This is a genomic window from Clostridium chromiireducens, assembly GCF_003575225.1.
In the GTDB taxonomy this organism is placed as follows: Bacteria; Bacillota; Clostridia; order Clostridiales; family Clostridiaceae; genus Clostridium; species Clostridium chromiireducens.
Map to the genome: position 1 here is coordinate 1 of NZ_QXDJ01000005.1, position 357,500 is coordinate 357,500.

General features: G+C 29.5%; 296 protein-coding genes, 3 tRNA genes, 2 rRNA genes, 10 pseudogenes, 3 riboswitches and 1 other annotated feature (1 of these 315 running past the window's edge). Of the genes and pseudogenes, 249 read left to right on the forward strand and 62 right to left on the reverse strand.

Annotated features, from left to right (window positions below):
• The 13 genes from D2A34_RS18725 to D2A34_RS18785 form a co-directional block, all read left to right on the forward strand.
• Window positions 1–77 (forward strand): 23S ribosomal RNA (locus D2A34_RS18725); the annotation flags it as partial.
• 124 nt (window positions 78–201) lie between these two features.
• A 5S ribosomal RNA gene (gene rrf / locus D2A34_RS18730) occupies window positions 202–318 on the forward strand.
• A gap of 5 nt (window positions 319–323) precedes the next feature.
• A tRNA-Phe gene (locus tag D2A34_RS18735) sits at window positions 324–399 on the forward strand.
• Between the two features lie 4 nt (window positions 400–403).
• Window positions 404–480, forward strand: a tRNA-Asp gene (locus D2A34_RS18740).
• 25 nt (window positions 481–505) lie between these two features.
• Window positions 506–580: transfer RNA gene (locus D2A34_RS18745), tRNA-Glu, on the forward strand.
• 293 nt (window positions 581–873) lie between these two features.
• Entirely contained in the window at window positions 874–1,293 is a 420-nt protein-coding gene (locus D2A34_RS18750; RefSeq protein WP_119367581.1) for a pyridoxamine 5'-phosphate oxidase family protein, read from the forward strand.
• Between the two features lie 325 nt (window positions 1,294–1,618).
• Window positions 1,619–2,479 (forward strand): ABC transporter substrate-binding protein, encoded by an 861-nt coding sequence (locus D2A34_RS18755; protein WP_119367582.1) that lies wholly within the window; start codon window positions 1,619–1,621, stop codon window positions 2,477–2,479.
• 174 nt (window positions 2,480–2,653) lie between these two features.
• Entirely contained in the window at window positions 2,654–3,541 is an 888-nt protein-coding gene (locus D2A34_RS18760; RefSeq protein WP_119367583.1) for an ABC transporter substrate-binding protein, read from the forward strand.
• Between the two features lie 216 nt (window positions 3,542–3,757).
• A complete protein-coding gene (locus D2A34_RS18765; protein ID WP_119367584.1) occupies window positions 3,758–5,473 on the forward strand; it encodes a methyl-accepting chemotaxis protein in 1,716 nt (571 codons plus the stop codon).
• A 325-nt stretch (window positions 5,474–5,798) separates the two neighbouring features.
• Complete coding sequence (locus D2A34_RS18770; protein WP_243128369.1) at window positions 5,799–6,071, forward strand: hypothetical protein; 273 nt, start codon at window positions 5,799–5,801, stop codon at window positions 6,069–6,071.
• A gap of 401 nt (window positions 6,072–6,472) precedes the next feature.
• Entirely contained in the window at window positions 6,473–7,168 is a 696-nt protein-coding gene (locus D2A34_RS18775) for a cysteine hydrolase family protein (RefSeq protein ID WP_182629425.1), read from the forward strand.
• A 53-nt stretch (window positions 7,169–7,221) separates the two neighbouring features.
• Window positions 7,222–7,479 (forward strand): DUF2651 family protein, encoded by a 258-nt coding sequence (locus tag D2A34_RS18780; RefSeq protein ID WP_119367587.1) that lies wholly within the window; start codon window positions 7,222–7,224, stop codon window positions 7,477–7,479.
• Window position 7,480: 1 nt separating this feature from the next.
• Entirely contained in the window at window positions 7,481–8,011 is a 531-nt protein-coding gene (locus D2A34_RS18785) for a CDP-alcohol phosphatidyltransferase family protein (RefSeq protein WP_119367588.1), read from the forward strand.
• A 184-nt stretch (window positions 8,012–8,195) separates the two neighbouring features.
• Here D2A34_RS18785 and D2A34_RS18790 read toward each other — a convergent pair whose 3' ends face one another.
• A complete protein-coding gene (locus tag D2A34_RS18790; RefSeq protein ID WP_119367589.1) occupies window positions 8,196–8,516 on the reverse strand; it encodes a hypothetical protein in 321 nt (106 codons plus the stop codon).
• 120 nt (window positions 8,517–8,636) lie between these two features.
• Entirely contained in the window at window positions 8,637–9,446 is an 810-nt protein-coding gene (locus D2A34_RS18795) for a nitroreductase family protein (protein WP_119367590.1), read from the reverse strand.
• 165 nt (window positions 9,447–9,611) lie between these two features.
• Here D2A34_RS18795 and D2A34_RS18800 point away from each other — a divergent pair, with 165 nt between their 5' ends.
• The 21 genes and pseudogenes from D2A34_RS18800 to rarD all read left to right on the forward strand — a co-directional run bounded on the left by D2A34_RS18800 (window position 9,612) and on the right by rarD (window position 33,822).
• Window positions 9,612–9,953, forward strand: a complete 342-nt coding sequence (locus D2A34_RS18800) for a winged helix-turn-helix transcriptional regulator (protein ID WP_119367591.1) — start codon at window positions 9,612–9,614, stop codon at window positions 9,951–9,953.
• A 159-nt stretch (window positions 9,954–10,112) separates the two neighbouring features.
• Entirely contained in the window at window positions 10,113–10,502 is a 390-nt protein-coding gene (locus D2A34_RS18805) for a carboxymuconolactone decarboxylase family protein (RefSeq protein ID WP_119367592.1), read from the forward strand.
• Window positions 10,492–10,674, forward strand: coding sequence for a hypothetical protein (locus D2A34_RS18810; protein ID WP_207669027.1), 183 nt, complete (start codon window positions 10,492–10,494; stop codon window positions 10,672–10,674). The genes D2A34_RS18805 and D2A34_RS18810 overlap by 11 nt, the downstream gene beginning before the upstream one ends.
• A 123-nt stretch (window positions 10,675–10,797) precedes the next feature.
• A pseudogene (locus D2A34_RS18820) lies at window positions 10,798–11,046 on the forward strand (flavin reductase family protein); the annotation flags it as partial.
• 643 nt (window positions 11,047–11,689) lie between these two features.
• Window positions 11,690–12,328: a glycoside hydrolase family 11 protein gene (locus tag D2A34_RS18825; RefSeq protein WP_079440119.1), complete on the forward strand. Its 639-nt coding sequence runs from the start codon at window positions 11,690–11,692 to the stop codon at window positions 12,326–12,328.
• A 183-nt stretch (window positions 12,329–12,511) separates the two neighbouring features.
• Window positions 12,512–13,342, forward strand: coding sequence for a formylglycine-generating enzyme family protein (locus tag D2A34_RS18830; RefSeq protein ID WP_119367593.1), 831 nt, complete (start codon window positions 12,512–12,514; stop codon window positions 13,340–13,342).
• A 19-nt stretch (window positions 13,343–13,361) separates the two neighbouring features.
• Window positions 13,362–13,466: pseudogene (locus tag D2A34_RS18835) on the forward strand (GGDEF domain-containing protein); the annotation flags it as partial.
• Between the two features lie 275 nt (window positions 13,467–13,741).
• Window positions 13,742–14,116, forward strand: a complete 375-nt coding sequence (locus D2A34_RS18840; protein WP_119367594.1) for a CopY/TcrY family copper transport repressor — start codon at window positions 13,742–13,744, stop codon at window positions 14,114–14,116.
• Between the two features lie 15 nt (window positions 14,117–14,131).
• Window positions 14,132–15,970: a M56 family metallopeptidase gene (locus tag D2A34_RS18845; RefSeq protein ID WP_243128372.1), complete on the forward strand. Its 1,839-nt coding sequence runs from the start codon at window positions 14,132–14,134 to the stop codon at window positions 15,968–15,970.
• A 367-nt stretch (window positions 15,971–16,337) separates the two neighbouring features.
• On the forward strand, window positions 16,338–18,263 hold the full coding sequence (locus tag D2A34_RS18850) for a cache domain-containing sensor histidine kinase (RefSeq protein ID WP_243128373.1): 1,926 nt from the start codon (window positions 16,338–16,340) through the stop codon (window positions 18,261–18,263).
• Between the two features lie 88 nt (window positions 18,264–18,351).
• Window positions 18,352–19,884: a response regulator transcription factor gene (locus D2A34_RS18855; RefSeq protein WP_119367596.1), complete on the forward strand. Its 1,533-nt coding sequence runs from the start codon at window positions 18,352–18,354 to the stop codon at window positions 19,882–19,884.
• 187 nt (window positions 19,885–20,071) lie between these two features.
• Window positions 20,072–21,328, forward strand: a complete 1,257-nt coding sequence (locus D2A34_RS18860; protein ID WP_119367597.1) for a sugar ABC transporter substrate-binding protein — start codon at window positions 20,072–20,074, stop codon at window positions 21,326–21,328.
• A gap of 72 nt (window positions 21,329–21,400) precedes the next feature.
• Entirely contained in the window at window positions 21,401–22,309 is a 909-nt protein-coding gene (locus D2A34_RS18865) for a carbohydrate ABC transporter permease (RefSeq protein ID WP_119367598.1), read from the forward strand.
• Window positions 22,309–23,154, forward strand: coding sequence for a carbohydrate ABC transporter permease (locus tag D2A34_RS18870; RefSeq protein ID WP_119367817.1), 846 nt, complete (start codon window positions 22,309–22,311; stop codon window positions 23,152–23,154). The genes D2A34_RS18865 and D2A34_RS18870 overlap by 1 nt, the downstream gene beginning before the upstream one ends.
• 33 nt (window positions 23,155–23,187) lie before the next feature.
• Entirely contained in the window at window positions 23,188–25,218 is a 2,031-nt protein-coding gene (locus tag D2A34_RS18875) for a glycoside hydrolase family 31 protein (RefSeq protein ID WP_119367599.1), read from the forward strand.
• A gap of 22 nt (window positions 25,219–25,240) precedes the next feature.
• On the forward strand, window positions 25,241–27,232 hold the full coding sequence (locus D2A34_RS18880) for a glycoside hydrolase family 127 protein (protein ID WP_119367600.1): 1,992 nt from the start codon (window positions 25,241–25,243) through the stop codon (window positions 27,230–27,232).
• Window positions 27,233–27,634: 402 nt separating this feature from the next.
• Entirely contained in the window at window positions 27,635–29,029 is a 1,395-nt protein-coding gene (locus D2A34_RS18885) for an amino acid permease (RefSeq protein ID WP_119367601.1), read from the forward strand.
• Between the two features lie 260 nt (window positions 29,030–29,289).
• Window positions 29,290–29,961, forward strand: a complete 672-nt coding sequence (locus tag D2A34_RS18890; protein WP_119367602.1) for a YjgB family protein — start codon at window positions 29,290–29,292, stop codon at window positions 29,959–29,961.
• 66 nt (window positions 29,962–30,027) lie between these two features.
• Window positions 30,028–30,642 (forward strand): uridine kinase family protein, encoded by a 615-nt coding sequence (locus tag D2A34_RS18895; RefSeq protein WP_119367603.1) that lies wholly within the window; start codon window positions 30,028–30,030, stop codon window positions 30,640–30,642.
• Between the two features lie 203 nt (window positions 30,643–30,845).
• On the forward strand, window positions 30,846–32,564 hold the full coding sequence (locus tag D2A34_RS18900; RefSeq protein WP_119367604.1) for a methyl-accepting chemotaxis protein: 1,719 nt from the start codon (window positions 30,846–30,848) through the stop codon (window positions 32,562–32,564).
• Between the two features lie 355 nt (window positions 32,565–32,919).
• Window positions 32,920–33,822, forward strand: a complete 903-nt coding sequence (gene rarD / locus D2A34_RS18905) for an EamA family transporter RarD (protein ID WP_119367605.1) — start codon at window positions 32,920–32,922, stop codon at window positions 33,820–33,822.
• Between the two features lie 127 nt (window positions 33,823–33,949).
• Here rarD and D2A34_RS18910 read toward each other — a convergent pair whose 3' ends face one another.
• From D2A34_RS18910 to D2A34_RS18935, 6 genes are all read right to left on the reverse strand, one after another.
• Window positions 33,950–34,384, reverse strand: a complete 435-nt coding sequence (locus D2A34_RS18910; RefSeq protein ID WP_119367606.1) for a DUF3021 domain-containing protein — start codon at window positions 34,382–34,384, stop codon at window positions 33,950–33,952.
• A gap of 12 nt (window positions 34,385–34,396) precedes the next feature.
• On the reverse strand, window positions 34,397–34,834 hold the full coding sequence (locus tag D2A34_RS18915; RefSeq protein WP_119367607.1) for a LytTR family DNA-binding domain-containing protein: 438 nt from the start codon (window positions 34,832–34,834) through the stop codon (window positions 34,397–34,399).
• Window positions 34,835–35,615: 781 nt separating this feature from the next.
• Window positions 35,616–36,812 (reverse strand): IS110 family RNA-guided transposase, encoded by a 1,197-nt coding sequence (locus D2A34_RS18920; RefSeq protein WP_119365626.1) that lies wholly within the window; start codon window positions 36,810–36,812, stop codon window positions 35,616–35,618.
• A 444-nt stretch (window positions 36,813–37,256) separates the two neighbouring features.
• Entirely contained in the window at window positions 37,257–38,348 is a 1,092-nt protein-coding gene (locus D2A34_RS18925; protein ID WP_119367608.1) for a glycerol dehydrogenase, read from the reverse strand.
• A gap of 321 nt (window positions 38,349–38,669) precedes the next feature.
• Window positions 38,670–39,920 (reverse strand): sensor histidine kinase, encoded by a 1,251-nt coding sequence (locus D2A34_RS18930; RefSeq protein WP_182629427.1) that lies wholly within the window; start codon window positions 39,918–39,920, stop codon window positions 38,670–38,672.
• 22 nt (window positions 39,921–39,942) lie between these two features.
• On the reverse strand, window positions 39,943–40,758 hold the full coding sequence (locus tag D2A34_RS18935) for an alpha/beta fold hydrolase (protein ID WP_119367609.1): 816 nt from the start codon (window positions 40,756–40,758) through the stop codon (window positions 39,943–39,945).
• 308 nt (window positions 40,759–41,066) lie between these two features.
• On the opposite strand from D2A34_RS18935, the gene D2A34_RS18940 reads away from it, so the two are divergent.
• The 4 genes from D2A34_RS18940 to D2A34_RS27490 all read left to right on the forward strand — a co-directional run bounded on the left by D2A34_RS18940 (window position 41,067) and on the right by D2A34_RS27490 (window position 44,650).
• A complete protein-coding gene (locus tag D2A34_RS18940; RefSeq protein ID WP_119367610.1) occupies window positions 41,067–42,401 on the forward strand; it encodes an efflux RND transporter periplasmic adaptor subunit in 1,335 nt (444 codons plus the stop codon).
• A 20-nt stretch (window positions 42,402–42,421) separates the two neighbouring features.
• Window positions 42,422–43,606: an ABC transporter permease gene (locus D2A34_RS18945; RefSeq protein ID WP_119367611.1), complete on the forward strand. Its 1,185-nt coding sequence runs from the start codon at window positions 42,422–42,424 to the stop codon at window positions 43,604–43,606.
• On the forward strand, window positions 43,599–44,297 hold the full coding sequence (locus D2A34_RS18950; protein ID WP_119367612.1) for an ABC transporter ATP-binding protein: 699 nt from the start codon (window positions 43,599–43,601) through the stop codon (window positions 44,295–44,297). The genes D2A34_RS18945 and D2A34_RS18950 overlap by 8 nt, the downstream gene beginning before the upstream one ends.
• A gap of 221 nt (window positions 44,298–44,518) precedes the next feature.
• Entirely contained in the window at window positions 44,519–44,650 is a 132-nt protein-coding gene (locus D2A34_RS27490) for a hypothetical protein (protein WP_279221638.1), read from the forward strand.
• Between the two features lie 51 nt (window positions 44,651–44,701).
• Here the strand turns inward: D2A34_RS27490 and D2A34_RS18955 are convergent, their stop codons facing one another.
• Together D2A34_RS18955 and D2A34_RS18960 are read right to left on the reverse strand one after the other, a co-directional pair.
• Window positions 44,702–45,349 carry a lactate utilization protein gene (locus D2A34_RS18955; RefSeq protein ID WP_119367613.1) on the reverse strand — a complete coding sequence of 216 codons (648 nt, stop codon included), beginning with the start codon at window positions 45,347–45,349 and terminating at the stop codon, window positions 44,702–44,704.
• Window positions 45,350–45,433: 84 nt separating this feature from the next.
• Window positions 45,434–45,745 (reverse strand): hypothetical protein, encoded by a 312-nt coding sequence (locus D2A34_RS18960; protein ID WP_119367614.1) that lies wholly within the window; start codon window positions 45,743–45,745, stop codon window positions 45,434–45,436.
• 231 nt (window positions 45,746–45,976) lie between these two features.
• Between D2A34_RS18960 and D2A34_RS18965 the strand changes: the two genes are divergently transcribed.
• The 4 genes from D2A34_RS18965 (at window position 45,977) to D2A34_RS18980 (ending at window position 48,552) form a co-directional block, all read left to right on the forward strand.
• Window positions 45,977–46,459, forward strand: coding sequence for a DUF2975 domain-containing protein (locus tag D2A34_RS18965; protein ID WP_119367615.1), 483 nt, complete (start codon window positions 45,977–45,979; stop codon window positions 46,457–46,459).
• Window positions 46,460–46,493: 34 nt separating this feature from the next.
• Window positions 46,494–46,973, forward strand: coding sequence for a DUF2975 domain-containing protein (locus D2A34_RS18970; RefSeq protein ID WP_119367616.1), 480 nt, complete (start codon window positions 46,494–46,496; stop codon window positions 46,971–46,973).
• A gap of 10 nt (window positions 46,974–46,983) precedes the next feature.
• Window positions 46,984–47,199 (forward strand): helix-turn-helix domain-containing protein, encoded by a 216-nt coding sequence (locus D2A34_RS18975; RefSeq protein WP_119367617.1) that lies wholly within the window; start codon window positions 46,984–46,986, stop codon window positions 47,197–47,199.
• A 402-nt stretch (window positions 47,200–47,601) separates the two neighbouring features.
• The gene (locus D2A34_RS18980; RefSeq protein ID WP_243128374.1) at window positions 47,602–48,552 is read left to right on the forward strand and encodes a bifunctional helix-turn-helix transcriptional regulator/GNAT family N-acetyltransferase; all 951 of its coding nucleotides are present in this window, start codon (window positions 47,602–47,604) and stop codon (window positions 48,550–48,552) included.
• A 203-nt stretch (window positions 48,553–48,755) separates the two neighbouring features.
• Here the strand turns inward: D2A34_RS18980 and D2A34_RS18985 are convergent, their stop codons facing one another.
• Window positions 48,756–49,901: an epoxide hydrolase family protein gene (locus tag D2A34_RS18985; protein ID WP_119367619.1), complete on the reverse strand. Its 1,146-nt coding sequence runs from the start codon at window positions 49,899–49,901 to the stop codon at window positions 48,756–48,758.
• A 239-nt stretch (window positions 49,902–50,140) separates the two neighbouring features.
• Here D2A34_RS18985 and D2A34_RS18990 point away from each other — a divergent pair, with 239 nt between their 5' ends.
• A complete protein-coding gene (locus tag D2A34_RS18990; RefSeq protein ID WP_119367620.1) occupies window positions 50,141–50,995 on the forward strand; it encodes a helix-turn-helix domain-containing protein in 855 nt (284 codons plus the stop codon).
• 200 nt (window positions 50,996–51,195) lie between these two features.
• Window positions 51,196–52,305 carry an aldo/keto reductase gene (locus D2A34_RS18995; RefSeq protein WP_119367621.1) on the forward strand — a complete coding sequence of 370 codons (1,110 nt, stop codon included), beginning with the start codon at window positions 51,196–51,198 and terminating at the stop codon, window positions 52,303–52,305.
• Window positions 52,306–52,690: 385 nt separating this feature from the next.
• On the opposite strand, the gene D2A34_RS19005 is transcribed toward D2A34_RS18995, so the two are convergent.
• Window positions 52,691–53,254, reverse strand: coding sequence for a TetR/AcrR family transcriptional regulator (locus D2A34_RS19005; RefSeq protein ID WP_119367622.1), 564 nt, complete (start codon window positions 53,252–53,254; stop codon window positions 52,691–52,693).
• A 218-nt stretch (window positions 53,255–53,472) separates the two neighbouring features.
• Here D2A34_RS19005 and D2A34_RS19010 point away from each other — a divergent pair, with 218 nt between their 5' ends.
• The 3 genes from D2A34_RS19010 (at window position 53,473) to D2A34_RS27495 (ending at window position 56,052) form a co-directional block, all read left to right on the forward strand.
• A complete protein-coding gene (locus D2A34_RS19010) occupies window positions 53,473–54,237 on the forward strand; it encodes an EFR1 family ferrodoxin (protein WP_119367623.1) in 765 nt (254 codons plus the stop codon).
• Between the two features lie 144 nt (window positions 54,238–54,381).
• The gene (locus D2A34_RS19015) at window positions 54,382–55,017 is read left to right on the forward strand and encodes a LysE family translocator (protein ID WP_119367624.1); all 636 of its coding nucleotides are present in this window, start codon (window positions 54,382–54,384) and stop codon (window positions 55,015–55,017) included.
• 195 nt (window positions 55,018–55,212) lie between these two features.
• Complete coding sequence (locus tag D2A34_RS27495; RefSeq protein ID WP_119367625.1) at window positions 55,213–56,052, forward strand: methyl-accepting chemotaxis protein; 840 nt, start codon at window positions 55,213–55,215, stop codon at window positions 56,050–56,052.
• A gap of 105 nt (window positions 56,053–56,157) precedes the next feature.
• Here the strand turns inward: D2A34_RS27495 and D2A34_RS19025 are convergent, their stop codons facing one another.
• Window positions 56,158–56,958 (reverse strand): nitroreductase family protein, encoded by an 801-nt coding sequence (locus tag D2A34_RS19025; protein WP_119367626.1) that lies wholly within the window; start codon window positions 56,956–56,958, stop codon window positions 56,158–56,160.
• A 108-nt stretch (window positions 56,959–57,066) separates the two neighbouring features.
• The gene (locus D2A34_RS19030) at window positions 57,067–57,393 is read right to left on the reverse strand and encodes an ArsR/SmtB family transcription factor (RefSeq protein WP_119367627.1); all 327 of its coding nucleotides are present in this window, start codon (window positions 57,391–57,393) and stop codon (window positions 57,067–57,069) included.
• 237 nt (window positions 57,394–57,630) lie between these two features.
• Here D2A34_RS19030 and D2A34_RS19035 point away from each other — a divergent pair, with 237 nt between their 5' ends.
• From D2A34_RS19035 to D2A34_RS19085, 11 genes are all read left to right on the forward strand, one after another.
• Window positions 57,631–57,798: a hypothetical protein gene (locus tag D2A34_RS19035; protein WP_243128375.1), complete on the forward strand. Its 168-nt coding sequence runs from the start codon at window positions 57,631–57,633 to the stop codon at window positions 57,796–57,798.
• 215 nt (window positions 57,799–58,013) lie between these two features.
• Complete coding sequence (locus D2A34_RS19040; protein ID WP_243128376.1) at window positions 58,014–58,271, forward strand: hypothetical protein; 258 nt, start codon at window positions 58,014–58,016, stop codon at window positions 58,269–58,271.
• A 244-nt stretch (window positions 58,272–58,515) separates the two neighbouring features.
• Window positions 58,516–60,189: an AAA family ATPase gene (locus D2A34_RS19045; protein ID WP_119367819.1), complete on the forward strand. Its 1,674-nt coding sequence runs from the start codon at window positions 58,516–58,518 to the stop codon at window positions 60,187–60,189.
• Window positions 60,190–60,581: 392 nt separating this feature from the next.
• Window positions 60,582–61,715 (forward strand): GGDEF domain-containing protein, encoded by a 1,134-nt coding sequence (locus D2A34_RS19050; RefSeq protein ID WP_119367628.1) that lies wholly within the window; start codon window positions 60,582–60,584, stop codon window positions 61,713–61,715.
• A 344-nt stretch (window positions 61,716–62,059) separates the two neighbouring features.
• The gene (locus tag D2A34_RS19055; RefSeq protein WP_119367629.1) at window positions 62,060–62,527 is read left to right on the forward strand and encodes a DUF6323 family protein; all 468 of its coding nucleotides are present in this window, start codon (window positions 62,060–62,062) and stop codon (window positions 62,525–62,527) included.
• A 6-nt stretch (window positions 62,528–62,533) separates the two neighbouring features.
• The gene (locus tag D2A34_RS19060; protein WP_119367630.1) at window positions 62,534–63,889 is read left to right on the forward strand and encodes a DUF6179 domain-containing protein; all 1,356 of its coding nucleotides are present in this window, start codon (window positions 62,534–62,536) and stop codon (window positions 63,887–63,889) included.
• Window positions 63,890–64,023: 134 nt separating this feature from the next.
• Window positions 64,024–64,848, forward strand: coding sequence for a nitroreductase family protein (locus tag D2A34_RS19065; protein WP_119367631.1), 825 nt, complete (start codon window positions 64,024–64,026; stop codon window positions 64,846–64,848).
• A 134-nt stretch (window positions 64,849–64,982) separates the two neighbouring features.
• Entirely contained in the window at window positions 64,983–65,408 is a 426-nt protein-coding gene (locus D2A34_RS19070) for a thioredoxin domain-containing protein (protein WP_119367632.1), read from the forward strand.
• Window positions 65,409–65,775: 367 nt separating this feature from the next.
• The gene (locus D2A34_RS19075; RefSeq protein ID WP_119367633.1) at window positions 65,776–67,137 is read left to right on the forward strand and encodes an AAA family ATPase; all 1,362 of its coding nucleotides are present in this window, start codon (window positions 65,776–65,778) and stop codon (window positions 67,135–67,137) included.
• A gap of 426 nt (window positions 67,138–67,563) precedes the next feature.
• A complete protein-coding gene (locus tag D2A34_RS19080) occupies window positions 67,564–67,743 on the forward strand; it encodes a hypothetical protein (RefSeq protein WP_119367634.1) in 180 nt (59 codons plus the stop codon).
• Window positions 67,743–68,312, forward strand: a complete 570-nt coding sequence (locus D2A34_RS19085; protein ID WP_119367635.1) for an ATPase — start codon at window positions 67,743–67,745, stop codon at window positions 68,310–68,312. Before D2A34_RS19080 ends, D2A34_RS19085 begins: the two co-directional genes overlap by 1 nt.
• 77 nt (window positions 68,313–68,389) lie before the next feature.
• Here D2A34_RS19085 and D2A34_RS19090 read toward each other — a convergent pair whose 3' ends face one another.
• Entirely contained in the window at window positions 68,390–68,977 is a 588-nt protein-coding gene (locus D2A34_RS19090) for a hypothetical protein (protein ID WP_119367636.1), read from the reverse strand.
• A 713-nt stretch (window positions 68,978–69,690) separates the two neighbouring features.
• Here D2A34_RS19090 and D2A34_RS19095 point away from each other — a divergent pair.
• From D2A34_RS19095 to D2A34_RS19190, 21 genes are all read left to right on the forward strand, one after another.
• On the forward strand, window positions 69,691–70,584 hold the full coding sequence (locus D2A34_RS19095; RefSeq protein WP_119367637.1) for an AraC family transcriptional regulator: 894 nt from the start codon (window positions 69,691–69,693) through the stop codon (window positions 70,582–70,584).
• Window positions 70,585–70,807: 223 nt separating this feature from the next.
• Window positions 70,808–71,116, forward strand: a complete 309-nt coding sequence (locus D2A34_RS19100) for a nucleoside triphosphate pyrophosphohydrolase (RefSeq protein WP_119367638.1) — start codon at window positions 70,808–70,810, stop codon at window positions 71,114–71,116.
• 108 nt (window positions 71,117–71,224) lie between these two features.
• On the forward strand, window positions 71,225–72,703 hold the full coding sequence (locus D2A34_RS19105; protein ID WP_119367639.1) for a DUF697 domain-containing protein: 1,479 nt from the start codon (window positions 71,225–71,227) through the stop codon (window positions 72,701–72,703).
• A 289-nt stretch (window positions 72,704–72,992) separates the two neighbouring features.
• On the forward strand, window positions 72,993–73,826 hold the full coding sequence (locus D2A34_RS27320; protein ID WP_119367640.1) for a GIY-YIG nuclease family protein: 834 nt from the start codon (window positions 72,993–72,995) through the stop codon (window positions 73,824–73,826).
• 121 nt (window positions 73,827–73,947) lie between these two features.
• On the forward strand, window positions 73,948–75,108 hold the full coding sequence (locus tag D2A34_RS19115) for an HNH endonuclease domain-containing protein (protein ID WP_119367641.1): 1,161 nt from the start codon (window positions 73,948–73,950) through the stop codon (window positions 75,106–75,108).
• An 88-nt stretch (window positions 75,109–75,196) separates the two neighbouring features.
• Window positions 75,197–76,039 carry a DUF5677 domain-containing protein gene (locus D2A34_RS19120; RefSeq protein WP_119367642.1) on the forward strand — a complete coding sequence of 281 codons (843 nt, stop codon included), beginning with the start codon at window positions 75,197–75,199 and terminating at the stop codon, window positions 76,037–76,039.
• Window positions 76,040–76,405: 366 nt separating this feature from the next.
• A complete protein-coding gene (locus D2A34_RS19125) occupies window positions 76,406–77,926 on the forward strand; it encodes an ATP-binding protein (RefSeq protein ID WP_119367643.1) in 1,521 nt (506 codons plus the stop codon).
• Window positions 77,923–80,796 carry a Z1 domain-containing protein gene (locus tag D2A34_RS19130; protein ID WP_119367644.1) on the forward strand — a complete coding sequence of 958 codons (2,874 nt, stop codon included), beginning with the start codon at window positions 77,923–77,925 and terminating at the stop codon, window positions 80,794–80,796. The genes D2A34_RS19125 and D2A34_RS19130 overlap by 4 nt, the downstream gene beginning before the upstream one ends.
• Window positions 80,783–81,784, forward strand: a complete 1,002-nt coding sequence (locus tag D2A34_RS19135) for a PD-(D/E)XK motif protein (RefSeq protein WP_119367645.1) — start codon at window positions 80,783–80,785, stop codon at window positions 81,782–81,784. Before D2A34_RS19130 ends, D2A34_RS19135 begins: the two co-directional genes overlap by 14 nt.
• Window positions 81,784–83,538, forward strand: coding sequence for an AIPR family protein (locus D2A34_RS19140; protein WP_119367646.1), 1,755 nt, complete (start codon window positions 81,784–81,786; stop codon window positions 83,536–83,538). The genes D2A34_RS19135 and D2A34_RS19140 overlap by 1 nt, the downstream gene beginning before the upstream one ends.
• A gap of 22 nt (window positions 83,539–83,560) precedes the next feature.
• Window positions 83,561–85,186 carry a DNA cytosine methyltransferase gene (locus tag D2A34_RS19145; RefSeq protein ID WP_119367647.1) on the forward strand — a complete coding sequence of 542 codons (1,626 nt, stop codon included), beginning with the start codon at window positions 83,561–83,563 and terminating at the stop codon, window positions 85,184–85,186.
• Window positions 85,187–85,450: 264 nt separating this feature from the next.
• Entirely contained in the window at window positions 85,451–88,078 is a 2,628-nt protein-coding gene (locus tag D2A34_RS19150) for a DrmE family protein (protein ID WP_119367648.1), read from the forward strand.
• A complete protein-coding gene (locus D2A34_RS19155) occupies window positions 88,079–91,729 on the forward strand; it encodes a helicase-related protein (RefSeq protein ID WP_119367649.1) in 3,651 nt (1,216 codons plus the stop codon).
• The gene (drmB, locus tag D2A34_RS19160) at window positions 91,722–93,617 is read left to right on the forward strand and encodes a DUF1998 domain-containing protein (RefSeq protein WP_207669028.1); all 1,896 of its coding nucleotides are present in this window, start codon (window positions 91,722–91,724) and stop codon (window positions 93,615–93,617) included. The genes D2A34_RS19155 and drmB overlap by 8 nt, the downstream gene beginning before the upstream one ends.
• 187 nt (window positions 93,618–93,804) lie before the next feature.
• Window positions 93,805–93,969, forward strand: coding sequence for a hypothetical protein (locus D2A34_RS26870; protein ID WP_182629428.1), 165 nt, complete (start codon window positions 93,805–93,807; stop codon window positions 93,967–93,969).
• A 102-nt stretch (window positions 93,970–94,071) separates the two neighbouring features.
• On the forward strand, window positions 94,072–94,479 hold the full coding sequence (locus D2A34_RS19165) for a hypothetical protein (protein ID WP_119367651.1): 408 nt from the start codon (window positions 94,072–94,074) through the stop codon (window positions 94,477–94,479).
• Between the two features lie 85 nt (window positions 94,480–94,564).
• Entirely contained in the window at window positions 94,565–95,032 is a 468-nt protein-coding gene (locus D2A34_RS19170; RefSeq protein WP_119367652.1) for a very short patch repair endonuclease, read from the forward strand.
• A 97-nt stretch (window positions 95,033–95,129) separates the two neighbouring features.
• On the forward strand, window positions 95,130–96,644 hold the full coding sequence (locus D2A34_RS19175; protein ID WP_119367653.1) for an McrB family protein: 1,515 nt from the start codon (window positions 95,130–95,132) through the stop codon (window positions 96,642–96,644).
• A complete protein-coding gene (locus tag D2A34_RS19180) occupies window positions 96,619–99,039 on the forward strand; it encodes a DUF2357 domain-containing protein (protein ID WP_119367654.1) in 2,421 nt (806 codons plus the stop codon). The genes D2A34_RS19175 and D2A34_RS19180 overlap by 26 nt, the downstream gene beginning before the upstream one ends.
• A gap of 431 nt (window positions 99,040–99,470) precedes the next feature.
• Complete coding sequence (locus D2A34_RS19185) at window positions 99,471–100,553, forward strand: hypothetical protein (RefSeq protein WP_119367655.1); 1,083 nt, start codon at window positions 99,471–99,473, stop codon at window positions 100,551–100,553.
• A gap of 124 nt (window positions 100,554–100,677) precedes the next feature.
• The gene (locus D2A34_RS19190) at window positions 100,678–100,872 is read left to right on the forward strand and encodes a hypothetical protein (protein WP_119367656.1); all 195 of its coding nucleotides are present in this window, start codon (window positions 100,678–100,680) and stop codon (window positions 100,870–100,872) included.
• A gap of 633 nt (window positions 100,873–101,505) precedes the next feature.
• On the opposite strand, the gene D2A34_RS19195 is transcribed toward D2A34_RS19190, so the two are convergent.
• Entirely contained in the window at window positions 101,506–102,330 is an 825-nt protein-coding gene (locus D2A34_RS19195; protein ID WP_119367657.1) for a C45 family peptidase, read from the reverse strand.
• Window positions 102,331–102,789: 459 nt separating this feature from the next.
• Between D2A34_RS19195 and D2A34_RS26875 the strand changes: the two genes are divergently transcribed.
• Entirely contained in the window at window positions 102,790–102,942 is a 153-nt protein-coding gene (locus D2A34_RS26875) for a hypothetical protein (RefSeq protein ID WP_009171007.1), read from the forward strand.
• 3 nt (window positions 102,943–102,945) lie between these two features.
• Window positions 102,946–104,211, forward strand: coding sequence for a radical SAM/SPASM domain-containing protein (locus D2A34_RS19200; protein WP_119367658.1), 1,266 nt, complete (start codon window positions 102,946–102,948; stop codon window positions 104,209–104,211).
• 56 nt (window positions 104,212–104,267) lie between these two features.
• On the opposite strand, the pseudogene D2A34_RS19205 reads toward D2A34_RS19200, so the two are convergent.
• A pseudogene (locus tag D2A34_RS19205) lies at window positions 104,268–105,485 on the reverse strand (NAD(P)/FAD-dependent oxidoreductase).
• Window positions 105,486–105,928: 443 nt separating this feature from the next.
• Here D2A34_RS19205 and D2A34_RS19210 point away from each other — a divergent pair.
• The 4 genes from D2A34_RS19210 to D2A34_RS19225 all read left to right on the forward strand — a co-directional run bounded on the left by D2A34_RS19210 (window position 105,929) and on the right by D2A34_RS19225 (window position 110,710).
• Window positions 105,929–106,978, forward strand: a complete 1,050-nt coding sequence (locus D2A34_RS19210) for a P-loop NTPase family protein (RefSeq protein WP_119367659.1) — start codon at window positions 105,929–105,931, stop codon at window positions 106,976–106,978.
• A gap of 72 nt (window positions 106,979–107,050) precedes the next feature.
• Window positions 107,051–107,983 carry an acetamidase/formamidase family protein gene (locus D2A34_RS19215; protein WP_119367660.1) on the forward strand — a complete coding sequence of 311 codons (933 nt, stop codon included), beginning with the start codon at window positions 107,051–107,053 and terminating at the stop codon, window positions 107,981–107,983.
• A gap of 721 nt (window positions 107,984–108,704) precedes the next feature.
• Complete coding sequence (locus D2A34_RS19220; RefSeq protein ID WP_119367661.1) at window positions 108,705–109,727, forward strand: ABC transporter substrate-binding protein; 1,023 nt, start codon at window positions 108,705–108,707, stop codon at window positions 109,725–109,727.
• 29 nt (window positions 109,728–109,756) lie between these two features.
• Window positions 109,757–110,710 (forward strand): L-lactate dehydrogenase, encoded by a 954-nt coding sequence (locus tag D2A34_RS19225; RefSeq protein ID WP_119367662.1) that lies wholly within the window; start codon window positions 109,757–109,759, stop codon window positions 110,708–110,710.
• Between the two features lie 57 nt (window positions 110,711–110,767).
• Here D2A34_RS19225 and D2A34_RS19230 read toward each other — a convergent pair whose 3' ends face one another.
• Window positions 110,768–110,977 (reverse strand): cold-shock protein, encoded by a 210-nt coding sequence (locus tag D2A34_RS19230; RefSeq protein WP_119367663.1) that lies wholly within the window; start codon window positions 110,975–110,977, stop codon window positions 110,768–110,770.
• A 940-nt stretch (window positions 110,978–111,917) separates the two neighbouring features.
• Window positions 111,918–112,001: riboswitch (cyclic di-GMP riboswitch) on the forward strand.
• Between the two features lie 84 nt (window positions 112,002–112,085).
• On the opposite strand from D2A34_RS19230, the gene D2A34_RS27065 reads away from it, so the two are divergent.
• The 7 genes from D2A34_RS27065 to D2A34_RS27500 all read left to right on the forward strand — a co-directional run bounded on the left by D2A34_RS27065 (window position 112,086) and on the right by D2A34_RS27500 (window position 120,962).
• On the forward strand, window positions 112,086–112,241 hold the full coding sequence (locus D2A34_RS27065) for a hypothetical protein (RefSeq protein WP_207669029.1): 156 nt from the start codon (window positions 112,086–112,088) through the stop codon (window positions 112,239–112,241).
• A 232-nt stretch (window positions 112,242–112,473) separates the two neighbouring features.
• Complete coding sequence (locus D2A34_RS19235; RefSeq protein ID WP_119367664.1) at window positions 112,474–114,192, forward strand: methyl-accepting chemotaxis protein; 1,719 nt, start codon at window positions 112,474–112,476, stop codon at window positions 114,190–114,192.
• Window positions 114,193–114,328: 136 nt separating this feature from the next.
• Window positions 114,329–115,870 carry a histidine kinase N-terminal 7TM domain-containing diguanylate cyclase gene (locus D2A34_RS19240; protein ID WP_119367665.1) on the forward strand — a complete coding sequence of 514 codons (1,542 nt, stop codon included), beginning with the start codon at window positions 114,329–114,331 and terminating at the stop codon, window positions 115,868–115,870.
• Window positions 115,871–116,159: 289 nt separating this feature from the next.
• A complete protein-coding gene (locus D2A34_RS19245; RefSeq protein ID WP_119367666.1) occupies window positions 116,160–117,731 on the forward strand; it encodes a PAS domain-containing sensor histidine kinase in 1,572 nt (523 codons plus the stop codon).
• Window positions 117,732–118,679: 948 nt separating this feature from the next.
• Complete coding sequence (locus tag D2A34_RS19250; RefSeq protein ID WP_119367667.1) at window positions 118,680–118,925, forward strand: hypothetical protein; 246 nt, start codon at window positions 118,680–118,682, stop codon at window positions 118,923–118,925.
• A 709-nt stretch (window positions 118,926–119,634) separates the two neighbouring features.
• Window positions 119,635–120,561: an alpha/beta hydrolase family protein gene (locus D2A34_RS19260; RefSeq protein ID WP_119367668.1), complete on the forward strand. Its 927-nt coding sequence runs from the start codon at window positions 119,635–119,637 to the stop codon at window positions 120,559–120,561.
• A gap of 266 nt (window positions 120,562–120,827) precedes the next feature.
• Window positions 120,828–120,962, forward strand: a complete 135-nt coding sequence (locus D2A34_RS27500; protein ID WP_279221639.1) for a hypothetical protein — start codon at window positions 120,828–120,830, stop codon at window positions 120,960–120,962.
• A gap of 263 nt (window positions 120,963–121,225) precedes the next feature.
• Here the strand turns inward: D2A34_RS27500 and D2A34_RS19265 are convergent, their stop codons facing one another.
• Together D2A34_RS19265 and D2A34_RS19270 are read right to left on the reverse strand one after the other, a co-directional pair.
• The gene (locus D2A34_RS19265; RefSeq protein ID WP_119367669.1) at window positions 121,226–122,977 is read right to left on the reverse strand and encodes a M56 family metallopeptidase; all 1,752 of its coding nucleotides are present in this window, start codon (window positions 122,975–122,977) and stop codon (window positions 121,226–121,228) included.
• A gap of 5 nt (window positions 122,978–122,982) precedes the next feature.
• Window positions 122,983–123,366 carry a BlaI/MecI/CopY family transcriptional regulator gene (locus D2A34_RS19270; protein ID WP_119367670.1) on the reverse strand — a complete coding sequence of 128 codons (384 nt, stop codon included), beginning with the start codon at window positions 123,364–123,366 and terminating at the stop codon, window positions 122,983–122,985.
• 373 nt (window positions 123,367–123,739) lie between these two features.
• Between D2A34_RS19270 and D2A34_RS19275 the strand changes: the two genes are divergently transcribed.
• The 11 genes and pseudogenes from D2A34_RS19275 (at window position 123,740) to D2A34_RS19325 (ending at window position 141,239) form a co-directional block, all read left to right on the forward strand.
• Entirely contained in the window at window positions 123,740–125,227 is a 1,488-nt protein-coding gene (locus tag D2A34_RS19275) for a TIGR02677 family protein (RefSeq protein WP_119367671.1), read from the forward strand.
• 6 nt (window positions 125,228–125,233) lie between these two features.
• Complete coding sequence (locus D2A34_RS19280) at window positions 125,234–126,379, forward strand: TIGR02678 family protein (protein ID WP_119367672.1); 1,146 nt, start codon at window positions 125,234–125,236, stop codon at window positions 126,377–126,379.
• 142 nt (window positions 126,380–126,521) lie between these two features.
• Window positions 126,522–130,574 (forward strand): TIGR02680 family protein, encoded by a 4,053-nt coding sequence (locus D2A34_RS19285; RefSeq protein ID WP_119367673.1) that lies wholly within the window; start codon window positions 126,522–126,524, stop codon window positions 130,572–130,574.
• A 4-nt stretch (window positions 130,575–130,578) separates the two neighbouring features.
• Window positions 130,579–131,850: a TIGR02679 domain-containing protein gene (locus tag D2A34_RS19290; protein ID WP_119367674.1), complete on the forward strand. Its 1,272-nt coding sequence runs from the start codon at window positions 130,579–130,581 to the stop codon at window positions 131,848–131,850.
• A 204-nt stretch (window positions 131,851–132,054) separates the two neighbouring features.
• The gene (locus tag D2A34_RS19295) at window positions 132,055–133,611 is read left to right on the forward strand and encodes a GxxExxY protein (protein WP_119367675.1); all 1,557 of its coding nucleotides are present in this window, start codon (window positions 132,055–132,057) and stop codon (window positions 133,609–133,611) included.
• An 834-nt stretch (window positions 133,612–134,445) separates the two neighbouring features.
• Window positions 134,446–135,645 (forward strand): MerR family transcriptional regulator, encoded by a 1,200-nt coding sequence (locus D2A34_RS19300; RefSeq protein ID WP_119367676.1) that lies wholly within the window; start codon window positions 134,446–134,448, stop codon window positions 135,643–135,645.
• 107 nt (window positions 135,646–135,752) lie between these two features.
• On the forward strand, window positions 135,753–136,763 hold the full coding sequence (gene galE, locus D2A34_RS19305; protein ID WP_119367677.1) for a UDP-glucose 4-epimerase GalE: 1,011 nt from the start codon (window positions 135,753–135,755) through the stop codon (window positions 136,761–136,763).
• A gap of 24 nt (window positions 136,764–136,787) precedes the next feature.
• Window positions 136,788–136,898, forward strand: a pseudogene (locus tag D2A34_RS19310) (DEAD/DEAH box helicase family protein); the annotation flags it as partial.
• Between the two features lie 456 nt (window positions 136,899–137,354).
• Entirely contained in the window at window positions 137,355–138,728 is a 1,374-nt protein-coding gene (locus D2A34_RS19315) for an MATE family efflux transporter (protein WP_119367679.1), read from the forward strand.
• A 40-nt stretch (window positions 138,729–138,768) separates the two neighbouring features.
• Complete coding sequence (locus D2A34_RS19320; RefSeq protein WP_119367680.1) at window positions 138,769–139,638, forward strand: Cof-type HAD-IIB family hydrolase; 870 nt, start codon at window positions 138,769–138,771, stop codon at window positions 139,636–139,638.
• Between the two features lie 155 nt (window positions 139,639–139,793).
• Window positions 139,794–141,239, forward strand: a complete 1,446-nt coding sequence (locus D2A34_RS19325) for a DEAD/DEAH box helicase (RefSeq protein WP_119367681.1) — start codon at window positions 139,794–139,796, stop codon at window positions 141,237–141,239.
• Between the two features lie 160 nt (window positions 141,240–141,399).
• On the opposite strand, the gene D2A34_RS19330 is transcribed toward D2A34_RS19325, so the two are convergent.
• The 4 genes from D2A34_RS19330 to D2A34_RS19345 form a co-directional block, all read right to left on the reverse strand.
• On the reverse strand, window positions 141,400–141,579 hold the full coding sequence (locus D2A34_RS19330) for a hypothetical protein (protein WP_119367682.1): 180 nt from the start codon (window positions 141,577–141,579) through the stop codon (window positions 141,400–141,402).
• 217 nt (window positions 141,580–141,796) lie between these two features.
• The gene (locus D2A34_RS19335) at window positions 141,797–142,015 is read right to left on the reverse strand and encodes a DUF2922 domain-containing protein (protein ID WP_119367820.1); all 219 of its coding nucleotides are present in this window, start codon (window positions 142,013–142,015) and stop codon (window positions 141,797–141,799) included.
• Window positions 142,016–142,083: 68 nt separating this feature from the next.
• The gene (locus D2A34_RS19340) at window positions 142,084–142,308 is read right to left on the reverse strand and encodes a DUF1659 domain-containing protein (RefSeq protein WP_079441534.1); all 225 of its coding nucleotides are present in this window, start codon (window positions 142,306–142,308) and stop codon (window positions 142,084–142,086) included.
• Between the two features lie 153 nt (window positions 142,309–142,461).
• Window positions 142,462–142,644, reverse strand: a complete 183-nt coding sequence (locus tag D2A34_RS19345) for a YvrJ family protein (protein WP_119367683.1) — start codon at window positions 142,642–142,644, stop codon at window positions 142,462–142,464.
• A gap of 126 nt (window positions 142,645–142,770) precedes the next feature.
• Between D2A34_RS19345 and D2A34_RS19350 the strand changes: the two genes are divergently transcribed.
• The 7 genes from D2A34_RS19350 to D2A34_RS19380 all read left to right on the forward strand — a co-directional run bounded on the left by D2A34_RS19350 (window position 142,771) and on the right by D2A34_RS19380 (window position 148,513).
• Window positions 142,771–143,685: an N-acetylmuramoyl-L-alanine amidase gene (locus tag D2A34_RS19350; RefSeq protein ID WP_119367684.1), complete on the forward strand. Its 915-nt coding sequence runs from the start codon at window positions 142,771–142,773 to the stop codon at window positions 143,683–143,685.
• A gap of 299 nt (window positions 143,686–143,984) precedes the next feature.
• Window positions 143,985–144,182 (forward strand): helix-turn-helix domain-containing protein, encoded by a 198-nt coding sequence (locus D2A34_RS19355; protein ID WP_079441537.1) that lies wholly within the window; start codon window positions 143,985–143,987, stop codon window positions 144,180–144,182.
• Between the two features lie 68 nt (window positions 144,183–144,250).
• Window positions 144,251–145,051, forward strand: coding sequence for a phage antirepressor KilAC domain-containing protein (locus tag D2A34_RS19360; RefSeq protein WP_119367685.1), 801 nt, complete (start codon window positions 144,251–144,253; stop codon window positions 145,049–145,051).
• Window positions 145,038–145,211 (forward strand): DUF1540 domain-containing protein, encoded by a 174-nt coding sequence (locus tag D2A34_RS19365; RefSeq protein ID WP_139376273.1) that lies wholly within the window; start codon window positions 145,038–145,040, stop codon window positions 145,209–145,211. Before D2A34_RS19360 ends, D2A34_RS19365 begins: the two co-directional genes overlap by 14 nt.
• Window positions 145,212–145,345: 134 nt before the next feature.
• Complete coding sequence (locus tag D2A34_RS19370) at window positions 145,346–146,278, forward strand: YqaJ viral recombinase family nuclease (protein WP_079441539.1); 933 nt, start codon at window positions 145,346–145,348, stop codon at window positions 146,276–146,278.
• Window positions 146,279–146,496: 218 nt separating this feature from the next.
• Window positions 146,497–146,940, forward strand: coding sequence for a hypothetical protein (locus tag D2A34_RS19375; protein WP_147357750.1), 444 nt, complete (start codon window positions 146,497–146,499; stop codon window positions 146,938–146,940).
• Between the two features lie 430 nt (window positions 146,941–147,370).
• Window positions 147,371–148,513, forward strand: coding sequence for a phage replisome organizer N-terminal domain-containing protein (locus D2A34_RS19380; protein WP_182629430.1), 1,143 nt, complete (start codon window positions 147,371–147,373; stop codon window positions 148,511–148,513).
• A 57-nt stretch (window positions 148,514–148,570) separates the two neighbouring features.
• Here the strand turns inward: D2A34_RS19380 and D2A34_RS19385 are convergent, their stop codons facing one another.
• Window positions 148,571–149,131: a sigma-70 family RNA polymerase sigma factor gene (locus D2A34_RS19385; RefSeq protein ID WP_119367689.1), complete on the reverse strand. Its 561-nt coding sequence runs from the start codon at window positions 149,129–149,131 to the stop codon at window positions 148,571–148,573.
• A 396-nt stretch (window positions 149,132–149,527) separates the two neighbouring features.
• Between D2A34_RS19385 and D2A34_RS19390 the strand changes: the two are divergent.
• Window positions 149,528–150,164: pseudogene (locus D2A34_RS19390) on the forward strand (Rpn family recombination-promoting nuclease/putative transposase).
• Between the two features lie 306 nt (window positions 150,165–150,470).
• On the opposite strand, the gene D2A34_RS27505 reads toward D2A34_RS19390, so the two are convergent.
• The gene (locus tag D2A34_RS27505) at window positions 150,471–150,602 is read right to left on the reverse strand and encodes a hypothetical protein (protein WP_279221640.1); all 132 of its coding nucleotides are present in this window, start codon (window positions 150,600–150,602) and stop codon (window positions 150,471–150,473) included.
• Window positions 150,603–151,156: 554 nt separating this feature from the next.
• On the opposite strand from D2A34_RS27505, the gene D2A34_RS19395 reads away from it, so the two are divergent.
• The 3 genes from D2A34_RS19395 to aspS all read left to right on the forward strand — a co-directional run bounded on the left by D2A34_RS19395 (window position 151,157) and on the right by aspS (window position 158,013).
• Window positions 151,157–153,712, forward strand: coding sequence for a UvrD-helicase domain-containing protein (locus D2A34_RS19395; RefSeq protein WP_119367690.1), 2,556 nt, complete (start codon window positions 151,157–151,159; stop codon window positions 153,710–153,712).
• 39 nt (window positions 153,713–153,751) lie between these two features.
• Window positions 153,752–156,064 carry an SEL1-like repeat protein gene (locus D2A34_RS19400; protein ID WP_119367691.1) on the forward strand — a complete coding sequence of 771 codons (2,313 nt, stop codon included), beginning with the start codon at window positions 153,752–153,754 and terminating at the stop codon, window positions 156,062–156,064.
• Window positions 156,065–156,233: 169 nt separating this feature from the next.
• Window positions 156,234–156,458 (forward strand) — a binding site (T-box leader).
• 265 nt (window positions 156,459–156,723) lie between these two features.
• The gene (gene aspS / locus D2A34_RS19410) at window positions 156,724–158,013 is read left to right on the forward strand and encodes an aspartate--tRNA(Asn) ligase (protein WP_119367692.1); all 1,290 of its coding nucleotides are present in this window, start codon (window positions 156,724–156,726) and stop codon (window positions 158,011–158,013) included.
• A 167-nt stretch (window positions 158,014–158,180) separates the two neighbouring features.
• Here aspS and D2A34_RS19415 read toward each other — a convergent pair whose 3' ends face one another.
• From D2A34_RS19415 to D2A34_RS19430, 4 genes are all read right to left on the reverse strand, one after another.
• Window positions 158,181–158,945 carry a DODA-type extradiol aromatic ring-opening family dioxygenase gene (locus tag D2A34_RS19415; RefSeq protein ID WP_119367693.1) on the reverse strand — a complete coding sequence of 255 codons (765 nt, stop codon included), beginning with the start codon at window positions 158,943–158,945 and terminating at the stop codon, window positions 158,181–158,183.
• A 39-nt stretch (window positions 158,946–158,984) separates the two neighbouring features.
• Complete coding sequence (locus D2A34_RS19420; RefSeq protein WP_119367694.1) at window positions 158,985–160,979, reverse strand: methyl-accepting chemotaxis protein; 1,995 nt, start codon at window positions 160,977–160,979, stop codon at window positions 158,985–158,987.
• 37 nt (window positions 160,980–161,016) lie between these two features.
• The gene (locus D2A34_RS19425) at window positions 161,017–161,484 is read right to left on the reverse strand and encodes a MarR family winged helix-turn-helix transcriptional regulator (protein ID WP_119367695.1); all 468 of its coding nucleotides are present in this window, start codon (window positions 161,482–161,484) and stop codon (window positions 161,017–161,019) included.
• 209 nt (window positions 161,485–161,693) lie between these two features.
• Window positions 161,694–162,647: a substrate-binding domain-containing protein gene (locus tag D2A34_RS19430; protein WP_243128377.1), complete on the reverse strand. Its 954-nt coding sequence runs from the start codon at window positions 162,645–162,647 to the stop codon at window positions 161,694–161,696.
• A 570-nt stretch (window positions 162,648–163,217) separates the two neighbouring features.
• Between D2A34_RS19430 and D2A34_RS19435 the strand changes: the two genes are divergently transcribed.
• Entirely contained in the window at window positions 163,218–164,186 is a 969-nt protein-coding gene (locus D2A34_RS19435) for a phosphotransferase family protein (RefSeq protein WP_119367697.1), read from the forward strand.
• Between the two features lie 128 nt (window positions 164,187–164,314).
• Here D2A34_RS19435 and D2A34_RS19440 read toward each other — a convergent pair whose 3' ends face one another.
• Entirely contained in the window at window positions 164,315–165,256 is a 942-nt protein-coding gene (locus tag D2A34_RS19440; protein WP_119367698.1) for a CAP domain-containing protein, read from the reverse strand.
• A gap of 894 nt (window positions 165,257–166,150) precedes the next feature.
• Here D2A34_RS19440 and rsgA point away from each other — a divergent pair.
• Window positions 166,151–167,218 (forward strand): ribosome small subunit-dependent GTPase A, encoded by a 1,068-nt coding sequence (gene rsgA, locus D2A34_RS19445; protein ID WP_119367699.1) that lies wholly within the window; start codon window positions 166,151–166,153, stop codon window positions 167,216–167,218.
• Between the two features lie 188 nt (window positions 167,219–167,406).
• Here rsgA and D2A34_RS19450 read toward each other — a convergent pair whose 3' ends face one another.
• Window positions 167,407–168,336 (reverse strand): metallophosphoesterase, encoded by a 930-nt coding sequence (locus tag D2A34_RS19450; RefSeq protein ID WP_119367700.1) that lies wholly within the window; start codon window positions 168,334–168,336, stop codon window positions 167,407–167,409.
• A gap of 460 nt (window positions 168,337–168,796) precedes the next feature.
• On the opposite strand from D2A34_RS19450, the gene D2A34_RS19455 reads away from it, so the two are divergent.
• The 12 genes from D2A34_RS19455 to D2A34_RS19510 all read left to right on the forward strand — a co-directional run bounded on the left by D2A34_RS19455 (window position 168,797) and on the right by D2A34_RS19510 (window position 183,131).
• Window positions 168,797–170,029, forward strand: a complete 1,233-nt coding sequence (locus tag D2A34_RS19455) for a PucR family transcriptional regulator (protein ID WP_119367701.1) — start codon at window positions 168,797–168,799, stop codon at window positions 170,027–170,029.
• A 152-nt stretch (window positions 170,030–170,181) separates the two neighbouring features.
• Complete coding sequence (gene hpsG / locus D2A34_RS19460; protein ID WP_119367702.1) at window positions 170,182–172,665, forward strand: (2S)-3-sulfopropanediol dehydratase; 2,484 nt, start codon at window positions 170,182–170,184, stop codon at window positions 172,663–172,665.
• A 1-nt stretch (window position 172,666) separates the two neighbouring features.
• Window positions 172,667–173,551 (forward strand): (2S)-3-sulfopropanediol dehydratase activating enzyme, encoded by an 885-nt coding sequence (gene hpsH / locus D2A34_RS19465; RefSeq protein ID WP_119367703.1) that lies wholly within the window; start codon window positions 172,667–172,669, stop codon window positions 173,549–173,551.
• An 83-nt stretch (window positions 173,552–173,634) separates the two neighbouring features.
• A complete protein-coding gene (locus D2A34_RS19470) occupies window positions 173,635–174,645 on the forward strand; it encodes an aliphatic sulfonate ABC transporter substrate-binding protein (protein WP_119367704.1) in 1,011 nt (336 codons plus the stop codon).
• Between the two features lie 273 nt (window positions 174,646–174,918).
• Complete coding sequence (locus D2A34_RS19475) at window positions 174,919–175,689, forward strand: ABC transporter permease (RefSeq protein WP_119367705.1); 771 nt, start codon at window positions 174,919–174,921, stop codon at window positions 175,687–175,689.
• A 17-nt stretch (window positions 175,690–175,706) separates the two neighbouring features.
• On the forward strand, window positions 175,707–176,474 hold the full coding sequence (locus tag D2A34_RS19480) for an ABC transporter ATP-binding protein (RefSeq protein ID WP_079440944.1): 768 nt from the start codon (window positions 175,707–175,709) through the stop codon (window positions 176,472–176,474).
• Window positions 176,475–176,598: 124 nt separating this feature from the next.
• Window positions 176,599–177,933 (forward strand): aminotransferase class III-fold pyridoxal phosphate-dependent enzyme, encoded by a 1,335-nt coding sequence (locus D2A34_RS19485; RefSeq protein ID WP_119367706.1) that lies wholly within the window; start codon window positions 176,599–176,601, stop codon window positions 177,931–177,933.
• Window positions 177,934–177,942: 9 nt separating this feature from the next.
• A complete protein-coding gene (locus D2A34_RS19490) occupies window positions 177,943–179,055 on the forward strand; it encodes an iron-containing alcohol dehydrogenase family protein (protein WP_119367707.1) in 1,113 nt (370 codons plus the stop codon).
• 14 nt (window positions 179,056–179,069) lie between these two features.
• The gene (locus D2A34_RS19495) at window positions 179,070–179,858 is read left to right on the forward strand and encodes an ABC transporter permease (RefSeq protein ID WP_119367708.1); all 789 of its coding nucleotides are present in this window, start codon (window positions 179,070–179,072) and stop codon (window positions 179,856–179,858) included.
• A gap of 28 nt (window positions 179,859–179,886) precedes the next feature.
• Entirely contained in the window at window positions 179,887–180,933 is a 1,047-nt protein-coding gene (locus D2A34_RS19500) for a taurine ABC transporter substrate-binding protein (protein WP_119367709.1), read from the forward strand.
• A gap of 15 nt (window positions 180,934–180,948) precedes the next feature.
• Window positions 180,949–181,761, forward strand: a complete 813-nt coding sequence (locus D2A34_RS19505; protein ID WP_119367710.1) for an ABC transporter ATP-binding protein — start codon at window positions 180,949–180,951, stop codon at window positions 181,759–181,761.
• 344 nt (window positions 181,762–182,105) lie between these two features.
• On the forward strand, window positions 182,106–183,131 hold the full coding sequence (locus tag D2A34_RS19510; protein WP_119367711.1) for an Rpn family recombination-promoting nuclease/putative transposase: 1,026 nt from the start codon (window positions 182,106–182,108) through the stop codon (window positions 183,129–183,131).
• Between the two features lie 358 nt (window positions 183,132–183,489).
• Here D2A34_RS19510 and D2A34_RS19515 read toward each other — a convergent pair whose 3' ends face one another.
• The gene (locus tag D2A34_RS19515) at window positions 183,490–183,882 is read right to left on the reverse strand and encodes a bacteriohemerythrin (RefSeq protein WP_079440962.1); all 393 of its coding nucleotides are present in this window, start codon (window positions 183,880–183,882) and stop codon (window positions 183,490–183,492) included.
• 244 nt (window positions 183,883–184,126) lie between these two features.
• On the opposite strand from D2A34_RS19515, the gene D2A34_RS19520 reads away from it, so the two are divergent.
• The 4 genes from D2A34_RS19520 (at window position 184,127) to D2A34_RS19530 (ending at window position 188,368) form a co-directional block, all read left to right on the forward strand.
• Window positions 184,127–185,110, forward strand: a complete 984-nt coding sequence (locus D2A34_RS19520; protein WP_119367712.1) for a Gfo/Idh/MocA family protein — start codon at window positions 184,127–184,129, stop codon at window positions 185,108–185,110.
• Between the two features lie 163 nt (window positions 185,111–185,273).
• Window positions 185,274–185,456, forward strand: coding sequence for a transposase (locus D2A34_RS19525; RefSeq protein ID WP_119367821.1), 183 nt, complete (start codon window positions 185,274–185,276; stop codon window positions 185,454–185,456).
• Window positions 185,457–185,874: 418 nt separating this feature from the next.
• The gene (locus D2A34_RS27510) at window positions 185,875–186,003 is read left to right on the forward strand and encodes a hypothetical protein (RefSeq protein ID WP_279221641.1); all 129 of its coding nucleotides are present in this window, start codon (window positions 185,875–185,877) and stop codon (window positions 186,001–186,003) included.
• A gap of 307 nt (window positions 186,004–186,310) precedes the next feature.
• Complete coding sequence (locus D2A34_RS19530) at window positions 186,311–188,368, forward strand: beta-galactosidase (RefSeq protein WP_423243124.1); 2,058 nt, start codon at window positions 186,311–186,313, stop codon at window positions 188,366–188,368.
• Window positions 188,369–188,669: 301 nt separating this feature from the next.
• Here the strand turns inward: D2A34_RS19530 and D2A34_RS19535 are convergent, their stop codons facing one another.
• The gene (locus tag D2A34_RS19535; protein ID WP_119367714.1) at window positions 188,670–189,668 is read right to left on the reverse strand and encodes a CAP domain-containing protein; all 999 of its coding nucleotides are present in this window, start codon (window positions 189,666–189,668) and stop codon (window positions 188,670–188,672) included.
• A 386-nt stretch (window positions 189,669–190,054) separates the two neighbouring features.
• Between D2A34_RS19535 and D2A34_RS19540 the strand changes: the two genes are divergently transcribed.
• The 5 genes from D2A34_RS19540 to D2A34_RS19560 all read left to right on the forward strand — a co-directional run bounded on the left by D2A34_RS19540 (window position 190,055) and on the right by D2A34_RS19560 (window position 196,885).
• Window positions 190,055–190,330 (forward strand): hypothetical protein, encoded by a 276-nt coding sequence (locus D2A34_RS19540; protein ID WP_079440935.1) that lies wholly within the window; start codon window positions 190,055–190,057, stop codon window positions 190,328–190,330.
• Window positions 190,331–190,771: 441 nt separating this feature from the next.
• Window positions 190,772–191,086 carry a 2-oxoacid:acceptor oxidoreductase family protein gene (locus D2A34_RS27605; RefSeq protein ID WP_119367716.1) on the forward strand — a complete coding sequence of 105 codons (315 nt, stop codon included), beginning with the start codon at window positions 190,772–190,774 and terminating at the stop codon, window positions 191,084–191,086.
• Between the two features lie 52 nt (window positions 191,087–191,138).
• Window positions 191,139–192,152, forward strand: coding sequence for a pirin family protein (locus D2A34_RS19550; RefSeq protein WP_119367717.1), 1,014 nt, complete (start codon window positions 191,139–191,141; stop codon window positions 192,150–192,152).
• A 313-nt stretch (window positions 192,153–192,465) separates the two neighbouring features.
• Window positions 192,466–195,639: an efflux RND transporter permease subunit gene (locus tag D2A34_RS19555; protein ID WP_119367718.1), complete on the forward strand. Its 3,174-nt coding sequence runs from the start codon at window positions 192,466–192,468 to the stop codon at window positions 195,637–195,639.
• Window positions 195,629–196,885, forward strand: coding sequence for an efflux RND transporter periplasmic adaptor subunit (locus D2A34_RS19560; protein ID WP_119367719.1), 1,257 nt, complete (start codon window positions 195,629–195,631; stop codon window positions 196,883–196,885). The genes D2A34_RS19555 and D2A34_RS19560 overlap by 11 nt, the downstream gene beginning before the upstream one ends.
• A gap of 101 nt (window positions 196,886–196,986) precedes the next feature.
• Here the strand turns inward: D2A34_RS19560 and D2A34_RS19565 are convergent, their stop codons facing one another.
• Window positions 196,987–198,726, reverse strand: a complete 1,740-nt coding sequence (locus tag D2A34_RS19565; protein WP_119367720.1) for an ABC-F family ATP-binding cassette domain-containing protein — start codon at window positions 198,724–198,726, stop codon at window positions 196,987–196,989.
• A gap of 209 nt (window positions 198,727–198,935) precedes the next feature.
• Entirely contained in the window at window positions 198,936–199,316 is a 381-nt protein-coding gene (locus D2A34_RS19570) for a hypothetical protein (RefSeq protein ID WP_119367721.1), read from the reverse strand.
• A gap of 387 nt (window positions 199,317–199,703) precedes the next feature.
• Between D2A34_RS19570 and D2A34_RS19575 the strand changes: the two genes are divergently transcribed.
• Window positions 199,704–201,173: a leucyl aminopeptidase gene (locus D2A34_RS19575; protein WP_119367722.1), complete on the forward strand. Its 1,470-nt coding sequence runs from the start codon at window positions 199,704–199,706 to the stop codon at window positions 201,171–201,173.
• A gap of 107 nt (window positions 201,174–201,280) precedes the next feature.
• Here the strand turns inward: D2A34_RS19575 and D2A34_RS19580 are convergent, their stop codons facing one another.
• Window positions 201,281–201,814, reverse strand: coding sequence for a hypothetical protein (locus tag D2A34_RS19580; RefSeq protein WP_119367723.1), 534 nt, complete (start codon window positions 201,812–201,814; stop codon window positions 201,281–201,283).
• A 353-nt stretch (window positions 201,815–202,167) separates the two neighbouring features.
• Here D2A34_RS19580 and D2A34_RS19585 point away from each other — a divergent pair, with 353 nt between their 5' ends.
• Window positions 202,168–202,842: a nitrite/sulfite reductase domain-containing protein gene (locus tag D2A34_RS19585; RefSeq protein ID WP_119367724.1), complete on the forward strand. Its 675-nt coding sequence runs from the start codon at window positions 202,168–202,170 to the stop codon at window positions 202,840–202,842.
• A gap of 201 nt (window positions 202,843–203,043) precedes the next feature.
• On the opposite strand, the gene D2A34_RS19590 is transcribed toward D2A34_RS19585, so the two are convergent.
• Window positions 203,044–203,460, reverse strand: a complete 417-nt coding sequence (locus D2A34_RS19590) for a DUF3842 family protein (protein WP_119367725.1) — start codon at window positions 203,458–203,460, stop codon at window positions 203,044–203,046.
• Between the two features lie 383 nt (window positions 203,461–203,843).
• Between D2A34_RS19590 and D2A34_RS19595 the strand changes: the two genes are divergently transcribed.
• Both D2A34_RS19595 and D2A34_RS19600 read left to right on the forward strand, forming a co-directional pair.
• Window positions 203,844–204,761: a LysR family transcriptional regulator gene (locus D2A34_RS19595; RefSeq protein WP_119367726.1), complete on the forward strand. Its 918-nt coding sequence runs from the start codon at window positions 203,844–203,846 to the stop codon at window positions 204,759–204,761.
• A 303-nt stretch (window positions 204,762–205,064) separates the two neighbouring features.
• Window positions 205,065–206,201, forward strand: a complete 1,137-nt coding sequence (locus D2A34_RS19600; protein ID WP_119367727.1) for a 5-methyltetrahydropteroyltriglutamate--homocysteine S-methyltransferase — start codon at window positions 205,065–205,067, stop codon at window positions 206,199–206,201.
• 418 nt (window positions 206,202–206,619) lie between these two features.
• Here D2A34_RS19600 and D2A34_RS19605 read toward each other — a convergent pair whose 3' ends face one another.
• Together D2A34_RS19605 and D2A34_RS19610 are read right to left on the reverse strand one after the other, a co-directional pair.
• A complete protein-coding gene (locus D2A34_RS19605) occupies window positions 206,620–208,062 on the reverse strand; it encodes a serine hydrolase (protein WP_119367728.1) in 1,443 nt (480 codons plus the stop codon).
• 36 nt (window positions 208,063–208,098) lie between these two features.
• The gene (locus tag D2A34_RS19610; protein WP_119367729.1) at window positions 208,099–208,647 is read right to left on the reverse strand and encodes a MarR family winged helix-turn-helix transcriptional regulator; all 549 of its coding nucleotides are present in this window, start codon (window positions 208,645–208,647) and stop codon (window positions 208,099–208,101) included.
• A 262-nt stretch (window positions 208,648–208,909) separates the two neighbouring features.
• Between D2A34_RS19610 and D2A34_RS19615 the strand changes: the two genes are divergently transcribed.
• The 12 genes from D2A34_RS19615 to D2A34_RS19670 all read left to right on the forward strand — a co-directional run bounded on the left by D2A34_RS19615 (window position 208,910) and on the right by D2A34_RS19670 (window position 221,244).
• Entirely contained in the window at window positions 208,910–209,347 is a 438-nt protein-coding gene (locus tag D2A34_RS19615; protein WP_182629432.1) for a LytTR family DNA-binding domain-containing protein, read from the forward strand.
• Between the two features lie 24 nt (window positions 209,348–209,371).
• The gene (locus D2A34_RS19620; protein ID WP_119367731.1) at window positions 209,372–209,773 is read left to right on the forward strand and encodes a DUF3021 family protein; all 402 of its coding nucleotides are present in this window, start codon (window positions 209,372–209,374) and stop codon (window positions 209,771–209,773) included.
• Between the two features lie 15 nt (window positions 209,774–209,788).
• A complete protein-coding gene (locus tag D2A34_RS19625) occupies window positions 209,789–210,391 on the forward strand; it encodes a methyltransferase family protein (protein ID WP_119367732.1) in 603 nt (200 codons plus the stop codon).
• Window positions 210,392–210,624: 233 nt separating this feature from the next.
• Window positions 210,625–211,614 carry a cobalt transporter CbiM gene (gene cbiM / locus D2A34_RS19630; RefSeq protein ID WP_119367733.1) on the forward strand — a complete coding sequence of 330 codons (990 nt, stop codon included), beginning with the start codon at window positions 210,625–210,627 and terminating at the stop codon, window positions 211,612–211,614.
• 89 nt (window positions 211,615–211,703) lie between these two features.
• Window positions 211,704–212,498, forward strand: a complete 795-nt coding sequence (locus D2A34_RS19635; RefSeq protein WP_119367734.1) for an energy-coupling factor transporter transmembrane component T family protein — start codon at window positions 211,704–211,706, stop codon at window positions 212,496–212,498.
• 4 nt (window positions 212,499–212,502) lie between these two features.
• Window positions 212,503–213,231 (forward strand): energy-coupling factor ABC transporter ATP-binding protein, encoded by a 729-nt coding sequence (locus D2A34_RS19640; RefSeq protein ID WP_119367735.1) that lies wholly within the window; start codon window positions 212,503–212,505, stop codon window positions 213,229–213,231.
• A gap of 478 nt (window positions 213,232–213,709) precedes the next feature.
• A complete protein-coding gene (locus tag D2A34_RS19645; protein ID WP_119367736.1) occupies window positions 213,710–214,300 on the forward strand; it encodes a TetR/AcrR family transcriptional regulator in 591 nt (196 codons plus the stop codon).
• Between the two features lie 64 nt (window positions 214,301–214,364).
• Complete coding sequence (locus D2A34_RS19650; protein WP_119367737.1) at window positions 214,365–217,103, forward strand: PAS domain-containing hybrid sensor histidine kinase/response regulator; 2,739 nt, start codon at window positions 214,365–214,367, stop codon at window positions 217,101–217,103.
• Window positions 217,084–217,476, forward strand: a complete 393-nt coding sequence (locus D2A34_RS19655) for a response regulator (RefSeq protein WP_119367738.1) — start codon at window positions 217,084–217,086, stop codon at window positions 217,474–217,476. The genes D2A34_RS19650 and D2A34_RS19655 overlap by 20 nt, the downstream gene beginning before the upstream one ends.
• Before the next feature lie 34 nt (window positions 217,477–217,510).
• Window positions 217,511–218,482: an HD-GYP domain-containing protein gene (locus D2A34_RS19660; protein WP_119367739.1), complete on the forward strand. Its 972-nt coding sequence runs from the start codon at window positions 217,511–217,513 to the stop codon at window positions 218,480–218,482.
• Between the two features lie 139 nt (window positions 218,483–218,621).
• A complete protein-coding gene (locus D2A34_RS19665; RefSeq protein WP_119367740.1) occupies window positions 218,622–220,616 on the forward strand; it encodes a methyl-accepting chemotaxis protein in 1,995 nt (664 codons plus the stop codon).
• 169 nt (window positions 220,617–220,785) lie between these two features.
• Window positions 220,786–221,244, forward strand: coding sequence for a DUF134 domain-containing protein (locus D2A34_RS19670; RefSeq protein WP_119367741.1), 459 nt, complete (start codon window positions 220,786–220,788; stop codon window positions 221,242–221,244).
• 102 nt (window positions 221,245–221,346) lie between these two features.
• On the opposite strand, the gene D2A34_RS19675 is transcribed toward D2A34_RS19670, so the two are convergent.
• Both D2A34_RS19675 and D2A34_RS19680 read right to left on the reverse strand, forming a co-directional pair.
• The gene (locus D2A34_RS19675) at window positions 221,347–222,147 is read right to left on the reverse strand and encodes a TIGR03943 family putative permease subunit (RefSeq protein WP_119367742.1); all 801 of its coding nucleotides are present in this window, start codon (window positions 222,145–222,147) and stop codon (window positions 221,347–221,349) included.
• Between the two features lie 106 nt (window positions 222,148–222,253).
• Entirely contained in the window at window positions 222,254–223,870 is a 1,617-nt protein-coding gene (locus tag D2A34_RS19680; RefSeq protein ID WP_119367743.1) for a permease, read from the reverse strand.
• Window positions 223,871–224,137: 267 nt separating this feature from the next.
• On the opposite strand from D2A34_RS19680, the gene D2A34_RS19685 reads away from it, so the two are divergent.
• Both D2A34_RS19685 and D2A34_RS19690 read left to right on the forward strand, forming a co-directional pair.
• On the forward strand, window positions 224,138–225,034 hold the full coding sequence (locus tag D2A34_RS19685) for a metal ABC transporter solute-binding protein, Zn/Mn family (protein ID WP_119367744.1): 897 nt from the start codon (window positions 224,138–224,140) through the stop codon (window positions 225,032–225,034).
• A gap of 159 nt (window positions 225,035–225,193) precedes the next feature.
• Complete coding sequence (locus tag D2A34_RS19690; RefSeq protein ID WP_119367745.1) at window positions 225,194–226,069, forward strand: LysR family transcriptional regulator; 876 nt, start codon at window positions 225,194–225,196, stop codon at window positions 226,067–226,069.
• A gap of 150 nt (window positions 226,070–226,219) precedes the next feature.
• On the opposite strand, the gene D2A34_RS19695 is transcribed toward D2A34_RS19690, so the two are convergent.
• The gene (locus tag D2A34_RS19695) at window positions 226,220–226,576 is read right to left on the reverse strand and encodes a NifB/NifX family molybdenum-iron cluster-binding protein (RefSeq protein ID WP_119367746.1); all 357 of its coding nucleotides are present in this window, start codon (window positions 226,574–226,576) and stop codon (window positions 226,220–226,222) included.
• A 315-nt stretch (window positions 226,577–226,891) separates the two neighbouring features.
• Here D2A34_RS19695 and D2A34_RS19700 point away from each other — a divergent pair, with 315 nt between their 5' ends.
• The gene (locus D2A34_RS19700; protein WP_119367747.1) at window positions 226,892–227,746 is read left to right on the forward strand and encodes a 4Fe-4S binding protein; all 855 of its coding nucleotides are present in this window, start codon (window positions 226,892–226,894) and stop codon (window positions 227,744–227,746) included.
• Window positions 227,747–227,837: 91 nt separating this feature from the next.
• Entirely contained in the window at window positions 227,838–228,155 is a 318-nt protein-coding gene (gene trxA / locus D2A34_RS19705) for a thioredoxin (protein WP_079439552.1), read from the forward strand.
• 135 nt (window positions 228,156–228,290) lie between these two features.
• Here trxA and modD read toward each other — a convergent pair whose 3' ends face one another.
• The gene (gene modD, locus D2A34_RS19710) at window positions 228,291–229,142 is read right to left on the reverse strand and encodes a ModD protein (protein ID WP_119367748.1); all 852 of its coding nucleotides are present in this window, start codon (window positions 229,140–229,142) and stop codon (window positions 228,291–228,293) included.
• A gap of 318 nt (window positions 229,143–229,460) precedes the next feature.
• Between modD and D2A34_RS19715 the strand changes: the two are divergent.
• The 6 genes and pseudogenes from D2A34_RS19715 to crcB all read left to right on the forward strand — a co-directional run.
• Window positions 229,461–229,658 (forward strand): annotated as a pseudogene (locus tag D2A34_RS19715) (P-loop NTPase); the annotation flags it as partial.
• A 115-nt stretch (window positions 229,659–229,773) separates the two neighbouring features.
• A pseudogene (locus tag D2A34_RS19720) lies at window positions 229,774–229,917 on the forward strand (iron-sulfur cluster assembly scaffold protein); the annotation flags it as partial.
• 610 nt (window positions 229,918–230,527) lie between these two features.
• Window positions 230,528–232,201, forward strand: a complete 1,674-nt coding sequence (locus tag D2A34_RS19725; RefSeq protein ID WP_119367750.1) for a ribonuclease J — start codon at window positions 230,528–230,530, stop codon at window positions 232,199–232,201.
• A gap of 43 nt (window positions 232,202–232,244) precedes the next feature.
• Entirely contained in the window at window positions 232,245–232,520 is a 276-nt protein-coding gene (locus D2A34_RS19730; RefSeq protein WP_079439549.1) for a metal-sensing transcriptional repressor, read from the forward strand.
• 164 nt (window positions 232,521–232,684) lie between these two features.
• Window positions 232,685–234,547: a heavy metal translocating P-type ATPase gene (locus D2A34_RS19735; RefSeq protein ID WP_079439548.1), complete on the forward strand. Its 1,863-nt coding sequence runs from the start codon at window positions 232,685–232,687 to the stop codon at window positions 234,545–234,547.
• A 151-nt stretch (window positions 234,548–234,698) separates the two neighbouring features.
• A riboswitch (Fluoride riboswitch) is annotated at window positions 234,699–234,763 on the forward strand.
• 215 nt (window positions 234,764–234,978) lie between these two features.
• Window positions 234,979–235,371 carry a fluoride efflux transporter CrcB gene (gene crcB / locus D2A34_RS19740; protein WP_341467268.1) on the forward strand — a complete coding sequence of 131 codons (393 nt, stop codon included), beginning with the start codon at window positions 234,979–234,981 and terminating at the stop codon, window positions 235,369–235,371.
• A 926-nt stretch (window positions 235,372–236,297) separates the two neighbouring features.
• Here crcB and D2A34_RS27610 read toward each other — a convergent pair.
• Window positions 236,298–237,608, reverse strand: a pseudogene (locus D2A34_RS27610) (voltage-gated chloride channel family protein); the annotation flags it as partial.
• A gap of 106 nt (window positions 237,609–237,714) precedes the next feature.
• A riboswitch (Fluoride riboswitch) is annotated at window positions 237,715–237,774 on the reverse strand.
• A gap of 237 nt (window positions 237,775–238,011) precedes the next feature.
• On the opposite strand from D2A34_RS27610, the gene D2A34_RS19750 reads away from it, so the two are divergent.
• The 29 genes and pseudogenes from D2A34_RS19750 to D2A34_RS19890 all read left to right on the forward strand — a co-directional run bounded on the left by D2A34_RS19750 (window position 238,012) and on the right by D2A34_RS19890 (window position 271,266).
• A complete protein-coding gene (locus D2A34_RS19750; RefSeq protein WP_119367753.1) occupies window positions 238,012–239,457 on the forward strand; it encodes an FAD-dependent oxidoreductase in 1,446 nt (481 codons plus the stop codon).
• A gap of 248 nt (window positions 239,458–239,705) precedes the next feature.
• Window positions 239,706–240,152 carry a MarR family winged helix-turn-helix transcriptional regulator gene (locus D2A34_RS19755; RefSeq protein WP_119367754.1) on the forward strand — a complete coding sequence of 149 codons (447 nt, stop codon included), beginning with the start codon at window positions 239,706–239,708 and terminating at the stop codon, window positions 240,150–240,152.
• A 286-nt stretch (window positions 240,153–240,438) separates the two neighbouring features.
• Window positions 240,439–240,837, forward strand: a complete 399-nt coding sequence (locus D2A34_RS19760; RefSeq protein WP_079439595.1) for a hypothetical protein — start codon at window positions 240,439–240,441, stop codon at window positions 240,835–240,837.
• 105 nt (window positions 240,838–240,942) lie between these two features.
• Window positions 240,943–241,356: a (2Fe-2S)-binding protein gene (locus D2A34_RS19765; protein ID WP_079439543.1), complete on the forward strand. Its 414-nt coding sequence runs from the start codon at window positions 240,943–240,945 to the stop codon at window positions 241,354–241,356.
• Window positions 241,357–241,795: 439 nt separating this feature from the next.
• Entirely contained in the window at window positions 241,796–241,975 is a 180-nt protein-coding gene (locus tag D2A34_RS19770; protein WP_079439542.1) for a (2Fe-2S)-binding protein, read from the forward strand.
• A gap of 335 nt (window positions 241,976–242,310) precedes the next feature.
• The gene (locus D2A34_RS19775) at window positions 242,311–243,372 is read left to right on the forward strand and encodes an FAD:protein FMN transferase (RefSeq protein ID WP_119367755.1); all 1,062 of its coding nucleotides are present in this window, start codon (window positions 242,311–242,313) and stop codon (window positions 243,370–243,372) included.
• 48 nt (window positions 243,373–243,420) lie between these two features.
• Window positions 243,421–244,887 carry an FMN-binding protein gene (locus D2A34_RS19780; RefSeq protein WP_119367756.1) on the forward strand — a complete coding sequence of 489 codons (1,467 nt, stop codon included), beginning with the start codon at window positions 243,421–243,423 and terminating at the stop codon, window positions 244,885–244,887.
• 244 nt (window positions 244,888–245,131) lie between these two features.
• Window positions 245,132–245,497: pseudogene (locus D2A34_RS19785) on the forward strand (NAD(P)H-dependent oxidoreductase); the annotation flags it as partial.
• Window positions 245,498–245,511: 14 nt separating this feature from the next.
• Window positions 245,512–246,228, forward strand: coding sequence for a response regulator transcription factor (locus D2A34_RS19790; RefSeq protein WP_079439539.1), 717 nt, complete (start codon window positions 245,512–245,514; stop codon window positions 246,226–246,228).
• Entirely contained in the window at window positions 246,212–247,603 is a 1,392-nt protein-coding gene (locus tag D2A34_RS19795; protein WP_119367757.1) for a sensor histidine kinase, read from the forward strand. Before D2A34_RS19790 ends, D2A34_RS19795 begins: the two co-directional genes overlap by 17 nt.
• A gap of 286 nt (window positions 247,604–247,889) precedes the next feature.
• A complete protein-coding gene (locus D2A34_RS19800) occupies window positions 247,890–248,846 on the forward strand; it encodes an NAD(P)-dependent oxidoreductase (protein ID WP_119367758.1) in 957 nt (318 codons plus the stop codon).
• Between the two features lie 415 nt (window positions 248,847–249,261).
• Complete coding sequence (locus D2A34_RS19805; protein ID WP_079439400.1) at window positions 249,262–249,978, forward strand: CoA transferase subunit A; 717 nt, start codon at window positions 249,262–249,264, stop codon at window positions 249,976–249,978.
• Window positions 249,979–249,989: 11 nt separating this feature from the next.
• Entirely contained in the window at window positions 249,990–250,643 is a 654-nt protein-coding gene (locus D2A34_RS19810) for a 3-oxoacid CoA-transferase subunit B (RefSeq protein ID WP_079439401.1), read from the forward strand.
• A 283-nt stretch (window positions 250,644–250,926) separates the two neighbouring features.
• The gene (locus D2A34_RS19815) at window positions 250,927–251,532 is read left to right on the forward strand and encodes a hypothetical protein (protein ID WP_079439402.1); all 606 of its coding nucleotides are present in this window, start codon (window positions 250,927–250,929) and stop codon (window positions 251,530–251,532) included.
• A gap of 610 nt (window positions 251,533–252,142) precedes the next feature.
• Window positions 252,143–254,638 (forward strand): GxGYxYP domain-containing protein, encoded by a 2,496-nt coding sequence (locus D2A34_RS19820; RefSeq protein WP_423243123.1) that lies wholly within the window; start codon window positions 252,143–252,145, stop codon window positions 254,636–254,638.
• 123 nt (window positions 254,639–254,761) lie between these two features.
• Entirely contained in the window at window positions 254,762–257,182 is a 2,421-nt protein-coding gene (locus D2A34_RS19825) for a histidine kinase N-terminal 7TM domain-containing diguanylate cyclase (protein WP_312291556.1), read from the forward strand.
• A gap of 138 nt (window positions 257,183–257,320) precedes the next feature.
• Window positions 257,321–257,674 (forward strand): annotated as a pseudogene (locus tag D2A34_RS19830) (GxGYxYP domain-containing protein); the annotation flags it as partial.
• Between the two features lie 110 nt (window positions 257,675–257,784).
• Window positions 257,785–258,444: a hypothetical protein gene (locus D2A34_RS19835; RefSeq protein WP_207669030.1), complete on the forward strand. Its 660-nt coding sequence runs from the start codon at window positions 257,785–257,787 to the stop codon at window positions 258,442–258,444.
• A gap of 216 nt (window positions 258,445–258,660) precedes the next feature.
• Window positions 258,661–259,242: a hypothetical protein gene (locus D2A34_RS19840; RefSeq protein ID WP_119367760.1), complete on the forward strand. Its 582-nt coding sequence runs from the start codon at window positions 258,661–258,663 to the stop codon at window positions 259,240–259,242.
• 33 nt (window positions 259,243–259,275) lie between these two features.
• Window positions 259,276–259,848, forward strand: a complete 573-nt coding sequence (locus D2A34_RS19845) for a hypothetical protein (RefSeq protein ID WP_119367761.1) — start codon at window positions 259,276–259,278, stop codon at window positions 259,846–259,848.
• Window positions 259,849–259,903: 55 nt separating this feature from the next.
• Entirely contained in the window at window positions 259,904–260,857 is a 954-nt protein-coding gene (locus D2A34_RS19850) for a WG repeat-containing protein (RefSeq protein WP_119367762.1), read from the forward strand.
• 113 nt (window positions 260,858–260,970) lie between these two features.
• The gene (locus tag D2A34_RS19855; protein ID WP_119367763.1) at window positions 260,971–262,191 is read left to right on the forward strand and encodes an MBL fold metallo-hydrolase; all 1,221 of its coding nucleotides are present in this window, start codon (window positions 260,971–260,973) and stop codon (window positions 262,189–262,191) included.
• A 32-nt stretch (window positions 262,192–262,223) separates the two neighbouring features.
• Entirely contained in the window at window positions 262,224–263,207 is a 984-nt protein-coding gene (locus tag D2A34_RS19860; protein ID WP_119367764.1) for a hypothetical protein, read from the forward strand.
• Window positions 263,208–263,252: 45 nt separating this feature from the next.
• Window positions 263,253–264,218, forward strand: a complete 966-nt coding sequence (locus D2A34_RS19865) for an ADP-ribosylglycohydrolase family protein (protein WP_119367765.1) — start codon at window positions 263,253–263,255, stop codon at window positions 264,216–264,218.
• 190 nt (window positions 264,219–264,408) lie between these two features.
• Window positions 264,409–265,500 carry an N-acetylmuramoyl-L-alanine amidase family protein gene (locus tag D2A34_RS19870; protein ID WP_119367766.1) on the forward strand — a complete coding sequence of 364 codons (1,092 nt, stop codon included), beginning with the start codon at window positions 264,409–264,411 and terminating at the stop codon, window positions 265,498–265,500.
• A 104-nt stretch (window positions 265,501–265,604) separates the two neighbouring features.
• Complete coding sequence (locus D2A34_RS19875; RefSeq protein WP_119367767.1) at window positions 265,605–267,017, forward strand: DUF5050 domain-containing protein; 1,413 nt, start codon at window positions 265,605–265,607, stop codon at window positions 267,015–267,017.
• A 628-nt stretch (window positions 267,018–267,645) separates the two neighbouring features.
• Window positions 267,646–267,921 carry a CD3324 family protein gene (locus D2A34_RS19880; protein WP_079439408.1) on the forward strand — a complete coding sequence of 92 codons (276 nt, stop codon included), beginning with the start codon at window positions 267,646–267,648 and terminating at the stop codon, window positions 267,919–267,921.
• Window positions 267,922–268,165: 244 nt separating this feature from the next.
• Window positions 268,166–269,560: a L,D-transpeptidase family protein gene (locus tag D2A34_RS19885; RefSeq protein WP_119367768.1), complete on the forward strand. Its 1,395-nt coding sequence runs from the start codon at window positions 268,166–268,168 to the stop codon at window positions 269,558–269,560.
• Between the two features lie 152 nt (window positions 269,561–269,712).
• Window positions 269,713–271,266, forward strand: a complete 1,554-nt coding sequence (locus D2A34_RS19890) for an ABC-F family ATP-binding cassette domain-containing protein (protein ID WP_119367769.1) — start codon at window positions 269,713–269,715, stop codon at window positions 271,264–271,266.
• 126 nt (window positions 271,267–271,392) lie between these two features.
• Here D2A34_RS19890 and D2A34_RS19895 read toward each other — a convergent pair whose 3' ends face one another.
• On the reverse strand, window positions 271,393–272,640 hold the full coding sequence (locus tag D2A34_RS19895; protein ID WP_119367770.1) for a DUF4179 domain-containing protein: 1,248 nt from the start codon (window positions 272,638–272,640) through the stop codon (window positions 271,393–271,395).
• 399 nt (window positions 272,641–273,039) lie between these two features.
• Between D2A34_RS19895 and D2A34_RS19900 the strand changes: the two genes are divergently transcribed.
• Both D2A34_RS19900 and D2A34_RS19905 read left to right on the forward strand, forming a co-directional pair.
• Window positions 273,040–275,073: a Na+/H+ antiporter gene (locus D2A34_RS19900; RefSeq protein WP_079439412.1), complete on the forward strand. Its 2,034-nt coding sequence runs from the start codon at window positions 273,040–273,042 to the stop codon at window positions 275,071–275,073.
• Between the two features lie 246 nt (window positions 275,074–275,319).
• The gene (locus D2A34_RS19905; RefSeq protein WP_119367771.1) at window positions 275,320–276,387 is read left to right on the forward strand and encodes a galactose ABC transporter substrate-binding protein; all 1,068 of its coding nucleotides are present in this window, start codon (window positions 275,320–275,322) and stop codon (window positions 276,385–276,387) included.
• A 133-nt stretch (window positions 276,388–276,520) separates the two neighbouring features.
• Here D2A34_RS19905 and D2A34_RS19910 read toward each other — a convergent pair whose 3' ends face one another.
• Complete coding sequence (locus D2A34_RS19910) at window positions 276,521–277,168, reverse strand: flavodoxin family protein (RefSeq protein ID WP_119367772.1); 648 nt, start codon at window positions 277,166–277,168, stop codon at window positions 276,521–276,523.
• Window positions 277,169–277,298: 130 nt separating this feature from the next.
• Between D2A34_RS19910 and D2A34_RS19915 the strand changes: the two genes are divergently transcribed.
• The 12 genes from D2A34_RS19915 (at window position 277,299) to D2A34_RS19970 (ending at window position 289,309) form a co-directional block, all read left to right on the forward strand.
• On the forward strand, window positions 277,299–277,634 hold the full coding sequence (locus tag D2A34_RS19915; protein ID WP_119367773.1) for a winged helix-turn-helix transcriptional regulator: 336 nt from the start codon (window positions 277,299–277,301) through the stop codon (window positions 277,632–277,634).
• A 445-nt stretch (window positions 277,635–278,079) separates the two neighbouring features.
• On the forward strand, window positions 278,080–279,987 hold the full coding sequence (locus D2A34_RS19920; RefSeq protein ID WP_119367774.1) for a BglG family transcription antiterminator: 1,908 nt from the start codon (window positions 278,080–278,082) through the stop codon (window positions 279,985–279,987).
• Entirely contained in the window at window positions 279,980–281,041 is a 1,062-nt protein-coding gene (ypdE, locus tag D2A34_RS19925) for an aminopeptidase (protein WP_079439417.1), read from the forward strand. Before D2A34_RS19920 ends, ypdE begins: the two co-directional genes overlap by 8 nt.
• Window positions 281,034–281,357: a PTS sugar transporter subunit IIA gene (locus tag D2A34_RS19930; protein WP_079439418.1), complete on the forward strand. Its 324-nt coding sequence runs from the start codon at window positions 281,034–281,036 to the stop codon at window positions 281,355–281,357. Before ypdE ends, D2A34_RS19930 begins: the two co-directional genes overlap by 8 nt.
• Before the next feature lies 1 nt (window position 281,358).
• Window positions 281,359–281,691, forward strand: coding sequence for a PTS sugar transporter subunit IIB (locus D2A34_RS19935; protein WP_079439419.1), 333 nt, complete (start codon window positions 281,359–281,361; stop codon window positions 281,689–281,691).
• A 17-nt stretch (window positions 281,692–281,708) separates the two neighbouring features.
• Window positions 281,709–283,022, forward strand: a complete 1,314-nt coding sequence (locus D2A34_RS19940) for a PTS sugar transporter subunit IIC (RefSeq protein ID WP_079439420.1) — start codon at window positions 281,709–281,711, stop codon at window positions 283,020–283,022.
• A 290-nt stretch (window positions 283,023–283,312) separates the two neighbouring features.
• Complete coding sequence (locus tag D2A34_RS19945; RefSeq protein ID WP_119367775.1) at window positions 283,313–284,401, forward strand: M24 family metallopeptidase; 1,089 nt, start codon at window positions 283,313–283,315, stop codon at window positions 284,399–284,401.
• A complete protein-coding gene (locus D2A34_RS19950) occupies window positions 284,402–285,583 on the forward strand; it encodes a MalY/PatB family protein (protein WP_119367776.1) in 1,182 nt (393 codons plus the stop codon).
• 12 nt (window positions 285,584–285,595) lie between these two features.
• Window positions 285,596–286,195: an RDD family protein gene (locus D2A34_RS19955; RefSeq protein ID WP_079439423.1), complete on the forward strand. Its 600-nt coding sequence runs from the start codon at window positions 285,596–285,598 to the stop codon at window positions 286,193–286,195.
• A 415-nt stretch (window positions 286,196–286,610) separates the two neighbouring features.
• Window positions 286,611–287,222, forward strand: a complete 612-nt coding sequence (locus D2A34_RS19960) for a class I SAM-dependent methyltransferase (RefSeq protein WP_119367777.1) — start codon at window positions 286,611–286,613, stop codon at window positions 287,220–287,222.
• 72 nt (window positions 287,223–287,294) lie between these two features.
• Window positions 287,295–288,410: an acyltransferase family protein gene (locus tag D2A34_RS19965; protein WP_119367824.1), complete on the forward strand. Its 1,116-nt coding sequence runs from the start codon at window positions 287,295–287,297 to the stop codon at window positions 288,408–288,410.
• A gap of 32 nt (window positions 288,411–288,442) precedes the next feature.
• Window positions 288,443–289,309, forward strand: a complete 867-nt coding sequence (locus D2A34_RS19970) for a Tim44 domain-containing protein (protein ID WP_119367778.1) — start codon at window positions 288,443–288,445, stop codon at window positions 289,307–289,309.
• Window positions 289,310–289,517: 208 nt separating this feature from the next.
• Here D2A34_RS19970 and fliB read toward each other — a convergent pair whose 3' ends face one another.
• A complete protein-coding gene (fliB, locus tag D2A34_RS19975) occupies window positions 289,518–290,678 on the reverse strand; it encodes a flagellin lysine-N-methylase (RefSeq protein WP_119367779.1) in 1,161 nt (386 codons plus the stop codon).
• Window positions 290,679–290,949: 271 nt separating this feature from the next.
• On the opposite strand from fliB, the gene D2A34_RS19980 reads away from it, so the two are divergent.
• Together D2A34_RS19980 and D2A34_RS19985 are read left to right on the forward strand one after the other, a co-directional pair.
• Window positions 290,950–291,543, forward strand: coding sequence for a TetR/AcrR family transcriptional regulator (locus tag D2A34_RS19980; RefSeq protein ID WP_119367780.1), 594 nt, complete (start codon window positions 290,950–290,952; stop codon window positions 291,541–291,543).
• A gap of 117 nt (window positions 291,544–291,660) precedes the next feature.
• Entirely contained in the window at window positions 291,661–292,308 is a 648-nt protein-coding gene (locus D2A34_RS19985; protein ID WP_119367781.1) for a lactate utilization protein, read from the forward strand.
• Window positions 292,309–292,452: 144 nt separating this feature from the next.
• Here D2A34_RS19985 and D2A34_RS19990 read toward each other — a convergent pair whose 3' ends face one another.
• A complete protein-coding gene (locus D2A34_RS19990) occupies window positions 292,453–293,169 on the reverse strand; it encodes a spore coat protein (protein WP_079439429.1) in 717 nt (238 codons plus the stop codon).
• Between the two features lie 403 nt (window positions 293,170–293,572).
• Between D2A34_RS19990 and D2A34_RS19995 the strand changes: the two genes are divergently transcribed.
• The 4 genes from D2A34_RS19995 to D2A34_RS20010 all read left to right on the forward strand — a co-directional run bounded on the left by D2A34_RS19995 (window position 293,573) and on the right by D2A34_RS20010 (window position 298,034).
• A complete protein-coding gene (locus D2A34_RS19995; RefSeq protein WP_147357752.1) occupies window positions 293,573–294,484 on the forward strand; it encodes an AEC family transporter in 912 nt (303 codons plus the stop codon).
• A gap of 474 nt (window positions 294,485–294,958) precedes the next feature.
• Window positions 294,959–296,125 carry a stalk domain-containing protein gene (locus tag D2A34_RS20000; RefSeq protein ID WP_119367783.1) on the forward strand — a complete coding sequence of 389 codons (1,167 nt, stop codon included), beginning with the start codon at window positions 294,959–294,961 and terminating at the stop codon, window positions 296,123–296,125.
• A 300-nt stretch (window positions 296,126–296,425) separates the two neighbouring features.
• Window positions 296,426–296,926: an RNA polymerase sigma factor gene (locus D2A34_RS20005; protein ID WP_079439432.1), complete on the forward strand. Its 501-nt coding sequence runs from the start codon at window positions 296,426–296,428 to the stop codon at window positions 296,924–296,926.
• Window positions 296,904–298,034, forward strand: a complete 1,131-nt coding sequence (locus D2A34_RS20010; protein WP_119367784.1) for a hypothetical protein — start codon at window positions 296,904–296,906, stop codon at window positions 298,032–298,034. Before D2A34_RS20005 ends, D2A34_RS20010 begins: the two co-directional genes overlap by 23 nt.
• 288 nt (window positions 298,035–298,322) lie before the next feature.
• Here the strand turns inward: D2A34_RS20010 and D2A34_RS20015 are convergent, their stop codons facing one another.
• A complete protein-coding gene (locus D2A34_RS20015) occupies window positions 298,323–298,976 on the reverse strand; it encodes a flavodoxin family protein (protein WP_119367785.1) in 654 nt (217 codons plus the stop codon).
• Between the two features lie 148 nt (window positions 298,977–299,124).
• Between D2A34_RS20015 and D2A34_RS20020 the strand changes: the two genes are divergently transcribed.
• Both D2A34_RS20020 and D2A34_RS20025 read left to right on the forward strand, forming a co-directional pair.
• A complete protein-coding gene (locus D2A34_RS20020; protein WP_119367786.1) occupies window positions 299,125–299,493 on the forward strand; it encodes a winged helix-turn-helix transcriptional regulator in 369 nt (122 codons plus the stop codon).
• 40 nt (window positions 299,494–299,533) lie between these two features.
• Window positions 299,534–299,872 (forward strand): DUF2500 domain-containing protein, encoded by a 339-nt coding sequence (locus D2A34_RS20025; protein WP_079439436.1) that lies wholly within the window; start codon window positions 299,534–299,536, stop codon window positions 299,870–299,872.
• A gap of 142 nt (window positions 299,873–300,014) precedes the next feature.
• On the opposite strand, the gene larA is transcribed toward D2A34_RS20025, so the two are convergent.
• On the reverse strand, window positions 300,015–301,292 hold the full coding sequence (gene larA, locus D2A34_RS20030) for a nickel-dependent lactate racemase (protein WP_119367787.1): 1,278 nt from the start codon (window positions 301,290–301,292) through the stop codon (window positions 300,015–300,017).
• A gap of 819 nt (window positions 301,293–302,111) precedes the next feature.
• Here larA and D2A34_RS20035 point away from each other — a divergent pair.
• The 6 genes from D2A34_RS20035 to D2A34_RS27515 all read left to right on the forward strand — a co-directional run bounded on the left by D2A34_RS20035 (window position 302,112) and on the right by D2A34_RS27515 (window position 309,630).
• Window positions 302,112–302,897 (forward strand): electron transfer flavoprotein subunit beta/FixA family protein, encoded by a 786-nt coding sequence (locus tag D2A34_RS20035; RefSeq protein WP_079439438.1) that lies wholly within the window; start codon window positions 302,112–302,114, stop codon window positions 302,895–302,897.
• Window positions 302,898–302,917: 20 nt separating this feature from the next.
• A complete protein-coding gene (locus tag D2A34_RS20040) occupies window positions 302,918–303,856 on the forward strand; it encodes an electron transfer flavoprotein subunit alpha/FixB family protein (protein WP_079439439.1) in 939 nt (312 codons plus the stop codon).
• Window positions 303,857–304,143: 287 nt separating this feature from the next.
• Window positions 304,144–305,679, forward strand: coding sequence for an L-lactate permease (locus tag D2A34_RS20045; RefSeq protein WP_079439440.1), 1,536 nt, complete (start codon window positions 304,144–304,146; stop codon window positions 305,677–305,679).
• A gap of 211 nt (window positions 305,680–305,890) precedes the next feature.
• Window positions 305,891–307,324, forward strand: coding sequence for an FAD-binding oxidoreductase (locus D2A34_RS20050; RefSeq protein ID WP_079439441.1), 1,434 nt, complete (start codon window positions 305,891–305,893; stop codon window positions 307,322–307,324).
• A gap of 115 nt (window positions 307,325–307,439) precedes the next feature.
• Window positions 307,440–308,579: an acyl-CoA dehydrogenase gene (locus D2A34_RS20055; protein ID WP_079439442.1), complete on the forward strand. Its 1,140-nt coding sequence runs from the start codon at window positions 307,440–307,442 to the stop codon at window positions 308,577–308,579.
• Between the two features lie 307 nt (window positions 308,580–308,886).
• Window positions 308,887–309,630 (forward strand): cell wall-binding protein, encoded by a 744-nt coding sequence (locus D2A34_RS27515; protein ID WP_119367788.1) that lies wholly within the window; start codon window positions 308,887–308,889, stop codon window positions 309,628–309,630.
• A 115-nt stretch (window positions 309,631–309,745) separates the two neighbouring features.
• Here the strand turns inward: D2A34_RS27515 and desB are convergent, their stop codons facing one another.
• Window positions 309,746–310,804, reverse strand: a complete 1,059-nt coding sequence (gene desB, locus D2A34_RS20065) for a Delta(10) desaturase DesB (RefSeq protein ID WP_119367789.1) — start codon at window positions 310,802–310,804, stop codon at window positions 309,746–309,748.
• 134 nt (window positions 310,805–310,938) lie between these two features.
• Here desB and D2A34_RS27520 point away from each other — a divergent pair, with 134 nt between their 5' ends.
• Complete coding sequence (locus tag D2A34_RS27520; protein ID WP_278336994.1) at window positions 310,939–311,067, forward strand: hypothetical protein; 129 nt, start codon at window positions 310,939–310,941, stop codon at window positions 311,065–311,067.
• A gap of 298 nt (window positions 311,068–311,365) precedes the next feature.
• Here D2A34_RS27520 and D2A34_RS20070 read toward each other — a convergent pair whose 3' ends face one another.
• Window positions 311,366–312,019, reverse strand: coding sequence for a hypothetical protein (locus D2A34_RS20070; protein WP_119367790.1), 654 nt, complete (start codon window positions 312,017–312,019; stop codon window positions 311,366–311,368).
• A 337-nt stretch (window positions 312,020–312,356) separates the two neighbouring features.
• Complete coding sequence (locus D2A34_RS20075) at window positions 312,357–312,770, reverse strand: bacteriohemerythrin (RefSeq protein ID WP_079439446.1); 414 nt, start codon at window positions 312,768–312,770, stop codon at window positions 312,357–312,359.
• A gap of 454 nt (window positions 312,771–313,224) precedes the next feature.
• Here D2A34_RS20075 and D2A34_RS20080 point away from each other — a divergent pair, with 454 nt between their 5' ends.
• Complete coding sequence (locus D2A34_RS20080; protein WP_079439447.1) at window positions 313,225–313,416, forward strand: hypothetical protein; 192 nt, start codon at window positions 313,225–313,227, stop codon at window positions 313,414–313,416.
• A gap of 265 nt (window positions 313,417–313,681) precedes the next feature.
• Here the strand turns inward: D2A34_RS20080 and D2A34_RS20085 are convergent, their stop codons facing one another.
• Window positions 313,682–314,215, reverse strand: coding sequence for a DUF5662 family protein (locus tag D2A34_RS20085; RefSeq protein WP_119367791.1), 534 nt, complete (start codon window positions 314,213–314,215; stop codon window positions 313,682–313,684).
• A 247-nt stretch (window positions 314,216–314,462) separates the two neighbouring features.
• Complete coding sequence (locus D2A34_RS20090) at window positions 314,463–315,017, reverse strand: nitroreductase family protein (RefSeq protein ID WP_119367792.1); 555 nt, start codon at window positions 315,015–315,017, stop codon at window positions 314,463–314,465.
• Between the two features lie 190 nt (window positions 315,018–315,207).
• Here D2A34_RS20090 and D2A34_RS20095 point away from each other — a divergent pair, with 190 nt between their 5' ends.
• The 9 genes from D2A34_RS20095 to D2A34_RS20135 all read left to right on the forward strand — a co-directional run bounded on the left by D2A34_RS20095 (window position 315,208) and on the right by D2A34_RS20135 (window position 321,296).
• Window positions 315,208–315,543 (forward strand): winged helix-turn-helix transcriptional regulator, encoded by a 336-nt coding sequence (locus tag D2A34_RS20095; RefSeq protein WP_119367793.1) that lies wholly within the window; start codon window positions 315,208–315,210, stop codon window positions 315,541–315,543.
• Window positions 315,540–316,196 carry a carbon-nitrogen hydrolase family protein gene (locus D2A34_RS20100; protein WP_079439451.1) on the forward strand — a complete coding sequence of 219 codons (657 nt, stop codon included), beginning with the start codon at window positions 315,540–315,542 and terminating at the stop codon, window positions 316,194–316,196. Before D2A34_RS20095 ends, D2A34_RS20100 begins: the two co-directional genes overlap by 4 nt.
• A 324-nt stretch (window positions 316,197–316,520) precedes the next feature.
• A complete protein-coding gene (locus tag D2A34_RS20105) occupies window positions 316,521–316,790 on the forward strand; it encodes a CD3324 family protein (protein ID WP_119367794.1) in 270 nt (89 codons plus the stop codon).
• Between the two features lie 111 nt (window positions 316,791–316,901).
• Window positions 316,902–317,792 carry a GNAT family N-acetyltransferase gene (locus D2A34_RS20110; RefSeq protein WP_119367795.1) on the forward strand — a complete coding sequence of 297 codons (891 nt, stop codon included), beginning with the start codon at window positions 316,902–316,904 and terminating at the stop codon, window positions 317,790–317,792.
• 287 nt (window positions 317,793–318,079) lie between these two features.
• A complete protein-coding gene (trxB, locus tag D2A34_RS20115; RefSeq protein WP_119367796.1) occupies window positions 318,080–318,985 on the forward strand; it encodes a thioredoxin-disulfide reductase in 906 nt (301 codons plus the stop codon).
• A gap of 48 nt (window positions 318,986–319,033) precedes the next feature.
• On the forward strand, window positions 319,034–319,519 hold the full coding sequence (gene tpx / locus D2A34_RS20120) for a thiol peroxidase (RefSeq protein ID WP_119367797.1): 486 nt from the start codon (window positions 319,034–319,036) through the stop codon (window positions 319,517–319,519).
• 297 nt (window positions 319,520–319,816) lie between these two features.
• Entirely contained in the window at window positions 319,817–319,993 is a 177-nt protein-coding gene (gene rpsU / locus D2A34_RS20125) for a 30S ribosomal protein S21 (protein ID WP_079439456.1), read from the forward strand.
• 296 nt (window positions 319,994–320,289) lie between these two features.
• On the forward strand, window positions 320,290–320,913 hold the full coding sequence (locus D2A34_RS20130; RefSeq protein WP_182629433.1) for a YkgJ family cysteine cluster protein: 624 nt from the start codon (window positions 320,290–320,292) through the stop codon (window positions 320,911–320,913).
• A gap of 134 nt (window positions 320,914–321,047) precedes the next feature.
• Window positions 321,048–321,296: a hypothetical protein gene (locus tag D2A34_RS20135; protein ID WP_119367799.1), complete on the forward strand. Its 249-nt coding sequence runs from the start codon at window positions 321,048–321,050 to the stop codon at window positions 321,294–321,296.
• Between the two features lie 158 nt (window positions 321,297–321,454).
• Here D2A34_RS20135 and D2A34_RS20140 read toward each other — a convergent pair whose 3' ends face one another.
• A complete protein-coding gene (locus D2A34_RS20140; protein WP_119367800.1) occupies window positions 321,455–323,716 on the reverse strand; it encodes an SPFH domain-containing protein in 2,262 nt (753 codons plus the stop codon).
• A gap of 476 nt (window positions 323,717–324,192) precedes the next feature.
• Here D2A34_RS20140 and D2A34_RS20145 point away from each other — a divergent pair, with 476 nt between their 5' ends.
• Window positions 324,193–325,224: an SH3 domain-containing protein gene (locus tag D2A34_RS20145; protein ID WP_119367801.1), complete on the forward strand. Its 1,032-nt coding sequence runs from the start codon at window positions 324,193–324,195 to the stop codon at window positions 325,222–325,224.
• 64 nt (window positions 325,225–325,288) lie between these two features.
• Here D2A34_RS20145 and D2A34_RS20150 read toward each other — a convergent pair whose 3' ends face one another.
• The 3 genes from D2A34_RS20150 to D2A34_RS20160 form a co-directional block, all read right to left on the reverse strand.
• Window positions 325,289–325,462 (reverse strand): indolepyruvate ferredoxin oxidoreductase subunit alpha, encoded by a 174-nt coding sequence (locus tag D2A34_RS20150; RefSeq protein WP_079439461.1) that lies wholly within the window; start codon window positions 325,460–325,462, stop codon window positions 325,289–325,291.
• A 180-nt stretch (window positions 325,463–325,642) separates the two neighbouring features.
• Window positions 325,643–326,107 (reverse strand): redoxin domain-containing protein, encoded by a 465-nt coding sequence (locus tag D2A34_RS20155; RefSeq protein ID WP_079439462.1) that lies wholly within the window; start codon window positions 326,105–326,107, stop codon window positions 325,643–325,645.
• A gap of 186 nt (window positions 326,108–326,293) precedes the next feature.
• Window positions 326,294–327,292, reverse strand: a complete 999-nt coding sequence (locus tag D2A34_RS20160; protein ID WP_119367802.1) for a CAP domain-containing protein — start codon at window positions 327,290–327,292, stop codon at window positions 326,294–326,296.
• A gap of 470 nt (window positions 327,293–327,762) precedes the next feature.
• Here D2A34_RS20160 and D2A34_RS20165 point away from each other — a divergent pair, with 470 nt between their 5' ends.
• From D2A34_RS20165 to D2A34_RS20185, 5 genes are all read left to right on the forward strand, one after another.
• Window positions 327,763–329,160, forward strand: a complete 1,398-nt coding sequence (locus tag D2A34_RS20165; protein ID WP_182629434.1) for a hypothetical protein — start codon at window positions 327,763–327,765, stop codon at window positions 329,158–329,160.
• Window positions 329,161–329,534: 374 nt separating this feature from the next.
• The gene (locus D2A34_RS20170) at window positions 329,535–331,637 is read left to right on the forward strand and encodes a bifunctional diguanylate cyclase/phosphodiesterase (protein ID WP_119367803.1); all 2,103 of its coding nucleotides are present in this window, start codon (window positions 329,535–329,537) and stop codon (window positions 331,635–331,637) included.
• A gap of 264 nt (window positions 331,638–331,901) precedes the next feature.
• A complete protein-coding gene (locus D2A34_RS20175) occupies window positions 331,902–333,302 on the forward strand; it encodes an MATE family efflux transporter (protein WP_079439465.1) in 1,401 nt (466 codons plus the stop codon).
• Window positions 333,303–333,546: 244 nt separating this feature from the next.
• Window positions 333,547–333,789, forward strand: a complete 243-nt coding sequence (locus tag D2A34_RS20180) for a hypothetical protein (protein WP_079439466.1) — start codon at window positions 333,547–333,549, stop codon at window positions 333,787–333,789.
• A gap of 87 nt (window positions 333,790–333,876) precedes the next feature.
• Window positions 333,877–336,150, forward strand: a complete 2,274-nt coding sequence (locus tag D2A34_RS20185) for a glycosyltransferase family 39 protein (protein WP_079441962.1) — start codon at window positions 333,877–333,879, stop codon at window positions 336,148–336,150.
• A 179-nt stretch (window positions 336,151–336,329) separates the two neighbouring features.
• Here the strand turns inward: D2A34_RS20185 and D2A34_RS20190 are convergent, their stop codons facing one another.
• Window positions 336,330–336,626, reverse strand: coding sequence for a hypothetical protein (locus tag D2A34_RS20190; RefSeq protein WP_079441961.1), 297 nt, complete (start codon window positions 336,624–336,626; stop codon window positions 336,330–336,332).
• A 705-nt stretch (window positions 336,627–337,331) separates the two neighbouring features.
• Between D2A34_RS20190 and D2A34_RS20195 the strand changes: the two genes are divergently transcribed.
• Window positions 337,332–338,576 (forward strand): hypothetical protein, encoded by a 1,245-nt coding sequence (locus D2A34_RS20195; RefSeq protein ID WP_079441960.1) that lies wholly within the window; start codon window positions 337,332–337,334, stop codon window positions 338,574–338,576.
• A gap of 259 nt (window positions 338,577–338,835) precedes the next feature.
• Here the strand turns inward: D2A34_RS20195 and D2A34_RS20200 are convergent, their stop codons facing one another.
• Window positions 338,836–340,260, reverse strand: a complete 1,425-nt coding sequence (locus tag D2A34_RS20200; protein WP_079441959.1) for a DUF4317 domain-containing protein — start codon at window positions 340,258–340,260, stop codon at window positions 338,836–338,838.
• Between the two features lie 544 nt (window positions 340,261–340,804).
• Between D2A34_RS20200 and D2A34_RS20205 the strand changes: the two genes are divergently transcribed.
• From D2A34_RS20205 to D2A34_RS20255, 11 genes are all read left to right on the forward strand, one after another.
• Complete coding sequence (locus D2A34_RS20205) at window positions 340,805–341,308, forward strand: QueT transporter family protein (RefSeq protein WP_119367804.1); 504 nt, start codon at window positions 340,805–340,807, stop codon at window positions 341,306–341,308.
• 464 nt (window positions 341,309–341,772) lie between these two features.
• The gene (locus D2A34_RS20210; RefSeq protein WP_079441957.1) at window positions 341,773–343,590 is read left to right on the forward strand and encodes a beta-glucoside-specific PTS transporter subunit IIABC; all 1,818 of its coding nucleotides are present in this window, start codon (window positions 341,773–341,775) and stop codon (window positions 343,588–343,590) included.
• Window positions 343,591–343,609: 19 nt separating this feature from the next.
• The gene (locus tag D2A34_RS20215; protein WP_079441956.1) at window positions 343,610–345,064 is read left to right on the forward strand and encodes a glycoside hydrolase family 1 protein; all 1,455 of its coding nucleotides are present in this window, start codon (window positions 343,610–343,612) and stop codon (window positions 345,062–345,064) included.
• 19 nt (window positions 345,065–345,083) lie between these two features.
• A complete protein-coding gene (locus D2A34_RS20220) occupies window positions 345,084–345,932 on the forward strand; it encodes a PRD domain-containing protein (protein ID WP_119367805.1) in 849 nt (282 codons plus the stop codon).
• A gap of 357 nt (window positions 345,933–346,289) precedes the next feature.
• A complete protein-coding gene (locus D2A34_RS20225; protein WP_079441954.1) occupies window positions 346,290–348,230 on the forward strand; it encodes a sigma-54-dependent Fis family transcriptional regulator in 1,941 nt (646 codons plus the stop codon).
• A 238-nt stretch (window positions 348,231–348,468) separates the two neighbouring features.
• Window positions 348,469–349,554, forward strand: a complete 1,086-nt coding sequence (locus tag D2A34_RS20230) for a 2,3-butanediol dehydrogenase (RefSeq protein ID WP_119367806.1) — start codon at window positions 348,469–348,471, stop codon at window positions 349,552–349,554.
• A 98-nt stretch (window positions 349,555–349,652) separates the two neighbouring features.
• Window positions 349,653–350,543: a sulfide/dihydroorotate dehydrogenase-like FAD/NAD-binding protein gene (locus D2A34_RS20235; protein ID WP_119367807.1), complete on the forward strand. Its 891-nt coding sequence runs from the start codon at window positions 349,653–349,655 to the stop codon at window positions 350,541–350,543.
• Window positions 350,543–351,934 (forward strand): NADPH-dependent glutamate synthase, encoded by a 1,392-nt coding sequence (gene gltA / locus D2A34_RS20240; RefSeq protein WP_079442220.1) that lies wholly within the window; start codon window positions 350,543–350,545, stop codon window positions 351,932–351,934. The genes D2A34_RS20235 and gltA overlap by 1 nt, the downstream gene beginning before the upstream one ends.
• Before the next feature lie 431 nt (window positions 351,935–352,365).
• On the forward strand, window positions 352,366–352,566 hold the full coding sequence (locus D2A34_RS20245; RefSeq protein ID WP_242966185.1) for a hypothetical protein: 201 nt from the start codon (window positions 352,366–352,368) through the stop codon (window positions 352,564–352,566).
• 344 nt (window positions 352,567–352,910) lie between these two features.
• Complete coding sequence (locus D2A34_RS20250; protein WP_242966186.1) at window positions 352,911–354,212, forward strand: FAD-binding oxidoreductase; 1,302 nt, start codon at window positions 352,911–352,913, stop codon at window positions 354,210–354,212.
• 378 nt (window positions 354,213–354,590) lie between these two features.
• On the forward strand, window positions 354,591–357,500 hold the 5' portion of the coding sequence (locus tag D2A34_RS20255; RefSeq protein WP_119367808.1) for an acyl-CoA dehydratase activase. Its footprint extends 957 nt past the window's final position; the window shows 2,910 of its 3,867 coding nt (coding positions 1–2,910); its start codon is at window positions 354,591–354,593; the stop codon falls past the right edge of the window.

A 357,500-nucleotide genomic window follows, 5' to 3' on the forward strand; every position in this document is an offset into this window, starting at 1 on the left:
CAAGGTTGATAGGTCAGAGGTGTAAGTATGGTAACATATTTAGCTGACTGATACTAATAGGTCGAGGGCTTGACCAATAAATAATCAAGTTGTAATACATTAAAGAACTATGTGCAATTTTGAAAGAACAAGTAATACAAATCACTAGCGTGATTTGCATAAGTTCGTTCAACCAAATCGAAGATTTGGGAACTCACTTAATCTCGTGATGATGGCATAGAGGTAACACTCCTTCCCATTCCGAACAGGAAAGTTAAGGTCTATAGCGCCGATGGTACTGCACGGGCGACTGTGTGGCAGAGTAGGACGTTGCGAGGTAAGATGGCTCGATAGCTCAGTCGGTAGAGCAGAGGACTGAAAATCCTCGTGTCACTGGTTCGATTCCAGTTCGAGCCACCATAATGGCTCAGTAGCTCAGTTGGTTAGAGTGCCGGCCTGTCACGCCGGAGGTCGAGGGTTCGAGCCCCTTCTGAGTCGCCAATTTAATTTAAATAAAACTTAATATGGCTCCTTGGTCAAGCGGTTAAGACACCACCCTTTCACGGTGGTAACAGGGGTTCGATTCCCCTAGGAGTCACCAAGTAGGAAATAAGTTCTAGCATAAGCTAGGACTTATTTTTTTTCAATAAAATCATTAAATTATTATTGACTATTCTTTGTAAATTTCATTGGAAAATGATATAAGATTGACAAGCAAACGGAATCAAATTACAATATATGTAATTTGATTAATTATTATGTAAGGAAAACGACGTTTTATGGTATAGTAGAAGTGATATTCTTCAGAAAAATGAGATATAAGTGAGTAATAATCAAAGGGAAGTATTAATTGGTATCTTTTTGCGGAGTAATATAGGATAAGGAGGATGAAAAATGAATGAGGAAATCATTAAAAGGGCTGGAGAAATTGTAGAGAAAAATACAGGAGAGGCTTCTTATTGCGTATTGTCACTAGTTGATTTGGATGGTTATCCAACAGCATCTACAATAACTGCTTCAAAGGCAGGTGGTATTAATTGGATTACATTCTGTACTGGTCTTGGAGGTACAAGAACCAATAGAATTAACAAGTGTAATAGGGCCAGCGTTTGTTTTAATGCTGACAATTATAATATTACCCTTGTTGGTACTATAGAAATATTGAACGACTCAGATGTAAAAAAAGAAATGTGGTATGGTGGCCTTGCTAATCATTTCAGTGGTCCAGAAGACGCTAATTATTGTGTTTTACGCTTCAGAACACAACGCTATAATCTGTTGGTCGACTGGAAAGAAGCAAAGGGAATATTATAATAAAGTTTATATAAACGAGCTGACTAAGCTTTCAGCAGGAATAACTCAATTAGCTTCAAATTCAACTGATAGTATTCACCAATTAATTGAGATTAAAGAAAGCGCTAATTAAATAAATGTAGTAGCAGATTAATGATGCAGAAATATTAAATGAGTTAGTTTTAAATTTCGATATATAAGTTATCTAAAATTTATGTTTAAAAATTAATAGTTTATAGCAAAATAGCAGTAGTATGAATAAAACTACTGCTTTATTTTGTGTGATGCAGTAGTAAACCTCATAAATTCAAATGATTCATTTAAAGGAGATTTAAAGGAGATTTATATGAGAAAAATATTACGGAAATTATTAACATTAATTACTATTATAAATTTTATAGGAATAATACTTGAAGGTGCTGCTACAATAGATAATAGTCAAATAACAAATGTAACTGAGTCAGTGAAAAAAGATAAATTGGAAACTATAAAAGAAAAAGGAAAAATAACTGTTACTACACCATTAAAGGATATTACATACTTTTATTTAGATCCTAAAACGCATAAGATATCAGGAATTGATGCTGATATAGTAACCGAAATCGTAAATCGACTTGGAATTAATAAAATTGAAATAAAGGTATCACCATTCTCAGAACTAATAGAAGAACTAAAAAATGATGACAGCATAGATATTGCAGCCGGAGGTATATATATAACTCCAAGTCGTGAGGAGATAGTATCATTTACTCAGCCTTTATATAAGGGATCAGAGGCTATCGTAGTTCCGACATTTTCGAAAATTAATTTTATGAGTGATTTAAAGAATGCAGTAATTGGGGTAGAGAAAGGAACAGTATTTGTGACACAGGCAGAAAGGTGGAAAAAAGATAACTTAATAAAAGATATAGAAATTTTTGAGACACCATCTGACTTATTAAATGCTATAAATAATTATAAAATTGACGCAGGTATTGTAGATTCTGTTATTGTAAAACATCTTTTATTAGAAGACAAAAATCTTTTATTGAGGATACTAAAGGATTATACGCCTGAAGTAACTGGAAATGTGGGAATAGCAATTGAAAAAAATGATACAGCATTGTTAAATGCATTTAATGAAAAGATTAATGAGATGAAAGCAGATGGCACTCTATATGCTATTCTCGTAGAGAATGGACTTGATAAAGAGAATATGATTAATTAGCTTTATCTTTATGATCAGTTTTAAGAGGTATATAGTTATAGCATAAATGGGTGGTTTAGGATGATAATACTAGATAATCATGGTAGAGTGATTACATATAGAGTTAGAAATATAAAGATATACAGAATGAGCAACCTTATAGATAAAATAACATGATTTATGGAGGAGATTTTTATGAGAAAAATATCACATAAATTGTTAATATCAATTGTTATTATAAATTTTACAGGAATGATACTTGGAGGTACTACTACAAAAAATTATAGTAAAACTGAAATAGCGAATGTCTCAATAGAAAAAGACAGATTGCAAACAATAAAAGAAAAAGGAGTAATAACTGTTGCTACTCCTCTATATGATTATCCTTTTTTTTATATAGATTCAGAAACAAAGAAAATATCAGGAATTGATGCAGATATAATAAATGAAATCGCAAAGCGCATGGGTGTAAATAAAGTTGATATGAGGGAAACAGTATTTTCAAATTTATTAGAGAAATTAAATACTGATGATAGTATAGACATGGCAGCTGGGGGAATATATATAACACCTAAGCGTGAAGAGATTGTGACATTTAGTGAGCCTTTATATAAAGAAGCTGAAACTGTTGTTGTTCCTAAATATTCAAAGATTAATTTTATGGATGATTTAAAAAATTCAATAGTTGGGGTAGAAAAAGGAACAGTATTTATGGAATTAGCGCAAAATTGGAAGGAAAATAATTTATTAAAAGAGGTAGTGATTTTTGAGAATACATCTGACTTATTAATGGAAATAAATAATGAAAGGATTCACGCGGGCCTAGCTGATGGTATAGTAGTAGACAGCTTATTAGCAAAAGATAATAAACTTTTATTGAGAACATTAAAAGACTATACTCCGGAGTTGCCTGGAAATATAGGAATTGCAGTTAGAAAAAATCATATTTCTATTGTAAAGGAAATAAATAAAATAATTAATGAAATGAAGGCGGATGGTACTCTTTATACTATTATTAAAGAGTATGGATTGGATAAAAATAATATGATTTCAAATCAAAAATGTTGTGCGTCAGAAGAATAGTGAAGAGTTTGAAAAAGTAAGTTGTGCAATAATAGGTTGAAAGATGTTACAGAATAAAGTAAAATTGGAGATGACTTTATAATATGTCGATTAAGAGACGATGTATGTATAAGGTAAATAGCAATTATTAAGTTATACTTAAAGTTTTAAATTATTTTAAACTACTTTTGGTAAATGTTTTAAGAATATACTATGGAGAAGAAGGGGAGAATTAAAATGAAATTTTTTGTTAATCTAGGTGTTAAAAATAAACTTGTTTCAGTATTTTCAGTGATTTGTATTTTTATGATTGCAATCGGGGCAGAAGGTATTACGAGTGCTGGAAAAATAAATAATAGTGCTCAGAATTTGTATAGCTCGTATTTATTTTCTATTAGGGATTTAGGAGAAATTAAAGGAAATATTAATAACATGAGAGCTACCTACAATAGGCTAGTTTTTGAAAGAGATAATTCAAAAATAAATGATTATGTAAAGACTATAAATGATATAGATGCAACAAATGATAAAATTATGATAGAATTTGAGAGCTTAATTACATCAGAGGAAGAAAAACAAATTTATGAGGCATTAAAAAATGACTTAGCTAAATATATTCAAGTAAGAAATAATGCAATTGATTCTGCAAAAAAAGGTGATTATGATGAAGCGGTTAAAATTAGCAATGGTGAACTAACTAAAATAAAAGATTCTTTGCTTAAAAACATAGAACAATGTATTGAGGTAAATTCCAATGCTGCTAAACAAGCTAATTTAGATAATGCAGCTCAATTTAGTAGTGTTAGATATACAATAATAATTGTTACAGCCGTAGCCTTCTTAATTATTCTTTTTATTGCGTATATGTTAAGTAAAAATATAATAGGGCCATTAAAAAAGATAAGAGATTTTGCACAAGGATTATCGAGTTATGATTTTTCAACTCCAATTATTATAACAAGAAAAGATGAATTTGGACAAACAGGTGCAGCTTTAAATGCTGCACAAGAAAATGTAAGCAGCTTAGTAAAAGCAATTATGGAAAATTCACAGGATTTAAGTGCATCTTCCGAAGAACTTTCAGCAACAGTTGAAGAACTATCTTCAAAGGCTATTGAAATAGATAGAGCAGTAGATTCTATCGCTTTTGCAATGCAGGAATCCAGTGCTGTTACAGAGGAAATAAGTGCATCTATTGAAGAAGTGGATTCAAGTGTTACTGTACTTTCTTCTAAAGCTATGGAAGGAAGTCATAATGCAAATGAGTCTAAAAGAAGATCTACAGAAGTTAAAAACAATAGCCAAAAGGCAATGGAAAATACGAGAACAGTGTATGCTGATAAACAAGAAAAGATGCAGAAAGCTATCGAAGATGGAAAAGTAGTAGAAACTATAAAAGTTATGGCAGAAACTATTGGAAGTATAGCCGAGCAAACAAATTTGCTTGCATTAAATGCTGCAATTGAAGCGGCTAGGGCAGGAGAACAAGGTAAAGGGTTTGCAGTAGTGGCTGAAGAAGTCAGAAAACTTGCAGAGCAATCCTCTGATGCAGTAATAAATATTCAAGGTACTATCTCTAAAGTTCAGTATGCATTTGATAGCAGTATTAATGCAGGCAGCGATATATTAGAATTTATAAATACAGATATAAATGAACAATTTAATGCTTATAATGAAACAGGTAATAAGTATTATAATGATTCAAACTTTGTAAGCAACATGTCAGAAGAGATTGCGGCTATGTCAGAAGAAATCTCAGCAACTGTTGGACAAGTCAGTGAAGCTGTTCAAAATATGGCGCAAACTTCACAAAAATCAAGTGAAGAAGCTGATATGATAAAAGATAGCATGGGTGAAACTACAAAAGCAATAGAACAAGTAGCATTGACAGCACAAAGTCAAGCAGAGCTTGCACAAAAACTTAATGAAATGGTACAGAAATTTAAGGTATAGTTTATATATAAATGACAGTTAAATCAATCAATTAAAAAACTTAAAATAAGAGGCTGATTACAAAATAGAAATAAGTAATCAGCCTCTTGTTTTATACATTGCTTTTTATACGTCCATATTTTTTTGGAATCTAATATGCCTATCTTTTAAATGGGAATATTTCTTGTATTTATTATAAACATAAGTTAAACTATTATCCGTAAAAGATTATTCCTAAATTTTGTTTTAAAATAGGTGAATTTGATTATGAAGAGTGAATATAATAGTAATAATTTGAGGATTATATAATTTATTTTCTTAAGTTAAAATATATAAAATTGGGGGAATGATTATTGTGAGAATACCAGGAGGGTGGAGAGTCCATAATAGTATAACAGATGGAGATATCAAAGTTCTTAAGACAGCTCTAAATGGATTGGTAAGTGCAGATTACGAGCCAGAAATGTTAGCCACTCAAGTTGTAAATGGAACAAATTATTGCTTTATATGCAAATTAAGAGTTTTGGGTCCTAATGGGCCAGAAGGTATAGCGAAAATTATGATATATAAACCTCTAGTAGGAGATCCTATAATTAAAAGTATCGAAAGCATACTGTAAAATAAATTATCATAAAGTAAGATATTGAGAAATTTTCATTCAGATGCAATATTTGTAAACGTTATAAAGGTAGATTATGTAGAGATGCTTAATATGCCTTTATTTTTTAATAAAATAAAAAAAGGCAGTAGCCATAGCTACCACCAAGTCCATTTTGCAATTTTATATTAACTTGTGTACTATCTATAAATCAAGGGGGATAATAAAGAAAATTAATTTTGATTCAGAGTTTTAATTAGAAATTTAATAATATAATATTTTAGTTAGCTCCTAATAGTCGAATTATATGACAATTGTCATTGGTAAAATATAATTTTTATCACTATTTTAAATTTGTACTAAATGATATTGTTATGATAAAAGATTGGTAAAAAATAATAATATTAGGAGAAATGAAACTCATGAATAAAGTGAAAATAAAATATGCACTCATAAGGATTGTTGCTACTGTTGTACTTACTCTTGTTGGAATCTTTTTAAAACCATTTACTTTTCTGCTTGTTAGTTTACCACTTTTAATTCGATTTATTTTCTTTTTTGGAACATCATGTGGAAGAGAAATAACAAATTATAAAGATCCTAAACAAGCGCTGATTGTTATGGATGCGCAGGAGGGCATGTGTGGAGAGAGCGGTATGTATAAAGATTACTTGAAATTTTTGAATAAGGTGAATGATTCCATTGACTATGCTATAAGAATGAACTATAAAATCATTTATGTTTGTCAAGAATTCACAATTATTGAATGGCCATTTGCAGCTCTTGTTACAGGTGGTAGGCTTCTAGCTAATAAAGATGGCACAGAACTCAACAGGCAGCTTAAAATTGTTGATGGTAAAATTTTTGTTAAGCATCAACAGGATGCTTTCACATCAAAAGAGTTTTCAAAATACCTTGTAGAAAATGAGATTGATACAATATATCTGACAGGACTAGATGCAGCTACTTGTGTATATAGAACGGCACTAGGAGGACTTAAAAGAAAATATAAAGTAAATGTAGTTAAAGATGCAATTGTTACTACAAATGGTATTTTGATGAAACACATAGTAAAGAAATATATTAAGAAAGGGATAGGGATTGTTGAACTGAAGTAATAGGGCTAATTCTAGTAGTATGCAATATTCCTATATTCTGGAGGAGGAAATATATGTCGACCTTTAGCATTAACGATAATCCATTTGGAATGATTTTAATTATACTTCCACTATTTACATTTATAATATCCTTATTGTCCCAACTTTTAATTAAGAAAAAAATAATTATTTTAAGTGTTGTTTTTATAGGCTATTTAATTGCTACATTTACCATATTTAATTCATCTTTTCTGATATGGTGTTTTGTTTACACAGGTATTTCATTAGTTGGGACACTTATTGCAGATTATGTACTTCGGATGAGGTGGTGAGATGAAAACAATACCGAATTACATAACGTTTTGTAGAATAATTTTTTCTCTAACTTTGATTTTTATTGAACCACTAAGTGTAGCTTTTTATGTAATATATATTATTTGTGGCTTCAGTGATATAATGGATGGGTTTATAGCGCGAACGACAAGAACAACAAGTATACTTGGTGCAAAGCTTGATTCTGTTGCTGACATGATAATGATAGGTGTAGTATTACTTTTGCTTTATCCAATCATAAATCCTGCAATTGAAATTATCATTTGGATTATTGTAATTGCTATTATTAGATTATCATCGATGATTGTAGCGCTAAAAAAATATAAAACCTTTGCAAGTATTCACACTTATGGAAATAAGATTACTGGTATAATTTTATTTCTATTTCCAATATTGTTTCATTATCTTAATACAGTTGGATTAATGTATATAATATGTGTTATAGCAATAATATCAGCGATTGAGGAATTAATTATTAATCTAATATCAAGTCAACTACAATTAGATAGACAAAGTATATTCAAAAAGTAAGATCGATCTGAAGTTTAGGCAATCATATGTAAAGAATATTGTGTAGTAGGAAAGGTTTGAAATTTCTAAGATGAAAGTTCTGATTTAACTTTTCTGTTTCTAATCTAGAATGTGCTGCTAAATGTATTGTATGCCTTAATTATAGAATAAATAGGAAAAGCTAAAAGACACTGAAAAGTGTCTTTTAAGAGAAAGCTAATTGAACACCATCTCCATATATTATAAACCTAAATGAATTTTTAAGAGGAGTTAAGGTATACTTGGGAGATGAAGGCTGTATGCGTAAAAGTTGCTGAATCATTTGATTTTCATCCATTACTATAACCACTCCTCTATTATAAGGAGAAAGATTTTGAACAGAATAAGGAATGTTTTCACTTAAACCTAGATCTTTCATAGTATAGAAACCTTGTGAAAAGTTTGAAAGTTGAGCAGAAGAATGTATCGAATTTATGTTAAGTGATATTAATAAAAAAATAAACAATATTACACTAAATCTTTTCATTGGTATAACCACCTTAAAAATTATTATTAAACTAAGTACCTCTTTATTATGTGAGAATAAATAATAAATATTCAGAATTTTAAATGAATACAGGACATTATTAGCCTGGTATTGAAACCGTCAGTTAATAACCGCAATATTTAATGTATTTCTATTAACTAGTTTATTGTATTTATATTTTGGATATCCAACCATAATAGCTCCTGTAATAACTCTGTCTCCAGGTATATTAAATAAAGAAAGTAGTGGTGAATAATTTGAAAAGGCACACATTTCAAACAATCCAGCCCAACATGAACCTAATCCAATAGTAGTTGCATATAATTCAACATAAGTAAGCTGAGAAATAGTGTTCTCTCTCCCATTTTTAAAGTTATTTGGAGCTGTTGCTAAAATAAGATGAGGGGCATTACGTAATACTGTATCTATTCCAGTAGCTTTATAGTTTTTAACATGTCTTGAGAAGCTCCAGTGAGGAGAATTATTAAGCTGGCTTTCCATCCATTCAAATGTAATTTTACTTGCATTTTCTAAAACACTCTTATTTTCAACAATAATATAAGAAATACCTTGGCTATTACTAGCAGTAGGCGCATAATGAGCAATTTTGGTTAATTCTAATAATTTTTCTCTAGGTACAGAAATATCTTTATAGCAACGTATTGAACGTCGTGATCTAAGAAAATGTTCTGCCGTTTTTGAATTAATAACTGGAAAGCTTTCTATATCAGTTTGCTCAGCAATAGGCGATTTTATATTATCTAATGCTTCACAAGGGCATACAGCAACACATTGGCCACAGGCAATACAGTTATTTGCAGCAGTTACTTTAGGCCCAGTTTTGTCAAGAGATAAAACAGCGGAAGGGCACACACTTGTACAAATTCCACATTTAATACATTTAGATTGGTCTACATTAATTAAACTCATTGAATTTCACTCCTAATTATTTAACAATTTCTACTTTATATTCAAGTTGTTGTAATGTAATATAATTTATATGATTATATTACTATTATCAAGTACGCACTTTGTAGAAACGTAGTTACCATTTGTATACTATACAGCAGTGCTTGAATATATAAGGAGTTAATAATGATAGAATTTAAAGGTATTAAATATAATTGTTCTATGGAATTAACATTAGATATCATCGGAGGTAAGTGGAAGCCAGTTATTATTTGGCATTTAGGAAAAAGAACTATGCGTTTTAATGAGTTAAAAAGAAGTTTGCCTAATATTACACAAAAAATGTTAACACAACAGCTTAGATCTTTAGAAGAAAGTCAGTTAATAAATAGAGTTATTTATAATCAAATTCCGCCTAAAGTGGAATATTCGCTTACGGATTATGGAAGAAGTCTTTTGCCAGTTTTAACCGATCTATGTAAGTGGGCAGTTGACTATTCGGGTTTAATCAGGCGTGAAAAAGAATAAATAATTGAGTTATAATAGTTAGAAAATGAGTATTGAAAGAGGGTGAAATAAAATTCAATCTGTAAAAAAACAAGATAAAAGTTAAGAAAAAATTTATAAGATAAGCTTCTATCTATTAAATTAATGAGGAATAAAATAGAATCGAGGTATAATTTAGTCATGAACGATTTTGAAAGTATAATTAACTATTATAAAAATGATTTGAAATGGAATCCACCATTTGCTGAAGCGCTTTCCAAGTATTCTCCGGATGGATTAAGAGGATATTTAGCAATGCGTGAGTCAATTGAAAATGGACATTTACCTAAGAAGACTAGGGAGTTAATTTTCACTATATTAGATAGTTTAGACGATGAAGTAAGTGGAGCAAAGGCACATGCTGTTGCCGCTATAGAAGCAGGGCTAACTATGGAAGAATTAGTAGAGGCATTTGTAATTGTAACTATTGTTAAAGGCATAAATGTATTGTGTAAAACAGGTGTTGAGGCAATTAAAGCAGCGGAGATAAGGTTGCAAGAGATAAATTCGACCAATGAAAGTGGATCATAGTTTATTACTTAGGAATGGAGAAAGCGTGTTATCTGTTTCTGATTTAGAATGGGCTGCTAATTTAATTTTCAGTCTGCAAAATAAAGTTAAAGCTATAGAGCCACTCGGACTAAAAGAAATAATAAAAACTCGAATAAAAAGAATAAATGCACTATATAAAGATGACAGATAGGTGTCATCTTTTTTATTGTAAAATAATTTAAGAAAGGAAGTGCTAAAATGAAAAAAGAAGTAATAGTGTTTATTTTCGATGGATATGCTGATTGGGAAAGTTCATATATTTGTTCAGATAAGTGATAAGATTAAGGAATTAAACTTGACGCTGGGATCACATAATAGCATTACAGTTCCTTCTATTAAGGAACTTCCACTTACACTTGAGTGTAGGGTTATATATAAACAAAAACAAGATGAGAGTGAAGTTAAAGAAGAAAATAAAAATAAATTTTACCCTCAAGATGTTGAAAGCACATTTCATGGTGCAAACAGGGATTTTCACACAGCTTACCATGGAGAAATTATAAGTGTATATATAATTGAATAATATATTCCGAAGTTTTTAATTCAGATTATGCGCATAATACTAAATTCATTTAATTATATGGGATTATTGGATTTAAATTAAAAATTCTCTCAAACCTAACTTTTGGAATATAAAATAAAATATATATAAAAAATGGTATAAAAACTATAATTTGTTAGGTTTCCAACTAAAAAGAGTTTTAGTAAAATAAATGTAAAGTTAATTCGAATTAATTAAGTATATAAAATTCTGTACGACCGCATGTTTTTACTACTGCTATGAGGAATGTTATAGCAAAATTTCTTAATCTTCTAAGAGACATATCTTTTTTACTTAAAGTTTCACCGTTAATTGACAAAATATTAATACTTTTTGAGGTTTTTATTACAGCAGATCGGTTTTAACTGATTATTGGAAAGATATCTAAAATCAATACTTTTGTTTTTTTTTATGAAAAATTCTTTTTATAAAGGGGGTGACAGATGAAAGCTTTAGAAATGTTACATAGGATAAATTACGTACTGGAAAACAACGAATAAAAAATGAAAGAGAGTGATTTTTAAGAGGTAATATTCAAATAGTATGCAGGTAAGTAGATAACAAATAGAACTATTTAAGATTATAAGGTAACTGAATAGTTACAATCTAGAGGGGGAAATGAAGAATGAAAAAAAGAGGATTAAAATTATTTTTGGCATCATTAATGTGTTGTACACTTGCGCTTTCTTTTGTAAACGTAAACGCGAATGCAGCGACAGACTATTGGCAAAATTGGACTGATGGTGGCGGAACAGTAAATGCTGTTAATGGTTCTGGTGGTAACTATAGTGTTACATGGTCAAATTGTGGAAACTTCGTTGTAGGTAAAGGCTGGAATTCAGGATCATACACTAGAGTAGCAAACTACAATGCTGGTCAATTTGCACCTTCTGGTAATGGGTATATATCTCTATATGGGTGGACAAGAAACTCACTTATAGAATATTACATTGTTGATAACTGGGGTACTTATAGACCAACTGGAACTTATAAGGGTACTGTAACTAGTGATGGAGGAACTTACGACATATATACAACTACTAGAACTAATCAACCATCAATTGACGGTACTGCAACTTTCCAACAGTTCTGGAGTGTTAGACAATCTAAGAGATCAACTGGTACAAACAACGCCATCACTATGAAAAACCATGCTGACGCATGGGGAAGCAAAGGAATGGCTTTAGGCTCTAGCTGGGCTTACCAATTAATAGCTACAGAAGGATATCAAAGCAGTGGAAGTGCTAACGTAACAGTATGGTAACAGCTTAGGACTTATATTATAGAACAATATACTTACCTGCATATTACTTAAATATTATCTTTCTGAAGACGAAGAGATTCCTGTAGAGCTACATTTTTGGCCAAGCAGATCGATTTTAAGACTATCTGAATATTGTATAACACAATATATAACTTTTCACATAAGTTTAAAGGAGATACATCAATGAGAAAATTATTAATATTTCTTTCTATGGCAATTATGATTATTTTCAGCGCTTGTTCCCAAGTAAAATCGGACAATCTTATATTAGTCAAAGGTGGGACTTTCGTTAATACAAAGTCCAACTATTATGAAAAAAACATAGAAATTTCAAACTTTTATATCGGCAAGTATGAAGTGACTCAAAAAGAGTGGAGTGATGTAATGGGAAATAATCCTTCACAATTTAAAGGAGGTAATTTGCCGGTAGAAATGGTAAGTTGGTATGAATGCGTTGAGTACTGTAATAAAAGGAGTATAAAAGAGGGATTAAAACCATATTACAATATAGACAAGAATAAAAAAGATCCAGATAACAAAAATAATAACGATAATATAAAGTGGACAGTAACAATCAATGAAGGCACTAATGGTTATAGGCTGCCAACAGAAGCAGAGTGGGAATATGCTGCAGATGGAGGTCAGATGAGTAAGAATTACACATATAGTGGTAATAATAAAGCAGATGAAGTAGCTTGGTATTGGAGAAATGCTGGAGATAAATACCTATCAGGAGACTGGAATTGGCCTGCTATAGAAAATAACAATGATAAAACAAAATCTATTGGTAGTAAGAAACCAAACGAGTTAGGACTTTACGATATGTCAGGGAATGTACGGGAATGGTGCTGGGACTGGTACAAAGGTTTGGATATTAGTGTCGTCTCCGTGAGAGTTTGTAAGGGTGGTGGTTGGATTGGTGATGTAACCAGCTGCGAGTCGTCTTTCCAAGGCAAATATGATGCAAATGGCATGGGGCCCGATCAAGGGTTTCGTGTGTGTCGTAGTGAGTAAATAATATGATGTTGTATCTAGAATGGGAGGCGAAGAGTTCTCCATAACATTATTGGATTGTTCAGACTCTAAGGATGTTAAAATTGCAGAAAGACTAAGAAAGAATGTTGAAAATAATAAATAACATTTGTTTACAAATCAATAAAAACAAGTAGTGGATTAAGATATCATGTCTTCATTTTGAATGATGTGATATTTTTTTGTTGCGTAATTTAGTATGTATCAAAAAAGCAAGTGATGAACTTGCTTTTATATATTCCCTTAAAACTTGTCCTAAAGAAACCTTTTTTGAAAAAAACAAAAGAAATTTTTACCAATACATATATTGACATAGGTGGATTACAGTTGTATACTTAAGAAAGATTACAATTGTAATTTTGAAGTAGAGGAGTGTGAGTTATGGGAGAGATACCTAAGATATCAGAGGCTGAATGGGAAGTTATGAAAATTGTATGGGTAGATTCACCACGTACATCAAATCAAATTATTGAGGCTTTAGAAAGTACGAAAGATTGGAAGCCTAAAACAATAAAGACATTAATAAGCAGATTGGTCAGTAAAAATGCACTTGGATTTAAAGAAGAAGGTAGAAAATATCTTTATTATCCGTTAGTAAATGAAAATGAATGCATACGTGCTGAAAATCAAACGTTTTTAAGTAAGGTTTATAACGGTGCTATCAAAAATATGTTAGTAAGTTTTTTAAAAGAAAGTGATTTAAGTAAAGAAGATATAGATGACCTTAAAAGGATATTGGATGAGAGGAATAAATAGTGTATGTATACGGCTATGAATTTTTTTAATCAGTTATTTAAAATAGTAATCCAAACATCTATTACCGCTAGCATTTTAATTTGTTTAATTCTAATCCTTAGAAAATTTGCTAGAAACAAATTAGGAATAAAATTTCAATATGCGTTATGGTTCTTGGTAATACTACGTTTATCAATATTTAAGCTGCCAGAAAGTGATTTCAGTATATTCAATATTGTAGATAAAGTAGGGAACAATATTCTTTTATTGTTTTCTAGTACAAAATCACCTTTTGGAAATACACTAGTGGAAATGAGTGGTGAATATAGTACCATTTATAATCATGATGTTATTCTAAGAAGTATAAATTCCATGGACTTAGGCAGCAATGAAGTTGTAAATTCTAATTTATCGAGCGCAAATATTTTGAGTTTTATATGGTTTATCGGAGTACTAGTTATTTCAGCATATATTCTTTATGCATATAAAAAGTTGAGTGACAAAATAAATGGTGAGATTATATCAGATAATGATGAATTCTTATCAATATTAAGTTACTGCCAAAATAAGATGAAAACAAAAAAAGATGTGTTGTTAGTAGAAACTTCTATTGTAAAGATTCCAGCAATATTCGGTTACTTTAAACCTATAATTCTAATTCCTAAAGGCATTCAAGAGATAATATCTGCCGATAAATTAAGATATGTATTTCTTCATGAATTATCTCACTTAAAACGTAAAGATGTATTTATAAACTGGATAATTATTTTTTTAAAAGTTATTTATTGGTTCAATCCAGTTGTTCAATACGGACTAAGAAAAATGAAGGAAGACATGGAAGTTTGTTGTGATTCCCTTGCACTTTCTTACACAGAAGATGAAGAAGTTAGAGAATATGGTTTTACGATTATAAATATCATAGATCATTTTTCAAAATCAGTTCCTTTAATTGGAACAACTTCAATAGCAAATAATAAATCTGAAGTAAGAAGGAGAATTATTATGATAAAATTATTTAATAAGAAGGCTTATAGATTTTCTGCAATGGCACTTGCATCTTTGCTTGTAATTAGCGGTATTGTGCTTACTGATGCAAAGGCGTCTCCAAATTTTACGTCAAATAAAAATAAAGCTGTAAATGTAGATAAAATTGATTATAATTTTGTTAATGATCCTAATATAATAGGTAAGTGGCAAAGTGTAGATTTTGTTGATAGCATAGAAGATTTTGATACTAAAAGTAAGAGGTTTAAAGGTGATTTATTTGTTAAGGAGCTAAACTTTACAGAGGATGGAAAGGTACCTAAAACAGTATTCAACTGGACAAAGAATCATATTCTTAATGCTGCAGATAAGACCGACAGTAGTTATGAAATTAAAGAACTTGATGGTGCAACCTATATGTTCTTTCAATGGAAAAGTGGCGATTATACTATTAGAGGAATGAAACCTTGTTATTATGTATTAAAGAAGGTTAGCTCTATACCATCCCTTAATACTAATATGTCTGGGAACGAAGTAGAGACGAGAGTTGATAAAATTGACTACTCTTTTATAAATGATCCAGAGGCAATCGGAAAATGGGAAAGTGTTGATTTTGTTGAGAAAATAGATAATTTCAATCCAGATAAAAAGTCATGGAATGGAGATTTATACTTAACTAATTTAATATTTGAGGAAAATGGAGAAATTCAAGATAAAAATATAACTTGGACAAAAGATTTAGTACTAAATTCTAATGAAAAAACAGCATCTAGATATATAATAAAAGAAATAAATGGTTCTAAATATATGTTCTTCGAATGGAAAAATGGTGATTATATAGAAAGAGGAGCAACTCCTTGGTACTATGTTTTGAAGCAAGTTAATGAATAAAACGGAATAGCGTCATAAATAAGTTAAATGAAATAGTCATTCGTAAAGGATGGCTATTTTTCATCAAAAGATTTAAAGAAAACTTTTTACAAATAAACAAATTTTTAAAGTTTTAAATAAACCTTTTTTAAAAGAAATAAGGTTTTAAAGAAAACTTTTTTACAATTAAAAAAGGAAAAAAGTTAAGAAGATAACAATATAAAAAGTTATAGGAAATATGCGGGCTTAGGGGTAATTTGTTTCGATTTTGTAGTATATTCAATTATATTTATATCCTAACTTATATCGTATGGATGGTTTACTATAAATAAAAACTATAAAGCCCTATTTGTCTATTGATTAATAGTAAAAAATTGGAATATAATATATGTATTCAACTAGAAGAATAAAGAGTGGTGAGATAATAGTAATGGGGTTTTTAAAAAAAATAAAAAAAGACATTAAATATTATTCCAATTGGAAACGTTATAGTATAAAAGCAAAGTTGTTAAGTATATTTATAATTATTTCAATTATACCAATGGTATTTAGTCAAATGTTTTTGTATAAGCTATCACAGCATTATCTTGAGAAGAAAATCACAAATCTTACAGATAGGAATTTATTTTACATAAAAACTAATATAGAAACTGATACGAATTACTATAAGGATACTTTATACAGAATAGCAGCGGATAATGATTGTTTGGATTTAGAGAAAATGTTCAACGATGGAAATGAATTTGAAAAGGCAGCATCTATTAATAAAATCAGAGATGCCTTCGGATCTTACTCATATTCAAGAAGTCAAATTAGGGCTATAACTTTTGTGGGGAAGGACGGAAGAAATGTATATTATGATAAAAGTAATCAAGGTATAAATAATAGAGTATGGAATATATATAGCGATTCTGCTAAAAATGAAATTTATTCTGAAATTTCTAATAGCAATACGCCAGTTATATTGCCTACAACTCCTAATAGCTATATAGGAGGAAAATCTGAATATATGTTCCATATGGGCTTAAGAGTTAGGGATATAAGGACTAAAAATGAAATGGGAATAATTATTATGAGCTTTGACGAACAGGTTTTATCCGATATATGTAACGTGGGAATGGATAAAGAAAATTTGCCTGAGGATAGAATAAATATGTGCTCTATAATAGTTAATAATGATGGAAGAATTATATCATTTGAAGATAAGAAATATATTGGTACCTATATAAAAGATTATGCAAGTACAGAAATTGATGGGAAAGAGAATAGTAAAACTCTTAATCAATTAATTTATTCAATTCCTAGTTTTACAAATAGAAATATTTCAGTTAATAGTATTCCTATAGATAGTGTTGGTTGGAAGATAATTAATATTGTTGATAAGGATAATTTGTTTTATGAGGTTAATCTATTAAGAAATTTAACATTTGCATTCTTGGGGATAATTGTAATCATCGTGATGGTCGTTATTATAATATTTTCAAACAAGTTTTACCAATCAGTTGAAATTATTGTCAATGGCATGAAAGAAGCTAAGAAAGGTAATTTTAATGCGAAAATAGAGCTTAATACTGAAGATGAATTGGCATTTATAGGTGACGAGTTTAATGAAATGTTATCAACTATAAATATATTGGTAGAAGACGTAAAGAATCAAAATCGTTATATAGTTGAATTATCAAATAAGCGAAGAGAGGCTGAGATAAAAGCAATTGTTGCGCAAATTAATCCACATTTTTTATATAATACTTTAGATTGCATAAATTGGATGGCAATTAAAAATGAGAATTATGAAGTTAGTGATACCATTGGAAATTTTGCTCAAATACTAAGATATAGTATAGGAGATATAAATAAAGAAGTAGCTATTTATGATGAGGTTGAGTGGTTGAAAAAATATGTGTACTTACAGCAGCTTAGATTTAATAATAGTTTTATACTTAATTTAGAGGTGAATGAAAGCGTTTTGAGTTACAGAATTCATAAACTAATATTACAGCCTTTAATCGAAAATTCTATTATTCATGGATTCAAAGGCTACAATGACGGAAGAAATTTAAATGTCAGCATAAATAAAATTCAAGGTAATCATATTAAAATTATAGTTAACGATAACGGAAATGGAATTGAAAAGGACAAGCTTGAAAAAATAATTAATAACATAAAATTGGAAATGGATGAAGATGAAAATCTAGGCATAAAGAATGTTTTCGATAGGATAAAAATTTATTATGGAGAAGATGCTAAATTTGAAATTGAAAGTGTAGAACAGGAAGGTACTACAATTTCATTAGTAATTCCATTAGTTACATGAAAAAAACAATAGACTGAAGATACAAAATAGAAAAGGATACTGGTTCATTATTATCTTGATCGTGCTTTAATATTTAGGAGGAAGAGTTATGAAAATTCTGATAGTAGAAGATGAGATTAATGCCAGGGAAGGATTAGGGAATTTACTCGGAAAGATTAATTATAACTATGTTGTTTGTGGAAAAGCATCTGATGGAGAACAAGGTTTAATATTAGCTAAAGAACATAAACCAGATCTGATTTTTACTGATATTGAAATGCCTAAGTTAAATGGATTAGAAATGCTTGAAAAAATCAAAGAGGATGGTCAGAACCCATATGTTATTATACTGAGTGGATACTCAGACTTTAAATATGCACAAAAGGGAATAAAGCTTGGAATTGAAGAATATTTATTGAAGCCAATAACGTATAGTGATTTAAAAATTAGTATGGAACAAATTGAAAGAAAATTAAGTTTACAAAAAGAAAAAGCATTACAGCTTGGAAATCGTATATCTAAAGAAGAAATATTGGAACAAATATTATTAAATAAAGGTAACAATTTAAAAGAGTTATATAAATTTATTGAAGATGATATAAAAAAAGATGAAAACATATATCTTGTAAATTTGTATTTACGGACTAAGTATAAAGAGAAAAGTGAAGTTATAGTAAAAGAGATATATAATTTTATGAAAAATTATGAGATCGATATTTTTTATTATTCAATTATAAAGGAATGTAATTATTTACCGATCTTAATAAATACAGAAAAAATATTTACTGAATTTCTTAAAATGTTAAAGTATAACTTATTATACATTTTAAGAAAAAGCGGTTTTTCTGATATTGCTATTAGTATTATAAATTTAAATGGATTAGAGGAAATAGGAGATTCATTTAATAAACTTCAAATATTATCTAGGTGGCCAATTGTACTTGGAAATGATGAAATAATTTATGACGAATTAATTTCTAAATTAAAAATAAATCACTGTAGCTACCCAATAAAAATTGAAAATGAAGTATTAAATGCAATAAAAAATAATAATAAAATAAAATTAATAGATGTTAATAAAAGATTTATTTCATATTTAAAGGAGAATGTTTACTATCCGACTGAGGTAATAGATGTTTGCAGCAAATATATATTTTCGATTTTAACAGTTTCCAAGAGTTTTAATAATAACATGTATATTGAATGTGAAAATGAAGGTATTTTAGATGCAATTAAAGTTAGCTGTACATTTAATGAATTAGAAGAACAGCTAAATCGTGTAATTGATAAAGTATGTGAAAGAAATGGTGAGGGGACTAAAGTAAATTCATTGATTGTAAGAAAAGCAATTAATTATATAAATGAATATTATAGTGATAAAGTTTCCCTTGAGGAAATAGCAAATGGAATGAATATAACTCCAGAATACTTAAGTCGATTATTTACAAAGGAAATAGGAAAAAGTTTTTCAGATTATTTAAAAGAAATCAGAATTGATAAAGCAAAGGAATTATTGACAGGTAAGAAAATGAAGATTTATGAAGTGGCTGAACGGGTTGGATACTGTGATTCTAAATATTTTTGCAAAGTATTTAAGGAGCTCACAGGGATGGCACCAAAGGAATATATGAAGATATATTAGGCATATGAGAATAAATGGTATGGCAAATGGACTTGTTAATTTTTTAATGTTCCTTAGTTGTGAGTGTAAAATTTATATCAGAATTTTACACTTTTTTTATGATAATAGAATATGGAAAAGTGTCCCCAGGGAGTAATATTAAATCATGGAAAACGTTTTACATACTAGAATTTAGGAGGAAAGTTAAATGAAAAAAATTAAAGCATTGTTAAGTTGTTTAACAGCAATGGTTTTGACAGCAAGCATTTTTGTTGGATGTGGAAGTAGTACTAGTACAAGTACTTCTCAAACTAAAGCTGATTCAGGTGGAAAAACAACAATTACAGTATGGCATTATTTTGATGGACAACAACAGCAAAAGGCCATGGAAAACCTTGCTGATAAATTTAATAAGTCTCAGGATAAAATAGAAGTTCAAGTAGAATTTGTACCAAGAGCTGAACTTACTAAGCAGTTTACAATAGGGCTTGTTGCGGACAAGCTACCTGATGTTGGTTTAGTTGATAATCCAGATATGGCTTCATTTTCAGCAATGGGATTATTTGCAGATATCACAGATAAGATGAATTCTTATGAGGGTAAAGATCAATTTTATCCAGGACCAATCTCATCTTGTAAGTTAGATGGAAAATACTATGGAATTCCGCTTGGAAGTAATGATTTGGCTTTATTTTATAATAAGGATATGCTAAGTGCAGCTGGAGTTCAGCCACCAACTACTTTTGCTGAGCTAAAGGACGCAGCAAAAAAATTGACTAAAGGAGATACCTATGGATTAGCTATTGCAGCCCCTAAAAATGAAGAGGGAACATTTCAATATCTTCCATGGCTTCTTTCAACTGGAGCTAAATTTAATGAAATTGGTGGGCAAGCAGGTATAAGCTCTCTTCAATATCTTACTGATCTTATAAAAGATGGCTCAATGAGTAAAGAAGTTATAAACTGGACACAAAATGATTTAGAAAAACAATTTGTAACCAATAAAGCTGCAATGATTACAGATGGTCCATGGATTATAGATACAGTTAAGAAAGATGCGCCTAACTTAAATTGGGGAGTTGTAAAAATTCCTAAAGATAAAGTATTTGCATCAGATTTAGGTGGAGAAAATTGGGGTATTATTAAAGGACATCATGAAGCTGAAGCTTGGGACTTCATTAAATTTACCCAACAAAAAGATAATATGAATGCATATTGTGCAGATTTTGGCTATATTCCTTCAAGAAAGGATATTGCAGAAAGTAATGACAAAATAACTAAAGATCCAATAATGAGTGTATTCTTAGATGAACTTCAATACGCTATGCCAAGAGGACCACACCCAAAATGGCCTGAAATATCTGATGCAATGTCTACTGCAATGCAAGAAAGCTTCACAAATGCAAAGACACCAGAACAAGCAGCAAAAGATGCACAAGTTAAGATTGATGCTGTATTGAAATAAATTGAACCTCAGGGTGCCTTGATACCTAAGTAAGGGCACCTTGAAACTAAAGTAAGGCAGGTGAAAATAACATTGAAAAATAAGTATAGTAGAGAATTTATCAAAGAAGAAAGAAAAGGGTACATATTTGTGCTCCCAGCACTAATATTTATGTTAGCATTTGTTGGATATCCAATTATATATAATTTTATATTAAGTTTTCATGATGTAAATGTAATGACTTTTAGTCAGGCTGTTAAGCCGTTTGTTGGAATAGAAAACTACATTGAAGTATTTAAAGATCCTGTAATGTCAATAAGTATTTGGAATACGTTAATTTTTACTATTGGAAGTATATCAATTCAATTTATCATAGGACTAGGCTTAGCATTGCTTTTTAACTTAAAGTTTAAGCTTTCAAAACCTCTTAGAGGACTCATGGTAGTGAGTTATCTTGTACCCATGACAGTAACGGCACTACTATTCAAATTTATGTATAGTACAGGCGGAGGTATAATAAACGAATTACTTATGAAAGTAAATCTGATATCTCAGCCAATAGGGTGGATTATAGACAGTAAGACTTCTATGTTATCAGTTATATTAACAAATTCCTGGGTTGGAATTCCCTTTAATATGCTTCTCTTAACAACAGGATTAAGTAACATTTCTTATAATTTATATGAAGCAGCTAAAGTTGATGGAGCTAATGTATTTCAAAGGTTTTTCAAAATAACTTTACCATCATTAAGGCCAGCAATTTTATCTGTATTGGTTCTTGGATTTATTTATACATTTAAAGTTTTTGATTTAGTGTTCGTAATGACAAATGGAGGACCAGTTAATAGTACTGAGCTTATGTCAACTTTTGCATATAAACTATCATTTACACAATTTTCATTTAGCAAAGGTGCTACTGTTGCCAATGTATTATTTGCAATTTTATTCTGTGTAAGTTTAGGATATCTTAAATTAATAAAGGAAGATGAGGTGATTGGATGATGAAGAAGATTGTTCTTAAAAATAAACAAAAAAACATAATATTATGTTGCGTTTCAATTGTTGTAGCCTGCATCATGCTTTTCCCGATATATTGGATTATAGTTAGTTCATTTAAGACTAATGCTGAAATTTTTGCCTCACCTCCTACGTTTATACCTAAAGATTTCACTTTAAGCAGCTATACAGATCAATTCACAGGAAAAAGCAGTATATTAGTAACATTAGCTAATAGCTGCAAAGTTGCTTTTACTTCAATGGTTTTAGCATGTATTTTAGCTATCCCTGCGGCATATGGTCTAGCAAGATTTAGAATGAGAGGGAAAAAGGTATTCATTTTAATATTCTTAGTAACACAGATGCTTCCAGTAGCATTATTGTTGACTCCAATGTTTTTGGTATATAAGAATTTACATCTATTAGATACCCTTTGGGCCCCAATATTATCAGATGCAACAATATCAGTACCTTTTGTAGTTCTTATTCTTAGAACCTACTTTCTTGCATTGCCAAAGGAACTTGAGGATTCAGCTAAGATTGATGGATGTAATACATTAACAGCATTTACTAAAATAATGCTTCCAATATCTTATCCAGGACTCATAATGACAGGAGCATTTTCTTTTCTATATGCCTGGGGAGACTTAGCTTATTCGCTTACATTCTTAACTAGTCCAGAAAAGAGAACAATGACTGCTAGCATATATAACTTCATGGGTAAGTATGGCATACAATGGAATTCAATAATGGCTTATGGAGTGCTTTTAGTTCTACCTGTTGTTTTAATATTCATATTCCTTCAAAAATATATAATTGGAGGATTAACTAACGGTGCTGTAAAAGGATAAAAAAATAATTTCATTAAGATTGGAGTTGGAGTTATGGAATCTAAGAATGAATTTAATTTGGAGGATAGCTTTTTCAAAATTGAAGGAAATATTCTCATTAGAAATTACGACTGTGAAAAATTACTTATTGAACCATGGGGAAAAAATAGTTTACGAATACGCAGTACAAAGCAATCGGAATTTAAAGATAATGATTGGGCTTTATTACCGCAGGAAAACTGTGATGTTAAGATTAAGGTAGATGGTAATGAAGCATCTATTGAAAATGGGAAGATTACTGCACATATTGATTCAGGAGGAAAGATTATTTTCTATAATCAGAAAGGAGATATTCTTTTAGAGGAGTATGTAAGAAATAGAAAAAATGTTAATAGGTTTTGCAGTGCTTTAGAAATAGAGGCACGTGAATTTAAACCTATACTTGGTGGAGATTATACTTTAACCATGAGATTTGAATCAAACCCAAATGAGAAACTTTTTGGTATGGGCCAATATCAACAATCAAATTTAGATTTAAAAAATTGTGTACTTGAACTTGCCCATAGAAATTCACAGGCAAGTGTTCCTTTTGTATTGTCTAGTATAGGGTATGGAATGTTATGGAATAACCCTGGCATTGGAAAAGTTACTTTTGGAAAAAACATAACTGAATGGATTGCTTATTCTAGCAAACAATTAGACTACTTTATAACGGCAGGGGATACTCCTGCAGAAATAGAAGAGGGTTATGCAAAAGCTACTGGAACAGTACCTATGATGCCAGAATATGCTATGGGATTTTGGCAATGTAAATTAAGATATCAAACTCAAGAGGAGTTATTAAACATTGCTCGAGAGTATAAGAGAAGAGCTCTTCCAATTTCAGTTATAGTAGTTGACTTCTTTCATTGGCCAAAACAAGGAGAATGGAAATTTGATTTAGATTACTGGCCTGACCCGGATGCCATGATTAAAGAACTTAAAGATATGGGAATTGAGCTAATGGTTTCAATTTGGCCAACAGTTGATAAAGAGAGTGAAAATTATAATAAGATGCTTGAAAAAGGTTATTTAGTAAGAGTTGATAGAGGAATTAGAACAACAATGGACTTCTTAGGTAATACAGTTTTTTATGATCCAACAAATCCAGAGGCGCGTGATTTTGTATGGAAAACTGCTAAGAAAAACTACTATGATAAAGGAATAAAAATATTTTGGTTAGATGAAGCTGAACCAGAATACTCAGTTTATGACTATGATAATTATAGGTATTATCTAGGCCCAAATGAACAAATAGGCAATATTTATCCGGTTATGTATGCAAAGACTTTCTTTGAGGGAATGAAAAAAGAAGGACAGGAAAATATAATTAATCTCCTCAGGTGTGCCTGGGCAGGAAGTCAACGCTATGGTGCTCTTGTATGGTCTGGAGATATTGACTCGAGCTTTGAATCTCTAAGAAATCAATTTGCAGCAGGACTTAATATGGGGCTCGCAGGTATACCATGGTGGACAACTGATATAGGAGGATTTCATGGTGGAAATCCAGATGATCCTGATTTTAGAGAATGCATAATTCGATGGTTTGAATATGGAGCATTCTGCCCTGTCTTTAGATTACATGGAGACCGTGAACCACATTCAAAGCCTCTTGGAACAAGTGGTGGCGGGTTATGTGCCAGTGGTGCAGCAAATGAAGTCTGGAGCTATGGTGATGAAGCATATGAAATATTTAAAAAATATATGTTTATTCGTGAAAGAATGAAACCTTATATTACTGAAATTATGAAGGAAGCACATGAAAAAGGAACCCCGGTTATAAGACCACTATTTTATGATTTTCCTCAAGACAAGCTTTGCTTTGACATTGCAGATGAGTATATGTTTGGACCAGATGTACTTGTTGCTCCGATACTTTATAAAGGTTATACATCAAGAAAAGTGTATCTACCTGAAGGTGCGAAGTGGAAGGATGTAAATTCCGGAAAGATATTTAATGGAGGACAATGGATTGATTATGATGCTCCGCTAGAAATCATACCATTATTCCTTAAAGATGAAGCAGATATTCCTATTAATATCTAGATTATTAAAATTAGGAGGAATTATGGATAAAGATTCACTTGAATTTAGTAAGAATTTAAGAAAAATAAGCAAAGAAATTCCGTTAAACAATATAAAAATAAGCGATGAATTTTGGTCTAAATATATTAAGCTTGCAGTGGATGTAGTTATACCATATCAATGGGAGGCTATAAATGACAGAATTGAAGATGCAGAACCGAGTCATGCAATAAAGAATTTTCGAATAGCCGCAGGACTGGAAACAGGAGAATTTCATGGGATGGTTTTTCAAGATAGTGATGTATCGAAGTGGCTTGAAGCAGTAGGTTTTAGTCTTCAAACTCACCCTGACTCTGAACTTGAAAAAAATGCAGATGAAGTGATTGATATCTTAGAATTGGCACAGAGGCCAGATGGGTATTTAAACACATATTTTATATTAAAAGAGCCTGAAAATAGATGGACAAATTTAGCTGAATGCCATGAATTATATTGTGCTGGTCACTTTTTTGAAGCAGCAGTAGCATATTATAATGCTACAAATAAAAGAAAAGTTTTAGATATAGCATGCAGGTTTGCCGATTACATTGATGCTACATTTGGCCCAGAAGAAGGCAAAATTCATGGTTATGATGGACATCCAGAAGTAGAATTGGCACTTTTTAAACTTTATAAGGTTACAGAAAATAAAAAGTATCTTAAGTTAAGTAAATATTTCTTAGATGAGCGTGGAGCAAAACCAGATTTCTTTGATATGCAATGGGAAAAGAGAGGCAGAAAGGACTTTTGGCAAGGTGGAATTAATCGAGAATGGGGAAAAAAATATTATCAAACCCATTTGCCAATCAGAAAACAAAGTACAGCAGAAGGTCATGCGGTAAGAGTAGTATATATGTGTATGGGGATGGCAGATGTAGCAGCAGAGACTGGAGATAGTGAATTATTTAAAACATGTAAGAACTTATGGAATAATATAGTTTCAAAGAGAATGTATATAACTGGAGGTATAGGTTCAACTTCAATTGGAGAGTCATTTACTTTTGATTATGATCTTCCTAATGATACTGTTTATGCAGAGACATGTGCTTCTATCGGATTGGCATTTTTTGCTCACAGAATGTTAAGGATCGAGCCAAGAAGTGAATATGCAGACGTAATGGAAAGCGCTCTTTATAATACCATAATAGGAGGGATGTCGCAGGATGGGAAAGGATTTTTTTACGTAAATCCACTTGAAGTAAGGCCAGAAGCTTGTGAGAAAAATCCAACAAAGCATCATGTTAAACCTGTAAGACAAAAATGGTTTACCTGTGCTTGCTGTCCTCCTAATATAACAAGAACTTTAACATCACTAGGCAGATATATTTATACTGTAAATGATGATACTGTATATGCTAATTTATATATTGGTGGCAAAGCTGAAATAAATGTAGGAAATAATGAAATTAGACTTATTCAGGAAACGGAGTATCCTTGGGAAGAAAATGTATTAATAAAAGTTGGCGCAAAAGAGAAAACAAAGTTTACTTTAGCCCTAAGAATACCAGGTTGGTGCGGGAAGGCTGAAGTCAAAGTGAATAATGAAGTTATAAATATTGAAGAAATAAAGCTTAATGGATATGCAATGGTTAATAGAGAGTGGAGAGATGGAGATAAAGTTGAGCTTATTTTAAAAATGCCTATTTTAAGAATGAAAGCAAATCCAATAGTTAGTGCCGATATAGGTAAAGTTGCAATACAAAGGGGACCTTTAGTCTATTGCTTAGAGGAAGCAGATAATGGTTCAAATCTTCATGAAATATATCTGCCTAAAGAGGCTGAATTGGAAGAATGTTTTGAAGCAGATTTGCTTGGCGGCGTAATGGTATTAAAAGCAGAGGCAAAACGTATTTCAAATAATAGTAAATGGAAAGATCAACTTTATAGTTCAGAAATAAAGGAAGAATATGATTCTATTAATATTAAGTTTGTACCTTATTACTCCTGGGCAAATCGCGGTACTGGTGAAATGATAGTCTGGGTAAGGGAAAAATAGTATAATCCTAAAAGAAACCATAGGCTTTAATGATGTCTATGTTGGGGTTGTAGCACATAAATATATATTTTGTAATAATAAGAGTTTATGTAAAATAAGCTCTTATTTTAATTGTATCACCAAGATCCATTGTATCTCTCCTGATACTAGTGAAGCTAGAATAGAGTTATTAATATGAAATAAATACGACAAAATAACTTTTATATTTATATAAAATTAATATAAAAATGAAGAAAACGTTGCAACTTTACTAATTATGTATTAATATTTAACAGTGAAAATTAAAATTTTATATAAATATAGTAAAAAAAATAATGGCTAAAGTGATTCAGCTAATTATAAAATACTTGTAAGAAAAGGCATTCTAATGTACATGCTTTTTGACTAAGATGGAGGGATAAAATGGATCAATTAACATCAGAAAAACAAAGTTTATCGAGGGGACTCAAAAATCGGCATGTTCAATTACTTGCAATTGGGGGCGCAATTGGAACTGGATTATTTCTAGGTTCAGGAAGATCAATTCACTTGGCTGGTCCATCAATTTTATTTGCGTATATTATAACGGGAATAATTTGTTTTTTTATTATGCGTGCTCTAGGGGAATTATTGCTTTCTAATTTAAACTACCATTCATTTGTAGACTTCGTTCATGACTATTTAGGAAATGGTGCAGCATTTATTACAGGATGGACTTATTGGTTTTGCTGGATTTCAGTTGGAATGGCTGACTTAACAGCTACAGGACTTTACATACAATACTGGTTCCCGAGCATACCACAATGGGTCCCAAGTCTTATTGTTCTTGTAATTTTACTTGCTATGAACCTTACGGCAGTAAAACTTTTTGGTGAGATGGAATTCTGGTTTGCCTTAATTAAGGTTGTTGCAATTTTAGCATTAATTATAATTGGTACATTTATGATTATTAAAGGATTCTCTACAGATGCTGGTGCATCAAGTTTTGCAAACCTTTGGAGTCATGGCGGTTTATTCCCAAATGGAGTTAAAGGCTTTATGCTATCTTTCCAAATGGTTGTATTTGCTTTTGCTGGAATTGAATTAGTAGGGCTTACAGCGGGTGAAACTGAAGATCCAGAGCGCGTTATTCCAAAGGCTATTAATAATATTCCAATTAGAATTATTATTTTCTATATAGGAGCACTTATTGTTATTATGAGTATATATCCATGGAATTCAATTAATCCTGATAAAAGCCCATTTGTTCAGGTATTTGCAGCAGTGGGAATCGCAGCAGCAGCAAGTATTGTAAATTTTGTTGTATTAACTTCAGCAGCATCAGCTTGTAATAGCGCAATATTTAGCACAAGCCGTATGGTTTATTCTCTTGCTAAAGAAGATAATGCACCTGAATCAATGAAGAAATTAACTTTAAGTCAAGTACCTTCGAATGCTACAATGTTCTCTGCAATTGTTATTTTAATTTCAGTCATTTTGAACTTTGTTATGCCAGAAGGGGTATTTGTGCTAATTACAAGTATTTCAACATTCTGCTTTATCTATATTTGGGCAATTATAGTTATCTGCCATATGAAATATAGAAAAACTAATCCTGAACTTGCTTCTAAGAGCAAATTCAAAATGCCGCTTTATCCAATAATAAACTATATAATTCTAGCATTCATGGCATTTATTATTGTTGTATTAGCACTTAATGAGGAAACTCGTGTATCCTTATTTGTAACACCAGTATGGTTTATAGCCTTAGGTGTGATTTACAAGATGCTTAAGTCAAAGAAGAAAAGTGGAGAAGAAGCTCAAAGAAATTTATCATAGACTTTTTTCTAAAAGGAATATTTGAAGCTATATAAGGCTTTAAGTATTCCTTTTTATATTTTTTAAGAAATATATATATATGTTGGGAATTTTAATCCTAAATAATCACATACTTTTATTAAGGTTAATAATAGTGTTTTTGTAAGGAATTAAATAAATATTATTTGTGTATAAATAGATTTTAGGAAGAAATATATAAATTAATATAATGTTCCTTACTTATGCTATAATAATCCTAAATAAATTTGGAGGTGGAAAAAATGAAATATTTTGATAAAAAGCTAAGGTTATTTATTGCAGCAGCTTTATGCTTAACTATTATGGCGGGGTGTTCAAATTCAAATAAACCTGCAAATGATACATCGAGTAATACCCAAGCTAATAATGAAACCTCAAGTACACCAGATGAATCTAAATCCGAAGATAATAAAACAGCAGATAATAATGAAGCGAAAGGTAATGAAAATGCTTTATTAAAGGACATTAAGACTTTAGCAGAAGAAGGAAAAATTATTAATTCAAACTTTGCAGATAAGTCTTCCAATATATCAGATGTGGAGGGTAAATTAGGGAAGGCGGATAAGTCAGAATGGGTAAGTGATGCAAAAGGAAACTATTCCACTTATTCAAAAGATAATGTGGTTTTTGGCTCTAATAAGGGAGGCAGAATTTTTGAAATAAGATCTTTTGACAGTCGTTTAAATAATATCTCACTTTCAATGGTTGAAAAATATTTTGGAACTCCTGCTCATAATGTTACAGCTAATGGTGAAAAGATCATAGGGTATACAGCTGGAGCAGACTTTAAAATATTATTCGTATTTAAAGCTCCAACAAATAGTAATGATGATCCTAAATTAGACCACTATTCTGTCTTATATCCAAAAGGAACTGTTAATTCAATGGCGAGTGATCCAGGAAGAGAATGGTAATAAGTAAAGAAATGATGAATTACAATAAGAAATAAACATTGAATATATAAGAAAATGGGGAGAAGAATGAGCGAAAAACACAAAATACCAATTTATAATGAATATCAATACATATTTGATGTAATAAATAATTTATTAAAAGTAGAAGACACTAGATCTTTAATTATAGCTATAGATGGAAGATGTGGCAGTGGTAAGAGTACTTTAGGAACACTCCTTACTGAAAAGTTTGATTGTAACATATTTCATATGGATGATTTTTTCCTGCCTTTTGAGATGAGAAATTCAAAACGATTAGCAGAGGCTGGTGGCAATGTTCACTATGAAAGGGTCGAGGAGGAAATATTAAGGCCGCTACAAAAGCATAAGCTAGTTCAATATAGGCAGTATCTATGCAGTAAATGGGATTTTAGCCAGCCTATTGAAGTAGAACCTAAGAGGTTAAATATAGTTGAAGGGAGTTATAGCCTTCATCCTACCTTAAGAAATTATTATGATTATAAAATTTTTGTAACGGTTGATCCAAAGGTGCAGTACGAAAGAATCCTAATACGTAATGGGGAAAAAAAGCTACAAGATTTCCTAAATAAATGGATCCCTATGGAGGAGCATTACTTTTCAGAATTGGATATTAAGAGTCAATGTGATTTAATGTTTGATACTACAATATTAAATAAATAGATAAATTAAAAGGTAATATAAAAAGAAAAGGAATAATTGAAGCAATATAAGGCTTTAATTATTCCTTTTTATATTTTCAACTCACTTTCGACATTTTTCTATATTTCCCTAAAAAAATATGATATCCTTTATGTGGGATACGTTTGTTTATTAAGAACCATACAAAATCATAATAATTAATTTCAGAAATAGGGGGAGCAAAAATGAAATTATTTACAAATTTAAGTATTAGAAAAAAGATCGCTACAGTATTCTTACTAATTTTTATTTTAATTATTTTTATAGGAGTAGAGGGGATATTAAGTTCAGAAAAAATAAATAATAACGCGGAGAGAATGTATAGTAATAATTTATTATCTATTAAGGATTTAGAGGAAATCCAAGGTAGTATAAATGAAACTAGAGCTAATTTAGTTCATATTGTCTTTGAACGAGATACAAATAAATTAGACAAGTATATTAAAACCATTGATGATATAGATAAGGAACATCAAAAATTCTTAGATGAATATGATAGATTACCTGTTATATCAGAAGAAGAAGAGAAACTATATTCTGATTTTGTAAAAGATTTAGTAAAATATAAAGAAGTAAGAGCTAAAGTAATAGATCTTGTAAAAGCTAACAACTATGATGAAGCAGTGAAACTTTATAATTCAGATGTAGTTACATTAACAGAAACTATCCTAAATAAAATTCAAAAATGTATTGATTTAAATCAGAAAATGGCAGAGCAAACTAATTTGACTAATAAGGCTCAATTCAAAAGCGTTAAATACAATATTACTATTTTTACAATAGCAGCATTTTTTATTGCTATTTTTATGGCGTATTTATTAGTTAAAAGCATAGATATTCCACTAAATAGAATAAAAAAGTTAGCACAAAGATTATCTAATTATGATTTTTCAACATCTATTGAAGTGAAGCAAAAAGACGAATTTGGACAGGCAGGAGAGGCTTTAAATACAGCACAAGAAAATGTAAGAGGTCTAGTAAAAGCAATTATTGAAAATTCACATAATCTAAATGCATCAGCACGAGAAATTTCAAATGTATTTCAAGATCTATACTTTAAAGCCATTGAAGTAGATGACGCGGTAAATGCTATTGCTTCTGGTGTGCAAAACGCAAGTGCTGCTACAGAAGAAATAAGTGCATCTATTCAGGAAGTGGATTCAAGTATTAATATACTTTCTTCTAAAGCTATGGAAGGAAGTAATAATGCAAATCAGTCAAAAGAAAGATCTGCAGAAGTTAAAAATAGCAGCCAAAAAGCTATAAGCGAAACTAGGAATATATATGCTGAAAGACAAACTATGATGCTAAAGTCTATTGAAGATGAAAAAGTGGTAGACAGTATAAAAGTTATGGCAGATACCATTGGGGAGATAGCAGAACAGACCAATTTACTTGCTTTAAATGCTGCAATAGAAGCAGCTAGGGCTGGGGAACAGGGAAAAGGTTTTGCAGTAGTAGCAGAAGAAGTTAGAACACTTGCAGAGCAATCAGCTCAGGCAGTAATTAATATCCAAGAAACAATAGTTAAAGTTCAAGAGGCATTTAAAACCAGTATTGATACAGGCAGCGATATACTGGAATTTATAAATACAAAGGTAGATGAACAATTAAATGCTTATGGTGAAACAGGTATCCAGTATTATAATGATTCAGATATTGTAAGCAAAATGTCTGAAGAAATTGCCTCAATGTCTGAAGAAATTACAGCTACAGTTGGGCAAGTAAGTGAAGCAATTCAAAATGTGGCTGAGGATTCACAAAAGTCAGGAGAACAAGCAGAAAATATAAAAGAGAGAATGAGTGGAACAACAATGGCTATAGAAGCAGTAGCAATTACTGCACATAAACAATCAGAAATTGTTAAAAATCTTAGTGAAATAGTTGAAAAATTTAAAATATAATTAAAAAGAAAGTGAATTTCAACCACTGCATTTTTGTATTGGTTGAAATTTTTTTATTAAAATCCTTTAATTTAACAAAAAGCAGATAAATCAGATAAAAATAGTCTTGTATTAATTAGATATATATGTTAATATAAGATTACACATTAACAACGTAAACTCCCAAGGATAATTTACAGATTATATATTTAAACATTTATAAAAAACAGATAGTAGAAAGAAATATTTACTATCTGTTTTTTATTTGTAAATATAAAAAAGCAGTATCTGTAGAGTTTATGCAATATAAGTTCTTATTTTTATGTTAGAATATACTTAGAGTTTATCATTAGAAAAAAGAAAAGAGGAAAAATAAATGCGTAACGATAAAACTACAGGTGTAATATATGCAGTAACTGCATATATATTATGGGGTATTTTGCCTGTATACTGGAAATTTATAAGTAGTGTATCTTCAATAGAGATATTATCTAATAGAATTGTATGGGCCTTTGTATTCACAATTTTAATTATTATGGTAACTAAACAATGGAGTGAATTAAAGCTTATAGCTAAGGACAAGAAACAGATGTTTTATATTTTTATTGCATCAATTCTAATTGCGATTAACTGGGGACTATATATTTGGGCTGTTAATTCAGATAGAATTGTAGATGCAAGCCTTGGATATTATATAAATCCATTACTCGCAGTAGCCTTGGGCGTTATAATCTTTAAGGAAAAGCTCAGTTATTGGACAGGGGCAGCACTTACTATAGCATCTATCGGTGTAATAGTAAAAACCGTGCAATATGGTAAAGTTCCGTGGATTTCTTTAGGATTAGCTATTTCCTTTGGACTATACGGTGCGATCAAGAAATCAGTTAAAGCTAATTCTATAGTTGGATTAACGCTTGAAACAGCTATGCTTACACCAGTTGCAACAGCTTACATAGTATCAAGGCATGTTAGTGGACTTGGAGCTTTTAAGACAGAAGGGACACTCGTAATTCTTTTACTTATAGGCGCTGGTGTAGTTACAGCTATTCCGCTTCTGCTTTTTGCAAGTAGTGCTAGAAGGCTGCCATTATCATTAATTGGTTTCACACAGTATATTTCACCAACTATAAGCTTGATTATAGGAGTTTTTGTATATAATGAAGGTTTTACTACAGTAGATATGATAGCATTTTGTTTTATATGGGCAGCACTAATAGTATATTCTTTTTCACAAATAAGTTTAGTTAAAAGTCCGAAAAATATAGAGCAGATTAGCTGATTGCTAATCAAACTTATGACTAGATAAAGTGATTAAATGGAGAAGAGTTATATAATATTAAAAACTAAAATGTGGTATTCAAAATGATTAGAAGTTATATTGGATACCACATTTGTATTTATAAAAATTAATATTTCTGATTTTTGTATTTTATTAGTTTTTCGTTTATAAGTTTGGCTTCTTTTTCTCCATTTATACTCATCATTGTATAAACTGAAACTTTTACTATAATTAGTGCAAAGATATATATTAGAATTAATTCAATATTCATAGCTTTACCTGGACTAAAAAACAACAACCATAATAATATCATTAGTTCTGAGAGGGTTAAGCAAACATTAAAAATGATTAATTGAACTTTTTTACTCATCCCATTTTTATTCATAAAGGCTAATTTTAAAAATACATATGCTAAGGAAAATAACATAATCTGAAAAAGTAGTGAAGTTCTAATTGTTTCTTCGGAATAAATTCCTGAAAGCATTGTGATGATGACCATTAAGAATCCGCTAGATATAAAGAAATCTTTTAAAGAATTTTTGAAATAACTAATAAATTTCATTGTATAACCTCCTCATAATCCTAACTTCTTTTTAAAAACAGGGACATATTGTCTAGAGATGAATATTTTTTCTCCATTTTGTAGCAATGCTTCAAATTTACCATAGAAAACTGGGATAACAGATTCTATTTTAGAAATATTAATAATTGTTGATTTTGATGCTCTAAAAAAATCACTATTCTCATATTCTAACTCAATTTCGTAGAGCTTAAGTCTAGATTGGAAAATCTTTTGTTTACAATAGATAAAGACTTTATTATCCACAGATTCAAAATAGAATACATCTTTAGGATTAATAATATGCATCTGTAAGTCTGTAAATCCAATAAGTTTTTTTGAAGATGATTTAATTGAATAAATCAGTTGCAGCAACGATTCGTCAGGCTCGTTACATTTTATTATTATTTCTGGTTCAGATCCAGCAGGGATATTTTCTATACTAATTTTCATCTCTACGGCCCTCCTTACTTCCTATATCTATAGTATATGTCAGCAATTTAGACTATTCAACAGCTCTGATGTAAGCTGTAAATCTAGCTCGGTAAGATGCATTTTTTGATACAAGGGTTCTGCAATGATAATCGAACTTATGTGTATTTCCACCGAAATCAATGATATTCGTTTGTTTCGGTTTCTAAGGAATTTTGATGGGTAGTTCTAAGATTGGAAGTTGCACCAAAAGTGCTAGCCTCAAAAGAGGAAACTCGACTCACATTTGTTCGCTGAGTAAGTTCGAAGGACCAAATGCAAGATTTGGATTCTCACTTAAGCATTGAACTAGCACTTTTGAACAACTTCCAATCTAAGAACCACAGCCATCAAAATTCCAGATGAAACACTACACAAAAGAATATCATTGATTTCTAGTTAGGGAATATATCACAGCATAAGTTTAATTATCGATGAGGAACCCTATGCAGATAAACAATTTAAAAATTAGACTTATGCATTTAATAATTTTCCGAGTTCATCATGTTTTTAATAATGTATATGTAAAACTCTTGAATTGGATATATAAATAGATAAACTAATTATAAGTTTAATTTATGCCTTGAAATATATACCATACCAGAAAGAGAAGGTACTCTTTTACGCAGTGTTGCATTGAGAAACCTGCTAATGAAAGTCAATACTTTTTATAGCAGGTTTTTTAATTATTTTTTATATTTTATTGCATACTAATTAGACCAGCTATTTTTCTGGTCCAAGCTTCCGATTATTAAATTAGATTCTATTTATATACTTCTTTTATTCTAGCATAATATATTCTTAAAAATTTATTTAATCCAGCAATTTTTGCTACTTTTGAAGCTTTTCCTTCCGCCTCTTTTTTTAGTATAAATAAATATACTGAATTACTCTCAGGTTTATTAATTTTTAAATATTTCATTATTTCAAATCCAGTTTTTCTTAATGTAGCAGAACCTCTCTTAGATATTCTCCTTCGCGTTCCGTTAAATTGCCCTGATTGATATGGTGGCGCATCAATGCCTGCATATGCTATTAAAGCTTTTCCGCTATGAAATCTTCTGATATCGCCTATTTCTGCTATTAGTCTTGGTGCAATAATGTCACCTACTCCACCCATTTCACGAACAACAGCATACTCCTTTAGAGACTTTGCTAATTCTTGCATTTGTGATAAAATCAATGCAAGAGTTTTATCTACTTCACGAAGAACTCTAACAGCTTCCAATACTAACATTTTGGTCGATGGGGCATTGGAAGATAGAGTAGGGATTCCTTGTTGAGCCAAGTCATATATCTTTATGGCTTTCGCTTCGCTTTGTTGGTATCCCTTCTTTTTTGCCCAATTTTTATAACTATTAATAAACTGTTCCTTACTTTTTACTGCAATGTTATCATAGTGCCAGTATTCTTCAACGAAATCATTTAATTTATCTTTTTCGGGTTTATCAGATCGATTTTGTAGCATTTTTTTAATTCCTGGCATTGTATGGTCAAGCATTGAAGTTAATGATAATTTACTTTCTACCCTGAGTTTTATGTAGTGACTGTATTGTCTTCCAAGAAGACGTAGTTCATTATAAACATCTTCACTTGATTCATAGTTAACTAAATGAAACCAGTTATCTATTCCATAGCTAGCAATCTTTATAGCATCTAACTTATCTGTTTTTCCTTTTCTAAGAACTATACTTGCATATTTTTTCATTACTAGTGGATTAATAATAGTTACAAAAATACCATGCTCTTTAAGAAAACTAAGTACTGGCAAATGATAAGTTCCTGTCGCTTCCATTACGACTCTTACTTCTTCATTAAAACATTTTATCAATGATGTTAATTCCAATAGATGATTTTCTGTATGAGTAACCTCATATGGAGATTTAACAATCTCGCCGCATGGTTTCAATATACATACTGTACTTTTTTCTTTTGATACATCAATTCCTACACTTATCATAAGTGACCTCCAGATATATTTTTTTCGTAATTGTACCCATCTACACTTATTAGAATTCATTTTGGTTAGTTACACGAAAGCCTCTAAGGTTTCAACCTGCTTAATCGAATTTTTATAATAAAGGATGGCTGACAGTTTCTCAAACGGATGTTATTAATCCAAAATAGCTGTCGTCAGACCAATTACTCCCTTAATTATAAATAAAATAAGTGCAAATACTAACCTTATTTCTTGGGTAGTATTTACACTATATACAGTACCAAAATGGTTGTAGGTATTTCTTCAGTAAAAGTTGTTCCAGTCCTGCTTGTCATTAGCTTGCCTAAGGAGCAAGCAGGACTGGTGCAACTTTTACTGTTAGAAATCCACAACCATTTTCTCTAGCAACCGAGTAAACGAGTAGCTTCTCTTTCGGTTGGGTATATGCATAAGTCTAAGTTATATTTACACGTATTCTTGTCCTAATTTGTTTGCTGTTAGAATAGCGGCATAAACATCTTCTGGAGTAACTTCAAAAGGCATATTATGCGCAGTATCTTCTTTTGCAGTAGCTACCTTTGCTACTTCCATGATTTCTTCTGGCTTAATTTCGTTAATACCTAATTGTTTTAAAGTGACAGGAAGGCCTACACTATTACAGAAATCTAATACTTCCTCGATTTCTTCCATTGGAGCATTTTCAAGTACTAATTGAGCTAATGTACCAAATGCAACTTTTTCACCATGATACATATGATGGCATTGTGGCAATACAGTTAATCCATTATGAATAGCATGAGCAGCTGCAATACCACCGCTTTCAAAACCAAGACCACTAAGAAGAGTATTAGCTTCAACTATTTTTTCTACTGATTTTGTGCAAACGCCTTCTTCTACAGCGAGTTTTGCTTTATATCCTTCAGTAATTAATGTATCGTAGCATAATCTAGCTAATGCTTGAGCTGTAATAGTAGTGGTACCAAAAGCACATGTTCCAGCGTTTGATTTTTCACAAGCTCTTGCCTCAAAATATGTTGCTAAAGCATCACCCATACCAGATACTAAAAGACGAACTGGGGCTTTAGCAATAATACCAGTATCAACTAAAACCACATTAGGATTTTGTTTTAAGAATAAGTATTTATCAAAGACACCATCATCAGTATATAAAACTGATAAAGCACTGCATGGAGCATCTGTGGCAGCTATGGTAGGTACAATTACAACAGGAAGATTTTTATAATATCCAACTGCTTTAATAGTATCAATGATTTTTCCGCCACCAATACCAATGAGAACGGTTACTTGATTTTCATCACAAATTTTGATGATACGATTTACTTCAGTAATGCTGCATTCGCCATTAAATGAATCATATTCTACAGCAATACTTTTTTCTTCAAAACTTTTATCAATAGTATCTTTTACTCTTTTTAACCCACTTTCACTAATTAAGCATAATGCTTTTTCACCAAGTATAGATACGTATTGTGCAATATTTGCTAATTCTCCATTACCTTGTATATATTTACTTGGTGCAATCATAATTTTTGCCATAAAAACTCCCCCTTATATATCTTTTAATAGCATTTATTTTACTATTATTACATTAATTATAGCACTTTAAAATATTATGGTAAAGTTACTGTATGTTAAATATAAGCTCTTGTTTTAGGTTATTGTACATTTATAATATAAGATTATAAGGTGAAGAAATATTAATGAAAGCATGTATAAATAAGGATAAATAAAATGTATCCTTTGTCAAGGACAGTTTAAAAAAGCCTAAGCAACCTAATTTATATACATGCTTTTTATTATGAAATTTATAAGAATTTATTGATATATATTCTGTAATAATCGCGCGTCAATAGGAATCTATAAGTAGATATCAGAAAACTCAAGATTAATTGAATTAAAAAGGTGATTATCAAGCAGTTCCGTGGTTTTATTATTATCCTCAATAAGCTTCTCATTAGGAAGCATTAGAGTAAAGGTACTGCCTTTACCGAGTTTGCTTTTAACTGATATACTTCCACCTAAGGCCTCGGCAAATTCTTTTACAAGTGATAGACCAATTCCAGCACCTTCTGCATATCGTGAAAGAGAACTATCAACTTGTCCAAATCTACCAAAAATATAATGGATTTTATCTTCTGGAATGCCTATTCCTTTATCAATGACTTCAATACGTATATTATTTTTTACAGTTCGCATTTTTACAGTAATTAACTTGCTTTCATATGAAAATTTAATAGCATTAGAAATAAGATTCAAAAGTATACGCTCATATTTATCATCATCTAGTCCTATTATTTTTTTACTAAATGAAGATATAAAGGTTACTGAAACATCCTTTCCCGAAGCATACGTATTAACAGAGTTTACAATGGATTTTGTAAGATAAAATATATCTATATTTTTCTTATGTACTTTTATAGAATCAGAATTAGCACGAGTAATATCTAGAAGATTATTAACAAGTCTTAATTGTCTAAGTGTATTTTTATCTATCATCTTAATATATCTTTCCATCTTTTCTGATATCTCATCCCTGCAAATCAGATTCATGGTCTGAATAGCAGAAGTAATTACATTAATGGGAGTCTTAAATTCATGAGAAATAATTGATAAAAATTCATTTTTCATTTTCAGAGATTTTTCAAGGGATGCATTTTTTTCTTTTTCTAACTGTAATAACTTTTTATGTGACTCTTCTAAGGCTGCACTTTTAATTTTATAAGCATCTTCAAGCTCCATTTTTATATGTCTAAGTTCTTTTTCAGAGTCATTACGTTTGAACATTTTTATTACAAAACAATTAATAAATTCATCACCATTGTATGTTTCTTTATTTCCCATTAATAAAATAGGTATAGTCGTTTCATCTTTAGTTTTAAAAGTTAGATATACTTCATCAACGCTGATATCAAATTGAAGTTGAAGAAGAAAGAGTGAATGAAATATTATTTTACTTGCGGTGGGTAAAAAAGATTCAATATGCTTATCCAATAATTCATTACAATCATAATCTATCATTTTACAAAATGCTTCATTTGCATCTTTTATATATCCTTGAGTAGTTAGTAAAAGATATCCACAAGGACTTTTATCTACATTACAATGCATTAACTCACATCCTTTTTGTCATTTATTTAATAACCTTTAGTGAAGAAAGATACTCTATTATTAACTGAGATGTTTCTTTTGGTTCACTTAAGTTGGGATAATGACCTTTTGCACCAATTACTTCAAGCTTACTATTCTTTATATTACTATTTAAATAGTTTGCAACCTCTATTGGAACTATACTATCCTCCGCGCATTGAACGATTAAAGTAGGTACTGTGGCATTGGGTAAGTCTTTTCTGTGATCAGAGAAAAAGGTTGCTTCTGCAAAATTTCTCATAATTACTGGGTCCTCTTGAGTAAAAATTTTTTTTAAATGTTGAGCTAACATTGGTCTATCTGGATTATTCATAAGTGCAGCAGCATTCAAACTTGCCCATCCAACATAATTTACTTCCATTAGATTAATCAACTCTTTTATATCATTATCATTAAAGCCTCCATAATAATCAGGCAATTCGTTAATATATCGAGGTGAAGGACCAATCATTACCACCGCCTCAAATAATTCAGGTTTTTCAATGGATGCAATTAGACCAATCATTGCACTTACAGAATGTCCGATAAAAATAATGGAATCACTCTTTGAAGCTTCAATGACTTCAAGAAGATCCTGAGCATATCCACGAAGATCTTTATAGCGCTCTATATTATATGCTTTAAGGTCCGATTTACCAGATCCAACATAATCGAATAAGATCATGCGGTGGTCTTTTTGAAAATAAGGTGTCATAAACTGCCATATATTTTGATCACAGCCAAATCCATGACCAAAAACAATAGTTTTTGTCCCTTCTCCGATTACATTAACATTATTCCTTAAGAAAATATTTTTCATTTGGAATTCCCCCCCGTAAAGCATTATAAGTCGATAATTTGTTAACTTATACTTAATTATAGCACAATTTTCCAAATATTTCACATATTTAGTTCTACTATCATATAAATAACCATACTTTTGGAGATTTACATTATGATATTTAATTTAAAGCCATAATCATAGAATCAAAAGGAAAGTCACATGATACTTACTGAAAGCAAACAAGAAATATGATTAGATTGAATAAATATATAATTTATTATATAATAATAATTATTAATAAACTGTTTTATAAATAATTTATAGTGAAATGAGGTAACGAGGGCGTGGATAAGAACGTATTTTTAAACAAGAAAATATTAATAGGCGCAGTTTCTATAATTCTTCTAGCTGGAATTGGTATAAGTTATGGAATAAAAAACAGTAAGGTTAAAGCAAAAGAAGTAACTATAGAAAATGCAGTAAAAGAGACAATCATTGAAAACACCATAGCTACTGGTAATATAGAAGCAAATTACAGAAGTAATATCTTATTAGATAACAAGAAGAAAATAATAAAGGTTCAGGTAACTGAGGGACAAGCTGTAAAAAAGGATGATGTTTTGGTTGTATTTGATAGTTCTGATGAGGAAAATGAGCTAGAAAAACAACAAATTAATTTAAAGAACGCTGAGTTAACATTAAATCAAATGCTTAATGGAGGAGTGGAAGCTGATAAAAGTGCTTCAGAAAATTCTGTAGCTCAGGCAAATTATAGTTTGGAAAATGCTAAAAGAAAATATGATGATGCGAATAAGAAATTCAAACAAAATGAGGAGTTATTTAATAGCGGGGCCATAAGCAAAAATGAATATGAAGATTCAAAAAAGAATATGGAAGATTCATATACTGCTGTAAAGAGTGCAGAAGATGCATTAGAAAATGCAGAAACTTCATTAAAAGCGACAAATAGTAACAGTGAAACCAAAATAGCTAATCAAAAGAATCAAATTGAATTAATCAAAAAAGATATGGAAAATTATAAGCAAAAAATTAAAGATTGTACAGTTACTTCAAATATAGATGGAAAGGTTATCAAAGTAGATGCTAAGGAAAATCAATATCCAAGTAGTGGAGATCAAATAATAGTAGATGATGTATCAAAATACAAGGTAGTGGTAAATTTAAAACAATATGATGCATTGAAAGCTAAAATAGGTCAAAAGGCAAATGTCAAAATAAAAGGTTCTGAAAATTCATATAGTGGCACAGTTATAGAAATAGGACAGTTTGCAGAAGCTGAAACAAATTCTTCCACAGATAATCAAGATTCTAAAGTAAAGGTTACTGTTACAATCGATAATCCAGGAGATGATATAAAAAGTGGATATGAAGCAGATGTAGAATTGATATTTAATGAAAAGAAAGATTCTCTTGCAGTCAGATTTGATGGTATAAAAGAGGATAAAGAAAAGGGACAAAAATTCATATTTGCTGTAGATCCTAACAATATAGTGACAAGGAAATACATCAATATAGGTATAGAAAGTGAATACTATGCAGAAGTTACAAATGGAATAGATGAAAATGAAAAATATGTCTTAAATCCACCTGAGAATCTAAAAGAAGGAGATTTAGTTATACAAGGATCTTCAGCTAAAACTTCATCAAATCCTAAATAAACATAGAAAGGGTAGAAACTATGAGATTTCCTTTTAAAATTGCAGTAAGGTTTTTAATGAGTAACAAATTGCAGACATTTTTTATTATTTTGGGAATCGCTATTGGAGTGTCAGTTCAAGTTTTTATAGGTACACTAATTGATGGATTGCAAAAGAGTTTAATCGATAAGACAATAAATAATTCTCCGCAAATCACAGTTTCTTCAACCACAGATGATAGTACCATAGAAGATTTTGAGAAAAAAATAATACAAATAAGAGAAAGTGATAGCAGAGTAAAAAATGTTTCACCAAGTATACAAGGTCCAGCGTTTATAAAGAATGATAAAAAAAGTTACCCTATAGTTATGAGAGGTTTCAACTTAGAAGAAAGTGATAAAATTTATAATATAAGAAGTAGAATATATGAAGGGAATTGGATATTCCAAAGAGAGGTCGATGGATTAAGAAAAAAAGTATTAATTGGCAGAGAACTAAATGAAGACTTAAAAAAGAAGCCTGGAGACACGATCAAAATAACTACTCCTAACGGAAAAACAGAAGAATTTATTATAAATGGATTTTATGATTTAGGGGTAAGCAGCATAAATAGATCTTGGATTATAACAGATTTAAAAACAGTTCAAGATGTCTTTGGTTTTGATAATAAGATAACTTCAATAGAAGCACAAATCCAGGGTGATTCAATATTTAAAGCAGATAATATAAGTCATAATATAGAGTACAATTTGGATAATAAAGATGTTAAAGTTGAGAATTGGCAGCAGCAAAATAAACAATTATTAAGCGGATTAAGCGGGCAGAGTACTTCAAGTTATATGATACAATTTTTTGTTATAGTTTCAGTGGTTCTTGCCATTGCATCAATACTTGCAATCACTGTAATACAAAAATCAAAAGAAATAGGAATTCTAAAAGCTATGGGAATAAAAAATGGCCCTGCAAGCCGTATATTTTTATTTCAAGGACTTTTACTTGGAATACTAGGAGCAATTTTAGGAGTCGGTTTTGGAGTTTCACTTACTGTAATGTTTACTAAATTTGCAGTAAATTCAGATGGTACTCCAATCGTTACATTATATCTTAATCCTAATTTTTTGATTCTATCGGCATTTTTAGCAATAGCTGCTTCATCAGTTGCTGCATTAATACCAGCCAAGAAATCTGCTAAGCTAAATCCAATAGAGGTGATTAAAAATGGATAGTAATGTAATTGAATTGAGAAATATAGATAAGATATATGGAAAAGTAATGAAAACTCAAGTACTCTTTGATGTTAATGTATCTTTTAAAGAGAGTTCATTTAATTCAATTATTGGAGAATCAGGCTCTGGAAAAAGCACCTTGTTGAATATAATGGGAACATTAGATAAACCTACAAATGGAGAAGTTTATATTGATGGAATAAGAACAGATTTTTTAAAAAGTGATGAACTAGCAGAAGTAAGAAATGAAAAGATAGGATTTATATTTCAATTTCATTATCTATTACCTGATTTTACAGCGCTGGAGAATGTTTTAATTCCATACATGATTAAAAATGTAAATCCACCAAAAGAAATTAGAGAAAGAGCACTAGAACTTATGGAATTAGTTGGTTTATCTAAGGTGAAAGATAATTTGGCAACAAATATGTCAGGTGGGCAGCAGCAAAGAACGGCTATAGCTAGGGCATTAATAAACAATCCAAAAATAATATTAGCCGATGAGCCTACAGGAAACTTAGATTCTAAGTCTACTGAAACTATATATGAGATTATGAGAGATATAAACGAAAGATTTAAGACTACATTCATCATTATAACACATGATAAAAGAATAGCAGAAAGAACAGATAGAGTAATAGAAATATCTGATGGTAAAATACTCTCTGATATTCTTAAGGCACATTATTAATTTAATAACTTAATAATTCATAAAAATGGCCTAGGTTCTCCTTTTTATAATTAATTTACTTATCAATTGCTGATTTTATAGATAAACCAACTATAGCTTAGACTTATGCATATAACCAACCGAAAGAGAAGGTACTCTGTTTCTCGGTTGCTAGAAAAAAGTAACTGTGGATTTCTACCAGCAAAAGTTGCACCAGTCCTGCTTGCTCCTTAGGCAAGCTAATGACAAGCAGTACTGGAACAACTTTTACTGAAGAAATACCTACAGTTATTTTCAAAATAGCAACACTACGAAAAAGAGTACCTTCTCTTTCTGGTATGGAAAGTATTTCAAAGTATAAATCAAACTCTTAGTTGGGATATCTATAATTCTGAAGTCATAAAAGGAATGGCTACTTAAGTATTCTAAAAGCCAAGTTCGTCTCCAATTAGTACTACCTTTATTTTGTTTGCTGGACGGCTTATTCTTGTTGTTACAAGATATGCACAAATACAATCTGTACTTAAGCAGTCTCCACAGCTCCCAGTTATATAACATGGAGTTTTCAAATCTTGGAAACGCAGCGTATTCTGTGGTGCAGCAATAGTTCTAGCTCTTTGCACTGCATCAGCGTGATTTTTTACAATTTTATTCATTCCAGCTACAACTACAACACTTTTTGGTCCAAAAATCATAGCAGCAACACGATTTCCATTTCCATCAATATTAAATAGCTGACCATCCTCACTTATAGCATTACTACTTGTTAAGAAAGTATCGCATAAAAGTGCTTTTCTCATCAGTTCTGTTCGTTCTTCAGGATTAGCTGCAGAATCCCTATCTATAATTTCATAGCCTTTTTCCTTTACAAGTTCTTTAATGCCAATATCGTTTAAGGTTTCAGAACCACCCCAAGATACCACGTGATTTTCAGGAATTAACTCTAAAATCTGTTGAAGCGCTTCATCTTTAGTCTCACAATAATATGCATCAAAATGATGCTTTTTTAAAGATTCAACTACTTTTGCACCCAATTTATCATAGCGTTTTTGTAAAAAAGCTTGTCTTGCCATTTTAAAAAGCCTCCTCGTGAATATGTTTTATATAATTCTTTGCAGTATAATAATGGATATTATTATGATATATTTATAGCATAATTAACCACTATATATAAGTATGCACATTTTTGTAACATAGTATAAAAATGATACTTTAAAAAAGTTATAATAAAATTGTTCTTTTAAGTAAATTAAAGGTGATGACATCATAACTTTAGTTGGCGTTTCAAGGAGATCTACACTTAAGGATTCACTAAAAGCCATAGATGTAAATTTAAGCGCAGATGATATACTAAGAATTGAAAATGCGATACCTGCAGATAAGATAGCTGGTGCTAGTTTTCCTAATAGGCAATTTAAAAATGGAATTGTGGTTCTTTTAATTGTTAAGATTGTTATTAAACTATTCATATAATTCTAAAATAGGGGTGGATTCTCCGATTACAAAAATTAAGATTCGGATTATAAACATAGCTTTTCGTTTTACAAAGTGGCATCTCGTCTTTCACTTAACCTTAATATTAATATTAAAAGAATATAATAATAACAATAATAATATAATAAAAAGCGATATAAATTTATTGTAAAACAATAAAATATATGTTAAAATCATTTTGTCATTAAATTAGTGAGGTGTTTTAAATGAATGTTAAACATGGTTCAATCACTTTCTTAAAAGTAATTATTTTTTTGATTGGAATTGCTGTATTTGCTCTGAGTATCTTTTGGTTACCTGTGATAGCCATTAATGATGCAAAAGCACATCCAGGAGACTACTGGCTATATCCATTTTTAGGATATGCGTATGGATGCTGTATTGCGTTTTCTGTTGCATTGTATCAAGTATTTAAACTATTAATATATACCGAGAGAAATAATGCTTTCTCAGAGTTATCACTTAAATCTTTGAAGGTTATAAAGAAATGCGGTTTAACAACCATTTTATTCATGGTGTTAGGGATAGTAACGTTAATGGTAATTGCTAAAGTCACAGGAGATGACTCAGCAGGTCCTATAGCATTAAGTCTAATAGGGATTTTAGTAACAAGTACCATTACAGTTATTGTGGATGTGCTCCAAAAACTATTAAAAAATCTTCTAGATACAAAACTAGAAAATTATTAACGATTTGATAAAATACAATTAGGGAGGTCTTTTTATGAAACAAGTTACGACACACTTCTTAAAGCTAGCTGTTATTTTTATAGGAATCCTAATTCTTGCATTATGTATATTTTTGGTGCCTAAGCTGGCTTTTGAGGTATCAAATTTTTTAAAGGTTAATTCCTTAAAATATATTATTTACATAATTTTATATGGAGCTGCGATACCTTTTTACTTTGCTCTGTATCAAGCTTTTGAACTTTTAAGTTATATTGACAAGAATAAAGCCTTCTCGGAATTATCGGTAATAGCTTTAAAGAAAATCAAATATTGTGCCATTTTAATCTGTAGTTTACATGTGCTGGGCTTGCCGTTATTCTATTTAGTGGCAGATAAAGATGATGCGCCTGGTCTCATATTTATCGGAATGGTCATTCCTTTTGCTTCAATGATTATCGCTGTTTTTTCTGCTGTCCTAGAGAGGCTTTTACAAGAAGCGATTAACATAAAATCAGAAAATGATTTGACGGTCTGAGGTGGGGGATATGGCAATTATTATTAATATAGATGTAATGTTAGCAAAACGAAAAATGAGCGTAACGGAGCTTTCGGAGAAGGTCGGAATTACTATGGCGAATCTTTCTATTCTGAAAAATGGGAAAGCAAAAGCGGTTCGTTTTTCAACCTTAGAAGCGATATGTAAGACTTTGGATTGTCAGCCAGGCGATATTTTGGAGTACAAAAGCGACGAAGACTCTTAGTAGAAACAGAAAACAAATTTATAAACTAACTGAAGTCAGCATAGAATTTAAGGGATAGCCATTAAGCTATCCCTTCTTGGTTTTTCATAATACTAAGAACGTACACAGAATTACAACATTCACTGTAGATTTAATCAAGATAGGAAATATATTCTCCTAAATTTATATATAAATATTAATTTATATAATTTAGTAATTAATTTTAAATGTTAAATTAATTGACAAAAGCAAGTAATTTAGTTGACAAAAGCAACTAAAATTATTATAATTTCTTTAAGAAGCGAAGCCAAACCTTTGATTTGGTGTGAATTAGTTAAGCAGACATCTCGAATCTATGATTTAATGATGTTCGCTTACTCTGTGAGTATCCAGCGAACGAATGTAAGTCGGATTTCCTTATAAATGGTAGGAGGAATACTTAAAATGAATAAAAAACTTAAAGACAGAGTTAGTATTATTAGGAGTTTCAATCGTTATTATACAAATATATTAGGTTTGTTAGATCAGCACCTTTTAGAAAGTGATTTATCATTATCGGAAGTACGAGTTTTACATGAAATTGAAAAAAATGAGAAATGCACATCAAGAATGCTGGTAGATATTTTATGTATGGACGCAGGATATTTAAGTAGAATATTAAAAAAGTTTTATAAAATGGGTTTATTGATAAAAGAAAAATCCGCTAAAGACGCTCGGGCACAATATTTATACCTTACCGCAGAGGGAAAAGAAAAAATGGATGAATTAAATAATAGTTCAGATGAACAAATTGTTCAAATAATAAAGCCATTAACAGAAATTGATAAAAATTGTTTAGTTCAAAATATGACATCAATAGAAACCATCTTAACGGATGGTGCAAATATTAAATTAGAGGATATCACTATTCGTACAGATGTACGTCCTGGAGATATAGGGTATATTACATATATGCATGGATGGATTTATGGAGAGGAATATGGGTATTCCTCTGCTTTTGAAGGATATGTAGCTGAATCCTTTCAGAAGTTTTTACTTAATTACAATCAAGACAATGATAGTTTATGGTGTGCTGAACACAATGGGAACATAATAGGCTGCATTGGTATCGTAGGTCATGGAGAACGTGCACAACTTCGATGGTTTTTAATTAATCCACATTATCGTAAAATTGGTCTTGGTAAGAAGCTATTGCAGGAATCACTGGATTTTGCAAAAGCGAAAAACTATAGGAGTGTTTATCTGGATACAACAAGTGATTTAGATAAAGCAATTAGTATGTATAAGCGAGTTGGATTTATAAAGAAATTAGAAACAGCAAATAATTCATGGCGCGAAGATTTGACTGAACTTGAGTTTGAAATGGAGCTGTAGTAAGAAACAAGAAAATTTTGATTTTTAATCAATTAAAGTATAAGTATAAAAAAGTATGCTAAGTTATTTAGTTAGCATACTTTAATTAATGTAAAAGTTGTAGTAAAAACCTTTGTGATTTTTATGTTTGAATTCTTATAATTAAACTTGTTACAATTAATTAATCTTCTTTAATTGCTATATATAATATTACCTTTTGTCTTTTATCTATAAGCTCTAAAGAATTCACGAATTTCTTCAGCCAAAGGTTCAGGGTCTTCCATGGCAGTAAAATGCCCACCTTTAGGCATTGTAGTAAAACGGGTAACATTTAAATTGCGCATGGCCCATTCTTTTGGTGGTAATAGTACATCAGCAGGGAAGAGCGCGATACCTGTTTGTACATCTATATGTCCTATTGGAGGCAATGAATGCATGTTTTCATAATATATATGAGCTGATGAGCCTATAGTATTTGTAACCCAATAAATCATTATATTAGTGAGAAGTTCATCCTTGCTGTAGCTTTTACTTAGGTCGCCGCCGCAATCACTCCATTCACGAAATTTTTCAATAATCCAAGCAGCTACACCTACAGGTGAGTCAGAAAGTCCGTATGCAAGAGTCTGAGGTTTTGTCGATTGAATAGACATATAACCGCCCTCATTTGAAATCCATTCAGAAGCAGTTTTCTTGTATTTCAGTTCTTCTTCTGAAAGTCCTGCTTTATCCTGTGAAGTCATGAGATCTCTAATTATACCGATATCAGTTAAATGTATTCCAATTAGAAGTTCAGGATGATTTGATGCCATATATCTTGTAACTCCTGAACCAATGTCCCCGCCTGCAGCAGCGAATTTACTATAGCCAAGTTTTTCAGTCATCAGTTTTGCCCAAAGCTCAGAAATACGATAATTGTTCATGCCACTATGTTTTGGTTTACTTGAGAAACCAAACCCAGGTAGTGAAGGCACAATTACATCAAAAGAATCTTCAGGACTTCCACCATAACTTTCGGGATCAGTAAGGAGAGGGATAAGCTTTTTGTAGCGAAGATAACTGTCAGGCCATCCATGAGTAAGGATAATTGGGATAGAATTAGGACCTTTACCTTTCTCGTGCACAAAGTGAATATCTATCCCATCTATATCACAGTGAAACTGAGAAAAACGGTTTAATTCTCTTTCTTGTGCCCGCCAATCATATTTTTCTTTCCAATAGGAAATAAGAAATTTTAAATAATTTATTTCAGTACCTCGCTGCCAATCTGTGCCTTCTAACTGATCAGGCCAGCGGATATGCTCCAGTCTGTATTTTAAGTCATCAAGTACTTCATCAGAAACTTGAATGTGAAAGCGTTCAATAGACATAAAAATTCTCCTTTCATATAAGTCATGCACAATAATTTTACTTATAAGTTTTACACAATAATTTACAGTATAAGTTATTTTGCATAGCTTTCATTCATTTATTAATATTAGTTTAGCATTATGAAATTATGATACAATGTTATAAATGAAGCTTTTAACTATACTATTTGTTAATCCACAATCAAAAAATAACAAGTTTACGTTATTTATTAGAATGTGTTTAATGGAGGAAAATATTTATGCCGCAAATGGATCGCTATAAGAATAGAAATGTATATATTGAATTTGTTGCAAATGAAGATTTTATAAATCTCCCTTATGAGGAGCGTTTAACTATAACTTTTATTACGAGCGGAAGTATTAATATACTATTGAATGACCGTCCAGTAAAAATTGTTGCGCCAAGTATTCTTTGTTTATCTATGGATGATAAAATACAAGTTATTGAAAAACACGATGTAGCTACGCAGTCATTTTGTTTTCATCCAGACTTTTTTAATACGGCTCATTTTTCTGAAACTAAGGGTTATTTATCAACTAATCTAAAAATAGATATAGGACTTGCGCTTTTTAAGAAAGATAATATTAATACTGGAGTATATGCTGCAGATGATAAAGTCTATCTCAAATTATATGAATGGTTCTTTGTGATGGGAACAGAAGTATATGCACAGAGTGATTCACTTTGGGTGTGCAGAATAAAAAAGTACTTAATACAAATACTAGGGATGCTTGAAGAGCTGAATCACAGCAGCGAAAAATCACCTGTTAATTTAGCTTTAGAATATATACATATAAATTATTCAGATAAAATAAGATTAGAAGATTTAACAAGATGTGCTCATTTGAATCGAGTATCACTGAATAAAAGTTTTCAGGATTTATGTGGATGCACAGCAATGGCTTACTTATTAGCATACCGTTTAAAAGTTGCAGAGAGTCTTTTAACTCATACAGATATGAGCTTAAATGAAGTTGCACGTGCTACAGGTTTTGAATATGATACGTATTTTATAAAACAATTTACATCTAAAAGAGGTATGACTCCTACAGAATTTCGGAATACTTCACGGCAGTTTGCGAAGTGCCAATAAAATTTATAATGTTGTTTTAAGTAATAATATAAATGGAAAAAATAGGATAGAACAGAAAAAGCTTGACTTAGAGTTTGCTCTAAGGAGTAGAATTTATTTTGGAATAGGAATTGACTAAATATTTATTCACTTGATGAATAAGACATGAAAATTGTTGTCTGATTTGTTAGTTCTAAAAGGCTTAAGGAGGAAACAAAGAAATGGAAAAGAAAAAATTGGGATTTGGATTTATGCGTCTTCCATTAAAAGATCAAGAGAACCAAGAAAGTATTGATTTTGAGACATTAAATAAAATGGTAGATACTTTTTTGGAAAGAGGCTTTACTTATTTTGATACTGCTTATATGTATCATGCATTTAAGAGTGAAATTGCCTTAAGAGAGTCTTTAGTAAAACGTCATAATAGAGACAGCTTTACAATAGCATCAAAGCTTCCAACTATGTTTTTGAAAAAAGAAGGAGACCAAGAAAGAATCTTTGATGAGCAATTAGAAAAATGTGGAGTTGATTATTTTGACTACTATCTTCTTCACAACTTAAATGTGCCGAATTATAGAACAGCTCAAAAATTTGATAGTTTTGCATTTGTTCAAAAAAAGAAAGAAGAAGGAAAAGTAAAAAATATGGGCTTTTCTTATCATGACAATGCAGATTTATTAGATGAAATTTTAACTGCTCATCCAGAAGTGGATTTTGTTCAATTACAAATTAATTATATTGATTGGGAAAGTGAAAGTATACAATCTAGAAAATGTTATGAAGTTGCAAGAAAACATAATAAGCAAGTTGTTGTTATGGAACCAATTAAAGGAGGAACTCTTGCAAACGTCCCAGAAGGCGCAGAAAAATTATTTAAAGAATATAATAATGATATGTCTATACCATCATGGGCAATAAGATTTGTAGCAAGTCATGAAGGAATAATGATGGTATTAAGTGGAATGTCAAATATGGATCAGCTCCTTGATAATACCGGCTACATGCAAAATTTTGTGCCTTTAAATAACGAGGAAAAAGAGATTATAAAAAAGGCTACAGATATTATTAATAGCAGCATTGCAGTTCCATGTACTGCATGCCAATATTGTGTAGATGGATGTCCAAAGAATATTCCAATACCAAAATATTTCTCTCTATACAATAACAAAAAACAATTTGGTAATGGAATCGTACAAGTTTACTATAATAATTTAGCTCTAGATAATGGAAAAGCTTCTGATTGTATAGGATGTAAGCAATGTGAAAAGCATTGTCCACAGCATATTGAAATTACAAAATCCTTAAATGATGTGGCTGCTGCCTTTGAATAAATCTTTTACTTAGATGAAACTATAAATAAAGCAGATTATATAAGCTATAATTTAAGAAGAGTATGTGAAAAATAAGAGTCAGGCAAAAAGCAATTTTAAAGGTTGCTTTTGCTTGGCTCTTTACTTTGTGTATTAAGAATAATAATTTTAATTTTTCAATGATAATAAAAAATTAGATTTGAGAATTAATCTAGCTTTCCGGTTAAATAAGCATTTTTTTGAAGGGGGATACTTTAAGTACTAAAGATAATCTTAATATAAAGGTAATTTCAGCTATGACATGCTCAGTCATTTATAGCGGTGTATATTCTTTAAAAGCCTAGTTAAAAACATTCCAATTTAAACTCAAACATTTATTTACATAACAAATGTTTGAGTTTTTTAATTAATACAACGGCCGATCAAAAATCTGAACACGTTCAAATAACAACAACATTTGATTCACCATTTCTTCAGCAGGATAAGGCATTGAATTAGTTATCCACCATTCCATTAGACCAACAGCCGCCGAAGCAACAAATTGTACAAGTACCTCTTTGTTCATAGTACTGTTATTCCCAGTCATATCAATTGTATCATCGATGCTTTTTAGTGCTAAAGACATTAGATGATCTCTAAAAGTCGGAATACTTTTGTTGTTTAACATATTAGAATAGAAAAAAGCGTTCTGCTCTAAATACTCAAATGTGCGAAGTAAAGAATCTTTTGAAGAAAAATTATCAATGTCTTCGCCTGAATGGCAGCTTTCTACCAATTCATTTAGATGAGTTTCTATGCAATAATTCAATAGATCATATTTGTCTGAAAAATGAAAATAAACAGTACCTCGGTTAACATTTGCAAGGTCTGCAATTTCGTTAATAGTAATTTTTTCAAAATCTTTTTCTGCCATCAGCTTTATTAAAGCATCTGTAATAGCCTTTTTAGATTTTTCAACACGTCTATCCATAAAAATTCTCCTTAGAAATATTAGTTTATTGAACAATAATATATTATTTGTTGAATAACCAACAAATATGGGTATATTAACGATTGAATTAAATAAGTAATCTTGATAGACTCAGTATATCCAACAAATGTTGAGAAAACAACAGATATTGAATTTAATTATAAATTGCATACGAACTTATATTAAAACGATATATTAGAATTAAAGGAGAAATGAGAATGAAAATATTTTATTTTACGGCTACAGGAAACAGCTTATATGTTGCGAAAAGAATTGGGGGAGAGCTATATTCAATTCCTCGGATGATAAAGGAAGGTAAATACGAGTTTGAAGATGAAGCAATAGGATTTGTATTCCCATGCCATGGTTCAGGAATGGCTAGACTAGTTGCTAATTTCATAAGAAAATCACAATTTAAAGCTAAATATTTCTTTGCAATTATGACTTATGGTGGTTTATCATTTTCATCACTGCGTCATATAGAAAGGGTTGGTAGTGAAGTAGGAATTACGTTTAATTATACCAATGAAATACTTATGGTAGATAATTTTCTTCCAAATTTTAAGATGGAGAATGAAATAAGAAAAAAGGATTCAAAAATAATTGAAGAAAAACTTGAGAATATAATAAATGATATTGCAAACAGGGAAAATAGGCTCATAAGAAGAGGGATTCCATCAGACCTTTTATCTAAATATGGTCGTCGTTTAGCTGATAAACTTAGTGATAATTACGATAAAAAGTTTATTGTTCAAGATAATTGTACAGGCTGCAGAGTATGTGAAAAAGTTTGTCCTGCTCAAAATATTAAAGTTAATGAAAAACCTGAGTTTGCTCATAAATGTGAAACATGTTTTGCTTGTATTCATAATTGTCCTCAAAATGCGATACATTTAAAATCTGAGAAAAGCAAAACTAGATTTATAAATAAAAACATAAAATTAAAAGAAATCATTGATTCTAACAATCAAAGTAAAGAATAGTCCAATCTAAATAATCAAATAGAGATTGGTTACGAAATAAATGCTGTTATTTTTGAAATATTGGTCGAGGGGAAACAAGTATTATGAAAAATGTGGTATAATTGGATAATAATAAATTTGGTATTCGGAGGAAGGAGATAAATTATGTTCGGTATTGAAAATTATAGTCTTTTTATAATCTCATCAATTATATTGAGTGTGACCCCAGGTTCTGATACTTTATATGTATTAGGTAACAGCATATCTAGTGGTAGGAAAGTTGGAGTGATGTCAGCATTTGGAATATCTACAGGGAGTATATTTCATACAGTGATGGCTGCACTTGGATTATCGGCCATATTAGCTAAGTCAGCTATTGCTTTCAATATTGTTAAGTATTTAGGGGCAGTATATCTAGTATTTTTAGGTGTCCGTTCATTAATGTCAAAAACATCTTTACTTGCAAATGAAAATAAGAATGAGAAGAAAAGTACTAGGCAAATTTTTCTTCAAGGAGCTATGATTGATGTTCTTAATCCAAAGGTAGCCTTATTTTTCCTTGCATTTCTGCCTCAATTTATTGATCCGAATACTTCATATGGAATAATTCCATTTTTAGTACTTGGATTTACTTATATTATAGTAGCAACTATATGGTGCATAATGCTAGCAATATTTTCATCATCTGTATCAAGAAAATTAAATGATATAAAAGGAATGCATGGTTTTGTAAATAAATTTACAGGAACTATATTTATTGGATTAGGTGTAAATCTATTAACAGCAAAATTAAAAAATTGACATTAATAAATTACTGGCATGGAATTTTCGCCAGTAATTTTTTTATTTATATTCAATAGAGTGGGAAAAATAAAATTATAAGCGAAAAGTTAAATAAAGAATATTCTTTTTAGATATGATAATTCGATTTTAAAAAATATGTTATAATACTATGAAATAGTAAATAATTATAAAGTTATGGAGTTGAATAGAAAAATGAACACAAGTGATGAAGAATTTTTTGAGGCATTAAAGATAGGATTTAGCGTTTTGCCAACGGTATTCACATCAGATGTAGCTATGTCAATTACAGACAAGGAAAAATTTGTACTTTTTAAACAGGCAGAAACCTTTGAATTAAATATTAAAGAGGGGATGCCAATAGTAAAAGATGGAGTTTCAGATAATGCTATAAAAACTAAACGTAAGCATTCGTTAAATTATCCTAAGGAAGCTTTTGGCTTTCCAATTATAGCTTACGGAGTTCCTGTAGTTAATCCAAATACAAATAATGTAGTTGGAACAATTACATATGCAGTTTCTTTGCAAAAAGAAAATGATTTAAATGAAATGATAGATGAATTACAAGCATTTTCAGAAGAATTAGCAGCATCTTCTCAGGAATTGTCAGCATCTACTCAAGAATTAGCTACAAATAATCAAAATGTTAATAGTTTAATAAATGAAACTCAACTTAGTCTTGCAAGTATGGATGGTATAATATCATATATAAAAAGTATCGCTGATACTACAAATTTGTTGGGGCTAAATGCAGCAATAGAAGCAGCTAGAGCTGGTGAGCATGGAAAGGGATTTACTGTCGTAGCAGGTGAGATAAGAAAACTCGCTGCTAATAGTAAAGAGTCAACAGGGCAAATTAGTGAAACATTAGCTACTATTAAAAATAATATTAATGCTATTGTTAATGTTTTAAATAGTTTTTCTGTTATAGGAGAAACACAAGCTGCACAAGCAGAGCAAATTGCATCTGGAAATCAAAGATTAAGTGAAGTATCAAGTAATCTTTTAAAATTATCCGAAAATATAAATAAGTAGTGGTTATAGCGCATACGATTAAAAAATCGCAATTCATAATTGAATTGCGATTTTTTTACTGTGCAATTTATAAAGTGTATGCATAGCTAAAATTAATTAAAAAATTTATTCTATAAAATTAACTTCCAATGGATTTTTATTTACTAATCTCTTATAGCTATACTTAGGATATCCAACCATAACTGCTCCTACAACTTTTTTATCTTCTGGAATGTTGAATAATTTAAGCAGCGGAGAGTTTTCAACAGCTATACAATGTTCAAAAATTCCAGCCCAACATGATCCAAGTCCTAGAGAAGGGGCATATAATTCAAGATAAGTTAAACAAGAAATAGCATTATCACGTCCGTATTGGAAATTTTTATCTGATGTTGCAATGACTAAGTTTGGAGCTCCACGAAAAATTGAATCATCTCCATTTTCTCTATAGGCTTTAACAGCTTTTTCTATTAAATGTCTAAATGGAGAACTTTCTATTAGTTGAATACAGACTTCTATAGCTTGTTCGAGTAAATTTCTATTTTCAACAACTATAAATGATATACCTTGACTATTACGTCCAGTAGGAGCTTGTCTTGCAATATCAATTAACTTTGTTAATTTTTCTCTTGGCACTGGCTCAGATTTGTAATTTCTTATGGAGCGACGTGATCTTAAAAAGTATTCTGCCTGCTGCTCATTTAACTTAGTGAAATTTTTTAATTCAATTTGATCCTTTAAAGGTGATTTTATATTATCCATAGCAGCATTAGGACACACTGCAACACAATGTCCACAAGCAATACAAGTTGTATTTTCTATTTCTTCTGGCACATCTTTCCCCATCCTTAAAACATTTGATGGACATTCTTTAATACATAATTCACATTTAATACATTTTTCTTCGTTTACTGTTATAAGATTCATTTTATCAAATCCTTTCAAAATTATTTATATTTCGATGTATATATGCACATCAATGCACATTAATATTAAAAGAGAAAGGCAGTTTTGCCTTTTCTAACATATTCGATGTTATTTTAGTATAAGTTCTTTTAAATTATTTGTAGTTGTTTCAAATTTTTCAAGTATGTGTTCTTTGTTAAGTTCATAAAAAGTGCTTCTGTTTTGCTTTTCTTTATTTAAAATTCCATATCGATTCATCAATTCCAGGTGCCTTGAAATAACAGACCTATCTTGAGTAAAATTCTGTGCAACTTCTGAGATGTTTTTCTTTCCATTTATTGCAAGGAACTTTAAAATTTCACTTCTTACAGGATCAAAAAGAGTCTTGTAAAATTCAAAATCGATACTTTGTTCAAGGTTTCGACCACATACTAATAAATTATTTTGATTATCCATTTGCATCACCAATTAGATTATATATGCACACATATGCACATGTCAAGATTTTTATTCAATATTTATATTTAGATTTTTAAATTTCTGTTAATTAGGTGCAGTAAAATACAAATACTTATATAATCAATTAAACACCATGAACTGGAAATTTAAAGCAAACTAAAGAATGATGAAAGTATGCTTCAATTAGAGCATTATGTATGGAAATTTAGTAAATAAATAAGTATAATAGGAGCAATGAAAGAATTTAATAATACAAATTCTATATTTCTAAAACGATCTATTCTAGGGTACTTTCACGATTTTACTGAATATATAATTGATATGTCAGAAACCTATTTGGTAATGACAGATAACTATGTTGATGGATGTTCTGCAATGGAGTTAATATGGAAATTTTTTTAGAAGCAAGTGATACAGAAATACATTTAAAAAGTAGATAAAATTTGAAATGCTTAGAAAGCTTCTCTAAATTTAAGTTTATAGGAGCTTTTTTCTTATAATAATGTAATAAAGAGGTGTTTAGAGTGAGTAGAAAGCTTAGAGTTGGGTATAATTTGAGTGATTTGGCAGAACAAAAGCCTCCATCAAAGGCTCTAAAGATAAAAAAGTATTAGAAAATGGACTATAAGTGCCCTAGTTATGAATACTATAACAAGTTAACTACGTTGATTTTGGGAGTTAATAAAATTGGTATAGAAAATTTAATAGAACGTTTAAAACAGACAAATAGACAAGTAGTTAAGATGCTGTTGTCAAAAATTAGGGGAAGTAAAAATATTGGTTGTATAGGATTTTTGATGGAATGGGAAGCAGTCGAGGTTAAAAAAGTACGAATTATAATAAACCACAAAATTTCTGAATTAAAATCTGTTTAATGAAAAAGGTTTTTAACTATAAAGCCTTCATTTGGATGGAGCTTGAAGAACTTAAAAAGGAGCATAATTAATATATAAAGCACAATCAAAAAAGTGAAAAGTCCATCTGCCAGCCTATTTCCCATCATTCTGGGCCAGCAAAATATCATAATAGGCCGCTATGATGGCATTTATTTTCATGTGACTAAAATGAAGAGGTTATACTATAAAAAACCATAATTAAATGTGGAATGGAAGTGATAAGGTGAATTTTAAACCATTACCGATAGGGATAGATAATTTTGAAATGTTAATAACCAGAGGATATTACTTTGTGGATAAAACATTGCTTATAAAAGATTTAATTGATAATAAAGCAGCAGTAAATTTATTTACAAGGCCACGAAGATTTGGAAAAACATTAAATATGAGTATGCTTCAATATTTCTTTGAGAATGGTGAAAAAGATAATTCTTACCTTTTTGAAGGTTTAAATATAATGAAGGCAGGAGAAAAGTATCTTTCTCATATAGGGCAGTATCCCGTGATAAATTTATCCCTAAAGTCTGCGAAACAGCCAACTTTTGAATTAGCATTAAAATGTATTAAAGACGAGCTTGTAGATGAATTCAGACGCCATGATTATGTTTTGGAAGGCACTAAGCTAAATGATGAAAAAGAAAAATACTTAAGAATTACGAAAGCAGAAGATGAAGATTCACTTTACGTAACAGCCCTAAAATTTTTATCACAATGTTTAGAAAAGTATCATGAAAAGAAAGTTATAATACTTATAGATGAATATGATGTGCCACTTGAAAATGCATTTTTTGAAGGTTTTTATGATAAAATGATTGCTTTTATAATATCACTATTTGAATCAGCATTAAAAACAAACTCTTCGTTAGAATTTTCAGTAATAACAGGTTGCTTAAGGATTTCAAGAGAAAGCATATTTACAGGTTTAAATAACTTGGAAATTATTTCGATATTAAATAAATCTTATGATGAATATTTTGGATTTACTCAAAATGAAGTAAATAAAATGCTTGGAGATTATGAGCTAAATGAAAAAGAAACTCTAGTAAAAGAATGGTATAATGGATATATTTTTGGAAATGCTGAAGTGTATAATCCATGGAGTGCAGTTAGATTTGTAAAGGATTTGGTAGTTGATAAAAATGTATTTACATCATCATATTGGGCAAATACAAGCTCAAACAGTATAGTTAATAGCCTTATAGAAAAGGCTGATACTAAAACCAAACAGGAAATAGAAATTTTAATTGAAGGAAAAACAATAGAAAAGCTGGTTCATGAAGATATAACATATGATGAAATTTATGATTCCATGGATAATTTGTGGAATTTTATGTTCTTTACTGGATATTTTAAAAAAGTTAGTGAAAGAATGGACGAAGAAGATAATCGCTATATAGAATTAAGTATACCTAATAGAGAAGTAAAATATATTTTTAGAACAAAAATCTTAAAGTGGTTTGAGGAAAGGGTAAAGGCAAAAGAATTAAGTATTTTGTATACTGCAATACTTAATAAAGACAGTGAAACTTTTCAAAAAGAACTTAGTAAGATTCTAAGAGAGACTATAAGCTTTAATGATGCTTATGAGAATTTCTATCATGGTTTTGTTGTTGGAGTACTGGCAAATATGCATGATCATATAGTAAAATCAAACAGAGAATCCGGAGATGGTAGAAGCGATATTTACATAAAATCTCCATCAATATTTGATCCAGCAGTAATAATGGAACTTAAGGTATGTAAAGAACCAAAAGATATTTATAAAATGTGTGATGAAGCTTTAGCCCAAATAGAAAAGAATAAATATGATGATGAACTTAGGCAGGAAGGCTATGAAAATATAATTAAATATGGTATTTCATTTTATAAGAAGGATTGCATAATTAAATTGGGTTAAGAGTTATAAGAATTGTGATCCTGAAAGAAGTCTTTTAAGAGCTAGGCAAAAAGAAATTTTATAAATTGTTTTTTGTCTGGCTCTTTGCTATTTGAATTATTGCCGCTTTTAAGATATTCATAATAATAACAAATGACTTCGTCCACAATGATATTTTAATAATTATTATCTATTGAAATTTCACAATATAACATTAAATCGAAACTTGTCTTTATTAATATTGTTGTGGTAGTATAATGTAGTAAAGGTAAGTTTATCCAATGTTAAAATGGGATATTTTTTAAAATTCGAATTATAAAAGGATTATTAAGTAGATAAGTTATCACATAATTCTAAGTTATATGTTATTATCTATATCTCTTATATTTGAATAGAAATGGAGTTAATATATCATGGCATTTTTATCACCAGTTCAAGTTAATATAGTTTTATTTATTTTATTGCTTATTTTATTTGGACATACTTATTTCAATATGAATAGAAAAAATATAACTAATAGATTGTTTATGTGGATTATGGGATTAACAGCATTTGCTATAATGCTAGAGATTTTAAGCGTTATATTAAATAATCCAAATTTAAAGCAATTTATGGTGGTACAAAAGATGGTCAATGTTCTTGGATTTACAGTGACTCCTGTTATCCCATTTTTAGGATATATATTCAGTAAAGAATGGGTAGATAGGTATCAAAAAGAGAAAATTAAATTAAATAAAATTCTTCTACTACCATTATTCATAAATGGGATAATGGCAATTATAAGCTATAGTATAAACGTACTTTTTTATGTAACTAGTGAGAATATTTATGAACGTGGACCTTTATTTTTTATATTACCTTGCGTAAGTTACTTCTACTTTGGCTATAATATATATTTTATTTATGAGCAGCGTAAAAAGTTTTCTTGGTGGGAGCTTCGTATATTTAATTTATTCTATATTGCAGCAGGAGTATTTACAGGTATTCAGCTTGCATATTCTAGTTATTTAACCATTTGGAATGGTACTGCAATGATGATAGTTATTATTTATATTTTTATATTAAATGACCAGGTACATAGAGATAGGTTGACGGGATTGGAAAATTATTCATCCTACGAGCATTATATTGAAAATGTATCCTTTAAGAAGATTGATAAACTTTTTATAATCAATATTGATATAGATGATTTTAAAAATATTAATGATCAATACGGGCATAACGAAGGGGATGAAGCACTTAAAATGTTTGCTAATCTATTAGTTGAGAGTTTCCCACTAAGAAGAAAAAAATTGATACGTGTAGGTGGAGATGAGTTTTTAATTTTATTAGAAGGTGAGCGGCAAGAAATAGTTGAGAATTATATTAGAAATTTAAATGAAAATATTGAGACATATAATAAAACTGAAGAGAAACCATATGAATTTAAATTCAGTTATGGAATGGCATGTTATAGTAATGTTAATGAAAATATCCATGATATTTTGAAATGTGCAGATCAATTGATGTATGAGCAAAAGAAAAGTAGAAAGGTGGAGTTTTATTAATCCCAAAAGCTACAGATTAAAATATTGACATAGTTATAGAGGGAATTTAAGATAAGGAAATCGGAAAAAAGGCACCAGACGATAAACGTCATGATAAATATAAATATTTTGGGTCGTGGACAGGGTAAGAAATATATTCATATGAAAAGATGTTGATTTATCGAAATAATGTAAATAATTTAGATATAAGAAAGAGTATCTTCAATTTTGAAGATACTCTTTTAACGTCAAAATACATTGACAATAGTAACTGCCAATGTTATAATAAACAATCATATGTATATATTTAATCATAACATATTTTTAAATATAAGTCAATACTTTTTTGAAAGGAAGTTTTAAAATTGAATGAAATTATTAATTTATTTGAAAATAACTCACTAGAAAAGCAGGTATTTGATGAAATAATTGAGTGTAATGAGGTTACACGTGATTATAGCTTAAAGTTAAATGAAGAAGATGTAAAAGAAATTATTAAAACAAGAAATATAGCTCTTGAGAAAAGTGGAAGAATTGAATTCAATGGCCAGATAATAAACAAACTTATTATAGCTTTTCGTGATTCACCATATATATCCCAGCAGAACTATAGTGAAACTATAAATGAATTAGTAGAAATTTTTTATAACTATAAAAATGAAACTTTAGACTTCATAGGTGATGAGGAACTCATAGAAATTATGAAGGAATATTTTGATAACTACTGCCAAGGATCTTTAGAGCTTTTAGAAGGAAAAGTGCTGTATAAAATTGCTGATAATATAAGAAATGGTGTTAAAGATTATATAAATCTTGATAGTGAAAAGGATTGATGAATTATGGAGAACAGGCAGAGCATTGAAAAATATAGCTACTTTGTAGAAAATAATTTTAGTGAGGACCATTTTTTTAAGGATGTTTTAGTAGCCTGCTATGAGAAAAAATTTCTAGATGAAGGTATTTTAAAGAAGATATCTTATGAAAGGCTTGATATATTAAAAACACAATTGAAATATTACACAAAAGATGAAAGTAGTTCTGTAATGGTAGAAGTAGCAGAAAACTTGATGGAAGGTATTGATTATACACTCGGATTTTATTTAAAAACATTTAATACACTTGAACTAATAATAGAAAAACTAAAGAATGAAAGCTTGTCTCAAATGCTGGAAACTGGTAGAGATTTAATAAAAGTAACAGTAGAAGAAAGTAAAAAGCTTTTGGAATACATTATGGAGAATAAGCTTAAGATAAATAATTACTCATATGATGATACTATAGATCATGGGATTTCATTATTCTTTGAAGAATATGAGTATTTTTTTGCACCTCATGAAGGGGAAGGCTCAATAGATTATCAACTTTATATGGACAATATGAATTACAAGGGGATTGAATATATAAGGAATTATTTAAAAATCTTAAGTCTTGAAAATGAATTTTGCAGTAATTTTAATATTAGTGAAATCAATGAATTATTAAAAGGATATGATAAGAAAAGTGAAGAGCTTTTGATAAATGTATTTGAATTAGTGCTCATAAATTCACTGGGGTTAATTATATGTGGGAAATCCTTAAGCAGTTTAAATATAAATAGTGCTGATAGAGAGATTATAAAAAATAAATTAGAAAATTTATCAATAGAAAAGCTGCAAGAGGAAGTATTAAAAGATGCAGATAAATGTTGCAGTATTCTAAGTATTAAAAATAATGAACTAATAGATTATGTTAGAAAATCTGCAATTAAGTTAACAGACTGGTTATATGAAAGTATTAAAGTAAATAGATTAGAAACAGTATTTATATCTTTAAATAAAAATGAAGATGATAAATTTATAGAATATATAGATGGCAAAAAATTAAGCAATACCGCATTTAAAAATCTAAGCGAAGAAATAAGGGATTGCACTTTAATCCAAGATAAGATCAAATTAATAAAGAATAATATTAAGAGTTTGGAAGATATGATAGATATGTTAAATGCAGAATGTTTATTTGAAGATGAGTATACAGCTCTATTTAAAAGCTTATCAAAGATAGAGCTTATTCTCCTTACAAAGCATATATCAGATTCAAACTTTGACAGAGAATATATAGAAGAATGGTATTATGAATTTAAGAACTATATTCTAAGTTTAGATGAAAAAGATCAGGAAAGCATTGGAGAGTATAAAGAAAGAATAAGAGTTATTTAAATTTTTAGAGTCTATGTAAAAGTAGGCTCTTATTTTATGTTAAAATATAGTTAGAATGTATAAAACTAAGTGTTATGTAGAGAAATTATATGAATAATATAAATAAAGAGATAGAATAAAATAGGGAGGTAACTATGGCAAATATTTTTAATAAACCAATAAATGAAATAGTAAGTAAGAGACATTCTGTAAGAAATTATGAAAATACAGAACTATCAACTGAGATAAAAGAAAAGCTTCAGGCATATTTAGATGAAATCAATGATTCAGAAGGCCCACTGTGTGGAAAGGTTAGAATATCATTAGTTCAAAAGAATGATACTAATAAAGAAGTAAAATTAGGAACCTATGGAGTTATAAAAGGTGCTAATTACTATTTGGTTGCAGTTTGCAAAAAGGGAGATTATGATTTTGAGAATCTAGGATTTCTGTTTGAAAAAGTAGTATTGTATTGTACATCTTTAGGGCTCGGAACAGTTTGGCTTGGTGGAACTTTTAACAAAGGGAATTTTGCAAAAGCAGTTAAGTTAAAGGAAGATGAAATATTACCAATAGTTTCACCAGTAGGAATTGAGGGTGGTAAAAAATCCATTTTAGGAGCTTTATTTAGTAAAAGTAATGGACCTAAAAGAAAAGACTTTGCTCAAATATTCTTCAATGAAAATTTTGATACTCCTCTAACATATGAGGAAGCTAAAGAGTATGGTGAAGTTTTGGAAATGGTTCGACTTGCTCCATCAGCTGTTAATAAGCAGCCTTGGAGAATATTAAAAGAAGGCAATAATTATCATTTTTATTCAGAAGGAAAAAGTGAAATGAGCAGAATTGATATGGGAATCGGTATATGTCACTTTTACTTGACTGCAAAGGAAAAAGGATTAAAGGGTGAAATTAAGGTATTAAGTAATAAAAGTCATGATAAATATAAATATGTTACCTCGTGGATAGGGGAAAATTAATAGATTCATTTGAAAAGATTGTATAAATACCGATATAAAACTTATAAAGTTAATGTGTAAATTAACCAATACAATTTTGTAGTGGTTAAAATATAAGCAAATTATATTAAAGTTATTGAAGGAGGGTACAAATTATGTCAAATATTATTTTTTATACTAAGCCAGGATGCAAGGGAGGCCAACGTCAAAAAGAACTACTTTTATCATCAGGTCATACTGTAGAGGAATGTTCAATTTTTGATAAAACATGGACACCAGAATCTTTAAAGCCTTACTTAGAAAAACTTAAAATTGAAGATTGGTATAATAAAAATGCTCCAGATGTTAAAGCGGGAACTGTAATACCAGGAGCATTATCTATGGAAGATACTCTAGATCTTTTATGTAGTAACCCAATATTGATTAAACGTCCTCTGATGGAAATTAATAATCAATTAATAGCTGGATTTGATGTTGAATTTCTAAAAGAAATAATTGAATTAAAAAACATTCCTAATGAAGATTTTACAAAATGTAAAATGGGGTCTAGCAACAAAACATGTGATTCTCTTAATGTTTAAGTTAAGAGATGTAAAAAGTTAATAGACTCCCGATAAGAATATAATAATATATAAATATTTATAGGAAATATGAGGGCTCGAAGGGAAATAAACAATTTCATTATGACCTTTTATGTATCAACCAACTAGGCTAAATTTATATCAGATAAAGCAGCAGTTATGAAAAATTAACTGCTTTTTATTTTGCAATTGTTTATAAGTATTAGCTACTTATGTAAAAATATAGTTGTTATACATATGAAATGACTAGTTATGCAATTGAGCATATTAATTGCTCATACATTCAAAGAGTGATAAATTATTATTGAAAAATCTAATTTCATTAGGACATACTCAATATATTTAAGATTATAAGGAAGTGAGAAAGATGGGAGAGAAAACTATAGATCTTAAAAGGGATGCTTATAAAAAATTATTAGAATGGAAAAATAATCACAATAATAAAGTGTTATTAATAGAGGGTGCAAGGCAGGTTGGTAAAACTTACTTAGTGAAAAAATTTGCTAGAGAAAATTATGACAATGTAATTTATATTAATCCCCTAGAAGAAACGGGAGAGGACTTACTTACAATTTACGATGCGGTAAAAGAGGAAAGACTGTCAGGAAAACTGGATCGAGAAAAAACTAATTCATTAAAAGAAATGTTTAGAAGATTCTCAAATAAATTTAAAGATAGTGAAGAATGCATAATTATAATAGATGAAATACAAGAATCATATAAAATTTATAATATGATAAGGCAATTTGCAAGAGAATTTACCACTCATTTTATTATGATTGGAAGTTATTTGGGAAGAGTTGTGATGCAAAAAGAATTCTGGTCACCTATGGGAGATGTAGATTTTCTTGAAATAAAACCACTATCATTTACAGAATTCATGCAGGCTCTTAATTTAAAAAAACTATATGATGGATTGGACTTATATGGAAATAGTAATAAAAATGATTATGAATTAATTTATGATAAATATAAAGACTATCTAGAAATAGGTGGATATCCAGAGATAGTATGCGAATATTTAAAAAATAATAAAGATAATGTATATGTTTTATTTGAAAAATTATTAAGAGTATTTTGCGAAGAATCTTCTAGGTATTTTGATGGAGATATATTGACTACTAGAGTATTTGAAGACTGCATAAGTGCAATAATAGAAGCTTTGGCTAGAGACAAAAAGGGTATTAAAGAAAGCAGCTATACAGAGGAATTGCAACAAATTATAACAAAGAAATATTCAAGCAATATTACAAAAGAAAATTGCAATAGAGTGCTGCAATGGTTTTATACTTCTAAATTCGTTAAAGACTGTGATAAATTAATAGACTTTGATTTTACAAATATAAAGAAGCGCCAGAGATATTATTTGTCTGATGTGGGGATGGCAAATTTTGTGATGAAAAAAGCAAACATTCTAATGTCGGAAGCTAGGGGCTTGTTAAATGAAGCTTTTGTTTATAATTGTCTTTTGGATAAAATACCTACAGTCCCTATGTTGGGGATTTATGGTGATGGTGAGTTAGATTTTGTGTATAGAGATAGAGAAAATGGTCAGGTATATGGAATAGAAGTTAAGTCCGGAAAGAATCCAGGCAAGACCATAACTAAATCATTAGCTAATGGAAAAATAGATTTTGCAGTTTATCTTAAAGGATTAACGCAAGGAGGAATAGCAAACAAAACTTATACAATACCAATATTTTTATTTCCAAGGTTTGAATTTATTTAGAAGCTTAGGAGCCAAACAAAAAGCAATTTATAAAATTGTTTTTTGTTTGGCTCTTTATTATCTTAAAAGAATTTGAATCATGGATTAAAGAACAATAAAATGGACTTAAAGCTCTTATTTCATTGAATAGAATTATTAGATATCAAAAGATTGTACACAACTTAAAAAGTAAATATAAAAATAAATGCCAAATTAAAGGGTGCAATTTTACATTTAAGAAGAAAAATGGAGAGTACTATTCGGAAGGACATCATATTGAATTTACTTAACATAGGTATTTATAGCATCTAAATAGATCCCTGATGTGGCATTGAAAATAATCAAAGCTTATTAAAATTTGTTTGTTTAGTTTAAAATTCAATAGTTTTGGGTTATAATTTTATTAAACATACAATTATAAATCGATATATAACGAGGTGAATTTATATGGAATTAAAAAAAGATAATATTAACTTATATAATCAATTTTTAAAATATTCATATTCAGAGTTAAAAGAATTATTTGATAATGCAAAAACAAAAGAAGAACAAGATTTCTATATGAATATGGCTAATATGGTACTTCAAAGGGAACAAAGAAGAGTTATAAAGGAAATGCCAGTGTAATGAAAAGATACACATTATTTGCAGGCGTAAATGGCGCAGGAAAAACCTCAATATATAAATCTGTATTTTTCAATGAAAATTATATAGGAAAACGAATTAATACCGATGAAATGGTTGCAAGAATAGGATCATGGAAGGACAGCAATCTTCAAATTAAAGCAGGTAGGGAAGCTGTTAAAATGATTGATTATTATATAAAGAATGATATTTCATTTCATCAAGAAACTACTTTATCTGGGAAGAGCATAATTAAGAATATTAAGATGGCTAAAGAAAAGGGCTTTGTTGTAGTTATGAACTATATAGGCCTTGAAAACTCTGAAATAGCAAAAAAAAGAGTTAAGTTCAGGGTATCTAAAGGTGGACATGGAATACCAGATGAAGTAATTGAAAAGAGATATGTTGAATCACTACTAAATTTAAGAAATGTAATTAAAATTTGTGATGAAGTTAATATTTATGATAATACAAATGAATTTATACAACTCATAAATATTAAAAATGGAAAGCTGATTTGGAAAGATAAGATTATACCTGAATGGACTAACGCAATATTAAAGCAATTATAAATTTAAAGAAATATAAAAGCTGAACTATTCGAAAAATGAATAGTTCAGCTTTTAATATTAGTTCAGAGCCATTGAGTTTAATCAATACTATTTTTAAGATACTCATAATAATAGCAAATAGCCTCATCAACAATAGTATTTAAATAAACATTGTCATCACTATGAATAGCTTTGATTTTACTTAAGATTCTTACAGTTGAGCGTCTTAAAGTATAAGTTCTTACCATATCATAAATTTCGCCATCAACGGGAGGTGTTCTGCCGCTTGGATTAGCCTTTAGAGTTCTATGATCTAATACTTCTTTTTTAGGCCCAGAATTTATGGAAGACTTGTTATGAGGTAAGCTTACTTCATTTTTCGTAAATTCACTAGAACTATCATTATAAGATATATTTGTTTCCACCGTGGTATTATTATCCGCAAGTTTATTAGAAGTCTCACTAATATTAAAAGCTCCTGTAGCAGCAGTTGGAGAATTAGGAGAAATTATAGGCTCTTCAACTAGTTCATCATCGGAGTCAAAGGAAAAGCTTTTTAAGAGAGTACCCTCTATTTTAGCCTCCCCTTCAGAAAAACCAATTATTTCAACTGCTTCATCTTCATCAGTGCAAAAATTATCTTTAAATTTATCTTTTCTTTTTGATTTTTTTATAGATACGTTCATATGTAATTCCCCCTTCGTCATAAAATTTCGAAGATCTTTTCATGGCATTCAGGAGCTGTTATTTTGTCAGGTTCCCAAAATAAATATGACCTTCAATTAATATATACGCAGTTTTATAAAAATATAAATGGGAAAAAAGAAAAAAATAAAAGTTTTTTTAAAGATTCATTTAAAACTTGATTTAAAGGAACCTTTTTTCAAAGATTTAAAGAAAACTTTTTACCAATAAATAAGTTTTTAAAGGTTTCAATATACATTTTTAAAAAGTAATATGTTTTAATTGTTTCCTTTAAACATTGTTTTAAAGGAATATTGGTTTAAAGAAACCTTTTTAACAATTTAAAAAGGAAAAAAGTTAAAAATGTAAAAATAAAAAAAGTTAACAATATACACATATAAAAAAAGTGCAAAGCACAACCAAAAACTTTTATGATTTATAGGAAACATGCTGGTTTGAGGGGAATGTACTAATATAACAACAGCCATTTATCACCTTAAAGTGTCTTTTGCATGTGATAAAGTAAGAAGAAATAATATGGAGTAGATAATTTTTGATTCTTAACATATATGTCAAGGCTAAGGGATTCTGTGTTAAAATATTAATCGATGCAGGTACTGGTAATTAAAAAGCATACAGGACAAAATACTGCAAACTAGGACAGGAATATTCTTACAAGGAGTTTTATAATACATAGTGAAAGGGGAGAGGATAGATGAGTTTTGGAAAGTCATTACAAGGTGCAATTGATTATATGGAGAGTCATCTCCTAGAGAAGGTCAATTACGAAGATGTAGCAAAAGAGGTGTATATGTCATGTTACAACTTTCATAGAATATTCAGCCTAATGGCTGGAATGACAGCAAATGAGTACATTCGTAACAGAAGGCTGTCACTAGCAGGACAAGAATTACAGCTAACTGATAGTAAAATTATAGAGGTTGCCTATAAGTTTGGTTATGAAACTCCTGAAAGTTTTGCAAAGGCTTTTTCGAGATTTCATGGTGTATCACCGAAGTTAGCTAAAAGAAAAGGAACTCAACTATGTCTATTCAACCCTTTAGCCATTAAAATTATATTGGAAGGCGGAAGCACTATGAATTATAGGATTGAAGAAACATGCAAACAAAGATTTATTGCAAAGGTGCGAGCATTTAGTAATGAAATTATTAATGAAGCTGGCAATCATGATATTCCAGATTTTTGGGGTGAATGTAATAAAGAACATTTAGTAGACGAGATTAGGAATATGAGACGAGATGGTAAAAAAGATTTATATGGTCTATGCAGCCCTACTAAAGAAAATGAAATAACTTTTGATTATGGAATCGGAGTAATTATTGATGAAGATACTAATTTAGACAACGAAGAAGCAATACTTAAAAAAGGTTACCGTATATGGGAAGTTGATTCGGCAACCTATGTGGTTTTTAAATGCTACGGTAATAATGGTGATTGTATCAGTGAAATGTGGAGCAGATTTTTTAAAGAATTCTTACCACAGTCTGACTATGAACAAACAGAGGACACTGACTATGAAATTTATCCTGAGGAAGGGGAGCCGGGTTTATTTTGTGAATTGTGGATTCCTATAAAGAGAGTATCATAATATAATAACATCTAAGTAAAAGCAATGTATTTAAGAGTTTATGTAAAGTAAGCTCTTATTTTATGTTAAAATATAGTTGGAATGTATATCACTAGGTGTTGGGCGGAGAGTTTTTATTTTTAGCACTAACTTAGTAACCAGTGAAAAAATACAGGACTAAAAAGTACCCTAAAGACAGTTAATGTATGGAGAAATTTAATTATAGAGGGAAGTGTGAAATCTAATGAAAGTATATAATAAATTAGTAAGAGACAAGATTCCAGAGATAATAAAAGTAGATGGAAGAGAATGTGATATTAAAATTGTATCTGGAGATGAAAAGTACAAGTTCTTAGAAGCTAAATTGCAAGAAGAAGTTAATGAGTTTTTAGAGGATAAAAATTTAGAAGAATTAGCTGATATAATGGAAGTGCTGTTTGGGCTTGCGGAATCACTAGGTTATAGTGAAGAAGATCTTTTAAAAGCTAGAGATAAGAAGTTTAAAGAGCGTGGGGGATTTAAGGAAGGTATTGTGCTTAAAAGTACAAAATAATTTTGGTTTTGGAGATTTACATAGGCTCTTATCTTTTTGTTGTAAAATATGCTTTTATGGTAAAATATATCCATAAGGAAAGTTTATGTATTGTTAGGTGGATTTAAAATGAATATGAATTTTTTAAAAGGTAATAAAATATCAAAAAAAATGTCAGGGTTAACTGAAATACAAAAATTAATTAGCCAAAAATCATTTGAGCTAAAAGAAACATTAGAATCAGTAGTAGAAGATCCTAGTATTAGTTCTAATACTAAAGCCAACATAATTGTAAATGCTACAGCTTTAATATGTGGAATAGTTGCAGTTCAACCTATACCATTTGCGGATTTATTTATATTAAGTCCTATTCAAGTTGTAATGGTCACATATTTGAGTAAAGTATTAGGGCTAAAGACAAATGATGCAACAGTGCAAGAAATTTTAGCTTATCTTGTAGGAACATTAGGTTTTGGAGTTTTATCTCAACAAGTTATATTAGGGCTTTATAAGACTATAATTCCATTTGCAGGTGCAATTACTACAGTACCACTTGTATATATGTCTACATTTGGACTTGGGATGGCTTGCAAAACTTTAATAAATGCTAAGAAGAATAATATTACACTTTCTAAAGAAGAATTGAAACGAATAAGACAGAAAGAAATAGAAAATATAAAAAAAGAAGAAAGAGATTGGTCAATAGAATCATTAAAGAAACAATTTGAAGCTTTTGACAGGCAAGAATATAAAATATATAAAGGTAAATTACAGAACTATGATAAGTGTATAGATTCAAGTAATAATTTTACTATAGATGATATTTATAATAAAAAGGAAGAGCTTGAAAAGAGGCTTTCTAGATATGAAAATATACTGACTGAAAGCAAAGTTATATATACTTTATGTTTTATGAAGACATATGAGATTATAAAGATTGAAAATATTATAGGTCAACTAGATAGAAATGAGTTGAGATTAGAACTTAAAGAGCAAAAAGCTACATACAAATTACAAGGTTTAGCTGATATATATATAAGATATGAAAATCAAAAATATGTAATTGAAGATGTACAAGCTTATGAAAGCAAAATAAATAATATGATTGGAATAATAGGTACTAAAGATGAAATGTGCCATCTAGCTAATAAGGAAATACGTGAAGAATTTATAAAGTCTTTTGATAGAGCTAAAATTAGTTTATGCATAGCTAGTCCGTGGTTAAATAATTATGTAGTAAATCAAGAACTGATAATAAAGATAGAAAATGCACTTAAAAGAGGAGTCAATATAAAAATTCGATATGGAATTGAAGATAGCAGCTATAGTTCACAAAAAAATAATAGAAGTTTAAATAGTGATAGAATTGCAAATAACTTAATTAATAAGTTTGAAAAATATGGTCAAAGATTCAAAATGAAAAAAGTGAATTCTCATTATAAGGTAATGATTTGTGATGAATTATATTATATAGAAGGAAGCTATAATTTTTTATCATTTGCTGGAGAATATGATGAGAACAGTAATGACCATAGAGATGAAGGTGCTACCTATTCAACTAATAGAAAGATGCTACTATATTTACGTGAAAAATATTTTGATTTTTAGGGTGTAATTGTTAATAAATGTATCTGAAGATGATTATACAGTTTTGTCTGGTAATACATATGACTAGAGATTAGGTGGAATTTGAATGGAATATACACATCACAGAGACAGGTTATGTTGCACATAAGGTTCAAAGAGTAAAGGAAAGACAAAGTACCTTTGGCCCAAGCTTTGTAATTTGTTCATAAGGCCTTCATTTATGATGGAGCTTGAGGGAAATAATGAATTAATAAGTAAATTAATATTATTAAATAGACCATAGAATAATGAAATTAGGGGAGGGGTATTAATGAGTAGCGCGGCACTAATGCTAAAAGATTTATTAGCATTTGAGGACTTGAGTAATATAAAAATTAAATTTAATCAGTATAATGGAGAAAGTTATCCAATAGAAGACTATATGAAAAATCCTGATGTGGTTAATAATGGATGGCTTTTTTGGAGAACAGAAAAACGATATTTTAATGTAAACGAGATTGCTATTTGTTTACTTGAAATAAGTAAAGACATATGGCTTCTAACAACAATTAAACGTGTAACGAAAGAATTTAATGTAAAAAATGATGTGAATTATGAAGGTGAAGAATTAGAAAAATATAAACCTTTTTATGGTAGAGTGGTTATAAAGTTTCATAAGGATTTTCAAACACAAGTTAGATATGCTGAAGGTATTATTGATCAGCTTGAAGTTCTGCAAATACTACCAACAGTGTTTGATGGTGATGACTTTCCAGGATATGAAAAGGTACGTTTATCTTTTGAACAGCTTGAAACAATCATTTCACGAAATAAGAAGGATTGGATAGCTGCCTTAGAAAACCAAAAGGCTGTTTATTTAATCAGGGACACAAATAACGGAAAATTATATGTAGGATCAGCTACAGGTGAAAATGGAATGCTGCTGCAAAGATGGAAAAGCTATATCAGCAATGGACATGGAGGTAATAAAGAGCTTCTGGACATTGTAAACACACAGGGCTTTGATTACATAAAGAAATATTTTCAATATTCAATTCTAGAAAATTATAATTCAAGAGTTGATAAACAAATTATTTTAAGTAGAGAAACCTGGTGGAAAGAAACACTTGGGACAAGAGTTCCTTTTGGATATAATTGCAACTAGTTTTAAGGATATATAAAAACATAATTTAAAAATATTAGATTTTATTAAGAGTTTATGTAATATAAGCTCTTATTTTTATGGTAGAATATATCTATATTGTATTTTGTTAGGTGGAATTAAAATGAATGGAATTTATACAACAGATAAATCTTTAATATCTCCAAAAGAAATAGGTGATGTGCCTTATAGCAGTGAAGTTGATTATAGGACATTTTCAAGAGTATTAAATGATACGGTTGCAAGCTATAAGCTGTATTGGCTTTTAGCTTTGCTAGATGAGATTTCTGAAGGAAAAAGTGAAATTGAATTTAAAAGATTAATATGCAAAATGGTTGTTAAAGCATGGTATCCAATTTTAAAATGTAAGCTTAACTTTGGTTTGTTTGATAATCTAGGCAAGGTAGTTCACTATATTTCTGATACTTATAACTTAGGAAGCAACTATAATGATCGTGAATTATTTGATTTTATATATTCCTCAGAAGATAAAGTATTAAACAAAATGCTAAAAGAATTAACCTTTAAAGTTCCATATAGATTTTTAGCTCCATTTTTTAAAAACAAGAAAAAAGAAGATAAAAATATTGAAAAGCAAATTGAAGAATTCTCAAGACTTGATAATGAATGTATCTATGAAATATATAAAAATGACAAAAATGAAAATTGTATAAGAGTAAGAGAAAAATGGTGTAGTTATTTGTACAATAACTACATGATACTTAAAGGCTGGACATATTATAATCTGGTATGCTTTTTGCAAAAACGTAATCCCAATGTACCAGGAATAGCAATGAAATTAGAAGCACCTAAAAATAGAGATTCTTTAAGAGAGCAAACAAAAATATGGGAAAATGTCATAGAAAGAAAGCATATAAAAGATCTATATACAGGCTTAGATTTTACAAAAGAAAATTACGATGAACATGGAGTATTAAGTATAGACCATTTCGTTCCTTGGAGCTTTGTTCTTCATAATCAAATCTGGAATCTCATACCAACCTTTAAAAATATCAATAGCAAGAAAAGTGATAATTTGCTTCCTTTTGATTTATATATAGACAAGTTCTGTAAAATGCAGTACGAAGCCTTCGATTATGTAGTTAATGAAAATAGAAAGAATCAGATTGATGAATATAGGGAAGTTTTAAAAATACAAAATGCTAAGAAGTTCATTAAAGAAAATAGAGAAGAAGAATTTATGAGAAAACTTAAGCAGGAGATTGGGCCGGTTTATGGGATGGCGGTTAATCAGGGGTTTGGAGTATTTTATTTAAAAATTTAATCAACAATTAATGTAAGAATTAAATAATAACACATTAAAAGAAAAGTAGAGAATGAAAATATTAATATATAAAGTTAAGGTGAAATAAATGGATATGAATTTTTTATTTACTCATAGTGATAAGGCAATGCATTTGCTAAGAAAGCTGATGATGTCACTTACTCCTTACTACAAAAAAGAAGCTAATATATCAGAATACAATCAATTTGTCAGTATTCAGTTATTTACCAACCTTTATGCGACTAGCGAGAGCATTCTTTTCCTTGTACGAGAATATAGGGTGTTTGATGCGGATATATTACTTAGGTCGGTAATTGAAGGATCTGTAAAATATATATATTTAATGAATGGAGATCTTGAAACAGATAGTGAAATAATTAAAGAATATTATGATTTAATACCCGAAATGCAAAAGCTAAGTGAACATAGAAAAGCGGTAGAAGCTCTAGAGTTATTCAAATTATATTCTGTTCAAAAGCATCCTTTTGAAACTAGTATATTGACTGAAGAAGAAATTAATTTATTACAAGAAAAGTACCCTAATAAGATTAGAAAAAGCCTTGAGCAGAAGTGGGGATTTGGAACGCTTCTTAAAGAAATTGTAAAGTATGATAAAAAATATGAATCGTTATTTGGTTTATATTATGCATATAGCTTATCAAGTCATTTTATGCATCAAGATGGTGAAGGTATTAAAATGATATATGAAGGAATGAGAGAAAATGCTATTAAAAGTAATTATGAATTAGATAAAGGTCATGCTGTTCGAATTATTTCAAATGTATTAAGTCTTTCCGTAATTAGGGCTTCTGAATATTTATCAAAATATAATATTAATGATGTTAAGTATATTGAAAAAATTAAAGATATACTAGAATTTATTGATGAATTAGAGGATGTAAATCACGAATTAGTTGATAAGGAATTTTAAATTATATTTAATAGAAGTTGGTGATATAATTTAACTAAAAAATATATTTTATAGTTAAATTATATGATAAGTATTCGGAGTGATTATTAAGAATAGTTCATAGTGGTGAATTATTAATATATATAATTATAATAAATATATTGATAAGCGTGGGCAACTAAGAGTTAGATTTTTGTTAGCATGTTAAAAGTTTGAGAATGTTATGAGAAGTTTTAAAGATTAAAAATACAAAAGGATTATAAAAAATGAGAGGAGAATAATTTATTAACAGTTTTAATAAGAAAGCTAAATAGGTTTAAGAAAGGCGATTAGTCAGTTTTTATGTGATATATAGATAAAGATAGTAGTATAAAAAGGAGTATTGTAATGGAAACTAAAGGAGATGAAAAAATAAAAAAATATGAATCCATACCAAGTGCGAAAATGTTATTAGCGTCACTAAGATCTGTTGGTTATACAGATGAAACAGCAATTGCCGATATTATTGATAATAGTATTGCAGCTAATGCGAATAAAATATGCATATGGTTTGATTGGGATAGAAAGCAAATTTTAATTGCTGATGATGGAGATGGCATGTCATCAGAAGAATTAATAAAAGCAATGCAAATTGGATCATCTGATCCAAATGAAACTAGAAATATTAATGATTTAGGCAGATTTGGGATGGGAATGAAAACTGCATCATTTTCATTAGGAAAAAGACTTTTGGTTATATCCAAGAATGATGGAAATTATTGTAATGCAGTATGGGATTTAAATTATATTGAGCATAATGATAAATGGAATATTCTAATAAAAGACGAAACGGAAATTGAAGAAATTTTAAATTACAAAAAAGAAAAAATACAATTTCAATCATGGGACTGTGGAACAATAATAATTATACGAGACCTAGATAGAATGATAGATTTCGATAATTTAGAAAAATCAAAAGGAAAGTTTTATCAAATGATATCTAAAGTTAAAAAGCATATTTCTATGATTTTTCATCGATTTATAGAAGAAGATAACTTAGAAATTTATGTTAATGGTAATTTAATAAATGCCTGGAATCCTTTTATAATAGATAATGTTGCAACTCAAGAGTTATCAATGGAAATATATGAAGATGAAAAAAATACAGTTACAATTCAACCATATGTATTACCGCATAAAACTAAATTTGAAGATGAAAATACCTTTAATAGAGCAGGAGGAATTAAAGGATGGCTCAATCATCAGGGATTTTATGTATACCGTAATAGAAGACTATTAGTATATGGAACTTGGTTTGGAAAACTGAAAAAAGAACCGGCATATAATTTAGCAAGAATTAAGTTAGACATGCTATCGGAAAGTGATTTTAATTGGAATATAGATATAAAGAAATCAAAAGCAGTTCCGCCGGTTGTGATAGAAGAACTTGTTATGCAGGTAGCATTATTAACGACTCAAAGTTCAGCCAAAGTATATAACTCTAGAGGTACATATAATAAATCAGCTAACATAAGCAATGGAAATTTAAAATATATATGGGAACAACGCTTGAATTCTTTAGGTCAATATATGTTCTACTTAAATAAAAAAAATCCGTTGCTCTTGAATATACTACAACAACTAGATGATGATAAAGCACAACAATTAAAAACTTATTTGAGTCTTGTAGAAAATTACTCGCCAGCCATGATGTGTGGGATAGTTGATATGAATAACAAATCTACTCAAAAAATAGATGACGAAATAAAATACAAAGATATCATCCGTATAGAAGAGAAAATCAAGATCTTAAAGAAATTAAGTTACGAAAAAGAAGAAATTTATGATGTGATTAATGAAATGCCTGAATACTCGTATTTATTATCTTCAGATTTGAAAAAAATTATTGATGGGGGAAATAGAGAATGAACAATAATGAACAAGAGCTAGAGATATATGAAATTGCATATATGTTATGTGATAAAAAAGTACAAGCTGGTGATTTATCCGATATTGATAATGTAATTTTAAAGTCTATTGAGGAAACGATTAATAAATTTAAAGATGAAGTAAATAGTATTGAAGGATTGAGAGAATACCTAAATAGGAGAATTAGTCAAGAAAGGGAAGAAGAAAAACCGATAATTCTTCTGGGAGAAGAAGCTGAAAATGAAGAATGGTGGAAAGAGTATAGAATTGAAAATAAAAATAATCTAAAGTTTTGGAATAGGTATTACAAATACTTATATGATAAAAAAGGTTGGGAAAGAAGTGCAATAAAAAAAAGCATAGATAATACTACTGATATTTTACTTAATGCTATATCTAATCCGAATTTAGGAGTGGCAATGGAACGAAGGGCTATGGTGGTTGGATATGTACAATCAGGAAAAACTGCAAATTATATTGGACTTATTAATAAAGCTTTAGATGCAGGATATAAGTATATTATAGTTCTGGCTGGAATTCACAATAATTTGAGGAGTCAAACCCAATCTAGAATTGATGAAGAAGTGCTGGGTTATGAAACTGACTCGAAGGCTAGGCAGCTTCAAAGAGAGCGAGCTGAGAAAAATAAAATAGGAGTTGGTAATATTGCAAATGCAAATTATGTACAAACTTTGACTTTTAGAGATGAGAAAGGTGATTTTTCTAAGGCTCGTTCTAAAATAACAACTACACCGGATATTCCAACAATAATTGTAACGAAGAAAACTAAATCGACATTAGAAAATTTGATAGAAAATATTGAAAGTAATAGTCAAATTTCAAAGGATGAAGAAACAAATAAATTTTATATGGCATCTAAATATCCACTATTGCTAATTGATGATGAGGCAGATCAGGCTTCAGTTAATACAAAATATGCATATGATGATCAGGGAAATATTAAAGATGAGTATGATGCGACTACTATTAACATATTAGTCAGAAAATTATTAGATCATTTTAAATGTAGATCATATGTTGGATATACTGCTACACCTTATGCTAATATATTTATCCCTAATGATATTGGAAATTTAACACCTAAGAGTAGTATTGGTGAGTTAGGAAATGATTTATTTCCTGCAGATTGTATTATAAGTTTACCTAAACCTCATAGATATATAGGGGCAAATGAATATTTTGGTAGCAATACTAACGAAGTTGATGATGAGGGTAATGGGGAAATTGATACAATGCCATTGACACGAAAAATATTGGAAGAAAATTTTGTAGATGTGAAAAATAAAAAAGTTGGAGAGTTACCAAAAAGTTTAAAGAAAGCAATACTAACTTTTATTATGGCTATTGCTACAAGAAATTGTAGAGGAGAAAAATGCAAACCTAATACAATGTTAATTCATGTGGCAAGAATTAAAAATATGCATTCTTCTATAGAACGAAAAGTTAAAGAATATTATGACATATTACAAAGTATGATAATTGACGGAGATACTAAAATTTTATTTGAGTTGAAACAATTATGGGAAAGTGATTTTGTACCTACTACTCAAAAAATGATGCAGGATTTTGAAAAATATATGAATGGCGTAGAACTAATAGAGTATAAGTCAGTTATTAATGAGATTAAGAGGCTTATGAATGAAGAATTGATAAAAATCCATATGATAAATGGAGATAGCAAGGATACTTTATGTTATAAAGAAAATGAAGGCAAAGAATACAATGTAATAGCAATTGGTGGAGATAAATTTTCAAGAGGTTTAACTCTTGAAGGTCTATCTGTAAGCTATTTCACAAGAGAATCGAAATATTATGATTCTCTTATGCAAATGGGTAGATGGTTTGGATTTAGACATAAATATGCGGATTTATGCAGAATATTTATAACAGATACGGTATATAATTGGTTTGCACGAGTAGCGTTCGCAACAGATAATTTACGAGGACAAATTTCGTATATGTGTGATGTGAATGCAAAACCAAAAGATTTCGGTTTGAGAGTTGCAACGCATCCAATTTTAATGATATCAAATCCTAATAAAGTTAAATCAGGTTTTGAGCAGAAATTGGATTTTGGAAATACATTAACAATAACAAGAGATATTGATGTTGATATTAAGCAGTATCAAGATAACTTTGATGCAATAGAAAGATTGTTATTAAGAGCAGGGAACAAGGTAGATTCTAATGAACACTTTGAGAAACTTGGTAGAAATGGAACTGATAATAGTCACTATTTTTGGGAAAACGTTCCGGGGAGATTAGTGGTAGACTTTTTTGAAGAATATAAAACATCAAAATATGCTAATAAGGTTAATGGGCATAATATTTCAGAATATATTAAAGAACAAATGAAGGATAACTATTTGATAAATTGGACCATATGTATGATTAATAGCGGTGAAAGAAAGAATGGATTTAGAATAGCAGGGGTTGATGTAAATGGAGGAATAACTAGAAGAAAAGAAGGAATAAATTTAGATGAAGAAAGAATGTATTGTTCTGTTCAAATGTTAAAATCAAAAGGCCATGAATATTTTGACTTTGATAAGGATAAATATAAAAAGGCATTGGACATGGAGAAGCAGGATGAAAAAGGAAATGAAAAGTATAAATCTTCGTATATTAGAGCTGAATTGCGTAAAGATAAAGAGAATGCATTATTATTAATTTATCCAATTGATCATAAGAAAAAAGAATCCTCTACAAGTCTTTTTAATATAGAAGGGACGGAACATAAGAATCCATTTGGGTTAGCTGTAGTATTTCCTCCTGGAAATGGAAAGTCAATATCATATGTACTTAACTCGATAGCAGCAAAAGGGGAGGAAGAAGATGTACTTGAATAATATTTTTTTAGACATTCTAGCAGATTTTAAAAAAGAGCAATATAAACTAAAGAGAATACTATCTAGAAAATTTTCATTTAAAAATGGGTGTTCAATAATAATTAGTTTACAGAACGATATGAATAAACGAGAAATATCATTTTTGTTAGGAAATAATTATGATATGGATTTATTAAAAACATTGCCCAAATGGAAAGGTATGGAGCAACGAATTTCTATAATAAATGATGAATCAGGAAGCAATGAATATATTATTTTTTCCCAGTTAGAAGGATATGAAGCAAAAATATATGAGGCAGTTATGCAAGATATCATAAACAATATGGAAAAAATATCATCAGTCAACGATTTGGGCAAGCTATTAAATTTAATCTTATCAAAATGGAAAAATTTTTTTAAAAATGAAAATTCACTTGTTATGCAAGAAATAGAACAACAAGGACTATATGCAGAATTACTAATGCTAGAGAAATTAATAAAGATTAGGGGTTCAAGAATGGTGTATTGCTGGAGTGGGTGTGAAGGAGAAACACATGACTTTTACATCGATAAAAATACGGTAGAAGTAAAAAGCTCCAGCAGAAAAGAACAGAATATGATAAAAATAAGTAGTGAATATCAACTAGATAATGTAGGGTTATCAGGAAATCTATATTTATCATTTTTTAAGTTAAGGAAGAGTGCTGTGGATGGAGAAAAGTTATCTGATATAGTAGAAAGAATTCAAAATCTTTTAGATGATGTGACAGTTAGCGAATTTAATGATAAACTATTTAAATATGGGTATTTAGTACAATGTAAAGAACTTTACAATTATAAATTTACTCTATTAGAAGATAGTTATTATAATGTGCTGGATGGATTTCCCAGAATAGTAGCTAGTAATATTCCAAAAGGAGTAAGTGGAATTAGCTATACAATATCTTTAGATGCATGCGATAGATTTCAGATTACAGCTGAATCATTTTATAATGAGGTGATAATCTAATGATTACAGAAGAAATGAAGGAATTTAATAATGAATTACTTGATGAAATAAAAGAATATAAAAAAAATAATCAACCTTGTGGCAGCGAAGATGCTTTTACTAATATTTTTTCAACATATGTAATTGAAGCAGGAGAATCACTTTTAGCCAATTGTGAAATTTTAAGTTATAAGAAAGAGGCAGAGAAAGCTAAAGTAAATGGTTACGTATATAATGAGTATTTTCAGACATTAACGCTTATTATTAGTGTATTTAATAATAGAGTTGAAGTTGATAAGATTGGAAAGGGTGAGATAGATAAGACTGTAAAACAAGCAACCAAATTCTTTAGATTATGTAAATCGGAATATTATGAGAACATCGAAGAATCAAGTCAAGGATACGTTATTTATGAATTTATTAAGGCTATAATTAATAATATTGAGAATTTAAATATCATTTTATTAACAAACAAAGAAGCAAAAAATTATATTCCAAATGATATCAAAATTGATAACATAACGGTTAAGTTTGATGTATGGGATTTAGAAAGAGTTTGTCAATATGTGTATCAAAAAAAAGTACAGGCAGACTTGGTAATAAGATTTAAAAATAAATATAATTATCCATTGAAATTGATAAAAGTCAAACCGGATTTAGATACTTATGATTGCTATATAGGAATCATATCGGGTGAATGTCTTGCAAATATCTATAAGGATGAAGGACAACGTCTTATAGAAAAAAATGTAAGGTCTTTTCTACAAGCAACTGGAAAGATAAATAAAGGATTAAAGTCAACATTATTAAATGAACCAGAAATGTTTATGGCATATAATAATGGAATTTCTACAATTGCAGAGGATATAATTATAGATGAAGAGAAGAGTAATGACGGAACTATAATAGTAAGGGAAATTTTAAATTGGCAAATAGTAAATGGAGGACAAACAACGGCTTCAATTTATAATGCTTTACAGTCTAAAGTGCCATTAAGTAAAGTAAATGTTCAAATGAAACTTACAGTAATTCGTAAAAAAGAAAAATTAGAAGAGATGGTAAGCAATATTTCAAAATATGCTAATAGTCAAAATAAGATAAACATGTCTGATTTTAGTGCAAATGATTCTTATCATATTGAAATGGAACGTTTATCAAGAAAAATTTATGTACCTTCAAAACAAGGAAAATCAACCTTGAGATGGTATTATGAACGAGCTAGAGGGCAGTATATGGTTGATTTGAATAGACAACCTACACCTGCTACTAAGAGAAAATTTAAAGAAATAAATCCTAAAAATATGTGTATATCAAAAACTGTTGCTGCTAAGTGTATAATGGCGTGGTTGAAGTATCCATATATTGTTAGTAAGGGGTTAGAAACTAATTTTATTGAGTTTTCCGAAATGATCAAAAAAGGTGAAATTGAGAGCCCTAATGAAGAGACATATATTGATATGATTTCAAAAGTTATATTGTTTATAGAATGTGATAAAATTGTTGCTACTCAAAATTTTGGAGGATATAAAGCTCAAGTTAATTATTATACAATTTCTCTGTTGGCTGAATATCATAATGATAAAGTTGGCAATAAATACATATGGGAGAATCAAAGTATTTCACCTGAATTGGCTTTACTTATCGAGGATTTAGTATTTAAAGTATGGAATCATTTTATGAATCCTGAAGTTAAAGGGATAAATATAACACAGTGGTGTAAAAACAAAGAGTGCTGGAATTTGTTAAAGAATAGATATAAAAATAACTTAATATAATTTACAACTGAGGGAGGACTTTATGTATAAAATAATAGATTTGTTTGCAGGGGCCGGCGGACTGAGTCTGGGATTTGAAATGACAGGTAAGTTTGAAATAAAAGCTTTTGTTGAAAATAATGATAATGCAGCTAAAACTTATCAGTATAATAATAAGCATGTTAATAGATATAAAGATATAAAAGATGTGGATTTTAAAGAGATTCTAGAAAATGTAGGAGAAGTAGATGTTGTTATTGGAGGTCCACCATGTCAAGGGTTTTCAAATGCTAATAGGCAGAAGAGAAAGATTATTAATGGAAACAATGAATTAGTGAAAAGATATGTTGGAGCAATTAAGGAATTACAGCCTAAAATATTTGTAATGGAAAATGTCAAAACAATCGCGTCTGATAAGCATTCTTTTTACTTGACTGTAGAAGATGAAAGTTACATTAAAGACGAATTGAAATTAAAAATTAATAAAAAGGATAATATTCTTTATGATAAAAATGATCTTGTTAATGAAATTTATGATTTGCTATATCACGATTTTTACAATCTTATGTTATCTGAAAAGGAGTATTTTTGCTTAAGAACACTACTTAAAAGAAAGAAAAATTTTGATGAATATTTATCAAAGCAAATTAATATAAAACCTTTAAAAACAATAATTGATAAGATGAAAAATATAGTATATGATTTTGAATGGTATGAAAAGTTAAAAAAAGCCATAGTGCATTTACTTGAAAATCTACTATTAACCAATAAATTAAATGAAGATGAATTAATTAAATTAGGGTTGTTTTGTGATATTCAAGGTGTTTTCAAAGGTGTTAGAGAACTTAATGATGGGCATGTGATTAATGAAATACTACTTGAAGATAATCAGATAATATCTAGGATGGATACATATTATGTTATAGATTATATTAAGCAATCGTTTCTTTACTTAGGTTATTCTTTCAAGGATGGAATTGTTAATGCGGCTGCATTTGGAGTTCCTCAATCACGTGAGAGATTTATACTAATAGGAATGAAAGAAGAACTTATAATAGATAAAGATATAGAATTACCTGAATCTATTTTTAAAAAAGAGGAATATGTTAATGTTAAACAAGCAATATATGATTTGAAAAATTACGAACCATCAGTTAGCGACATGAGTTATGAAATTAAGAGAAAAGATTTCAAGATAAAATCTTCATATTTTAATGATTTAATTATAAAAAGAGGGAAGATACTTAATCACGCATGTACAAATACAGGCGACCTCGCTAAAGAAAGATTTAAGCATATTGCCCAAGGAAGTAATTTCCATTCACTTCCAGATGATTTAAAAGGCACATATGAAAATCCAGAAAGAACTCAGAATACAATATATAAGAGGCTTGTATATAATCAACCTTCAGACACAGTTGTTAATGTACGTAAATCAATGTGGATACATCCTGAATTAGATAGGGCTATTAGTGCTCGGGAAGCGGCTAGATTGCAGAGCTTTCCAGATGATTATAAATTTATTGGGACTAAAGATTCGGTGTATCAGCAAATTGGTAATGCAGTTCCGCCATTGTTAGGACGAGCTATTGCTGAAAAAGTTTTGGAATTATTAGGGGATTTAGAATTTGAAAAATTAAAAGATATTAAAGATAAGTTTAAATTATAAAAGCTATATTTGTATTTGTTAATAAGAAATTGGATAAGAATTAATTTTTGTATAAGGGTCTAACTTATAATTAATAAGTTAGACTTTTTTATATAATTAATTATTGTGAAATATATGGAATATTATAGGAAAAAGTGAAAAAATGTATTAAAATATAAAGGAACAGTCTATTTTTTAGATATAGATACCCAGTATAAATAATAATTTTAAACTCATACAATTACGTAAATATAAAATTTTATAGGCATAGGAGTCAATTTAGAGATGGAGAAAATGTTATTAAATAATATTAAAACATTAAAAATAAGATATAAAAAAGAAATTATACAATTTAAATCTTTTGAAGAACTAATGTTAAAAAATATAATTCATATATTTGATAATACTGATAGAAAAATACTTTTTATTGGAATTGAAAAAGAGCTTTTATCAATATTATTAATTATCGTTTTATCTATAAAACAATATTATGAAAACATGAAAAATCCAGATAACAATATTTTAGATACTATAAAAAATGGAGACAAAGTATTCTATAATGGAAGAATTGTGGTATTTAATAAGATAGATATAGATGAAAGAGAGAAAAAAGAATACATATATTTATTGGAAAAAGATAATTCTAAAACTATGATACCACGCGAAAAGCAATATTTATTGTCAGTATATAACGGACAAGCAAGTAGAATTAATAAAGTAAATGGAGTTTCCCAAAGATACAATATAACAAAGAAATTTATTTCTAAAATAACGGATGTTAATACTGCACAATTAAATGGTGTAATTAAAGAGAGTACAATTGTTGTATTTGAACAAAAAGAAGAGTTGTACAACTTAATTAATTCAATAGAAATAAATTTTGAAGAAGAAAATCATGCGATATCGGAGTTATTTTCATTTGCATATTATACATCAGAGGATAATTATGAATATTTTAAAGGGAATAGGACTAAAGAAAACCCTATTATAAAATTTGTTTCTAATATCAATACAGCAATCGATATCATTAGAGATGATGAAAATGTAAAGAATATTGTCTTAATAGGAGATAAAACATATAAAGATTCTTTGGAAACTGAATTAAGACAAGCTGGCATGATGGATAGTATAAGAAAAATATTAGTAATTGATACATGGGAAAGTAATTTTGATTTTTCATTATTAGTCAAGGATGATGAGCCGTTTAATGTATATGCCTTATCTAAAGAGGTGATTTTAGAAAATATTAATTTATATAATAAATTTGCAGCATATATACCATCAAATTTACAACTAAGAAATAATCATATGATAGAAAATTTACTTAATAAAGATGTTCATGTTTATGAAGTTGAAAATTCTGAAATTTTAAATGAAAATATTTATAATATAAATCAAAAATTAAAAGACTTATTTGATTATTCGGATAATAATATAAAAATACTAGAGTATATAAAAATATCGTATTTTTTATGTAATAAACTAGAACACTCTCTTTTACCATTAAATAAATGTGAAGATAATCAAAAAGGTTTAATTTATAGAGTTAATATGCTAAAAGAGATTATGAACTTATTTCCAGTACAAAGAGTTGAACATAACTTAATGAATAATATAATTTTTGAAATTGAAAAAATTATTGAGTTCTTAAAATTTAATAACTATAAAATAGAAACAATTAAAAACAAAATATTAAAAAATAATAAATCATTATTAGACATAAAAAATATTGATGAAATCGGTAAGTTAGAAGAGTATTTCAGAACTCTTAGAAAATCAAATTTAAGCATAAAGAAAATTGATAAGAAAACAGAGATTTATCAAAATGAAGCTATAATAATTCCTGCTTATTATGAAAATAAATATTTAAATATTCTAAATACAAATATAGTTAGATGTATAAATATAGTAGCTTATAGAAGAGAAAAAATTAGAGTTAAGTCATTGATAAGAAAAAATACTGAGATGTTAAATTTAATATTAAAAAATAATAAATTGTCAAATAATGAGGATTATGACCTGCCAAGAATTGTGGAGCATCTTTTAGTTAAATCTAATTTTATTGAAAACAAACAGTCATATAATGAAGAGGAAAAATTTAATGAAATTGAGTCGGAAGTTCAAAGAGTTATACAAGAAAATAAAATAAAGCTTTTTATTAATGAAGATAAAGCCAGCAGAGGAATGTCTAATAGTACAATGCAGGTAAATAAAATAGTTACTTTTGAAGATGAGAATTATTCATTTTTATCAGATAATTATCAGGCTAATATAGTAGATAGAAATAGCAATGATATAAAGCAAAAAAGTATCACAGAATTAAATGTTGGAGATGAAATGATTTTTACAAAAAGTAAATTGTCTGGAGAAGAAGATATAGTAAAAGTAATTATTAAAGAGCTTTTAGGAAATAAGATATTTAATGATGAATATGGTGAGTATTTTAAACTTAATAATTTGTGGAAAAATTGTTTGAAAGTTTATATGCAAAAAGATGACTTAACAGAAAAAGACATCAGTAATAAACTTAGAATATATGGTAAACAAATTACACATTCAGCTATTGTAAATTGGTTGAACGGAAATATAATTGGACCCCAAGATGTAAAGGACATTAAATTTATTGCAGACATAGTAAAGGACATAACTTTAAATGATAAGCTGGAGGAAGTTATAAATGCGTGCAGACAGGAAAGAAGCATACAAAGACAAATAAGAAAAGCAATTGCAAAAATAATAATAAATTCTGTAATAAATAATAATGAACAAAATGATGAAATTTATAAAATCGTAAAGAATACAATAGGTGATTTAGATAAGTACGCATATATAGGAATAATTTCTTCAATTGAAAGTATTCATGAGGAATTAAGTTCACAACATGTAAACAAGGTGATTGAGAGGGATGAATAAATGATAGATATAAAAGAGTGCATCAGGGTAAGAAAAGAAATAGTAGAAAGAACAAGAGCAGAAATGATAGGACCTGGATCAGAAGATATAGGAGCTGATATAAAATATGAAGTGATATCAGATTCACCATTAGATAGATATTCACTAGGGGTGTTATTTCCGCAAGATAATTTATATGAGCAAGATGAATCTGAAAAAGAAAAATCAAGTGATAGTGATAGTGAAGAAGTAAATGAGGACATAGAGAAGGATATAGAGAAACAAAAGCGAGAGATAGAAAAAGAAAATAAAACTAAATATAATATTCACACTTCTACTTCTGATGAGGAAGAAGTTCAAGAAGAAATAAGTATGGCCAATCAAACATTACCATCAGCAATGGGCTTAACTTTTTTTGCTGAAGGGGATACCAAGGAACTGAATGTAGAGGTAAGTTGCGCAAAATATAGAGTGAGTAAATTTAAAGATTGTGTTGTCAGAGCAGATAAAGATATTGAAATTGATAAGTATTCGTTAGGTGAATACTTATATCAAGAAGATGGATTAGTAAAGTTAAAAAAGAATTTATCAAGAAAAAATGTATTTGAACTTGTTTCAGGAAGGCCTATACAAACTGAAAGGCCAGATGTAGAAGAGATTTTATATAAGCTGGCAGACTTATGCACATCTGAAGAAGGAAAGAAACATACTGGATATGTTAGAAATCCATTTTTAGAAAATAAGAATATAACTATACCATTAAATAAGGAATTTAATAAAATTTTTATTAATGAAGATGGAGACGTAAATGAGAACAGTGGAGTATTAAAGTTAACAGTTCTAAGAAAGAAATATGATAATAAAATTTACAGCTATACAGTTGTCCTTGTAAATGACCAAAAAGTAAAGAAAAATTATAAAACCTGCTTTTTCCAACCAGAAATAAGAGTTACTACTGATAATAATAATTTTAAGTTTATTGAAAGATCAGATATTGAAAATATAAATTCTAAATTTATTGATGATGAAGAATTAGTTTTTAATTTACTATATAGAAATAAAAAAAGTTATGCAGTAGGGCATGGTGTTGCAACAGGACAAAATGTTAATATTAAAACTGGAAAAGGCGAAGTACATACTGATTTTTTTCCAAGCTTTGAAATTCCTCAATTGGATTTTGAAATAAAAGAATTAGGGGAAGAAAGCAAAGAAGTACTATCTATGTTTGTTTTATCAGATATTTCAGATATAAGCAGAGACAAAAAAATTACTTTATTAAGTAAATTTGCTAATGCTTATGAACAATGGATAGGAAATCTTAAAGAACTAGGAAATGAATTAAAAGAAAAATATAACGATAAAATAATAAAAAATCAAATTAGTGAATGTGAAAAAATACTACTTAGAATAAAGAAAGGAATAAATATTTTAAGTGAAGATAAAGATTCATATGATGCTTTCTCATTAATGAATAGGGCTATGTTAATGCAAAGAGTACATTCAACATTAACAGGAAGTGAACATGATAGATTTCCTATGGACAAAGATATGCCTAAATTTGATTACTATAATATAGAAAAGAAGGATGCAAGCTGGAGGGCATTCCAATTAGCATTTATTTTAATGAATATTGAATCAATATGCAACCCTAACTGTGAAGAAAGAGATATTGTTGATTTAATATGGATACCAACAGGCGGTGGTAAGACTGAAGCCTATCTGGGATTAACTGGATTTACTATATTTTTAAGAAGATTGAATGATCCAGTAAATGGTGGCGGTACAACCATCATAATGAGATATACTTTAAGATTATTAGCATCACAACAATTTATAAGAGCATCTATACTTATTTGTGCATGTGAAGTTATAAGAAGAGAAAGTGCTAAAAATAGAAGTTATAACCTTGGAGATGAAGAGATATCAATTGGATTATGGGTGGGAGGAGATCCAACACCAAATACAAATGCAGATGCAAAATCTGAATATAAGGAATTAACAAAAGCTGTCAGTAATAAAGAGGAATTAGAATCAAGAAAAATAAAACACAATAAATTTCAAATATTAAAATGTCCTTGGTGCGGAACAAAGCTTGAAATGGAATTTGTTGATGGTAAAAAGGAAGGATTATGGGGATATAACTATGACAAAAAGAAAATTATTTATTGCCCAGAATCAAAGTGTGATTTTAGTAAAAAGCTTCCTATTCAAGTAGTTGATGAAGAGCTATATAATAATCCTCCGACACTGCTTTTTGGAACTGTAGATAAGTTTGCAACATTACCTTGGAAAGGTGAAGTATCTAACTTATTTGCTTTAAACAAAGATAATAATACTAAAAGTCCTGAATTAATTATTCAAGATGAGCTACATTTAATATCTGGACCATTGGGAACAATTGTAGGATTATATGAAACAGCAATTGATGCAATGTGTAGTGCGAAGGGAATAAAACCTAAGATAATTTCTTCTACAGCAACTATAAAAAGAGCAAAAGAACAATGCAAAATGTTATTTGATAGAGATGTATCACAATTTCCGCCTTCAGGTTTAAATATTGAAGACTGCTTTTTTACTAAAGAAGTTTCAATTGAAGAAAAACCAGGAAGATTATATGTTGGTTTAATGCCGTCAGGAAAAACAACTACAACAACACAAATAAGATTATATACTGCATTATTGGAATCCTTGAGATTTATAGATACTTCTGAAGAAGTAATGGACAAGTACTGGACATTAGTTGGGTATTTTAATTCAATAAGAGAATTAGGAAAAACATCTACATTAGTTAAGGATGATATAGCAAGTAATAATATAAGATATATGAAAAGACTAATGAAGAGTAGGGATATAAGATATGCCGGAATACCAAATGAGTTAACAAGCAGATTATCCTCTACGGCTATAGTAAAAACTTTAAAAAATTTAGAAAACACATATCAAACTGGAGAAGTGGATTCAGAAGATAAAAAGAAAGATAATATAAATCATGCAATAGACGTATTGTTAGCTACAAACATGATAAGTGTTGGAGTTGACGTAAGCAGGCTGGATTTAATGGTAGCTAGCGGACAGCCTAAGCAGACTTCAGAATATATTCAAGCAACAAGCAGAGTTGGAAGAAGATATCCGGGGTTAGTTTTTACATTATATAATGCATCTAAGACTAGAGATAGATCTCATTATGAGTTGTTCTATCCATATCATCAAACATTTTACAAATATGTTGAGCCAACAAGCATTACACCATTTTCAGAGCAGGCAAGGGAAAGAGCACTGCATGCAGTTTTTATAAGTATGGTAAGACATATATTAAAACTAAATGGAAATGAAGATGCAAAGATATTTAAAAATAATATAGAAGGTTTAGATAAAATTAAGGATTTCATCTTTAAGAGAGCTGAAGAATTAGATAATAGCCAAGAAAAAGATATAACAATTAAAACTAAGAAAGAACTTAATGAAATAATAAGTAAATGGATAGATAAAATTGATACTGCAAATTCTGATGAAGAGGTACATTATTATTCAAAGAAAGCAGATAAAAATTTATTAGTTCCTTATTTAGAAGATGACTATAGAAATTCATTCCCTACAATGCAGTCCATGAGAAATATTGATAATCAAGCTGGCGCAGAAATAATTGAGTTTGGAGATGATACTAATGAATAATATTAAGAAAAAAATCTCATTGCCTCCTGCTTCGTACAATGTTAGATTTTCTCAGGCAATAGCTCCATTTGGTGTTGGTTCTATGATTGATTTTAAAGATCAAACATTAATGGTTGCTGCACCAGAGTATTGGACTATTAATCATTCGCAAGAAATACATGATGAAAGACTAGAAAGATTATTAGGAGTTGATAAATTTTGCCTGCCTCCTGATAAAAATCAAATAAGTGGAATACCATTTGTAAGATTTCCTAGATGGTATTTTTGTCCGAAGTGTAAAAGACTTAGATCACTTGAAGAATGGGAAAAAGAGTTTATACCTAATAAAAGATCTAAGAATCCCAATATGACTACACCAAAATGTATGGAGTGTAATATGCAGCTTGTTCCAGCTGGAATACTTGTAACTTGCGAAGAGGGACATATTGATGATTTTCCCTGGGTAGAGTGGGTTCATGGGAAAGATAAAGCTAGAGTTATGTGTGGAAAACCACAACTTAGAATAAAAAATTCCAGCAGTGCATTAGGATTGGAAGGGCTGGTTATAGAATGTAAATGCGGAGCAAAAGCTAGTATGAAGGGTGCATTTAATAAAGAAGCATTTAGCGATGATGAATCTGTAAAAAATAAAATTATTTATAAATGCACTGGAAATATACCATGGAAAGGCAAAAGAGAAAAATGCACTCAAACTCCTCAAAGCATACAACGTGGCGCCCTTAATATATATTTTGCTAAGGTTGTTAGTTCCATAGTTATACCACCATATTCAAGTGAAATAAATTCATTGGTTAAACAAAGTAATAAGTTTTCATCTTTAATAGAAATATTACAGGATGAAGATTATGTTGAAATGAAAGGGAAAGAAAAAATAATTGATTCATATGTGGAAAAAATAGCCAAAGATATTCATCAAGATGAAAAAATAGTTAAAATTATTTTAGATAAAACTTTTAATGCTGAAAATGGAGAATACATTGAAACTAAAGAACAATATAGAATAGAAGAATATAATGCTTTAACAGGAGATATACCTCCAGAATGTATGGATGAAAAAGACTTTAAAATAGAAATACAGAAAAATATTGATGCTTATAATATTTATGGCCTATCTAAAGTTACATTAGTGAAAAAGTTAAGGGAAGTTAGAGCTTTAGTTGGATTTAGCAGATTAAAGCCAACAGAAGCCGATGCCATGGCAGGATTTGAAAGTAAAGCTAAGAATGGAGGATTAGTTTCTATAAAAGAAAAAGAAACTAATTGGTATCCAGCGTATGAAGCTAGAGGAGAAGGTATTTTTATTGAATTGAACAATAGTATCATAGAAGATTGGATAGAAAAACATCCTAAAATATATGAAAGTATTGGAGTTTTAAATGCAAGATATAATGAAAGAGAAAAGAAACGTGGAAATAAAACTAGAGAAATAACACCTAAGTTTGTTTTATTGCATACATTTGCACATCTTCTTATTAGAGAATTGAGTTTTGAATGTGGCTATGATTCAGCTTCATTAACAGAAAGAATTTATTGTAATACAAAAGAAAATTCTGCTAATATGAGTGGAATTTTAATATATACATCATCAGGCGATTCTGAAGGTACATTAGGAGGTCTTGTTAGACAAGGAAAATCTGATATGTTACCGAAAATTATATTGAACGCAGTAAGAAAAGCAATGTGGTGCTCATCAGATCCAGTATGTATTGATAGTCATGGACAAGGAAGAGATGGTTTAAATTTATCAGCTTGCCATGCATGTACTCTTATTTCAGAAACAAGTTGTGAAGAATTTAATATTTTGTTAGATAGAGCACTTATTGTAGGGGAATTAGAAGATAGGGATATGGGGTTTTTTAGTAGTATATTAAATTATTATATAGATTAAATACAAAAAGGGAGAGTTAAACTATGACAATAGAAAAAATGATTGAAGGATTGGAAATATATTTCGAACCTGCAAGATTTACGGATATTTATGAAAAGAAATTAAAGAATAAAATTGAAGATGAAATAAGAGAAATGTAAAATGTTACTTTTAAAGAATATGATCAATAATGGATAAGCGTTAGTTTATGGATAAAATAGATTATAAGAAATTGAAAAAAGATTTATTAAATAAAATAGGAGCATCAGGGATTATGCCGCTTATTGTTACTGTTGATAGTGCAAATGAAAAGGAACTGATTCAACAAGCAGAAGAATATAATTTGGATATTTCAGATTATATAAAGGATTAATAAGAGAGAGGGAAGAATAACTAGTCAATCATGCTATGCAGATTTTGTATCAGATGATCATAAAGACTAGTTATTTGATTTAATATATTTTGGGGTGTAGATATGATAAAAGAATATAGTTTAGAAAGCCTACTAGCGGGAAGTATTACATTAAGCAAGAAATATATGAAAGTTAGTGATTTATCAAGAGAATTTTTTAAAAAGAGTGTTGATTTTGCAATAGAAAATAATATTGCAGTCAATAATCCAGAAATGGAAGAATACCGATATGTGGCTATGGGATCAAATTATAGAGGAGAACGTGTCGAAAGAAATTTTGTCTTAGTAAGACCTCTAAAAAATGAGTTGAGTTTTCATATTTGGAGAAATGAATACAAATTAGATTTAAAAGATTTAAGCTACAAAACTACAAAGCATAACGGACCTGATTGGATTGTTCTAAATGCAGATACAAATGAAAAACTTAATAAGATTTTTGCAATTATTTTAGAACTATATGGGAATGCTTAATAGTATTCATAAATACTATTATAAAAAGTTTTAAAATTGTTAATTATATATCCTATAGCTTATTTATAGTTAAAGGTGTTGCAACATGGATAATTTAACAAAAGAACAGCGTCAAAAGAATATGCAAAATATAAAAAGTAAAAACACAAAAATTGAAATGAAGCTATGTAAGGCTTTATGGAATAATGGCTATAGGTATAGAAAAAACTACAAAGAATTGCCTGGAAAGCCTGATATAGTTTTGACTAAACATAAAATAGCTATTTTTTGTGATGGTGAATTTTTTCATGGGAAGGATTGGGATAAACAGAAGATAAGGTTAGGGAAAAGTAACAATAGTGAATATTGGATAAAGAAGATTTCTAACAATATAAAGAGGGATGTTGAAATAGATAAGCAGTTATCAAATTTAGGATGGACAGTAATAAGATTTTGGGGAAAGGATATTTTAAGAAATACTGATGAATGCATTAAAGAAATCGAGGATACAATGTTTCATTTGATGATTGAACAAAAATATGAAGAAGTAATTGATGAAGATGATCTTGAGTAATACAAATTTAATAGAAAAAGCTTTAGTTATCAAATATAGTTTGAGTTGGAAACATTTTTGTAATTAAATATTATTAACTAAGAAGGAACTATTGTGTATGAATAATGTTGAAAGTTTTAAAAAATGGATGAGAGAAAATAATTATAAGGCAAAGACGATTGGAAATTATAAAACTGCGATTGATAAAATAGATGAAATATTTAAAAAAGAATTAGGATTGCAGATGAATATTTTTGAAATGAAACATACAGAAGATGTAGAAAAGGTTATAAATAATTTTTCGAAAAGCAAAATACTTGTTGAGAAAAACGAAAAAGAGCATTCAAGATATTCATGTGCTTTAAAATTATATAAAATATTTATAGAGAAGAGCGAATTTGACGAAAGTAATGAAGAAAAAGATGAAATTGAGATTGTTAGAAATTTCAATATGGATCAGGTAATAGATTACATATTCCTACATATAACGAATCAAGGCTATACTTATGAAAAATCATTAATTATAAATCTCTACATATCATTAAAAACAAAACCATTCGTAATCCTAACAGGAATATCAGGCACAGGTAAAAGCAAAATTGTAGAACTATTTGCAAAAGCCCTTGGAGCTACAGCAGAAAATAAAAGGTTTAATTTAGTTCCAGTAAAACCTGATTGGTCTGACAGTACTGATCTTTTGGGTTTTAGGAATATTGAAGGTAAATTTACACCTGGAATAATAACTAAGGTGTGTTATGAAGCTATGATGAATCCTGAGTTACCATATTTTATTTGTTTAGATGAAATGAATTTAGCTAGAGTTGAATATTATTTTAGTGACATTTTATCCCTTATGGAAACAAGAATAGTAAATGAAGATAATGAAATGATAACTAATACTCTCCTTAGTGAAGAACAGATAGGCAGGGATTCCGTATCTATTAGTACTTATGGAGATGTTTATATTCCTGAAAACTTATATATTATAGGAACAGTAAATATGGATGAAACAACCTTTCCATTTAGTAAAAAAGTGCTGGATAGAGCAAATACAATTGAATTTAATAAAGTAGATTTAAGTTATTCTTTTGAAGATGACGATTCAAGTATTGATAATTCAGATATTAATTACGAAATTAAAATTTATCATAATGATTTCTTGAAATCAGAATTCTTAAAAGTTAGAGATTGCAAAGAATACAAAGATACAGCTCAAAAGGCCATAAGTAAACTTATTAAAATTAACAACATTTTAGAAAAATTTAATTATCATTTTGGATATAGAGTAAGAGATGAAATAACTTTTTATATGATTTATGCGCTGAAAGATAATTTAATGAGCTTTGATGAAGCCTTTGACTTATGTGTAGTTCAAAAGATTCTCCCTAAAATAAGTGGAAGCAGTAGTGAAGTTTTGGACATGCTTTTTGATATATTTGAATTATTTAATGCTTATAGATTTTCTAATAGAGAATATTTAGAAGAAAAAGAATTGAAAGACCTAAATGAAAAAGTTACAGATTTAAATGAAGGTTCTGACAAGATAAATTACAAATTCAAATTAACCAATGAAAAACTTATCTATATGATAAGGAGGTTCATAAGAGATGGATTCACAACCTTCTGGCGATAATGAGCTCATATCTATAGAGACAGAAAAAATAATATTTGTACTTAAAGGTGAAAGATATGGCATAAGCGATGAGGCGATTTTTAAAATTGATTTATTTTGTAAAGAGCTGCATGAAGCAGATGCTGAATATATAAAAGGATTGTATCTTAAGGAATATACTAATTATGAAATCATAATACAAAGTAAAAATGATGCTGTCATAGACTTTTACCATGAAAATATTAATATAAGAAATAAAGTGACACCTATAACCTCAAAATCAAAGAACTTAAGCGGTGTAATAGATTTTAGAGGAGATATTGGAATAACCAATCTATTAGTTAATGTTAATAATAAACCAGAACTAGAAATTACTTTGGAGGTATATCCAAGTAAGATAAGTTACAAAGAGGATTATAAGGCGATCTTAAATGATGTAAGCGAAGAAATTTATAACTTAGCTTATGGATTTTTAGCAAGAACATATTTATCTTCTGAAATAAATAATAAAACTAATAATAATAACAGTGAATTTTACAGTATTTTAAACTATGTCTTTGATAAATTAAAAAAATCAATAGATATAATATTGTATAATCCATATCATGAACTTCAAAAAGAGTCAAAGATAGTAAAATATTATAAAATAAAAAATGCATCGAATGAAACCATTAAATATTTAGAAAAAAGACCATATTTAATGGAAAAGGTGAATGATAGATATTTGCCTAAAGAAGCATTAATTACAAAGAAAAATGTTACAACTAACACTAAAGAAAATAGATTCTTAAAGTTTATGTTGTTAAAGATAATTAATAAAATAGATAAGTTTATCCTTAAATATCAAAAGGGTAATAACAATGATATAGATGTATTGAACAAATTAAGTACCTTTAAAAAGGAAATAAATAAGAGAATTAACGCTTCAATTTTGAGAAATATACCTTCTGAATTTAATGAAGCAAATCTTTCTCTCGTATTTTCTATGGGAAATGGCTATAAGGAAGTATATAAATATTATCTTATGCTTCAAAAGGGGTTAAGTATCAGTTCAAATATATTCAGCCTTTCCATGAAGGAGCTTTCATTATTATATGAATATTGGTGTTTTATAAAGATAAATTCATTGCTTAAAAAGAAATATAAATTAGTAAGCTCAGATTTCTTAAAGATAAATAAGGATGGAATTACTGTTTTACTTACAAAAGGAGCAGAATCATCACTTACATATGAAAATCCACAAACAAACGAGAAATTTAAGGTTTATTATAATTCCCTAAGAAGTTCAAAAACAGTATCACAAAAGCCAGATAATATATTATCCATGCATAAAGAAGGCTGTGAAAAATCTTATGAATTCATATTTGATGCAAAGTATAAAATTGAAACATCTCAAGATTATATTCAAAGGTATGGAAGCATTGGACCTAAAGAAGAAGATATTAATACAATGCATAGATACAGAGATGCAATTATTTACGATTATAACAAGGATAAATTATTAGAGCGTAAAGATAAAATAAAAAATCCTGCTTCATTTATAAATAACTGTATTTTTGGAGCTTTTGTATTGTTTCCTTATAACCACGAAGAAGAATTTAAAAACAATACATTCTATAAGAGCATAGAAGAAGTTAATATAGGAGCAATACCTTTTCTGCCGTCAACAACAAAACTTATGGAAGATTTCCTAGACGAAATCATTGATGAATCTTCTTATTCAAGCTTTGAAAGAGCAATAGAGCCAGTTGGAAAAGATGATTATTTGAAGGATGAATACTTCAGTAAAAGAGAAGTATTGGTTGGATCATTAAAAAATAAAGAGCAGATGGAAGTAAATATTAAATATAACTTTTACCACATTCCAAAAAGTAAAATCAATCTGGCTAAAAACAATATTAAATATATTGCGTTATATCAGTCAAAAAGTGAATTTCATGACGCAGGGGGGATATTGTGGTATGGGAAAATTAAGAATATTAACCCGGTGAAAAGAAATGAAATATATGAGCTTCCAAAGGCAGATGAAAGTCTATATTATAAATTTGAAATTGAAGAGTGGCGTAAGCTTGAAAATAAAATAGAAATATCAAATCACCCAATTAGAAACTTCATTTATACAACTTTTTATTTTCTTAATAATGCAAGTAGTATAACTGAGTTATGTATAAAAAGAAAAGATGAATTCAGACTTTTCATAGAGCTTAAAAGGAGATATAGTGAAGTATCCATTCTTACAGATAGTAGTATTGATGCTAAAAGTGAAATTAAAGCTTTTAATATAGATGATGTGAAAATTATTGTCGATGATGAAAATATCATGAGTGTAATAGGGGAAAAGGTAATAAGGGTTACTAAGGAGGAGTTTTTGAAGAGGCAGATGAAAAGTATTAAGAGGCTTTTAATTAAGGAATAGCAATAGCAACCTCAGAAGTCCATAAATTAATAATGATATAGAAACAATAGAGGCAACCGATGTCAACAATAATATTTATGAAAAATTTTATAAAGGAAATTTGCATTGTGAAGAAAATGGATGTGCGGTAGAAGTTAGATTTTATGAAAAGCGTAAAGATGGATTTAAGAGATTATTAAAACTAAATCTGTAAGCAATCATGTAAGTGGATGTGGTCATAAAATTATACGAAACGGAACAATAGGCAAAAGAGTTAAATGTTAAAAAAATATATAATTAGAATGCTTGTATTCATAAAGAATATAATTTAAGGATTACATAATTAATTTTTAATATTGCAGCCGTGTATAGCGATATAATTGCTAGGGACAGGCTGCATTTTTTTGTGTTATTATGAATTAAAAGGAATTTAAGGATGGGAGAGATTAAATTTGAAAATTGAAATAGGAGAGTCATTACTTTTATCGTGGTTAAGGCATTCAAAGAATTGTCAGCTAGTTCAGACTAATTGGAAACCGTCTATATCATCATGGGAATTGTTACATAAAGAAGAAGTTGAAAATTTAATGGTTATATCAAGTGAACATTTTAGAAATAAGTATGGATTTGAGTTATATAAGAAAAACTCCTCATTTATGCAGTTACTACAGCAAGCTGAGATTGATGTTATAGGTATGTCAATTTCGCAAGAAAATACAAAGGAATTATATGCAATTGATGTTGCATTTCATGAAGCAGGACTCAATTATGGTGATAAAAATGAAACGGCCTCAAGGGTAATAAAAAAGATTATAAGAACAGCAATGTGTTTATATGGGTATTTTGGCAATAAAGAGGGTGAGATAATTTTCGCAACACCTAAAGTAAATAATAGTGTTTTAGATATGGTATATCCATATCTTCAAGATGTAAATAATATATTTCATCAGCTGGATTTTAAATATAAAGTAAGATTTATAGCAAATGAAGATTTTTCTGAAAAGATACTAGAACCTGTTATTGCCTCATCTTCTTTGGTAGCAGATACATCTGAATTATTTATGAGAAGTATCCAAATGTACAATCTGTTTAGCGGAGATAAAAAGGATAATATAAAAAGTAATAATACTACTATAAAGAAATCATCGCAAATCAAAGCAATTGAAGTTACAGATTTTAACGGGTTATCTGAAATGAAAATAGGTGTACTCGTACGAAGTATATTGACTAAAATGCTTCAAAATAACGAAATAAGTGTTGAGGAAATTGAAAAAATGCAAACAGCAGATTATTCTAAAGAAATATTTGATATTCAATATCCATTACTAGTAAAAGATACAATCGGTAATAGCAGAAAAATTGATAGATATTGGTCAGGCAGCGTAGAAACTTATGGAGAAAGATATTTCATATGTTCAGAATGGTATGAAACCCCCAATAATAATGATAGACCTTATTTTATGAAGTGGTTGTCATTAAGAAGAAAAATGGATTCTTACGTAATAAACTATAATTTGGAAGTGCCACAGAAATGATAGAACTCAAAACTTGGGGAGAAAGAAGTAAATTTTAATATGAGGGATCAATAGAACTTGGAACAACAATATACTTTGGAAATGGGAACTTAAAACTATATCTGAAGAGAAATATAAAGAATTATTGAAATTCTTTTCTGGTATAACCACTAACATTGGCACTTCAAGAACTGATCCACCTGACAAAAGTGTTGGTGAGTGGTTAATAAATAATGTATCAAAGGTTGCAACGGCATCTTATGTAGGAGCTATTTTAATATATGAAGGATATGCTGAGAAAATTGGAGGACCAGATATAAAATTTAATTTGATTAAGTAACCATTATCGTACTTTACAATAAAGTTATATGATATTTGGAGTAAATTAACATGAAAGCTAGGTAACGCAAATGAAAATTGTACTAATTTCTTGTACAAGCAATGGCAACTTCAACACTTCGTGTTTCAGAAGCACCCCCGGGGGTCTTTGTGAAGGAAAATGACTGAACTTTCTGACATTACATATTGAAAGAGGATTTTTCATAGTTTTTTAGAAAAATAAATAGAGCTTATTTTTTTAAATTTAGAAAATATAAGCTTTTTGAATGATTATGGAAAATAATCAGAAATAATTATAATATGGTATTAAAATGTAGTATAAAATATAAATGGCTTATTTTTGATGAGCAAGAGTTTGGTATGTCAAATTATATTACAATAATTGGTCAATGTAGGAAAATGTTTTCATGAAGCTGATGAACCGGACCGGCAGAGGCTTTCCCTTTTGCGGCGTACGCCCGGTGAGACGGTTTGGCACGCATACCCATGAGCACGCCCGAAGAGTGAAAATGTTGTTAAGCGATTGACCATGCCCTGTGATTCAGAAATCTCCATGGGCGACGATTCCCTACGCTTTCTTGAATACCCGAAAAAAATTTATCTTATCAATTGATCTTCTTTATTATAATGATTTTCACTTATATAAGCTAATAAGATCATTCACAAATATTTCTCCATTTGTAAAATGAATTTTATTGTTGCTTAAAAGTCCATCCAATGATTGAATTGTTTTTTCGATCATAGAAATTTTCCATTTTTTACTTAAATCTGTTTTAAAACTAATATAAACTTCATTTTTTAACGGTTCAAATACTATTGAACACAAAGTATTCTCCTGACTAGTTTTTCTTAAAACTTCAAAAGCTTCATTTATACCAAAGCTATGAATATTATTATCAATATATTCATGAGCACAAATATATCTATCAGCACCTATACCATATACTTTATTATAATTTGCTTCTTTAAAATCCCCATTTGGAAAATTAGTCATAATAATAAAATCATTATTAATCCGACTTATTATATTTGTATCAATTCCTTCTTCCAGAATAAATGCATCACCAGTTTTATCAGCGATAATAGTATGTAGCCCTAAATCTGGGAATAATGGATTTCTAGGATACGAGATTACTCTTTTATTAAGAATTTCAAAAAATTCAGATGTTTTTCTTGTTTTCTTTAGCGCCTCGTCAAAAATATCAAAAGCAAACCAATCATTTTCATTACAACTTGATTTAAAACCTGGACTATATTTTACTGCTTGAGTACAGATAAAAAGACCCTCACTATTAAAACCAGCGATGTCCCTGTATATGTTATCTAATAAGCCTGAAAAGTAAAATATGTTTTTATCATTATAACAAAAGACTTTCAGTTTTAAATCAATTTCATCAGTATCAAAATTCATACCATAGATAGTTTTTTCTTGACCGTATACTGCAAAACTTGTACACATTTTAGAACCTCCTTTTAATTTATAATTTTGTCATATAAGGCACATGAAAATAAATAACAAGTCCAAAGTTACCATGGATATTTTTCATCAGGCAAGGAGACAAATTGCCCTCATAGCGGGCCTATTAGGTCAATTTGCCGACGAAGCATGATGGAAAATAGGCTGGCAAATTGACTTGTTATTTATGTGATTGTGCCTAATATGCTTAGAGTATTTAGAGAATCATTTAGCTATTTTACCATTGGCTTCACTACTTTCTTAAACTTATATTTAAATGATATCACTGGCTACATCAATGTATCAACCTAATACATTTTTCAGAAACAAAAATGCGCCATCTAGCGTTTGCTTTATGGCGCATTCTATTCTAAATACAATCAAACTAAGATATAATAGAATTATCTATTAGTAAATATTGATTACTCATTTTAAATTTTTAATTATAAAGGAGGACATAAAATGAATTTTGAATTGGTGGAAATTAGTGATAATAATGTTAGTGGAGCTTGTTTTCCAGACTTTTTTGACGATTGTAATCCGACTGAAGAACAAGATTGTATGCCAAATGGGTATCCAGATCCAGAGCCAGATGATGGAGAGGATATATATTAGGATATGAAAAGCTATTTTGTACTAAATGAAAATGTAATATTAATTCAAGGGGCAAAGCGTGGTTTACTTCAAGATTTAAATTGCAGTAGACTTTTTTCTATAGATAGCAATTCAAAATATTATCTAAATAAGCTTTTAAATGGTGAATCTGTGGAAAAGGTTTTAGCAGAATTTACACCAGAAGAAAACAATAGATTTAAAAAATATTTGGATTTACTCATTAGTAAAAATTTGGGGTATTATTCTAGTAAAAAAACAGTTTGTGGAAATTATACTAAGGAAAAGGTTATTGATAGAAAATTATCTACTGTATGGTTTGAATTACGAAAAGCTTGCAATTTAAATTGTTGCCATTGTTATATGGATTGTAATAGCAGCAGCGATAAAGGTTTAAATTTATTAAATGTTGAGGATTGGAAAAGAATAATCAATCAATTGAAGAAATTTAAACCTAAAAAAATAATTTTAATTGGTGGCGAACCACTATTATTTAATGGGATTATAGATATTATAAATTATTTCAAAGAAATATGTTCGGAATCAGAATTAATACTTTACTCAAATTTGACTTTATTAACAGAAAAAATAATACAAGCCATTGTATCAAATAAGGTTAAAGTAATCACATCAATTTATTCAAATAAAGCAGAAATTCATGATAAAATAACTAGAAAAGATGGAAGTTTCAATATTACAATATCAAATATAAAGAAGTTGAAAGAATTTGGAGTTTATGTTAAAGCTAATAGCGCAGTAATGAGTTATAATTTTAATGATATTTCAGAAATACAAGATTACATATATGAATTAACAGGAGTTCGCAGCAAAATAGACATAGTAAGAGATGTTGGAATATCTAAAAAAAATTTAATTCCATCGGAATTAGAAACTAAATTTCAAAGAATTAGAAATAAACCTAATTTTAAGCCGGTAAATGAATCACAGTTTTTAAAAAATTACTCGGGAAATAACTGTTGGCAGGGAAAGATAAACATTACGTGTGATGGGTATGTTTCACCATGCATAATGGGAAATGATTTTATAGACAAAAGGTTTAATATTAGAATAAATGATATGAATAATATTATTGATGACTATTTGATTACAAAATTTTGGAGTGTCTCAAAGGACTTTATTAATGAATGCAAGGATTGTGAATATAAATATGTTTGCAATGACTGTAGGCCAATATGTACTGAAAATGGAGATATTTATTCTAAAGGAAAAATGTGCAATTATAATCCATATTTAGGTGAATGGAAAAAGTAGCTGATTAAGCTGAGATTTTATATATTTAAAAAGTCTCAGCTTTATAAAAATATATTTTAATTATCAAATCTATTAACTTTAAATAATTTCATATCTTCATTTACTTTACCATCATATAATTCAGTTAACATCATTGCTCCGAGTATTGCAAATATAATTCCATTTGCGCCATAACCTAATAGATACCACAAGTTATTATGTTTAGGACCTGGACCTACAAAACCTAAGTTATCAGGTGTTGATGCAAAGGCGCCACAATATTTATATTCTATTTCGATATTTTCAATATTTTTAAACATGGATTTTAATTTGTTCTCTAATATGTCATATTTTTTATCAGCTAATTTTTCATTAAATATATCTGGTATGAAGGTAACATCCTCTCCACCGATTATAATTCTATTATCCATTGTAGTTCGTAAATAATTATATGGATCACCATTATCTCTTATAAGTATTTTCTCTTCCCAGCCCTTAAAGCTAGAAACTGGCTTAGTAGCTATATTAAATGTAGTTGTCATAGTTCCAAAATTTCTATCTGTAAACAATTTAGTATTATATCCGGTTGCTACTATTACTTTTTTTGCTCTCACTTTATATCCAAATTCAGTTATTACATCAATATAATCCTCATGATGAAGCAAATCAACGACTTCAGTATTTTCGTATACTTTTGCGCCCATACCACATGATACATTTAGCAGTTCATTTGTATATTTATATGGATCTAATTCTGCACCTCCATTTTTTGATATTATACCAGCTTTAAGGTCAAAGTCATATTTATTGCTGCTTTAATCTATATATTCAACATCAAATCCATTTTCTTTCCTAAGGTCATATTCCGTTTTTATACTCTTTATGTCATTTTTCTTAGAAGTATATAATAATGTATTTCTTTTTTTATAATCGCATTTATTGCCGTATTTATTTATGAAGTTTTCTATTTCATCTAATGCTTTAAGGCCTAAATTATAGGATCTTAAGGCATTTTCTAATGTAGTATATGTTTTAAGATCAGATAAGTTATCATCAAGTTCATATTGTAAAAGTGATGTAGTTACACTTGTACTTAAGTGAGCTATCCTTTTCTTTTCTAAAACAACTGCTTTTATATTATTTTTACTAAAATAATACGATGCTATTGCACCTGTAACTCCACCACCTATTATGCAGATTTCAGTTTCTATATCCTCTGTTAAGTATGAGTATTGCTTTTTATCATTATTTATATGTGTAAATAGTGGTTTTCCCTGAACATATTTAATGTACATTAAAGTCCTCCTTGTAATCATTTTTCTTTTAATTATTTTTATATTTTAAATATATCTTTAGCAATAATTATGTAATTATTTTTACCTGTTTTATTTTTTAAGATTTCATATACTTTGCTTTTATATAAATTTATATCATCCTGATTTAAATTTGCTTTATGTACTATATATTTTTGCTTATTACACAGTATTTATTATTAAATTTTATAAATAATAATATTCTAGAGAAAATAAAAATTCAGAAGTAAACATTAGGAAAAAAGAACAAAGGACCTAAATTATTTAAGAAGTACCTTCAATATAAATAGTTTATTACTATATCGCAACGACGAGCTTATTTTATAATAAATCATACAGTTAAAAATACTTTAAAGCGTAAAAACAATTGCTTTGAAAAGTATTTTGATATATAATGATATAAATAATAATTAGGAGTGAATGATTTGGAAAATATAAGTTTGAATGTACCCTTGTTACGCCGTCGAGTCCCTAATTTAACTAGTGCTGCTCGCTCTGTTGGTTTGCGACCTGCAACGGTTTCTGATTTATGTACTGGAAAGATTTCCATTTCTCGTGCTGAAGTTCGCACATTAGTTGCACTTGCATCCTTGGCTAAATGTAGTATGGATGAATTAATATTAAGGGGGGAGAAGATTAAAATGATCGAAACAGGAATCAAAGTTCTAGATTTATTTGCACCACTAACTAAGGGTGGAACTGTTGGTTTGGTAGCTCGCCCTGGAATGGGGCAGTTAGTCCTGCTTGCCGAAATGTTCTATAGATTAAAAAAAGATGGTTATGCCACGATTCTGCTTATGCCTGAGGGAGAGCCAGTGGAATTAAAAAATGGTTTTGAGAATGTAGATTTAATTATTCTCCATACCATTGATGAAGTATATGAAGAAATAGTAAAGATCGGTAATAACAATGAGGTTGCATTTGCTGCTGACAGGTCTAATGTTATAACTGGTGAAATCTATGATTTGCAGGAACGGTTGGTAAGTGTTGGTATACAATCTTTTTTAACATTCCTTGTTGATTTAAAAGGAGAAGTGGTTGATGAAGATTTACCCTACGGCCCTCTTGAGAACTTATGGCAGTTTGATGCAGAGCTTGCGGCAAGAGATAAGTTTCCAGCAATAAACCCCATATACTCTACATCTTCTATTTTAGAAGGCGAGAATTTAGACCCAATTCATTTTTCTACGCAACAACGTGCAAAAAAATTGCTGCGTAGATATCGTGAGTTAAAAGCTTTGGTAAGCGTTCGTGGTTTTAATAGTCTTCCTGCCTCTGAGGTGCAGACATATAATAGAGGTGAACGCCTTGAAGCTTATTTGTCTCAATTTTTCTATGTGGCCGAACCTTATACAGGTAAAGAAGGTACATATGTAAGGCTTCAAGACACACTTGATGATGTCAATAAAATACTTGATGGAATGTTTGATACCACAAATGTTTCATCCCTTCAGTATATTGGGAAACTTTCATAGAAGTTTAAAAATTAATCTGTAAATATTAGGAATGTCATAGTTTATAAGAAATTTATTATAGGAGGTTATTTCATGGAAATATTCAAAGTAATACCAAATCGAACAAGTTTATATGGATCGTTATCTGCTGAATTTGATCCAATATTAACAATCAATTCTGGAGATACAGTTCAATATTCATGTTTTGATGCTGGATGGGGTACTCCATCTGATGAAGGAAAGAGAATAAAGCCCTTTGAAAGAAGAGATATAGATTGGGGGCATGCTCTCTGTGGTCCTATAAAAATTACAGAAGCAAAAAAAGGAATGACACTTGGAGTAAGAATAAATGAAGTTATTCCTGGCCCTTTTGGATTTACGTCGGCTGGTAAATATCCAAATTGGCAAAATCAAAAACTTGGTTTAACCACTTGCGAAGAAATTAATCTTCAATGGGAATTAGATAAAAAAAGTATGATTGGAAGGACAGAAATAAATGGGCGAGAATTTTCTGTAGGGTTGAAACCTTTTATGGGAATATATGCAATGCCACCAGAAGAAGAGGGAATACATATTACATGGCCTCCAAGATTTTGTGGAGGAAACATTGACTGCAAAGAGTTAGGTAAGGGAAGTATCTTATATCTTCCAATTCCAGTAGATGGTGCTTATTTTTTTGTTGGTGATGGACATGCTGTACAAGGTGATGGCGAAATCAGTTGTCAAGCAATCGAGTGTCCCATTGAATTTGTTGAGCTAACATTTACAGTGCATAAAGACATGCACCTTACAATGCCAATTGCTAATACTCCTAATGGCTGGGTCAGTTTTGGATTTCATGAAGATTTGAATGAAGCTACTGTTCAGGCTATGGATGGTATGATAAACCTAATGTGTAGCCTATTTAACTTAAACAGAGTAGAAGCAATTGCATTAGGAAGTACAGTAGTTGATTTAAGAATTACTCAAGTTGTAAACGGAGTTAAAGGCGTGCATGCTGTACTTCCCCATGGTGCATTGAGATAATCAGCATATTCAGAGATGGCTGTTCAAGTCGCTCGTAGCAAGCTTAGTCATATTTCCTTCGCAAAGGGGTCAAGACCATAAGCAACTTCAGTCCTTCGGACTTCAGAAGCACCCCTAGGGGAAACAGGATTTTCCATATGCGAGCATAAGCAAATGAGTCACAGAATCCTCACTAATTTTTCTGAGACCTAAAAATTGCCAAGTAAAAATGAATCACTATTTGCAATATAATCTTCTTTGAAGCCGTCTACCAGTATTTTAGCATATCTTTTTTCAAAGGCTATGAGCGATAAAGAAATTTGCAAGGAGTTATTAGAAAAGATTTTAGAAATTGAAATAGAAAAAGTGTAGAGATGCAACTGCATGAGTATTAATGTTTATCTTATATTTTGAACAGAACTTAAATAAATCTAACCTGGAAATATTTCCAGTGTTAGGTTTATTTTTTATATTCTATATAAAATATTTAAGTTTTTCTTTTCTTGAAAATATATAAAATCATGAACTGCAAAAGGATTAATTTCTTTAAATACGTTTAGCTTAGATTAAGTATTGTCTTAACTTTACAACTATTATAAATTATGATATTATAACAAAAAGATTGGTAAATTATTACCGAATTATTATGAAAATACAAAGAAAATTATCACAATGGTAGTGAAAATGGTAGTATAGTAGGAAAGTGTTAATTGTGAAATTGAAAAATTAGGAGGACAGTAATATGGTAGGAAAAAGAAAATTAGCAGTGTTATTATGTACAGTTTTAGTAGGTGGAATGCTTTCGGGATGTGGACAAGATACAACAGGTTCTAGCAAAGAGAAAACTACTTCATCAGAAGTAAAAAATATTGGGATTATACAATTAGTACAACATGACGCATTAGATTTAACTAATAAAGGTTTTATTGATGGATTAAAAGAAAAAGGATATGAAGAAGGAAAAAACATAAAAATTGAGCAGCAAAATGCTCAAGGTGAACAAGCAAATGCACAAACTATCTCTAAACAATTTGCAGATAGTAAGAAGGATTTGATCTTTGCAATTGCAACACCAGCAGTTCAAGCGGCATACAATGCTACTAAAGATATACCAATAGTATGTTCTGCAGTAGTAGATCCAGTGAAAGCAGGAGTTGCAAAGGATTGGAAGAGTCCGGGTACTAATGTTACTGGTACATCAAATAAGACTCCAGTGGATAAGCAGATGGAATTATTAGTAAAGTTAATTCCAACGGCTAAAACTGTAGGGGTTATTTACAACACTTCAGAAACTAATGCTGTAATTCAAGTTAATGAATTTAAGGCTGAAGCAGAAAAACATGGAATTACAGTAAAAGAAATAGGAGTCACTAATACAAATGAAATAAGCCAAAATTTGGCAAGTGCTCTTGGTGAAATTGATGCACTATATACACCAACAGATAATACAGTAGCTTCAAGCTATACACTCGTAGGTAAGCTTTGTTTAGAAAAAAACATTCCTGTAATTGGTGCTGAAGATGCTGCAATTAGTAAAGGTGCTCTTGCAACTTTAGGTATAGATTATTATAAATTAGGAAAAGAAGCAGGCTTTGAGGCTGCAGAGATATTCGGGGGAAAGAAGCCTTCAGAAATTGAAATAACAAAATTAAGTGAAATAAAAGTTGTTATAAATACAGATGTTGCAAAGAAATTGAATATTAAGATTCCATCAGATATAGAAGCTAATGCTGAAAAAGCAACAGGCGGTATAGTTGAATCGTAATTATTAATGAAAGTAGATGATGATTAAAAATGAGTATAAAGACTAGGAAAATAGTAATAGTTGGAAGTGGAAATGTAGGTTCACATTGTGCATTTTCGCTAGCAATACAGGGGATATGTGATGAAATTGTAATGATTGATAAAATAGAAAAGAAGGCAAATGCAGAAGCAGTTGATTTAAGTGATACAGTTTCATATTTACCTCATTATGTAAAAAGTAAAAAGGGAACTTTTAAGGATTGCGAAGATGCAGATATTGTAGTAGTAAGTCTTGGAATTCCACCAGAGGATAATAAATCACGTTTAGATTACTTAGAAGATACAATAAAAGAAGTAAATACTATAATAGATCCAATACTAGAATCAGGATTTAATGGTATATTTATAGTTATATCAAATCCAGTAGACGTAATAGCTCATTATATATGGAAAAAAACAGGTTTTCCGAGAAATAAAGTATTTGGAACTGGAACAACGTTAGATTCATCAAGGCTTAGAAGAATATTATCAGATGAAACAGGCATAGATCAAAAATCTATACAAGCATATTGCATGGGAGAACATGGGGATTCACAAATGGTACCATGGTCACATGTATATTTTGGTGGAAAACCATTATTTGATTTGATGAAAGAAAAACCAGAAACTTATGGAAAGCTTAATCTAGATGAGTTAACTAGTAGAACAGCAAATGCAGCATATGAGATAATCGCTGGAAAGGGATGTACAGAGTTTGGAATAGGCGTAGGTTTAAGTGAAATAGTTAAAGCAATACTTCATGATGAAAAGAGAATACTTCCTGCATCTACATTATTAGAAGGACAATATGGTGAAGAAAATGTTTTTGCAAGTGTACCTGTTATATTAGGTAAAAATGGAGTAGAAGAAGTTGTAGAAATAAACTTAACGGAAAAAGAAAAATCACAATTTAATCATACATGTGGAGTTTTAAAAGAATATATAGAGAAAGCCAATACGCTTTAAAGCTGAAAGAACCCTCAAACAAGGGTTCTTTTTTTGCAGTTAAATTAGATATTTTTATTACAATTTTTGAACATTTATAGCCATAGGTCCCTTTTCGCCACTTTCAATGTCGAAGGTAACACTTTCATCTTCATGCAGATCTTTATCAGGTCCATTATGTTTAAGTTGAGAATGATGTACAAAAACATCGTCTCCTTTGTCACAAGATATAAATCCATAGCCTCTTTCTGTATCAAACCATTTAACTACACCAGTAACTTTAGCCATGAGAAATTCCTCCTTTTGCAATAAATATATCTTATAGTCTTTGTTAAAAGAATGGATTTTATTCAAAGGTTAAATCTATCAATCTATTACATGGTGGCAGTATAAATGTTGAAAGTAAATATGGAAAAGAGAGCGAGTTTACTTAACAGTGCCTTAATTAGTACATTTAAGATTAAAAAACCGTATTTAGCATAGATATATACTAAATACGGTTTTTTAAAGAGCATAACAATCTTCACTAGCACAATAAGAGATAGTTTAGCATCATATTATAATCTTTCGACTATAATACAACAAATCACAACCAATTATTATGTTTCGCTCCACCACGTAACATATTTATTCAACTTAATATAACCTCACGGCTATATTAAATCAATTCAACACATTAAATAATGTTAACTCGACCTTATACACTAAGTTGGAGTACTAATATAATAGATATAAATCAACTATAATAAAACTTTTCCCCACCATATAAAATCTTATCGCCGACTATTATAACAACTATATGTTATAACCATTATAAAATCTTTGTTCGACTTATATACACCCTTATATCAAGAGCATATATAAATCTTTGCTCGACTGTTATGTTCCTTATGATATTAATATGTGTAGTTTTATTTTAAATATACATGATACGAAAAATGAATTTTAAAATAGTTAATGGAAGTTGTATTGCAGAATTATTTCAAGGATATTAAAAGAAGATTTCTCAAGGTTTTTTAGAAAAATAAGAAAATTGAGAAATGAGGAAATATAATCGAAATAATTAAATGAGGTTAGAATATAATTAGAAGAAGTTATCAAACTTAGAGTGATAGTCAGTTAAAAGTTTTAACTTAACCACACTTTATTGATTTTTATAAAATGTTGTGATAGTATGTCATTATATTCTAAAATATGAATAATTTTTATAAAGAATAAACTTGAATAACTTAAAATTGGAGACAATGAAAAATTCTTAGAATATGGGCACCTTAAGAATTTTGAGTCAGTGGTGCAACCGACCAATTTAGATTTAATTATACTTAATATAAAAATATAATTAAATCTAAATTGGCTTTTTTACGTAATTGTAATAACAGAAAAATATTGAATTTAAATGTTAGAGAAATTAAAGGGGATACTGGGAGTTCATATGTTTAATAAAGGTGTAATAAGAAAATTTCTATTTTCATCATTAGGCTTTGGATTTATAATAGGGATTATAATTGGAATAGCAGAGGAGTCTAAAAAAGCTCCTAGAATATTCAGATAAAACCAAAAAGGTAAAGATATACTATAGGTAGTACGTATACTATCAGCAGCGGGTGTATAAGATGCACTTTCTTTTAAGATATCACACAAGGAACCAATTCCACATGGAGCTGATGTTGAAATTATAATGAATAGTAGAAGAATGCATTTTAAGTCAACGGTTGTAGATGTTTTGACTATTAAATAGTAAATTTAGTAAATAAAATATTACAGAATTGAAGGGAGAATTTTAAATGAAATTTTTTACAGATTTAAGTATTAAGAAAAAGCTTATAGCTGCATTTTTATTAATCTGCACTTTTATAGTTTTTATAGGGGCAGAAGGGCAATATATTTCTTGGAGAATAAATAAAAATGCTGAGAAAATGTATAGTAATTATTTACTATCTATTAGAAATTTAAAGACAATTGAACAGAATCTTCAATACACTAATGTTAAAGTGCTTAAAATAATTTTTGACAAAGATAAATCTACTATAGATAAGAGAGTGAAAGATATAAAAGCGGTAATGGATAGCAATAAAAAGTTGGAAAATGAATATGAACTTTTACCATCAATGTCATCAGAAGAAGATAAATATTATGAAGATTTTAAAAGTGCTATGACAAAATATGAAGAGCTTCAACTTAAACTAGCTGAACTGACGAAGGAAGGAAAAGAAGAAGAGGCATTTCAAATCTACCAAACAGATGGAGATAAATTAAATAGTCAAGCGTATGATAATTTAGAAAAATCTATTCAAGTAAATCAAGAATTGGCAGAAAAAGCTAATATAGATAATAATGCTGAATTTGCAAGAGTTACAAGGCAAATAATTATACTTACAGCTATAGCATTTTTAATAGGTATTTTAATTGCATATTTCCTAAGTAAAAATATAATAAATGCACTAAACAGAACAAAAGAGTTAGCACAAAGGCTATCAAATTACGATTTTAGAACGCCAATTAAAGTCATAGGTAACAACGAATTTGGACAAACAGGTGCAGCTTTAAATATTGCACAAGAAAATATAAGAGAATTAATAAAAGTAATTATGGAAAATTCCCAAGACATAAGTGCATCATCAGAAGAACTTTCAGCAACGGTTGAAGAGTTATCAACTAAAGCTGATATTATAGAACGATCAGTTATCAATATTGTGGATGGTATGCAAAATGCCAGTGCTACGACAGAGGAAATAAGTTCATCAATTGAAGAGGTGGATTCAAATGTTAATACCCTTTCTTCAAAAGCTATAGAAGGAAGTAATAATGCGGATCAGTCTAAAGAAAGATCTACAAAAATTAAAAATAATAATCAAAAAGCTATTGAAGAAACAAGAAAGCTTTCTGCTGAAAAACAAGAAAAAATGGCAAAGGCTATTGAAGATGGAAAAGTGGTTGATAGTATTAAAGTTATGGCAGATACAATTGGAGGTATAGCACAACAAACAAATTTATTGGCGTTAAATGCTTCAATAGAAGCTGCAAGAGCGGGTGATCAGGGAAAAGGCTTCGCAGTAGTTGCAGATGAAGTTAAAATACTTGCAGAGCAATCCGCAGAAGCGGCAATAAATATTCAAGATACTATCACTAAGGTCCAGAATGCATTTAAAGTCAGTATTGATACTGGCAGCGATATATTAAAATTTATAAATACACAGGTAAATGAACAATTTAATGAGTATAGTGAAGTGGGAAATCAGTATTATAGCGATTCTGATTTTGTTAGCAAAATGTCTTATGAAATTGCTGCTATGTCTGAAGAAATAACGGCTACAGTTGGACAAGTTAATGAGGCTGTCCAAGAAATGGCATTGTCTTCACAAAAATCAAGTGAAGAAGCAGAACTAATAAGAGAGAGTATGAATGAAACTACGAAAGCTATAGAACAAGTAGAAATAACGGCACAAAGCCAAGCAGAACTTGCTCAAAAGCTTAATGAAATAATTTATAAATTTAAAATATAAATAAATTCTGTTCATAAACTTTTACCTATTATCTTTTAGTTCTTACCTATGATTTAACTTACACACAAATTCTAATTTGTGAATTTAATTAATTGAAACTTATATATTATAATTTTATATAAATGGGGTAATATGTATGGATGTTGTTAGTTTATTTTCAGCGCTTTCGCTAGTTTCTGTATACATATATATGCATATTGGAATTTTCACTTTTAGGCAGAATAAAAAATCAATTATTAACAGAGTGTTTCTTTCATTATGTACAAGTTATGCTATTTGGTCATTTGCATATGCTTTTGCATATGTATCTAAGGATCAATATAGTTTTTCGCTGTGGAACAAGATTTCTGCGATAGGATGGTGCAGTTTCAGTGCCATTACGTTATATTTAGTTCTTTTGATTACAGAGAAAAAAATCATTAAGAAAAGAATAGTTAAAGTTGCTATATTTTCTCCAGCAATTATATTTTTTTATATGGCAGTATTTCTGTTTGGGGTTAATATTAATACTTCACCATTTATAACGACTATTTTTTATATTGGTGATTTTTTATATAATTTTATTTTTTTAATTATTAGTATAATAACTATATTCGTTTGGGGATTAAAAGCTGATAGTAAAAGAATTAAATATCAATCAAAGATATTAGTTTTATCAAGTGTAATACCATTTTGCCTAAACTTGATAACTCAAACTATTATGCCGTTATTTGGAGTTAATAATTTTCCATTAATGGGACAATTATATTCTGTTATTATGATAATAGGTAATTATATAGTAATTACTAAATATAAGTTTTTAAGGATTCCTGAAAAATTTTTAATAGAAGAAATTGAAAATGAAATTATGGATATAATTATTTTAGTAAATGAAAACTTTGATATTATTAGAGTTTCTGCACATACTCTAAATCTGTTGAATTTTGAAAAGAGTGAAATACTTAATAAAAATATCAATACGCTATTTAATGAAGATATCATAGGGAAAATTCACGAATGCAATAATCAGAAACAATCTAAGAAATGTAATGATATAGAAATCATAGGTAATAATGATAAAATAATTCCAACAAACATTACTGTCATACCTATTTGTGATAATAAATTTAATGATTTTCTGGGAGCAGCTCTTGTAATACAAGATATTAGTATAGAACATGAATTGAGAAGAAAAAATAAACAATTACAGGAAAAAACTATTAGAGATGGCTTAACTAAACTCTATAATCACAAATATTCAATTGAAATAATCGAAAAAGAAATAAATAAGATTAAATTAGAAGGAAATATAAGAGAATTATCATTAATGATGATTGATATTGATTACTTTAAAAATGTTAATGATACGTATGGTCATCTATTCGGAGATTATGTTTTAGAAACATTAGCTGACATTTTAGTGGACAATATTAATGATAGTGGATATGTTGGAAGATTTGGGGGAGAAGAATTTATAATAATACTCCCGCAAATAGGAATAGATAAAGCATACGATATAGGTGAAAAAATAAGAAATTCAATTGCGAAATATAAATTTAATAATTTTCTTAAATTAACAGTAAGCATTGGAATAAAACAATGTAGAAATGAATCTTCTGTAGAATTACTAAAAAATGCTGATGATTTATTATACAAAGCTAAGCAAAATGGAAGAAATCGAATAGAGTATAGTGAATAATTAAGGTAGATAATTATAAATGCATTGATTGATAGAAGTGAGGTTCTTAAGTTAATGCATTTTGTTATTTTAATTATTTTAAGGAAAAGACAAATGAATTCTTGTGTGAAAAATTTGATCTGTAATCAAAGTAAAAACAGAAAATTGAGATGTCTTTGTGATTATATGTTATAATTATTTTTTAGTGAGGAATTATGTAAATATATGAATGGGATTAAAATTAAGCCTCTTCAATGTTTAATACTTGCTTTTGAATTTAGTATACATATATTGTCAGGAGAATGGGAAAATGAACTTAAATGTTGATTCAGATAATTTTGAAATAAAGAGAGAGTTACTTATTAAAGTGGATACAGATGGATTAATTAAATCTATATCTAAAAACTGTTATAGGATTTTAGGATTTATGCAAAGTGAAATTCTAAATTCTAATATTGATAAGTTTTTAGGTTATGGATTTAATGATTTATTATCACGTGAAAGTTTCGAGACTTTAGTTTTGAAAAAAGATGGCAAACAGTTACTTTTTGAGGTTGTCTCTAAACCTGTTTTTAATGATGGTTCTAAAATAGTTGGGGCATACCTATCTCTTATAGATATAAGCAAATATCTTCACATTGAAGAGAGATATAATCAACTAATTGAAACGTGTGAAAAAACTAAGGATGTTTTTTTTACATTTCAAATTCTACCTGAGTTCAAATTTATATATATCAATCCTTACATTGAAGAAATTTTAGGATATGATCTAGAAATGCATTATACAGACTCTAATTTTCCATTTAGTATTGTTCATCCTGATGATCTTCATATACAAAAATCTAAAGTGGATAAAAACTCGGATTTTTCCAAAGCTTTTTGTGTAAGATTTAAGCATAAAGATGGGCATTATGTTTGGATAGAGGACTTTTTAGTTCCTACATATAATAAAAATGGGGATTTAGTATCTGTATCAGGATTTAGCAGGGATATTACAGAAAGAAAGAATTTAGAAAAGATGCTAGAAGAACAAAATAAATTATTAGAAATGGATGTTACCGCTGAAATAAAGGCGAATAAAATCATGGAAAAGACATTAAAATCCCAGGAAGAGTTATTGGTTAATATATCTCACGAACTTAAAACTCCATTAAATGTAATTTCGGCAACGGCTCAGTTATTAGAAATGTATTATATGGATGATTCAATAACAAATAAAGAGGATATACTTATTAAACATTTTAAATCAATAAAGCTAAATACCTATAGGTTATCAAAGCTTATTAACAATATAGTGGACTCGTCAAAAATAGAAGCAGGATTTTTGGAACTTAACCTATTAAATGCGAATATAGTTAATGTCGTAGAAGAAATAGTCATGTCAGTAACCAGTTTTGTTAAAATTAAAGGCTTAAATATTATTTTTGATACGGATACAGAAGAAAAGATTATTGCATGTGATCCAGAAAAAATAGAGAGAATAATGCTAAACCTTATTTCGAATGCTACAAAATTTTCAAATGATAATGGTGAGATATTTGTAAATATTAAGGATATGGATGACTGGGTTGAAATATCAGTAAAGGATAATGGTATTGGTATTGAAGAGAAAAAATTGGATATTATATTTAATAGATTTGAACAAGTAGATAAGTCTTTATCTAGAAATACGGAAGGTACTGGGATTGGATTGAATCTGGTTAAATCTATCGTTGAATTACATGGTGGCAGCATAAATGTTGAAAGTGAATATGGAAAAGGAAGCAAGTTTACTGTGACTCTTCCAGCTGGAGCAGTAGCTAAGGACAATATGATATATGATAAAAATATTAGAAATAAGGATGAACGCATAAGATTAGAATTTTCAGATGTTTATTTTTAATTTTTGAAATTATGAATTAATAAAATATAAAAATAGATTTAGGCACATAAAAGAAAATAACAAATTCCAATATGCTAATGGATTAACTTGTTATTTTCTTGATAGTGCCTTAATTAGTACATTTAAGATTAAAAAACCGTATTTAGTATAAATTTATACTAAATACGGTTTTTTTTAAAGAGCATAACAATCTTCACTAGCACAATAAAAGATAGTTTATCATCATATTATAATCTTTCGACTATAATACAACAAATCGCAACCAGTTATTATGTTTCGCTCCACCACGTAACATATTTATTCAACTTAATATAACCTCACGGCTATATTAAATCAATTCAACACATTAAATAATGTTAACTCGACCTTATACACTAAGTTGGAGTATTAGTATAATAGATATAAATCAACTATAATAAAACTTTTCCCCACCATATAAAATCTTATCGCCGACTATTATAACAACTATATGTTATAACCATTATAAAATCTTTGTTCGACTTATATACACCCTTATATCAAGAGCATATATAAATCTTTGCTCGACTATTATGTTCCTTATGATATTAATATGTGCAATTTTATTTTATATATACATGATACGAAAGATAAATTTTGTAAAATTTAATGGAAGTTGTATTCAAAATTATTTCAAGGATATTAAAAGAAGATTTTTCATAGTTTTTTAGAAAAATAAAGAAATTGAGAAATAAGGAAAGATAATCGAAATAATTAAAGTCAGGTAAATTAAGGAGTCTCTCAAGGGATACTTCTAATTTCTTCATCTTCGAAGAACATATGTGCGTATAACTTTGCTTAATACTGGAAATAATTATAATATAGACATATGAGTGATCAAACCTAAATTTATGATATAATTGAGGTAGAAATATTGATAGGAAAAATGACTCATTTATAAACTTATAATAATTATTAGGATGTGAGAATATGAAGTGGGAAGAAGTAAGAAATATATACCCTAATAAATTTGTGCTTTTAAAAAGCTTAGAGGCTCATATTGAAGAGAACAAAAAGTGTATAGATGATGTAGCTGTAGTAAGAGTTTTGGATGATGATGAAGCAAGTAATGTATTAATTAGATGCAAAGGTGATAATTTTGTGTTTCATACATCAAAAGAAGAATTATCAATGAATATAATTCAAATGCCAGTACTAAGAGGAGCAATTAGATAAAGTTAGAAGATAAAAATGGTTTACTTGGACTTGATGTATTATTAAAATTAGGTATAACTATTAACTTAAAAGAATTGAAATTATATAGCTGTTAATGTATCAGAATCTGATAAAGAAATATTTTATAAGCTGAGATTTTCTATGTTTAGAAAACCTTGGCTTTAATTTATTTAATGTTAATTCATGCTATAAGAGCAATACCGTTTTTGACGTCAACCACAAAACTCATATAAGATTTCTAGATGAAACTTAAGAAGATAAAAGAATTAAACATCTTGTTTTAGTGAAAAGGCTATATAATAACTAAAAATAAAATAGAATAAGCACTTAAAGGTTAGGATGAAATATTTTTAAATGTATCAAATGAACTTAATTGACAAATAAAATGAGCCGCAGGGAAAAGCTTTGAAGATAAGTCTCTGCTATTATTACAATCAGATAAATTATTAAACCTTTTGGTGTATAATCAAATAAGCAAACAATAATAATTTTATGCAAAGCAAGATAGTATCTGATAAGATTAATATTATATATAACAATTAACATAAGCCTTTTTTCAGGAGGAATAATCAGAGCCTCACTTAGGGAGAATATAAGAACCTAGAGAAGGAATATGGCAAAGAGTGATATTCATAATAGAAATTAGACGATAAAATCACATAGCATAATAAGTTGAATTATTTTTATTGTGATTAGAGGAGGTTCAAGTATGATAGAACAAGTTACGATTCAAGCAAGCACAGCTTATCCATTGGAAGGGATTTTGACGCTGCCAGATACCAAAACAGAAAAAGTTCCAGCGGTTGTATTTGTGCATGGTTCAGGTCCAGCAGATAAAGACGAAACAATTGGAGCTAATAAACTATTTCGAGACTTCGCCGACGGTCTTGCAAAAAAAGGGATTGCATCACTAAGATACGATAAACGCACCTACACATATGGCAAGCAGATTATTCAAGAATTTGGTGGCAGTTTAACCGTGGAAGAAGAGATTATTCATGATGTTCTATTTGCTTCCCGTATGTTAAAGACAGACCCGCGTATAGATGCTAACCGCGTATTTATGATTGGTCACAGTCAAGGTGGGATGCTCGCTCCAAGAATTGATGCTGAGGGTGGTGATTTTGCAGGACTAGTAATTCTTGCTGGCACATTTCGAACTCTGGAAGAAGTTATCATTGACCAGAATGAAGATGTCTTGAAACAGCTTGACGAATCTCAATATGAAATGGCATCACAGCAGGTACAAGAACTTAAAGACAAGTTTAATTCTATGGTAAGCATGTCTGAAGAGACAGCAAAACAGACCCTATTGATTGGTTCCGTCTATGCATGGTATCTAAAGGAAATGAAGCAGCAACCAATTAAAGAGTTTCTTATAAAAACTCATAAGCCACTTTTAGTTTTGCAGGGTGATAAAGACGTTCAGGTTTCCATTGAGAAAGATTTTAACCAGTACCAACAGATATTAGAAGACCACGACAACGCCACATGCAAACTCTACCCTGGATTAAACCATATGTTTATGAAAGCGATGTATGGTACAATAGTGCGCGTATTGGAAGAATACAATATTCCCCAAACGCTGGATAACTCAGTGTTAGAAGACGTGGCCAAGTGGATTATGTCGATTTAGACCACATGATCATTGTGAATCAGGCAAAAATGAGAGAATAAAAATGGCGGCTTCATTCAAAAGAATTGTAAAAGCACCAAAGGATCTAGGGAGTATTACTATGTTGGAGATGAAGGGATTGTCAGTAATAGGGGCATGCTCTTACTCCGGTATGAAAACTGGGCCATGTATTTGCAAGATCATGTCCTACTATTTGTTATGGAAGGTACATATATAGTGAGATTCGGAAATCATGAGTATAAAGTTAACAAAAATGAGATGATATATTGCAGAAAGCAATAGTAATAGAGTATGAAAAATACGGAGAGTCTGATTTAGAAAATACATTAGATTACATGATGTTCTTTATAAAAGATGAATTGATAAGTCGTAAAAGGAATGTTGGTAAAATCTTTTTATAAAAAAATAGGGATAAAGAAAAAATAGATGGGGATTACATCTATACTTTTACATGTGAAATTATAAAGGATAATATGAAAATGCTTTGTGACCTAAGGTTAAATCTAAGTACAAATGAATGGATCCTTTATAGAATGTAATTAAAATTATTAGCAAAAGTGTAGAGTAAACTAATCATTTCTTAATAATAAAAAGAAATAATATAGTGGGTTAGTAGAGGCTTACTATATCATCAGAAATGGTAAGCCTACTTAATTATTGATTACTAATTAGATAAATCTTTTTGAGTTTTCTTTAAAGCTGAAACAAGTGCATTTACACAAGTTTCTATATCACTATCGTTGGACATGTTATTACCAATATCAATAAGTACGGAATTTTTAGATAAATCTTGATTAAAACATAATTGTCCACGATTATAAGAAACTAGTTCTGTTTTAACTTGATTTGAATTATTGATATTTTGAGATAGACATTCAGCAAATTTTTTACTTTCTTCATAATAAGGATTGTTTTTTGTAATAGCAAATAATATTTTTCTTGTATTAGATTTGGGGTCATCTGATGTATCTCGATGTATGTCTAACAGAATAGTACTTGAATAATTTTTAACATCTGCTGTTATTAAATTACGTGAATTCTGATATGAATCAGCATATTTTTCGGGTACAGTACACTTGATAAAATTGCTTTTTAGACCTTCATTAACAAGTTTAGTATTAATTAAAGCACCTACATCAGTTACATTTATACCAGATGGGTAATCTTCATCAGCATGACTGTTGTAAATAACTATATCAGATGAAAATGGTGTTATAGGATTTGTGTAATCCGTTGGTAATTTTTTTATAGTGGTTGTGGTTGTCTCGTTTGATGCATTATTAACTATATTATTAAAAGTTGCTAATGGTGCTGTTGTTTGTAATGTTGTGGCGTTAGCAATACTTGGTTTTGAGGTATTTATTTCAATTCCTATGCTACTTATAAAAACAACAATAATAGTTCCAAGCAATATACCTTTAAAATTAATTTTCTTATATCTTGAAATCATAAAAATCCTCCTTTTTATTTCTGAATTATTCATAACCAATGAAGTTGTATAAATAAGTCTATTACTACACCCACATAATTCCAATACTTTTATTAGTACATTGCCATATTGTATATTTTCGCCTTCTTTCAAATAAGAAATCACATGGTTATCACAGGAAAATTCACAGTCTTTTCTCATTTTATTAAGACAATAAAGAACTATTGGATTAAACCAATAAATAATAGATAATAAAGTTATAATCCAATTTATTAATAGGTCTTTTTTCTTCAAATGAGTCAATTCATGCATTATAATATATTTAAAATCTTCAGCATCAATATTTTCAACTATATTTATTGGGATTAATATCTTTGGTTTGATTAATCCACATAAAGAAGGACTATTTATTTTAGGGCAATATAATAATTCTACTACAGTTTTTATATTCATAATATTCATACAATTATATAGAATTTCTTTATGTGTGTTATCCACATCTTTAATCGAAGCGCCAACAATTTGTTTGAATTTTTTATGTGCTGAAATAAATATCCATATTAATAATACAACTCCTAATATCCAGAGAAAGAAGAATAGTTTTTCAATGTGAATTTGTTTTTTGAATGGTATATAAATATGCGGATTGAGTTTATTGTTATCTGAATTATTAAAAGAATTTGTTGGGTTTAAATTTTCTAAATCTGTGTCTTGAGGTTGTTTTACAGAACCTATTTGTACAGTTTGTGAATTTTCATTGGTGCTATTCTGTATATATGAGTTTTGGTAGATATTAGAAAAATTCAGAGAGTTTTCTGGTCCAAAAGGAATTATTAATTTTATAAGTAATATTAGCCAGATATAATAATGAAATGTAGGATTTAATTTATCTCTAAATATCCTTTTTATAATTAATATCATTAGTGCTATTATGCTCCCGACTAAAGAAGAGAGTATGATTATCTCGAAAATGTTAAAAAAATCCATACATGTCAACCTTTCTTTTGACTTGATTGTTTGAGTATGTTCTTTAAGTCTTCTATATCTCTTTCAGATATTTCTTTTGATTCAATAAAGGTTAAGAGCATAGATTTAATAGAACCGCTGAAAACTTTATTGATAAAAGATTTGCTTTCTATTTTTATGCATTCATCTTTTGGTATCAGAGAAAAATATAAATATTCGTTACCTGATTTTTTAAAACCAATTATATTTTTATTTAATAATCTGTTTATTAGACTTTTTATTGTAGGTGGTTTCCATTCTACTTTATCTTGTAGTTCATGTATAATGTTAACTGAGTTAATTTCAGGGTGATTCCATATTACTTTCATCACTTCCCATTCAGCATTTGATATTTTGGGAAAATCATGCATTATTATTTCACCTCCATTCTGATTACAAATGTAATTTATATTCTTAGTTTATACTCGCAATTAGGAAATATCAATATAAAAATGGAATATTTTTCATGATGTTTTTAGACACGATATTTATAGATTGTATGAAGAATAGTTCCAGGGGAATAAATTAGTAATGTGTTTTTAACCACGACAATTTTGTAGTGGTTAAAATATTTGGATTTTTGCAGGTTATTTTGGAGAAATCTTTAAAGTAGAACTGAGTTTTATTAAAAGATATCCACATTGAGATGGCTTTTTTTAATTGCACAGCGTATGATATAATTTAAAGAAATAAATGGAGACTAAATAATCAATAAGACAAGAATTTAAAAGGAAGGTAATTTCAATGGATATAAGTTCAAAAACCAAAAAGAAGGTTATGGAAGCTTCATATCTTACAGCTGATAATGCGCATAGATATAGGGTGATTTTAAGAATAGCATATTGTGAATATGATAAGATGAAATTATGGCTTTATAAAGAAGATATTTATACTCAGATTAAAGAAATTGAAGGATTTGAGGGTTATACCATAGATAATTTAAAGCAGGATTTAGATTCTTTAGAACTCTGGGGAAACTTTTTAACAATTCAAGATACGGGGAGAGCTAAGACTTTAGAAGAGTTTAAAAATAGAAAGTTTAAGTATCAGATTTCACCAAATACTATTGAACTTGAGAGAACTCTTATTAAGCTTGAAGGTGCTAATGAAATACTTCGAGGTTCATTAGAAATATCTTTAATTGAGAGATTTAAAAATACTCTTAAACAAATAAATGAACTTACCCTGGCAGATGAGCAGGAGATTTTCACTTGGTGGACTACTTTAAATGGTGATTTTAAAACTCTAAATGAAAATTATCAAGATTATATAAGTATATTTTATTCACCTAAAACAGAACAGCTATTAAAGACTACAGAATTTTTATTATTTAAAGAAAATTTTATAAGGTACATTAGAAGTTTTATTAAGGGAATACAGATGCATGTGCCTGAAATAATGCTGATTTTTCAAAATATTAATGAGGAGTTAGTAGAGGAGCTTATAAAGAAATTAATTGACTATGAAAAGAACAATATTTCTTTAGATAAAAATTATAATATAGAAGAAAAATTTGAGTTTAATTATGCAAGGTACATAAATATAAAACAATGGTTCATGGGTGATGGAAAGAATATTTCAATGATAGATAGTCTTCTTGATAATACTAATGAGATAGTGAGAAAAATTACTAGATATGCCCTTCAAATTATTGATATGCAAACCTCTGGAGGAAGCAGAAAAGAGGAATATAAAACTTTAGTTAATATATTTAATAACTGTGAAGATATTGAAGAAGCTCATAAGATTTCATCTGTTGTATTTGGAGTTATTTCATCAAGGCATATAGTTTGCGAAAGTGATCGTGAAACTGAAAGTATAAACAGCAGCATATTTGAAGAAAAACCTACAATAGTAACAGTAAAGCCAAGTAATAGATATAAAGAAAAAACAGCAAGCAGGGTATATGTTAAAGATAAATCTAAAGAAAAGAAAGAAAAAGCCATTGAAGTCCTTAGGCAAAGGGAAAAGGAAAGGCAGATTCTTGAGAGCAGAATAAAAAACAATAAACTATCTTTTAAGGATTTAGATGGTATAACAAGAGAGGAAAGGACAGTATTTTTAAGATGGCTGTCTTTAGGTTTAAATAGAAAAAATAATGAATGGGTTAAAAATGAATTTGGGAAGTTTTATAAGGTTGAAAATTTAGAAAAAAATGAAACCATACTTATAAAATGCAAAGATGGCGATTTAACTATGCCTGCGTATGAACTTATTTTCAGGGAGGAATAATCTTTAATGAAATTTACACAGCTACTTGAAAACTATATTATCTTAAAGGAAAAAGATCGTGATCTTTATTATGATATTATAGATAATATTGATAATTATCGAGAATTCATAAATGACAATCTTTCATATAATCTAATTATTAAAGAGGATTTCATTAAGCTTGAAAAAATTCCTGCAATACCTAAAAGCTGGATGGGAATACAAAGCTTTAATAATAAAAAAGAATATATTTTCTTTTTACTTATTTTAATGTATCTTGAAGATAAAAATAAAGAAGAGCAATTTATTTTATCAAATGTAACTGAATATATAGAACATAATTATCCAGGTGAAAAAATAGAATGGACAGTATTTAAAAATAGAAAAAGCCTAATAACAGTATTAAAATTTTCTTTAGAACTTGGAATCATTAAGAAAAATGATGGTGAAGAGGAAGATTTTAATAAAAGTGAAAATGGTGAAATATTGTATGAAAGCACAGGGATATCAAGGTATGTAGTCAGAAGGTTTAATAGAGAAATTTTTGATTCGGAAAGTTATAGTGAACTTTTAGAAGATGCAGTAGAGGGAATTAGCACTGATAAAGGAATTATACGAAAAAACAGAGTTTTTAGAGAGCTTACATTATCCCCTATAGTATACAATAACGAAAATAGTAGTGATTATGAGTACATAAAAAATTATAGAAATTCCATAAAAAGCATATTTGAAAAATATCTTGAATGGGATATTCATATTCATAAAAATGGCGCCATGGCAGTAATAAAAAATGCAAATGAAATTAAGGACACCTTTCCAAGTGGAAAGGGAGAAAGTGCAATAACTTTATTTGTTAATAGGAAAATAAAAAGTATGATTAAAGATGAAAAGCTTGTTATAAATGAGAAAGATACAATTATAATAGAAGAAGAATTTTTTGATGAAATACTTTTAGAAGTTAAAAAGGAGCATGGACATGGTTTTACTAAAGCCTTTAGAGATGCTTTAGATAGTTACTATCTTAGAGAAATAAAAAGTTTTATGGAAGAATATTATTTAATAAATGTTAAAGATGGTTATGTAGAATTAATGCCGTTAATAGTAAAAGTTACAGGTAAATACCCAGATGATTATAGGCACATGAAAGAAAATAACAACGCCGATCTGCCATGAATATTTTTCATCAGGTAAGGAGGTTGATTGGCCTCATAGTGGGCCTATTAGGGCAATCTGCCGACGAAGGATGATGGAAAATATGCTGGCAGATGGATTTGTTATTTTTTTGATTGTGCCTTAGAGTAGAGAGGAAAAATAGATGGAGAGATGGACAGCTAATAAATTTGGATTATTTAATTTTTGGTATTATGATGATCAAGAATTTAAATTATCAAATGGAAAAATTATATTTAGAGGAACTAATGGAAGTGGAAAGTCAGTAACCACTCAAAGCTTTATACCACTTCTCCTTGATGGAGATAAAAGACCTTCGAGGTTAGACCCTTTTGGATCAAATGCAAGAAAAATAGAAAATTATATACTTGTTAATGAAGAGGATGAAGATAGAATTTCTTATTTATATATTGAATTTGTAAAACCTGAATCAAATAATTACATAACAATAGGTATGGGACTCAGGGGACGTAAAGGTAAACAATTAGATTCCTGGTACTTTATCTTAAAAGATGGAAGAAGGATAAATATTGATTTTAAATTATATAAATTTTCAGGTCAAAAGTTTCCACTTACATCAAAACAGCTGCAAAATGAATTAGGAAGTGGAAATATCTTTGCAACAACTCAGAGAGAATATATGGAAAAGGTAAATGAACATTTATTTGGATATTCTGATATTGAAAGTTATAAGGATCTTTTAAATTTATTAATCCAGCTTAGAAGTCCAAAATTATCAAAAGATTTTAAGCCAACAGTAATTTATGAGATTTTAAAGGAATCTTTAAACACTTTATCTGATGATGATTTAAGACCTATGGCAGAAGCTATGGATAACATGGATAATTTAAATTTAAGACTTGAAGAGCTTAAAAAGAGTATAGAAGGCGCAAGTAAGATAAAAAAAGTATTTGATAAATATAATTTAAACATATTATATGAAAAGGCAGTTAAATATAAAAATAAATTAATGAACTTTGAAAAGCTCACTAAGTCATTAGAAAAAATTGAAGGTGAGTTAAAGGAGAAGCAGAGACATACAGATAATCAAAAGATTACATTAAAAGAAATGCAAAATGAGCTTAATAAAGCTAAAATTAAGGAATCAACATTAAAAGGAAATAAAGGCTTTATTCTTAGAGATGAAATATCAAAGGAAGAAAAAGTCTTAAAGGAAATACAAGCAGAAATAAAAACAAAAGAAAATGAGAGTAATAGAATACTTCAAACTAAAATAGAAAAAGAGAATTTAACTAAAGAATTAGATAATGAACTATATAAAAAAACAAAGAATTTTAAAGAAATTCTTGATGATGAAGAATATTATAGGGATGAATCATTTTTTGAACATACCGAAGACTTTAGAGGTATTATAGATAAAGACACGGAGTATGATTTTAATAATATTTTAACTATAATAGAGGAATATGATATTGCAGTAAGGTCTTCTTATAATCTAATTACAAAGTATGAAAATATAACAACTGACTTAAATCTTATGGAAGAAAAACAAAGCAAGCATCAGGGGATTGTAAAAACTAAAGAAAATGTACTTGCAGAGTCAAAAGAATATTTAACTACTGTTAAAAGTGAATATATTGAAAAGATTAATGAATACATAACAGGACTTAAGGAACTTAATATAAGTAAAGAAGAAATAATAGAAATATATAAACAAGTAAATGAAATCTATGAAGTAAATCATTGTGATAACATTAGAAACAATGTTAGCGAAATAGCAGAAACTATAAAAAATGAAATAAATGAATTAAAGCTAAATAGTGAAATTTATATGAAAAATGTACTTGAAGACATAGAAAATATAAATAAGGAAATTAATAATCTAATTAATTTCAAGGAAATAATTGAAGATGAGGCTTATCTTTTAAAAGTTAAAGAAAAGTTAGAGGAGTGTTCGATTCCATATGAAGATTTCTATAAAGTAATTGATTTTAAAGAGGATTTAGATGAAGCAAAGAGGAAAAGCCTAGAAGGCAGTCTTTTGAATATGGGAATATTAACTTCATTAATAGTTCCAGCAGAGTTTAAAAATAAAGCTTTAGAAGTATTAGAAAATATAAATTATAGAATTATTTTTAGTGATGTAAATTGCGAAGATGAGAATATTTATGAGTATTTTAATATTGAAAATGAAGTTTTTGCGAGTACATATAAAGAAGATGTAAAAAGAGTATTGATGTCTATATCAATAAATGAAAGAAATAAAAATAATACATATATTAAAAACAGTGGATTTGGTATTGGAATCATTAATGGCTATAGTAATGATGATTATAATTTAAAATACATTGGTCTTAATTCAAGAGAAAATTATAGAAAAGAGAAAATAGAAAGCTTAGAAAAATATAAAAATGAGAAAATTAAAGAAAAAGAAATATATGCTAAAAATATAGAAGCTTTAATTGAAAGAATTTCTATTTTAAATGAAGAAAAAGAAGGCTTTCCTAAAACTGATGATATTAAAGAAACCATAAAGGTAATTGACGAAAATATAAGGAAGTTAGATAAAGAGATAAGTGACCTTCAATATATAAATGAGAAGATATATGGATTAAAAGAAGAAGTTAAAAGTTTAAAAATAAAATTATTTACTGAAAGTGAAGGCATTAAAATTCCTAAAAATAAAAAAAGCTACGAAGAAGCAATGAAGGGAATTTCAGATTATAGAAAAACAATAAACAATTTACAAAATCTATTGTTAGAAATTTATTATAAGCACAAAGAAAGAAAACAGCTTGAGGAGTACATTGAGGACATAATATATAATTTGGATAATGTAAACGGAGAGTTATATAAGCTTAAGGATAAAAGAAATGAAAGGATAAATAATATTCAGGGATTAACAGAAGCAATGAAAATATTTGATTTAGGCAAACTTGAAGAAGAGTATGCCCTAGTAACAGATATAATAACTAATTATCCTGAAAAAATACAAGGGATTTCAGACTTTATTGCTAGAGAAGAAACAGCAATAGTGTTTATTGAAGAGAAAATTGATTTAAAAAGAAAGAGTATATTAGATGAAAAAACTCAGTTAAATTACTTTGAAGAGATTGTTAGAAATGAACTTAATCTTAAATATATAGAAGAATTAAGTGACCTAGAAGTTAATGAGTCCATTAATTGGATTATTGAAACTTCTAATAATACACGAGAAAATGTTAATCTTCAATCTGTATTACATGAAAGCTTCAATATAAATAAAAGTTATCTTATAGATTACCATCCTAAACTTGAAAATATCTTTAATTATGACGAAAGTGACGATTATATTAAAAATGAAATTCTCAAAGGAGCTGCAAGATTAGATATAAAGATAAAATTCAATAAGAAGGATACATCTATTTATCAATTAATAAGTTATCTTGAAAGTGCATTAGAAGAGCAGGCATTACTTATAAATGAAAAAGAAAGAGAGGTATTTGAGGATACTCTAATAAATACCTTAAGCAGTAAAATAAATGCTAAAATCTATAAGGCAAAAGGCTGGGTTAAAGAAATTGATGAACTTATGGGAAATATGGATACATCAAGTGGTTTTAAATTATATCTAAATTGGAGACCAAAGAAGGCAGAAAATGAAGGTGAAATTAATATAAAAGATTTAACTGAAATATTAAGTACACCTCACTTTATGACAGAAGAGCAAAGGCAAAGTGTTTCTGAGCATTTTAAAGAAAAATTAAAGAGACAAAAGCGTATTGTAGATAAAGATGGTTTAAGCAGAAATTATCATACCATAATAAAGGAAGTATTAGATTATAGAGAATGGTTTGAATTTCAATTATCATTTTCAAAACCAACAGAAAGAAAAAAAGAATTAACAGACAATGAATTTTTTAAACTTTCTGGTGGAGAAAAAGCAATGGCAATGTATGTACCACTTTTTGCTGCAGTAAATGCCAGATATAATAGTGCTGATAAAAAGGATTGCCCAAGAATAATATCTTTAGATGAAGCTTTTGCAGGAGTAGATGAAGATAATATTAGTAATATGTTTACATTAATCGAAAATTTAAAGCTTGATTATGTTTTAAACTCTCAAGTATTATGGGGAACTTATGAAAGTGTAAAAAGCTTATCTATATATGAACTTATAAGACAAGGGGAGGATGTAGTTCTGCCTTTTAAATATCATTGGAATGGTAAAGTAAAGACAATGGAAGTTGAGGTTTAATATTATGGAAGAGGCTTTAGCTTTAATAAATAGCAATAAAATGTATAAAGTGATTTTTAAAGAAGTCTACAATAAGTTTAAGAAATATGGGAAAATAACAGGATCTTTTGTAATAAAATCGAAGTCTGAAGAAGATACGTATGTGCTTATGAATTTTGATCAAAATGTGCTTTATGATGGGAAGGCAAAGATTAAATGCACTTTAGTTGAAGAACTTTTCATAAAAAAACTTAAAGGCTACTCTTTTATAGAGTTAATGGAAAAAGTTATAGGCAGTGAGCTTAAAAGCAATAAAGAAATAAAAGAAACAGAAAAAAATAGTATAAATGAGTTTTTCAAAACTATAATTAATAAATCCCAAAATGGCAAAGGCAAAGAATGGTTTACATATTTAGAGGAGAATAAAGCAAGAGGTTATAATACAGTAATTATAAAATATAAAGAACATAAGGAAAATAATACTCTTAATACTTTACTTAATGAATTGATATTAGTAAATGATTCATTAAGTAAACTTCCTTATACATATAATTCTAAAGAAAATATAGCAGTGTTTGCAGCAAAAATGACTAAAAATCCACATTTTTTTGATCTAGATACTTACACTGGCAAATTATTAATTCATGGAATAAATTTTATTTTAAATAAGAAAAGTACAGAGGCAGTTGAAGAAATAAATGAATTATATTATAATGTAGGAATTTTAAAAGATGAAATATCTAATCATACAACTATTTTTGGCTTTAACGCCTTTGATGAAGACGGCAGCGAAATAAAGCAAATAAAATTATTCAATGAATGGAAGGAACCTCTGCAACTTTCAATATCAAATTTACTAAAGATAAAGCATATGAAAGTTGAAAATGATGAAGTCTATATCTTTGAAAATCCATCTGTTTTTAGTAGTGTATCTAAACAGATAAAGAGCAAAGCATCATTAATATGTACAAGTGGACAATTGAATTTATCATCATATATGATTATTGATAAGATAGCCAACTTAAAAAATATTTATTATGCAGGTGATTTTGATCCAGAAGGTTTGCTTATTGCTGATAAAATAAAACAAAAATATAAAGATAAAGTAAAATTTATGTTATATGATAAGTCTATATATGAAAAAATTAAGTCATCAGAACCAATAAACCAAAAAAGATTAGCAATACTTGAAAATTTAAAATCTCAAGAATTAATGGATATTAAGGAAGGAATAAGTAAGGAACAGAAAGCTGCATATCAAGAATTACTAATAGATGAGTATATTAAATTGATTTAGTTTCCATTCACAGTACAGACTATATTTAAAATAAACTCTCATTTTTATGGTAAAATATAATTAAGTATGGGATTTTGTTTTATAAAAAAATATTTTATTGTTAAATATAAAAAATAGTTATTACAGGGTTTTACTGAGAAAATGGGTACCAATATCAATTAAAGTTAAAATAAATTAGTAATCTACAGAAAAGAGGAGCTAAAAATGAATAGAAGATTTAATACAACAGGTGTTTGTATTCCTCATTTGCATTATATGGTTGACATTACTAATAAGCTTATTAAAATTAAAAATATGATTAATAGAGGGGACTATTTTGTTATAAATAGACCAAGACAGTATGGGAAAACCACTACAATGTATCTGCTGGAGCAAGATTTAAAAGATGAATATTTAGTTTTAAGTATTAGTTTTGAAGGACTAGGAGACTTAATATTTGAAGATGAAAGAAATTTTTCAAAAGCAATATTAAAAATCTTTGGAGATAGTATACAGTTTAATTATGAAAAATATTCATCTAAACTTTATGAACTGTCTGAAGAAGTTAATGATTTAAATGCTGTTTCAAAAGCTATTACAAATTTTTGTAGAATTGTTAACAAAGAAATTATACTGTTTATTGATGAAGTAGACAAGAGTTCTAATAATCAGTTATTTATGAGCTTTTTAGGAATGCTTAGAAATAAATTCTTATTAAGGCAGCAGGGTAAAGATAAAACTTTTTATTCAGTAATTCTTGCAGGAGTTTATGATATTAAGAATTTAAAGCTTAAAATCAGAGAAGATGATGAAAAAAAATACAATAGTCCTTGGAATATAGCAGTAAACTTTAATGTAGATATGAGTTTTGATTCAGATGAGATAGCAACAATGCTTAAAGAATATTCTCAGGATAGAAATATATCAATGGATATTAAGGAAATCTCAGAGTCTATTTATTTTTATACAAATGGTTATCCTTTTTTAGTAAGCAGGTTATGTCAGATAATTGATGAAAATATTATGTCAGATAATCAGAAATTATGGGAGCTAGAATATATTAATAGAGCTGTTAAAGAAATTCTTCAGGAAAATAATACTCTTTTTGATGATTTAATAAAGAATGTTGAAAATAATAATGAATTTAAAGACTATATATTTGATTTAATAATTAATGGTACGGAAAAGACTTTTAATATTCATAATCCACTTATAAATTTAGGAGTTATATACGGATATTTAAAAAATATAGATGGAAGAGTAAAAATATCTAACAGAATATTTGAGCAAATGCTTTATAATTATTTCTCTTCCAAGCTTGAAAATAAGACAGATATGTCAACTTATAATTTCAAAGAAAATTTCATAATTGAAAATGGACTAAATTTTGAGAAGATACTTTTAAGATTTCAGCAGTTTATTAAAGAACAATACAGCTCCATTGACTCAAAATTTATAGAGCGTGAGTGTAGATTATTATTTTTAGCATTTATAAAGCCTATAATAAATGGAGTTGGGTTTGATTTCAAAGAAGTACAGATTTCTGAAGAAAAAAGACTTGATATAGTAGTTACTTATCTTTCAAGTAAGTATGTAATTGAACTTAAGATATGGAGAGGTATTGAATATCATAAAAAGGGATTAAGTCAGCTTAAGGACTATTTAGATATTCAAGGCTTGGATAAGGGGTATCTTATTGTTTATAATTTTAATAAAGACAAAGACTACAAAGAAGAGGTAATACACTATGAAGGAAAGGAAATATTTGTAGTGTTTGTGTAGATAATGAATAGGGACTATTAGAGTAGGGTATCAAACTTCGGAGTAATAGTCAGTAAAAAGTTTAAAATTAATTAATAAAATATATAGCACAAGCTGAGATTTTCTTATATTTAGAAAATCTCAGCTTTAATTGCATTTATGTTATAAATAAACCAACTATAATTTAAAATTATGCGGTATTTACCGAAATCATAAATATTTTTATTCCGAAAAACTATGAAAATGTTGCTGAAGGTTCTAAGCTCCAGGTTGTATCCAATTTAGCATGCTCCCATCTTCGGTGTGACAAGCTAAATTGGAACAACCTACAACTAAGAACCTTTAACAGCCCATTTTCAAATGTTTTCTTCACAAAAATGTTTATAATTTCTAGTGAAGATATCACATTAAAGTTTTAACAAGTTTGTAAATATGTTTATCTAATAAGTCAAATTTTTTAATTTTGGTATATGTACTTATACCTGGTATTATATTCATCATTTACCATACTTAAGTGTATATGAAACACAGAAATTGGATACATATTTGTGAAATAGGCATTGAAAATAAGCTGTTGATGTTTCTTAATGAGAGGTTGTTACATTTCTGCTTGTCCTGAGCTTGCCTCAGGAGCATGCTGAAATGGGGAAACCTCTCATTTAGAAACTTCCAGCGAAATTTTCATAGCCCTATGGAACAAATATGTATTCAATTTCGCTTGGCTATACACATAAGTATGATTTCCACTGTTGGTATCTATATATAATTTTCAATTAATAAAGTGTATTTAATAAAATACCCATTGACCTTGACCTTAGGATAACCACTATAATGTAATTGAAGGGGGAGAAAATCATGGAAAAGGATAAAGTATTTTATACTGCAGGAATATTTGCAAAAAAAGCTGGAATAACCTTAAAGACTATTCATCATTATCATAAGGAAGGTCTTTTGTGCCCAAGTAGTTATAATGAGGCTGGTTATAGACTTTATAGTGATGAAGATTTTCAGAAACTTCAAAAGATATTAACTCTAAAGTTCATAGGTTTTTCACTAGAGGAAATTAAGGAACTTATAAAATCAGATCATCTTAAGAATGATGTAAGAGAATCCTTAAATTTGCAAATGGACATAATTGATGAAAAGATTAATCATCTTGTTCTAGTGAAGAAGGCTATAAATGAAGCTGAACTTATGATGGATACTGAAAGTACCCTTGATTGGACTAAATTTACTAATATAATAAAAATAATTAATACAGAAAGGATTTGGTTAAATCAATACAAAAATTCAGCAAATTTATCTGCACGAATAAGTCTTCATGATTTATTCAGCACAAATAAATATGGTTGGCATAAATGGTTTTATGATCAACTAGGGCTTTGCGAGGGTATGACAGTTTTAGAGCTTGGCTGTGGAAATGCAAGTTTATGGCTTAGAAATATTGATAGAATTCCAAAGAAGTGCAAAATAACTTTAACAGATATATCTGAAGGGATGCTTGAAGATGCAAGGCAGAATTTAGGGGACTACTCAAAAAAATTTAACTTTAACCAAGCTGATGCTCAAAATATACCATATGATGACAATAGTTTTGATGTTGTTATTGCAGATCATATTGTTTATCATATATGCGATAAACAAAAGGCTCTTTCAGAAATTAAACGAGTTTTAAAACCTAAAGGATATTTATATTTATCGACTATTGGGAAAAATCATCTCTTTGAATTAAGAGAATTACTCAAAGAGTTTAAATCAAACATAGTTATAGCTCAATCAGATTTTTCTGAGGATTTTGGTCTTGAAAATGGAGCATCACAAATTTCTAATTGTTTTGATGGCATTGAGTTATTAATGTATGATGATTCACTTATAGTTACTGAGATAGACCCTATTATTAATTATTTATATTCAACCACAGGAAATTCAAAGGAAGTTTTAGTTGGTGAAAATCTAAAGAATTTTAAAAAGTTTATTGAGAATAAGATGAAAGTAACGGGAAGTATTTTTATCACAAAGGAGACAGGTTTATTTAAGGCATATTCAAAGAAATAATAAGTCTTCAAGCTAAAAATATTAATAAATTGAAACTTAGCTTCATCTAGAGTTTTACAGTGGCTAGGCATAAGATAAATTTAATAAATATAGAAGGGATGATTATAATGAAGGTTGTAGTTACAGGTGGCGCAGGTTATATCGGCAGTACAGTATGTTCTGCACTAGAGGACAAAGGACATACTCCAATAATTCTTGACTCTCTAGTTCGAGGCAGAGAGGAATTTACTAAAGGAAAGATATTTTATAAAGGTGATATTGCTGATAAGAGTTTGCTAGAAAAAATCTTTGAAGAAAATCCAGATATTCAGTTCACTATTCACCTAGCTGCACTGGTTGTAGTGCCAGAATCAGTTGAAAAGCCTTATGAGTATTATCATGAGAATGTTACAAAATCTATAGAGCTTTTTAAAAATTTAAATGATTTAGGATGTAAGAATATAGTATTCAGTTCATCTGGTTCAATATATGATGATGTTGAAGGTTTTATGGTATCAGAAGACTCATCTCTTAATCCTAGAAGTCCATATGCTCGTACAAAGTATATGATGGAAATGGTTTTAGAAGATTTTTGCGAAGCCTATGGAATGAGAGGAATATCTTTAAGATATTTTAATTTAATAGGAGCTGATCCAAAGCTTAGATCTGGTGCTCACATAAAGAATCCAAGCCATGTACTAGGAGCCTTACTTAATGCAGCATCTGATAAGGGAAATGTTTTTAAAATAACTGGTACAAATTGGCCAACAATGGATGGTTCAGCAATAAAAGACTATATTCATGTGTGGGATCTTGCTCTTGCTCATGTTAAAGCTATCGAAAATTTTGATAGGGCTTTCAATTTAGCTGGAAGTCAAAAATCTTCCTATCTGGTAATAAATCTTGGAACTGGTACTGGAGTTACAGTTAAAGAACTTGTGGCTTCTTTTGAAAATGTAATTGGAAAACAGATTAATAAGGAAAATGCTGAACGTAGATTAGGGGATGTATCAGGGGCTTTTGCAAGAGTTTCTAGGGCTAAAGAGCTTATTAAGTGGGAGGCTCGTTACTCTCTTGAAGATGGTATTCGCGATTCACTAAAATGGAATGAAATAAGAGAGAATATAATTAGTTTCTAGCAAATTAATATTAAAAATTTGAATCAAAAAGAAATCCTCGAAAAACTTAAGGTTGAAAGAGAGCTATTTAAGAAGTATAAAAATCTAATAGTTGCAGCGACAGGTGTTGGAAAGACTGTAATTTCAGCTTTTGATTAAAAATATTTTTGTAAGGGAAACAAGATGATTAAATATTTTGAGGATAGAATTAGTACTGAAATAAGATTAAATGAAGCTATTAACGTTTATTTTCATTATGAGTTTTATAATACTTAGAAATATTTATGAAGCAAGTCGCTCGTAAACTTACAACTACCACCTCCGAGGTCCAGAAAATTACCAAGTACAAGCAGCCTCAAGGATTAAAAAAATGAATAGTTATATGATGGATGAAACTTTCACAAAATATAAGTAGAAGAGATTTTTTTATAAGGACGGATATAGAAAAAACAATATGTTTCTAAAAAAAATAAATACCTAAAAAGTATTTTTTGTTACCAAATTTTTCGTATAAAATAAGTTTTTACTATTATTGTGATATAGTAAAATTAAAAAAAGATTTTAATGGAATGTTTAAATTATATAGAAAGCAAGCTGGAGAGGAAAACTACAATGGAAAAAAATAAAATCACGGATTTAACAACAGGAAATCCTGGGAAACAAATTTTTTATTTTGCATTACCTATATTTCTTGGGAGTGTGTTTCAACAAATGTACAATTTAGCGGACACAGTGATTGTTGGACATACCTTAGGTGAAAATGCTTTAGCAGCTATAGGCGCTACAACACCACTGTTTGGACTTATTGTTGGTATGGCGATTGGTATAAATAATGGATTTGCTATTGTGATTGCAAGATATTTTGGAGCAAAAGAAATGGACAGTATGAGACAAGCTGTAGCAATGACAGTAATTCTAGACCTTATAATATCAATAGTATTTACAGCTCTTGGAGTAGGTACAATAATGTATCTTCTTAAATTTTTAAATACCCCAGCTGAAATAATAAACGATGCATATGGATATATTGTTATTATTTTAATGTTTATGATTATTACTATAATGTACAATATGATAGCAGGGGTTCTAAGAGCACTGGGTGATAGCCGTAGTCCACTTATATATTTAATTTATGCTTCAATTTTAAATGTAGTGTTGGTTTTTACATTTATTTTAGTATTTAAATGGGGTGTTAGAGGTTCTGCTTATGCAACTGTAATATCACAGATTGTAGCTGTAATCTTAGGATTTAATCATATTATAAAAAAATGTCCGGAGCTAAAATTATCCAAAGGAGATTTTAAATATGATAGGACTATGGTAATGGAATTAATTACTTCAGGATTGTCTATGGGATTTATGCTATCACTTGTTTCAATTGGTTCGGTTGCACTTCAAGGTGCAATAAACAGTTTTGGTAAGGAAATAATAACTGCACATATGGCAGCAAGAAAAATTAGTGAAATTTACATGATGCCCCTTGGAACCTTGGCAACAGCAGCAGCCACATTTGTAAGTCAAAATTATGGTGCAAAGAAATATGAACGTATAAATATTGGACTTAAGAAAACAGTTATGATGGGTGCAATATGGTCAACAATAGTTGTTATTACGGCCTTTGCCTTTGGAACATATATAATAAAATTTTTAACAGGATCAAATGATACTTTAATTATAGATACAGCAGTAAAATATTTAAGAATTAATACTCCTTTTTATTATGTACTAGCCATACTTCTTATATATAGAAGTACGCTTCAGGGAATTGGAAAGAAATTTACGCCACTTGTTTCTAGTTCAATTGAGCTTTTTGGGAAATTTGCAGTTGTAGGATTTTTAGCTCCATCAATGGGTTATCTAGGAGTATGTATCTCAGAACCACTTATTTGGATTACATGTACAATTTTTGTACTTATAGTTTTCTACTCAGATAAAAATTTTAGAGTTGAAATAAAAGAAGATAAAAGTGTAAAAGCCATAAGATAAAAATTAAGGAAGAAATTATAGAAAAGGAAGAAGAAGAGAAATGATTAAATTAATAGCAGCAGATATGGATGGAACATTGATTGGGAAAAATCACGATATACCAAAAGAAAATATAGAAGCAATTAAGGCTGCACAAAAAAATGGAATTAAGTTTGCAATTGCTACAGGAAGAGCATATTCTGATGTAGAGCCGTTTATACATAAATATGACTTACAATGTGATTGTGTTGTATTAAATGGAGCAGAATATAGAGATATTAATGGAGATATAGTTGAACATACTTATATTGAAAAAAAACGAGCAATAGAAATTTTAGAGACAATGAGATGTAAAGATTTAGCTATAGAAATATACACAGATGATGGATTTTATACAACAAATACAAAAGAAGAAACTTTAGCGGGAATGATAAAAAGATCTATTACATTCCATCCAGAATTAAAAGATGAAGAAGAAATATTAAAATATGCTAAGAATAATCCGCATTTTAAAAATATGAAATATATTACTGATATGAATGAATTTTTAAATAGAAAAAATAATATAGCAAAGTTTGTATCTTTTTCACAATCAGAAGAAATTATAAATAAGGTTCGTAAAAAGATGGAAGTACTAGAAGGACTAGCTATATCAGCAAGTTTTGGAACTAACATTGAAGTAAATCATATGGATGCTGAGAAGGGAAAAATTCTTGCAAAAGTAGCACAAAAATTGAATATAAAAAAAGATGAGGTGGTAGTGCTTGGAGATGGCTTAAATGATTACTCTATGTTTACAGAATTTAAAAATTCCTTTGCAATGGGTAATGCAGTTTATGAAATAAAAGAAGTAGCTAAATATATTACAGATACAAATGTAAATTTTGGAGTAGCTAAAGCAATATATCGAATATTAAACGGGGAATTATAAAAATATTAGATTCTACCAAAGAAAAGGAAGTTATTCATTGATTGCAAATGAAATACATGGGTATGATATAATAAAAAGGTTAGTATGCGAGCTATGGGATAAATAGGTATATTTTTAACAATAATAGTAAAAAATATAAGAAAAGAGATGATCAAATGATAAAAGAAGATTTTAATGATTATCATTTAAGCAGTGAGTTATTAAAAGCAATTAGTATGTTAAATTTCAAGAAGTTAACAAAAGTTCAGGAACAGGTTATACCAATTGCGTTAACTGAAAAGGATATAGTAGTAAAGTCTCAAACTGGAAGCGGGAAGACTGCAGCATATGCTATTCCTATTTGCCAATTAGTGGATTGGGAAGAAAATAAGCCTCAAGCATTAGTGCTTACGCCAACAAGAGAACTTGCTATCCAAGTTAAAGAGGATTTTTTTAATATAGGTAGATTTAAGAGAATTAAAGCAGCTGCAATTTATGGGAAGTCCCCTTTCTATGATCAAGAAAAGGAACTTAAACAAAAAACACATATAGTAGTTGGGACACCTGGTCGTATTATAGATCATATAGAAAAAGGTACATTTGATCTATCAAAGATAAAGTATCTTATAATTGATGAAGCCGATGAAATGCTTAATATGGGATTTGTAGAGCAAATAGAAACAATAATAAAAAGCTTATCAAAAGAACGTGTGACCATGTTATTGTCAGCCACAATGCCAAAAGACATAGAGACTTTATGCAACAAATATATGAAAGATCCTATACATATTGAAATTGAGGAGCAAAATAAAGCTGCAGATAATATATGCCAAGAAAGATATAACGTAAATGAATTGGATAAAATAGAACTTTTAAGAGATATAACTATATTAGAAAATCCAGATAGCTGTATGATATTCTGCAATACAAAACAAAAGGTAGATGAAGTTTATAATAAGCTTTCAAAGCTCCAGTATAATTGTAGAAAAATACATGGCGGAATGGAACAAAGTGATAGGTTAAGAGTAATGAATAATTTTAAGCTGGGTTATTTTAGATATCTAATAGCTACAGATGTTGCAGCTAGAGGGATAGATATAGATAATATCACCCATGTAATTAATTATGATATACCAGAAGACAAGGAAAGCTATGTTCATAGGATAGGAAGAACTGGGCGCGCAGGCAAGATGGGTAGAGCAATTACTTTTGTAGCACAAAATGAAAGTAAGTTTTTAAATGATATACATGAATATATAGGTAAAGAGATTATTTTGAAGGAGAGGCCTTCATTGGAAACTGTAAATAATCTCAAAGAAGAATTTGCTTTGAAAATGAATACAAAACCTGAAATTAAAGAATCAAAAGGTTCTGAGCTAAGTAAAGAGATTATGAAATTACATATTAATGCAGGGAAGAAAACAAAGATGAGGGCGGTAGATATTGTAGGCACACTTTGTAATATTGAAGGTATGACAAAGGACGATATAGGAATCATCAATATAGTTGATATATCTACCTTTGTGGAAATATTGAATAATAAAGGGGAGTGGGTGTTTCAGCAGTTACAAAAAACACCTATCAAAGGTAGACTTCGTACCGTAAGTAAAGTAGATATATAAGAATAAACAAGAGTATCCTTATGAAGAGGTAATAAAGAAGCCTATTTTGCTATTTCTAAAGTAAAAACCCCCGACATTAGTCGAGGGTTTTTATGTAGATTGGATACCTGATATTTTAAATATACCAATTTTTATTTATTGGAATTTCTATATATTATGGCTAAAGTATGTGTTTTAATTTTAACTTATTAATGCTTTGCTTAACTAAATCAATCGCCTCCGACTGGCTCTGTCCCTTATGCTTTATTTCAGTATCTCCTATTTTTGCAATTGCCTTATATGGGTATTGATTTTCATTATTCTGTATTACAATTATTTCGTGATTTCCATATTTCTCCATAAAGCATACCACCTCTATATATTTTTATCTTATTATATCATATTCTAAATATTTTGAATATTCTATTTTTTGAATATATTAATTTTTATTAGGAAAAATAGTAGTAAACACACTATTAGTACTTTTGAGTGGCGCTAAGAAATGTGGTAATAATAAAGCACTAATTTCATGTATATAATAAAAAATAGATGACAGCAAGCCATCTATTTTTTGTGTCTTAAGCAATACTATAATCAGTAACATTCTTAGCAGTAAGCTTAGCATCAGCCTTTTTAACAAAAGCCCCAGCATTAGTTTTAAATACGTTTTTTAAGATTATCGTATCCATAAGTGCATTAACCTCAGCTTCAGTAACAGTAGATTTAACCCCGCTGATACTTAAAGAAGCTTTTGTCCCAGCTTCAGTTAAAAAAGTCATTGATAAAGTGTACTCCATATCCATTTTCTTTGCCTCCTTTTAAATTTAATTTTATGGCGATTGAAGTGTTATTTTTTTGATTTTGCCTAAGCTTGTTCTAAAGCTGAAGATTCATTTAAGTACACATCGCCAGTATTAGCACTTAAAACTCCCTTTATAGCTTGTGCAACATCAAAAACATTTTGAGGATCTGCACCATTTTTGATGTTAGAAAAACTTTTCTTAGTATATATAGGATCTCCCGCTTTATCCACTGAAGATTGCACCTCGATACTAAGAGTAGTAGTTGAAATTACTTTACTTGTAGCCATATTTGTTACCTCCTTAATTTTGATTTCATATGAGATATACACCTAAGCCAAAATAATTACATATAATTTTAAAAATTTTTGTGATTTATAATTAATTTAGATTTATAATACTTAAATGTATATTGAGCTACCTCTACTTCGATAAATATACCTTTAAGTATTGTCAGCATCTGTATTAATTACAACACCGAGCTTGGTAGATATTATGGTATTTAGTTTATTAATTGATGATGATAACCCAAGTATTTGTTTTTCCAGTCTTATAAGAAGATAAGCACTTACAACAACGGGAAATCCAGCATTAGTTATCAAATTTACTAATTCATTAATTTCCATGAAAATCACCTCCTAATAAGCTTATATGGAGATATAGGAATAATTTTATATTTAAAATAAAAAAATCTTCCCTATGTTTGTAATAATTTAAGTGAAAGTATATATCTCAAATAGGAGGTGTATAATATGAATAATTTTATTATAGCTGCAGGTCACACAGCTAGTGGAAGTAATGGATGTGGAGCAGTTGGCAGGATTGACGAAAGCAAATGTGTCCGCGAAATTTGTCCTTTAATCGTAAAATATCTGGAAGAAAAGGGCTATTCAGCAAAACTATTTAGGATTGATAAAGGTAATATTGTAAATTTAGAGGATTGTTATACTAGGGTTAATGATGCTAATAATATAGACAAAACTAAAAAAGTAGATTTATATGTAGAAATTCATCTAAATGCTGGGGGAGGAACAGGGTCTGAAGTTTATGTCACCGGATTATCATCTTTATCTAATCAATATGCAGAAAAGATTAGTAATTCTTTAGCAAAAGCTTTGAGTATACCTAATAGAGGTGTTAAAAAAGGAAATTTTATGGTACTTAATAGAACGATAATGCCAGCAATTCTTGTTGAATGTTTATTTGTAGATAGTGAAGATGCAGATAAATATGATCCAGAATTGATTGCAGAAGCTATTGCGTGTGGATTAATTGGAGCTGAAAATTTTAATGAAAAACTATGGAATATGGGATGGAACAAAAATAATATCGGATGGTGGTATTGCACTAACAATTTGAAGAAGTATTACTATACCTCTCAAAATGGTTGGAAGAATATCGATAATGAATGGTATATTTTTGATGATAATGGATATGCTTTGCAAAATTCATGGCATTATGATAATTCTGATGGACATTGGTATTATTTAAATGAAATTTGTAAAATGGTTAAAGGAACTAAAAATAAGCCTTTGTGGCTCCAAATCGATGATGATTTTTATGCTTTTGATGAAAGAGGCGCAATGTATTGCAACTGTATAACTCCTGATGGTCACAAAGTTGATGAAAGTGGTTCGATTGTATGTTGCATAGGAAACAACCTATAAGTTTTAGAAATAGTGTATATGTTTGAAAATAATCATATGCACTATTTTTATTGTTTGCATAAAATATTAAATGTAAAAATACAATTGATTGTGAACTAATTGTCGTTTTGTACAATAAAATGAGAAAAATGGATAATTCTGTGTGAGCGAAATTTCGAGAAAAAGTAGTCAAAAGATAATAAGTTGGGATTAAAAGGAAAAAAATATTTCAAAAATACGAAAAAAGTGTTGTACGAATTTTCTAAATATGATAACATCTGGATATGGTAAAAATTTGAATTTATTTTAGGAGTGACGAGATGAAAGTATTTAAGATTAAAGAAATAAGGAAAAATTTAAATTTAACTATTAAAGAACTATCGATTAAAAGTGGAGTGGCAATAGGTTATTTATCAACCTTAGAAAATGATATAAAAGGAGCATCAAATCCTTCGAGAGAAGTTATGATTAAAATAGCAGATGCACTTGAAACAAGTGCAATTGAGGTTTTTTTCTAAAGAATAATACTAGAAAATTTAAATTGGGAGTTATTGAGAAGTAAATTCTTGTGAGAGGAGAAAAACTAGTGAGTCAAAATGTTAATAACATAATCTTAAGAGAATCATTAACCATTGATACTAGAGATATATCAGATTTTACAGGAGTTCCTCATTATGCAGTTTTAAGAAAACTTGATGGTGTAAAAAATAAAGATGGGACTACAAAATTTAATGGTATAGTAGAAGTTTTAAGAGATGAAAATATCTCTGTAGAAAAGTATTTCGTTGAATCTATGTATGTAGATGCTAAAGGGGAAAAAAGAAAGTGCTATTTATGTACTCGTCTTGGATGTGATTTATTAGCTAATAAATTTAATGGTCAAAAAGGCATTATATTCACTGCTAAGTATGTGGACATGTTTTACAAAATGGAAAAAGCATTAAGGCAAAATAAATATAGTTATCTTATTGATGACCCAATAGAGCGGGCAAAGAAATGGATTACCGAAGAAGAGGAAAGAAAAGTACTTCGAAGTGAGGTGTCAAAAAGCAGGGCCAAGGTTATTTTTGCTGATGCAGTTTGTAACTCTAAAAGTACAATTTTAGTTAATGAACTTGCAAAGATACTTAAGCAAAATGGGATAAACATTGGAGGACTTAGATTATTTGATTATCTCAGAGAAAATGGATATCTAGTAAAAAGAAAGGGATCAGAATATAATCTTCCAACTCAAAAATCTATGGATCTTAAGCTTTTTCAAATAAAGGAAACAATTATAAATCACGGGGATGGCAAGGTAATAGTCTCTAAAACTACTAAAATAACAGGAAAGGGCCAGAAATATTTTATAAACAAGTTCATAGGAAAAAATTATGATGGTTGTTAAATGTGCTTTTAAAACATGCCTTTATTATAATAAGGGAAAATGTAATAGAATGTGTATTGAACTCATAAGCTTTGATTATGTAGATGAAAAAAATGAGGACATTCAAGGATTGAGCTGTAAAGGTTTTAAATACAATAGTAGCTGGATGTATCAAGAATAAAAGGTCAAAGATTTGTGAGCCTGAAGATATATATATTTCTTTTGGGATCAGATATCCAGATCTTTTAATAGGTTTTTAAATATAATTGATAATTTAGAATCATATGTAAGCATATATTAGAAGGGGGTGTACTATTGAGAAGCATAGAATTTCATAAGGAAAGACAGAAGGGAATCGGTGGCTCTGATGTAGGTGCTATAATGGGAGTTAACAGACACAAAAGCATATTTGAGATATTTGCTGAGAAAATTTCTGATGACATATTGAAGGAAATTAGTTTAAAACCTTCATATAAAAATATAGCTGAAAGTGCCTATTGGGGCGAAACCTTAAAAGAAGTTAATGCTAAAGAGTATACAGTAAGGACAGGCAAAAAAGTAAGAAAAGAAAACAAGATATTAATTGATAGTGAATATAATTTTATGAGAGCAAATATAGATAGAAAAGTTATAGGTGAAAATTCAATATTAATGTGTAAGACTTCAAGTGTATTTTCAGCCAAAGAGTATGAAGGGGAAGAGATTCCAGCAAATTTTATACTTCAATGCCAGCATAATATGAGAGTTTCCGGGGCAGATAAATGCTATATAGCATCATTAATTGGTGGCCAAAGGTTTGTTATAAAAGAGATCGAGAGAGATGATGAGTTAATAAATATGATAATTGAGAAGGAGAAAGACTTTTGGTATAACCACGTTTTAAAGAGAATCCCACCTTTAATTGATGGGAGCCTTAGTGCTGCAAAATATATAGATGGTAAATATAAAAATAGTGAAAAAGGGTTAGAAGTGACGCTGCATGAAGATTATACGAATATGCTTACAGAGTATACAAAAATTAAAGATAGCATACAAAACTTAGATCAGCAGCTTAAACAAATAGAAAATAATATTAAAAATGAAATGAAAAGCGCAGAAATAGGAATTTTAGAAAAATATCGAGTTGACTGGAAGCGCATTTCTTCTAATAGGATAGATGCAAAAACTTTGAAAAATAATTATCCTGAAGTGTATAAAAATGTAATAAAAGAAATCATTTCTAGAAGATTTGAAGTTAAAGAAATATAAATAGAGATAGATAATTCAATAGTATTTCAACAATAAATTGTAGAAGAAAAAGAGTGAAATTACTCAATATAATAATTATTATGTAAACTAAACTATGACGAAAACTTGATTTCGAGTGCGGAGATAACTCAATAGGAATTAATAAGGGCACAGTAGTAAAAGGAGGTGAATTTTAGTGGGAGTTCTGATGAAATGCAAGCTCCTACTAAAGATTTTTTATGGCAACAAATAAGAGTTTAAAAAGGGATTTAAAGATTATGGCGGAAAGCGGAATCACTGGAGATAAAGAAAGTGCAGTAGATAATAATGATATAAGTATATTAAAGAATGAAGAGATTATGATAAATATTGATAATGGTTCTACAAATAAAGAGGATGAAAAAATTATTACAAATTTTAATATTTCTGAATCGCCTATAGATCAAACTAATGTTAATAAGAAATTAGCTAAAGATATTAATACGGCACAAACTTTAGAAGAGCAGGATTCTAGAGAAGATGGGATAAAAGGTCAAAACATCATAAAAGATTTAATTAATGAAGAGGAAGGCTGCAATATGAAATTTGAAATATTTAAAAAGTATATAGAACTATGCAATGAAGTTGGATTGATTCCATCATGGAGCGAATTAACAAAATTCAAAAAATATTATGTTGGGTAATACTGATAAACAGTATGTAGCTTAGAATTATGAGATAACTTACCGAAATCAAATACATTTTTGTTCCTCAGGACTATGAAAATATCGCTGAAAATACTAAATGGAAGCTTGTACCCACATTAGCTTGCTCCCAATTTCATTGTGACAAGCTAATGCGGAACAAGCCTCCATTAAGTATTTTTAGCAGCTCATTTTCAAATGCCTGCTCCATATTATGCCCCTTGTGGGTACAAAAATGTATTTGATTTCTAGTGAAGATATCCAATTAAAGTCTAACAGCTATATAAATATGTTTATCTGATAAGTCTTACCTATATTTTGTTGATTAGAAAAGAATAAGGTTACAGGGATAATTGGTGAAAGGGAGATGGATGATGAAATATGAATTATATGTTCATCATTCATTATTTTATATAAAGGGGAGAATAAAGTGAGTGATATAGCTTGGATTAAATTATATACTGGAATATTTGATGGGGAGAAGTTGAAGTTTATTGAGGTAATGGAAAATAGGGATATTATAATATGTTTGTTAATGAAATTATATATTCAGGCAGCTAAAACAAATGATAAGGGATTAATTTATTTTAATGAAAAGACTCCATATACTAATGAAATGTTTTCTATAATATTTAATAGACCATTAGGTTCTATTGAATCAGCATTTAAGGTATTAAGTGATTTTAAAATTATTGAAATATATGAGAATAACTTTATTAAAATTTGTAACTGGGAGAAGTATCAAAACATTGAGGGGATGGAAAGAACCAGAAGCTTAAATAGGAATAGAGTTAGAGATCACAGAGCTAAGAAGAAAGAAAACTGTGCTGAAGATAAAATCAAGAACAATGATTTAAATACGCAGACTAGTGAAAATTCAGCTTTAAATAATATTGAAGAAAGTAATTTGAATACACAAAGCAATGAGAAGCTTATTTCAAATAAAATTGGTGAGGGTAACTTAAATAATCTAAATAATATAGATGTGACACATACAAATGAGATTTTTTTTGAAAAGAATTGTAACGTTACTGTAACTAAGGAGATAGAGAATAAGACAAAGAATAAGAAGGAGATAAAGAAAGAGAATAAGAGTGAGATAGAGAGTAAAAGACGTAACAGTATAGAGAAAAGAGCTAATTTACTGGTAAGCAAGACAAGCAATTTCACTCAAAGTAATGACCTTGATAATGATAATTCCAAATCTCTCTCTCCTGTATCTGAAAAACAAAAAGTTTATAAAGCAGCCAATGAACTTTTGGAACATTACAAAAAGAATTCTATAAAGGTAATAGGGCTTAATTTAAATGCTCTTAAAAACTGCATATCAATTCATGGCAAGGATAATGCTAGATTTGCTATAGATAAATCCTTAGAATTAAACAAACCTAGCATGAAATATATCAATGGAATCCTAATGAATTGGAAAAGAGAAGGGTATCCAGTTCTAGATAATATGCAAGTTAGCTATAGAGCAGGAGCTTCTGGATATAAACCGTTAAGATTTAATAATTTTAAACCAAGAGATTATGACTATGATTCTTTAGAGAAAGCTCTTCTAGGATGGGATTAATTTAACCATACTTATTTCGGTAAGTTACCGCATAAGTTTAAGTTACATGTTATTTATCTAAAGTAAGGCACCAATCTTTTTTAAAACATTATTCTTCTTTAAAATTGCAGTGGAATAGCACATATTCTTAGAAAAGGCATAAGTTCTAACAGTATTATTTTTGAAAAATATAGAATTAATGAGTTCTTTTTCGCCCTCATTTAAATTGTTAAGAATCATATTTAATTTTTCTTTATCGCATTTTTGGCAAAAAGAATCTTCAAGATTAAGTTCAGTTGAAAATAAGGTACTTTCTAAATTTTCATATAAAGAAAGGGCCTCATTTCCTTCAGAACTTGAACGATTAATACTTTTTTTAATAAGGGAACTAAGTTGATTTTTTATTGCGTTAATGGCATACCCAACAAACTTATGACTTTGTGTATTATATCTATCAAGGCAGTAAAATAATATTTTATAACATTCACTTTGTATATCATTTTTATCGTATCCATTAATAAAAGTTCTTTTAGATAAACTTATAATAAATGGTTTAAATTCATTAACTAATAGTTCCTTGCTTTTTTCATCTCCAAGCTTAGATGCGGAAACTAGTTCTTCAATATAGTCATAATCCATGTAAACTCCTCCAATATAGTAAAATTAAAAGGTGTACGTTTTACAATTCTTCAAATGTAAATAAATACCTCTTAAATTGTTATATATGAATTCACTCAAATAATTACATATTTTTTTAAAAAATTATGTAGGTAAAGTGACTAATTTATGAGTTTTAACCACGAGAATTTTATCGCCGTTAAAATTATAAGGGGCATATTAAGATTTGCCTTATTATATAAAGCAAAATATTTTTCATTTATATTGAATTCAAATATCCAATGGCTAGAAAAATAAAAAAGCCATTAATAACTAAAATCTTTGAAAGTTAGGGAGCTATTGAAACTCCTAGTTTAATTAGCTATAATGTTGTTAATAATCAAAACAAAAGATAAAGAATAGGGTAAGGTTAATAGAATGAATAAAACTTTAAAGGAATTAAATCTTGAAGATGATTTTCTTTTTGCAAAGGTTATGAGCGATAAAGAAATATGCAAGGAATTATTAGAAAAGATTCTAGAAATTGAAATAGAAAAAGTAGAAATGGTTGAAGAGCAGAAAACTATAGATTTATTACTTGAAAGCAAAGGTATTAGGCTTGATGTTTATGTTAAAGATGAAAACAACACAATCTATAATGTTAAATGATGAAGCGCAGAAAATAATATTAAACACAAAGGGAATTATGAAAGATTTAAGTGATGAATTATTAGAATTCCTTGCTTATGTAGAAGATTCAAGAGATGATGTGGTAAGGCATGCTAAAGGAAATCTTATTAAAGCTATACATAAGAGAGTGCAGGAAGTTAAGAATGATATTTTAATGGAGGTGGAATTCATGACTTTATTAGAAAGAGATAGAGAAAAAATTGAAGAAGGTAAAATAGAGGGTCTAAAAGAAACTATTTTGGATAATTTGAAAGAACTAGGAAATGTGCCACGAAGTTTGATTGATTCTATAAATGAACAAAATGATATTCATATATTAAAGAGTTGGAATAAAATTTCAGTTATTGCTAAAAGCTTTGATGAATTTAAAGAGAAAATAAAATAATTATTATTTCTATAAGTGGTCAGAGTCAATAGTCATTGAAATTTATTCCCCACATCCTATTATATATGAGAAAATGGATAATGTATGGATTTTTAACCGCTACATAATTGTAGTGGTTAAAAATGATGATTTATTTTACACTCCTAAGAGCAATCTTATCTTCTTATCTATAGCCCAAAAATTCTTCTTCACTGTGCCTTAAAGTATTAGCACATCCAAATAACACTTCTATAACATCAATTTTTTACATTATTTTCCGATTTTGTTGTAAAATCTAATCCTTGTTGTTTAATTTTAAACAACATACTAGTTATATTTTTTAAATCCATATTTATTAATGTATTTTGCTTCTTTATATACTGAAACGCAAACTGGTTGTGATCTTAATCCGCACCATTGTTGTTCTTTGTTCCTTTCACTATTTTTATATATATTCATTATTCTATTTCTAGTTCTATGTATTCGTTTGTTATTGCATTTTGCATAAATTTCACCTTCTTAATTATTATATAATATCCCCTCCTAGGATAATTTACAATTCTAGCAGTAATTTTTCACCTGATAACAATATCTCTTTCATAAGATAAATTCTATAAGTTTAAAAGAATATCCTGATCTTTGCTATGTACGACCATACTTATTCGATGACTTACAAAGCTAGAAAAGTCTTTGTTGCTAATTATAGAGGGGAATGCTGAACCCAAAGCAGACTAGACGTATGTTTTAATATTTAATTTGATTTTAGTAGCACTTGATTGGTCAAGCCAATACAGATATATTAAGTTTTCCTTATAGAGAAGTTTACATCTTAAACGATTAATGAAGTGTATTATAAAACAATTTATCAAAGACTTAAAGTAAAAAACCAACTACTTTAAGACTTTTTCTTTTATGCTAACTCCTAATATCAAACAGATAAACAAATGTGTTATAATCATAATTGAGAAAATAATCTGGAAGAATAGGTTAAACTAAGAGAGAATGGAGAAATAATGAAAATTATATTTTCAGATAAATTAATAAAAAGTATTCCAAATGAGTGTTATAAGAGAGTGTTATCAGAAATAGATGATTTTTACTGTGAATATGTTTCAAGTAATTTTAATATAAGAAATATGAAAAATGGGTGGTCAATAAGAGAGATAAAAGGAACCACAAATATTGAAAAAGTTTATAAATTAAGAGTTAATATTAAGGATAGAGTAATATTTACTTTTGGAAAGTACTTAGGATTAAGAGAAGATTTTATTGATTCTATAGTATTTTTAGAGTTTTGTAATCATGATAGTCAAATAACTAGGGGAAGGAATATTAATGCTGGTGCTAGTAACGTAGCGGATTATGAAGCAGCTTTTGAAAGTTATCTTGATGAAACTTATAGTGATTATACCTATGATTGTAGCAAATCAATCAGTAGAATCATGTCTATGGATGAGATCAAAGACATGATAGAAGGAAATGATGATAGGGCTACATATTATTTAAATGAGCAACAATTTCAACTAATTAGCAGGGATATTAAACCTCTCTTTCTTTTTGGAAGTGCTGGTAGTGGTAAAACTACTATTTCAATAAATAAAGCCCACAATCTATGTGAAAGTAATATGAAAGTGGGGTATTTTACTTATTCTGATTTTTTAGTAGATGAAGCTGCTAATGTCTTTATGAAAATAGTTAAGGAAGAGAAAAAGAATATTGATGATTATAATTCAAAGATAGGTTTTTATTCAGTGAATAAATATTTATTAAAACAAGCCAAAAAGATAACAATGATATCTTTTGAGGAATTTAAAATATGGATTAATAATCATTTGAATAAAACATTGGGAAAAAGGAATATTAATCTTCAAGCAATAGATATATGGAGAGAAATAAGAGGAATTATTAAAGGATTAGTTCCTATAGATTGGATAGAAATAGAAGTTTTTTGTGAGGAATTAACTACAGAATTTATAGAATATTTGCTAGAAAATAATTTCGGCTACTTAGAAAAGACAAAAATACATATTTTAAACAGTAAATTGGCGGACTTGAACACAAATATATACTGCAATAGTAATAAGGAAGACTTTATAAATAACCTTAATATCATTTATGAAGTAATTGATAAAATTATTTGCAATAATAAGTTAATTAGTTTAGAAATATATTTAAATCTTTCAGAAAAGTACTCCATATTTGGTGGTGAAGAAAGAGAATTCATATATGATATAGCTGTAAAATATCAACAATGGCTAGAGTCTAATAATAAGATTGATGAAAATGATGTTGTACGATTTGCAATAAATAATCTATATAAAGAAGATATTTTGAAATTTGATTATGTAGTATGTGATGAAATTCAGGATTTAACAGAAATGCAAATATATTTCCTTTTTAAAATAGTAAGAAATAAGGATAATATATTGTTTTGCGGCGATTATAATCAAACCATAAATCCTACCTTTTTTGATACAGGAAGGATAGAAGCAATTTTTAAAATTTGTAACGGAAGATTTAACTTTAATAATGAAATCATAACAACTAACTATAGATCATCGAAGAATATAGTAGAGTTTTCTAATAAACTGACTGATTTAAAAATAAATAAAATCGGTGGGCATAAAAAACATGATTATAAAGAAGAATGTGTAAGAGATTATAGCAATAAGATAAAATTAATATATTCAAATAATATAAGTAAAGATATGCTATTATCTATTTCAAAAAAAAGGGCATATGTAGATGTTTTAGTTGCTGACGAAGAAGAAAAAGAAAAGATTTTAGAAAATAATAATACTAATAAGCTTGTATTCTCTGTGAGTAATTATAAAGGATTAGAAAATGAATATATAATTGGGTACAACATTCTTTCTAAGTTTAAAGATAAATGGAATGAGATATTTTCAGGGGATTTTCAAAGTAAAGAGGTGGAGTTAAGGTATTATTTTAATTTGTTTTATGTATTTATAACTAGAGCAAGAAATAATATCTGTATTATTGAAGAAGACATTTGTGAGGAGTTATTAGAATATTTCAAAGATGAAATAGAAGTATTAGATCAGTTTGATTTATCAAAGTTAGACTTAGTTATGATTTCTAATGCTGACGAGCATTACAAGAAGGCTCTAAGACTTGAGAAGAATAGGCAGTATCTTGAAGCTATTGAAGCGTATAAAAATGCAGAACTAAACTCGTTTGAATCAGATAGGGAGATTAAAAGGTGCTTGGCACTACATAAAAATCTCCAAGGTTTACATAGTGATGCAGGTGCTGAACTTATGAAAATTGGAGAGTATAAATATGCCTCAGATTGTTATATGGAGGCAGAAGATTATTTAAATGTTATTCAAGCTATGACTTTAAATAAAAATAGTTATAAAGATATGGTGAAATTACTTTCTACAGTTAATATAGAACCAATGGATGTGGTTATGAAAAATAAAAATGATAATTGGATTGGTAAATTTAACATCACATATAAAGAACATATGGATAATGAATTAGGTATCATGATAAAAGATGTAGCTGATATTAATAAAATTATTGAAGGTATAAGTGCTAGGTAATTAATTAGGATTAAATTTTACACGAAGGATAGATAGTATATGGATAACAATATTTTGCTAGAAACTACAGTTAAAACATTTGAAAATGGAATCGATGAAGTAAAAAGCCTTAAAGCATCTTTAGTAAAATTAAGTGATGTTATTAAAGAGTTATTAGAATTTAATGAAATTTTTAATTTAGATATTGATGCAATTAAATTAGATGAAGTAAAAAACATTATAGATAATATTATTTTAGAGCAGAAAAACATTTCAAAGCAATATAGAGAGTCAATGAATAAGCTAAAAAAGTCTCAAGGAAATGACTTAGACAAGCTTACTCAAGGCATGGAGAGTTTTTTAATAGACGCGGAAAATTTGAGTGATAAAATTAAAAATATCTCTCAAAGCATAAATATAGATAAAATTGAGGAGAGTTCTAAACAGGCTAATACACTTTTAGAAAGTATTAAAAATCAATATACTGAGATTGGTACAGAATTTAACAGGATAACTGATTTAGGAGATAGTATAGATGATTTAAAGAAAACAGTTGAAGAAGTAAATGAAAAAGTAAAAAGTGAAGATATAGCAGTAAAGGTATCTAATGCTCAGGATATTATAGAGGAATTTGAATTAAATTATTATAAATTGAATGAAAAATACGGAAAGTTAAATGAAGAAATATATAACCGTGGAAACAAAAATATAGAAGGCTTAATAGAATCAATAGATAAACTTAATGATAATGCAGATGAGTTTCATAATAAGCTTTTGGCTTTAGATAGTAGTTTGGAGACTGAAGAATTGCAAAATAAGTGCAAATCTTCAAGTACGCTAATTGATAAGATTTATGAAGAGATACAGTTAGATTATACAAGAATACATGATGAGTATGAAAATTTTCAAAAGATACCTATAAGCATTAAACAATTTGAAGAAACTTTAGTTGAACTTCAAAATAATTTGAGTAAAGATGAATTACAAGAAAATATGGAGAAGGTATTAAAGATTCTTGATAATTTTAATATGGAAACTCAAGAAAAAAGCACTGAGTATTTTGAGTTAAGTAAATCAGTATATGAGCAAAGTATTAAGAATATAAAAGAAATTCAAAATGCAATCGCACAAGTTGAAAAGCAAGCAGCTAAATTTCAAGTAGATACATCGGATCTTTATAACATTATGTCTTCTGAGAAATTTTTAAACATAGAAAAAGAAGTTAGCGAGCAGATGGAAGCTTTAGATAATAAGTGTTCTAATATCTCAAATAATTTGGAGAAAATGGTTAATATAGATGTTTATAAAAATAATATCACAGAGGAAGTAAAACTAAGTAGGGAATCCATTAAATCAATGGAAGAAAGAATCGCTGCATTAGAAAATAAGATTGTTTACTTAATTGATGAGAATCAAGATCTAAAGAAGCAGTATTCCCAAAAAAATAACATAGATAATGAGTTTCAAAATAAAATTTTATCTGTTATAAAAGAAAATATAAAATTGCTATCTAATGGGGGAGATCTTTCAAATCATGATGAAGAAAACACAAAAGATAAGTATGAGCTAGGACTTCAGTATCTAAAAAGATATAATGATAATGAAGATTTGAAAAAAGCCATAAAATTATTTGAAAGCTCGTCAGAACAGGGGAATGATGAATCAAGTTTTAATCTTGCAGAAATATATTATTACGGCAGAGGTGTAGAAAAAGATTATAAATTAGCATTGCAGTACTATTTAAAAGCTGCCAATAATGGACATAATAAATCAGCTGATAAGGTGATTGAAATATATGAGAATAAAGCAAACAATGGGGATAGAGCGTATAGTCATCTTTTAGGAGATGCATATATGCAAGGCAAGATAGTAAAGAGAGATATTATGAAAGCAATTAAATGGTATGAAGCAGCAGTGGAAAGAGGGAGCAAAGAAACTATAAATATACTTATGACATTGTATGAATCTTTAGCGAATAATAATGATTCCAATGCTAAATTAAGATTAGGTGAAATATATTCTGGAAACCAATGGGGAAATAAAGATAGCATTAAAGCTTTTAAATGGTATTTGTCTGCAGAAGAACAAGGTTATAGTGATGCTAAAATTAAAGCTGGACAAGTAGCCTATGATGTTGGAGAAGAAAATTTTTATTCGGATATAAATAAAGCTATACAGTGGTATAAGATTGCTGCAGAGAAAGGAAATGCTGAGGCTCAATATAAGTTAGGTGATCTGTACCATAAGGGAAAATTTGTTATTAAGGATGAAGAAAAAGCAGTTATATATTATCAGATGGCTGCGGACCAAGGACACTTATTAGCTCTCACTCAAGTAAAGATAGTAAAGCCACTCTCAAAATTCTTTAAATAAAAAGTTTTGATCTTGCCGTTTTTAGCGATGAGTTAAGCTATATAGAATTAGTAGATTTAGAGGATAAAATAAGTACAAGATTAAAGAAAGATGTAGATCTTGTGTTGCCAGAAAAGGATAATGTTTTAGTTGACAAATTTGAATTTTATTGATATTATACAATAAATATACAAATTCTATGAAGAGAATAGTAGATATTATCTTAGTATCTTAAGCGAGTAGAGGACGGTGGAAGCTCTATGAGAAAAGTTTTATTGAAGACATCTCGGAGAAGCTTATCTGAAAATATCAGTAAGATAAGACGGATTCCCCCGTTAAAAGGATTTGAGACGACTTAAGTTATGTACTTAGTCAAAGTAGAATGGTACCGTGAAGTATAGCTTTCACTTCTATAATGAAGTGGAGGCTTTTTATATTTCAATTTAAAATGAATTAAGGCCTGTTCATTTTATGTATCGTTTAAATTTAACTATGTATACTATTTATGTTAATTAGGGTGGTACCGCGGATTTTTCGCCCCTTCAGTTAAGTTTTAGCTGGAGGGGATTTTTTATATACAATTATTATAATAAATACAGCTTAGGTTGATTTTTATCTAAAGGATTGAAATAAAAATTTGTCTTTATTATCGTATATGAATATTTTAAGGAGTGAAAAAAATGCAAAGAACAATGATAAATGAATTATATAAAAAGATAAATAAAAATGTAGAAATTAAAGGATGGGTTCATAAGATTAGGAAATTAAAAGCTATAACTTTTATAATATTAAGGGATAGAACTGGTCTTGTACAGTGCGTCGTAGAAAACTCAAAAATAAAAGATATTGATATTAAGCTAGAATCTGTAGTGAGTATAAATGGAAGAGTTGGTGAAAATAATAATAAGTTAAATTCCTTTGAATTGAACATTGAAGATATAAATGTGATTTCAAGCTGCGATGAACAACTTCCTATAGAAATTAATAAGGAAAATCTAGATGTTAATTTAGATATTATGCTAAATAATAGAATGCTTAGTTTAAGACATGAAAAAGTTAATTCTATATTTAAAATACAAAATATTATAGTAGAGGGTTTTAGGAAGTTTTTAGTTCAGGAAGGCTTTACAGAAATATCAACTCCAAAGCTCGTTGAAGGAGGTGCAGAAGGAGGAACCGAAGTATTTAAGGTTCAGTATTTTGAGAAACAGGCATATTTAGCACAAAGTCCTCAATTTTATAAACAGATGATGGTAGGTGCTGGTTTTGAAAGGGTTTTTGAAATTGGTCATGTATATAGGGCAGAAGAGCATAATACTACGAGGCATTTAAATGAATATGTTAGTATGGACTTAGAAATGGGATTTATTGAAGATGAGAAGGATATAATGAGTTTAGAAGAAGAATTATTAAAATTTATTTTAAATAAGGTAAGCTCTGAAGGGGATAAATACCTTAAGTTACTCGATGTGAAAATTCCAGCTTTAGAAGATAGTATTCCTAGAATAAAGTTCAGTGAGGCCATAGAGATTTTGAAAACTAAATATAATAAAACAGACTTAGATGGGGACATGGACCCAGAAGGCGAAAAATTAATATGCAAATATGCAAAAGAAGCCTTTGGTAGTGATTTTATATTTTTAACCCATTATCCAAGAAAAAAGAGACCAATGTATACAATGCCTTGTGGAGAAAATGAAACTCACAGTTTTGACTTGCTATTTAGAGGAGTTGAAATAACTACAGGAGGCCAAAGGATTCATCAATATAATGCATTGAGAGAAAATATAAAGTACAAAGGCTTAAATCCGTCAAATTATGAAAGTTATATTGATAATTTTAAATATGGAATGCCCCCTCATGGAGGATTGGCAATAGGACTTGAAAGGATAACGGCATTATTACTTGATATAGATAATGTCAGAAAAACGACACTTATCCCACGGGATAGAACAAGACTAGTGCCATAGTGAATAATTATCTATAGCAACTGAAACAACAGAGCTATCTCTACTTTGATAAATATGTGCTTAAGTATTATCAACATCTGTATAAATTGCAATAACAAGCGTGGTATGTAAGCATATGAAAATAACCTTGAGATAAATCCTAAAAGGTTTTATTCTCAAGGTTATTTTTAAAATTCAAAGCAAAGATAACTCAAGTTTCCTAATTGATAGCTTCTATATATAACTCTAGGGGTTAATTCCAAGCTGCTGCCTAAAGCTATAAATAGAGGGACAAAATGGTCAGCAGTTGGAACTGCTAAATTTGCATGAGGCGCATCTTTTCTATAGTTATTAAGGGCATCTATATCTTTGTTTTCTATTTTGTCAATCAACCAATCATCAAACTCTTTGGCCCAAGAATCAATAGTCTTGCTATCAAAATCAACTAATCTTAGATTATGAACTGTATTTCCACTACCAAGAACTAAAATATCTTCATTAGCAAGTTCTTTAATAGCATCACCTATTTTAATTTGCTGCTCAATAGGCAGAGTATAATTTATAGAAACTTGAACAACAGGTATATCAGCTTTTGGATAAAGATGTTGCAGAAGAGTCCAAGCACCGTGATCTAAGCCTCTTGTTAAATCAGTCTTTACATCAATACCTGAATTAATTAATTTATTTTGAAGTTTTGCTGCAATAGCACTAAAACCTTTTGCAGGATATTTAATTTTATAAAGTTCTTCTGGAAATCCATAAAAATCATACATAGTATCATATATAGAATCAGAAGCAGAAATAGTAAGTGTTTCAGTTGTCCAATGAGCTGTGAACACAACTATAGCTTTTGGTTTAATAGAGTTTCCAAGGCTGTTTAAAAATTTAGTATATACGCTGTGCTCAATTGCCATCATAGGTGAACCATGAGCTAAAAATAAAGGTTTAATCATATATAAATACCTCCTCAAAATTTTTTCTTTATTCTTTGTCTAAACTATAAATTTATTTTGTTCATTGATTAAATTTTTTGTCATATTATTTAAAGTTGTTGCAGTTGTTGCTACTTCATTAGATAGATTGTACATTTCATCAGCAGAAGCGGATATTTCTTCTGATGAAGCAGATATTTCCTGAGCTATAGCTGATGTACTTTCTATTTTATTTAAAATATCTTCTTTTTCATTATCTATTTCTATAGCTGCAACATTTACAGCTTGTACTTTTGGAATCACAGTTTTAATAACATCAACTATATTTTCAAATGAGTTTATAGTTTCATTTATAACGTTAATCTGATTACTAAGATTTGTGTTCATATTAATTGTATCTTCTGTTATTACATTGGTATCACTAGATATATCAGATATTAATTTACTAATATTTTTGGATGAAGCTTTTGTTTGCTCAGCTAAAGCTTTTACTTCATTAGCTACCACTATAAAACCCTTACCAGCTTCACCAGCATTTGCTGCTTCAATAGATGCATTTAATGCTAATAAATTAGTTTGATCCGCTATTGAATTAATCATTTCTACTATGTTATTTACTTCTTTTACATTACTTCTAAAAGTAGTAATTTTATTAGATAAAGTTTTGAAGGATAAGCTTATGCTGCTTACTGCATTCATTAATAATTTCATGCTTGAACTGCTATTATTTGCAAGTTCGTTCATTGCTATTGTATTCTTATCTATATCCTTGATGTTCATTACTATATCCTCAAGTTTACTACTGAAGTTGTTTAAGATTGTTGTGATTTGTAATAGATTGTTAGCTTGAGAGTTAATTCCAATTGTTACTTCCTGCATTGAATTTGCTATATTATTAGAAGATAAAACCATGTTTTGAGATATAGTTGATAAATTGCTTGAGTTTTCATCTATTATTAAAGAACTATCCTTAGATATTTTAATCATCGATCCAATTGAGCTTTGCATTGTATTCATAGAGTTAGCCATATCGCCAATCTCATCTTTGAAGTGTAAATATTTTTCATTTATCCTATTAGTAAAATTTCCGGTAGCCAATATATTTAAAGAGTTTGAAGCATATCGGATTCTTGTAGATAGTTTATGGGAAATAATATAAATTACTAGAATTCCAATAATCATAAATAATATAGAGGTAAGTGCTATTGAGAACTTTAGAGAATCCAGTTCTGATAAAAGTTCAGATTTCTCTAAAATAACAACTACAGACCATGTTTCTTTTTCAATTGGAGCAAATCCTCCATAAGATTCTTTTCCACCAAAAGTATATAAACTTAGTCCAGTTTCACCAGCTATCATCTTTTTTTGCATATCAGCGATACCTTTTAGACTAGGATCTTTTTCGGCTTCATTGATAGAATTATATTGATTTAATGGCATACTTGGATCTTTATAAGCAATACTATTACTTTGACTGTTAATCATATAGGCACTTCCAGTTTTACCAAAAGAAATCTTCTTAATAATATCACTAAGTTCCATTCCATTTCTAACGGATACTAATACACCTATAATTGAGCCATTATTTTTTATTGGTACTGAATATTCCATTGTCATTGCAGTTTTGTCAGCATTAACTTCAGGATCATTAATAAAATTTTCGCCAGATATGGATTTTTTAAAATAAGTAGTGTTCTTTATATTATCTTGTTGCCCAGTGGTATATGTAATATTTCCATTGACATCAGCATATCCCATCTTTATACTACCATTTCTTTTTACTTCAGCCTTTAAAATAGTCATTAATTTATCAGGATCATTATTTGTTACTGAAACAACATTAGCAGTCGCTTCCATTGAATTTAATTGATTATCTAAATTAGCTTGAACTGTATTTGAAGCTTGAATAGCTATTTCAGGTAAGGTCTTTGTAATATTTGATATTAAAGCATCAGATGCATTAATATAAGAAATAATTCCAAATCCAGTACTTACTACTAAGAGTAATATACCTATCAGAACAATTAATTTTGATTTTATAGTTTTTATTAACATTATTAAGTCAGCTCCTTAACCGTTATTAACTTTTTTTTTATTGTGTCTTATATTCATTTAAATCCCTCATTTTTATAATCAAGTTCTGAGCTTTTAATAGCGATTGAGATAACTCGGATACTTCTTCATTTGAAAGAACATTAAATCTTTCTAAAAAAGCTTCTTCTTCAGCTGAAGCGACAGATAAAATAATATTTAATGACTTATTTGATAGTGAAATATAAACAATTCTTTTGTCTTTTTCATCTTTGTTTTTTATTAAATAACCAAGATTATATAAAGTATTAATACTTCTGCTTGTATTGGGTACAGATATATTTAATTTTTTGCTTATTCTTGATACTGTAGTAGTACCTTCAAAATGAATAAAATTTAATATCTTTGAAAAAAGAGGGGTGATTTCTATATTAGTTAGGTCGGGAATAAGGTCTATAAATTCAACATTAAATAAACTATAAAAATTAACCATATTTAAAATTAAATCTCGATTATCTTTTTTATTCATATAAAATCTCCTATAGTAATTATTATTATCTAAAAATAATTATAACAAAATACTTATCAAATGACAACTATTTTTACTAATTGTAATTTCATTGTTGCAAAAGAGACTGAAGGGATAGTAAGTTCTGACAAAATAAAAGCTTAAATATTTTACAATATAAAGCTGAGATTATCTTACAATAAGAAAATCTCAGCTTTAATCATTTTTTATTATTTATAATTAACAAGAACGCCTTGGTAAGGTATGGTTACTATTTTACCGGTGATATCTATAGACGCCGTTGTGCCATCAATAAGATTTTTATTATTTAATAAATTCAATCCAACTGTGTATAATGTTTTAGCAATAAAATATGGATCTTCCACAACAGTTCCAGTCATAACTCCATTTTTTATTAGTTCTCGAGCTTTTTCTATTCCATCAAAGCCGATAACTTTAACATTTTGTATATTATTTTGAAGATTGAAACCATATTTTTGTAAAGCGCTAATAGCTCCAATAGCCATGACATCATCATTAGCAATAATAAGTTCAATTTTATTTCCATAGTTTAAAAGTAAACTGCTAATTGTATTTTTTGCTTCCTCTTCGCTCCAATTACAAATTTTTGTTGCAAGTTCTTCAGTTTTAATGTTATTACTTTGTATCTCCAATAAAGAGTATTTTGTTCTCTCAAGTGCATATATATTAGTTGGAGTTCCTTCTAACATAATATATTGTATTATGTTATCATTGTTTTTATCTATTTTATCTTTATCATTCTTCCATTCATCAACAACAATACTTCCTTGTAAAATACCTCCTTCAGCAGGGTCTGGCCTAATAGAGCAAGCCTTACCATAAGACATAGTAGCAGGTATGTCAACATTACCCCAAAACATTGCCGGAATATTGCTTTGTTTAATCTTTTCAACGGCATACTTTGTATATTTGGAATCAACCATATCCAATACTATAAGATCTATATTTTTTTCAGCAAGTATTGAGTTAAGCTGCATATTTTGTATATTTTGATCTCCTTTTCCATTATAAAAAGTATAATTCACAGTGCCAGGATTTTCTTGTTCAATTTTTTCTAGACTATCTTTTACCAAAGAAGTTATAGAGATGTTGTAATTTCCTATTAACACACTGATTTTAACTGGCTGATTACTATTTTTCAATACTGGGCTACTTAAATTTTTATTATAACTTTGTAGTAGCATTGTAGATAATAGTATTAAAAAAGTAATAAATGAGGAAATTTTTTTATGGATTTCATTTTCTACTCCTAAATAAAGTTTAGTTTTTTATTAGAATAAAAATATTATATTATGCTCTCATATATTGGTGAATTCATCTCTATCAAAGAAATCACCACCATATGTCTCCATTAATTTTAGTATGTACTTTTATATTAGGTTTATACTTGAGAAATGAATCACATATAAATATGTACATATATCATTATATAAAGGTGATAAAAGCTTATATAGATAGTAATAAAAGATGATTGCGTAATTAATTAAATCTTAAAAATATTACTTTTAATTTAATCATATTAATAATTAAATGTGATTTTAATAGATTTGATTATTTAAATTAGATTAATATAATTTATTGGAAAACATATAGAAATTATAAATAAATTAAAGATATAATAGAAGGGATAAACATTAATATAACATATTAAGATAAATTGGGAAATATTAATAGTGTATATAGTATTTGGAACTATAAGGGGGATTTTCAACATGCATTCTAGGACGAAAGCAAAGATAAGTGAAGAAAAATTACTACAAATGATTGAAGTAGCTGGTATTAAGGACTTGATTAAAATTCAGGAGTTAACAGGTGGAGAATTTAATGTTGCATACATGATTTATACTAAAGCTGGCAAATATATACTAAAAATTGGACCAAGCGAAGGAACAATAACACTTACACATGAGAAAGGAATCATGAATGTTGAACTTTGGGCATATGAACAGATTAGAAAGTATTCTAATATAAAAATACCTCAAATAATACATAGCGGTCATGAAATAATCGGCAATCACTGGTTTATCATGACTGAGCTTCAAGGAAAATTACTATGTGATGTAGCTTTGACTGAAGAGCAGATGTATAACTGGCAATACCAGTTTGGTCAAGCACTTGCGCAAATACATAACATCAAAAATGAGAAATTTGGGTATACCCAGGTACGTTTGCATGATACTTGGAAAGATGCTTATTATGATATGATATTTACCCTTATAGAAGATGCAGATAAGCAAGGAAATATACTACCAGAACTTTCTGAAATACTTCGTTTTATAAGAAAATGGGAGGGGGCCCTTGAGGAAGTAAAGGTACCAAGACTTATCCATTATGACCTATTCGACAATAATGTATTTATTGACGAAGATTTGAATTTTGCTGGTCTTATTGATACGGAAAGATCTTTCTTTGGGGATTACTATGCTGACTTTTTTGCAATCGATTATCTTGGTTACCTTAAAGATAATAAAGGGTTAATAGATGGATATAATTCTCAAGCAGAAGAAAAAATCGAATTTACTCCTCACGCAAGAGCAAGGTTAGCCCTTTCACGTCTTCTACTTGGGCTTATTATGTTTACAGAGGGAACCACAAGACTTGCACTTTCTGATCCACAGCACTGGGAAAGAAAATATTTAGCATCGGTTATAATTAATTTTGCTTTACATGAACTTGACTAAATGAAGAGAGTTTAGATGGGCAAAGTTATCTATTTATAAATAAAAATACTTAACTAGAAATATATGTAAATAGACTAGTTACAAAGCTATAATTTTGCAACTAGTCTATTTATTAAAGATATTAATTATTAATTAGAGAATTCTTGTGATCCCATATATTTACCGTTTCCGAAGATTACACCTATACCAACTTTATTATATGAAGAATTCATCATATTAGCTCTATGGCCTGGTGAATTCCACCATTGATTAAATAACTCAACTGGATCACTAGTATTATATGCAATATTTTCGCCTGTTGAAGTATATTTATAGCCTATTGTTTGCAACCAGTTTGTCCACTTAGTTCCATCTGGATTTGTGTGGTCAAAGAAGTTATTTTGTATCATATCGTTACTTTTATATCTTGCTACTTGTACTAATGTATTGTCCATAGTAAGAGGCTGAAGACCAGCTTCTGTTCTTTTCGCGTTCATTAATTCAAGAATTTTTTGCTCAGCAGAAGCTTGTACACTTATTGAATAATTTGTTGGGAGCTTAGGTAACCCCTGTATATCAACTGAACTTGTACTTGTAGATGCATTAGTAGTGCTTTTGCTACTTTCTACGTTAGTTGTGCTTCCTGTGTCTGCATTTGTTCCATTAGTACTAGTTGAAGTACTTACTGTTGAAGTTTTATTATTATCTTTAACTACATTATTATTCGAATCAAAAACCTTATCAACAACTGGAGTTGTGTTTCCAGTAATATCTCCATCTGAATTAGTTGTATATTCTTTGTTATTTACTACAACTTTCCCAGTTTCCATCATTCCTAATTGATTTAAACAATAAGTTTTATTGTTTACTTTAATAACACCTGTTTGCATTTTTCCTGCATTATCAAAGTAATGCCATCTGCCATGATTCATAACCCAGCCTTTATTTAAATGATTATGTGTAGCTGTATTGTACTTATTGTTTGCATTTGAATCAAGAGTTGCTGCAGATACTCCTAATGATGAGAAACTACCAATCGTTGTAGCTGCAATAACTGCTGTTACCATTTTTCTTAAAGAATTTTTCATCATAAGTTTTTCTCCTTCTTATATGTTTTATTTGCCTACTTGAATTAAATATAAGCAATAAACATTTATTAATGTTTGCCGCGTTCAAGTGAGGTCATGTGTCTATACTAACATTTTAACGACAATATTCAACAAAGGTTTTTCTTATTTAAGTCTTTTAAATGAAATGGGCGCAAAATCTCTTGAGTATGTTCCTTTATAGTCCTTTATGCACTATGATATTATTAAACTCCTTGCGGTGCAAAGGGTAGGCCCCAATAATATTTAGAAATTATCAGCTTCAATTATTCTATTTCAATCATTCTACATAGATATATACTGCAATAAATATGTAAACTTCCAAAACATGAAAAAGAATGGATGTGATAAAAAGCATAATAAATAGAATAAGGAAATTGACAATAATTTACCAAAATGATATTATTACTTTATAAAAGGATTTATTGTAAAATGCAGTATAATCTTATGAAAGGGGAAATGTATTATGAAGGCAAGTGTAAAGGTGATTGCTTACTAAAACTAAATATGGGCAAAATGCAATTTTAGGGGGAACTACACCCTTTATTTGTGATGCATTTTTGCAGCTATAATTAACCTTTCATAAATATACACTGACTACTCAGGATAATTTAAATGAATTCAAAGGAAAATAAAATTCTATTTGAATAATTTTAATATAAATCCCGCAGATAGCAGCCGTTTTTGAGGTTGATATCTGCGGGATTTTTCTGCCCATTTTTAGAGACATTAAGCAATCACTTGAAAGGAGAGATGTGATATGAAAGTTATAAAATACGAGAATAATAAATATTTAATTGAGGCACATTTAAAGAATTACTAGGATTGATGTGATTATCTGTTATTTTCTTTCATGTGCCTAAAGTATGGAGGAAAACGATGAATAATATAAAAGAATATGGATTTAGTGAATTTTTTGAGAATCAAATAAGTAAATTTAATATAACTTCAACAGATTTAATACCAGCAAGGGTAATTGAAGTTCAGAAAGAGCAATATAAGATTGTAACAGAATATGGTGAAAATGATGCAAAGTTAAAGGGATCTTTATTTTATAATGATAAGATATATAATGAATATCCAACTGTCGGAGATTATGTTTTAGCAAAGCATAATCCTATGGGGGAAGATATAATATATTATGTCTTTGAGAGAAAAAGTAAATTTTCAAGACTTGACTCTTATAATAAAGTGGAGCAGATTGTAGCTGCTAATTTTGACTATGTATTTATAATGCTTTCTCTAAACAATGACTTTAATATAAAGCGAACAGAAAGGTATTTAACTGCTGCATGGCAAAGCGGAGCTTCACCAGTTATAATAATGACTAAGCTTGACTTATGTGATGATTATGATTCTTATAGGGAAAATGTTTCTGAAATAGCCCCTTTTGTTCCTATAATCGGAGTGAGTTCCGTTACAGGAGAAGGCTTGGAGGAGTTAGAGGCATATGTACAGGAAGCAAAAACTATCGTGTTTTTAGGATCTTCTGGTATTGGTAAATCCTCACTTGTTAATGCTCTTTGCGGTGAAAAAATCATGAAAGTGAATACTATTCGTGAAGATGATAGTAAAGGGCGTCATACAACAACTCATAGACAGCTTATTACACTTAAAAACAATGCTATGGTTATAGATACCCCAGGTATGCGTGAACTTGGGATGTGGGATGTATCAGAAGGATTGGATGTAGCATTTGAAGATATTGAAGAGCTATCTAAAAAGTGTAAATTTAATGACTGCAGCCATGAGAAAGAGCCAGGATGTGCTGTAAAAGCTGCTTTAGAAAGTGGAGAGCTGTCAATAAAGAGATGGAATAACTATTTAAAACTCAAGAAAGAATCGGAATTTGCTAAATATAAAGAAAGTATGAGTGTACGCTTAAGGAAAAAAGCTTTATGGAAAAATGTTTCTAAATTTCAAAAGGAATTAAAAAAGAAATATTAGCTTATTTATTCAGCTTAAGATTGTTAAAGTTACAGAGATGATTGTAGAAACAGAAAATAGAATATGAAAGTTTTAAAGATGAAAAACAAAATAACAATATAAATTAAATAAGCTGAGGTTTTCTTATACTTAGAAAATCTCAGCTTTAATAAATACCACGTCTTACACAAACCTTCTGACGTTATGGTTTACTGCATATATGTTTCATTATTTCTTAAATCAAATTTTTCGATTTTTTCTGGTCCTCTTAATATTTTTCTTTTTATATGAAGACCACCATCTGAATCTGTTCTGATTCTCCATTCAATAAGCATTATATTTCCATCTACAATTTCAATGCCCTGTATTCCACTTGCCCTAACACATGATCCGTCATTAAAATAAGGCAACTCTGCGACTTTTGGAAAATGGGGTCTATGGGTATGTCCGCAGATGATCATAATTTTTTTCATTTTAATCCAATTACTATAAATACGTTCGATTTTATGAATCTTCTCAGAACTTTTTACAGGGCTTGCAGGATTTATAAAGCCTACTGAGTGAAGAAATTTCCAAAAATATCTTACTGTAAGCATATTAAAATGCCACAACTTATCATTCATTCTGTCTCCTTGGTGGCCATGAACAGTTAGTATTTCCTGTCCTGTATTTCTATGCTTAAACACTACTGCCTCATATGGCGTAATCCCAGGAAACAACTCTATGTCTTCTTCGTTATATTCATCGTAGAATTTATAATAATTCTTTTCTACAAAATTGCTGCATTTTAAGTGTATATTGTGATTACCATATAAAACAATTAATCTACCTAAATCAAAGAACTTTTTTAATAGAGCATATACCTCATCATGAGCCAGTCTTATATGTTTAAAATTAGAGTGTTCCCAAAGTTCATCTCCATCGCCAACCTCCACATAAGTATATCCATTATTAAAATAGAATTCTAATGCGAATAAAAAGATATTTTGATTTTTTGCAAATTCGTCAGATGGTGTACCATCTCCTCTGTGGCAATCACTGAAAAATATATATTTAGAATTGTTATCAAAATATTCAATTTTAGCATTATTATAAGCTTCTGTTAATCTCTTTTCTGCGAGCTTCTTTTCCGATATCATAGTACACCTCTTTTTATAACACTTAAAATTAATATGATTATATGTAGTTAATCTACCCTTTTAAATAAGAATATATGTTAATGGATTTCATTTTTGAGTTAATTCATTAAAGACTACCATCTCGGAGGTCCATGAATTATGTTGTTGATTTTAACCACTACATTTTTATCGTCGTTAAAAATATTGTATTTTAATGGGGAGTTATAAAACAATTATAGGTATCTTTAATATTAGTTAAATTCTGTTTAAGAACAATTTAGGTTAGAATTATATAAACTGGAAATATTATTGACAAGGCTGATTTTTTTGCATACAATATAACTATAATACCGATAGAAATAGTAGGAAATAAAGATGGCATTGTAGAACTTTAGTGCTGTCTTTTTTTGAAATTTAGGATTAGTAAAGTAAATGCAATGAAATAATGTATTAATATTAAACAAGTTGGGGGGCTGATAGTATGTCTATACTACTAAAGGATGTTATAAATTTGGAGTCATTCAAAAATATGAGATTGGTAGGGGGGAGAAGTGGATTAGATAAGACTGTAAATTGGATATATGTTGCTGAGTGTTTTGAAAACCCACTTGAGAGTTTGAATTGGATTTATGGAGGAGAAATTGTATTTATTACAGGAAGATCTATAAAGGGAGATATAAATTTATTAAGTAGACTGATAGAAGGTTTTAATGAGAAAAATATAGCAGGATTAATAATTAATATAGGGCCTTATATTAAGCAGATACCAAAAAAAATAATCGATTTGGTAAATAGTCTAAATCTTCCGCTATTTGAGCTTCCGTGGGAAATCAGAATAACAGAGGCAACTAAAGATATTTATACAGCCATTGCAATGAAACGGCTTCAAGAAGATTCGAGCGTTAACTTTTTTCACCAGCTGCTATTTGGGGATGAAAAATTAGGGGGTAATTTAATAGATAAAGCAGCTTATTTTGGATATAATTTATCTGGGGAATACAGAGTATATATTATAGATATAGATAATTTTCAAAAATATATTAAAGATAATAATATAGATGATGAAAGTATAATTTTTGAAGTTAAAACTAAACTGAAAAAAATAATTCGGGATACTTTGTATAATCATAGTATTGAAGTACCAATAGTAGATAAAAATGATTCTGTAATTTTTATCTATAAATTGAATAAAAATAAAATAAAAGTATTGGATGAAGCTTTAGATAAAATAAAAAAGTTAGTCAGTAATCAAATAGGTGGAATGACAGTAAGTATTGGTGTCGGTGATTGTTATAATGATTTAAATATGATAAAAGATTCATTAAAAGAAGCTCAATTAGCATTAAAGAAAATCATAATAGACGGATTAAAGGATTGTATTTTAGAATATAAAAACATAGGTGTTTATCAAATGCTTTTTTCTTTAGAAGATACCAGAAATTTAAACAAGTATTATGAAGATAAATTAAGACCTATCATAGAATATGATAATATAAACAATTCAAAATTAATTGAAACTTTAGAAGTATACTTAGATGAAAATTGTAATAATACAAGCACTTCAGAAAGATTATTCTTACATAGAAATAGTCTTAGATATAGGATTAATAAAATTGAAGAATTGTTAGATGTTGATTTACGTAAGTTAAATCAATGTATTGATATAAAATTGGCAATTGATGCAAAGAAAATTATAAGCAATAAGGAGAATTAATTGAAATTAAAAACATAGTATTTAGATAGGGATTGTACATTATATACAAAAATGATTGTGCTCTTTGTCTATATTAATATATATGAATGTGTATTATAGTAATATAAAACCTACTAAGGATATAAAATTACTGTAGAAAGAGGGGGGCCATAATGCAAAACAATAATATCTTATCACCACAAGAAGAAAGACTTATTAGAGAAATAAATAGCAATATAATCGATTTTAAATCAAGTAATAGAGTTAATAATATCTTAAATACATTTAAGGGGACAAGACCTAAAATTGATATTGAAAGAGGCTTATATTTCACTCAATCATTTAAGGAAACTGAGGGAGAGCCGTTAATATTAAGATGGTCAAAAGCATTATTGCATTATGCTAAAAACGCAACAATATACATTGATGATAGTGAGATAATTGTTGGAAGAGGCGGGAAAGAAGGTCGTTATGGATTATTATATCCAGAGCTTGATGGCGATTTCTTAGATGAGGCAATTGAGCAGTTACCCAAAAGGGAAACTTCGCCTTTTGATATTTCAAAAGAGGATGCAGAAATTGTTATAAATGAAATTTCACCATATTGGAAGGGGAAAACTTTTCATGAAGATTTAGCAAATGCATTAAATCCTGAAACTTTTAAGTTGACTTACAATAATGATGAAAGTCTTACTTCAAGGTTTATAGTTAATGAAACTGCATCATTTCGTTCATCTATTCAATGGGTACATGATTATGAGATAGTTTTAAATATTGGATTTAATGGAATTAAAAAAGAGGCAGAAGAAAAGTTAGCAGAACTTGATGAATTTAGTCCAGTTAATAATACAGAAAAAATACCATTTTTAAAGGCAATTATTAATGTGGCTGATGCAATAACATTATGGGCAAAACGTCATGGAGATTTAGCAGCAGAACTATATGAAAAGGAAGATGATTCTGAAAGAAAAGAGGAATTAAAGCTAATAGCAGATACTTGTTATCATGTTCCGGCAAATCCTCCAAGAAGCTTCCATGAAGCTGTTCAAGCTCAATGGTTTACGCAAATGTTTTCGAGAATAGAGCAAAAGACAGGGACTATTATTTCTAATGGAAGAATGGATCAATATTTATATCCATACTATAAAGCTGATATTGAAAAAGGAATTTTAACTGATGAAAAAGCAGTTGAATTATTAGAATATGTCTGGGTAAATATGGCACAATTTGTAGATCTTTATTTATCAACAACTGGTGGTGCGTTTAATGAGGGATATGCACATTGGGAAGCGGTTACAATTGGAGGACAAACTCCAAATGGACAAGATGCAGTTAATGATTTAACTTATCTTTTCTTAGAATCAAAGAGAAATTTTCCTCTTAACTATCCAGATTTAGCAGCTAGAATACATGCCCGTAGTCCTAAAAGATATTTATATGAGGTTGCAGAAACTATTAAGGATGGATCGGGATTTCCTAAACTTATAAATGATGAAGAAGTTGTACCTCTTTTACTTGCAAAGGGAGCCACATTTGAAGAAGCATATGATTATAGTGTTTCCGGGTGTGCTGAATGCCGTATGCCTAACAGAGACACTTACACAAGTCCATGTGCATATATAAATTTTGCAGCAGCAATTGAAATGACTATTTATAATGGTAAAATGCAAAAATATGGTGATGAAGTAATAGGTATTAAAACTGGTGAGTTAACAAACTTTAAAACTTTTGAGGAATTTTTTGATGCATACCTTGTTCAACAGAAGAATTTCTTAAAACATGCGTTTATACAACAACATGAAATTATAAGACTTAGAAAAAATCATTTTGCATCACCTCTAGGATCTGCGCTGCACAAATTATGTAGAGATAATTTTAAAGATATTCATGAGCCTTATATTGAGGGTGGTATAGATTTGGGATATTTTGAATTTATTGGCTATGGTACAGTTATTGATTCATTGGCAGCAATTAAGAAAAATGTTTTTGAGGATAAGAAGATAACATTAGCAGAGCTAAAAGAAGCGTTAGAGCATAACTATGAAGGATATGAAGCAATTAGACAATTGATGCTTAATGGTCCAAGCTATGGTAATAATGATGAATATGCTGATTCTATTGCAAAGAGACTTGATTTAGAAGCGCTTGAATTTACTGAAAAATATTCTAAGGAATTAGGGGTAAATCTTGATTTAAGATATGTACCATTTACATCACATGTACCTTTCGGCAAAGTTGTTAGTGCAACTCCTAATGGTAGATTTGCATATACACCGCTTGCAGATGGATCATCACCTTCTCATGGAGCTGATATAAATGGACCAACAGCAGTTCTATTATCTAATTTTGCAAGTAAAAATTATAACCATAAAGAAAGAGCTGCAAGACTTTTAAATGTTAAGCTTAGTCCAGCATGTGTTAAAGGCGACGAAGGAACAGAAAAACTTATCTCATTTATTAGAACTTGGTGTGATTTAAAACTATGGCATTTACAATTTAATATAATCAACAGAAATACATTAATTGCAGCAAAGAAAAATCCTGAGCAATATAAAAGTTTACTCGTACGTGTAGCTGGATATAGTGCATACTTTACTGAATTATCCGAGGACTTACAAAATGATATTATAAACAGAACAGAGCATGAGGCTATATAAAATGAGTGATCAGGCTTATGTTTTCAACATTCAGCATTATTCTTTGCATGATGGGCCAGGAATTAGAACAAATGTATTTTTAAAGGGATGCCCGCTTCAATGTAAATGGTGCAGCAATCCAGAATCACAAAAGCCTGAGGCAGAAATTTTTTATAATAACAATAAATGTATAGGCAGCAAGGAATGTAGTGGTTGCATTAGTAGCTGCATAAATAATGCAATTAGCTTTGATAGTGATAATAAAGCATTAATTAATAGAGATAAATGTACCAATTGCTTAAGATGCAGTAGTGATTGTCCAACAGGAGCAATCACTACGCAGGGAACACTAAAAACAATAAAGGAATTATTAGATATTGTTGAGAAGGATAGTGTTTTTTACACTCACTGTGAAGGGGGCGTCACTATAAGTGGTGGAGAACCTCTTATGCAGGGGGAATTTACAATTAATCTATTGAAGCAGGCTAAGAAAAGAAGAATAAATACAGCAATTGAAACTTGTGGTTATGCAGATTATGAAATATTAAAGGAATGTGCAGAAAGTTTAGATACAATTTTATTTGACATAAAAAGTTTAAATGATGAAAAACATAAAAAATTTACAGGAGTCAGCAATAAATTGATTTTAGAAAATTTCAATAAACTGTGTATTGATTTTCCAAACCTAAAGAAAATTGTTAGAACTCCTGTTATACCAACATTTAATGATAATGAAGAAGATATAAAGGAAATAGTAGCATTTTTAAAAAATAAACCTAATGTTAACTATGAGCTATTGCCATATCATAAATTTGGTGAGGGAAAATATAAATCACTTGGAAGAGAATACTTAATGGGTGATTTGAAACTTGATGAAAGATTTTTTGAATTTATTAATGGTTTATAAAGTCGAAGTATTAAAAGATGAATCCAATTGGAAATTAAATTTACTGTAGAATAAGAAGTTGTAAAACAGGGGGAGTTTTAACTATGAAAAAATCTATCAAAAATATTATAGCGTTAGGATTAAGTACACTTTTATTAGCTGGTGTATTTGCAGGGTGCCAAAATAGCGATACAAAAAAAACAACGGATGCAGAAAAATCAAATGTAGTACTTAGAATTGGAGCACAGCCTTATCCACTTTATTCATCTATATATGTCGCAAAAAAACTAGGGTATTTAGATGAAGAGCTTAAAAAAGTAGGTGCAACTTATGAATGGACAGATTTTAAGTCAGGTCCACTTGTAAATGAAGCAGTTGCAGCAGGAAGTGAGGATATTGGATTCATGGCAGATATGCCTGCTATTTTAGCAAAATCTTCAGGTCAGGATATTGAGATTATTGGAAATGTTGCTTACGGAGAAAAAGCATTGGCGGTTCTTGTAGGTGCTGATTCTAACATTACAAATCCTAGTCAGTTAAAGGGCAAAAAGGTCGCTTACGTAAAAGGATCTTATGCACAGCATTTATTAGCACTTGTTTTGAAAAATGCAGGATTAACTTTTGATGATATTGAGTCTGTGAATCTTGCAGCAGGAGATATGCCAGCAGCACTCGAGGGGAAACAAATTGATGCAGCAGTTTTATGGGAACAATTTGTATCAAAATTAACAACTGAAGGTAGAGCTAAGGTTTTAGTTGATGGTACAGGGATAAAAAAAGGGAATATGGTAACTTATTCAACAAAGGAATTTGCAGAAAAAAATCCTCAAGTAATTGAGGCATATATAAAAGCAGGTCAAAGAGCATCAGAATATATAAAAACAAATCCCAAAGAAGCGGCTGAAGCAATAGCTGGGGATTTTGGAGTTACTCCAGAGTTAATGGTTAAGATTTTTAATAATTTAACATTTACTCAAGAATTAACAAAAGATGATATTCAAGAAATTAAGACAGTAGAAAAATATATTTTAGACCAAAAAATAATTTCAAATGAAGTAAATATGGATGAATTTATTAATACTAAGTTTTTAGAAGAAGCTGGTATTACAAAATAATTACATACTATTAAGATTATTTTTTTAAGAAGTAAGAAATATATTAGAAAATATAGAATTAAATTTGTCTGATGTCTAGCCACTGTAAGACTCCTATCCGACCTAAAGGAGAAAGTGACTCACACAAAATCAAAGATTTTGGTTCCCTAGTGGCACGACCCTAGATAAGTTCAACTAAATTCAGCTGGAGTATAAAACTCCACCTGAAAAGTTTCACTTTATCCTCTGCTAATTTAGCAGAGGGATATTATATAAGAGAGTGGGTGATGTATTATGAATAAATCTAAAAAAGTTAAAAATCATGTTTTATTTTTAGTTTTATATTTAGCTTTACCAGTAATAATTCTACTAATTTGGAAAGCAGCAGATATTGGTGGGTATATAAAACCATATACAATGCCAGCTCCTGAAAAAGTATTGAAAACAGCTGGAGATATTTTAAAAGATGGTACATTGATTAAACATATAGTAGCAAGTTTTTTAAGGGTACTTGAAGGCTTTCTTATTTCTTTAATACTGGCCTTGACTTTAGGGATTGGAGTAGGATTATCAAAAAAATTAGAAATATTTACAGATATAACAGTACAAATTATTAAACCAATTCCACCTATCGCGTGGATTCCATTAGCAATTCTCTGGTTTGGTATAGGTGAATTTTCTAAAATATTTATTATTGTACTCGGTGCATTTTTTCCTATTTTGCTTAATGTAGTTGATGGGATAAAAAATATTGATGATAAGTATTTAGAACTTGGTAGAGTTTATGAGGTTCCAAAGGCTAAGTTTATTCGTGGAGTGATATTACCAGGGGCATTACCATCTATTATGACTGGTGTTCGTCTAGGACTTGGTAATGCATGGGTTTGCGTTGTAGCGGCAGAGATGATTGCAGCTACTAAAGGTGTTGGATATATGCTTACAGATGGTAGAAACATGTCAAGACCTGACTTAGTCATATTAGGAATGCTAATAATAGGGATTGTAGGTAAGCTTATGGATGATGTATTAAAGAAGATATCTATAAGAATTACCAAGTGGAATTAAGAGGTGAGGTAAAATTTATGGAAAGTATAATAGAAATTTCTAAGTTAAGTAAGCGATATGAAAGTAAAGGTAGTTATGTGGATGCATTACTCGATATTGATCTTGAAGTTAAAGAAGGAGAATGTTTATCTATTATAGGGAGTAGTGGATGTGGCAAAAGTACATTACTTAAAATTATTGCAGGATTAGAAACAGAATATGAAGGAACTATTACATTTGACGGAAAGCCAATTGAGGGTCCATCAAGAGAAAAAGGAGTTATATTTCAAGATCATAGGTTACTTCCATGGATGACAGTAGCAGAAAATATACGTTTTAGTTTACCTGATAATGAAAAGGACTCGGAGGATTTAATTAAAGAAAATATCGAATTAGTTGGTTTAAATGGATTTGAAAATGCCTATCCCAAACAACTATCTGGTGGTATGGCACAAAGAGTTTCAATTGCTAGAGCTTTAGCAAATCGTCCCAAGATACTATTATTAGATGAACCGTTTGGAGCGCTGGATGCAATTACAAGAATAAACATGCAAGAAGAAATGCTTAGAATATGGGAAAAAGAAAAAATAACAATGATTATTGTCACACATGATATAGATGAAGCTATATATTTAGGAAATAGAGTTATAGTTATGTCAAGTAGACCTGGTAGAATTAGAAAAATTGAAGAGACTAATTTAGGGAATCCAAGATTAAGAACAAGTGCATTATTTAATGTACAAAAAGAAAAAATTTATAAAGAATTTTTCAAAGAAGAGAAGGTTCCATTTTTATATAATATTTAATTTTTAAAACAAAACCTATAAAACATATATGTAAAATAGAAATAAGTGCTCATCAAATAATGCTAAAAAGAAAAATATATTTGAACTTATTAATGAGATTTAATTTTGAAAGGAAATGAATAATATGAGTAATTTAAATGGCAGCCAAGTAGTTGAATTAGATAAGAAGTATAATCAACATCCATGGTTAAAAGGCAATATAAATCCAATTGCAGTTGAAAAAGCGGATGGAATATATTTTTGGGATTATGATGGAAAAAAGTATTTTGATATGTCTTCTCAATTAGTTAATGTTAATTTAGGTTATGGCAATAAAGCTATTATTAAAGCAATTCAAGAACAAGTTGAAAAACTACCTTATATTGCTCCAGCTTATGCAGCAGCACCAAAATCTGAATTAGCAGCAAAATTAATTGAAATATCTCCTAAAAATATGAGTAAGGTATTTTTTACTTGTGGCGGATCTGATGCTAATGAAGCTGCAATAAATATGGCAAGAACAGTTACAGGAAGGAGTAAAATATTTTCAAGATATCGCAGTTATCATGGATCAACTTTAGGTTCTGGAAATTTATCGGGTGATGTAAGACGATTTGCACTTGAAAATCCAGCAGCTAATGGATTTGTTAAGTTTTTTGATCCTTATGTCTATCATGAAAATATTAAATTTGAAAATGATGCGGAGGCTTCTAAATATTATATTGACAAATTAAGAGAGCAATTACTTTATGAAGGCCCTGGAAACGTAGCAGCTATAATCGTTGAAACAATAACTGGAGCCAATGGTGTAATTATTCCGCCAGATGGTTACCTGCAAGGGGTGCGTAAACTTTGTGATGAATATGGAATATTAATGATTTGCGATGAGGTAATGGCCGGATTTGGTAGAACAGGGAAAATGTTTGCCTTTGAAAATTGGGACATTGAACCGGATATTATATCTTTTGCTAAGGGTGTTACTTGTGGTTATGTTCAATTAGGTGGAGTAATTGTAAATGACAAAATAGCTAAGTATTATGAAGAAAATGTTTTTCTATATGGTTTGACTTATAGCGGACATCCACTTGCGTGTGCAGCTGGTGTAGCTTGTGTTAATTACTATTATGAAGCTAATATACTTGAAAATGTAAACAAAGTAGGAAAAGTGCTAGGAGAAATCTTAGAAGAACTTAAAGCTAAACATAAATGCATAGGTGATGTTAGATATATTGGATTATTTTCAGCAGTTGAATTAGTTAAGGATAAAGCAACAAAAGAGCCGCTTATACCTTACGGAACTGATGAAAAAAACATTAGAGGAAAGATTATCAGCTTACTAACTGAAAGAGGTTTTGCAACTTTTGGCCGTGAAAATAATATAAACATCTGCCCTCCATTAATTATAACTGAAGAGGAATTAAGAGAAGCAATGAAGATTTTTGACGATGTATTAACTATTGTTGATAATGAGTTTCTCTAGGGTATAGATATGTGGGAATATGAACAACCAGTAAATATTATTTTCGGAAATGGCAGCATTAATAAGCTTGGAGAAATTATTAAAAATAATGGATATAAAAGGGGCTTATTAGTTACTAGTAAATTTTTTTATAAAAGCGGATTTGCAGAAAAATTAAAAGAGGATAGTCAAAATGAAATAATTGATATTTTTAGTGAGGTTGAACCTAACCCAACAATTATTAATATTGATAATTGTGCAGGGATCATTAGAAATAATAATATAGGTTTTATTGTAGCATTAGGCGGTGGAAGCGTTATTGATTGTGCAAAGGCAAGTGGAGCAGTTTCATTGACTAATGATTCAATTAAAAAATATCATGGTACAAATTTAAGCTTGCCAAATAAGAGTATTCCGATTATAGCAATTCCAACAACTTCTGGAACTGGAAGTGAGGTTACTTGTGTAAGTGTAGTAACTGATAAGGAATTAGGTAAAAAAACACCTATTGTTTCCAAGAGCTTTTATCCTAAAATTGCACTTATTGATCCAGAGCTAACCTATTCACTACCAGATAATATTACTGCAAGTACAGGTATTGATGTTTTATGCCACGCTGTAGAGGGATATTGGAGTAAGGGACATCAGCCTATATGTGATGCACTCGCAGTTCATTCTGCTAGATTGGTATTTGATTATTTAGAAAGAGCTTATCTAAATCCAAGGGATGGTGTTGCTAAAGAAAAATTAGCAGAAGCATCTATTATAGCGGGATTATCATTCACATTACCAAAGACTACATCATCTCATGCATGTTCCTTTTTGTTAACTAGTAAATATAATATACCCCATGGTGAAGCTTGTGGATTAACACTAGATTATTTTACTAGATTTAATGGAGAAAAGGACGAAAGAGTTAACGAATTCTCAAGATTATTGGGTTTCAAAGATGCAAATGAAATGGCTGATAATATTTATAGATTAAAAAAGAATATAGGGCTATTAGTTGATTTAAAGCATTTGAAATTAACAGATAATGATATATTGGAATTGGTTGGAAAAAGTAAGAATGCGAATTTAATGAATAATCCAATTAATATAAGTGATGACGAACTTTTAAAAATGTATACTACCTTTAAATAGAGAGGGGGAAGAAAATGAAGAGAGCATTAAAAAAATTTTTTACAGTAGAAAAAGCGTTAACCCTTACTACCATAGCAGTAATTATAATAGCCTGGACAATTGTAACGCAATTGGGGATTGTATCAGATATTTTAATTCCATCGCCCAAAAAAGTTTGGCTTGCATTTATTTATATTATTCAAAATAACTATAAAGGCTCATCACTAGTGCAGCATTTAGGGGCAAGTATGGAAAGGTTACTTATTGCCTACATATTAGCTGCTATTATAGCAATTCCATTAGGTCTTGTAAGTGGCTATAACAGCAAAGTTAGGGCAATCATTGAACCAATAATAGAATTCTATAGACCATTACCACCCCTTGCTTATTATACATTATTAGTTTTATGGATGGGAATCGACAATGGATCAAAGATAGCGCTATTGCTTTTAGCAAGTTTCGCACCAATTTATATTTCGTGTATGTCAGCTGTATTAAAAATAAAGGCAGATTATATAAATAGTGCATATACAGTAGGTGCTAATAAATATCAAATTTTTATCCATGTAATATTCCCATCCTGCCTGCCAGATATATTTGTTGGATTAAGGACAGCTATAGGTGTAGCTTATACTACATTAGTAGCAGCCGAAATGGTTGCAGCAGTTTCTGGTATTGGCTGGATGGTATTAGATGCAAGTAAATTTTTAAGAAGTGATATTATTTTTGTGGGAATTATAATCATGGGGATAACTGGAATATTGCTGGATAAGTTTATACGTATCATAGAAGATAAGGTTGTTCCGTGGAAGGGAAAAGAATAAAAAACAGAATTGAAAGGGGAATTTTATTATGATATTTAAAAAATTATTAAGTGGAATTTTAGCAGCAACAGTAGTTGCAGGAGCATTAGTAGGTTGTGGATCAACCACAAATAATACTAACGCTAAAGCAAAATCTAGCAAGGAACTTCCGGAGGTTGTAAATATAGGTACCCAACAAATGCCTACCGATGAAAGTCTTGCAAGAACCAAAGGTTTTTTTGAAGAAGAATTAGGCGTTAAAGTTAATATAACTGAGTTTGATTCAGGTAAAGATGTTAATAATGCACTTGCCTCAAAAAGTATAGATTTTGGGCTAATGGGCTCAACACCTGCAACTGTTGGTATTGCAAGTGGTATTCCAATAGAGCTTATTTGGATTCATGATGTTATTGGTGATATTGAAGCATTAGCGGTTAAGAATAGTGCGAATATTAATAAAATTTCCGATTTAGTAGGGAAGAAGGTAGCAGTTCCAGCAAGTTCAACAGCACATTATAGCTTACTAAATGCACTTAAAATAAATAATATATCTGAATCTGATGTGAAAATTTTAGATATGCAGCCAAATGATATATATGCAGCTTGGCAAAGAGGGGATATTGATGCTACTTATGTATGGGAACCAACTCTCGGAAAACTTTTAGGTGATGGAAAGATACTTGTAACTAGTAGAGAGCTGGCAGCACAAGGTGTTTTAACTTGTGATACTGAGGTTGTAAGAAAAGAATTTGCAGAAAAATATCCAGAACTTGTAACAAAATATATTAAAGCCCTTGAAAAAGCAAATGATATTTATAAAAATAATCCAAACGATGCTATTGAAACAATTGCAAAGGCTTTAGGAATTAGTAAAGAAGAAAGTGCGCATCAAATTAATGCATCACAATGGCTATCAGGAAAGGAACAGCTTGATAATAAGTATTTAGGCACAAGTGATAAAAAAGGCGATTTTGTTAAGACATTAAAGAGCACTTCTGATTTCTTATTAGAACAAAAAACTATTACAAATAGTCCAGAAATATCAGTATTTGAAAAAGCTGTGAATCCTAAATACATTGAAGATTCTTTAAAATAAATGAGGTGTTAGGTCATGTGTGAAGACAACAAAAATATAGGCTTACCAGTTGTAACGCTTAAAGATATTAATCTGAGTTACGAGAGTGAGAAAGGTACAGTTACTGCACTAGAAAATATAGATTTAAATATTTCAAAAGGTGAATTTATATGTGTGCTTGGTCCATCAGGATGTGGCAAAAGTACATTGCTAAAAATTATTGCAGGATTTTTAAAACCAACTAGTGGAGTGGCAAAAATGGATGATGCAATTATAGAGGGTGCTGATTGGCATAGAGGGGTTGTATTTCAAGCCCCAACTCTTTATCCATGGCTTAACGTAAGGGATAATGTCAGTTTTGGATTGAAAATGAGAAAACTGCCTAAAGATGAAATAAAAAAGTTAACTGACAAGTATTTAGAAGAAGTTGGTTTAACAGAATTTCATAAGCATAAACCTTATGAATTATCAGGAGGGATGAAACAAAGAGCATCTCTTGCAAGAGTATTAGTTAACAATCCAAAAATGATTTTAATGGATGAACCTTTTGGAGCATTAGATGCTTTAACACGGCAAAATATGCAAGCATTGGTAAGAACATTATGGTGGAAAACCCAGAATACGATTTTTCTTATTACTCATGATGTAGATGAAGCATTAGCATTAGGTACAAGGATAATTGTTATGTCTAGCAGGCCAGGTAAAATAGTTAAGGAATTCAATACAGAATTTACTTACAGAATGTCTGCAGAAAATTCAGATAATACCCGTTATACAAGTGAGTATATGAAAATTAGGGAAGAAATATTAGATTTGATAAATCATCAGCCATATATATTTAAAATATAGTTTTTTGAACGACTACCACCTCGGAGGTCCAGTAAATTCTAAGTACAATCCACCTTAAGGATTTAAATAATAGCTTAAAAATAACATAAAGCTATCCAAGAAAGGATAGCTTTTTTATAATAAAAACAAAATTACTTGAGATAGAAAGAAACAAAAAAGTTCGCAGATGGATAATTAAAATTTCTAATGTACATTATTATGGAGTTGAGGGAGTATTTTCAATGATACTTCTTTTTTTGTCATTAAGAACATATGTGCGTATATTTTGTTTGGTATTGGAAATAATTATAATATAGATAAATAAGCGCTTAAATCTAAATTTATGATATAATTGAGGTAAGAGAATGGGTTATAAAAAGGCCATTAATAATATACACGATAAGTCTTACAAAGATCTTTACTCTAACAAAATAGTGTTTTTGAATTTAGTTAAAGAAATGCTCAGTGCATCTTGGGCAAAAGATTTAAATGAAGAAAATTTAATTTTGGTAGAAAAACAGTACATATTATCAGATTATGAAGAAAATGAGTCAGATATTGTATATAAAGCGAGTATTGATGGTGGAGAAGTGATTTTTTATACTCTTTTAGAATTTCAATCAACAGTAGACTATAAAATGCCTTTAAGATTGTTTTTTTACATTAATGAGGTGCTTAGAGAATATATTAAAAATTTAAAAGAAGAAAATAAGCAAAATAGAAAAGGATTTAAAATTCCCGCAGTAGTTCCAATAGTCTTATATAACTCTATAAGAAGGTGGAATTCGCCAAGATTTTTCAAGGACATAGTAAGTAATAGTGAACTTTTTGGTGATGATATAGTTAACTTTAAGTACGAATTATTTGATGTAAATCATCAATATACTAAAGAAGAATTAATAAAAAATAATAATATTACATCAGCTATATTCTTACTAGATCAAAAGGTGAATCCATTAGAATTTTTTGAGAGATTGAAAGCTGTGGCACTAAAGTTTTCCAAATTAACAAGTAGAGAAAAAGAGATATTGAAGCATTGGCTTAGAAATACTGTTGATGAGGCTATAAGAGAAAATGTAGTTAAAATATTAGAAGCTGATAATAGAGAAGGAGTGGAAAATATGGTAGCTAATAATGCATTTATGATAGAAGAAATGAAAGAAAAAGTGAGGAAAGAAACTGAAAAAGAAACTAGAAAACAAGAAAGAGAAAATATTAGATTAAAGGATATAAGAAGAGTTAAGAATTTACTTACTAAAAAATTTGGAGTTCTAAATAACGACTACGATAAAAAAATAGAAGAGCTAGATAGTAATGATTTAAATTTAATCATTGACAATATTTTAGATATTGAAAGTATAAAAGATGTAGAAAAGTATCTTAAAAATTAATAAATATTAATATGAAAGTTTTAAAGATGAAAAAGAAAATAACAACATAAATTAGATAGGCTGAGAGTTTTTGAATTTAGAAAACCTCAGCCTTAATTATCTTACGTAAATAATAAACATAAAAAACTGGAAAATACTCAAAACTAAGTAAGAAATATTAAAAATTAAGATTTGAATAATTGAATAAATAAAAAATAATGAACTTAATAGAAATTATTATAGTATATTATTTTTTATGCTAAATATAAAGTGAAAAGTATAACTAAACAAAGGCCTTGAGATGACAAAAGATTTGTATAAGATCATATCAAAGATGATATATAAACTACATGAAGTTTTGTAATATTTAATAAAATTCTTATCTTTGGGCTATTAATTTATCTTTATGTAACACATGATCCAATATCCAATTTAAGATAAAGAAAAGTATTTCGTTCAAATGCTTATTGGTATTTGCATCCAAACTTCTAAAATCAATATTGAATATTTTCTTTATAAACTCTGCATGCTCTATTTTTTGGATTGGTAATTGGTCAGAATTAATTTTCAACATATAAGTTTCTTCCGTCTGAAAATGAAATTTAGTGTATTGACGCAAATCTTCTAATATTTGTACAACATCATCATACTTATCTACACGAAGTTCATTTTTTAATAATTCATATGCTTGATTTCCAATCTCAAATAGATGTTTATGTTGTTCGTCAATTATCTCGATACCAATCGAATATTCTTCTTTCCATGTTAACATCATTTTTCGCCCCTTTTTTATAATATTTTATTAATTTTACCATATAATTATAATATTTAAAACGTTTTAATTATGTATTATATAAATGAAAAATAAGATTTAATTAGTTCATGCAAATTTTTTAGGAGTAATAGGTAAACGTTAGAAAAAAAATTCTTGACTTAAAGTTAACTTTAAGATTTATAATGTAAATGAATACATTTGATTTTTAAAAAGTAACCATAAAAGTTTAGGAGTTGATCTAATGAGTAAAATAAAGATGGGAATTTTAGGTGCAGGTGATATTGCAAAGTTAATGGCAGAAACAATAAGTAAAATGGACAATGTAGATACATATGCAATTGCGGCTAGAGATCTAGAAAGAGCAGAGAAGTTTTCAAAGGAATATGGATTTGAAAAGGCATATGGTTCATATGAGGAAATGTTAAAAGATGAAAGTTTAGATTTAGTATATATTGCAACGCCACATTCTCACCATTATGAACATGCTGTAATGTGTTTAAATCATGGAAAACATGTACTTTGTGAAAAGGCTTTTACGTCTAATGCTAAGCAGGCGGAGGAAGTATTAAAATTAGCAGAAAGCAAAGGGTTGTTAATTACAGAGGCAATATGGACGCGTTATATGCCAATGTCAAAAACTTTAAATGAAGTAATAGAAAGCGGTGTTATTGGAAAGGTAACCTCATTAAATGTAAATTTAAGTTATGCAATTACGCATAAAGCAAGAATTATCGATCCAGAACTTGCAGGTGGAGCTTTATTGGATTTGGGAGTTTATACGCTTAACTTTGCAGCCATGGTTTTTGGTGATAAGATAAAGAGTATTTCATCAACTGCAATAAAAACAGAAACTGGCGTTGATGCTCAAAATAGCATTACAATATGCTTTGAAGATGGAAAAATGGCAGTATTAAATAGTTCTATACTTGCTATAAGTGATCGCCAAGGTGTGATTAATGGAGATAAGGGATATATTGTTGTTGAAAATATTAATAATTACGAAAAAATTAGAGTATTTTCTTTAGAGAGAGAGGAAATTGCAGTTTATGATGCACCAAAACAAATAACTGGTTATGAATATGAGGTTGAGGCTGCTATACAAGCAATTGAAAATAAAGAAATAGAATGTCCACAAATGCCACACAAAGAGACTCTTAGAATTATGGAAATTATGGATTCATTAAGACATGAATGGGGCGTTATATATCCATTTGAGCAGATATAGTTAATATTAATGTATCCATCAATTCTACGTACTAGTTTTAATAAAAAGTGAACTGCCCCTGTCTATTTGACAGAGGGCAGTTCAAATTATAATTAAGTAATTAGGGGCTGCTCCAAATTGGCTTAAGTGTTTAAAATAGTATTATGTATAATATTTTGATAAAATTTATAGAAATAGAAAAAACTTAAACTATTGCAAAGAAAATGGAATCAGCATTACCGGCCCTGCTTTAGGCAGACCTAAAAAGAATAAAACTAAAGCTGAAAAAAATCAAGAGTATGTTGATATATGCGAAAGAAATGAAGTTGAGGGAAAGTTTGGTACTGGTAAAACTAGATATGGTTAAGCCAGAATATTTGTAGATTTAAAAGAAACTGCTGAGTGCGTTATTAATATGGCATTTTTTGTAATGAACCTTGATAAGAAATTGAGGGTCATTCTACGCCGTTTTATAAATTACTATATTTTGGAATGCTGCATATAAATGTAGGGGGGGTTAAATCACCCCCTATTTAATAGTGTAAATTGATTTTTATATCTATTTTTTTCATAGCTTACTTTACGCTATCCTATTAAGAAAAAATGAAGAGTATTGCAATGCTACAATATATAAATTTTCTATAAATAAATTACTTTGACGCTGCCTAATACTAACGGAAAGTGGAAATATATTATCTACGACACGGGGATTAGCAAAGTTTCTTACAGTCATATTAATAAAGATTACAGCTTAGTGTATATAAATATAGCTGGAGACGATACAAATGTTGACAGTTTATTCTTTGGCTGTTTGCCAAGGGTATATTATAGAGTTTGAAGCAAATTATGAAATTTCAGCAACTGCATTTGATATGGAGGGAAGAATGAATTTTGTGGATCGTATGGCTGGCTGAACAGTGTTTGAATCTAATGATTTAGAAAATTGTACAAGACTTACATCTGGTGAAACTGCTTTTACTTAGGTATAGACGGATATCAAGTAAGAAGTGAAAAGAGTATCAACAGATATTTTGAAATAATGATAATAAACTATATTTATTGCAAATTATATTTTAATCTTTACATCTAAAGTTGAGGGAAAAATATTAATATACTTCTATAACTCTTAATATTGTTCGATTGACAAACATATTTAGTCATTAGATAATATTAACATAATAATAATAATTAAGTACAATTATATAATTTAATACAAGGAGGATCAAAATGAAAACACCAATAAAAAAGCTTAATAAATTCTTACATGGTGGAGATTATAATCCTGACCAATGGTTAGATTGCCCTGAAATTTTAAAACAAGATATTGAATTAATGAAAAAGGCACATGTTAATTGTGTTTCTCTTGGAATATTTTCATGGGCAACATTAGAACCGGAAGAAGGCAATTATCAATTTGATTGGTTAGAAGAAATAATTAATAATTTATATAAAGAAGAGATTTATACTATTTTAGCAACACCTACAGCAGGAATGCCTAAATGGCTTACTGAAAAGTATGAAGAAGTTCGCCAAGTTAGAGAGAATGGAGTTCGAAACTTATCAGGCGGTAGACATAATTTTTGTTATACATCTCCAATCATGAGAGAAAAAGCTAGAGCTATTGATACAGCATTAGCTAAAAAATTTGGAAATCATCCTGGTGTAATATTATGGCACATATCTAATGAAATGGGGGGGAATGGTAATGATGCTTCATGTCATTGTCCTTTATGTCAAGCTGCTTTTAGAGAATGGCTAAAAAATAAATACAAAACTTTAGATTCTTTAAACCATGCATGGTGGACAAAGTTTTGGAGTCATACTTACACAAGCTGGGATCAAATTCATAGCCCAGTATCAAATGGAGTAAAGTCTCTACATGGTTTGGAATTAGATTGGAGAAGATTTATTACAGCTCAAACAGTAGATTTTTACAAAAAAGAATGCGAAGCTGTAAAGGAGTACAGCAAAAATATCCCTGTAACTACAAATATGATGGAATTTTTTACACCTTTAGATTACTTTAAATTTAAAGATTCAGTTGATATTGTTTCTTGGGATTCATATACAAGCTGGCATGAAAGTAAAGATGATGTTGATTTGGCAATAAGAACGGCAGCATCACATAATATTATGAGAGCTATAAAAAAACAGGCGTTTTTATTAATGGAAAGCACACCATCTCTTACTAATTGGAAACATATTAATACATTAAAAAGACCCAAGATGCATATGCTTTCTTCTATGCAGGCTGTAGCTCATGGATCTAATAGTGTCCAATATTTCCAATGGAGAAAAAGTAGAGGTGCTTCTGAAAAATTCCATGGTGCAGTAATAGATCATTATGGAAAAGATGATACAAGAGTATTTAAAGATGTAACTGAGCTTGGAATTAGATTAGAATCTTTAACAGAAATGATTTATAAAACAATCAATAAACCTAAAGTTGCTATTATATTTGACTGGGAAAATATGTGGGCTATGAATGATGCACAGGGACCTAATAATATTGGAATGAAATATATTGATACTATACTTAATCATTATAAACCTTTTTGGGAAATGGGAATTGATGTAGATATTATTGATATGGAACAAGAAATTGACAACTATAAATTAGTTATTGCACCAATGACCTATATGATGAAAGAACAATTTGGAGAAAGAGTAAAAGAATTTGTTAGTAATGGAGGCTGTTTTGTTAGCTCATATTGGAGCGGAATTGTAAATGAAACAGATTTGTGCTTCTTAGGAGGATTCCCAGGAATAATAGGAGATGTTGTAGGAATAAGAAGTGAAGAAATTGACGCAATAAATGAATATTATCCAAATAGTATTTTATATAAAAATAAATCTTATGAAGTAAAAGATTTATGTGATTTAATACACTTACAGAGTGCAAAAGCAGAAGGATATTATGAAAAAGATTTCTATAGGGGAATGCCAGCACTTACTAGAAATAAATATGGAAAAGGAATTGCATATTATATTGCTGCTAGGGCTTCAGAAGAATTTAATAAAGATTTCTATAGTGATTTAGTGAATGAAATAGGTGTAGAAAAAAATATAAATGGTAATTTACCTTATGGTGTAACTGTTACAAAGAGATGCGGTGAGGATTCTGATTTCTTATTCGTTCAAAACTTTAATTCAAAAACAGTTTTAATTAACTTAGATAGAGAATATGAAATTGCAGAAGATGGAATTAGTGTAAGTGATAAATTAGAACTAAAATCATATGATTGTGTGATTTTAAAAGATAAAAAAGATATTATATAATAAGATGCCACTGAAAAAGTCCTTGTATTCTGAAAATCAGCCATGAAATGATTTAGCAGTTCCAAAGGACAACCTTTTAAGAAAAATTAATGAAATTAATCTGTAACAATAAAAAGTGATATACATCATTTATATTTTAATCTTTGCATCTAAAGTTGAAAAGAAAATATTAATATTCTTATATAGGGGGAAAAGCACCCCCTAATTAGTCTCTTTTTATCCGATAGCTAGCATCGGATAAGTTCAACTAAGAATCAGATGGAGATCAAACTCCACCTGATTCAAGTTTTTCTTGATATGCTTAATTTGAGAATTCTTGAGATCCCATATATTTACCGTTTCCGAAGATTACACCTATACCAACTTTATTATATGAAGAATTCATCATATTAGCTCTATGACCTGGTGAATTCCACCATTGATTAAATAATTCAACTGGATCACTAGTATTGTATGCAATATTTTCTCCTGTTGTAGTATATTTGTATCCTATATCTTGTAACCAGTTTGTCCACTTAGTTCCGTCTGGATTTGTGTGGTCAAAGAAGTTATTTTGTATCATGTCATTACTCTTATATCTTGCTACTTGTACTAATGTATTATCCATTGTAAGAGGTTGAAGACCAGCTTCTGTTCTTTTTGCATTCATTAAATCAAGAATCTTTTGTTCAGCTGAAGCTTGTACCGTTATTGAATATTTTGTTGGCAATTTAGGTAACCCCTGCACATCAACTGAATTCGTATTTGAAGAAGCATCAGTAGTAGTTTTATCATTTTTAATATTATTTGTCTTATCAATGTTATCTAATTTGGCTGTATTATTAGTAACTTTTTCTATGTTTTGTGTACTTCCAGAATTCGCATTTGTTTCTTGATTATTTGTTGAAGTACTAACTGTAGATGTCTTATTATTATCTTTAACTATGTTATTATTTGAATCAAAAACTTTATTAACAACTGGTGTTTTCTCAGTAGAAACTTGTCCGTTTGAAGTAGTTGTATTAGTTTCATTATTTACTATGGCTTTTCCTATTTTCATTATACCTAATTGGCTTAACAAATCAGCTTGTCCATTAACATTGGTAACTCCTGTTTGCATTGCACCTGTATTATAAAAGTTATACAATTTGCCGTCATTCATTATTAAACCTTTATTTAAAATGTTATTTAAAATCGTATTATAATAAGTATTAGCATTTGAATCAAAAGTTGCTGCAGATACTCCTAATGATGAGAAACTACCAATAGTTGTAGCTGCGATAACTGATGTTATTATTTTTCTTAAAGAATTCTTCATCATAAGTTTTTCTCCTTCTATATGTTTTATTTGCCTCCTTGAATTTCAGATAAACAATAAACATTTTTTGAATGTTTGCTGTTTTCAAGTGAGGTCATGTGTCTATACTAACATTTTTATGACAACATTCAAGAAGAAAATCTTTTGCTAAAGTCTTTTAAATGAAATAGGCACAAAATCTCTTGAGTATGGTCTTATATGTTGCTTTATGCACCACGATATCACTAAATACCTTGCAGTGCAAAGGATGGGCCCCAATAATATTTTAAATATCACAGGCATATCAATTACTGCGAACCTAAATAAAATAATATTAAAATAAATTAAACTATGCTATAATCAACGTAATGAAGAATAATTACCAAAAAAAATCAAATGAGGTGAATTATATGGATAAATTTAAATTTTTTACAAGGTTTGCTGAATTAGATGGATTAAAAAATGTAGATGTTAAGAATAAGGTATTGAGAAAATTAACTGAGGATGATGAAGAAGTTTGTTTAGGACAAAGACAAGTAGGAGAGAGAAGTTATCATATTTTCTACTTATATAAGGATCGTTTTTGTGTATATTATCATGGTGGTGGTATAGATACAATGTGTACTTCAGATAAATTAGATGTTGTCTTAGATTATGTAAATAACTTAAGTCCTGAAGATTTTTAGAAGAAATAAAGAAAGTGGTTATTATTTTAGAACCTAAAAAGGTGTATATTTTTGAATATACATTTTGGTTTTACTAGAATAAAGGAAAACTTACCCTACAAGATAAATATAAATAAAACATAAAAATAGATGGCCAATGGTCATCTATTTTTATGCTCTAAGATAATAATCATACCTATTAAGTGATTACAGTGGAGATATAAAATGTTAATAATATAAGGGGCTTAAGATATGAAAAACAAAATAGGGATGGGTGCCATTGTTTTATGAATAATTTCTATTTTAATTTTGATTTTTAAAGATAATCACTTGCAATTAATAATTATTATTTGTAAAATATAAATAAGGAATCTTATTACAATAAAGGTAAAAAGGAAATGATTTTAACAATAATATGAGAGTTTAAATAAATAATATTATTTTAAAGGTGAGGTGTTTAAAATGAAGTTTAATTTATTAATTGAAGGAAGTGCTGGACAAGGGATGGACACTGTGTGTATGTTTCTTGAAAAAGTTCTAAAAAAATCTGGTTTTTATGTCTTTTTAAATAAGGATCACATGTCTAGAGTTCGAGGAGGGCATAATTTTAACCTGATTAGATTTGGAGATGATGGTATTCCAATAGGAATTTTATATAAAGAAGAAGGGAAACCTACTTTCAATGATCGTCATCCAGTATTAAGAAGTGGAAAGGTAATGGTTGATAGAAAGTGGTCGCCAATTGATGGAGAAAAATTCGTAGAAGAATTTATTTAGATATAATCAATTGGATTGGTACTAGTAATAGGTGTTTAAGGAGGTTAAAATGATGAACAATAGTGTAATTAAAATAAATAAACTAAGTTCTCAATGGGAGACAAGTGACCCTTTTATATTCTGTGCACATCATAAGGACGCTTATCCAAAGGGGAATGATGAGATGGGACCCAATGCATCTCTAGCAGGCAGAATTATTGGCAATGATTTTCGGGGAATAGATGGCTTTAATATGTATCATGGTGATAATATTCCGGGATTCCCACAGCATCCACATAGAGGTTTTGAAACAGTTACAATAGTGTTAGAAGGATATGTTGACCATGCAGATTCAGCAGGTGCAACAGGCAGATATGGAGCTGGCGACGTGCAATGGCTTACTGCTGGAAGAGGTTGTAATCATACAGAAATGTTTCCTTTAATTAATAAAGAGAAAAATAATCCATTAGAATTATTTCAGATTTGGGTCAATCTTCCTAAAAAAGACAAATTTGTGGAACCACATTATAAAATGCTTTGGGCAGAAGATATACCGGTTATACAATCTCGAAATGAAAAGGGTAAAACAAGTACTATAAAACTGATTTCAGGTTCTTATAATGGTACTAGGAGTTTGGATTCTTCGCCTAATTCATGGGCAAGTAATAGGAATAACAATGTAGGAATCTGGATTATTCATATGGAACCAGAAGCTAGTATCGAGCTTCCTAAAGTATCTTCTACACTAAACAGAACTGCTTACTTCTATGAAGGCGATAAAATAAATATTGAAGAAACTAGTGTTGAGGTTTATCATAGTGTAAAACTTGCAGGAGATGAAATAGTAGAAATAAAAAATGGTACAAAGGAAAGCTGCCTGCTACTTTTAGAAGGAGAACCAATTGGAGAACCTGTTGTAAGTTATGGGCCTTTTGTAATGACAACTGATAAAGAAATTAAGGATGCTTTTGATGATTATAGAAGCACTGGCTTTGGAGGATGGCCATGGGAACGTGATGATTTTGTTCATCCAAGAGAAAAAGGAAGATTTGCACAATATCCTAATGGTAAAATAGAATACAGATAATTATTATGTATAAGCGGAAGTATTTTCATTTTTATATCCACAGACAATATATTAAAAATTAATGAAAAAATAAGAATTTAATAATGAGCTGAGATTTTCTGAATTTAGAAAGTCTCAGCTTTATTATTTTAAAGAGAAGACTATTCTAATTTTTGTACAAATAGCATAGATGTTAGAATCGGTATTATTTAGAACTTAATTGTTTTTATGTTGAAGTGATGGAAAATATTTTCTAGTTTCCTAGATAATGATATACTAATAATGAGTGAGATAATGAGAAAAAATTAAAGAACATAGAGTAAGGGGGAGAGAAATGAGTATAACTGAAATATCAGTAAAAAGACCAGCTGCCATGTGGATGGCGGTAATCTTATTCGTTGGACTTGGTATCATGGGATATAAAAGCATGGGGGCAGATTTAATGCCATCTATGAATATTCCGGTTATATCAATAATGACAACTTATAACGGAGCCAGTGCAGAGGATATTAAGAAAGATATTGTAAAACCAATTGAAGATGCGGTTTCAGGAATAAGCGGGGTTGATGTACTAAATTCAACTTCAGGGGAAGGTTATGGTACTGTTACAATAACCTTTAAAATGAGTGCAAATATAAATACCGCATATTTAGATGTTCAAAAGGCTGTTGAACTTGCTTCGGCGAGACTTCCTAAAGCTGCTGATAAGCCTATTTTATATAAAATGGATATGAGTTCCATACCTATGATGATAGTCTCAATAAATGGTGATGCCAGCTATGAGGAGCTTTACAATCAATCTGATATCTTAAAACAAAGATTAGAAAAAGTACCTGGAGTGGGCAATATTTCATTGCTAGGTGCGGATAAGAAGCAATTGATGATAAAAATTGACAAAGCTACTATGGAGTATTATGGAGTCAACATTGATACTTTAATGGGAACCTTGCAAGCGTCAAACGTTAATATACCAGCTGGAGAGATTAAACAAGACAGCTTAGATCAATCTGTTAGAATTATTGGTCAGTTTAGTTCCGTTGATGCTGTACGAAATCTATTAATACCTGCTGGCAATGGAGTGACTATTCGTCTTGGGGATATTGCAAAAATTGACTTAGAAGTTCCAGATGCTACAGTATTAACAAGGTTTGGTGGTAACAAGACTATAGCTATGATACTTGGAAAGCAAAGTGATTCAAATGTAGTAGAAGTGGCTGATGCTGTAAAAAAGGAATTGGAAGATATAAAATTAGCACTTCCAAAGGGAACAGAAGTAAATATTTTAATGGATACTACTACTTTTATTAATTCTTCACTTACTCAAATAAAACATAATCTTTTTGAAGGAATTTTAACTACTGCAATTGTACTTTACTTATTCTTCCGCAGTTTCCGTTCTTCTTTAGTAGTTTTAATTGCTATACCAACTTCATTGGTTGCTACATTTTTTATGATGTATCAGATGCACTTTACCTTGAACATGTTGTCACTCATGGGCTTATCGCTCGTTGTAGGTACTCTGGTGGATGATTCTATAGTTGTTATAGAAAATATACAGCGGCATATGGATATGGGGAAAAATCCTATAGACGCAGCTATTGAAGGTCGTAGGGAAGTAGGAATGGCAGCAATAGCTATAACTTTATGTGATATTGTTGTATTTGCTCCCGTTTCCCTTGTATCAGGTTTAGTTGGACAGATGTTTAGGGAATTTGGACTTACAATTGTTGCAGCTACAATGTTTTCGCTAATTGTATCTTTTACAATTACACCAATGCTTTCTTCAAGGCTATTAAAAAATGAAAACCTTAAAAAGCTGCTAGTACAAAAAGAAAAATCTAAAATCTTGAGTAAAATAACTCCTAAATTTATTAGTAGAATAAGTTCTAAATTCAGCAGAATAAATGCTAAAACAGAAGGGTCTTTTGAGAAACTTGTAGAGGCCTATAAAAAAGCTTTAATATGGTCTTTAGATAACAGGAAAAAAGTTTTAGCTATAGTTACTGCAGGAGTTGTGTTTAGCGTCATGCTAATTCCAATGGGAGCGATAAAGTCAGAGTTTATACCTATGGCGGATCAGAGTTCTCTTCAAATTAATGTGAAGCTTGCCCCAGGATCTACCTTAAAACAAACGGATGAGAAGGTCTCTGAGCTAGAGAAATATTTACAAGAAACAAAAGAAGTAAAAAATTATTTTTCCTTGATTGGACATGATGGAGAATCAACTGCAGATAAATCTATTGCTCAAATTTTCATTAATTTAGTTCCTAAGGGGGAACGTAAAAAAAGCCAAAGTGAACTTGCAAGTGAGTTGCGTGCTTTTGGTAAAAAAATGTCTGGAGCAGATATTAATGTAGCAGAGTCATCGTCCTCTGGCGGTAGTGGTAAGCCTGTATCAATTAAAATAAAAGGAAATGATTCAGATACTATAAGAGATCTATCAAAGGAAGTTGAAACGTTACTAAGTGCGGTTCCAGGAATCACTGATATAAGTAACTCTACAAGTTCAAGAAGCAGTGAACTTAGGGTAAATATAGATAACCTAGCAGCTACTCAGTACAATATTTCTACAGCAAATGTTGGAAGTGTTGTTAGAATGGCACTTGCAGGAACCAATGTGGGAGTGTACAGATCAAAGAATGAGGAAAATGACATAACCATTAAGTTTGAAAATGGACAAATCAAGAGTCCTGAAGATCTTAAGTCCTTGAAAATTACAAATTCCTTAGGAGCGCAAATTCCACTGAGTCAAATTGCATCCGTTCAAAAAATAGATGGTGCCCCTTCGATATCTAGAGAAGATAAGCAGGATATGGTCACTGTTGAAGCCAATATTCAAGGAAGAGTTCTTGGAGAAGTTACCGATGATATTAATGCTAAACTAAAGGCTCTTTCGGTTCCAGATGGGTATAGTATAAGCTTTGGAGGAAATCAAAAACAGATGGCAGAGAGTTTTTCTTCTCTTGGACTTGCTTTATGTGCATCCTTAGCTCTTGTTTATATGATTTTAGTAGTGCTTTATGAGTCCTTCTTAACTCCATTTATAAGAATGATGGCTCTGCCTTGTGCTATTATAGGTGCTTTTGTTTTACTGGCTCTAACTGGACAGACTTTAAACTTGATGTCCATGATTGGATTAATTATGTTAGAAGGATTAGCATCTAAAAATGGAACATTACTCATAGATTATACCAATACCCTTATGAAGAGAGGAATGAGTTTAAGAGATGCTCTTATAGAATCTGGTGTTACTAGATTAAGGCCAATAGTCATGACAAGTGCAACTATGATTGTTTCCATGCTGCCAGTTGCCTTATCCATGGGTGAGGGAACCGAAATGAAAAAGAGTATGGCAATTATAATAATTGGTGGTATGATTGCATCAACAATACTCTCACCAATTGTATTACCAGTTATTTATACATTAATGGCTGATTTAAGAAGCGTAGTGTCTTTTAAAAAGAAGAAAAATCAGAACCTAGAGGGGGGAAGCACCTATGAAGTTTAAGGGGTTAAAGAAAAAGAAAAAGCTTTTAATAGGAGGTGTAGTTTTAGCAGTTGTTGTGGCTATCGTTATTTCAATCCTTGCTAAAAATAAACCTGCAGAAATAGTACAAGAGGTTAAAAACGTAAAAACACAAAAAATAACAACTGGAACTATTTCAACAAATGTAGAATATGCAAGTAACCTAAAGCCTGCAAAACAGGTAGTAGTTTCGCCAAAAGCAGGAGGAAGAGTTACGACTGTAGATGTAAGGGTAGGAGACAAGGTCAGTGTAGGCCAAACATTATTTACATTGGACACTACAGATTATGCAGCACAACTTGAGCAGGCAGAGGCGGGAGTGAGTGCGGCTAGTGCTAACTTAGAAAGAACCAGCGACTCTGGATTTATGCAGCAATTATTACAAGCGGAACAGCTAGTAGGAAAATTACAAATTCAATATAATACTGTAAAAGACAGTTATGACAGAACACAAACTTTATATTCTGCAGAAGCAGTTTCTAAAAAGGATTTAGATGATGCTAAGGCACAATTTGATGCTATAACTATTGACTTAAAAAATGCTCAGGATAGCTTGGAACTATTAAAGAGTAAGTCAGGACCTCAAGCTACAAAGGCGGCTGCAGCAGCGCTTGAACAAGCACATGCAGGAGTGAGTGCAGTTCAAAATCAGATAAATAACGCTACCATTACTGCACCAATAGATGGAGTTGTGTCAGAAAAAGCAGTAGAAGTAGGTGAGCTTGCTAGCGCACAGTCAGGTTCCGTTACTGTTATAGATTCTAGCAGTTTAGAAGCAGAAATAAATATTCCTGATAAAATGCTTGAGAAAATTCAAGTAGGGCAATCGGTACCGGTTGATATAAATGCATTACCAGATGCAAAAATAGTTGGAGTTATAGAAAATATCAGTCCAAATACAAGTTCTAAGAACAACTTCTATATTGTGAAGGTTAAAATTGATAATTCTAATGATGAAATAAAAGCAGGTATGTTTGCTAAAATATCCTTACCAGCTGAAAAGAAGGACAACATTTTAATGGCTCCAAATGAAACAATTAAAATGGAGAATGGTGTAAATTATCTTTATACTGTTAACAGTGGTGAGGTTAAAAAGATATCCGTTGAAATCGGAATTTCAGATGAGAAATTTACAGAAGTGACAGGCAAAGTAGAGGAAGGCACGGATGTCATTACTGAAGGCCAAAATTTATTAAGTGATGGAGAAAAGGTGAATTTGGTGCAGTAGGCTAACGACTCCAGTAAAGAAGGTAAGATTTAATTCATATTTAAAGAAAATAACAAGTCAAATTGTACTAGCAAATTGACTTGTTATTTATTTTAGTATGCCTAAAGTGATTTAATCAGTGCTTCTAACTCTTCAGATAAAGCTTTTGCACGTTCAAAATCAGTATTTCTGAGTGATATGGCTATTTTCATTTCTAAATCCATTTTCTTTTGTTCAATTTCTAAATAGTCTTTATCAAAGTATTTGGCGTAAATCATCTTTTTGAATTTTTTCATGTTCATTTTTCTGATTGTTTTATCTTCAATAAGTAAAACATAATCTACGCAGTTTATTATAGAATAGTAATCATGTGATACCATTAAAATTGCACCATTATATTTTTTTATGGCTGTTTCAAGGGCCATTTGTGAATATGTATCTAAATGGCTTGTTGGTTCATCAAGAAGCAGCATATTTGCTTTACTTGCAGAAATTTTCGCTAATTGAAGTATATTTTTTTCTCCACCAGATAAAGATTCAATCTTTTGATTAAGTAGTTCTTCCTCAAAATCATAATTTGAAATGTAGATTTCAACCTCATTATAGGTTTTAAATCCTGCATCTAGGAATTCTTCAAGTACTGTATTAGACTCATTTAATATCTCGCCTTGATTTTGTGATAAATAAGATACTTGAATGTCAGGATCTATTTCAATAGCAGGATTATTATTTTTAAAGATATCCTTGAGTAAGGTCGTTTTCCCAGTACCGTTTAATCCAATAATAGCTACTTTATCATTAGATTTAATCTCAAAGTTAACATTATCTAAAATTATCTTATCAAAGCCAGAGCTATAATTATTAACCTTTAAAGCTATTTTTTCTTCAACAGCATTATTAGTAGTTAAACGGATATAAGGCTGTTTAATTTCAACAAAAGGTGTTTTTATTCTACGAGCTTCTAATCTCTCTAGAAATTTCATTTTACCTTTTAGATATCTTCCAGCAGCAGTTTCACCTGTAACTTCTGCTCTATCTCTTAATCTTTTAATTATGCGTTCGTTTCTCTCAATTTCTTCATCATCAGCGGCAGACAGTTCCTGAAGTTCAATTTTAGTTTGAAGTAATGTAAAGTTATAATCAATATAGCTTCCATCAAACTCTTGAAGCTCCATATTTTCAAGATGAATAATTTTATTAAAACAATGATTTAATAAATATCTGTTGTGGGTTATAACCAACATCATTCCCTTGTGAGAATTAATTAGATTTTTAAGAGAATTAAGGTTTTCAAAGTCTAAAAACACATCTGGTTCATCCATAATTATTAAATTTGGACCATTAAGCATTTCTTTAATCACTTGAATAAGTTTAAACTCACCACCGCTAAGTTCAGATACCATTAGATTTTTAAGGTAGTCTAAGTTTGCAAGATTTAGTTTCTTATTAATGATGCTTTCGAAATCATCTCCACCAATCGCATCAAGTGCGTCTAAAGCTTCTTGGTATTTTTCTAGTAAGGGTTCAATATCTGAAGCTGTTTCCATTTCAGTACAAATAGAAGCTATTTCATTTTGCAGCTTGATAAATTCTCCGCCTAAATATTCCAAAACTGAAGTTTCCTTTGTTTTGTCTAGTTGTGGGAACTGACTTACATATCCAATTCTGCAATTTGGGTCAATCTCTATGGTACCATCGAACATATATCTTTCAGTGTCCATAATTATATCTATTAGTGTACTTTTCCCAATACCACTTGAACCTATAAAAGCACAATGCTGATCATCTTCTAAAGTAAATGAAATATTATTATAGAGATCTTTATTTGGGAATGAGTACGACAAGTTATCAATTTTTATCATATTATTACCTCTCTTTATCATTTGAAAATAATCTATAGTAATGATAGTATATTTTGGTTTAACGTTGATAGCATAACATTTTTTGCGACTTATTTCAATTATAAGTAATAAGACCTAACGTGTTTTTTAACAATGTTAAAACGCGTTAGGTTATTTTGATTTAATAGTTTTTTGTAAAGTATGGATAAAAATATATTGTAGGATACAATTTAAATTTTTATTTGCTTACCGTTATCAGAAGTTAATTTATCTATAAATAATATCTCTAAATTTAATCCTACTAACTTGGCCAACTCTTCAAGTTTTCTAGCTAATTCTTTTTGAGGCTTAAATAACTTAATTCGTACTAATTTATAGCCGCTTTGCTTATATAATTCAAATACTGCCTTTAGTTTAACTTTTGCTTCACATGGATATAGTAATAACTTTCCACTATCCAAAATTAAATATGTATCAGCGGTCTTAACTTTAGTAGATATCTTTATGAAATCATTAACAAATGCTATAGCATCATTATCAGAAAAATATCCTGATAAATCCATGGTTATACTTTGCGATTTTTCATTAAAAGAAACCTTATATTTTCCCATTTACTGCACCCTCCTATAAACTCTAAATTACTCAGAACATATTGAAATACTAAATTATATAATTGTAAAAAATACAGCAATATTTCCTTATTTTTCTACAATAATAGCCTTAGTAAGACATTATCCTAATAAATATATACTATTTTGGCTATAGTTTCTATGTTTTTTTTAGAAGAATTTATAATAAATTCTTATTGTTAATAGAAAAAGGCACGAGTAAAAATTACTTATTTGATATAACGTAAAATTAAACGAAAAATCTTCAAAAAATAAAGTTAATGGGAGGGACCCAATTTTGTAATAAAATATGGAAAGAAGAAAGTATTTAGTTTATTATATTTTGGTATAATAATACTATAAAAGTGAATTATAGATGGAGGAAATAATATGGAATTTAAAATTAATACAATTAAATTTGATGAAGCTGATTTGATTATGCTTCTAGTGTATAGTGAAAGTAACTGTTTGGAGGATGAAAATTTAAATGTGATACATAAGCATTTCAAGGATAATAACAAATTTAAGGGTAAAGCAGGAGAAATAATAGGCTCCGTAAATGTAACTGCAAATGGAGTTCAAGATATTGTATTTGTTGGACTTGGAAGCAAAGATGAATTGACAACAGAAATTATAAGAAGTTCTTTTGGAAAGGCAATAAAAAAGGCAATTGAATTAAAAGCTAAAAAAATATCATTAAAGATGATATTTAGTGAAAAGTTATCAGTTGAAGATACTATAAAATCTTTAATTGAAGGGATTGGTTTGGGAGAATATAAATTTGAAAAATACAAAACTGATGCTAATGAAAATTTAGAAATTGAGGTAAGCATTAGTATTGATGAGAGTGAAAATCTAAATTCAATAAATGAATATATAGATGAAGCTTCAATACTTGTTGAAACAACTAAATTTGCAAGGGATCTAGTGAACGAACCAGCTAATATATTATACCCAGAAACTCTTGCAGAAGAAGTTATTAATACTGGAAGTAAATATGGATTTCAAGTTGAAGTATTTGAAGAAGGTAAAATTAATGAACTTGGAATGGAAGCATTTTTATCAGTGGCTAAAGGTTCAGAGAACCAACCTAGACTTATTGTAATGAGATATTTTGGAGATGAAAGCAAGAAGGATGATATACTAGGTCTTGTTGGAAAGGGACTTACTTATGATTCAGGTGGATACTCTATAAAGCCTACTAACGGTATGGATACGATGAAATCTGACATGGGAGGGGCTGCATCGGTTATTGGAGCAATTAGTGCTATTGCAAAGAAAAAGCTAAAGATAAATGTTGTAGGAGTAATTGCGGCATGCGAGAATTTAATATCTGGCAGAGCATATAAGCCAGGAGATATAATTGGTTCAATGGCTGGTAAATATATTGAAGTTTTAAATACTGATGCAGAAGGAAGACTTACTCTTATAGATGCTGTACATTATATAATTGAAAAAGAAAAAGTTAATAAGGTTATAGATGTAGCAACATTAACAGGTGCAGCTTTAGTAGCACTAGGAGTTACTACTACGGCTGTAATAGCTAATAACGATGAGCTTTATAAAGATTTAGAAAGTGCTTCATCTAAAGCTGATGAAAAAGTTTGGAGATTACCTAATTTCGATGATTATAAAAAACTTATTAAATCTGATATAGCTGATTTGAAAAATACTGGAGGCAGGAATGCTGGAACTATTGCAGCAGGATTATTTATAGGTGAATTTGTACAAAATAAACCTTGGCTGCATTTAGATATTGCAGGCACATCATGGGCTGAACAAGAAAGTAGTTATTATTCCAAAGGTGGTACAGGGGTTGGTGTAAGAACTCTTTACTATTTAGCAAAAATGATTAAATAAAAAATGCATATAATACAAAAAGATAGATGGCAGCGAGCCATCTATTTTTTTGACCAAATAAAACATTTCTTAGACGAATATAAGATTAAACTTTTATTTAGAATTAATTATGAAACCACAGTATATGTTTGAGTATAAGCTATCTGTTCATCACCTAATGTAAGGTAGTAATATATTGGTATCATATAAGTTGAATAAAATAGGGTTGAGGCTTCTGACACATTGTTCCCTAATGCCCTTATCAATAATTGTTGATGTTTTAAGCTCACAATATAGCAATTAGCTATAATTACAATTTGTTCTGCAAAGAATACATCAGAAATCGAATTTGCATATTTATCAGCATGATTTACTAAATTGGTTCGAATAGTTCGAAGTTGATTAATATCACGCTGTAAATTAGCATCTATGGTTTTTAGCTCTTCAGCTGGTGTGTCTGCTTTTACAGTAATCACGACTAAATTTGTTCGTATGACTTTAATTTGTTCTAAACTATTTAAAATATCTTCTTTATTCTGTAAATCTGATATCCTTGGACCATAAGGTATAGATTTAGATGGTACTTGTGCATATGCTAAATTACTCATTGATAGTGTTATAAGTATTATGAGTATTACTAAACGAATTAATTTCTTATGCATGATATTCCTCCTATTATTCTACTAAATTTGTAAATGTAACAAAGTTTGCTTATTAATTTATTCTTAGTTATTTTTAATATTTTATTCCCAATATAAATTAGTCAAATTTCAAATTTTGATAACTTATAGGTAATATCCCTTGTAAAATCAGATACCTCAAATAAGTGGTTAATAATATGTGCAATTTTATATGCTGAAAGCTCTTAATTAATAAAAGTTTTTGTAAATTTAGAATATTTTGAAAATAATGCTTTGACTAGAGTTTAGAATATGAATATGATACAATAACTAATAGATATTATTAAATAACATAAATAATCTATATTAAATATTATAATTAGGAGAGATACGCGATGAAAACTGATTTACTAGAAAAAGGTGCAATATTACAAAGAGATAAAGAAACATATGCAATTGCACCACATTTAACTGCTGGAATTGTAACTCCAGATATTTTAAGAAATCTTGCAGATGTAGCTGAAAAATATAATGCAGCTGCTATTAAAGTTACAGGAGCTCAAAGAATTGCATTAGTTGGATTAAAAGAAGAAGATTTAGATAATGCTTGGCAGGATCTAGGTATGGATCCAGGTGCCGCAGTAGGTTTATGTGTAAGAAGCATAAAAGTGTGTCCAGGAACCACTTTTTGTAAAAGAGGCCTTCAAGATTCAGTAGCGGTTGGATCAAAATTAGATAGCATATACCATGGAATGGAATTACCTAATAAATTAAAAATGGGCGTGAGTGGTTGTCCTCATAGCTGTGCAGATAGTGCATTTAAAGATATAGGATTAATAGGAAGTGGAAAAGGATGGATGTTCTATGTTGGCGGAAAAGGTGGAGCTAGACCAAGAATAGCTGATAGAATAGCACTTAGTATATCAGAAGAAAAGGTATATGATTTAATAGAAAAAGTTATTGAAATATATAGAGAAAATGCTTCTAGCAAAGAAAGATTAGGAGATTATATAGATAGAGTAGGATTAGATGAGTTCAAAGAACAAATAAATCTTAATAGCTACCTATAAATAAACATACTATAGCTTAGACTTATGCATATAACCAACCGAAAGAGAAGGTACTCTGTTTCTCAATGCAACACTACGAAAAAGAGTACCTTCTCTTTCAGCTTATTTTCATAGTCCTATGGAATAAACATGTATTCAATTTCGGTGAGTATACACATAAGTTCTATTATCATTGCACAACCCTATATATTCATAATGAAATCACAATATATTTTGCTTTATATCAAATATAATCTCTTCGATTATATCTTTAATTTGAAGATTTCTTGTTCCAGGAATATAGATACCATGTTTTTGTAATGGAAGTATATATTTAGTACAGTTCATATTAAATATTACATTAGAAATCATAGGAGTAATCTCTCCATTTATACCACCACTGCAAATTATTCCGATTGGTCCTATTATGCTATCTATTTTTGTTGATTTGCAAAATGAACTAATTGCTCTTTCTCCACTTATACCAACATCCGCACCTGCCTGTACCATTTTTGAGGTGGCAAAGGAGTTTGTACCAAGTGCAATAATATAAACATCATTATGTATTTCTCTACGAATCCTTTTTATGATATTTTGACCAAGACCTGCACCCTGTGCGTCTATTACAGCAATTTTCATATTAATGATCATTCCTTTCGCTATGATTAAGGCACAGAATTAATCAATCTATAGATAAAGTGTTGCTAAACTATAAACAATATTTTTTGTCTTCTTGTGCATGATATTATTCTATACCCTTAGGCTAACTCAAAGTCAAGTGTTTTTTATAGATGCGAAAATAAAAATTGTAAAACTAATGCTAAAATTAAATAAAAATTGCAGCAGTAATTTTGTGGTTTTATTTTTTATTAAAATTTGAAGGGGAATTAAAATGCACATTGCAGATAACTATTTAAGTCCAGCTTCCTGTGCGGCAATGCTTCCAGTTTGGAAAAGGCTCTTATTATATACAAGTATGGCAGAGGATGTTTAACATTAATTTAGATTGAAGGTGAAAATTTATGACATTACAGCAATTAAAATATGCAGTTGAAATATCTAGATGTGGATCTATTACAAAAGCAGCAGGACAGCTATTTATTAGTCAGCCAAGTCTTTCTAATGCAATTATGGAACTGGAAAATGAAATTGGAATTACTATTTTTAATAGAACCAATAGAGGCATCAAAGTTTCTACTCATGGTTCTGAATTTTTAGGTTATGCAAAGCAAGTAATCGAACAAGCTGAATTACTTGAAAGTCGCTATTCTAATAAAAAACAGTTAAAACAAAGCTTTTCTGTTTCTACGCAGCATTATGCTTTTGCAGTTAGTGCTTTTGTAAATCTTATAAAAGAATATAATTTGGATGAATATGAATTTTCTTTACGTGAAACTAAAACTTATGAAATTATAGAAGATGTGAAAAATCTCCGGAGTGAAATAGGGATTCTTTATTTAAATGAATTTAATTCTAAAGTTCTTAATAAATTTTTAAGAGAGAATAATTTGATTTTTAATGAGTTATTTAGGGCAAATCCTCATATTTTCATTAGTTCTGAAAATCCGCTTGCAAATAAAAAATACGTTACATTAAGAGATTTAGAGCCATACCCATATCTTTCTTTTGAACAAGGTGAATTTAATTCTTTTTATTTTTCAGAAGAAATTCAAAGTACTCTTACTCATAAAAAAAGCATCATAGTAAGCGATAGAGCAACATTATTTAATTTGCTTATAGGATTAAATGGCTATACTATTTCAACTGGAGTTATCAGCAATGATTTAAATGGAAATAATATAATTTCTGTTCCGTTGCAACTGGAAGAGGAAATTACTATTGGATACATTATTCATGAAAATATATCTTTAAGTAAAATAGCTTTAGATTATGTTGAATTATTAAAAGAAACGTTAATAGAAGAATTGAATCAGGTATAGCTTAAAACTATGTTTAGCCATATAATTTAGGAATTATTTTATACATAAAGAAATGTATTATACTTGTATTACTAAGACGCATTCAAAAAAATACAAGTCTTCTTGCCCGGTGAAAAATATCAACACGTTAGAAAAAAGTGCGAAGCACAATAAAGAGCATTTCACCTTAGAAAAGAGCAGCTATGCACTTATAAAAAGGAGTAGCTATGCTACAATGCGGAACTTTTCTGCATTTCGAAACTTATATTGGTAAATTAGTACTTGTTATTTTTGGATAAATTGAAAATAAAAGGAGAGACAAGCATGATACAATTTGAAAATGCAAAGAAAAGAGAAGTAACACCATTTAGGTATGATATTGTTGGAAGTTTTTTAAGACCAAAAGTTCTAAAAGAAGAAAGAGCAAAATTTGCAAAAGGAATAATTTCTAGAGAGGAATTAAAAAACATTGAAGATATTGAAATTACAAAACTAATTGAAAAGCAAAAAACAGTTGGATTAAAAGTAATAACAGATGGAGAATTCCGTCGTTCTTGGTGGCATCTTGATTTTATGTGGGGATTAACTGGTGTTGAAAAAGTGGAAATAGATAATGGATATAAATTTAATGGCTTAGAAACAAGACCAGAAACTGCAAGACTGTCAGGTAAAATCACTGGTGAAAATCACCCTTTTGTTGAACATTTCAAATTTATTAACCAATTTGCACAGGAGGGAATTGTAGCAAGACAAACAATTCCTGCGCCAGCTCAATTTTTAGCAGAATTACAACGTGCAGAAAATAAAGAAGATACTAATAAATTTTATAATAACATTGATGATTTAATAAATGACATTGCAAAAGCTTACCAAACAGTAATAAAAGAGTTATATGATGCTGGCTGCAGAAGCTTACAACTTGATGATTGTACATGGGGAATGTTCTGTGATAAAAAATACTGGGAAGCTAGGCAAGATGCTGGGGTTAATTTAAAAGAAATTGCTGAACTTTATGTGAAAGTTAATAATCTTTCAATTTTAAATCATCCAGATGATATGATTGTTACAACTCATGTCTGCAGAGGAAATTATCATTCAACCTTTGCAGCTTCTGGTGGATATGAGCCAATTGCAGAAATTCTATTTGGAAGAGAAAATGTGGATGGATTTTATCTTGAATTTGATACAGATAGGGCAGGTGATTTTTCACCACTTCGTTTCTTAGGGGATGGAAAACAGGTTGTCTTAGGGCTTGTCTCTTCAAAAATCGGAGAATTAGAAGATAAGTCTGCTATAATTGACAGAATTAAAGAAGCTACTAAATATGTTGATATTAACAATATCTGCATTAGTCCACAATGTGGATTTGCTTCTACTGAAGAAGGAAATATTCTTACTGAGGATGAACAGTGGAATAAAATTCTATTCATTAAAGAAATTGCTGATGAAATCTGGAAATAAAATTCTAAAACTAAATCTTTGGGATTGAAGAGAAGTAGGAACAAAAGGATGATGAGGGGAGCTGACCAATATAATTAGTCAGCTCTTTTTTCAAATCATAAAAAGAGAGGAAGTGATAATAGTTAATAAATTAAAATTTATCAAATATATCTTACTGCCACTGGTTTAATGTTTATTTAAGCCACATTTAAAAAAATAACAAGTCACTTTACCTTCTTGCCTGATGAAAAATATTAAGGGCAACTTTGAACTTGATATTTATTTTCATGTGCCTATGATTTCGTCAGTTTCACGGTTACTGGGGTAGTTGGAGAATTTCACTCCATTCCCTTGTTATTTAAATACAGAGTATAGTTAAAGTATTTAACATAAAAAGATTATACTGTTCATAGTGATTTTTATCAATTGAATTTAAATGTTACTGTTTTATAAACAAAATGTCTTTTACAGTTTGTTCAAAAGGTATTGAAACACTTTTAATATTTCCATTACTATCATAATTAAATGTGAGAGTAATCAAGTAATATTTCATCATTGTCATGGTAAAAACGTCATAGCATTTATGAGTAAGTGTATATTCTATATTACTATGAGTTAATTTCAAGCTATTATCTTTTATTTCGATTTTTACAGATCCGTACCCTGGATTTTCATATATACCTGTATATTCTTCAAGGGAGTGGGAAGGAGTAAGGTTTTCTTCTTTAGAGTTTCTTATAGATTTATTAGCAGCTTCCATTGCTTTAAATATTTTTTCCGCTTCATTTTTAAGTTTTTTATTAAAAGCAGTATAATCATAGCCTAAAAGCTTGTCATATATATAGTAAGCCATAGGCATTGCACAGACAGGATTATTTAAATTAGTAAGAATAACTACGCCAATATTCTCATCTGAAAGAAAGCTAGTATAGGAACAAAATCCATCTATATTTCCACCGTGATTAACATGTTTTCGGCCTCTATAGGATTCAATAAACCAGCCTAAACCATAAGATGAAAATTGTAATTCATCAAGCTTCAAAGGAAATAGCTCGCAAGGGATTTGAGGTGAATGTAACTCCATTATAGTTTTTTCTGATATAATCTGATTTCCGTTTACTTTACCTTTATTTAAATGAAGGCTAAGCCATTTTAGCATATCAGATAAATTTGAATTTATTGATCCAGCAGGACCAATAGAATCCATTTTTCTAAAGTTTATTTGATGAATTTCTTCTTCTTTTTCTGCATATGGTTCACTGTAATCAGCAGATTTTTTTGAAACATCTACTGAGAAATTTGTGCTGTTCATGCCAAGAGGTTCAAGAATTCTTGCTTTCACAAATTCTTCCCAGGTCATTCCTGTAACCAGTTCAATAATGTAGCCTGCTGTGGCATACATTAAATTATTATATTGCCATGTTTCTCTGAAATCTTTATTAAATTCCAAGTATTTAATCCTATCTACCAGTTCTTTTCTGCTTAAAGAAGAGTTGTTATACCATAATAAATCATGTCTAGGTAATCCAGAACGATGACAAAGCATGTCCCTTAATGTAAGATGTTCTTCAGCATATTTATTATGCATTTTAAAATTAGGCATGTATTTTTTTATAGGAGTATCGAGATCCAGTTTGCCTTCATCCACTAATAATCCTATTGATAGTGAAGTGAAAGCTTTACTGGCAGAACCTATAGCAAATAAAGTATCTTTTGTCACATTCAAATTTTTGTTAACATTACGCAGACCCAACTCACCACAGTATATTATTTCACCATTTTTAATAATACCTACGGCCATTCCAGGAATTTTCCATTCCTTCATCTGTTCATATAAAAGGTCATTAAGACCTTCAAGGTTATTAGATATAGTATTATTCATAATATTGCACCGCCTTTATTTACTAAAATAATTTTTTTATTTTTCTTCATTTCTTATTCGTTCAAATTCCTTTAATGCTCTCTCTTGTATTTCCTGTGTATCTTCACCCATATCAAAATCAGCTTCTTCTTCAAAACCATCCTGCTCTTCGCCATCAAATTTATATAATTTCTTTAATAACGTCCATAAGATTTCCATTTCTTCAATAGAAAAGCCTTTAGAAAGCATCCCAAAGAACTCCATTGATTTTTCGGCACCTATCATCATGGCATCTGTTCCAGCTTTAGTAATCTGTACATTAACTGCACGTTTATCATATTGGCTTGGTATAGTAATGACATATCCTTTGTTTTGCAGAATAGTGATCAATTGCTTTACACTCTGTTTTGTTGTACCTAGCTTTTTAGCAATATTGTTTATAGTTGTTTCATTTTCCGGTAAATGAATAATAGCTACCATTGCCATAAGCTGTCTGCTGGTTAAAGGGTCACAATATTCATCACCTTTAATTTGAATTTTGTTAGTAAGAGAGAATAGAGTTGCATATATTTGTTGTATTAAAAAAAGCGCTTTGTGATTATCCATAAAATATCTCCTCCTTAGTTGGACAATATACTGTCTAAAATCACAATAGCATATTATTCCAATATAGTCAATATACTGTCTAAATATTTCTGTTAATCCGTTAGAATTATTATCACATAAAGTTATTGCAGGTAGTGATTAATGACAATGAGCCAATTTAATGAAAAATGCATCTTATATGTCTATATTTGCAATATGCATGTAAGCTGATTGTTGCAGCTATAATTCTGTGATATTCTTTAAATGGATGAGGAGGAAAATTATGAGAATAGAAATAATTGAAGTACCCTTAATTGATGATATAGAGATACAAATTAAATGCAAAGAAAAAAATGAATATGTTAAGCAATTAGCTGCAACTATATTTGAAGAACAGTTAATCATAAATGGAAAAATTCAAAATGAATATACACAGATTTCTTCAAAAGATATTTACTATTTTGAATCCGTTGATAATAAAACATTTATTTATTGCATTGACAATGTTTATGAAAGCGATATGAAATTGTATGAACTAGAAGAAAAATTACATGGAACAAAATTTACTAGAATAAATAAAGCCTGCATCATGAATATATCAAAATTAAAGAAAGTTAAGGGGCAGATCAATGGCAGATTACTTGCAACTTTGTCAAATGGAGAAAATCTTATCATTAATCGAAGTTATGTACAAGAAGTAAAACGTAAACTAAATTTATAAGCAAATCCAGATTGGAGGAAAATTATGAAAAGAATAAATCGGTATTTTTTAGGAAGCTGCATTGCATTTACTGCAGCAATTATTGTAACAATTATTATGCACCTTATTGACAAGCAAAAAACTATTAATGTAAATTCAGAAATATTTTTGTTTTTGATTATTATATTAATAAATGCAATTCTTTATTTTATGGAAGATTTACAAATTAAATCGCAAGTTACTCATATAATTTTAGAATTTGCTACAACTATTGTAGTAACTTTTTTTATAGGTATACCAATGAAATTTATTGAGATTGCATCAATATATGATGCAGCTAAAAGTATTATTATAATAACATCAGTTTTTGGAATAACCCTATTAAGTATTTATGTTTCTATCCAGAATGATGCAAAGGATATAAATAGAAAATTATCAGGTAAATAGAAAGAAGGCAGTTATATGTATTTATTTGGGGCTTCATATTTTGAGACAGCTATATTTAAGGAAGTTTTTCAAGTAGTATTTATACTATACATTATGGCAGAAGTATTTATTTTTAGTTATACTTCATTACAAAATAGAAAGAACTTGAATAAGAAAAAAGGAGATAAAGGCTCTTGTTTAGTACTAGTACTTGGTATTATAGCTATAATATTTTTGAATCTTTTTTGTAAAAAAAATTATTTACTCATATTATCTGAATTAATGTTTTGGATAGGTTGTGTAGTTATTATTGTTGGAATTATATTAAGGCTGTATTCAGTATTGACACTTGGAAAATCTTTCACTGTATCAGTGCAAGTGGATTTAAATCAAAAAATAATTCAAACAGGTCCATATAAATATATTAGACATCCAGCATATAGCGGAAGTATACTATCTTTGATTGGAATAGCATTTGCTTTTAGAAGCATCATTGGAATTATTGAAACTATAATAATTATTGCTGCAATTTATGGATATAGAATTAAGATTGAAGAAAAGATATTAGAAAGTAACTTCAAGACAGATTATCAAGAGTATAAGACGAATACTAAAAGGATTATTCCATTTATTTGGTGAAAAATGTAGTTGAATGCTATAAAAGTTAAAACAAGAATTGAAAAATAATTTAATATTTACAACTTTGGAATTTCATAGTATTATAAGTTTGTATGCTACGAGGGCATGCGATTTTTATAATATATAAATAAATATATTAATTTTGATTATTAATAACCACGAAGGTTGATTGCTTAATTTGTAATCAGTTTTTGTGGTTTTATTTTTTATTAATATTTGAAGGAGGAATTAAAATGCATATTCCAGATAACTATCTAAGTCCAGCTACCTGTGCAGTTATGGGTGCGGTGATGGTTCCAGTTTGGACGAGAGCTGTAAAAAAAGTTAAAAAAGAGGTGACTAAAAAGAAAATGCCACTTATGGGAATAGGTGCATCACTATCATTTCTAACAATGATGTTCAATGTTCCATTACCAGGAGGAACAACTGGACATGCCGTAGGAGGAACGTTACTGGCTATTCTTTTAGGACCTGAAGCAGCATGTATTTCTGTAACCATAGCACTTTTACTCCAAGCATTATTATTTGGAGATGGCGGTATTTTAGCATTTGGAGCCAATTGTTTCAATATGGCATTTGTTATTCCATTTGCAGGATATTATATTTACAAATTTTTAAGAGAGATATTAAAAAGTGATAAAGGAGAATATATTTCAATTTTTATTGCTTCATATATTGGATTAAATATTGGAGCTTTATGTGCAGCGATAGAATTTGGTATACAACCATTGCTTTTTGTAGATTCAGCAGGTATGCCATTATACTGTCCGTATCCTTTGTCAATTTCTGTACCTGCAATGCTTATTCCACATCTTGCAGTTGCAGGAGTGATAGAGGGAATTATAACTGTTGGAGTAGTAAGTTTTATAAAAAAGGTTTCCCCTGGAGTTATTTATGAAGGATCTGTGTCAAAGGTAAAACCTATATATGCTCTAATAATAGGTTTAATATGTTTATCCCCTATAGGGCTATTGGCTGAAGGAACAGCTTGGGGAGAATGGGGAACTGATGAAATAGGTTCTGTAGTAACAGGCAGTAATGCGTTAGGATTTATACCTAAAGGTATGGAAAGTGGATTTAATTTTAGTGCATTAATGCCGGACTATTCTGTTTCAGGCCTTCCAGAAAGCTTTGGATATATTTTATCGGCAGTTGCAGGAGTTGCAATATTGTTATTAGTATTTAGAATAATTGCAAGTATGAAAAAGGCAACAAAAGCATGAATGGTTAAGGCACATGAAAATAGGAAGGCAAATAGACTTGTTATTTTTTTGAATGTGCCTAATATACGTTATAAGAGAGGAAGTTATTAATGCCAGAATGGCTTTTGAAAAAAGATAATTATACACCACTAAAAGACAAGAATGCTTTTATAGATAAGAGCATTCTGTCTATATTTAATGTACTTGCTAGGTTTAGGATGCAAACAAAACTAAGGACATCTAAATTTGGAATTAACCCCTTAACTAAATTAATATCAACACTTATACTAATTATTTTTGTTTCTTTAAGCAGAAATTTTTACTTTATTTTAATTACAAATGTACTTATACTTGTGCTAATGAATCTTTTAAGTACAAAAGAAATAAAATATGTTGTCAAAGCAAGTCTGGCTGCAACAATTTTTACATTTATTATTTTATTACCATCTATTTTCTTAGGATATGGTAATAATTCGTTAATGATTACATTAAAAGTACTGGTTTCAGTTGCTTCTGTTAGTATATTAACCTGTACTACTCAATGGAATGAATTAATAATTGCTTTAAAAATATTTAAAATACCAGATATATTCATTTTGGTACTCGATATTACCATGAAATATATAGTGATTTTAGGCGAGTTTTCTTTGAATATGGTTTATGCGCTTAAATTAAGGTCCGTAGGTAGAAACAATAATAAAAGCACTGCACTTTCTGGTGTTGTAGGAACTATGTTTATAAAGTCTAAAGAAATGGCAGAAGAAATGTATGGAGCAATGGAATCCAGAGGATTTACAGGAACATATAAAGTATATATGAAATTTAAATTTAAGTTAGCTGATTATATTTGCATTATACTTAACTTAAATTTTATATGTGCATATTTTTATTTTGATAGGTTGTGATTTAATGATTGATATAGAGAATGCTTCTTATTCATATGATGCTGAAGTTACTGCACTAAGAAATATAGATTTACATATTGATGAAGGAGAAGCTATTGCTTTAATAGGCGTAAATGGAAGTGGAAAGTCTACATTAATGAAATTGATTAACGGATTAATAGTAGCTGATAGTGGAAGTTATTTCTTTGAAGGTGAAGAAATTAATAATAAAAAAATGCAAAATGAGGAGTTCTCGAAGGCTTTTCATAAAAAAATAGGTTTTGTTTTTCAAAATTCAGATGTACAGCTATTTTGTTCAAATGTATATGATGAAATTGCATTTGGACCAAGGCAGATGGGAATGGATGAGGTAGAAGTCATAAAAAGAGTAGAAGATACTTTGAAATTATTAAAAATTGAAGAATTAAGAAATAGACAGCCATATCATTTAAGTGGCGGAGAAAAGAAAAAGGTATCTATAGCATCTGTAGTGGTTTTAAATCCAGATGTTTATATATTTGATGAACCAATGAATGGACTTGATCCTAAAACTAAGAGATTCCTAAGGGAATTTATGATATCTATAAATAATGCAGGAAAAACTATTTTATGCTCTACCCATGACTTTGAATATGTAAAAGGAGTATTTAAAAGAGCTGTTGTTTTTTCAAGCAATCATACGATTGTCAGAGATGGTGTTTATGATGAGATAATGAACGATAGTAAATTTCTATATGATAATAATATTATATAATGTTAAAGCTATACTAAAAGCAACAAAATATATTCGCATGCCATTTTTTTATTTCTAAAGAGAGTAGTGGAATTAACCACTACTCTTTATTTTTGTGCGCCTAGCATGGGCGTTGAGTCTGCTGAATAATGGTACTGATCGTATTTTATTATAAAAATGTATTGTTAATAAAATAAAAGTTAGTCAAAGTATTATCAAGATACAACTAAAAAGATTACAAATAAATAAATATAAGCTTAAATAAAACAAAAGTTGACAATTAATGCAAAAATACTTGACAAATACTGACAAGATAATATAATAAATACGACGAGTATTTACTCGGAATATTGAAAAGTTAAAGCATTTTATTTGTATATATGTTGTAATTAGTTTCGACATTCTATTTCTAAACATTTAACTAGTTTATAAACTTCCTAAATGTTATTTATTATTACAACATATATAATGCTTTAATGAGATTTGTTGAAGGTGATTTATGGGAAAAACACTGTTACATCGAAAAGATAGTATAGTTATAACAAGTATAGAAATTATCAGTGAACTTGGTGTACAAGGATTAACAAGTAAAGAAATTGCTAAGCGCGAAAAAATATCAGAAGGAACCTTGTTCAGCCATTTTAAAAATATGAACGAAATTATTTCGGATGTTTTAAAATATCATTCAGAACTTGATGCAAGTATTGTTGAAACTGTGGAAGCTAAAAATCTATCTCCAACAGAAGCTATAACACTATTTGCATCTATTTATGCTGAAAACTATGAAAATTATCCAGAAAGTAGCTACCTTATAGATATTTCAGGAATGTTATTACAGTATGAAGAATTAACTAAACAGGCAGAGGAAACTATAAATAATAGAATTGCGTATTTTAAATCACTTATTGAAAAGGCCCAAAAGTGTGGGGAGATAAATTCTTTGATAGATAGTCAAATTTTAATAGATATAGTGGTTGGTTCATTTTTAATGGTTGTACATAGATGGAGAAAAAGCAAATATACCTTTAAATTTAAACAACAGATAATTATAACTCTCAAAGTTTTTTTGGATTCATTTAAAGGGTGTTGATAATAAACGCAGTTTATGACTATTTTGCGTGATAAATTTACAGGAAAGGAGGATAGATATAGTAATGAAGATAAAACGTGAACATGAAGATTGTTTAAAAAAAGAACGTATGGCTACGATTTTAGAGTGTGTAGGTGACGGGGTAGTTTCTACTGATGTTAATGGAGTTATTGAATTTATAAATAATGCTGGTGAACTTATTACAGGATGGAAATCAGAGGAAGCAATAGGTAAACATTTTGATGAAATCATCAATTTAATTGATATCGCAACTAATGAACCAATGGAAAGTGTTAGAGAATTAGCATTACGGTCTGGTGATGCAGTAGGTCTAAAAAAACGTTCAGTTATTATGTCTAAGGACGGGAAAAAAATATATTTATCCGCTAGCTGTTCTCCAATAAAGGATGGGAATGGTATTATTTCAGGCGTTGTAATGGTGTTTCGTGACATTACTAAAATCATCCAAATGGAAGAAGAATTAAGAAACGAGAGAGATAATTTAAGAAAAAAACAAGAAGACTTAGAAAAGTATCAACTGCTTTCTAAATTTACACTAGATATTATTTTATTTATAGATCTTAGTAGTAGAAGAATTATCGATGCAAATCAGGCAGCAATAAAAGTATACGGTTATACTAGGGAAGAACTTTTATCATTAAGCATATATGATATACGTAAATATGCTGATACAACCAACGAACCAATGCAGGGAATTCAAAATAATCTATCCTTTGAAGCAGTTCATTATAGAAAAGATAAAACTTTCTTTCCAGTAGAAGTAAATTGTCAAATAATAAAAACGGGAAATAAATGTGTTTTGATAAGTATTATAAGAGATGTTTCTGAAAGGAAACAAGTAATTGAGTCATTATATAAGAGTGAAGTGAAATTTAAGAAACTTTTTATGAATTTTAAAAGTGGATTAGGTTACGGCAAAATCTTATTAGATGAAAATGGAGTTCCAGTTGATTTTGAATATATTGAGGTAAATGAAGCTTTCGCGGAAATGGGTGGCTATGAAAGAAAAAAGATTATTGGAAAAAGATTTTCGGAAGTTTTCAATGGATCTGCAGATACGGCTCAATTGATAATTAATACTGTGGCGAAGGTGGCCTTAGAAGGAGTATATATACCAGAGGGTGATTACTACTCACATGATGACAGTAAATGGTATTCTAGGTTGATATACAGTCCAGAAAAATATTATTTTATTATTATATTAACTGACTTAACTGAAAGAAAAAAGGCAGAATATGAATTGCAAAAAGCTAAAGAAGATGCAGAATTAGCTAATAAAGCGAAAAGTGAATTTTTAGCGAATATGAGTCATGAGATTCGAACTCCGCTTAATGGAATTACAGGAATGATTGATTTAACGCTTTCAACAGATGTTGATGATGAACAAAGAGGATATCTTAAAACAGCACAGAAATGTACTAAAAATCTTATTAAAACCATTAATGATGTACTAGATTTCTCAAAAATAGAAGTGGGTAAATTGATAATAGAGAACATTCATTTTAATATCATAGAGCTTGTAGGAGAAATAATCAAACTTCATTCACCTTTCGCGGCTCAAAAGGGTCTGGAATTAAATGTGAAACATTCTTGTACAATAGAGAAATACGTAATGGGTGATCCTAATAGACTTCAGCAAGTTTTGAATAATTTGATTCATAATGCTATTAAGTTTACTGAAAATGGAGAAGTATGTTTGCAGCTCACAAAACTCTCAAGTGATAAAGATAATATAGAAGTGCAATTTGCTGTTATAGATACAGGTATTGGTATTTCTGAAGATGGGAATGAGAAATTATTTAAGAGCTTTACCCAGGTAGATGGGTCGTTTTCGAGAAAATATGGAGGTACTGGCTTAGGTCTTGCTATCTCTAAACAGTTGGTTGAGATGATGGATGGGCGCATATGGTTTGAAAGTCAAGAAGGAAAAGGATGTACATTTTATTTTGTAATTAAGTTTAAAATTTCAAAACAACAGGAAGAAATTTCAGTAGCAAAGATTAACGTGGAGAAACCTCCAATTCCATTACATATTTTGATAGTTGAAGATGATGAAGTCAATAGAGAAGTAACGTCATTAATGCTTAAAAAAAGGGGATATTTAGTGGACAGCACAGATAATGGAGAGTCTGCTTTAAAACTTTTAGAATCTAATAAATATGACATCATTTTTATGGATATCCAGATGTCAGAAATGGATGGAATAGCAGTAACTAAGGAAATACGAAAAAGGGAGAGTTTAATAGGTGAACGTACATTAATAATTGCTATTACCGCTTATGCACTTCAAGGTGATAGGGATAGATTCATTTCAATGGGAATGGATGAATATATTTCGAAGCCTTTTCAAATGGAGGAGTTATTTAATGTTATTGATAAAATTACTTGTGAAGATCATATTGAGACAATGCCGTATAAAAATTTTACAGTGAGTCATAATGGGGATTTTATAGTGGCGCCGCTTATAAATATTGAGGCAAAAGACGAAGACTTGCGTAGTATGGATAAGTTGAATCTTTCTATAAGTACATTAAACAAATTATTGAATATAGGTGATCTGCATTTAATTGAGAAGGAAGCTCATGAAATCAAAATTCTATCAAACAAGGTTGGAGCAGAATCATTAAAAATTATAGCTTTTAAAATAGAACTTGCAGCAAGAAAATATGAATTAGAGAAAATTAGAAAATTAGTAACAAAAATAAATGATGAATATCATAGATTTTATAAACTTATGATTAAAAGTACAGGAGATATAAATAATGAAGATTTTAATAGTTGAAGATGATGAGGTGAGTAGATTATTTCTACAAAAAAGTTTATCACAATACGGGGACTGCGATATAACAATAGATGGGATGGAGGCTTTGGATGCATATTTGATAGGTTTGCAGGAAGGTATGCCTTATGATTTAATTTGCCTGGATATAATGATTCCCAAGGTGAATGGAGTTAAGGTCTTAAAATCTATTAGAGAACTCGAAAGAAAAAAAAGAATGAAAAAAAATCAATATGTAAAGGTGATTGTAATAACGGCATTAGCTGAGACACAATTTGTAAATGAATCACTAACTGAAGGTTATGATGTATATATCGAAAAACCAATAAATAGTAAGGTATTGGACCAAGCACTAAATAAGCTTGGGTTAATTTAAATAGAATATTTTAAAGCAGTATTGAGGTGTGAGAGTGGATGAAATAAAAATAAATTTAGTAGATAGTATGCTTGGGAATGTATTATCTAGGGACGTAATAAGTCGGAAAGGTTTAAAAATAGCAGAGAAAGATACTATTATTAATAACTTCGTAAAATATGAATTGATAAAAGTGGATATACAAAGTATTTGGATATATTATGTATCTGAGTTTGAACAAAGCTATGTAGAAGAGGGCGATTACAATAACATAAAGGTCTGCTATGAAGAATGCATAATTTCATTGAAAGAAATATTTCAAGATTTAGCTCAAGAAAAAACTTTAAAAATCAGTATACTAAATCATGTTGCAAAATTGGTGTATGAAAATATTAACAACATAGATTGCATAATTAAATATATCCGCGAGATAAGAAAATATGAATATTATGAGATTTATCACAGTCTAAATGTAAGTTTCTATGCAATGTTTATTGGAAAATGGTCAGGTATGCATAGTTCTGAAATATTAGACTTAATAATAGGTGGACTTTTGCATGATATAGGCAAATTAAGAATTCCTGGACACATATTAAATAAAAAAGGAAAGTTAACTGCTGAAGAATTTAAGATAATTAAAAGACATACAACATTGGGTTATAGTATGTTAAAAAATGAGATTAATCTTAACTATGATATCAAAAAAAGCATTTTAATGCACCATGAAAGATTAGATGGATCAGGTTATCCTAATGGAGTAACAGGGGACTACATAGGAGAATACGCAAAAATAATATCCATCGCAGATATATATGATGCAATGACTACAAATAGAGTTTACAAAAACAAGATTAATCCTTTTGAAGCTTTCCAGATATTTTTGGAAACTGGTATGAATATGCTGGAGTCATCAAAGGTTAATGTTTTTATATTAAATTTGTCATCTCATCTTCTAGGCGTGAAATTAAAATTAATCGATGGGGAAAAATTCACCAAGGATCTGATGGTTTACATGACAAGACGATAAAATCAACTATTACTAATAAGCCATTGTTTGAGGATTACTTAATAGAAAATAGTTATATATTTAATGTTCAATAATTAAAATTATTGACGGAAATTTGAGAATCGGGAATTTTAATGAAAATAATCTAGGGGGAATAATAATGAAAAGTATAAAAACGAAAATGATGATTAGTTTAGGGATGCTAATATTGATAATGTGTATAGGTTTTGGTCTGGATTCATATATTACATCAAAGAAAGCTCTTGTATCTAATGTTAACAGTACTCTTCCTCAAATAGCTATTCAAACAGCCAGTAGTGTAGAGCAAAAATTTATGGGAGATTTAATGACATTAGAATCACTTGCATCTAGAGAGGACATAGCTGATCCCAATAATCCATACGAAAATAAGATTAAGATACTTAAGAGTGAAGCTAAAAGATTAGGTTATATAAAAATGGGAATAGCTGACCTTAAGGGAGATGTGCTATATTCAGATGAGAAAACTAGTAATGTTAACGATAGAGAATATTTTCAAAAAGCAAAAGCTGGTTCAAAAAATATATCAGATCCAATAATAAGTAAAACTGATGGTTCTGTTGTTATTGCTTACGCTATACCTGTAAAATTTAATGATTCTATAGTAGGAGTTCTGGTTTCTACTGTAAGCAGTGATGCATTAAGCAAGTTCACTAATAATGTTAAGTTTGGAGAAACAGGGAATGCCTTTATGGTAAATAAAAGTGGAGTTGTTGTCGCTCATACTAATGTGGATCTTGTAAAAAAAATGTACAACCCAATTGAAGAAGCAAAAAAGGATAGTAAATTAAATGGTTTAGCAGGTGTAATTACTACAATGACACAAGGTAACGCTGGAACTGGATATTATTACTATAATGGAGTAAATAAGTATGTTGGATATGCCCCTGTTAATAATACGAATTGGTCAATAGCAGTTGTTATAAACGAAAATGAAATCTTATCTCAATTAACAGCCATGCGAGTGTCAATAGCTGCAACTTCTTTTATATTTTTAGTTATTGGCATTATATTCATTTACTTAATTTCTAATAAAATTGCAGATGCTATAAAACGTACTTCAAAGCACTTAGATAGATTAGCAAAAGGAGATTTAAGTTTTGAAGTAAGCTCTAAATATATTAATTCAAAAGATGAAATTGGACAAATGGCTAAATCAATTATAGAAATGAAAACATCTCTTAGTGGAATGATACTTAGCATAAGAGAAAGTTCTGATAAAATCCATGATCAGGCACAAAATCTTTCTTCAGTATCACAAGAAATGTCATCTTCTTCTGAAAATATTGCTTTAGCGATAAATAATGTAGCTCTAGGTAATAGCTCTCAAGCAGAAGAATTAATAAGTTCTACTCAATTATTAGATAGCTTTAGTGAAGGTTTAACTAATATGGTTGGAGAGATAAGTGTAATAGATAGAAATTCTCAGGAGATTAACTTAAAGGCTAAAGAAAATAGTGACAATATGGAAAATATGAAAAGCTCTATAAAAAATATAGATATCTCGTTCAATAGCTTTAGTGAAAAAATATTACAATTAACTCAAAGCATTAAACAAATAAATGATATTACTAATATAATTAATAGTATTGCTGATCAAACAAATCTTCTTGCACTAAATGCAGCTATAGAAGCAGCAAGAGCTGGTGAGTCTGGAAGAGGATTTTCTGTAGTTGCTGATGAAATAAGAAAATTAGCAGAAGAGAGTAAGAATTCATCGGAAAACATAAATAAGCTTATCCAAGAGATTGAAAAAGAAGCTATTTTAATTTCTAATGATACAAATAACATGATTGATGAATTAGATGATCAAGTTAAAATTATAAATTATTCGGCAGAATCATTTGAGAATATAATTGACTCAATTAATAATATTATTCCTAAAATAGAATACATAAATTCAACGGCAATAGATTTGAACTCTTCGAAAAATAATATTGTAGATAAATTAACGTGTATCTCTGCTATATCAGAAGAAAATTCAGCATCTTCCGAAGAGATATCAGCATCTTCTGAAGAGTTAAATGCATCTTCTGAGGAGGTAGCATCATCTTCAGAAGTTTTAAGTAAAATGACTGAAGAAATGTCAGAACAGGTAAATAGATTTATAATATAGTATTAAACATTATGAGGTTAAAAAATACCTTTTATCGTAAAAATAAGGTGTTGTTATTATATAGATTTGAAGCTTTTTATCAAATTGAGTATAATTAAATATATAAATATTTAAAACAGATTTAGTATTATACCAATTTGAATATATAGTAATCCAGGGAGGATATACGATGGCAAGACCAACAAAATTCAGGAGAGTTGAGTTTTTTCCAGAAGACGATTATTTTGTACCATGGGGAAAACCAAAATGTCAAATTGAGGAGATGACTTTAAAAGTAGAAGAGCTTGAAGCAATGAGACTTAAAGATATAGAAGACTTAAACCAAGAAGAATGTGCAGAAAAAATGCAGGTATCAAGACAGACTTTTCAAAATATAATAGATAGCGCGAGAAAAAAAGTAGCTACAGCTTTGACAGAAGGCAAGGCAATAAGAATAAGCGGTGGTCATTATACTACAACTCACTGTAAATTTAAATGTGCAGAATGTGGAACAATTTATGAAATAAATTATGATGTAGACAGAGCAGTCTGCCCAAGCTGTGGTTCAGATAAAGTTATGTGTAATAAAAAAGCAAGATTTTGTAAAAATTGGTGCAGGGGTAATAATACAAATCTTAATATTGAATAGATTAAAATAATTAGTTTCAGAAATTGCTGTTTTATAAGAAAATATGACAATTTTAAATAATATATTAGAATTGTCATATTTTATTCAAAAAGAACTTTTATTTTAAAATGGATATACATATGAAGTATCAGGATTAGAATCTTTTTCTATATGCTCGAGGACTATAATTGGCTCTACATCACCTTCAATAGAAGTTTTTTGGATTTTTCCTTTTACTTTAATCCAAGTATTGTTATCGTAAGTTTGTAGATTATTATTATCACATACAATTCCAGCAATCTGCATATCTGCTGCACAGCATACCATCATAAACCTTCCTATTATAAACTCATTTTCATTTAAAGCTTTATCTCTATATACAAAACCAGATATTTCTATTTCCTTCCCCATATATTTGTTTGGATTTGAAAGAATTTCATCAAGAGAAAATACAAAATTATTTAAAGTTACTTCTATAATACCATTCTTTATATCAAGTTCTTTCTTATCAATTTTACCTTGATCATCACTTTCAGATTTTCCGCTATAGATGTCAAAGGAACTAGAGCTATTAGCATTAAGAGTAGGATTTGCACTACTATTTAAGCTAGAATTTGAATTTATGTCACTAGCGTTAGCAGAAGAATTTGTATTGATAGTCTGCATAAAAAATATCATAATTAATGGAATTATAAAGACAATATAATTTTTGAATTTTAATTTTTTTTTCTTAGTATTAAAAATGCCTCCAAGTAAGAACAATGCAATCACGAGCATTGAGATCATTCCGAAGACTGCAAAAGGAATAATTCTTGGATGGACATATAGAACTATTTCATTGGTTAAAATAATTCTAAAATAAAATATTGATAAGGATAATAATATGGATGTTTTAACTATTATATCTAAATTTAATTTCTTCATACTTCTCATCTCCAAAGCTTAAGTATATAAAATTATAGGTAACAGTCTTAGTTTATTATTTTATATAGCTAAGATAAAATATATTTCAATATTTGACTCATTATTATTAGGATAGTTTAAGGTTAACAAGAACACCAAAAGATATTATAAGAATAAAAAATATTAACTTTATAACAAATTTCTTTTTAAAGTTGCCAAAGAGCATAATTGTATTTTTTATATCAAGCATAGGACCTACTACAAGAAATCCCATAACAGAATTTATTGAAAATAGTTTCAAAAATCCTTTTGCTACAAATGCATCTGAAGTTGAGCAAACTGAAAGTAAAAAAGATAATAATATCATAGTTATAAGGGAACTTCTGTTATCGTTCGGAAGATACATATTATTATTCATAGAAATCGCAGTTTGAAAGATACTAGATAGAAATGTACCAATAATCATAAATTTACCGGTATTAAAAAATTCATCTCCAGTATGAATAAATACTGCTTTAAGCCTTTTTAATGCATCACTTGAAGAATCATAATCACTGCTGCAAAAACCACAATTACAATTTATTTCATCATCATTGATTATTAATATATCATCTTCTTTTTTCATACTAAACTGCATGATTAGTCCTACCAAAATTGAAATCACTATTCCAGCGGATATTCTACAAATTACTACGGATTTCATACCTTGAAAAGCATAGATAGTAGATAGAATTCCTATAGGATTTACTATTGGGGCTGCAAGCATAAAAGTAATAGCAGCGGCTATAGGCACTTTCTTTTTTATAAGGCCTTTAACGATTGGGATTGTCCCACAATCACAAATTGGAAATAATATACCTGAAAAAGCGGCAATTATACACGATAAAAAAATATTTTTAGGAAATATTTTAATAAACGTATCTGGAGAAATGTAAATCTGTATTACTGCTGATATAAAACTTCCAACCAAAATGAAGGGAAGACCTTGAATTAATATACTTATAAATATTGTATAAAAATTTTTGAATTTACTTATATAATCATTATATATATTATAATCAGACATCATTAATGTCATGAAGAATGTAAATAAAAATATAAAAACAGTTGTAGAGATTAAAAATTTAAAAGTAAAGAAATTATTCTTATTATTAAGTTGTACATATTCTTCCTGATGAATTTCTTTAATGTTTAAGGTAGAGACGTGTTCTATAAGCTTTGCAGTTTCATTTATTTTTTTTATTTCATTTTGAATATTTGAAAATTCTTCTTTATTTAAATAATTTAGATTGTTTAATATTATTGTTTCACTATTTAAAATATGAGGAGTAACTATACTTTTCATATTTTTTAAATATATAAAAAATTTTTTTGCATCAATTATTGCTATTATATCATCAACCCTACATATTTTTTTAAGAAATTTATCCTTGAATATATTGATAATAGAAGAAGAATCCTTCATTCCATTTGTTTCTATCAATATTCTATTTGGAGAATATTGATCTATTATTGTACTAATAAAAAATGTATTAATTTCTTCTGTTATTTTGGGGTTAATTACAATAATCTTATTATTATCTTGAGAGTTTTGAGAGGATATATCTATTTCAGATAATCCAAATTCATCTTGAAGAATTATAATTGTTTCATTTTGAAATTCACCACTTTTTAATATGGAATTTATAAAGTTAGTCTTTCCAGCTTCAATAAATCCTAATACTATATCGATATTTATTTTCATAATTTACCTCAACTATATATTATTTAATAAACTTATTATTTAAATTATTCAATTTGTAAAGAATATATTATGTTTTTATATTTTATAGGAATTTGTAGATGCAATAGATTTGCATTTACATTTTATATAGATTATATTCCTATAAGTATAAAATTACAATAGTGCCATTTTATATAGTTTTTTATAAGTATTGACATATTTATTATTGGATAGTAATATTATTAAATGAAAATGCAAATGCAAATCATATGCAAAAGGGGTGCAAATATGAAAAAGAAAATTATTTCAGGAGTGCTAGCTATAGTAACTAGTATGGCACTAATTGGATGTGGAACTAATACAAGAACTACATCACAAAATACAAAGGATGACAAATTAAAAATCATGGTTTCCATATATCCGCTAAAAGAATTTGCTGAAAAGATCGCAGGAGATAAAGCAGAAGTAACATGTTTAGTACCGGATAATGTAGAACCTCATGATTATGAGCCTAAAACTAGAGATTTCGAGGAACTAACTAAAGGAAAGGCGTTTATTTATAATGGGTTAGGAATGGAGAGCTGGGTAGATAAAGTTAACGATACTCTTAAAGGAAAAGATATAATCATAGTAAACTCAAGTGAGGGAGTACAAGTTAGAGAAGAAGAAGGAGCAGTTGATCCACATAGCTGGTTAAGCTTAAAAAATGCAGAAATACAATCTAAAAACATAAAAGATACTTTGATAAAACTAGATGAAAAGAATAAGGATTATTATGAAGCCAATTATGATAATTTTAAAAAGGAATTAGATGATTTATATAATGAATATAAGCCTAAATTTGATACATTAAATAAGAAGAATTTTATAACAGGTCATGCTGCCTTTGGATACTTATGTAGAGATTTTGGTTTAACGCAAAAGTCAGTTGAAAATTTATTTGCTGAAGGGGAACCGACTCCAAAGCAATTAGAAGATTTAGTTTATTTTTGTAAAGAAAATAATATAAAAACTGTTTTTTCGGAAGAATTAGCAAGTCCAAAAGTTTCAGAAACTTTAGCAAGGGAAGTCGGGGCAGAAGTAGTACCAATATTGACATTAGAATCTAAAGAAGATGATAAGGATTATATTGAAGCCATGAGATATAATCTAGATGAAATATATAAATGTTTAGAAAAAGAATAGTATATGGAAATGAATCTTAGAACAATATACAGAAAGTATTACTACTATTTTCAGAATTTCTAGTTCGAAAATATACTAGCAAATTAAATTCATAAGTAAAAATTATTCATTTCTATATATTAATAAAAATGTGTTATGATATATTGCAGAGGTGAAAAAATGTTGGATTTTAGAATAGATACTTTTTTAACTGTATGCGAATATATGAATTTTACGAAAGCAGCAGAAATACTCTGCATTACACAGCCAGCAGTATCACAACATATAAAATATTTAGAAAAAGCTTATGAAAGTAAATTATTTGAATATGAAGGAAAAAAAATAAAGCTTACAAAATCAGGAGAAATCTTGTATCAAACAGCTATTACAATGAAGCATGATGAAAAATTCTTAAAAGAAAAGATTGATGAAGAAAAATTAGGAGTAAAGAATCTTAAATTTGGTGCGACCCTTACAATAGGGGAATTTATATTACCATTAAAACTTCATAACTATTTGAATAAGAATAATAACATGAATATTAATATGGTTGTGGGGAACACTAAGGAACTTTTGAAGAAATTGGAACATGGTGAAATTGATTTTGCATTAGTAGAAGGATATTTTATAAAAAGTGAGTATGATTATGTTATATACTCTAAGGAAAGATATATTTGTGTAGCAGGTAAAGACTATAAATTTAAAGAGCAGCCTAAAGTACTGGAAGATCTACTTAGAGAAACTTTGATTGTAAGAGAAAAAGGTTCAGGAACAAGAGATATTTTTGAAAGAAATTTAGAAGAACAAAACTTGACAATAAAAGATTTTAATAAAGTAATAGAAATAGGAAATATTAATACAATAAAATCTTTAGTTAAAAATAACAATGGAATCACAGCTATATACGAAGCGGCAGTAAAAGAAGAACTAGAAGATGGCAGTTTACAAAAAGTTGAAATTGAAGATTTGCAAAGAAAGCATTGCTTTTATTTTATATGGAGAAAGAATAGTGCTTTTGAAGATTTGTATAGAGAAATATTCAAGGATTTTCAATAACTAGTGCAGAATATTATTTTGAAGTCTGAATTATAATTAATCTGTAAAGTAATTTTGAAAAAGTAAAAATTTACAAAATAAGATTAGCTATAAAAAAGTTGTTCATAGTGATTTAATAAATCACTATGAACAACTTTTTAATTAAATTTATTAATTATGGCATTCATGTTCATGGCAGACATCGCCGGAATCTACAAGTGAACCTTCAATCCAGTTTAATGCTACAGTTTTGACATCTCCAGAGCAGCCACGTAAAACTTTTATACCAGCATTATTTAACACTCTTACAGCTCCTTCACCCATATTTCCGGCAAGAAGAACTTCAACTCCCATATCAGAAAGAGTAGTTGCAATATTTGATTTGCAGCCACAGCCGGTTGGTGATTCAACAGTTTCAGAATCTGTTATTTCTTTAGATTGTGTATCAACTGTAAAAACTGTGTAATATTCACAGTGTCCAAAGTGATCATCGATATTATTATTACGTGATGGTAATGCTATTTTCATAATATAAACCTCCAACAAAATATTAAATAAAGGAACATATATAATAAAATATTATTGGCATATGCCCTTTATGTATTATAATAAACTCATAAATGGCATATGTCAATAATATTAATTAAGAAAGATTATAATACAATCTCTTATATAGGTTTTAGTATAGGCACAAACATCAAATACCACACTGAATCATTAGATATATTTATGGTTATATTATAAATTCTTATTTTACTTACAAATAATCCAATATTATACTTTAAGGTATTAAAGTTAATTAATTTGAATAAATTACATATTTGAAGGAGATGCATATTTTTTATGGTTAATGCTAAAAGACAAAAAGAAATGAAAGCTCTAGGATTTTTATTGCAAAATGATAAAGAACATTATTCAGTAAGGTTCTTAAGCAAAGCAGGAAATTATACAGTGGAAGAATTAAATATGATTAATAAGATTGCAGGAAAATATGGACGAGGCTATGTTGGTCTTACTACAAGACTTCAAATGGAAGTTCCTTGGATCAAAGATGAAGATGCAGAAAAAGTAATGGAAGAAGCTAAAGATTTGGGGTTACGTCATGGTGGGACAGGTCAAAAAATAAGACCATTAGTTGCATGCAAAGGAACTGTGTGTCTTCATGGAAATATTGATACACAAGGGATATGTAGAGAATTGGAAGTTATATATTTTGGAACTGATACTCCACATAAATGCAAAATTGGAGTTGTTGGCTGTGCAAATAATTGTGCAAAAGCTAATATAAATGATATAGGAGTTATGGGAAGAACAATACCAGAATTTAAGCTAGATAATTGTGTTGGATGTGGCCTTTGTGTACAAGGTTGCAGGCAAAAAGCCTTAGAAATAGTAGATAAGAAGATAGTTTATAATAAAGAGCTCTGTGTAAGCTGCGGTGAATGTGTGAGAGTATGCAAAACTAATGCTGCTATTGTTAAAGAAAACGGTGCTGAAATATTTGTAGGTGGAAGATTTGGAAGGGGAATGAGAATTGGAGATTCACTTGGAAAAATATTTGAGGAAGAAAAGATAGTACCTGTAATTGATAAAATAATGAAGTACTACAGAGAAGTTGGCCAAAAAGGAGAAAGAATTTCTACAGTTATGGATAGAATCGGTAAGGAAACATTTATAGACAATGTATTAAGTGATTAAGTCACAGAAAAAGAATAAAAACAAAAATATAATTAAAGTATAAGCAAACTAGGAATTATTAAATGTTTAAATTAAATAGGAGGAATTAAGCATGGCTAAAATAATAAATAGTAATGAATTTGTTCAAAATGTTGAAAATACAAAAGGTGTAGTTGTTGTTGATTTCTTTGCAACTTGGTGTGGACCTTGTAAGATGTTAGCTCCTATATTTGAAGGTGTTAGTAATGAAATGGGAGATAAAGTTAATTTTTTCAAACTAGATGTTGATGAAGATGGCAGAATAGCACAAAAATATGGAATAGCAGCGGTTCCAACTATGATTATTTTTAAAGATGGAATTCCAGTAGAAAATTTGGCTGGTTTTATGCCAAAAAATAATATAATAAATAAGGTAAATGCTCATTTATAAAATTGTATAATTAAGTAGTAAATGGCATTTTAATTAGTTTAATAATAATAATAAGAGAGGAAGGTAAAATGGCTAACCTCTCTTTTAAAATTTAAATAAGTATCGTGTTTATTAAAATTAAATTTTGGTTTTACTTTATTGCATTTTATCATTTTTAATTTTGCAGCCAATATCAATAGGTTTCGCATGATATACTGAAGTTGTAACAATGGCACTGACGCCTGTCTTAGCATATTCTTCAATGTTGTTTTCATTTATGCCACCAGAAGCTAAAATAATAATAGAAGAATTAATATTTTTAAGAATATCTACATATGCTTTTAAATCATTAGGTGGGACTTTATCAAATTGAATACCATCAATGCCATTTTTAGAAAGTTTAATAGCTTCATCTATACTTTCCACTTCCACTATTACTTTTTTTTCGCAGGCTTTAGATTTTATGGAATTTAAATTTTTAATAAGCTCATCAATGCCGCCTAAAAAGCATAAATGTTGTTTAAATATTAATATGGTTTCTGATAATCCTAGTCTATGGGGAAATCCACCACCTGCAATTATAGCTTTAATCGCTAATTCCTTACTTCCGGGAACCACTTTTCTTGTAGTAATAATATGTAGATTAGAATTTATTTTAGATACTTTATCTACTAATTTTTTCATTTTAGTAGCAATTCCTGAACTGTAATCAAGAATGTTTTGTGATACTTTCCATGCCATATGCAAATCTTCAGCATTACCTTTTCCTTCGAGGAAAACTTCACCTTTTTTTATTAAAGCGCCTGAAGGCTTAGTTTTAACCAGTTCTATATTTAACTTGTTAAATATTTTTGAAACTTCCTCAGTGCCACAAAGTACGGCATCTTCTCTTGTGAAAAATTGTATAGTGCCTATTTGATGACCAATTCCTAAAATTAGAGTAGTTAAATCTATGTAGGGTATATCTTCTTTAATAAATTTGTCTATAAGTTCATCTGAAATATACATTGTACAACCCCCTTTTCAATATTTTGATTTATAGTATAAAAAATGTGTTAAATATATGAGTTTATATTTAATGATATTTTAGCTGTAATATATATGTTCAATTATCTTCTAAAGTAATTGCTTATTATTTATATTTTTCATAAAATATCTCCTAGTATTACTTCAAATAACTCATAATATATGGTAATTAAATTTGCCATAATTAATAGTAATCCCTTTAAAAAAGTAAGTCAATATTTTTTATTAGCATTTGACAATAACAAAAAATGGAGCTATTATAGTGTTGGCAAATGCTAATTAAAGTCGGGAGATGATTTAATGTCAGATTGTAATTCTTGTTCATCAAAAAATGGATGTACAAAAGATAAAGCTAGCTGCATGATTGAAAACAATCCTTTGAACAATGTAAAGAAAATTATTGGTGTTATGAGTGGTAAAGGAGGAGTTGGTAAATCTTCAATTTCTGTGACCATTGCGAAACATTTAAAAGGGTTTGGATACAGCTTTGGGATTTTATGATGCCCATATAGATGAAAGTTTAGAATTATTATTTAATCCTATAGTTAAAAAAATTATTGATGAATTAGAGTAGCATAAAGATGAAGATAAATTAAATAAATTTAATGTAAAAGTAGAAGAAGCATTGAAAATTACTGAAGAAGATATTGTAAATGCATTAGAAGGATTACCAGAAAATAAAAAACATTGTTCTAATCTTGGTGTACAAGCACTTAGAAATGCTATTCATGATTATTATGATAAGGAGAAAAAATAAATGAGTTTAAAAATAACAACTCTTTTTGGAAATAAATTTGACTACAATAATACGGGAAATATATTAAAAATCGATTAAGCTAAATTTATCTATTTATTATTATTAAAAAGTCTGTAATAAAAATTAGTTATCATTAATTTTATTACAGACTGATGTTTTATATCGAAATTTTGGGTCAAACTTCTCATAGTTAATATAAAAACAGGAAAATAATAATAATATTATTAGGTTGAAATTGACTACATAAGAGTTTTCGTGATAATATTTAGTTAAGAGTTATTTGATTAAATTAGTTACATATATTAAAAGCAATAAAAAAAGATGAATGAATATAATCGATTTATGGTCACATTTATAAATTTATATTTATTCAAGTTTTTTTATAATGAACATAATATTTATAAAGAAAAACAAGGTGCAGATATACTAAGTTTATTTTAAATCTTTCTAAAATTGATAATAAATATTATTATGAGGTTAAGACAAAATGACTTTAAGAAAGTGTATTATTGCTCTTCGGAATACAAAAAAATAAAAATTTAATTATAGAAAAAATTTAGTGGTAGCTAAGTTCTATTTTTGTGTTCTTAGTTACAGATTAGGAGTAAAAATGGTAAATAAGAAAAAAGTTAATAAGATAAAAGTTATACCTTTAGGAGGGGTAGGAGAAATAGGGAAGAATTTAACTGTATTTGAATATGAAGACGAAATAGTAGTTATAGATTGTGGAATGTCATTTCCAGATGGAGAGCTTCCAGGAATCGACCTAGTACTTCCTGATATAACGTATTTACTAAGAAATAAAGATAAGATAAAGGGATTTTTTATAACTCATGGGCATGAAGATCATATAGGAGGATTACCTTATGTGTTAAAACAAATTAATGTTCCTATTTATGCTACAAAGTTAACTTTAGGGTTAATTGAAAGTAAATTACAAGAACATAATATTCTTAGTGATTGCACATTAAACATGGTTAAACCAGGTGATATAATAGAAAAAGGCAATTTCAAGATTGAATTTATTAGAACAAATCATAGTATAGCAGATAGTGTATCAATTGCTTTACATACACCTATAGGAGCAATTGTTCATACTGGTGATTTTAAAATTGATTTTACTCCAATTGATGGAGAAATTATAGACTTACAAAGATATGCACAGCTCGGAAAAAAAGGAGTACTGCTTTTAATGGCTGATAGTACTAATGCTACTCGTGCAGGTTATACAATGTCGGAAAAGACTGTTGGTGAAACTTTAGATAATCTATTTATTAAGGCAGATGGAAGAGTAATAGTAGCTACTTTTGCATCAAGTATCCATAGAGTGCAGCAGATTGCAAATGCGTCTATAAAAAATGGTAGAAAGATTGCTTTCAGTGGAAGAAGCATGGAAAAAATATCTGAAGTTGCTAGAGTCTTGGGATATTTATTTATACCACAAGAAATGATAATAGATTTAAATGATATTAAAAAGTACCCTAACAATAAAATTACGATAATTACCACTGGAAGCCAAGGTGAGCCAATGGCAGCGCTTACAAGAATAGCTTCAGGAAATCATAGGAGTATTCAACTTGAAAAGGATGATATGGTAATTATATCATCAACTCCAATACCTGGTAATAAAAAGGCTGTCTCTAATGTTATAGATGATTTAACACAAAAAGGTGCCAAGGTGATATACGAAGCAATAGAAGACATACATGTATCAGGCCATGCTTGTGAGCAAGAGCTTAGACTGATTCATGCACTCTTAAAACCTAAATTTTTTGTACCAGTACATGGTGAGTATAGGCATTTATTAAGTCATTCTAAAATTGCAGAAAATATGGGTATGGATAAATCAAATACGTTTATATTAGAAATAGGAGATGTATTAGAATTATCTAGAAATAAAGCAGAAATAACTAACAAGGTGCCAGCAGGTAGAGTTCTTATAGATGGCTTAGGTATTGGAGATGTAGGTAATATTGTACTTAGAGATAGAAAAAATTTATCAAAGGACGGTATTATAACAGTAGTTATAGTTATAAATAAAGAAAGTAGAAGTATAATATCTGGTCCAGATATTATTACGCGCGGATTTGTATATGTTAGAGATTCAGAAGAAATAATTAAGGATATTAGAGAAATAGCCTATAAAAGTGTAAAGGGATGCCTTGATAATAATGTAACTGAGTGGTCAGAAATAAAAAATACTATTAGAAGAGAAATAAACACTTTTATATATACAAAAATAAAAAGAAAACCTATGGTTTTGCCAGTGATTACTGAAATATAAATTATGAAAACAATAATATTTAATTTTATTAGGAGGATTTGATATGCGTCAATGTATGGATATACCAAAAGTTCAAACTAGGATTAAAAAAATAGAAGGCCAGCTTAGAGCCATTTCAGAAATGGTAGATAAGGATGTACCTTGTGAAGATATTTTAATACAAATTAATGCGGCTAAAAGTGCTTTACATAAAGTTGGTCAAGTAGTATTGGAGGGGCATCTTCAACATTGTGTTCGTGAAGGGATAGAGCACGGTGATGCTGATAAGACAATTGCTGATTTTGCTAAAGCAGTAGAGCATTTTTCTAGGATGTCATAACAATATTTAAATTATAATGATTTTTTATGGGAAGCAGTCAAAATTTGACTGCTTTTTGTTATAAATATTTTTAAACAATTATGAGAATCATTCTTGACAAAAAAATCTTTTATCATTATCATATACGTATACCCCTAGGGGTATATGAAAGGAGAGGATATGAAATGTCTAAAATAAGTGAATTCATAAAGGATGAAGAAAAACGAACTATGATAATGCTTATAATATCAGCATTATCGCTAATAATTAGTTTTTTTAATTTAATAGATTTACCTTTTGATGCTGCTTATATAGCAATAGTATTATGTGGTTTGCCAATTATTAAAGAAGCAATAATTGGACTTGTTACAGAATTTGATATTAAAGCAGATGTGCTAGTTTCTATGGCTTTAATTGCTTCTGTAATCATAGGTGAAATATTTGCAGCAGGAGAAGTTGCATTTATTATGACTTTAGGTGCATTGCTTGAAGAACATACTGTTGCAAAAGCAAAATCTGGAATTGAAAAATTGGTTAATCTAACACCAACAATAGCAAGAGTAATTGTAGATGGAAAAGAAAAAATGATTAAAGCTAAGGATGTTCTAGTAGATGATATTATTAAAGTTTTGCCAGGAGAGACAGTACCTGTTGATGGTATTTTGATTGAAGGGGAGACATCAATAGATCAATCTGTTATGACAGGGGAATCAATGCCTGTAGATAAGAATGTTGGAGATGAAGTATTTAGTGGTACTGTAAATCAATTTGGTGCCTTCAGTATGAAAGCGAGTAAAGTTGGTGAAGATAGTTCACTTCAAAGAATGATCCGTCTTGTAAAATCAGCAGATGCGGGAAAAGCAAAGATTGTAGGAATGGCAGATAGATGGGCTACATGGATTGTTGTAATTGCTTTAATATCAGCAGGTGGAACATGGTTCGTCACGGGTGAAATTCTTCGTTCTGTTACAATATTAGTTGTATTTTGTCCTTGCGCATTAGTTTTAGCAACACCGACAGCAATCATGGCAGGTATAGGAAATGCGACAAAGCACGGTATTTTAATTAGAGAAGGGGATGCCCTTGAAAGGTTATCAAAAGTTAAGAAGATTACTTTTGATAAAACAGGAACTTTAACTTATGGAAAACCAAAAGTAACTAAAGTATGTACTTTTGACAAAAGCGTATCAGAAGAAGAATTATTAAATTTAATGGCCAGTGTTGAGAGCTCTTCAGAGCATCCACTTGGAAAAGCAATTATAGAATATTATAAAACAGTATCAAAGGAAGGATTTAAGAAAGTTACAGACTTTAAGATGATAATTGGTAAAGGGGTTTCTGGAAAAATAGATAATAATAAAATAATAGCAGGAAACAAGAAGCTACTAGAAGAATATCAATTAAACTTAAGCAATGTTCAAGAAAATTTAGCTTCCGATTTTATAGAAAAAGGATGTACAGTTGTGTATATTGCACAGGATGATCATGTAAAAGGTTTTGTTGTTTTAGAAGATGTATTAAGAGAAGATGCCCAAAATACAATTCAAAAAATTAATAAATTAAATATAGAGTCTGCTCTGATTACAGGTGATAATAAAAAAACAGCAGAAAATATAGGAACTTTATCTGGTATTGAAAAGGTATATTCAGAATGCCTGCCTGAAGATAAATTAGCTATAATTGAAGAATTTCAAAAAAATGGACAACTCGTTTCAATGGTTGGTGATGGAGTAAATGATGCACCAGCATTAAAGAAGGCTTTTGTTGGAATTGCCATGGGTGGTATAGGAAGTGATATTGCTGTAGATGCGGCAGATATAGCCCTTGTAAGTGATGATATAAAATGTATTCCACACTTATTAGAGCTTTCAAAGAGAACTATGAAAACAATAAATATTAATCTTGCATTGTCAATGGCCTTAAATTTTATTGCAATTATATTAGCTATGACAGGTATTCTTAATCCAATTGTAGGAGCATTGGTACATAATGTAGGTTCAGTTGTAGTTATTGTACATTCAGCATTATTATTAAAATGGAGGAGTTAGATAAATGAAATGCTTAATAAAATTATAAAAAGATTTAAATTATAAGAGAGAAGAATAATTAAGAAAATTAAAAATTGAATTATTAAAGCTTGAAAATCATCAAATTATAACTTACAATTAAATAAACAGATGATGTTTTTAGAATATGAGGAATTTTATAGGTGATGAGGTTCGCCTTTAAACATCTCTTTAGAGATTGATGACTTCTACTACAATAAATGTAGTAGGAGTCTTTTTATTTTTAAGAACTTTTTGAATCTATGCATATATTTTGGTTATTGAAATAGAAAATGGACTTATTAAAACATAACTTAGTATAATAAGAAGACTTAATCTAATATATTAGTTGTTAAATGGAGCTGTAACTTAAGAATGGAGGCGGAAGGATGAATAGTAATTAATAATCCAGATAATAAAATATTTTTTAATAAATGGAGGAGATTAAATTGCAAAGAGTTATTTATGTGGGTATTGGAGGATGTATAGGAGCAATAACTAGATATTTAATTACTAAACAGTCAGCCAATTTATTTAATTATAGCATTCCACTAGGGACGCTGATAGTAAATGTTGTTGGTGGTTTTTTAATAGGTATGATAAATGAATTAAGTATGTCTACAGATTTAATATCACCAGATTTAAAGCTTTTTTTAACCACTGGAATCATGGGAGGTCTTACAACTTTTTCAACATTTAGTTATGAAACAATCAGCTTGCTAAGTGATGGAAGATATTTAGCAGGCATGTCAAATGTTTTATTAAATGTTTTCTTAAGCCTGGAAGGAGTTGTTCTGGCTACATATTTATGTAAAGTTATTGTGTAATAGCTATTATATTAATTGCAAATGATCAATTACTAAAGCGTGATTCAGATATTTTGTTTTGTTTGGAAAATTATTTAAGCAAATTCTAATATTCTAAAATTCTTAAGAATATTAGAATTTGCTTTTCATATAACAATCTTAAATAAAGTTTGTAATTGCTTTAATGTGACTTAACTAAGATTTTCAAGATTTAATTCATCAATTATTTTTTCAACATTATAAGTTATATCAACACTATTATTAAAATTAGTATTAACTAAAGTTATTTTATCATTATGTCCAAAATGTTCTTCAATGAACAATTTTATTTTATGTTCTCCTTCATATAAATCTATATGCTGCACTTGATCTTTACTTGGAGGAGAAGACCATGTACCACCATCAAGATTATATGAATTGTGGTTTAGCCTAACTTTACCACCATTAACTGAAATGTTATAAATAATTTCGCCTTTAGGATTTGGAAGTTCAATGCTAGACTTTAAAAGCTTAAATTGATTTTTAAGGTTTACTTCTTTAGATTCACTATCATAATCGTCATATTCATCATCATTTATAACATTATTCTTATAATCATGTTTACTATAATGTTTTTGAAGTGAATATTGTACTTCAACGCTGTTAAATAAATTAGTGTTTATTAAAAATAGTTTATCCTTTTGGCCATAAGATTCAGATACATTAATAGCATGAATTTCTTCAGTATTATCTTTTAGTTTAATATATTTTAACTGTCCTTTAATTGGATTTGCTGACCAGGTACCACCGTCAGGATTATATGAACGATGAACTAATCGTACACCTTTTCTGTTACATTTGATTTTATATATATTTAGGCCTTCTATACTAGGCAGCTCTATACTTGAAACTCCAAATTTAAATTGACTAATAAGAATATGATTATCGTTAGATTTTTTTTCATCTACTTTCTTTTTTCTATAATAAGCAAGAGTCGATTCTTGAGGGACTTTAATTAATCTGCTTTTGCTTATACCAATCTTTTGCGAAGTATAAATACCAGAGTGACCAGAGAATAAATAACTTATAGCACAAGTCATAAACATAAATTCCATGCCTGCTGAGCCAAACATTTCAAGGCCTAAAACAAAAGAAGTTATAGGTGCATTTGTAGCTCCTGCAAATACTCCAATAAGGCCTAAGGCTGCTAAAAGTGAAGGTGAAATATTAAGAATACTTGATAAAGTATTTCCAAAGGTTGAACCAATTACAAAAAGGGGAGTAACCTCACCGCCTTGAAAGCCTGTACCTAAGGTAAATGAAGTAAATATAATTTTTAGCAAAAATGCAAAAGGGTTAACATGCCCAGTAAAGGAATCATTGATTAATGGAATACTTAAACCAAGATAATCTCTTGTTCCTATCATATATGTAAAAGCAATTATTATAAGTCCGCCCATAAAGCTTTTAATAGAAGCATTTTCAAAACCAGAAGAAAAAACTTCTTTTAATTTATGAGTTAATTCACTGAACAGCTTACTTATTAATCCAAATAAAATTGCAGCAATTACAACTTTTAATACTGAAGAATATGTAATGTCAGGAATTTGCAAAACACTATAATGAGTATGATGAATTCCCCATACTTCAGTCATAATATTTCCTACAAAAGCCGAAATGAAGCAAGGAATTAACCCCGCATAATTCATAGTTCCAAGAGCAGCCACTTCAAGTCCAAATATAGTACCAGCAAGAGGCGTACCAAATACAGAACCAAATCCGCTGCTTATACCACACATTAAAATAATTTTAGTATCTGTTTTATCTAGTTTTAATAACTTACCAATACTTTCTGCTATACTTGAACCAATTTGTACTCCAGTACCTTCTCTTCCAGCAGAACCACCAAATAAGTGAGTAATGAAAGTTCCAAAAAAGACTAAAGGTGCCATACGCAAAGGGATATGATCTTTGCTTGTATTAATTTTATCTATAATTAGATTGTTACCTTTAGAAGAGTTTTTCCCATATTTAGAGTATAAGAGGCTTACAAGTGCACCTCCTATTGGTAAAAGGAATAATAGCCAAGGATTATCATTTCTTATTGTTGTAGCAATATCTAAACTTTTTAAAAAGAAAGCAGCAGCAGAACCTACTAAGGATCCTACTATTGTACTAATTATAATCCATTTAAAAAATGATAGCCCAAGGATTGTACTCATATTCAAGTTCTTAATAAATAGTGTTGTTCTTAAAATTTTTGAATTTCTTTTATGCATTATTATTCTCCTTATCTTATTGTTTTTAGTAATATAATTTAGCATAATAATTATTGTGTATATTTGGAAAAATAAAAATGACTCCTACAAAAAAGCGGATTACCGCTATTTTGTAGGAGTCATTAGCATTACGCAGTTAAAGGCGAACTCCATCACCTAAAATATATTAGTAATATTATCATAATTAATTTATTTGAACAATTAATGCAAATGCTAAGAACTCAAAAGAGATTGACCTAGTTTTATTACTAAACGATATCATTAAATATTACAACAATAATTATAAAAAATTAGATGTTTCTAATATGATTTATATGAATATTTTAAAAATTAATTGTAGGAACTAATAGAAATCTGTGTATAGTATTTAAAAAAATGGAATACTAAGCACGAGGTGATTTATATGGAAAGTGTATGGAGTTCTGAAGTTAATTTTAGAAAAAGAGAAACTCTAAATAAAAATATTGAATGTGATGTTCTTGTAATAGGGGCTGGAATGGCAGGGCTACTTACAGCATATATGCTAAGTAAAAGTGGGAGAGAAGTTGTTGTAATTGATGCGAGAAGTACAGCAGGTGGAGTTACTAAAAATACAACTGCTAAAATAACATCTCAGCATGATTTAATTTATGATAGTATCATTAAGGAATTTGGTGAAGAAGGAGCAATACAATATGCGAGAGCTAATGAGCTTGCAATAAGGAGATACAAGGAAATAATTGATTCAGAAAAAATTGATTGTGACTTTGAGTATAAAGATGCGTATTTGTATACGTTAGATAATATCGAAAGTCTAGAAGATGAATATAATGCGGCTCAGAGATCAGGAATTGATGCAGAGCTCGTAGATGAAGTAAGTATTCCTGTAGGGGCTAAAAAGGCATTAAAATTCAAGAATCAGGCACAGTTTAATCCACTTAAGTTTTTGAGTCCAATCTCAGAAAAATTAACTATTTATGAGAATACTGTAGCTCTTGATATTACTGAAGACAACACTGTAGTTACAAAAAATGATATGAAAATTAAAGCTAATAAAATAGTGGTAGCAGCTCATTACCCATTTTTAAATACTCCAGGATATTATTTTATGAGAATGCATCAAGAAAGAGCGTATGTTTTGGCATTAGAAAATGCTGAAGATGTAAATGGAATGTATAAATGTATTGATAAAACAGGATATTCTTTTAGGAATTATAAAAATTTATTAATATTTGGTGGTGCTGTTCGAAGAACTGGGGAAAATGAAGAAGGGGGAGCATACGAAGAGTTAAGAAAAGCAGCCAAAGAATTGTATCCAAACTCAACAGAAAAATATCATTGGTCAACTCAAGATTGTATGACATTGGACAATATACCTTATATAGGTCACTACTCATCTAAAACTCCTAATATTTATGTTGAAACAGGATTTAAAAAATGGGGAATGACAACTTCAATGGTTGCGGCAATGATAATAAGCGATATGATTCTTGAAAATGAAAATGACTTTTCAGAAATATTTTCACCAGGAAGATTTGATATGTCATCTTCAATGAAAAATGCTGCTAATGATATTATAATAACCGCAAAGAACTTCATTGCTCAAAGGATAGATATTCCAGAGGAGACTCTTGAGAGTATTCAAAATGGTCATGGAGGCATTGTAGAATACAAAGGTCAAAAGACTGGAGTATATAAGGATAATGATGGTAAAGTGTTCACGGTATCAACAAAGTGTGCCCACTTAGGCTGCGAGCTTAAATGGAATGCTGATGATTTAACTTGGGATTGTCCCTGTCATGGCTCAAGATATAATTACGAGGGAATCTGGATTGAAAGTCCGACTAATAAGTGTCTTCATGAAGTCTAATCTTGTGTATTAAAGTCTATATTGTTACATACCCCCAATATTTTTACTAGATAGCCGTATTGTATAAAACCAGTACGGTTTTTATTCTTTGGAATATTATAATCAAGTTAAGTTTGTAGATGATTTTTAAAAGTAGTAGAAACACATAATCTTCAAAGCAGATTTTTTGGGTTCTACCAATTATTTCATAAAGTTATATTGATATAATCCCCTTGACATTATTACTAATTAGTAATAATATTATACCCATGGATAAGAAGAAAGTTACTTATGGAGAATTAAATGATTTAAATTTAAAAGCTATTATAGCATTAAGCCGATGCATACAAAGTGTTAATAAAAGAGAAATTAAAATTATCAAAGAAGGAGGATTAACTTTTTCACAATTTGGAGTACTTGAAGTACTGTATCATAAAGGAGACTTAAGAGTCAGTGAAATATTAGAGAAAACTCTTTCAACTGGTGGTAATATGACTGTTGTTATAGATAACCTAGCTAAGGATGATTTAATCGAAAGACGACCTGATTCTAAGGATAGACGTGCGAGTCTGATAAGCATTTCTGAAAAAGGAAGAAAGCTTATGAGTGAACTTTTTCCTAAGCACGTAGATAATTTAAGTGAAATTTTTAGTGCTTTAAGTGTTGAAGAGAAGAAGAATCTAATAAATATGTTAAAGAAATTATCAGGTGTATAAAGTGAAACTTAGCTTCAGAGGGAGTTTTATCTCCCACTGAAGCTAAGTTGAACTTATCTAGGGTCGTGCCACTGTTATCTCCCGCTTCAATAGAAGATGGGAGTGTTACAGTGGCTAGACATCAGATAAAGTTACACCTTAATTTTTAAATAAATACTACTAATTAGTAATTAACTAGTTAGTAGTTAACTAATTAGTAATGATTAATTAATTTTATTTAGAGAATATGATTTGAGATTGGAAAGGAAGAGTTTAAGTGGACTATTTAAGTAATTTGGAGAATGATATGAAAGAAATATGCGATGACTGTTGCCAGAAAGGTTCAGATAATTGTAATTATAGAAAGTGCAATATTGGATTTGCAAAGTATGTTGTAGAAAATATAAAAGATAAAGCTATAAAAGCTATAGAGGATGGACAAAATCTAATTCCAAAGGACGATTTAAAATACTATGAGGATAAAATAATTGCCAGAGGAATCGCAAATATCTGTAAGTTATGTAAAGACTGCAATGAAAATCATAGTGAAAATTGTGTTGTAGCACTAACAAGAAGATCTTTAGAATATACTCAATTAAAAGATAAGATAGAGTATCCAGGAAATGTACTTATGTACCTAATGAATGTCTCGAAACAAAATCCAGAGCTAGCAGAGTCAATCAAATTAGAATACTTAAGCATATAAGGAACATTAATAAAAATAAAAACTTTAAAAAATAGTTAATAGAGGTGAATATATTATAAAACACCTTTCATATAAATAAAAAAATAATGAGGAGAGTTACGTAAGATGATTAAATCAATATTATCAAAATTATTTGGAATTAAGGAAGAAGTTAAAACTGAGGACAATAAAATTGTTTGTGGATGTTTTAAAATAACAGAACAAGATTTAAAGAATGCAGTTAAAAATGGTGCAAAATCATTTGAAGAAGTGCAAACTATCACTAAAGTTGGTACTGGCTGTGGCCGCTGTGTAGAAGGTAATAAAGCACTAATTAATAAATTAATATTAACAAATAAAATAGAAGAAAATGCAGTAGTATGTGGTTGCTTTAAAGTTACAGTACAAGATATAAATAATGCAATTAAAAATGGAGCTAAATCATTTGAAGAAGTGCAAGCAATTACAAAAGTTGGTACTGGCTGTGGACATTGCGTAGAAAGCAATAAAGAATTAGTTAAACAATTATTAGCAAGATAGTATAAAGATAAACAGAACTTAACTTAAACTTATACAATAACTCACCGAAATGAGTAGCATACTTTTGTTCCAGTTTCTAAGGAATTTTTATGGGTGACTCTAAGAATAAAAGTTGTACCCAAAATGCTAGCCTCAAAGGCAAAACGCTCACAGAGAAAGTTCTGCTGACCAAATATAAAATTTGGAGCATCACTTTTTGAACTAGCATATTTGGAACAACTTTTATTCTAAGAATCACATCCATAAAAATTCCTTATGAAACATTCCACAAAAGTATGCTACTCATTTCTAGTTGGGTTATATTTAAAAGCATATGCTAAGGTTATGATTTGTTTATATATAATCTGAAAAGCATACATAATAAAGATGTAAGTGCTAAAAATAATAATTGTTAGAAGATTTCATATATAAACTAAAAATAGTTAAAGGAGACGAGATAATGGATAATGATAAAGTAATATGCGGATGCAAAAATGTTAAAGTACAAGACATAAAGAATGCCATTGCTAATGGGGCAAAATCATTTGAAGAAGTTCAAGAAAAAACTGAAGTAGGAACTGGATGTGGCCATTGCGTAGAAAACAATAGAGCATTAGTTGATGAATTATTAGGAAAATAGTACCAGAAATAAATACTATACCAACTATGATACCACTTACATAAAGATGTTAATGCATCTTTATGTGGTGGTTCTTTTGGTTTATGGTAATAAGTCTTAATGTATATGTGATTTATGCTTAAAATATATACCACATCTGAAAGAGCTCCTTCTCTTTCGGTAAGTTATCACATAAATTTAACATCTATTTTGTTTTAAAGTTTTCTATCCCCATAAAATTCACACAAATAAATGTTAGAATACGTTCAGAAGTTGTAGGTGTAGGTGGAAGGAAAACTCAAAGAATTAGGTGGTTTTAAAAATTTAAAATCTTATATTATGGGGGTTATTAAAAATTGATTAGATTAATTCAGCAAAATTTATTCTTAGGAATTGTTATTGGAGTTCTTATAATAGTTATTGCAACTTATGTAGTTAATAAAAATAAGAAAGAAAGTGAAGAAACTATTGTAAGAGAATTTTATGGACTTGGTACAATAATACGATTGAGAGTGGATGGAAAAAATGGAGAAAAAGCCATTCAGGAAGCTATGGATAGACTCAATATTATAGAAAATAAAATGTCTGTATTTAAAGAATTTAGTGAGGTCTCCATGATAAATAAAAATGCTGGAGCGTCAAATCAAGCTGTGAGTACAGATACTTACTTTGTAATAAATAAAGCAGTAGAATACAGCAGGTTATCAGAAGGGACTTTCGACCCAACTATAAAACCTATAGTAAGTCTATGGCGTATAGGAAGTGATAATCCTAGAATACCAAGTAAAAGTGAAATTACTAATAATCTTAAACTCGTTAATTATGAAGATATAATTCTTGATGAAAAGAGCCATTCAATAGGTTTAAAACATACAAACCAATCAATTGATATTGGCGGAATAGCCAAAGGATATGCTGCAGATGAAGTAAAGAAAGTTTTTGAAAATTACAGGATTAAAAGCGCTTTAATTGATCTTGGAGGAAACATCTATGCTTTGGGCACAAAGTCTGATAAAACCTTGTGGAATGTTGGTATTCAAAATCCTTTTGATACTCGTGGAGAACATATTGGAGTTATTAGTGTAGAAAATAAATCTGTAGTTACATCAGGAAATTATGAAAGGTTTTTTACGAAGGAAGGAAAAATATATCACCACATAATTGATCCTAAAACAGGATATCCTTCTGAAAGTGAAATTATAAGTTCAACAATAATTTCAGATCACTCCATTGATGGGGATGGACTATCTACAGGGGTTTATATAATGGGGCTTGAAAAGAGCATTAAATTAATAGAATCCTTGAAAGGAATTGATGCTATTTTTATTACTAAAAGTAAAGAAGTATATGTGACTTCAGGGATAAAAAATAATTTTAAGATAACCAATACACAATTTACTTACAAGGATAGCCTATAAGAGAAAAACAAAATTTATTAAAGTGAATAGTAGAATAGGAGAGAGACGATGAAAAAAACAATATCAAAGTTACAAGGATTGAGATTAATTTCTCAAATTATGTTTTTAATTTTAATGCCAGAATTAGTTGCAGTGATTTTTAATCAATTAAAAAAGCTATACTCAATGATTCTTAAAGGAAATTTTGATGTAATATCAGTATGGCCTCAATTATTAGCAATGGTTACAATTTTTATTATAACCATAGTACTTGGGAGATTCTTTTGTGGATGGCTTTGTACTTTCGGAGCTATTAATGATTTTATTTACATGATATCAAAAAAAGTATTTAAAACAAAATTCAAAGTTAATGAAAAAGTAGATTCTATATTAAAATATTTTAAATATGTTATTTTAATATTTATAATAGTAGTTATTTGGACAAGCGGTAGTACAGTGTTTGATAGTTATAGTCCTTGGGATGCATTTGCACAGCTTGATAATATTTCGGGTGCTATAGCAGGTTATACAGGAGGATTTATAATACTTGCAATAATAGCAATTGGAGCAGTTTTTATAGAAAGATTTTTCTGTAGATACCTTTGTCCACTTGGAGCTGTCTTTTCAATCTTATCAAAGGCTAGAATTTTAAAAATAAAGAAACTTAGAGACAAATGTGGATCTTGTAGAATATGTACAAATAATTGTTCAATGGGAATAAAGCTTTATGAAATGGATAAGGTGATCAGTGGAGAATGTATAAATTGCTTTAAGTGCATAGATGTTTGTCCTAGAAAAAATACTAAAGTAAATATTTTAGGTGAAGATGTAAGTCCATTACTTCCTAGTGCAATAGCTATTGCTGCTTTTACTGGAGTAAATGCTTTAGGTGGCGTTATGAAGGATACAATGCCTAATCATTCATCAAATACTACTGTTGCTAGTAGCTCAGATATTAACAAATCAGAGCAAAAGAAATATAAAGATGGAACATATACAGGAGTAGGGAAAGGTAAGAATCCAGATTTAAAAGTTGCAGTGACTATAAAAGACAACAAAATCACAAATGTAGACATAGTATCTAACAATGAAACAAAGGGAAAAGAAGCCTTAAATACAGTACCTAAGGAAATTATAGATACACAATCTACAAGCGTTGATGTGGTATCAGGAGCTACAATGACAAGTAAAGGAATCATGGAAGCAGTAAATAATGCTTTAAGTCAAGCAGAAATCAATGTTTCATCAACAGCTAATAACCAAGGAAAATATAATGATGGAACTTATGATGGAATCGGACAAGGTAAAAGTCCAGATTTAAAAGTTGCAGTTACAGTAAAAGATGACAAAATCACAAATGTAGAGATTGTATCTAATAATGAAACAAAAGGAAAAGAAGCTTTAGCAGTAATTCCTAAAGAAATTATAGAAAAACAATCTACAGAGGTGGATGCAGTATCGGGTGCCACAATGACAAGTAAGGGAATTATGATGGCTGTAAATGATGCACTAAATCAAGCTGTAAGAAATAATTAATTCTCCTAATACAGACATAATTAAATTTCTTTGTAAATATCCATTTAATTAGATGCTTCATAGGCATCTAGTAAGAATAGAATATATTTATTTTTTCAAGGGAAAATAGAATGTATTTATATTTAAGGAGGAATTAATTATGAATCATTTGGTTGTATTTGCTAATCCAAACCCAGAAAGTTTTTGCAGAGGAATAGTGGATAGTATAGAAAAAGCATCAAAATAAAAAGGGGATAATGTTACTGTTAGAAATCTTTATGAAATAGGATTTGATCCTATTCTTAAACCAGCTGACTTTGAGGCTTTGCATAGTGGAAACATACCTGAAGATATAAAAACAGAACAAGACCATGTTAAATGGGCTGATGTCATTACATTTGTAAATCCTGTTTGGTGGGTAGGCCTTCCAGCAGTGTTAAAAGGGTATGTTGACAGAGTTTTTTCCTATGGATTTGCTTGTGAAAGTGTTGACGGAGCTCCAAGAGGTCCATTAAATGGGAAAAAAGCATTATTGTTTTGCACCACAGGCAGCCCTAATGAATATTATGCTCAAAATGGAATGCATAATTCAAGATATATTGATCGAATAAGTTATAATTATTTAAGTTAGGTAGGGGGTAAAATATGCTGGAAGAGAAAAAGGTTCTTATAGTAGATGATGAAAATAAGATAGTTGAAGTTATAAAATCATATCTAGAGAAGGAAGGTGCAATTGTATTTGAAGCATATGATGGTAATCAAGCATTAGAGATGTTTGAAAGGATTAATCCAGATTTAATAGTTCTAGATCTAATGCTGCCAGATATGACAGGTGAAGAAATCTGCAGCATAGTTAGAAAAAAATCTAGAGTACCAATTATAATGCTTACAGCAAAAATTGATGAAAAGAGTATAATTTTAGGATTACATATGGGCGCTGATGATTACATAACTAAACCTTTTAGTCCAAGAGAGCTTATAGCAAGAATATATGCTATATTTAGAAGACTTAATGAAGAAGTTGTACCTTTATCTAATGAAATTTCGTTTAATGATAATGATTTGGTAATAGATATGTTAAAGAAAGAAATACGGAAAAATGGAGAGAATATAGCGCTTACCTCAAGGCAATATAAAATATTGATGACCTTACTTAAGTATCCTAACAAGACTTTTACAAGGGAAGAGCTAATAAGCACGGCACTTGGAGATGATTATGATGGATATGATCGTAATGTAGATACTCACGTTAAAAATATAAGACAGAAGATTGAAACCAATCCTAAGGATCCACAGTATATAATTACTGTCCATGGAACAGGCTATAGGTTTGGAGGAGAATTTAATGAAGAAAAATCTTAGAAACAGACTTTCACTTTCATACATATTTATAACTATGATTTGCGTAGCACTCATTAGTATTCTTTCACACTTCTTTCTTGTAAATCAATTCAAAAATTATGTTATTCAAGAACGTGAAAGAGACAATAAAATTATTGTTGCAGCTATAAGTCGTGAGTATAGCGATAGTAAAACTTTTAATGTTGAGGCAATTCAAAGTATTGGTGCTGGTGCAATTGAAAATGGGTTATTTATCACTGTAAAAGATGCATCAAATAAAGTAATATGGGATGCTGAAACTTACAATAATATTAAATGTGAAGAAGTTAAAAATCGTTTGATTAGTACAATGGAAAAGATTTTTCCAACCTGGGAAAGTGAATATTCTAAAGATGAATATCCAATAATAAATAATTCTAATAAAGTAGGAACGATAAGTATAGGTCATTATGGCCCTTTTTATTATGATGAAAATGACATAATGTATTCAAAAACTCTAAATAAAATACTTATAGGTGTTGGAGCAGCTTCTTTATTATGTGCATTAATACTGGGATTGATAATGGCTGAAGGATTAAGCAGACCAATTTTGAAGGTTATAAATATAGCAGAGATGATTTCAAAAGGGGATTATAGTCAAAAGATTGAGAAGAAATCAAATGTTGAGGAGATAGACAAACTAACTGCCACTATCAATAGTCTTGGGTATTCTCTTAATGAACAAGAAAAATTAAGGCAAAGACTAACAAAAGATGTTTCCCATGAACTTAGAACTCCACTTTCTACTCTTCAAAGTCATATGGAAGCACTAATAGATGGAATATGGGAGCCAACCCCAGAGAGGCTTATAAGCTGCCATGAAGAGATACTAAGACTTAAACGTCTTGTAGGAGATTTGGAAAAGTTAGCACAGTATGAAAGTGAGAATCTCGTTTTAAATAAGACAAAGTTTAATATTGGTGAGGTTGTTAAAAATATAGTTCTAAACTTCGAAAAAGAATTTTTAAATAAAGGTGTATCTTTAATTTTTCATGAGAAAGATATTGTTGCATATTTAGATAAAGATAAAATAAGCCAAGTTGTAGTTAATCTAATATCTAATGCCTTAAAATATACTCAAAAAGATGGTAAAGTTGATGTTAATATATATGAAGATAATAATTATATTGAAATAAGCATTAAGGATACAGGGATAGGAATATCACAGGATGATTTACCTTATGTGTTTGAGAGATTTTATAGAGCAGATGAGTCGAGAAATAAATTAACAGGTGGAGCAGGGATAGGACTTACGATTTCTAAGTCCATCGTTGAAGCACATGGTGGAAATGTAACAGTAGATAGCATAATTGGTAAAGGAACTAATTTTATAGTAGAAATACCGAAAAAGGTTTAATATATCCATAAAGTGCATTAACTAGTTTATAAATTCACATTCTAATATGACATATGGAAATTGTGATTCATATGAAATTGATGATAATCTGTATTTTGCTTTATCCCAGATTACTACTTCATCTATTTTTTTACCAATTTTAATTTTGCATATTATATCACATATATTATATAATATTTATATGGCAGGAATAAAAATGCAAATATAAGAGTAAACACCTCATATGTTAAAATAATTAATAATTAAATAACCATAAAAAAGATTAAAAGGAAAGTTGTGGGAGAAAATGAGCAATATTATATTTCTTAATTCAAGTAAAGTAAATTTTGATAACAAACTTGATTTTTCATTACTAGATAAATTAGGCCAAGTTACTACATACGAAGATAGTAGTAATGATGAAATTTTAGAACGAGTTAAAGACCAAGAAATAGTAATTACAAAAGAGATGACAATTGGGAGAGATTTAATTGAAAAATTTCCGCCTTGTGTTAAATTAATCTGTGAAGCTGGTACGGGATATAATAATATTGATATTGAAGCTGCAAAAGAAAAAAATATATCTGTGTGTAATGTGCCAGGTTATAGCAGTGAAGCAGTAGCTCAGTTAGTTGTTACATTTATATTAAACTTAACTTCATCATTATCAGAGCAGCAAAGGATGATTGAAAATAAAAATTATGATAACTTTACTAAGTATCTTCAAGTCCCTCACTTTGAAATACAAAACAAAACTCTTGGAGTTATTGGTGCTGGAGCTATTGGTCAGCAGGTAATAAAAGTAGCTAAAGCCTTAGGAATGAACATACTTGTATACAGTAGAACTCCAAAATATTTAGGAGATTCAGCTATTAAATTTGTTAGTCTTGAGGAGCTTCTCAAGGAGAGTGATTTCGTTACTTTGCATTGTCCTCTGACAAGTGACACAAAGCATCTCATTAATAAGTCTAAATTAGAACTTATGAAACCAGAAGCTTGTATTATAAATACTTCAAGAGGTGCAATTATAAATGAAATGGATTTAATTGAAGCACTTAAAAATAGAGAAATTGCAGGAGCAGCACTTGATGTTCAGGAACAAGAACCTCCAGAATTAAATAATCCACTTTTTGACATGAAGAATGTTATTCTTACTCCACATATAGGATGGAGATGCCTTGAATCAAGACAAAGACTTGTAAACTTATTGGCTGATAACATTGAAGCATTTATTAAGGGAAGTCCTATTAATACTGTTTACTAATATTTGAAATATTTTTGAGGAAATGTGTTATAAATTGTTTATTGAAAGGAATTGCTAATTTTAAGCAGTTTCTTTTTTTATCTTAATTATTGGTAAATATCATGAAATATAAGATTAAAATGTTAATCGTTGATATAAAAAAGCAAAAAAATGAAATTGATAATTTAGGAATTGAAATTAAAATGGTAAGGAAATATATTTAGAGATTGGAATATTTTAATACATTCCTTTTACTGTATTAGGCGAAACTTCCTAGTTTTACGTACCTATAAATTAGATAAAACAGGAATGTAAACTATTTAATAATAATATATATTATAAGAGTAAGATTTCTAAAAAGAAAAAAGTAGTATCAAGGTATAAGTCTCTTTTAACAATTCATAGTATATAATGAAAATTTGGGGGTGTACAAAAAATGGCAGAGATTAAGACAGTGCAAGAAGCGGTAGAAAATATTAAAGACGGGATGAAAGTTATGACAGCAGGCTTTTTAGGAGTAGGTGCTCCATTAAAGATGATAGACGCATTAGCAGAAACAGATGTTAAGAACCTTACACTTATTCAAGCCGTATCAGCTCATCCGGGAGAAACACATGATATTGGTAAGCTTGTAGCAAATAAACAAATAAAAAAATTTGTAGGCGCACATATTGGAACTTGTCCTGAAATACAAGAACAATACAATGCAAGAGAACTTGAAGTGGAATTTATACCTATGGGAACTATAGTAGAATGTATAAGAGCTGGAGGAGCTGGGCTTGGTGCAGTTATAACTCCAACTGGTCTTGGAACTGAAATTGAAAAGGGAAGAGATAAACTTACTGTAGAAGGAAAGGAATATTTAGTATTTCCAGCAATAAAGGCAGATGTTGCCCTAATTAAGGGTTTTAAAGCTGATAAACTTGGGAATATCGTATATAGAGGGACAACTAAAGGAACAAATACAATTATGGCGCTTGCTGCTGATTTAGTTATAGCTGAGGTAGATGAAATTGTAGAAGTCGGCGAAATTCCCCCTGACAGTGTTGGAACACCGGCTATATTAGTAGATATAATTGTTCAAGGTGATTCTATTGAGGATAGAACAAAGTATTTTGAAGATTTATGGATAAGAACTAAAAAAATGAAATAAGGGGGTAAAAGATGGATAGTAAAGAGATTATTGCAAGAAGAATCGCAAAAGAGTTTAAAGAAGGAATGGTTGCTAATTTAGGATTCGGGATACCTAATATGGCTGCAAACTATTTGCCAGAAGGAATAGATATAATATTACAATGTGAAAATGGAGCATTGAAGTTTGGAGAAACTCCAGCTATAGGCAAATCTGATCCGGACTTGGCTAATTCTGGTGGCGCTCCAATTACTTTATTACCAGGAGCCTCAACATTTGAAATGGATCTATCCTTTGCAATAATAAGAGGAGGACATGTTGATATAACTGCATTAGGTGCCTTAGAGGTAGATCAAGAAGGAAATATTGCTAACTGGAAGATACCTGGAGTTTTTGCACCAGGCATGGGAGGTGCAATGGATCTTTTAGTAGGAGCAAAATATGTAATAGCTGCTTTAAATCACAATGACAAAAAAGGTAATCCAAAGGTGCTAAAGAAATGTACATTATCTTTATCAGCTGCAAAGTGCGTTGATCTTATAATTACAGATAAAGCGGTTATGAAGGTTACAGATAAGGGATTGGTATTAATGGAAGTAGCACCAGATTTAACTGTTGATGAAGTATTAAAGATCACTGATGCTGATTTAATAATAGATAAAGATGTTAAAGAAATGGATATATAATAATCGTGGTTAAAAAAATCAAGTAAAATTTTATTATTTGTTGTATTGTAAATATAGAATTTTGAAGAGTCTAAGGCTAGACAAAATCTAGCTTTAGACTCTTCGTTATCTTAAGGTGTAACTATAAAATTAAGAGGCATACAAATGAAAAAAGCTAAAATGAAAAAATATTTAACAATATTTATTTTTTTCGTCAGAAGATGATATTGAATTACGAATAGTATTAAGAAGGAAAAAAATATATTATTATGTTTAAATATGAAAGCAAGGAGTGTATTGGAAGATGAAAACTAAATTAATCAAAAAAATTATGATGTTAACAATTACAACAATCACTGCTATAGGAATGTTTTCTGTAGGTGCTTCAGCATCTTGGAGACAAAATACGCATGGTTGGTGGAATCAAAAAGGAAATGGATATTCAATGGGATGGGATCGAATCGGAAGTCAGTGGTTTTATTTTAATCCAGATGGATATATGAAAACTGGTTGGCTTAAAGATGGGGACAAGTGGTACTTCTTAAATTCAAATGGAGATATGAAGACTGGCTGGGTTCAAGATGCAGGAAAATGGTATTATTTAAATCCTAATGGAGATATGGCATATAATACAGCTGTTGATGGTTATATATTAGGTCCTGATGGTGCTTGGACAGTTGATATCAATGTTACTACTGGGGCAGCCGTTAATATTACCATAACTCCAACAACAGAGGCAGCAGTAACTTTACCGTTTAGCGGTAATGATGATAATAAGTATTTAGATAAATTCAACAAGGAAAAAGAAAAGGTTGAAAAGTTTTTGGATAAAACAAAGGAAAAATTAGATGAGCAAACTCAAAAAATGCAACAAAAATTAAACCAAGCTTGGTGGTACTTGCATAGATAAATATTATTATTAGTTTTTTATTAAAATCTATCTAAAATTATACTTAACACAAAATTAAAAGTTTTAAGGGCATAGAAGTTAATTCTCTATACCCTTTAATTTTTATGTGTATCGAGATTATTATAAAGATTCAAAAAGGTAACAATCCTAGAATATTAGCCTAAAATTAAAAAAAATAGAAGAGGTTATTTTGGAATATAACAATTGGATAAAGAAGAACAATAGAGAGGATAAAATAGAAAACAATGAGGATTTTTTACAAACAGAATAAGCTTTAAAAGATAGTAGACAGTAGAAATATTGTTTGCTATTTTTTATTTTTGTTAAGCTAATGTTAAGGAAACATTATTATAATAAGAATTGTTAAAAAAACTTTTTCATTAGTAACTCTTTAATTAAGCAGCCATTAATTTGGCTGTATTTTTTTATTTAAAATGAAAAAGGCAGTAACCAAAGTTACCATAAAGTACATTTGGCAATATAATTGTAATTTATGTACTAGTTATAAACCAATGAGTGGAGTTAGTATTTTTTTGAATAATAATGATTTTATTGTCGAATACTATTTTATGATTTATAGAATTACTATATAACAGAGGAGGAAATAGTATTGAATAAAAAATCGAAAAGGTTTATAACCTGGGTTATATTAATGACCATTGCTTTTTCATATATAATAAATGTAAATGTAATGGCCGAAATGACTAATGACAATGGTGTACATTTGGTTCTAGATGGGTTTAACAATAACAGTATCCTACCAAAACATTTTCGGAAAACTACTGATTTAACAGTTGTAAAAAACAATAAAGATTTGATTCTTAATGGCTTGGATAAATTAAATATTTCTGGAAGCCAACAATTTTCGGGAAATAACATCCAGCTATTAACAAAAGCTATTGATACTTCGTTGCCTATAACAGTAATAGATTTAAGGCAAGAATGTCATGGATTCATAAATGGATTTGCAGTAAGCTGGGCAGACGCAAAGAATAACGCAAATGTAGGGCTTACTAGAGATCAAGTTATAGCTAAAGAAAAAGAGGATTTAAAAAGTATCAAAATAAATGAACCCATAACTTTTTACAATAATTCTAAGGAAACTATGGTTGTTAAAACAGTTCAAAACGAAGAAGAACTTACTAAATCTAAAAATTTAGGATATCAAAGAATAACGGTTAGAGATGGTGGAATACCTACTGATGATATGGTTGATTATTTTATGGAAGTTATAAAAAATAAGCCAAAAGACTCTTGGCTCCATTTCCATTGTAAAGAAGGGATTGGAAGGACATCTACTTTCATGATAATGTATGATATGATTAACAATTATAAGGAAGTTAGTGCTGATGGAATAATTAAAAGACAATTAGCATTAGCAAATTTTGAAGATGTCACACTAAAGTCTTTTTATAATAATGAAAGAATAGGCTTTTTAAATAAATTTTATGATTATTGCAAAGCTAATGGTGATTCATTTAATACAAAATGGAGTAAATGGGAAAGTAAATCTTCGAGTATAGATAAAGCAGATAATTCTGATACTGCACAAGTAATGAATATGAATCCCGCTTATATAAAGAATAATATAATTCCTAAATCTTTATATGTTATTTCTTTAGATTCAATGCTACCTAGTGAAAGAACAATGATAACTAGCCTTCAGGGGCTAGTTAATAATCATTGTTCTTTTCAAATATATACGATTAATTCTTCTCAGCCAGATTATAAAATATGGTTGGAAGATTTAAAAAGTAATTACAAGGTATCCTATGAGATAATATCAGATCCGTGGCAGTTAGTAAGTATATACAAAGATTACATAAATGGATATGTGCTCTATAGCAGTAAGATGCCAAAAGATTCTTCAATAAATAATGCGTGTTCCTTGGCATCTTTAAATAAAGCTTTAGTTATTGATGAGACAATAGAGCCTAAAATAAAGGAGATGGGAATAGAACTTAAAGGAGATTGCAGGAATACAGATGAATGTTGGGCTTATAATAATTTATGGAATAAAGGATTAAATCATTCCATGGTAATAGAGCTCGCTCCCGATAGAATTGATGCATTAAGGGATTATGCGATAATGACTAAATCGTTAATATTTTATGAAAAAAGCATAGATAAAACAGTCCTTAGGGACAAGATATTTTCTTCAATGGAGGGTGATTCTACTTGCTTAGGTTGGGGACCAGATGAGTTTATTAATGTAAGTACTGCATCAAAACATGGTGTTAGTATGGTTGCAGCAGATTGGTCTTATAATTTAACTAGCTTAAGTGCTTTTAATAAGCCTCATCTCACTAAAAAATCTTCACTTACAGTTCCCAAAGAGGATAAAGTGCATTATGTTACGTTTATAATGTCGGATGGAGATAATCAGCAGTGGAACCTTGGAACTAACTATGGATCTCCTAAATGGTTTGGGTATGAAAATAGAGATAAACTTGCTTTAGGCTGGTCTATAACTCCAGCATTATATTACTTAACTCCGACTGTGTTCAATTTATATTATAAAAGTATAAGTAATGAAAACCAGAAAAATAACTTTATTGTAGCGCCTTCTGGAAATGGATACATATATCCAAGCAAATTTCCTCGTAATAAATTAAGTGTATATGTTAATTCGTTAAATGATTATATGAAAAAAGTTAATGAAAATTATGTTGCAATAATAGATGATTCAGCCTTTAATGATATTGAGCTTTGGGATAATTTCACTAAGAAGTCAAATATTCAAGGATTATTTTATCTTGATTATCATAGACATGATAATTATAAAGGAAAAATTTTATGGTCTAATAATAAACCTATTGTATCCTGCAGAGATTTACTTTGGGATTCCCTTGAAAATGAGGAGGATTTAGTGAAAAAAATAAATGATAGGGTTAATTCAGGACAAATAAATGTTCACAATTCAGAAGCTTACACTTTTGTTTATGTTCATGTCTGGTCAAAAGAAGCAGGAAATGTCGAGGAGGTAATAAACATGTTAAGAGACAACAAAAGTGTAAGGGTAGTCCCGCCTGAAGTTTTCATGGAATTGATAAAGAAAAATGTTAAACCTGATAAGCAAGAAATGGGATTTGCTAGAATTTATTAAAAATTATAGCAGTAACATAGAATATGTAACTATATGAATTTGATTGGGATCGCATCCATAAAAAATTAGACAAAAATCAGACTTCGAAAGAAATTTTTGGTATAATGTATGCGGGGTGGTACTTTGAACGTAAATATGTATTTTAGTTTGATACTTCTTATATCATCAATCATAATGATCCATATAGGAATTTTTTCTTGGAAAAAAAATAAGAAAGACATAGCTATAGCTTTCATTCCTGTAGTAATATATGAAATGGGATATGCATTTGAAATATTGTGTACGAACATTGAAAATGTAGTGTTTTGGATAAGAGTTGAATATATAGGGATAGTATTTTTACCGGTGATGTGGTTGATCTTTTCAATTAATTTTAATGGACACAAAGATAAACTTAAAAAGAGTACATTAATATCATTATGTATTTTTTCTATTATTACATTAATAATCAATTATACAAATGATTTTCATCATTTATTTTATAAGAATATATATATGAACAATGATGGTTTATTTCCAATTGTAGAAATAGTAAAAGGACCATGGTATTGGGTGAATATTGCTTATACATATATTTTATTGATTATAGGATTTTTGATTTTTGTATCTGCTTATTTTAAGGCGGTATACATTGTTAGAAAACAGCTATTATTTTTAATAATAGCTTGGGTAATTCCTTGGATTTCAGATATTATCTATATGTTGGGCATACTGCCTTTTAATTTAGATTTATGTCCGCTGGCATTTTCTTTTTCAGGCATAATTTCAAGTTTTGCTATATTAAACTATAAACTTTTAAAACTTACACCAATAGCTTTAGAGAAAGTTTTTTCCAATATGTTAGATGGGGTTATAATACTTGATTATGAAAACAATATAGTTAATTTCAACAACTCTTCTAAAAACATTATCGAAGAATTGAAAGATATTGAAGTAGGCGAGAAAAAAATTGATGAGATATTTAAGGAGTATAAAGAATTACTAAAAGCTATAAACAATAATATTTCTGATGAACATTTACTGACCATAAAAAATGATGAGCAGTTAAGGTATTTTAAGATTAATATTAACAATATATATGAAAAAAATGGAGATGTCATTGGAAAAGTATTGATTTTTAATGATGTTACTGAAAGTGAGCAGCAACGAAAGAAGTTATCAGATAATTTAAATTTTCTTCAAACGTTAATGGATGCTATTCCTAACCCGATATTTTCTAAAAATGAAGAAGGCGTATATAATCATTGTAATGCTGCTCTTACAGAATTTTTAGGAATGAGGAGAGAAGACTTTATAGGGAAGACTGTGAATGAATTGTTTGAAAACAGTCTGGCACAAATTCATAGTGAATATGATAAGAATTTAACTGATAACAGAGGAACTCAAGTTTATGAATCAAAGCTTATTCATAATGATGGCACATATCATGATGTGATTTTTAGTAAATCAGTGGTTGAAAGTGACTATGAAAATAATAAAGGATTAGTTGGGGTAGTAATAGATATTACTGAAGAAAAAAGGAATAAAGAGAAAATAAATAAGTTATTAAAGTTAAAAGAAGCAATGTCTAAAATTGGATATTTAATTAATGAAATAACTGATATTAATGATTTGCTTCAAATAATATTAAATGAAGTTATTAATTGCATTGATGATAGAAGTTGTGGTTCAGTATTACTTTTAGATGAGGATAAAAATATGAAAATAGCTGTAGCTAAAGGTTATGATTCACAAGAAATTAAGACATTTTCACTTAAGCTTGAAGAACATCGCTTGAGATTTAATGATGGAGAAAAAATAAATAAAACTGTTATTTTTAATAATATTGATAAATTTGGAGATATAATAATGCTAGACACAATAGAAGGAGAAAAAATAAGATCTGCTATGAGTTCGCCTATTGTTATAAATGATGAATTATATGGTTTCCTAAATATTGATAGTATATATAATAATATTTTTAGTGAAAATGACTTGGAATTGATGGAATATATGAGAAATCAGGCTTCGATTGCTATTATTAAGCATAAGCTTATTGAAGAGACTAAATATTTGTATAGATACGACAAATTAACGAATGTGTATAATAGAAGTTATTTTGAACAGGTGATTAATAAAGATATTTATAGTGATAGTATAAATAAAAATGAATTTTTAGCAGTAGTTTTTGATTTAAATAATTTAAAATATGTTAATGACAATTATGGCCACTTAATTGGTGATAAATTAATTATGACTTTCTCAGAAGAATTAATAAAATTAGCTGGAGATTCTGATATTATAGGAAGATATGGAGGAGACGAATTTATAGGTATTTTCTTTGATGTAGAATATCAAACGCTAAGTAACAAATTTGAAAAACTCATTAAACACTTTAAGAGTAATCCAATAATATTTGAGGATCATAAAATTGTATGCAGCTATAGTTATGGAATTGCTAATTCTCCAAGGGATGGAGCAGAGTTTGCTGAATTGGTAAAGGTTGCTGATGGACGTATGTATGAATATAAGCGTAAAGAAAAAAATACAATCAAGTTAAATTAGTGGATAATCAGTAAATGTGTCTGAGGATGCTTATAATTTTACCTAAGGAAATGAAAACAACATATAAAGCCGAGCTTTTCTTATATTTAGGAAATCTCGGCTTTAATTAAATTTCAAGAGTAAAGAGAATATGAAAATAGAGATAAACTTGCTTTATGCTGGTCTATAATTCCAGCATTATATTACTTAACTCCGACTGTGTTCAATTTATATTATAAAAGCATAAGTAATGAAAATCAGAGAAATAACTTTATTGTAGCACCTTCTGGAAATGGATACATATATCCAAGTAAATTTCCTCGTAATAAATTAAGTTTGTATGTTAATTCATTAAATGATTATATGAAAAAAGTAAATGAAAATTATGTTGCAATAATAGATGATTCTGCCTTTAATGATATTGAGCTTTGGGATAATTTAACCAAGAAATCAAGTATTAAGGGATTAGTTTATCTTGATTATCATAGACACGATAATTATAAAGGAAAACTTAAGGATAAACTATTGATATACATTTTTTAGACTAAATCGTATAATATGTATAGATATTACAGAATTGTACTGTAATATCTAAAATTTATTTGAGGAGTACATAAATAGGAATGATTTTAGATAAGGAAAATGAGTTGTTTGAAAAATGGGCTAAAGGTAGAATTGGATTTGTTTCGGATGGTATAATCGATGAAGATAGTTATATAGCTTCTGATATAAAAATATTATTTATTTTGAAAGAAGTAAATGATGCAGGTGGAGGAAATTGGGATCTAAGAACTTTTGTGTCAAATGGAGCAAGGACACATACTTGGAATAATATAACACGGTGGACAATGGGAATAAGAAGCATTGAAAGAGAAATATATTGGGATGAGATTGAAACTATCTCAAAAGAGCAAAGAGAAAAGTATCTAAAATCTATTGGCGCAATTAACTTAAAGAAAACGCCTGGAGATTATGTCTGTTATGGAGATGAACTTAATAGAATTGCTAAAGAAGATAGTCTTTATTTAAAAGAGCAAATCTCATTATATGATGCGGATTTAATAATATGTTGTGGTACCAGTGATGTATATCATTCTGTTTTTGAAGAACAGGTGAAATGGAAAAGAACAAACAGAGGCGTTTGGTATCATGAGTTAAAAGAAGGCAAATATTTAATTTCATATGTACATCCGGAAGCAAGAGTTGGAGCAAACATATTATATTATGGATTGATTGATGCTATTAAAGAGATAAAGAATAGAGAAGTTCATCGAGGGTTGTAATATTTTGATTTGAGGCAGTAAATTTACCAAAAATAAATTTACTGCCTTTTTAAATCCTAAAGATTAGATAATTAAAGAGATTTCTTAGATAATATACTTGTATACATTTAAAAACGACATACAGTTGTAAAAGAAGAAAATCCATATTGTATAATGTAATTAACAGCTTGTAGGTAGTTTAATTAAAATAGATTAATAAAAGAATGGGGTAACAATATGGCATATATAAAAAGCCAAGTAAATGGAGTAATGAGAAGATGCATGCTATTTTTTATTATTCTGATCTGTGATTTTGATGGGAAAAGTATAGAAGATGGTGATTTAAACTTTATAAAAGTAAGCAAAAAAACAATTCTACAGGATATTGACATATTAATGAAAAATAAAATAATTGGCTTACATAAGGAAGATGACGTATATATAGTTGACTATATTAATACAGATTATAAACTACTTTGTAAAGCTAATAAGTTTACAGCAGAGGAAGCAAGGATAAATAGATTGCGTAGATTATGCTATATAATATATAAATTATATTATTACTCTACAGTGTATGAATATATTGATATTAATGAATTTGAAGATTTATATAGTGATTTGGATCTTAGAACTAGACAAAGAGATATGAAACTGATAAGCGATATTGGCATAAAACTTATTAAAACAAAAGTAGAAGATTATGAAGATGAAACTTTTGATTATGAAGCAGATGGTGCTTTTGAAGATGAAAATTTTCCTACTAAAGATGTAAATGTCATAGAAATTGATAATGATAAGATGAAGACGCTTTATGAATAATGAATAAATAAAATTTGAATCGGAGGAATTTTTATGAAAGAATTGGAAAACTGCCCCCAAAAAGAATATCATCTAATTAGGCGTTATTTAGTATTAAACTCCGAAGATAAGAGTTTTAGAGTGCTCAAAGATAAATCATATACAATTAGAGGAGAAGGGATTGATGATGCGTTTGAGAAACTAACTGAAAAGTTAAATTATGAAGAAGGGAAAAGTGGGTTGATACTAAATGACGGATACCCTGAACATGTTGTTACGGGTGGAGACAGAAATTCTTATGCTCTTCGCTACTATTTTGCAATGCTATGTTTTCAAGAAGAATTAGAGGAAAATAAGAAAGACATAAGGTTTATTGATATATTAAAAGAATTTGAAGGATTTAATGAAGAGCATCTATACAGAGGTTTTTATGCGAGTAAGGATTTTTCAGCTCCAAGAGTACTTCTTATTAACCGTATGCGTTGTCTTAATAATGTTTTTGACTATCTGTTTTATCCTGAAAAGGGCAAATATAAAGGGGAGTTTGAAAAGTATCTTTACTTTGAAAATCAAATTTATAGTGGAAATAGAGAGGATATTTCAAATTTGCATTTTGAAACAGAATAAATATAACCATAGTAGATTATTAAAGGATAATAGATAAATGAAGAGGTGATTTGTAGTGAATAAAGAATTATGTACAGTATACGATTGTGAGTTTGATTTATATCATAAAGCCGTAATAAAGGATAATATAATATATGCACTAGATAAAGAAGGAAATTCAGTTCCAGTAAAGGATCATATATGTGAATATATTGATTTTGACATGGTCCAATTTTATACAGGTTATTATGATGTATCAGGTGGAGAACCTGAGATGGATAATTCAAAATGGGGTTATTTGCAGCTATCTACAGGAAAGATTATTGTTCCACCTAAATATGATTATGCTTCTCCTTTCTATGGTGACCGTGCAAAAGTTAATAAAAATGATAAATACGGTTTTATTGATCCGGAAGGCAGAGAGGTTGTAGATATAATATGGGATAAAACAGATAGTTCTTTTCATAACAGTGGTTTATGCTGGGTGAAAAAAGACAATAAGTTCGGTTACATTGATAAAAATGGAACAATTGTATTGCCGCTACAGTTTGAAAAAGCAGAACAATTTGAATGTATTGGAAAAGATAATAAGGGTGATTATGAATATGCAGCCTTTGTGAAAAAAGATGGTAAATACGGATATATTGATACAAAAGGTAATTATATTTTTGAACCTAGTTTTGATGAAATAAAAAAATTTTGGTTTAGAGATTATGCTGCAGTAAAAGCTTTTGGTAAATGGAACTTTATTAACAAAAGAGGCGAATTTGTAGCTGCTTTTGAATTTGATGATGTTGGAGAAAGTGGAGGATTTTCAACTAAACAAATTATTAATGCAGAAAAAAAACTTTTTGGATCTGAGCGCACTGTTTTTTATACAGTTAAGAAATATGGACAATGGGGAATTATGATTGACAACTATGATATTGTTATGCCAGAAGATAACGTGCGGTATGTAGTTTATAGGAATATGAAAATATACATAAAAGATGGCCATGTTACAAGTATGAGGAAGTTAAAGGCTAAGTAATTATAAATTCGGCACATGAAAAAATAATAGACCCCAATTGGCTAGTATACTGGTTTATTTTTTTGATTGTGCCTTAAGCACATTTACAAATCTATGAAATTGAAGGTGAAATTATGGAAATAAATATTTTAAGAGGTACTCATGAAATAGGTGGAAGCTGCATCATGATAAAAAGCAAAAAAGCAACTATTTTATTAGATATAGGAGCACCCTTAAATGAAAATTCAAAGCCCCTAGAACAAATAAATGAAAAAATTGATGGAATAATAATTTCCCATGCCCATGGAGATCATTATGGAGAAATGGAGAATGTAAGTTGCAATAAGGTTTATATTGGAGAAACTACATTAAAGCTAATACAAGCTACTAGGTTATTTTTAAATAAGAGTGAATTTGAAATGAATTTTGAAATTTTCAAAAATAAACATGCATTTCATATTGAGGATATAAGAATTACACCATACTTAGTAGATCATTCAGCATATGATGCCTATAGCTTTCTAATTGAATGTGATGGAAAAAAGGTTTTTTATAGCGGTGATTTTAGAAGTCATGGGAAAAAGGGTAAATTATATGAATATATGATTAATAATTTAAAAACCAAATCTATAGATATTCTACTATGTGAAGGGACTACAATAAGCAGAAATGTTACAAATTCTTTGTCGGAAGATGAAATAGAAATTGAAATAAGTAAGAGAATTAAAGAAAGTCAAAAGATAGTTTTTGTAAATACATCAGGACAAAACATCGATAGGATTGTAGATATATTTAGGGCAGCTAAGCGCAATAATAGAATTTTAATTATAGATTTTTATGTAGCTTACATATTGTCTTTAATAGAAAGTGAAAGAGTACCAAAAGCTTCTTGGACAAACAACGTAAGAGTATTTTATCCCCAAAAGTTAGCAAACCAAATAGGGAATGACGAAGAAAGAAGTTATTTATTAAAAGGTTTTGGTAGATTTAAAAAGATTTCATCGCAAGAAATAAATGAATGTAATGAAAAGTATGTGATGATTGTAAGAAGCTCAATGGCATATGATTTAGAAAAAAGGCTCAAAAATTTAGATAATGCCACTTTAATTTATTCAAGATGGAGTGGGTATATGGAACAAGACAAGGCCTTAATAGATTTAGCCCATTCTTTATATATGAATATACATCATATACATACCAGTGGTCACGCATACAGAGCAGATATAGCTACTTTCTTAAATGAAGTAAAACCAAAGTTAGTTATTCCTATTCATTCAGATATGGTAGAAGAATTTAAAAATTTAACAGATGCTGATGTTAGAGTTATGGAAGATGGAGAGGTTATTAATATTTAGATACAATCAGAAAAATAATAGGAGTGAGAATTATGAATAAAAATAATAATACAAGTAGTGGAAAAGAAAATAGTAAAAGAGAAATTAATCCAGATTTTGCAAATGAACTTAAGGAAGGAATTCTAGAACCAGTAACACAAATGGTAAAGAATAATGATGATCTTATAATGTTCTTTAGAGGAAAATATATCAACATTTATTATAGAGGACATAGTTTATTTAGAATAGAACAATTGGGGCATAAGAAAAATCCTTATTATAAGGTTTTTTTCAATTTCAATCATGCAAGATATACAGAAGATTGGGAGGAAGTATTACAACAACTAGAAGCTATAGGATATTCATTAAATCATAGTATACAACACAATAAGGAAAATATAGTTTCTACAATTGTTAAGTCTGCTAATATAGATTTTTGGAATAAGTCTAAAATAATATTCAGTAAGTTGATAGATGATTTCTTTTCAATAGAAGAGGATAAGCTATATGATTATTTTAACATGTGTAAAAATATAAATAAAAATAAGTTTATAGAAAAACAACGACAACAAAAAATAGCTATAATTAATAATAATTGTGACAATGGATACTTTATATATGATATCGAATATACACAGGCACGAAATTCAAAAGATGAAAAAAATTCAGGAAGATTTGATATGCTTGCGTTAAAATTTGAAAATAAAGTTCCAATAGAATTGGTTTTGATTGAGTTAAAAAGTACTGAATCTGCATGTACATCTAACAGCGGAGTAGACAAGCACTATAAAGATTTAAAGGATTATATTAATAATCATAATTATATGAGAATTAGGAAAGAAGAGGCTATATGCATATTTAACCTTTATTCTGATATAAATATATTTTCAGCAGACAAGATTGAAGAAGCAGAAAATTTAGATGTTAAAATATTGTTCATATTTACTGATACAGCAAGGAGTTATTTCAAAAAAAATAATATTCCATATGATAATCAGATTGAATTTGAAGATGGGGATAATGTAATTAAATTGTAATTTGTTCATGTTTAATAATGAATCAGGAAAGTAGTGTTATATTATATGGAAAATAACGAAAACAAGTTTTTGATATGTAATAAAATATATTCAAAAAACAAAATATTAGGAGGAATATGGGGACTTATTATAGGTGATGCAGTAGGAGTTCCCTATGAATTTTACGAAGCAAGCGAATTACCTGTATTAGAAGAAATAGATATGATTTCGCCCAAAGGATTTGAAAAGTCATATTCAAATGTTCCATTCGGAACATATTCTGATGACAGTGCACAATTTTTATGTGTACTTGATAGCTATATTGAATCTAGAGGTTTTAACATTGATAATTTAGCTAACAAATTATATAGATGGCTGCATAATGGATTGTGGGCTGTAGATAAAATTGTTTTCGATGTTGGAGACCAAACAGCTAGCGCACTCACTGAATATGAAATGGGAGTTTCTCCTTTAAAAAGTGGATTTGTAATCCAGGAGGGAAAAGGAAATGGATCACTTATGAGAGTTTTAGGAATTCCATTATTACATATTGGAACAGATGAAGAGTTAGTAGAATTTTCACACAAACAATCGGTGATTACCCATGGACATATATGTAATCAAGTGTGCTGCGCATTTTATTCTTTAGTGGCAAAGAATTTATTATTGGATAAAAGCTTTGAAGTTGCATATAATAATGCAATATTAACCCTAAAGAATATATATAAACATAAAGATGAGTACCTTTATGAGCTAGAAAATAACATTTTACCTGATGATATTTTAATAGAATCTGGAACAGGATATGTCGTAGATTGTTTAAAAAGCAGCTTTAAAGTTATTAGTGAAAGTAATACTTATGAAGAAGTGATCAAGAAGTCAATTGCACTCGGGAATGATACTGATACAACAGCAGCAGTAGCAGGAGGACTTGCTGGCATTATATACGGTTATAATGGCATACCAGAAAAATGGTATAAAAAAATACGAGGAAAAGAAAATATAATTAAACTTCTTGATAAGATTAAGTGACAATGAGCTCCGTTTGAAAGCCTTATTTTTAGTAACATTTGTTTATTTAAATATACATTAAAGCAATACTTAATAACTAATAATTTATGATGAGTTATAGTTTAAATGAATAGAGTAAAGCAATCTATGAAACAATAGTATCAAAATCTATCTACAATCATAGAGAAAAATGTAATGAGGATAAATATTTATGAAAAAATTTATATGTATGATTTTTGGAATGTTGCTAGCCTATATTTTCATATTACCTATTTCTTTTTACAATAGAGAAATTGTTGCTGCAAGTGAAGCTGATAATAGTAGAATTTGTGATTTACAGCAGAATGCATTTAAATATTATCAAGTTGATCATAGAGGGGCTTTAGGAATTCCAATTTCGTGTTCAGGTGCAGAGTCTGAGGCGGGGGACATTAGGAAATATACAGTTGAGCCTAAGTATTCTGAATCCATTAATGGTAATAAGGTAGAAATAAATATTTCACAAGTTAATGTTACTGGTTCAGCTGATAATTTTAATTCTATTTTGAAGGACAATAAGTATATAAAGGATATAAAGCTAGATAAACTTGACAATAATACAGTAAAAGTTGATATTGAGACTTCTGAAAAAGTAGATATTAAAATAAATCCAGTAAAAAGAAGATATTCATCCCTAGGAGACAATAAATATGAATTTACAACCTTTATAGATGTTACTTTTGAAGAAAAGATTAAGGATAATTCTAAAATAATAATTGTTGATCCTGGCCATGGAGGCTCAGAGCTTGGAACAACAGCCAATTTTACTTATGAAAAACAGTTGAATTTAGATATATCAAAAAGAATAAAAGAAAATCTTGAAAAAGCAGGATATCGCACATATATAACCAGAAATGATGATACCAATGTAGGGTTATTGGATAGAACAGATTGTGCAAATCTTTTAAATGCAGATTTATTTTTCTGCATACATAATAATTCACTTCCGCTAGATGTGACTATGCAGTGTGTTCATATGTTTAGGGGAACTACGGTGCTATATAATTCAACTGCACCAAAACCGGGAAGAGAATTTGCTACTATACTTATGCGGGAAGTTTCTAGCACAATAAAAACTAATACATATCCACTTCAGGATAGACCAAATCTTGCAGTTTTATCTTCAGCATGGTGCCCGGCAGTACTTTTGGAAACTACCGTCGAGACTGATGATGGCGATGCAAAGATGATGATGCATAGAATTAACAGTCAGAAAGTTTCTGATGCATCACTTAGAGCCGTAAATAAGTATTTTAAAAAATAAATATCTTAGGCGCGAGAAAAATAATAGTTCCAAATATGCGAGAGTACTGGTTAATTATTTTTCAAATGTGCTTTCCTTAAGAATTAAATGAGGGATGGATATATATGAGGTCAAAAAAAATTATTAATAGACTTTTTTCAGTTATTACTATTGCTGCATTAATTCTTATATCGTGTAACAGCAGTGCAAAAGCTGATGATTCATCTGGTGTGGATTTTGCCCATACAGATTTAGGCACCGTTTCAGGGTTATCAGTTGAAAAGCAAAATCCATATGTTGAATATGCAGGAGTTGACCATTATCCAGTTATAAGTGGTGACACAGTTAAAATTAATATTAGTTCTAAATATGACGGAGATTATTCAGACTATGGTAGCTATGATCCAGTGCAGTACAAAGTGTTTATAGCTAAGGATAATGATAAGAGATATACAGAATTAACTAAGGGATATACAAAAGCCATACCAGCATACAATGATTTTATTATAGAAGATAATAAGCCGTTAACTGAAGGTAATTACAAAGTTATGATTTTTGTAAAGAGATCTTCATCTAAAGGAATAGCGCAGAACTCATATGGTGCATATGACAATTTATATAATTTTAATTTCACCTCATTTAGCAGTTTAAATGCTCCTAAAAACGATGATTCGAAGGTTTCAAATTCATCAGGTAATATTGTAAATGATGGAATGGCTGTGGAAGATGATGATTATATATATTATATAAACAGAGTGGGAGATGTTTATGGAGCGGCTCCTGATTATCTATATAAAATAAAGAAAAATGATATCCCTAGAAAAGATTTTTGTGATTTAAGTTATAATACAAAAGTAATTCCAAATAGAGTATGGAATCTTAATCTTGTTGATGACTGGATATATTATAGCAATTGGAAAGATCCTTTTCATCATAGTATAAATAAAGTTAAAAAGGATGGAACAGAAGACACATTGATTGCAAATGAGGCAACAGGTAATATGTTTGTAGAGGGAAATTGGATATATTATGTTAAAAGAACTAATTCTCATTCAATTGATTTAAATAATATATACAAGATGTCCTTAGATGGTACTTGTAGAATAAAGCTTAATTCTACTGCTACAGAAGATATGACCGTAAGTAATGAATGGATTTACTACACCAATATATCTGATGGATATAAAATCTACAGAATGAAATTAGATGGCAGTGATAATGTAAAAATCTGTGATGATGAAACTTTATTTATGACTGTATGCGAAGATACTGTATTCTATAGTAATAAGTCAGATGATGATAAGTTATATAAAATAAATGCAGATGGAACTCAGAAAGTGAAATTATCTAATAACAAAGTTACATTTATAAATGCAAGTAAAGATTATGTTTATTATGTAAATTACTCAGATAATGAAAATCTTTATAAAATTCCAGCTAGTGGAGGAAGATCTAAAAAAATCACTAATGAATATGGAACTAATATAACAATTCTAAATGATAAAATATATTTTGATGGCATGTTTTATAATAGTTGAGTTTTAACCACTACAAAAATGTAGTGGTTAAAATATTTGATGAAAATGAGTATTTATACGTCAATAGAAGTTAAAATCCTATTTATCAACGATAACTAAATATATATTATTTGAAATCATTTTTATTGCTATTTTTATTACTATTCTTTTTTTGAGCAGTTTTACTCTTATTGCTCTTATCATTGCTGTATTTGGAATCACTCATTGATATCACCACCTTTTTCACTTTTATTGCTATATTCTATAATTAGTATTTACATTTTAAATTAATTATATAGATGTTATTCTCAAAATTAATAACTTAATACGTTGTGATTAAAAAGCACTTAAAGAAATATAATGTACATGAAAGTGAGAGCTCCAATTTTGCATTTGAACTCTCAAGTTTTCTCAGTGAATGAGGATAATAGACAAAATATAAATTGACATCATTTGCCGAAACAGTATAATATAAAATAAAAAGGAAGTGAATTTACAATGACTCTAACTATAGTAGTTAGCTCCATGCAAAGATTGTAGCATATGAAAAACTTTTGCTTGGAGCCAATATATAAATATTGAGTTTTTCATATTTTACTCTTCTTTGCATCTTCATTTATAAATTAAATGTTGATTGGAGCGAGGGTTTATGAAATATGAAAAAGCACAAAATATACTGCCACACGGTATAATTGAGACAATTCAAAATTATATTGATGGTGGATATATCTATATACCTAAAAAAAATGAAAATAAAAAGTCCTGGGGAGAAAATACTGAGACTAAAAGATATCTTAATGAAAGAGATAAGGAAATTTTCGATAAGTATTCCTCTGGAACGTCTGTTAAAATTCTAGCTGAAAAGTATTTCTTAACAGAAGGCAGTATTAGAAGAATAATCAGGAATCAAAAGAATTCTACTTAGATATAAAGGCATATTTTTCACAGTTGGTACTATGAAAAATATGCCTTGAATTTTTATCTCCATATATTTGTTTGAAGCTATTTTTTGGAGGTAGCTTTTTTAACTGTAGTTCATGCTGTATATTGCTTAGTATTAAGTTTAAAAAATATAATAAGATTTACATATTAAGTTTTAAAGTAAAAAGTTCAAGCATATCATAGATTGATTACTATGTTTGGATTATTTATGAAAGGTGTAAATCTATATGAAGAAAACTAATATGAAAAAGCTTTTTAAAATTCAATTTAATAAAAAAATTATTACTTTTATAGTATTAACTATAGTAGTATATTTGCTTATTTCGTTATATTTTGCTAGTCATTATTTTTTTAATACAGAAATAAATGGAATAAATATATCGTTAAAAGCACATAAGGATGTAGATAATGTGATTAATAGTTATATTAAAGATTATAAGCTAAAGTTAATTGAAAGAGAGGGGGAAACAGAAGAAATATTAGGGCAAGATATAGGACTGCAATACAATGAAAAAAATGACATTCCTAAAATTAATAAAATACAAAGTTCATTTAAATGGATAAGTTCCTTATTAATGGAGCAAGATTATTATGAAGAAGACTTATTACTCTATAATAAAGATAAGCTGGAGAACAAAATAAATGATTTAAATTGTTTGAATAAAGAGATTATAGATCCCCAAAATGTAACTTTCGTGTATTCAAATGGTTCTTATGAAGTGGTTAAAGAAGTATATGGAAACAAGATATACACAGATAAATTAAAAGAATCTATAAAGATTAGTATATCAAAAGGAAAAGCAAATTTAGATTTAAATGAAAATGCTTGCTACGAAAATCCAAAGTACACAATTGAATCAAATAAAACTATGGAAACTAAGAATTTATTAAATAAGTATGTGGGAGCAAAGATAAATTATACATTTGGAAATAAGAATGAAATAGTAGATGGAGATACAATAAATAAGTGGCTTAGCGTAGATGATAATTTAGAAGTATTGATAGATAAAAAAGCAGTTTATAGTTATATAAGCGAACTTAGTAAAAAATACAATACAGTTGGTATACCAAGAGAATTTAAAGCATCTACAAATAAAATAATAGAAATTAAAGGTGGATTCTATGGGTGGAAAATTAATTCTATTGGTGAAACAAAAGCATTATTAGAAAATATAGAGCGTGGGGAAATACTCCAAAAAGAACCTATATATACACAAAAGGCTTTATATAGGGAGGAAGATGATATAGGTAATACTTATGTTGAAATTAATATAACAAGACAGCATTTATGGTTTTATAAAGATGGGAAGCTTATAACTCAAGGTGACGTAGTAACAGGTAATCCTAATAGAGGGAATTCTACTAAACTTGGAGTTTATATGCTTAATTATAAAGAAAAAGGTTCTACTTTAAATGGACCTGGTTATGAATCAGATGTAAGTTATTGGATGCCTTTTAATGGAAATATAGGAATACACGATGCAAGCTGGAGATATTCTTTTGGTGGTAATATATATAAGAATAATGGATCTCATGGATGCGTAAATGCTCCGATATATTTAGCTAAAAAGATTTATGATAATATAGAGCCTGGAACACCTATCATATGTTATGAAGAATAGAAGTTAAAACATCTATATAAGATTTACTTGAGCACAATATTGTTTTTAATAATGCCTTAATCGATTATAAACATTACAGAATCATTTATGAACTTGGACTTTGTTTTGCATAGTGATATTATTCCTTATGAGGACATAAGGAGAGGGATAATATGAGTATTTTAACTATTGAAAACATGAGCCATTCATTTGGTGATAGAGTATTATTTAACCATGCATCTTTTAGATTATTAAAAGGGGAACATATTGGTCTTATTGGTGCTAACGGCGAGGGGAAATCAACCTTTATGAACATTATTACAAATCAAATTTTATCTGATGAAGGTATCATTGAGTGGAATAGTAAGTTTAGTATTGGATATATGGATCAGCTGGTTGACTTAAAAGAAGGAATTACTGTACTAAATTTTCTAAAAGATGCATTTATAAATTTATTTAATATAGAAAATAGAATTAATGATTTATATGATAAGCTTGGCGATATGTATGAAGAGGAAATGAATAAAGCCTTAAACAAAATTGCAATTATGCAGGAAATTTTAGACAAGAGTGATTTTTATAGTATTAACTCAAGAATACAGGCAACTGCAGCTGGCCTTGGAATAAAGGAACTTTTAGATAGGGATGTTTCAGCTTTAAGCGGAGGACAGAGAACAAAAGTTTTGCTGGCCAAATTGCTTTTACAGAAACCAGATATTTTATTATTAGATGAGCCAACTAATCATTTGGATGAAGAACATATAGAATGGCTTAAAGATTTTTTAATAAACTATGAAAGTGCGTTTATATTAATATCGCATGATAATTGGTTTTTAAATAGTGTAGTAAATGTAGTATATCATCTTGAGAATAAAGTCTTAACAAGATATGAAGGAAACTATGATTATTTTGTTAAACTATATGATGCACGAAAAGAGCAACGGTTAATTGAATATAAAGAGCAGCAAAACCAAATTGCAAAACTTGAAGATTATATAAGAAAAAATAAAGCAAGAGCCTCAACTTCAAAACAAGCTAAATCAAGAGAGAAGAAACTTGATAAAATAGAAAGAATAGAGATTAAAAAAGAAATTATAAAACCTCAATTCAATTTTAAAAGTATAAGAATGCCAGAAAGCATAATTTTTAAAACTAATGATTTAATAATTGGATATGATAAACCTTTAAGTAAACCACTAAATTTAAAAATGAAGAGAGGGCAAAAAATTGCAATAACTGGAGCTAATGGTTTAGGAAAAACCACTCTTCTTAAAAGTTTACTTGGATTGTTAAAGCCTATAAATGGTGAAATATCCATAAGCGACTATAAAAAGATAGGATATTTTGAACAGGAAACTGCAGAAAATAATACTATTTCTGTTTTATATGATGTTTGGAACTGCTTTCCAAGCTTAACTCAAACTGAAGTGAGGAGGTATCTTGCTAGATGTGGATTAACTAGCAAGCATATAGACAGTCCTATTAATATATTAAGTGGAGGAGAACAAGCTAAAGTTAGATTATGTAAGTTAATTAATGAACCTACCAATGTATTAATTTTAGATGAACCGACAAATCATTTGGATATTTGTGCTAAAAATGAACTTGAGCGTGCTTTAAAAGAATATGACGGAAGTATAATTATAGTATGTCATGAACCGGAGTTTTATAAAGATATTGCAACAGATGTATGGAATTGTGAAGAGTGGAGATGTTGCAATAATTAACTATGAAAGAAGAATGGATGAATACTTGATTAATATTAAAGAAAGCCCCAAGACAAGCTAACTAAGCTGTAAGGGGCTCTTATAAATTATGTGATTTTTTTAAATACCGAATGCTTTTTAGATGAATTATTTAGATACTTGTATTTCGTTTCCTACGTTATATCTATTTATTTGCTCTATATTCTCCCTAAAAATTAATTCTAATGCTTTATCTTTTTTTACATTATTAAATTCTACAATATATCCAAGAGCATCATTTGGATTTTTGTAGAAACTCATATATTTATCGCTATCATAATCAGTATAATTAGTCTGACCTTCAACAAATTGATAATATATACTCATACTACTTGCCATTAGGAGACTTGCTTTTTCTGAAGTTCCCTTGCAATATACCTTTACACTATTATCATTTCTTTCAATATTGGATATTTCTCCCTTGCTTCCATCAGAAAAGTCAAAAGATTTTAAATATCTTACGTTATTAATTGTTTCTTTACTTTCATATTCTTTTGTATTATTGTTTTCATGTGATTTTCTAAATTCGTCCCAAGTTATATCGCAAGATAATGGTATTATGCTTATATCTTTTTGATCTTTAAGTATATCATAAGTAGCGGCCTTTGATTCGTAAGTTCCTTTTATTCCTTGACTATCTGAAGAACTTCCAGAGGACCTCAATTTATACATTTTATCTCCAACTTTCAATATCATTGAAGAATCCATATATCTATCCTCATGGTCTTTTGGAGGTTCTTTATAAGTAAATACTGTACCTAAAACGTCAGACTCTAATTTATTTAATGTACAATCAGATCCAGATATCTTTGTTGATATGTCTTTTTCAATTGTTTTCTTAAATGATTCAGAAAAATCTACACTCGCATCCATTCCTATATTAACTTTATAATTTGGAAATACTAGATCTAGTCTTAAGTCACCATTTTCAGGAAAATCTTCTTCGTTGTCATCTTGATCTATAGTAATTAATAAAGTTTTATCATCTATATAATTACTTGACATACCTTGTCCACCAAAATGATTTTCTCCATAAAGCAATTGAACTATTGAATTATCATTTTTAGTTTGATCAAAAGGTTGTGTGCTTTCTACCTTAATTACTGCATTTAATTTATGTTTTGTTGCTAATGCCTTTTCCAGTGTTATTTTTAATCCATTTTGTATAACGCTCTTATTCACATTTATTGAATAGTCTTTGTAAGTTTCAGCAGATGTTGTACTATCGATATAAGTAGATGTAACTTGTACATTATCAGCAGCTAAAGCAGGCGATTCTAATACACCAATAGCTAACATAAACCCCATAACTCCAAGAATTGGTCCTAATACTTTGCTAATTTTTTTGTTTACCATTAATATTTTCCCCCTTAAGTGATAAGTGAGAGTCCAAATCTATGATTTGGTACCTCGAACTTAGTTAAGTCGCGTTAGTGGCTTAACTTCCTTTATTCTATTTGGAAAATCGAATTTAGATGATAATATTCGATTCAGCTAAGTTTGTTTTTATTTTACAATTAATTATATCCCTATAATGGAAAAACATCAATTAATTAACTTTTGTTTTGATAAGATCTTAAAATATTTATATTTAAATGAAATTATTAAAATTGGATTCAACGAGTTTTGAAAAAATAATAATGGTAAAGATATTTTTAAAAGCTAAGTTTATATAAAATATCTTTGCAGAATCATTTTATATTGTATAATAATAGCAATACACAGGTTAAAATATACCTTGGAAGGAGACATGAAATGGATTTACTAATGACAATATTATTGCTAATGGTGTGCTTATTAATTTCAAATATAACTAGCCACTATATACCATCGATACCTACAGCTTTAACTCAAATAGTTTTGGGAATAGTTATCACATTTATTTTTAAACATAATTCTTTTGAGCTCGAAGAGGAATGGTTTTTTCTTTTATTTGTAGCACCGATTTTATATAATGATGGAAAATATTTTCCAAGAGAAGAACTATGGAAAATGAGGCGGTCTATATTTGGAAATTCTTTGATATTAGTTCTATTAACAACTATTGGAGGAGGATATTTTATTAATTGGATGATACCAGAAATTCCTTTGGCAGCTGCATTTGCGTTAGCAGCTATTTTATCACCAACTGATCCGGTGGCTGTAAGTGGAATAGCAAAGCGAATTCATATTCCTGAGAAAGTTCTAAATCTTGTTAAAGGAGAGTCTTTGATAAATGATGCATCAGGTATAGTAGCATTTAATTATGCTATAGCTGCTGTAGTAACCGGTTATTTTTCATTAAGAGATGCAATTTTTAATTTTTCATATGTATTCTTAGCCGGTGCAGTCTTAGGTTTGATTTTTGCTTTAATTTTAACACTAATAAGGTTTAATTTGCGTAAAGAGGGGATAAATGATGTTGTATTTCACTCGTTGTTACAGATACTAGCTCCCTTTGGGATTTTCATAATTACTGAAGAGCTTTTACATGCGTCAGGAGTAATTGCCGTAGTAGTTGCAGGTATCATTTATTCATTAATTATTAAGCGATTTGAAACTAGTATAGCTGAAGAACAAGTACTTACAGAAAATATATGGTCTATTATTTTATTTGTATTAAATGGAATCGTGTTTCTATTACTAGGATTAAATATTCCTCTATCAATGAGTGCAACCATAGCTGATCCTAATATAGGGAATTTAAAGGCTATTGGATATGTTATTGCTATTGGATTTGTTATTTTAGCAATTCGTTTTGTTTGGTCTTATATTTTTGCCTTTTATGAATATCGTTTTAATAAAGGCAAAGATATGGAAGTGCCGAGTGTAAAGATGGCGTTATTAACTAGTTTAACTGGAGTTAGAGGTACGGTTACAATGGCTGGAGTTTTATCGATTCCATTTTTTCTGAATAATGGAGAAGCATTTCCAGAAAGATCATTGATTCTTTTTTTAACTGCCGGTGTAATATTATTTACATTAATATCAGCAACTATCTTCCTGCCATTTTTATGTAAAGATGAATTAGAAGAAGATAGAAAAACTAATGATAACAACCTAATTGAGGCCAAAAATAAACTTTTACTAGCTGGTATTAAAGCTATTGAGTCAGAAATAAATGATAAAAATGAAGCAGTAGCTTATGAATTAATTCATGAATGTAAACATAGATCTCAAAATCTTAGATTTGAGCAAAATTCAAATGTAAGAGAGAAAAATTTTAATCAGCAAGAAATAGTTAAAATACAGTTAATAGCTTTAAAGGCAGAACGAAAATATATAAATATATTAATGGATAAAAATGAGATTGATGAACAAGTTTTTAAAGCACTTGATAAATCTTTAGATTATAGAGAAGAAGCGCTTCTAAGAAATCCTAGTCAAGATACTATGTTTCTTATGAGAAAATTATTAAGAGCTGTGAAAATTTTTTATGGAAAATACCGCAAGCGAAGAGAAATTAAGCTAAATAATTTGAGAGTGGTAAAAGATATTCAATTAAAATCCTTTCAAGCTGCAATTGAATCATTAGAGGAATATCTAAAAAGCCATGATGAATCAGATGCTGTACAAAACGTTATTTTATATTATAGGACTATGATGAATAGATTTAAAGGAAATAGAGCTACATATAATGGAGAAAGTATTAAACAAAAAGAGGAATTGAGAATAAAAGCTATGGATATAGAGCGTTCAGAGGTTCGTAAGATGTATGAATCAGGGGAAATTACTAGAGAAGAATCAAATGAATTAAGAAGGTATATAAATTATATTGAAAGTGCATTCTTATATAAGCATGTTGAATAATCTGATAATAATAGAGCTTTTAATTGTTACTGGATTGATAAAGAAACGCTTGTGAAAAAACCTTCTTTTAAGCTTATTTTTAGCAAGTTTTGGAGTTCTCTACTTTTTAAATAGTAGTTTCTTATGAATTTTGCATATGTATTACTTTATTGTATTAAGTGAGAATAATTTTTGTATTTAGCGATAACCTAACAGTGAATATATAATGTTCATTAATTAATTAATTAAAGTGGAGGTAGCATCATAATGAAGATTTCAATAAAAATAACTACATTAATTTTGGCAATGGTGGCTATCTTTACGTTAACAAATATAATTCAAGTTACAACATTAGCTAGTTCAAGTTTAAATTTTAATAATGCTAGAGCAGCTAATGTTGCAGTCATATTTTTCAAAATGGATGATCCATATACCATGAGCGTTGTAGAAAGCTTAAAGAATCTGGAAAATGATAAGCAGAATAATGTTAAATTAACTTTCTTTGATCCCCAAAATAATATAGCTATACAAAATGCAATGTTAGATTCTGCTCTTCAAAGTGATTATGATTTATTTATATTATATTTGCCAGATAAAAAAGAAAGTACGGTAGAAGATGTTATTAATAGAGTTAAAACAAAAGGCACTCCATTAATATTAATGAATATTCCGTCCGAAGTAGTATCAAAAGTTTCTAAACTATATAATAAGGTTGCTTTTGTAACGCCGGATTCTAAGATGGCAGGTATTAATCAGGGGAAAATTATTGTTGATTTATGGAATAGCAATAAGAGCGCTATAGATAAAAATGGTGACAATGTATTACAATATGTTTTATTAAAAGGTCCACTTAATGATCCACAAGTAAATGATAGAACCCAATATGCAATCTCAACAATTAATGAGGCAGGAATAAAAACAGAAGAACTTGCTATGGTAAGTGCTAATTGGTTAAAGGATTTGGCTAAAACTTCCATTGATAGCTTGTTTTTGAAATTATATGGAAGGATTGAAGCAATTATTTCTAATAATGATGCAATGGCAATAGGTGCTATTGAATCACTACAAAATTATGGATACAATAAAGGCGATGAATCAAAAAATATAGCAGTTGTTGGGGTTGACGGACTACAAGAAGCGAAAGATTTAATTGATAAAGGATATATGACTGGAACTGTTATTCAAGATCCAGATGTTCAAGCTAAATTATTATATACTATCGGAATGAACTTAATTAATAATTTAAATCCTACAGAAAATACAAACTATAAGAGTGTTGATGGATACGTTATAATTCCATTTCCATATGATACATATACAGGTAAAGCCAAATAATTCATAATTTGAATTATGAAGATAAGCTGTAGCAAATGAATCATATTGCTACAGTAATAGTATTGACCACGAAGCCATCCACTTCTATAAGTGCTGGTGTTCACGGACAATACCTTGAAATTTTTATACTGTATTAGACATTTGTAGCAATTGATACTCCCATATCAAAAGCTTTTTGACAATCAACAGGAAACTCATCAGCTTTATGTTTTGCTTTTTCTTTCTCAGAAAACCTAGAAGATTCATATTTATCATAATCAGAGAATTGATAAGTATTATAACTATACAATGATTCTAGTGGTTTCCCTGTGGTTCTTGCAATCATATTTTCACGTAAAGTAAAACTTTGCTTAACTCCAAATTGATTAATTTGTTCTTCTGTTGCATTCATAGTATAAATAAATCCTGCTGGGATTGTCTTAGGATAAACAGTTGGTATTTCATCGCTATAGATGCTGTTTGAAAATAAGAAACGCTCGAGTAGTGCAGTCATTCCAGCTGTAATATTCATGTAATAAATAGGAGAACCAAAAATAACTGCATCTGCTGTTTTTAATTTTTCAAGAATAGGTGTTAAATCATCTTTTACAGCACATTTTCCATGTTCACCGTTTTTTCTTTTACAGGCGAAACAGCTTATACATCCATTATATTTTAAGTCATAAAGATTTATAAGTTCAGTTTCTGATCCTTTTGAAGCCGCACCTTCAAGAGATTTCTTTAATAAAGTTGCTGTATTCCAATTTTTACGGGGACTCCCGTTAATAGCGATAATTTTCATAAATGTTCTGCTCCTTTTTGTTTATTATAAAATTTATATTATGATATAATTATATTACTAAATCAAAAATATACTAGTACGCAACTTTTTTTGACTAGGTATATTAAAATTGACTAAAGGAGATTTTTATATGGACGATAAAACAAAGGATAAATCTATAAATAACCATCTACAATATTTACTTCAGGTAATTGGTGGTAAATGGAAATTACCTATACTATGTATATTAACAAAAAAAGAAGTTGTACGTTTTAATGAATTAAAAAGAGAACTTAATGGAATTACTAATATGTCATTAAGTAACTGTCTGCAAGAATTAGAACAATATAAAATAATAAATCGTGTTCAATACCTAGAAATGCCTCCTCGTGTGGAATACTCATTAACTGAAAATAGCAAAAAATTAATTCCTTCATTAAAAGGTCTTAGTGATTGGGCAAAGGAACAAATAGAAATTGATGTATAATGTATTAAAAATATTAATAAAAAGGAGTTGCTAATCTTAAGCAATTCCTTTTTTGCATCTCATTTATAGATATCCAACTTTGAAATTAAACTTATGTGGTAGCTTACCGAAATCACATACATATTTGCTCCATCGGACTTATGAAATTTTCGCTAGAAGGTTCTAAGTGGAAGGTTGCACCCATTTCTGCATGTTCCTAAAGCAAGTTTAGGACAAGCAGCAGATGGAACAACCTTCCACTAAGAACTATCATAACTCAATTTCAAATGCCCTTCCGCAAATATGTATATTACTGATTTCGGTGGATTATATCCATAAGTCTAAGTTATAGTTAGTTTATCTATATTAGGAAGATTATTGCATTTTTATATGCAAAAGTTCTCCTTTTATAGAAAAGATTATTTTTATATAATAAAAACATAGGGGATAGGAGAGTGTAGTTCAAATGAGATTTAGTCAGATAATGAATGACTTCATAGACAATGAAGATTACTGTTCAATTGAATATTTTATTCACAAATACAAAGTATCTAAAAGAACAATTCAAAGTGACATTTCATATCTCATGAGAATATCAGCTAGTAAAGGATTTGAAATACATACCAAAAGGGGAGTGGGGTATTTATTAGAGATTAAGGACGATGAATTATTCGGGAAATTTCTTAAAACTTTAGATGAAAACATTGTTTTTAAGATAAAAGAAAGGCCATCTCAAGTACTGGCATTTTTATCAGTCCAAAATGAATACATTTCAATGGATAAAGTTGCAGACACTTTTCAAGTTTCTAAAACACTTATCAAACAAGATATTAAAGAGGTAGAGGAACTAGCTAAAATTTATCATTTGGTTTTGGAAAAAAAGAGTCATCATGGAATTAGAATAATTTCTTCAGATAGAGATCTTAAAAAATACCTATGCAAGGAATATCAAAATCAAAATGCATTTGTTCGAATGGCAGTTGATGGTGTTGTAAGGGACTTTTTACATGTTGAGTCTCAATTAATAAGAGAGATGAACAAAGAAAAATTAAATATTAATTATAATGAACTATTAAATACGATAGTTTTTCTAAAATCCATGGTATATATTTCACTAAAAGGGAGTAAGCAGTCTGTCCAAGATTATGAATTTCATGAATCTAGTCCTATTGAAAAAATTGCGGCATCATTAATTCATACAATGGAAAAGAAATATAAGGTATGCTTTGATAAGGATGGCGTTGAGGAATTGATAGAAGTTATGCAGAAAAACATCCATAGGAAAGATACTTATGTTTCTTTCACTGATAATTTGATTGATGATATAGAAGTTTTTTTGAAAAAAACAGATGAAACTTATGATACTCACTTTTTTGAAGATCAGGACTTGAAACGGCTTCTGCTTTCACATATGTCCCTGTTAGTAGACAGGCTTCATAATAAAATTTCATATAAAAATGCTCTGGCAAATGAGCTAAGTATAACATACCCCATGATATTTAATATAGCAATACAATTTTGTGATATTCTCCATGAAAAGTATAATGTAGAATTTACCTTTGATGAGATAGGCTTTGTAGCTATGCATTTTGCAGCACATATGGTAAAGGAAAAACAGCTAAAGCTTCAATCTTATAATAAAATATGCGTAGTATGCTCTTCTGGCGGTGGAAGCGCATATATGATTAAAATGCAGCTTGAATCCGTATTTCCAAAGGCAGAAGTCAAAACCTTCTCTTTTTTGCAGCAGGATGAGATGATTAGCTATAAACCCGATATTATTTTTACAGTTATACCAATATCTTATGATGCCCATATACCTGTCATTTATATAAAAGAGCTTTTGGATGATAAAGATCTATATAGAATTAGGCAGATTCTTGAGTGCCATGATTATGATCCATATACATTGATTAATGAAAATCCAATATACTATTCATATTTCTCAAAGGAATTTTTCAATATAACAGAAGAAGTTAACTATGAACATCTCATTAGGGAGATGGCAGAAGATCTTGAAAAGAAAGGATATGGCAAGGAAGGATATGCAGACCTAGTTATGGAACGAGAGGCATTCATAAGTACCGTTTATTTAAATGGCGTATGCATACCTCATCCTATTGAAACAGATGCTTTAAGAAATGCAATATCAGTCAGTATATTAAAGAAGCCCTTTCTATGGCAGGAGAAAGAAGTAAGGATTGTTTTTATGATTTGTTTAAAAAAGGAACAGGTGGAGGTCTATAAAGACATTACTAAAAAGTTATATCAGCTTATGCAGGAGCCAAAATACTTGGAAAGAGTGATTCGTGTTAAATCTTTTGAAGAGCTTATGGCAGTGATGAAAGAGATGGGAGGTGTTAATTATGAATGATATTTTATTGAAAGCATTAAGTGATGCGGACAGTATAGCTTCAAATGAAAATGAAGTCAGAGAGATTTTATACAAGGAACTTGCAAAATATAGTGATGAGATTTTTTGCGATAATATTGGAAGCATTATATTTCATAAAAAAGGGAAGGATGAGAAGCCGCTAAAAATTATGTTCTGCGCCCATATGGATGAAGTGGGCTTTATGGTTCGCAGTATTTCTGATATCGGGTTTATTTATCTTATAGCTGTCGGAGGGGTGCAGGATAAAAGTAAAGAAATGCAGGTAGTTAGGTTAACAACCTTTACTGGCAAAAAAATAGAGGGACTGTTAAATGTTACGAAAGATAGTGAAGGAAATGTAAAAGATATGTACGTTGACATTGGATGCGACACTTTTGATGAAGTTAAATCATTGGGTGTAGAGATAGGAAATATGGTTTGTTTTGCTAGTGAAGCAAGACAATTATCAAATGAAAAGGTTTATATGGGAAAAGCAATGGATGACAGGGCTGGTTGCTATGTTATTGCCGAGGCCATGAAAAGGATGAAAGATGATTTGGAAAACGATATTTATTTCGTTGGGACAAGCAGTGAAGAGGTCGGAACTAGGGGAGGGAAAACTTCAGCTTATATAATCAATCCAGACATAATTTTTGCTTTAGATGTAGCAAATAATCCAGAACTTACAAAAAATTATACAAATCATCGTCTTATTGGAAAGGGACCAATGATTGTGCATTATGATAAGACAATGTCTCCGAATATAAAGCTCCTAAGGTATGTCATGAATATGGCCGATGAAAAAGGAATTCCATATCAATGCGATATGTTTAGCGGAGGAGGAACTGATTGTGGAAATGCCCATTTAGATCGGGCCGGAAAGCTGGCATTGGTCCTCGGAATACCACTACGATATTGCCATGGCTCATATTCTTTTGTTCATAGTGATGATTTGGAAAATTTAATTAAACTTGTATATGAGCTATGTTATCGTTTAAAGCGAGAAAATTACGAAAAATTTATGGATTTTTTAGGAGGATATGAAAATGACTGAAGTAGAACAAAACATTATTATGGAGATGATTTCTTCCGCAGGTGAAAGTAAGGTAAAATCTTTTGAAGCATTAAAAAAGGTAAAGACGAGAGAGTATGATGAGGCTCGTAAATTATTAAATGAAGCCAGGGAGGCAGATTTGGCTGCTCATCAAATTCAAACAAAGATTATAACTGCTGAATTATCAAATAGCGAAAATAAACCTGAAATTGGGTTATTAATGGTACATGCACAAGACCATTACATGACAGCTCAATTAGCTAGAGATCTAATTGAGGCGTTAATAAATGTATTTGAAGAAAGGGAGGAAAAGTAAAATGAAGATTGTATTATGTTGTGCAGGAGGCTTTTCAACGACTATGCTTATGGACAGTATGAAAAATACCATTAAAAAAAGTGAAAAACTTAAAGAGGAGGATTTTAAATTCATTGCAATTCCTGTAGATATTCTGGAAAGTGAAGTAGAAGGTTGTGATGCTGTTGTTGTAGGACCACAAATTGCACATAAGCTTGATTATATTAAATCAATTATTGATCCACATGAGATTCCTTACGTTGTTGTTGATAAGGAGACTTATGGCAAGATGGATGGAGCAACAGTATTAAAAAAAGTCCTTATAGAACGTAAAAAAGCTGATATGAAAAAATAAAGTAAGGAGGTTAAAAAATGTTTGATAAGTTTGAAGCTTTTATGAGCAAGTACCTAGCGCCACTTGCTAACAAAATGGATAAAGAAATTCATTTAAGTGCCATTAAAAAAGCAATGGTAGCTTTAATGCCTTTATTAATTATCGGTAGTTTTTGTTTGATTCCAGAAGCCATCCCTAATATGATTGGTGAGAATAATTCAATATCTCAATGGATATTAGCTAATCTTGATATTATCTATATTCCCTACAACGTAGGTATGGCACTGATGGCCTTATATGCTACAGCTTTTATGGCATATCATCTTGCCAATTCCTACAAGCTGGATGTTCCAGGCTGTATCAGTATGGCAGTTATCTCTTTCCTTATGATGACTGTTGATTATACAAAAGATGGCGGAATTATGACTAAATATTTAGGACCAAAAGGTCTGTTTGCAGCAATGTTTGCTGCAATTATTGCAGTGGAATTATATCGCTGGTGTAAAAAGAAGAAATTCACAATTAAAATGCCTGATTCAGTACCGGATTTTGTTTCAAGATCTTTTGAAATGATTCCAATATCAATTATTATTATTGGCTTCTTCTTAATTATTCGTATTGTGTGTGTGAATGTGTTTAATATTATGCCGCCATTAATTTTTACAAGCATATTTGCACCATTAGTAGGGTCTATGGACAATCCATTGTCTTATACATTCTTAAAGATGTTACAATGTTTATTATTCTTCTTTGGAATTCATCCTTCTGTATTGAGTCCAATTACAACTCCAATTTCTACTCAGTTCCTAGCAGAAAATATAGAGAACTATAAAGCCGGATTAGCAATGACTCATTTCTTCGCTCCAGGTCCAGAGTCTGCATTTGGTAACTTTACAGGCACAGGTATAACATTTGGTCTAGTATTCTGGTGCTTATTATCTAAATCAAAGGCCTTAAAGCAAATTGGACGTGTTGCACTAATTCCTGCGTTATTTGGAATCAACGAACCAATACTATTTGGTGCTCCAATTGTATTAAATCCTATATTTTTTATTCCATACGTTATTTGCGGTGGAATTATAGGAACTATCCCTGGATGGATGATGAAATTTGGAGCGTTAAGTTGTTCATTCTTTACACCTCCTTATGTGGGTGTTTTCTTAGAGGGATATCTGACAAATATGGACCCAATGTCAATTGTTGCTAATGGAATTCAATTAGTCTTATCACTTGTTGTATGGTATCCATTTTTTAAGATATATGAAAAACGCTATCAACAAAAGGAAAATGATAAAAATAACATGTCTAAAGAAGATGAAGAAATCTTAAAGGATCTTGATTTAGACTTCTAAAAAAGAAGGAGCTGTAGCACAAAGAATAAGGCACAATCAAAAAAATAACAAGTCAATTTGCTAGCCTATTTTCCATCATACTGCGTCGTCAAATTGCCCTAATAGGCCCGCTATGAGACCAATTTATCTCCTTGTCTGATGAAAAATATTCACAGCAACTTTAGACTTGTTATTTATTTTCATGTGCCTAAAATCACGATATATTGTTTTAGATTTCTAAATCTTAAGACAACATATCGTAGTTAAATTTCTTAATGTGACAGCTCCTCATTTTTAAGGATGGTGATAATATGGCTAAAAGGATAGAAAAAATACATGAGTTCATGAATCATAATAATATTGATGCTCTGCTTATTAAAAGCAAAACTATGAAAAAATGGTTATCAACTATGACAGGCAGCGGATGCAATGTCTTAATCACTAAAAATAAAGGGTTCCTTATATTAGACGGTAGATATTTGACTGAAGCTAAAGAAAAAGAACATGATCTTGAAATCATTCTTCACTCACCTCATGAAATGGGATGTAGTTATCTATCGGCAGCTCAAGATATATTGAAGAAAGAACATTGCCGCAATTTAGGGGGTGAAGCTTCTCAGATGTTAGTGAAAGAATACAGAGATGTTGAAAAAATTGGAGTCCCGATTATTCTATTAGATGAAGAGATAGCTGATTTACGTATTATTAAACAGCAGGAAGAAATAGATATCATGCAAGAGGCAGTTGATATTACAGACGATATTTATAAGAAGGTGCTCGCAAATATTCATTTAGGAATGACAGAGTATGAAATAAGCGCTTTGGTCCAATATTATTCAATTGCAGCAGGAGCGCAGCAAATGTCTTTTGATACAATTGTAGCAACTGGAGAGAGGACTGCTTTTCCACATGGCAGACCAACTGGACGCAGAGTCAAGGCTCATGAGCCAATTATGATTGATTTTGGGATCCAATATAAAAATTATCAGTCAGATATGACGCGTATGTGCTTTATGGGAGAGCCTGAACCTAAGATTAAAGAAATTTACGATATCGTTTTGAAAGCACAGCTGGCAGGATTAAAAGCTATCAATGCTGGCGTTATTGCAAGTGTCGTAGATAAGGCAGCCAGGGATGTTATTGAGAAAAATGGATATGGGCAGTATTTTAATCATGGCCTTGGTCACGGCCTTGGAATTGGTGATGGCTGCGAATTGCCAATTTTGAATTCTTCAAGTAAGACTATTTTAAAGGAACATATGATGATGTCATGCGAGCCTGGAATCTATGTTCCGAGTATCGGAGGCGTGCGTATTGAAGATGATGTGGTTATTATTAATGGCAGAGGTGTCCCCCTCAATAAAACTACAAAGGATTATATGATTTTGGAGGTGAAATAGATGAAATATAATTTTGATGAAGTTCATAATCGTTTGGGAACCTATTCTACACAATGGGATTATATTGAAGATCGCTTTCATAAAAAAGATTTAATACCATTTTCAATTTCAGATACTGATTTTACTATTCCAAAACCAATTACTGAAAAAATTCTTCAAGTTGCCAGCCATCAGATATATGGATATACCAGGTGGAATCATCATGATTTCAAATCTTCTATAACAGAACATTATAAGAGAAGATTTAATACATGCATTGAAGAAGATTGGATTTTATATAGTACAAGCGTTATGTATTCAGTATCATTATTAATCAGGTTGCTAAGTGCTCCCAAAGATAAGATTTTGACATTTAATCCTATGTATGACTCATTTTTTACAGTCATAGAGGATAATGATCGCATATTGGTATCAAATGATTTAATTCATAAAGACGGTTCATTTGAGATTGATTTTGACCTATTTGAAAAACAAGTACAGGACTGCAGAATATTCCTTTTATGCTCTCCACATAATCCTACGGGTATGATATGGTCACAAGATGATATGAAACGCATGATATCATTGTGTAAAAAATATAATACAAAGATAATTTCGGATGAGATACATATGGATATACAGGTTGGGGAAAAGAAACAGATACCACTTTTATCCTATATCCATGATTATGATGAGCTATATACAGCATCTTCTTCTAGTAAAACATTTAATACCCCTGGATTGATTGGTTCATATGTGATGATACCAAACGAGACGGTGAGAAATGAGTTTTTATATCATACCAGAAAAAGAGATTTTTTGAATTCTGCAAGTATATTTGGAATGTATGCCACAATGGTAGGGTATATGCAATGCGATGATTATATCGACGAGCTAAATGACTATATTCGTGGCAATATGCAGCTGGTGGAGGACTTTATTAAGAGTGAGCTACCGGACTTCAAATTTAAAAAACCAGATGCCACTTATTTGGCATGGATAGACGGAAGGGGAGTTCCATTCATTTCTGAACAGATTCAGGATGCTCTAGTAAATGTGGGCGGAGTTGCTATTATGAAGGGTGAAACCTATGGGAAGAATGGCGCAAAATATTTGAGGATGAATTTAGGATGCAGTCGCTCAAAGGTTGAAGATGGGTTAAAGCGTTTTAAAAAAGCCATGGATTATTTGTATTCAAAATAGGAGGAATGTTTTATGCATAAATCATGGAAAAAACTGACATCATGGGTGGATAGGAATCCATCGAATGTGAGCATATCAAAAAGGCTACTGGCATACATCATAGATTGGTGTTTAGGAGGAATTATCACAGGATTCCCTGCAGTTTTAATTTATAGTGCGGTGACAAAGAAAGGGGATATGTTTAGCAATCTCTATGTGTTTGCGAGTCTGGGATATTCAAACGGATGGGCATATTTAGCTGGTAGTCTTTGTTTTATTGCAGCCCTAATTTATTATATATATATCCCTTATAAAAAGTACCATGGTCAGACAATTGGAAAGCATTTGGTTAAGATTAAAATAGTCAAAAAGGACTATTCAGATATAGATTTAAAAACCCTTTTAATAAGACAAATTATAGGGCTCATGGTGATAGAGGGAACAGCAATTGTTATAACAAGTTATTTAATACAGCTGCTTACTCTTGTGACCGGTTTTTATTTTGAATATTATCTAGGAATAGCAGGCAGAATTTTAACAATTGCGTCTGGAATTCTGGTTTTAAGTACGCTATCACATAGGGCTATTCATGATTATATTTCAGGAACGACGGTTGTATCAGAAAACGCTTAGTATGTTTATAAGAGCTGCAAGAATTCTTTATGGAAAATACCTCAAAGGGAAAGAAATTAATATAAATAGGTTAAGATTATAAAAAGGCTGAAAATCAAAAAAAGATGATTCTCAGTCTTTTATTATTTAAGTTGTTTTTTTAATTGTAGGGTTCCTCAGTGATAATGGAACTTATGTGCATACTCACCGATTAATTATGATTAATCTATCAAATCAATCAGCAGCTAAATGGTAATGTCCATAAAAATATACTAGACGTCATGTTTGTAAAGTATGTTATAATAAGGAAATAAGTGTAATTTATATGATTAAAATAAGAGATATAAGTAATATAAATATGTTGCTTCGTGGGTAGAACAATAAATAAGATATAATTCACGCATAATGTAGCATAAAACATAAGGGGGAAGATAAAATGAATGAAATATTTAAGCAAGTACCATTATATAGATTTATAATGCACTGCAATGAGACAACTATGGATAAGAACGTATTAGACTGTGGAGCTGGGGGAGACTGTCCACCACTAAGTTTATTTTTAGAATATGGATATTTAACACATGGAATAGAATTTGACGAAAGACAATTAGAAAAGGCCAATACATATGCAGCATTGAAAAGTCAGTGTTTGAATATTAAGAAGGGAGATATGAGGCAATTAAAATTTGAAAATGAGTCATTTAGTTTTGTATATTCTTATAATTCAGTATTTCATATGACAAAAGCAGATGTTTTAAAATCTATAACTGAAATGAAACGTGTACTAAAGCAAGATGGTTTGCTTTTTGTTAATTTTCTTACTACAAAAGATCATCGTTGTGGGACAGGCGTCTCCCTTGGTGAAAATCAATATGAGCAAATGGATGATGATATGCCTGTAATACATTCATATTTTGAAGAAGATGAACCTGACATGTATTTTAAGGATATGAAAATACTATGCAAAGAAAGCAGAGTTATAGAAAGAATATATCAAAGTGAAAAAATTAAGCAAGGCTTCGTTGATTATATTGTGAAGAAGATATAATGGTGATTACTATGAATATAAATAAAATTAAGAGTCATCCAATTCAATTTGTTGAGGGGTATAATGGTTAACATGAGAAAATATTATATTGATAATATTAGAATTCTATGTATATTAATGCTATTTCCATTTCACACAGCCATGATATTTAATGGATGGGGTGAAAATTGGTATGTGCATAGTAAGGCTTTATTTGGTGCAACTATGCTGGACCTTGCAGTATATCCATGGTGGATGTCAGGATTATTTACCTTGGCTGGAGTCTCTGCTGTATATTCACTAAAGAATAGGACAGTAAAGCAATATATACAGGAACGTTTTTTAAAATTGTTTATTCCTCTAATATCATCAATTTTGTTGGTGATACCAGTTCAGGCATATATAGCAGATAGATATTTTAATAACTATATTGGAAGTTATATAGAGCATTTTGCAGTGTATTTCTCATTAACGGACTGGAGTGGTTACGATGGACATTTTACACCTGGACAAACATGGTTTATATTATATCTTTTTGTAATATCAATAATAACACTGCCTCTTATCATATGGTATAAAAACAAAGAAAACAAAATAAGTGGAAAGTCCATGACTATAATGAAGATTGTACCAATGTTTTTAATAATACTGTTAGCTGCTCCAATACTAGATATTGGGGGGAAGAGTATTGGAGAATTTGCAGCTGATTTTTTACTAGGATATTTTATTTTAAGTATGGAAGAAGTGCAGGCAAGGCTAGAAAAATATCGTATTCCTTTAGGACTTGCATGGGTGATACTGATTATAATGAGATGCACTATGTACCAAATGAGTATTTCACATGGCTTGCTATGGGAAGTTCAACAGCGAGTTTTAGGCTGGATTGGTATTTTGGCAATTATGGGATTAGGTAAAAAATTTTTAGAATTTAATAATAAGTTTACACAATATTTTACATCAGCAATATTTCCTATATATATTTTTCATCAATCTATTATAGTAATTGTAGGTTTTATAGTGGTTCAAACTGTTAGAGTACCAGTAATTCAATATTTTGTAATTATGGGAACGTCATTTATTTTAACAATTATAATGTATGAGATATTCAGAAGACTACCTGTGACAAGATTTCTGTTTGGAATTAAGAAAGACAGAAGGAACAAACTCAAAAGAACCATAAATAAATCTAATGGTAAGCTAAAGTGCTAAAATAAAGAAAGTGAAATCCAGGAGGGAATAATATGTGGGAGATATTTGATAAACCTAATAAAAAGAATAAATATATCAATAAGGCCATTGACACATTAAGTAACTCTGAAGAATTATATTATACCTATATGACTATTGATAAAAATAGAGAATACGATAGAGAAGATATAAATGATTTGTTTTTTTATAAAATCAAAAGAGCTATTGCAATAATATTATGCGTAGTAATTTTAAATAAGTTAGGGTTGCCTGATATTGTTAAATGGTATTATAATGGAGGAATATTTCCTATAAAAGCTACTTTTTTAGTAAGTTTAAGCTTAGTACTAGTTATTATTCATATTTTTAAAATAGATGATTATTACATTAATAAGCTTTTATATAACAATGAGATTAATAAAAAAAAGAAAGAAACAAATGAATTTATAAATACAATAAAGAAAGATTCAAGGAATATTGCCTATGCCTTTCTTAGAAGCACTGTAAAAGAAACCTTTTTTAAAGTAAATGAATCATTGGAACAAATGAATTTTGAAATGTGTGAAAAATACATAAGCAGTGAATTTTATAATATACAGCAGGCACAATGTAAAAGATACTTTTTTAATAATATAATAAGGGTAATAGACGAACTTGAACTTATAGAAGCAGATCCTATTGGAATTATTCATCATCATGATAGCTATGAAGATGTTGTTTGGTTTTTGATTAAATATAGAGCAAAGGATTATGTTGTAGATGAAACTGATGGAGAAATTCTTTTTGGAAGCAATAAAGTTAAGACGTTTATACAATATTGGAAGTTCCAAAAAGAAGGGGAAAATACTTGGCTGTTAAGTGATGTAATAATAAAAGGAGAGCGCGATATAAAAAAATTTAAAATTGTTAATGAATTTTAGCAGGCCAGTTCTAAACTCATGACAAGAATCTCAAAGGTTCAAAAAATTACCAAGTGCAATCATCCTCAGGGATTTAAAGAACATCTTTAGCAACTTGAACACCTCGTGTTTCAGAAGCAATATGGGGAAACAGTATTATAAAGGAATTTTTATAAGAATTAAAGATACAAATAGGCAGTCTATCTATTAAAAAATAGCCTGCCTATTTCTAATTCATTATTAAAATAAGTAGTTGTTTTAAATCATATATTTCGTTCATATTAAACATTTCCTCAAGATCATAAAGGTTTTTCTCTGAATTTTCTATTTCTTTAGAATACATATGCATTATGTCTATTTGATCATTTATATCAAAGTTATATTTATTATCAATCCATTTTACCACATTTAATTCTTTAATAATAAGATAACTCATAACAGCTAATGTAACTTTAGAGTATAATTCTTCATCAAAAATAGCTTTCATAAAATATTGGAATATAAAATATACCATTAAATTCTCATATTCATAGGTTTTATTTTCATAATATTCATTAAAACCATCATATTGTTTTTGATAAAAAGTAATATCTTCTTTTTTATGAAAACATCTAATAGCATTTTCTATTATTTGTGGCCACTTATCATTAATAGGATTAAGGTTTTTATATGCACTCATACATTTAAGCATATTATTATACTTGTCAGCTTGCTTTGCTTTATACTTATCAAATTCATTAATAAGCTCTTTCTGATAAGCGTCTTTAGAATAATTATGTATTATATCTGGAATTTTGGATAACTTATTTTTATTTATTTCTTCCTGAATATCATGAGCAAAATTAATTAATAGTGCAAATCTATGATTTAAAGTTATAGAACGATTTTGCAGCATAGATATAGCCATTTTTCGAGCAGATATTAGCTGCACAGAAATATCAGAATTTATATCATCATAAATATTTATTATTTCGTCATCTTCTAAAACCTCAAAAGTAGCTGGTTTAGAGTCTTTAATGATTAATCTTGCAGCCTCTGGACAGGATAATGATATTCCTATTTCACGCATATCACTATATTCCTCTGCAAATCTTGGATAAGTCTTGCAGGTATAGCATAAACTTTCTTCTCCAAGTTCAGTATAGATATCACAAAGATTATTTGTATTTAAAAATGGACATTTACCATTTTGTAATACAAAACCATGCTCTCCATCTTCATATAAGGTTAGGTTAGATTTTAATCTCTCACCAAATTCACCGCATACCATCTTATAATGGCTGTAGGCTTCATCATCAATTATAATTTCCCATCCAGCACAACAAGTATCAGTGCATTTTGAAGCAGAGCATTTAAAATCTTTATAGTAATGGGGTACTATCGTTTTCATGTAATTACCTCTTCTTTGACGCTTAACTTTTGTCTTATTTCTTAAGAAATTTTATACTTGATTTTATCATAAATTTAAAAGTTTATAAACCTTTATGAAAGATATATATGCTTAATAAGAGTCTATTGTTTGAAGATATTGAGGTTTACGTTGAGGAAGGTAAAAGAATAGTCTAAATATAAAAAATGTTGACATTAAAAAAATATTAAATTATAATTAGAATGAACATTCTATCTAACAAGAATTACAATTTTATACGGAGGATTAAAAAATGTTTGAAGAATATAACAAAGTTCAAAAGGCAGTTTTAGAGACTACCCTTGAGCTTATAAGTGAAAAAGAATTACAGGCAACATCAATGTCATTAATATCTAAGGTTTCTGGGATATCCACTGGAAGTATCTATCATTACTTTAATAGTAAAGAGGATATTATAAATGAGCTTTTTAAGGGAATAGTTAAATCTCAGTCTGATGAAGTATTAGAAGGTTTTGATTCAAATGAAGGTCTTGAAGTCAGATTTCAAGGAGTTTGGAAAAACTTTATTAAATTTGCAATGAGTTATTCAAGAGCATTTCAGTTTATTGAGCAATATTCATTTTCTCCATATATTACAGATGAAGTAAAGAAAAAAGTAAATGAAGATGTTTGGTGCAATGAAGTTGCTAAGCTTTATTCAAAAGCTATTGAACAAAAGTTATTTATTGAATTAGAGCCTAAGTTAATGGTTCAAATGCATTATGGGTCTATGGTATATTTATTAAAATCATATTTTCAGGGAATTACAAATCTTACAGATGATATTATTCAAACAGCAATCTATGCATGCTGGAATGCTGCAAGAAAAAAAGAGAACGAATTTTAAAATTCACACGTATATATAGGAGATTTAGAAGAATAAAATTGTGAAAAACTCTTGTCTCCTTTGTAATGATATTAGAATGAACGTTCAATGCAAAAAATAGAGATGGAGGAATAATTAATGAATACAAATGAAATAAAAAATTGGCATAAGGAAACTATTTGGCAAAAGGTGGTAGATTCATTAATAAAAAATGATTTTGATGCTTTATATGTGTCAACTATGGAAGAAGCTTCGGATTTTGTAATGAATCATGTTACAGCAGAATCTAAAGTGGGATTTCCTGGTTCAATGACAATATATAATATGGGAATTCAAGATAAGGCTAGAGCACTTGGAGCAGAGGTATTAGATCACAGTGTTGATGGCTTAACTTTAGAGGAAAAAGGAGAAATAGCAAAAAAAGAAATGTTAAGTGATTTATATCTTTGCAGCACCAATGCTATTACTTTAGATGGTATGCTTGTAAATGTTGATGCTTGGGGAAATAGGATAGCAGCTATGAACTTTGGTCCTAAGAAAGTAATTATTGTAGTTAGTGTTGATAAAGTATGTAAAGATGAGGCAGCAGCATTTGAAAGATTAAAAAATACAGCAGCACCAATGAATAATATGAGACTCAACACTCAAAATCCATGTACAAAAACAGGAACATGTGTTAATTGCCAAGTAAAAAATAGAATTTGCAGAACATATTCAGTAATGAAAAAGAAACCAGGGTTGACTGATATCACTGTAGTAGTTGTAGGAGATTATTTAGGATTCTAATTAGTAAAAACTATATTAAGTTTATAGAGTTTATTTATTTTTTATTGTTATTAGAATGAACATTCGATTTAGAAAATTAATATAGAAAAGAAGAGATTATAATATAATAAGTGTAAGGTATACAAATTTTTGTATACCTTATTTTCATTGAAAAATAGCCACATACTGATTATCTAAAATAAACATATTATCATTCCACTTTAGGGTATTTAAAACATAGCCTAAAGAATCTGCGTTATATCTTCCGGCTATCCTTTGATAGGCTAACAGCTCATATACATTATTTGAATCAAAGTCTACAGGATATAGGCCACTCAAAGGATTTACGAATCCGCTAATGGGACTTTTTAGTTTACCGTTCTCGTAATATATTTCATTCAAATACTCATCATCTCTATTGGATATATCTATAATGTAGTTTTTATCATTTTGTCTACTGTCAACCTCAACCTTGTAGTTATCCTTATAAGTAACATTATAGTTGTATTTCTCGTTGTATGAATTAAAATCAAACAGCAATTGTGGTGTATTGTCTATAAAGGAATAAATATAGTGATACATTATCCCACCACTTCCACCTGAATCAATACTTATGAAGATATCATATATACCATTATCGGTAAATTTCCATAAAGAAAGCTTTGGATTATATCCTGAATTATCAATGAGAGGAACGCTTATAAATCTGGCTGTTCTTCCATCTTGTATTACAAGGGTAATGTCTTGAGTAAATGGGCTATCTGATGTTTTTATACCTGTTAAATAGACAGTATCAGGTATTCCATCGCCATTTACATCTCCTTGTACTAAAGAAACAATACTTGGGACTGCCATATCATCCCTCAAATAACGATTATGCATAACGGCTCCTTTATATTATAGTTTTTCATATAAATAGTTTATGAACTAATAGGTAATGTGATACAGATATTAGTCTTTAGGAATCTCAATCCTTAGGATTTCAGAAGTGATCTCGGCTGATTGTGAGAAAATGTGAATTTTATAGTATAATTTTATATTACTAGAAGATTATCATTATGATTGATTTATTGCATAAAAAAAAGATATAATGTAACGAGATTTATCCGATAGCTAGCATCCGTAATATTCAAGCTTCTTCAAATGTGAGATAACGGCTGCACGCTCCTGGATAAGTTCAACTAAGATTCAGATGGGGATCAAACCCCACCTGAATCAAGTTTCACTTGATATCTAAATATGGATATATTGAGTGAAAAATGTTTATTGGAAAGGTAAGGATTAAATGAAAGAAGTACTGGTCAAATCGTTAGGATTTATTTGTATCATGATTATAGGATATACACTTAAGAAAAGGGGGTTTTTTAAAAAAGAAGATGGACTTTTTTTATCTAAAATAGTCATGAATATAACATTGCCAGCGGCATTAATTGCTGGGGCAAGTAGTATGAACATAAATTATGTGGCAATTATCATTATTTTAGTAGGTTTAATTAGTAATTTATTTAATATTGTTCTTGTGAAATTTATACAGCGAAGAAATTCGCCAGTTGAAAGAGCTATTAGTATAATTAATTGCTCTGGTTACAATGTAGGTAACTTTGCTATTCCATTTGCAGCCAGTTTTTTTGAACCAACTGCGCTTCTTTATATGTGTATGTTTGATATGGGGAATGCTTTTATGGTACTCGGGGGAGCCTATGCATTGGCTAAAAATGAAGTAGATGGTAGTGGAAGATTAAATATTAAAAAGTTAATTAAGACATTATTAAGATCAGTTCCATTTGATGTCTTAATATTTTTATTTATTATGTCAGCATTAAAAATATCAATCCCAAAAGAAGTTACGACTATTGCTTCCATGATTGGGTCTGCTAATGCATTTCTTGCAATGCTCATGATTGGAATTATATTAGAAATTAATATTACAAAGAATCAAGTAAAAGCAGTTACTAAACTGTTAGGAATGAGGTATTTATGTAATGTACTTCTTAGTTGTATTTTTTATATTTTTTTACCAGTTCCAATTCTAGCAAAACAAATGATTATAGTTGTTTTATTTGCTCCCTTGTCTACAATATCGGCAGTATATAGCAAAATGATAGACTCGGACAATCCAAGTCCAGCACTAGCTAATTCTATTAGCATAATATTAGGAATTTTCATTATGACTGGTTTATTGATTGTTTTTGCATAAGCGGTCTAAATACGTCATGTTTCAGAATTACCTAAGGCGGTCTTTGTGAAGGTTTAATGGTTAGATTTACTTTTTTATTCAAAATATAATTCTTAAATTTTTTTTATAAATTTAAGAATTTTTTGCAACACTTCTCTAAGTTGGATTGTATTACTAGTATAAGGAACAATAAAGAAAATAATTAGTCCATCTGTCAGTATATATTCTATCATGCTGATTAGGCGGATAACCTTAATATGTCCGGTCCACTATGAGTGCTATCCGTCTTCCGTACTGATGAAATAAATATGCACATTGAGAAAGAGCAGCTAAGCTGAAATTCGGAACTTTTCTGCATCTAAAATCTTCTCATGGCAATTTTGGACTTGTTATTTTCTTTCATGTGCCTAAAAGGAAAAATTAAGATGTAAAGACATAAAAATAAATACAATTTTATTTTTGATTGTGTCTAACTTAGAAGGAGAAGATAATATTATGAAAAAATTAATGATAGGTTTCTTAACAGCGGTAACAATTATGGGAATGTCTGCTCAAGCATTTGCCGAAGATTTAAATACTCAAAAGTTTCATTCAGAGGTTACTGAAGATGCTTTTCCAATATCTAACTATGCACCTAAGGATGTAGATATTAATAAGGTATTAATATGCGGAAAAAATATTGAACTTGGAAGAAACGGAGTTTTAATATATAAAGGTAAGATTATGGTTCCTCTTAAAACTACAGCAGAAAGTCTTGGTTTTAAAGTTGAAGCGGATAAGGACAATAAAACTGTAAGATTAGACAATGGTAAAATTAAAATAAATGTTTATGTAGGAACAGATGGTTTTGGGTATACAAGTACTGATCCTGATACTATGGTATTAGCTGTGATGCATGTATTAGGTGCAGAAACTATAATAGATGATAATACTGTATACGTGCCAATAAATTTATATAATTCCCTATTCAATGATCAAAAAACAGTAGGAAGTTTTTTTGTAAGGAATAAAGATGGACAATGGATATATTCACATAATGGAGAGCTGACAACTGGATGGAAGTTAATAAATAATAAGTGGTATTTTATGAATAATAGTGGCATAATGCAAAGAGGATGGGTTCAATATAGTGGCAGTTGGTATTATTTGTTGAATAATGGAGAAATGGCATTAAATACAGAGACTCCAGATGGATATAAGGTAGATCAAAACGGGAAATGGGATGGTAAGTCTGCATCTACTACAGTAAATCAAAATGAAGATGAATTGGATATAATTAATCCTATTGAAGGCTTTGATACTATAGACGATGCTCAAAAAGCACTAAAATTTAAAGTTACAGTACCAAAAGAATTATTAGGTAAATATAATATCAAATATATAAACGCTATATCTAGAAATTTATTTCAAATCTGCTATGTAAATAAACAAAATGATATTTTATTTAGAATGGCACAGGGAACTGAGGATATAAGTGGTGACTATAATAACTATAAGACTAATATTGTTGTAAATATAAATGGCAGCAATGTAAGATTAAAAGGAGATGATAATCTTATTAAAGTTGCGACTTGGAGTTTGAATAATATGTCATATTCTATTTCAGTAAATGATGGCATGAAACATGACGATATAATCAAAATAATAAAAAGTACTTTTTAAGTATATATTAAAAAAATAAATAATAAGTAACATAAGTAGTGACAAGACTAATAAGGATGAATTTAGTTTGGGGTTATAGATAAACCAATTATCAGTTTTACTTTTACTAGTTAATTTATTCAATTTTCACTAAATTTAAGTGGATATACACACCAGAAAGCAAATACATTTTTGTGAAACAGCTCAATTTCCTAGTCCTTGTGGAATAAAAATATATTTGCTTTCGGTTAGTTACCACTTAAGTTTATGTGAAATGTTAAATATCATATTGTGCTACTGGATGGAAGGATGAGTTTTTTAATGAAAGAGGTTTCATTGCGTACGGATGAAATTATTTCACAAGATTTAGATCATTATGGAGATATGCTGCTGAGACTTGCATATTCATACATGAAGAATATATATGATGCTGAAGATGCGGTTCAAGATGTTTTTGTGAAACTGCTTAAAAATATAGAGATATTTGAAAGCGAAGACCATAAAAAGCATTGGCTTATTTGTGTTGCACGAAATATCTGTAAAAATAAATTAAAATCAGCCTGGTTTAAAAAGCATGTAGAATTAATGGACATGCCTTATTATGATGAATATAAGGACAACCATGTTTTGAATCAGGTACTAAAACTCCCAGTAAAATATAGAGAGATCATTCATTTATATTATTATGAAGGATATACTACGGTTGAAATATCAAATATAGTAGATAGGAAAGAAGCAACAGTGAGATCATTACTTAGTAGAGGAAGAAACATGCTGAAAAAAGAGCTAAAGGAGGAGTATGATTTTGAACAAGAAATATAAAGAAGAAATTGATAAGATAGTAATGAATGATGAAATGAAAAAAAGAATACTCCAAAATGTTTTAGTTGCAAATGAAAATGACAATAATGCAGAAAAAAGCTTGAAAATTAAAACTACTAAACCAAAAATAAATAAATATTACAACTTTAAAAAAAATATGCAGATGGTAGCAGCATGTGGTGCTATAGTATTATGTTTAAGTGTAGTTAAAAATTATCCTATGCTTTTAAAACCTGCACCTAATGATTTAGAGCAGAAAGAAACGGTAAAGAGTAATGATGATGAGAATAATAACTTAAAAACTAATAATGATAATAACTATGTTAACAATAAAGATAGTAAAGAAATTTCTAACAATAACAATAAGGAAGATCAAACTGTAGGGAAAAATAATAGTAATTATAATAATGGTGATAGTTATGTCAAAAGAGAGAGTAGTGACAGCTCCAAAATAAGACAAGAAGAAAAAGACAAAGATAATTTACAGTCGAACTCAAGCATAGAGGCAGAGAAAAGCCAAACATCACAAAATAATGATAATAAATCTATAGAAGATTCAAAGATTTTGTCAAAAACAAATCCTGAAGGAGATATTAATAAAAAGGAAAATAAGAATCCGACAAGCACAGAATCTAAAACAAAAGATCAAGATATAATGCAAAATAGAATACCTGAAAATAATGAAGATAATAGTGTTTTGGGCACATCAGTTGCAGCAGAGAAAGTCGAAAATTATAGGCAGGAATATAAGACACTAGATGAAGCTGAAAAAGCGCTAAATTTAAAAGTAAGCCCTTTAAAAACTTTGTCAAAAGGATTTAAAATGGGAAACATAAGTGTTATATCAAATGAAATAATTCAGGTAGATTATAATGATGGTAATAATAATATAATTTTTAGAGCAGGTAAAGGTATTGATAATATAAGTGGTGATTATAATGTTTACCAAGTAAATGATACATTAAAAGTAAATGGACTAAACGTGAATTTGGAAGGAAACAAAAGTGAAGAATATAATTTAGCTACCTGGGAAAAGGATGGTATATCATATTCAATTTCAGCTGAAAATAGCATTGATGAAAAAACAATATTGGGTATGATCATATAAATAAGTTCTTTTTAACCTTGTAAAACAAGTATTAATTAATATGGTTCACTTCCAAGAAAATTTATAGTAACCGCTAAATTATTGCAACTTTAGTTCTTTGAGATAAAGAAGTACCAATGATGTCGTCGCCTCATATAGGATGTAAAGTTGTAATTGATACAAAAGAGTATATAATATTTTAATAGACTTACAATATAGAATCCTATATCGTAAGTCTAAATTTTATAAATAGATGATATAAATTTCAGATTAAAAAATAATATTATTCAACTATATTATTTTTATATATTACTTTATTAAAATAGCACCTATTTCAAATGCTTTTTGACAATCTAAAGGAAACTGAACTTTTCTATGTTCTGTTTTTGCTTCTTCAGAAAATGCATCAGATTTATATTTTGAGTAATCATCAAATTGATAGGTATCATTACTATACATTATTTGAGGTTTTGTGAATATGCGTTCTATAGAAGATTCTATTTTACTGAATGTTAATTTGTAATTAGCAATGTCCATTATTTCTTCTGAAACATTCATTGTATAAATAAATGCAGTTGCCATCTTCTTTGGTGCGATTGAAGTATAGTTTTTATCATACTCAAAATTAGGGAATAATAATCTTTCTAAAAATGATTGCAATTGGCCAGTTATATTACCGAAATATACTGGAGTTCCAAAGATGATTCCATCAGCTTGAGATAGATTTTCTAAAACTTCATAAATATCATCTTTTACTGCACATTTGCCATAACTTTTACCTTCAAGTCTTTTGCAGGCAAAGCAGCTCTTACACCCCGTATAGTTTAAATCATATAAATTAATTATTTCAGTTTCAATTTCGTTATCTTTTTCTGAGGCTTTTACTCCATCTAAGGCTTTTTGAAGCAAAGTAGCTGTATTTTTATTTTTTCTTGGACTTCCATTGATAGCATAAACTTTCATGATAGCACTCCTTTTTTTGAAATTAATTTTATATTATAGTCAATGTTTTCTGTTATAATAGTAAATTATAAGGAATAAATGTACAAGTATGCAGTTTTTTCTGTGTCAGTATAAAAAATATACTATTGAATTTTATGAGGTATAATTTATGAAGAAGGATACTAGTTGTGATACAGTATTTCCTGATGATAATATTTATGAGACCGAATGTCCTGTTATATATGCACTTGATATTGTAGGGCAAAAGTGGAGATTGCCAATTATGTGGTATTTATCAGAAGCGGAACCTGTTAGATACAATGAATTAAAACGAAAAATTAAAGGCATTACGAATATGATGCTAACGAAATCTTTAAAGGAACTAGAAGAGCACAATCTTATTGTTAGAACTCAATATGAAACTATTCCGCCAAAAGTTGAATATTTTTTAACTGAAAGAGGGAAATCATTACTTCCTGCATTGAATGAATTGTATAAATGGGGTGAAAAACAAATAAAACTTGATAAATGTGAATAAAAATATCTTAATTAGAATTTAAAATTTGGAGGATTAGTATATGGCTGGATTTCAGGTAATATTTTTTATTTTTTTCGCTTTTATAATTTTTTTGAGTGTAAGCAGATATATTAAAAATGAAAACTCACCAATTATATCTACTAAGGCACAGCTTATTAAGAAAAAAAGGGACGTATATACAAATACAGATAGCAATGGAGTAATGACAACCAATGAAACATTAATTTTGAAATTTGAATTAGAGACTGGAAGTGAACTGAAATTTACAGTTGGAGGGCATGTTTTTAGGAACATTCCGGAACATGAATGGGGAACATTAACTTTTCAAGGCACACGCTTTCTTAAGTTTGAATCAGTAAGTGGAGTAGTTGAAAAATAGTACTAATATACTTAGAAGCTGAGATTTTCTTATATTTAGAAAGCCTCAGCTTTAATTAGAATTGCATTAACTCCTATAATTTTTATAGTGCATTATAGGAGTTAATACAAATTTTTTATCTATTTCTTTAAGTTATGGCTCTTTATTTCTCAACCACTACTCCTACACCATTTGGAATAACTACAACATCTGCATCTTTACCTTTTATATTATAGGCTTGGCTTAAAGCTTCATCAAAAGTATAGGCATGTTTCATATGCATACTTGTAATCATATTTGGATCACACACATCTGTAACAACGATTACAGTATAATTACTTAAAATTCTGGCTAAAATTTGAATTTCCCATTGATCAGGTATAGTTTCATTTCTAGGTACTTTTAATATTCTTTCAAGAAGTTCTTCTGGTCCTTTAGAATTTGCTACAGTGTCATAAAAAGATTGTCCACCATGACCATCATTACAAGCAGCTATCATAATAATCACTCCACCTTTTTTACAAGTGGCTTCTGCAGCGGTCATACCTTTTACAGCTTGATATAGATTTTGATCTAATGGATATCCTCCATTACTTGAAACTACAATATCAGCCCCTATGCTTTTTACACTTGAAAGATCCATAACAAATTTACAGCCTTCTTCATGTGCAAGCTTACTATCTCCAGCAAATGCATTTATGATATTTTTATTTTCATCGATAACTACGTTTAATATGAATGCAAGGTTTGATTTTTCTGCAGCATAAAGCATATCTTTGTGTATAGGATTATCTTTTATAATACCAGTTCTTGCGTGATTACTATTAATAAATTCTGAACAGTGATTTGCCATTATAGTTTTTGCTGATGCTATGCCTGGTAAAATACTTTTTCTTCCTCCAGAAAATCCAGCAAAAAAGTGAGGCTCTATAAATCCTTCTGCTATTAGTAATTCAGTTTCCATAGCTAATTTGTTTAGAAAAAGTTCACCTCCAGAAGGCAGAATTCCTACACTTACTAAACTATCTTCATCTGTAGAAACATGGTTTATTATTTCTTCATTATCAACTATGTTTTGTCCAAATTTATTTATCATTTCCTCTTTTGTTGTTGGTCTATGAAAACCTGTAGCTATAAGTATCTTTATATTTATACTAGGATTTACCTTTCTTACTCTTTCAAGCAGAATAGGCATAGTAATCTTGCTTGGAACAGGTCTTGTATGGTCACTGGTGATAATAACCATATTATGTTTATCCTTTACTAATTCCTCTAAGGATTTGCTTCCGATGCAATTATCCAGTGATCTATTTACTATATCATTTTGTGAACAATCAGCTTTATAACTATTTGCTTTAGAAACCAATATCCCCTTTAGATTTTTATCTTCAACGTTTACTTTTAAAGATTTTGTTGAGTATGGAATTTCAATTATAGCCATAATAACTTCCCCTTTATCTTAAAATAATCATATTAATATTAAGATTATAACATGTATATTTTAAAATGGTAAGACCAATTATGGAAAAACAAACTAAAACTTATGTGATAAACTCACCGAAATGAGTCGCATACTTTTGTTCCAGTTCCCAAGGAATTTTTATGGGCGATTCTAAGAATAAAAGTTGTACCCAAAACGCTAGCCTCAAAGACAAAGCTTTGAACTAGCATTTTGGAACAACTTTTATTCTAAGAATCACATCCATAAAAATTCCTTATGAAACATTCCACAAAAGTATGCGACTCATTTCTATTTGAGTTATATTTCAAAATATATTATGTAGTTTATGATTTGTTTATCTATAGTAAATTATTTGGATCCATAGAATTATAATTACAAAGATTAAAGAACGCAGCGTAACACTATTTTGTTGTAAATTTCCAACCTATTGGATCTGGGATTTATTTTTTTATAAGAGTCGTGAATTAATTTTCTAAATTAAATCATAAGTAAAATTTATGTGAATTACTATAAGTTTAAGTTATTTAGAATTTATGTAAAAGTAAGTTCTTACTGGGTAAAATGTAGGTAAATTGCGTTACTAAAGAACATAATTGCGCATTCATAATCCTAATAATCTCAAAGAAATTATCAACTTAAAAATATATGCAATAAAAAAATAAAATAGATTATTGAAATCTTTGGAATTATATGATAACATTTACTTGTGAATTGGTAAGACCAATTTATAATGCTTTGCGTAGAGATTAAATTCAAAAAAGTAGTTTGATAATATAAAAGGATAAGGAGAGGGAAAGTATGCAGATTCTATTATGCGTAAAACAGGTTCCAGATGATTCTATTGAAATCCATTTGGATAAAGAAAAGAAAAAGCCTAATTTAAACGGGGTCAGTTTGGTGGCAAATGCATTTGATACATATGCATTAGAGCTCGCAGTTCGTTTTATTGAGAATCACGGAGGAAAGGTCAGTGTATTAACAGTTGGAGCAGATGATTCTCTAAACACATTAAAAAATTGTCTTGCTGTAGGAGCTAATGAAGCATTTTTTGCAAAAGATGATTTATATGCAGATTTAGATGCTATGGGAACAGCTGATGTTTTGGCAGATGCTATTCATAAAATTGAAAAAGATAAAGGTGAGAAATTCGATTTAATTCTTTGTGGAAAGGAATCTACAGATGAAATTACTGGTCAAGTAGGGGCAATGCTTTCTGAAAAACTTGGGACAGGTTATGTTAGCAGTGCGATTGAAATCGATTTAAAGGATAATGTTATGGAGATTCATCAAGAAACTGAGGAAGGATATAATTTGGTTTCTTTAGAGTGTCCATCTGTAGTAACAGTAAGTAAGCCAGATTATGATCCACGTTATCCTACTATAAAGTCAAAGATGGCAAGCCGTAAGGCAGTCATTCCAACTTACAGTGCAGCAGATATTGGAGATGTAAAACAAGCAAAAGTACGCTTAATTGAATATGTTGAACCTCCTAAGAAAGAGGCTGGTATCAAGATTCAAGAGAAAGATGCTGTATTAGCAGTAAATGCTGTTATGGAGCAAATGAAAAAAGATAAGGCAATCTAATAGAGGGGGAAAACGAAAGTATGAAAGCATTATTGTTCATTGAAACAGACGGAGAAAAGGCATTAGGCGGAAGTCTTGAATTAATTAGTGCAGCAAAAGCATTAGATGCAGAAGGAACAGCTATTATAGCAGGTAACAGAGATATTGCGGATACAGTAGCAGACTTGGGAATTCCAGTTATTTTTACAAATACTGCTGCAGATTGTGATACCTTAACAGAGGTATTATCACAAATTGTTAGGGAACAAAATCCAGATATTATTCTATTAGCTAATACAACACTCGCTAAAGATATTGCACCACGTATTGCAGGACGTATTGGTTTAGGGTGTGTAAGTGACGTAATAGGGATGAGTAAGACTGATGATAAAGTTATATACACTAGACCAGCTTATGGCGGTACAGTTTTAGAGCAGATTGAGGTAGATGGTACGGCTGTTGTTACAGTTAGAAATGGAAGCTATCAAAAGCCAGAAGCTGCTTCAAATGCAGGCGTTACAGAAAAAGAAGTAGAAATTCCAGCTAGTGTTGTTAAGACAAAGATTATTAATATAGTGAAAGAAATTTCTGAATCTGTAAATTTAGAAGAAGCTGAGGTTATTGTTTCTGGTGGACGTGGCATGGGAAATGCAGAAAATTTCAAACTTGTTAAAGAATTGGCACGTGTACTTGGCGGTGTAGTAGGTGCAACAAGACCAGCAATTGAAGATGGATGGATTTCTCGTGCACACCAAGTTGGACAATCAGGAAAAATCGTATCACCAAAGCTTTATATTGCATGTGGTATCTCTGGAGCAACACAACATACATCCGGAATGTCTGGTTCTAATTACATTGTGGCAATTAATAAAGATGAGGATGCTCCAATTTTTGAAATCGCTAATCTAGCTATTGTAGGGAATGCAACTGAGATTCTTCCTATTATGATTGAAGAAATGAAGAGAGTTAAATCTGAGTAAATATTTTCTTGATTTCTAAATTCCTGTCGCATTATAAATTGGTGCGATAGCTCAATAAGTAAATCTCAATTCATAAATTTTACATTTGGAGAGCTATTAAAAAGCATAAGTCAGCAATAGACATAGTATAAAGAAAAAGAACTAAATCCAGATATGTGCAAAAATAGTAGAGTTAACAAGTGAAAAACTATGTAATCACAATATGAATGGTAATACTAATTAGTAAAAAGTAGAACCAAGAGGTAAAAGGTAGTGTCATTTAAAAATTGAATAAGGAGGATAAAGGAATGTTATTTTTTAAATTCTTAATGGCGATATTACCTATCATTTGGCTTATTATTGCACTCAGTGGATTAAAAATGCCTGGTTATAAAGCCTGCTCTATTGCACTTGTTCTTACATTGGTTTTAGCTATTTTTTTCTGGAAATTAGATGCAGTTTATGCTGCGACAGGAGTACTGGAAGGTATACTTAACGCATTATGGCCAATTTGTCTAGTTATTGTGGCAGCTCTGTTTACGTATAATTTGATTTTACGTACAGGTGCGATGGATTCAATAAAAAAAATGTTGGCTGGAGTTTCTAGGGATAAAAGGGTTTTAACCTTAATTATTGGATGGGGATTCGGTATTTTCATGGAAGGAATGGCGGGCTTTGGTACAGCAGTTGCTATCCCAGCATCTATGCTTGCGGGTCTTGGATTAAATCCATTTGCAGCGGTTATAGCATGTTTGGTTGCTAATACTACACCAACTGCTTTTGGATCGGTTGGAATACCGCTCGTAACACTTTCAGCAGTAACAAAAGTTGGAGCCAACGCATTGGCAGCAAATACTGCAATAATTGAAGCACTTCTCTTCTTTATCGGTCCATTTGTTATGGTATGCATTGTAGGTGGTGGAATAAAGGCATTGAAGGGAGTATTTATTGTTACCTTAGTTGCTTCATTATCATTTTTAGTACCTGCGTATATTACAGCAACAGTACTTGGAGCAGAATTACCAGATATAGTAGGTTCTATTTGCTCTATGGTATGTACAATTGCTGCAGCAAAAGTCTTTAATAAAGTACCTCAAGAAGAGTATTGTATTGAAGTTAACAAGACACAAGAAGAAAGAACTTTATCATTTGGTAATGCAGTACAAGCTTGGTGTCCATTTATTTTAATATTCTTAATGTTAATGTTTACGTCTACATTATGTACACCGATTCATGATGCAATTGCAGTATTTAAAACTAGTGCAAGTGTATATGCTGGTAAAGGAGCTAATACGTTGACCTTTAGCTGGATTAATACGCCAGGTATTATAATTTTCATTGCTGCAATTATTGGAGGTATTATTCAAGGGGCAAAAGTATCATTGATGTTTGATGTGTTACTTAATACATTAAAAGCAAACTGGAAAACAATTGTTACAATTTGTGCAGTTATGTCAACAGCAAAGGTAATGAGCTATAGTGGAATGATTTCAGATATTGCAAGCCTTTTAGTTGTAGTTACAGGAGGGGCATATCCGTTAATTTCCCCACTAATTGGATCCATTGGAGGATTTGTTACAGGTTCAGGTACATCAACCAGTGTTTTATTCGGAGGATTACAAGTACAAACAGCACAGAACCTTGGACTTTCTGCTGCATGGATGGGAGCAGCTAATACTCTTGGAGCAGGTATAGGAAAGATGATTTGTCCTCAAAGTATAGCAATTGGAGCAAGCGCTATTGGCAAATCTGGTTCAGAAAGTAAAATTTTGAGAAGTGTATTTAAATATTATATCTGCTATGTAGTTATAGCTGGAATCATATGTTTTGTTGGAACACTTTAAGGCAGTTGATATTTTACAGGTGACCATTTAAAGTTGACCAGGAAAATTTCAGTAGTTTTATTAAAATTAAAGAATCTTATTCAAAAGTCTACATTGTCTACGGGACATCCTAAAGGGCATGAAGTGTAAACTGAATTCGTTCGGTGTAGTAATTTGCTAATGAAAGATAAAGTGAAATTTACACCTAATATGTTAGAAAGGAATGAATATTATGGCTGAGTATAATCAATTGACCGAAGAATTAATCTCAAAATTACAGGAGGCAGCTCCAGGACATATTTTAACAGGTGATGATATTAATGAAGATTATTGTCACGATGAAATGCCTATTTATGGGAAAGTAGCTCCACAAGTTGTATTTATGGCACATTCTACAGAGGAAGTTGCCGCAGTAGTAAAAATATGTAATGAAAATAAGATACCGGTTACTCCAAGAGGAGCAGGAACAGGTCTTGTAGGTGGGGCAGTGCCACTACTTGGAGGAGTTTTAATTGACATTACAAAGATGAACAAAATACTTTCTTATGACTTAGAAAATTTTGTTGTTCATGTAGAGGCAGGGGTTTTGTTAAATGATCTTGCAGAGGATTGCGCAAAGCAAGGATTATTATATGCTCCAGATCCAGGCGAAAAGTTTGCTTGCTTAGGAGGAAATGTTTCAACAAATGCTGGTGGAATGAGAGCTGTTAAATACGGTGCAACACGTGATTATGTACGTGCTATGAAAGTTGTTCTTCCAACAGGCGAAATTACTGACTTTGGAGCTACAGTATCAAAAACAAGTTCAGGTTACAGCCTTTTGAATTTAATGATTGGTTCAGAAGGTACCCTAGGAATTATTACAGAACTTACTTTGAAAATCATGCCAGCACCAAAGGTAGTTGCAAGTTTAATTATTCCTTTTGATAATTTAGATGATTGTATTTCTACTGTTCCTAAGTTTAAGATGGAACACATGAATCCACAAGCTATAGAATTCATGGAAAGAGAAATAGTTTTATCTAGTGAAAGATATATTGGAAAGAGCGTATTCCCACAAGTAGTTGGTGGATTAACTGCAAATGCTTATTTACTTGTTACTATTGATGCAAGTAATGAAGATGAATTAAATAACCTTATCGAACAAGCAAGTGAAATAGTATTAGATGCAGGGGCAATTGATGTTCTTGTAGCTGATACACCTGCAAAAATAAAAGATGCATGGGCTGCACGTTCTAGTTTCTTAGAAGCAATTATGGCAGAAACAAAATTATTAGATGAATGTGATGTTGTAGTTCCAGTAAATAAAATTGCTCCTTATCTTGCTTTTGTAAAAAAAGCTGGTGAAGAGTTTGGATTAACTATTAAGAGTTTTGGTCATGCAGGGGATGGAAATCTTCATATATACCAATGCAGTAATGATCTAGAAGAATCAGAATTTAAAGAAAGAGTTGATAAATTCTTTAAGATTATTTACGAAGAAGCAATAAAATGCGGAGGCCTTGTTTCAGGAGAGCATGGAATAGGCAGTGGAAAGATGAGTTATTTAGCAGATAGTGTTGGAGAAATAAACATGGAATTAATGAAAGGTATTAAAAAAGTGTTTGACCCAAATTCTATTATGAATCCAGGTAAAGTATGTTGCCCATTAGAAAATTTAGCTTAATAGGGCATAAGCAAAGATAATTGATATCTCACAAAATATAAAAAGGAAATAAAAATATTAAGTGGTGTACAAGCGAGTACACTAGATAGATATAAAAGAGAGGCAGGAAATTAAAATGGATTTTAAACAAGATGAAAACCACCAACAATTACTAGAAATGTATCGTGAGTTCGCAGAAAATGAGGTAAAACCAATTGCAAAAGAAATTGATGAAAGCATGCGTTTCCCTGAAGAAAATGTAGCAAAAATGGCTGAAATGGGCTTGCTTGGAATTCCATTTCCTGAAGAATACGGCGGAGCCGGAATGGACACATTAAGTTATATACAATGTGTAGAAGAATTATCTAAATGTTGTGCAACAACAGGTGTTATTGTTTCAGCACATACAAGTCTTTGTGCAACACCAATTTACACATATGGTACAGAAGAGCAAAAAGAGAAATATTTAAAACCACTTGCTTCAGGTGAAAAATTAGGTGCCTTTGGATTAACAGAGCCTGTTGCTGGAACTGATGCTTCTATGCAAAAGACAACAGCTGTACTCGAAGGTGACCATTATGTATTAAATGGAAGTAAAATTTTTATTACTAATGCAGGCTATGCAGAGATATATATTGTTTTCGCTATGACAGATAAGAGTAAAGGAACAAAAGGGATTTCAGCATTTATCGTTGAGAAAGATTTCCCAGGTTTCTCTGTTGGAGGTCATGAGTTAAAGATGGGAATCCGTGCATCTTCTACCTGTGAATTATTCTTTGATAACTGTATAGTTCCAAAGGAAAATCTTTTAGGAGAAGAAGGCAAAGGATTTGCTATTGCAATGGCAACTCTTGATGGAGGCCGTATTGGTATTGCTGCACAAGCTCTTGGTATTGCAGAAGGTGCAATAGAAGAAACTGTAAAATATGTTAAGGAACGTGTTCAATTTGGGCGTCCTATAGCACAATTCCAAAATACACAATTTGAACTTGCACAGATGCGTGCAAATACTGAAGCTGCAAAACTTTTGGTATATCAAGCTGCATGTGCAAAAGATGATCATCAAAAATTCACACATTTAGCTGCTATGGCAAAATTGATTTCCGCTAGAAATGCTACTGATGTAACAAATCGTTGCTTACAATTATTTGGAGGCTATGGATATACAAGTGATTACCCAATTGAAAGAATGATGCGTGATGCAAAAATAACAGAAATTTATGAAGGAACATCAGAAGTTCAAATGATGGTACTTTCAGGATGGATGCTTAGATAATATAAAATAAATTTGCCTTCTTGTTAGGCTCACTCAAAAAATAATAGAGTACTAGTATTTTTTGAGTGACTTAAGCCTATTTAAATAAACTAAGAAAATAACAAGTTCGACTGCATAAAGAACTTGTTATTTTTTTATGTGCTTAATACAAATTTCTAATAATAATAAATGAATGAGGTAAAGGAGAACGTATTTTTAAGGGGGAGAGAAGCTATTTATGCATTGTTATAACAAATATTTGAATATTTGAGTTTTGGTGGTATATAATTAAATAAATGAATAGTTATAAAAAACAAAGGGGTAAAAAATGAAAAGGTTAAAACCAATAAAAATTTTAGTAAACTCATTATTAATAGTTTCGGTATTGGTATTAAATCCAATAGGAGCAAATGCAGAATGGAGACAAAATAGCATAGGGTGGTGGTTCACCGAAGGAAATTCGTGGTCAGTTGGTTGGAGAGTGATTGATGAAAAATGGTACTATTTTGGACAAGATGGGTATATGAAAACAGGATGGTTACAAGATAGTGATGGAAAATGGTATTATTTAAATTCAGATGGAAGTATGGCCCACGATACAACAATAGACGGGTACACAATAGGTTCAGATGGAGCAAGGAACCAAAGCGTGCAAAGTAGTTTTGAGCAAAGTACCACAACAGAAAACATTTTATCAAATGCTAATCTAAGCCATACAACGATAAGTGGTGTAACTGGTGTGAAATTTGATGATATTACCAAAATAGTTTTTTCTGATGGAAGAGGACGAAATAAGCCAGTAATAGTTGAAGATAAGCAAAAGATTAGAGAATTCATGGAATATTTAAATGGCTATGGTGTTAAGAAAACAGAAAATCCTGAATCAATAGGATGGATATATAGGGGGATATTCTATATAAATGACAAAGAAGTAATGGATATAACATTTATTAATCCAATAGTTATTAATAGGAATTATTTTAATATTACAGAGGGTGAACTTGATACTGCAACTATTGGTAAGTTTTTAAAATCAATTGACCCTTCTTATGATGTAATGGCTGGTTTATAAGCAATTTTTTAAAGTAAAATATAAAACGGAACTCTTTTTCAGGAGTTCCGTTTTATTATATTGTATTATTAACACTATTAATTAACATAGCGACCAAATAGGTTATTTCACGAGCCTAAGATATATGTTTATATATATGATAAGAAATATTGTCAGCACTTAGTCCATTTTCTAATGAATTATACACACGTCTATTTTTAGGGTCTATTAACTCTTCATTATTATAGTAGATTCTAGGAGTATTCCATAGAAGTTTTAAAGCACTTCCAAGTGGCATTTGATGATATTTGTCTGGCCATAGTTTCAATATCTCTCCTTTTACTAGTGCATAATATTTAGGGTTTATGCCTGGAAACAAGTGGTGCTCTGTATGATAAGAAAAATTAAAATGGAGAATATCTAGCCATTTAGGAACTGTTACAGAAAGACTATTAGCTAAAGGATCATTTATAGGCACAAGAGGGTTTAGTCTATGGTTAGTAGAGATGTAACACATTACAATAAAATTACCTATGAAGAATGGAATTAAATATGAGAAAATCCATTTTTCGGTTTCAAGTAAGAAGAATAAACCTATCCATATGATCCAAGGAAGTATAAATTGTATCCATAGTCTTAAATTTTTTTCCTTCTTCAATTCTTTACTATAAATAAAGAACATACGAGTGCCATGAAGGGTAAAAGAAATAGTTAGTGCTGTGAAACTAAATAGAGAACGAAACAATAAAGGAAGCTTATAAATATACTTTATAAAAGTCCTATTGTTAAATTGCTCAAAGCTCATCCATGCATCTGGGTCATTTAGTTCATGTTGAGTATTAGCATGATGGCTCATATTATGCCACTTAATCCAAAGCTGAGGACCTATGCTTAAAGGCATAAAAGCTATTCCCCCAAGTAAATTCTTTAGCCAATGTGTTTTTACGACAGTACCATGTAAAATCTCATGTCCTAAAAAGCCTATAGATGCAAAACTAAAACCTAAAACTAAAGATATGAGAAATTTAATAAGGTAATTAAATTCCAATAAATTAATTGCAAGTATTCCACAAACTATAATTAATGTATATGCAAGTCCTCCGAATAATCTCGATGGGACTGGTTTAAATGCACTTTTTGGTAGTTTGGGTGATATCTTATTAGCATACCATCCTATATTATGAAGTTCTCTCATTGATTTTACCACCTTTCTTATCTTAGAAAGTATTAATAAATACATATCCGATAAATATATTATGACTTTGAAATATATTTTCCAAAGTTCTTAATTCATGTTAACAATAATTGTTATTAGTTGTCAATAATTATTTGTTGATATTATTTTATATTACCTTAAATAAAGGATATTATGTTTTCAAAGTTGATGTATCAGGATTAAAAGATGAAGAAGCAGAAGAAAAAATCATGGATGCAAAAGTAGGCAATAAACAAAAATAAACAATAAAAATATTTTTATTGTTTACATTAAAGATTCTTTTAAAGGAATATGGTTTTAAATAAAACTTTTTTACAAGTTAAAAAGGTAAAAAGTTAAGAAGGTAAAAATAAAAAAAGTTAACAATTTATAGGAAATATCAGCATTGAGGCATATTGAAAGGGATTAAAGAAATAAGTGTTATGAACTATGACATGAGAAAACTAATTTTAAATTTGTAGAAACTGAGACTGTTCTTGTGAAGAGTCTCAGTTTTATCATATTATACACTTTGCTAGATATAATTATGATAAACTTAATTTATCCAAATTCATGTCCCGGTATCCCGTTATTAACATAAGTCTTGCCTTCTAATGGATGGAACCCAGATATTTCTATATCTGTTACAACAGGATATGAATTATGCTTATTGGGAAATGTAAAGTTGAGAGTATAATTTTTTCCGTGAAAAACAGCTTTCGTACCATCGCCAGTAAAAACTGCGGTGTTTTTAAGGAAAATAACTTTTTTACTTTCTGTCTTCCCATATAATGTATTTACCTCATAAATAGTAAAATCAAAAGAAGTATTAGTTACATTAGAAATTGCAATTTCACAATAATTTTTTAATACATTATCTCCAAAACGCCTATCATCAAAATAAGTGCCATTATATAATTTGACTATACTATTTACTTTAGTTGTTTTTTGGGAGTCATTATTTTTATCTTTTACTTCTTGTTCATTTGGACTTTTTTTAGCAGACTCTGTAGAACTTATGGATTTTGAATCTGTTTCTTTCTTTACATCAACATTATTTTGATCAATAGTAGCTTGTATTGGAACATTAACGTCTTTTGAATTATCTTGTGAAGTTTGGTTTTCGTTGGTAGGCTGCATAGAGTTATTATTACTACAACCACCTAAAATTAGAAGCAAACTTAAACAAGATATCAAAACTAAGTTCTTTTTCATAATACGAACCCCTTTAATTTTAAAATCAATAATTATAATAATATTATAACAAAGTCATCTATATTATATATATATTACCTTTAAAGCATTGAATTGTTACCTCAGTTATTTGATTTTTTGTTTAAGTTATACATACAAGGATAAAAAATATCATTATTTGTTACTTATACGACGAGCATAAAAAGCAATATCGAATTACACAAAAAGTAGTACCACAAAGTATGATTGTGGTACTACTTTTTTTAAACAAGAACTATTTAAATGTCTATCAGCTAAAGTACTTTAGGATCTTTAGCAAAGAAGGAATGGTTAAGAAATATGTATTTTTGATTATATTTTAGTTATTATATCCATTTTCAATCATAAAATCACCTAAATCTTTATCTAAATTTGTTATGTGATTTTTTAACCAATCAGCTAGTCTTTCTTGAATATTTGAGGCTAATAATGCTGAAGTTCCCTGGGTTTCAAAAACTCTTCTAAATTCTTTAAGATCGTTTTTAAATTCTTCATGTTGTTTATGTTGAATATTATATAGAGGATAATTTATCTTCAGTTGAAGTTCTTCTTCTTCATTAAAATGCTTCACTACATATTCCTCAAGAAAGTCTAGAGTTTTAGTGACTTCTTCATTGCCTTTGTCCTCTTTAATAGATGTCAACAATTGGTCCAAACGATCAATTAACTCTTTATGTTGATTGTCAATGCTATCAATTCCTATATTTAAAGTCCAATCCCAATCTAAATACATTAAAATCACCTTCCACAAACTATTTTTTTAATCTTATAAATATATATTTCTATATATTATTTAGAATACCTCTTTGTTCAGCAATTATTTTCACCTGTTTTATAAGGAATTGCTTTTCATTGCCTTATACTTTCATAGTTTTATTTGAAGCTATATTTACACGGTAATTTTTTATGGGAATAAATTAATAAAGTATATAAAAGCCTGATTAAAGTGTTACTTATATTTATGTTGTAGATGTAGTAAGAATATTAGAATTAATGTAAGTTTGGCACCATTATGTGGGAATAATGATGTATGTTGTATAAATAGGACATATGTGGTAAAGTATAAATAATAATTAACATGAGAATTCCCTACTCTGGGAGTCAGAGTATTCTTTTAGGTACTTGCAAAGCTTATAATTACCTAAATAGGATACTTTATTAATATACTTTGAAAGGATTTGATAAACATGAATAATGATGCAGTGTTATTATCTGAAATTAAGAACAAGAAAAATAGGACAAGAGCAGAGGAATTGCTATTAAAAGATGAAAATATCATAAGCTATATTCAAGATATTTTAGTTGAAGAGTCTAAAGGCCATATTTGGCACGAAGGAGCTATTAAAAAAATTAGAGAATACATAAATGTAAATTATTAGAAATTTACTAAAATTTATAGTGCATTCATTGTAGTGTAAATATATAAAATCAAGAAGTGCCAGGAATAAGGTACTTTTTTATGTTAAAAATCAAGAATTTGATAATTTAATAAATACACCAAATTATAATAGTTATAAATTGGAAGGAGAGTTATAGTGTGGGCGGCGTTGTCATTTTAGTAGAAATATTTTATTATTTGTATTATTAACACTATTGTGTGAACATGTTAAAAGTAGGAGAGTCTAAAAAATAGACAATTAATGATTATGTGTTTATTAGAATATTATTTTTAATGTACATAAAAGTTTTATATTCTCCATCATTGGCGAGTTTGATAAGTAAAGTTTCTAAAAGTGCTCTTACTTCATCATGTAATACATAATAATGTTTTCTGTTTTCATAATAGTTAAGTGGACTTTCATCAGTATACTTTTCTTTTAGATAATTTTTTGAAGCGCAAACTCTATCTATAAACATTTCAACAACATAATCTACAGGCATTTCCATTCCCTTAAGGCCTTCTGCTTCATTTATTCCGTAATCTATCCAATATTCAAAATGATGTTTATTTCTGCCCTTATGATGAAGCCATGCTGCTGAATAGCCTTCCACAGTTTTTTGAACACCATTGGGACTAACATATCCTCGATAATACTTTATTCCAGCTGAAAATTCAACCAGTGAATATTTAGACATATCATGAAGTAATCCTTGTTTATATAAACCTACTTTAAAACAATACTTCATAACTAATAGCTTATGATAAGTTATGGTTTTAAAATGTTTGACAATATTCATAATTTTAATTTTCTCCTATTAATAAAATTGTTATTACTGAGCTTGTACATTTGTAGTGGCAGAGATAAGTAGCTTTTAACTAGTCTCATGTGGTGACTTACAGAAATTTAAAAGTTATCTATATTATATTATTTCTAGATTTAAACATAAAGAGATATTGTGAGAAACACAGCAATTCTTTAAGAATTAGTCAGTGTGAAATTTTTAAATATGTCTTAATTAATAGGAGAAAATATGAGTAGGAGAATTATCTTATATAATTTATTACATTTAATTTTCTTTTAGGCGCAATTATTTCTTTGTCCACTGACTTGTACCCCAGAGCTACACCATAATAGGGTTCATATCCTTCTGGAATACCGAGTTTCCTAGCTTCGTCTTCTAATTTTAAGAAAAATGTTATGAGGCCGATCCAAACAGAACCAATATTTAAGCTTTCTGCCGATAGAAGCATATTTTGTATTGCTGCGGAGCAATCTACTTTTGGAGAGAGTGCACTTTTATTGCCAGATACAATTATTAGGGTAGGAGCGTCATATGTTAGATTTACTTTTGGATTTAAACCCATGTTTTTAATCCAACCAATTTCAGATTCAGCCATTAACTCTTTAGATTTATCATTAATATGTTTAATTATTTCTTTGTTTTGAAAAACAGTAAAATGCCATGGCTGGTCATTGTGACCAGAAGGTGCATAAATACCGGATTCAATAATTAAATCTAAATCTCCTTGTTTTATTTGTGTAGGTAAATATTTTCTTACACTTCTTCTATTTCGTATAACTTTTAATACTTCATTCATATAATTTCTTCCTTCCTTTTTAGTTTTATTATCACATATACTTATTATTTTTTTATTCTGTCTAAAATAATAGCATTAATAGAATTATCATAAAAGTACGCACAAGTTTGATATGTAATATCAAAAATGATACTATTAAGGTAATTAAATACAAATGGATTATAATGAAAATGTGTTAGGAGAAAAATTTATGTCCAAAGCAATCGATTTAGAGTCAGAGTGTCCTATGAATCTAACTATAAATATACTTAGCGGAAAGTGGAAATTAGCAATTTTATGGCATTTGTCAAAAGGAGCTATTAGATTTAATGAATTACAAAGATTGTTAGCTAATATTACTCAAAAAACATTGACTATGCAGTTAAAGGAGTTAGAAAGGGATGGAATAATTTATAGAGAAGTTTATCCAGAATCACCGCCAAAAGTAGAGTATGGACTTACAAGTATTGGAGAAAGTATGCAGCCTATTCTAAGTGCAATGTGTGAATGGGGAAAAGATTATAAAAAAAGGGATGGTTATTTATGAGAATTTTAATTGGACAACCAATCCATGAAAGCGGAGTTAAACAACTTGAAAGAGAAATACAAAATAATAAAGGAATCGATATTGTATTATATCCTGAGGGGTATTTAACCAATGAAAAAGCTTTAGATGATGCTTGTAAAATTTCTAGAGATTATAATATTACAATTATTACATCATATAGACATGAAAATAGGGATAGAGCTGTAATAATAAGTAATAAAGGTGAGAAGGTTTTAGAAAGAGCTAAGACTCCACCAGCTGAGGAGGAAAAGTTATATAGACCTTTAGCAATTGAGTATAATGAAATAACAATTGGATATTTATTATGCATGGAAATTCTAAAGGGTGCTAGAGATTTAAAAGAAGTAAATATAAAAATTAACTTTATTGCACATCCAATTGGGGTAGGAATGTTTAGTGATGAGCAATTTGAAGAGTGGATAAGTGAGGCCAAAAAGATTGCTAAGACCTATAATACAATTATAGTTGGAACAAGTCATGCAGACGGTTCTTATAGAAATTGTGGAATATCTATCCCTATTTCGTATTACATTGATAGCAATGGAGAACCTATATTCATATCTAAATCAGATACAAGAACTAGGCTTGTGGACCTAAATACAGGAGTGGTTGAGTTCACAAGAAATCTATAATTGGCGTTCGGTATTTTATATTATGCTTAATTGGTGTATCAATAGCCATTTAAATCAAATGAGAATTTTATATTAACTAATAAATATAAGATAAAGGTTGGTTATTATTATTTATGTACCTTTACTAAGCTTATAAGAATTAATTTTTAAGGAGGTGAAAATTATATGCTAAGAAGAATTATGTTAAGAAATAGTCTGGAGCAAGCTTTATCCCATGCAGAGTAAGGCGTAGTAATACTATTTCTGTATGGGAGTAACAAAATTACTATCTGCTAAGTACTCTGCACTTTGTTTATAAGAGAGTAAACAGGGAGTGTGGATTTTATGAAATATTTAAATGCAGCAGAAGTATTACCTGAAGATTTGCTAATGGAAATTCAAAAGCATATTAAGGGTGAGTTTTTATATATACCAAGTGGTGATGATCATATAAGATGGGGAGAAAAAAATGGTTCGAGAAGTTATTTTGAAAATAGAAATAGACAAATGAAGCAGGAATATAAAAATGGCTTAAGTATAGAAGAAATCTCTCATAATTATGGATTAGCATTTGATACGGTACGTAAAATTGTATATAAAAAATTAGAAGGTTAGGGCTTGAAGATTTCAGGCCCTTTTTTGCATAGGTATAGAATGATTATAGATAAAGTTGGAATATATGAAGTATTTATATAGATATATAATAAACTCAAAGGGGGGATATTTATGTCAATACAATTTAGAAATTATACAAAACAAGCAGGTATTACAGAAGATTATCATAAAGTCAGGAATTTTTTTATAAGATTAGGTTATGCAGAGTTTACATATACACGATGGGATTGGATGGCAACTCATGGGTATTTGGATAGGTCTGCTGTAGGTAAAACAGGTTTATGGGAAGAGGAAGGGAAGATTGTAGGAGTAGCAACCTTTGATTGTCAATTAGGAGAAACATTTTGTCTAGCTTTACCTGAATATGCTTTCTTGAAGAAAGAAATGCTCATTTATGCAAAAGACAATCTTTCTAAGGATGGAAAATTCGGTGTTGTTATTGCGGATACTGATTTGAGATTTCAAGATATTGCTGCGGATTTAGGGTTTAAAGCCACTGAGGAGAAAGAAAATGATGCAATTTTTTATGTAGATAAAACCTCAACCAAATATAATTTACCAGATGGATTTTATATTACTACCATGAAAGAAACTTTTGATTTATATCAATATTTACGAGTATTATGGAAAGGCTTTAATCATGAGTTAAATGGTGAAGGAGAATTTCAATTTACAAAAGAAAAAGAAATTTTAAGTAATGCAGAGATGCTTCGACCTAATGTTGATTTAAATTTAAAGGTGGCAGCTGTAGCTCCAGATGGGAATTTCGCAGCATACTGTGGAATGTGGTATGATCCTCAAGCAGGCTATGCAGTAATAGAACCTGTTGCAACAGATCCAAAATATCGAAAGATGGGACTTGGAAGAGCAGTAGTTTTAGAAGGAATTAGTCGAGTTGGAGAGCTTGGTGCAAAGACAGCTTTAGTGGGTTCTATGCAGCAGTTTTATTACAGTATCGGATTACGTCCTTATAAAACTGCAACCATATGGAGGGAAAAATAATAATTTAATTAAAAAAGTAACTTTTAGGTTTTGGGTGTTGTGAAAAGTTATAAAACGGGCTAGTACAAGCAAATAATGATGTTTGTACTAGCCCTTTTCTTTTGATGTTGATAATAAAATAGTTGACTAATCACACTAATAAAGTTAATATAATAGTATAAAATAAAGTATGATAAAATATAATTTTATAAAATTAATTATTAATTTTAGGACAACTTGCTGGAATTTTAATAAATTATATATTATGAGAAAATATATGAATAACTATTTGGAGAGGTGTTGGTAAAATGAAAGATATTATTATAGTTGGAGGAGGGCCAGCAGCCCTTACAGCAGCATTATACGCAGGCAGAGCAGGATTAGATGCATTAATGCTTGAAAAACAATATGAAGGCGGCCAGATTGTTACTACAAACGAAGTAGAAAATTATCCTGGTTTTCGTAGCATAACAGGTCCAGAACTTGCAAATACTATATATGAACATGCAAAAGATTTCGGAAGTAATATGAAGTATGAGGAAGTAATAGATATAAAAATTGATGGAGATATAAAAAAAGTCATAACTGGTGCTCAAACTTATGAAAGTAAGGTTGTAATTTTATCAATGGGTGCACAGCCCAAAAAAATAGGAATTGATAGAGAAGAAGAACTTACAGGGAAAGGTGTATCATACTGTGCTACTTGTGATGGAGGCTTTTATAGAAAAAAAGTAGTAGCTGTTATAGGAGGAGGAGATACAGCAGTAGAAGATGCTCTTCACCTTTCAAGACTTGCTGAAAAGGTGTATGTAATTATTAGAAAAGATTCGCTTAGAGCAAATAAGTCTGCTCAAAAAAAATTATTTGAAACAAATAATGTGGAAATAATTTTTAACAGCGTAGTTACAAAACTCGAGGGCGAAGAAAGATTGAGTAGCATAGAAATTACAAATAATAATGGCCAGGTAGATTATTTAGAAGTTAATGGAGTTTTTGTAGCAATTGGAAGTGATCCTTCTACAGAATTAGTTAAAGATTTAGTAGCTTTAGATAAAAATGGTTATATTATTGCAGATGAAAGCTGCAAAACAAACGTAGAAGGGATCTTTGCAATCGGAGATATTCGAACAAAAGAAGTTAGGCAGGTACTCACAGCAGCCGCTGATGGAGCAGTCAGCATCTATGGGGCTGAAAAGTATTTAATAAGCCACTAAAAACAATATGTAAAAATATACTATTAATGAATTAGGAGGAATGTAATCATGAAAGTTAAATTTCAAGGAAATGAAATATCATTAGAGGGAAGAGAAATAAAAGTTGGTGATACTGCACCAGATTTTGTTGCAACAGATAATGGTTTAAATGCCGTTAATTCCAAGGATTTTACTGGAAAGAGAGCATATGTAAGTGTACCATCTATAGATACACCAGTGTGCGATTTAGAAGTAAGAAAGTTTAATGAGGAGGCTGCAAAGCTAAATGATGTAAAAATCTATGTATTATCAATGGATTTACCATTTGCACAAGGAAGATGGTGTGGTAATGAGGGGATTAATGCAGTACAAACATTATCTGATTATAAGGATAGAAGCTTTGGTAAAGAATTCGGAACTTACATTAAGGAACTTGGTCTTTTAACAAGAGCAGTATTTGTAGTTGATGAGAATAATAAGATAACTCATGTTGAATATTGCGAAGAAGTAACATCAGAACCAAACTATGAAGCTGCTTTAAACTCATTAAAATAAAGATATATTTAGTTGAATTAATCAATGAGTGTGTGGCTGTTATCTTTTTTGTTAAAAAAAATCACTAATATAAAAATTACTGCATAATTGTGTTCAATATTAGATATAATCACAAGAAAATCATAATAATTATAAAATAATATTACGATATTATGCCAATCTTAACAAGATAATCTATTATTAATCTTTTTTTATGATTGACAGCGTTTTAGTAAATACTGTATAGTATATTATGAGTTTATATTTGTAAACTATATTTGTAGTTTACAATACAGTGCCGGAGGGAGGGATAAAAGTATGTCAGAAATTAAGGTTGGAGAAAATGAATCTCTAGAGCAAGCATTAAGAAGATTTAAGAAAAAATGTTCAATATCTGGAATCCTTTCAGAGGCAAAAAAGAGACAACACTATGAAAAGCCAAGTGTAAAGAGAAAGAAAAAGTCAGAAGAAGCTAGAAAAAGAAAATTTAAATAGCAACTTCAACACTTTGTGTCTCAGCAGTATCCATGGGGGAAACAAAAACTTGCGGAAGTAAGTTACTAAATTTTAAGAAATTAAAAATTTTAGCCTAAAGTTGAAAGTATTTTTAAATAATTTTCTACTTTAGGCTCTTTTATTATTTTTCGCTACTTGAACATGTAGTGTTTCAGAAGTCCCCCAGGGTCCTTGCGAAGTAGAAATATAACTAGATTATTAGAATTAGGGAAAGACGAAATTTGATAATGTAGAATATATAAGAAAAAAATAAATTAAAGATGAGGAACTATAGGGTGAAATTACAATTTGATGCCGAAGGTAAAGTGAATTACGATAAAATTAACAAAAGTACAACAGTTAAAGATATATTAGATTCAGTTGATATATTTTTAAATAATAATCCTCTTGATTGTAGTGGTTGCGAGGAGAGTTGCTGCAAAAAATCTTGGTCAGTAGAAATGGATAATATCTGTGTAAATAAATTGAGTAATTGGAACGATGAGGAAGCTTTAAATTTTGTACAGGAAAAGTTAATTAAAAAGACAAATTATTATAGAGAGTTTGATCAGTATGTATTAAATAAGAAAAAAGACTGCAATTTTATAACAGAAACAAACCTATGCACTATCTATGCGGATAGGCCAATAATATGTAGGCTTTATATTTGTAGTCCAAGAAGTTATAGATATAATGTGATTAGAGAGCTGATAGGAAGTACATATTTACAAGCGCTTGTATATGAAGATGAGATCAGACACAATAATTTGACAAGTAAAACTATTAATGAGTACAAAAGAAATCCAGCAGTTTTTGTTAAAGAGTACGATATACTTTTGGAAGAAATATTTGATTATGCAGAATATGAAGGTTGGCTTGATCTTGATGAAAGAGAAGAATTGTACAAAGAATACAATTAGTGTATTATTCCAATATCAAAAATATTTTAAAAGAAGAGAAAGTAAATATAAAAATGTAACTTTAGTGGTAAATAATTGAATAGAGGTATACAATAGTAATATACATAAAAAATAAAGTTAAAGGGATGATTGAAATGGAATATCTATATTCAATATCAACAGTATTAAGTTACACATTTTTAGTATTACTTTTTGTTCGAGTGCTAATAAATAAGAAAAGTATAGACTTTAAAAGTAATAAAATTGAATGGCAGGTACTTGCAAGTTTAATCACTTTAAGTATTGTACCAATGATGAATACATTTTTGACTGTTTCAATTATTTATATCTCAATATTAATGAAACATGATGACTTTATAAAGCTTATGAACAATGAATTTTAAATAGAGTTAGGTCTTTTTATTGTATGCTGGCCTAATTTATTTCATATGCTTAAAATAGGTTATGTAATCGTTAATGTTATTCTTGTTTCGAAGACAATTAAAGTTAACCCTTGAGATAAACTTACTCAAGGGTTTTTCAGATTTAAAATATATATTTATTAAATATTTTGGGGCTTTTCGATGGAAGTATTTTTTTCTTGTTTATTTGTTTCGGGTTCTTTAGCATAAATAGCAGCGTCTTTATTAACTTCCACTGATTCTTTAGGATTAGTTGTTGGATTTATTATTGACGCATTAGTGCTAGCCATATTAGCTAAAATCATACTCAAAATTCCTTCCATAGCATTAGGTGTTTTTCCGTCAGCGCCGCCAATAATTACTGTTTGTGGAACAAGAGGAGATTTACTTATCTTTAGAGCCTCTGCAAAAGCAGTTAATACGCTTTGTTGTACTTGTAATTCTGGTCCACCATAAGCATCAACTAGGGCTTTAGCAGCAGTACCTTTTGCAAGACCTACCTTTGTTTCCTGCTCAGCATTCGCTTCAGCAACAGCTTTGATATTTAGGGCTTGTGCTGCACCGACTTTTTCAAGCTTGAAGGCTTCAGCGCTAGCTTGTAATTCAACCTGCTTAGCATTAGCAGCAGCATTAAGCTCAGTAGCTTTTGCATTAGCAGCAGCTTCAGCTTCTTTTGTATATCTTAAAGCATCAGCTTCTTGGGTTCTCTTGTATTTATCAGCCTCAGCAAGCTTTTGAGTTTTTAATGCTAATTGTTCAGCAAGTTTTAATTCAGACTTACCTTTGTTGTCAGCAACTTCAATATCGATACTTGATTGAGTAAGAGCTGCCTGAGCTGCACTTTTAGCAACTGCTTCATTAAGTTCTCTTTGTTTTTCTGCCGATTTTTGTTTTGCTTCGTTAGTCTTAATTTCTTCTAAAGCAACCTGTCTGTCTCTAAGCTGTGCAAGGATAAGTTCAATTCTCTTATCTGTTGATGAAGCAGCAGGAGTACCAATTAATACTTCTTGTAATTCTAAGTCATATAATTTAAATTTATCTTTCATTTCACTTGAAGCCTGGTCTTGAATAGAACTTCTATCTTGAATCAATTCAATTAAGGTTTTAGTTTGTCCAATATTTTTAAAGTAACCTGCTATCATAGGATCAAGTGATTGTTCAATAAGTAATTTAATGTCACCAAATCTTTGGATTACTGAAGAAGCTTTTCTATAATCAATATTAAATACTACAGTAAGTGGAAGATTAGGCTCAAAAGCATCTTTAGTTATAAGATTAATTTCTTTTAGGTTATCATCTAATTTATGATCTCCAACCTGACCGCTGATCCATTTTAATATGACATTGGTAGTAGGAACGGGAATAATCTTACCTGCATAAGTATTGAAAGGATACTTACCTGGCATCATGCATTCTCTCCAAATACCTTTTTTACCTTGTTCAACAAGCTCTCCATGAGAGTAGTCAGATCCGGATACATCTTCACCTTTTTCACCAAAATAACTTACAACAACACCAACATAACCAATATCTATAATGCTTTTTGGAACTATGTCAACATTTGCAAATAACCTATTAATAAAGTATACACCATCAGTTAATACTTGCATCTGCTTACCTTTTCTACCGCCAGCAGCTAAGAATTTTTCAGGTTCTTGGAAGTTACTGTGATAATATTCATTAGTAATACCATCGCCAACTATTGGAGCAATTATAGCTCCATTATCTGGAGTAGGGCCCTCATTAACAGTTACTATTCCTATTGTGTCTTTAGTTTTAATATTGTTTCCAAATTCATCTTGCTCAAGATTTTTTGAACTTGAGATAACTACAGGAAGGAAGCCGCTGACTCTAAGTAAATCACTTCTCATAGTTTCTATTTGTTCTGATTCGGCTTTTGAAGTAAATATTGAATGAACTTTATCCTTTGTGATTATGATAAATTGAGCTAAATTAAATGCATAGGTACCTTCACGGAGAAGCTGCCTTTGAGGACCTTTTTGTCCACCATTATTTAAAAAAGCAACTACATCTTGAAAGGCCTTACACTCAGGAATAACTCTTCCTAGGGTTTGTCCGTCAGCAAGGCTTTCTCCTGATCTAGCAAATACATAACCTACTTGCCCTTGTGGTATAGTTACAAGTCGTACCTTTTTTACTTTATACTTAAAAGGTGTTTTAAAATGCACGCCTGCTCTAAGTACGTATGGCTGGTAACCAGCTTCACCTTTTAAGGCAATTAAACCATCGGCTGGTACAGATCCTTTTAAGCTCCACCATTTTTCTACTATACCTACTTCATCTGTTCCGATACTTGTGAATCCTATGCCATAAAGTAATATAAATAGCCCTACGATTCCAATACCTACATAAATTAAAAGGGATATTGTTTCTGAATTCATAAAATTTCCTCCATAATTAATTGTATTTTTTTATATTTATTTATTTAATTGCTATAGATGATAATATATTCCATTAATGATTAATTGTAAATGTCCAAATTAGTCAAATTTCTTCATTAGATTTATTACAGCATCTAATTAGAATAAACTAACCTTAATTCTCTTTTCCAATATCGCTCAATCGCACTAATGCTATCTACGTTATATTCACTTTTAAAGAATATTTCAGTGTTTAGTGATTTATGAGTACTTTATATTGATTTAACTCTTAGAAATTTGATTTATTAAATTTTTTTAATGTTATGTTTGTATAGGCTGGCAACTTCAGTTATTTGGATGATGTAGGCATAGCCATGGGAATAAGATGTTACATGAACATAAAGTTAATCATAGTTAATTTTATAGGGAAGAGGATAAACAATTATATAATTATGTGGTAAAATATATAAGATATGTATATAGGAGGAGTTTGGTGGATGATAAGAAATAAGACACGTTTAAGTGTACTCAGTTCATTAATTGTGGCAGGCAGCATTTTATTTGGAGGCGTTAATGTAAGTGCAGCAACACTAGATCAGAGCAATAAAGTTAATAATAAAGCTTATGTAAATAATCCAGAAGTTCAAATTGATTTAAAATTAAGATTGACTCCTGACCTAAATGGCGAAGTTGAAGGGAATTTATATAATTATGAAAATGTTCAAATTTTAGATACAGTGACGACTAATGGTACTGTATGGGATAAAATTATGTATAATAATAGTAGTTTATATGTAAGTGATGCATACATTAAGCATTATACTGCGCCAACAGATGATGTAGTTAATATTGCAAGAAATATTAGTAAGCAGTTTGAAGTTGGTAACTTAGATCAAATTGCAGGAAATTTTGATGGACAAGGTTTATCTTTAGGATATTTTCAATGGTGTATAGGTCAAGGTACGTTACAGCCTATCCTTAATAGAATGGATAGGGAATATAATGATGAAATGAAAAGCATTTTTGGAACTAACTATAATAGCATTCATAACATGATAGTTGATACAACAGAAAATCAACTTGCATGGGCCAGAACTATTAATGATTCTACAAATAAAATTACACAGCCTTGGTATTCACAGTTTGTTAGTTTATGCAATAATCAGCACTTTATAAATATTGAATTAGATGCTGAAGCGTATAAAGTTTCACAAGCAATGATTATTTGTGATAAGTATAATTTAAAATCAGTAAGGGGATTTGCTCTTGCTTTTGATATAGCTGTACAAAATGGAAGCATAAGCTCAGAGGCTGCTAAAATTATTGATACTGCTCTTGCACAAAAGCCTGGTATGATTGAAAAAGATCTGTTAAAGGTAATTGCAAACGCTGTAGCAGATACTTCCATTAATAATCCTGACGATATCCGATCAAGAAAAATTTCTATAGTTAATGGAACAGGAAAAGTTCACGGACTTATGCTTGATCTAGATAGGAATTATGGATTAAGCGATAGTTACTGGAGATAAATAGCGTATAAAACATAAAGATATAGCCTCTACTTTTGTGAAGTAGAGGCTATATGTTCTAAAATTATTCAGCTGAAATTGCACCAAAACCACAAGAGCTTAGGCAAGTTCCACAATCTACACAAACACTAGCATCAATTGCGTAGCTCCCACTTTGCATGCTTATACAAGATGTAGGACAATCACTTTTGCAAGCACCACATGCTTGACATTCATCAGAATTAATAACATAAGCCATAGTTAATACCTCCTTAATAATTATTTTTACAAAATCAAAGTAGCATACTAAATTATGCCTTCATTTTTATAAAAACTGATAAATAAAAAGAGGCACACAATGAATAATTCGCATTGTGTACCTCTTCGTACTTTATAATTTTATTATAGGCATGTATGACTTATATGTCAATTAATCCTGCTATGAATTATTGGATAAAATCTGAAGAACTTCATTGATATCTGGCAGTTGTTCTGATGGATAAACTTTGACCCATTGTATTTTACCACTTTCATTAATAATGATGTTGGCTCGCTTTGACATTCCTTTAGTATCATCAAATATTCCATAGTCACGAGCTATTTTGCCGTGAGGCCAAAAATCAGATGGAAGACTAACATTCTTAATCTGCAGTAACGTTGCCCATGCTTCTTTACAAGGCTGAGGATCTACACTAAATCCTAGGGGAACGGTGTTGAGACCTTGAAAGTTTTGAAAATTAGTTTCCAATGAGCGCATTTGATCAGTGCAGACTGGAGTCCAAGCTATAGGATGCCAGGAAAGAAGTACTTTTTTTCCTTTGTAATCAGATAAAGATATATTTTGCTTATTATTATCTTTTGCAGTAAAGTCTGGCGCATCTGTGCCTATTGAAATTGGAGTCATTATAATCTTCCTTTCATCTTTTATTTTTTCATCTATTTATATAGAGTCCCCTATACTAAAATTTTTATGAAAATTAAAGAAAAATTGTATAATACAAAGCTTCCATGACATGTATCTTGGTTTAAAAAAAGAGACTAGTTACAAAATTATAATTAAGTAACTAGTCTCTTTAACTGTATATAATTATTAATTTGAAAATTCTTGAGATCCCATATATTTTCCGTTTCCGTAGATTACACCTATACCAACTTTATTATATGAAGCATTCATCATATTAGCTCTGTGACCTGGTGAATTCCACCATTGATTAAATAATTCAACTGGATCACTAGTATTGTATGCAATATTTTCTCCTGTTGTAGTATATTTGTATCCTATATCTTGTAACCAGTTTGTCCACTTAGTTCCATCTGGATTTGTGTGGTCAAAGAAGTTATTTTGTATCATATCATTACTCTTGTATCTTGCTACTTGTACTAATGTATTATCCATAGTAAGAGGCTGAAGACCAGCTTCTGTTCTTTTTGCATTCATTAATTCAAGAATTTTTTGTTCAGCTGAAGCTTGTACTGTTATTGAATATTTTGTTGGCAATTTAGGTAACCCCTGTACATCAACTGAATTCGTATTTGATGAAACATCAGTGGTAGTTTTATCATTTTTAATATTATTTGTCTTATCAATGTTATCTAAATTGGCTGTATTATTAGTAACTTTTTCTATGTTTTGTGTACTTCCAGAATTCGCATTTGTTTCTTGATTATTTGTTGAAGTACTAACTGTAGATGTTTTATTATTATCTTTAACTATGTTATTATTTGAATCAAAAACTTTATTAACAACTGGTGTTTTCTCATTAGGAACTTGTCCGTTTGAAGTAGTTGTATTAGTTTCGTTATTTGCTATGGCTTTTCCAATTTTCATTATACCTAATTGGCTTAACAAATCAGTTTGTCCATTAACATTGGTAACTCCTGTTTGCATTGTACCAGTATTATAAAAGTTATACAATTTACCGTCATTCATTATTAAACCTTTATTTAAAATGTTATTTAAAATCGTATTATAATAAGTATTAGCATTTGAATCAAAAGTTGCTGCAGATACTCCTAATGATGAGAAACTACCAATAGTTGTAGCTGCGATAACTGATGTTATTATTTTTCTTAAAGAATTCTTCATCATAAGTTTTTCTCCTTCTATATGTTTTATTTGCCTCCTTGAATTTCAGATAAACAATAAACATTTTTTGAATGTTTGCTGTTTTCAAGTGAGGTCATGTGTCTATACTAACATTTTTATGACAACATTCAAGACGAAAATCTTTTGCTAAAGTCTTTTAAATGATATAGGCACAAAATCTCTTGAGTATGGTCTTATATGTTGCTTTATGCACCACGATATCATCAAGAAGCTTTCAATGCAAAGGATAGACCCCATTAATATTTTAAAATAATTATATAAAAAACTAATATCAGCTATTAGGAAAGGTGAAGAGAAAACTTTTATTTAGAATATTATTCCTATAAAAATCAGGATAAAGAGTGAAAGGATAAGCTAAGAATAAATATTTGCTAATATCCCCTAAATATAAGTAACTAAGTTTATGTTTCTGACATAATATAACAATATATTAACTTATATAGGTGAAATACATGATTAACTTAATATTAACACCACTTCATTATATTTATCTTATCTTTATCATCATATTAATTTTTGCGATGGTTAAGAAAAAAGATATATCGCTGTTATGTATAATAGGTATTTTCATTCTAGGATTAGCAGGGACAGGTTCTATGTATAAATCCGTCATGGGAGTATTTAATAGTTTTATATATGCAACGAAGGAGCTTATACCTACTATTTTTATTATCTCTATTATCAGTGCTATGAGTAACACGTTAATGGATTCAGGAATAAATGATGAAATGGTTTCTCCTTTCAAAGGAATTATTAAAAACTATTGGATAGCTTATTGGGTTATCGGAATTGTAATGATGATTTTATCATGGTTCTTCTGGCCATCACCAGCAGTAGCGCTTATAGGAGCATTATTTTTACCAATAGCTAAAAAAGCAGGGCTTCCAGCTATGGGGGTAGCTATTTCAATGAACTTATTTGGACATGGTATAGCTTTATCTAGTGACTATATTATCCAAGCAGCACCTAAACTCACAGCAGATGCGGCAGGTATACCTGTTGCTAATGTTATATCTGCAAGTATTCCACTTGTGATTACAATGGGTATAGTGACAACCACAGCGGCATTTTATTATCTTAGAAAAGACATTAAGGCAGGAGCTATAACTAATGAATATGAAATTGAAGAAACAACAGGAAATTCTGAAGTCTCAATGCTTATTCATTCAAAAAAATTAAGAAGGATTTTAGCTTTATCAATATTAGTTCTTTTTGCTTTAGATATCTTTATTATGTATGTTGCTAAATTGCAAGGTGGCGATGCTACAGCTCTTATAGGTGGTACTGCAATATTTATATTAAGCTTTATTTCAGTAATAATATATAAGGAAAATTCCTTAGAAAAAGTTACTGATAATCTAGTTAGTGGTCTTCAATTTGGGTTTAAGATTTTTGGTGTTGTTATACCTATAGCTGCCTTCTTTTATTTAGGCGATTCAGCGTTTACTGAGATTTTTGGGAAAATACTCCCTGAAGGATCTAATGGTATAGTAAATGATCTAGGCGTTGCACTTGCGAATAATGTACCAATTAACTCGGTTGTTTCAGCTAGCACACTCACAGTTGTTGGTGCAATTACAGGATTAGATGGTTCAGGTTTTTCAGGAATATCTTTAGTTGGATCTATAGCTAAAATATTCTCAACTGCTATAGGTGGAGGCGTAGCAACGCTAACAGCTCTAGGTCAAATAGCAGGAATATGGGTAGGTGGGGGAACCGTAATCCCTTGGGCGCTAATACCTGTAGCGGCTATCTGTCGTGTAGATGCTTTTGAATTGGCAAAGAAAAATCTTAAGCCAGTAGTTATAGGGTTAGTAGTTACGACCATAGTGGCAATATTTATCATTTAGAAATAGGGATGACTAATTTATAAGTGCACTTATTTCTTTATAAAACCAGAGTTTAATAATAATCTCTGGTCTTATTTTATTGATGAGATAATAAAAAAGTATAATAACATATATTTGTGAACCCATATCTTTTACTAATTAAACAAAAAACAATCCATATCAGTATGAATAGTATTATTTTTTTCAAATTAGTACAAAATTTTACATAAGAGTGGTATAATTTATTTTGAATAATATAATCAAACTTTAAATAATAATGTCGATAATAATATATGAATAAATGTTTAGTTTTTAATTCAACTTTAAATTAACACTATTTTAGAAACTAAACGGAATAATATTTAATTTTTTTAATTATGAGAGGGTGAGTAAGATTGCTGAAAAAGTTGGAGTCATACAAAAGAAGAAATAATGAACTAGTAGAGAGAGATTTAGAATTTTATCTAAATAATGATTATAAAATATCTCCGTATTATGAAGCACTAAGAATATCAATTATATACGGAATTATCGGAGCATTATGGATTCTGCTATCTGATAGATTGCTTGGAAAATTCATTACCAATATGGATATTTATATAGAAGTAGCAACATATAAAGGATGGCTGTATGTTTTAATAACCACGATATTAATCTACTTATTGGTTTTAAAGAGGGTTATTTTGGTAGAAAAAACTTTAAAAACAATAGCTAGAAATTTTGAAGCACTAAGTGCTAATAATGAAGAACTAATAGCATTGGAAGATGAACTAAGAAAAAAGTTTGAGGAATTAGAAAAACAAAATGATGCACTTCTGATAAGCGAGCAGAGATATGAATTAGCTGTTGAAGGTGCAGATTGTTGTATTTGGGATTGGGAAGTGGAAAAAGATAAATATTATTTTTGTATGAATTGGAAAAGTTATCTTGGATACGAGAATGATGAAGTGGAGAATACTTTACAGGGATGGATAAAATTAATTCACCAGGAAGATAAAATTAATGTTGTTTCTCAAATAAATGACTATATTCTATCTAATTCTAGTTCGTACGAAAGTATATATAGGATGGTATGCAAAAATGGAGAAGAAAAGTGGGTGTTAAGCAAAGCTAAAGCAATAAGAAATTCTGATGGTAAAATTGTTAGAATGGCTGGTTCGCACACAGATATTACAGAACAAAAATTAATACAAAATCAACTTAATTCTTTAGCTTATAAAGATATGTTAACAGAATTGCCTAATAGACTTTCGTTTGAGCTAAAAGTAAATGAGTTAATTAACACTGATAAGAATAATGACTCGAATACAAAATTTGCCTTACTTTATATGGATATAGATAATTTTAAGCATGTAAATGATACGTTGGGACATACTTCTGGAGATTTACTTTTAAAATATATTTCCAATATATTAAAATATCAAGTAAAAGCACCTGATTTTGTAGCGAGATTAGGTGGAGATGAATTTGCAATTATTTTTGAAGACATAAAAAATAGGCAGGAAATAATTGATAAAGTTCAGAAATTAATAAAATATTTAAGAAGACCATGGGTGATTGATAAACAAGAGTTTTTTATTTCTCATAGTATAGGAATTGCAATTTATCCAGAAGATGGCGATAATCTGTCTACATTACTTAAAAATTCAGATGTGGCAATGTATTTTGTAAAGAAAAATATGAAAGATAATTATTGTTTTTATCTGCAAGAAATTCAAGAAGAGAATTCCAAAAAAATAAAAATTATTAATGATTTAAGACGTGCAATAGAAAATAAAGAATTTAATCTTTTTTATCAACCCATAATTGATTTAAATAGTGAAAAAATCATAGGAGTAGAAGCATTAATAAGGTGGTTTCACCCAATAAGGGGGATGATTCCACCAATGGAATTTATACCGTTAGCTGAGGAAAATGGATTGATACATGATATTGAAAGTTGGATATTAGAAACAGCATTAATGCAGAAAAAGCAATGGGAAGATATGGGGTATGCTGATTTAAAAATGTCCATAAATATCTCAGGCAAAAGTGTTACAAGAGAGGGATTCATAAATGAAGTTAAAGATTTACTATCAAGAGTAAAAATTAAAAATGATAATATTCAATTTGAGGTAACTGAAACAGCACTTATGAATGATTTAAATACATCTATAAAAGTCCTAAGAGAAATAAAAGATATGAATATAAAAATAGCATTAGATGATTTTGGTACAGGATATTCTTCACTAACATATATTAAGAAGTTACCAATAGATGTTGTTAAACTTGATAAAGATTTTATTAAGAACATATCAAAAATAGAAGAGGAAGAAGTAATTGTAGATTATGTGATAAAACTTACTCACCAATTAAATTTGAAAATTGTTGCAGAAGGTATTGAAACAAAGGAACACTTGGAATTTTTGAAATTAAATGGTTGCGATTATGGACAAGGGTATTTCTTTAGTAAACCTATTACTAAAGAGGAAATTGAGAAATTACTGAATATTGGATAGGACTTATTTAACGATATTAAGGTGATAAATTACATAAAGAAATGTGCAAAAAAAAATAGATGGCCAGCCATCTATTTTTTAAGTTTAAGCGGTATTTTAATTAATTGTAACATTTTATAAATTGATAGAGTATAATTTGTAGTGTTATCTAGCATTTGGATAATTAACAAAATAAATCTTGATAATGCTTAGAATTTTTCATATGATTTATGTAATTAACGATAACATAAGTTAAAATTACAAATGTCTTTAGGAGGAAGTTTAATGGCTGGTACTAAAAATTTAACACAAGGCAATCCTGCCAAATTAATATTATTATTTACTGTTCCATTATTAATTGGTAATATATTTCAACAATTTTATAATATAGCTGATACATTTATTGTTGGACGTACTATAGGTATTAACGCTTTAGCTGCTGTAGGTTGTACAGGCGGTATCATGTTTTTGATTTTAGGCTTTGCTCAAGGTTTAACAGGTGGACTTTCCATTATTACGGCCCAGAAATTTGGAGCAGGTGATAAAAAAGCAATTAAAGAAAGTTATTTTACAGGTATAATCATTAGTATGATAGTAACTATAGTTCTTACTATAATAAGTACAATTTTTGCTAGGGATATATTAGAAGCCTTAAATACACCAGCAGAGATTATAGATGATGCATATAATTTTATGTTTATAATATTTCTTGGAATAATAGCTTCAATGTTTTTTAATTTCTTTTCAAATGTTATAAGAGCTTTGGGAGATAGTAGAACACCACTTATATATTTAGTAGTAGCATGTATTTTAAATATAATTTTAGAGTTTGGTTTTATTTTAATCTTTAAGATGGGGGTAAGAGGAGCAGCGCTAGCAACCGTTTTAGCACAAGGAGTTTCAGCTTTATTATGTATATGGTACATAAAAAGATATTTACCAATACTTAAATTAACAAAAAGCGATTTGAAAATATCAAAGAGTGTTTTTATAGAACATTTAAAAATCTCTCTGCCAATGGCATTTCAATTGTCTATAATAGCAATTGGCACTCTTGTAGTGCAATTTGCACTTAATAGTCTTGGTGCTGTTTCTGTTGCTGCTTATACAGCGGCTCAAAAAATTGATACTATTGCAGTTCAGCCAATGATTTCTATAGGTATCACAATGGCTACCTATACAGCTCAAAATTATGGTGCAAAAAAATATGACAGAATAAAAGAAGGAGTAAGAAAGTGTGTTCTTATATCAGTAGTTTTCAGTGTTATTGTAGCAATTATTAATATATTCGCAGGACAATATCTAACAGCAATTTTCGTTGGATTTGATCAAAAGGAAGTTATATCCTTATCACAAATATATTTAACTTCCAATGGAATATTTTATTTTGTGCTTTCAATGCTTTTTATATACAGGAACACTCTTCAAGGCTTAGGTCAAAGCTTTATTCCAACCGTTGCAGGTATTATGGAATTATTAATGAGAACTTTAGCTGCGATAATGTTGTCAAGGACATTTGGATTCTTAGGAGTATCTCTATCAAATCCTTTAGCGTGGTTTGGAGCATGTATCCCACTTGCTTGCGCTTATTATATTTCTATAAATAAAATAGAAAAAGAACAGTTAGAAAAAGAAAATTATTCAGACGAGAATGATATAAATGCATGTAGTTGTGTGAATAAGTAAAAAAGAATAGGAATTATTTATTTTTAACATATTCTCCACAATATAACGTTAGTATATAAATACCATGTTGAAGTTATCTTTAATATGGTATTTTCTGTTGCGAAGAAAAATGAACAATAATAAAATTACTTGTTAAGGAAATGTACAGGTTAATATATTAAATTATAAATAAGTTAAAGCAATCTAAAAGAGTTTTAGGCCATAGTTAATAAGTAAGAAGTACATTTGATTTGGGGTGATAAGGATGAATGATAAATTAGTTTATAGATATGAAAATAGAATTTCAAATTTTTTTATAGGAATGATTTTAGTATTTATTAGTACTGTAAAGATTATGTTTAATAAAAATGAATTAATGAATTTTACAATGAGGATTGGAGTTAATATGATGATGTTTGGAGTAATCTTAGGATTTATTGGTGTAGTTGGGCAATATATTGGCAAAATTCTTAAAGAGAGCAAAGGAAAACAAAGTTATTATAATTAACAATATAAAAAATCATAATGGAATTTGTGTTGTAAAAATATGACAATGTTAATCTATATAAAAGCGATTTAATTAGGAGGAAAAATTATGAAAAGATTTAAGTTGACTAAAGAAAACATATGTATAACATTAATTTTAATATTATCTGCTGTATTGAATTTTGCAAATATAGGAATTGAAGGATATGGAAATGGTTATTATGCTGCTGGCGTAAAGAGTATGACGCTAAGCCTCAAAAATTTCTTCTTTGTGTCTTTTGATCCAGGAAGCTTTGTAACAATTGATAAGCCGCCAATGGGATTTTGGATACAAGCGATTTTTGCTAAAATATTTGGTTTCAGTGGATGGAGTATACTTTTGCCACAAGCAATAGCGGGTGTGATTTCAGTTTATCTTATATATTATATTGTTAAAAGGTCTTTTGGAAGTGTAGCTGGACTTATTTCAGCATTATGTCTTGCAATAACTCCAGTATTTGTAGCGGCAAGCAGAAATAATACCATAGATAATTTACTAGTAGTAACATTATTATTTGCTTGTTTAGCTCTTACTAAAGCAGTGGAAGCTGGAAAGGCTAAATATCTTTATATAAGCTTATTACTCGTAGGTATTGGCTTTAATATAAAAATGTTGGAAGCATATATGATTGGTCCGGCTTTATATATAACATATCTTCTTTCTACAACTATACCATTTAAAAAGAGAATTGGACACCTTGTAATAGGATCAGTTATTTTACTAGCAGTATCTTTATCATGGGCAGTAATTGTAGATTTGGTACCAGCTCAAAATAGACCTTATGTAGGGAGTAGTACTAATAACAGTGAATTAGAATTAATAATTGGACACAATGGTTTAGAAAGACTTGGGCTAAGCGGTAATTCAGGTGGAGGTCCTGGCAGTAGAAGTAATAATGCTGATAATAATGGTAATAAGACGTCTCAAGGTGCTCCAGACGGAGATAACAAAGGAAGTATGTCAAGCGGCACCCAAAACGATGATCAACAAGTAGGAATGTCAAGCGGCGGTCCAAATGGTGATGAAATGGGTGGTCAAGGAGCGCCTACTGATGGAACAATGCAAGGTGATGGAAATGGGCGAGATCGTGGTAATATGCAGCCGCCTAGTGGAGGAATGATAGATGGTGGCGGACCAGGAGGTCAAGGCGGTCTTCAAGGTACATTTGGGGCACAAGTAAGCGCAGGTCTTTCGAGATTATTTGTTAAAAGTAGTTTATCAGATCAAATAGTTTGGTTTTTACCACTTGCATTATTAGGATTTATAGCAGGTGCACTAAAAGAAAAATTAGGAGTAAAATTAGATAATAAGAGGAAATCTTCATTAGTATTATGGTTTGTGTGGTTGTTCCCTGAGTTTATATATTTTAGTTTCACAACAGGATTATTCCATCCATACTATCTAACAATGATGGCACCTCCGGCAGCGGCTTTATCAGGAATTGGAATTACTACAATGTGGGAATTCTATAAAGAAGGAAAGTGGAAAGCGTGGCTTTTACCAATAGCTTTTGTTATAGAAGGATTGACTCATTTGATGATGTTATCTTACTTTACAAGCAATCTATCGGCTGCTACAAGAAATATAATTTTAATATCACTAGTAGTGTGTTTTGCGGCATCAGCAATATTAAGTATTCTAAATATATCAACTTTTATTAAAAGAAACGATACTGTAGCTATAGCGAAGGATAATTTTAATAAGAATATAAAATTGAAGAAAGCATTAACAGTAATTGCTACAATATCTATTTTAGTTACACCATTTATTGGAGCAAGTGCAGCACTAATTCATAGTGTAAATAGTAGTATTCCTACTGCTGGATTAGAACTTCTCTCAAATAGTCAAGGAGAAGGCTTTGGATCAAGAGGAGAGGGCCTCAGCAGTGAAAATTCTAAGTTAATTGATTTCTTAAAAAGTAATAAAACAACTGAAAAATATCTACTTGTAGTCTCTTCATCTCAAAGTGCAGATAGTATAATAATTCAAACAGGTGAACCGGTAATGGCTCTTGGTGGCTTCACAAGTGATAATATATTAACTTTAGATCAATTTAAAGAAATGGTTAAGAACGGAGAATTAAGATATGTACTCACAGGAGGCATGGGAAGAGGCGGAAACAGTGAAATTATGAATTGGGTTACTGAAAATGGTACAGCAGTTCCTGAAGGTGAATATAAGGACACTGCGGTAAGTAATCAACAAAGCAATAAAAATTCACAAGCTGCAGATGAAAATAATGACCAAAATTCAAACTCAAGAAAACAAAATCAAGAAGGTTTTGGTGGAAATAATTCAGGACAGCTTTATGATTTAAAAGCAGTAGCAGATACTTTGAAATAAATAGAAAATTAACCGTATAATTTAACCAAGAGATTTTTCTCGTCGTTAAAAGTATAGAGTTTAATACTATATGAGTAGGTTAGTTGTTGTATAATGTGAGTAATTTAAAATCTGATATATAATTAAATTACCACCTGAAATATAATTTCAGGTGGTAATTTATGCTGTATCAATATTAATTAGGGTGCATGAAGTATCATCTTATCTAATTTTATTCTAAAACCTCTAAATTCGTTAGCAAAAAACATGGTGACGAAAATAAATGCTAAAATTGAGAATCTTAAACCATGGGAAATAGGAAGTTTAGTTCTTTTTAGCATCATTTTTAAAGTAATCAATACTGAAACAATTAGTAATGGTTGAAGTATTTTCTGAATATCTCCCTTAATAAGAAAGTAAATAAAACAAATAAAAGCAAGAGCATATAAAAATAATTCAAAATAGTCATTAAAAGTGTAATTTTTTTTATATTTCATTTTTACTCTCCTATCTTAAAATATTAATTTATACCTACTATATCTATACATTAATTTAGAATATTATATATAAATCAACAAGTCGCATTGATGAGACTTTGTAAAAACATAAGGGGTGTACTACGGTACAAACAATATTAGACGAAAATTAAGAAACAGGCAATTATATTTTTGAGTTAAATTTACCGTATTATTTTAAAATAGGGAATTATATCATGAAAGTATAATTATATATTAGAGGCTGATATTCTCTCAAATTTAGAAAATATCGGCTTTAATTATTTTATATTAAATTTATACTATAGGTCTTTAAGGAGCAAATCATCTTAAGAATCAGTTAATAAATTTATTGACTCATTTTAGAGGTAATTAAGTCTTTTTGGAGAATAAGTATAATATATGATTATAAGTAATTTTTAGGGAAAAAGTATAAGAAAATTTATTTACTTAAGCATTTCTATTGAAAGTAATTTACATTCTTATGGATTTACCGTTTGCTGTTTTTCGGTGAAAATAAAGGAGGTTAGTGCAGAGGGATTAGAGCTGTTGCAATAATATAAGAGTAAGTGGAAATAAATCTAACTAACAAAACTAAAATTTATGTGCATAAATATATTCTAAGTACGGATGATAATAATCAGCTTTCACATATGTTTTATATAAATTAATGAATTATAAAAAAATCAAAATAAAGGGAGAATTAAAATGATAAAAAAATTTAAAAAAGATTCTTATAAAATTTCGATAGTGGGTATTGTAGGTTGCGTGCTAGCTGGTGCCATAATACTTACAAATAGCGTAAACGTTAAAGCATTAGACATTAATAATACTACATCAACTACTAATATAATGAATATACCTAAATTTCTTGTTGATACACCTACAAAGACTTATGATAATATAGGAAGAGTAGAAAAAGTAGCGGGCTTCGAATTTAAATTGCCTGATTTTCCTAGATCAGACAAAGCAGAGAGCCTTCAACTTATAAAACTTTCTGATAAGGACAATGTCTTACTTATATATTTGGATGGTGACATTAATTTTACATTTCAAGTTTCTGAAAAAGAACCATTAGAATATTTGAAGAAAATAGGAAATATAAAAAATGGATTAAGTAATCTTAAAGTTGAAAGTGAAGAACAAGCTATGAAATTAGGAGAGATAGATGGATTTAGTGTTACTGTAACATCTATTTCTCCAGCTGAGACATTGAAAAGTGGTGATGTAAGGCCAGAGTTTAAAGAGGTTAATAAATATTTTGCATGGAAAAATGAAGGCTTATGGTACAGTATAGGATATAATTCAACGGTTACAAGTTCAGCTCAAAACAATACTCAAAGCCACAATATTTCACAAGATGATCTAGAAAAAATAGCAAAATCTATAGTATATCCCGAAGAAATAAAGAATGTGAATTATTCTGTAGAAAAAGAGGCTTCAACAGAAATTGCAACAATGATGATTTATGAGAAAGAAGATTTAGAAAAAGCAAAGAGCTTTTTAGGTTTTAATCCTAAATTTCCACTAAAAATCAATGAAGATATAAGTATAAAAGAATCATCAATAGGAATCTCAGGGGATTCTGATATAAAAAATAATAATATTAATTATGAACTTACTAGCTTTTATTCGAATAAAAGTGGTTCAATAACTTTTACGGAGAAAAAAAACTTAAAATATTATGAGGACATACTGAAGAATGGATACATTAATATATGGGATAATGAAAATGAAAAAAATAAGCAGGTTAAAGGTGAAAAAATAAATATAAATAATAACGAAGTTTGGAAATATTTATATACTGAAATACTTGAGGATGGTACGTCTATTAATAACGGAGAATATATTTGGAAAGAAAATAATATTTATTACTCAGTATGTTTTTTTGAAGACACTGATAATTCGGATGAAATAATTAAAGAATTTGTTAATTCTAAAACTGTAGATTAACGTGGTGTTTTAATTATAGATTTTTATGAATCTAATACAAAAAGAGCAATGATTGTACGTTTCATATGAGGAATAAATTTAAATAAAGTTTAACTTTTATTATAGTAAAAGTTAAACTTATTGCTTTACTTACAATATAGAAAACACGGTAATCTGAATTTTTTTAGATAGAGAGGCCAATATCCATAATAATTATAGATAGTAGCCTTTTTTAATGGAATTCTTAGTATAATAATGAGAAAATATGCTTCATTATAAACTAAAGTACGGCATTAACACCATTAACATTAGCTTGTTCATCATCGTCCATAGGAATTATAATACATTTTTTACCATCAATTATTTGTGATTTTATTTGAGCTACTTTTTGAGGTTTAACGTGAAGTACAATGTCATAGTTTGTAGTTGCATGTGTCTCGGATTTTATTTCAGAGTTAGGCGTTGGTTCCAAGACGGTGTCAGAAGCTGTTTCTAACTCCACATCTGTTTCTGAGATAATATCAAAATCTGTCTTTAACGCAGTAGAAGTTTCTGTTTCTAATATGGTATTCAAAGCAGATTCACTTTCTATTTCTAAAGCTGAATTTTTATCTGATTCTAATTCAGTATCTTGTGTTGTTTTTTCAAGTCTTCTTTCTAGTATACGTACTTGTTTTTCAAGTCTTTCTTCCTTTTTTCTTTGCTCATTTGCTGCAAGTACTTTTTTATCAATTAAATTTTCTACTACAGGAGGAGTATCACCAAATTCTCTTGTATAAGATTTTTCGATTTTTGCAGTAATTTCTTCAGGAATTCCGCTTTCAATTAGAATATCTTGAATATTATCATTAGTTAAGGCTATAGGCTCAGCATTCTTACCATTAACGGCTTTGTGATCATCTACCATATTATTAAGAGTTTCTTGAATCTCCATGAAGATGTGATCAGATTTTTCATCATCACTGCCAATGGCCTTACGAATAATATTCTGGAATGCTTCTTTCTGTTCAGTGGCTGTTTGCTTTGAACTACAGCCTAGTGCTTCTTCCATAAATTCTGGATGTGGATCTTTTGCATCCTTTGTATAGTACATAACGGAGTGAATATCAGTACTACGGTCTGTAAAAGCTGGAAATACAAAGCCAAGATCAGGGGGACCAACTACCCAATCTCTAATACGTGCTCCTATTCGATTTTCATCTGAAATATATCCAAGACCTGGTTTCGAAAGTGATACTGGACATATTGCACATAATAGGTATTCATATACTTCTTCAGATTCATCTAATTTTGCATTATCCGTAGTTTTTGTCATAACATCGTAAGCATCGTGAAAAACAAGTATTAGAAAATTACCTGTATAGTCATAACTATCAATAATTAGTTTATAGAAGTCATCAAGCAGCGCATCATTTTTTAGTCTACTTTTTTTTAGTTCCATCAGAGACAGTTGTCTACCGCCTATATTTTCTTCATCAAGGGGAAAATTAAGTTCTAGAAGGTTATTGCCCACTGTTCCAGATAATGTTTTACTTGCAATCTCTAAATATTTAAAGAATTCTTCCTCTCTTAGATTTAAAAAAGTTTCTTTAATATTTAATACTATATTTTTTTGGCCATCTACATAGCAGCCACACATTCTGGTAAATGTACACTCGTCCTTTTTTAAACGTCTTTTTAATTCCAATATCTCTTTTTTATTCATAAATCGCCCTCTCATTTCATGAGTTTTAGTAGGCACATGATGGGAAATAGCAAGTCCATATTTGCCATAAATAATTTACATCGGGTAAGGAGGCAGATTGAATTTCTATTTTTTTGAATGTGCCTTAAGTACATAGTAAAGAATATGTTACCTAAATATAGTATAGTATTCAATGAACAGCTCTGCAAGTGACCAAATAAATGTATAACTTGTAATAGTCTTTTTAATTTGATATAATCATATGGGTAAAAATTAACATATAGTCAGTTCGAAAGCCTCCTGACTGAGGCACAATCTGAAAAATAATAGACTAATATGCTTGCATATTTGATAAACTATTTTCTTTCATGTGCCCAAAACAAAACTACGGTAAAATAATTGAGAAGAATAAAGATTTTAATTAATTTTTTATTAAAATCTTTTGTTTTTGTTGAGTTTATTTATCGTAGAATGTTTTCTACGATTTTTTTGTTTGGAGGTTTTTTTAAGATTATATAAGTAGTATTGACGTGGAGAATAGAATTAATTAAATGGAGGAGTTCATGTGAATAATAATAAGACAGTACAAAGAGTAGTTAAGACATCTATTATAGCAGCACTTTATGCAGCTATAACAATTGCACTAGCTCCAATAAGTTATGGACCTATACAATTTAGAGTATCAGAAATAATGGTGCTATTGGCATTTTTTGATCCATTTTATATTGTGGGACTTACTATCGGATGCTTTATTGCAAATATTCTTGGGCCAAATGGATTAATGGATATTATATTTGGTACATTTGCAACATTTATTAGCGTTTATGCTATTTCAATCACAGAAAAGTTTGTGAAGAATAAGAGAGCGTCATTAATTATAGCATCACTTTGGCCTACCATTTGTAATGGTATAATAATTGGATGGATGCTTTATTATATTTACCAACTTCCACTTTTATTATCAATTGGTGAAGTTGCAATTGGTGAATTTATTGTAGTTACAATAGTTGGAGTACCAGTTATAAAATTAATACAAAATAAATATGAAAAGTTACTTCTAAATTTATAGTAAATAAGAAGAATAAAAGACCGGTATTTTTAAGCTGGGTGACTTTATCATACTGTAGTGTGTTTACTTAGGTTTTACAAAAGTACAATCAATATTGATATTGCTACTCATAAGTCTTTTTGATTGTACTTTGTTAAATTGTTCTTGAGTAATGATAGGAATGTGGTAGTTATTAATAAAATATTGATTAAGCTTAAAAGTGCTGTAATTATGACTAATAACGCATGCCTAAAAAATAATTAATAAAAATGTTGACGTTTACTGTAGCTCGTGTTATACTTCATACATAACATAAAAGTATATAAATATCAGGCATGTGACTGGTAATGCAGGCAGGACTTGAATAAGCTAATATTATATTAGTTTATTTGAGTCCTTTTTTATCTTGGCCAAATAAAAAGTCTGCGAATGCGAATATTACTATAGTTATTATTATTATTATTTAATGAGAGGGGACAAATAATATGAATTATAAAGAAGTAGCATCTAAGATATTAAAGGCTGTAGGTGGAGATGAAAATGTTCAACATCTTGAACACTGTTCAACAAGATTGAGATTCAACCTTATTGATAATAGCAAAGTAAAAGTGAAGGATCTTGAAAGTATTCCAGAGGTATTAGGTGTTAAACAAAATGTACAATGTCAAGTAATAATTGGAAACTCTGTTATTGAAGTATATGATGAAGTTAAAAAACTTATTTCTGATAAAGGAGTAAATAATGGAGATAACAAAGAGAAAAGAAAAATAGGTACAATAGCTTTAGACTTTGTAATAAGTGTATTTCAACCATTGATCCCAGCAATAGCTGGAGGTGGTATTTTAAAGTCACTTTTAATGCTTTTAAACATGCTAGGAATTTTATCAAATACTACATCCACTTATAAGATATTAAATTTTGTAGGTGATGCACCATTATATTTCTTACCGCTTTTAGTAGCTATTACAACTGCTAATAAAATGAAAGTTAATCCATTAGTTGCAGTATCTGCTGTTGCAGCGCTGTTAACACCTAATTTAGCTAAGCTACTTGGAGAAGGAACTTTATTTTTCAATATACCAGTACAAAATGTAAACTATGCATATCAAGTTTTTCCGGCAATATTATGCGTATTATTGTATTCACAGTTAGAAAAATTCTTTAATAAAATTAGTCCAAAGGTTATTCGTAGTTTTTTTGTTCCGATGATGTCATTACTTATAACTGTACCAGTAACTTTACTTGTTCTTGGTCCTATAGGTTATAATTTTGGGCAAGGGTTTGCAGGAGTAATACTATTTGTTTTTGGTAAATTTGGTTGGATAGCAGTAGCAGTTTTAGCAGCATTCTTGCCATTTATGGTTGTTACAGGTATGCATAAGGCAATGATTCCTTATGTCATTACTTCTTTAGGTCAATCAGGGAGAGAATTAATATATAATGCAGCATCACTCGCACATAATATTTCAGAAGCTGGCGGATGTTTTGCTGTAAGTATTCGTACAAAAGATAAAGCGTTAAGATCTACTGCGGTCTCAGCAGGTATATCAGCTCTATTTGGAATTACTGAACCAGCATTATATGGAGTTACAATCTTACATAAACGTGTACTTTATGGTGTAATGATTGGGGCTTTTACAGGAGGTGCTTTCTTAGGAGTTCAAGCTGTTGAAGCATATGTAGCAGTAGGGCCTGGAATCGCAAGTTTATCCATGTTTATTTCTGAAACATTACCAAATAATTTAATGAATGCAATAATAGGATTAGGAGTTTCATTTGTAGCTTCATTTATTGCAGTAGCAGTTTTGTGGAAAGAAGAAGTAACTAGTAATGAAGATGAAAAGGTTAAAAATAAAAAAGAAAATTTCAAAGCACCAATAGAGGGGAAATTAATTCCTTTGAGTGAAGTAAAGGACGAAGTTTTTTCTAATAAATTAATGGGAGAAGGTATTGCTATAATTCCTTCTAAGGGGAAATTATATGCTCCAATAGATGGTACAATTGAAATGATTTTTGAAACAAAGCATTCTTTAGCAATGAAGTCTGAAGATGGTACTGAAATCTTATTTCATGTAGGCTTAGATACAGTAAATTTGAAAGGGAAATATTTTAATCCGGAAGTATCAGTTGGAAAAAGTGTGAAGCAAGGAGATCTGTTATTAAGCTTTGACTTAGATAAGATTGTTGAAGAAGGTTTTGATCCAGTAACTGCAGTAATTATTACAAATAGACCAGATGCTAAGATAGAAACTGTAGAAAGTAAAGAAGTTAACAAGAGAGATAATGTATTTGCAATAAATTAGATTGGAGTTGATGTATAAAATGTCATTTAGAGAAGATTTTTTATGGGGCGGAGCAATCTCAGCTAATCAAGTTGAAGGAGCTTTTGATGTTGACGGGAAAGGGATGTCCGTAGCTGATGTAGCAAGTTATAAGCCAAATTTGAGTGTAGAGGATTATGCTGGTCATAATAAGGTTACTACCAAAATGATTGAAGAAGCTATGGGAGATCAAACTACGAAATTCTATCCAAAGAGGAGAGGTATTGATTTTTATCATCATTATAAAGAAGATATTGCTTTGTTTGCTGAAATGGGATTTAAAGCACTAAGAATTTCTATCGCTTGGACAAGAATTTTTCCAACTGGAGAAGAAAGTAAACCTAATCAAGAAGGAATTAAATATTATGAAAATATATTTAAAGAGCTGAAAAAATATAATATTGAACCAATTGTTACACTATCACACTATGAAATGCCTTTGCATTTAAGTTTGAAATACAATGGATGGGTAGAGCGAAAATTAATTGATTATTTCGTTAAGTTTGCGAAAGTTTGTTTTGAGTCATTTGGAGATTATGTCAAGTACTGGTTGACATTTAATGAAATAGATAGTGTTGGCAGACATCCATTTACAACAGCAGGAATTATTCCAGATAAATGTCCAGAAGGAAAGCTTGATGAAGCTGTTTACCAAGCCTTACATCACCAATATGTTGCAGCAGCTTTAGCAACAAAAGAATGCAGAAAAATCATTAAGGATAGTAAAATGGGATGCATGCTAACAAAGCTAACAACATATCCTAATACTTGTAATCCAGAGGATGTATTGCTTTCATTAAATAGTAACTTAGGAAATCATGTTCATGCTGATATTCAGATATTTGGAGAGTATCCTAGATTATATAATGTCTTCTTGAAAAATAATGGAATCAATATTAAAATGGAAGAAAATGATGAAGAAATATTAAAGGAGAATACAGCTGACCATCTATCTTTTAGTTACTATATGTCAAGAACAGAATCGGCGGACACAACTAAAGAAAAAGCATCTGGAAATACTATAATGGGAGTAAAGAATCCATATCTTCCTTCTACAGAATGGGGCTGGCAGATAGATCCAGTAGGACTTAGAATATCGTTACTCGAATTATATGATAGATATAGAGTTCCGCTAATGATAGTAGAAAATGGAATGGGAGCAAAGGATGTTATAGAAGAAGATGGGACTATTCATGATTCGTATAGAATTGAGTATTTCAGAGAACATATAAGTGAAATGAAGAAAGCTGTGGAAATGGGAGTAGATTTACTAGGATATACCAGCTGGGCACCTATTGATTGTATAAGTGTTTCTACATCTCAGATGAGCAAGAGATATGGATTTATATATGTTGATCAAGATGATGAAGGAAATGGAACATTGAAAAGATTAAAGAAGGATTCTTTTTTTTGGTATAAAAATGTTATAAAAACAAATGGAGAAATTTTAGAATAAAGATAATAGGGGGATGATTATGAAAATAAAAAAAGTGCTTAATTCTAGTGTCATTTTAGCTATTGATGAGAATAACAAAGAATTCGTTTGCTTTGGAAAAGGTATAGGCTATAATAAAAAAAATGGAGACATTGTTGAAAAAAAGGTTGTAGATCAAATTTTTATGCCTGTAGAAAGCATCCAGATAAATGAGTATTTAAAATTATTAGATTCAATTCCCCCAATATATCTTGACATAACTCAAAAAATTGTTTCAGAAGCTGAAAAGGAGTTAGGTTCCAAGCTTAATATGAGTATATATTTTACATTAAGTGATCATTTGAATTTTGCAGTAGAAAGAGCAAAGAAGAATATTAATATAACAAATCGTGTTTATTGGGAAATAAAAAATTATTATTCAGAGGAATTTAAAATTGGAAAATATGCTTTAAAGCTTTTAAATGAATTAATAGACATTGCGCTTCCGGAAGAAGAAGCTGCTAATATTGCATTTCATTTAATAAATGCTCAATCACAAAGTAATGACTCAAGAGATAGTATGAAATATGCTAAAATGATAGGTGGAATTGTTAACTTGGTAAGGTATTCAATTGGTAGCGGTCTAAAGACGGAAGGAATTCACTATCAGCGTTTTATTACACATGTTAAATTTTTTACAGAGAGGTTCTTTAATAATGAAATGTTGAAAGACGAGAATGATGCCATGTTTGAGCAAATAGCAACATTATATCCAGAAGCAATGGAAATTTCTTTTAAAATAAAGGATTATATAAAAAAGGTTTATGATGGAGTTATTCCTAAAGACGAATTAACTTATTTAGCTGTTCATATAAATAGACTACAAGCTTATAATGAAATAAATAAGTAACTATATGATGTTCTTTGGTGGATTTCAAAGGTCATGCTTGGCCTCCACCAAATAAGAACTAGAATATTAATATAATGGAAAGCCACTGATTTAAATGGATTTAGTGTTTCAGGGGACAACCCTTGATAGAAATTTTAAGTTTTAGAAAGTAAATTTTTGTATTGGATATGCACACCCTTAAGGTTTTGGAATTAGGGGTGTGCACTTTTTAGTGGAAATAAGTCTATTAAGTGAAATTTTTATGATTTAGAGAAAAGAGAGGATTAATTCTATAGATCAAATAAGTAGTAGACACCTTAAGTTGAACTAAGTAAAATAATATTACTATCATAATTTATAAGTAATGGAGATGTGTAGATGAAAGATTATATCGAATTTATCACTACGGCATGGAGGGAATTTGTTTCTACTGGACAAGTACATCCAAAAGTTAGACGAGAAATTGCAGATTCATGGATAAGATGCAGGAAGTATGGAGTTGATCCTTATAATGGAAAGGGAAATGTTAAACATCCTAATATAGATGAGCTTATTAATAAAAATAATGAACTTATTTCAGTTGCTAGACCAGTCATAGAAAGCATTTATAGTATGGTCAGTGGATCAGGATTTGCTTTATTTTTAGTAGATAAAGATGGGTATATTATTGATGTTATAGGTGATAAGGATATAATGGAAAGGGCTGAGGAATTAGATTTTCTGAAAGGTGAATTGTGGTCAGAAAAGGTTGTTGGAACTAATGCTATAGGAACGGCTTTATATCTTAATAAGCCAGTCCAAACTATTGGAGCAGAGCATTATGGATCAAATCAACATTCTTGGACATGTTCTGCAGCACCGATTTATGATGAAGATGATAATTTAATAGGATGTATAAATATGTCAGGAAATTATTATAATGCTCATTCTCATACACTTGGAATAGTAACTGCTGCTGCTCAATCAATACAAAAACAAATGGAGCTAGCTATTTCATATAAATTGCTTAATGTAACCTTTGATTCTATATCAGAAGGTATGATAGTCATGAATGAACATATGAAGATAAAAAGAATAAATGGACGAGCGTTAAAAATTTTAAATATATCTTTAGAAGATGCAATGAACATGGATATAAATCTAGTTTTAAATGGCATTGATTTTCATAAGCTTTTTAAAGAGAGAAACAAATTTTTACATAATTTAGAGTGGGATTTTTCTATAAATAATGAAATAATCAAATGTGTTATAAATATACTTCCATTAAATAAAAATGGGAAAAATAGCGGTATGGTAATAACTTTTACTGAGGTTGAAGTGGTACACAAGCTAGTAAATAAATTTGCTGGATACAAAGCCCAATATGAATTTAAAGATATAATAACAAATAATTTAGAAATGAAAAATATGATAAGTTTTGCTAAAAAGGCTGCTAAAAGTGACTGTAATATTTTAATCCAAGGAGAAAGCGGTACAGGTAAAGAATTAATTTCACAATCAATACATAATTATAGCAATCGGGCAAGAGGGCCTTTTGTTGCAGTAAACTGTGCATCAATCCCAAGTGAACTGGTTGAAAGTGAATTGTTTGGATATGAAAAAGGTGCTTTTACAGGAGCTTCAAAGGAAGGGCATCCAGGTAAATTTGAATTAGCAGATGGAGGAACAATATTTTTGGATGAGATTGGAGAGTTACCTTTAGATATTCAAAGCAAGCTCCTTAGAGTGTTGGATAATGGAAAGATTGTAAGAGTTGGTGGGACGTATGAGAAGCAATTAGATGTTAGGGTTATTGGCGCTACTAATAGAATATTAAAAAATGAAATAAGCAAGAGAAATTTTAGAGAAGATTTATATTACAGATTAAGTGTAATGGAGATAAAAACAATTCCACTAAAGAAAAGGAAAGAGGATATAGATTTACTTGTAAATGAGTTTATTCAAAAGTTAAATATAAAAAATAGAAATAAAATTATAAGTGTTAAACAATCATATATAGATGAATTAAAAAAATATAATTGGAATGGCAATATAAGAGAACTTAAAAATGTTGTTGAAAGAGATTATTATTTAAGTGAAGATGAAATTACAAATGTAGATTGTTTATATTATAACAGTATAGATAAAAATATAAACAAAGTAGAATCTTCGATAGAGGAAATAAAAATAGTGCCCCTTGATAAATTAGAAGAGAAAGCCATAGGAGACGCAATAAATAAGTGTAATGGAAATCTTCAGTTAGCAGCTAAATTATTAAACATAGGAAGAGCAACTTTATATAGGAAGATAAAAACATATGATATTAGTGTGTCAAAATGAGAAAATAACTATATGTGTATCAAAATGAGAAAATAAAAATGTATCATTTTGATACATTTTTCGTTTTTATCCTAGTTTATAAAAAATTCTAATTATATTTTAAAGCGGCATAAAACTAGCAATATAAATATATTAAAGAAAAAAATATAAATTTACGGTTATATTTATACTTATTGGCACATATATTGCTTAATAAATGATATGTGAAGAAATTAACAATATTTTAGGAGGATTTTATATGAAAGCAGCGTTATGGTACCAAAAGAAAGATGTTAGGGTTGAAGAAATTGACGAGCCAAAGGTAGTAACAAATGATGGTGTAAAGATTAAAGTAAAATGGTGTGGAATATGTGGATCAGATTTACATGAATATTTAGGAGGACCTATATTTATACCAGTTGGACAACCTCATCCATTAAGTGGGACAACTGCGCCTGTAGTTTTAGGCCATGAATTTTCAGGAGAAGTAGTGGAGATTGGTAGTAGTGTAACTAATTTTAAGCCAGGAGATAGAGTAATAGTTGAGCCTATAGTTGCATGCGGAAAATGTCCAGCATGTTTAGAAGGAAAATATAATTTATGTTCATCTTTAGGATTTCACGGACTTTGTGGAAGTGGTGGAGGACTTGCTGAATATACAGTTTTCCCAGAAGAATTCGTACATAAGATACCAGAGGAAATGTCTTACGAACAAGCTGCTTTAGTTGAGCCAATGGCAGTAGCATTACATTCAATTAGAATTGGCAATTTTAGAACAGGTGATACTGCGTTAGTACTAGGATCTGGTCCAATAGGACTTGCAACTATTGAGTGCTTAAAAGCAGCTGGCGCAAAATTAATAGTAGTATTACAAAGAAAATCTATAAGACAAGAGTATGCTAAAAGAGCAGGAGCGGATGTAGTATTAGATCCTAATGAAGTAAATATTGCAGAGGAAGTTAGGAAGCTTACTAACGGATTAGGAGTTGATGTGGCATTTGAAACTACAGGAGCTCAAATAGGTTTTGATACAGGTATAGATAGCTTAAAGTTTGAAGGAACTTTAGTTGTAACTAGCATATGGGAAGATAATGTTAAGTTTAATCCAAATGTGTTAGTATTTACTGAGAAGAAAATAATTGGAACATTAGCATACAGACATGAATTCCCAGCAACTATGGCTCAAATGAAGGATGGTAGAATAAAAGCAGAAGGATATGTAACAAAGAAAATACATTTAGATGACATAGTAGAAGAAGGCTTTGGTGCATTAACAGGTCCAGAAAAGAAAAAACATGTTAAGATATTAGTAACACCAGATAAAGATCTTTTATTAAATAACTAACATTAGTAATACTTAGGGTATGTAATTTCAGCTAAGATTCAGATGGCATTCAGACCATCTGAATTAAGTTTTACTGGATAAAATTAGGAGGAAGATAGATGTACAAAATAGTTAGTAAAAGGGAGCTTACAAATAATATCTATTTAATGGATATAGAAGCTCCAAGAGTGGCAAAGTCTGCAAAACCAGGGCAATTTATTATTATAAAGAATGACGAAAAGGGTGAAAGAATTCCTTTAACTATAGCGGATTATGATGCAGAAAAGGGAACAGTAACTATAGTTTTTCAAACTGTAGGAAAAGGAACTAAGCAGTTAGCTACGTTTAATGAAGGGGATTATGTAGCTGACTTTGTTGGACCATTAGGAGTACCAAGTGAATTTATACATGAGGATATAGAAGAATTAAAGAAGAAGAATTTAGTCTTTGTGGCAGGTGGAGTTGGTGCAGCACCAGTATACCCACAAGTGAAATGGATGCATGAACAAGGAATAGCTGTAGATGTTATTTTAGGAAGCAGAAACAAAGATTTATTAATATATGAAGAAGAATTAAAGAAAGTTTCAGGAAACCTTTATGTGACAACTGATGATGGCTCATATGGGTCTAAAGGGACAGGATCAGATATGCTTAAAGAATTAGTTAATAATCAAGGTAAAAAGTATGATCATGCAATTATCATTGGACCAATGATAATGATGAAATTTACTTCTATGTTAACTAAGGAATTAAATATTCCAACAACAGTAAGCTTAAATCCAATAATGGTTGATGGTACAGGCATGTGTGGCGCATGTAGAGTGACAGTTGGAGGCGAAGTTAAGTTTGCTTGTGTTGATGGACCAGAATTTGATGGACATTTAGTAAATTATGATGAGTCAATGAGAAGACAAACTATGTATAAGACTGAAGAAGGAAAAGCACAATTAAAAGTTGAAGAAGGTAATACGCACAATCATGGTGGCTGCGGTTGCGGAGGTGATAAGTAATGGATATGAAAGAAAGAATGGTTAGAATACCTGTAAGAGAACAAGACCCTAAGGTTAGAGCAACAAACTTCGAAGAAGTTTGTCTTGGATATAATGAAGAAGAAGCAACAAAAGAAGCTTCAAGATGCTTAAATTGTAAAAATCCAAGATGTGTAGAAGGCTGTCCAGTTTCAATCAATATTCCAGGATTTATCGGATATGTTAAAGAAGGAAAATTTGAAGAGGCAGCAAAAGAAATTTCTAAATATAGTTCACTTCCAGCAGTATGTGGAAGAGTTTGTCCACAAGAAAAACAATGTGAGGGAAGATGTGTTGTAGGAATAAAAGGTGATTCTGTTTCGATTGGTAAGCTTGAAAGATTTACAGCAGATTGGGCAGCATCACATAATGTTGATTTAAGTGCAACAGAACCTAAAAATGGTATTAAAGTTGCAGTTATAGGAAGTGGTCCAGCAGGGTTAACTTGTGCTGGAGATTTGGCAAAAAAAGGTTATGATGTAACTATATTTGAAGCACTTCATAAAGCAGGAGGAGTATTAGAATATGGTATTCCTGAATTCAGACTTCCAAAAGAAAAAGTAGTTAAAAATGAAGTTGAAAATATTAAAAAGCTTGGTGTTAAAATTGAAACTAACGTTATAATTGGTAGAACTATAACAATAGATGAATTATTTGAAGAAGAAGGCTTTAAAGCTGTATTTATTGGTTCAGGAGCAGGTCTTCCTAAGTTCATGGGAATATCAGGAGAAAATGCTAATGGAGTATGCTCTGCTAATGAATTTTTAACAAGAGTAAACTTAATGAAAGCTGCTGTAGAAGGATATGATACACCAGTAAGAGCCGGAAAGAAAGTTGCAGTAGTTGGTGGAGGAAATGTTGCTATGGATGCAGCAAGAACTGCCTTAAGACTTGGCGCAGAAAGCCATATTGTATATAGAAGAGGAGAATCTGAACTTCCAGCAAGAGTAGAAGAAGTACATCATGCTAAGGAAGAAGGAGTAATCTTCGATGTATTAACTAATCCAACAGAAATTCTAGTTGATGAAAATGGATGGGTTAAAGGCATGAAATGCGTTAAAATGGAACTTGGAGAGCCAGATGCATCTGGTAGAAGAAGTCCAGTTGAAGTTCCTGGATCAGAATTTGTTATGGATGTAGATACTGTAATAATGTCTCTTGGAACATCGCCAAATCCATTAATTTCATCAACAACTGCAGGTTTAGAAATTAATAAGAGAAGATGTATAGTAGCTCAAGAAGAAACAGGTCTTACTACTAAAGAAGCTGTTTATGCTGGCGGAGATGCAGTTACAGGGGCCGCAACAGTAATACTTGCTATGGGTGCTGGTAAAAAAGCGGCAAAAGCTATTGATGAATATTTGTTAAAATAGCACTGTCTTTTACAATATATGACTTAGTATAATAATTCGCAATTACTGTGTGTTAATACATAAAACTACTATGAACGAAACTTTTATATTTAAACAAGGAATATATGATTAATTCTGGAGTTAATGAAATTGCAGGCTATGTAGAAGCTATAAGTATCCTTTTAGGTACTATTGTATGAATATTATCTTAATATATTAAAAAGCATAAAAAACTCATGAAATCTAAATTTAAGATTTTGTGAGTTTTTTTGTTCGTTGAGTATCATTTAAATCATGCAAAGTAGATTTTTTATGTAAAGTTAACAAATTTTACTGATAACAATATAATAGCATATATATATTAATTATAATCATTTTCGATTAATCTGGTGTTATAATTCCAAATTAAAATTTAATATAGTAAGAGCAACATAAAAATTAGGAGGGCGATTATGAAACTAAAGGGAATAACTACGATTATTCTTGCTTGTACTTTATTAATAACAGGATGTTCAACAGGAGAAGCGGAACAAAATAAAGATAAATCTAATGTGGAGCAAAGTGCGACCGTAACTTATCCACTTACTATTAAACATACTTATGGTGAAACAGTAATTGATAAACAGCCAGAAAAGGTTGTAACAATTTCCTAGGTATATGTGTAATAATATCATTTGTTGAATTACATATTAATGAAAACTGTATACTCTTTTTTGTGAAAAAGTACGAGGGAAAATATGAGCGGACTTGCCTTTTGGATTCACAGTCTCTAAGCAAAAACTCGTATTATTTTTATAGTGTTATGTTAGATTCCAAGTCAAAAGATGGTACTAATTCTATAAAAGTTCATATTATAAAATATAACAAGCTTTGTGTAAAAAATCACATTGTTTTTATATAAAGATAATTTACAAAAGAGGGTGACTATATGAAATGTAAAACAAAATTAACCGGAAAGGTAATTCGCCCAAATGATCCTGAATACAGGGAAGCTCGCATGAACTGGAATCCGTTCACCAACGCGTTTCCTAGTGTATTTGTTTTTGCAAAGAATAAGGAAGATGTGGAAAATGCAGTCAAGTGGGCTCGTGAGAATGATGTACCAATTAGGATGCGAAGCGGCAGACATGCTCTAGCAAAAGATTTTTCACAAACAAATGGTGGAATTGTTATAGATACTGGTCTAATGAAAAGAGTAAAGGTGGATAAAGCCAATTTAATTGCCACCGTTGAGGCAGGAATACGAGTTGGCTCTCTTGTGAGGATGCTAGCAAAGGAAGGTTTCCTTGCTCCTTTTGGAGATAGTTCCACTGTTGGTATAGGCGGAATAAGTACTGGTGGAGGAATTACAGCTATACAACGAACAGCAGGAGTAATTTCAGACAATATTCTAGCTGCCACTATAGTTAATGCAAATGGTGAGGTTATGCACGTTAGTGAAAACGAGAATCCAGACTTGCTATGGGCTATTCGTGGAGGTGGAGGAGGTAACTTCGGTATTATAACCTCATACACATTTAGAATACGTCGCGCTCCTGCTGAAGTTGGGATATTTCAAATAATTTGGCCATGGGAGCAATTAGATGAAGTTATTGATGCATGGCAAAGATGGTCTCCATTTGTAGATGTAAGGCTCGGTACAATATTGGAGATATATTCAAAAACAAATGGACTTCTCCGCTCGCAGGGATTATTCCTTGGTACTAAAGCAGAACTTAAGAGATTGATAAGACCTTTGATAGAGGTAGGATGTCCTTTAAAGGTAATTATTGACGGGGTCACACTAAGTGAGGCAATAGATTTCTGGGCTCCAAATGAACCTTTCTTCGATGAACAGAAGAGTACATGGTCATCTGCATGGGTTGAGCAAACTCTGCCTGAAGAAGGAATTAAAGCGATAAGAAGCTTCTTAGAAGAGGCAAAAGGAAGCGAATCTAATTTCTTTTTCCTTAACTCTGGAGGCGCTATGAATAGTGTAAATCCAAAGGATACAGCCTTTTTCTGGAGAAATACGAAATATTATTTGGAATGGGATGCCTCATGGATTGAAAAAGGTGAAGCACGAGAGAATATTATGCTTGTTGAGAAGACACGTGCAAGGTTGCAGCCGTATATAACTGGATCATATGTAAATGTACCAGATTTATGTATAAAAGATTACGGCCATGAATATTATGGCGATAATTTTGCTAGGCTTAGGAGAATTAAAGCTAAATATGATCCGGAAAATATTTTTAACTTCATACAGAGTATTCCTCCAGCTCGTAATTGCGATTGTGATTATAGAAATGGAAGGTAGGCATAATCCATTATTGCAGTTGATTATTGATTAATTTGTATAGTTTCTTTTTAGTCTTAACTAAAAATATGATATATAAAATCGCACATTCCTATAATCTTTATTAAAATGATGAAAAGATTGAGCAATACTTCAGATTGAAAGATATAGTGCAAATTTTGTTTTTAATAAAGGATGGATCATAAGATAATGAGATTGTATCCTATAGAATAGACGATAAAAAAGTCAACTCTATAGGGTATTTTAGGCTATATAACTCTAACATCAGACTCCCCATAAATTTCTTCTTAAGCGTATCATATGATACGGAGTCTATAATAAAAATGTAATATAATATTTATAAGAAGCAAATGAGAATAAATTTCAAAGGAGGGTGTTATGAATAAGTTAGGAATAGATATCGGTTATTCAACGCTTAAGTATGTTTACTTAGATAGTAACGATAATTTAATTGAAAGTAATTATATTTTCCATAAAGGAAATATAATTAAACATTATGGAGAGTTGATCGAAAAAGTTAAAATAATTAATAAAGAATCAAATATAATTATTGGAATAACAGGAAGCCTATCATCGAGAATTAATTTAGATAAAAAATATCAGATTAATAATAGTATTTCTCTTATTGAAGGAACTTTATTTAAGAATAAAAGTGCTAAATCTATTATTGAACTAGGTGCGCAAGAAACAAAATATATTACAGATATAGAAAATAGAAGTGTGAAATTTTTCATGAATACAAGCTGTGCAGCTGGTACTGGTTCTTTTTTAGAAGAGCAAGCTTCAAGATTGTCTATAGATATTAAAGATATATCAAATTACACAGAAAAGGCTACAGAAATCCCAAGAATAGCTGGAAGATGCAGCGTTTTTTCAAAGACTGATATGATACATCATATGCAGGATGGGGTGAAAGTAGAAAATATATTACAAGGATTGTGCCATGCGCTTGTTAGAAATTATAAAGCAAATGTTCTTCAGAAAAATAAGCTTAATAAACCAGTTATGCTTTCTGGAGGGGTAATACATAACAAAGGAGTAGTTAAGGCTCTAAAAGATGTATTAAAGCTAGAAGAAGAGGATATTATAATTGAAGAAAATTTTGAGTTACTTACATGTTTTGGTGCCTGTAAAGTAGCTGAAGAAAAAGGACTAACTATAGACATTAATCAACTTAATGCTACTGAAAAATCAATTGTAGAAAAGTCTAAAAATAGTTTATTTGAAAAGTTAGATAAATTTGGAGTAAATGATAGCTTAAATAAGCATACTTGTATAAATAATAATTTAAAAGAAGGTTACTTGGGCGTTGATATTGGATCAACAAGTATAAACTTTGTTGTTATTGATGAAGATAATAAGGTTATTGACTATATTTATACAAAAACTAATGGAAAACCAAAAGAAGTTGTAACAGAATATTTTTATAAGTTAAAGAAAAGATTAGGACAAGACTTTAAATTCAAAGGAATAGGTACAACTGGTTCTGGTAGAGAGTATATTGGAAAATTAATTAATGCAGATTTAATTGTTAATGAAATTACAGCTCAAGCGGAAGGAGCTATAAATGTATGTAGTGATGTTGATACTATATTTGAAATTGGTGGTCAGGACTCAAAATACATATGTATAGAAAATAAATTAGTAAAAGACTTTGAAATGAATAAAATATGCGCAGCAGGAACAGGAGCATTTATAGAAGAGCAGATTAAGAAGCTTGGAATAAGTATTTATGAATTTGGAAATGTGGCTTTAAAAGGGGATAGTCCTTGCAATTTAGGCGATAGATGTACTGTTTTTATTGAAGGTAATATAGGCAAAGCAATAGGAGAAGGCGAAAGTATTGAAAATATTTCAGCTGGTCTAGCTTATTCTATAGTAAAAAATTATTTAAACAGAGTTGTCGGAAATAGACCTATTGGAAATAAAATATTCCTTCAAGGCGGGATTGCTCATAATCAAGCAGTTGTAAATGCTTTTAGATCTTTACTTAAAAAAGAAATTATTATTCCAGAATTCTTTAGCGTTACAGGTGCTTTAGGAACAGCGGTTTTAACAAAGGAAAACATTAAGAATAACGAGAAAGATGAAAAACAAAATAGCAGTATAGATTATTCAAAAATGAGTGAAAAATTCTTCTTAGATGGATATATAACTGATAAAGATGCTGATAAAAAAACAATAGGAATACCAAGAGTACTATTTCTCAATAAAATGTTCCCGATGTTTAATGAGATATTTAAAAGGTTAGGATATAATGTTTTGCTTTCAGATGCAACTAATGAAGAGATAATTGGACTTAGCCAGGAATACTCTTTTGAAGAAACATGTTTCCCTGTTAAATTGATAAATGGACATGTAGCATGGCTTTTAGAGAAAAAGGTTGATTATATATTTCTTCCTCATTTGTATACTATGAAGCATTCTGGTTCAGGCGTAAGAGAAGATTATGCATGTGTATATATGCAGACTTCACCAAAGATAATTGAAAGCGTATTTAATTTAGAAGAAAAAAACATTAAATTAATATCACCAGTATTATCTTTTAATTTTGGAAAACAATATATGATTAAAACCTTATTAAGCTTAGGAAAAGAACTTGGGAAAAATAAAATAGAAACAGCTGCTGCAGTAATGTCCGGTATGAAAAAGTTTATGGATTATGAAAGGAATCTTGAAGCTTTAGGAACTGAAGTATTAAAAAATATAGGCAAAGATGAAAAAGTATTTGTAATGATAAGCAGAGTGTATAACATTATTGATCCTGCATTAAACCTGGGGATAGAAAATGAACTAAAAAAGCGTGGATATAAAGTGCTTCATTTAACTCATCTTGAAGCCTCGGAAATGGACTTGGGAGAAGAATATTCAAATATGTATTGGCCTTTTGGACAACATATAATAACAGGCGCAAAAATTATAAGAAAGCATAAAAATTTATATCCAATATATATTACTAATCATGGATGCGGACCAGATACAATACTTACTCATTATTTCAAGAAGGAAATGGGAAGCAAGCCTTATCTGCATATAGAAGTAGATGAACATTCTTCAAAAGTTGGAGTAATTACAAGAGTAGAAGCATTTATAAATTCCATTAAAAATTGTGAAAGCAATAAGTCATTAGAAAAAGGAAGCAAAGATGTTGATGTATCTAAAAAACTTGAAAACTTTAAAGATGAAACAGAAGATGAAGTGATAATTCCATATATGTATCCATATAGCAATATACTAAAAGCTTTTCTGGAAAGAAAAAATATAAAAGTTATAATTTTAGAACCTGTA

Excerpts from the sequence above, each read along its gene's own strand:
- D2A34_RS18750 (WP_119367581.1), top strand. The coding sequence starts at position 874 with ATGAATGAGGAAATCATTAAAAGGGCTGGAGAAATTGTAGAGAAAAAT.
- D2A34_RS18755 (WP_119367582.1), top strand. The coding sequence starts at position 1,619 with ATGAGAAAAATATTACGGAAATTATTAACATTAATTACTATTATAAAT.
- D2A34_RS18760 (WP_119367583.1), top strand. The coding sequence starts at position 2,654 with ATGAGAAAAATATCACATAAATTGTTAATATCAATTGTTATTATAAAT.
- D2A34_RS18765 (WP_119367584.1), top strand. The coding sequence starts at position 3,758 with ATGAAATTTTTTGTTAATCTAGGTGTTAAAAATAAACTTGTTTCAGTA.
- D2A34_RS18770 (WP_243128369.1), top strand. The coding sequence starts at position 5,799 with ATGATTATTGTGAGAATACCAGGAGGGTGGAGAGTCCATAATAGTATA.
- D2A34_RS18775 (WP_182629425.1), top strand. The coding sequence starts at position 6,473 with ATGAATAAAGTGAAAATAAAATATGCACTCATAAGGATTGTTGCTACT.
- D2A34_RS18780 (WP_119367587.1), top strand. The coding sequence starts at position 7,222 with ATGTCGACCTTTAGCATTAACGATAATCCATTTGGAATGATTTTAATT.
- D2A34_RS18785 (WP_119367588.1), top strand. The coding sequence starts at position 7,481 with ATGAAAACAATACCGAATTACATAACGTTTTGTAGAATAATTTTTTCT.
- D2A34_RS18790 (WP_119367589.1), bottom strand. The coding sequence starts at position 8,516 with ATGAAAAGATTTAGTGTAATATTGTTTATTTTTTTATTAATATCACTT.
- D2A34_RS18795 (WP_119367590.1), bottom strand. The coding sequence starts at position 9,446 with ATGAGTTTAATTAATGTAGACCAATCTAAATGTATTAAATGTGGAATT.
- D2A34_RS18800 (WP_119367591.1), top strand. The coding sequence starts at position 9,612 with ATGATAGAATTTAAAGGTATTAAATATAATTGTTCTATGGAATTAACA.
- D2A34_RS18805 (WP_119367592.1), top strand. The coding sequence starts at position 10,113 with ATGAACGATTTTGAAAGTATAATTAACTATTATAAAAATGATTTGAAA.
- D2A34_RS18825 (WP_079440119.1), top strand. The coding sequence starts at position 11,690 with ATGAAAAAAAGAGGATTAAAATTATTTTTGGCATCATTAATGTGTTGT.
- D2A34_RS18830 (WP_119367593.1), top strand. The coding sequence starts at position 12,512 with ATGAGAAAATTATTAATATTTCTTTCTATGGCAATTATGATTATTTTC.
- D2A34_RS18840 (WP_119367594.1), top strand. The coding sequence starts at position 13,742 with ATGGGAGAGATACCTAAGATATCAGAGGCTGAATGGGAAGTTATGAAA.
- D2A34_RS18845 (WP_243128372.1), top strand. The coding sequence starts at position 14,132 with ATGAATTTTTTTAATCAGTTATTTAAAATAGTAATCCAAACATCTATT.
- D2A34_RS18850 (WP_243128373.1), top strand. The coding sequence starts at position 16,338 with ATGTATTCAACTAGAAGAATAAAGAGTGGTGAGATAATAGTAATGGGG.
- D2A34_RS18855 (WP_119367596.1), top strand. The coding sequence starts at position 18,352 with ATGAAAATTCTGATAGTAGAAGATGAGATTAATGCCAGGGAAGGATTA.
- D2A34_RS18860 (WP_119367597.1), top strand. The coding sequence starts at position 20,072 with ATGAAAAAAATTAAAGCATTGTTAAGTTGTTTAACAGCAATGGTTTTG.
- D2A34_RS18870 (WP_119367817.1), top strand. The coding sequence starts at position 22,309 with ATGAAGAAGATTGTTCTTAAAAATAAACAAAAAAACATAATATTATGT.
- D2A34_RS18875 (WP_119367599.1), top strand. The coding sequence starts at position 23,188 with ATGGAATCTAAGAATGAATTTAATTTGGAGGATAGCTTTTTCAAAATT.
- D2A34_RS18880 (WP_119367600.1), top strand. The coding sequence starts at position 25,241 with ATGGATAAAGATTCACTTGAATTTAGTAAGAATTTAAGAAAAATAAGC.
- D2A34_RS18885 (WP_119367601.1), top strand. The coding sequence starts at position 27,635 with ATGGATCAATTAACATCAGAAAAACAAAGTTTATCGAGGGGACTCAAA.
- D2A34_RS18890 (WP_119367602.1), top strand. The coding sequence starts at position 29,290 with ATGAAATATTTTGATAAAAAGCTAAGGTTATTTATTGCAGCAGCTTTA.
- D2A34_RS18895 (WP_119367603.1), top strand. The coding sequence starts at position 30,028 with ATGAGCGAAAAACACAAAATACCAATTTATAATGAATATCAATACATA.
- D2A34_RS18900 (WP_119367604.1), top strand. The coding sequence starts at position 30,846 with ATGAAATTATTTACAAATTTAAGTATTAGAAAAAAGATCGCTACAGTA.
- rarD (WP_119367605.1), top strand. The coding sequence starts at position 32,920 with ATGCGTAACGATAAAACTACAGGTGTAATATATGCAGTAACTGCATAT.
- D2A34_RS18910 (WP_119367606.1), bottom strand. The coding sequence starts at position 34,384 with ATGAAATTTATTAGTTATTTCAAAAATTCTTTAAAAGATTTCTTTATA.
- D2A34_RS18915 (WP_119367607.1), bottom strand. The coding sequence starts at position 34,834 with ATGAAAATTAGTATAGAAAATATCCCTGCTGGATCTGAACCAGAAATA.
- D2A34_RS18920 (WP_119365626.1), bottom strand. The coding sequence starts at position 36,812 with ATGATAAGTGTAGGAATTGATGTATCAAAAGAAAAAAGTACAGTATGT.
- D2A34_RS18925 (WP_119367608.1), bottom strand. The coding sequence starts at position 38,348 with ATGGCAAAAATTATGATTGCACCAAGTAAATATATACAAGGTAATGGA.
- D2A34_RS18930 (WP_182629427.1), bottom strand. The coding sequence starts at position 39,920 with ATGCATTGTAATGTAGATAAAAGTCCTTGTGGATATCTTTTACTAACT.
- D2A34_RS18935 (WP_119367609.1), bottom strand. The coding sequence starts at position 40,758 with ATGAAAAATATTTTCTTAAGGAATAATGTTAATGTAATCGGAGAAGGG.
- D2A34_RS18945 (WP_119367611.1), top strand. The coding sequence starts at position 42,422 with ATGAGATTTCCTTTTAAAATTGCAGTAAGGTTTTTAATGAGTAACAAA.
- D2A34_RS18950 (WP_119367612.1), top strand. The coding sequence starts at position 43,599 with ATGGATAGTAATGTAATTGAATTGAGAAATATAGATAAGATATATGGA.
- D2A34_RS27490 (WP_279221638.1), top strand. The coding sequence starts at position 44,519 with ATGACAAGCAGTACTGGAACAACTTTTACTGAAGAAATACCTACAGTT.
- D2A34_RS18955 (WP_119367613.1), bottom strand. The coding sequence starts at position 45,349 with ATGGCAAGACAAGCTTTTTTACAAAAACGCTATGATAAATTGGGTGCA.
- D2A34_RS18960 (WP_119367614.1), bottom strand. The coding sequence starts at position 45,745 with ATGAATAGTTTAATAACAATCTTAACAATTAAAAGAACCACAATTCCA.
- D2A34_RS18965 (WP_119367615.1), top strand. The coding sequence starts at position 45,977 with ATGAATGTTAAACATGGTTCAATCACTTTCTTAAAAGTAATTATTTTT.
- D2A34_RS18970 (WP_119367616.1), top strand. The coding sequence starts at position 46,494 with ATGAAACAAGTTACGACACACTTCTTAAAGCTAGCTGTTATTTTTATA.
- D2A34_RS18975 (WP_119367617.1), top strand. The coding sequence starts at position 46,984 with ATGGCAATTATTATTAATATAGATGTAATGTTAGCAAAACGAAAAATG.
- D2A34_RS18980 (WP_243128374.1), top strand. The coding sequence starts at position 47,602 with ATGGTAGGAGGAATACTTAAAATGAATAAAAAACTTAAAGACAGAGTT.
- D2A34_RS18985 (WP_119367619.1), bottom strand. The coding sequence starts at position 49,901 with ATGTCTATTGAACGCTTTCACATTCAAGTTTCTGATGAAGTACTTGAT.
- D2A34_RS18990 (WP_119367620.1), top strand. The coding sequence starts at position 50,141 with ATGCCGCAAATGGATCGCTATAAGAATAGAAATGTATATATTGAATTT.
- D2A34_RS18995 (WP_119367621.1), top strand. The coding sequence starts at position 51,196 with ATGGAAAAGAAAAAATTGGGATTTGGATTTATGCGTCTTCCATTAAAA.
- D2A34_RS19005 (WP_119367622.1), bottom strand. The coding sequence starts at position 53,254 with ATGGATAGACGTGTTGAAAAATCTAAAAAGGCTATTACAGATGCTTTA.
- D2A34_RS19010 (WP_119367623.1), top strand. The coding sequence starts at position 53,473 with ATGAAAATATTTTATTTTACGGCTACAGGAAACAGCTTATATGTTGCG.
- D2A34_RS19015 (WP_119367624.1), top strand. The coding sequence starts at position 54,382 with ATGTTCGGTATTGAAAATTATAGTCTTTTTATAATCTCATCAATTATA.
- D2A34_RS27495 (WP_119367625.1), top strand. The coding sequence starts at position 55,213 with ATGAACACAAGTGATGAAGAATTTTTTGAGGCATTAAAGATAGGATTT.
- D2A34_RS19025 (WP_119367626.1), bottom strand. The coding sequence starts at position 56,958 with ATGAATCTTATAACAGTAAACGAAGAAAAATGTATTAAATGTGAATTA.
- D2A34_RS19030 (WP_119367627.1), bottom strand. The coding sequence starts at position 57,393 with ATGGATAATCAAAATAATTTATTAGTATGTGGTCGAAACCTTGAACAA.
- D2A34_RS19035 (WP_243128375.1), top strand. The coding sequence starts at position 57,631 with ATGAAAGAATTTAATAATACAAATTCTATATTTCTAAAACGATCTATT.
- D2A34_RS19040 (WP_243128376.1), top strand. The coding sequence starts at position 58,014 with ATGGACTATAAGTGCCCTAGTTATGAATACTATAACAAGTTAACTACG.
- D2A34_RS19050 (WP_119367628.1), top strand. The coding sequence starts at position 60,582 with ATGGCATTTTTATCACCAGTTCAAGTTAATATAGTTTTATTTATTTTA.
- D2A34_RS19060 (WP_119367630.1), top strand. The coding sequence starts at position 62,534 with ATGGAGAACAGGCAGAGCATTGAAAAATATAGCTACTTTGTAGAAAAT.
- D2A34_RS19065 (WP_119367631.1), top strand. The coding sequence starts at position 64,024 with ATGGCAAATATTTTTAATAAACCAATAAATGAAATAGTAAGTAAGAGA.
- D2A34_RS19070 (WP_119367632.1), top strand. The coding sequence starts at position 64,983 with ATGTCAAATATTATTTTTTATACTAAGCCAGGATGCAAGGGAGGCCAA.
- D2A34_RS19075 (WP_119367633.1), top strand. The coding sequence starts at position 65,776 with ATGGGAGAGAAAACTATAGATCTTAAAAGGGATGCTTATAAAAAATTA.
- D2A34_RS19080 (WP_119367634.1), top strand. The coding sequence starts at position 67,564 with ATGGAATTAAAAAAAGATAATATTAACTTATATAATCAATTTTTAAAA.
- D2A34_RS19085 (WP_119367635.1), top strand. The coding sequence starts at position 67,743 with ATGAAAAGATACACATTATTTGCAGGCGTAAATGGCGCAGGAAAAACC.
- D2A34_RS19090 (WP_119367636.1), bottom strand. The coding sequence starts at position 68,977 with ATGAACGTATCTATAAAAAAATCAAAAAGAAAAGATAAATTTAAAGAT.
- D2A34_RS19095 (WP_119367637.1), top strand. The coding sequence starts at position 69,691 with ATGAGTTTTGGAAAGTCATTACAAGGTGCAATTGATTATATGGAGAGT.
- D2A34_RS19100 (WP_119367638.1), top strand. The coding sequence starts at position 70,808 with ATGAAAGTATATAATAAATTAGTAAGAGACAAGATTCCAGAGATAATA.
- D2A34_RS19105 (WP_119367639.1), top strand. The coding sequence starts at position 71,225 with ATGAATATGAATTTTTTAAAAGGTAATAAAATATCAAAAAAAATGTCA.
- D2A34_RS27320 (WP_119367640.1), top strand. The coding sequence starts at position 72,993 with ATGAGTAGCGCGGCACTAATGCTAAAAGATTTATTAGCATTTGAGGAC.
- D2A34_RS19115 (WP_119367641.1), top strand. The coding sequence starts at position 73,948 with ATGAATGGAATTTATACAACAGATAAATCTTTAATATCTCCAAAAGAA.
- D2A34_RS19120 (WP_119367642.1), top strand. The coding sequence starts at position 75,197 with ATGGATATGAATTTTTTATTTACTCATAGTGATAAGGCAATGCATTTG.
- D2A34_RS19125 (WP_119367643.1), top strand. The coding sequence starts at position 76,406 with ATGGAAACTAAAGGAGATGAAAAAATAAAAAAATATGAATCCATACCA.
- D2A34_RS19130 (WP_119367644.1), top strand. The coding sequence starts at position 77,923 with ATGAACAATAATGAACAAGAGCTAGAGATATATGAAATTGCATATATG.
- D2A34_RS19135 (WP_119367645.1), top strand. The coding sequence starts at position 80,783 with ATGTACTTGAATAATATTTTTTTAGACATTCTAGCAGATTTTAAAAAA.
- D2A34_RS19140 (WP_119367646.1), top strand. The coding sequence starts at position 81,784 with ATGATTACAGAAGAAATGAAGGAATTTAATAATGAATTACTTGATGAA.
- D2A34_RS19145 (WP_119367647.1), top strand. The coding sequence starts at position 83,561 with ATGTATAAAATAATAGATTTGTTTGCAGGGGCCGGCGGACTGAGTCTG.
- D2A34_RS19150 (WP_119367648.1), top strand. The coding sequence starts at position 85,451 with ATGGAGAAAATGTTATTAAATAATATTAAAACATTAAAAATAAGATAT.
- D2A34_RS19155 (WP_119367649.1), top strand. The coding sequence starts at position 88,079 with ATGATAGATATAAAAGAGTGCATCAGGGTAAGAAAAGAAATAGTAGAA.
- drmB (WP_207669028.1), top strand. The coding sequence starts at position 91,722 with ATGAATAATATTAAGAAAAAAATCTCATTGCCTCCTGCTTCGTACAAT.
- D2A34_RS26870 (WP_182629428.1), top strand. The coding sequence starts at position 93,805 with ATGGATAAAATAGATTATAAGAAATTGAAAAAAGATTTATTAAATAAA.
- D2A34_RS19165 (WP_119367651.1), top strand. The coding sequence starts at position 94,072 with ATGATAAAAGAATATAGTTTAGAAAGCCTACTAGCGGGAAGTATTACA.
- D2A34_RS19170 (WP_119367652.1), top strand. The coding sequence starts at position 94,565 with ATGGATAATTTAACAAAAGAACAGCGTCAAAAGAATATGCAAAATATA.
- D2A34_RS19175 (WP_119367653.1), top strand. The coding sequence starts at position 95,130 with ATGAATAATGTTGAAAGTTTTAAAAAATGGATGAGAGAAAATAATTAT.
- D2A34_RS19180 (WP_119367654.1), top strand. The coding sequence starts at position 96,619 with ATGGATTCACAACCTTCTGGCGATAATGAGCTCATATCTATAGAGACA.
- D2A34_RS19195 (WP_119367657.1), bottom strand. The coding sequence starts at position 102,330 with ATGTGTACAAGTTTTGCAGTATACGGTCAAGAAAAAACTATCTATGGT.
- D2A34_RS26875 (WP_009171007.1), top strand. The coding sequence starts at position 102,790 with ATGAATTTTGAATTGGTGGAAATTAGTGATAATAATGTTAGTGGAGCT.
- D2A34_RS19200 (WP_119367658.1), top strand. The coding sequence starts at position 102,946 with ATGAAAAGCTATTTTGTACTAAATGAAAATGTAATATTAATTCAAGGG.
- D2A34_RS19215 (WP_119367660.1), top strand. The coding sequence starts at position 107,051 with ATGGAAATATTCAAAGTAATACCAAATCGAACAAGTTTATATGGATCG.
- D2A34_RS19220 (WP_119367661.1), top strand. The coding sequence starts at position 108,705 with ATGGTAGGAAAAAGAAAATTAGCAGTGTTATTATGTACAGTTTTAGTA.
- D2A34_RS19225 (WP_119367662.1), top strand. The coding sequence starts at position 109,757 with ATGAGTATAAAGACTAGGAAAATAGTAATAGTTGGAAGTGGAAATGTA.
- D2A34_RS19230 (WP_119367663.1), bottom strand. The coding sequence starts at position 110,977 with ATGGCTAAAGTTACTGGTGTAGTTAAATGGTTTGATACAGAAAGAGGC.
- D2A34_RS27065 (WP_207669029.1), top strand. The coding sequence starts at position 112,086 with ATGTTAGAGAAATTAAAGGGGATACTGGGAGTTCATATGTTTAATAAA.
- D2A34_RS19235 (WP_119367664.1), top strand. The coding sequence starts at position 112,474 with ATGAAATTTTTTACAGATTTAAGTATTAAGAAAAAGCTTATAGCTGCA.
- D2A34_RS19240 (WP_119367665.1), top strand. The coding sequence starts at position 114,329 with ATGGATGTTGTTAGTTTATTTTCAGCGCTTTCGCTAGTTTCTGTATAC.
- D2A34_RS19245 (WP_119367666.1), top strand. The coding sequence starts at position 116,160 with ATGAACTTAAATGTTGATTCAGATAATTTTGAAATAAAGAGAGAGTTA.
- D2A34_RS19250 (WP_119367667.1), top strand. The coding sequence starts at position 118,680 with ATGAAGTGGGAAGAAGTAAGAAATATATACCCTAATAAATTTGTGCTT.
- D2A34_RS19260 (WP_119367668.1), top strand. The coding sequence starts at position 119,635 with ATGATAGAACAAGTTACGATTCAAGCAAGCACAGCTTATCCATTGGAA.
- D2A34_RS19265 (WP_119367669.1), bottom strand. The coding sequence starts at position 122,977 with ATGGATTTTTTTAACATTTTCGAGATAATCATACTCTCTTCTTTAGTC.
- D2A34_RS19270 (WP_119367670.1), bottom strand. The coding sequence starts at position 123,366 with ATGCATGATTTTCCCAAAATATCAAATGCTGAATGGGAAGTGATGAAA.
- D2A34_RS19275 (WP_119367671.1), top strand. The coding sequence starts at position 123,740 with ATGGATATAAGTTCAAAAACCAAAAAGAAGGTTATGGAAGCTTCATAT.
- D2A34_RS19280 (WP_119367672.1), top strand. The coding sequence starts at position 125,234 with ATGAAATTTACACAGCTACTTGAAAACTATATTATCTTAAAGGAAAAA.
- D2A34_RS19285 (WP_119367673.1), top strand. The coding sequence starts at position 126,522 with ATGGAGAGATGGACAGCTAATAAATTTGGATTATTTAATTTTTGGTAT.
- D2A34_RS19290 (WP_119367674.1), top strand. The coding sequence starts at position 130,579 with ATGGAAGAGGCTTTAGCTTTAATAAATAGCAATAAAATGTATAAAGTG.
- D2A34_RS19295 (WP_119367675.1), top strand. The coding sequence starts at position 132,055 with ATGAATAGAAGATTTAATACAACAGGTGTTTGTATTCCTCATTTGCAT.
- D2A34_RS19300 (WP_119367676.1), top strand. The coding sequence starts at position 134,446 with ATGGAAAAGGATAAAGTATTTTATACTGCAGGAATATTTGCAAAAAAA.
- galE (WP_119367677.1), top strand. The coding sequence starts at position 135,753 with ATGAAGGTTGTAGTTACAGGTGGCGCAGGTTATATCGGCAGTACAGTA.
- D2A34_RS19315 (WP_119367679.1), top strand. The coding sequence starts at position 137,355 with ATGGAAAAAAATAAAATCACGGATTTAACAACAGGAAATCCTGGGAAA.
- D2A34_RS19320 (WP_119367680.1), top strand. The coding sequence starts at position 138,769 with ATGATTAAATTAATAGCAGCAGATATGGATGGAACATTGATTGGGAAA.
- D2A34_RS19325 (WP_119367681.1), top strand. The coding sequence starts at position 139,794 with ATGATAAAAGAAGATTTTAATGATTATCATTTAAGCAGTGAGTTATTA.
- D2A34_RS19330 (WP_119367682.1), bottom strand. The coding sequence starts at position 141,579 with ATGGAGAAATATGGAAATCACGAAATAATTGTAATACAGAATAATGAA.
- D2A34_RS19335 (WP_119367820.1), bottom strand. The coding sequence starts at position 142,015 with ATGGAGTACACTTTATCAATGACTTTTTTAACTGAAGCTGGGACAAAA.
- D2A34_RS19340 (WP_079441534.1), bottom strand. The coding sequence starts at position 142,308 with ATGGCTACAAGTAAAGTAATTTCAACTACTACTCTTAGTATCGAGGTG.
- D2A34_RS19345 (WP_119367683.1), bottom strand. The coding sequence starts at position 142,644 with ATGGAAATTAATGAATTAGTAAATTTGATAACTAATGCTGGATTTCCC.
- D2A34_RS19350 (WP_119367684.1), top strand. The coding sequence starts at position 142,771 with ATGAATAATTTTATTATAGCTGCAGGTCACACAGCTAGTGGAAGTAAT.
- D2A34_RS19355 (WP_079441537.1), top strand. The coding sequence starts at position 143,985 with ATGAAAGTATTTAAGATTAAAGAAATAAGGAAAAATTTAAATTTAACT.
- D2A34_RS19365 (WP_139376273.1), top strand. The coding sequence starts at position 145,038 with ATGATGGTTGTTAAATGTGCTTTTAAAACATGCCTTTATTATAATAAG.
- D2A34_RS19375 (WP_147357750.1), top strand. The coding sequence starts at position 146,497 with ATGGCAACAAATAAGAGTTTAAAAAGGGATTTAAAGATTATGGCGGAA.
- D2A34_RS19385 (WP_119367689.1), bottom strand. The coding sequence starts at position 149,131 with ATGGATTATGACTATATTGAAGAACTAGTTTCCGCATCTAAGCTTGGA.
- D2A34_RS27505 (WP_279221640.1), bottom strand. The coding sequence starts at position 150,602 with ATGAATATATATAAAAATAGTGAAAGGAACAAAGAACAACAATGGTGC.
- D2A34_RS19395 (WP_119367690.1), top strand. The coding sequence starts at position 151,157 with ATGAAAATTATATTTTCAGATAAATTAATAAAAAGTATTCCAAATGAG.
- D2A34_RS19400 (WP_119367691.1), top strand. The coding sequence starts at position 153,752 with ATGGATAACAATATTTTGCTAGAAACTACAGTTAAAACATTTGAAAAT.
- aspS (WP_119367692.1), top strand. The coding sequence starts at position 156,724 with ATGCAAAGAACAATGATAAATGAATTATATAAAAAGATAAATAAAAAT.
- D2A34_RS19415 (WP_119367693.1), bottom strand. The coding sequence starts at position 158,945 with ATGATTAAACCTTTATTTTTAGCTCATGGTTCACCTATGATGGCAATT.
- D2A34_RS19420 (WP_119367694.1), bottom strand. The coding sequence starts at position 160,979 with ATGTTAATAAAAACTATAAAATCAAAATTAATTGTTCTGATAGGTATA.
- D2A34_RS19425 (WP_119367695.1), bottom strand. The coding sequence starts at position 161,484 with ATGAATAAAAAAGATAATCGAGATTTAATTTTAAATATGGTTAATTTT.
- D2A34_RS19435 (WP_119367697.1), top strand. The coding sequence starts at position 163,218 with ATGCATTCTAGGACGAAAGCAAAGATAAGTGAAGAAAAATTACTACAA.
- D2A34_RS19440 (WP_119367698.1), bottom strand. The coding sequence starts at position 165,256 with ATGATGAAAAATTCTTTAAGAAAAATGGTAACAGCAGTTATTGCAGCT.
- rsgA (WP_119367699.1), top strand. The coding sequence starts at position 166,151 with ATGAATAATATAAAAGAATATGGATTTAGTGAATTTTTTGAGAATCAA.
- D2A34_RS19450 (WP_119367700.1), bottom strand. The coding sequence starts at position 168,336 with ATGATATCGGAAAAGAAGCTCGCAGAAAAGAGATTAACAGAAGCTTAT.
- D2A34_RS19455 (WP_119367701.1), top strand. The coding sequence starts at position 168,797 with ATGTCTATACTACTAAAGGATGTTATAAATTTGGAGTCATTCAAAAAT.
- hpsG (WP_119367702.1), top strand. The coding sequence starts at position 170,182 with ATGCAAAACAATAATATCTTATCACCACAAGAAGAAAGACTTATTAGA.
- hpsH (WP_119367703.1), top strand. The coding sequence starts at position 172,667 with ATGAGTGATCAGGCTTATGTTTTCAACATTCAGCATTATTCTTTGCAT.
- D2A34_RS19470 (WP_119367704.1), top strand. The coding sequence starts at position 173,635 with ATGAAAAAATCTATCAAAAATATTATAGCGTTAGGATTAAGTACACTT.
- D2A34_RS19475 (WP_119367705.1), top strand. The coding sequence starts at position 174,919 with ATGAATAAATCTAAAAAAGTTAAAAATCATGTTTTATTTTTAGTTTTA.
- D2A34_RS19480 (WP_079440944.1), top strand. The coding sequence starts at position 175,707 with ATGGAAAGTATAATAGAAATTTCTAAGTTAAGTAAGCGATATGAAAGT.
- D2A34_RS19485 (WP_119367706.1), top strand. The coding sequence starts at position 176,599 with ATGAGTAATTTAAATGGCAGCCAAGTAGTTGAATTAGATAAGAAGTAT.
- D2A34_RS19490 (WP_119367707.1), top strand. The coding sequence starts at position 177,943 with ATGTGGGAATATGAACAACCAGTAAATATTATTTTCGGAAATGGCAGC.
- D2A34_RS19495 (WP_119367708.1), top strand. The coding sequence starts at position 179,070 with ATGAAGAGAGCATTAAAAAAATTTTTTACAGTAGAAAAAGCGTTAACC.
- D2A34_RS19500 (WP_119367709.1), top strand. The coding sequence starts at position 179,887 with ATGATATTTAAAAAATTATTAAGTGGAATTTTAGCAGCAACAGTAGTT.
- D2A34_RS19505 (WP_119367710.1), top strand. The coding sequence starts at position 180,949 with ATGTGTGAAGACAACAAAAATATAGGCTTACCAGTTGTAACGCTTAAA.
- D2A34_RS19510 (WP_119367711.1), top strand. The coding sequence starts at position 182,106 with ATGGGTTATAAAAAGGCCATTAATAATATACACGATAAGTCTTACAAA.
- D2A34_RS19515 (WP_079440962.1), bottom strand. The coding sequence starts at position 183,882 with ATGTTAACATGGAAAGAAGAATATTCGATTGGTATCGAGATAATTGAC.
- D2A34_RS19520 (WP_119367712.1), top strand. The coding sequence starts at position 184,127 with ATGAGTAAAATAAAGATGGGAATTTTAGGTGCAGGTGATATTGCAAAG.
- D2A34_RS27510 (WP_279221641.1), top strand. The coding sequence starts at position 185,875 with ATGTTGACAGTTTATTCTTTGGCTGTTTGCCAAGGGTATATTATAGAG.
- D2A34_RS19535 (WP_119367714.1), bottom strand. The coding sequence starts at position 189,668 with ATGATGAAGAATTCTTTAAGAAAAATAATAACATCAGTTATCGCAGCT.
- D2A34_RS19540 (WP_079440935.1), top strand. The coding sequence starts at position 190,055 with ATGGATAAATTTAAATTTTTTACAAGGTTTGCTGAATTAGATGGATTA.
- D2A34_RS27605 (WP_119367716.1), top strand. The coding sequence starts at position 190,772 with ATGAAGTTTAATTTATTAATTGAAGGAAGTGCTGGACAAGGGATGGAC.
- D2A34_RS19550 (WP_119367717.1), top strand. The coding sequence starts at position 191,139 with ATGAACAATAGTGTAATTAAAATAAATAAACTAAGTTCTCAATGGGAG.
- D2A34_RS19555 (WP_119367718.1), top strand. The coding sequence starts at position 192,466 with ATGAGTATAACTGAAATATCAGTAAAAAGACCAGCTGCCATGTGGATG.
- D2A34_RS19560 (WP_119367719.1), top strand. The coding sequence starts at position 195,629 with ATGAAGTTTAAGGGGTTAAAGAAAAAGAAAAAGCTTTTAATAGGAGGT.
- D2A34_RS19565 (WP_119367720.1), bottom strand. The coding sequence starts at position 198,726 with ATGATAAAAATTGATAACTTGTCGTACTCATTCCCAAATAAAGATCTC.
- D2A34_RS19570 (WP_119367721.1), bottom strand. The coding sequence starts at position 199,316 with ATGGGAAAATATAAGGTTTCTTTTAATGAAAAATCGCAAAGTATAACC.
- D2A34_RS19575 (WP_119367722.1), top strand. The coding sequence starts at position 199,704 with ATGGAATTTAAAATTAATACAATTAAATTTGATGAAGCTGATTTGATT.
- D2A34_RS19580 (WP_119367723.1), bottom strand. The coding sequence starts at position 201,814 with ATGCATAAGAAATTAATTCGTTTAGTAATACTCATAATACTTATAACA.
- D2A34_RS19585 (WP_119367724.1), top strand. The coding sequence starts at position 202,168 with ATGAAAACTGATTTACTAGAAAAAGGTGCAATATTACAAAGAGATAAA.
- D2A34_RS19590 (WP_119367725.1), bottom strand. The coding sequence starts at position 203,460 with ATGAAAATTGCTGTAATAGACGCACAGGGTGCAGGTCTTGGTCAAAAT.
- D2A34_RS19595 (WP_119367726.1), top strand. The coding sequence starts at position 203,844 with ATGACATTACAGCAATTAAAATATGCAGTTGAAATATCTAGATGTGGA.
- D2A34_RS19600 (WP_119367727.1), top strand. The coding sequence starts at position 205,065 with ATGATACAATTTGAAAATGCAAAGAAAAGAGAAGTAACACCATTTAGG.
- D2A34_RS19605 (WP_119367728.1), bottom strand. The coding sequence starts at position 208,062 with ATGAATAATACTATATCTAATAACCTTGAAGGTCTTAATGACCTTTTA.
- D2A34_RS19610 (WP_119367729.1), bottom strand. The coding sequence starts at position 208,647 with ATGGATAATCACAAAGCGCTTTTTTTAATACAACAAATATATGCAACT.
- D2A34_RS19615 (WP_182629432.1), top strand. The coding sequence starts at position 208,910 with ATGAGAATAGAAATAATTGAAGTACCCTTAATTGATGATATAGAGATA.
- D2A34_RS19620 (WP_119367731.1), top strand. The coding sequence starts at position 209,372 with ATGAAAAGAATAAATCGGTATTTTTTAGGAAGCTGCATTGCATTTACT.
- D2A34_RS19625 (WP_119367732.1), top strand. The coding sequence starts at position 209,789 with ATGTATTTATTTGGGGCTTCATATTTTGAGACAGCTATATTTAAGGAA.
- cbiM (WP_119367733.1), top strand. The coding sequence starts at position 210,625 with ATGCATATTCCAGATAACTATCTAAGTCCAGCTACCTGTGCAGTTATG.
- D2A34_RS19635 (WP_119367734.1), top strand. The coding sequence starts at position 211,704 with ATGCCAGAATGGCTTTTGAAAAAAGATAATTATACACCACTAAAAGAC.
- D2A34_RS19640 (WP_119367735.1), top strand. The coding sequence starts at position 212,503 with ATGATTGATATAGAGAATGCTTCTTATTCATATGATGCTGAAGTTACT.
- D2A34_RS19645 (WP_119367736.1), top strand. The coding sequence starts at position 213,710 with ATGGGAAAAACACTGTTACATCGAAAAGATAGTATAGTTATAACAAGT.
- D2A34_RS19650 (WP_119367737.1), top strand. The coding sequence starts at position 214,365 with ATGAAGATAAAACGTGAACATGAAGATTGTTTAAAAAAAGAACGTATG.
- D2A34_RS19655 (WP_119367738.1), top strand. The coding sequence starts at position 217,084 with ATGAAGATTTTAATAGTTGAAGATGATGAGGTGAGTAGATTATTTCTA.
- D2A34_RS19665 (WP_119367740.1), top strand. The coding sequence starts at position 218,622 with ATGAAAAGTATAAAAACGAAAATGATGATTAGTTTAGGGATGCTAATA.
- D2A34_RS19670 (WP_119367741.1), top strand. The coding sequence starts at position 220,786 with ATGGCAAGACCAACAAAATTCAGGAGAGTTGAGTTTTTTCCAGAAGAC.
- D2A34_RS19675 (WP_119367742.1), bottom strand. The coding sequence starts at position 222,147 with ATGAAGAAATTAAATTTAGATATAATAGTTAAAACATCCATATTATTA.
- D2A34_RS19680 (WP_119367743.1), bottom strand. The coding sequence starts at position 223,870 with ATGAAAATAAATATCGATATAGTATTAGGATTTATTGAAGCTGGAAAG.
- D2A34_RS19685 (WP_119367744.1), top strand. The coding sequence starts at position 224,138 with ATGAAAAAGAAAATTATTTCAGGAGTGCTAGCTATAGTAACTAGTATG.
- D2A34_RS19690 (WP_119367745.1), top strand. The coding sequence starts at position 225,194 with ATGTTGGATTTTAGAATAGATACTTTTTTAACTGTATGCGAATATATG.
- D2A34_RS19695 (WP_119367746.1), bottom strand. The coding sequence starts at position 226,576 with ATGAAAATAGCATTACCATCACGTAATAATAATATCGATGATCACTTT.
- D2A34_RS19700 (WP_119367747.1), top strand. The coding sequence starts at position 226,892 with ATGGTTAATGCTAAAAGACAAAAAGAAATGAAAGCTCTAGGATTTTTA.
- trxA (WP_079439552.1), top strand. The coding sequence starts at position 227,838 with ATGGCTAAAATAATAAATAGTAATGAATTTGTTCAAAATGTTGAAAAT.
- modD (WP_119367748.1), bottom strand. The coding sequence starts at position 229,142 with ATGTATATTTCAGATGAACTTATAGACAAATTTATTAAAGAAGATATA.
- D2A34_RS19725 (WP_119367750.1), top strand. The coding sequence starts at position 230,528 with ATGGTAAATAAGAAAAAAGTTAATAAGATAAAAGTTATACCTTTAGGA.
- D2A34_RS19730 (WP_079439549.1), top strand. The coding sequence starts at position 232,245 with ATGCGTCAATGTATGGATATACCAAAAGTTCAAACTAGGATTAAAAAA.
- D2A34_RS19735 (WP_079439548.1), top strand. The coding sequence starts at position 232,685 with ATGTCTAAAATAAGTGAATTCATAAAGGATGAAGAAAAACGAACTATG.
- crcB (WP_341467268.1), top strand. The coding sequence starts at position 234,979 with ATGGAGGAGATTAAATTGCAAAGAGTTATTTATGTGGGTATTGGAGGA.
- D2A34_RS19750 (WP_119367753.1), top strand. The coding sequence starts at position 238,012 with ATGGAAAGTGTATGGAGTTCTGAAGTTAATTTTAGAAAAAGAGAAACT.
- D2A34_RS19755 (WP_119367754.1), top strand. The coding sequence starts at position 239,706 with ATGGATAAGAAGAAAGTTACTTATGGAGAATTAAATGATTTAAATTTA.
- D2A34_RS19760 (WP_079439595.1), top strand. The coding sequence starts at position 240,439 with ATGAAAGAAATATGCGATGACTGTTGCCAGAAAGGTTCAGATAATTGT.
- D2A34_RS19765 (WP_079439543.1), top strand. The coding sequence starts at position 240,943 with ATGATTAAATCAATATTATCAAAATTATTTGGAATTAAGGAAGAAGTT.
- D2A34_RS19770 (WP_079439542.1), top strand. The coding sequence starts at position 241,796 with ATGGATAATGATAAAGTAATATGCGGATGCAAAAATGTTAAAGTACAA.
- D2A34_RS19780 (WP_119367756.1), top strand. The coding sequence starts at position 243,421 with ATGAAAAAAACAATATCAAAGTTACAAGGATTGAGATTAATTTCTCAA.
- D2A34_RS19790 (WP_079439539.1), top strand. The coding sequence starts at position 245,512 with ATGCTGGAAGAGAAAAAGGTTCTTATAGTAGATGATGAAAATAAGATA.
- D2A34_RS19795 (WP_119367757.1), top strand. The coding sequence starts at position 246,212 with ATGAAGAAAAATCTTAGAAACAGACTTTCACTTTCATACATATTTATA.
- D2A34_RS19800 (WP_119367758.1), top strand. The coding sequence starts at position 247,890 with ATGAGCAATATTATATTTCTTAATTCAAGTAAAGTAAATTTTGATAAC.
- D2A34_RS19805 (WP_079439400.1), top strand. The coding sequence starts at position 249,262 with ATGGCAGAGATTAAGACAGTGCAAGAAGCGGTAGAAAATATTAAAGAC.
- D2A34_RS19810 (WP_079439401.1), top strand. The coding sequence starts at position 249,990 with ATGGATAGTAAAGAGATTATTGCAAGAAGAATCGCAAAAGAGTTTAAA.
- D2A34_RS19815 (WP_079439402.1), top strand. The coding sequence starts at position 250,927 with ATGAAAACTAAATTAATCAAAAAAATTATGATGTTAACAATTACAACA.
- D2A34_RS19835 (WP_207669030.1), top strand. The coding sequence starts at position 257,785 with ATGATTTTAGATAAGGAAAATGAGTTGTTTGAAAAATGGGCTAAAGGT.
- D2A34_RS19840 (WP_119367760.1), top strand. The coding sequence starts at position 258,661 with ATGGCATATATAAAAAGCCAAGTAAATGGAGTAATGAGAAGATGCATG.
- D2A34_RS19845 (WP_119367761.1), top strand. The coding sequence starts at position 259,276 with ATGAAAGAATTGGAAAACTGCCCCCAAAAAGAATATCATCTAATTAGG.
- D2A34_RS19855 (WP_119367763.1), top strand. The coding sequence starts at position 260,971 with ATGGAAATAAATATTTTAAGAGGTACTCATGAAATAGGTGGAAGCTGC.
- D2A34_RS19860 (WP_119367764.1), top strand. The coding sequence starts at position 262,224 with ATGAATAAAAATAATAATACAAGTAGTGGAAAAGAAAATAGTAAAAGA.
- D2A34_RS19865 (WP_119367765.1), top strand. The coding sequence starts at position 263,253 with ATGGAAAATAACGAAAACAAGTTTTTGATATGTAATAAAATATATTCA.
- D2A34_RS19870 (WP_119367766.1), top strand. The coding sequence starts at position 264,409 with ATGAAAAAATTTATATGTATGATTTTTGGAATGTTGCTAGCCTATATT.
- D2A34_RS19875 (WP_119367767.1), top strand. The coding sequence starts at position 265,605 with ATGAGGTCAAAAAAAATTATTAATAGACTTTTTTCAGTTATTACTATT.
- D2A34_RS19880 (WP_079439408.1), top strand. The coding sequence starts at position 267,646 with ATGAAATATGAAAAAGCACAAAATATACTGCCACACGGTATAATTGAG.
- D2A34_RS19885 (WP_119367768.1), top strand. The coding sequence starts at position 268,166 with ATGAAGAAAACTAATATGAAAAAGCTTTTTAAAATTCAATTTAATAAA.
- D2A34_RS19890 (WP_119367769.1), top strand. The coding sequence starts at position 269,713 with ATGAGTATTTTAACTATTGAAAACATGAGCCATTCATTTGGTGATAGA.
- D2A34_RS19895 (WP_119367770.1), bottom strand. The coding sequence starts at position 272,640 with ATGGTAAACAAAAAAATTAGCAAAGTATTAGGACCAATTCTTGGAGTT.
- D2A34_RS19900 (WP_079439412.1), top strand. The coding sequence starts at position 273,040 with ATGGATTTACTAATGACAATATTATTGCTAATGGTGTGCTTATTAATT.
- D2A34_RS19905 (WP_119367771.1), top strand. The coding sequence starts at position 275,320 with ATGAAGATTTCAATAAAAATAACTACATTAATTTTGGCAATGGTGGCT.
- D2A34_RS19910 (WP_119367772.1), bottom strand. The coding sequence starts at position 277,168 with ATGAAAATTATCGCTATTAACGGGAGTCCCCGTAAAAATTGGAATACA.
- D2A34_RS19915 (WP_119367773.1), top strand. The coding sequence starts at position 277,299 with ATGGACGATAAAACAAAGGATAAATCTATAAATAACCATCTACAATAT.
- D2A34_RS19920 (WP_119367774.1), top strand. The coding sequence starts at position 278,080 with ATGAGATTTAGTCAGATAATGAATGACTTCATAGACAATGAAGATTAC.
- ypdE (WP_079439417.1), top strand. The coding sequence starts at position 279,980 with ATGAATGATATTTTATTGAAAGCATTAAGTGATGCGGACAGTATAGCT.
- D2A34_RS19930 (WP_079439418.1), top strand. The coding sequence starts at position 281,034 with ATGACTGAAGTAGAACAAAACATTATTATGGAGATGATTTCTTCCGCA.
- D2A34_RS19935 (WP_079439419.1), top strand. The coding sequence starts at position 281,359 with ATGAAGATTGTATTATGTTGTGCAGGAGGCTTTTCAACGACTATGCTT.
- D2A34_RS19940 (WP_079439420.1), top strand. The coding sequence starts at position 281,709 with ATGTTTGATAAGTTTGAAGCTTTTATGAGCAAGTACCTAGCGCCACTT.
- D2A34_RS19945 (WP_119367775.1), top strand. The coding sequence starts at position 283,313 with ATGGCTAAAAGGATAGAAAAAATACATGAGTTCATGAATCATAATAAT.
- D2A34_RS19950 (WP_119367776.1), top strand. The coding sequence starts at position 284,402 with ATGAAATATAATTTTGATGAAGTTCATAATCGTTTGGGAACCTATTCT.
- D2A34_RS19955 (WP_079439423.1), top strand. The coding sequence starts at position 285,596 with ATGCATAAATCATGGAAAAAACTGACATCATGGGTGGATAGGAATCCA.
- D2A34_RS19960 (WP_119367777.1), top strand. The coding sequence starts at position 286,611 with ATGAATGAAATATTTAAGCAAGTACCATTATATAGATTTATAATGCAC.
- D2A34_RS19965 (WP_119367824.1), top strand. The coding sequence starts at position 287,295 with ATGAGAAAATATTATATTGATAATATTAGAATTCTATGTATATTAATG.
- D2A34_RS19970 (WP_119367778.1), top strand. The coding sequence starts at position 288,443 with ATGTGGGAGATATTTGATAAACCTAATAAAAAGAATAAATATATCAAT.
- fliB (WP_119367779.1), bottom strand. The coding sequence starts at position 290,678 with ATGAAAACGATAGTACCCCATTACTATAAAGATTTTAAATGCTCTGCT.
- D2A34_RS19980 (WP_119367780.1), top strand. The coding sequence starts at position 290,950 with ATGTTTGAAGAATATAACAAAGTTCAAAAGGCAGTTTTAGAGACTACC.
- D2A34_RS19985 (WP_119367781.1), top strand. The coding sequence starts at position 291,661 with ATGAATACAAATGAAATAAAAAATTGGCATAAGGAAACTATTTGGCAA.
- D2A34_RS19990 (WP_079439429.1), bottom strand. The coding sequence starts at position 293,169 with ATGCATAATCGTTATTTGAGGGATGATATGGCAGTCCCAAGTATTGTT.
- D2A34_RS19995 (WP_147357752.1), top strand. The coding sequence starts at position 293,573 with ATGAAAGAAGTACTGGTCAAATCGTTAGGATTTATTTGTATCATGATT.
- D2A34_RS20000 (WP_119367783.1), top strand. The coding sequence starts at position 294,959 with ATGAAAAAATTAATGATAGGTTTCTTAACAGCGGTAACAATTATGGGA.
- D2A34_RS20005 (WP_079439432.1), top strand. The coding sequence starts at position 296,426 with ATGAAAGAGGTTTCATTGCGTACGGATGAAATTATTTCACAAGATTTA.
- D2A34_RS20010 (WP_119367784.1), top strand. The coding sequence starts at position 296,904 with ATGATTTTGAACAAGAAATATAAAGAAGAAATTGATAAGATAGTAATG.
- D2A34_RS20015 (WP_119367785.1), bottom strand. The coding sequence starts at position 298,976 with ATGAAAGTTTATGCTATCAATGGAAGTCCAAGAAAAAATAAAAATACA.
- D2A34_RS20020 (WP_119367786.1), top strand. The coding sequence starts at position 299,125 with ATGAAGAAGGATACTAGTTGTGATACAGTATTTCCTGATGATAATATT.
- D2A34_RS20025 (WP_079439436.1), top strand. The coding sequence starts at position 299,534 with ATGGCTGGATTTCAGGTAATATTTTTTATTTTTTTCGCTTTTATAATT.
- larA (WP_119367787.1), bottom strand. The coding sequence starts at position 301,292 with ATGGCTATAATTGAAATTCCATACTCAACAAAATCTTTAAAAGTAAAC.
- D2A34_RS20035 (WP_079439438.1), top strand. The coding sequence starts at position 302,112 with ATGCAGATTCTATTATGCGTAAAACAGGTTCCAGATGATTCTATTGAA.
- D2A34_RS20040 (WP_079439439.1), top strand. The coding sequence starts at position 302,918 with ATGAAAGCATTATTGTTCATTGAAACAGACGGAGAAAAGGCATTAGGC.
- D2A34_RS20045 (WP_079439440.1), top strand. The coding sequence starts at position 304,144 with ATGTTATTTTTTAAATTCTTAATGGCGATATTACCTATCATTTGGCTT.
- D2A34_RS20050 (WP_079439441.1), top strand. The coding sequence starts at position 305,891 with ATGGCTGAGTATAATCAATTGACCGAAGAATTAATCTCAAAATTACAG.
- D2A34_RS20055 (WP_079439442.1), top strand. The coding sequence starts at position 307,440 with ATGGATTTTAAACAAGATGAAAACCACCAACAATTACTAGAAATGTAT.
- D2A34_RS27515 (WP_119367788.1), top strand. The coding sequence starts at position 308,887 with ATGAAAAGGTTAAAACCAATAAAAATTTTAGTAAACTCATTATTAATA.
- desB (WP_119367789.1), bottom strand. The coding sequence starts at position 310,804 with ATGAGAGAACTTCATAATATAGGATGGTATGCTAATAAGATATCACCC.
- D2A34_RS20070 (WP_119367790.1), bottom strand. The coding sequence starts at position 312,019 with ATGAAAAAGAACTTAGTTTTGATATCTTGTTTAAGTTTGCTTCTAATT.
- D2A34_RS20075 (WP_079439446.1), bottom strand. The coding sequence starts at position 312,770 with ATGTATTTAGATTGGGATTGGACTTTAAATATAGGAATTGATAGCATT.
- D2A34_RS20080 (WP_079439447.1), top strand. The coding sequence starts at position 313,225 with ATGAATAATGATGCAGTGTTATTATCTGAAATTAAGAACAAGAAAAAT.
- D2A34_RS20085 (WP_119367791.1), bottom strand. The coding sequence starts at position 314,215 with ATGAATATTGTCAAACATTTTAAAACCATAACTTATCATAAGCTATTA.
- D2A34_RS20090 (WP_119367792.1), bottom strand. The coding sequence starts at position 315,017 with ATGAATGAAGTATTAAAAGTTATACGAAATAGAAGAAGTGTAAGAAAA.
- D2A34_RS20095 (WP_119367793.1), top strand. The coding sequence starts at position 315,208 with ATGTCCAAAGCAATCGATTTAGAGTCAGAGTGTCCTATGAATCTAACT.
- D2A34_RS20100 (WP_079439451.1), top strand. The coding sequence starts at position 315,540 with ATGAGAATTTTAATTGGACAACCAATCCATGAAAGCGGAGTTAAACAA.
- D2A34_RS20105 (WP_119367794.1), top strand. The coding sequence starts at position 316,521 with ATGAAATATTTAAATGCAGCAGAAGTATTACCTGAAGATTTGCTAATG.
- D2A34_RS20110 (WP_119367795.1), top strand. The coding sequence starts at position 316,902 with ATGTCAATACAATTTAGAAATTATACAAAACAAGCAGGTATTACAGAA.
- trxB (WP_119367796.1), top strand. The coding sequence starts at position 318,080 with ATGAAAGATATTATTATAGTTGGAGGAGGGCCAGCAGCCCTTACAGCA.
- tpx (WP_119367797.1), top strand. The coding sequence starts at position 319,034 with ATGAAAGTTAAATTTCAAGGAAATGAAATATCATTAGAGGGAAGAGAA.
- rpsU (WP_079439456.1), top strand. The coding sequence starts at position 319,817 with ATGTCAGAAATTAAGGTTGGAGAAAATGAATCTCTAGAGCAAGCATTA.
- D2A34_RS20135 (WP_119367799.1), top strand. The coding sequence starts at position 321,048 with ATGGAATATCTATATTCAATATCAACAGTATTAAGTTACACATTTTTA.
- D2A34_RS20140 (WP_119367800.1), bottom strand. The coding sequence starts at position 323,716 with ATGAATTCAGAAACAATATCCCTTTTAATTTATGTAGGTATTGGAATC.
- D2A34_RS20145 (WP_119367801.1), top strand. The coding sequence starts at position 324,193 with ATGATAAGAAATAAGACACGTTTAAGTGTACTCAGTTCATTAATTGTG.
- D2A34_RS20150 (WP_079439461.1), bottom strand. The coding sequence starts at position 325,462 with ATGGCTTATGTTATTAATTCTGATGAATGTCAAGCATGTGGTGCTTGC.
- D2A34_RS20155 (WP_079439462.1), bottom strand. The coding sequence starts at position 326,107 with ATGACTCCAATTTCAATAGGCACAGATGCGCCAGACTTTACTGCAAAA.
- D2A34_RS20160 (WP_119367802.1), bottom strand. The coding sequence starts at position 327,292 with ATGATGAAGAATTCTTTAAGAAAAATAATAACATCAGTTATCGCAGCT.
- D2A34_RS20165 (WP_182629434.1), top strand. The coding sequence starts at position 327,763 with ATGATTAACTTAATATTAACACCACTTCATTATATTTATCTTATCTTT.
- D2A34_RS20175 (WP_079439465.1), top strand. The coding sequence starts at position 331,902 with ATGGCTGGTACTAAAAATTTAACACAAGGCAATCCTGCCAAATTAATA.
- D2A34_RS20180 (WP_079439466.1), top strand. The coding sequence starts at position 333,547 with ATGAATGATAAATTAGTTTATAGATATGAAAATAGAATTTCAAATTTT.
- D2A34_RS20185 (WP_079441962.1), top strand. The coding sequence starts at position 333,877 with ATGAAAAGATTTAAGTTGACTAAAGAAAACATATGTATAACATTAATT.
- D2A34_RS20190 (WP_079441961.1), bottom strand. The coding sequence starts at position 336,626 with ATGAAATATAAAAAAAATTACACTTTTAATGACTATTTTGAATTATTT.
- D2A34_RS20195 (WP_079441960.1), top strand. The coding sequence starts at position 337,332 with ATGATAAAAAAATTTAAAAAAGATTCTTATAAAATTTCGATAGTGGGT.
- D2A34_RS20200 (WP_079441959.1), bottom strand. The coding sequence starts at position 340,260 with ATGAATAAAAAAGAGATATTGGAATTAAAAAGACGTTTAAAAAAGGAC.
- D2A34_RS20210 (WP_079441957.1), top strand. The coding sequence starts at position 341,773 with ATGAATTATAAAGAAGTAGCATCTAAGATATTAAAGGCTGTAGGTGGA.
- D2A34_RS20215 (WP_079441956.1), top strand. The coding sequence starts at position 343,610 with ATGTCATTTAGAGAAGATTTTTTATGGGGCGGAGCAATCTCAGCTAAT.
- D2A34_RS20220 (WP_119367805.1), top strand. The coding sequence starts at position 345,084 with ATGAAAATAAAAAAAGTGCTTAATTCTAGTGTCATTTTAGCTATTGAT.
- D2A34_RS20225 (WP_079441954.1), top strand. The coding sequence starts at position 346,290 with ATGAAAGATTATATCGAATTTATCACTACGGCATGGAGGGAATTTGTT.
- D2A34_RS20230 (WP_119367806.1), top strand. The coding sequence starts at position 348,469 with ATGAAAGCAGCGTTATGGTACCAAAAGAAAGATGTTAGGGTTGAAGAA.
- D2A34_RS20235 (WP_119367807.1), top strand. The coding sequence starts at position 349,653 with ATGTACAAAATAGTTAGTAAAAGGGAGCTTACAAATAATATCTATTTA.
- gltA (WP_079442220.1), top strand. The coding sequence starts at position 350,543 with ATGGATATGAAAGAAAGAATGGTTAGAATACCTGTAAGAGAACAAGAC.
- D2A34_RS20245 (WP_242966185.1), top strand. The coding sequence starts at position 352,366 with ATGAAACTAAAGGGAATAACTACGATTATTCTTGCTTGTACTTTATTA.
- D2A34_RS20250 (WP_242966186.1), top strand. The coding sequence starts at position 352,911 with ATGAACTGGAATCCGTTCACCAACGCGTTTCCTAGTGTATTTGTTTTT.